Raw genomic sequence first — 461373 nt, 5'->3', positions numbered from 1 at the left:
CAGGAAAGCCCCCTTCCCAGCACAAAGGTCAGGCGTTGAGACCGCGGCGGATGGCTTCGACGCGCTCGGCGGCCATGCGCTGGCTGACCCCGGCGGTGCGGATCATGGTGGAGCCGTGGAAGGTGCCGGGGAAGTGGTGCAGCTCGGTGTGCACACCGGCCTGGATGAGGCGGTGGGCGTAGATCAGGCCCTCGTCCCGCAGCGGGTCGAACTCGCACACGGAGACGTAGGCCGGCGGCAGGCCGGCCAGGTCCTCGGCGCGGGCCGGGGCGGCGTACTGGTCGGCCGGCTGGCCGCCCAGGTAGTACTTCCAGCTGAGGATGGCGTTGGGCCGGTGCCACAGCGGGGTGTCCACGAACTTGGTCATCGACGGCGTCTCCAGCCGGTCGTCGAGTTCGGGGATGCCCAGGTACTGGAACTTGACCGCGGGACCGCCACGGTCACGGGCCAGCAGCGCGAGGCCGGCGGTCAGGCCGCCGCCGGCGCTGTCGCCGCCGATGGCGATGCGCTCGGGGTCGATGCCGAGCTCGGACGCCTTGGCGGCGGTCCACTCCAGCGCGGCGTAGCAGTCCTCCAGCGGACCGGGATACGGGGTCTCCGGCGCGAGCCGGTAGTCGACGGAGACCACCACGGCCCCGATCTTGTCGGCGATCTCCGTGCTGCCGGAGGCGTCCTGGTCGAGGTTGCCGATGGCGAAGCCGCCGCCGTGGATGGAGACGAAGGCGGGCCGCGGCGCCGACACGGTGGTCGGCGTGTAGACGCGCACCCGGACCTCGGGGGCGCCGGCCGGGCCGGGGATGAGCTTCTCCTCGACGGTGACGGGGTTCTCCGGCTCGTACACCGGCATCTGGTCGGCCATCGACGTCATGCGGGCGCGCACGGCCTGCACGTCGCTGAAGTCCACGCCCTCGGGCAACATGGTCAGCCACGGGAGCAGTTCGGGATCGAAGGCGTAAGTCATGACACCAAGACTGCCCGCGCCGCGGTGACTCCCCCACCCGACAACTGTCGCCGGATCGGGCTCTCAACCCGCCAACTGGCTGTCAGAAGTAGCGCGCGAGGTCGGCGATCAGCCCGGGGTGCACCGGGTCCCAGCCGAGCAGGGCCCGCGTCTCGGCGTTGGGCATGGCGATGTCGAGCCCGATGAACGGGAACTCCTGGAAGTGCTCGGCCGGCACGCTCGCGGCCGGGATCCCCAGGTGCTGCCCGATGGCCTCGGCGATCTCCCGCACCGGGACGCCCTCCTCGGCCGCGGCCACCAGCTGCGACCCGCCCGGGGCCTTGTCCAGCGCGAGCGCGAAGAGGCGGCCGACGTCCAGGGTGTGGGCGGCGGGCCAGCGGTTGGCCCCCTCGCCGACGTAGCCGGACACGCCGGTGCGGCGGGCGATCCCGATCATCCGGGGCAGGAAGCCGTGGCGGTCCTTCGAGCTGTGCGTGACCGGCGGCACCGCGACCAGGATGGCCCGCACGTCACGCTCGTTGAGCCCGACGACCGTGCTCGCGACGGCCGAGCGCGGGTTGGCGGTGATCACCGCGTCGCGCTCCGGGTCGCCGGTGGGGGCGACGCCGACGCCGATGAAGGTCTTGCCGGTGCCGGCCAGCGCGTCGCCGAAGGCCCGCACCACGGCGTGGTCGGCGTTCGTCGCCTCGACGAAGGCCGTGGGGGCGACGTTGGAGTGGTCGAACGCCAGGTGGATGACCGCGTCCACGGCGGCCGCGGCCCTGCGCAGGCCGTCCAGGTCGGCGAGGTCACCGCGAACCACCTCCGCGCCGAGGTGCGCCACGACCTCGGCCGACGCATCGGACCGGACCAGGCCGACGACCTCGTGGCCGGCCTGCCGGAGTTCGGGCAGCACCGCCGAGCCGATGTGGCCGCTGGCGCCCGTGACGAGAACTCGCATGATCGGATCTCCTCAGTGATGTGACTTGGTACCGTCACCGTAGCAGAAGTGACGGTACCAAGTCACATCACTAGGGTGGGGGCCATGGCTCGATGGGAACCGAACGCGCGGGAGCGACTGGTGGTGGCCGCCCTCGACCTGTTCGCCGAGCACGGCTACGACGCCACGGCGGTGACCCAGATCGCCGAGCGCGCCGGGCTGACCAAGACCACCTTCTTCCGGCACTTCCGCGACAAGCGGGAGGTGCTGTTCGCCGGACAGGAGGCGCACGCTCAACTGCTGGCCGACGGCGTCGCGGCAGCCCCGGCCGACGCGACGCCGCTGGCGGCGGTCGCCGGGGCCCTCGACGCCGCCACCGCCAGCTTCCGGCCCTTCCAGCGCGACTTCGGGCCCCGGCTGCTCACGGTCATCGCCGGCACCAGCGAACTGCGGGAACGCGCCGCGTTCAAGCACGCCGAACTCGTCTCGGCGATGGCCAGGGCGCTGCGCGACCGCGGCGTGCCGGAGCCGACCGCCGGCCTCGCCGCGGAAATCGGCGTCCGCGCCTTCGACAGCGCCTACGCGCGCTGGGTCGACCCGGCCGCCGAGCAGACGTTGCCCGAGCTCGCCCGACAGGCCCTGGCCGAACTCCGGGCCGCGCTAACCTCGTTGTCATGAAAGGCCTGTTGCTGCGGCTGTCCGCGCTCGACGCCGACGCGGCCAGCGCGGTGCGGGTGATCAGCTTCTTCGACGCCCTGGTGGCCCAGCACGCCGGCCTGGAGCGGCTGGTGGCCAGCACGGCCGAGTTGGCCGAGTGCCCGGCGGGCCTGAGCGTGCCGGAGACCGGCGTCTGGCTGCGCGCTGACGAGGACGGCCGGTCGCTGGCCGAGGCCCCGGCGCCGGGGCCGAGCCGGGAGCTGGACGGCGGCGGCCGGGTGTGGCTGGAGCGGGCCGGCCAGCCGCTGCCGCTGGACGAGATCGTGCTGGAGCGGTTCGCCATCGCGGCGGCGGTGCTGCTGGGCGAGACCAGGGCCCGACTGTCCGGTTTGGACGATCCGGCGCTGGTGGAGCTGGCGGTCAGCGCCTCGGCCGGCGACGCCGAGCGGTCCCGGGCCCTGCACCTGCTGGGTTTCTCCCCGCTCACGCCGATCCGCGTGCTGGCGGTCAAGGACGGCCCGCTGCCCGACGCGCCGGGCCCGCAGGCGGCGATCGGCGACCGGCACGCGGTGCTCGCGCCGGCCGAGACGATCGTCCCGGCCGGACACACGATCGGCATCGGCCCGGCGGTGCCGGCGATGCGCGCCCCGCAGTCGTGGCAGGCGGCGCGGACGGCCGTCCGCTTCACCACCCCGGGCGTGATCGACGCCGTCACCTGGGACGATCTCGGCGCGCTGGGCCCGCTCGCGCACCGGATCCAGCCCGACGAGATCGCCGAGATCCCGGACGTGCGGGCGCTGGACCGGCTGGCCGCCGAGCCCGGCGGCCAGGACACCTTGGACGTGCTGACGGCGGTGATCGCCACCGACTCGGTGCGCAAGGCCGCAGTCCTGGTGCACCGGCACCACAGCTCGATGGCCGGCCGGCTGGCCCGGGCCGAGGCGACGCTGGGCTTCGACGTGAACTCGCCGACCGGCCGGTTCCGGCTGATGCTCGCGCTGGGACTGCGGCGCCTGCGCGACTCCTGATCACCGGTTCGGGGGTACCCAAGGAGTCGACCGGCTGCCCTACGTGATCAACTTTGGGCTCTTCGGGTTAAGCCTCTTGGTCCTGCCGACGGGTCTGCGTTCACGCTGTGTGTAGTAGCTTTCCCAGCACTGTGGGCACGGGGAGAGGGCGCGCTGGTGGCGGACACTGCCGATCACGACTACTCGACGGGCGCGGCCGGCATCGTGCCGGCCGAACAACGCCGGTCCCGCTACCACTTCGTCGCCCTGTGGGTGACGCTGGCCGCCGGCTTCACCTATCTGTTCCTGGGTTTCCAGTACCACGACGCCGGCTACTCGCTGCCGCAGGCGATCGCCGCCGGCGCGATCGGCGCGGTGGCCTACTTTCTGTACGCCCTGCCGGCCGCCTACCTGGGCTCCACCACCGGCCAGACGCACGCCCTGCTGACCCGCTCCATCCTCGGCAAGATCGGCTCCCTGCTGGTCAGCCTGCTGCTGGTCGGGGTGGCCGCCGGCTGGACGGCGTTCGCCTTCAACCTGCTGGCCACCCTGTTCGACGGCCTCTACGGCTGGGGCCACGTCGTCGTGATCAGCGTGCTGCTGGCGGTGCTCGGCATCGCCAACAACCTGTTCGGCTTCAAGGGAATCGCCGGCTTCGCCCGCTGGGTGGCGGCCCCGCTGATGATCATCTGGGTGCTGTACCTGGTGATCAAGGGCATCGGCACGATGCCGGCCGCCGCGCTGTCGGCCACCCCGAAGCCGACCGCCGAGCTGCCGTTCCTGACCGGGGTCGGGGTGGCCATCGGCTCGGTGATGTGGGGCAACGAGCCCGACACCTGGCGCTACGGCAAGCCGAAGTTCCTGTGGCCGGCGCCGGCGTTGGGCATCGCCTTCGCGGTCGGGCTGGTGCTGTTCGTGGCCGGCGGCTGGATGATGGCCCAGCTGTCCGGGGCCGGCCAGTACGACTTCGGGCCGGCCTTCCACTACACCGTCGAGTACTCGCTGTTCGGCGCGCTGTGGCTGGGCGGCCTGGTCGCGCTGGTGCTGATCGTGGCGATCAACGACGGCAACTACTACGAGATGATCAACGGCGGGCAGAACCTGCTCGGCACCGTCCCCGGCTGGAAGCGCTGGCACACCTGCCTGCTGATGGCGGTCATCGCCGCGGTGTTCACCTGGCAGTTTCCGGACGTGCAGGACGGCTTCTACAAGGTCGCCAGCTGGTCCTCGATCGCCCTGCCCAGCACCACGGTGGTGATGTGCGTGGACCAGTTCTGGCTGCGCCGGCGTCGGGTGGACGAGGTCCCGACCTGGCGGGAGTCGGCGCTGGCCAACTGGCCCGGCCTGGCCGCGGTGGTGCTGGCGGTGGCGTTCGGCGCCTGGGGCCTGGGTCTGCTGCCGTGGCAGGACGCCGCGCCCAGCGCCGGCATCGTGCCGGTCGAAACGTGGCTGCTGGCCGGGTTGATCTACGCTGCACTGGCCGCCGCTGTCGCCGGGAAGCCGAACGCCGCGGCCGTGCTGGGCTTCAGCCGGCGGCTTCGAGAGCCGACCACTGAGCCGACGACCGAGGGGTACACGCAGCGATGACCGTCACGGCACGCGAACTGCTGGAGAAAGCTAGGACGGACCTGGCGCCTGGCGAGCACGAGAACCGGCTGGTGCCGCTCATCGCCGCCGGCGCCGCCGACCGCAAGGCACTGGCCGCGCTGGCCGCCGAGCAGCACCGGATCATCGTGAGCGACTGGCGCAGCTTCCTGGTGCTCGCGTCCCGCTGCGCCGACCCGGCCGCCGGGGCCTTCTTCTCGGGCCTAGCCGCCGGCGAGGGCCTGGCACTGGACAACCTGGGCAAGTTCGCCAAGGCCGCCGGCCTGGACGAGCAGGCGCTGCGCGACCACCAGCCGCAGGCCGGCTGCCAGGCCTACCCGTCCTATCTGGCCTGGCTGGCCCTCAACGGCGAGCCGACCGACGTGACGCTGGCCGTGGTGGCCAACTTCGCCGCGTGGGGCAACTACTGCCGGGCGGTCGCCGCCGGCCTGCGCGAGCACTACGGCTTCGACGACGACGGCTGCTCGTTCTTCGACTTCTTCGCCGCGCCCGCCCCCGACGGCGACGAGCCGGCCATCGCCGCCGTGCAGGCCGGTCTGGACGCCGGCCACGGCACCGACGCCGCGTTCGAGTACGGCCGGCTGATCCAGAGCTACGAGCTGATGTTCTGGAACACCCTGGCCGAACTGGCCTGACCGGACAAAACGCGGTAACGCGGGCGGTGGCCCCCTCGACAAGCGAGTCGGGGGGAACCACATGCTGCGCTTTCACTTCACCGCCGAAGACCTGCTCAGCACCCGGGTGGCCGCCGGACCGGCGGCCGCCTGGGAGCTGCTGCTCAGCCTGCACCTGGTGCAGTCCAAGGCCGGCGGGGCCGTCTTCCGGTCCTGGCGCGCCGAGGCCGTGCGCACGCTGACCGACGCGATGTGGCTGCGGGAGCTGTTCGCGCTGATGCCGGCGCGCGGCTACTCCCCCGACTTCCTCACCCCGGCCGGCAACCTCGACGAGGCGCTCGACACGATCATGCGCACGCCGGCCGAACGGGTGCGGGCCGAGCTGTCCGGTCTGGCCGACCGGCGAGTCGTGCCCAAGCTGGTGACCGGCCTGCTGGCCGATGACCGCGACGCGCGCCGGCGGCTGGTGGACCTGCTGCGGCAGTACCACCGGGTCGCGCTGGAACCGGTGTGGCCACAGGTGCTGGCCGCGGTGGACACCGATCGGGCCATGCGCGGCCGGGACCTGCTGGCCGGCGGCGTGGACGCCCTGCTGAGCGGACTTCCCGACTGCGACTGGGAAAACCGGGTGCTCAGCGTCGACTACCCGGTCTCCCGGGACGTCCACCTGAACGGCCGCGGCCTGGTGCTGGCGCCGTCGGCGTTCTGCTGGCGGCGGCCGATCACGTTGGTGGATCCGACGTTGCCGCCGGTTCTGGTCTATCCCGTCGAGCACGGCGACGAGTGGACCGGGACCGGGCCGACCCGGCCGCTGGCCGACCTGCTCGGCCGCACCCGGGCCACCGTGCTGGCGATCGTCGGCGACGGCTGCACCACCGGCGAACTCGCTTGCCGGGCCGTCATTTCCGCCGCCTCGGCCAGTGAGCACGTGGCCGTGCTGCGGGGCGCCGGGCTGCTGTCCACCCGGCGCGCCGGCCGGTCCGCGGTGCACCGGCTGACGCCGCTGGGCCGGTCCCTGCTCAATCGTGGCGACCTGGATCTTTCGGCGGTGCCCGAAACGATGGGCGGCCGCCGCTGACCCGGTGCCAGACTCGTGCCATCGGGGCGTGAGGGGGACACACGTGACGGGCGCTTTCACCGGTGGCCAACTGAGTTTTCCCAATGTGGAGACGCTGGTCGCCACCTTTCTCGCGGCCCGGCCGGAGCTGGCCGGCGTGCACGTCGGCCCGGACTTCCCGGCCAACTGGGACAATCGCTCGGCCACGGTGTACGTGCAGCGGGTCGGCGGCGCCTACGACGAGGACCAGCAGGTCGACCAGGCGCTGGTGCGGCTGGACACCTACGGCCCGTCCAAGACGGACGCGCTGAACCTGGCCGGGACCGCCCGCGGCCTGATGCCGGTGCTGACGCACGCCGTGCCGGGCGTCAGCTGGATCAGCGAGGACTACGGGCCGCAGTGGTTCTCCGACGTCAAGCACGACAACGCGCCCCGCTACATGACGCGGTTCCGGCTGACCGTCCACATCGGACCGAAGACCGCCTGATCGATCCTTTCGGAGGGGAAACCCATGGCAGGACAGAACACCGGGGAGATCCGGGTCGCCGGCGTCGGCCACGTGTACGTGGCCCCGGTGGGCACCGCCCCGCCGGCCGACTTCACCACCGGCTGGACCGGCTGGTCGGACCTGGGCTTCACCACCCAGGACGGGGTCAAGGTGGTGAAGAAGGACAAGATGGAGCCCGTCGAGACCTGGCAGGCGGTCGCCCCGGTGCGGCTGGTGCACGCCCAGCGCGACCTGTCCCTGAAGTTCACCCTGCTCCAGGTCAACACCGACACGGTGCCGTTCTTCTTCGGCGGCGGCACGGTCGACCCGAAGCTCGGCTACACCGTCTCCGGCCTGGCCCACACCGACGAGCGGGCGCTGGGCATCGAGTTCAACGACGGCCCGCAGATCGTGCAGCGCATCGTGGTGCCGCGCGGCGCGGTCACCGAGACCGACGACACCTCGATCACCCGCACCGCCCCGATCAAGCTCGGCGTCACCTTCGTGGCCCTGCTCGGTGCCAACAACGGCCTGGCCACCTGGACCATGAACACCCTCACCGCGACCGCCGGTTCCTGACGAGAGCGAGAAATCCCATGGGCTACAACGTCAACGCGGCGCGGGCGCAGCGGCTGGAGGCCACCGGCGAGCGCTGGGAGTTCGAGCTGGACGGCGAGACCTTCGCGCTGCCCACCGAACTGTCCCGGACCACGGTGCGGGAGCTGGCCGGGCTGGATCCGTCCGATCTGGACGGTCTGCTGGCCGCCATGCTCGGGCCCGAGCAGTTCCAGCGGTTCGCCACGCACCACACCTCTGTGCAGGACATCCAGGCGCTGCTGGAGGCGTACGGCAAGGACACCGGGATGGCGCTGGGGGAAGAGTCGGCCTCGACGCGCTCCTGACCGAGCACGCCGAGGCCGTCGAGGCGGACCTGCTCCGCTACTACGGCGTGGACCTGCTCGACCACTACCGGGGCACGCTGTCGGCGCGCCGGCTGCGGGTGCTCGTCCAGCACCTGCCCGCCGACAGCAATCTGGTGCGCGCGCTGCACGGCGAGCAGGCCGACTGGCGGCTGGCCGACCACCTGCTGGCCACCGTGGTGGACCAACTGGCCGTGGCCAACTGGCTGTTCGTGTCGGCCAACAGCGGCGACGGCGACCGGCCCGAGCCGCCGGCGCCGCTGCCCCGGCCCGGCATCGAGGAGTCGGCGGCGACGCGCGCGTCCACGCCCGAGGAGATCGCCGCTTTCTTCGGCGGCCTGTGAACGGCATTAGGGGGAAGGCGTGAGTGGAGCGGGGACCGAGTCCGCCGCGCAGTACGAGGCCGCCGTCCGGGCGATGGTCCAGAACGTGCAGAGCCAGATCCAGGCGTCGATGTCGCAGGCGGCCAAGCAGGTTCAGGCGAGCTTCCAGGAACTGGTCGGCAGCCAGGTGAAGGCGCTGGGCGACGGGTTCAGGGCCGCCGCCACAGCGGCCCAGTCGGTGGATGCCAACGCCCGCGTGCTGGTCAGCACCGTGAAGTCGCTGCCCGGCGACATCGGCAACTTCGTCAACCAGACGAGGCAGGCCGGGCCGCAGCTGCTGGCCATCGGCAAGAACGCGCTGGACTCGGCCAAGAACGTCGTCAGCATGACCAAGGAACTGGTCGCGCTGCCCAAGACGTTCGGGGCGATCGGCGAGGTCACCAAGGCCTGGAAGATCGCGCAGGAGGGCGTGAACGTCGCCTTCCGGTCCAACCCGATCGGCTTCGTCATCCAGATCGTGCAGAAGTTCCTGCCGCTGCTGATCAACCTGATCCAGAACAACGCCACCCTGAGAGCCGCGTTCGAGAAGGCCTTCCAACTGATCGGCAAGATCGTCTCCACGGTGATGGGCATCGTGGAGAAGGTGATCACCACCGCCTGGCCGATCATCGAGAAGGTCTTCCAGTCGGCGATGACGGTGATCGGCAAGGTGGTCGCCGTGGTGTGGCCGGCGATCCAGGCCATCATCTCCGGCGTCAGCTCGTTCATCCAGGCCGTCATCCAGAAGGTCTGGCCGGCGATCCAGGGCATCATCTCCGGCGCCGTGCAGTTCATCAAGTCCGTCATCTCGATCTACTTCAACCTGATCAAGGTGGAGATCGAGGTGGTGTGGACGGTGATCAAGACCATCATCAGCGCCGCGGTCACCGCGGTGGTGGCCATCATCCACGGCATCGAGGCGGTCTACACCTTCGTCCGGGACGCGTTCAACCGGGTGGTGAGCGCGGTCAGCGGCGCCATCGGCGGGGTGATCAGCTGGGTCAGCGGACTGCCCGGCCGGGTGCTCGGCGCCATCGGCGACTTCGGCAGCCTGCTGTTCAACACCGGCAAGGACCTGATCATGGGTCTGATCAACGGCATCAAGAACATGGCCAGCCACCTGCTGGACACCATCAAGAGCTTCATCATCGACCACATCCCGGGGCCCATCAAGAGCATCCTGGGCATCTCCTCGCCGTCCAAGCTGATGGCCGGCTACGGCCAGAACATCGGCGAGGGCCTGGCCCAGGGCATCGAGGGCAGCACCGGGCTGGTCAACGCCGCGATGAACAAGCTGGTGCCGGCGCCGAAACCGGTCTCCGCCATCGCCGGCATGGCCGGCCTGGCCCAGTCCTCGCTCACCGGTCTGGGCGGCCGGCTGGCCGCCACCGGCGGCGCCGCCGCGGCCGCCACCGCCGGCGGCGTGGCCGTGAACGTCTATCCGCAGCAGGGGCAGTCCGAGTACGAGATCGGCCGGATCGCCGCCCGCGAGGTCGCATGGGCAGGGAAGCGATGACAGCAGACTTCACCGCGTTGCAGCTGCCCGTCTACGCCGCCGACGTGTGGGCCGGCAACACCGTCGACCCGGACGGCGTCGAGTGGTGGGTGACCAAGGAACAGGGCTGGAACGACACCCCGGACATGCGGCTGGGCCTGGTGAACAAGGCCCGTGCCGACGGGGCGTTCGACTCCCCCGGCTACCGGTCGCCGCGGGTGATCACGTTGGAGGGCCTGGCCATCGCGCCCAGCTGGCAGGCCAAGGAGCTGGCCAAGAACCGGCTGGCCGCCGTCTTCACCGACGCCACCGCGCTGGGCACGTTCCAGGTGCGGGAGCAGCTGTTCACCCGCCAGGTGCAGGCCCGGCTGTCCGGCCACGCCAAGATGTCCGACCGCACGCGCGCCACCTTCGAGTGGTCGCTGCAGATCACCGCGCCCGACCCCATGCGCTACGGATCCGTTGCCTACCAACAGAACTGCGGCCTGCCCCAGCCTGCGGCCGGGCTGACGTTCCCGCTCGCGTTCCCGCTGGACTTCGGCAACCCGGTCGGCGGGTCGCTGCTGCTGACCAATCAGGGCACCGCCCCGGCCCGGCCGGTCTGGACCATCCAGGGCCCGTGCGCGCAGCCGACGATCGTCAACCAGAACACCGGGCAGCGGCTGTCGTTCTCGCTGCGGCTGGGCGCGGAGACGCTGTACGTGGACACCGCCGCGCGCACCGTGCTGCTGGGCGACGCGTCCCGACGGTCCGCGCTGGACCCGGGCTCGTCGTGGTTCACGCTGCCGCCCGGGTCCACCTCGGTCGCCTTCGAGGCCGCCGACGGCACCGACACCGCCAGGCTGGTCGCCTACTGGCGAGACACCTGGATCTGAGCAACGGGAGTTGGAGATGACAGGCGAATTCCACCCGGGCTGGGTGAACGGGATCGACGCGACCGCGGCCCGGCTGGCCACCGGCCTGCTGGCCGCGCCGGACGGCTCGGCGACGGCGACGCCGCTGCGCTCGCTGGCCGGCATCCGCCCGACGCCGGGCTTTCCCGGCCAGGTCGCCGTGGTCGCCGGCAGCAATCCGGTCGCGGTGTCGGTGAACCCGTTCCAGGCCGTGATCCCCGACCTGACGCCCGGTGGCGGCGGCGCGTTCCTGGCCACCCTCGGCTCGGCCCAGCAGCTCCCGCTGGCCGCCGCGGACGGCCAGCAGAGCCGGCTCGACCGGGTCGTCGCGGAGATCGATCCCAGCTCCGCCAACGGTTTTGTCGTGCACGTGGTGACCGGCCAGCCGGCCAACCCGCCGCAGCCGCCGGCCGTGAAGAACCCGAGCTACCTGGAGCTGGCGCAGATCCAGGTGCCCCCGACCGGCGGCGGCACGCCCACCGTCACCGACAGGCGCACGCTGACCACCGCGCTGGGCGGCGTGCTGCCGGTGTTCAAGCCGGAGCAGCGGCCGGCCGCGCCGTACCAGGGCATGTACGTGCACCGTTTGGATACGAACAACCTGGAGCTGTTCGACGGCGCGGCCTGGCGGACCGCGGTCAACCCGACCGACACCGGCTGGGTCCCGCTCACCCTGCGCACCGGCTGGTACTTCCCCAGCACCGTCTTCGACCTGCAACCGCCGCAGGTCCGCCGGATCGGCGACACCACGCACCTGCGCGGCATGGTGTGGACGCAGAACGCCGTCGCCCCGAAGCTGACCGATCTGCTGCCCATCGGCGACATGCCGACCTCGTGCCAGCCGCCGCACGCCCGGATCTGGCAGGCCCCCGCCGGCACCGGCACCATCCAGGTCGCGGTCACCAACAACGTGCTGCACATCCAGGCCTCGCAGCCGTACGGGCTGGCCGCCGGCGACTGGGTCGGCGTCGAGACGTCGTGGATCAACACGTGACCTACACGTACCTGATCGCCGACACCAGGACCGGGCAGATCCTGGACGAGCTGCCGCTGACCGGGGTCAGCTTCGACAAGAAGCTCAACGACACCGGCTCCTTCCGCGGCAGCCTCCAGGTCACCGACCCCAACGTGAGCATCCGCGACCCACGCGTGCTCACCACTCCCGGCCGCAGCTGCCTGTACGTGGACCGGGACGGAATCCTGTTGTGGGGCGGCATCATCTGGACCACGACCTACGCCGTGGGCACCGGCTCGCTGCAGATCGGGGCCGCCGACTTCCTGTCCTACTTCGAGCACCGGTTCGTGCTGGGCACGCCGCTGGCCGGGAACCCGTCGTCGATGCCGGCGATCACCTACACCGACGTGGATCAGCTGGCCATCGCCCGGGACCTGGTGCGCACCGCCCAGAACCATCCCGGCGGCGATCTGGGCATCGGCTTCACCGGCCCGGACTCCTCCGGCGTGACCCGCAGCCTCAGCTACGCGCCCGGCGACCTCAAGGTCGTGGCCGACGTGCTCAAGGACCTGGCCACCGCGGCCGGCGGCTTCGACTTCGTGGTCGACGTCCGCTACGGCGACGACGGCCGGCCGGTGCGGGAGCTGCGGGCCGGCTTTCCCCGGCTGGGCCAGGCCGGCGGGCCGTTCGTGTGGGAGTTCGGGGCCAACATGATCGACTTCAGCTGGCCGCAGGACGCCTCGATCATGGGCAACCGGGTGTTCACCCAGGGCTCCGGCGGCCAGGCCCTCGGGCTCGCCGCCGCCGACCCGGCCGGCTGGCCGCTGCTGGAGCTGACCACCAGCCAAATCGACACCGACGACCCCGGGCTGCTGACCGACTGGGCCGCCGGCACGCTGGCCGTGCAGGGCCGGCCCGTGGCGCTGCCCGAGCTCACCGTGCGAGCCGACGCCTACCCCGAAGTCGGCCTGTACGAGGTCGGCGACGACGCCCGCATGGTCGTGGACGACCTCTTCTTCCCCGGCCGGCAGCTCGACGTCACCATGCGCATTCTCAGCCTGGCCGTCACGCCCGGCGACGAGGGCCAGGAAGAGGTCCAGCTGACGGTCTCCTCCTTCGAACCGGAGCAGTGATGGCCAAGGTCAACCACCGGGACACCCTGGACACCTCGCTCCGCGAGCTGCAGCGCCGCCTGCGCCTGCTGGAGGCCCGCCACGCGGCACTGGCGGCGACCACGAACGCCGTCCCCGCCTTCGCCGCGGCCACCGACACCGCCGCCGTGGCGCAGTTCGTGCCGTCCCGGCCGGTCGACTGGTGGCAGCTGACCGACGCCGCCGACTGGACCGACCTCGCCACCGCCACCATCCCCGCCACCGCCGCGACCGTCCGGCTGTGGGCCGACGGCCCCGGCGACGTGCGGGTTCAGGTCGACGGCCGGCCCGACACGGAGTTCTCCGCCGGACAGCACGTGATCGCCGTGACCGGAGGCACGGTCCGAATCCAGGGCCGCGGCACCATCCAGGCCTTCGCCACCCTGTCCTAACAGGTTTGAGTGTCTCCAAGACCCACAAACCCGCCGCTCCAGGTCTCCAACTGCCTCAAACCCGGTCGGGTTTGAGGCAGTTGACGACACCGAACGAGGGGTTTGTAGGTCTTGGAGACGCACATACCCCTGAGTCAGGGGCGTTGCTCGGGGGCCAGCTCGGTGGGCTTCTTCAGGTCGCCGACCCGGCCCTGGCGCAGCAGGTCGAGGAACAGGTCGACGACGTCCGGGTCGAACTGGGTGCCCCGGCCCTGGCGCAGCTGCTCGGCGGCGGCGTCCACGCTCAGCGCCGGCTGGTACGGCCGGTCGACCAGCATCGCGGCCCAGGAGTCGCAGATGGCCAGCACCCGGGCCTCGACCCGGATGCCGTTGCCGACCAGGCGGGACGGGTAGCCGTTGCCGTCGTAGCGCTCGTGGTGCTGGCGGATGATGTCGGCGACCACACCGAAGCCGGGCACCATGCGGGCCAACCGGTAGCCGTACTCGGGGTGCTGGCGGACCAGCCGCCACTCGTCCTCGGTCAGGGCGGTGGGCTTGGTCAGCACCGCCTCCGGGATGACGATCTTGCCGATGTCGTGCAGCCGGCCGGCCAGCTCGGCGTTGCGGGCCATGGCCTCGTCCTGCCCGAGCGCGGTGGCCATGGTCAGCGCCCACCGGCTGATGGCCAGGCTGTGGTCGTGCGCGGCCAGCAGGGCGTCGACCTCGTCGGCGACGTGGCTGAGGTAGTCGATCATCGCCGTGTGGTCGGTGGCCACCGCGGTGTTGGTGGCCGAGGCCTCACCGACCACGACCTGGTCCCGGCCGCGGGCCTTGGCCACGTACAGCGCCCGGTCGGCGGTGGCGACCAGTTCGTTGGGGCTGTCCCCGTGCAGCGGGAAGCAGGCCGCCCCGACCGACACGGTGACGGCGATCCAGGTGTCCTCGGACACCGCGACCGGGCTGCTGGCCACCCGCACCCGCAGCCGCTCGGCGATGGTCTGCAGCTCGCTCAGGCTGGCCTCGGGCACCAGCAGCGCGAACTCCTCGCCGCCGTAGCGGGCCAGCACGTCCCCGCCGCGGGCGGCGCCGCGCAGCCGGGCGGCGATCTCGATCAGGGCCTGGTCGCCGGCCGGGTGGCCGTAGCGGTCGTTGATCGACTTGAAGTGGTCGACGTCCACGATGAACACGGCCAGCGAGCCGCCGCCGCGGCGGGCCCGCGCCACCTCGATGGGCAGTTGGGCCTCGAAGAACCGCCGGGTGTGCAGGCCGGTCAGCGCGTCGGTGATGGCCAGCCGCCGCTGGTCGGACACCAGCCCGGCCAGCCGGGCGATGGTCAGCCCGAACAGGGCCGCGCAGGCCAGCGCGATCACCGGGATGTCCCGGAAGTCGCCGCGGTTGGCCTGGATGAACAGCGTCACCGGGGCGATCAGGGCGGCGGCGCACAGCGCGGTGATGCGGGCCGGGCCGATGCTGGCGTCGCGCACCGGGGACGGGTCGGTGAGCCGAGCCATCGTCGGATGCAGCGCGGCCGCGCCCAGCCCCAGGTTGCCGGCCAGCCAGATGGCGTCCAGGAAGTTGCCGGTCACGTAGGTGCCGCTGAGCTGCTGCGCGACGTACATGGTGTCGGCCGCGACGAAGGCCAGCATGTTGAACGTCAGCAGGTAGAACGAGAGCGGCCGCCGCCCGCCGCCGAGGATCAGCCGCAGCGCCACGGTCAGCATCAGCAGGTCCAGCACCGGGTAGGCCAGCGAGAAGGCCTTGACCACGATCGGCGCGTCCAGCCGGGCGTTCGGGGCGATCAGGAACAGCCAGGACAGCATGGCCGCGCCGACGCCGATCACCGCCGCGTCCAGGATGCCGGGCAGGTCGCGACCGGGGGTGCGGCGGCGGATCAGCATCAGCAGGCCGGCCACCACCAGCGGGTAGTGGGCCACGTAGAGCGGGTCGGCGACGCCGGGGTAGTCGACGTTGCCGAACGCGTAGTGCGCGACGTAGAAGCTGGTGTCGGCGGCGGCGTAGACGACCTGGCTCAGCGCCAGCATGAACCACGGCAGCCGGGGCCGGGGGTGGTGGCGCAGGATGCCGATGACCACCATGACCGCGGCCGAGGCGCTGTCCAGGCAGTAGAGGGTGATTCTGACGCCGACGCCGGCCCCGGTCGGCGGGACGAGGTAGTAGGCCAGCAGCACCAGGGCGCCGGCCGACAGGTAGCCGATCCACAATCGGTCGTTGTCGGTACGCGGACCCCTCGCGCCCATGCAAGCACCCTCTCATCCGGAATTGGCCGACGGATCAGTCACCGTCTCCTATCCCGATCGCGTACGGCTCAGGATAGGGGATAACGCCGGTACGGCCGTGCCAAAGACCGGAGATGAAAGAGCATCCCTAATTTCCCGCGTCACGAAAGTGAGGGCCGGTGTGGGTTGACGAAGCCGCCGCGCATGTCAACCCACACCGGGGTCTGTGCTGCTCCCTGGGCGCGTACCCTGGTTGCTGAAACACACAGTAAACGTTTTCAATGACGGTGTCCAGAGCGAACGGGAGGCAGAAGATGTTGCGCAGTCAACGGTGGTACGCGGGCGACGGCCTGCGTGCGTTCAGCCACCGGACCCGGACCCGCCAGCTCGGCATAGGCGGACCCGAACACCTGGGCAAACCGGTCATCGCCATCGTCAACACGTGGACCGAGCTCAACCCCTGCCACAGCCACCTGCGGGAACGGGCCGAGGCGGTTAAGCGCGGCGTCTGGCAGGCCGGGGGCTACCCGGTCGAGCTGCCGGCCGGCTCGATGGGCGGCGAGACGTTCCAGAAGCCGACCGCGATGCTGTACCGGAACCTGCTGTCCATGGAGGCCGAGGAGCTGCTGCGCTCCTACCCGGTCGACGGCGCGGTGCTGATGGGCGGCTGCGACAAGACCACGCCGGCGCTGCTGATGGGCGCGGCCAGCATGGACCTGCCGGCGATCTTCGTGCCGGCCGGGCCGATGCTGCGCGGCAACTGGCGCGGCGAGGTGCTGGGCAGCGGCAGCGACATGTGGAAGTACTGGGACGACCGCCGCGCCGGCTTGGTCGACGACCGGCAGTGGAGCGAGCTGGAGGAGGGTCTGGCCCGCTCCCCCGGCCACTGCATGACCATGGGCACCGCCTCCACCATGACCTCGGTGGCCGAGGTGCTGGGCATGACGTTGCCGGGCGCGGCGTCCATCCCGGCCGTCGACTCCGGGCACGAGCGGATGGCCGCCGCCTCGGGCATGCGGATCGTCGAGATGGTCCACGAGGACCTGCGGCCGTCCCGGCTGCTGGACGAGCGGGCCTACCGCGACGCCATCACCACCGTGCTGGCCCTGGGCGGCTCCACCAACGCCGTCATCCACCTGGTCGCGATGGCCAACCGCAGCGGGATCAAGATCACCGCCGACGACTTCGACGAGGCCTCGCGGGACGTGCCGGTGCTGGCCGACCTACGGCCCAGCGGCCGGTTCCTGATGGAGGACTTCTACTACGCCGGCGGCCTGCGCGGCCTGCTGGCCCGGCTGCGCGACCGGCTGCACCTGGACCGGCCCACCGCGTCCGGCAGGACCTTCGGCGAAACCCTTGCGGGGGCGGAAGTCTTCAACGACGAGGTCATCCGGACGCTGGACAATCCGCTGGCCGCCGACGGCGGGCTGGCTGTGCTGCGCGGCAACCTCGCGCCGGACGGGGCCGTGATCAAGCCGATCGCCGCCCGGCCGGAGCTGTTGTCCCACACCGGTCCGGCGATCGTCTTCGACGGCTACGCCGACCTCCAGCGCCGCATCGACGACGAGGACCTGCCGGCCACCGCGGACTCGGTGTTCGTGCTGCGCGGCGCCGGCCCGCTCGGCGGGCCGGGCATGCCCGAGCACGGAATGCTGCCGATCCCGAAAAAGCTGCTGCGCGAGGGGATCCGCGATGTGGTGCGGATTTCCGACGCGCGAATGAGCGGCACCAGCTATGGCACTTGCGTATTGCACGTTGCACCCGAGTCGCACGCGGGCGGCCCGCTGGCATTGCTCCAAAACGGTGACATGGTGACCCTGGACGTGTCGAAACGGCTTTTGCACATGCATGTGGACGACGCCGAACTGGCCCGCCGCCGGGCCGCCTGGACGCCGCCCGAGCCTCGCTACACCCGGGGCTACGGGGCCATGTTCAGCCGGCACATCATGCAGGCCGACCAGGGCTGCGACTTCGACTTCCTGGCCGAGCCGGGTCGCACGCCCGAACCTGACGCGACCTGACACGAAGATCCCGTACAGTTCCGGTTGCTGCAGGAAGGCAGGTGCATGTCGGTGGCGGTGACCATCCGCGACGTGGCGCGGCAGGCCCAGGTGTCGGTCGCCACGGTGTCGCGCGCGCTGACCTCACCCGACCTGGTTCGCGCGACGACCAGGGAACGGGTGCTGGCGGTCGCCGCCGACCTGGGCTACCAGCCCAATCTGGCCGCCCGCGGCCTGATCACCGGCAAGACCGGCAACATCGGCATCGTGGTGCCCGACCTGAACAACCCGTTCTTCACCGGGGTGCTCAAGGGCGTGCAGAACCAGGCCCGGATGGCCAGCCACGCGGTGTTCGTCGCCGACAGCGACGAGGACCCGGCGGCCGAGGAGCAGTTGGTGCGGGCCATGGCCAAGCAGGTCGACGGTGTGATCCTGTGCTCGCCCGGCATCGACGAGCAGCAGGTCCGGGAGCTGGCCGAGTCCACCACCCTGGTGCTGCTGAACCGGCGCATGCGGGGCGTGCCGGCGGCGCTGATGAACTCCGGCTCCGGCCTGCGGCAGGTGGTCGACCACCTGGTGGCGCTGGGCCACCACCGGATCGCCTACCTGAACGGGCCGCGCACCTCGTGGTCCAACAAGGAGCGTCGCCGGGGGCTGCGCATCGCCGTGCAGCGGCACGACGTCGACCTGGTCGACATGGGCCCGTTCCCGCCGCGCTACGAGGGCGGCCTGCAGGCGGCGGACCTGGCCATCGCCGAGAACGTCACGGCCATCGTGGCGTACAACGACATCATGGCCCTCGGTGTGCTGGCGCGGCTGCGGGACCGCGGCGTGCGGGTGCCCGACGACGTCTCGCTCACCGGCTTCGACGACCTGATGTTCGGGGCCCTGTGCCAGCCGCCGCTGACCACCGTGGCCATGCCGGTCGTGCCGGCCGGGCGGCTGGCGGTCGACCTGCTGCTGGACCGGCTGGCCAACCGGGACGCCGAGGTGCGGCAGGACGAGCTGGACACCCAGCTCATCGTGCGCGCCACCACGGCGCCGCCGGCGCGGGCCGGGTAGCCGCTTTTCGGGACTACGGCTTGGGGAGGGCGCAGCCGGCCTTGGTCAGGTCCACCGCGCTGCCGGTCATGCAACCGGCCAGCAGGTAGGTCTCCTCGCCGTAGTTCGTTCCCTTGTGGACGGTCGTGTTGCCGCTCTGGTCCACCTCGCACGGGTTGTTGACGGTGCAGCGCTCGCCGTCCTCGTTGCCCGTGTTGTTGATGCCGATCAGCTTGCCGCTGGCGTCCTCGATCGGGGAGCCCGAGGTGCCGCCGATGGTGTTGCAGCTGGACGTGTAGCGGATCGAGTCCTTCCAGGTCCAGTCGCCTTCCTTGAGGCGGTAGACGAAGCCGTCGATGTTGCAGCTGTAGATCTTCTTCCAGTAGCCGGAGACCACCTTGATCGCCGTGCCCTGCGTCGGGTGCGCGGTCGCGATCTCCAGCGGGCTGATGCCGTAGCTCGACTTGATCGCGTCGTAGGTGGTGTTCAGCTGGTACAGCGTGATGTCCGTGTCGGTCATCGTCGCGTAGGACACCTTGGTGGCCCGCAGCGTCGCCTTGTTGCCGCCGGTCGGGCTCAGCAGCGTGAACGTCCGGGACGAGGACTTGTTCACCAGAACCTGGCCCGGGTCGAGGAACCCGCCCTCGTAGCAGTGGCCGTTGGTGAGCACGAGAGCCGGGCCCGAGGTCGGCGCGCCGGCCAGCTTCACCAGGGAGCCGGAGCAGTCGTTCAGGGCCACCGTCCCCGAGAAGTCGATTGCCGCGACAGCAGGGGCCGTTGAAGGCTGCGCGGCCGTCGCGGCCGGGGTGGTCAGGGCGGTGGTCGCGAGCAGGGCGCCGAGCAGGGTGCCGAGGACGCTCTTACGCATGGCAGGGAATCCCTTCCGTGGCTCCGGGTCAGGTGACACGGTGTAACAGTGTCGGACCAGTTGACCCGCTAGCCACGCGGCCCGCCACCCGCCGAAAGTCGGACGTTTCACCCACCCGAGCGACGACTCGAAGCCTGGCTGAGCGCCATTCCCACCACCACGCCTCCATTTCTCCTAGCTCCCCTCTCGCCCACGCCGCCCCCTCTCGCCGCCGAGCGCCTTCCCGCCCCGCCGATCGCCCCGCCCCGCACCCCTCCGGCCTCAATCACCCTCGGCTACCGTCCGTAGTGCCATCTTGTAGGATTGTTCAACAAGACCTACCCTTCCAGGCACCCCATCCCGTGAAGGAGGTCACATGGTCGTCCTCATCGGCGTCGCCCTGGTGGTGATCGGCTTCGCGCTGCGGCTGAATCCGATGCTGGTCGTCACCGTCTCCGGTATCGTCACGGCTCTGCTCGGCGGCCTGAACCCGGTCGCCATCCTGGACTCGTTCGGCACCGGCTTCGCCACCAACCGCTCGGTCACCATCTACGTGATCACGCTGCCGGCGATCGGCCTGCTCGAACGGTACGGCCTGCAACAGCAGGCGGCCCGGCTGATCGGCAAGCTGCGGGCCCTGACCACGGGCCGGCTGCTCGCCGCCTACCTGCTGATCCGCCAGGGCACCGCGGCGCTGGGCCTGACCGGCATGTGCGGGCCGGCCCAGACGGTCCGCCCGCTGATCGCCCCGATGGCCCTGGCCGCGGCCATCCGCCGGCACGGGGAGCTGACCGACCGGCAGGTGGAGCGGGTCAAGGCCTACTCGGCCAGCTCCGACACCGTCGGCCTGTTCTTCGGCGAGGACATCTTCCTGGCCGTGGGCTCGATCCTGCTGATCACCAGCCTGGTCGACAGCACCTACCACCTCAAGCTGGACGCCCTGCAGATCGCGGTCTGGGCGATCCCGACGGCCGTCTGCGCCTATCTGATCCACGGGGCCCGGCTGCTGTGGCTGGACCGCTCCCTGAGCCGCATGACCGTCAAGCAGGAGGTGTCGGCGCGATGATCGACGCGGAGTGGCTCTACTGGCTGTGCGGCCTGTTCTTCCTGGCCGGCGCGGGTTTCAGCTACCGCCGGGCGCAGTACGGCGGCGCGGCGTTCTGGGCACTGCTGGGCATTTCCTTCTGCTACTCGACGTTCGTCGTGAACAAGACGGCTCCGCCGTGGCCGCTGGGCGTGGCGGTGATCGTGGTGGCCGGGCTGGCCGGCTTCGGAGCGCTGGGCAGGACGGAGATCGCCACCACCAACCAGGCCGAGCGGATCACCGCCGCGAACACCTTGCGGGGCAAGCTTTTCGTGCCGGCGTTGATGATCCCGCTGGTGGCCCTGATCTTCGGCACGATGATCGCCTCGATCACCGTGCACGGAAAGCCGCTGCTGGCCACGGGAACCGCCACACTGACCGGCCTCGGCGTGGGCGCGCTGGTCGCCACCGCGATCGGCATGGTGCTGCTGCGCCCGGCCGGCGGGCTGAAGCTCACACTTCCCCTCACCGAGGGAACCCGCCTGCTGCAGGCGATCGGCTGGGCGGTGGTGCTGCCCCAGATGCTGGCCGTGCTGGGCCTGCTGTTCGCCAACGCCGGTGTCGGCACGGCCGTCGGCACGATCGTCTCGTCGGTGCTGCCCAAGGGCTCGCTGCTGCTGGCGGTGATCGTCTACTGCCTGGGCATGGCGCTGTTCACGATCATCATGGGCAACGCCTTCGCCGCCTTCCCGGTGATGACCGCCGCGGTCGGCTGGCCGGTGCTGGTCCAGCAGTTCCACGGCAACCCGGCGATCGTGTTCGCGGTGGGCATGCTGGCCGGCTTCTGTGGCACGCTGTGCACGCCGATGGCGGCGAACTTCAACATCGTGCCGGCGGTGCTGCTGGAGATGAAGGACCGCTACGGTCCGATCAAGGCCCAGCTGCCCACGGCCGCGCCGCTGCTGGTGTGCAACATAGCGATCATGTACCTGATGGGATTCTGAAGCCATGACCACAGTGCTGCTGACCGGGTTCGAGCCGTTCGGCGGGGACGCCGCCAACCCCTCGTGGGACGCGGTCGAACTGGCGGACGTGCCCGGGGTGAACCTGGTCAAGCAGCTGCTGCCCTGCGGCTTCGACGCCTCGGTCACGGTGCTGCGCAAGGCGGTCGAGGCCGCCGACCCGGACCTGGTGATCGCCGTCGGGCTGGCCGGCGGGCGGGAGGCGATCACGCCGGAGCGGGTGGCGATCAACCTGGACGACGCGCGGATCCCCGACAACAGCGGCCGGTCGCCCGTCGACGAGCCCGTCGTCGACGGCGGCCCGGCCGCCTACTTCACCGGCCTGCCGGTCAAGGCCGGGGTGGCGGCGCTGCGGGCCGCCGGCCTGCCGGCCGCGGTGTCGCACACGGCCGGCACCTTCGTCTGCAACCACGTGTTCTACGGCCTGATGCACCTGATCGCCACCGAGCGGCCGGGGCTGCGCGGCGGCTTCGTGCACGTGCCGTACAGCAGCGAGATGGCCGTCCCCGACGCGCCCTCGCTGCCGCTGCGGGCGATCGCCGACGGGCTGGCCGTCCTCACCCGGACCTGCGTCGACACCTCCGATGATCTGGCCGTCACCGGCGGCACCCTGCACTGACGTAAAGTGGACTTTCGTCTTCTTGTGCCGGTTTGACGATCCTTGTGTGATGGGCCTTGCCGCCCACTCAACGAGGAGGTCCGATGTCTGTCCGGTTACGGCTGGCGGCGCTCGGGGTCGCGGCGGCCACCGCGGCCGCCGGCCTGGCCCTGGTCACCGCCCCCGCCGCCGTCGCGTTGGACAACGGTCTGGCGCGCACCCCCCAGATGGGGTTCAACAACTGGAACGCCACGCACTGCAGCGGCGACTTCAACGAGACGATGGTCAAGGGCATCGCCGACCTGTTCGTCTCCTCCGGCCTGAAAGCCGCCGGCTACCAGTACGTCAACCTGGACGACTGCTGGGCGCTGCCGGCCCGGGACGCCGGCGGCAACCTGGTGCCCGACCCGGTGCGCTTTCCCGACGGCATCAAGGCCGTCGCCGACTACGTGCACGCCAAGGGCCTGAAGTTCGGCCTGTATTCCAGTGCTGGCACCAAAACCTGCAACACCGCGGGCTTCCCCGGCGGCCTGGGCCACGAGAAGCAGGACGCGGCGCTGTGGGCGTCGTGGGGCGTGGACTACCTCAAGTACGACAACTGCAACAACCAGGGCGTCGACGCCGTGCAGCGCTACACCGCGATGCGGGACGCGCTGGCCGCCACCGGGCGGCCGATCCTGTACAGCCTGTGCGAGTGGGGCCAGAACCAGCCGTGGAACTGGGCCACCAGCGTCGGCAACTCGTGGCGCACCACCGGCGACATCAACGACACGTACGCGAAGATGCTGTCCATCTTCAAGGCCAACATCAAGCTCGGCCAGTACGCCGGCCCCGGGCACTGGAACGACCCGGACATGCTGGAGGTCGGCAACGGCGGCATGACCGACACGGAGTACCGCAGCCACTTCAGCCTCTGGTCGATCATGGCTTCGCCGCTGCTGATCGGCAGCGACATCCGCAAGGCCACGCCGGCTACGATGGCCATCCTGACCAACAAGGACGTCATCGCGGTGGACCAGGATCCCTTGGGAGTCCAGGGAACTGAACTGTCCAATGCGAACGGTCTGCATGTGATCAGCAAGCCGCTGGCAGGCGGCGACCGGGCCGTCGCGCTGTTCAACGAGAACGGCACACCGGCGACCATCAGCACCACCGCCGCGGCCGTCGGCCTGCCCAAGGCGCTGGGCTACCAGCTGAACGACCTGTGGTCGCACAAGACCACCGAGACCGCCGGCAAGATCAGCGCCACCGTTCCCGCGCATGGCACGGCGATGTTCCGCGTGCACGCCGGCGGCGCCTGGTGGTCGAACCCGCCGGCCGTGCACACCAGCGCCGACCTGCCGCTCCCCTACCCCGGCGCGCCGGCGCTCGTCCAGCCCGGCACCACCACGACTCTCACCACCACGACCACCAATGACGGTGTCCTGCCTGGACTTCTCGGCGAGGTCAAGCTCACCGGCCCCGCCGGCTGGACGGTGAAAGCCACGTCACCGACGTTCCATCCGGTGCTGCCGGCCGGCCGCGACGTGTCGACCAAGTGGTCTGTCAGCACCCCCGCCGACACGCCGCCGGGCAGCTATCCCTTGCATGTCAGCACAACCTACTACCCTGGAAAGTCCACTTCGGACTATGATCTGACCGTCTCGGTCGCCGCCCCGCTGACCGCCGGCACCACCGGCCTCGGCGACGATCCGTGGCTGTCGGCCGACAACGGCTACGGGCCGGTCGAACGCAACACCAGCAACGGCGAGTCCAAGGCCGGCGACGGCCATCCGATCACGCTCGGCGGCGTCACCTACGCCAAGGGCCTCGGCGTCAACGCCCCCAGCACCATCACCTACTACCCGGCCGGCCACTGCTCCGCCGTCACCGCCACGGTCGGCCTCGACGACGAGAAGACCGGCGCCGGCTCCGTCACCTTCGAGATCTGGGCCGATGGCAACAAGGTCGCCGACACCGGCCTGATCAAGCGCGGCGACCCCGCCCAGTCCCTGCACGCCGACGTCACCGGCGCCGGCCTGCTCCGCCTGATCGTCACCGACGGCGGCGACGGCAACACCAACGACCACGCCGACTGGGCCAACGCCCAGATCACCTGCTAATCCGCGAGTCCCGTTCTCGGGCAAGCGAGTCCCGTCCTCGGGACCCACCAGTCGACGCAACCACGCTGCGACTGTCCCGAGGACGGGACTCGCTGTGACACGAGAGCGGGACTCGTGCTATCGGCAACTGTCACGCCCGAAAAGACCCCGCCCCAAACCGGTAACTCAGTTGCCCGAGAGCGGGACTCGCGGAACTGAAGAGAGCGTTCGCACTGAACGGCTGCCGAGGGCGGCGACGGTGGCCAGCACGGTGATCCCGGCTCCGGCCAGCAGGGCCGACTGGGTGCCGATGGCCGCGGCGACCGGGCCGGCGACCACCTGCCCCAGCGGGATGGCGATGAAGGAGCCGACGGCGTCGTAGGAGTAGACCCGGGCCAGCCGGTCGGCGGGAATGTGGTGCGGCAACGAGACGTCCCACGCGATGCCGGCCTGTTCCATGCCGAAGCCGGTCAACGCCAACGTCACCACCATCACCACCACCGTCGGCGCGACCGCCAGCCCGACCAGCGGCCCGGCGTCCAGGACGACCAGCGCGACGCCGACGGCCAGCGCGTGCCGGGGCTGCCAGCGCATGGCGACGAACCCGCCGACCAACGCCCCAACCGTCTCGGCGGCCAGGGCCAGGCCCCAGGCGGTCCGGCCGAACGTCTGGTCGGCGATGGCCGGACCGAGCACCTGGAGCCCGCCCGCGTTGATCGCGTTGACAAAAAGGAACTGCGCCACCACGACCCACAGCCAGGTCCGGCCGGTGAACTCGGTCCAGCCGTCCCGAAGATCGGCCAGCACGTGCGAGCGCTCACGGGCCGGCTCGGCGACCCGCACCCGCATGAAACACACCGCCGCCAGCAGGAAACCCAGCGCGTCGGCGGCGATGCCCCACCCCGGTCCGACCGCGGCCACCAGCACGCCGGCTACCGAACCGCCGGCGATCATCGCCACGCTTCGCGTCATCCGGGACGCGGCGTTGGCCGTGCGCAACAGATCCGCCGGCACCGTCTGCGGTGTCAGCGCACTGGACGCCGGCAGGAAGGCGGCCGACAGCGCGCCGTTGACCACGCCCAGCACGGCCAGCAGCGGCACCGAAGCCGTTCCCGTCAGCACCAGTGACGCCACCAGCGCCTGGGATATTCCCGCGCCCAGACTGGATCCCTGCAACACCACCGCGCGCGGCAGCCGGTCGGCCAGCACGCCGCCGGCCAGCAGCAACGCCACGTTGGCCACGGAGCGGGCGGCCACCACCAGACCGAGGTCGGCGACCGACCCGGTCAGGTCCAGCACGGCGAAGGCCAGCGCGATCGGCGCCATGGCGTTGCCGACGAAGCTGATCCCCCGTCCGAGCGTCAACCAGCGGAAACTGCGGTGGCGCAACAGATCAGCGAACACTCCGTGAGCATGTCAGCGGGGTCCAGTGATTTTCACAGGCAGGAATAGACGGCCGCGATGAGCTCCATCTTGCGCGGGTCGTCGGCGATGACGTTGCCCATCAGGTTCATCACGTGCCCGATGGCCAGGCCGGCCTCGGGATCGGCCAGCCCGAACGAGCCGCCGAAGCCGTCGTGGCCGACCGCGCGGGGATTGGGTCCGTAGTGGCCGTCCGCTCCGGACAGCCAAAGGCCCAGGCCCAGTTCGGTTTCCCGGCCGCCCAGGCCGGCGTCGCCGATGACCAGGTCGACACCGGAGCCCTGCCCCTCACGGGCCCGTTCCACCTGCGCGGCCCCGAGCAGCCGTTGTCCACCGGCGACACCGCCGGAGGCGAACGCGCCGTAGAGCGTCGCGACCGCGCGGGCCGTGGCATGCCCGTTGGCGGCGGGGATCTGCGCGGCCCGCCAGTAGGCGGAGTTGCCCTGGTCGGGTCCCACCACCGGATTGGTCAGCACGGCCAGCGCCACCGGATTGAGCTGGGCGAACATCGCCTGGAAGGCGGCGGGGTCCGCGGGCGGCGGCTGCACCAGGGTGGCGGCGCGGCCGTTGTCCGCCGGAGACAGTCCGATCCGGAAATCGGCCGCTGTCCGTTCGGCCACTTCGCGGTGTACGAAGTCCCGCACGGACGACCCGGTCACCCGATGGATCAGTTCACCGACAAGGAAACCGTAGGTGAGCGCGTGGTAGCCGGACGCCGTCCCGGGCTCCCACCACGGCCGGGTGTCCGCCAGCCGAGTGATCATCAAGTTCCAGTCGGCCAGCTCCTCGGCGGTGGTCGGCTCACGGAACGCGGCCAGGCCGGCACGGTGCGAGAGCAGGTGTCGCACCAACACGCTGTCGTTCGCGAACTCCGGCCAGTACTTCCGAACGGGCGCGTCCGGATCGAGCAGCCCGCGGTCGACCAGCATGTGGAACGCCAGCGCGACCACACCTTTGGTGGTAGACCAGATGTTGACGACGGTGTCGGCCAGCCACGGCTTGGCGCGGTCGGGGTCGGCGTGCCCGCCCCACAGGTCCACGACTTCCCGATCACCGACGCGGACCGCGACGGCCGCGCCGAGCTGCCGGCCGTCGGCCAGTTGAGCTGCCAGAACGTCTCGTACCGGGGCGAATGCCGGGTCACAGGTGCCATCCACGCTGAAGGCCGCCACACCAACCACATCCTCGCTCGATCGGATACGGCTATTGCTGGCGCAACAACATACCGACTGGTCGGTTGGATCTCAACCATGGGACCGGCACGCGACGACGGCGCGTTCGGCGATGGCCCGAAAAGGTCTCATGGTGTTGATTCAGGTTGCGAAGATTCCCACAGTGGATCACCGTATGGGGACACCGGCCGTCGGCGGGCCCACCGGGGCACCGGGATCGGCGCACCACGACCGGCGCTCGACACTGCTACTCCGCGAGCACCACCGGAGGACCCCGTGGTCGACACGCCTGCCCGGCCGAGTTGGACTACATCCCTGCCCCAGCCGCCCACCCCTGCCAGCCCCGATGTCGCGGCGCTGCACCGGCGGGCCGGCAGCGAGAACTTCACCGTCGCCAGCCTGCTGCTGCCGCCCCGGATCCGGCGTCGGCTGCTGTCCGTCTACGCCTTCGCCCGCCTCGTCGACGACATCGGCGACGAGGCCCCCGGCGACCGGAATGCCCTGCTGGACAAGGTCGAACGCGATATCGACCGGATCTACGCCGGCTACGTCGCGACCGACCGACTATGGGCCGAACTGACCGTGACCGTGCACGAGTGCGGCATCCCGCGCACCCCGTTCGACCGTTTGGTGCAGGCCAACCGCCGCGACCAACAAGTCAAGCGGTACCGCACCTTCGACGACCTGCTCGGCTACTGCGAACTGTCCGCCAATCCGGTCGGACACCTGGTGTTGCACGTGTTCGACGCGATGTCACCGGAACGCGCGGCGCTCTCGGACCAGGTGTGCTCGGCGCTGCAGGTGCTGGAGCACCTCCAGGATGTGGCCGAGGACCGGCGAAACGGCCGGATCTACCTGCCGGCCGAGGACCTGGAGCGGTTCGGCGTCCGGGAACAGGATCTGGCTGCCAGCAAGGCGAATCGCGAGGTGCGGGCGCTGATCGCGTTCGAGACCCAGCGCACGCTGCGGCTGCTCGACGAGGGCGCCGCCATCGTCGGCACGCTGCGCGGACTGGCCCGGCTGGCCGTCGCCGGCTACGTTGCCGGCGGGCGGGCCACCGCCGCGGCGATAGTCAACGCGCGTTTCGATGTGCTGACAACCACGCCACGGCCACGTAAATCCCGCACAGTCGCCGAACTCGCACGGTCGCTCGGCGGTGGCCGGTGACCGCGCTGTCCGTGACGATCGAGGCCGCCTACGACCACTGTGAGCACGTCACCGGCGAGCAGGCCAAGAATTTCTCTTATGGCATCAGGCTGTTGCCGCCGCTCAAGCGCCGCGCGCTGTCCGCGGTCTACGCCTTCGCCCGCATCGTCGACGACATCGGCGACGGCGACGCGCCCGCGGAGCAGCGCCTGGCTGGGCTGAACGAAGTTCGTGAAAGGTTGCACAATCTCGCGGATCTCCGGGACGACCCGGTCGCCGTCGCGCTGAACGACGCGACGCTGCGGTTCGGCCTGCCGCTGGGCGCCTTCGACGAGCTGATCGACGGCTGCCAGGCCGACGTGCTCGGCACGGCGTACGAGAACTTCGAGGACCTTCGGCACTACTGCCGCTGCGTGGCCGGCTCGATCGGACGGTTGTCGCTGGCCGTGTTCGGCAGTCCCGACCAGGCCCGCGACTCCCAACTGGCCGACGCGCTCGGCGTCGCCCTGCAGCTGACCAACATCCTGCGGGACGTGCTGGAGGACCGCCGCAAAGGCCGGATCTACCTGCCGGCCGAGGATCTGCGCCGGTTCGGCTGCACGCTGGACCTCGACGCGGACGGCAACCTGGTGGACAACGAGGACGCGCTGACCGCGCTGCTGGAGTACCAGGGCGCGCGGGCCGAGGAGTGGTACACCGTCGGCCTGCGGCTGCTGCCCCGCCTGGACGGCCGCAGCCGGGCCTGCTGCGCGGCCATGGCCGGCATCTACCATCGGCTGCTGGCCCGCATGATGACCCGGCCGTGGCTGGTGCGCAGTTCCCGAACATCCTTGCCCGACTGGGAGAAAGTCCTGGTGGCGGCCCGTTCGCTGGCCGGGTCGCGGCCGTGACGGCGCGGGTGGTTGTCGTGGGCGGCGGCTTGGCCGGCCTCACCGCCGCCTGCGAACTGGCCGACCGCGGCCTGGCCGTCACCCTGGTGGAGGCCCGGGCCCGGCTCGGCGGCGTCACGTTCTCCTTCAGCCGCGGCGATCTCGTCGTCGACAACGGACAGCACGTGCTGCTGCGCTGCTACACCGCTTACCTGGACTTCCTGCGCAGACTGGGCGTTGCTCACCACATCGAGATGCAGCCGCGGATGACCATCCCGGTGCAGGGAGCCGACGGCCGGCTGGGTTCCTTGTCCCGCACCGCTTTGCCGGCGCCGCTGCACCTGCTCGGCTCGCTGGCCACGTACAAGCTGCTGTCTCCCGTGGACCGGGTGCGCGCGGCCTGGGCCGTTCCGGCGATGCGGCGGCTGGACCCGGATGATCCCCGGCTGGACGAGCAGAGCCTGGGCGACTGGCTGCGGGCGCACGGGCAGAACGACAACACCATTTCCGCGCTGTGGAACCTGATCACCGTGGCCGCGCTGAACTGCGACGCCGACGAAGCCTCGTTGGCCTTGGCGGCCAAGGTGTTCCGCACCGGTCTGCTCGACCGCAGCGAGAACTGCGACATCGGCGTGCCGGCCGTGCCGCTGTCCGAACTGCACGGCGAGCCGGCCCTGGCTTACCTGCGGGCCCACGGAGCCCAGGTTCGGCTGCACGCCGCGGTCAAGGAGATTCGCCGGGCCGACAACGGTTTCGAGGTCGTCACCGGCGAGGACACCCTGGCCGCGGACGCGGTGGTGGTGGCCACGTCGGCCGACGCCGCCGCCAGGCTGCTGCCCGACACCGTCACCGACGACCTCGGCCACTCCCCCATCTTCAACGTGCACGTGATCTTCCCGCGGCGCGTGACCGACCTCCCGTTCCTCGCGGTGGTCGGATCACCGGTGCAGTGGGCGTTCGACCGGACCTCGGTGTCGGGGCTGACGCAGGGCCAGTACCTGGCCGTGTCGGTGTCGGCCGCGAGCGAGTGGATCGACCTGCCCGTGGCGCGGTTGCGGGAGCTGTTCCTGCCGGAGATCGCCCGGGTGCTGCCCGGAGCCGCCGGGCAGGTTCCCACCGATTTTTTCGTCACCAAGGAACGGACGGCCACCTTCCGGCAGCAGCCGGGCAGTGGCCGACGCCGCGCGGCGCAACGGACCGGCACGCCCGGACTGGTGCTGGCGGGCGCGTGGACCGCGACGGGGTGGCCAGACACAATGGAGGGCGCCGTGCGCAGCGGACAGAACGCGGCAAGGTTGTTGTCGGAGCAGCTTCCCGCCACCGTGAGCGAGGTGGCCCGGTGACCGCGACGCTGCCCCGGCCGGTCACCACCGCCGCCGATCTGGTCCAGCCGGCGATGCGGCGCGCGGTCGACACGCTCAACCCGTCCATCCGCAACGTGGTGAGCTACCACCTCGGCTGGATCGACCAGGCCGGCAACCCGACCGCCAAGGGCGGCGGCAAGGCCCTGCGGCCCGCACTGGCGCTGCTGTCCGCACAGGCCGCCGGCGGCACCGCCGAGCAGGGCGTGCCCGGCGCGGTCGCGGTGCAGTTCGTGCACGACTTCTCGTTGCTGCACGACGATGTGATGGACGGCGACGTCGAACGCCGGCACCGGCCGACGGCGTGGAAGCTTTTCGGTGTGCCGGCTGCGATCCTGGCCGGCGACGCGCTGCTCACGCTGGCCGTCGAGGTGCTTCAGCCGGCTGCCTCGCCGGCCGCGACCGACAGCGTCACCCTGGCCGTGCAGGACCTGATCGCCGGGCAGAGCAAGGACCTGGAGTTCGAGCGCCGTCGCGACGTGACGCTGCACGAGTGCGTCGACATGGCCAACGGCAAGACCAGCGCACTGATGCGCTGCGCCGCCTCCATCGGCGCCATCCTGGCCGGGGCCCCGGCCGAGCGGGTGGAGCTGCTGGCCCGCTTCGGCATGCACCTCGGGCTGGCCTTCCAGCTGGTGGACGACCTGCTCGGGATCTGCGGCGCGCCGGAGGTGACCGGCAAGGCGGTGCTCGCGGATCTCAAGGTGCGCAAGAAGTCCCTGCCGGTCGTCGCCGCGCTGACGTCCGGCACCGCGGCCGGCGACGAGCTCGCGGCGCGGTACCTCGTCGAGGGCACGCCCGCCGACGAGGAACTGCCCGAGTTCGCCCGGCTCATCGAGCAGGCCGGCGGCCTGGCCTGGGCCGAGGCCGAGGCCGACCGGCAGGTGGCCGCCGCCGGCGAGTGTCTGGACGCCGTCGGCGCGCCTGAAGAAATTCGGGAGGCTCTGTGGCAGATCACGCACTTCGTGGCGGAGCGCGATCGGTGAGCGATGTGGCCCTGGCCAAGCAGAAAGCCATCGACCACCTGGTGTCGTTGCAGGACGGCGACGGGTGGTGGAAGGGCGAGCTGGAAACCAACGTCACAATGGACGCCGAGGACATGCTGATGCGCCAGTTCCTCGGCATCCGCGAGCCGGTCGGCACCGCCGAGACCGCCAACTGGATCCGGTCCCAGCAGCGCGCCGACGGCACCTGGGCCACCTTCTACGGCGGGCCGGGCGAGCTGTCCACCACCGTCGAGGCGTACACCGCGCTGAAGCTGGCCGGCGATCCCGCCGACGCCGACCACATGGTCAAGGCCCGGCAGTTCGTGCTGGACAACGGCGGCATCGAGAAGACCCGGGTGTTCACCCGGATCTGGCTGGCCCTGTTCGGCGAGTGGTCCTGGGACCGGCTGCCGGTGCTGCCGCCGGAGATGATCCTGCTGCCCAAGTGGTTCCCGCTCAACATCTACGACTGGGGCTGCTGGGCGCGGCAGACCGTGGTGCCGTTGACCATCGTCGGCTCGATGCGGCCGGTGCGGCCGCTGGGGATCTCGGTCGCCGAGCTGAGGACCGGCAGGCCGGCCGAGCCGTTCGAGCCGGCGCTGAGCTGGGCCGGATTCTTCCAGCGGCTGGACAAGGTGCTGCACCTGCACGCCAAGCTGCCGGTGAAACCACTGCGGGCCTACTGCATTCGCAAGGCCATCAAGTGGATCCTGGCCCGGCAGGAGGCCGACGGCGGGTGGGGCGGGATCCAGCCGCCGTGGGTGTATTCCATTCTGGCGCTGCACCTACGGGGCTATCCGCTCGACCATCCGGTTCTGCGCAAGGCCTTCGACGGCCTGGAGTCGTTCACCATCAAGGAGAACGGGTCCCGCCGGCTGGAGGCGTGCCAGTCCCCGGTGTGGGACACGGCGTTGGCCGTCACCGCGCTGCTGGACGCCGGTGTGCCGCCGGACGATCCGACGCTGAAAGGCGCCGGGAACTGGCTGCTGGACGAGGAAGTCACCGTCCGCGGCGACTGGGCCGTGCGCCGGCCGTCGCTGCCGCCGGGCGGGTGGGCGTTCGAGTTCGAGAACGACAACTACCCCGACGTGGACGACACCGCCGAGATCGTGTTGGCACTGCGGCGAATGGCCCCCGACGAGCCCGCGGTGCAGCGGGCCGTGGAGTGGACCGTCGGCATGCAGTCCCGGGACGGCGGCTGGGGCGCGTTCGACGCCGACAACACCCGGCGGATGGCCGAGAAGCTGCCGTTCTGCGACTTCGGCGCGGTGATCGACCCGCCGTCGGCCGACGTCACCGCGCACGTGGTGGAGATGCTGGCCCACGAAGGACTGTCCGGCATGCAGCCGGCCCAGCGGGGCGTCAAATGGCTGCTGGACAACCAGGAGGCCGACGGCTCATGGTTCGGTCGGTGGGGTGCGAACCACATCTACGGCACCGGCGCCGTGGTGCCGGCGCTGATCGCCGCCGGCCTGCCGACCGCGCACCCGGCGATCCAGCGCTCCGTGACGTGGTTGGAACAGCACCAGAACGCCGACGGCGGCTGGGGTGAAGACCTTCGGTCCTATCGGGACAAGTCGTGGGTCGGGCGGGGCGACTCCACCGCGTCGCAGACCGCGTGGGCGCTGCTCGCACTGTTGGCCGCCGGCGAGCGCGGGCCCGTCACCGACCGGGGCGTGCGCTGGCTTGTCGCCACGCAACGGGAAGACGGCACGTGGGACGAGCCGCAGTTCACCGGCACCGGCTTCCCCGGCGACTTCTACATCAACTACCACCTGTACCGCCTGGTTTTCCCGCTGACGGCCCTTGGTCGGTATCTCGATGGCTGATCCCCTGGTCGTCGCCACCGCGCTGCGGATCGAGCGGTTCGCGCTGCGGCGCGGGCTGCGCGGCGTGCCGGTCACCGCGGTCGGGATGGGTGTTCGCCACCCGTCCCGGCTCGCGCTGCCGGCCGGCGCCGCCCTGGTCGTGGCCGGTCTGGCCGGGGCGCTGGTCGACGGGCTGAACCCCGGCGACCTCGTCGTCGACGACCGTTCCCTGGCGTTGTCGTTGCGTGGCAACGGCTTTGTCGTGCACCACGGTGCTGTCGCGTTCAGCGACCACCTCGTCGGCTCCGCCGAACGCGCGGAGCTGGCTGCCCGTACCGGCGCGCTGGCCGTGGACATGGAGTCCGCCGGCCTGCTCGCCCTCGCCGGCGACCGACCGCACGCCGTGGTGCGGGCGATCGTCGACACGCCGTCCCGGCCCCTGCTGGGTCCGGCGACCCTCGGCGGCGGCATCGCGGCGCTGCGCCGCCTCGCCGCTATCGGCCCGGTGCTGCGGCACTGGGCGGAGTCGAACGCGAAAGAGGTCCACCAGTGAACATGCCGTTGCACCAGAGCCTGCGAATCGCCGGCTACCTGCTCGGGCAGAAGCTGCGCCGGCGCGAGAAGTTCCCGCTCATCGTGGAGCTGGAACCCCTGTTCGCCTGCAACCTCAAGTGCGCGGGCTGCGGCAAGATCCAGCAGCCGCACGATCTGCTGCGCCAGCGCATGCCGGTGCAGCGGGCCATCGACGCCATCGAGGAGTGCGGCGCCCCGATGGTCTCCATCGCCGGCGGCGAGCCCCTCATGCACCCGCAGATCGACGAGATCGTCAACGAGCTGGTCCGGCGCAAGAAGTACGTGTTCCTGTGCACCAACGCCGTGCTGCTGCGCAAATGGATCGACAAGTTCGACTTCAAGCCGTCCCGCTACTTCGCCTTCGCCGTGCACATCGACGGGCTCCAGGAGCGGCACGACGAGTCCGTGGCCAAACAGGGTGTGTTCGAGGAGGCCGTGGCGGCGGTCAAGGAGCTCAAGAAGCGCGGGTTCCGGGTCACCACCAACACCACGTTCTTCAACACCGACACGCCGCAGACCGTCATCGAGGTGCTCGACTACCTCAACGACGACCTCCAGGTCAGCGAGATGATGATCTCCCCCGCGTACGCCTACGAGAAGGCCCCCGACCAGGAGCACTTCCTCGGCGTGCAGGAGACCAGGGAGCTGTTCCGCAAGGCCTTCGCCGACGGCCGGCGCAGGCGCTGGCGCCTCAACCACTCCCCGCTGTTCCTGGACTTCCTCGAGGGCAAGGTCGATTTCTCCTGCACCGCGTGGGGCATCCCGTCCTATTCGCTGCTGGGCTGGCAGAAGCCGTGCTACCTGATGTCCGACGGCTACGCCAAGACGTACCGGGAGCTCATCGACGAAACCGACTGGGACGCCTACGGCCGCGGCAAGGATCCGCGCTGCGCCAACTGCATGGCGCACTGCGGCTACGAACCCACCGCCGTGCTCGCCACGCTCGGCTCGCTCAAGCAGTCCCTGCGGGCCGCCGTCGGCCGCTGACCTCGTTCAGGCGGCCTTCGGACGCCGGAGCCGTTCGCTGACCATGTACACCACGGTCGCCAGGATGCCGCTGGTCACCAGCTGGACCGGCATCCAGGCGGCCGCCAGCGCGGCGGCGATGTAGACCGCGGTGACCAGCATGATCGGGATGTGCCGGCGCTCGTGACGGAGCTGGCTGCGCAGGTGGGCGCGGACCGGCTTGGCCAAGCGGCGGACCAGCCTGGCCACCATCACGGCCCAGAACACCACCAGCAGTCCCGCCACCACCGCGGGGAGCGCGGGGCCACCTTCCGAGCTGAGCGTGATGAAGGCGGCCCCGACGAAGACGGCCTGGGCGGCCAGCCGCGCGCCGCGCAGGATCCGCCGGCAGACCAGGTCGATGTTGTCCCGAGCCACCTGGAGCCGCGGGTTCTCGGCCAGCGCCGCCGCGAAGCCCGCGGTCGCCCCCTCCAGGTCATTGCCGCGCAACTGGATCGTCGCCAGGTTGTTGCGGGCCGCCGCGTTCTCCGGGTCGAGCCGTAGAGCCTCCCGGTAGTTCCGCTCCGCATCCACCAGATTCCCTTGCGCCCCGGCCAGAACCCCGCGCGTGAGGTGCGTTTCCGCATGCTGCGGCGCCAGTTCCACCGACCGGTCCGCCGCCCACGTGGCCTCGGCCCGGTACAGGTCCAGCCTCGGGATCATCGCCGTCACCAGGACCACGTACTGCTGCCACTGGTGCGGGGCCAGCCGCACCGCTTCCCTGGCCGCCTCGATCGCTTCCTCATGGCGGCCGAGCTTGTGCAGCGCCAGCGACTGCAGCCGGTGCGCCCACTCACTGTCCGGATTGGACGCCAGCGCCTGGCCCGCCGCGTACCGCATCGCGTTGACGTCGCCCGCCTTCTGCTCGCACTGGGCCAGCAGGCACCACGCCTCCGTCGAGGCCGGGTCGTCGGCCAGGACCTTGCCCAGCTCCACCCTGGCCTGCTCGTGTCGGCCCAGGTCGATCAGCGTGCGGGCCCGGCCGATGCTGTCCATTCAGGCCAGCCGGTGCTTCTTCAGGTAGGCGAGCAGTTCGTCGTACGTCCCGCCCTCGTTCGCGAACATCGCCACGTTCCGGGCCGCCGAGAACCACGGCACCGTCGAGGGCTTGATCTCCTTCAGCGCCTCTTCCAGGTCCGCCATGCCGATCATGCGGGTCTGTCCCCTGCGCACCGAGTCCAGCAACGCCTTCTCCGCCGCCGCCTCACACGCGTGCGCCAGATCCGCCCCCGAGTACCCGTCCGTCCGCTTCGCCAGCTTCCCGAGGTCGATCCCCTCCGTGGGCCGGTCCTTCAGGTGGTAGGCCAGGATCGCCTGCCTCGCCTCCAGATCCGGCGGCAACACCAGCAACGTCCGGTCGAACCGCCCCGGCCGCTTCAACGCCGAGTCCACATCCCACGGGTGGTTCGTCGCCGCCAGCACGAAGACGCCCTCGTTGCTGTCCCGCACGTCGTCCAGCTCCACCAGCAGCTGGTTCACCGTGCCCCGCATCGCCGAGGAGCGCAGCTGGCTCCTCTTCTGCCCCAGCGCGTCGATCTCGTCCAGGAACAGCACACAGGGCGCGTTCCTCCGGGCCGTCTCGAACATCTCGTGCAGATTCCGCTCCGACTGCCCGATGTACATGTTCAGCACATCCGACAACGTGACCGAGATGAACTTCGCCCCCAGCTCCCCCGCCACCGCCCGCGCCACGAACGTCTTCCCACACCCCGGCGGCCCGTACAACATCAGCCCGCCGCGCATGCTCTTCCCGTACAGCTTGCGCAGCTCCGGATTCCGCATCGGCGCCAGAAACGCCGCCTCCAGCCGCTCCTTCACCGCCTTCAGGCCGCCCACGTCCTTCAACGTGATCCGACCCTCTTCGACGTCCAGGAACCCCAGATCCTCCTCAGCGGCGGCCCAGTCGAACACCGGCACCGGCTCCACCTTCTCCGGCTCGGCCTCGGCCTCGTCAGGCTGGCTCCCCTCAGGCTCCTCCGGCTCTCCGCCCGACTCCTGTTGGGCCTCCACCGGCTGAGGCTGTCGCACCTGCTCCCCCGGCGCTCCCAACGCCCGCCCCAACACTGCCCGGGCCGCCTGCGACGCCGGATCGTGCTGCAACGCCGTCGCCGCCTGCTCCGCCGCCCCCTCCGCGTCCCCCACCGCCAGCAGCTGCTCAGCCAGGTGCAACCGCAACGTCACATCCCCGGGCACCGCCTCCACCGCCGCACGCAGACTCCGGATCAACGGCGTGTCCACCACTCGGGCCCCTCCCCTACGCGCAAGGTTCCCACCAGTCTATCCCGCCGATCACCGCAAGGGTTTGCCCCGATCACGGACGCAACAGCCGAAAACCCCATTTCGCCGGGCACGTCACCGATAGCGAACCCGGTGCCACGCCACGCTCATCCGGTCGATCCGGTAACGAAAAGCAGGGTGCCGCCCACCCGGGCGACACCCTGCCAATACGGAATTCGAACGCACCGCTCACGACTGCGGTGCGGGCCGTTCCACCTCCAGGGCCAGACGGACCAGATCCAGATCAGAAGCGGCCGAACAACGCAATCACCCGAAGCGGCGTTGGAGGGTGCGGACGAGGGCGGGGAGGACGCCGTTGAGGCGGGCGGGGAAGCGGAGCCAGGAGGGGACGAAGATCTCGGGCCGGTTGTGTTCGACGGCGGCGACGAGGGCCTCGGCGACATCGACGGGCGGGATGGGACGGGGGCGGCGACGGGTGTAGGGGGTGCCGCGACGGTCGAAGAACGGGGTGTCGATGACGCCGGGGTGGATGACGGTGACGCCGACGGTGCGGACCTCCAGGCGCAGGGCGTCGGCGAAGGCGCGGAGGGCGGACTTGGTGGCGGAGTAAACGGCCTCGTCGGCAACGCCCATGGCGCCGGCGATGGAGGAGACGAGCACGATGTGGCCGCGCCGGCGGGCGAGCATGCCGGGCAGGAGGGCGCGGGCCAGTTGGAGCTGGGAGACGACGTTGACGGTGAAGAGCTCGGGGATCCGCGCCGGAGGCATGTCGGCGAAGGGGCCGGCGTGGCCGAGACCGGCGTTGAGGACGAGCAAGTCGACGTCGCCGGCCCAGGCGACCAGGGGGTCGACGCCGGTGGCGAGGTCGCAGGCGAAGGAGGAGGGGCCGGTGATGGTGCGGCTGGTGCGCAGCACGGTGGCGCCCTTGGCGGCGAGCACGTCGGCGGTGGCGGCGCCGATGCCGGACGACGCGCCGGTGACCAGGGCACGCATGCCGGTCACGGCAGGCATGGGATCTCCTTGCTGACGGTGAGCCGGCGGGTGCTGGTCATCGCGGGCATTCCGCTTCCTTGGCCACGGTTTGCGGGGCGCGGCGGCTGAGGACGAAGACGCCGGCGCACAGGGCGAGCAGGGCGAGGACCTGGCCGATCACGGGGCCGACGCCGCTGCGCAGATCCTCCCCCAGCCACAGGATGCCGATGCCGATGCCGACGAGGGGGTCCAGGATGGTGATCACGGCGAGGGCCGGCGCCAGCGCCCGTTCGGCCTGGAATGCGTTCTGGCTCAACAGGAAGCCGATCGGACCGCAGACAGCGACGGCGTAGATGGGCCAGTGGGTGAGCAGCACGAGGATGCCCTGGGACAGCTGCTCGGCGGCGAGCTTGGCCACCCCGGCGCTGACGCCGTAGAGCACGCCGGCAGCGACGGCGAGGGCCAGGGAGCGGGTGTTGCCGGGGCGATGTGCGGCCACAGCAAGGCAAATGGCCAGGATGGCGGCCAGGCCGATGGCCAGGGGCAGCACGGCGCCGAGGGTCATTCCCGTGCTGTCGCCGGACGGCTGGGCGACCAGGAGGAAGGCGGCGAGCCCGGCGACGCAGAGACCGGCGCCGAGCAGCACTACCCGGTCGAAGGAACCGGAGAACAGCACACCGAACAGCAAGCCGGTGACGAGCAGTGGCTGTACCAGGACCAGGGGCCCGGTGGTGAGGGCCACCCACTGGAGGATCACGCCGAAGGCGTTGGCCACCAAGGAAAGCAGCCACACCCGCTGTTGAGCGAGGTCGACGAGCAGCCCCGGCTCCAGGGCTTCCCGCCGCCGCACCTGCTGGGTCGCCCGGTGCTGCAGGGCACTGGTGAGACCGAAGAAGGCAGCACCTCCGACGGCAGCTGGCACGGCGATGATCAGGTTCATGGTGTCCTGCCTGAGAACTCCCGCAACGCGTCGACCATCCGCTCGGCCAGCGACGAGCCGTCGACGGCGCCGCCCCCGGTCACGCAGACGGTCACATGTGGTCCCCAGGTCAAAGCGCCCCAGGCGATGGAGACGCCCTCGGCGAGCGGGAGCACCGCGTAAGCGGCCTCGATCTCCGCACCGCCCAACAAAACCTGCCATCGCGGTCCGGGAATCACGGAGGCGATGGCGCCGAACCACCGCGACTGGTACACCAGCCGGGCCAGCAGCCGGTGCGCGGGCGCCGGCAGCAGACCGATGAGCCGCACGACGAAGTTCGCCGCCTCGGGTGCGCCGGACTCGACACCGGCCCGCAGCGCGTCACGCACGAGTTCCAGGCACCGCAACGGATCCGTCTCCTGTACGGGCAGGTCGACGGACAGAGCCCCGGTCCAGTTGCCGGCCGCGCGCAGGGTGTCGGTGCCACGCAGCGACCACGGCACCATCACCCGGAGCCGATCCCCTTGGTAGGCCAGGGCGAACATGGCCAACAGCAGCTCGGTCGGCGTGACGCCCAGGCCCCGGGCAGTGGCCCGCACCTCGGCCCCGGGCAGCTTGACCAGACCGAGCCGGCGCGACGCCCCGAACTTCGGCCCGCGCGGCACCGCACCGGCCCGGGCCAGCGCCAGCAGACCCTTGAGCCGCAACCGGGGCAACTTGTGGCTGACCTGATGCCCGACGGGACTCGCCCACGCCCTGCCCTTGCCCGAGGTTCCGCCCAGCAGCCCGCGCAGCACGGCGACGCCGTCGCCGAGGGCGTGGTGCAGCTTGATCAGCACCGCCGGCGACGAGCCGTGCACGATCAGCGCCTCGGCGGTCGCTCCGGCCGGCAACGGCCTGGCGTAGAAGGAATCCACGGCCTCCCGCAGCGAAACACCGTCCACTTCGGACACGAGAGCCTTGGCCTCCACGGCCTCGTCCTGCGTCCATCGCGGCCGCCGCAGCCACGAACCGGGGTCGACGTGACCGCGCACGCCGTGCATGGCGTCCAGCATGCCCGCCACGTCATCCACGCTGACCTCGCCGGACATCTCCATGATGGTGCCGACGTGCTGCGGCACCCGAGGCGACGCGATGTGCACGAACAGCGAGTCCTCGGCCGACAGCACCCGCCCGAGCCGCTCGGGCCGGGTGGAGTTCAGGGCCAGCAAGCCCTCCTCCACCAGCCGCTCGTCGGCCTGCTTCAACGCCAACTGCTCCATCTGGGCCAGCCGCGGCAGGTCCCGCATGGCCTCAGCCAGCTCGCCGTCCCGCCGGCACACCACGGCGATGCCGGCGTCGGCCATGAGCTGGGCGTTGGCCCGCCCGTGAGCGGCGATCGGCCGATGCATGAGCACCGGCCGACCGACTGCGAGAGCTTCCAGCGACGTCGCCCCGCCGGCATTGGTGACCACCACGTCCGCGGCCACCATGAGCGTCGACATCTGGTCGGTCCAGCCGAGAATCCGCACGCGGGGGTCGTCGCCGATCGCGGCGCGGATCCGGGCCCGCAGCCGCTCGTTGCGCCCGCAAACGACCACCACGAGGCCGTCCGGATTGCCGACCAGCAGCTCCTGCACCGTGTCCTCGGACCGGCCGAAGCCCAGCGACCCGCAGGCCACCAGCGACACGAACGTGTCCTGGGGCAGCTCCAGCTCGGCCCGCGCGGCGGCACGGTCACCGGGGCGGAAGACCTCGTCGGCGGTCGGCGCGGAGATCGCCACCGTGGCACCGGGCGCGCTGCGGGCCGCGACCGGCACGGCGACCTCGTGCATCACCAGATTGAGGTCGATGCCCTGGTACACCCAGAACGGGTGCGGCGCGAAGTCCGACACCCACGCGCCGATCGGGGCCTCCAGCCCGCGGTGCCGGCGCAGCCAGTCCAGGCCGGCCGTGCCCAGCGGGTACGTGGACAGGATCAGGTCGGGCTGGATCTGGTCGATCCGCGCGGCCAGCCGCCGGCCGGCCCACTCGCCCACGAACCGCTTGGAGGCCGTGGCGAACCAGCGGTAGCGCCACACCGAGTTGTAGAAGAACTCGTACAGCCAGGGAGTGCGCTCCACGTTGGTGACGTAGATGCGGCGGAACGCCGGCCCGACGCCGCGGCCCATCACGTCGAGCGTGTCCAGCCAGTGCGTCGAGGCATCGGGCCACAGCCGGCCCGCGGCCGCGCGGAGCGCACGGCCGGTGGCGTTGTGGCCCTCGCCCATGTCGGCGGACAGAATCAGGATCCGTCGTGGTGTCGCCGAGTCCAACACGGTGATCAGCTTGGCTCACCGGACCCGGCCGCGCCACACGACTTATCGGATGACGCCAACCGATGCGGTGACTGTTGGTAGTCACCGCCGATCCGGGGCACCGGCGGTCGCGCCGGCCGCCCGTGTTACCGTGAAAGGCAATCCCCGAACTGGCTGGTCAAGCGCCCGATCGTGGGCATTTCACGAAGGAGCGCAGTGTCGGACGTCAAGACCACCCGCGGATTCTGGACGCGGGTCGCCGACTCTTTCCTGCCGACCCCGACCGAGGGCGCACAGTGTCATCAACCTCGGCCGCTGACCGTGCCGGTCTGGCTGCGCCGGGCCACACCGTGGGTGATCGTGGCGGTGCTGGCGTGGTTCGCGGTGTGCACGGTCATCTGGCCGGTCGGCATGTGGATGCAGATCGATCTCGAGGTGTACCGGGCCGGCGGCCTGACCGTGCTGGACGGGCAGTCGCTGTACGCCCACCCGCTGGTGGCCAGCCTGATGTTCACCTACACCCCGTTCGCGGCGATCATCTTCGCCCCGCTGGCGCTGCTGCCGCTGGTCGGCACCGAGATCGTCTACAGCGTCGTGACCGTGCTCCTGCTGCTGTTCGCGGTGGCGCGGTGCTGGCGCTGGATGGGCTACCGGCGGGACCGGGCGGCCGTCGGCGTCGTGCTGCTGGGCACCGCGCTGGCGCTGATGTTCGAGCCGGTGCGGACCACGCTGTACCTGGGGCAGATCAACGTGCTGCTGCTGGCCATCGTGGTCGCCGACCTGCTGCGCACCCGCAAGTCCAACTGGACCGGCATCGGCGTGGGCATCGCCGCCGGCATCAAGCTGACGCCGCTGATCTTCATCCCGTACCTGCTGCTGACCAGGCAGTTCAAGGCGGCCGGGGTGGCCACCGCGAGCTTCGTCGGCACCATCGCGCTGGGCTTCGTGCTCAAGCCCGCCGACGCGTACGCGTACTGGGTGAGGCAGAAGTTCAGCGAGGTCGCCCGGGTCGGCGACGTGTGGTCGACCGGCAACCAGACCCTGCGCGGCTTCCTGGCCCGGCTGGTGTCCCCGCCCGAGGCCACCCAGAACATCTGGGTCCTGCTGGCCGCCGTGATCGGCGTGCTCGGGCTCGCCGCCGCCGTCCTGGCCCACCGCCGGGGCGAGGAGCTGCTGGCCGTCAGCCTGGTCGGCCTGTGCTCCACCGCCGTGTCGCCCTACTCGTGGTCGCACCACTGGGTCTGGTTCGTGCCGCTGTTCGTCTTCGCCCTGCACCGGGCCCTGACCACCGGCCGGGCCGCCATGTGGGTGCTCACCGCGTACGTGCTGATCACCGCGTTCGCCTGGCCCGTCAGCTGGCCCGTGCACGACCCGACCGCGCGGGCCAGCACCGGCATCTGGATGATCGACTGGCCCGGCGACATCGTGACCCGCAACGAGTACCTCATCGCCTACCTGGTGACCGCCGTGTTCACCCTGGTGCACCTACGCCGTTCGAAGGTTGTCGCGTCAACCGACGGGGTGATCGACAACCGGAATCCGGTGGCGAGCCGCTAAGGTCGGTCCCAAGCCCGGCGCACGGGCCGCGAGGCCCCTTGCCCGCGAAGGGTTCGAATAGCCCACGGCATTCGAACCCTTTGAGGGGCAACAATGTTCACCGTTCCCGGCCGGCTCTCCGACGGCACCCCCGTCGTCACCACCATCCGGCACGGCCGCCAGCAGCGGGTGGCCACCATCCAGCTCGGCGACGCCGCCGTGTTCACCGTCTCCGTCCGTGGCCGGCACATCGACGACCTCGTCGAGGCCCTCCGCGAAGGCGACAGCCTCGGCGTCCCCTGCCGCCACCCGCACTACGGCGACTGGCTGCTGGGCGTGCATCCGCACCAGTGGTGGGTGAACCCCCGGGCCGAACGCCTGCCGATGGAGCTTTACCTGCTGCTGCCGGCGGATCAGCAGATCGTCGTCGTGTTCACCCCGGAGCAGGTGGACGAACTGGCTTCGCTCGCGGCCGACCGCGAACTGCTCGGAGCCGACCAGTGCCGTTGAAGGTGAGCCTCGTGAGCACGTACGCGATCATCGTCGAAGCCGCCTGAGAGGCCTGGCTCCGGATGGCTGTGGAGCTCAACCGGTGAGTGGTGAGCTTCCGGAAAGCGTTGGAATGGAAGCGTCAATCACGGCCAAATGCCTGAAACCGCAATTCGGTGTGACGCTGAGCGGGACTCGCGTGGGTTAGTGGGGGGTGGCCAGGTCGATGAGGGGGAGGGCGGCGAGGTCCTGGGGCGGGAGAGCACGGGCGGCGGTGAGGACTTGCTGCTGCTGGTCGTTGATCCGCTGGTCGACGAGGCGGGTGAGCTCGTAGGCCAGGGCTCCGGTCTGGCGGACGGTGAGGTCGTCGAGGACGGCCTGGTCGACGGAGGTGATGGCGATGCCGGCGACCTGGCCGTCGGGGCCGGCGGCGGCGCCGACGTCGAAGCGGGCGCGGGGGTTGAGGGTCTCGGAGGCGTAGTGCTCACGAAGGCGACGAAGCAGCTTGTGCCATTCGAGGACCTCGCCCTTGAGGGACAGGCCGTTGACGTCCTCGTCGGTGAGCCGGCCGTCGGCGAAGCAGCGGGCGTAGGAGAGGGTGACGGTGGTCCACACGCCCTCGAGGACGACGGAGTCGGCGGGGTCGGCGGCGAGCTCGGACACCAGCCGTTCGCAGCAGCGGAGCACGGTCTGCAGCTCGTCGAAGACGGCGACGAGGTCGGCGAGGGCGGACGCGGCGGGGCCGGCGATCCGGCGCACGGTGGTCGGGGGGCTCGACTCGGTGGTCATGAGACGCTCCTGCCTGGGCTCGGACGTCCAGGCTAGATCGGCGCGGGGCGGGCGGATGTCGCATATTGAGACAGGGCACGACGGAGGAGACCGGATGACCGGGACCAGCGAGAACGCCGCGAAGCTGGCGGTGCTGATCGACGCGGACAACGCGCAGCCGTCGATCACCGAGGCCCTGCTGGCCGAGGTGGCCAAGTACGGCACGGCTCATGTCAAGCGGGCCTACGGGGACTGGACGGGCACGAACCTGAAGGGCTGGAAGGACCACCTGCTGGCCCAGTCGATCCAGCCGATCCAGCAGTTCGCGTACACCACGGGCAAGAACGCCACCGATGCGGCGATGGTCATCGACGCGATGGACCTGCTGTACTCCGACCGCTTCGACGGGTTCTGCATCGTCTCCAGCGACTCGGACTTCACCCGCCTGGCGGCGCGGCTGCGCGAGTCGGGCCTGACGGTGTACGGGTTCGGCGAGCGCAAGACGCCCAAGCCCTTCGTCGCGGCCTGCGACAAGTTCATCTACGTGGAGAACCTGACCTACGCCGAGGAGACCGCCGAGGCGCCGGCGGAGACGCCGGCGACGCGGCGGACGGCGGCGCAGCTGAAGAGCGATTCGACGCTGGTGGCGCTGCTGCGTGGGGCGGTCGAGGCGGCGTCGGACGATGACGGCTGGGCGTCGCTGTCGGGTGTCGGCAACATCGTCACCAAGCAGCGCCCCGACTTCGACTCCCGCACCTACGGCTACTCCAAGCTCAGCGACCTGGTCACGGCGACGACGTTGTTCGAGGTCAACCGCCGTAGCTCGGGCGAGGGCAAGTCGTCGACGGTCTACGTGCGTGACCGCCGCCGGGCCTGACCGTCAGACGGGGGCGAACTCCAGGGCCGTGCGGTCGTGGGCGACGGTGGTGGTCGCCCGCAACTGGAGACCGCAGTCGGCGGCGAGGGCGGCGAGTTGGTCGATGGTGCGCTCGCGGCCGCCGAAGCACATGAGCATGGACAGGTCCATGGCGGTGCCGGAGCCGAGCCCGCGCACGGCCTCGATCACGATGACGGTGCCGGAAGTGTGGTGGCAGGCGGTGAGGATCTTGCTGACGGAGTCGTCGTCCCAGTCGTGCAGGATGTCGCAGAGCACGTAGGCGTCGGCGCCGGGCGGCAGGGGGTCGAAGAAGCTGCCGCTGATCGCGCCGGCGCGGTCGGCGACGCCGGCGGCGACGAAGCGGGCCTGGGCCGCGGCGGCGGAGTCGCCGTAGTCCAGCACCTCGCCGCGCACGGAGGGGTGGGCGAGCAGGATGGCGGTGAGCAGGTTGCCGTCGCCGCCGCCGAGGTCGACGATGCGCGGGAACCGGCTCCAGTCGAAGCGTTCGGCGACCTGCGGCAGCTGGGACGTGAACCGCCAGGCCATCTGGGCGTCGAACGAGCGCCGCAGGTCGGCGTTCACGTCGAGGTCGTCCCAGAAGTCGCGGCCGTACCGGTGCTTGTAGGCGGACCCGCCGGTGGTGACGGTGTGCAGCAGTTCGACGAACGCCAGGTCGGAGCGGCCGCCGGCCCGGTTCATGTCGAGCAGGGGCAGGAAGTCGCGGATCTGCTGGCCGAGTGCGGTGGGCCGGTAGCGGTCGCCGTCCTGCTCGAACACGCCGACCGTGACGAGGTGGTCGAGCAGCCGGCCCAGCGCCGGGGCCGAGGTTCCGGTCTCGGCGGCCAGCTGCGCCGCGGTCGCGCCGTCGCCGGCCCGTTCGGCCAGGCCCAGGGTCGCGGCGACCCGGACGGCCATGGGGGTGGCGAGATCGGCCAGGGCCATGATCGATGGGGTTCCCATTCCCCCGAGGCTATCCAGGCCGGACACCGATTTACGGCCTGAGCACGATGCGGCCGGCGACGTCGCGGCGTTCCATCCGCTCGTGGGCGGTGACGGCCTCGTCGAAGGACAGCACGTCGATCTCGATCTCACCGTGCCCGGCGGCGACGGCCTGCAAGGCCGCCTCCAGCGCAGGCCGCATGTACTGCGGATGGGCCGGCAGATAAGCGCCAGCGTTGAAGCCGGCCACGGTGACGTTGCCCAGCCAGAGCTGGTTGGTGTCGACCTGGTGCCCCCAGTCCTCGCTGGCGTTGCCGGCGACGATCATCCGCCCACCCGGCCGCAGCAGGGCCAGGCCGTGGGTGCGGACGGCGCCGCCCACCGGGTCGATGACGACGTCGAACCGCTCGTCGGCGAGCACGTCCGGCAGTTCGGCGGAGTCGACGATGCGGTCGTAGGGCAGCTTGGTCGTGGCTGCGGCGGCGAGCTTGCCGGCCCGAACGGTGCCGACGACCCGGGACGCGCCCAGCTGCCGTGCGATGCCGGGAAACGCCGCGGAGAAACCGCCGAGCGCTCCTTGGACGAGGACGCTCTCCCCCGCCTCCAGGTGGGCGATCCGGGTGAGGGCGACGTGGGCCATCGCCGCGTTGGGCACCACCGCGACCGCGACGGCCGGATCAAGGCCTCCGGTCGGCGCAACGCGCGCGGCATCGGCGATGTAGACCGACGCGTAGCCGCCGGTGCCGGCGGCGGACATGGAGACGACCGGCTCCCCCACGGCGAACTCGGTCACGTCGGGGCCCAGGGCTCGGACCGTGCCCGCGACCTCCAGACCGGGCACGAACGGGGGCTGCGGCATGCCAGGCCGGTCCCGGTAGACGCCCTGGCGGAAGAACAGGTCGATCAGCCCGACCGCGGCATGCGTGACGTCGATGGCGATCTGCCCCGGCCCGGGCGTCGGATCCGGCAGGTCGACGACCACCAACACACCGGGGTCCCCGAAAGCGGTTGCCTGCACAGCGCGCATGAGTCCTCCATCCCGATAACGCACCTCATGATGCGCTACGTCGACCGTAGCACATCGCGTGATGCGTTAAGGTGGTCCATGCGTGAGCGAGCCCGATCCGTCGAGGACAAGGCCCAGCGGTCCGAGGACCTGCTGTCGGCGGCCGAGGAGCTCGCCCTCGAACTGGGCGGCGTCCGGTTCGTCACGATCGCGGCGGTCACCGAGCGGGCCGGGCTGCACCGGACCGGCGTGCGGCGCTACTACGCCAGCAAGGAAGAGCTGCTGCTCGAACTGGCCGAACGCGGCTGGGGCCAGTGGCGCGACCTGGTCATGGCGGTCCTGGAGGACCAGCACGGGCTCGGTCCGGAACAGGTCGCGCTGGTGGTCGCGGAGACCATCGCGTCGCTTTCGGTGTTCTGCGACCTGCTCTCACACACGGCGATGAGCCTGGAGGGCGATGTCGACATCGAACGGGCCCGCCGGTACAAGACCAACGCCACCGCCGCCCACCATGAGATAGCGCGGGCCCTGACCCAGGCCAGCAGTATGAGCGGCGACCAGATCGACGGCCTCATCACCGTCGCGCTGACGGTCGCGGCCGGCCTCTGGCAGGTCGCCCACCCCACGCCGTCGCTCGCGAAGCTCTACAAGCAGGTGCCGAACTGGGGGCACGCCGCGCTCGACTTCCGGCCACGCCTGCGCCAGCTGCTGCGGGCGACGGCGGTGGGGCTGGTGGCGATTCAGGCCTGAGGCTTACATTTCGGTGTGACGCTGGGCGGGACTCGCGGGGGTTCGGAAGTCGACATTCAGTTGCCTGAGAGCGGGACTCGCCCCTTCAGTTCCATTGCCTTCCGCACTCGGTCCTCAGCCAGGGCACGGGCGGCCTGGTGCGTGGTGGTGCCGGCGGCTGACGCCTGTTCGAGGACGGTGACGGCGTTGGCGCGGAGCTTGGCCGAGATGGTGGCGTAGATGGCGGCCGGGTCGGGACGGAAGGCGGAGTGCCGGGCGTCCATGGCGAATCCCGCGGCGACGACACCGCCGGCGTTGGCGATGAAGTCGGGCAGGACCTGCACCCCACGAGCGGCCAACACCTCTTGGGCCTCAACGGAAGTCGGCATGTTGGCCCCCTCGACGACGACCGAGGCTGCAATCCGGCCAGCCAGCGAGGAATCGATGACGTCCTGCAAGGCACACGGCACCAGCACATCGGTGGGCACAAGAAGCTCAGCCCCGAGCTCCAGGCGGGAACCGCCGGCGTACTCCACCACAGCGGCGTCGCCAGGGACCTCAAGCAGCCGGGAAACGTCCAGGCCATCGGGATCGTGGACGGCACCGAGGGCGGACGACACGGCGACGACGGTGGCCCCGAGCTCGGCGTAGCGACGGGCGGCGGCGCGGCCGACGGCGCCGAGGCCCTGGATGGCGACCCGCTTGCCGCTCAACGACATCACTGCGTCGGTGGCCTCGGCGACGCCGTAGCCGGTGACGCCGAGCTCGTCGTAGGGCACGCCGCCCAGCTCAGCGGGGGTGCCGACGGCCGCGCCCCGGTCACGGAGCTCGTCCTGCACGACAGCGGCGTCCCGCTCGGTCAGCCCCATGTCCAAGCCGATCACGTACTCGCGCGGGATCTCGTTGGACAGCAGGCGAACGAAGGCCCGCAGGGCGGCCTCCTTGTCCGGCGACGAGGGGTCGAACCGGATGCCGGCCTTGGCCCCGCCGAAGAACAGGTCGACGCCGGCCCACTTCCAGGTCATCACCCGGGCCAGCCGGGCCACCTCCCCGACGGACAGGGTCGGGCTCATCCGGGTGCCGCCCTTGCCCATGCCGCGGGCGGTGTTGTCGATCACCAGCACCCCACGCATGCCGGTGCGCGGATCGGACACGCAGACGACCTTCTCCGGGCCCCACTCGTCCATCAGCTCGAACATGCCCCCGAGGCTAGCGACATGCAGCAGGAAAAGGGCTCTGGGATCCGAGCTCCAGCAGCGCTGAACCTAAAGCCAAACAGCCCGAAGGCTCGCGGAGTTGGCGTCGCGGCGGCGAGTTCGCCAAGGTGGACGCCATGCAGCACAAGTGCGCGTCCGTTGTCGCCGGCGTCCCCGACCAGAGGTCCGAAGGCGGCGTTCTCCGCTCCCACAACCCCGCCGACCTCGACGACGTGGTGGCGGAGGTGTCCCTGGCCGGCCCGAGCGTCTTCGTGGACGCCGCCAGGGCGGCGCGGAAGGCCCAGCCCGAGTGGGCGGCCATCCCGGCACCGGTCCGCGGCCAGGTCATCGCCCGGCTCGGCCGGCTGGTGGAGGCCAACAAGGAGGCGCTGGCCCGGCTGGTGACCCGCGAGATCGGCAAGCCGCACGCGGAGGCGCTGGGCGAGGTCCAGGAGATCATCGACACCTGCGACTTCTTCCTCGGCGAGGGCCGCCGCCTGTACGGGCAGACGGTGCCCAGCGAGATGCCGGACAAGCAGCTGTTCACCTTCCGCGTGCCGGTCGGCGTGACGGCGATCATCACCGCGGCGAACTTCCCTGCGGCGGTGCCGTCCTGGTACCTCGTGCCGGCGCTGCTGTGCGGCAACACCGTGGTGTGGAAGCCGGCCGAGCTGTCGGCGGCGGTCGGCCAGGCGCTGGCCGAGCTGATCTGGCACGCCGGTGTGCCCGCGGGCGTGCTGAACCTGGTGCAAGCCGACGGCAAGGCGACCTTCGCGGGCCTGGAGCAGGCCCTGCAGGCCGGCCTGGTGGACAAGGTCGGCTTCACCGGCTCGACCGAGGTCGGCCGGGCCATCAGCGAGCTGTGCGGGCGGCACCTCCAGTCGCCGTGCCTCGAACTGGGCGGCAAGAACCCGCTCGTGGTGATGGCCGACGCCAACCTGGACCTGGCCGTGGAGGGCGCGCTGTTCAGCGGCTTCGGCTCGGCCGGCCAGCGCTGCACGTCGCTGGGCACCGTCTTCGTACAGCGCGAGGTGCACGACGAGTTCCTGCGCCGGTTCGTCGCGGCGGTGGAGAACGCGGTCGTCGGCGACCCGAGCCAGGGCGTCCTGTACGGCCCGATGATCGACGTCCGCTACGCCGAGCGCTTCGAGCAGTACTTGGGCCTGGTCCAGCCGCACCACACCACCCACGGCTCGACCGGCGTCGGCCGGATCACCGATGCCAACCCCCGCAAGGGTTTCCTCGGCGAGGCCGACCGCGGCGTCTACGTGCACCCGACGATCGTCGACGGCATCACCGCGCAGGATGACCTGTACCGCACGGAAACCTTCGGTCCGCTGGTCGGCGTGGGCACTTTCGACACGTTCGACGAGGCCGTGGAACTGGCCAACGGCCACGGCTACGGCTTGTCGGCGGCGATCTACACCACCAACGCCAGCAACGCTTTCCGCTTCCGCGAGCGCTGCCGGGCCGGCATGGTCAGCGTGAACAACTCCACCTCGGGCGCGGAGGCGCACCTGCCCTTCGGCGGAAACGGCTTGTCCGGCAACGGAAGCCGGCAGTCCGGCGTGTGGGTGCTGGACCAGTTCACCCGCTGGCAGTCGATGAACTGGGACTACGCCGGCAAGCTGCAGAAGGCGCAGATGGACATGGTCGAGCTGCCTCAGGCCGACCTCGCGTTCCGTTTGGAGGGCTGAATGGACCCGATCGATCTCCTCGGCGTCGCCGACACGTTCTCCGACGAGGAACGGCTGATCCGGGACACCGTAAGGCAGTTCGTGGACGCCAAGGTGCGGCCCAACGTGGGCCGCTGGTTCGCCGACGGCACGTTCCCCCGGGAGCTGGCCCCGGAACTGGGCGAACTGGGCCTGTTCGGCATGCACCTTCAGGGCTACGGCTGCGCCGGCGCCAGCGCGACGGCGTACGGCATCACGTGCATGGAGCTGGAGGCCGTGGACAGCGGGCTGCGCAGTTTCGTGTCGGTGCAGGGATCCCTGGCCATGACGGCGATCCACAAGTTCGGCTCCGAGGAGCAGAAGCAGCGGTGGCTGCCGAAGATGGCCGCCGGTGAGCTGATCGGCTGCTTCGGGCTGACCGAGCCGGACTTCGGCTCCAACCCGGCCGGCATGCGCACCACGGCCAAGTTCGCCAATGGCGAGTGGATCCTCAACGGCAGCAAGCTGTGGATCACCAACGGCGGCATCGCCGACGTCGCCGTGGTGTGGGCGCGGGCCGAGGAGGGCATCCGCGGCTTCGTGGTTCCCCGTGGCACCAAGGGTTTCACCACCCGGGACATCAAGGACAAGCTGTCGCTGCGAGCCTCCGTGACCTCGGAGCTCATCCTCGAGGACTGCGTGCTGCCGGCCGACGCGGTGCTGCCGGACAGCCGCGGTCTGCGAGCGCCCTTGTCCTGCTTGAACGAGGCCAGGTTCGGCATCCTGTGGGGCGCGGTCGGCGCGGCCCGGGACTGCTATGCCACGGCGCTGGAGTACGCCAAGACCCGGGTGCAGTTCGACCGGCCGATCGCCGGCTTCCAGCTCACCCAGGAGAAGCTGGTGGCGATGGTGCTGGAGTTGGAGAAGGCGTTCCTCACCGCGGTGCACATCGGACGGCTCAAGGACGCCGGCAAGTGCGAGACCGCGCACGTCAGCTTCGGCAAGCTGAACAACGTGCGGGCCGCGCTGGAGATCGCCCGGCAGGCCCGGACCATCCTGGCCGCCAGCGGCATCACCACCGAGTACTCGGTGCTGCGGCACGCCAACAACCTGGAGTCGGTGCTGACCTACGAGGGCACCAGCGAGATCCACACGCTGGTGCTGGGCGAGGCCGTCACCGGGATCGGCGCGTACCGTTGACCGAGCAGGTCGACGAGCACTTCGTCGCGTCGGTGCGGGCGCTGTCGGCCGGTCGCCGGCCGTTGGCGCCGCTAGGGTCGCAGCTGTTGGAGCTGTTCGACGCCCAGCTCGGCAGCCGGCACGTGGACCTGGCCGCCCGGGAGTTCCGGGCCCGGGGCCTGGGCTACTACACCATCGGCTCGTCCGGGCACGAGGGCAACGCCGCCGTGGCCGCGGCGTTGCGACCCACCGATCCGGCGCTGCTGCACTACCGGTCCGGCGCGTTCTACCTGGCCCGGATGCGGCAGCTGGGCCGCGACGGGCTGATGGATGTGTTGCTGGGCATGATGGCCGCCACCGATGAGCCGATCGCCGGCGGTCGGCACAAGGTGTTCGGCCATCACGACGCCGCCGTCATCCCGCAGACGTCCACCATCGCCTCGCATCTGCCGCGGTCGCTGGGCGTGGCGTTCGCCATCGAACGGGCGCGCAAGCTCGGCGTGCCGTCGGAGTGGCCGGACGACGCGATCGCCGTGTGCAGCTTCGGTGACGCCTCGGCCAACCACTCCACCGCCGCCGGGGCGATCAACGCCGCCCTCTACACGGCGTACCAGGGGCTGCCGGTGCCGCTGCTGTTCGTCTGCGAGGACAACGGAATCGGCATCAGTGTGCCGACCCCGCGCGGCTGGATCGCCACCGCCTACGGCTCGCGGCCGGGGCTGCGGTACTTCCACGCCAGCGGTTTCGACCTCGTGCAGTCGCGGGAGGTGGCCACCGAGGCGGCGGAATACGTGCGACGGCACCGGAAGCCGGCGTTCCTGCACCTGTCGACCGTGCGGCTGATGGGGCACGCCGGCTCGGACGCCGAGGTGGCGTACCGGAGCGGTTCGGAGATCGTCTCCGGGCTGGCCCGGGATCCGCTGCTGGGCACCGCGGAAACCCTGGTGTCGGCCGGGATTCTCACGCCGGCCGAGGTGCTGGACCGCTACGAGGCCAAACGGGCCGAAGTGCTTCAGCTGGCTGAGGAGGCCTCCCGCCGGCCGCAGCTGGACAGCGCCAAGGCGGTCATCGCACCGCTGGCGCCGCGAAGGCCCGTTCTGGTGGCGTCCCGGATCCAGCCGCTGCCGTGGACCGAGCCGCTGACCTTCGCGCAATCCGTCAACCGGACGCTGGCCCAGCTCCTGACCGAGTACCCGGGGCTGTGCGTGTTCGGCGAGGACGTCGCGCGCAAGGGCGGCGTGTACGGCGTGACCCGGGGACTGCAGAAGCAGGCCGGCGCCGGGCGGGTGTTCGACACCCTGCTCGACGAGCAGTCCATTCTGGGGCTGGGGCTCGGGCTCGGCGTCTCCGGGCTGCTGCCCGTGCCGGAGATCCAGTACCTGGCCTACCTGCACAACGCGGCCGACCAGCTGCGGGGCGAGGGCGCGACGCTGCCGTTCTTCTCGCAGGGGCAGTACCGCAATCCCATGGTCGTGCGGATCGCCGGATACGGGTACCAGAAGGGCTTCGGCGGCCATTTCCACAACGACAACGCCGTCGCCGCGCTGCGGGACATCCCCGGCCTGGTGATCGCCTCCCCGTCCCGCCCGGACGACGCCGCCGCCATGCTCCGCACCTGCGTCGCCGCCGCCGACGTCGACGGCACGCTGTCGGTGTTCCTGGAACCCATTGCCCTGTACCACACCCGGGACCTGCACGAGGACGGCGACGCCGGCTGGCTCGCCCCGGCTCCGTCGGAGCACGTCCCCCTCGGCCGTGGCCGCACCTATGGCTCCGGCACCGATCTCACCCTCGTCAGCTTCGCCAACGGCGTCCGCATGAGCCTTCGCGTCGCCCGCCGCCTGGAAGCCGCCGGCATCTCCTGCCGTGTGCTCGACCTCCGCTGGCTCGCTCCCCTGCCCGTCGACGACCTCCTCCGCGAGGCCGCCGCCACCGGCCGTGTCCTCGTCGTCGACGAGACCCGCCGCACCGGCGGCGTCTCCGAGAGCGTGATCACCGCACTGGCCGACGGAAGTTTCACCGGGATCGTCCAAAGGGTGGCGAGTGAGGACAGCTTCATCCCACTCGGCGATGCCGCCCTCACCGTCCTGTTGTCCGAGGAGACAATCCACGACGCCGCCGTGTCCATGATCTGACCACCTCAGGACGGTTTAACCCAATCGGGCTATCATTCTTGCGGGTGAGTGCGAGTCGCTGCCCAGGTCAAGATGCGCCGTCCGGCCGCTTGTCGTTCACGCACGACGACCTGTAGTCCCACGATCGGCTGGACTCTTCCGGGGCATACCGCTCGCCGTAGAAGTGGACCCGCTCACCGTGAACACCCTTCGTACTGAACGGTAACCGCGTGCCCATGCGTGCATGATTGGTTTGCCCGAAGGGTCGGGCAGTGAAAAACGCGGCCCCTGCTGCAACAGGGAGCCGCGTCGTGCCCGACCCAAGTAATCGGCTCGCTACCGAATGACATCAGGAGGACCACGTGAGCATATGACCTCCAGCCACCCGCACGCCAGAGGGTCGCGTCAAACGTGATGCGACCAACTCACCGCGCACGTCGCCCACCGCCCCACCAGGCCAGTGGATCCGTTGCCGCGCAACAACGCCCGTCATTCTCACGTGTTCATAGGAAGTGTAATGGCCGCGCGCCGATCTCCATGCAAGCCGACCTCACTCTACCGCCTGGAGGGCCCGACAGTTCTCGCTGACTGCCTGCGCTCGCTCTCCGGCGCGGAGGTCGCAATCGACACGAACCTCATGGTCAGCGAGGTTAACTGCCGTCTCGTCACAGGCCTCCTGCGATCCGACAAGCCGAGTTGGGCGGATCAACTCAAGGCGATCACCGAGGTGGAGCCGAATCTTCAGGGCAACTACCCGTTCGCCGTGCTGCTCGTCCCCATCTCCCCGTGGGTCTACGCACTGACCTGGGGCGGGGGCCACCATTTCCTGGACGACGAACTTGTCGAACAGGGATTTGGGTTGTCGTTCGGCATCCGAAGGCTGGATGCAGCCAAGCTAGGGCTCATCGCCAGCTCGGCACTGGACGCCAGCGCACGATCGACCCAGACGTCTTATCCCGGAGGCAGCGACCTCGCGGGGTTCCGGCTGGAACCATTTGGCGAGCTCGTCAACCGGATGGCTGGTGAAGCTGACATGTCTGGTCTCACGTACGGTCGCGAGGTCGGCAAGCCCTACCGGATCAAGGTTGGCAACGCGCTGTGGGCGCCGCTTGGGCTCGAACCCGCGAAGTTGATCGCCGACCTCCGAGCGATAGGCGAGGTCGTCGACCAATCGGACGAATTTTCAGCGCTGCGGTTCGTTGCCCAGACCCGCCCGGTCCCCAAACACCATTCGAGGCAGCCCGAACTGCGGCGGAGACTAGCCGCCGCACTCGGCGGCGACGTCGGGTGCGGCGTGCTCGGACTCGCGTGGCCCAACGACGCCGTGAACGACGCCGAGGCCGCAGGCTCGTTCAGAGTGAGCGTGCCCGGTGCCGGCGGTCCACTAGTAGTGGACACAAACCTGCAACTCCAGGACATCGTCGATCAGTTCGCGGGCGTCGATGCAGACGACCGCGTGGAGACGCTGCGCCGCGCCAAGATCGCGCCCTGCGAAGACGATGCTGGCGAGGATGTGATCGGCCGGATGATCTCGGCAGCCAAGTGGCTCACCTTCGAGACAACCATCGACCACACGCGGTACTGCTTCCACCAGGGCAAGTGGCATCGCATCGGCGAAAACTTTGTCCAACAGATCCGTCAGCAGGTCGATGATCTACTGACGCGCCGAGCTTCACTGACACTGCCGACCTGGGTCCCCTCAGGCAAAACCGACGACGAGCACCGCTACTGCCAACTGGTCGCCAAGCGGCCGGGTTACCTGTGCCTGGACAAGAACTTCGCGAGCACCTCGTTCCATCGCCGGTTTGAACTGTGTGATCTCGTGGGACCTGACGGACAGCTCATCCACGTCAAGTGGCTGGGGCAAGCCACTGCGGCCAGCCACCTGTTCGTCCAGGCTCAGGTGTCCGCCGACGCACTGAGAGAGGAGCCCGAAGCGCTACGACAACTGGACGACAAGGTTCGAGCCATCGCCCCAATGCGTGGATTCGCCGAGGTTCCGGACAAGGTCGTGCTGGCGATCGCCGGCCGCCCCTGGAGTGTCGACCGACTCTTCACTCTGTCCCAGCTGGCCCTTCTGCGCCTGGACCGTACGCTGCACAGCCAACGAATCGCTCTGCAGTTCGCCGAAGTCCCGTTCGTCACGAAGCCCGCACGCAGACGAAACGTGGCTTGACGACATGGACGACCACTAACCATAGGACCCGCCGGACTGATCGCTGCCCGACCTCCGGCGGGTCTACAACTGGGCATCGCGCCGGACACCCGACTGACGGCCTCAAACACCTCGCCCTGAGTCAAGGCCTACGCCGCACGCCACCTCCGGTCGGCTTCATCCTGCTGTTCAACTACCAGTGAGCCGCCTGGGACTCATCGTTCATGCCGGGCAGTGCGTCGACACCGACCAGCGAAGCTCCGGCATCTCCAAGGTCCACGTTGTCCACCAGAGACCGTGTGATCCTCTTACCCCGTCCTCCCGTCCAACGGGTGGCGAGTGAGGACAGCTTCATCCCACTCGGCGATGCCGCCCTCACCGTCCTGTTGTCCGAGGAGACAATCCACGACGCCGCCGTGTCCATGATCTGAACCTTCGTTGAATCCCTTGCGTCACAAGGTTCTGGTGGCAGCGGCGGTGCACTACGGACGGTGGTGTGAGAGGCGACACGAGAGATGGGACTGCCCCATCAGGGGGTGATTGTCGCCAACAGGGCCACCGAGGCCTTACCATGACTCGCCGCGATGCGCAGCGCATCGTGACCACCCAAGCGGCGAGCGGGTCGACGCACACACTGACCCGAGAATTGGTAGGTACGTAGCGGAATGGGACGCAGCCTCGCCGTCATGGCGCCGCAGCCGACAGAAACGGTCGACACGGCGACACCTCCGCCGACAACGGTGGAGGAGACCGGGGCGATAGCCCGTATCCGCGAGTATCTCGAGCGGGAGCAGCCCGCCACCCCGTGCCTGGTGATCGACCTCCAGACCATTCGGGAGCGTCACGCGGAGCTGACCGCGGCGTTCCCGGGGGCGAAGCTCTACTACGCCGTCAAGGCGAATCCGGCCCGCGAAGTGGTGCGCCTGTTGGTGGAGCTGGGCGCGCACTTCGACGTGGCGAGCCCGCCGGAGATCGACCTGTGCCTGGCCGAAGGGGCCCGTCCGGAGCGGATCTCGTACGGCAACACGATCAAGAAGCGAGCCGACATCGGCTACGCCTTCGAGCGCGGCGTGCGGTTGTTCACCACGGACAGCGAGGCGGACCTGGCGGCCATTGCGGAAATGGCCCCTGGCGCGGCGGTGTTCTGCCGGATCATGCTGGCCGACACCGGTTCGCTGACGCCGTTCGGCCACAAGTTCGGCTGCGCGCCGGAGCTGGCGACCCGGCTGCTGGCCCGGGCGCCGGTGCTGGGCCTGACGGCGGCCGGAGTGTCGTTCCACGTGGGCTCGCAGCAGCTGGACCCGCGGGCCTGGGACGCGGCGATCGAGCAGGCCGGAGAGATCACCGCCAAGCTGGCGGCCGACGGCGTCGAGCTGTCAATTCTCAACATCGGTGGCGGCCTGCCGGGCCGCTACAGCCGTCCCGCCCCGCCGCTGGCCGACTTCGCCGCCGCCATCAACGCTTCCGTGGCCGAGCACTTCCCCGCGCCGCCGCAGCTGGTGCTGGAGCCGGGCCGGTTCCTGGTGTCCGACGCCGGCCTGCTGCGCTCCGAGGTGGTGCTGGTCTCGCGTAAGTCCACAGTGGACGAGATGCGCTGGGTCTACCTGGACGTCGGCCGGTACAACGGCCTGGCCGAGACCGAGAACGAGTACATCACGTACCTGCTCTCGACGCCTGGCCAAGAGGAATCGATTCGCGACGGTGCGACGGGACCGGTCTATCTCGCCGGCCCGACCTGCGACGGCGACGACGTGCTGTACCAGCGCAACGTGTACCGGATGCCGCTGGACCTGCGCGCGGGCGACCACGTGGACTTCCTGAATACCGGCGCCTACACGGCGAGCTACTCCTCCATAGCGTTCAACGGTTTCGCGCCGCTGCCGACCTTCTGCCGCTGAGCAGCGGGTCTCCCCTTTTGCGTGCAGACCTCGCCGGAGGTCTGTCTTCACCTGGAACAGTAGGGAGTGATAGATGACCGGAGTACTGGGCTCGGTGCAGGAGACCGTGGGGTCGTTCACCGGACAGCACGTCCTCGCCGAGATGGAGGGCATCGACGCCGCTCTGCTCAATGACGAGGCGCTGCTGCGGGACATCCTCACCACGGCGCTCGACCAGGCCGGGGCGACCGTGTTGGACGTGACCTCCAAGCGGTTCGAGCCGCAGGGCGTCACCGTGCTGGCGCTGCTGTCGGAGTCGCACGCCTCGCTGCACACCTACCCAGAAATCGGTTCGGTCTTCGTCGACGTCTTCACCTGCGGACATCGGGCCAAACCCGAGGTCGCCGTGCGACTGCTCGCTGAGGCGCTGCGCACCCCCGTGGTGCACGCGAAGACCATCCGCCGCGGCAAGGACGACTGACTTTCCCCTTGCCACCCCAGCAGATTGTGAGAAGTTAGTGACCACGATGGAACGAACCAGCCAGATCCACGAGCCGGTCGGCCACGGCCTGACCCGGGTCTGGGACCTCGACGAGGTGATCTGGGAGGGCGACACCGCCTTCCAGCACGTCGTCATCGCCCGCACCGAGCAGGGCGTGTCGCTGTTCTGCGACAACGACCGGCAGAGCACCGAGTTCAGCCAGCTGACGTATCACGAGGCGCTGATGGTGCCCGCGCTGCTGCTGGCCGACACGGTGCGGTCGGTCCTGGTCGTCGGCTCCAGCGAGGGGGTCGTCTGCCAGATGGCCGTGGCCGCCGGCGCGACCCGCGTCGACCACGTGGACATCGACACGCAGGCCGTGAAGCTGTGCGCCGAGCACCTGCCCTACGGCTACACCCCCGAGGAGCTGGCCGCCGCCGAGCGCGGCGAGGGCCCGGTCAGGGTGCACTACGCCGACGGCTGGCAGTACCTGGTGGACGCCGCCTCCGCCGACCAGCGCTACGACATCGTGCTGGTCGACCTCCCCGACGAGCGGGAGGAAGAGGCGCAGCACAACCGCCTGTACGGCACCGAGTTCCTGACCATGTGCAAGGCGGTGCTGGCCCCCGGCGGCGTCGCCGTGACCCAGGCCGGCTGCCAGACCATGTGGCGCAACCAGACTTTGCTCACCTCGTGGCGTCGGTTCACCGAGGTCTTCGGCACCACCGCGTACTACGGCTCGGACGAGCACGAGTGGGCGTATCTGTTCGGCCGCGCCGACGAGGTCGCGGACCCGACCGCCCTGATGCAGTCCCGGCTGCCGTCCTGCGGCTACCGCCCGATCTCCATCGACGCCGAGGCCCTGCTGGGCAACTCGGTCCCGCCCTACCGAGTCCGCCACCAGCCCTGAGCCAAAACTTGCGAGTCCCGCTCTGCAGCAACTGAAACACCGGAACCGAAACCGGTGTTTCAGTTGCCTGAGGGCGGGACTCGCGGGGTTCAGGCGGCCAGGGCTGGCTCGGGGGTCGGGGTGCGGCGGCGACCCGCGAGCATGAGCAGGGAGAGCACGGCGGCGGCGCAGCTGAGCAGGCCGGCGATGTACCAGGCCAGGTCGTAGTTGCCGAGCTGGTCGCGGACGATGCCGGCGGCCACGGCGGCGAAGGCGGCGCCGACCTGGTGCGAGGCGAAGACCCAGCCGAACACGATGGGCCCGGCGGTGCCGTAGTAGCGGCGGCACAGGGCGACGGTCGGCGGCACGGTGGCGACCCAGTCGAGGCCGTAGAACACGATGAACACCAGCATGCTGGGCTGGGTGGTGCCGGCGAACAGGCTGGGCAGCGCGAACAGGGACAGGCCGCGCAGGCCGTAGTACGCGCCGAGCAGCACCCGGGAGTCGAGGCGGTCGGTCAGCCAGCCTGAGAAGATCGTGCCGGCGATGTCGAACACGCCGACCAGGGCCAGCAGGCTGGCCGCGGCGGTCTCCCCCATGCCGTGGTCCATGGCGGCCGGGATGAAGTGGGTGCCGACCAGGCCGTTGGTGGTGGCCCCGCAGATGGCGAAACCGGCGGCCAGCAGCCAGAAGTTGCGGGTGCGGGCGGCCTGGAACAGCACGTCGATGGCCCGCCGCCCGGCGCTCACGGTGATCTCCGGCCGGGGCTGCGGCTTGGACGCGCCGTAGGCGAGCAGGCCGATGTCCTCGGGCCGGTCCCGCAGCAGCCACGCCACCAGCGGCACGACGACCAGCGCCGCGCCGGCCACGGTCAACGCGGCGATCCGCCAGCCGACGGAGCCGGCGATGGACGCCAGCGCCGGCAGGAAGACCAGCTGCCCGGCGGCGCTGCCCGCGGTCAGCACGCCGGTCACGATGCCCCGGTGCTTCACGAACCAGGCGCTGGTCACCGTGGCCACGAACGCCAGCGCCATCGACCCGGTGCCGAGGCCGACCAGCACGCCCCAGCACAGGATGAGCTCCCAGCTGGCGGTCATGAACACCGTCAGCCCGCTGCCGGCCGCCACCACCAGGAGGGCCACCGACACCACCCGTCGGATGCCGAAGCGCTCCATCAGGGCCGCGGCGAACGGTGACGTGAGGCCGTACAGGGCGAGGTTGACGGACACGGCGGCCGAGATCGTGCCCATCGACCAGCCGAACTCGTCGTGCAGCGGATTCATCAGGACGCCGGGTGTGGCCCGGAATCCGGCCGCGCCGACCAGCGCGACGAACGTTACGGCGGCGACCAGCCAGGCCCGATGCAACTTGAACACGCGGAGATCCTGGCAAGGCGGCGTCACTCGAACGAGTGGCCCGGAGGCCACTATGTGCAAGAATCGGGCCATGACCCATCGCGTCGTGGTGCTGGCCCTGGACGGTGTGGTGGCGTTCGACCTGAGCATCGCGTCGCGGGTGTTCACCTCGGCGTCGCTGGCCGCCGGCCGGCCGCTGTACGAGACGCTGACCTGCACGGTCGACGGCGGCCCGGTGCGCACGACCGCCGGCTTCAGCCTGCTGCCCGACCACGGGCCGGAGATCATCGCCACCGCCGACACGCTGGTCATCCCCGGTCCCTACGAGGGTCCGCTGATGGAGAGCGCGGAGCTGGACCCGCGCCTTGAAGCGGCGCTGGCCACCGCCCCGAAGGACGTCCGCTGGGTGTCGATCTGCACCGGGGCGTTCGTGCTGGCCGCCGCCGGGCTGCTGGACGGCCGGGAGGCGACCACCCACTGGTTCCACGCCGACGAGCTGGCCGAGATGCATCCCCGGGTCCGGGTCAACCCTGAGGTGCTGTTCGTCGACGACGGCCAGGTGCTGACCTCAGCCGGCGCGGCGGCGGGCATTGACCTGTGCCTGCACATCGTGCGCACCGATCACGGCGCGGAGGTCGCCAACCACGCGGCCCGGCGGGTGGTGGTGCCGGCGTGGCGGGACGGCGGGCAGCGGCAGTTCATCGAGCGGCCGGTGCCGGAGGTGACGGACACCGGCACGTCGGCCACCCGGCAGTGGATGGTGGAGCACCTGGACCAGCCGCTGGACCTGCGCCGGCTGGCCGCGCACGCCCGGATGAGCGTGCGCACCTTCACCCGGCGGTTCCGGGAGGAGACGGGCCTGAGCCCGGGCCAGTGGCTGCTGCGGGAGCGGGTCGAGCGGGCCCGGCACCTGCTGGAGTCGACCGACCTGTCGGTGGAGCGCATCGCCCGTGACGCCGGCTTCGGCACCACGGCATCGCTGCGTCAGCACCTCAACGCCGCGGTCGGCGTGGCCCCGCTGGCCTATCGACGGAGCTTCACTTGTAGGGGTCCTGCCCGACCGGCCTGATCACGATCTCGTTCACGTCCACAGTGGACGGCTGACCCAGCGCGTACAGCACCGCCCGGGCCACGTCGGCCGGCTCCAGCTTGGGATCGTCGCGTCGGTCGGCGGGAATGGCGTCGGTGTCGACGAGCCCGGGCTGGATGACCGTGACTCGCACGCCGGTGCCCACGCACTCGGCCCGGATGGCCTGGGCCAGGCCGGTGACCGCCCACTTGGTCGCCGAGTAGAGGCTGCCGGGGCGGACTCCCCGGCCCGACGCCGAGCCGGTCAGCACGAGGTGGCCGCCGCTGCGGACCAGGGCCGGCAGGGCGGCACGGGCGGTGTAGGCCGGGCCGCACACGTTGGTGACGACCATGTCCCGCCACAGCTGGGGATCCTCGCCGGAGCGGCCGAGGAACGAGGTGCCGACGCTGCTGCCGGCGTTGGCGAAGACGGCGTCGAGCCGCCCGAACGTCTCCTCGGCCTTGGCTGCGACCGCGCTGATCCGGTCCCAGTCGCCGACGTCACACGGCAGGGCGAGCACCCGGTCCGCACCGCCGAGCCCGGCGGCGAACGCGGCCAGCCGGTCGGCTCCGCGGGCGGTCAGGACCAGGCGGTATCCGGCCCGGGCGGCGGCGGCCGCGGTGGCGGCGCCGAGCCCGCTGGAGCCGCCGGTGATCAGCAGCACTGGATCGTTCATGAAGCCCACCTTAGGGTCACACCTCTGGCGAAATTACCCCCAGGGGGTATGCTCGGCCCATGTTCATCGTGGACGCGTTGGCCATGGCTGGCTCCATGACCTGGGAGATCCTCTGGGCGCTGATCCTCGGCTTCGGCCTGTCGGCGGTGGTGCAGGCGGCGGTTCGTCGGTCCACAGTGGTCAGACTGCTGGGCGACGACTCGCCCCGCTCGCTGACCATCGCCGCCGGTCTGGGGGCGGCGTCCTCGTCCTGCTCCTACGCCGCCGTGGCGCTGGCCCGGGCTCTGTTCCGCAAGGGCGCGAACTTCACCGCCGCCATGGCCTTCGAGATCGCCTCCACCAACCTGGTCGTGGAGCTCGGCGTCATCCTGGCCCTGCTGCTGGGCTGGCAGTTCACCGTGGCCGAGTTCGTCGGCGGGCCCATCATGATCGTGCTGTTGGCCCTGCTGTTCCGCCTCTTCCTGCGCTCACGGCTGGTCGACAAGGCCCACGAGCAGGCCGACAAGGGCCTGGCCGGCTCGATGGAGGGGCACGCCGCCATGGACATGTCCGTCGGCGGCCGGAAGCTGTTGTCCCGCAAGGGTTTCACCGCCGTGTCGCACGTGTTCGTGATGGAGTGGGCGGCCATCCTGCGGGACCTAGTGATCGGCCTGCTCATCGCCGGCGCGGTCGCCGCCTGGGTGCCCGACTCGTTCTGGCAGGGCTTCTTCCTGTCCGACCACCCGGTGCTCGGCGCCATCTGGGGCCCCGTCGTCGGGCCGGTGGTGGCCATCCTCAGCTTCGTCTGCTCCATCGGCAACGTGCCGCTGGCCGCCGTGCTGTGGGCCGGCGGCATCAGCTTCGGCGGCGTGGTCGCCTTCGTCTTCGCCGACCTGATGATCCTGCCGATCCTGAACATCTACCGGAAGTACTACGGCACCCGGATGGCCCTGTTCGTGTTCGGCACGTTCTTCGCCGCCACCGTCGGCGCCGGCTACCTGGTCGAGCTGATCTTCGGCGTCACCGGCCTCACCCCCACCGACCGCTCCGCCCGCGTCGTCGAGGCCGGCATCAGCTGGAACTACACCACCTGGCTCAACATCGTGTTCATCGTGCTGGGCGCGGCCTTGGTCGTCCGGTTCTTCCGCACCGGCGGCCGGGACATGCTGCGGATGATGGGCGGCGCGCCCGACACTGGCGAGCACGCCGACCACCATCACATGGACTAGCTCACGGTGATCGTCAGCGGCCCGCCCGGCATGGCTTTGCCGTTGGGCGGGCCGTAAGCGGTGGTCAGGCTGCCGTCGTCGGTGAGGGAGAAGCCGACGGTGTAGACGCCCGGCGGCACCACATCGATGGTTGCGGACATGGCGACAGTGCCGTCGGCGGCCTGGCTGGTGGCCCCGGTGCCCTGACCAACCAGCAGTCCGGAGTTGTCGAAGATGCCGGCGTGGTAGGTGGTGATGTCGGCGATCCCGATGGCGGTATGGGCGGTGATCGTGACGGAACCGTTGGCGGGGGCGCTGACCGAGGCTGAGGTCACGGAAGGCGGTGTGGTGTCACGGACCTGGGTGATCACCAGGCCCGGGTCGGGGGCGTTGTGGCGGGAGCCGTAGACGGCGGCGTTGCCTGAGCCGTCGACGACGACAATGCCGTTGATGCCACAGGAATTGACGCCCTTGGTGACGTGGACGGCGACGGAGTAGCTGCCGTCGGGGTTGAGGGTGGGCGTGGTGGTCGGAGCCGAGCAGTAGGCGTCGAAGGCGGGCTCGACGTAGATGGCGGAGATGCCCTGCCGAGCACCGTTGACCCGCATGGAGATCGAGGTGTCGACGTCACCGCGCCAGTTGTTGACCGGGTTGACGGAGAAACTGGTGGCTTGTAGGGAACTGTTGTCGGTCACGGTGATCGGCGCGGCGTTGAGGTTGTTGTAGTCGGCGACAAAACCGGCGTCGCTGGTCAGGGAGAGCTTGGACACGACCCATTTGCCGTTGGCGGTGCCCTTGGGGAACAGCACCGGGATCGAGCACTGGAGGCCGGGGCAGAGCTCGGAGACCTCGTCGCCGTCGACCGAGGACTGGTCGAACGAGCGGCTCAGTGTCTGTCCACTTGGACCGGTCAGGGTGATCGTGCCCCGCCAGAAGTCGGTCACGTCGAAGGTGTAGACGGCCGAATTGGTGCTGCCGGCGTAGAGGAACGGCGACTGGGCGGCGAGGTTGTCGTAGGTCGGCCCAGCGGTGCCGACGGTGGTGTTCGCGGTCACCGCAGCGGTGAGGTCGTCACCTGAGGCCAGCAGTTGGTTGCCCTGATCGTCACGGAGATCGACCAGCGCCACCACCCACTTGGTGGCCGTCGAGTCGGACTGGCCCGGCGCAGTGAAGTGGTAGGTGTAGCTGGAGCGGTGGACGTCACCGGAGACGAAGACCGCCGAGCCGAGGCCGAAGCTGACCACGATCGGCTGCCCGACGTGATTGTCCCGCCGCAGCACGACTTCCCCGGCGACGGAACCGGCGTTGGCGTTGCGGTTGGTGACGGTCCAGTTGAGGTCGACCGTGCCCCCGCCAGCCACAGTGGACTGGGCGAAGCCCAGGGACTCTATGGACAGGTCGGCCCCGGCCTGGAAGTAGCCGAACATGTCGACGACGAGGTCGACGTTGCCGATGTGGTTGAAGAACGCCACAGTGCCGTCCGCGCCGACCGGGACCACGACCAGGTTGGACAGCGTCTGCCCGGTCGTGAAGTCGATGCTGGACGAGGTTGGAACCGGTGTGCCGCCGGGATAAGCGGTGACGAAGCTGTTCCCGGTCGGGTTGGTGACGGTCACGTTGAGCACCACGGCCGTCGCCTTGTTCGGCACGGTCAACGCCCGCGACTGCCCAGCGCCCAGCGGGCCGCCGTCGTCCCGGGTGTCGAGCAGCCGGGTCGGCGCGTCGGTGGTCCGGTAGACCCCGCCCTGCGGGACGGTGCCCGGCGGATTTCCGGTGTAGTAGCCGGAGATGTCCACCACCACGTCGACCCAGCCGACGTTGTTGTACAGGTCGATCTTCCCGTCCGGCCCGACCGGGACGATCACCGAGTTGGCGATCGTCGCCCCGGCGGTGAAGTTCAGGTTGGACACGTTCGGCCGCGCCGCGCCGCTCGGGAACACCGACAGGAAGCTGCTCGCGCTGGGATTGGTGACGGTGACGTTCAGCTGAACGGCCGTGACTCCGCTTGGTGGCACGGAGTTCCGCCCGGTCACCTGAAGCGGCAGTGTGCCGCCGGGCGAGATGCCACCGATGCCGTCACGGGTGTCCAACAACCGTGTCGGCGACAGTGTGCTGAAGCTGCCGCCAGCACGATCGACTGTGTAGTAACCAAAAACGTCGGCGATCACGTCGACGGTGCCGGTGTGGGTGAAGAAGAACACCGTGCTGTCACTGTGCAGCTGCACCGTGACCAGGTTCGGCACCGTCTGCCCGGCCCGATAGTTGATGTTGGACGTCGCCGGCGCGTCACCGGCCCCGTTCACCGCGACAAAGCTGTCCGCGGTCGGATTGGTCACCGTCACGTTCAGCACCACCGCCGTCGGCACGACCGACGGATCCCCGGTGACTCCCGAAACATCCAGCGGCAGCGACGATCCCGGCCCGAGCGGCCCTCCGCCGTCGCGGGTGTCGAGCAGCCGGTGCGGCGACACCGGCACGAACTTCCCGGCCAGCGAAGGCTGATTCGGCACCGACGAAGCGTGCACGGCCGCCGGAACAGCCGCCAGCCCAACGGTCACCAGGGCCGCGACGGCCCAGCGCAACGTGCGCATCAGCCCTCCGTCACAGTCAGCGTGAGCGGACCACCCGGCATCGCATTGCCGCCCGGCATGCCGTAGCCCGTGGAAAGGTTGCCGGCGTCAGAGAGCGAGAATCCGACCGTGTAGACGCCCGGGGGCACGACCTCCGGGTGCACGAGAAGATCGACCGTGCCGTCGGCGGCCTGGGTGACGCCACCGTCCACGATGCCGACCTGCTTGCCGGCGCTGTCGAAGATGACCGTGGCGTAGAGGTTGATCGGCGCCACGCCGATGGCGGCGTGCGCCTTGAGGGAAAGGAAGGTGCTGATCAGCTTGCTCTGCGGCACCGACGCCGGGGTCCAGTCCACCGAGCTGACCGACGGCGGGGTGGTGTCGGCCACGCGCTGGGCCACCAGGCCAGGATCGGGCGCGGTGTAGTCCCGGCCGTACAGCGCGACATCGCCGGCCCCGTCGACGACGGCGATGGCCGAGACACCGCACTCCCGGGAACCCGTGTCCATCAGCACCGGGATGGTGTAACTGCCATCGGGATTGGCGGTGGGGAAATCGGTCTGCACCCGGCAGCTGCTGTTGCCGAGGTCGGTGTCCACGGAGATCTGCCGGATCCCCTGCCGTGCGCCGGTGACCCGCATCGACACGGCCAGGGAGACGCCGGCCCGCCAGTTGTCGACCGTGGTGGGCGTGATGGCGAAGCCGTTGACGCTGAAGGCATTGTCGTCGCCGACTGTGATCGGGGCGGCATTGAGGTTGTCGTAGTCGGCGGTGGTTCCGGCGTTGCTGGTCACCACGAGCTTGCTCACCGCCCACTTGCCGACGGCCATACCCTTGGGGAACTGCACCAGCACCGAGCAGTGGTACCCGCCACCGCCGCCCTGGCACGGCGAGGTCAGGCGCTGGCCGTCGACCGTCGCCTCGGCGAAGGTGCTGGTCAGGGTCTGCCCGTTGGGTCCGGCGACGGTGATCGAGCCCTGCCAGAAGTCCTCGGCCGCGTCCTGGACGGTGAACTCGAAGGTGGCCGAGTTGGTGATGCCGTCGTACAGGTAGGGCCGTTGCTGGATGCCGCTGCCGCGGAAGGTGATGTTCTGGTACGTCGGCGCCGTGCCGCCGGCCTTGGTGGTCGCGGTCAGCACGGATCCGGGGTAGCCGGCGAGGTCACTGCCGTTGGCCAGCAACTGGTTGCCCTGGTCGTCGAACAGCCGGAGCAGCGCCACGACCCAGTGCGTGGTGGCGGAGTCGGAGACGGCCGGCACGGAGAGGTTGTACTTGAAGGCACCTCGGTGCCCGTCGACGGAACCGTGGTCGGCCTGACCGGAAACGCTGCTGGAGTACGGCGAGAAGGTCTCCACCACCGGCTGGCCGAGGTAGGTGCCGGGCTGGCTGCCGGCGCGGCGCAGCACGACGGTGCCGCCCAGGTAGGTGGATTTCGGGTTGGTGTCGGTGACGGTCCAGTCCAGCTCGACGGAAGCGCCGTTGGTGGCGTCCACAGTGGACTGCGCGAAGGCCAGCGACTCGACGCCCAGGTCGGGGCCGGCGTTGAAGTAGCCGAACATGTCGACGACCAGGTCGACGGTGCCGACGTGGTTGAAGAACGCCACCTTGCCGTCGGGGCCGACCGGGACCACGACCAGGTTGGACAGCGTCTGACCAGGAGTGAAGTTGATGTTCGAGGCGGTCGGCACCGCCGAGCCGCTCGGATAGGCGGTGACGAAGCTGTTGTCGGTCGGGTTGGTGACCGTCACGTTGAGCACCACGGCCGTTGGCGTGCCGAACGTCATGTCGTGCAGACCGCTGACGGTCAGCGCCCGTGACTGTCCGGCGCCGAGCGGACCGCCGTCGGATCGGGTGTCCAGCAGCCGGGTCGGCGAGTCCATCAGCTCGTAGACGCCGCCGTGCGCGAGCGTGCCGGGGGCGTTTCCGGTGTAGTAGCCGGAGATATCGGCCACCACGTCCACACTGCCGACATGGTTGAAGAAGTCGATCTTCCCGTCCGGGCCGACCGGCACCACCACCGAGTTGGCGATCGTCTGCCCGGGCCCGAAGTTCAGGTTGGACACGTTCGGCAGCGCGCTGCCGCTCGGGAACACCGACAGGAAGCTGTCCCCGGTGGGATTGGTGACGGTGACGTTCAGCTGAACGGCTGTGACTCCGTTCGCCGGCACCGAGTTCCGCCCGGTCACCTGGAGCGGCAGCGTGCCACCGGGGCCGACCGCGCCGATGCCGTCGCGGGTGTCGAGGATCCGGGTCGGCGGCAGCGTGGACAGCGTGCCGCCGGGCCGGTCGTTCGTGTAGTAGCCGAAGACGTCGGCGATCACGTCGACACTGCCGCTGTGGTTGAAGAACAACACCGGGCTGGCGCCGGACACCGGGGCGGTGACCAGGTTCGGGACGGTCTCGCCGGCGCGGAAGTTGACGCTGGAGACGGTCTGCGTGGACACCGACACGAAGCTGTCGGCGGTGCCGTTGGTGACGGTCACGTTCAGCACCACGGCGCTCGGCGTCACCTCCGGGTTGCCGGTGATGCCGGAGACGTCCAGCGGCAGCGAGGTGCCCGGGACGAGCGGGGTCGCGATGCCGTGGTTGCCGGTGCCGTCGCGGGTGTCGAGCAGCCGCTTCGGCGTGACCGGCACGAACTTGCCGGCCATCGCCTGCTCGGTCGGTAACAGGGAATGGGGTCTACTCGCCGCCGGTCTCTCCGGAGCGGGCGGGGCGGAGGCGGCTTGAGCGGCCGCCGGAACCGCGCCGAAGGTGACGGTCAGTAGGGCCGCGATGGCCAAGCGTGTGATGGACACGGCCGGATTAGAGCAGGGTGTGACCTTCGCCGCGCGGGAATTCCAGCAAGTTGCCGGTGCGTTGCACAGAGACGTGACCGATGCCAGCAGCGTGCCCCTGTCCGTGCTCGACCTCGCCCCGGTGGGGCAGGGCTCGACCAGCGCGGAGGCGCTGCAGAACACCCTCGACCTGGCTCGCCACGTCGAGGGGCTGGGCTATCACCGCTACTGGCTGGCCGAGCACCACAACATGCCGGGTGTGGCCAGCTCCGCGCCGGCGGTGCTGATCGGGCATGTGGCGGCGGCGACCGAGCGGATCCGGGTCGGCTCCGGCGGCGTGATGCTGCCCAACCACCCGCCGCTGGTGGTGGCCGAGCAGTTCGGCACGTTGGAGGCGTTCCACCCGGGCCGCATCGACCTGGGCATCGGCCGCGCGCCGGGCACCGACGGCGTCACCGCGCAGGCGCTGCGCCGCAGCACAGGGCCGCTGTCCGCGGACGACTTCCCGCAGCAGCTGGCCGAGCTGCTGCACTACTTCGAGCAGCCGACGCCGGACCAGAAGGTCATCGCGGTGAACGCCCCCGGCAACAAGCCGCCGCTGTGGCTGCTGGGATCCTCCGGCTACAGCGCGCAGGTCGCCGGCCTGATGGGCATCCCGTTCGCCTTCGCCCACCACTTCAGCGCCGAGAACACGCTGCCGGCGCTGGCCCTGTACCGCGAGACCTTCCGGCCGTCGGCGGTGCTGGACAAGCCGTACGCGATGGTGGCCGCCGCGGTGGTCGCCGCCGATGACGACGAGCACGCCCGCTATCTGGCCATGCCGAGCGGGCTGTCGTTCCTGCGGCTGCGTGGCGGCCGGCCGGGGCTGTTCCCCTCGCCCGAGGAGGCCGCCGCCCACCCGTACACCGACCTGGAACGGCTGTTCGTGGAGGACCGGCTGTCCTCGATGATCGTCGGCGGGCCGGACACGGTGGCCAAGGGCGTGGCCGACCTGCTGGAGCGGACCCGGGCCGACGAGCTGATGGTCACCACCATGGTGCACGACCACCAGGACCGGCTGCGTTCTTACGAATTGCTGACCAAGGCCGTTCGCGGTTCGTAAGCACCCATTGCCTTGTGGGCGCCACCGGGGCGCGATGGAATTCTTCCATGGCGATATCGGTGGCGCACACGCCGAATGAAGTTCAGACGTCCACTCGCGGCGTCCGCTGGCTCATCACCGCCGTGCGGGTGCTCACCGGAATGCTGTGGGTGCAGAACGTCTCGTGGAAAACGCCGCGGCTGCCGGACTACGGCGGCCTGCGGATGTGGACCCAGGACGCGGTCGACCACCCGGTCCTGGCGCCGTACTCCTTCCTGGTGCAGCACGTGGTGCTGCCCGGTTTCCCGCTGTTCGGGGCGCTCGCGCTGGCCGTGGAGATCCTGCTCGGCGCATTCCTGATCGTCGGGTTGGCCACCCGGTTCTGGGCCGTCGTCGGAATCGCGCAGACCCTGGTGATCACGTTGTCCGCGCTGTACGTGCCGGGCGAATGGTTCTGGTCCTATGCGCTGATGTTCGTCGCCCATTTCGCGGTGCTGGCCACCGCCGCCGGCCGATTCGGCGGCGTGGACGCCGTGCTGCGCCCACGCTGGGCCGCCCGCGGCGACCGGCTCGGCCGGTTCCTGCTGCTGGCCTCCTGAACCATTCGTTTTCCCTTCGCGTAATCCTGGGAGTGGTCATGAAACTCGCCGTCGGTTTCGGCGTCGGCCTCACGCTGGCCACGCTGCTGGCGATCCCGCAGGGCCTGCCTTGGCACATGATCGGCCTCGGCGTTCCCGGCTACCTGGTGGTGCTCGCGCTGGCCGCGGCGGCGATCACCGGCGGCTGGCACGAGCGCCGCTCGCTGGTGTTGATCGCCGGCGTCGGGCTGCTGGTCGCGGCGGTGTTCCAACTGCTCGAACTGGTGATCGGCGGCCAGAACACGCTGGGCGGCGACCTGTCCACGGTGTCGCTGCTGCTGGGCGTGGGCATCGGGTTGGTCGCGATCGGCGCGCCCAAGACGACAGTGCCGCAGAGCTGATGGAGCAGTTGGGCTGGGGAGCGGTCGCCGGCCTGGCGGCCGCGCTGCCGGTCGGGGTGCTGATGGCCACGCAGCACATGGTCACGGCATTCCCTGGCTGGCTCGTGTACGCGGCGTACGCGGTGATCATCGGCGTGGCGCTGGGGGCGGTTGCCCGTGGCACCAAGCAAGGTCTGGCGATGACGGCGTCGGCCGGCGTGCTGCTGGGCACGCTGGGCTGGCTGGTGTTCTCGCTGACGCTGACCCCGCTGGTTCAGGGCGTGCTGCCGACCTGGTCCGCCGCCGCGGCCGCGACGACGTATCCGCAGCTGGTCGGCAACGTGCTGCACGGCGCGCTCACCGGGCTGCTGCTGCACTTCGTGGCCGGCACGTGGGCGATGAAGGAACGCGCCAAGCGCGATCCGGCGCCGCGGACCAAGGTCGTGGTGGTGGGCGGCGGATTCGGCGGCGTCAGCGCGGCCCAGCGGTTCGAGCGGCTGGTGCTGCGCGGTGCGAAGCTGGACGTGACGCTGGTCAGCGACTCGAACTTCCTGCTGTTCACGCCGATGCTGGCCGAGGTGGCGTCGGGGGCATTGGAGCCGGCGCACATCAGCGCCCCGATCCGGTCGGCCGCCGCGCACACCACGTTCCTCTACGGCCGGGTGGACCGGGTCGACCCGGCCGTGCGCGAGGTCGTGCTGGAATCCGGGGAAGTCCTGAAATACGACCATCTTGTGCTGGCCATGGGTTCGGTGCCGCACACGTTCGGGCTGCCCGGCATCGCCGAGCACGCCTTCCCGCTCAAGACCCTCGCCGAGGCCGTGGCCCTGCGCAACCACGTGCTGCGCATGCTGGAGGCCGCCGACCGCGAGACCGATCCGCGCACCCGCCGTGAGCTGCTGACGTTCGTGGTGGCCGGGGCCGGTTTCGCCGGCACCGAGACGATCGCCGAGCTGTTCGACCTGGTGCACGGCGTTTCCCACTACTACCCGGGCATCGCGCCCGAGGAGCCCCGGTTCGTGCTCGTGCACGCCGGCGAGCGGATCCTGCCCGAGCTGGGGCCGGAGCTGGCCGAGTACTCGATGGAACGCCTACAGGCGCGGGGAATCGAGCACCGGCTGGCCATGCGGGTCACCGAGGCGGCGGAAGACCTGGTACGGCTGGAGAACGACGAGCTGATCCCGACCCGCACCTTCGTCTGGACTGCCGGCAACAAGCCGGTGACGTTGCTGGGCAACGGAACCCTGGTCACCGACAGCACGCTGCGCGCCGTCGGGCTGGAGAACGTGTGGGCGGTCGGTGACTGCGCGCGGATCCCCGATCCATTGATGGACGGCGCTTTCTACCCGCCGACGGCCCAGCACGCGTTGCGGCAGGGCAAGGCCGTCGCTGACAACGTCGCCGCCGTCGTCGCCGGCCGCTCCCCCGCCGAGTTCCGGTTCCGTGCCATCGGCGTGCTGGTGGCGCTGGGGCACCGAACCGCTGCCGCGGAGATCCGGGGCCGCCGGTTCGCCGGGCTCGTGGCCTGGCTGATGTGGCGTGGCATCTACCTGTCCAAGCTGCCGGGTGTGGAGAAGCGGCTGCGGGTGCTGTTCGACTGGACACTGGATCTGGTGTTCCCGCGGGACATCGTGGTCACGTCGCCGACGCCGCGCCGATCGAAGGTGAGGAGCCAGTGAACGACAGCGTCATGAAGGCCCGGGAGGCGTTGACTTCCGGTGCGCTGTCCGGGTTGGCCGGCGGCGCGGCCTTCGCCGCCACCATGGCGATCCAGGGCCAGCTGGCCACCGTGGCGTCGATCGTGCACACCGACAACGTGGTCGCCGGCCTGGCCGTGCACATGGTGATCGCCACCGTTCTCGGGGCCGGTTTCGGACTGCTGATGGCCGCGCGGCGGCGGGCCCGGGCCGGCGAGACCGTGTTCTGGGGCCTGATCTACGGCGCGTTCTGGTGGTTCCTCGGCCCGCAGACCCTGTTGCCGCTGCTGCTGGGCAAGCCGGTGGCCTGGGATTTGGCCAGCGCGCAGGCGTTGCTGCCGAGCCTCATGGGCCATCTGCTGTACGGGGCGGTCACCGGCATCGCCTTCGTGGTGCTCCAACAGGACACCGATCCGTTGTGGTACAAGCCGTCCCGCAATTCCGTCCTACGTGGACTGTTCGCCGGCCTGGTCTTCGGACTACTGTTGGGTCTGCCGTGGGAGGGGCTCCTTGCCGGGGCCGGGTACGCCCTGCTGTTCCCCGCCGAGAACACCGGACCCGCCCTGGTTCGCGGCACGGTCTACGGCTTCGCCTGGTGGATCTTCGCTGCGCTGACCGTGGAACCGTTGCTGTTCAACGTGACCCTGGACTGGTCACAGCAGGCCGCCGCCAGGGACGCCCACCTGCTGCCGGCCTACGTGCTGCTCGGGGCCGGCATCGCGGTGCTGCACACCTGGTTGGGACTGCTGGCCAAGGTGCTGTTCACCGACGACATTCGCATGGTGCGCACGGAGGCGGCCGGCAAACGCGGGCTGCGGGCGCTGGGCTACGGCGCGCTGTCCGGCATCGCCGGTGGGCTGGTGTTCACCGTGGTGATGGCCATCGTCGGCGAATTCTCTTTGGTGGCGCGGATGGTCGGCTCCCACTCCGACGTCGTGGGCTTTGTCGTGCACATGGTCATCGCCCAGATCCTGGGCGTGTCGTACGCGGTGCTGTTCCGGCGGCGCAGCTTCGACCTGACCTCCGGCATCGGCTGGGGCCTGTCCTACGGCTTCTTCTGGTGGGTGCTGGGCAATCTGACCCTGCTGCCGCTGTTCACCGGCACCCCGATCGACTGGAGCGCCGCCGGTCTCGCCGCCGGCTTCCCTTCCCTGGTCGGCCATCTGGCCTACGGGGCCGCGCTCGGGGCCGTCTACCAGCGGCTGGAGGCGCGGGCCAACCCGTGGTGGCAGACCCGGAGCAAGGCCGTGGCCGAGCGGACCGTGGCCCGGCGCGAGCAGGTCCGCGGCGCGGCCCCGGCGATGTGGGTGTTCACGGTGCTGATCGCGCTGATCATCCCGATGTTGGTGGGCCGGTGACCACGGGGTGCCGAGCGGCCTGGGTGGCCCGGTCGACAAAGGCCGCCAGGTCGGGGTGACGGGTCGGCCCCGGCGCCCACGAGAAGCACAGCATGGTGCTGGGGGCGTCGACGACGGGCAGGCCCCGCACGTCGGCGACGCCGACCCGGGCAGCCGCGTCGCGGCTGACCAGGACGACGGCCTGTTGCAGCAGGACCAGGTCGGCGATGCCGTCGAGGGGCAGGTCGGGGCAGTCGGGCAGGAAGCCGTCGGCGGCGCGCACCTGGGCCGTGGTCAGCTGGTCGTGGGCGGACAGGGCATGGCGGGTCGAGACCAGCGCGACGGTGGGCTGCTCGACCAGCTCGACGGACTCCAGGCCCGCGCGGTCGTCGGTGTTGCAGGTCACGGCCAGGTCGGCGGCCCCGGCCCGGACGGCGTCGGCGGGCTGCCGGCCGAGGTGCAGCCGGATCTCGGCCCCGGACCAGTCGGCCAGGATCTCGGCCAGCAGGCCCGAGCCGGTGGCCGGCCGGACGGCGATGACGAGCGGGCGTTCCCGATCAGCCAATCGGATCCGGTCGGCGACACCGTCCATTCTGGACAGAATGGCCCGCGCCTCGGCGACCAGCAGCTCACCGGCCGGCGTCAGGGTCACCCGCCGGCTGGTGCGGTCGAACAGAACAGCGCCGAGGCGGCGTTCGAGCCGGGCAATCGCGCGGGACAGCGGCGGCTGGGCGATACCCAGCCGCTCGGCGGCCCGAGTGAAGCTCAGCTCGTCGGCGAGAGCGACGACGTACTCCAGCTCGCGCGTCTCGAAGCGGTCCATACCCCCAGGATATCGACCGATCCGCACGGCTACCCGCACCGAATCACGACCTTGCCGAACGCGGCGCCGCCGGCGGCGCGGTCCAGCGCCCGCTGGCCGTCGGCGAGCGGCCACACCGAGTCGATCCGCGGGGAAATCCCGGCGGTGACACAGAAATCGGCCAGCTGGGCCAGCTCCGCCGGGCTGCCCATCGCACTGCCCAACACCGACAGGGATCGGGTGAACAACGACGGCAGATCGACCTGGGCCAGCGCGCCGCCCGCGGCACCGGCCGTCACCAGGCGACCGCCGGGCCGCAGCGCCGACAGCGAGTGCTGGAAGGTCGCGCCGCCGACGGCGTCCAGCACGACGTCCACCGCCTCGGGAAGCGCGCCGTCGCTGGGAAACGCCGCGTCCGCGCCCAGTTCACGCACAGCGCGTTCGCCGCGCTCGGGATCACGGGCCACGACCCACACACGCAGGCCAGCGGCCTTGCCAAGCTGCACGAGGGCCGAGGGGACGCCACCGCCGGCCCCCTGCACCAGGACGGTTTCGCCGGGCACGACCCGGGCCCGCGTGAACAGCATGCGGTACGCGGTGAGCCACGCCGTGCCGAGACCGGCGGCGGCATCCCAGTCCAACCCGGCCGGCTTGGCCACCAGATTGGCCCTGGGCAGCCACACGGTCTCGGCGAACGTGCCGTCCACGCCCTGCGACAGCATCCGCAGGCCGGGATCGAGCATCGGGTCGGCCGCGAATTCGGGGGCGGCGAGAATCGGGTAGACCAGCACTTCCGTGCGGTCCTCGGCGATTCCGGCGCCGTCCGAGCCGAGCACGGTCGGCAGCCGACTGGAATCGGCCCGGTAACCAGCGGCCATGGCAAAATCGCTCGCGTTGACCGACGCCGATTTCATCCTCACGCGAACCCAGCCGTCGAGCCCGACCGGTTCGGACCCCTCGCCGACTTCGACGGTTCTCGCTGTTGTCAGACGAATTCCCAGCACCGACCTCACGCCTCGGGGAAAACGTAGGGCAGATCGTGCTTGATCACGTGCCGCTGGATCCGCCACTCCCCGTCCTGGCGGCGCAGCGCGGCCCGGACGTAGCCGGACTCGATCGGGGTGATGCTGCCCTGCGCCCCCACCGTGCCCGCCGGCCAGCCGTTTTCCGGACGAGCCAGGCCACGCACCGAGTACACCAGGAACTGCGCGTCGTATTCGGCGGTGTCGCCGTCGACGGCGGTAATGGGATTCACCATGGTGTGGTGGCTCCAGCCCAGTTCCGGATGCGGAACCATGCCGGTCGCCACCGCGTCACCGATTGCGCCCGCACCCGACATCTCGCCGAGGAGCTCGTCACGGCCAGCACCAGAATAGTAGACATGCACGGTGGCATCCGGCCAGAAAACGGCGGCCATGGCTTTCGGATCTCGATGGTCGGCGGCCCGCAGATAGCGGGCGAAGACTTCGGCGACAAGACGGTGGTCGTCAGGAGAGGTGGTCATGACCCCATTTCAACAGACCTTTCCGCGCGGAGCCATGAACGATTAACCATGGATCCATACCCTGGAGGTATTCATCTGACCGTTCGCGGCCGGACGGCGTTGGCCCGGTCCACCAGCGCCACCCGCTCGGTCACGGTGCTGGCCAGCCGGGCCAGGGTGCGGTAGCAGTCCTCCAGCCCGAACCGCAGCCCGCGCTCGGTCAGCTCCGCCCCCAGCACCGTCGTCACGCCGTTGTCACCGCCGGGCTTGCCGGCCAGCACCCAGTCGAACGCGGTGCCCAGCACGTCGGCGGCGAGCTTGGTGCGCTTCTGCACGTCCACCGCCAGCCGGTCCAGCCGGTTGCCGGCCTCGACCAGGTCGGCGACGGTCAGCTCGGCCGGCCGCCGGTCCCGGATGCGCACCTTCAGCGCCCCGATCTGCGCGGACAGGTGCTGGCTGGAGCTGTCCGGCACGGAGTCGAGAATCTCCACCGCCCACGACCGGTGCCCCTGCGCGAGCCGGGTCCGGGCCAGGCCGAAGGCGGCGCTCACGTAGCCGTGGTCGGTGCGCCACACCAGCTCGTAATACCGTGCGGCGGCGGCATGATCGCCGCACAGCTCGGCGCTGACGGCCAGCGCCAGCTTGACCGCCGGCTCGCCGGGCAGCTTGTCGAACACGGCGTTGAAGGCGACCTTGGCCTCCTTGGGCTTGCCCTGCGCGATGGCGACCAGCCCCTGGTACCAGCGGACCCGCCAGTCGCCGGGCACGTCGTCCTCGGCCTCGTCGAGCACGGCCGCCGCCGACGGCAGATCCTCCAGGTCGATGTAGGCCCGGGCCCGGCGCATCAGCACCTCGGGCGTGATCATCGGCGCGTTGTCCAGGCTCTGCAGCATCGCCTTGGGATTGACGCCGGTGACGGTGGCGAGAAAACCGGCGGCCGGGTCGCCGGCGTTGACCTGCGGCACCGGCAGCCCGACGGCGATCTCGTGCGGCTCGGGGGCCAGCAGCTCGTCGCGCGGTCCGAACGGCCGGCGCTCGGTGCTGAACATGTGCGACAGCCGCGGCGGCGGCTGTTCGCCGCCGATCGCCACGACCTCCCGCAGCACGCCGACCAGCTGCTCGGCCATGTCCTCGGCCGAGTGGAACCGCCGCTCCGGCTTCTCGTGCGTGGCCCGCAGCAGAAACCGGTGGTACGACTCGAATATCTCGAACAGCGGCACCTCGTCGACACCCGGCAGCGTGTGCTTGTGGCGGCCGCGGTACTCCGGGAACTCGAAGCTGAGCACGGCCATCATCCGGCCGACGGTGTACAGGTCGGAGGCGATCGACGGCCCGCGCCGGCCCAGCTCCGGCGCGCTGTAGCCGGCGGTGAAGAACAGCGGGCTCTCGAAGTCGTCCATCCGCCGCACCGCGCCCAGATCGAGCAGCTTGAGCTGCTCGTCGGTCTGGATCACGTTGTCCGGCTTGAGATCGCAGTACAGCAGACCGACGCCGTGCAGGTAGCCCAGCGCCGGCAGGATCTCCAGCCCGTAGGCGATCACCTGCGGCAGCGGCATCGGCTCGATCCGCCGGTCCGGGCGGCGGCGCTGCAACGCCAGCTCGCGCAGCGAGTTGCCGCCCACGTACTCCATCACGATGTAGCCGATCATCGTGCCGGTGTCCGGGTCCGGGTGCTGCACGAAGTTGTAGATCTTGACGATGTTCGGGTGCTCCACCTCGGCCAGGAACCGCCGCTCGGCCACCGCGGCGGCCATCGCCGCCGGGTCGCCGGTGTCGATCAGGCCCTTGAGCACCACCCAGCGGTCGTTCACGTTGTGGTCGCGGGCCAGGTAGATCCAGCCCAGACCGCCGTAGGCCAGGCAGCCCAGCACTTCGTACTGCCCGCCCAGCACCTCGCCCGGCTCTAGTTTGGGTACGAACGAGAACGGCGTCCCACAGCGCGGGCACACCCCGACGGTCAGGCCGAGCACGCCGTCCGAGCTGCGGCCGACCCGGGACGCGCAGTGCGAGCAGAACCGCTTGTTCTCGGCCACCACCGGGCTGTCCAGCACCGCCGTGGACGGATCCCGGTAGGGCACCCGGGGCACTTCGACCAGGCCGGCGCCCAGGCCTCCCCGACCCAGCGACGGCCCGGTCAGCGGTCTGGAGCCCTGGCTCGACGGCCGCCACGCCTCATCGGTGTGCCCGGTCTGGGCGAGACCGGTGGCGGCGGGTTCCCACTGTTCGGTTGCCATGGTCAGTCCACGTATCGGGGCGCGGGCGGGGCCGGCACCGGGCCCAGCCGGTCGCCCAGCCAGTGCTTGTAGTCGGCGGTCCAGGTGCCGTCCGCCCGGATCTTCTCCAGCACGGCGTTGATGAACCGGACGAAGTCGCTGTCGGTCTTGGGCACGGCCAGCCCGTACGGCTCGTCGGCGAAGCGAGGCCCGACCACCTTGGTGTACGGGTCCTGCGCGGCCAGCCCGGCCAGGATCGTGTCGTCGGTGGAGGTGGCGTCCGCCTGCCCCTGCTGCATCAGCACCAGGCAGTCGGTCCAGTTGTCCACCGACACCAGGTCCGGCTTCGAGGCCACCTCGGTCAGCGCCTCCAGCGAGGTGGATCCCTTGGTGGCGCACACTTTCTTCCCACTCAGGTCGCCCACGTCGCGCACCGCCGAGTCGCTGTCGACCAGGACCCGCTGCCCGGCCGAGAAGTACACCGTGGAGAAGCCGACCTGCTGGGCCCGCGCGCAGTCGATGGTGAACGTGCGGGCCACGACGTCGACCTGTCCCTGTTGCAGCGCGGGAATCCGGTCGGCGGAGGTGATCGCCTTGAACTGGATCCGGTTCGGGTCGCCGAACAGCGCGTCGGACACGGCGTGCAGCATGTCGATGTCGAAGCCCTCGACCTCGCCGGTGACCGGGTCCCGGAAGCCCATCGGGTACGTGTTCTGGTCGACACCGGCGATCAGCCGGCCGCGCTGCACGATGCGGGCCATCGTGGAGCCGTCGGGCATCTGCCCGGGCGCCGGCAGCGGGCCGCTCGGGCGCAGGCTGGCCGTGGCGTCGCAGTGGGCGTCCGGCGCGTTGGTGCTGGTGGTCGGGGCCGGCGAGCCGGCCACGCCCGGCGGTTCCGGCACCGTGACCGAGGACGAGCTGTCCACCGGTTGGGCCGGCACGTTCGAGCCGCACCCCGCCAGCGCCAACGCCAGCGCGGTGGCCGCGACCGCCCGCCTCACCAGTACTCCCTCAACCGCTGCCAGATCCCCAACCCCGAGGCTACGCCGATCACGACCGCGATGACGATCAGTCCGGGCCGCAACAGGGTCAGCGCCGCGTCGGCGGCCGAGGCCTGCCGGTTGAACGCCGTGCGCGCGGTGTCCAATGCGGACACCAGGTTCTTGTCCAGGTCCGCGAACAACGAGCCGCTGCTGCTGGCGCTGGTGCCGATGCTGTCCTCGACGGCCTGGTTGTACTGGCCTGCGTCGTCGGCCTCACGGATCCGGCGGTGCACCGACGTCCAGGCCTGCTGCGACCGGATGGCGTTGTCCAGCGCGGTCCGCACCGACGGGTCGGTGGCCATCGCCCGGGCCTGGCCGAGCAGGCCCGCCGAGCCGTCCCGCCCGCCGAGCCGGTTGGCCGCCGTCAGGTAGTCGGTCTGGTAGCTCTGGCCGTTGCCCCGCACCACCAGCGTCAGCGTCTCGTCGGCCCGCGCCTGCACCGCCGCGAACCGGGCCTGCACCAGCACCGCGACCTGGTCCGAACCGTCCTTTCGAGCACTGTCCAGATGCAGCGCCACGGCCGTCATCGCCGCCGACGTCCACAGCAGCGCCACCACCGCCGCCCCGGTGGCCACCACCAGGCCGGTGTTGACCAGCCGGTTGGTCGCGCCGAGCAGGTACCACTGGGCGGCGAACAGCAGGCCGACCGTGATCAGCAGCAGCACCACCTCGCCGATGGGGAACGCCGTGGCCGCGTCCTGCTCGGCGGTGAGGCGGGCGTTCTCGGCCTTGTACAGCTGCTCGGCCGCGGGCAGCAGCTTGGCGCGCATCAGGCCGGAGGCCTCTCGCAGGTAGGCCGCGCCGACCGGGAAGCCCTGGCGGTTGTTGGCCCGGGCCGTCTCCACCAGTCCGGTGTAGATCGGCAGCTGGCTGGACAGCGTCTGCAGGGCCTCGGGGGCCACCACGGTGCCGGCCTCCAGGGTCAGCGCCGAGGTCGCCTGGGCGATGTCGGCCAGGTACTGCTGGCGGGTCGCGGCCGGCTCGATGCCGCCGGCCAGGAAGGCGCTGGACGCCGTCGCGTCCGCGTCCTGTAAAGCGCGGTAGATGTCCTGCGCCGCCACGCTCAGCGGCTCGGCCGTGGTGGCCAGGTCCCGCACCTGGTCGCCCTTGCCCTGCACGCCGCTGGCCGTCAGCACGCCCACGATGATCGCCAGCACCAGCACGCCGGCGGCCATGCCGATGAGCCGGCCGGGCGTGGATTGGACGAACTTGCGCAGGAAGCGCCAGAGCCGGATGGGCGCGCGTGGCACCGCCGCGGCCCGGGTGATCACTCCCGCCATCGGCGATCACCCCTTCCCAGCTCGCGGCTCATGTCGACTATCGATCGTGACGCCGGCCGGCGCTACCCGAATCGCTGAGCGGGCCCCGGATGTCTGCCCCCCGGTGTGGTGGCCCTCACCTGGTTGGCGCAGGGTGCCACCGTATTAACGGACCCGATTGGTCTAGATAAGGGACAATGACCGGCATGACCACTGACGTGCTGCGCTACGCGGCGTTCACCACCACGCCCGACGGCGGCAATCCAGCCGGCGTCGTGCTGGACGCCACCGGGCTGGACGAGGCCGACCAGCAGAAGATCGCCACTGACGTGGGCTATTCCGAGACGGCGTTCGTCACCCGCGCCGCGGACGGCTACCGGGTGCGCTACTTCAGCCCGCTGGCCGAGGTCGCGTTCTGCGGCCACGCCACCATCGCCACCGCCGTCGCACTGGCCGAACGGGACGGTCACGGAGAGTTGCTGTTCCACACCCAGGCCGGCGAGATCCCCGTCACCACGACGCTCGGTGACGACGGACTCACCCGCGCCAGCCTGACCAGCGTGCCCACCTCCTCCCGGGAGGCCACCCCCGAGGAGATCGCCGACACCCTGGTCGCGCTGCGCTGGTCCACTGCCGACCTCTCCAGCCAGCACGTGCCCCACGTCGCCTTCTCCGGCAACCACCACCTCGTTCTCGTGCTCTCCTCGCGGGAGCGCCTCGCGTCGCTCAACTACGACTTCGACCGCCTCGCCACGCTGATGACCCGCTTCGGCTGGACCACCGTGCAGCTGCTCTGGTCCGCGAGCGACACCGTCTGGCACTCCCGCAACCCGTTCCCCATCGGCGGTGTCGTCGAGGACCCCGCCACCGGCTCCGCCGCCGCGGCCTTCGGCGGCTACCTCCTGGCCACCGGCCGCGTCGACGCGCCGACCCGGCTCACCGTCCACCAGGGCGACGACATGGGCCGCCCCAGCGTGCTCACCGTCGACCTCGACCCGTCCGACCCGCGAGTCGCGGTCAGTGGCACCGCGACCCCGATCGTCTAGAACGCCTTGGACAGGAAGACGCTGCTCACGCCGTCAACGCTGGGCACCTCGCCGAACACCTGCCAGCCGCTCTTCACGTAGAACTCCGGCGCCTGGAAGTTGATCGTGTACAGCACCCCGGCCCGGCAGCCGCGGCGCACCGCCTCCCGCTCGGCCTCGGCCAGAATCCTCCGGCCGAGGCCGGCGCCGCGGCGCTCCGGCGGTAAGTAGAAGAGGTCGACGAACAGCAACCCGAGGGATGTTCGCCCCGTCAGCCCGCTGCATTTTCGGCGCCGCCTTCGGCGTCGCGGCTCGGCCCCCGGGTAGCCGGCGCCTCGCACTCTCTTGTGTCCGCGGGGCCTCGCGCTCAGATTCCTTGCCAGGCGGGCTTGGTGGCGTAGGTAGAGCGGTAGTAGTCGGCCAGTTTGAGCCGGCCGGCGGCCGCCTCGTCGAGGATGACGGTGGCGTGCGGGTGGAGTTGGAGCACCGAGGCCGGGACGATCGCCGCGAGCGGGCCCTCCACCGCCAGGGCGACGGCCTCCGCCTTGGACTCGCCGGTGGCCAGCAGGACCAGGTGCCGGGCCTCGAGAATGGTGCCGATGCCCTGGGTCAGCACGTGCTGCGGGACGTCGTCCAGGCTGTCGAAGAAGCGGGCGTTGTCCACACGGGTCTGCTCGGTCAGGGTCTTGACCCGGGTCCGCGAGGCGAAGGAGGAGATCGGCTCGTTGAAGCCGATGTGGCCGTCCGTGCCGATGCCCAGCAGCTGGAGGTCGACCCCGCCGGCCGCCTTGAGCGTCCGCTCGTACGCCGCGCAGGCCGCCACCACGTCCTGCGCCGAGCCGTCCGGTCCCATGAACCGATCGTCCGAGATGCCCAGCCGATCGAGCACCTCGCGGCGGACCACCTCGCGGTAGGACTCCGGGTGCCCCACCGGCAGGCCCACGTACTCGTCCAGCTGGCAGATCCTCGCCCGCGACAGGTCCAGGCCCTGCGCCTTGCGCCGCTGCAACGCCTCGTACACCGGCAGCGGGGTGGAGCCGGTGGCCACGCCCAGCAGCGCGTCGGGCTTGCGGCCCACCAGGTCAGCGATGGCGCCGGCGGCCAGCTCACCCTGCGCCACGGCGTCCGGCACGATCACGATCTCCATCTCGGGCCCCCGACTGATCGGTCCAATGGTTCAGACCAATCTTAGCCGTGACCGGGCCCCGGGAGAACGTGCGCGGCGACACGTTCACGCAGGTTTCCCCGAACGATCAGTCCGTGCCCGAGATCAAGGGGCCACTCGTCTCGTTCAACGTCAGGAAGGGCCCCTTCATGACTGCCCGGCCGCGGGCGAACTGTCTGTGCTGCGCGGTGCGAGGCGTGACTTCTGTGGCGCGAGGTGCAACCGGGGCTGCCTTGACGGCGTCGAGTCGGGGCAAGAGCGGATGATCAGTTCGGAAAGGACACGCACATGCGCATCACTCCGGTTCGGGCCGCCACGGCGTTCGGCGCCGCGGCGGCACTGGGGGTCGCGACGTTCGCGCTGGTGAACGCCGTGCCGGCCGCGGCGGTGGACAGCTCGGTGCTGGGGCCGAACGGCTACGGCGCGATCAGCGTCGGCATGAGCGTCGCCGACGCCAAGGCGACCGGCAAGGTCGGCGACCCGGTCGGCGGCACCGACCTGTGCCGCGGCTACAACTGGGCCTACTCCCCCGGCCCGGTGCTGATCATGTCCACGAAGTACGGCGTGTACTCGGTGCCGGGCACGGCCCCGGGCGCGCACACCCCGGAGGGCGTCAAGGTCGGCTCCACGCCGGACGAGATCCTGGCGGCGTACCCGGACGCGGTGTCCGCGCCGCACAACACGGTCGTCCAGTACACCGTGCCGACCAAGGAGAACCCGGCCACCCAGTACGTGTTCGGCGTGCGGGACGGGCAGGTGGTCGGCATGGCCGTGCAGTCGGTGAACCCGCACGACTGCGCCGCCGGCTGACAGCCCGGACGCCGTGCCGCGGACGGCGCGAAATACCATCTGCGGCATGGCACTGGACAGGCTGAAGTCGACCTGGGAGAACCTCGGGCGCGTCGACCCGCGGTGGGCGGTGCTCACCGACCCGGCCCGCCGGCACGGCGGCTGGGACACCGACGAGTTCCTGGCCACCGCGGCCGGCCCGGTCCAGCGCGTCCGCGACCTGGCCGAGGCGGCCGGGCTCACGCTCGGCGACCGGGCGCTCGACTTCGGCTGCGGCGCGGGGCGGCTGAGCAACGGCCTGGCCGCCCACGTCGACACCGTTGTCGGCGTGGACATCGCGCAGTCGATGGTGGACGAGGCGGTGCGCATCAACCGGTTCCCGGACCGGGTCTCCTTCACCGCCTACGACGGCCAGCGGCTGCCGTTCGACGACGAGTCGTTCGACTCGGTGGTCAGCCTGATCTCCATCCAGCACTCGCCGCCGGCCGTGCAGCTGGCCTGCCTGGTCGAGCTGCACCGGGTGACCAAGCCCGGCGGCGTGCTGGTGCTGCAGATGCCGGCGCGGCCCAACAAGCCGACCGAGCTCACCCCCGACGCGATGCGCGCCCACATCGAACCGCTGGGCGCGCCTCGCTCCGTGGGCGCCGGGCAGTCGGTCGCGGTGCACGCCAAGGTCACCAACACCAGCTCCACGGTGTGGCCGGCCGGGCAGCTGATCCGGCTGGGCAACCACTGGCTGCGCGACGGCGAGCCGGTGCGGTGGAACGACGGCCGCACCGACATCCCGCACGACCTCGCGCCCGGCTCCTCGGTCGAGATGCAGGTGCCGGCGGCGGCCCCCGACGAGCCCGGCCAGTACGTCCTGGAGCTGGATCTGGTGCAGGAGGCCGTCTCCTGGTTCGCCGAGGCCGGCGGCACCTCGGTCCGGATGCCGGTCGAGGTCGTGTCCGCGCCGGTCGTCGTGGCAGCCCCGGCGGCGGAAACCCCGGTGGCCGCCCCGGAAGAGTCCCCGGCCGAGCCGCCCGCGCAGGGCCGTGACGACGGTGGCATGGAGATGTTCGGCGTCGACCCCACGCTGGTGCGGCTGCTGTTCGCGCACTGCGGCTCCGACGTCGTCGAGGCGGTGCCGGACGACATGGCCGGCTCCGAGTGGGAGAGCTACACCTACGTCATCCGCCGCGGGGCGACCCTCTAGTCGTAGCGGACGAAGGCGCGCAGCGTGCCAGGGCCGAAGTCGCGGATCTCCGCGTAGCCAAGGCTTTCGTAGAAGGCACGCTGCGCCGGCTCGTCGTCGGTGAGCAGCACCTTCTGCCGCACTGTCCGATAGCGGTCGAGAACGGCCCGCACGAGGGCCCGGCCGATGCCGCGCCGATGCACGTCCGGATGCACCAGCACGTCCTGGAGATAGCAAACGGTGGCGTCGTCGGACATCGCCCGGGCCAGGCCGACGAGCCGGCCGCCGAGCCGCGCCGTGACCACATAGGACGATCCGGCCACGCCTTTGCCCAGCAACTCCGGGTTCTCGGTGTAGGCGGTCCAGCCGACCGCGCCGTAGAGCTGGCGCAGTTCTCCCAGCGGCACATCGGTTTCCGGTGCGATCACGGCTTCGTCCACGGACGGACCCTAGGCGATGATCTCGTCGGCGACCCAGCGGGCGACGGCGTCGGGGTAGGGCGTCGAGAGGCCGAGGACGATGTGGTCGAAGCCGGCGTCCACGGCCTCCTTGATCGCCGCCCGGGTGTCGGCGGGGCGGTCGTAGGAGACGGGCAGGAAGATCGAGCGGGTGATGGCGGCCGGGTCGCGGCCGATCTCCGCGCAGTAGCGGTCCAGCAGGCGACTGCGCTTGGTGGCGTCCTCGATGTCGCCGCCGGGGATGTTCCAGAGGTCGGCGTGCTCGGCGACCAGGCGCAGCGTGGCCGACGAGCGGCCGCCGATGAGGATCGGCGGATGGGGGCGCTGGACGGGCTTGGGGTTGCCGTACGCGCCGGTGAGCCGGACGTGGTCGCCGTGGAAGTCGAACGGCTCGTTCTCGGTCCACAGCCGGCGAATCACGGTCAGGGACTCACCGAGCGCGGCCACGGCGTCGCCGGAGCCGAGGTAGGGCAGGCCGTGACCGTCGTACTCCCGCCGCGCCAGCGGGTGGTCGGGCCGCGAGCCGACGCCGATGCCGAAGTCGAGGCGACCGCCGGAGACGACGTCGACGGTGGTGGCGATCTTGGCCAGCACGGCCGGCGGGCGGAACCGGTTGCTGGTCACCATCACGCCCAGCCGCAGCCGGCTGGTCTGGGCGGCCAGGGCGGACAGCAGGGTCCAGCCCTCGAGGATCGGGCCGCCGGGATCGCCGGCGATGGGCATCAGGTGGTCGAACAGCCACGCGTGCTCGATCTCCGGCACGGCGTCGGCCTCCCGCCAGACGCGGGCCAGGTCGGTGTAGTCGACCTGCTGCGGGGCGGTCATGATTCCGAACCGAGGCATCAGGGGCCTCCCTGTGGCACACTGAATTAAGCGGAACGTTGCTCCACTAACGTAGCGGAGCGATGTTCCGTTTAGCAAGCGCGGAAGGGAACACGGTGACCAGGTCCAAGCGGGCGGACGCCCAGCGCAACCAGCAGACGCTGCTCGACGCGGCCGCCGAGGTGTTCGTGCGGTCGGGCGTGGACGCGCCGGTGCGCGACATCGCGGCCGCCGCCGGCGTCGGCATGGGCACCATCTACCGGCACTTCCCCACCCGCGCCGACCTGATCATCGCCGTCTACCGGCACCAGGTGGAGGCCTGCGCCGAGGCCGGCCCGGCACTGCTCGCCTCCGCCGCCTCCCCGCACGCCGCGCTGAGCCAGTGGATCGACCTGTTCGTCGACTTCCTGGTCACCAAGCACGGGCTCGCCGGCGTGCTGCACACCGAGGACTTCCAGCCGCTGCACACATACTTCCTCGACCGGCTGCTGCCCGTGTGCAGCGAGCTGTTGGCGGCGGCGGCCGATGAGATCCACGGCGATCTCACGGCCTACGAGCTGATGCGCGGCGTCGGGAACCTGTGTGTCGGGGCCGAGGACGACGACCGCTACGACGCCCGCCGGCTGGCCCAGCTGCTCGTCACCGGACTAGCCGCCCCACGTCCAGCGTCGCCTTGAGCTGGCCGTAGGTCAGCATCAGGTCGGCGACCCGTTGCAGCCGGTCCCGGAACACCGACGTCGGGAACACCGGGATCGCCACCTCCTTGGCCAGCTCGGCCGTCACACCGGACACGAAGGTCGGCAGGATCTGTTGCACGGCAGCGGTGTTCCGCGCGTCAGCGGCACCACGCTCGATCGCCCGGCGGAACGCGGCAGCGGTGTCGGGATGCTGTTGGACGAAGCTCGACCGGGCGAAGTAGCCGGCGATCGGGAGGTCATGCGCCGGACCGGGACCGAAGAGGTCGACCACCGGCACCGCGCCGATCTGCTTGCGAGCGATGGTGATGAACGGCTCCAGCTGCAACGCGGCGTCGATTTCCTTGCCGGCCAAGGCAGCCGGGGTGTCGGCGTGGTGCACGATGGGCGTCTTGACGCTGTTCGGGTCGACGCCGTCGGCCTTGAGGATGGCCTTCAGCGCCAGCAGCGGAATGTCGTTGGGGGCGTTGCTGCTCACGACGCGGCCGGCGAGATCCTTCGCCGAGTGGATGCCGGAATCCGGGCGGGTGGCGACGATCTGCACGTGCGGCCCGCCCTGGGAGCCGTCGGCCAGGACGCGGTAGTCGCCGGTGCCGTTGGCCTGCGCCTGGAACAGGGTGGCCCAGTTGCCGAAGCCGACGTCGATGTGGTTGCCGGCCAGCAGCGGCAGGCTGTCGGTGCCGCTCTTGGTCGGCGTGATCTGCACCGACAGGCCCTCGTCGCGGAAGTAGCCCCGGCTCATGGCCAGGTAGAACGGGGCGGTGTCGATCACCTGCATGACGCCGACGCGAACCACCGTCTCGCCGTTGCCGCGCGGTGGTTCAGTCGCGCCGCCGTTGAGCAGGCTGCACCCGGTGAGGACACAAAGCGCCAAGGCCAGCAATGGCAGTCGGCGCATGGCTCAGGCTCCCATGTGGACGATGCGCCAGCAGACCGTGGTGAACCGCGCGTCGACCATGCCGTCGGGGTCGATCGGCAGGAGCTCCCGTTGGCGGTCGAGAAATTCCCCGCGTTCCAACGGATCCATGGCGATGACCTGGCTGTAGGTGCCGAGCAGGGCGACGAAGTCGTCGGCCGAGCGGCGCGAGGTCCAGCGCATCACGCGGTACTGGGGCGTGGCGAACGGGGCGTCGACGCCCAGCATCAGCCGGCCCGGGCGGCGGGTCTCGTCGTGGGCCGCCGTGACCGACCGCCAGAACTCGACGGTCCAGTCGTCGGCCAGCTCCGGCAGATTCCAGGCCACCGCAAGGGTTCCGCCCGGCCGCAGCACCCGGGCCGCCTCGTTCGTGGCCTCGGGCTGGGCGAACCAGTGCCACGAGTCCAGGGCCACCACCAGGTCCGCCCCGCCGTCCTCGACCGGGATGTCCTCGGCCGTGCCCACCAGCAGCTTCGCGCCGTCGACCTGGCACACCGCCCGCATCTTCGGGTCCGGCTCCACCGCCAGCACCTCGTCCGCGAACACCGTCAGCCGGCGGGTCTGGATTCCCGTGCCCGCCCCGAGTTCCACCACACGGCGGCACGGCTGCGGCACCATCCAGTCGAACGCGGCGTACGGGATCGCCGTCCGCCACCGGTGATACGCCTCTGCCACGGCCCCGAATGCGTGCGACACGCCCAGCAGCATGGCGGCCCGGGCCGCCGCGCCGCAGTAGTTCTTCGTCACATCACCGAATCAGCCGAGTCACCGAACAAGCTGCCGTCTCATGTTCGCGGCCGCAGTCCGTTCAGCACGAGAGTGAGCATGCGGTCGGCCTGGGCGGCGCGGTCCGGGGCGTCTTGGGCGGCCCAGGCGATGGCCCCCACCATCTTGAGCACGTCGGTCTCGTCCACGGCGACGACGGCGCCGGCCTGCCAGGCCCGGTCGAGCAGTGCGGCACCGACCTCGAACAGCTCGGCGTGCCAGTTGGCGACCTCTTCGTCGAGGGCGGAGTTCATCACCGCGGCGGCCAGACCACGGTAGGTGAGGCCGTGCGTGAGGATGGCGCGCAGCCAGGTGGCGAGGGCGTCGAACGCGTGGTCGGCGGTCAGCAGGTCGCGGCCGAGGGTGGCCAGCTCCGCGAGCTGCTCGGCCAGGACCGCCTGGATGAGGTCCAGGCGGGTGGGGAAATGCCGGTACAGGGTGCCGCTGGCCACGCCGGCCCGCCGGGCGATCTCGTCCAGCGAGGCGTCGGCCCCGGACTCGGCGAAGGCGATGCGCGCCTGCGCCAGCAGCTGCTCGTAGTTGCGTCGCGCATCGGCCCGCATCGGCACCGCCATTGCTAACCGGGGACACAGTCCGCTACCGTGCCCAACTAACCGGACTGTGTCTCATCTTACCCCTCGAAGGGTGGTCCCATGACGCTGACCGAGCAGGACCGGATCGACATCGCCGACCTGGTCAACCGACACGGCCACCTGGTCGACGCCGGCGAGTTGGACCGGCTGGCCGAGCTGTTCACCCCCGACGTCGTCTACGACGTGACCGACTTCGGCCTCGGCTCCTTGCACGGACCCGCCGCCGTCCGCGACGCCGCGCTCGCCCTGGGCCCGGCCAACCCGGTCGGCCACCACGTCACCAACATCGTGATCACCCCGGTCGACGAGGTCACGGCTGCGGTCCAGTCCAAGGGCATCGGCATCATGGCCGGCGGCACCGTCGGCAGCGCCGTCTACGACGATGTCGTCACCCATGGGCCGAACGGCTGGAAGATCAGCCGCCGCAAGGTGACCGCCCGCCGAACGCCCCTCGGCGGACCCGGTCCACGCGAGGCACCCGGTCCCCGTGCTGTCCTGGAGCAATTCCGCCAGGCCGTCGTCGACCAGTCCGCCGACGCCCTCAGTCGCCTGTACGCCACCGACGCCGTGCACGAATTCCCGTTCACCCGCCCCGGCCTGCCCTCCCGCCTCGACGGCCGGGACGAGATCATGCGCTGGTCAACCTCGATGTGGCACAACAACTCCGTCAGGTACGAGCGCTACCGCACCCGCGCCGTGCACGACACCGCCGACCCCGACACGATCATCGTCGAGCAGGAGGCCGTGGGCGCCGACTTCGCGCTGCCCAACATCGTCGTGCTCACCGTGCGCGACGGCCAGATCGCCCATCTCCGCGACTACGTCAACATCCTCGCCGCCGAAGCGGTCATCGGCTGACCGCACGGGCGATGGCGGCGATGTCGGCGGGGCCGAGCTGACAGCAGCCGCCGACTATCGTTGCGCCGTCGTGGATCCAGGTGGGGACGACGGACGGATCGAACGTGGGGCGGCCGTCCCAGGAGCGGGCGACGGGATCCCAGCCCTCGCCGCTGTTGGGGTACACCACCACGGGCTTGCCGCTGACGGCGGCGGCCACCGGCACGGCGGCGGTGGCGTCGAGGGGATCGCAGCAGTTGACGCCGACGGCCAGGATCTCGGGCACATCGCGGACCAAGGCGAAGGCCTCGGCCAGGGGTTGCCCGGCGCGGGTGGTGGAGCCGTCGATGCTGTACGACAACCACGCCGGGATGCCGGTGCCGGCGATGATGGTCAGCAGGGCCTCGGCCTCGTCGAGGTCGGGAATGGTCTCCAGGGCAAGAACATCGGGCGCGGCGGAGGCCAGGGCCTCGATCCGCGGCCGGTGGAAGTCGACGAGCTCCCGCACGGAAAGCCCGTACCGACCCCGGTATTCGGAACCGTCGGCCAGCACCGCACCGTAAGGACCGACGGAGGCTGCGACCCACAGCCGACGGTCATCGACCTCGGCTTGGAACGAGGCCTGCCGGGCCAGCCGCACGCTGAGCCGCAAAAGCTCCGGGGTCTCGTCACCGAAGCCGAGTTCCGACGCCTGATAGCTGGCGGTCGTGGCGATGTCGGCGCCAGCTTCGAAATACGCCCGGTGCGCGGCCAGTATCGCGTCGGGGTCGTCGCGCAGCAGCCGTGCCGACCACAACCGATCGGACAGGTCGTGGCCGGCGGCGGCTAGCTGGTTGGACAGACCGCCGTCGAGCACGGCTGGCGTGTCCACGGTGAACGGCATCGCTACTGCGCCGGGCCCTTCGCCAGGGTCACGGTGACGCTCTGCTGGCCGTTGACGGTCAGCACGCCGACGGTGACCCGGTCGCCGGGGTGGAACGTGGTGAGCAGGTTGGTGAGGGTGTTCGGCGAGTCGACGGCCTGCCCGTTGATCGAGGTCACGACGTCGCCGACCACGATGCCGGCGGCCTCGGCCGGGGAGCCGGACAGCAGGCCCGACACGACCGCGCCGTTGGTGGCCTGAGCGCGCCGGCCGCGGCTGTTCTGGGCCGCCGGGACCTGCACGCCCAGCAGCGCCGAGTCGCCGATGTGCACGGTCGCGCTGGCCTGGTGGGCGCTGATCTGCTTCTGGATGGAGATGGCCTGGTCGATGGGGATGGCGAAACCCTGGCCGCTGCCGGTCGCCTGCCCGCCGCGGTCCATCTGGAAGCCCTGCGACGCCGCGGTGTCCATGCCGATGACCTGCCCATTGGCGTTCACCAGCGGACCGCCGGAGTCGCCGGGCTGGATGTCGGCGGCGACCTGGATCAGCCCGGTGAGCTGCTCGGACGTGCCGTCGTCACTGGACGCGGTGATCGACTGGCTGAGCCCGGTCACGGTGCCGCCGGCCACACTCGGGGCCCCGCCGACACCGCCGGCGTTGCCGATGCCCACGATCGAGTCGCCCACGGCCACGCCGGCGGAGCTGCCGATCGGGGCGGTGGCCAGGCCGGAGGCGTTCTGCAGCTGGATGACGGCCACATCGTGCGAGCGGTCGTAGCCGACCACGGTCGCCGTGTACGTCTTGCCGTTGCCGATGTCGACCGCGCTGATCTGGGTCGCCCCGTTGATGACGTGGTTGTTGGTCAGCACCAGCCCGTTGGAGCTCAGCACGATGCCGGTGCCGGCCGCCTGGGCCTGCTGGAAGCCGAGGGTGGTGTTGATGTCGACCAGGGCCGGGTCGATCTTGGCCGCCACCCCGGACGTGTCGGCCGGCGACTGCGGCGCGGTGCGGCCCGGCTGGGTCGGCGGCACGTAGGTCTGCACCGAGGGCTGGTTCGAGGCCTGCCCCTTCAGCAAGGTCGGGATGTAGTTGCCCGCGGCCGCGCCCAGCGCGATGCCGGCCGCGACGGCCAGCACGACGGTCAGCACCGTGCGCCCGGTCCGCTTGGGCGGCGGCGGGGGCGGCGGCGGCTGGTACTGGTAGCCGTAGTAACCGCCCTGTTCCGGCATCTGCGGGTAGCCGTAAGGCTGGGTCCCGTAAGGCTCGGTCATCAGCCCTCTCCTCGACGCCGTCCACGAGCTTGCCTCTCCACTACACCTCGTTTTCCTGAGGAGAGCCTGAGCACAGCCTGTCAAGGCTCAGGTAAGAATGTGGTCATGGACGACGGCGATGTGCTGGGACGGGTCAAGGCGCTGGTCGACGAGGAGCACAAGCTCCGCGGGCACCACGAGCCTGACCACGCGCGGTTGGCGCAGGTCGAGGCCGAGCTCGACCAGTGCTGGGACCTGCTGCGGCAGCGGCGGGCCCGCGAGGAGTTCGGGCAGAACCCCGACGAGGCCGGGGTCCGTTCCAAGCAGGAGGTGGAGCACTACCAGCAGTAGAAGTCGGCCGACAGTCCGCGAGGCCGCCTCGCGCGGTGTACACACAGTGTCGGGACCTGCGCCAAGAGTGTGAATCCCATGCGGCTGCGCGGCCTCAGGAACGCATCACTACAGTCACGGTGTGATCGTCGCACTCAACGCCGCCGGAGCGGTCCATGTCGGGTAACCGGTTCGGGCCGCTCGACCCGTTCTGCTTCCTGGCGGTCGTCCCGCTGGTGATCGTGGCGGTCGTGCTGGTCATCAGCGACCTCGCGGTCTTCGCGCTGATACCCATCGCGCTCGCCGCGCTGATCCTGCTCGGCGACTCCTGGGCGAACCGGCGGCCTTCCTAGCTGCTGCGTTCGATGGTTCGCTCGCAAGCTCGCTCACGCGTCACGACGCTTCAGCAGGTAGCCGCCGGCGAGCAGGGCGGCCAGCGCGTAGCCGCAGAACACGGCGAATCCGGCCCACGGACTGAGAGTCGCGGCGGCATCGGGGTGCACCACCAGCAGCTGCTGCCCGGCGTTGCTCGGCAGGTACGGGTTGATGTTGTCGCCCCAACTGGCCGGCAGGGCCTCACCGAGCACGGGCAGCACCAGCAGCAGCCCGAACACGGTGGCGACCGAGCCGGCGGTGCTGCGCAGCACGAAGCCGATGCCGGTGCCGACCAGACCGACCACGGTCAGGTACAGCCCGGTGCCGACAACGGCTCGCAGCACGCCGTCCGCGGCCAGCGTGGTGCCGATGTGCTGGCCGTCGAGGAACGCCTGGCCGACGAAGAACGCGCCGAACGACGCGATCTCGGTGACGACCAGCGTGATGACGGCGAACACCGCCGCCTTGGCCACCAGCACCGGCCAGCGGCGGGGCGCGGCGGCGATGCTGGAGCGGATCATGCCGGTGCCGTACTCGCCGCTCACCACCAGCACGCCGAGCACGCCGATGACCAGCTGGGCGATGACGTAGCCGCGCAGGCTGACCTGCGCCGGGTCGACCGCGAGCTGTCGCGCGTGCGACATGTCCGGGTACTGGTTGGCGGTCACGGCGGAGAACAGCCCGCCGAACCCGACCATGGCCAGGACCATGCCGCCGAGCGCGAAGTACGAGGAGCGCAGCGACCAGAACTTGGACCACTCCGAGCGCAGCAGCCGCGGCAGCGTGACGCGGATGTCCCCCGGCAGCTCGGCCCGCTTCAGGACGGGCTTGTCGACGGCAACGGCGGTCATGACGCCTCCCGGTATTCGACCGCGTCCTTGGTCATGTCCATGAACGCCTCTTCCAATGACGCGGTGACGGGCGTGAGCTCGTCGAGGGCGATGTAGTGATCACGGGCCACCCGCCCGATCGCGGCGCCGTCCAGCCCCTGCACCTGCAGCAGCCCCGGCTCCACCACGTCGACCGTCACGTCCGGGCCGACGAGCAGGTCCCGCAGCTGGGTCGCCTCCTGGGTGCGGACCCGCACGCTGCTGCCGACGGCGGTGAACTCGTCCATCGAGGCGTTGGCGATCAGCTTGCCCCGGCCGACGACGATCAGGTGGTCGGCGGTCAGGGCCATCTCGCTCATCAGGTGTGACGAGACGAACACGGTCCGGCCTTCGGCGGCCAGCGCGCGCAACAGGTTCCGGATCCAGCGCACGCCTTCCGGGTCGAGGCCGTTGACCGGCTCGTCCAGCAGCAGTGTGGCCGGGTCGCCGAGCAGCGCGGCGGCCACCCCGAGCCGCTGCCCCATGCCCAGCGAGAAACTGCCGACCCGCTTGCGGGCCACCTCGCGCAGCCCGACCAGGTCGATCACCTCGTCCACCCTTTTCCGCGGAATGCCATGGGTCAGCGCCATGGCCAGCAGGTGGTGGTACGCGGACCGTCCGGTGTGGACGGCCTTGGCCTCCAGCAGCGCACCGACCTCGCGCAGCGGCGCGGCGTGCTCGGCGTAGTGCTTGCCGTTGACCAGCACATCGCCGGAGGTCGGCCGGTCGAGGCCGAGAATCATGCGCATGGTGGTCGACTTGCCGGCCCCGTTGGGGCCGAGGAAGCCGGTCACCGCGCCCGGTCGGACGGTGAACGTCAGGTTGTCCACCGCGACCCGCTCGCCGTAGCGTTTGGTCACCCCGTTGACTTCGATCACGCTAGTAGGGTGCGACCACCGGCCTGACAGGACTCTCAGAAACCCTGGGTCCAGGCGGCCGCGACCGCGGCCCGCGTCTTCACGCCCAGCTTGGTGAAGATCCGGGACAGGTGCGCCTCGACGGTCTTGGGGCTCATGAACAGCCGCTCGGCGATCTGCCGGTTGGTGTGGCCGGCGGCGACCAGCTCGGCGATCTGCCGCTCCCGGTCACTCAGCGGGGTCGGGCCGTCGCTGTGCTGACCATTTGCGGCGGGCCGGCGAGTGCGACCGCCGACCCGGCGCTGGTGGATCTCGGCCTGCCGGAACAGCGGTTCCGCGCCGCAGGCCCCGAACAACGCCTTGGCCCGCCCGAATTCCGCCATCGCCGCGGTGCGATCCTCCAGCACAGAGCCGGCGAACATGTGGCCCTGCGCCTGATACAGCCGCATGCCGGCGGCCTCGAACGCGGCAGCGGACTCCGCCGCGGCCGCCACCGCGCCGGCCGGATCACCGGTGGCGAGCTGGAGCGCGGCGCGAGCCAACGAGGCGTGGCCGCGGTGACCGTTCAGGCCGCTGACCGAAGCGGTCATTTCCGCCCGCTGCACGGAAAGCTCCGCAGCCGCGCTGTCGCCGAGGGCCAGCTCCGCGTGGGCCAGCGTGCGCAGCCAGGCCGCCCGGGTCGGAAACTCCAGTTGTGGCAGGGTTTCCCCGCCACCGATGTCCAGCAGCGTGCTGCGGGCCCCGGCCGGGTCGCCGGTCACCAGCTTGGCCTGGGCCAGCATGCCGGCGGCGATGGTCGGCCCGCGGCCGGCGGCACTGCCCATTTCGGACACTGCCTTTTCCGCCGCCCGCAAGGCATTCGCCGGCTCACCGGTCCACATCAGCACGGCCACGCCGACCCCGGCGGCCATGGTGCGCAACTCGTCACTGCCCACCAACACCGCCGCCTCGAACGCCTCGTCGGCGTGCCGGGCCGCCTCGACCAGCCGCCCGGTCCACAGGCAGGTGTAGGCCAGCCCGACCAGGATGTCGGCCAGCAGATAGCTGCGGCCGCCGGCCCGGGCCAGCTCCAGGCCTCGGGTCAGGTGCCGCACGGCGTCGTCGTGGCGTTCCAGGAAGACCTCGGTCCAGCCGGCCCGCAGGATCGACTCCAGCTGCCCGGTCAGCATCCTGTCCTGGGCCCGGTCGATCATGCGGACGGCCTCGTCGAGATGGGCCGCCGCCTCGGCGGTGGAGCCGTAGAAGGTGTGCGCCAGCGCCAACAGCGCGGTGATGGTGGAGATCAGCTCCTGCTCGCCCTCGGCGACGGCCGACTCCAGGGCCCGCTCGCCCCAGCTGACCGCGGTGGCGAACTGGCTGCCCCGCATCGCGCCGGCCGCGACCTCCAGCTCCAGCGCGGCCTTGCCCTTGCCGGTGCCGAGTTCGCTGAGCAGCAACCGTTTCACGCCGGTCGGGCTGCCCAGCAGGCGCTCGACCATGGCCAGCGTGGTGACGGCCTCCAGGCGCTGGTCGCTCGGCCCGGCCGGCAGCCGGCCGAGCACCTCGTGCAGGATCTCCCGGCTCTCGCCCAGCTGCCCGGCGACGGCCAGCGTGTGGGCCAGCCGCATCGACAGCTCCGGCTGGTCGACGGCCCGATCTCCCAGCAGCCGCAACGCTTCCCGCAGCCAGTGGGCGGCCCGCGCGGGGGCCAGCGAGGACGCCTGGTCGGCCGCCCGCACCAGCACCCGCACCGCGCCGGCGTCGCCGATGGTCGCCGACCGTTCGAGGTGAATCGCCTGCACGGCAAGGGAAGCGCCCCGGTCGGCGAGCAGCCGGGCGGCCCGGCCGTGCGCGCCGATCCGCCAGCCGGCCCCGGCGCTGCCGTAGACGACCGAGCGCAGCAGCGGATGGCGGAACCGGAACCGTTGCCCGACAAGGGATTGGCGGATCAGGTCGCGGGCGATCAGCTCGTCCAGCGCGACCAGGGTCTCGACGTCCCCGGTCTGCGCGACGGCCCCGATCAGCCCGGCCTCGAACTCCTCCCCCAGCACCGCCGCCGCCTGCGCCACCATGCGCACCGGCTGGGCCAGGCCGGCGAGTTCACCGATGAGCACCGCACGGACCGTGTCCGGCAGCTCCTCGCGGTCGCCGGGATCCAGCCGCAGCAAGGCATCCAGGTAGAACGGATTGCCGCCGCTGGCCACGTACAGCTCTTCACGGCGGCCGGCCGGCACGGTGTCGCCGCAGAAGGCGGCGGCCTCGACTGGCGTCAGCGGGCCGACCTCGATGCGCTGCCACCACTCCTCCCCGGCCAGCGCCGAGAACGCGGTGGCCAGCCGGTCCGGCAGCTGTCGCGGCCGATAGGCCATGGCCAGCACCGCCGGCCCCTCCGGCGGATGCCGCAGCACGTGCTCGATCAGCTCGACGCTCGCCTCATCGGCCCAGTGCACGTCGTCCAGAACGAGCACCGCGCCCGGTAACAGCGATCGGGCCGACCGGTAGAGCGCGGCCCGGCCGTCCGGGGTGTCGACACTGGTCAGCAAGTCGGTCCAGGCGTCGCCGAAGGCGTCCGAGAACATCGCGAACGGCAGCCGCTCGAACTCGGTCGCCTTGCCGGCCGCGACCCGCGAACGCCGGGCCGACGCGGCGATGCGCAGCTCCGTGAGCAGGGCGGTCTTGCCCATGCCGGGCTCGCCGAGCAGCTCCACGACCCGGAACGTCCCGGCGTTCAGGGCCCGCGCCAGCTCGCCGAGCTGCGCCTCCCGTCCCACCACTCCCATCGCCACCGCACCGCTCCCCAGACCGACACGTGTAGGGAAATGCCGGATGTTAGCGGAAACGCCGGATCGACAGGGTTGTCGTGTCGCTGTCGCGTTTTTTCGAGAGGAATACGACCTTGAGCACGCCCCAGGCCATGCTGCCGACCGTTCGGCGGCCGGCCACCGTCATGGCCGCGCTGATCGCCACCCTCGTCTCGGTGGTGGCCGGCGTCGCCACCGCGATCACCGTCTACGCCGGTGGCGCCGACATGGTGAAGTCGCTGTTGTCCGACCCCGACGTGCAGGCCCGTCTCGGCCTGTCCGACGACCTGCTGAACGCCGCGAAGGACCTGGGCGGGGACCTGTTCCAGCAGGTGCTCGACCAGGCGTACAACACGCTGTCGGCCCGGGCCACGGTCGCCCTGGTGCTGGCTGTGCTGCTGCTGGTGTTCGGGGCGCTGTCGCTCGGCGCGGCGCTGTGGTCCCGGATCCTGGTCACGCTCGTGGGCGTGGTCGCGATCGGCCTGCAACTGCTGGTGGTGACCGACGTGGCGACCAGTTCGATGAAGCTGTTCGGGCTGCTGATCATCGCCAGCACGCTGGTCGCGATCGTGCTGTGGTGGCTGCCGGCCAACGGCCGCTACGCCAAGGCCCGCAAGGCCCAGGCCTGACCCAGGCAGAGGCGGGGGCCCGCGAAAGGGCCCCCGCCTCCAGCGTGCTCAGTTCTTGCTGACGAACGTCGTCGCCGCCTTGCGGCCGGCGGTGACGGTCGCGTTGTGGTCGTCGATGGCGCCGGACTTCGAGCCCGGGAACACGATGTAGGTCACCGGGTCAGCGGTGCCGCCGTTCTTGGGATCGGGGTTGATCCCCAGCGCCTTGGCCGTCGCGTAGGAGGCCTCGCCGATGATGTCGCTCGGCCCCTCGTCGCCGAAGACCGCGTACTCCACCTGGTTGTTGTAGACCACGGCCAGGATGTCGCCGCCCTTGATGCCGTTGCTGCCGTACTTGAACCGGCTGCTGGGCAGCGGGATCACCACGTACGGCGTCACGGCGGCGCTGAGCGGCTTGCCGTTGGCCAGGTGGAACGAGGTGTCGTTCTGGTAGCAGCAGTCGGTGTTCTTGTTGCACTGCGCGGTGGTCTGGCCGTCGCAGTCGATGTTCATGCCGGACGTCCAGTAGAAGGCGCCGGTGGCGCCGCAAATGTTGACCTTCTTGTTGGCCTGGGTGTTCGTGTAGGTGCCCTTGCTGACCACCTTGCACTTGGCGGTCTTCGCCAGCAGCTCGGCGGCCGTGGGGCTGCCGCCGTCGGCCTTCGGCGACGCCGCCTGGACGGCGGCGGCGGGCGCCTGGGGCGCGGCCTGAGCGGTCAGTTGAGCAGGGACCAGCACCGCGGCGGCCGCGAGCAGGGCGGCCAGCGCGAACTTCAACTTCGCCATGCGATTCCTCCGCAGAATGGCTTTCGACCACTTTGCGGCGGCGGATGGTCAACGTTGTACGGCATTCAAAGCTGAGCCGTCAACGCTTACTCAGGCCGGCAGCCGGTCCAGGAACGGCCGCTGCCCCTTGACCAACTTGACGCGGGCGTCGTCCACGGTGACCCACGCGGCCCGGTCCACCTCGGGAAACTGCCTGGTCTGGCCGGATCGGGGCGGCCACTCCAGCTCGAAGGTGCCCGGCACGACCTCGGCCGGATCGAGATCACCCTCGACCGCCCACAAGGTCACGGTCTTGCCGGACTGCTTCACGTCGCCCAGCGGCAGCAGCTCGCCCTCGGGCGCGGGCAGCCCCAGCTCCTCCTGGAACTCGCGGCGGGCCGCGTCCAGCGGCTCCTCCCCCGGCTCGACCTGGCCCTTGGGCACCGACCACGCGCCGTCGTCCTTGCGGGCCCAGAACGGGCCGCCCATGTGGGCGATCAGCACCTCCGTCCGGCCCTCGACCCGCCGGTACACCAGGATTCCCGCGCTGTGCATGCGGTCAGTATCCCGTGACGCCGCGGTGACGGCCCGCCCCTACCATCCCGATCACCAACCGGGAGGGGAGCACCATGTCACGACGGCCCATCCTCGTCGCGCTGGCGGTAGTCGCGATCACCGCCGGACTCGCGCCGGAAGCCGCCGCCGTCCCCGTCGGCCACCACCAGCCGACGGCCGAGATCTTCGCGACGAACAACACCGCCACCATCACCGACCCGAACGACCCGCGGCTGTCCGACCGGCTCGTCCGGTTCGGCGCCCAGGTCCAGGCCACCATCGCCGCCAACGGGGCGTGGCCGGGGTGCAGCACGCTGCTCAACGGCGTGTTCTGGTCCGACGACCTGAAGACCGCCACCTACGAGCGGTCCCGCGAGTTCGATGTGGACCACGTCAGCGCGGCCGGTCTGCACCACATCGCGTCCGTGATTCGCAAGCAGTACGACCAGGAATCGGTGCTCACGTTCCAGTACCTCCCACAGGCCGGCGCCGACTCGGTCGAGGTCGAGGTGCCCGGCGTCACCGTGCAGCAGCTGTTCAACGGCCTGGCCGCAGACCCGGTGCTGCGCGACGAGCTCGGCGGCGGGTCGGTCACGGCCGACGGCGACCGGCTGGCCCTGATCGCCGACAAGTCGGAGCTGGGCTCGATCCAGAAGTTCGTCGGCGTGCTCGGCGCGTCCTGGTCGAAGGCCACGGTCAGCTACGGGCACCTGGAGTTCGTCGCGGACTGACCTGTTGGTGGCTGACAGCCGCACGATGCCGTAGGCCAGCAGTGCGATCACCGCCACGGCCACGAGCTGCGCCATCGCCCCACCCCCTGGCGCGGCGGCCGGAGGTCCCCCCGATCGGGCCTCCGGCGCCGCGTCGTCAGGTGTAGACCGAATGCGGTGTTCGGTGTCGCCGATCGGTGGTGAACAAACGGTTCGCGAACAACGTCAGCGCCGGGACGTGCGGAACCGGGCCCGGTAGGCGGTCGGCGTGACCGAGAGCGTGCGCAGGAACAGCCGCCGCAGGGTCTCCGCCGAGCCCAGGCCGACCCGCCCGGCGATCAGCTCCACCGAGTCGGTGCCGCCCTCCAGCAGCGCGCGGGCCGCCTCCACCCGGACCGTGTCCACGAACTCGGCCGGGGTGCGGCCGATCTCCGCGGTGAACAGCCGGGCCAGGTGACGGCCGCTCACGCCGACCCGGGCGGCCAGCTCGGCGAGCCGGTGCGAACCGCCCGGATCCGCGACGATCATGTCCATCACCTGGCGGACGGCGTCGCTGCGCGGATTGCGCGGGCCCAGGCGGGCGCTGAACTGGGACTGGCCGCCGGGCCGGGCCATGAACACCACCAGCTGGCGGGCCACCGCCCGGGCCAGGTCGGCGCCGTGGTCGTCCTCGACCAGGGACACCGTCAGGTCGATGCCGGCGGTGACGCCCGCCGAGGTGATGATCTTGCCGTCCCGCACGAACAGCGGATCCGGCTCCACCGTGACGTCCGGGTAGCGGCGGGCCAGGTCGTCGGCGAGCTGCCAGTGGGTGGCCGCGCGGCGGCCGTCCAGCAGGCCGGCCTCGGCCAGTGGGAAGGCGCCCGCGCACACGCCGGCGACCCGCTGCGACCGCTTGGCCAGCTGCCGCACGGCGTCGATCAGCGGCTGGTCCGCGACCGCCCGCTGCCAGTCCGGCCGGCCCGGCACGATCACCGTGCCGACCTTTCTCGGGACCTCGGCGTACGCGGCGTCGGCGGCGATCTTCACGCCGGCCGAGGTGCGGACCGGCGCGCCGGTGACCGAGGCGATCAGGACCTGGTAGTCAACGCCGTGGCCAAGTTCGTTGGCGCTGTTGAGGACGTCGACCGGACCGGCGACGTCGAGCAGCTGCACGCCGTCGAAGGCCAGCACGACCACCAGGTGCGGGCTCACTCCGGCCAGTCCGAGTTCAGGATCGTGTCCACGAAGTCGCCGCGCTGGAAACCCTTGGTGTAGTGGGCTAGGACGTCCGCCTTGACATTGCCGAACGTCGTTTCCGGCTTCGGGGCGATGCCCTCGGTGAAGGCCGCCAGGATGCGGCGCTTGAAGTCCGGCCGCGGGTGCTGCTTCACCACTTCGGCGCGGACCTCGGGGTCGATGTCGTGGTAGCCGATGCCCAGCACGTCGTACTCGACGCCCGCCGTCAGCAGCGCCACCTCCGGCTCCATGTACTCCGGGATGCCCGGCGTGGTGTGCAGGGCGATGGCCGTCCACACGCGACGGATGCTGTCGTCGGGAACGCCGTGGGTGCGCAGGAAGTCGCGGGCCGCCTCGGCCCCGTCCACCTCGAACCGGCGGCCGCTGCCCCGGTGCTCCTCGCCGAGACCGATGTCGTGGAACATCGCGCCGATGTACAGCAGCTCCGGGTCGAAGCTCAGGTCCCGGTTGCGACCCTGGAGGCTGCCCCAGTAGAAGACCCGCCGGGAGTGGTCATAGACCAGGTCGCTGGTCTGCTCGCGGACGAACTCCGTGGTCGCCCGGGCCAGCTTGGTGTCGGGAATCTGGATCGTTGTCATGCCCTCGATCCTGATCCGTCACACCCCGCCCGACCCGTGTCCATCAGGCCACGATACCCACGAATCAGGACATCCGCCCCTGCTCGGAAGGGGGCACTCCACGCGTCCAACGCCAGGAAAGCCCCCTTCCCGGCATCAGGAAGGTCCTGGGTCAGGCCGTCCGGCGCTGCCACCAGCGCCGCTTCTTCCCCGGCTCCGAAGCCTTTTCCACCGTCGCGACCGGCTTGCGCCGGGCCGCCTGCCACTGCGTGACGACCTCATCGGCGTCCACCGGCCCCACCCGGACATGTGGGCCGCTCGGCGAGCGCAGCCAGGCCACGATCCGCTTGTTCAGCTCGGCGACGTGCTCCCGCACCAGCCGCTCGGCCGGCATGTCCCGCACGGTATCCGCGAGCCGCTCGACTTCCTTGCGCAGCTGCAGCGACTCCGGCAGCAGCGCGTCGGTCGGACCGCCCTCCCGCGCCAGGAAGCTGCGCGCCCACCACTCGGGGTCGCGCAGCTCACCGCGGTCGGGCAGCGGTTTCCCTTGGCCCGGAAGGTTGTCGAACTCCCCCCGCTGCTCCCCCTCACGGATCTGCTTGTCCAGCCATGACTCGAAGTTCATGCCAGCCGGCCGGCGTTCCGTCATATGCCCGATTCTACTGGATTTTCCCGGAGAACGAGGCGGAGCTGCGGCAGGTGCCGGAGGTCGCCGACGCGCAGTTGACGGTGATCACCAGGTGCTGCCCGGGGGCGAACCGCCAGGTCTGGCCCACGTGGTAGTCGAAGGCCCGGAAGTTGCCCAGCCCGAACTCGGCCAGCACCTGGTTGTCCCGCTGGATCCGGATGATGCCGGTGTCGCCGTACGGGTTCTGTAGCAGGAAGTCGGTGACCACAAGGGTCTTGTCCGCCGGCGGCGGCGTGTCCATGCCGAACTTCTTGAAGTCGTTGGCATTCGAGGTCACCGGGGCGTTGGCCACGATGCGGAAGTCGGTGTCCGTGCCGGGAATGTCGCCGGCGCCGGCGCCGGCGCCCGTGCCCGGCTTCGGCGCCGCGCCGCCGTTGGCCGCCTGCTGGGCCTGCGCGGCCTGCTGCTGCGCCGAGGAAGCCTGCTGCTGCGCCTGGTCGGCGATCGAGATGACCGGCGTGACCTGTTCCTGGGCCGCCTGCTTGGCCGTCGACTGCACCTCCGGCTTGACGACCGTGAACCACAACACGACGGCCAGGATGAGCAACGCCAGCAGCGCGGCCAACGCCGGCAGCAACCACTTGGGCAGCAACTGGTTCTGGATGAACGCGCCGTCGGCCGAGACCGGCTCGCCACCGGTGGTCAGCACCGTGGCCTGGAACTGGTGCTTGCGCTCCGCGCCGCGCAGGAACCGCTTGTGCGGGGTGGCGCTGAACGGCACGAACGCCGCCGTGCCGGGCTCGACGGTCAGCGTCGGCTGCCGGAAGCGGAAGGACAGCCGTTCCTCGGAGTCGGTGGCGATGAGTTCGACCTCGGCCGGGCAGTTGCCCAGGTTGTCGATCACCAGCTCGTGCCGGCCGCGCAGCCGGCCGTGCGAGGTGCGCGGCGTGACCTCGGCCCGCAGCTCGGTGAACGGGGCGACGGTGATGGCTCCCTCCTCCACCACCGAGCCCTCCGGGTCCTCCCGGGACTTGACGCGCACGCCGAACGGGGTCAGGCCGGAACGGGCCTCGGGGCCGCGCGGCGGGGCGAAGGTCAGCGCCACGGTGCCCACGTCGCCGGGCATCAGGTTCACGACGCGCGGCTCGGCGGTCGCCCACTGCTGCGCGTCGCCGATGACGTCCACGGCGAACTGGTCCACGATGCTGCCGGTGTTGCGGATCTGCACGACACAGTGGGCCTGCTCGCCGGGATTGACGGCCAGGCTCGGCTGTTCGAGCGACGTGATGGCACCCATGGCGAAAAGTGTCGTGCGCTGGCACCATCGGGGGCAGCGACGTTCGGGAGCGCCGCGGGGCAACCCGGTTCGCACCTAGGGGCGAGTGACGGCGGCCCGAAGGCCGCCTGTTGGCCGGGGCGGTTCCCGCGGGCGCTGCCCTAGCTTCTGGCCCATGAGCTTGCATGTGCGCGGGCCCCTGCTCGCCCTGTTGGCGGCGGTCGGTCTCCTGGCCACGACCGTGCTGCTGGTGGTCGGCCAGGGGCCGGCCGCGGTCGCGGCGGTGTCGCCCGGCACGACCGTACGCGCCTCCGTGCTGAACAACGGATCCCAGGCGCCCGGCGGCGGCGCCCAGTCCGCCATCTCGGCGAACGGTCGCTATGTGGCGTTCGTCGGCCTGGAGCTGGATCCGTTGGACCGCAACAGCCGGCACCGGGACGTGTACGTGCGGGATCTGGTCGCCGGCACCACCACCTTGATCAGCGCCGGCACGGACCTCGAGGGCGCCATCCAACCGTCCACAGGGGACAACGACGAGCCGTCGATCTCCGCCGATGGGCGGTACATCGCGTTCACCACCGAGGCCAACAACATCACCGCCGGAGTCGGCGACGGCCGCAGCGCGATCGTCGTGTGCGACCGGGATCCCAGCAATACCGGCAAGTTCCAGAGCCCGTGCGCGTTCACCACGGTCAGCGTGCTGCCGGCCGGCACGACTCCCCACGGCGATGGCGGAGTGGCCGCGCACGCGCCACGGCTGTCCGGTGACGCCGGCCGGCTGGCCTGGATCGACGGCTTCGGCTGCTACACCCAGGCCGTGCAACAGGAAACCCTGGTCACCACGACCCTGCACAAGACGCCGACCGGCGCCCTGATCGCCCCCGCGGCCAGCGACTCCGTGAACCAGACCCTGCCGCTGCCTTCCTCCCGTACCGAGGACTTCTGCGATCCGGCGCTGTCCGCCGACGGCAACCAGCTCGTCGCCTCGGTGCGGTACATGTCGACCCAGACCGACGGCGACTTCTACGCCATCGTCGGCATCGACTTGCGCAGCAACAAAATCACCCGGCTGGACGTCGATGTCAACGGCGATCCGCTGAACTCCCGGGCCCAGTACTTCGAGCCCACCGTCGGCGCCGACGGCCGGCACGTCGCGTTCACCAGCGTCACCGACACCGCCGACACCGCCCTCGTGCACCTGGTCGATCGAGCCTCCGGTCCTGGCGCTGTCGCGACCACTTCCGTGGTGTCCAAGGATTTCGCCGGCAAGGAGCACGACGGCAAGTACCCAGCGCTGTCCGCCGACGGGCACTACCTGGCGTTCGTCACCGACAGTCCGGAGATCACCGAGAGCACCGGGCCACAGGAGCAGTACAACTGCTTCCACCCGCAGCCGCTGGAACTGCGCGCCAAGTCCGCCCTGGCCCAGTCGTCGTCCGCCCAGACCCCGACCTACCAGCCGTGCCAGGTCGTTGTCGTCAACCTGCTAACCGCACAACACCCCGAGCTGGCGTCGGCCAACCTCAAGTCCGCCCCCGGCGACGGCGACAGCCTGTTCCCCGTGCTGTCCGGCGACGGCGGCTCCGTCGCCTTCGACTCCGCCGCCGACGACCTGATCGCCGCCGACAGCAACAAGTCCACCGACTCCTTCGTCCGCACCTTCCAGCCGGGGCTGCTCGCTGATCCCGTCGACTTCGGCACCGTCACCGTCGGCCAGACCGCCGAGCGCACCGCCACCATCCACCACACCGGCTTCGGCCCCCTCGGCTTCGACCAGGTTTCCGTCGGCGGGGCCGGTTTCTCCCTGGGCGGCCAGACCTGCACCAAGGCCCCCTTGAACGGCGCCGACACCTGCCTGGCGACCGTGAGATTCAGCCCCACCGACACCGTCGCCAAGACCGGAACCCTGACGCTGCGGGCCAAGGCGACCGGCAAGACGTACACAGTGGACCTTCGTGGCATCGGCGCTCAGGCTGTCCAGAAGCCTCCCCAGTTCGCCGCCGGCCCCGACCCCCTGGACTTCGGCCAGCAACTGCCACTGGCCAAGAACGTCCAGAAGACCGTCACAGTGGTGAACGGCGGCGCTTCTCCGCTGGTGATCGGCGGTGTTTCGATCACAGCCGGACAACAGGCCGGTGACTTCACCGTGAGCTCAAACGGCTGCACCACCGTCCAACCCGGACAGTCCTGCCAGGTCACCGTCAAATACAGCCCCACCGGCCGGGCTGCCCCCGCGACCACCCCCGACCAGCGAACCGCCGCGCTGAAGTTCGACGACGATGCCGCCGGTTCACCCCACCTCGTCGCCCTGAGCGGCTCGGTGACGATTCCGACTGTCAAGGTCAGCCCCGGTGTCGGGGCACCAGGCGCGGTCATCACCGTCACTGGCACTGGCTTCGCAGCGTCCAGCCCCATCGCCGTCGCCTACCTCAACGGCTTCCCCGAGACCGCCAGCGCCCAGTCCGACGTCAACGGCACCTTCACCACGTCCTTGCTGGTATTCCCGTTGAGCGAACTCGGACCCCGAACAGTGCAGGCCTCGGTCAACGGGGCCGCGCCGGCGGTAGCCGGGACCGCTGATTTGTTGGTGGCACCAGGGAGTCTGGTGGCGCCAGGGTACGAGTACCGGCACTGAGGCTTTGATGTAGCCACAAACCCGCCGCGATGTCGTGGCGGGTTTGTGTCGCGCGGCTGAGGTAGGTGATTGGGTTGGGTGGGGCGGCGTCGGTTGAGTGGGTGGTCGCGTCTACAGAGGGCTTAGGACGAGGGTGGGCGTTGGGTTTCGTCGTTCGGTTGCGTTGAGTGGTCGATTGCTCTTGGAAAGCGCTATCCTTACATGTCACCCACATGGGTATTCGTTGGCACGCAAAGGGAAAACTGCAGGTCAGCGCAGTAGAATGGGGGCATGACGGCGACCTTGGAAGCCTCTGCCGCGTGGCGGATGGACGAAGTGTCGCTGTGGCGTGTCTGCGGGGAAGCGCAAGAGGAGCGCCGGAAGGCGTATGTGCTGCTGGTGGAGATGGTCGCGCGGCGGATCCTTCTGCTGCTCGATCAGGATGGCAAGGAGCCCGAGGACCGGGAGTTGGCGGAGCCGAAGCGCGAGTTGCATCTGGCCAGCCGGAAGGACGGGTCGGTGGTGTTTCGCGGCAAGGTCGACCCGGAGACCGGGGCCAAATGGGCGGCGTTGATCGACCCACTGGCCAAGCCGACCTCGGCCAGCGACACCCGCACCACGGCGGAGCGGCAAGGCGACGCGTTGGCGGAGATCATCGATCTGGCCGCTGGCAGCGAGGACCTGCCGGAGGCGGGTGGGGAACGGCCGCATCTGGCGCTGACCATGTCGCTGAAGGACTTTCAGGAGCAGCGCGGCACGGCCGACGTGGAGGGCATGGGGCCGATGGACGCGGCCTCGGCGCGACGGATCGCCTGCGACAGCAAGGTGATGCGGGTGGTGCTGGGGGCCAAGTCGGAGCCGCTGGACATCGGCCGGGCGAGCCGGACGATACCGAACCAGATACGGCGGGCGCTGATCATCCGGGACAAAGGGTGCGCGTTTCCGGGGTGTCTGAGGAGACCCCGGCAGTGTCACGCGCATCATGTGATCCACTGGGCTGACCGACGGGCCGACGAGCCTGGACAATCTGGTTCTGGTGTGCGGAATGCACCACAGGCTGATGCACCACAGCAGATGGACCATGCAGATCGTTGAGGGGCGGCCGCAGTTCACCGCCCCGGGCGAAGAGCGCCCGGGGCGGCCTGGGTCAACTGCGTTGGAATAGCTCGATCTCGCTGATCGCCAGGTCGGTGCCGTGCAGGGACTGGTAGGTCGCCGTCACGTGCAGCTCGATGCTGGTCACGTTGTGGCCGTTCTGGAGGGTGAGCTCCTGCGGGTCGGGCTGATCCTTCAGCTGGAGGTCCTCGGTCTTGCCGGTGGAATACACCAGGTGCAGGCGCTCCGCGCGGAAGGTCTGGTCGAACTTGTCGTTGTCGCCGTTCTGGATGATGGCCTTGTCGACGTTCACGGGTCGGTCGAAGGTGAAGACCAGGGTGACCTCGCCCTTGGTGGTGGGGGCGGCCCAGAAGGTGTTGCTGACGCTGTCCGCCACCAGATCCGCGGGATGGGTCGGCTCCTCGAAGGTGGCGGTGACCTTGGTCGGGTGGACCGGGGAATAGGTGAGTTCCAGGGCCGACTGGGCGTCCTGCTGCCACGAGGCCACCTGGTTGTTCACCCAGGTCCGCACCGCGGGCAGCGAGCCGTAGGCGACGCCGCCCAGCACCAGCACAACCGCCACCAGCGCCCGGACCGTCTTGAACACGGCCCGGAACGCCGAGCCGGCGGCCGTGGTCTTCGCCCTACGGTCCTTGGCGGTGCGCTCCAGCGCCTTGCGCACCTTCACCTTGCGCTTGGGCAGGATCTTCCGCCACCACGGCGTCCTCACCACCTCGGCGGTGAGCAGCGCCGCCCCACACCGGCTGCAGAACTTCCGGGTGTCGGCATTGCCCTCGCCGCAGTCGCCACAGACCAGGTCCCCCGGACGCAGCCGCCGCGACGGCGGCTTCTTGACTACGGCAGTGGGGCGCTTCTGCTCACGCTCAGGAAGGACGGAAAGAGAGTCGGGCTTGGGCGGGGTGGAGGTGGACTCCCCGACGGGCACGACGAGCGCGGCCTCCACGGGAGGTTGAGGGGTGGGCACCGGAAGTTGAAGAGAGGAATCGGGGGCAGGGCCGGGAGGGCCAGTAGGCGTGGGTGGGCTGACTGAGCTGGCTGCGGGGCCGGCAGGAGCACCAGCGCCGGAAGGGCCGGGCGGACGCGGAGGACCACCGGCGGACGGGGAGCTGGGCGGGCCCGGCGGACCACCGGCCCCGGGCGGACCAGGAGGTCCGGGCGGACGCGGAGGACCACCAGCGCCAGGAGGGCCAGGCGGACCTGGAGGACGAGGAGGACCGCCGACGCCGGGAGGGCCAGGAGGGCCCGGCGGGCGGGGTGGGCCGCCGATGCCGGGAGGGCCAGGTGGGCGAGGGGGGCCGCCCATGGGACCGCTCTGGGCGGGCAGGGGGTCGCGCTCGCCGACGTCGAGGTAGACAAGGGACTGGATGCGCTCCAGGAGGCTGCGCTTGGCGGGGGCTGGTTCCTCGGGCTCGGGCTCAGCGGCGGGAGGCGGCTTGGGGGCGACCTTCTCGCCGGTCCACTCCAGGAACTCACCGCACGAGCCGCAGAAGGAGTCGGCGTCACGGTTGTGGAAACCACAGCTGCGGCAGACGATCACGGGGCAACCACCTCCACCCGGTGCACGACGTGGGCCGGCTTGGCGGCGGACACGACGGCGTCGACGGCACTGACGGACACGGCCGACGGGTCGGCCACGGAAACACGGACGGCCAGGCGAGGATGGTCCTGGCCGGGGAACCCGGCCCCGGGGGTGACGGACCACGCGACGCCGCCGCTGTCGGCGACCTGCACGTGGCCGCCGGTGAGGACTTCGAGGTTGTCACGCAGACCGGAGACGGTGCCCCGCATGCGGTACATCTGGGCGGCATGGGCGATGGCGGCCCGCTGCCGGGAGACGGGCCACGACTCGTCCAGCTCCAGCCCGACCCAGCCGGCGAGCCAGCCGAGGAAGTCCTCGGGGGCCAACGCAGGGTCGAAGTACGAAGGCAGGCAGTCCAAAGTGGACAGGATCGGGGCGAGGACGTCGTCGAAGCCGGCGACGAAGCGGACGGTGAAGGGGTCCTCCTGGTAGATGCCGGGCAGCATCGCCGACAGGGGGACGGCGGTCGGAAGGCCGGGAACGGTGCCACGCATCAGGATTGCTCCACTCGGACCTGGTGGGCGAAGGAGAACACGAGGCTGCACGGGTCGAGTTCGATGCGGGGGCTCTCGGACTCGCGGACGCCGGTGACGGGGTTGGCACCGAAGAGGCGAACGTCTTCGACCATGTCCACGCCGCGGATGCGTTGGAGGAGGCCGAAGATCTCGCCGGCGGGGACGGGGCGGCCGAAGGGCCAGCCGGTGCCGTCGGGACCGCCGCTGATGGGATTCAAGTAGGCGTACAACGCCGAGAGGGCGTCGGAACGGACCCGAGAGGTGTCGACGCGGGGACGGGCGATGAGGCGGGCGACGACGGTGACACCGCGGTAGCGAGGCGGTTCGACGAGGACCCGGGTGCCGATGAGGCGGACCTGGTCGAGGTGGGCGGCGATACGGCGGAGCATGTCCTCGTCGGGGACGAGCTCGCCGAGTTTGATGCCGTCGGTCTCGGAGGCGGCGGGAACGACCAGGACCCGAACAGCGCCGGCCTGGACGTCGTCCTCGCCGGCGGTGACGCAGCGGACGCGAGCGAGCTCGGGGGCGATCTCGGCGACGATGGCCTCGTAGTCCTCGGCGGTGACGGCGCGGCTGCGGGTGCGCAACAGAATCGGGCCGCGAGCCTTGGCCTCGTCGATGGTCTCGGCGTCGACGCCGCCCTTGGCGAACTCCAGGTTCTCGAGGCGGTCCACGAACGGAATGGACGACTTGAGGGTGCGGATGGTGCCCTTGCCGACGTTGCCGAGCCGGCCACCGCCGGTGGCGTAGCGGCGGATGCGAACGGACTCGCCGGCTTCGGGGACGGCACCGTGTTGGCGGAGGCTGCCGTCGGCGTCACGGACGGCGGGACCGAAGGTGACGGTGCCAGCGACCTCGTCGAGCACGTAATGACGGTCGGTGGGACCGCTCCAGGCGAAACCGCTGACCTGACGCCACTCCTGCCAACCGTCGGACGAGCTGACCTCAACCAGGGGCGAGGCGACCCCGCCGAGCAGCGGGGAACGGCTCAGGTGGAACTGTTGCCCGGCAACGCCTTCGGACATGCCCAGCAGTTCGACGTCGACGATCTCGGCGTGGATGGCCGCAACGGTGCCACCGACGGTGGACGCGGACAAGCCCATGATGACCGGGGAGTCGCTGTAAGTGGGAAAGCCTTCGGAAACCTCGACAACACGGGCGCGCAGCCAGCCGGCGCGTTGTCCAATGAGGACAGATGCTTCGTGGTTGTCGGGAACGTGGACGAGGACACCGCCGGCCTTGTTCAGGGCGCCGGTGTCGTCCCGACTGACCAAGCACTCCGTCCAGCCGGCCCCGGTCCACGCGTCCCATACCAGCGGCGGCTGTTCGGGATGCACGCCGACACCCTCAACGTGGCAGTCGAAGTCCAGGCGTACGACGCAGCTCGGCACGGGATCGGTCAATCCGACCAACAGCACGTCGCCGACCTGCGGAACCGAACTGAAAGCCGGGAAGGAGCGGCCCAGCTTGAGTTCCTCGGTCCGTTCGACGGGAGAGTCGTCGTCCACCACGGTCGCGACCTGGCTCAGGGCGCACGGCACGATCTGGAGATCACGCCTGGTGCTGAACAGGATCGACTCCTCCAGGTCGGTGCGCGGGGTGGCGACGCTGGTGCCGGTGGCGACGCCGACGGAGGTGATGGCGGGCGCCGACAGCCAGAAGGTGACGGGAACCTCGGCGGGGGTGGCGGGGATCAGCCGCAGGCCGATCATGTCGAGGAACTTCACGTACATCCGGTCGGGCACCTGGTTGAGCCGGAACAGGAGCTGGTCGGTCATGTACGCGAAGGTCTCGATCAGCGTCACGCCAGGGTCGGACACGTTGTGGTCTGTCCACTCCGGACAGCGGCGCATCACCATCCGCTTGGCGTCGTCCACCAGGTCCTGGAACCGGCGGTCGTCGAGGTTGGGCACGGGCAGGGCCATCAGTAGTCACTCCCGTCCTCGGGGATGGTGTAGAACGGGAACACCAGGTTGCGGCGGTCGTTGGTGTGCTTGATCCGGTAGCTGATGTCGATGTAGAGCACGCTGCGGTCATCGGTGTCCGGCCGCACGTCGACCAGTTCGACGTCGACCCGGGCCTCCCAGCGCAGCAGTGCGTTGCGGACCTCCTCGGCCAGCTCGGCCGCCGTGGCGGCGTCGGCCGGCCGGAACACGAAGTCCCGCAGCCGGCTGCCGAACGCCGGCCGCATGGGGCGCTCGCCGGGATAGGTGGCCAGGATCAGCCGCATGGCCTGCTCCAGCTCCACCTCGCGGCGGACCAGCTCGATGCCGCCGCGCGGCGACACGCCCAGCGGGAACGCCCACCCGGCGCCGACGAAGTCCTGTGACACCACTGCCTCTTCTCAGTTCAGCTTGATCAGCGAGCCCTGCACCTCGACCACGGCCGAGCTGGAGATCTTGACCCCGGCCTGGCCTGACAGTTCGAGCTGCCCGTCGCTGGTGAGCTTCAGGCCGCCGGCGCCGGCCTTGATCTCGATGGAGCCCGCGCCGGAGCAGTCGATGACCAGCGAGCCGGCCGGGGTGCGGCTGGCCGGCGGGGCCGGTTTGCACGTCAGCGTCACGGTGCCGCCGACCTGGTCGATGGCCAGGCCCAGGTTGCCGTCGCCGGTGCCGAGCGTGATCGACGACGTGGTCGGTGGCGCGGCCCCGGGCGGTCCCGGCGGAAGGTCGTCCGCCAGCAGCAAACCGTTGCCGGCGGGCGAGGTGATGCCCCGCTTGACCACCGAGCCGGAGCCGTTGACCGCGGAGCTCAGCGGCTCGTAGGAGGAGTTGTCGTTGACCAGACCGCCGATCACGTACGGCCGGCGCGGGTCGCCGAACTCGAAGCCCAGCAACACTTCGTCGCCGACCTCGGGCAGGAACACCAGCCCGCTGCGCCGACCGGCCCCGAGCTGCACGACCCGGGCCCAGTCCGACTCGTAGTCCGGCGACAGCCAGGGCAGGGCGACCTTGACCTTGCCCTTGCTGTCCGGGTCGTTGGAGTTGGTGACCACCCCGCAGACCAGGCCCGACAAGCCAGGATGCTGTTGCGTGCCACCGGAGGCGAGTTTGAGCAGGGAGCGATCCTGCCGGCCGCTGACGTAGAACCGCGTGTGGTAGCCGTTTTCGGCGGGATCGAAGACGTGTTTGGCGTTGGTCACGGTCCAGCTGCCGGCGAACTGCTTGGGCACGTGCGCCACGGAAACCTTGACGCCGGCCTGAATGCGCGGGTCACCGACGGCAGTTCCCTCGGCCTCGGCGAAGGTGCTGGCGATGTGATCGGCCAAACCCTTCGCTGCCTCGTCGGCGGCGGAGTCGGCGGCCGAGCCGGTCGCGAGTGGACGGTCGACGACCACGAAGGCGGTGTTGCTGGGCGAGGAGCCGAAGTCGATATGCGGCAGGCCCGGAATCGGCGGCAGGGCCGGCAAGTGCGGCAGCGGCGGTAGCAGGCCGTCGGTGAACGAGTTGGCCAGCTGGCCGGGATCCTCGCCGTCGATCTGGGCGGTGCCGGTGGCCGCCGACGCGGAACCCACGGCCACCCGGGCCGATTTGGCGTCCCAGACCCGGACCTCGACGTCCGGCGTGATGTTCGCGGCGGAGATCCGAGGCAGGAAGGTGATCAGGTTGTCCTTGAACGTCAGCGTGGGCCCGGCGCCGATACCGGTGAGGCTGGACAGAGTGTCCAGCGCACCGCCGAGACCGCCGCTGGGCTGGCCGGAAGCCTTGCGGAAGAAGAACTCCCCGCCGACGACGCCGGTCTCGAAACCGATCTCCCGCGCCCGGGCGATCAGGAACTCCCAGTCGGTCTGGGCGACCTGGGCGATGTGGGTGTGGGTGGTGTCGGACTCGTCGATGGTGCCGACGTCCAGCCCGGCGTGGTTGGCGATCTGCCGGGCGATGTCGGAGTCCTTCATGTTGAGGAAGGTCCGGGTGCGGCGGGCCCGCTGCAGCCGGTGGGCCTTCTCGTAGCCGCGGATCACGGTGTATATCAGGGAGTCCGCGCAGATCGCCTCGATGGCGGTGACCTCACCCTTGATCAGCGAGGTGGTGCCGGTGCTGGTGGCGTCGCCGGCGAGGATCTCCACCGCGGCGCCGATGGCCAGGCCGGCGTCGTCGGTGACGGTGCCGGCTTCGTCGAGAAACGTCAGCTCGAACATGTCGGGCAGGTGCAGATGGGTGTCCACCACCGCACGCACCAGATTTCCCTGCACCAGCGGGGAAAGCGGCAGACCCACGACCGCGCCGGTCTTGATCGTCGGCCAGACGATCGCGGTGGACTGGCCGATCAGGCCGCCGGGCATCATCGCCGGCTCCCGGACGTCAGCTCGTCGGCGTTGGGCAGGTACACGGTGGTGCCGGGCCGCACGCGGGACGGGTCGTCGATGCCGTTGACCTCGGCGATCCGCCGCCACAGCGCGGGAGTCCCGTAGTTGGCGGTGGCGATGGACTGCAACGTCTCGCCCTCGCCGAGGGTGTGCGTGCGCCGGCCAGGCCGGCCGCCGGAGGTCGGGTTCATCGGCAGGCTGCCCAACAGGCTGGGAACCTCTTGCAGGGTCAGGTTCAGCATCGCGCGGATGGGGATGCCGGCCGAGGTGAAGCGCTCGTAGCTGATGTCGCAGCTGGTCATCCGCACGCTGTACATGAAGCCGATCATCGGCGGGCCCCACTGGAAGGTCAGCACCGGCGGCTCGGTCGTCAGGTTGGCGCCGGCCAGCGCGGCCACCATGCCGACCAGGTTGAGCGCGCTGCCCGGGGCCATCCAGCCCAACAGAGTGTCGCAGCGCATCTTGGTGGTCACGCCCTCCAGCTTCACCTCGTTGACGGTGATCTTGGAGTTGCGCACGTTCTGCGTGACCATGGCGTTGCTGCTGCCGTTGCTGGCGGTCGGCGTGGAGCGGTTGCCGTACGAGCCCTGCCGGGACATGCCGATCTTCTTCGGGTTGAAGTCGAACGGCACCACGCCGAAGTTGGCCGGGTCGGTGCAGCGCAGCATCGCCGGCACCCGCGCGCCGGCCAGCGCCGCGGCCCCGATGGCCGCGCCAGCCGCGATGTCGGCGGCGCCCGCGATGGCGCCCAGCGCCCCGGTCATAGGAACCCCTCGTGCACGAGTTGCAGGCTTTCGATGGCCACGCCGAGGGTTCGGGCGTCCAACTCGGGCCCGTCCCACTTGCTCGGGTAGACGTTGCGCAGCGTCCAGCTGGCCACCCGGGCCGCCTTGGCGTCGAACAGAGTGATGGTGGCGGTGCCCCCGCCGCCGCTGCTGTCGGCGTTCACCCAGCTCTGTGCCTTCTGGCTCAGCCACGCCTGCACGCGGGGCGTGTCCTGCGCGCTCATGGCCCGCTGCAAGGTGATCGGCGGGTATTCCAACTGGCCGGGCAGGTAGGTCGGGTGCTGGTAGTTGCCGCCCTCGTACCAGGGCTCGGGCTTGAAGTCCACGCTCAGTCCCGAGCAGCGCGCCCAGCCGCCGAGGTCGACGCCGTCGACCGAGACGTGGAAGCGGGTGACCAGGCCCAGCATGGACATCGGGGTCAGCGGCATGTCCTCAGCCCCCGTAGCTGACGTCGTCGTCGAGGAAGCCCTCGTGCACGATCTCCAGTGTCTCGATGGCCACGGCGCTGCCGCCGGCCTCGAAGTTGGCGATGGACCACTTGGCCGGCATGGCGTTCTTGAGGTGCCAGTCCAGCACCTTCTGGGTGGACGAGTCGTGCAGCACGATCTGGACCTCCATGCCGCCCTTGTGGTGGAAGGAGGTCTGGCTGAGCCAGTCCTTGACCTTCTGCGAGTCGTCCTTGGCGGCAGCCCGGGACAGCCGGACGTGGCTGTACTTGGTGGCGGCCGGGAAGTACCAGCGCTGGTTGCCGGCGTCGCCGGCCCGGTAGTCGGCGACGTCCCACGTCACGTCCAGGCCCTCGGCCTTGGTCCAGCTGCCCAGGTCGTGCTCGCCCGGTGTCACCTTGACGGTGAACCGGTTGGCCAGGCCGATCACCGACTGGTCGTTGAGTGGCATGTCTTCTCCCCTATCGGTAATCGCTCAGCTGGCCGGCGCGTTCCCGGTCGACCAGCAGCTCCAGCCGCAGCCGGCTGCGCAGGCGGGTGTAGAGCCGGGCCGACAGTTCCTCCAGGTCGAGGTCGTTGATGTCGACCTGGTGAGGTGTGGCGGCGGCAGTGGTCGTCGCGGCTGTGTGGGCGGCGGCGGTTGGCGGGGCGGACCGGGACTGCGGTGACTGGCTCTGTTGCTGGGTGGTCTGCTGCGGTTGTTGTTGGTGCTGCACGGTTTCCCGATGCAGGTGGTGGCCGTTGCGGCTGAGCCGGCCGAGCACGGCGGCCTCCAGGTAACCGGCGGTGGAGTCGGCCGGCGCGTCCTGCTCCTGATCTTGTTGTGGTTGCTGCTGTTGGACGGCCTGCTGCGACTGCGGCTGAACCGTTGCCGCGGTGCTCTGCGGCAACGGTCCGTGGGACGATTGGGTTGTCTGGGGTGTGACGCTCGGCGGGACGTGCCGCGCCGCCGACGGTCGCAGGCGCGACAACACCGCCGCTTCGAGGTAGCCGGCGGTCGGATCGGATTGGTCCTCTTGCTGTTGTTGCTGTGCCTGCGATTGCTGCTGTTGGCCTGGTGGTGGCAGGCCGAGGGCCTGGCGTTGTTGCGGGGTGAGCGAGGGGTTCTGCCACTCCTGTTGGACGACGCGGCGGGCCGTGTCGGTGGCGACGCGGTCGACCTCCTCACGGACCCGGGTGTCGATCACCTGCTGGGGCGGCGTCGAGGTGGTTGGCGTAGTCGTCGGCCCCGTGGTCGTCGGCACGGTGGTCGGGGCGAGCTGGGTGTGGGTGTCGGCGGTGAAGCTCGGAGTGAGCCGCGGGGCGTGGATCAGGGGCGGCGGCTCCGCCGCCTCGCCGGCGTAGAAGCGTTCCGCGGCAACGGCTTCCGCCTCCAGGGCCTGGCCGTGATCAGAGGATGGGGACGGCAGTGACAGGCCGAGGGTGCGCTGCTGGACCGCGTGCACGAGCTCGTGTGCGATCAGGCCGCGGGCCTTCGGCGAGGTCAGCGGGCCGGCCTCGTCCGGCAGATGCACCTTGCCGGCGCGGGTGAAGGCCCGCGCGCCGTGGGATCGAGCCTCGGCCGAGACCACCGGGCCGCGCACCACTGGCACGTCCGCGACCTCGACGTTGTGCGTCTGCCGCATGGCGGTGGCGAGTTCTGCTGGCACCGACTCATGGGTCACCGGGGCGGGCTCGTGCACGAGCGGGGCGGGTTCTTGGGCCACCGAGGCTGGTTCATGGATCAGCGCTGGGGCGGGCTCCTCAGGGGCCGGGTCGTCCGCAGCCGGCTGGGTCGCCGACGAGATCGGTGCGCCCAGCCCGAGCCGGCGGCTCTGGCCCAGATTCGCCCGCCGCTCCGGCTTCGGCCGCACCACCGGGGCCGGTGGCGGAGGTGGGGGCGGCGGCGGGGTTTCCATGATGGGCAAGGGAAGCCCCAGATCGGGCAGGCCGCCCGGCTCCTCGTTCTGCTGCGTCATCCAAGCCGGCGGGGTGTAGCGCAGCCAGGCCGGGGCGCGATGCGGAACCTTGGGCTCACGGGGCTCCGACACGTGCTGGTCGTCCACATAGGTCAGTGGGACCGGCTCGATCGGCGTCACGACAACGGGCCGTCGGCGGACCGGCCGGTGCACGACCTCGGCCGCCTCGCGATCGAACCGCACCGGTTTGATCACGGAGGCGATGCCCTGCACCGAACCGCGCAGCACCGGTTCACTGGCCGGCATCGGCTCGCGCCGGCCGGGCAGCGGCGGAAGCACCGGGGCCGGGCCGATCACCAGCGGCGCCTGCGCGCCGAAGGTGCCCGGCAGCGGCGGAAGCGCCGACCACTCCCGGTGCTGCGGGCGCTCGACGGCCACCGGCTCGGGGTTCCCCGACTCCGCGGCCCGCCTGCGAAACGGCCAGCGCATCCGCCCCTCCTCCCTGTTTGGGTGTCTCCAAGACCTACAAACCACCCGGAATCGGGTCGCCAACCGCCCCAAACACGGTCGGGGTTTGTAGTCGTCACCGGTGTCTCACGACGGAGTTTGTGGGTCTTGGAGACCCTCAGACTCCGGCGTTCTGGTCGGCCAGCTGGGTGTGGATCCTGCCGATCTCGGCGATCATCCGCTGCCGCACGGGATGCTCCAGGTCGAGGATCGACGCGAAGGTCCAGTGCAGGTAGTAGGCCACGTACGCGACTTCCTCCCAGATCCGGTCAGCCGCGCACGTCAGGATCCCCCCGGCGCATCACCGGCGATGTCAACCCCGAAGTCCTTGCCGCAGTGCGGGCAGCTCACGGCGACCTCGGTGTGGCCGTCCTGGTTGATCCGGCGGTACAGGTCCTGGAGGAACGCCAGGTCCGAGGCGAACAGGTTCTCGATAACGAACGTGTCCACGGCGGACAGCTCGCCGAGCTCGGTGACCGTGCGCTCCAGCAGCAGAACCGTGAGATACGCCGGGTTCTGCTTGGAGCGCTGGTCGGCCTGGGTGGTGATCTCGTCGCGGGCGGTGGCCAGGCGCATGATCCCGCTGCGGTGCACCCGGCCGTTCTCGTCGACGTAGCCGCGGGGCAGGGTGAACGGGTACTCGGTGCGCAAGGTCTCCTGCACGGCGGTCACGGCGCGACCCGCTGGATGTGCTCGCACACCAACGTCACGGTCTCCATCAGCACCTCGCTGGCGCCGGCCTTGAGGCCACCGATCTCCAGCTTGGACGGCCACGCGTGCTCGAGGTGGTAGCGGGCCACGGGCTTGCCGTCGGTGGAGTACATGACCAGCGAGCAGCTCTTGCGGGCGGCCACGATGTCGCCGTTGAGCACGGCCTCGTGCCACGCCCACAGCTCCATGCTGGAGTTCTTGCCGCGCTTGAGGACCAGGGTCGGCGGCTTGGTCTTGCCGGGCAGCTTCTTGAGCACCACGGCCTTGTCGGTAGACTCCATCAGCTCGACCGCCTCGACCTCGGTGGTGATGCCGAGCAGCTCGGCGAACGAGGCGATCTCGTAGCCGTCGATGGTGATGGAGAAGCGGGCCGCGGTGAGCGCGTCGCTCGGCTGGTTGGGACCGAGTCCGGAGGGCATCGTCGTATCTCCTTGGTGGACGGTTCGGGGGGACTACTCTTCGAGCGAAGCGCCCTCGGAGAACTGGGAAATGCGGAACACCACGAACTCGGCCGGCTTGACCGGGGCGATGCCCAGCTCCACGACGAGGATGCCGGCGTCGCGGCTCTCCGGCGGGTTGTTCTCCTCGTCGCACTTGACGAAGAACGCCTCGGCCGGCGTGCGCCCGAACAGCGCCCCGTCCCGCCACACCCGGCGCAGGAACATGGTGATGGTGCGCTTGACCGAGTCCCACAGCTTCGGGTCGTTGGGCTCGAACACGACCCAGTTGGTGCCCTGGAGAATGGACTTCTCCACGTAGTTGAACAGCCGCCGCACGTTGAGGTAGCGCCACTCCGGGTCGCTGGACAGCGTGCGCGCGCCCCACACCCGGATGCCCTGCCCGGGGAACGCCCGGATGCAGTTGACGGCCACCGGGTTGAGGGTGTCGTGTTCCCCCTTGGTGATGTTCAGCTCCAGCGTCACCGCGCCGCGCACGACCTCGTTGGCCGGGGCCTTGTGCACGCCGCGGTTGGCGTCGTTGCGGGCCCAGATGCCGGCCATGTGCCCGCTGGGCGGCACGAAGACCTGCTTGCCGGCCACCGGGTCGGCGACCTTGACCCACGGCCAGTACATGGCCGCGTACTTGGAGTCGTAGCCGGTGAAGTCCATCCGCCATTCCTTGACACGCTGGGCGTTCAGGCCGGGCGGGGTGTCCAGGATGGCCACGCGGTCGGCCATCAGCTCGCAGTGCGCGATCATGGCCAGCTGCACGGCCTTGACGTCGTCCAGCGAGATCCTGCCCTGCTGGTATGCGGCCATCAGGTCGGGCACGCACAGCATGGTGACGTTGTCGATGGCCTCCAGGCCGCCGAAGCCGGTGCGGTCGGCCGAGTCCCCGACGTAGTCGCCGGCGGACACCACGTCCGCGGCCCCGCCGGGCAGGGCCACCTCGCCCGCCTGCGGCACGGCCAGCGCCTTGCCCTTGGTGTCCTCGACGGTGATCAGCTTGGACTGCTGGCGCACCACGGTGACGACGTTGTTGGCGCCGCGCCGGGTGGTCACGTTGTCGAAGGTCTCGACCGGCTGCCCGCCCTGCTTCACCACCAGCTTGAACGTGTCGTCGGCGGGTTCGCCGGCCGGCTGCACCTCGACGCTGATCCCGGTCAGCTCGGGCTGGCGGGCCGACACGGTGAGCGCGACCCGACCGTCCACTGCGGACGGCAGCTCGGCGATCGGCGCGGTGTCGCCGGAAGTTCCTCCGACCCGCACCACATAGGCGGTGCCGCCGCCGTTGAGGAAGTAGCCGTAGACGGCGTGCGCGAGGTAGTAGCCCGGCACGAAGTCGCCGAACGACCGCTTGAACTGGGTCCAGCTGGTGACCAGGACCGGCTCGTCGACCGGCCCCTTCTCGGCGAATCCGACGAAGGCGGCGACCGCGGTCCCGACGGCCTCGATCGGCCTCGAGCCCGATGACACTTCCTCCATGTACACGCCGGGCGCGAGGTAGCTGCTTGGCATCGGGCCCTCCCTGACTGACACTGGCGACCACGCCATCGTGACCAATCGCGGGAAGCGTTCCCAGCGACCGCGGTGCGGGACTAAAGGCGACCGGGGCTGCACCTAGGGGCGAACGGCTCGGGGCCAAAGGGACGCCTGTCCGCCACTGCGATCGGCGGGATCGGCCACGGACACTCGGTGCTGTGATTGCCACCGTCGACCAGGCCCTGTGCGACCTGTTGCGGAAACGGCTGCCCGACGGCACCGCCGTTCTGCTTGGTGTCCCGACCGAACCGCTCGCCGCGGTCTCGCTGACCCTGTTCGGGTTGCGGGACGACACGCGGGGCCGGTCGGCCGGCTGGGACGACGTGCGGGACGCGGACGGCACGCTGCTCGGCCGGCGGCCGCCGACCCGCCGTTACGAACTGTCCTATGTGGTCCAGGCCCACGCCGCCGATCCCGAGACCGAGCACGACCTGCTCGGGCGGGCGTTGATCGCCCTGACCGACGAGGACACCGGCCTGGCCTACGAACTGCGGCTGGCCGATTCCCTGCCGTGTGAACGGGGTTTCCCGCCGCGGGCCGGTTTTGTGCTCACGGTGAACGCCGCGTACACGCCGCCGATCGACACCGACCTGGCCAAGCCGGCCGACGAGATGCATATGGCGGTGGCCAGAACGGTGCGGCCGCTGGTCCCCCCGGCCAACGCGAAACACTGGGCCCGCAAGCGGATCGAGGAGGCCTGATGAGCCCCGGCGCCAAACAAGGAGACCAGGTCGTCGGCACGGACACCCACATCTTCATGATCCCCTCCCCCGGCGGTCCGGTGCCGACTCCGCTGCCCAGTCCCTTCGCCGGCACCATCACCGGCGGGTGCAGCACCAACGTTGTGATCGGCGGCATGCCGGCGGCGACCGTGGGCAGCACGGCCACCAACTCGCCGCCGCACGTGCCGCAGGGCGGCCCTTTCCAGGTGCCGCCGACCAACCAGGGCACGGTGACCCAGGGCAGCGGCACGGTCCTGATCAACAACAAGCCGGCCGCCCGCGTCGGGGACCCGGTGACCACCTGCAACGACCCCGCCCCGGCCCCGACGAGCTCCATCGTCGGCGCGGGCACCGTGATGATCGGCGGTTGACATGACAGAGCCCTGGGAACCGTTCAGCCACAGCGAGACCGTCGGCATGGTCTACCAGCACGACAACACCAGCTGCTGGGCCGCCGGCATCGCCATGCTGGCCGGCTCCGACCTGGACAGCGTGCTCGGCGAGTACCGGGACGTGGCCATGACCTGGGACCGGATCGAGCCGATCGCCCTGCACTGGGGTGTGCGGGAGGTCTACCCGGCCTGCGGGCTGCCCTCGTACTGGGTGACCGAACTGACCGACCACGGTCCACTGTGGATCGTGATCAAGCAGGGCGGCGGGCACGTCAGCCACGCCGTGGTGCTCTACGGCATCTGGTCGGACGGCACCACCGCCGGCACCTGGATGTACTACAACGACCCGATCCACGGTCCGCTGCAACTGGACTACGACACGTTCGAGCGATCGTTCGAGCTGGGCGCGAACTCGCGCGCCAACATCTTCGCGACCCGCTAGGAGAGACACCGATGACCGACACCACACCACAGGTCAGCCAGGACCAGTTCGAGCAGGCGCTGCAGGCCGACGCCGGCGGCTTCGCCAGCTACACGGCCAGCGACCAGCTGGCCGGCACCGGCCCGGCCGCCGACACCATCGGCGGGGAGGGCGCCGCCGGCGTCGTCGACAGCATCGTCAACGTGGGCAAGACGGTGATCGAACTGATGCACAACACCGCCACCATCAACGCCACCGAGTACGCCAACGCGGTGCCGGCCGGGGTGGACCCGATGGCGCTGACCGGCTGGGCCAGCGAGCCGGGCAACATCAGCCTGCACTGGAAGGCCTCCAGCGAGTGGTGGCGGGTGTGGCAGGCCGACTACGACTTCCTGGTCGGCGTCTCCTTCTACTACGGCGCCAGCCACAACGGCGTCGGCCGCTACCTGGACTACGTCGCGCCGTGGATCCAGGTCAACTACCTGCCGCCGGACTTCTCCGTGGACGTGCGGGTGACCGTGCCCAACCACGCGATGAACCGCGGCGACGCCAACTCCGGGCCGATCGCGGCGCTGCCGTTCCAGCTCAACGTGACGCTGAACGGGTTCTTCTCCCACCTGGTCAGCTTCAACCAGCACTACAACGCCGAAGTGGTGGGCACCGGATCGGGGTACTGGCACTGACCGGGGTTTGTGGTCGTCAGCGACGACTCGGCCGGGGGTTTGCGGGTCTTGAAGACGCTCAAACCGTGGTGACTGAAGGGGCGGCCGTCCGCGCCGCCCCTTCTCCGCCGGACCACTCAGATCAGACCCTCCCGCAGCGCGTACGCCACCGCGTGCGGCCGGTTGCGCAGGTGGAACCGGTTGGTGATGTCGTGCATGATCGCCTTCACGGTGCGCTGCGAGTAGCACAGCTGCTCGGCGATCTCCTTGGTGGAGAAGCCTTCCGCGACCAGCCGCAGCACCTCGATCTCCCGGGCGGAGGTGCCGCCCAGGTGCAGGCCGCGCGGCTCCAGCACGTTGCGCTGCAGCCGGGCGACCCGGTCCAGCAGGCGGCCGAGCAGGTCGGGCGGCAGCGCGCCGTCGCCGGTGGCGACCGCCTGGGCCAGCCGCACCAACGCGTCGGCGCTGATCTCGCTGCGGCGGGCCACCGCGCAGACGCCGTTCTCCACCGCGGTGAGGATCTCGTTGTCGTCGATCTGGCCGGCGATCAGCGCGATCTTGGTGTGGCCGCCGCACTGCAGCGTGCGCAACAGCCGCACGGCCTGGTCGTCGAGGCGGTCGGCGACCACGAACACCACCGCCGATCTAGCCTCCTCGCTGTCCTCGTCCACCAGCCGGACCTCGGGCCGGGTTCGCAGCGTGACGGCGACGCCGCCCTGCAGGATCGGGTCCGTGGCCCGCACGAGCACCGGCACCCGGGTCAGCGTGGTCGCCGCCGTGTCGATTTCCATCTCGAATGTCTCCTTCGCTAGGCCGGACGCTCACAGGAGTGAGCACCCGAAGCTGGGAGACCCCTGGAGAACCTGGAACAACAACTTTTTCCGAGAAAATTTGGGCGACTTCGCTGGGTCACGAGATGACGGTCCACGTGACACTGACGGTGACGGCCTGGCCGTTGCTGGCGGTGAACGTCACGGTGGCGTGGCCGCTGTTGTCCGGCGCGGTCAGGGCGATGGTGACGGCAACCGAGCGGTCGGCCGCGATGCTGCCGGATAACGGTGTCACAGTTACGTTCTTGTCGGAGCTGGTCGATCCCCACGACAGCGCCGCACCCTTGGCCGACAGCGTCACGGCCTGCTTGCCACCGGTCAGGTCGATCCGGGGCGGCGTGACACCGAACGTGCCGGCCGGCGGTCGGCTGCTCGTCGACGTCGGCGGCTGGCTCGACGAGGACGGCGGCTGGCTGCTCGACGGCGGCGTCGTTGTCGTTGTTGTAGTGACGACAACAGTCCTGGGCGGCAGCACGACGATCCTCGTGGTCGTCGTCGTGACGGTTGTCGTCGGGTCGGTGGTCGTTGTTGAGGGCACAGACACCGGTACGGTCACGGGTAACGTTCCGGCCGTGGTGGTGGTCGGCGTCGGAGGCAGGGCCTCGCGCCGATCGGCCGCATGCGGGACGAGGGCGTACACGCCCAGCATCAGCAGCAGCGCGGCCACCGCGGCGATGGTGATCCACGGCGGCCGCCGCCACCGCGTCTGCCCGACCGGGAAGCCGTCCCGCCGGTACGGCCCGGCCCGCTCCGCCAGCCCCTGTCGGTAGCTGACCAGCTCCGGGTCGGCGTTCTCCTCGCTCACCTTGTCGGTGATCTCGCCGCCGGCGGCCAGCAGCGGGATCAGGGCCAGCAACTGCTTGGCGTTGACCCGCCGCCGCTTGTTCTCCCCGCACGTCTCGCAGGCGTCGATGTGCCGCGCGATTCGCTTGCGTAGCAAGGGAGTCATCCGACCATCCCAGCCGTGCAGCAGGTCGTCCAGCACGGCGCAGGCCTCGCGGCCGGTGCGGGCCACGATCAGCGCCGACAGGGACTTCTCGAACTGCTGCCGGGCCCGCGACAGCAAAGCGTTGGCGTGGTTGACCGAGACGTCCAGCGCCGCGGCCAGATCCACGCCGCTCAGGCCATGCTGCCCGGCCAGCTGCAGGACCTCCCGCTCGCTGGGATTGAGCCCCTCCACGGTGTCGTGGACCAGGCGGCGCAGCTCGTCCAGCCGCAGACCGCTGTCCACGTCCTCGGCGGAGTCCGGCAGGTCACCGGCCTCTTCGAGGGCGACCAGCCGGCGGTGGCCCCGCCGGCGGCGGTGGCACTCGTTGCGGGCGATCGCGTACAGCCAGGGGCGCAGCCGCTCCGGATCGCGCAGCTGGGCCACCCGCTCGGCCGCGACGATCAGGGTGTCGTGCAGGACGTCGGCGGCGGCGTCCCGATCCTGCAACTGTGAGACACAGTAGGTGTAGAGGGGGTCGGCGTACCTCTCGTAGAGCTCAGCCCACCCCTGCCGGTCGCCTTCCGCGATGGCGCCGACAAGCTGCGCGTCCTGCACAAGGGCAAACCTAGGGTCGATACGCCGGATTGACGATCGACCGGAGGGAGCCTTCGAATGCGGCCGAACCGCCGTTAGGGAAATCCCTATACAAGCGTCTAAGGGTCTCCGGGGAGCGCCACACCCCTTGACAGGTCTACGCCGTGACAGTGTCTATGCCGCGCGTTCCGCGCGGGGCGAGGCCGCTCGTGACCGGTGCCTTCCCTAGCCGGATTTCGACCGCCGCATCCGGCCCGGGTGGTGGGTTGCGTCGGCTGCGGCGATCGAAATCCGGCGACGGTCCAGGCACCGGCGCGGCCTCGCATTCAAACTATGCAGTGACCAGGCCGGTGCGCCAGGCCCAGGAGGCGATCTCGACCCGGTTCCGGGCGCCGATCTTGTTCTGCACCGAGGCGAGGTGGGTCTTGACCGTGGACAGGGACAGGAACAGCACGCCGGCGATCTCGGTGTTGGTCAGGCCGCGGGCCACCTCCCGCACCACGTCCTGCTCCCGCTGGGTCAGCAGGTCCAGCTCGGCGCCGGAGCCCTCGGGCGGGCGGGTGAAGTGCTGGAGCATGCGCAGGGTGATCTGCGGGGAGATCAGGGCGTTGCCGGCGGCGGCCGCCCGCACCGCCTCCACCAGCAGCGCCGGCCCGGCGTCCTTGAGCAGGAAGCCGCACGCCCCGTTCTCCAGCGCGGCGTAGACGTACTCGTCCAGGTCGAAGGTTGTCACGACAACAACCTTCATCGGATCGGCGACGCCCGGCCCGGCCAGCTGCCGGGTCACCTCCAGGCCGTCCACGCCAGGCATCCGGATGTCCACCAGGCACACGTCGGGCCGCAGCTCACGGGCCCGGGTCAGGGCCGTCACCCCGTCGGGCACGTCGGCCACCACCTCGATGTCCGGCTGGTTGTCGAGGATCATCCGGAACCCCACCCGGACCATCTCCTGGTCGTCCGCGATCAGCACCCGGACCGTCACTACCTCGTCCCCTCCAACGGCAGCTCGGCCAGCACCTGCCAGCCGCCGTCCACCTCGCCCGCCGAGAACAGGCCGCCCAGCAGCTCCACCCGTTCCCGCATGCCGACCAGACCGTATCCGCCCGATCCGCCGACCGGCACGACCCGTCCCCCGATGCCGTCGTCGCGGACCAGCAGCCGCAGCCCCGAAACTGTACGGTTCAGTTCAACCGTCACCTCGGTCGGCGCGTTGGCGTGCTTGTGCACGTTGGTCAGCGACTCCTGGACCAGCCGCAGCACCGACCGGCCGACCTCCTGTGGCACCGAGTCCGGCAGCTCCATCCGCAGCCGTACCGGCACACCGGCCTGCGCGGCCCGCTCGACGGCGGCCCGCACGTCGGAATCCAGGTCGGTGGTGGCGGTGTAGAGGGGCTCACTTTCGCGGAGTGTGCCGACCAGCCGGCGCATCGCGGTCAGGGCGTCGGAGCCGGAGTTGACGATGCCGGGCAGCAGCCGGTGCGCGGCCAGGGGGTCGTTCTCGGACACAGCCATCGCCGCTTGGGCCTGCACGACCATGCCGGTGACGTGGTGGGCGACCACGTCGTGCAGCTCGCGGGCCAGCTCCACCCGCTCGGCCCGCTGCGCGTCGGTGACGGCGGCGGTCAGTGCGCGTCGGCGCATGCCGTCCCGGGCCCGCAGGTAGATGGCGACCATCACGGCGATGCCGACCACCGCCACGCACAGCGCGAAGTTGAGCCGCGTCTCCGAGGAGTACAGGTTGGTGTTCTCGCGGAAGAGCAGGGCGAACGTGGCCGAGGCGCACAGCAGGCCGACCTCGATCACCGCGGCGACCGCGTCGGCGTGGAACACCACCGTCATGATGATGATCAGGAACGCCACGGTCTCGACCGGCGTCAGCGGGCTGAGGATCGTCGGCTCGTTGACGTGCAGCGCCCGCACCGCCACGGTGGTGACGCCGGCCGCGACGGTCGCGACCATGACCGCCAGCACCGGGCGCTTGATGCAGATCACCGCGGCCACGCAGGTCGGCAGGATGAGCAGCTGCAAGGGGAGCCCGGCCAGCCGCCAGCTGTAGAGCAGGAACGGCAGCGTCTGCAGCAGGTACACCGCGGCCAGGCCGAGCCCGATGAACAAGGGGGCACGCAGCGCCGTCAGCAGTCGGTCCACGAAGGACACACTACGGCCGGACACCCGCCCGCGACCTCGGCCGACCGGCTCGGCGCGGCATCGGTCATTCGGCCGATGGACGGCCCACAGTCCCGGTCTGCCCGGCCGAGGCGCACGAAGCCCCGGCTCCGGCACCGTCTCAACCCGACATCAACGATCGGGAGGGGACAACGGTGACTGCACCGGTGCTCACGGGGCGGGGCCTGACCAAGCAGTACGGCGGTGTGCACGCCCTGGACGGCGTGGACATCAACATCGCGGCCGGCGAGGTGCTGGCCGTGGTTGGGCCGTCCGGCTCCGGCAAGACCAGCCTGTTGCAGGTGTTGTCCGGCATCCTGCGGCCGGACAGCGGTGACGTGTTCCTGGACGGGCAGTCCGTGGGCACGCTGTCCGAGGCGGCGCGCAGCGAGCTGCGACGGACCGCGTTCGGCTTCGTGTTCCAGTCCAACATGCTGGTGGCCGAGCTGACCGCCGAGGAGAACGCCGCGCTGCCGCTGCTGCTGGCCGGTGTGCCGCGCCCCAATGCCGTTTCCACTGCCCGGGTCTGGCTGCACAAGCTCGGCCTGGACGGGCTGGCCGGGCGGCGGCCGGGTGAGATGTCCGGTGGGCAGGCGCAGCGGGTGGCCATCGCGCGGGCGCTGGCCCACCGGCCGCGGGTGATCTTCGCCGACGAGCCGACCGGCGCCCTGGACACCCGCACCGGCCAGGAGATGATGTCCGCCCTGCTGACCTCGGCCGAGGAGTCGAACGCGGCGGTTGTCGTGGTGACCCACGACGCCGCGATCGCCGCCCGGGCCAAGCGCCGGGTGGAGCTGAGCGACGGTCGCATCGCGCAGGAGGTCTACGCGGCATGAGCGAGCTTGCGAGCGAATCATTCAGCACAGCGTCTTTCGCGCTCGCGCTGCCGACGAAGGAGGCAGCGTGAGTGTGCTCCGGATCGCGTTTGCCGTGCTGCGTAACGACTCCCGCAGTCGGATCGGCACGGCGCTGGTCACCGTGGGCGTGGCTTTGGGCGTGTCGCTGGTGTTGTGGCTGGCGTCGGCGCCGCACGCGTTGCAGCAGCGGGCCGACCGGGTCGCCTGGCGCAGCACCGATCAGGCGGTGAGCCAGCAGGACAGCCGGGCCCAGCTGGTGGTGGCCAAGAACGAGGACCAGTTCGGCGGCCAGCTGATCGAGCGCTACGACGTGGCCAAGGCCCATCCCGAGAGCGAGCCGAGCCTGGCCCCCGGCCTGCCGCTGGTCCCGGGGCCGGGGCAGGTGCTGCTGTCGCCGGCCCTGGCCGATCTGGTCAAGGCGAACCCGCCGGAGAAGCTGGGCGACCGGTTCCCGGGACAGGTGGTCGGGCAGATCGGCGTGCAGGCGCTGGAATACCCGGAGGAGCTGGTGGTGATCGTCGGCCACGACCCGGGCACGGTCTACGGCTACGGGCTGCCCGGTTTCGCCGGCAACATCGGCCACGCCGAGGACAGCGGCGACCTGCTCTACCTGCTGTCCAGGATCGGCATGGTGGTGCTGATCGTGCCGTGTCTGGTGCTGGTGGCCTCGGCGGCGCGGCTGACCGCGACCCGGCGGGAACGGCGGCTGGCGGCACTGCGGCTGGCCGGGGCGACGCCGATGCAGGTGATCGCCATGACCGCGGTGGAGACGGTGATCGGGGCCGTGCTGGGCAGCGTGATCGCCGTGGCCGCGGCCGAACCGCTGAGCCATCTGACGGCGTTGATCCCGTGGGGCGGCGGCACCTGGCTGCCCAGTGACTTCACGTCCGGGCCGGGCTTTGTCGCCTTTGTCGCCGTGCTGGCGCCGGTTCTGGTTGGCGGGGCGGCGGTTCTGGGGCTGCGCCGCGTCGTCGAGCGACCGCTGACGGCGGCGGCCGAGCAGTCCCGGCGCAAGATCAGCACCGCTCGACTGTTGGGGCTGGTCGCCGCCGGCGCCGTGTTCGTGCTCGGCCTGTACGTCGCCACCCGGGGCTCCGGCCAGAACCGGTTCACCGTGGTGCTGATCGGCCTCGGCGCGGTCGGGGTGGCGCTGGTGCTGGCCGGGCCGCTAGTGACTTCGTTGGTGGGACGGCTTTTCGTGGCTCGCTGGCGCAAGCCGTCCACGCTGCTGGCCGGGCGACGGCTGCTCGGCGATCCGGTGGCGGCGTTCCGCGCGGCGGCCGGCGTGGTGGTGGCGGTGTTCGCCAGCTCGATGGCGTTGACCATGCTGCCCGGTGTCGAGGACCAGGTGCCGGTGTTCCAGGGGCCGTGGAAGGACTCGGCCATCGTGGCGGACTCGGTCGGGCGCAACACCGACCCGGTCGGCGAACTGCGGGCGCGGTTGGCCGAGCACAAGCTGGACGCCGAGGTGGTACCGCTGGTGAGCGGCTACCTGACATCCACAGTGGACAATTACCGGCAGAGCTACCAGACGATCATCGCGCCGTGCCAGGACGCGGCGAAAGTCGTCTCCGGACTGTCCGCAAGCGATTGCGTGGCCGGGCCGGCGGTGTACGTCCCGCTGGGTTCCAAGGACGCCGTGCGGAACGTGGAGTTCACACGGAACGCCCGGGTCCCCAACGACGCGCCGGTGGCCCAGCCGCTGCCGGCGTCCGTGCCGGTGCGCACGATCTCCGCCTCCGCGGAGCTGATGGTCATCGACCCAGCGGTGTTCCCAGACCTGGCCGCCACACCGACCGGGGCGGCGACCGTGACGACACCGTCCAATCGGGACGCCGTGTACACCGCGGTGGTTCGGGTGCTGCCGAACGTGCCGGTGGCCGACAACGTCCGGGACAGCAGCCACGGGGTCACGCGGATGGCCGACCTGCGTCGGGCGACGGCCATCGGGCTGGCGCTGATGGCTTTGCTGAGCGGAGCCAGCGCGGCGGTGGCCGCGGTCGGCTCGGTGATCGACCGGCGGCGCACGTTCGGCGCCCTGATCGCCGCCGGCACGCCGGTGCGGGTGCTCGCGCGGGCGTTGCGGCGCGAGGTCGTGCTGCCGGTTCTGGTGGCCACGCTGGGCGCCAGCCTGGCCGGTGTGCTCGTCGGCGTCGGATTGCTCGGCGTCGCCCGAGCCATCTCCGGCCGTGGCGAGGCTCTGCTCAACCTCTGGCTCCTCGCGCCGGCGGCCGCCGGCTTCCTGGTCGCGCTGGCCGCGGCCGCCGCGTGTGGACCGGTGCTGCGGACCTTCAGCGCCAAGGACTATGCGGCCGAGTGAGATGCGCTATCGTCGGGGGCGGCTCGCAGGGAGCCACCGGTCCGCGGAAAGGGCTCAGCCCGCCTGAGCGGTTCCCTGGTTTTGTTGCCGGTACCTCCTTTCAGCCTGGCGATGCGGACAGCAGGCGTGTGAAGGGAGGTCGGCATGCCGACCGTTTCGTTGCCCGACGACCCCAGCCTGGAACATCTGCGGCACCAGGCCCGTGCCCTGCACCGGGCAGTGCGCGCCGGGGACGCCGAGGCGCTGGCCCGGGTGCACCGCTCCTACGGGACCGTTGGTGAGTCGTTTCCGCTGGCCACGGCCCAGCTGGTGGTCGCCCGTGAGTACGGGTTCGCCAGCTGGGCCAAGCTCCGCCAACACCTGGACGTCATCGACCGCTACCGCTGGCCGCGGCGCACCGGCCAGCCGGTCGGGGGCTCGCCGTCGGACGAGTTCTGCCGGCTGGCCTGCCTGACCTACTCCCCCGAGGACGACCCGGCCCGCTGGGCCGCCGCCGTCCTGCCGGCGGAGCCGGACATCTGGGCCGCCGCGGCCGCCGGCGACGCTGACCGGGTCGCGCAACTGCTGGCGTCCGACCGGTCGTTGGCCCGGCGCGAAGGCGGCCCGCATCTGTGGGAACCGTTGTGCTACCTGGCGTACGCACGGGTCAGTCAACGCGATCCGCTGCGGACGGCGCGGATCCTGTTGGCAGCCGGGGGAAATCCCGACACCGGCTATCTGTGGGGCGGTCTGACCACGCCGTTCACCCTGCTCACCGGGGCGTTCGGGGAAGGTGAGCAGGGGCCGGTTCGGCAACCCCGGCATCCCCAGTCGCTGGAGCTGGCCGAGTTGCTGCTGCGGGCCGGGGCCGAGCCCAACGACGGACAGGCCTTGTACAACCGCATGTTCGGCGTCGACGACTCGCATCTGCGGCTGCTGTTCCGTTACGGCTTGGGCCGTGGCGAAGGTGGTCCGTGGCGGGCGCGGCTGTCCCTCCAGTCACCGGTGGAACTGGTGCAGGGCCAGCTGTTGTGGGCCGTGAGCCACAACCAGCAGGCCCGGGTCCAGCTGCTGGTGGAGAACGGCGTGGAGTTCCCCGACGGCGTCGTCCGGCTGGCGTTGTTGAACGGCAACAACGACATCGCCGCCTACCTGAAGTCCGCCGGCGCCCCGGCCCCCGCGCTGGATCCGGTGTCGGAGTTCGTGGCCGCCGTGTTGGGTGGCGGCGAAGCTGATCCGTCGATGGCCGACCAGGCTCGGGCCGCCCGGCCCGGGCTGGTGGTGTGGGCCGCCGCCAACGGCCGCCTCGACGCCGTCCGCCGGCTGGTCGAGCTCGGTTTCGACGTCAACGCCCTCGGCCGCGGCGACACGCCCATCGAACAGCCGTGGTCCACGGCCCTGCACCACGCCGCCGCCGACGGCAACCGACCCTTGGTCCTGCTGCTGCTCGAACTCGGCGCCGACCCCTCGATCCACGACGCCAGGTTCGACGCGACCCCCGCGGGCTGGGCCGAGCACGAAGGTCACCCCGAGCTCATCGAGCTGCTGACCCCGTAGCCAGGTCCTGCGCGAAGCCCTCGGTCATGCGCTGCAGGGCCCGTCGGTAGAGCCAGCCCGTGCCCGGCACCTTGGCCCGGAACGAGCTGCTCCAGTGGATGTCGGTGCCGCCGTCGGCCGGAGTGAGGTCGACGTCGGCCCGATAGCCGCGCAGCGCCAGCCCGGACAGCAGGGTGTAGCTGAACCGCCGGTCCGGCACGATCTCCACGACCTGTTCCCGCATGAAGTAGCGGCCGGTGCGGAAGTTTCGGACAGCGCCGACGGTCTCCCCGCCGTCGGCGCCGGCCCGCTCCAGGTCGAAGGTCTCGATCCGGCTCCACGACGGCCAGGTCGATCCGTCGCAGAGCAGGGCGTGCACCGCCGCCGGGCTGGCCGTGGTGTGCGCCCGGGCATCGACCCTCTTGGCTCCCATAACCCCTCCCCAGATGTACCAAGTGGTACATGTACCATCTGGTTCAATGGAGCGCAAGGAGCCAAAGCGCAAGCTGTTGGACGCGGCGGTCGACCACCTGTCGCGGACCGGCGTGACCGGGCGCAGCCTGCGCCAGCTGGCCGCCGAGCTGGGCACCAGCCACCGGATGCTGATCTACCACTTCGGCTCCATGGAGGGCCTGCTGGTGGAGATCGTCCGCGAGGTCGAGGCCCGGCAGCGGGCGGCCCTGGCCGACCTGGACGACACCCTCGACCCCGCTGAACTGGCCAAAGCCTTCTGGCGGCGGTTCACCGACCCGGCGCTGTACCCCAACGAGCGGCTGTTCTTCGAGCTGTACGGCCAGGCGTTGCAGGGTCGTCCCGGCACCGAGGCGCTGCTGCCCGAGGTGGTCACCGCGTGGCTGGCGCCGCTGGCCGCCCTGGCCAGGAGTCACGGACTCGACGAGCGGACGGCCCTCGCGCATGCCAGGCTGGGGTTGGCCGCCACCCGGGGCCTGCTGCTGGACCTGCTCGCGACCGGCGACCTGGCCGCCGTGAACGACGCGATGGACCTGTTCGTGGACATGTACGTGGCCGGACTGCGCCGACATTGACTCGGTTTACCCATGCCGTATGGGTAAGTTGACCCATTTTGTGAACCAGGTCTGGCGCGGTTGGGAACCGTCGCGCCAAGCTGCGAAACATGGGCAGCATCTCGGTCGTTCTCGCCGACAGTCACGACATCGTGCGCAACGGGCTGCGCGCGGTGCTGGCGTCGGAGCCCGACATCCGGGTCGTCGCCGAGGCCGAGGACACCGCCGCCGCCGTCCGGGCCGCCGCCATGCACCGGCCCGACCTCATCGTGACCGACTTCGACGCCGCCGCCGTCCGCGAGCTGCTGCGGTCCGTGCCCGGCGGGCGGGTGCTGGTGTTCACCCTCGCCGAGGACGACGACTCGATCTACCAGGCCATCCACGCCGGGGCCCGCGGCTACCTGCTGAAGTCCGCCCAGGCCGCCGAGATCGTCCGGGCCGTGCGTGGCGTCGCCGCCGGCGAGGCCATCTTCGGCGAGGGCGTGGCCCAGCGGGTCACCCAACTGCTCACCGCCCCCGCGCAACGGGCCGAGGAGGCCTTCCCCGAGCTCACCCGCCGGGAACGCCAGGTCCTCGACCTCATCGCCGACGGCCGCTCCAACTCGGCCATCGCCCGCCAGCTGCAGCTGGCCCCCAAGACCGTCAGCAACCACATCTCGGCCATCTTCACCAAGCTGCGCGCCGCCGACCGCGCCGAGGCCATCGCCCGCGCCCGCGACGCCGGCATCGGCACCCGCCCCCGCCACCTGACCTCGGTAACCGGCTAGGCGCGAGTCCCGCTGGGGTAAAGAAGGGCGGCGGGCGGACACCCAAACCACACACACCACGCGGAACCAGCAACTCGCCTGCCCGAGAGCGGGACTCGCGGAGAATCCGCAACTCGCACTGCCCCACCCCCGACGCCACATGTGGACCACATTCGACTACTGGCGTCGAATGTGGTCCACATGTGGCAGAAAATGGGGGGTGAGGGGTCAGGAGCTGAACGCCGAGTCGAAGGACGCCTCGGGCGGCTCGATACGGGTCATCGACCGCACAAACGCCAGGGCATCCGGCGCGCCCGTAAGCCGGTCCATACCGGCGTCCTCCCACTCCACGGAGATCGGCCCCTCATAGCCGATGCTGTTGAGCATCCGGAAGCACGCCTCCCACGGCACATCCCCATGCCCGGTCGACACGAAGTCCCATCCACGCCGCGGATCCCCCCACGGCAGGTGCGAGCCGAGCCGACCGTTGCGGCCGTTGAACCGCTTGACCGACTCCTTGCAGTCGACGTGATAGATCCGATCCCGGAAGTCGTAGAGGAACCCGACCGGATCCAGGTCCTGCCACACGAAATGACTCGGGTCGAAGTTGAGCCCGAACGCCGGCCGGTGGCCGATGGCCTCCAGGGTCCGCGCGGTGGTCCAGTAGTCGTAGGCGATCTCGCCGGGATGCACCTCGTGCGCGTAGCGGACGCCGACCTCGTCGAAGACGTCGAGAATCGGGTTCCACCGATCGGCGAAGTCGGCGTAGCCGCGTTCGATCATCGAATCCGGCACCGGCGGAAACATCGCCAGGGTGTGCCAGATCGAGGAGCCGGTGAAGCCAACCACCGTGCTGACGCCCAGCTTCGCCGCAGCGCGGGCGGTGTCGGCGATCTCGGCGGCGGCCCGCTGCCGCACGCCTTCGGGATCGCCGTCGCCCCACACCCGGGGGTGCAGGATGTTCTGGTGCCGCTCGTCGATGGGGTGGTCGCAGACGGCCTGGCTGGTCAGGTGGCACGAGATGGTCCAGCACTGAAGGTTGTGCCGGGCCAGGGTTTCCTTGAACTTCGGCAGGTACGAGTCGTCGGCCAGGGCCGCCTGCACGTCGAAGTGGTCACCCCAGGTGGCGACCTCCAGGCCGTCGTAACCCCAGCCCGAAGCCAGCCGGCAGACCTCCTCGAACGGCAGGTCGGCCCACTGCCCGGTGAACAGCGTCACGGGACGAACCATCACACACCCCTCAGTGAAATGCCTTGTTGCACGGCGTCGAGCACCCGCTGCACCTGCAGACCCTCCTCGAACGACGGCGAAAGCTCCGTGCCCGCCACCACCCCGGTCACGAAGTCCCGCACCTGGTGGATGAACGTGTGCTCGTAGCCGATGATGTGCCCGGGCGGCCACCACGCGTCCATATACGGATGCGTCGACTCGGTGACCAGGATCCGCCGGAAGCCGGCGGTCCGGGCGTCCTCGGCGCCGTCGTAGAACTGGAGCTCGTTCATGGCTTCCTGGTCGTAGGACAGGGTTCCCAGCGAGCCGCTGACCTCGATCCGCATGGCGTTCTTGCGGCCGGTGGCGAACCGGGTCGCCTCGAACACGCCGAGCGCGCCGCCGTCGAAGCGGGCGGTGAACACCGCGGCGTCGTCGACGGTGACCGGCCCCCGGCCGGAGCCGTCGAGCTTGGGCCTGGAGTCGACGAACGTCTCCAGCACGCCACCGACGGCGGAAATCCGTTGCCCGGTCAGGAACTGGGCCATGTCGATGCTGTGCGCGCCGAGGTCCCCGAGCGCGCCGGAGCCGGCGCTGGCCGCGTCCAGCCGCCAGGTCAGCGGGAAGTCGGGGTCCACCAACCAGTCCTGGAGGTACTGGGCCCGGACCTGCCGCACGACCCCGATCCGGCCGGCGGCGACCAGCTGACGCGCCAGGGCCAACGCCGGCACGCGGCGGTAGTTGAACATCACCATCGAACGGCCCCTTGCGGAGGCCGCCGCGGCCACCATGCGCTCGGCCTCTTCGACCGTGTTGGCCAGGGGCTTCTCGCACAGCACGTGCTTGCCGGCTTCGAGAGCGGCGATGGCGATCTCGGCGTGGCTGTCGCCCGGCGTGCAGATGTCGATCACGTCGAGGTCCGGCCGGTCGATCACGGCCCGCCAGTCGGTGGCCGCCTCCGCCCAGCCGTACTTGGCCGCCGCGGCCTCGACCTTGTCCTTGGACCGCCCGCACACCACGGCCAGCTCAGGCGTGACCGGCAGGTCGAAGAAGCGGCCGGCGGTGCGCCAGGCGTGCGAGTGCGCCGCCCCCATGAAGGCGTAGCCGATCATGCCGATCTTCATGCCGTCACCGCCGCCGGTCGCTCGCAGGTGCTGCAGATCGCCACGGACGTGCCGGTCTCGGCCGCCCGCAGCAGGCATTCCATCACGTCCAGCACGTGGTACGCCAGGTCCCCACCGGCCCGGTGGGGCGTTCCCTCCACAATGGACCGTGCCATGTCGGAGACGCCGAAGCCCCGTCCGGCGTCCGGGTAGCCGGCCCGTACCGGCAGGTCCACCCACTCCTCGCGGAAAATCTGGACAGTGCCGGCGAAGCCGTTGGGGTCGGGCACGGACAGACTGCCCTCGGTGCCGTACACCTCGATCCGCGGCAGCTGCGCGCCCCAGATGTCGAAGCTCATCATCAGCGTGGACAGCTCGCCGCCGACGTGCTCCAGCACACCGGTCACATGCGTGGCCACCCGCACCGGAATGCTCGTCCCGGCCCGGGGTCCGCTGCCGATGACCCGGGTGGCCCGGGGTGCCGACGACATGCCGACCACCCGCCGCACCGGCCCGAGCAGCGTCACCAGCGCGGTCAGGTAGTACGGCCCCATGTCCAGCAAGGGACCACCGCCGGGCTCGTAGTAGAACTCCGGGGCCGGGTGCCAACGCTCGTGGCCCGGCGTGGTCATGAACGCCGTCGCCGCAACAGGAACACCGATGTCACCGGCGTCCAGGCTGGCCCGGGCCGTCTGCACACCGGTGCCCAGCACGGTGTCCGGCGCGCACCCGACGACAACGCCAGCCGCACGGGCCGCGTCCAACACTGATCGGGCCGACGAAGTGTCCGCTGCCAACGGCTTCTCGCCGTACACGTGCTTGCCCGCGCGGATGGCCGCCAGCGCGACTTCGGCGTGGGCCAAGGGAATCGTCAAATTGAGCACGATGTCCACATCGGCCGCCGCGTACAGCTCCTCCGGCGTGCACGCGATGACGTCGGCCTCGGCGGCCAACGACGAAGCCTTCGAAGCGTCGATGTCGGCGATCCGCGTGATCAGCACGTTGTCCAGGCGGGGCAACGTCTTGACGTACTGGCCGCTGATGTTTCCCGCGCCGACGATGCCGATCCTCAACGCGTCGCCCATGACATCCCCTCGATGATCATCCGGTCCACCTCGGGCACGTCGAAGTCGTCCAGCTTGTGGCCGATGGTGGTGACAAAAACCCTGCCGTCGCCCCATTTCCGGGTCCAGGTGACCGGAAGTGTGGTGCCGTCCTCGACGAAGTCGGTCACCGCCAGCACCTCCACCGCCGGATCGGTGTGCACGTAGTACTGCTCGGTGTGCACGTCGAACTTCGTCCCGTCGGCGCGCACCGTGTAGTCGACGAACTGGGGCGGGTGGTAGACGAACTGCCCGCCGGTCATCAGCTGGTACCGGGTCTCGGTGCGGAACGAGTCGACGATTCCCCCGTGCCAGCCGGCGAATCCGGTGCCGGCCCGCACCGCCGCGGTCAGCCCCTCCACCTGCGGCCCGGTGATCTCGCCCATCGTCCAGCACTGCACGATGAGGTCCGTCCGGCCCAACAGCTCGGCGTCCAGATAGCTGTCCAGGGTGTCCGAGGTTGTCACCTGATAGCCGAGGGCGCGGAGCTCCCCGGCGTAGCGGTCGCTGGCCTCGACGGGGACGTGCCCCGGCCAGCCGCCACGAACCACGAGCGCGGTTTTCATGTGCCCCCATTCATCGGACGCCAGGCGTGCACGGGCGTGAAGCCGAGCAGTTCCCGGCTCAGCCCCAGGGAGAACGGTACGGCGAACCCGTCGAGCGGGCCATCCAGTCGGGTGGTCGGGTGGTACCGGCGCATCAGTTCCACGGTCGGCACCAGCGAGGTCGTGTCCGGCGCCGCCACGTTGACCAGCGCGTGTCCCTCGACCCGGGCGGTCAGCGCGGTGATCACCGCCCGGCCGGCGTCGCGGGTGTCGATCCAGCTCCACAGCGACGCCCGGTCCGCGCCGGGATCGCGCTGCACGTATTCCAGGTGCCCACGAAGCCGTTCGCCGGTGCCGATGAACGGGAACCGCAGGCTGATCACCTCGCTGCCCCAACGCCGGCTGACCGTCTCCCCGATCAGCTCGCCAACCAGTTTGGACAGCCCGTACACATCGTCGCCGACGTACGGGTGCCGCTCGGTCACCGGCGCGAACACCGGCGACTGCGGCCGGCTGGACCAGGCCAGTCCGACGGCGGAAAGGCTTGACACGTAGACGATCCGCTTCACCCCGGCCCGGCCGGCGGCGTCCAGCAGCTGGAACGTGGCGTCCACGTTGTTGCCGAACACCTCCGGCTCGGCCGCGCTGAGCGGGGACGGCAGCGCGGCGGCGTGCACCACCGCGTCCAGCCCGGCCAGCAGCGGCTCCAGCTGCTCGCGGTCCCGCAGGTCGCCGACATGGCGGTCGTGGGCCAGGACTTCGTGGCCGGCGAGCTGCTCGACGATCTCGGCGCCGAGCATGCCGCCGGCCCCGGTGACCAGGACCCGCATCAGCCCTTCACCGCGCCCTGCAGGCCGTTCACGAAATACCGTTGCAGCAGCACGAAAAGGATGATCACCGGGATCACGATGATCAGCGATGCGGCCATCAGCACGTTCTCCTGCGGTGCGGTGGACGAGTTCAGGTTCTGCAGCGCCAGCGGCAGCGTGTACCGCGACGCGTCGTTCAGCGACACCCTGGTCAGCACGTACTCGTTCCAGGTGGGCACGGCGGTCAGCAGCGCGATGGTGATCAGCGCCGGCCGTGAGACCGGCAGGTAGATCGACCAGAAGGTGCGCAGCTCGCCGGCCCCGTCGCAGCGGGCCGACTCCTTCAGCTCCCCCGGCACCGACCGGAAGCTGTTGGTGAGCAACATGATGGACAGCGGCGCGGTGCCGTTGACGAACGGCAGGATGATGCCGGGGAAGGTGCCGATCAGTCCCAGCTTCTGCTGGAGGATCACCACCGGCAGCAACACCGTCACGCCGGGCACGAACAGCAGCGCCACGAACATGCCGTAGAGCAGCGTGCGCCCGGGGAACCGCAGCACCGCGAAGGCGTAGCCGGCCAGCGAGTACACCACCAGCACGCCGAGCGTGGTGAACCCGGTGACGATCAGGCTGTTCCCGAAGTAGGTGAAGAAGTGCAGCTCACCCCAGGTGTGGATGAGCGTCGCCAGGGTCGGATTCGACGGGATCAGGTGCCCGTCGAGCAGGATCTCCTTGCTGTCCTTCAACGCCCCGGACACCATGAGCAGGAACGGATACAGGCTGATCAGCGCGTACCCCGTGAGCAGCACGTAGACGACCACCCGGGCCCTCACGTGCGGCTCCGCAGCGCCCGCAGGTTGACCAGCGCCAGCAGCAGCGCGATCACGAACATGATCCAGCCCAGCGCGCTGGACAGGCCCAGGGTCGGCTTGAACCCGGAGAAGAACGCCAGGTTGTACGACTCGAGCCCGAGCACCAGCGTGTGCCCGCCGGGGCCGCCGTTGGTCATCAGCAGGAAGATCTGGAAGCCCTGCAAGGCATCCCGGACGTTGAGCATGATCACCGCGCCGGTGATCGGCAGCAGCAGCGGCCAGATGATGGACCGCATCGTGCGCAGGCCACCCGCTCCGTCCACGGTGGCCGCGTCGAGCACGGCCTGGTCGATGGACTGCAACCCGGTCAGGTACAGGACCATCGCCACCGGCACCGCGCCCCACGACATCACCACGATCAGCGTGGGCAGCGCGGTCGCCGGATTGCCCAGCCAGCCCTGGGGTTGGGACAGCGAACCCAACCCCAGGCTGCGCAGGATGAAGTTGAGCGAGCCGTCCGGCTGCAGCGCGTACGTCCAGGCGTAGAACAGCGCGATGCCGGCGGTCACCTGCGGCAGGAAGAACACCGTGCGGAACGCCGACCGCAGCCAGGTGATCCGGTTCAGCGCCACCGCCAGCGGGAAGCCGATCAGCACCGTGAGCAGCGGCACCCCGATCATCACCACCACGGTCCGCACCGCCGCGCCCTGCACGATCGGCGCGATGGTCGGGTCCCGGTAGAGCACGTCCAGGTAGTTGCCGATGCCCACCCAGGTCCAGGTAGGGGTGAAGCCGTTCCACCGGGCGAAGCTGAGGGCCAGCCCGTAGCCGACGGTGTAGAGGCCCATCACCGCGAACAGGGCCACCGCCGGCAGCACGAAGATATAACCGGTCAAAGCCTCCCGGCTCCGGACACGCGCCGCCATCGGCTACTTCCCGCTGTTCGCGGCGGTGTTGTAGGTGCCGAGCTGGGCGTTGGTCGCAGCCGGGTCCAATTCCTTGAGCGGCGACATCTTCACCAGGATGTCGCCGGCGTTCTCGATGTCCCAGGTCGAGCCCTTGAACGTGGTGGCGCTCGGGTCGTAGGCGTTCGCGCCGGTACCGAACGCAGTCTCCATTGCGCTCAGGTACGGCCCGACCTGCTTGGCCGCGTCCGCGCCGAGATCGGTGGCCGGCAGGTCCAGCGCCGCCTGCGCGAACGCGCCGGCCTGTTCCTTCTGCGTCAGGAAGTCCACCCACCTCAGCGCCGCGTCCCGGTTCGCCGTCTGCGAGGACACCGACAGGGCGGTCAGGGCGATCGGCGCGAGCTTGAGGTCGCTGGTGACGCTGCCGTCGGCCGGCGGGATCGGGAAGGACAGGATGTCGTCGGCCGACATGCCGTTCTGCTGGATGGCCGAGATGGTGAACGTGCCGCCGATGTCGAAGGCCGACTTGCCCTGCGCGAACGCGCGGTCGGCGTCGTCGATGCCCAGCGTCTGCGTGCCGGCCGTCCAGTACGGCGTGAGCTGGTTGTACAGGTCCAGCACCTTCTGGCCGTTGGGACTGCCCCACGCCTTGGCCTTGTCGGTGCCGTACAGCGCCTGGAAGTCCTGCTGGCCCAGCAGCGCGTAGGCCAGCGGCTCCATCGCCCAGTCGAAGCCGGTGGACGAGCTCTTCAGGCCGACCGTGATACCGCCGCCGGCCGGGTCCTTGTCGTGCGTGGCCTTCAGCCAGGAGATCAGCTCCTGCCAGCTGGCCGGCGGCTTCGACGCGTCGATGCCGGCCGCCTTGAGCTGTGGCTTGCTGGCGTAGACGATGCCGAAGGTGCCGGCGGTGAAGGGCACACTGTACAACTGTCCCTTTTGGACACCGGGGTCGGTCGCCTTGGGCTTCAGGGAGTCCTGGTACACCTTGTCGGTGATCAGGCCCGCGTCCGCGGTGCCCTTGAGGAACCGGCTCTTGTACTGGTCGTTCACGTCGGGCGAGAGATCGCTGACGATGCCGGCCCCACCGAGCACCCGCTCCTCGCCGGCGGCGTGCAATTCCAGTACGTCAGCCACGTTGTGGCTGGCAGCGGCGCTCTGGACCTTGCTGGTGAAGGTGTCGTCCGGCGTGTAGGCGGTGATGTTCACCGTGATGCCGGTCTGCGCCTTGAACTTGGCCGCGGCCGCCTCCAGGGCTTTGACGTGGGTCTGTTTGAACGTCCACATCGACAGCGTGGTCCCGTCGCCGGAGCCACCGCCGCCGCAGGCCGTGGTGAGCAGGGCCAGGGCCGCCACCACCGCCAGGACTCTTCCGCCGCACCACTTTGTGCCCATGACGTCCTCCGCCAAGTCGGCTGTCCCTCGGTCGAGTGAGCCAGACCATAGTTACGGCCATTTAACCGGTCAATAGGCCAAGCGGGACCGGTCCAGATTCGGTCATGCCTGGTTCTAGGTCGCGTTAGACATGCTAAAGTGGCCCGGTTCCAGCCAGGTGATCTCGAAGGGCGAACCCGGATGGCAGCGGCGACCGGCGGCGACAAGCCCCCGCTCTACCAGCAGGTCAAGCGCGAGCTGCTGGCCGCGATCGCCGCCGGCGAGTACGCGCCGGGCCGGCCGTTCGTCACCCAGCGGGAGATCTGCGAACGCTTCAACGTCAGCCACGCCACGGCCGTGCGCGCCTTGAACGACCTGGCCAACGAGGGCTATGTGGTGCGCCGCCGCGGGCAGGGCACCTTCGTCGCCGACCGGCCGCCGGCCGCGTCGGCGCCGTCGGACAAGACCATCGCCTGCGTGTTGCAGAACCAGGGTCCGCACGTCGGCCAGATCCTCACCGGCATCGAGGAAGTCTGCGCCGACCTGGGCTATCGGCTGTTCCTCAACCACTGCGAGAACGATCCGGCGCGCGAGGAGAAAGTGCTCTGGAACGCGTTGGAGCACCAGGTCAGCGGGATCATCGTGTACCCGGCCGAGGGGTCGACGGTGATCACCCCGTACGCCGAGGCGCGGCGGCGAGGCGTGCCGCTGGTGATGGTCGACCGGTACCGTCCCGATCTGGCCACGGATGCCGTGGTGGCGGACAACATGGCGGTCGGCCGCGAGCTGACGACCGCGCTGATCGAGGCCGGACACCGGACGATCGCCACGCTGTGGGACGAGATCGACGTGACCAGCATCCGAGACCGGCTCGCCGGCCATGTGCAGGCGTTGCGGGAGCACAACATTCCGGTCCGCCCCGACCTCACGGTGCTGCGCCGCTACCGGGAGCAGTCGGCCGAGGCCCGGCGGGCGATGCTCAACGAGCTGTTGCGGGGCAGCCAGCCGCCGACGATATTGTTGTGCTCCAACGGTTATGCGCTGGCCACCGTCGCGCAGGACCTCGTGGCGCTGGGCCTTGAGGTGCCCGGCGACATCGACCTGGCCTGTATGGACGACGCCGGCCCCTTCGACGTGCTGCCGCTGACCGCGGCGGCGATTTCCCTGCCGGCCCGGGACATGGGCCGGCAGACGATGACCCTGCTGCACGAACGCGTGACCGGTGCGGCGACCGAGACACAGCTGCTGGTGCTGCCGGTGACTGTCCAAAAGCGACAGACGTCGGCCGGCTACATGCGCATTTCCCGGCTGGAACAGGGGGCATAGTGACCGGACTGCCGGAGGTTCTACCGCCGTGGGCGCCGCGTGACTCGCTGAAGGTCACGGCTGTCCGCGCGATTGTCACTGCGCCGGAAGGTATCCCGCTCGTTGTCGTCCGGGTCGACACATCCGAGCCTGGCCTGTACGGCCTGGGCTGCGCCACCTTCACGCAGCGGTTCGCGGCGGTGGCGGCAGCGGTGGACGAGCACATGGGGCCGCTGGTGATCGGCCGCAGCCCGGCCGACATCGAGGACATCACCCGGCTCATCCACTATTCGGCCTACTGGCGCAACGGTCCGGTGCTGAACAACGCGCTGTCGGGCATCGACCAGGCGCTGTGGGACATCATGGGCAAGCGTGCCGGCCTGCCGGTGTACGAACTGCTCGGCGGGCGCAGCCGGGCCGGCATCGAGGTCTACTCCCACGCCGCCGGCGCGACCGCCGACGAGACGCTGGACGCGGCCGAGGCGTTGCTGGAACAGGGATATCGGCACGTGCGGCTCCAGGTCGGCGGCCCCGGTCTCGGCACCTACGGCGCGCCCGGCTCGCGAGGCGGCTACCCTCGGTCGCCGCATCCCGACGGCTGGGACGTCCGCCAGTACCTCAACGACACTCCCCGACTGTTCGCCGCCGCCCGGGAACGACTCGGTGATGTCAGCCTGATGCACGACGTGCACAGCCGGCTGACGCCGAAGCAGGCGATCGTGCTGGCCCGGGCGCTGGAGCCGTACGCACTGTCCTTTTTGGAGGACGTGATCCCGCCCGAGCACTACGACCAGCTGCCGGCCGTGCGGGCGGCCTCGCCGGTGCCGATCGCGGTCGGCGAGCAGCTCGGCTCGGTCACCGACGCGGCCCGGCTGATCAAGGACGGCGGCGTGGACCTGTTGCGGCTGCACACGTCCGCGATCGGCGGCCTGACCCCGACCCGCAAACTGGTCGCCCTGGCCGAACTGCTGGGCGTGCGCACCGCCTTCCACTCCCCCGGCGACATCTCGCCGGTCGGCGTGGCCGCCAACCTGGCCGTGGACGTGTCCACGCCGGCGTTCGGCTACCAGGAGTCCCACACCTACAACGAGGCCACCCACGAGGTTTTCCCCGGCACGCCGGTGGTTCGCGACGGTCACCTGTACCCGTCCGACCAACCGGGCTGGGGTGTGGACATCGACGAGGTCGCGGCGGCGAAGTTCCCGCCCACGAAGTTCCTGCACGAACGCTGGTCGGCACGGGTGCGCCGGCCGGACGGAGGTCTCGAAGCTCCCTGAGCCGGAGGTCGCCCCCGCATGCACGACGACCGCAAGATCGTCGAGGAGCGCATCGCCAAGTTCCTCGCCGAACGTCTCCACCCCGCCCTGCACTCGGAGCGGACCGCCCTGGACGTGACCCCGCTGAGCATCGGCGACACCTGGGGAAAACCCTGGTCCACCACCAGGTTCGAGGTCTCCGGCCGGATTCCGGCCGAGTGGGCCGGCCGGCGGGTGGAGGCCGTGTTCGACCTCGGCTTCGACCTCACCCGAGGTCCGGGCGGCCAGGCCGAGGCGCTTGTCCTGGACACAGAGGGCAATCCGGTGCAGGGCCTGCACCCGTACCATCGCAGCCTGCCGGTCGTCGGCCCCGAGGTGCGGCTGGTGGTCGAGGCCGCGGCTAATCCGCCCATCGTCGCCAGCGCCGCCCGTGGCACCCAGTACGGTTCGTTGGAAACGGCCGGCGACGAGCACCTTTATGTCTTGCGGCAGGCGGATCTGGCCGTGCGCGACGAGGACGTGTGGCACCTGATGCACGACGTCGAGGTGCTGTCCCAGCTCATGCACGTGTTACCGGTGCACACCCCGCGCCGGCACGAAATCCTGCGAACCCTGGACCGCTGCATCGACCTCCCGTTCGCCGAGGGCCGCGCCCTGTTGGCCCCGTTGTTGTCCCGCAAGGCCCACGAGTCCGAGCACACGCTGGTCGCCATCGGGCACGCGCACATCGACTCCGCCTGGCTGTGGCCGATCCGGGAGACGATCCGCAAGTGCACGCGAACGTTCACCAACATCGTGGCGCTGGCCGAGGAGTATCCGGAACTGGTGTTCGCTTGCTCCTCGGCGCAGCAGTACGCGTGGCTCAAGGAGCACCAACCGGTGGTGTACGAACGGATCCGGGCCGCGGTGAAGGCCGGCAACTGGGTCCCGGTCGGCGGCATGTGGGTGGAGGCCGACGGCAACCTGCCCGGCGGCGAGGCACTGGCCCGGCAGCTCGTGCACGGCTCGCGGTTCTTCCTCGACGAGTTCGGGGTGCGCACGGATGGCGTCTGGCTACCGGACTCTTTCGGTTACACCGCGGCCTATCCGCAGCTGGCCCGGCTGGCCGGGGCCGAGTGGTTCCTGACCCAGAAGCTGTCCTGGAACGAGACCAACCGGCTGCCGCACCACACCTTCTGGTGGGAGGGCATCGACGGCACCCGAATCTTCACCCACTTCCCACCGGTGGACAGCTACAACGCCGAGCTGACCGGGGCGGAGCTGGCCCACGCGGCGGCCAACTACGCGGAGAAGGGCGTCGGCACCCGGTCGCTGGTGCCGTTCGGCTTCGGCGATGGCGGCGGCGGGCCGACCCGCGAGATGATGGAGCGGGCCCGGCGGCTGCGTGACCTGGAGGGATCGCCCAAGGTCCGGATCGGCTCGCCGTCGGAGTTCTTCCGCGAGGCACGGGCCGAGTACCCGGACGCGCCGGTGTGGCGGGGCGAGCTGTACCTGGAGACCCATCGCGGCACCTACACCAGCCAGGCCCGAACCAAACGTGGCAACCGCCGCAGCGAGGCCTTGTTGCGCCACGCCGAGCTGTGGGCGGCGTCGGCCGCGGTCCGGCTCGGCACACCCTATCCGCACGAGGAGCTGGACGCGCTGTGGAAACGGGTGCTGCTGCACCAGTTCCACGACATCCTGCCCGGCTCCTCGATCGCTTGGGTGCACCGAGAGGCCGAACAGGCGTACTCCGAGATCCACAGTGGACTGGATGCGGTGATCTCCGCCAGCGCGGGCGAGGGCGAGGCGCTACTCAACGCCGCTCCGGTCGAACGCCGCGAAGTCGTGATCGTCTCGTCAGCGCCGCCGGTCGGCGGGCAACGGCTGTCCGACGGGCGGTATGCGGCCTTCGGCCGGGCGCCGGCGCTCGGGGTCGGCGGTTTCCTGGAGTTCAACGCCCACCCGGTGCGGGCGACCGGAAAGTTCGTGCTGGACAACGGCTTGATCGCGGTGCGGATCGACGAGCAGGGGCTGGTCCGGTCGGTGCGGGACCACGCCACCGGTCGTGAGGCGATCGCCCCCGGGGCGGCCGGCAACCTGCTTCAGCTGCATCCGGACGATCCGGTCAAGTGGAGCGCCTGGAACCTGGACGCGTCCTACCGTCGCGTCCGCCGGGACCTGGACACCGCGGTCTCGGTGGAACTGGTCGACGACGGGCCGTTGGTGGCGACGGTGCGGGTCCGGCGGGAGACCAGGCGGTCGGTGATCGTGCAGGATCTGCGGCTGGCGGCGGGTTCGCGTTTGCTGGAGGTCGACACCGATATCGACTGGCAGGAACGGGACACGGTGCTCAAGGCGGCCTGGCCGCTGGACGTGCTCGCGGCGGAGGTCGCCGCCGAGATCCAGTTCGGGCACGTCAAACGGCCCACGCACGAGAACACCAGCTGGGACGCAGCCCGTTTCGAGCAGTGGGCGCACCGCTTCGTGCACGTCGCCGAGCACGGCTGGGGCGTCGCCCTGGTCACCGATTCCACCTACGGCTACGACGTGAGCTGCGACGGCCGCGCCACCACCGTGCGTTTGTCGCTGCTGCGATCGCCACACAGCCCCGACCCCGATGCCGACCAGGGCCGGCACCAGTTCCGGTACGGACTGCGGCCGGCCGCGGACCTCGGTGACGCGATCATGGCCGGCTACACGTTCTCGCTGCCGCTGCGGCCGGCGTCCGATCGCTTGCGGGGCAAGCCGTTGGTGTCGGTGGACAACCCGAACGTGGTGGTGGAGGCGGTGAAGCTGGCCGACGACCGGTCCGGCGCAGTAATCGTCCGGCTCTACGAGTCGCGCGGCGGCCGCGCCCGCGCGCTGGTGTCGGCCGACTTCGACGTGACCGCGGCGCACGAGACCGACCTGCTGGAACAGCCGGTCCGGGACGTCGCGTCGCGGGGCAACGCGGTCCAGCTGTCGTTGCGCCCGTTCCAGATCGTCACGCTGCGCTTGGAGAGGTGATCGTGCACCCCAGCCCGTCCCGCGCCGAATGGGAGCGCCTGGCCGACTCGATGCTGTTGGCCGTGCGCCCCTGGGCCACCGACACGCACGCGCTGATCCACCTGCCCGGCCCGGTGAGCATCAGCGGCCGCTGGAGCGACGGGCTGGAGGGCTACGCGCGCACGTTCCTGCTGGCCGCGTTCCGACTGGCCGGGGCCGGCGGCGACGATCCGCACCGGCTCGCCGAGTGGTACGCGCGGGGTTTGGCCGCCGGGGTCGACCCGGTCAATCCCGACCGCTGGCCGCGGTTCGGGGAGTGCGGACAGGCCAAGGTCGAGGCGGCGTCGATCGCACTGGGACTGCACCTGACCCGGCCGTGGCTGTGGGACCAGCTGAGTCCCCACACGCAGCAGCAGCTGCTGGACTGGCTGGCCCCGATGGTCGGCGACGCCATGCCGGCCAACAACTGGGTGTGGTTCCGGGCCGTCACCGGCGCGTTCGCCCAGACCGTCGGCGGGGCTTGGAGCCAGGACGACTTCGACCACGCCATCGAGTGCACGGATCGCTGGTATTCCGGCGGGGGCTGGTATTCCGACGGCCTGTCCGGCGGCCAGTTGCGCAACTTCGACCACTACAGCGGCTGGGCGATGCACTTCTACCCGCTGCTGTTCTGCGAGATCACCGGCGACACGGAGCTGGCTTCCCGATACCGCAAACGCTTGCGGGCCTATCTTTCCGACTATGCACGACTGATCGGCGGCAACGGCTCGCCGCTCATCCAGGGTCGGTCGCTGACCTACCGCTTCGCGGCGCTCGCTCCACTGTGGATCGGGGTCCGGTACGACGCGACCCCGCTGCCGCCGGGGCAGACCCGGCGCATCGGCGGTCTGATGCTGGACCACTTCATGAACGCCGGGGCCCTCGATTCCGACGGACTGCTGACCTTGGGCTGGCACGGCCGGTTCCCGAGCATCCGCCAGGTGTACTCCGGGCCGGCGTCGCCGTACTGGGCCAGCAAGGGCTTCGCCGGCCTGCTGCTGCCGCCCGACCACGAGGTCTGGACCGCTGACGAGGTGGCGCTGCCGGTCGAGCAGGAAGACTTCTCCTTCCACCTGCCGGCCGCGGGCTGGACGGTCTCCGGCACGGTCGCCGACGGCGTGGTGCGGGTGGTGAACCACGGCAGCGACCACATCGATCCCACTGAACTGGCGACCGACGATCCCGTCTACGCGCGGATCGCCTACAGCACCCATGCCGCGCCGGAGATGTCGCCGCCGCTGGACTCCACGGCCACACTGGTCGACGGCGATGGCCGTGCCGCCCATCGCCGGCCGCTGCAGGCGCTTGCCCCCGGCATCTCCCGCAGTCGCGCGCATTGGCCCGCCGATGAGAGCTGGAATCCCTTCCATGGCCCCGAAACCACGTATAGGCTGGGCCCCTGGATCACCGTCGTCTCGGTGCTCCGCGGCGCCACCGAAGTTCGGCTCGTCCGGGTCGACGAGGCCGGTGGGTGCACCCATCCCGGGCCGTGGCGGCTGCGGATCGGCGGCTGGGCGACGGTTCCGGATTCTGGGCTGCATTCATCCCTGACCGATCTGGCCGGGTTCGGTGTGGTCGAGACACGACAGTGCAAGGACACCAACCCACTCGGGCCGGTGTCGGAGGTTCCCGTGCTGCTGACCGCCGCCGAGGTCGAGTACGGCCGTGTGTACGCCGCCGCCGTGCATCTCGGCGGTTCCCCGCTCGATGTGTTGCCAGCACTGGACATCACCGCCGACGTCGTCGACGTGCGGTGGCCTGACGGCCATGTTGACCGGGTGGCGATGCCGCCCGTCTAACCTTATGGAGGTCAACGATGACCCGCCGGTTATTGGTCCTGTTAGGACTGTTAGTCACCTTGGTCGCCGCGCTGGCCGTGCCGGCCACCGCGGCGCCCGTGTGGTATCCCAACGGGATCGGGGCCGATCTGGGCCCGAACCCGCTGACGCTGGGGGTCACCGCCACCGCCGGTGACAACGCCGCCGGCCTGCGGACCGGGACCGTGGGCGGCCACAGCTATTGGCAGACCGACGTTTCCGCCGGCACCAGCCACCTGGACTTCGCGCCCGATCCCGACTACACCGTCGCCGGGCCGGTGGTCGCCATGGTGACCTACTACGACAGCGGCACCGGCGCCATCAGCCTCAACGGCGTCTCCGTGGCCACGTTGGCCGGCAGCAACACATGGAAGCAGGCCGCGACCACGTTGCCGGCCCTAGCTTCCGTTCGGCTGAGCGGGGGCGTCTCCGACATCACCGTCGCCCAGATCCGGATCACCGCGGCCGGGCCGACCGCGACCCTCGGCTCGAACGCGACCAACACCGGCGTCACGCCCAATCCCGGCGACAACCCGTCCGGGCTGGTCACCGGCACCGCCGCCGGCCGCGACTACTGGCAGACCAACGCCGCCGCGCCCGCGCCGGCCACCAACTACTTCTACATGAACGTCGCCGACTCGTACGCGTACAACACCACGAACGTCGTGCTGGTCAGCGTCGACTACCTGGACGCCGGCAACGGCACCCTGGACCTCCAGTACGACTCCCCCGGCAACGACCTGCCGCAGAAGTTCAAGCCGTCGGAGATCGTGCACTACGGCGACACCGGAACCTGGCAGACCCACGACTTCGTGCTGAGCGACGCCATTCTCACCAACCGCACCAACGGTTCCGACTTCCGCATCGCCCACGACGGCTCGAACGTCGAGGTGAAGGTGGCCGCCGTGCGGGTCACCGTGATCCCGTCCGCTTTGGATGTCAAGGCCGGGCTGCGCAACCTGGTGGCCCAGGCCAACCTCACCGTGTACGGGGCACGCGAGGGCGCCCGGGACGGCCAGTACCCGGCCGGCTCGAAGGCCGCCTTCAGCGCCCAGATCGCCAAGGCCCAGGCGGTGGTCGACGACCAGAACGCCACTCCCGCCCAGGTCAAGGCCGCACAGCAGGCGCTCTACGACAGCTACCAGGCATTCAAGGCGTCCGCGGTGAACACCAACGTCGCCGCGGGCAAGCCGCTGTCCACCGGCCCGGGCTGGACCCAGGTCGACCTCGGCCGGGCCCAGCCGGTCAGCGACGTTTTCGTGCAGTGGGGCCCGGCCTTCTCGCACGACTACAAGGTGCAGACCTCGGTCGACGGCTCGTCGTTCACGACAGTCGGCGAATCCGGTGCCACCGACCCCAATTCCGTGTCCCGCACCGACTTCCCGGCCGTGACCGCACGCTACGTCCGCCTGGCCTATGACGGCACGGCGAACGTCAGCGACCTCCAGGTCCGCAACCAGCGGGTCGTCACGCCCAAACCGCAGCTGATCAAGACCAAGTACCCGACCGCCGACCCGGTGATCGCCGACTTCGTGGTGTCCGGCGCCGATCCCAATGGTGTCAAGGATTCCACCAAGGCGCTCCAGGCCGCGCTGTACGACTGCTACGACGCCGGCGGTGGCACCGTGTGGCTGCCCGACGGCACCTACCGCGTCACCGACACCGTTGAGGTGCCGGCGTTCTGCACGCTGCGCGGCGACCGGCGTGATCCCGACCACGGCAGCGGCAGTTACGGCACCGTGATCAGCGCCGATCTGCCGTCCGGTGACAACGGCCCGGTGCTGTTCCGGATCGGCGGCAGCGCCGGCGTGATCGGGCTGACCACCTACTACCCCCACCAGAGCGCCACTTCGCCGGTGCCGTACAGCTACACGTTCGAGATCACCGGCAGCGCGTGGGCCAGCGACGAGAACTACATGATGGGCACGGTTTCCGACGTCACCATGCTCAACTCGTACCGGGGCATCGGCATCAGCACCATGCTCGACGAACGCGGCCGACCGCCGGCCGTCGGGCAGACCCACGAGTCCGCGACCGTGCGCAACGTCCGTGGCACCGCGCTGTTCGAGGGCGTCGAGGCCTACAACGGGGCCGACGTCGGCACCTGGGAGAACATCACCTTCTCCAACTCCTACTGGGCTTCCGCCCCACTCCAGTACAACCCGCCGTCACGCTCCACTATGGACGTCTGGACCCGGGCCCACGGCACCGGATTCGTGCTCGGCGACCTGGAGTGGGACCAGTTCAACACCATCGCCGCCGCCGACTACCACGTCGGCATCCACATCGTGCCCGGCCAGCGCGTCGACTTCGCCGGCGCGTTCCAGGGCGTGGAGCTCAAGCGCACCGACACCGCCCTGCTCGTCGAGCAGTTCGACTCCCGCTGGGGCCTGATGATCGGCGGCGGCATCCTGGACGGGGCCGTCACCAACCAGTCCGCAGGCTTCGTCAAGCTGACCGACGTCAAGGTCACCGGCGCCATCTCCGGAATCGTCTACCAACTCGCCGGCAAGGCCCCGGCCTACGACACCTCGCAGCCTTCACCGCGGCCTTCACGCAATGCCCTGTACGTCACGGATGCCTCGCACGGCAACGGTTTCGTGCCGGCCGCCGATGCCACCGCCGGCATCCAGCGGACCCTGGATCGCGCCGGCCGTGACGGCGGCGGCACCGTCTACCTGCCGGCCGGCTGGTATCGGGTGTCCGGGCAACTGGTTGTTCCCGCCGGGGTCGAGCTGCGCGGCGCTTCCGCCCTGCCCAACCGGGACGAGGACGGCAAGAGCGGCGGCACCGTGCTGATGTCCTACTCCGGCCGGGGCACCGCCACTCCCGACACCGATCCCGCTCTTGTCACCTTGAACGGCAGCGACTCCGGCGTTCGGGGCCTGCGGGTCTTCTACCCCGGCCAGAACCCCGCCGCCACCGACGGCCTTGTCGCCTACCCGTACGCCATCCGCGGCCACGGCACCGGGACGTACGTGATCAACGTCGGCCTGCCCAACGCCTACAACGGCATCGACCTGTCCACCTTCCGCAACGACGACTTCTTCGTCGGCAAGCTCTCCGGCACCTTCGTGCGGCACGGCATCACCGTCGGCCAGTCCACCGGCGGCCACATCAACGGCGTCCTGTCCAACGGCAACACCTATGCCCGACTGGGCTTCTACCTGCCCAACTGGTTCTCCGGATCCAACCTGTTCCCCCAGGTCATCGACGGCTACACCCGCAAGTCCTCCGACCTGATCACCGTCGACGGCGCCCGTGCCCTGACCATCACCGACGCCTTCGGCTACGGCCTGCACGACGGCCTTGTCGTCAACTCCGGCGACGTGCACGTCTTCAACCTCGGCACCGACAACCTCGGCGCCGACGGCTACACCGTCAAGGCCACCGGCGGTTCCACCACCGTGCTCAACCTGCTGCGGTACAACGGAACCACCAGCACCGGGCCGGTCAAGCTCATCAACGTCATGGCCATCAACATGGTCCAGTCCGCCATCTCCGTCACCGCGTCGGCCGGCGGGACCGCTTCGGTGGCCGGCACCGAGACCGAACCCGGCAAGTACGAGAACGGCAGCTCCGTCACGGCGACCGCCAAGGCCGCCGCCGGCTACCACTTCGTCGACTGGACCATCAACGGCACGGAGGTCTCCACCTCCGCCACCTACACCTTCCCCGTCACCACCAACGCCACCCTCACCGCCAACTTCACCCACTAACCCCCGCGAGTCCCGCTCTCAGACAACTGAACCACTGGTTTCAGTCGCGCCTGAAACCAGTGGTTCAGTTGCTCCAGAGCGGGACTCGCGGAGTTTCAGTACACGTCGCGGACGTAGCGGCGGTCGGCGGTGAGCTGTTTGACGTAGGCTGTGGCCTTGTCGGTGCTCATGTTCCCGTGCGTGGCGACAACTTCGCGAAGAGTGCGGTCGACGTCCTTGGCCATGCGGGTGGCGTCACCGCAGACGTAGAGGTGCGCGCCGTCCTGGAGCCAGCGCCACAGGTGCGCGCCGTGTTCACGCATCCGGTCCTGCACATAGACCTTGGCCCGCTGATCACGGGAGAAGGCGAGGTCGAGGCGGGAGAGCAGACCGTCGGCGCGGAACCGGTCGAGCTCATCGCGGTAGTAGAAGTCGGTGGCCCGACGCTGTTCCCCGAAGAACAGCCAGTTCGGCCCACCAGCCCCGACGGCGGCCCGTTCCTCCAGGAACCCGAGGAAGGGGGCGACACCGGTGCCCGGACCAACCATGATCATCGGTGACGTGGGGTCGGCCGGCGGGCGGAAATGGGGTGAGCGCTGGATGAACGCCTTGACCGGCAAGCCCTCGGCGCGGTCGGCGAGGTAGGTGGAGCAGACGCCGCCGTGGGATCCGTACCGCACAACGGAAACCGTGAGCCGGATCCGGGACGGGCTGACCAGCGGACTGGAGGAGATGGAGTACTGCCGGGGCTGCAACCGCTTGAGCACGTCGACCCAGGCCTGGGCGTCGGCCCGCACCGGGTGGTCCCGGAGCACGTCCACGGCCTGCCGGCCCCAGGTCCACTTGGCCAGCTCGCCCTTGTTGTCGGTGCGTAACAGATCCCGCAGCTCCCGGTCGCCGTTGTGCTCGCCGATGAACTGGAGCAGCGCCGGGGTGATCCGCGCGATCTCCAGTTCCGCACGGAGCGCGTCGGCCAGCGCGAAGCCCTCGCCGTCAAGGGAGATGTTCGTACCGCCGTCCAGGCCGGTGACCTTCAGCCATTCCTCGACCATGGCCGAGCTGTTCACCGGCAGCACACCGAGCGCGTCGCCGGTCTCGTAGACGAGATCGCCGGCGTCGAAGGTGAACTCGCGCACCTCCTTGCCGGCGCCCGGGAGGCTGAGCAGCCGATTGCCGACCAGCTCGATGTCACGGTGTCGGGCCGGGGTCGTGTTCAGCGCGACGATCACCTGGTCGAGCCAGCTCCGGGCGGTCGCCTGATAGTCCGGTTCGCAGTCCGCCCTCGGCACCAGATGCGTCGCCCCCAGCTCGCGGAGCCGGGTGTCGATCCGCTTGCCGTGGCCACAGAAGTTGTCGTAGCTGGAGTCGCCGAGGGCCAGCACCGAGTACTGCAACCCGGCCAGGGTGTCCTGTTCGGACAGTGCGTCCCAGAACAGTGCGCCGTTGTCCGGGGCGTCGCCGTCGCCGAAGGTGCTGGTGATCAGCAGCACCGGATTGCCGGCACGCAGCGTGTCCGCCGACGCCTCGGCCATGCTGACCACGATCGGCTGCCAGCCGCTCTCCGCCAGGCGGCGCGCGGCCTCGGCCGCGAACTGCTCCGCGTTGCCGGTCTGCGAGGCCCACAGCACGGCGATCTCCTTGCCCGGTAACGGCTCCGCGGCGACCGATCCCCGCGAGAACATGCCGGCGAGCAGCCCGTCCACCCAGGCCGCCCGCGACGGCTCGATCGGCGCGTGCGGCGGTAGGACCGGCACCCCGCTGCCTCCGGCCCCCACACCGGAGGCGAAACCGGCGAGGTACTGCCGTTCGGCGGCAGTGAAATCGGGCATCGGGATGTCGGCCACGCCGAGCATCGCAGCCAGCGGAACAGCCGGACCATCGACGGAGGCGACTGGCACGCCCGGGCCAACAGCGAGGCCTGAGGTGCCGGCAGCCGGCGCGGCGGCGATCTTGGCCAGGGACACCGCGCACACCTTGAACTCCGGCTGGAACGAGATCGGGTCCACCGCGTCGTTGGTCACCGCGTTGACGCTCAGGTACTCGCCGAACAGGTCGTTCCAGTGGAACGGGGCGAAGCAGCAGCCGGGGCGCACCCGGTCGGTCACCACGGCCGGCAGCACCGCCCGCCCGCGCCGGGAGGCGATCTCCACCTGGTCACCGTCCACAACGGACATAGCTGACGCGTCGGCGGGGTGGATCTCCACGAACGGCCCGGGATTGAGCTTGGTCAGCTTGGCGACCTTGCCGGTCTTGGTCAGGGTGTGCCACTGGTGCTGCACCCGGCCGGTGTTCAGGGTGAACGGGAACTCGTCGTCGGGCAGTTCGGCCGGCGGCAGGTGCGGCCGGGCGAAGAACGAGGCTTTTCCAGTGGCGGTGGGGAAAACCAGCGAACCGCCGGCCCGGTAGCGGATGGGATTGCGGTCCGGTCCACCCTCGGCGGCCGGCCACTGCACCGGGTTCTCCCGCAGCCGGGAGTAGGTGATGCCGCTCAGGTCGTAGCCGGTGAAGGGATTGCTGGCCCGCTTGATCTCCTCGAAGACCTGCTCGGCGCTGTCGTAGTGGAACGGATAGCCCATCTCCACGGCCACCCGGGCGATCAGCTGCCAGTCGGGCATGGCCTGCCCGGCCGGGGCCACGGCCTGAGGCGCCAGCACGACGTTGCGCTCCGAGTTGACCATGACGCCCTCGGTCTCCGACCAGATCGCCCCGGGCAGCACGATGTCGGCGTAGCCGTTGGTCTCGGTGTCGGCGAACGCGTCCTGGGTGATCACCAGCTCGGCCGCTTCCAGCCCCTCGATCACGGTGCGCCGGTTGGCCACCGACGCGACCGGGTTGGTGCAGATGATCCAGCACGCCTTGATGTCGCCGGCGGCCATCCGCTCGAACATCTCGATCGTGCCCCGGCCGACCTCGGTGCGGATCGTGCCGGCCGGCACCTCCCACAGCTGCTCGACGAACGAACGGTCCTCCGTGGACAGAACGGAGCGCTGGCCCGGCAGCCCGGGGCCCATGTAGCCCATCTCCCGGCCACCCATCGCGTTCGGCTGCCCGGTCAGGGAGAACGGTCCGCTGCCGGGCTTGCAGATCGCCCCGGTGGCCAGGTGCAGGTTGCACAGCGCGTTGGTGTTCCACGTGCCGTGCGTGCTCTGGTTGAGGCCCATGGTCCAGCAGCTCATCCAGTTGCCGGCCGCGCCGATCCACTTGGCCGCGGTGCGGATGTCGTCCTCGGGGATGCCGGTGATGCCGACCACCACGTCCGGCGGGTAGTCGGCGAGGAACTCGGGCATCGCCTCCCAGCCTTCGGTGTGCGCGGCGATGAACTCCTCGTCGACCAAGCCGTCCGCGTGGAGCAAATGCAGCAAGCCGTTCAGCAGAGCCAGATCCGCGCCCGGGGCGATCTGCAGGAACAGGTCCGCCTTGGCCGCGGTGGCCGTGCGCCGCGGGTCCACGACGATCAGCTTGGCCCCCTGCTTGACCCGGTCCATCATGCGCAGGAACAGGATCGGGTGGCAGTCGGCCATGTTGGAGCCGATCACCAGGAACACGTCGGCGTGCTCGAAGTCCTGATAGGAGCCGGGCGGGCCGTCGGCGCCGAGCGAGAGCTTGTAGCCGCTGCCGGCGCTGGCCATGCACAGCCGGGAGTTGGACTCGATCTGGTTGGTGCGCACGAATCCCTTGGCCAGCTTGGTGATCAGGTACTGGGCCTCCATGGTGAGCTGCCCGGAGACGTAGAACGACAGCGCGTCCGGGCCGTGCTCGTCGAGGATCGCCCGCAGCCGGGACGCGGCCAGCGTGATCGCCCGGTCCACGTCGGTCGGCTCGGTCGGGGCCTCGCGCTCGGCGCGCACCAGCGCCGTGGTGAGCCGGCCGGGCGCGGCGAGCATGTCGTGGCTGGTCGCGCCCTTCGTGCACAGTCGCCCGAAATTGGCCGGGTGTTCCTTGTCGCCGGCCACCGACGCCACCCGGCCGTCGCGGACCGTGAGCACGACGCCACAGCCCACGCCGCAGTACGAGCACACGGTCCTGACCGTCGAATCGGGCACGGCCGCCAACCCTAGGAACGGGCTGTTGCGCAGTGGTGACACGGCCGGCCACCGCCGTTACATCTACTGCACAATCGTGTTTCGGCGGTGGTGAGCCGCTACCGTGCGGTCATGACGACCAAGCAGGAGACCGCCGCCGCGGTGCTGGCCGCGAAGGCCCGGCTGGGCCTGACCTGGCAGCACCTCGCCGACACGCTGGACGCGCCGCTGGCCTGGACCACCGCCGCGCTGCTGGGGCAGCACCCGATGAGCCCGGAGCAGGCCGAGACCGCCGCCCGCGTCCTGGAGCTCGGGCCGGGCGAGGTCGCCGGGCTCGTCGCCCAGCCCACCCGCGGCGCGCTGGACCAGCCGGTGCCCACCGACCCCACCATCTACCGGTTCTACGAGGTGCTCCAGGTCTACGGCCCGACCATCAAGGAGCTGATCCACGAGAAGTTCGGCGACGGCATCATGAGCGCGATCAACTTCAGGATCGATGTGGACCGCCGGGAGGACCCGGGCGGCGAGCGCGTGGTGGTCACCCTGGACGGCAAGTTCCTGAAATATCAGTGGGGCTGATCGTCAGCCCGGGTGGCGTGGTCGACGGGACTGCGGTGATATGGCCGGATGAGCAAGCGACTCGACCGCGCGCTGTACGAGACGGAGCTGCTGCGGCTACAGGGCGAACTGGTGAAGCTGCAGGAGTGGGTCCGGGACGAGAAGGCCCGCGTGGCAGTGGTGTTCGAGGGCCGGGACGCGGCCGGCAAGGGCGGCGCCATCAAGCGGGTCACCGAATACCTCAATCCCCGGGTCGCGCGCATCGCGGCGCTGCCGGCGCCGACCGAGCGGGAGCGGTCGCAGTGGTACTTCCAGCGCTACGTCGCCCACCTGCCGGCGGCCGGCGAGATCGTGCTGTTCGACCGCAGCTGGTACAACCGGGCCGGGGTGGAGCGGGTCATGGGCTTCTGCACTCCCGACGAGTACCGGCGTTTCCTGCGCCAGGCCCCCATCTTCGAGCGGCTGCTGGTCGAGGACGGCCTGCTGCTGCGCAAGTACTGGTTCTCCGTGTCCGACAAGCAGCAGGAGAAGCGGTTCCACGACCGTCTGGACGACCCGATGCGCCGCTGGAAGCTCTCGCCGATGGACGCGGAGTCGATCACCCGTTGGGAGGACTACTCACGGGCCAAGGACGAGATGTTCGCGCACACCGACATCCCGGAGGCCCCGTGGCTGGTGGTGGACAGCGACGACAAGCGCCGGGCCCGGATCAACATGATCGCCCACCTGCTGTCCTCGATTCCGTACCACGACGTCCAGCGGCGGCCGCTGCACCTGCCGCACCGGCCGCCGTCGACCGGCTACGAGCGCCCGCCCATGGACAGCCAGACCTTCGTCCCCGATCACGCGGCCTCACTGGTCGCCGAGACGCAGTGAAGGCGACGTTGCATCAACCCGAGAGCCTGCCCAGCCACTCCCGCAGCAGCGTGGTTTCCGCCGCGGACAACGACGATCCCTCGGCCAGCGCCGCCGACAGCGCGACCGCCAGGGCTCCAACTGAACCGTCGCGTACACCCTCGTCGGTGACCAGCGAGCCGATCACGGCGTCCCGGACCCGGGCCGACATGGCCAGGTCCCGCTCCTCTTCGGGGCGGGCGATGAGGCTCAGCGTGACCCCGACATTGGCGGCGACGATCTCCCGGGCTGCGTCGGCCGGCGGCACGAGCAGGCGGCCGGAGCGGGCGACCTCCACGAGGCGGTCGAGCAGCATGGCCTCGGCCCGAGCGGTCAGGGTGCACGGCACGGTTGGCTCGATCTGCCCGTAGAGCAGCACGTAGAAGCCGGGATGCTCCAGCCCGTACCGGACGTGGCTGTCCCAGCCGGCCCGCAGCGCCTGCACGGGGTCGGCGACCTCGGCGGTGTGCTCGGCGACGTACTGCGTGAACCCGTAGTTGACGACGGCGTCGAGCAGCCCCTGCTTGCTGCCGAAGTGGTGGTACAAGGTCGGCGCCTGCACGCCGGCCAGGTCGCAGATGGCGCGGGTGGAGACGTTGCCGCCCTGGGCCTCGTGCAACAGCTGCCCGGCGGCCAACAGCAGCCGGTCCCGGGTCGAGCTCACCATATCCAGAGCCTACCCACGAACCTTGGCCACTTCCTGCTGCGCCCACACGGCCCACTCCCGCTGCATCTCGGTGAACCGCAGGCCCCACTCCAGCGCGAGCCGGCCGTAGACGGCCAGGTCGACGGTGTCGGAGGCGATCTCCTTCTCGGTGACCCGCAGCTCGGCCTGCCGTTCGATGGCGTCCCGCTCCCGCTCGCGCAGGAACTCCTCGGCCTGCTCGGGCTCGACGATGCCGAGGAAGAACACCCGCAGCAGCACGTCGCTGCGCCGCACGACGGTCGGCTCGACGTCGACCAGCCAGTGCCGCAGCTCGGCCAGGCCGGCGTCGGTGAGCGCGTACTCCTTGCGCCGCCGAGCCCCCTCCTCGGCCACCGTGACCAGGCCCGCTTCGGCGAGTTTGCCCAGCTCGCCGTACAGCTGGCTCTGGGTCGCGGGCCACACGTTGGCCAGCGAGCCGTTGAACGTCTGGAGCAGGTCGTACCCGCTCGCGGGGCCGAAGGTGAGCAGCCCGAGGGCCGCGTGGCGGAGGCTCATTGCCCCATCATACTCCACTCTTGACATGTTGTCCGAGGACGTTCTAACTTCCACATGTCACTAATGACATATGAGGAGCAGCGATGAACTACCTGCGCGGTTTCGTCCCCTGGATCGCCTTCGCCGTCCTGTCGTCGCTGGGCTGGCAGTGGGGCGCGCTGACCGGCCTCGTGCTCGCAGTCGGCCTGTTCGTCCAGGGCCAGCGCAAGGGCACCCCGCTCGACTCGCAGGTGCTGGAGATCAGCACGATGGTCTACTTCGTGGCGCTGACGGCCTTCTCGTTCCTCGTCCCGCAGTCGCCGGCGCAGCACTTCGTCGGCGCCATCTCGATGGGCTGGCTGGCCCTGACCGCGTGGGGCGGCCTCGCCATGAAGCAGCCGTTCACGCTGGGCATAGCCAAGCAGCAGACGCCCCAGGAGTTCTGGCACATGCCCGTCTTCCTGCGCGTCAACGTGGTGCTGACGACGGCGTGGGCCATCGCGTTCACGGTGACCGGCGCGGTGCTGGCCGTCCTGGACGCGGCCCACGCCAGCACGGTCGTGACGACCCTGGCGCAGGTGGCCGGCTTCGTGATCCCGGCGATCTTCACCGCGAAGTACCCGGAGCGGGTCCGTGCCCGGCAGACTGCGTGACATGACAACGGGATTGCCACACGACTCGGTGCGGGCGGCGTGGACGGCGCTGCGGACGGAAACCCCGCTGCTGCACCTGGACACGGCGGCGTGCGGCCGGACCACGGTCGCCACCTGGGCCGCGATCGCCCGACACCTCGAACTGGAGGCCGAGCTCGGCGGCTACGTCGCCGAGGCCGAGGCCGACGGGGCCGTCACCGAGGCCCGGCAGCGGCTGGGCGAGCTGCTCGGCGGCTTCGACCAGGACGAGGTGGCCCTGCTGGACAGCTCCTCCACGGCCGTGACGCAACTGCTGGCGGCGTGGCCGTGCGAGGCGGGGGACGAGGTCTGGATCGCGCCGAGCGAATGGGGCCCGAACATCGAGGCGTTCCGGTACCGCGGCCTCGAACCCGTGGTGCTCGACGTGGACGGCAGCGGCCTGATCGACCTGGAAGCGCTCCGCCGCAGGCTGCTCACGAAGCGGCCGGCCATGGTGCACCTGACCGGGCTCACCGCGCACCGGGCGCTGGCCCAGCCGGCCCGGGAGATCGTCGAGATCGCCGGCGACGTGCCGGTTGTGATCGACACCGCGCAGGCGCTGGGGCAGATCGAGATCCCGGCCGGCGTCGCCGCGGTCTACGGCACCAGCCGGAAGTGGCTGTGCGGCCCGCGCGGCGTCGGCTATCTGGCGGTGCGCGAGCCGTGGCAGGGGCGGCTGGTGCCCCGTGTCCCGGCGTTGGCCCAGCACGAGCGGCCGGTGCGCAATCTGGAGAGCCACGAGGCTTACGTGGCCGGCCGGGTCGGGCTGGCCACCACGCTGCGGGAGTACGTGGGGATCGGGCCCGCCCTGATCCGCGAGCGGCTGGCGGCGGTCGGCCGTGAACTCCGGTCCGGGCTGGCCGACCTGCCCGGCTGGTCGCTGCGGGACCCCATCGACGCCCCCGGGGCGATCGTCGCGCTGGTGCCGGACACCGACCTGAACCTGTTCCGGCTGCGGGCCGATCTGCTCGACCGCAAGATGCTCACCACCGTGTCCGCTCCGGCCCGGGCGCCGCTGGACATCACGCGGCCGATGCTGCGCCTGAGCCCGCACGTCGACTTCGAGATTGGCGAGATTCCACGGATTCGGGCGTTGTTGGCGGCATAGTCTGGGCGGATGCGTCTGCCCTGGGGGAGCTCGATCCGCACCGGTCTGGCCAACGGCTCGTCGACGGTCGTGGCGACGGTCACCGGTCTGCTGCTGGCCTTCGTCGCCGCGTCCGCGGTGCTGTGCGGCGTGGCCAGCGGCAGCGCGGCAATCGCTTACCAGTCCACCCAGGGCTGCGCCCAGACACTGCCGGTGTACGTCGCCGCGGTGAACGCGACCGGCCAGCAGACCACGTGGATCGCCGCCGACGCCCGGAAAGTCGCCGCGCAGCAAGGGTTTCCGCAGACGCTGGTCGGCGCCTACTCCGACGCCTACGGACGCGACCTGGGTCCGGCGGTGGCCGTGCGGCTGGCCTACCGCGACGATGCGGCGGCCAACCTCCAGATCCGGCAGGGCAAGGCCGGAAGCCAGCTGCTGCCCGAGGCGTACGCCCGCAACACCGGGGCCGGCCCAGGCACCCCCGGCGTCAGCGGCGTCTACTCCGACTTGCAGGAGCCGGTCTCGCCGTTCTGGTGCACCGAGGTGGACTGGGTGACGCTGCAGACGCTCGGCGACCTGGTGTCGGGGCCGATCTTCGAGCCGAGCCTGGACCAGCTGACCGCCACGGCCGGCAGATTCACCGTCACCGCGCACTTCCCGACGGCGTTGCCGTCGACCATGGGTCAGGCCGAGCAGTTGCGGCAACGCGGCGACGCCCTCGCCAGTGCACTGAAGGCCGCCTTCGCTGCCGATGGGTTGACCGGCGTGGCCGTTGTGCACCAGCAGTTCCCTGCCGTTTTGGCCAACGCCCGGCAGGCGCAGGACAACCTGATCGCCTTCGTGGCCCCGCTGACCGCCGTGAGCCTGTTGGTCGGCCTGGTCGGCGTGATGGCCATCGCCACCCAGTGGTGTCGCCGCCGGCAGCCGCAGCTGTTCCTGCTCTGGGCTCGTGGCAGCGCGCCGATGTCGTTGGGGGCCATGGGTTTGCTGGAACTCGGCGGGCCGATCATGGTCGGCGCGGTGCTGGGTCTCGCCGCCGCCCGGCTCACATTGCCGTGGTACGCCCCGGCCGCGGAGCTGGAACCGGCGACGCTGGGTTGGGCGGCCCTGTTGGTGGCCGGCGTCGTCGCGCTGGCGTTGCTCACCCTGACGATCACCGCGACGGCGTGGACGCACCGGGTGTTCCAGGTCCGCAAGCAGGGACGCGTGCCCGGGTTCGTCCGCGCGATCCCGTTCGAGCTGCCGGTGCTGGCCCTGGCCGTGTGGTCGTGGACGCGGCTGGCCAACGGGATGGTGCCGGCCGGCGACCCTGCCGCGACGACCCACGTCGACCCGCTGGCCCTGGCTTTCCCGGTGCTGGCGGTGATCGTGGTCGCCGGGGTCGCCGCGCGGGTGGGGCGGCTGCTGCTGGCGTGGTCGCACCGGCTGAACCTGTGGACCGTGCCGTCGGTGCAGCTGGCCGCGCGCCGGTTGGCGGCGGCGAGCACGGCGGTGATCGGCGTGCTGCTGGTCGGGGTGCTGGCGGTCGGCACCTTCGCTGTCGGGAATGGCGTGGAGGGCGCGGAACGGGACGCGCTGGCGGCGAAGTCCGGCAACCTGGTCGGGGCCGAGACCTCCGTGCAGGTGTCCACCGACCTGGGGCTGGGGCAGCGCAATCGTTCGCTGCCCGAGTCCCTGCGGGGCGTCAGCACCCTGGTCGGCCGGGCCGGCGCCACGCTCGTCGTGGATCCGGACACCTTCGCCCAGGGCGCGTACTCCACCCTGGACGCCATTGGCCAACTCGGGGCCGACGGGGCGATCGCGGTCGGCCCGGTGCCCACCGGCCAGCTCTCGCTCGACGGATTCGCGCCGCTGCACACGATTGCCGCCGTGTCCGCGTTCCCCGGCATTCCGCGCAGCGGCGGCTATGTGGTGTCGCGCAAGGCTTTGACCAACATCTACGCGCCCGGTTCCTGGTTCGTCTGGTCCGGCGCGGACGTGACCACCGTGACCTCGGCCCTGGCCGCCGCCGGAATCGAGCGCATCCACGTTCGGACGGCGGCCACGTCGCTGAACGCGTTGCCATTCCTCACGATGGAGTGGACCTTCGGCTACATCGCCTCCGTCGGCGCACTGCTGGCTGTGGTCGCCGCCGCCTCCCTGCTACTGGCCGTTGGCGCGCGGCGGCGGCAGACCGCGCTGTCCGGGGCGCTGGCGACGCGGATGGGGCTGACCGCCCGGACCCTCATCGCCAGTCACCTGGTGGAGTTCGGCGCGATCGCCGCCGCCACGCTGGCCGCCGGGGCGGCCGTCGGCCTGGCCGCCTCGGCCCTGTCCGCCCCACGACTGGATCCCGCACCCTGGCTTGCCCCCACGCCGGAACCCTCGTCCTGGTGGCCGTTCGCGGCGTATTCGGTGGGCGCTGCCCTGCTGGTGGTGGTGATCGCCGGCTGGCTGGCCGTGCGGGGCGTACGCACGGCCAAGGTCGGCGAACTCATTCGCTACAGTTGATACATGCTGACGTGTAGCGGGAGTCGCTGATGCCCACCGCCGAGGAGATGCTGAGCACCGCCGCGGTCCGCTCGCTGGCCCGGATCCTTGACGCGCCAACGGTCCGGGCGGTCAAGCTGACCGGGGCGAGCTTCAGCGAGCGGGGCCGGCTGGTCCGCGACGCCCTGCTGGCCGACCTGCCCACCGCCTACGGGCAGTTCGAGCGGGCCATCCGCAAGGCGATGAAGGACCCCGCGTTCACCGGCTGGATGATCTGGCCGGTCACCGAGGCCGTGGCGGTGCGGGCCGTGCCGAACGGGTTCGACCAGGGCCTGGCCCTGGTGGCCGACCTGACGTCCCGGCTCACCGGCGAGTTCGCGCTGCGGACCTTCCTCGACGCCGACCTCGACCGAACGCTGGCCACCGCCCTGCGCTGGACCGAAAGCCCCGACGAGCACGTGCGCCGGCTGGCCAGCGAGGGCACCCGGCCGCGGCTGCCCTGGGCCCGGCGGGTGCCGGCGATCCTCGACGATCCACAGTCGACAGTGCCGATCCTGGACGCCCTGCACCGCGACCCGTCCCCGTACGTGCGACGGTCGGTGGCCAACCACCTCAACGACATCAGCCGGGCCGATCCGGCGCTGGCCGTGGACGTCGCCACCCGTTGGCTGACAACGGAGACGCTGCCGCTTGTCCGCCACGCACTACGGACTCTGGTCAAGGCGGCCGACCCCGGAGCCCTGGCGCTGCTGGGCTTTCCGCCGCCGGCCGCGCTCACCGTGGTCGGGCCGGCGCTGGGCGCGGCGGCGGTGCGGGTCGGCGACGAGCTGCCGTTCGAGTTCACGCTGCGCAACGACGGCGGGTCCGAGGTGCGGCTGGCCGTGGACTACGTGGTGCACCACCGCAAGGCCAACGGCTCGCTCAGCCCCAAGGTGTTCAAGCTGACCGTGCGCACGCTGGCCGCCGGCGAGTCCGTGACCATCAGCCGCCGGCACTCGTTCCGGCCGATCAGCACCCGCGTCTACCATCCGGGCGAGCACGCCGTGGAGCTTCAGGTGAACGGCCGCACGTTCGGGCGAACCTCGTTCGAGTTGCGTGCCCAGAGCTAGACGAGCTACTGGTGCCGCGCGATCGCCGTGTAGATAATCGCCGGTAGGACATCACCCGGTGGGAGCAGTGCCCGCGACCCGCCCGGCCATTCATCGACTTTCGGACTACGACGGTCAGGTGACCCGAGGTTCGCGGCCGACGGCCGGCACGTGGCACAGTAGAGCATTCACGGCGGTCACTGAGGACGGTTTCAGATGGGTTCTGGTGCAACCGGGTCGGGCCGTGGCGCCCGACCCAAGGTCACCCGGCGCAGGGAGGTCAGCGACGCGAGCGCGCGGTCCCTGCTGACCACGGTGTTGGGCGAGTACGTGCTGCCGCACGGGGAACCCGTCTGGACCCAGACGATTGTGGACGTGCTCGGCCGGTTCGACATCGAGGAGAAGTCGGCCCGCCAGGCCCTGGCCCGGGTCGCCGCCGAGGGCTGGCTGTCCTCGGAGCGGGTCGGCCGCCGGGTCCGCTGGGCGCTCACCCCGCCCGGGCGGCGGCTGCTGGTCGAGGGGGCCGAGCGGATCTACGGCTTCGGCAGCGGCAACCACCCGTGGGACGGCCGCTGGCTGGTGGTCATGGTGTCCGTGCCCGAGACCAAGCGCGAACTGCGGCACCGGCTGCGGACCCGGTTGAGCTGGGCCGGTTTCGGCTCCCCCGAGCCCGGCGTGTGGGTCTCCCCGCACGTGGGCGCCGAGGTCGAGGCCAAGTCCATTCTGGAGGACCTGGCCCTGACCAGCGAGGTGATGTCGTTCATCGCCACCTACGGCGCCCTCGGCGACGTGCAGCGCATGGTCGCGGCGGCCTGGGACCTCCAGGAGGTCGCCGACCGGTACGAGAGCTTCATCGACCAGTTCAGCGGCCTGGACACCAGGAGCCCCGAGTCCGCCCTGCTGGCCCAGACCCGGCTGGTGCACGAGTGGCGGCGCTTCCCGTTCCTGGACCCGCAACTGCCCGGCGAGCTGTTGCCGGCCAAGTGGAGCGGCTCGCGGGCCACCCAGCTGTTCAACGACAACCACGCGGCCTGGAAGGACCTGGCCCAGCGCGGCTGGCGAGAACTCCTGGCCCAACAGTCCTAACAGTATGCGTGTCTCCAAGACCTACAAACCCCGGTCCAGGCAGTCGCCAATGGCCCCAAACCCTGTTGTTTGAGGCCGTTGGCGACCCTTCGGGGCAGGGTTTGTCGGTCTTGGAGACCCTCAAACGTCTAGGCCGGGGAAGATTTTGGCGGCGTTTCCGCTGAGGACTGCTGCCAACAACTCGTCCCCCAGGCCTAGTTGCCGCAGCGCCGCCACGTTGCGGGCGGCGCCGGGGACGCCGGGCCAGTCGGTGCCGAAGATCCAGCGGGCGGCCAGGCGGCGCAGGTCGAAGCGGGCGTAGTACTCGGGCAGCTTGCGCGGCGGCAGGCCGGCCAGGTCCAGCCACACGTTGGGCTTGGCCAGGGCCAGGAACGCGGCGGTGTCGTACCACCAGCCCCGGCCGCCGTGGGCGAACACGAACTGCACGGCCGGGAAGTCCTCGACCACATCGACCAGCAGCGCTGGATCCCCATAGCTGGAGCGGGATCCGGGGAAGCTGGACACTCCCGAGTGAAAGATCACCGGTACCCCGCGCTCCTCGCACACCCGGTACACGGCGTAGACCTCGCGGTCGCCGGGCGAGAAGCAGCCGTGCACGGGATGCAGCTTCACCGCCACCGCGCCGAGGTCCAGCTGACGCTCCACTTCGGACGCCAGCGGGTGGTGCAGGTGCGGGTTGACGTTGGCCACCAACCGAAACCGCACCGGGTTGTGCGACACGATCGGCAGCAGGTCCTCGATCGGCTGAATGCCGGTGGCCCGCGGGCTGTACTCGCAGAACAGCAGCGCCCGATCCACGCCCTGCTCGGCCAACAAAGCGTCCAGCCTCGCGGGAATCGGGTCGCCGCCGGCGGAGTACACCGAGCGCCACGGGTGGTCGCCGCTGAACTGGTCGGCCCACTCCAGCCACGCCGGCTTCAGAGTGGACAGTCGCGGCACGTGCACGTGCGCGTCAACGATCATCGGTCAGCACACCTTTGACCATGTCCCGCAACACGTTCCGGCGAATCTTGCCGGTAGCGGTCTTGGGCATCTCCCCCACCTCGACCACCGCCCGCGGCCGCTTGTACGAGGCGAGCCCGTCCCGGCACCAACTGATCAGGGCGTCCTCGTCCACCTTGTGCCCCAACGCCGGAACCACGCACGCGACCGGCTTCTGCAGCCCGGACGGATCGGTCGCCGACACCACGGCGACCTCCTCCACGTCCGGGTGCTCCAGCAGCCGGCTCTCCACCTCGAACGGCGACACCCACACGCCGCCGGCCTTGAGCATGTCGTTGCTGCGCCCCAGATACGTGTACGTGCCGTCGGCGTCGCGGCGGTAGGTGTCGCCGGTGCGCAGCCACCGGCCCTGGAACACCTCGCGCGTGATGTCGTTGCGGCACCAGTATCCCGTCGCGATCGACGGCCCGCCGATGTACAGGTCCCCGGTGTCGGCCGGCTTCCCGGCCTCGTCGCGGATCTCCACCTCGTAGCCGGGCACCGGCACACCGCTGGTGCCCGCCACCGCCGAGCCGGGCCGGTTGGACAGGAAGATGTGCAGCGCCTCGGTGGAGCCGATGCCGTCCAGGATCTCCACCCCGAACCGGTCCCGGAATTTCTCGAACAGCACCGCCGGCAGCGCCTCGCCGGCCGAAACCCCTTGCCGCACGGTGGAGAACGCGTCGTCCGGAATGGAGCTGGCCAGTGCCGCGGCGTAGAACGTGGGCACACCGAACAGAACCGTCGCCCGGTCGGCGGCGGCCCGGGTGGCGATCAGCTCCGGTGTGGACCTCGACCGTTCCAGCAGGGCCACCGCGCCGGCGGCCAGCGGCATGAAGCACGAGTTGCCCAGACCGTAGGCGAAGAACAGCTTCGACACCGACAGGCAACGGTCCTCAGGACCCAGGCCGAGCACCCCGTTTCCGTAGTACGTGCCGATGGCTCTGACGCTCTCGTGCCGGTGCATCGCCGCCTTGGGCTGCCCGGTGGTGCCGGAGGTGTACAGCCACAGCGCCGGCGAGTCGGCCCAGGTCGGATAGGGCGTCTCCAGCGTCCCGGCGTCCACCAGGTCGTGCCACTGGTGCACGGCCACGCCCGCGCGGGGCTCGAACTGAACTGCACCGTCCAGTACGACAGTGTCGATCTCCGGCGCCAGCTCCACCGCAGCCTGGCAGGCCGCCGCGAACTCCACCGAGGCCAGCAGCACCCGGCTGCGCGAGTCGGCCAGCAGGGCGGCCAGCTCGACCGGGGTCAGCATGGTCGACACCGGCACCGGCACCGCGCCCAGGTACATCGCGCCCAGCACCGCGCTGAGCATCTCCACGTCGTCGGCCATGCTGAGCACGACCCGCTCCTCCGGGCGGACCCCGAGCTCGCGCAGCCCGGCCGCGACCCGGTGCGCCTGCTCGGCCAGCTCGGCGTAGGAGAGCGTGCGCCGGCTGGTGACCGCCGCGGTGTGCCCGCACTCGGCGTGCCGGTCGACCAGGTACTCCGCGGCGTTGAACCGGTCCGGCATCGGTGCTCCTCAGGCCAGATGGACGTACTCGTACTCGAACGGCTTGCCGTTGATGCCGTTGGTCGGCGGCGCGACCCAGGAAGCGATCTTGCCCCGTTCGTAGACCGGATGCATCAGCGACTGCACGAAGGCCAGGTCCTGGCTGGTCGGCAGCCACTTGTCGCGGGACCGGGCCCAGGTCGCCTCGTCCAGGATCGCCCCGTCGGGAGAGATGTGAAAGGCCGCGTTCACGCCCACGCTCCGGTTGAAGCCGGGGTGCGGCAGCCGCAGCTTCCGGTCGATGCCGGCCTCGGCCAGGATCCGGTTCCACCGGGTGACGCCGTGCTCGCAGTCGGCGATGTACTCGTCGCGCAGGTCCAGGTTGAGCATCAGGATGGTGGACAACTCGTCGCCGCCCCAGGTGCCGTCCGGCCGCGGCGTCTCCAGCAGCGCGCCGGTGTCGGTCAGCTTGTGGTCGTCCTTGCGGCGGCCCTCCTGCCAGCGGCCCTTCAGCCCGGCGGTGTAGTAGTTGGCCGCGTTGGTGGACGTCTCGCTGCCGAACAGGTCCAGCGACACGGTGTAGTGGAAGTTGATGTACTTCTGGATGATCTCCAGCGGGATGCCGCCGTGCGGGGCGATGTCAAACGTGTCGTGCTCGCGGATCAGCTCGGCGCTGCGGGCCACCACGCGGTCGACGCCGGTGGTGCCGACGAACATGTGGTGCGCCTCCTCCTTGAGCATGAACTCGCAGGTCCGCGACAGCGGGTCGAAGGCGCTCTCCTTGAGCGTGCCGAGCTGGTACTTGCCGTCCCGGTCGGTGAAGTAGGTGAACATGTAGAAGGCCAGCCAGTCGGCGGTCTCCTCGTTGAACGCGCCGAGGATGCGCGGCGAGTCGGGGCTGCCGGAGTTGCGCAGCAGCAGGTCCTCGGCCTGTTCCCGGCCCTCACGGCCGAAGTAGGCGTGCAGCAGGTACACCATCGCCCACAGGTGCCGCCCCTCCTCCACGTTGACCTGGAACAGGTTGCGCAGGTCGTAGAGGCTGGGCGCGGTCAGCCCGAGCAGTCGCTGCTGCTCCACGGACGCCGGCTCGGTGTCGCCCTGGATGACGATCAGCCGCTGCAGGTCGGCCCGATACTCGCCGGGCACCTGCTGCCACACCGGCTCGCCGCGGTGCTCGCCGAAGCCGATGCTGCGCTGCTGCTCGCGTTCGGCCAGGAAGATGCCCCACCGGTACTCGTCCAGCTTGACGTGGTCGAAGTGGGCCCAGCCGGCCCGCCCGACGCTGACCGCCGTGCGCAGGTAGACGTCGTGCGTCTCCAGCGTCGGTCCCATCTCCGACCACCAGTTCATGAACTTCGGCTGCCAGCCCTCCAGGGCGCGCTGCAGCCGCCGGTCCGAGGACAGGTCGACGTTGTTGGGGATCTTCTCGTCGTAGTTGATGGGGCTGGCCATCTGTCACACTCGCTTCCGGTCGAAGACCGCCTTCTGGCCGGTTCCGTAGCGCCGCAGGGCTCCTTCGGGTCCCGAGGCGCTGGGCCGGTTGAAGATCCAGTTCTGCCAGGCGGTGAGCCGGGCGAATATCTTGGTTTCCAGGGTTTCCGGGCCGACGAACCGGTGGTTGGCCTCCATGCCGGTGAGCGCGTCGGGGCTGAGCGAGGCCCGCCCCTCCAACACGATCCGGATCTCGTCGGGCCAGTCGATGTCGTCGAACGCCTCGGTGACCAGGCCGAGGTCGGCCGCCTCGACAGCGTCGATCGGCTTGTCCATTTCGGACAGTCGGGTCACGTCCTCGCCGTAGAACCGGGACTCCAGGCGGGTCAGGCCGTTGCCCATCGGGAACGGGCCGAAGTTGGCCGGGCTCAGCCGGATCGACGCCCGCTCGTCACTGTCCTCGTCGTCGACCGGCGGTCCGTCCAAAATGTACTGTCGGTCGCAGGCGAAGGCCAGTTCCAGCAGCATGCCGGCGAAACAGGAACCAGGTTCGATCAGGGCGATCAGGCTGCGGCTGGTGACGTCGAGCCGCTTGAGGACCCGCTTGTAGTAGTGCCGGATCTCGTTGCCCAGCCACGAATCGTCCTGCAACAGCCGCTTTTCCCGCGCCAGCACGACATCCGGGTCGCCGATGGTCCTGACCACCCAGGTGCCGAGCTCGGTCTCGTTGGTGCGCAACCGCAGGATGAGGTCGTCGAGCTCGCGGGTCATGGTCAGCGGCCAGTCGTCGCTGTCCGCCGCACGCACGGTGATCGTGACCAGGCTCAGGTCGCGGTCGTAGGCCGCTTCCACGTACTGGTAACGGATTCCGGTCTCGTCAACCTCGCGTCGCAGCGGCGTGAGCTCGACCCCCTGCGCGTCTCGCGGCCGGGTCGACTGCTCCGCGACCTCCAGCGCTCGCTCGCGGATCACCTCGTCGAACCGGCGCGGCGGCACGACTTCGTCGACCAATCCCCATTGGACAGCCGCCTTGCCGCGCATGCCGTCGCTGCGAGTGGCGAACACGTCGGCCCGGTCCTTGCGCACCCGGCGCTTGTCCACCAGCCGGGTCAGGCCGCCGGTGCCAGGCAGCACGCCCAGCAGCGGCACCTCGGGCAGCGACACCGCCGAGGAGTTGTCGTCCACCAGCACGATGTGCTCACAGGCCAGCGCCAGCTCGTAGCCGCCGCCGGCGCAGGACCCGTTGACCGCGGCCAGATACGTCTGGCCGGAGTGCTCGGTGGCGTCCTCCATGCCGTTGCGGGTCTCGTTGGTGAACTTGCAGAAGTTCACCTTCCACTCGTGGCTGGAGGCGGCCAGCATGCGGATGTTGGCCCCGGCGCAGAACACCCGGTCCTTGCCCGAGGTGACGATGACCGTGCGCACGCCGGGGTGCTCGAAGCGCAGCCGCTGGGTGGCGTCGTAGAGCTCAATGTCCACGCCGAGGTCGTAGGAGTTCAGCTTGAGCTCGTAGCCGGGCACGATGCCGGCGGTCTCGTCCACGTCGAGCACCAGCCAGGCCAGCTCCCCCTCGACCCGCATCGACCAGTGCCGATAGCTGTCCGGGTGCGCGTCGAAGGACACAGCCACGGTGTCGCCTCCCTCTGGACAGCCTCCCCGTTGAGGCCTCCATTTTCTACAACTAGACGGCGATACGTCAACGTTTCTGTAGAGATTCACTCAGAACGGCGCCGACCTTGTCGACGATCTCGTCCAGGTGCTCGCGCTCGCAGACCAGCGGCGGGGCGATCTGCACCACCGGCTTGCCCCGGTCGTCGACCCGGGCGATCAGACCGGCCCGCAGCAGACCAGCCTTGACCGGGTTGAGGTCGTCGGTCGCCAGTTCGGCGGCGTAGAAGAAGCCGTCGCCGCGAACGTCCACCACGCCGGGTAGGTCCCGCAGCTCCTGCATGCGCTCGCGCAGGTGCGGGGTCAGCTCGCGGACGCCGTCGAGGATCTTGTCCCGCTCGAAGATGTCCAGGTTGCGCAGGGCGATCGCGGCGGCCAGCGGGTGGCCGCCGAAGGTCAGGCCGTGCGAGAGCGTCTGACCGGGGCGGTAGTACGGCTCGGCGACGCGGTCGCTGACCAGGACCGCGCCCATCGGGGCATAGGCCGAGGTCAGCCCCTTGGCGACGGTGATCATGTCGGGGACCACCTCAGGCACGGCGAAGTACTCGCCGATCCGGCCGAACCCGGTGATCACCTCGTCGGCGACGAGCAGGAAGCCGTAGCGGTCGGCCAGCTGTCGCAGCCCGGTCCAGTAGCCGGCCGGCGGCACGAAGCAGCCGCCGGCGTTCTGCACCGGCTCGGCGATCAGCATGCCGACCGTCTCCGGTCCGGCGGCGACGATCGCCTCTTCGGTCTCCCGCAACAGGAACTCGACGTCGCCCTCGCCGGTGTTGGGCACCCGGACCACGTCGATCGCCGGCCGGCCGAACGGCTCCTTGAGCGTGGGAATGCCGGTCAGGGCCAGGGCGCCCAGGGTCTGGCCGTGGTAGGCGGTCCGGCGGGCAACTGCCTTCACGCGCTCCGGCTGCCCGTTGGCCACGTGGTACTGGCGGGCGATCTTCCACGCCGACTCGACCGACTCGGAGCCACCGGAGGTGAAGAACACCCGGTTGACGCCCTGCGGCGCGAGGTCGGCCAGCCGCTCAGCCAGCTCGATCGCCGGCGGGTGGGCGGTGTTCCAGTTGGTGTTGAACGGAAGCGTGGTCAGCTGGGCCGTGGCCGCCGCGGCGAACTCCGCGCCGTAGGAGTAGCCGAGCTGGGCGCAGAACAGGCAGGACAGCGCGTCCAGGTAGCGGCGGCCGTCCGCGTCGATGACGTGCACGCCCTCGCCGCGCGTGAGGACCAGCGGGTATTGGCCGTCACGGAGCTTGGAGTGCTGGCCGTAGTGCAACAGCAGGTGATCACGCAGGCCCGTCGTCACGTCACTCTCGGTCATGCCCCGATCCTGCTACACTGACCAGAAGACGAATCCGGTCAGTGAGTCAGGAGGCAGCGCGTGAAAGCGGCTCGCATCCTCGACGCGGCCGAGGAACTGCTGGTCAGCTACGGGTATCGGCGGATAACCGTGGACGAGGTGGCCCGGCGGGCCGGCGTCGGCAAGGGCACGGTTTACCTCTATTGGCCCAGCAAACTGGAGCTGTTCGGCGCGGTGCTGACCCGCGACGCGGCCCGTCTGGTCTCCGACCAGCTGGCCGCCATGCGGACCGATCCGGCCGAGGTGCTGCTGCACCGCTCGCTGCGATGGGCGTTCCTGGCGGTCATGGCTCGGCCGCTGGCCCGCGCCTGGGCCACCACCGATCTGGCGCTACTCGGCGAGCTGGCCACCCAGAGCCGCAGCGGCATGCTGTTCGCCGGCGGCAAAAGGGACACCACTGACCGCTTTCTCGCCGTGCTGCACAAGCACGGCCTGCTGCTCGACGAGCCCGATCCGCTGCTGGCGTACCGCCTGTCGGCCGCGGTCACCGGCTCGTTCGTGCTGGGGCCGCTGACGCCGGAGTTCGACGTCGAGGCCCAGGCCGACGCCCTGGCGCTGACCGTGCGCCGGGCGTTCGAACCGACCGAGACGCCCGACCCCGCGGCGGCCGCCGCGGAGATCACCGGGCTCTACCAGGACTGGCTCTCGGATCTACGTGCGGAGTTGCCATGACACAGGTGAAGGTCAAGCTGGACCGGGCGATGGAGACCTCGCTGGTCACGCTGTACGGCAAGGCGCTCGACGCCCGCATGACACCGTCCATTCTGGACGATCAGATGGCCGTGCGGGCGTTGTCCCGCATCGACTACGACTTCAGCCACATGAAGGCCATGAACGAGCGGGTCGCGCCGAACGCCGCCGCCCGGTCCAAGCACTTCGACGACTGGACCCGGGAGTTCCTCGCCGCCCACGAGTCGGCCACCGTGGTGCATTTGGCCTGCGGCCTGGACACGCGGGTCTGGCGCATCGACCCCGGGCCGTCGGTGGCCTGGTTCGACGTCGACTTCCCCGACGTCATCGAGGTTCGGCGCAAAATCTTCCCGGAACGGGCCGGCTACACGATGATCGCGTCCTCGGTGACCGATCCCGGCTGGTTCGACCGGATCCCGGTGGACCGGCCCATGTTCCTGGTCGCCGAGGGCCTGACCATGTACCTCTCCCCCGCCGACGGCCAGACCCTGTTCCGCCGCATCGTCGACCGCTTCGGCCACGGCACGTTCGCCTTCGACACCCACAACCGCCTCGGCGTGCGGCTGGTCAACATCATGCTCAAGCGGGCCTTCGGCACCGCGATGCTGAACTGGGCGGTCAACAGCCGGGCCTACATCGACCGCATCGACCCCCGCCTGCACTGCGTGGACGCGGTCAGCGCCCTGCTCGCCCCGAGCGCGGCCAATCTCCAGCTGAGCACCCGGATCTTCACCCGGCTCATCCGCCCGTTCCCAGCCATCCGCGACCTGGGCCTCTACTTCCGCTACACCTTCTGATCCCCTCGCGAGTCCCGCTCTCAGGCAACCGAATGTCGATTTCCGGAACCGGTGTTTCAGTTGTCCGAGAGCGGGACTCGCGTGTTTATGAGGGAGTCGAGGAGGCGGAGGCGGTCGGCGGAGTCCGATCCCGGGTCGGCGCCGAAGAACAGGATGCGCTGGCCGGGATCGCTCGGCAGCCGCAGGGACTCCTCGTTCAGGGTCAGCGGCCCGACCATCGGGTGGTTGAAGCGCCGCACGCCGTGGCCGCACTCGTTGACCGGCTGGGTGGCCCAGATGCGGGCGAACTCGGGGCTCTGGATGGTCAGCTCGCCGATCAGCTCGGCCATGATCGGGTCGCCGGGCAGATCGCCGGTGGCCAGCCGGAGATAGGCCGCCGACTCGATCGCGTTGGACTCCCAGTCCACCAGCAGATCCCGGGCCGACGGGTCCAGGAACGTCTGCTTGAGCATGTTGACCCGGGCGCCGGGGTCGACACCGAACAGGGCGTAGCCGAGGCGGTTGCCCCCGATCAGGTCGAAGTACCGGCCAATGATGACCGCCGCCTGGTCGGCCGCGCTGTCCACCAGGGCGAGCAGCGTGGGCCGGACCTCCTCGACGCCGGTCGGCCGCCGCACCAGGCGGGTGTGCTCCGGGCGGGCCAGGCGCAGCAGGTGAGCCCGCTCGTGGGCGTTGAGCTGGAGCGCGTTGCCCAGCGACTCCAGCACCGACTCCGAGACGTGCCCGCCCTCGCCCTGCTCCAGCCGGGTGTAGTACTTGACGCTGATGCCGGCCAGCTGCGCCACTTCCTCGCGCCGCAGGCCCGGCACCCGCCGCGTCTCCCCGTACGTCGGCACGCCGACCCCGGCGGGAGTCAGCGCCGAACGGCGAGCGCGCAGGAACTCCCCCAGCTGATCACTCACGTCTTCCATTCTCTGGATCGGCGGCCACCGCTGCCACCCCCTCGCAGGGGCAGGCAGCGGCCGAAAAACCCGGCCACGGTGGAAAACATGAGTGAGATGCAGAAGGTGGCGCTGGTGACCGGGGGCTCACGCGGGGTCGGCGCCGCGACGGTTCGACGCCTTACCGAGGACGGCTACCGAGTCACGTTCAGCTACCTGAACGCCGAGCAGCGGGCCAAGGCGCTGGCCGACGTGACCGGGGCCGTCCCGTTCCGGGCCGACGCCGGCGACACCGAGGCGATGGCCCGGCTGGTCGGGGACGTCGTGACCGAGCTGGGGCAACTGGACGTGCTGGTACACAACGCCGCCGTGTTCGTGCAGGGCCGGCTGGCCGACCCCGCACGAGACGAGGCCGCCATGGCCGACCAGTTCCGCGCCAACCTGTTCGGCGTGGTCGCCGCCACCCGGGCCGCCGCCGCGCACCTGCCCGACAACGGCCGGATCGTGTTGGTCAGCTCGACCGCCGCCGCCAGCTCCTTCGGCGGTCCGATCGGTGACTACTCCGCCACCAAGGCCGCCTTGGAAGCGTACGGGCGGGCCTGGGCCCACGAGTTCGGACCGCGGGGCATCACCGTGAACAGCGTGCAGCTGGGGCCCATCGACACCGAGATGCTGGACCGGGAAGCCGCCGGCGAAGCCCTGCTGTCCCGGCTGCCGCTGCGCCGCTTCGGCCGGCCTGAGGAGATCGCCGACGTGATCGCCTACCTGGCCGGCCCCGGCGCCAGCTACGTCACCGGCGCCACCCTCCGCGCCGACGGCGGCCTCAGCGCCTGAGCAACCCCCGCGAGTCCCGCTCAGCGTCACACCGAACTGTATGAAACGGATTCACGCAGTTCGGTGTGACTGTGGGCGGGACTCGCCGGGATCACTTGACGTGCTTGGGGAGGAAGTCGCGGATCAGGGCGGCGACGGTGGCGGCCTGGGTCTCCAGGGCGAAGTGGCCGGCGTCGAGCAGGTGGATCTCGGCGTCGGGCACGTCCCGGGCGAAGGCGCGGGCCCCGTCCGGGCCGAAGATCTGGTCGTTGCCGCCCCACACGGCCAGCACGCCGGGGTGGCGGTCGCGCAGGAAGGCCTGCCAGGCCGGGTAGCTCGGCGGGTTGGTGCGGTAGTCGTGGAACAGCTGGAGCTGCACCTCGCGGGCGCCGGGGCGCGCCAGCAGCGTGATGTCCAGGGTCATGGCGTCCGGGCTGACGAGTTCGGGGTCGGTCTCACCGTGCAGGTACTGCCAGCGGGTCGCCTCTTCGGAGAGCGCGGCGGCGACGGGGGCCTCGGTGGTCGGGTTCCAGTCGGCCCAGAACTCCCGCAGCGGGGCCCAGAACTCGGGGACCAGGCCCTCCTCGTAGGCGTTGCCGTTCTGGGTGACGATCGCCCGCACCTGGTCGGGGCGTCGGAGGGCGAGCCGGAAGCCGACCGGCGAGCCGTAGTCCTGCACGTAGATCCCGAACGTGCCGAGTCCCAACTGCCCGACGAACTTGTCGACGACCTCGGCCAGGTGCTCGAAGGTGTAGTCGAACTCGTGCACCGACGGCATGTCTGTCTGGCCGAAGCCGGGCAGGTCCGGGGCGATCACGTGGAAGTCGTCGGCCAGCAGCGGGATCAGGTCGCGGAACATCACCGACGAGGTCGGGTAGCCGTGCAGGAGCAGCAGCGTGGGCCGGGCCGGGTCGCCGGCCTCCCGGTAGAACACCGACAACCCTTCCACGGTCTCCCTGCGGTACCGGATCGCCATGACACGCACCCTTCGGATCGAAGTAACGCCCTATGCGTTACTTCAACGACCGTAGCACACGTAACGCCCGATGCGTTACCCTCATTTCGTGACGACGTTTCCACTGCTCGGCGAGCCCCTGGCGGTCGACCTGGCGAACACCATCGCCCGGCTGCGTGGTCGGGATGTCGACCTGATCGCCGACGACGCCGGCCTGACCGCCTGGCTCTCCTTGCACCCGCAACTCGGCGCCGTCGACGGTGACGAGTTGCGGGCCCTGCGGGGTGCCATCCGTGAGGTCTTCCAGGCCACCGCCGAGACCCGCTCCGCCGACCCGGACGCCGTCACCGCCGTCAACGCCGCCGCGTTCCGCTGCCTGGCCACCCTGACGTCCACTTCGGACGGTCCGGTGGTGGAGTGGGGCGGCGGGCCCCTGCCGGTCATCGCCCGCTCGGCCGTCGAGGTCGTCGCCGCCGCCAGCCTCCGTGGCTGCGCCAACCACGACTGTGTGCTGTTCTTCGCCCACGGCGACGAGCGGCGCAAGTTCTGCGACACCAGGACCTGCGCGAACCGGGCCCGCCAGGCCCGCCACCGCGAACGCCACGCCCAGGCCTAAGGCAGCTCGGGGCAGCGCACCTCGTCGGGCCGGCGGTCCGGCCGCAGCCCCCGCCATGTGGAATGCCGCAGCACACGGTCCACAGTGAACTTCCGGTACTCCACCTCGCCGACCCGCTCCGGCCGGAGCCACCGCACGTTGCGGGCCCGGTCCCGCGGCACCGGGTTGGTGAACGGGGATTGCTTCTGCCCCAACGGTTCCAGCTCAGCCAGCAGGTCCTTCAGCGCCTGGTCGGTGAAACCCGTGCCGACGTCGCCGATGTAGCGCAGGCCGGTGTCGTCATAGGCGCCGAGCAGCAGCGCCCCGATGGTGCCGTCGCGCCGGCCCTGCCCGGGCCGCCAGCCACCGATGACCACCTCCTGGGTGTGCCAGAACGGGTGCTTCAGCCACTCCGGGCTGCGGCGGCCCGGATGGTAACGGGAGTCGGTGACCTTGGCGATCAGCCCCTCCAGACCGGCGTTCGCGGCGATCTGGAGCAGCTGTTCCGGGTCGACGTCGGCGTGGTCGTAGTACGGCGTGACCGAGATCCTGGGGTTGCCGGGCGCCAACTCGGCCAGCAGCGCACGCCGTACCCGATACGGCTCCCCGGTCAGATCGTTGTTGCCCAGCCGGAGCAGGTCGAAGGCGAAGTACTGCACCTTGACCGCCCGGTTCTGCAACAGGTTGAAGTCCGGCACTCCCCGGCGGTCCAGCGCCACGATCTCACCGTCGAGGACCGCCGAGACGGTGAGCCCGGGCTCGGTCACTTCCACATACCTGGCGGTTAAATCGTTGAGGTTGCGGCTGTTCAGCCGAGTTGTGCCGTCCTCGGCGACCCGCATGACCGCCCGGTATCCGTCCCATTTGAACTCGTACGACCAGGCCTCGCCGTCCGGCAGCGTGCCGCCGTCGGAGCCGGCCAGCATCGGCTCCACCGGGTCCGGCACCGCCGACCGTCGCGCCACGCCGTTCACGGTAGCCCGGACGGAGTAGCGGCGCGAGCTTCCGGGGTCGCCCCAGAACGTGAGCTCGCCCGCCAACCACAACCGCGCCTCCCGACTCAGTTCGGCCGACTCAGCACCTCGACTGCCTTCCGGATGAACGCCGCCTTCTCCGCCCCTCTCGGCTGCGCGCCCATGTACGTGAGGCTGGCGCCTTGCTGGTCCCCGTGACGCAGCCGCATGTACGCGGCTGACAACAGAAACCCGTACTCGGGTCGTGCCGCTTCACGTGGATCGCGCTTGATCGCGTTGGCCGCCTCCTGACACCGGTCGGCCGCAGCGATGTCCCCCAGGCCGCGGTACTCGCCCGCCTGCCGTTCCAGTATCGCGATCGACTGGATGTAGTTGCCGATGTGCGTGACCTGAAGCGGCCCGCGTCCACGAAACGACCAGTTCCCGTCCGGGTTGATGGTGGCCCGGTTCGGATTGCCGACCGGATAGGCCCGTGTATCGAAATACGTGCGCACGTAGCCTGGCGTGCGCACCTGAGTCGGGTCGTTCTGGTAGTAGTCGCTCGGGTCCTGGCTTTCGGTGAACGCACGGAACTCGCCGGTCTCGACCAGTGCGTTCGCCAGGTAGTTCGCGGTGGCCTCGATGGTGTCGATCCGCAGGAGTTCCAGGGCCTCGTTCAACCGGTCGAGATAGTCGATGACGTTCTGTTGGACGCCGGTCTCCGCGGCCGTGACCTCCTCGGCGGACTTTCCCCCGCGGGCAACCGTTCCTTTGGCCGTCCGCCGCCACAGTGGATCGATCTCGTCGAGCTGCGCCGCGGTCACATGGTTGGAACGAGCGGGGAAGGAGACGTCGTCAGCGCCGACGTAGCCCACGAGGGCTCCGCCGACCGCCGCGACCACCGGCCGAAATCCGTTGCTGACCGGACCGACCAACAGGTGCTCACCGGCGTTCAGCGGCCGGACGAACGTCGCCGACAGGTCCGGCCGGCGCAACAAGCTCGGGTTCACGGCGGAGGCCACCCCGATCCGGGTTCCCTTGGTGTCGCTGGAGGGCGCGAGCGGCGCCAGGACGCGCGGATACGCCCGCTTCTCGCTACCCATGTACTCCGGGCCCCAGGTCAAGCTGGGCTGTACACCTTGCGGCTCACTGAACTCGGGCGCGCGATCCACCATCACCGGCGCGGCGGACGCGCGCAGCCGGGCCGGGTGCCCGGCGAGCACCGCGCTGGCGGCCGCGTCGGCAGCGCGTTCGTCGGGATGCCCGGTGGGCTTGATCGTCAGCTCCGCCGGCACGGTCGGGCTGTGCTGCTGGGTGACGTGGGCCAGTTCATGAGCCAGCAGTCGTCGCCCGGCGGACGATTGCGGTAGGTAGCGGCCACTGCGAAACGCGATGTGGTTGCCCACGGTATAAGCGGCCGCGCCCACCGATCGGGCAGCCGCGTCAGCGGAACGGTCCGTGTGCACGCGGACCCGGCTGAAGTCCCGACCGAACCGGGGCTCCAGATCCGCTCTGACCGACTCAGCCAACGGCTCCCCGGCGCGGCGCACCGCATCTCCGACCGCCTGCGGCGCAGTGTCGACCAGGTGCGGTGGTTCAGCCGCAGCCGGCCTTCGTTCAGCGGTGAAGCCGGTCATTCCCACCTCCAGGCTCGACGCCTGTATCGAGGTCTACCGCGCCATCGTCGCCGGACCGTCACTCAGGCTTGCGCTCGACCAGGGTCGCTGTCAACAGCGGCCCATCCAGTAGCGGCGCGAGCTTCCGGGGCGGCCGAAGCCGCCCCGGAAGGGCGAACTCACCAGCCGACCGCGACCTCCAGCCACTGCGGGTTGCCGTGGGAGATGAAGGACGACTGGCCGGCGACATCGTCGTACGGGAAGCCGTACGCGAGGTTGTTGATGTCGTGGTCGTGCCAGAACTTGGCGTAGTAGTTGGCCGGCGCGGCCTTGTAGAACTGCGTCGGGTCCTGCTGCTGCGAGGACGGCAGCTGCGCGGTGTGCCGGTTCAGGGCGGCGCACATGGTCGGGTTGGACGCCATCGTGTTGGCGCAGCCGAAGATGTACTGCGTGGTCTCGTTGACGCCGACGGACTGGGCGTAGCTGGTGAAGTAGTTGGCGTACTGGCCGCCCGGCTGGAACGCGGCGACGCTGCCCGGCGCGGGGATCCGGTACGGCGCCTGCACCTGGGCCAGCTGCTTGAACTCGGTCGGCACCTCGTTGGTGAACTTCTGGAAGGTCGCGGTGCGATCCTCCTGGAAGGTCTGGTAGTCCTCGCCGACCTGCACGTCATAGCCGTCGTGGGCGTGCAAACGCATGGCCAGCTTCAGCCCGAACGCGTCGACCCGGGTGGTGTTGCCGTTGAACACCGCCGCCCCGACCGTGAACTCGATGAAGTCGTAGTACTGGCTGTTGGGCGTGCCCAGGTAGAAGTACATGCGGCCGGCGGAATTGGCCGGCATGTCCACATACGGCTGCTCGGCGATGGAGTGCGTCTGGCCGTTGAAGCTCCAGTACACCTGGCTGTCCGGGTACTTGCCGTTGGTGCGGTTGAGCACCTTGACCATCAGCACGTTCTGCGCGGGCGGGATGGTGCTGGTGTCGCCCCAGAACGAGTCCGGCGGCGGGGCGCCGGGGCCGGTCGGGGTGCCACCGCCGCCGCTGATCGTTCCAAATACCTGGAATTCCCACAGGGAGTAGCCGTACGGGGTGCCGCGCTGCGTGCCGTACATCCGCACGTAGCGTCCACTGCCGGTCACGGTGAGCGTCTGCACACCGCCAGTGCCGGTGGTGGTCGAGTACAGAGTGGTCCAGGTGGCGTTGTCGGTGGAGCCCTGGATCTGGAAAGCCTTGCCGTAGGCGGCTTCCCAGTTCAGCACCACCTGGTTGAGGGTGGCGGTGGCGCCGAGGTCGACCTCGACCCACTGCGGGTCGCTGAACGCCGAGGACCAGCGGGTTCCGGTGTTGCCGTCGACGGCGTTGGACGCGCCGAAGCCGGCGTTCTCAGTGGACGACGAGGTGGCGGCCTTGCCTTGCGATATCAGGGTTCCGGCGGCGTGCGCGGGAAGCGCGCCGAGGAAGGTGGCCGTCATGGCGACGGCGACGAGCAGCAGCGGGGCACGAAGCCAGCGCCGCCGCGGTGCGGTGATGGACATGGGTCCCTCTCCAGAGCCGGCAGGGGGCAAGGGCAGGGTTCGCATGGCGGCGAAAGAGAGCGCTCTCACGTGGCAGGCTCATACGATTACGGCCAGATGTCAAGGATGTTGACGCGACTGGCGGCACACCCCTTGACGTCTTCGGAATCGAGGGAGATGCTCCCTGAGAGCGCTCTCTCCCCTGCCTCGGTGACGCCTCCCGCCAGACGCGGTCGCCCCTGCCTCGCCCGCTAGGAGTGCCCATGTCGATCAGGGACAAGTGCGCGCGCCTGGTCCGCTCACCCGGACGGCTCGCCACCGGTCTGTTCGTGTTGACCCTGACCATCACCAGCACGATCGGCGTGACCGCGACGGCCGCGCCGCTATCTGAAACTTCCACCGTCGCGAAGGCTGCCGCCGTCCAGCCCTCCGCCGTGCCCGCGCCGCCCGCGGGCTTCACCACCACCTGGAGCGACGACTTCACCGGCGCCGCCAACACCGGCCTGGACACCGGAACCTGGCGCTACGACGCCGGTCCCGGCTCCAGCTTCGGCACCGGCGAGATCGAGACGACCACCACCAGCACCGACAACGTCTACCAGGACGGCAACGGCCACCTGGTGCTCAAGGCCCTGCACTCGGGCAGCGATCCCAACTCCGGCTGGACCTCCGGCCGCGTCGAGACGCAGGCCGACGGGTTCGGCGCGCAGCCCGGCGGCGTGGTCCGGATCCAGGCGTCCATCCAGCAGCCCAACCTGTCCACCGCCAACGGCGCCGGCTACTGGCCGGCGTTCTGGATGCTCGGCGCGCCACTGCGCATCGGCGTGCCGTGGCCGGGTTCCGGCGAGGTCGACATCCTCGAGGACATCAACGGCCGCAGCTCGGTGTTCGGCACCCTGCACTGCGGGGTCAGCCCCGGCGGCCCGTGCAACGAGGGCACCGGCATCGGCAGCGGCGAACGGGCCTGCGGCGGCTGCCAGACCGGGTACCACACCTACGCGGTGGAGATCGACCGCTCGGTGTCGCCCGAGCAGATCCGCTGGTACCTCGACGGCACCCAGTACTTCACCCTCAACTCCAGCCAGGTCGACGCCACCACCTGGGCCAACGCCGTCGACCACAGCTTCTTCGTCATCTTCGACCTGGCCATCGGCGGCGCCTTCCCGGCCGCGTTCGGCGGCGGCCCCAACGCCGCCACCGCCTCCGGCGGCTCGCTGAACGTCGACTACGTGGCCGTGTACAACAAGTCGCCCAACTACGGCACCAACATCGCCCAGGGCAAGCCCACCACCGCGTCGTCGGCGGAGAGCGCGCAGTTCCCGGCTTCCAACGCCACCGACGGCGACATCACCACCCGCTGGTCCTCGGCGTTCAGCGATCCCCAGTGGCTCCAGGTGGATCTGGGCCAGAACTACAGCCTCAACCACGCCGTGCTGACCTGGGAGGCCGCCGCCGCGTCGGCGTACCAGATACAGACCTCCACCGACGGCAACTCGTGGTCGACCGTCTACACCAACAACAACTCCCCACAGGACATCCAGTCCGTGGCCCTGTCGGCGACCGCTCGCTACGTGCGGATCTACGCCACCGGCCGGGCCTCCCAATGGGGCGATTCCCTCTACGAACTGGCCCTCTACGGCACGCCGACCTCCGGCGGCGGCACCGCAACCCTGCTGTCACAGGGAAAGACCGCCACCTCGTCGTCGACCGAGAACGCCGGCTTCACCGCCGCCAACGCCGTTGACGGCAACACCGGCACCCGCTGGTCGTCCGCGTTCAGCGACCCCCAGTGGCTCCAGGTCGACCTCGGCGCCACGCACACCCTCAGCCGCGTCGACCTGAACTGGGAAGCCGCCTACGCGTCCGCGTTCCAGCTCCAGTCCTCCACCGACGGCACCACCTGGACCAACCTGACCCCGGTCACCGCCGGCGCCGCCGGCACCCAGTCCCTGACCGTCTCCGGCTCCGGCCGCTACGTCCGCATGTACGGCACCGCCCGGGCCACCCAGTACGGGTACTCCCTCTGGGAGTTCCAGGTCTACGGCAGCTGAACTGAACGGTTCACGTCAGCGGGTGGTGTGCGCACCCCCGTTGACGTGGACCGTCTGCCCGGTGAGGTGCCGGGCCCCCGGCGAGGCCAGGAACTCCACCAGCGCCGCGACGTCGTCCGGGTTACCGGCACGGCCGGTGTGGGTGCGGCCGATCAGGGCCTCGCGGCGTTGCTCGGTGAGGCGGCCCCGGAAGAAGTCGGTGGCCTCGACGTAGCCGGGCGAGATCACGTTGGCGGTCAGGCCACGGGGGCCGATCTCGGCCGACAGGCCGGCCGTCCACGCCTGCAACGCCGCCTTCGCTGCGCCGTAGGCGCCGGCGTACTCCGCCCCGATCGAGCCGACGTTGACCACCGTGCCGCCCGGGCGGAGCCGGTCGAGCACCGCCGTCGTGGTGAGCACGGCGCTGAGCAGGTTGGCGTCCAGATTGGCCCGCCAGGACGCGGCCACATCCTCCAGGTCGGCCCCAGTGGACCGGTCGAAGTCGGTGTTGCCGCCGGCCATGTTCACCAACACGTCCAGGTCCCCGACCGTGTCGGCCAGATCCCGGACCTGACGCGCATCCACCGCGTCGCAGGCGATCGGCTCGGCGTCGATCTCCTTGGCGGTCGCGGCCAGCCGCGCCTCGTCGCGGCCGGTGATCACCACCGTGTCGCCGGCCGTGCGGAACCGGGCCGCCACCGCCTTGCCGATGCCGCTGCTGCCGCCCGTGACCAGCACCTTGCGTGTCATCGCGTGCCCCCTGACTGCTATGTTTAGCTCTAAACGTAGCCAGGAGGCGGCACCGATGTCCAACTATCCGCTCGACGATCCGCTGTCGTCCTGGCCGGTCTCGGACATCGTCGACTCGTGGGCCCGGGAGCTGCCGGGCGCCCACACCGACTCCATCGCCGTGATCACACCGTTGTGGCGCACCGCCAAGGCGCTCGCCGACGACCGGCGGCGCACCCTCACCGCGCTCGGCATCGATCCCTCGACCCTGGACCTGCTCAGCGTCATCCGACGCGCCGGACCGCCGTACGAGCTGACCACCCGGGAGATCACCCGACGGACCCTGGTCACCGCCGGCGCCATCTCCCAGCGCATCACCCGCGCCGAAGAGTCCGGGCTGGTGGAGCGTTCCCCGTCCACCGCCTCACGCCGGGCCGTCGCCGTGCGGCTCACCGACGCCGGCCACCGGCTCATCGAGGCGACCGTCCGCCAACTGCTGGAGCACGAGTCGCGACTGGTCGCGTCCCTCAGCCAGGCCGAACGTTCCGCGCTCGCCAGCTGCCTGGCCAAGATCGACGCCGGCCTGGCCTGACGTCCAGCGCGTCAGCTCAGGCCGGCGAGAATGTCGACGACGTCGGTCGGATCGGCCAGAAAACCCGTGTGACTGCTGTCGATCGGGCGCACGTCCCACGGGTTGTCCGGCGTGAGCGCGTTTCCCTCGGCGATGTACATGTCCTGCAATGCCACCGGACACGCGTTGTCTTTCAAGGTCTTGACGTATGTCCGCGGAATGCGGCCCCAGGTGTTCTTGTCGACGGTTCCGTAGCCGGGGTCCCACTGGCCGAGCGTCTCGTCGGGCTGGGTGGTGGCGAGGGTGAGGACCATGCCCGCCTCGGTGGCGTCGCCGGCGAGGCCGGCGGTCATCGCGGCGATCTGCTCGGCCGTGGCACCCCGCCAGTTCATCCGCACAAAGCCCTGCCGGATCGGGTCGCCGACCCGGAGCGGGGCGATGGCCGACAGGAACCCGCCCTTCAGGTACTCGGGCAGGTACTCTGCCGCCGGCCGGACCGGGCACTGCGCCCCGATGTAGACGAGCCGGTCGATCAGGTCGGGAATCTCGTTGCCGGCGCCGGAGATCGACAGCCCGCCGAGGCTGTGCCCGACGAGGATCACCGGCCCGTGTGCCCGCACTCGTTTGACGGTGTCGACGACGTGCCCGATGGTGTCCGCCGCGGTGACGGCGGCCGACGGCGACGGCTGCGCCGCGAACGCCTCCAGGTCCTGGAGGTGGTACGCGAGGGAGAATCCGGCACCCCGGCCGGGCAGATCGACCGCGAGGGACCGGTGGCCGCGGAAGGCCAATTCCCGCTGCACCGCCGACCAGTGCCGGGAGGTGCCCGCGGAACCGTGCACAAGGACGTAGGTGGGATTCACCACGCCAGCATGGCACCACCCGGCCGACGATCATCGGAAACCGCACTTTGGGGCAGTTCCGGGCCGGCGAGGCCCCGACGCGTGGCTCGCCGGGTGCGCTATACATGGCGGAGTCCGAATTCTGAGGGGAATCCGATGCGCGGCCTGTCTGCACGCGACTACGAGCGCATGCTGGATCTCGCCACCGCCGTGATGGACACGCCGGCGCCGACATCGCCGTGGCCGCTCGTGGCCGGCGAACTGGCGCATTCGTTGCGCGGCACCATGGTGTTGCTGTCCAATGTCAACGGCGCGGCCGGCACCATCGACGCGTGGGCGCCCGAGTGGATCGGCTCGCTCCCGTTGAACACCTTGCTACGCAAGGGACTTGACGGCGGGCATCCACTGGCCCGACACTACGCCCGGACCGGTGACCAAAGCCCGCTCGCCGTGACCGACGTCGTGGACATGGCGGCGTGGCGGCGGACTGAGGCGTACGCGACGCTGCACGAGACCGTCGGCGTCGTGCGCCACATCGCGATTCCCTTGCCCTGTATCGAATCCGGCCAGTTCCGCACCTTCGTCGTGCACCGCGACGGCCCCGACTTCGACGACCGCGAGCGCGCCTACGTCCGGCGGCTGCAGCCTCTGCTGGTGAGCGTCGACCGCTTCCTGCGTCAGCTCGCCGACTGGGGCGCTCGGCCCATCGACGCCGTCACCGAGACCAACCTGACGCGCCGGGAGATCGCCGTGCTCACCCTGCTCGCCGATGGCCTCACCGCCGAGGCCATCGGCCGACGGCTGGGCATCTCCGGCCGGACCGTGCACAAACACACCGAGAACCTGTACCGAAAACTGGCCGCGTCCGACCGACTGACGGCCGTGTTGCGGGCGCAGGGGCTCGGTCTGCTGCCCGGCGGGTCCAGGGCTTAGGGCGCGGCGATCCGGTCGGTGCCCTCACTGTCCTTCGTGTACGCGACGCCGCGGGCGCGCGGGACCGTGAGCATGGTGGCGGTCGGGTAGTCGATGGCCCGCAGCACGTCGTCGGGCAGCGACTCGGCCGGCACGCCCACGCGGACCAACAGTTCCCGCACCTGGATCGGGCGGGAACGGGTGAGCATGTCGAAGACCCCCGCGCGCAGGAGCGTCAGGCGGCGGGTGAACCGCTGGATGTCGACCGGCCGGCCGCTGCGCAGATCCCGCCACTCGGCCTGGTGCTTGCGGGCCATCTCGGTCAGGCGCACGTAGTCGAGCAGGCTGCTGCCCTCACCGGTGCGCACGACGTCGGTGAACTCGCTGCCGTCGATCACCGGCTGCGGCCACTGCCGGTGGTAGTCGGCGGCCGAGGCGGTCTGATAGGCCCACAGGAATACACCGCCCCCGTCCGTTTGTTGGACGAGTACGGAGCGGTTGGGCAGGCCGTAGGCCGCGGCGATCTGACCGGCGGCGGCGGAGGCCAACTGAGGCGTCGTGCCCTGGACGTGACCGCACCAGCCGTGCGGTGTCGGCATCGCGTCGAGAGTCGTGTCGGGCAACGGCCCCCAGACGGACGCGATTTTCTGCGCCCACACCGCCACGATCTCGCCCCGCTCCATGTCGAGAACGATAGCTCGGCGATCATGCTCCCGGGCAGAGCAGTCCCCGAATCAATCCAACCAGGCCAAGCTGGCAGCCTGAGGTGAGCTGAGGGCCCGCAAACACCGGTGCTTGCGCTCGCACCGTGCTGTGCCCTACCATCCGAAGCGTCTACCTCTCGTGGGTGCGGAGCCACTCCCCCACCTGAGGAACTATCCACCGAGATCCACGACAGTCGCCCTGAGATCCACAACGGGCGCACCGAGATCTAGTCCGGGCTTCCCGAGGCCTACCACGGGCCTCCTCCCGGTCGATCTCCGTCTGATCGGTCTCTCCTTCCGCGGCGTGTCCGCCGCATCCATCGAAGCAAGGAACACAACACCATGAACACCAACGACAACACCGCGCTCGAGGATGTCGGCGGCATCCTCGACATCATCGGAAACCGAGCCTTCCTCCGGATCGAGGGCTACCTGCCCGGCCCCGACGACGTGCAGGTGACCACGGCCCAGGTCCGCGAACACGACCTGCGCCGCGGCGACACCGTGACCGGAAAGGCCTCCGCCGCAAGCAAACTCGTCCACATCGACACCGTGAACGGGCAGCGGGCGGGCTATCGCCGGCCGCAGTTCGCGGATTTGACCCCGTTGTACCCCAACGAAAGACTGCGCCTGGAGACCGAGCCGCACCTGCTCACGACCCGGGTCGCCGACCTGGTGACGCCGGTCGGCAAGGGCCAGCGGGCGCTGATCGTCGCCCCACCCAAGGCCGGAAAAACCTCGGTGCTGCAAGCGATCGCGCACGGCATCAGCAAGAACCACCCGGAGTGCCACCTGATGCTGGTGCTGGTCGGCGAACGGCCCGAGGAGGTCACCGACCTGTCCCGCGCGGTGCCGGGCGAGGTCATCGCGGCGACGTTCGACCAGCCGCCGAAGGAGCACACCGCCATCGCCGAGCTGGCCATCGAGCGGGCCAAGCGCCTGGTCGAGATGGGCCGGGACGTGGTCGTGCTGCTGGACTCGCTGACCCGGCTGGGCCGCGCCTACAACCTGGCGGCCCCGCAGTCGGGCCGCATCCTGTCCGGCGGCGTCGACTCGGCCGCGCTGGTGCCGCCGAAGAAGTTCCTCGGCGCGGCCCGCAACATCGAGGGCGGCGGCTCCCTGACGATCATCGCGACGGCGCTGGTGGACACCGGCTCGGTCGGCGACAACCTGATCTTCGAGGAGTTCAAGGCCACCGGCAACGCCGAGCTGCGGCTGGACCGCAAGGTCGCCGCCAAGCGGGTGTTCCCCGCCGTGGACGTCACCGGCTCCGGCACGCGCCACGAGGAGCTGCTGATGACGCCGGCCGAGCTCGCCGCCACCCGCCGGATGCGCCGCGCGCTGGACGGTCGGGACGTGGACGTGCTGCTCGACGGGCTGCGCAAGACCAGCACCAACGCCGACTTCCTGGTCCAGATCACGCAGACCACACCGCCGGCGCGCTGAACGTAAGCTCTGCAGGTGCGGACTCGACCGACCCTGACGTGGCACGACCCCGACGCGGAGCTGCCCCGGACCACCAGCCTAGACGAGGTCGTCGACGTCGTGGGGCGCGGGCGGGTCGCCGTGCTCAGCGGGGCCGGCATCTCCACCGAGTCGGGCATTCCCGACTACCGCGGCGACGGCGGCAGCCTGCGCCGGCACACCCCGATGACCTTCGACGACTTCGTGGCCAGCGAGGACGGGCGGCAGCGCTACTGGGCCCGCAGCCACGTCGGCTGGCGCACCATCGCCCGGGCCGCCCCCAACGACGGGCACCGGGCCGTCGCCGAGCTGCAGCGACGGGGCCTGCTGACCGGCATCATCACCCAGAACGTCGACGGTCTGCACCAGGCCGGCGGCGCCCGGAACGTGATCGAGCTGCACGGCAGCCTGGACCGGGTCATCTGCCTCGGCTGCCGCCGCACCAGCGCCCGGGACGACCTCGACCGACGCCTGCACGCCGCCAATCCCGCCTTCGGTGGCGTCGCGACCCGGATCAACCCCGACGGCGACGTCGAGTTGGACGACCATGTCGTCGCCACCTTCGCCCTGGTCGCCTGCGTGGACTGCGAGGACGGCGTGCTCAAGCCCGACGTCGTGTTCTTCGGCGAGAACGTGCCGCGGCCCCGGGTCGAGCAGTGCTACCAGCTCGTCGACGACTCCGATGCGTTGCTGGTGCTCGGTTCCTCGCTCACGGTCATGTCCGGCCTGCGCTTCGTGCGGCACGCCGCCAAGGCCGGCAAGCCGGTGCTGATCATCAACCGGGGGCGGACCCGTGGCGACAAGGAGGCCACCGTGCGGGTCGACCGCCCGCTGGGCGAGGCGCTGACCGAACTCGTCGACACGGTCTGAACTGAACTGGACCGTTCAGTAAGGCAAGGCTCAGCGTGGCAGGCGGCCGGGCTCCTTCTGCAAGTTCGCCAGCAGGTCCCCGTGTTTGCCCAGTCGGGCGAGGACGTCGGGGGCGGTGAAGGTCAGGTCGGCGGGGGTGCGGCAGCGTTCGACCTCGCGCCAGGTGACGGGAGTGGACACAGTGGGGTGTTCGCGGGCCCGCAGGGAGTACGGGGCGATGGTGGTCTTGGCGGGGTTGTTCTGGCTCCAGTCCACGAAAACCCGGCCGGAACGGCGGGACTTGGCCATGACGGCGACGTAGCGGTCGGGGTGGTCGGCGGCGAGGCGCTGGGCGATGGACTTGGCGTACTGGGAGGTCCGCTCGGCGTTGCTGACCCGTACCGGCACGTACAGTTGCAGCCCCTTGGCGCCGCTGGTCTTGGGGAAGCCGGTCAGGCCGTCGGCGGCCAGCAGGTCGCGGATGAGCTCGGCGGCCCGGCAGCAGTCAACGACGGTGGTGTCGGGACCGGGGTCGAGGTCGAAGACGAGGAGATCGGGGTCCCGGACGCCACCCCGGGGGCCGACGGTCCACTGTGGAACATGCAGTTCCAGGGCGGCGAGGTTGGCGGCCCACACGAGACCGGGCAGGTCGTCGAGCATGGCGAAGTCGAGGGTCTCGGCCCCCTTGGCACTGCCGGGAGTGGGCAGGGTCATGGTGCGCAGCCACTCGGGAGCCTGCCGGGAGGCGTTCTTCTCGAAGAAGGACGGGGCGTCGACGCCGTCGGGGAAGCGCTTCAGGGTGACCGGCCGAGCGGCCAGGTGGGTCAGCAGGCACGGCGCGACCTGGCGGTAGTAGTCGATGACGTGGGCCTTGGTGAAGCCGTCGGCCGGATAGAGCACCTTCTCCAGGTTGGTCAGCTTCAGCCGCCGACCCTCGACCTCGACCATGGTGGAGGTCGAGGACTGCTTGCCGCGCTTGCGGACGAGCCAGTCCTTGTCCTCCTTGTGGATGAAGACGAAGCGACCGTCCAGACGGGAGCCGTGGAACGAGACGTCGATCTCGTAGTCGGTCCACTTGTGCGTCTCGTAGGTGCCACGGTCCCAAATGGACACATGACCGCCGCCGTACTCGCGACGGGGGATGTCCCCCTCGAACGAGGCGTACTCCATGGGGTGGTCCTCGGTGTGCACGGCCAGCCGCACCGCGCCGGGACTCATGGCCAACCCCTTGGGCACGGCCCACGAGACCAGCACCCCGTCCCGTTCCAGCCGCACGTCGTAGTGCAGCCGGGTGGCATGGTGCTCCTGCACCACAAAAACGTCGTTGTCGCCGGCCGGCAGCGGCCCCTCCGCGGGCACCGGCTCCGGGGTGCGCCGCGCATCCCGTTTCCGCCGGTACTCGCCCAGGTCGGCCACGAAAGCCAGGCTACCGCCGATCGCGCGCGTGCACCGAACGTTCCACGTCGGGCCCGATGTAGGTGCCGAGGCGCTGGCCGCCGCAGATCGCGGCCATCACGCCGGTGCGCTCGATGTCGAACACGTGCAGCGGCAGCTTGTGGTCACGGGCCAGGATGAACGCGGACTGGTCCATCACCCCGAGTTCCTTCTCCAGCACGTGCGCGTAGGTGAGCCGGTCGAAGCGCAGCGCCTCGGGATGCTTGTTGGGATCGCTGTCGTAGACGCCGTCGACGCCGTGTTTGGCGACCAGCAGGGCGTCCGCGCCGAGTTCGATGGCCCGCTGCACGCTGGGGTAGTCGGTGGTCAGGAACGGCTGCCCGATCCCGCCGGCCAGAATGACCACGGCCCCTTTCTCCAGATGGTGCACCGCGCGCAGCCGGATGTACGGCTCGGCGACGGCGTCGATGGGCACCGCGGTCATCACCCGCACGTCGTGCTCGCCCAGCGCGGTCAGCCGGCCCCGCAGCAGCAGGCTGTTGATCACGGTGCCGAGCATGCCGATGTTGTCCGCTTCGACCCGGTCGATGCCCCAGGACTCGGATCGGTTGCCCCGGAACACATTGCCGCCGCCGACCACCACCGCCACCTGGATGCCGAGGCGGCGCACGGAGACCACTTCGGACGCCAGGTGGTTCAGCGCCGCGGCGCTGAACCCGTACTCGTCGGGGCCGGCGATGGCCCGCCCGCTCAGCTTCACCACGACACGGCGCACGGGTCGAAGGGTAGCGGCCGGCGGCGTCGCGACGATGTACCGGACATGGAGCAGCCGGTCACCACCTGGCGTCGCAAGCTGGCCGTGGTCGCGGTGCTGGTGCTGGTGGTGTTCACGGTCGCGACGGTCCGCCTGTTCGTGCTGCCCGATCTGTCGCCGCTGCCGGCTCGGGCCGACGCGATCATCGAGCTGGCCGGCCCCGGCAACCGCGACGCCACGACGATGGAGCTGGTCCGGGCGGGCCGGGCGCCGGTGGTCGCGCAGTCGACGGTGCCGTCGGAGGCGGGCACGAACCGCTGCCTGCCGGCGACCGCGGGCGTCGAGGTGCTCTGCTTCAACCCCGATCCGGGCACCACCGTCGGCGAGGCCCGCTTCATCGGCGAGGTGGCGGCCCAGCGGCACTGGCAGTCGGTCATCATCGTGACCACGCCCGATCACGCGCTGCGGGCCCAGCTGCGGGTCAGCCGCTGTTTCCCGGGCACGGTCTCGGTGGCGACCTCGCCGCTGCCCTGGTGGGACTGGTTCCGCCAGATCCCGTACCAGTGGGCGGCCAGCGTGAAGGCGCTGATCTTCCAGACCTCCTGCTGAGCCGTAAGCACCCCGAAAGCTTTTGGAGTTGACACTCCAAAACCCGGCGCGGTGAAATGGAGTGGACACTCCAAAACTGGAAGGCTGGGGAACGATGACGATCGCGTCACGGGTCGAGGAGATGCAGCGGGGCACGGCCGGACGGCTGCCGGCGGAGGTGGTGGCCCAGTTCGTCAAGGACCAGGCCGAGCTGGACGCCGCCGGCACACCGGCCGGGGCCGCCACCCCGGGCGCCGCGATGCCCGACGGCGACCTGCTGGACGCCCACGGCGAGCCGACCACGCTGGCCGCGAGCACCGCGGGCAAGCCGGCGGTCGTGGTGTTCTACCGGGGCGCCTGGTGCCCGTACTGCAACGTCGCGCTCCGGGCGTACGAGCAGGAACTGGTGCCGGAGCTCAAGGCCCGGGGCGCGACCTTGGTCGCCCTGAGCCCGCAGAAGCCGGACGGCTCGCTGACCATGCAGGAGACCAACGAGCTGAGCTACGCCGTGCTGTCCGACCCCGGCAACCAGATCGCCGGCAAGCTGGGCATCCTGATGCCGGCCCAGGAGGACACCCTCAAGGCGCAGCGGTCCCTGGGCCTCGACGTCACCGCGGTCAACGCGGACGGCACGGCCACCCTGCCGATGCCCACCACCCTCGTGGTCGACGCCGACGGCGTGATCCGGTGGATCGACGTGCACCCGAACTACACGACCCGCAGCGAGGTGTCGGACATCCTCGCCGCGCTCGACTCGATCAGCTCGTGAACGTCTCGATGTGATCGATGACCTGGGCCAGCGCGATCTCCAGCACCACGGTGTCGCGCCGGACCTGGGTCAGCGCCAGGCCGCCCTGCAGGGTGGCCAGCAGGGTGGTGGCCAGCCGGTCCGGGTCGGCCTCGCGGCGCAGTTCGCCGCGATCGCGCATGGTGTGCAGGCCGCCCCGGATCGCCCGCTCCCACCGCTCGAACCCGGCCGCGACGTCGGCGCGGGCGTCGGGGTCGTGCTCGGCGATCTCAGTGCCCAGCGAACCGATCGGGCAGCCGCCCTTGCAGCCCAGGCTGCGCTGGAGCTCGACGATGGCGTCGGCCCAGGCCCGCAGCGAGGCGACCGAGTCCAGTGTCGCCAGCACCGCCTCCTGGTTGCCGACGATCATCTCGGTCTGGAGCGCGATCACCGCGCGTACCAGGGCCTTCTTGTCGCGGAAGTAGTGGTAGATCTGGGACGTGCTGACGCCGGCCGCGGCCTGCACGTCCTCGGTGCTGGTGCCGGCCACGCCCCGTTCGAACATCAGCTCCGCGGCGGCCGTGACGATCCGGTCGCGCGTCGCCTGCCCCTTGGCGGTCAGGCGCGGCGTTGTCATGGCACCAGTTTACCGACCATCCACTCCAGACCCCTTGGGCGCGGCGCGGACGTGCATCCGCTCCCCCTGCGGGCCGAACAGGCTCAGGAACTCCACCGGCCGCTCGTCGCCGTTGCCGAACCAGTGCGGCACGTGGGTGTCGAACTCGGCCACCTCGCCGGCCTTCAGCACCACGTCGTGCTCGCCGAGGACCAGCCGCAGCCGACCGGTCAGCACGTACAGCCACTCGTAGCCCTCGTGCGTCCGCGGGTCCGGCTTGAGCCGGCTGCCGGCCGGCAGGATGTGCTTGAACGCGCGGAGGCCGCCCGGCTGGCGGTTCAGCGGGATCACCGTCTCCTCCCCGCGCCGCATCGGCTGCAGGTGCACCCGTGGGTCCCCGGTCGGCGGCGCGCCCACCAGCTCGTCCAGCGGCACCTGGTGGGCCTTGGCCAGCGGCAGCAGCAGTTCCAGGCTGGGTCGACGGCCGCCCGACTCCAGGCGGGACAGCGTGCTGACGGAGATGCCGGTCACCTTGGACAGCGCCGCCAGCGTGACGTTGCGGCGTTCGCGCAGGGACCGCAGCCGCGGCCCCACCTCGGTCAGCACCTGCTCCAGGTCGTCGGTCATGCCTCCATTGCAGTTTCGGCAACCGTGTTTGTCAATCCGGCACGGTGCCCGGCAACAGCCGGGTCATGAAGGGCCCCATCCTGACGTTGAACGTGAGGATGGGGCCCTTCATGACATCAAGCCGAAGCGGTGGTGAGAGTGTCGAGCTGGGGCGTGGTGAGGGTCAGGGAGGAGGCCGCCAGCAGGGGCGGGAGCTGCTCCACCTTGCGGGCGCTGGCGATCGGGGCCGCGATCTGCTGGCGGGAGCTCAGCCAGGCCAGGGCGATGGAGGCCAGCTCGGCGCCGGTCTCGGCGGCGATGGCGTCCATGGCCGCGAGCACCTTGGCGCCCCGCTCGGAGTTCACGTACTGGGCGACTCCGCCGGTGCGGACCGAGTCGACCTCCGCGCCGGGCCGGTGCTTGCCGGTGAGGAAGCCCATGGCCAGCGCGAAGTACGGGAACACGGCCAGGTCGAACTTCTCGGCCACGTCGGCCAGCGGGCCCTCGTAGGTGTCCCGGGACATCAGGCTGTAGTGCGGCTGCAACGCCACATAGGCGGCCTTGCCCTCGGCCGCCGAGTACTCCATGAACTCGGTCAGCCGCTCGGGCGAGACGTTGGAGGCGGCGATCTCCCGCACCTTGCCCGCCTTGACCAGCTCGTCCAGCGTGGTGACGATGTCGGCGACGCTGACCTCTTCGTCGTCGTGGTGGGTGTAGAGCAGGTCGATGCAGTCCACGCGCAGCCGGCTCAGGCTGCCGTCCACCGCGGCCCGGATGGTGGCCGGCTTCAGGTCCTTGTAGACCTCGTTCTGCGGGAAGCCCACCTTGGTCGCGATCACCACGTCGTCGCGCCTGCCGCCCCGGCCGGCCAGCCAGTCGCCGATGTAGGTCTCGGACAGGCCGCCCCCGTACAGGTCGGCGGTGTCGATGAAGTCGCCGCCGCCGGCCACGAAGGCGTCCAGGATGCGGGCCGTGCCCGGGCTGTCCACGGCCCGGCCGAAGATGTTGGTGCCGAGGCAGAGCGGCCCGACCGAGAGCGAGCCGATGGTTGTGGTCATACAACCAACCCTAGGCGGTGAACGTGATCGGCGCCCGGGGGGTGGTGTCGACGGTGAGGTTGAAGACGTCGAAGCGGTTGTAGTGGCCGATGATGTCGTGCATCTGCTTGGGCTGGATGCAGCGGGCCAGGTCGATCTCGGCGTAGACGATGCCCTCCTCGTCGACCAGCGGGTCGACCAGGGGACGGCCGTCGGGGCCGAAGACGCCGGACAGGGCGCTGCGCTTGCGGCGCATGCGCTCGGCGATGACCGGGCTGTCGCCAGCGGCGATCTCGATCATCTCCTCGGTGATGGTGGAGCAGGAGACGATGGAGAACAGCTTGCCCTCGAAGCAGTGGGCGGCGGTGCGGATGGCGATGGCCTCGGACATGTCGTAGTCGGCCGGGGCGACGGGCAGCGAGATGTAGCTGGCCACGTGGACCAGCTCGCCCTGGGCGAGCAGGGTGAAGCGGGCCAGGGTGTTGGTGTTCTCGCCGCAGGCGAGCGCGCCGAGCGGGCCGATCGGGGTCTGGTGCACCCGCAGCGAGCTGCCGTCGCCGTTGGTCCAGGTCAGCTTCTCGGCCCAGGTGGGCACCAGCTTGCGGTGCACGCCCAGCAGCGTGCCGTCGGGGCCGATGGTGAGAATGCTGTTGTACAGCACGCCGAGACTGTGCGGGCCGCGCTCGTTGACGCCGATGACCACGGTGCAGCCGGCGGCCGCGGCGGCCGAGCACAGGGTCTCCACGTGCGGGCCGGGGACGTCGATGGCCGAGCGGTAAAGCCGTTCGTACCAAGGGGAACCGTCGACCGGGTTCATGGTCCAGTTCCAGTACGGGTAGCCCGGCACGAAGACCTCGGGGAACGCGACCAGGGTGGCGCCGTTGCGCGCGGCCTCGTGGATCAGCGACACGGCCTTGTCGACGGTGGCGGCGGCGTCCAGGTAGACCGGCGCGGCCTGCACGGCGGCGGCGGTGAACCGGGGGAACTCATCCATTGGTCCTCCAGCGTCGGTGCAGCGAATCCTCTTTGTCCCACAGGGAAAGCTGCGGGCGGGCCCGGCCGGCCGAGGGCGGGCGGCCACTGCCGGCCCGGTGCATCGCCGGCCAGAACGCGCCCTCACCGGCGTAGTCGAGCGCGGCGGCGGCGTGCAGCGGCCAGGACGGGTCGTGCAGCTGGGCATGGCCAATGGCGACCAGATCGGCGCGGCCGGCCAGCACGATGGAGTTGGCGTCGTCGGCCGAGGAGATGCCGCCGACGGCGATGGTCGGGGCACCGACATCGGCGCGGATCCGTTCGGCGAACGGGGTTTGGTAACTGCGGCCGTACAACGGCTTCTCGTGCGGCACGACTTCGCCGCTGGAGACGTCGATCGCCGCTGCGCCGGCCGCCACGAACGCTGCGGCGGTCGCCACCGACTCCTCGATCGTCGTGCCGCCGGGAGCCCAGTCCACGGCGGAGATCCGCACGATCACCGGCAGCTCGCCGCGCACCCCGTCAAGCACGCTGTCCAGCACTTGCAACGGGAATTCCCGGTTAATGTGCGGGCTGGTCAGCGGGGACAGGTGCACCGAGAGCAGGTTTCCGTGCCCGGCCTGGAGTTCGATGACGTCGAAGCCCGCGGCGACAGCATTGCGCGCGGCCCGGGCGAAATCGGCGGCGATCTCCTCGACCGGCAGGGTCAGGTCCCGGGAGGCGTGGCTGAGCTGCACGCCGATCAGGGAACCGGTGTGCTCGTGCACGAAGTCGGTGATCCGCCGCCAGGCCTTGACCTGCCCTGAACTGTACAGACCAGTACAGCCAGGACTCTTCCGGCCCTCCGGGCTGACGGCGGTCCGCCCGCTGAGCACCAGCCCGGAGCCGCCGAGGGCCTTGCCGGCCAGGTGCGCGAACTCCACATCGCCGGGAACGCCGTCGACCGCGACGTCCAGGGTGATCGGCGCGCTGACGATCCGGTTGCGCAGCCGGGCGTCGCCCAGGGCGTAGGGCTGGAACAGCGGCGGATTGCCGTCGCCGAACCAAGTGTCCAAACGCGACACATAGGCCGGATCCCGCTGCCGCAGGTTGTCGTAGGTGACGCGGCGGCTGCGGGTCAGCAGGTTGAACGCGAACTGCTCGGGCGCCTTGTCGACGGCGTGCTCGATCGTCTCGAACCACTCCAGGCTGGCCTGCGCGGCCCGCTGCGTGGACTGCACCACCGGCCGCCGGTCGGCCTCGTACCGCTCCAGGGCGGTGGCGATGTCGTTGTGGCGCTGGATGTTCGCAGCCAGGGCCAGGGCGTCCTCCATGGCCAGCTTGGTGCCGGAGCCGATGGAGAAGTGGGCGGTGTGCGCGGCGTCGCCCAGCAGCACGATGTTGTTGTGCCGCCACGTCTTGTTGCGCACCGTGGTGAAGCGCAGCCACTTGGAGTTGTTGGTGATCAGCTTGTGGCCGCCGAGATGGTCGGCCAGCAGCTCGGTCATCCGCGCCGGCCCGCACTCGTCGGTGCTGCTCTCATCGGTCCTGGGCTCATCGGCGAGGCAGGCGGCGGCCCAGGTGCGCTCGGTCATCTCGACGATGAACGTGCTGCGCTCGCGACTGAACGGGTAGGCGTGCACCTGCATCGGGCCATACGGGGTCTCGGCGATGATGAACGTGAACGCCTCGAACACCCGGTCGGTGCCGAGCCACATGTAGCGGCAGGTGCGCGGGTCCAGCGACGGCTGGAAGACGTCCGCGAACGCCGTGCGGGTCAGCGAGTTGACGCCGTCGGCCGCGACCACCAGGTCGTACTCCGCCGACAGTTCGGCGGCGGTCGGCGCGACCGACTGGAATCGGACGTCCACCCCGAGGTCGAGGCAGCGCTGCTGCATGATCTGCAACAGCCGCATCCGCGAGATGGCCGCGAACCCGTGCCCGCCGGAGGTCTCCACCCGGCCCCGGTAGTGGATGTCGATGTCGCTCCAGCGCGCGAACTCCGCCTCCATCGCCGCGGCGATCACCGGGTCGGCGGCGGCGATGCCGTCCAGCGTCTCGTCGGAGAACACCACGCCGAAGCCGAACGTGTCGTCGGCGGCGTTGCGCTCCCAGACGGTGATCTCGCGCGTCGGGTCCAGACTCTTGGCCAGCGCGGCGAAGTACAGCCCGGCCGGGCCGCCGCCGATGACCGCGTACCTGCTCACGACCGGCCTCCCAGGGCTGCGACGACCTCGTCCGGCCAGGGCGTCGCCTTGTCCTGGTCCGGCTCGGCGTGCACGACGACCACGGAACCGTTGGCGACCAAGCCGTTCTGGCCGTGCACCTCGAACGCGAAGGTCAGCGACGTGCGGCCGAACCGGTCCACCCAGAACCGGGTCTTGCAGACCTCGCCGAACCACAGCCGGGAGCGGTAGTCGACCTCATGCCGGACTCGGGGTGTGCGGCCGAACAGCCAGGCCACGTCGTGTTGACGCAACAACTCGGCCTCGGCGGCCTCGGCCCAGCGCAGGATCACCGAATGGTGCTGATGGCCGGCGGCGTCGGTGTCGTACCACTCCACGGTGCGCTCGATCGTCACTTCGGGCATACCGGCACCTCCTTGACACCCTCACGGTATAGCGCGACGATGACGACCGTCAAGACAAGGAGATAACGGCATGACACTCAGCGATGACGTGCTCGGCCGCGCGCGAGTGGTCGACAACGACGATCTCAAGGCGTACTACGCGAAACTCGGCAAGTTCCAGGCCGGTGCACTGTGGACGGTCGCGAACGACATCGAACCCTGGTACCCGCAACCGAAGTCGGTGCCCACGCTCTGGTCGTACCGGGAACTCCGACCGCTGGTGCTGGAGGCACTGAGCCTGGTCAGCGGTGACGACGCCGGCCGCCGCGTGGTGATGCTGGTCAACCCGGGCCGCAAGGACATCTCCGCCTCCGTCGGCCTGCTCTACAGCGGCCTGCAGGTGATGGGCCCCGGCGAGTCGATGACCGCCCACCGGCACCAGGCCGCCGCACTGCGGTTCGTGCTTGAGGGCCAGGGCGCGTGGACCGTGGTCGACGGCCAGAAGCTCAAGGTCGGGCCGCGCGACTTCGCCATCACCCCCAACTGGACCTGGCACGAGCACGGCAACGAGGGTTCGGACGAGCCGGTGATCTGGCAGGACGGCCTGGACATCCCGCTCGTGAACGCGCACGACGCCGGCTTCTACGAGGTGCACCCGGACGTGTACCAGAAGCAGGGCGACGTGGTGAACTCCTCACTGCTCACCTACGGCCACGGACAGCTGCGGCCCTACGGCTACGAGGCGTGGGACAAGCGCTACTCGCCACTGTTCGCCTACCCGTGGGAACGGACCTATCCAGCGCTGCTGGACGTCGCCGCGGCGAGCGACGGATCTCCTTACGACGGCATCATCCTGGAGTACAGCAACCCGCTCACCGGTGGCTCGGTGATGCCGACCATGAGCGCGCACCTCCAGCTGCTGCGGCCCGGCGAGGCCACGAAGGCCCACCGGCACACCGGTTCGGTGATGTACACCGTGGCCAAGGGCAGCGGGCACTCGGTGATCGCCGGCACGAGGTACGACTGGCAGGAGGGCGACGTGTTCTGCGTGCCGTCGTGGGCCTGGCACGAGCACGCCAACGGTAGCGTCACTGATGACGCCGTTCTGTTCTCGTACAACGACTTCCCAGTGATGCGCTCGCTCGCCTTCTGGCGCGAGGAGTCCTACCCGGACAACAACGGCCACCAGCCCGTCGAATAGGGGACTTCGATGCTGTTAGTGACGTACTCGATCGGCGGCCGGCGGCGGGTCGGGATCCTCAGGGACAACGAGGTTTTCGAGACCACCGGGGAGTCCATTCTCGACAGTGGAGCCGAGACCGGGACGAGGCACCCGCTGGCCGACGTGACACTGCACGCCCCGCTGCGGCCGGGGAAGATCGTCGGCATCGGGCTGAACTACACCGAGCACGTCGCCGAGTCGGCCCGGACCCTGGACACCGACAAGGAACTGCCGCAGCGGCCGGTGTTGTTCGGCAAGCCGGCGACCGCCGTGGTCGGCCCGGACGATCCGATCCTGCACAACGGCGACCTGACCCAGCAGTTGGACTGGGAGTGCGAGCTGGCGGTGATCATCGGGCGCACCGCCCGCCGGGTGCGGGCCGAGGACGCGCTGGACCACGTGTTCGGCTACAGCATCATGAACGACATCAGCGCCCGCGACCAGCGTCGTTCCGGGCAGTGGTTCTTCTCCAAGGGCCAGGATTCCTACGCCCCGTTCGGGCCGGCGGTGCGCACCGCCGACGACCTCGCCGACCCGCACGACCTCGACCTGTCGCTGCGGGTGAACGGCGAGGTGAAGCAGAAGTCCAACACCCGGTACATGTTGTTCCGGATTCCTGAACTGATCGCCGACATCAGCTCGGGCATGACCCTGGAACCGGGCGACGTGATCTCCACCGGCTCCCCGGCCGGCGTCGGCGCGAGCTTCACGCCGCAGCAGTTCCTGCGCCCCGGGGACGTCGTGGAGGCAACCGTGCAGGCCATCGGGACGCTGCGAAATCCCGTCGTGGACGCACGGTGACATCCCCGCTGCTATGTTGCCGGCATGGCGATCGCAGCGGCTGGGGAGGCCTTCACCGACGGTGACGCGGGCGCGCGATCCGCGCAGCCGCGGCAGTTCATCGTCACCGTGTACGGCCTGTACGCGCGGGCCGACGGCGGGTGGCTGTCGGTCGCGTCGCTGATCGCGCTGCTGGCCGATCTGGACATCGACGAGCCGGCGGTGCGCTCGTCGATCTCGCGGCTGAAGCGGCGGGGCATTCTCGCGGCCGAGCGGCGGGGCGGCGCCGCCGGCTACGCGCTGTCCGAGGAGGGCCTCGCCGTGCTGCGCGAGGGCGACGAGCGGATCTTCCGCCGGGACCGCTCGACGCTGGACGAGGGCTGGCTGCTGGCGGTGTTCTCGGTGCCGGAGTCGGAGCGCAACAAGCGGCACGTGCTGCGGTCCCAGCTGACCCGGCTGGGCTTCGGCACGGCCGCGCCCGGCGTGTGGATCGCGCCCGCGCACCTGCACCACGCGACCGCGGCGATGCTGCGGCAGCAGGATCTGGACGGCTACGCCGATCTGTTCCGCGCCGACCACCTGTCCTTCGGCGACGTGGCGGCGAAGATGCGGCAGTGGTGGGATTTCGACGAGTTGGAGCGCCAGTACGCGGCGTTCCTGGACGAGCACGAGCCGGTGTGGCAGCGGTGGCGGCGCAAGCGGTCCGGCGAGGGCCGCGAGGCGTTCGTGGACTACGTGCGCGTGTTGACGGCGTGGCGGCGGCTGCCGTACCTGGATCCCGGTCTGCCGGCGGAACTCCTGCCCGCGGACTGGGTCGGCACGCGGGCCGCCGACCTGTTCTTCGCCATGCGGGAGCGCCTGGAGGACGGCGCGCGGGCCCATGTCGCGGCGGCCATCGCCTGAGCGTTATCGCGTTCTCTTGACTGTCGTCAGCACCGATGCATACTGGTGGCACCCCCTCACCTAAGAGGTGCTGCCGATGCGGGTCGCCAGAACAGCGCACGTGGACACCTTCTGCCGGGATCACCTGCCGCCCGGCGACGCCTGGCCGGACCTGGTCTTCGACCTTCCGGAGCTGCACTACCCCGACTGGCTCAACTGCGCCGACTCGCTGCTGGACGACACTGTGCGGCGGCTCGGCCCGGACCGGCCGTGCCTGCGCACGGAGACCGGCACCTGGACCTACGGCGACCTGCTCAGCGCGGCCAACCGGGCCGCACACGTGCTCACCGACCACTGTGGACTACGCCCCGGTAACCGCGTTCTGTTACGTGGACCCAACAATCCGTGGTTGGTGGCCGCCTGGTTCGCCGTGCTCAAGGCCGGTGGCGTCGCCGTCACCACGATGCCGCTGCTACGCGCCCGTGAGATCGCCGACCTGGTCGAGCTGACCAAGCCGGACCTGGCGATCTGCGATCACCGCTTCCTCGACGAACTCGCGCTGGGCGCGCCGGAGCTGCCCGTTCTCGGTTACGGCGGCCCGGGTCCGGACGACCTGACCGCGCTGGCATCGTCCACAAGCGACACCTTCACCAGCGTCGCCACCGCCGCCGACGACGTGGCCATTCTCGCCCCGACCTCGGGCACCACCGGCAAGCCCAAGGCCACCATGCACTTCCACCGGGACCTGCTGATCTGCGCCGACACGTTCTCCCGGCACATCGTGCGACCGAACCAGGACGACGTGTTCGCCGGCTCGCCGCCGATCGGCTTCACCTTCGGCCTCGGCGGGCTGGTCCTGTTCCCGTTGCGGGCCGGCGCTTCCACGCTGCTGCTGGAACGGGCCACCCCGGTGGAGCTGGCCGACGCCGTGGCCAAGCACCGGGTCACCGTGCTGTTCACCGCCCCCACCGCGTACCGCGCGATGTTGGCCGGCGACAAGGCTTCCGCGCTGACCGGACTGCGGCGCTGCGTGTCGGCCGGCGAGCACCTGCCCACCGCCACCTGGCGGGATTTCCTGGCAAAGACCGGGATCCGCATCATCAACGGCATCGGCGGCACCGAGATGCTGCACATCTACATCGCCGCCGCCGACGAGGAGATCCGACCCGGGTCCACCGGGCGGGTGGTGCCCGGCTTCCACGCCGTGATCCTCGACGAGAACGGCGATCCCGTGCCCGACGGCGTGTCCGGCCGGCTGGCGGTCAAGGGTCCCACCGGCTGCCGATACCTGTCCGACGAGCGCCAGCGCACCACCGTCCACAGAGGATGGACACTGACCGGCGACAGCTACCACCGGGACGCCGACGGCTACTACTGGTTCGAGGCCCGCAACGACGACATGATCGTCTCCAGCGGCTACAACATCGCCGGGCCCGAGGTGGAGGCCGCGCTGCTGGACCACCCCGACGTGCTGGACGTCGCCGTGATCGGCGCCCCGGACGCCGAACGCGGCACGGTGGTCAAGGCCTTCGTGGTGCCACGGGCGGAAAGCACGGTGACCGCCGGCGAGTTGCAGGACTTCGTCAAGCACGCCCTCGCCCCGTACAAGTACCCCCGGGAGGTGGTGTTCCTGGACGCCCTCCCCCGCACCGCGACCGGCAAGGTGCAGCGCTACCGTCTGCGATCGATGCCGCCATCCGGGCGACCCTGATCAGTCCCGATCGGTCCAACGGTAGGCTGCCGGCAGCGCCGACGGATGCGAGAGGTGAACGGTGGCTGCCAACGAGGCCGCTCGGGGCCCCCGGGACGTCGACGTCTCCACGGCCAGCGCCGCCCGCGTCTACGACTACCTGCTCGGCGGGGCGCACAACTTCGCCGCCGACCGGGCCCTGGCCGAGCAGGTGATCCAGGTGCTGCCGACCGCCCGGCAGGTGGCCATCGCCAACCGCTCGTTCCTGCGGCGGGCCGTGCGCTACCTCGTCGGGCAGGGCATCACCCAGTTCCTCGACCTCGGCTCCGGCAGCCCCACCTACGGGAACGTGCACGAGATCGCCCAGGAGGCCGATCCCGCCTGCCGGGTGCTGTACGTCGACCACGACGAGGTCGCCGTCGCCCACAGCGAACTGCTGCTGGCCGGCAACCCCGCCGCCACCATGCTCGGCGCCGACCTGACCAAGCCGTCCACCGTGCTCGACGCCCCGATCACCCGGGAGTTCCTGGACTTCAGCCGCCCCATCGGGCTGCTGATGATCGCCGTCCTGGTCTACGTGCCCGACTCCCTCGACCCCGCAGGCATCGTCGCCACCTACCGCGACGCGCTGCCCGCCGGCAGCTATTTCGCCCTGTCCCACCTCACCGCCGACCATGAGCCCGTGGCCATGGCCGCCGTGGTCGAGGCGATGAAGAACAGCCGCGACCCGCTGTACTTCCGCAGCTACGACGAAACCCTGCCGCTGTTCGCCGGCTTCGACCTCGTGGCCCCGGGCCTGGTCGACGTCCCCGACTGGCGGCCGGACCCCGGCCATCAGGACGCCAGTTCCGGGGAGGGCTACGCCGGCATCGGCCGCAAGTCGTGACTACCGCCCGAACGCCGACGCGGGGCCCAAAAGCCTGCCCCACCAACGGAATGTCTCAAAACGCGTCGAACACGCCCCGAGTGGAGCACAATGCCTCTGGTTTTCCCCGCCGGCGACGGGATCAAGCAAGAAGCCGGCGGGATCGGGCTAGCGGGAATCCCGCTGGTTAACAGGACTTCGCCGTGATCGTCGCACGGTGTCGGGGCCGCTGCGACCTCGGTAATCTCATTACGGAAGTAGTCAGATTACCGTGGAGGTGGCTCGTGATCCCGACCGTCGACCAGGTGGTCTCCGAGGTCGAGAAGCTGGCCGCCGACCTGCCGGAAGTGTGCCGGACGCGGCGCATCGGCACGTCCCGGCTGGGCGAGCCGCTACGGATGCTGTCGGTCGGCCACGGCGCCCGCAACGCGCTGGTCGTGGGCTGTCCGCACCCGAACGAGCCGATCGGCCTGCTCACCGTGCTGGCGCTGGCCAAGCGGGTGGCGGCCACGCCGGGACTGCGCGAGGGCCTGGACTTCAGCTGGCACTTCGTGCCCTGCATCGACCCGGACGGCACCCGGCTGAACGAGGGCTGGTTCGCCGGCCCGCTGACCATCCGCAGCTACCACGAGAACTTCTACCGCCCGGCCTACGTGGACCAGCCCGAATGGACGTTTCCGGTGCTGGACGAGCGGGCCTTCTTCGACCGCACGCTGCCCGAGACACAGGCGCTGGCCCGGGTGATCGACGAGTTACGCCCGCGGTTCCAGTACTCCTTGCACAACGCCGACTTCGGCGGCGTCTTCTTCATCCTCAACGGCGGGCAGCCGGGCATGGCCGAGGATCTCGGCGTGGTGGCGGCCGAGCAGGCCGTGCCGCTGTCACTGGGCCCGGTGGACACGCTGGGCTGGGAGACCGCCGCCCCGGCCGTCTACCTGATGCCGCCGGCCGAGACGTCGATCGAGGCCGCGGCCCGCGGCACGGGGGATCCGGTGCGGCATGGCGGTTCCAGCGCGCACTACGCCGAACGCTACGGCACCACCACGCTGATCACCGAGGTGGCGGTCTGGCACGACCGCCGGGCCGACGACGTCTCCGACTCCGGCCGGTCCTACGCGGACAGTCTCCGACACGCGGCGACCGAACTGCGGGACGATAGGGCGGTGCTGTCCGAGTTGTACGAGGAGATCCGGCCGCGGCTCGTGGTGCCGTCGCCGATGCGGACCTCGATCGCCGACCAGTTGGCCACCGCCGCGTCGGCGGCCGCCGCCAACGACATGATGGCCGAGAGCACCCCTCCGCGTCCGGCCACAGTGGCCGAAGAGTTTGCCACGTCAACAGTCGTGCACATGCTGCGGTTACGGGCCAGCGGCATGCTGCGCCGACAGCTGGCGGTCGAGCACGCCGCCGGCAACCAGCCGCCCGAGTCCCGTGCCGTCAAACGACACCTGGACGAGCTGTTCGACACCTGGTGCGCCGCCGCCGAGAGCGAGCTGTCGCAGGACCCGTTCCCGGTGCGGCAGTTGGTGTCCCTGCAGGCCGAGGCGGCGCTGGCGGTGGTCCGAAGGCTGGCGCCATGCGGTTGACCCGGTCGCAGTCGCGGCAGCGCAACCGGGACGCGCTGATCGACGCCGCGCTGGCCGAGATGGCCGACCGCGGCTACCAGCAGGCGCGGCTGGACGACATCGCCGAGCGGGCCGAGCTCACCACCGGCGCCGTCTACTCCATCTTCGGCAGCAAGCGGAACCTGCTGCTGGCCGTCGTCGCCCGCTACGCCGACGAGCTCGACGGCCTGCTGGCCGAGCTAGCCGATCCCCGCCTGTCCCTGGCCGAGGTCCTCACCGGCTGCGCCGACGCCTTCCACCACGTCGCCACCGCCTCCGACGCCCGCCACCGCTTCGCCTTCGAACTCGAACTGGCCGGCCTGATGCTGCGCGACCCCACCGTCATGTCCCTGACCACCGCCGGCCGCCTGGCCAAGCTCCTCGTCGGCCGCGACGGCCACATCACCACCGAGCAGGCCGAGCAGCTGGCCCCGGCCCTGGCCGCCCTGCTCGGCGGCCTGGTCCACCGGGCCGTGCTGGAGCCGGGCACGGTGGACCAGCAGTACTTCCGCCGCTCCGCCCTGGCCCTGTCCGGCCTGCTCAGAACGTGAGGACGAGTTTGCCGCGGACGCCGGCGTCGGCGCGGGTGTGGGCCTCGACGGCCCGGTCGGCGAGGATGGCGTCGGCGAAGCGGAGAGCTGACTCAGCGGCCGCGGGCGACGATGTCCAGCGCCTCGACGACGTCCGGGCCGGTCATCGCGGTGGCCGGATCGACCAGCCACTGGGCCATGATCCCGGTCAGCAGCGCCTGGTAGAGCGCGCCCACTCGGGGGTCGAGGTGGTCGAAGGGCCGTTCCTCGGCCACCACCTCGCGCACGTCCTCGGCGTGCTCGACCTGTGCCAGCACCTCGAACTGCGCAGCCAGCAACTGGCGGTCCGAGCCAATCAGCTCGACCAGGCGTCCCCAGATCTCCCCGGGCTCGGCCAGCGCCGCCGACAGCCGGTCGCCCCACTCCCGCGCCGACTGGATCAGCGCCTGGTTGAGCAGGGCCTCCTTGGAGCCGTAGTGGTAGCCGATGGAGGCCAGGTTCGCGCCCGAGGCGGCCACCACGTCCCGCGCCGTGGTGCGCGCGTAGCCCTTCTCCGCAAGGCAGCGCCTGGCCCCGATCATCAAATCCTCACGGTGACCCATATGCGGCAACCTACCCTAGGCCAAAAATCGTGACCGCCCTGGTCAGAGGGCAGAAAGGCGGTCAATCTAGCATCCGGTCCGCCGGTTTCGGAAATTGCCGCTCATCTGTTCAGTTGATGGATTTGAACGGGATATGAACGCCCTGCCCTAGCGTCAAGGTCGCCAGAGACTTGGGGGTACGGACATGGCGATGAGCAACGGGGCGGCGGCGGGAGCCGTCCTCACGCTACCGGCACGGCGCACCGTCACCGAGGGATTGACGGTGGCCGTGGCCAGTAGCGAACCGGTGGTGCGACTCGGGCTGCGGGTGCTGTGCGAGTCCTTCGCGGTGGTGGCCGAGGCCGCCACCGCACGGGACACGGTGCGCGAGGTGCTGCTGCACAGACCCGACGTGCTGGTGCTCGATCTCGCCGACGGCGAGACGGTGCTGGCCGAGCTGCGGCGGTCCGCGCGGGACGTGGCCGTGCTGGCGTTGACGTCCAGCGACGACGACGACTCACTGCGCGCGGCACTGCGCTCCGGCGTGCGGGGATACCTGCACAAGGACGCCACCCGGGACGAGATCGTGCGCGCGATCCAGGGTGTCGCCGCCGGCGAGATGATCTTCGGCCGGACCGCGGCCGACCGGCTGCTGGGACTGGTGGCGCGGCCCCTGGGCGTGGCCACGACGCCGTTCCCCGGCCTGACCGGGCGGGAGCGCGAGGTGCTCAACCTGGTCGCCGCCGGGCTGTCCAACCAGCTGATCGCGCGGCAGCTGCGGCTGTCGCCGAAAACCGTTAGCAACCACCTGTCGGCCATCTTCCACAAACTGCGCACCGCGTCCCGGGCCGAGACGATCGTGCTGGCGAGGGAGGCGGGACTGGGCACAATGCAGGGGTGACCCGGTTACGCCCCTTCGCGCCCGAGGACCTGCCGTCGCTGTACGACGTCTGCGTACGGACCGCCGACGCCGGCGGCGACGCCCGGCACCTGTACCCCGACCAGGACCTGATGCCGACCATCTTCCTCGCCCCGTACGTGGCGCTGGACCCGTCGCTGGCGTTCGTCGTCGACGACGGGTCCCGGGCGGTGGGCTACGTGATCGGCACCGCCGACACGGCGGAGTTCGTGCGGCGGTACCGGCGGGAGTGGTTGCCGACGGTGGCCGACCGGTATCCAGCGCCGGACTCGTTGACGACGCCCAGCGAGGAAATGCTGGCGTTAATGCACAATCCGGAGCGGATGATCGTCCCCGAGCTGGCGGCGTATCCCGCGCACCTGCACATCGATCTGCTGCCCGAGTATCAGCGCAAGGGTTTGGGACGGGAGCTCATGACAGCGTTCCTGGGCGCGTTGTTTGAACGTGGTGTGCCGGCGGTGCATCTGGGCATGGTGACCGTGAACGTGTCGGCGCGGGCGTTCTACGACCGGCTCGGGTTCCACGTGATCGACGTTCCAGATGCTGGGGTGCTTACTTATCTGGGGCGGTCGACTTCACCGGGGTGCTAGGCCTCAGACAGGGCCGCCAGCTGGGCGGTGACGGTGCCCCAGCCGTCGTTGAAGCCCAGTTTCTCGTGCAGGGCACGGGCTTCCGGGTCACCGTGCCGGACGATCACCCGGTAGTCCGTGCCGTCCGGGTGATCCCGCAGCGTGATCGTCGCCGTGCAGGCCACCGGAGCCGGCGCCGCCGGCCGCCAGGTGCTGTCCACCGCGTTCGTGAACACGATCCGCTCCAAGTCGTCCACCGCAAGGAAACAGGCGTTCAGATGGGGCACGAACGTCTGGCCGTCGTCGCTCATCTGCGTCACGAAAGCACCGCCCGGGCGGGCTTCCAGTCGATCCACTCGACACAGTGTCGGCTTCGGGATCCACCACCGGGCCAGCTTGTCCGGGTCCGTCCAGGCCTGCCAGACCCGCGCTCGCGGCGCTCGAATGATCCGGTCCAGGCCGAGATCCAGCTCAGGATTCACGACTCCTCCTCCAAGAACTGCTCCAACCGATCCGTGCGCTCCGACCAGACGCGGCGCTGCTCGGCCAGCCAGTCGTCCACCAGGCCCAGTTTTTCCCGGTTCAGCACACAGGTCCGGACCCGCCCCTCCTTCATGGTTCGGATCAGGCCACTGGACTCCAGGGTCCGCACGTGCTTCATGAACGACGGCAAGGTCATCGGAAACCGCCGCGCCAACTCCCCCACGCTCGTCGGCCCACTACCCAAGCAGCGCACCACAGCTCGTCGCGTGGGATCAGCCAGCGCCAGGAACACCTCGTCCGTCTGGGTTGGATACTGAGCCACGAGGCTAAGTGTTGCAGGTGGGGATGGTTAGCGCAAGGGCTAAGTGTTGAGGGGGCGAGTTGGATGGGCGGCGGGGTTGGGTTGGGCCGGTTGCGGTTGGATGGGTGGGCGCGTTCAAAGAGGGCTTTGGACGTGGGGCGGGGTGTGAGTTTTGTTGGATTGGTTGCGTTGCGCGGGTCGTTGCGGAAAGCGCTTTCCGTCGGTCACCCACATGGGTATTTGTTGGCATACAAGGGAAATCGATCCCCAAGGGGAGATAGAATGGGGGCATGACAGTAGTCCTAGATCAGTCTGCCGACGCCGGATGGTGGCGGCTGGATGAGGGGGCGCTGTGGGCTGCCGGGGAGAGTGCCGAGGTCTGTCGCAGGGCTGACTATGTGCGACAGGTGGAGGTCGTAGCGGAGTTGTGGTCACGGACCGCGCACACCAAGGACGATCAGGCGGCGATGGTGACAGACCTGATGGCGCAGTGGAAGGTGACCCGAGCGGAGGCACGTGATCTCCTCCGGCACACGGAGTTGTTCGAACACGAGGCCGTCCATGAGGCGGCCGGGGAAGGCCTGCTGAGCAAGCAGCATCTGGCCGTCATCGACATGACCCTGACGGAAGCACCGGAGGGCCAGCGGGACGAGGTCGAGGCCGCGCTGCTGGAGAAGGCCGCTGAGTTCGACGGGGCGACGCTACGAGTGATCGCCCGGCACATCCTGCAGTTGCTGGATCAGGATGGGAAAGCGCCGGATGACCGGGAGTTGGCGGAACCGAAGCGGGAGTTGCATCTGACCAGCCGTAAGGACGGGTCGGTGGTGTTTCGAGGGAAGATCGACCAGGAGTCGGGGGCGAAGCTGACGGCGTTGCTCAGCCCGCTCGCCAAGCCGACCTCCGCCGACGACAACCGCACCACGCCCGAGCGCCAAGGCGATGCCTTCGCGGAGATCATCGACCTCGCGGCCGGCAGCGAGGACCTGCCCCAGGAAGGTGGAGAGCGGCCTCACCTTGCGCTCACCATGTCGCTGAAGGACTTTCAGGAGCAGCGGGGCACGGCCGATGTCGAGGGTATGGGGCCGATGGATGCGGCCTCGGCGCGGAGGATTGGCTGTGACAGCAAGGTGATGCGAGTGGTGCTAGGAGCCAAGTCCGAAGTGCTGGACATCGGGCGGGCGAGCAGGACGATCCCGAACCAGATCCGCCGGGCGCTGATCATCCGGGACAAAGAGTGCGCGTTCCCGGGATGCCAACGCAGACCCCGGCAGTGCCACGCACATCACGTGATCCACTGGGCTGATGGAGGACCGACCAGTGTGGACAATCTCGTGCTGCTGTGCGGGCACCATCATCGACTGATCCATCACAGCCACTGGACGGTGAAGATCAACGAAGGGTGGCCGGAGTTCGCCGCTGGCCGCGATCAGGGCCAGCGGCGAGAGAAAGCGGGCTAGTGGTTCGTCACGCAACCTTGGTCGGGTAATGCGTAGGTGCGCGACCGTGCATTAGCTGGTCAGCTCACGCAGAACTCGTTGCCCTCGGGGTCCTGCATCACGACGCAGTAGCCGAACACTTCGTCGAGCTCGCGCAGCCTGGTAGCACCGGCGGCCGCCAGACGGTCGACATGTGCAGCCACCGCGGCGCGGCGGAGCACCGGGTCGTGCACGCCGGCGCCTGCGTGCACGTCGAGGTGCACGCGGTTTTTCACGGTCTTGTCCTCCGGAACTGGTTGGAAGAACAGTCTCGGTCCGCGCCCTTCCGGGTCGATAACAGCGGCACGCCACTGGTCACGGGGGATGCCGCGCGCGGTGGCGAACTCCGACCAACTGGCAAAGCCGGGCGGCGGCGGGTCCAAGACGTAGCCGAGAGCCATCGCCCAGAACTCGGCCTGCTTCTGTGGGTCGCGCGCATCGAAGGTCACCTGCACACCGATGGACATGGAGCCAGCCTGGCCTATCGACATACGCTGAGCAATTGCCGGGTGGAGGATTCGAGTCGTGCCACTAGCTCACCCCACGCGGCGGCGGGCGAAGCCGTCCAGGACAGAGCGATCGACGCCGACAGCCTCCTCCACCTCCGGCACCTCCAGGGCACCGCAGTCCATGCCGCGGACCAGGGCGGCGCTGAGGGCTTGGGCGGTGGCGGGTTCATCGAGGAAGACGCCGGCGGTGTTGGACAAGTAGGAGCGGAGACGGGCGGCAGCGGCGGGGAAAGCGGTGCGATAGAAGGAGAAAGTGGCGAGGAAGCGGGTGGGGAGCTGGTGGGGGTGCAGGTCCCAGCCCTGGTAGATGGCGTGCTCCAGGGAGCGGGTGACCAGGCGGGTGTGCAAGTGCCAACCGAAGCGGACGGCGGGAGGATCGCCCACCGGGAGAATGTTGGTGGAGCCGTCGGAAACGTGCACGCCGGTGCCGGCGGCGGCCAAGAGCATGACGTTCTTGGCATGATCGGCGACGGGATGCGCCATGGACTGATGGGCGGCGGTGACACCGCAAGCGGCACTGTAGTCATAGGTGCCGTAGTGCAGACCGGTACAGCGGCCATCGGAGGCATGGATCATGCGAGCGACAGTGGCGGCGCCATCGGGACCGAGAACGGCCTGGGTGGTCTCGATCTGAAGCTCGAAGCGGAGCTCACCGGGAAAGCGCTCCAGCTGGGTGCACAGCCACACCATCGACTCGACCTGCTCGACAGAAGTGACCTTCGGCAGGGTGACGACAAAATTGGGCGGCAGAGGGTTCAAAGCGCCCAACAAGAGCGAAAGCGTCCGCACGCCGCGACGGCGGCCGGACGGCTCGAAGCCCTTGATGCGGATGCCGGAGAACGGAGAAGCGGCCTCGCGAAGGACGGAGGCGGCGGCGAGGACATGGGCGTCCTCGACGTCGTCGGCGGGAAAGCCGTAGCCGTCCTCGAAATCGATACGAAGATCCTCGACGGGTTCACGGGACAGCTTGGCGCGAAGACGGTCGTACACGCCGACAGCGTCAACGCCGGTGGCGTCGGTGAGAGCGCCGGCGTCGGGGGCGAACTCGTCCAGGGCGGCCAACGCCCGATCGCCCCACGAACGGACCAGGCCGGGCCCGACCTGGTCCGCCGGCACGTACACGGTGTGCACGGGCTGACGGACACCGGTCGAGCCCGGGAACAACCGGTCCCGCAAAGCATCCACATCGGACAGTTGACTGTCCAGTTCGGACACGAGCTTGTCGAGATCCATCAGTCGATCTTGGCGTAGGCCGGCAGTGTCAGGAAGTCCACGAACTCGTCGTCCAACGCCACCTGCTCGAACAGGGCGCACGCCTCGTCGAGGTGATCACCGGACAGCGCAGCCTTGACCTCGGCCAGCACCTCACGCACGAGCGCGGCGGTGACGACCTGGCCGTCGGACAGCACGGTGCCGTTGTGCACCCACTGCCACAGCTGCGAACGGGAGATCTCAGCGGTGGCGGCGTCCTCCATCAGGTTGTGGATGGCGGCAGCGCCGTTGCCGGAAAGCCAGGACTGGATGTACCGCACGCCGACATCGACAGCGGAGCGGACGCCGGCGAAAGTGGCCTCACCGGGCGTGGACTTGACGTCCAGCAGCTGGTCGGCGGTGACCCGCACCTCGGGGCGCAGCTTGTCCAACTGGTTGGGACGCTTGCCGAGCACCTCGTCGAACACCTCCTGGCACACCGGAACCAGGTCGGGGTGCGCGACCCACGAGCCGTCGAAACCATCGCCGGCCTCGCGGCTCTTGTCTGCCCGGACCTTCTCCAGCGCGGCGGCGGTGACCTCGGGATCGCGCCGGTTCGGGATGAACGCGGCCATGCCGCCCATGGCGAACGCCCCGCGCTTGTGGCAGGTGCGGACCAGCAACTCGGTGTAGGCCCGCATGAACGGCGCGGTCATGGTGACGGTGTTGCGGTCCGGCAGCACGAACTCCTCGCCGGCGTCACGGAAGGTCTTGATCAGGCTGAACAGGTAGTCCCAGCGGCCGGCGTTCAGACCGGAGGCGTGGTCACGCAGCTCGTAGAGGATCTCCTCCATCTCGAACGCGGCCGGCACGGTCTCGATCAGCACAGTGGCGCGGATGGTGCCGTGCGGGATGCCCAGCTTCTCCTGCGCGTAGGTGAAGACGTCGTTCCACAGCCGCGCCTCGAGATGGCTCTCCATCTTCGGCAGATAGAAGTACGGACCGCTGCCCCGGGCCAACAGCTCGCGGACGTTGTGGAAGAAGTACAGGCCGAAGTCGACCAGGGCGCCGACGGCGGGCCGGCCGTCCACGTCGATGTGCCGCTCGTCCAGGTGCCAGCCGCGGGGCCGCATCACGATGGTCGCGGGGCGGACGTCGGAGCGCAGCGCGTAGTGCTTGCCCTCGGGCGAGGTGTGCACGATGGTGCCGCGCACGGCGTCGTACAGGTTCTCCTGGCCGGAGACGACGTTGTGCCAGTGCGGCGTGTTGGCGTCCTCCAGGTCGGCCAGCCACACCTTGGCCCCGGAGTTGAGCGCGTTGATGGCCATCTTGCGCTCGGTCGGCCCGGTGATCTCCACCCGGCGGTCGGTCAGCGCCGGCGGCGCGGCGGCCACCTGCCACTGCGCGTCGCGGATGTGGGCCGTTTCCGGCAGGAAGTCCAGCTTGCGGCCACGGCGAGTGGCACGCGCGGCGATCAGCTCGTCGCGGCGTGGGGCGAACCTCCGGTTGAGGTCGGTGACGAAATCCACCGCCTCCGGGGTCAGGATCTCAGGCACAGTTTTCCTCATCGTGGAGTTTTTCTTCCAGAACCGTCGTCTGCCACGCTACCCTTGGGCACCAGCCAAGTACAGGGAGACCCTGATCGCATGACGAGCAACGGTGGGGTGCAGTCGGTCGAGCGCACCTTCGAGCTGTTGGAGCTGATGGCCGAGGCCGGCGGCGAGGTCGCCCTGAGTCAGCTGGCGGCCAGCTCCGGGCTGCCGCTGCCGACCATCCACCGCATCATGCGCACGCTGGTCGGCGGCGGGTACGTGCGGCAGCAGCCGTCCCGGCGCTACGCCCTGGGCCCGCGCCTGATCCGGCTCGGCGAGACCGCCAGCCGCACCCTCGGCGCGTGGGCACGGCCCTATCTGGCCGAGCTCACCGAGGTCACCGGTGAGACGTCCAACATGGCCGTGCTGGACGGCGACCAGGTGGTGTACGTGGCCCAGGCCCCGTCCCGGCACTCCATGCGCATGTTCACCGAGGTCGGACGGCGGGTCGACGTGCACTGCACGGCGGTCGGCAAGGCGATCCTGGCCCAACTGCCCGAGGAGAGCGTGGAGCAGGTGCTGGCCCGGGCCAAGATGAAGCCGCAGACCGAGCGGTCCATCACCACCGTCGAGGGGATGCGGGCCGAGCTGACGGCCATCCGCGAGCAGGGTTACGCGGTCGACGACGGCGAGCAGGAGATCGGCGTGCGGTGCCTGGCCGTGGCGGTGCCGGGCTCGCCGTCCAACGCCGCGATCTCCATCAGCGGGCCGGAGACCCGGATGGGCCTGATCGCGGTGGACGAGGTGGTGCCGCTGCTGACCAAGGCGGCCAAGGTGCTGGCCCGGGAGATGGACTCCCCCAAGGGACAATGACCCTGTGCCCGAGAACGGTGACTCCGCCCTGATCATTCCGGTGCCGGCGGCCGCAGCGCTGCTGGCGCGGGTCGCCGCGGCCTTCCCGAAGGCGGTGCGGGAGGGGGACATTGGCCACGTGACGATGCTGTATCCGTTCACGGCGACGGCGACGCCGGATCAGGTGGCGGCCGTCGCCGCCGCGCTGACGCCGATCGACGTGGTGCTGGATCGGGTGGTGCGGGAGCCGGGGTTCGTGGCGTTGACGGCGGATGCGTTGGGGCCGCTGACATCAGAGGTTCGGAGCCATTGGCCGGAAGTGCTGCCCTACGGCGGCAGGTTCGGCCCCACGCCGGAGGCGCATCTGACGTTGGCGATGGGGGTCTCCGACGACGAAGGCGACGCCATCGCAGCGATGGCGTCGCCCGTCGAGGCTCGGTTGAGCCAGTTGTGGTTGCTCACCTACGAGAACGGCTGGCAGGTCGCGGCCCGCTGTCCGTTCGGCGGCTCGGATCAGGTGCCGGCGGTGCGGTAGGCCCGGATGCTCAGCGGCACGGTGATCGCGGCGATGACGGCCAACATGATGATCGCGGTGGCCATCGGGTGGGTGCTGGGGAAGCTACCGTCCACAAGGGACGAAGGCCCGCTCCACAGCGAACGGCAGGTGGCCACGACGGCGGATATGGGGCTCCACTCGGCGATGGTGCGCAGCCAGTCGGGCAGGCCGTCCAGCGGCACGAAGGCGTTGGACAGGAAGGAACCTCCGACCAGGATCAGGCCGGCCAGCGCGCCGAGAGCCTCGGGGCTGCGGACGGACAGGCCCAGCAGCACACCGAGCCACAGCATGACGTAGGCGAAGACCAGCAGCACAGCGAAACCGGTCAGCAGGGCCACGGCCGAGACATGGGGCCGCCAGCCGAGCAGCACGCCGACGATGGAGGCGATGGCCATGCCGATGGCGGCGAGGGCCAGGTCGGACACAGTGTGGGCGACGAGGATCGACGCACGGGCGGTGGGCAGCGAGCGGAACCGGTCGATCAGGCCGTTGCGCAGGCTGGTGGCAGTGCCGATGGCGATGCCGCCGACACAGGCCAGGGCGACCTGCGCGCCGACGCCCGCCATCATGTAGTCGAGGTAATCCCCGTTGCCACGAACGGTGATGGCCTTGTTGAGCATGTAGCCGAGCACCAGCACCATCGTCACCGGGGTGAGGGTCACGCCGAGCACCCGGGTCGGGGTGCGGCGCAGGTGCAGGAAGTGGCGATGGATCATCGCCGCGACGTCGCCGAGGGCGCCGGTCATCGAAACTCCAATCGGTCACGCGGTCTGGGTCAGACCGGGCGGGCGGCCGAACTGGGCTGGCCGGAGCCGAACCGTCAGCTCAGACCGGGCTGACGGCCGAGCTGGGTTGGCCGGTCAGGTCGCGGAAGACGTCGTCGAGGGAGGGGCGGCGCAGGGCGAAGTCGTCGACCCGCACGCCCGCGACGTCCAAAGCGGACGCGGCGGCGGCGATGGCGGCCATGCCCTCGGGCAGCCGCACCGAGACGACCCGGTAGTCCTCGCTGATCTGGGGCGGCCCCTCGGCGCCGGCGGACAGGGCGGCGACCGCGGCCGGAACATCGCTGGGGGAAGCCAGGGACACCTCCAGCCACTCGCCGCCGACGCGGCGCTTGAGCTCGTCGGGGGTGCCCTCGGCGATGACCTTGCCGTGGTCGATGACGGCGATCCGGTTGGCCAACTGGTCGGCCTCCTCCAGATACTGCGTGGTCAGCAGCACGGTGACGCCGGCGGCGACCTGCTGGCGGATCATCCGCCACAGGGTGGCCCGGCTGGTCGGGTCGAGGCCGGTGGTGGGCTCGTCCAGGAACAGCACGGGCGGCGACACAACCAGGCAGGCGGCCAGGTCCAGACGCCGCCGCATACCGCCGGAATAGGTCTTCACGAGCCGGTCGGCGGCATAGGTGAGCTCGAACTCCTCCAGCAACTCCACCGCCCGCCGCCGGGCGCCGGCCCGGCCCAGCCGCAGCAAAGTGCCCAGCAGCACCAGGTTCTCCCGCCCGGTCAGCTGCTCGTCCACGGCCGCGTACTGGCCGGCCAGGCCGATCCGGCCGCGCACCAGCTTGGGTTCCCGGACCACGTCGGCCCCGGCCACCACCGCCCGTCCGGCGTCCGGGCGCACCAGGGTGGCCAGGATCCGCACGGTCGTGGTCTTGCCGGCGCCGTTGGGGCCGAGCACCCCGAGCACGGTCCCGGCCGGCACCGTCAGGTCGATCCCGCGCAGCGCCTCGTGATTGCGATAGCTCTTGCGCAGCCCTTCGGCTTCGATCGCAGCGTCCACCAGTCCGCCCTACTCCGCCTCGACGAGTCCAGTTCTTCTCGACGCTTATGCAACCAAACGCGGCGCTGGCCGAGAGCCAGCGAGACTGGCGGTACGCCAGCGAGGGGGGACATAGCGTTCTGCCGCCGGAGGAGAACTGTCCCGCGGCACCGTCCGCTTTCTTTACTCGCCGGGATCGGCCCTGCCCGTCCGCGGTGACCTGCTGAAGGGTGACACAGATGACCTGGGCGCCGACGGAGATTCGGCCGGGCGACATCGGCGCGGAGCCGAGCGTCGATGGCCTGCTCGACCACCTGCGTTCGAATGCCACGCTCGACAAGCAGCTCGTCGAGGCCAAGGCGCTTGTCTTCCGCGGTTTCCACGTCCCCGAGAACGGCCTGGCCGGGGTGCTGGACCTGGTGCTCCCGGACCGGCTGGCCTACGTGCACGGAAACACCCCACGGACCAAGGTCGGCGAGAACGTCTACACGTCGACCGAATATCCGCCGGAGTTCACCATTTCGATGCACAATGAGATGTCGTACGCCCACCAGTGGCCGTCGCGCCTTTTCTTCTACTGCGCGGTCGCGCCGACCACGGGCGGCGCCACCCCGGTGGTGGACGGCACGGCGTGGCTGGCCGCGCTGGACGACGAGGTGCGCGAGCGCTTCCTGCCGGGCGTGCGCTACACCCAGAACCTGCACAGCGGGGTGGGCTTCGGCAAGAGCTGGCAGGCGACCTTCGAGACCGAGGACCGGGACCAGGTCGAGGAGTTCCTGGCCGGCAACGAGGCGGACTGGGAGTGGAAGGCCGACGGCGGCCTGCGCATCACCCAGCACCGCCGGGCGGTCACCGAGCACCCCGTCACCGGCGAGCTGGTCTGGTTCAACCAGGCCGACCAGTGGCACGTGGAGGCGCTGGACCGGGAGACGGCCGAGGCGATGCTGGAGATTCTGGCCGAGGACGAGATGCCGCAGACGGTCAGTTTCGCCGACGGCTCGCCCATTCCGGCGGCCGATGTCATCCAGGTCCGCGACCGGGGCCTGGACGTCGCGGTGAACGTCGACTGGCACGCCGGCGACCTCATGCTCATCGACAATGTTGCGGTCGGCCACGGGCGGCGTCCTTTCAGCGGCCCGCGCCGCGTGCTCGTGGCGATGTCGTAATTCACCAGACTAGTCGTTGACCTAGGCAGCGCCCGATAGAGTCGATTCGGGTGGGCGAACTCTCCACCACGAATCGCATTTACTGTGAATTAGGGAGTCGTTCATGTCCGGTAAGGCGGTACCAACTTTCTCGGTTATTTCCGGCGCGCAGGTGAACGAGGCGCTGGGCGGGCACGAGAAGCAGGTGGTCGACCTGGTGGACGCCGCATACCGGGTGCACGGCCAGCGCGACACCGTGAACCCGCCGTCGTATTTCCTCACGTTCCCGGACCGGCCGACCTCGCGCATCATCGCGCTGCCGGCCTCGCTCGGCGGGGACAACCGGGTGGACGGCCTCAAATGGATTTCCAGCTTCCCGGAGAACGTGGCCTCGGGGCTGCCGAGGGCGTCGGCCGTGCTGATCCTCAACGACCACGACACCGGCTACCCGTTCGCCTGCCTGGAGAGCTCCATCATCTCCGCCGCCCGCACCGCCGCCTCGGCCGCGCTGGCCGCTGACTGGCTGTCCCGGGAGCGCCCGGGCGGCCGGCCGCTGCGGGTGGGCTTCTTCGGAGTCGGCCTGATCGCCCGGTACATCCACACCTATCTGGCCGGCACCGGCTGGAGCTTCGACGAGATCGGCGTGCACGACCTGTCGCGGGCCCACGCCGGCGGCTTCAAGGAGTACCTGGAGGCCGGCGACACCGGCGCGCGCATCACCATCCACGACAACGCCGAGGACCTGATCCGGTCCAGCGACCTGGTGGTGTTCGCGACCATCGCCGGCACGCCGCACGTCACCGAGCTGGACTGGTTCTCGCACAACCCGTTGGTGCTGCACGTGTCGCTGCGCGACCTCGCGCCGGAGATCATCCTGGGCAGCGCCAACGTGCTCGACGACGTGGACCACTGCCTGAAGGCCAACACCTCGCCGCACCTGGCCGAGCAGCAGACCGGCAACCGCGACTTCATCGACGCCACCCTGTACGAGGTGATGACCGGCGCCAAGCGGGTGCCCACCGACCGGCCCGTCGTGTTCTCCCCGTTCGGGCTCGGCGTGCTTGACCTCGCCGTCGGCAAGTACGTCTACGACGAGGTCGTCCGCCAGGGCGGACTCGCCGTGGTTGACGGCTTCTTCCACGAGCTGACGCGCTACGGCAAGCGCTGAGGGCTCGAGAACAGGAGTACGACGTGCCAATCATCTCCGCTCCACAGGAATTCCACGTCGACGACCTCTACGTCGATCTGGAGGGGCTGCTCGGCCGGTCGCTCTACCTCAAGTGCGAGGCGTTCAACTTCGCCGGCTCGGTCAAGCTCAAGGCGGCGGCCGAGATGGTCGCCGCGGCCGAGCGCAGCGGCTCGCTGGACCGGAACTCCGTGCTCATCGAGTCGTCCTCGGGCAACCTGGGCATCGCGCTGAGCATGATCGCGGCCAGCAAGGGCTACAAGTTCGTCTGTGTCACCGACTCCCGGTGCAACCTGGCCACCAGGCGGCTGATGGAGTCGCTGGGCAGCCAGGTGCACACGATCACCGAGCCGGACCCGGTCGGCGGCTTCCTCGGCGCGCGCATCTCCTACGTCAGCGGGATGTGCGCGTCGGACAGCCGTTACGTGTGGCTCAACCAGTACGCCAATCCCAACAACTGGCGGGCCCACTACCGGCGGACCGCGCCGGCCATCAGCCGCCGTTTCCCTGAGCTGGACGTGCTTTTCGTCGGCGCCGGCACCACCGGCACGCTGATGGGCTGCGCCCGCTGGTTCCGGGAGTTCGCGCCGAAGGTGCGGCTGGTGGCGGTGGACAGCATCGGGTCGGTGACCTTCGGCGGCCCGCCCAGCCGGCGCATGATCCCGGGCCTGGGCACCAGCGTGCGGCCGGCCCAGCTGGACGAGTCCTTTGTGGACGACGTGATGCACGTGGCCGAGCCGGACACCGTCCGGATGTGCCACCGGCTCGCCAACCGGGGTTTCCTGTTCGGCGGGTCGACCGGGACCGTGGTCAGCGGCGCGCTGCGCTGGCTGCAGCTGCACGACCCCGGTCACGAACTGACGACGGTGGCGATCTCCCCGGACCTGGGCGAGCGCTACCTGGACACGGTCTACCAGGAGAACTGGCTGCGGGACATCTACGGCGACGACGTGCTCGCCGAGGACCGCTACGAGCCGGTCGCGTAAGGCCCGCAAGCATTCACGCCTGTCGAGGAGTTAGCTGACATGACTGGTTTGCCGCTGTCGGCGGCCCAGGCCGAGGTCTGGTACGCCCAGCAGCTCGATCCGGGCAACCCGATCTGGAACATCGCCGAGTACTACACGATCGACGGCGAGCTCGACGCCGTCCTGCTGGAGCGGGCGCTGCGGCGGACCGTGGACGAGGCGGAGTGCCTGCGCGTCCGGTTCGACGACAGCGGCGACCAGCCTCGACAGACCGTTTGCCCCTGCCCCGACTGGGAGTTCCCGGTCCTGGACCTCACCGGTGAGTCCGACCCGGAGGCGGCGGCGCTGGCGTGGATGCGCGCCGACGTCGGCACCGCCGTCCCGGTGGATTCGCCGCGGCTGTTCACGTTCGCCCTGCTGAAGGTGGGCTCGTCGCGGGCGATGCTCTACCAGCGGGCCCACCACCTGCTGCTCGACGGCTACAGCGAGGCGCTGGTGCTGCGCCGCGTGGCCGAGGTCTACAACGCCATGCAGCGCGGGGAGTCCTTCGAGGACAACGCGTTCAAGCCGGTGGCCACGCTGGTCGAGGACGAGCTGGCCTACCGCGAGTCCAAGCACTTCGCCAAGGACCGCGACGGCTGGGCCGGTCGCTTCGCCGACGGCGTGGAACTGCCCAGCATGTCGGGCAAGCCGGCCGTCCCGGTGCGGGACTTCGTGCGCCGCAGCGCTTATCTGGACGCCGACACCGCAGCCCGGATGAAGGCGGTGGCCTGGGAGTCCCGGGCCGCGTGGCCGGCCTACGTGATCGCCGCGACGTCCGCCTACGTGCAGCGGATCACCGGCGCCGCCGAGGCCGTGCTGTCGCTGCCGGTGACCGGGCGAACCTCCCCCACCACCAAGAAGATCCCGGGCATGCGGGCCAACGTGGTGCCGCTGGCGCTGGCCATCCGCCCGGCGCACAGCCGTGAGGAGCTGCTGGCCAACGCCTCCCGCGAGGTCGGCCTGGCGTTGAAGCACCAGCGTTTCCGCGGCCGCGAGATCCGTCCGCTGATGGGCCTGGCCCCCGATGACCGCCGGCCGTTCGGGCCGGAGCTGAACGTGGCGTCCTTCGTGGAGGAGATGCGCTTCGGCGACTGCACGGTCACCACCACGAACCTGTCGACCGCGCCCAGCGACGATCTCACGATCACCGTGCACGACACCGAGACCGGTGGTCTGGGCGTGCACTTCGACGCCAACACCGACCTGTACGAGATCGCCGAGCTGGAGGGCCACCTGGCCCGGTTCATGGCCTTCCTCGACGCCTTCACCGCCGCGCCGGCCGATCTGCCGCTGGCGCGGATCGAGGTGTTGGCCGCCGACGAGCGCCGGCAGGTCATGGTGGACTGGAACGCCTCCGAGCGTCCCGGCGGCTTCGAGGGTGTCGTTGAGCGGGTTCGTGCCGCGAACCCGGACTCCGTTGCCCTGTCCGATGATTCCGGCACGATCACCTACCGGGAGCTGGTGTCCCGGGCCAACGCCGTGGCCAAGAAGCTGCCGGCCGGTGAGCTCGTGGCCTTGCTTGGCAACCCCGGAATCCAGTTCGTGTCCACGGTTCTCGGTGTGCTCGGCTCGGGTTCCGCTTATGTGCCACTGGACCCGGCCGCGCCGGTCACTCGTACCGCCGGCCTGATCGAGGACAGCGGGGCCAAGATCCTCATCGCCGGCCGCGAACACGAAGCCCTGGCCCGGGAAGTCGCCGGTCAAGCGGAAGTCCTGTTCTTCGATGACGCCCAGGACGCGGACCTGGCTCCGCTCAAGGGAACCGACCACGACCTGGCCTACGTGATCTTCACGTCCGGCAGCACCGGCAAGCCCAAGGGCGCGATGGTGCACCGCAAGGGCATGGTCAACCACCTGCTGGCCAAGGTCGAAGACCTCGAACTCACCTCGAACGACCTCCTGATCCAGAACGCGCCGCTGACCTTCGACATCTCCGTTTGGCAGATGCTGGCCGGCCTCATCGTCGGCGCGCACGTCAAGGTGGTCAGCCGCGACACCGCCATGGACCCGGCGGAACTGTTCGGCCTCAAGGACGTCACCATCCTGGAAGTCGTGCCGTCCCTGCTGCGCACGACCCTGGACTCCTGGGACGCCGGGGCCGCCATCCCCGAGCTCAAGCTGCGCTGGCTGGTCGTCACCGGCGAGGCCCTGCCGCCGGACCTCTGCGTCCGCTGGCTGGAGCGCTTCCCGGCCATCCCGTTGATGAACGCCTACGGCCCCACCGAATGCTCCGACGACGTCACGCACGCGGTGATCCGCACCGCCGCCGACGCCGACGGTCTGCGCACGCCGATCGGGCGGATCGTCCGCAACACCAAGCTGTACGTGCTCAACGACATGCTCCAGCCGGTGCCGGTCGGCGTGCCGGGCGAGCTGTACGTCGGCGGCATCGGCGTCGGCCGCGGCTACCTCAACAACCCGGCCCGCACGGCCACGACGTTCGTGCCCGATCCGTTCAACGTCGGCCGCATGTACCGCACCGGTGACCGCGTCGTCTACCGCCCCGACGGCCAACTGGAGTTCCTGGAGCGCCGGGACTTCCAGGTCAAGATCCGCGGCCACCGCATCGAGCTCGGCGAGATCGAGTCGGCAATCCGTTCCCTGGACGGCATCACCGACGTCGCGGTCGCGGTGGTCGGCCAGCGCCTGGTGGCCTACGTGGTCGGCGTCGGCGAGACCGCCGCCGTCAAGGACCTGCTGCCGGACTACATGGTCCCCTCGGTCTACGTGACGCTGGACGCGCTGCCGCTGACCGCCAACGGCAAGGTCGACCGCAAGGCGTTGCCGGCACCGGACTTCGCCGAGCTGGCCCCGTCCCGGGCGGCCCGCACGCCGCGCCAGGAGATCCTCTGTGGCCTGTTCGCCGAGGTGCTGGACCTGCCCGCGGTCGGCGTCGACGACAGCTTCTTCGACCTGGGCGGACACTCGCTGATCGCCACCCGGCTGATCGGCCGGATCCGGTCGGCGCTGGGCGTGGAGATGTCGCTGCGCCAGCTGTTCGACGCGCCCACCGTGGCCGAGCTGGACGAGCAGCTGACCGACGTCGACGGCGTCCGCCCGCCGCTGGTCACCGCCGAGCGCCCGGCGCTGATCCCGCTGTCCAGCGGCCAGCAGCGGCTCTGGTTCCTCAACCGGCTGGAAGGCCCGAACGCCACGTACAACGTGCCGGGCATGATCCGCCTGACCGGTGACCTGGACCGGGCCGCGCTGGACGCCGCGGTGCGGGATCTGATCGACCGGCACGAGGCCCTGCGCACGGTGTTCCCCGAGGTCGACTACACGCCGTACCAGGTGGTGAAGCCGGTCGACGAGGTGTACCCCGGTCTGTCCATTGTGGACGTCACAGCCGAGAGCCTGGACGCGGCCATCGCTGAGTACATCGGGCAGCCGTTCGACGTCGAGCACGAGCCGCCGGTGCGGGCGCGTCTGTTCGCCGTGGCCGAGACCGAGCACGTGCTGGTGATCTCCATGCACCACATCGCCGGCGACGGCTGGTCGACCGCCCCGCTCAAGCGCGACCTGGCCCGCGCCTACAACGCGCGCCGCGACGGCCGTGCGCCGCAGGTCGCGCCGCTGACCGTGCAGTACATCGACTACACGCTCTGGCAGCGGGCGCTGCTCGGCGACGAGTCGGACCCGAACAGCCGTATGGCCCAGCAGGTCGAGTTCTGGATGGACGAGCTCAAGGACCTGCCGGACACCCCGCCGCTGCCCACGGACCGGCCGCGCCCGGCCTTCGCCACCCACCAGGGCGACGCGATCAACATCGAGTACGACGCGGATCTGTTGCGGCGCATGGGCGAGCTGGCCCGGGAGACCGGCACCAGCGTGTTCATGATCGTGCAGGCCGGCCTGGCCACGCTGCTGCACCGGCTGGGCGGCGGCGAGGACATCCTGCTCGGCACGCCGATCGCCGGCCGCACCGACGAGGCGCTGGACGACCTGGTCGGCCTGTTCATCAACACCCTGCTGCTGCGCAGCGACCTGTCCGGCGACCCGAGCTTCCGGGAGCTGCTGGCCCGCACCCGCGACGGCAACCTCGGCGCGTACGCCAACCAGGACGTGCCGTTCGAGCGGCTGGTGGAGCTGGTGGCCCCGGTCCGCGACCTGACCAAGGCCCCGCTGTTCCAGGTGGTCATGGCCTACCAGAACCACGACCCGGGCACGCTGGCCATGGACGGCCTGGCGGCGGAGTTCCGGTTGGCCACCACCGGCACCGCCAAGTTCGACCTCAACTTCGAGTTCACCGAGCACGCCGACGGCATCGGCCTGCATCTGGAGTACGCCACCGACCTGTTCGACCGCGAGACGGCCGAGCGGATGGCCGCGATGCTGGGCCGGATCTTCGCCGGCGTGGTCGCGGATGTGGACACCACGCTGGGGCTGATCGACCTGCTCGACGACGCCGAGCGGGCCAAGCTGCTCGACGCGTGGCGGGCGGCCCGCACCTTCGTGCTGGACGAGCACATGCGGCCGGTGCCGACCGGCGTGCCGGGCGAGCTGCACATGGCCAGCCCGGCGGTGCCCGGCATCGACCCGGCGGCGATGGGCTTCGTGGTCAGCCCGCTGGTCGACGCCGACACCTGGCTGATCAAGACCGGTTCGCTGGTCCGCTGGACCAACGCCGGCGAGATCGAACGCCTTGGCCTGGTGGAGAAGAAGGCCGTCATCGAGCAGGCCCCGGAGCCGGAGCCGGAAGCGCCGGTGGCGAGGCGGGAGCCGAGCACCGAGCGGGAACGCGTGCTGTGCCGGCTGTTCGCCGAGATCCTGGACAAGGACGAGATCGGCGTCGAGGACAACTTCTTCGAGTCCGGCGGGCAGTCGCTGAAAGCGACCCGGCTGGCCAGCCGGGTGCGGTCCGAGCTGAACATCGAGGTCGTGGTCCGGGACGTGTTCGAGGCCCAGACCCCGGCCGCGCTGGCGGCCCGGATCGGCGACCGCGGCCGGACCCGGCTCGCGCTGACCGCCGGTGAGCGGCCGGCGCAGCTGCCGGTTTCCTTCGGGCAGCAGCGGATGTGGTTCCTCAACCGGCTGGAGGGCGAGTCCGCCACCTACAACGTGCCGGTTGCCCTGCGGCTCAAGGGCGAACTCGACCGGGCGGCGCTGGCCGCCGCGGTGCGGGACGTCGCCGAGCGGCACGAGGTGCTGCGCACGGTGTTCACCGAGGTGGACGGCCAGCCGGTGCAGACCATCCGGGACGACGTGCCGCAGCTGGCGACCTGGCAGGTCAGCGAGGCGGAGCTGCCGGAGGCGATGCGGGCGGCCATCTCCGTCGGCTTCGACCTGGCCACCGAGCTGCCGCTGCGGGCCCACCTGTTCGGGCTGGGCGACCGGGAGCACGTGCTTCTGCTGGTGGCGCACCACATCGCGTGTGACGGCTGGTCGGCCCTGCCGCTGGCCCGCGACCTGGCCCGCGCCTACGCCGACCGCCGCGACGGCAACACTCCACAGTGGACTCCACTGCCGGTGCAGTACGCGGACTACGCCCTGTGGCAGCGGGAACTGCTGGGCAGCGAGGACGATCCCAAGAGCCTGATCTCGGAGCAGCTGGCGTTCTGGAAGGCCACGCTGGCCGACATCCCCGACGAGCTTGCCCTGCCGACCGACCGGCAGCGCCCGGCGGTGTCCAGCTACGAGGGCGACAGCCTCCGCTTCACGCTGAGCGCCGATCTGCACAGCCGGCTGGAGGCACTGGCCAAGGAGAACAACGCCACGCTGTACATGGTGTTGCAGGCCGGTCTGGCGTTGCTGTTCAACAAGCTCGGCGCCGGCACCGACATCCCGCTGGGCAGCCCGGTCGCCGGTCGCACCGACGACGCCCTGGACGAGCTGGTCGGCTTCTTCCTGAACACCTTGGTGCTGCGCAACGACCTGTCCGGCGACCCGACCGTACGGGAGCTGGTGGCCCGCACCCGGGACACCGACCTGGCCGCGTTCAACCACCAGGACCTGCCGTTCGAGCGGCTGGTCGAGGTGCTGAACCCGACCCGCTCCCGGTCCCGGCAGCCGCTGTTCCAGGTCGTGATGATCCTGCAGAACAACGCCACCGCCAGTGTCGAGCTGGCCGGCCTGGAGGCGTCCAGCGAGCTGATGGCCACCATGGCCGCCGACGTGGACCTGCACTTCGACTTCATCGAGGAGGACAACGGTGGGCTCGACGTGCTGGTCAAGTACGCCACCGACCTGTTCGACGAGTCGACCGTGCGGCGGATGACCGAGCAGCTGGACCGGGTGCTGACCGGCATGGCCGACGACGCCGGGGCGCGGCTAAGCGACATCGACGCGCTGGGTGCGGACGAGCGCCGCCAGGTCCTGGTGGACTGGAACGACACCGACCGCCCGGGCGGCTTCGCCGGCGTGGTGGAGCGGATCCGCAGCGTGGCCGTGGCCAAGCCGGACGCCGTCGCCCTGTCGGACGACTCCGGTGAGATCACCTACAAGGAACTCGTGGGCCGGGCCAACTCGGTGGCCAAGAAGCTGCCCGAGGGCGAGCTGGTGGCTCTGCTCGGCAATCCCGGAATCCAGTTCGTGTCCGCGGTTCTGGGTGTGCTCGGTGCTGGTTCCGCTTATGTGCCACTGGATCCGACCGCACCGATCACTCGTACCGCCGGTCTGATCGAGGACAGCGGGGCCAAGATTCTCATCGCTGGCCCGGAGCACGCCGAGCTGGCCCGTGCGGTCGCCGGCCAAGCGGAAGTCCTGTTCTTCGATGACGCCCAGGACACGGATCTGGCCGCCCTCAAGGGGTCTGACCACGACCTGGCGTACGTGATCTTCACGTCCGGCAGCACCGGCAAGCCCAAGGGCGCGATGGTGCACCGCAAGGGCATGGTCAACCACCTGCTGGCCAAGGTCGAGGACCTCAACCTGGACAACCAGGATCTGCTGATCCAGAACGCACCCCTGACCTTCGACATCTCGGTCTGGCAGATGCTGGCCGGCCTGATCGTCGGTGCGCACGTCAAGGTCGTCTCCCGCGACACCGCCATGGATCCGGCCAAGTTGTTCGGCATCAAGGACGTCACGGTCCTGGAGGTCGTGCCCTCGCTGCTGCGGGCGGCCATCGACTCCTGGGACGCGGGGGCCGCCATCCCTGACCTCAAGCTGCGCTGGCTGGTCGTCACCGGCGAAGCCCTGCCGGCCGACCTGACCGGCCGCTGGCTGGAGCGCTTCCCGGCTATCCCGTTGATGAACGCCTACGGCCCCACCGAATGCTCCGACGACGTCACGCACGCCGTCATCCGGCAGCCGCAGTCCCGGGTGGCCATCGGCAAGGCGGTCCGCAACACCAAGCTGTACGTGCTCAACGACATCCTGCAACCGGTGCCCGTCGGTGTTCCCGGTGAGCTGTACGTCGGCGGTGTCGGCGTCGGCCGGGGTTATCTGCACGATCCGGCCCGCACCGCGATCACCTTTGTGCCCAACCCGTTCGACGGCGGCCGCATGTACCGCACCGGCGACCGCGTGGTGTACCGCCCCGACGGCCAGCTGGAGTTCCTGGAGCGCCGGGACTTCCAGGTCAAGATCCGCGGCCACCGCATCGAACTCGGCGAGATCGAGGCCACGCTGCGCTCGCTGTACGGCGTGACCGACGTGGTCGTCACGGCCAGCCAGCAGCGACTGGTCGGCTACGTGGTCGGCGACGTCGACCCGGCGGCCGTGCGGGCCGACGCGGCGACGCTGCTGCCGGACTACATGGTGCCGGCGGTGTTCATGGTGCTCGACGCGCTGCCGCTGACCGCCAACGGCAAGGTCGACCGCAAGGCGTTGCCGGCCCCGGACTTCTCGTCCGCGCCGACCGGCCGCGCCCCGCGGAACCCGCGCGAAGAGGTGCTGTGCGGGCTGTTCGGCGAGGTGCTGGGCGTCGAGGCGGTGAGCATCGACGACAGCTTCTTCGACCTCGGCGGCCACTCGCTGCTGGCGACCCGCCTGATCAGCCGGATCCGCAGCACCCTGGGCACCGAACTGTCCATTCGGGACATGTTCGACACGCCCACGGTGGCCGGCCTGGCCGAGCGGCTGGGCGACGGCGGCCGGGAGCGGCCGGCCCTGGCGCCCAGGCCGCGGCCGGAGCTGATCCCGCTGTCCAGCGGCCAGCAGCGACTGTGGTTCCAGAACCGCCTGGAGGGCCAGACCGCCACCTACAACATCCCGGTGCTGCTGCGGCTGACCGGCGAGCTGGAGCGGGCGGCGCTGCACCAGGCCCTGGCCGACGTGGTCGCCCGGCACGAGAGCCTGCGCACCATCTTCCCCGCCACCAACGACGAGCCGTACCAGCAGATCCTCGAAGACGTCCGGCCCACGCTGTCCGTCTCGGCCACCGACTCGTCCACTTTGGACAAGGCCATCGCCGAGGCCGTCACCAAGGGCTTCGACCTGGCCACCGAGCTGCCGATCCGCGCCGAGCTGTTCATCATCGGCCCGGACGAGCACGTGCTGGTGCTGATCACGCACCACATCGCCAGCGACGGCTGGTCGATGGCCCCGCTGGCCCGCGACGTCGCCCAGGCCTACGCGGCCCGCCGCGACGGCGTGGCCCCGGAGTGGGAGCCGCTGCCGGTCCAGTACGTGGACTACGCCCTGTGGCAGCAGGAACTGCTCGGGTCCGAGAACGACCCGAACAGCCTCGCGGCCACCCAGCTGGCGTTCTGGAAGCACGCCCTGGCCGACCTGCCGGAGCAGCTGGAGCTGCCCACCGACCGGCCCCGGCCGGCCGTGGCCAGCTACCGCGGCGAAACCGTCCGCTTCGAGTTGGACGCGCGGCTGCGCCAGGCGCTGGCCGAACTGGCCCGGGAGACCGGGACGAGCCTGTTCATGGTGCTCCAGACCGGTTTGGCCACCCTGCTGAACGGACTCGGGGCGGGCACGGACATCGCGCTGGGCACGCCGGTCGCCGGCCGCACCGACGAGGCGCTCGACGACCTGGTCGGCATGTTCATCAACACCCTGGTGCTGCGCACCGACCTGGCCGGCAACCCGACCTTCCGGGAGCTGCTGGCCCGAGTCCGGGACGCCGACCTGGCCGCCTACGCCCACCAGGACCTGCCGTTCGAGCGGCTGGTCGAGGTGCTCAACCCGGTGCGCTCCAGCTCCGTCCCGCCGCTGTTCCAGGTGATGATGGTGCTGCAGAACAACGCCGAGGCGGCCGGCGAGCTAGCCGGCCTGGCCGCGACGCCGGAGCCGGTCGGCACCGGGACGGTCAAGTACGACTTCCGCTTCGAGTTCGTCGAAGAGGGCGACGTGCTGCGGGTCGCCATCGACTACAGCACGGACCTGTACGACGCGGAATCGGTCGTGGTCATCGGGGAGCGGCTGACCCGGGTGCTACGGGCGATCGCCGCCGGGCCGGACACCCGGCTGTCCCAAATGGACATTCTTGCCGCCGAGGAGCGCCAGGCGATCCTGGTCGACCTGAACGACACCGGGCGGGCGGTCGAGCAGATCGCCATGCCGCAGCGGTTCGAGCGGGCCGTCACCGAGAACCCCGACGCCATCGCGTTGGTGTTCGAGGACGAGGAGCTGTGCTACGCCGAGCTCAACGAGCGGGCCAACCGGTTGGCGCACCTGCTGATCGACCGAGGCGTGGGCGCCGGCCAACTGGTCGGGCTGATCATGCCACGGTCGACCGAGCTGATCGTGTCGCTGCTGGCGGTGGCCAAGACCGGCGCCGCGTACCTGCCGATCGACCCCGACTACCCGGCCGACCGCATCCAGTACGTGATCGGCGACGCCCGGCCGGCGGTCACGCTGACGCCGGAGTTCCTGGCCGACCCCAAGGTCCGCTGCGAGCTGTCCGAGCGTTCGGACGCCAACCCCGGCATCGAGATCGACCAGCGGGACCCGGCCTACGTCATCTACACCTCGGGTTCCACCGGCCGGCCCAAGGGCGTGGTGGTCGAACACCGCTCGGTGACCGACTACCTGGCCTGGACCACCACGGCCTACGGGGCGGTGACCGGCACCGCGCTGGTGCACTCCCCCGTGTCCTTCGACCTCACGGTCACCGCGCTGATCACGCCGCTGGTGTCCGGCGGCAAGGTGGTGCTGTCCGGCCTGGAGGACCCGACCACGCCGGCGGTGCTGGCCAACCCGGCGACCTTCATGAAGGCCACCCCGAGCCACCTGCCACTGCTGGCCAACCTGCCGCCGCAGTTCGCGCCCAGCAAGGAACTCCTGCTCGGTGGCGAGGCGCTGACCGGTGAGGCGCTGGCGGAGTTCCGGGCCACGCACCCGGACGTGACGGTGTTCAACGTCTACGGCCCGACCGAGGCCACGGTGAACTGCTCGGAGTACCGGATCGAGCCGGGCACGGTCGTGCCGGCCGGCCCGGTGCCGATCGGCAAGCCGCAGGCCAACGCCCGGCTGCTGGTGCTGGACGCCCTGCTGCGGCCGGTGCCGGCGGGTGTGGTCGGCGAGCTCTACCTGGCCGGTGGCGGTCTGGCCCGGGGCTATCTGGGCCAGCCGGCGCTGACCGCACAACGGTTCGTGGCCGACCCATACGGTCCGGCCGGCGCCCGGATGTACCGCTCCGGCGACCTGGCCCGCTGGCGGGCCGACGGCAACCTGGAGTACGTGGGCCGGGCCGACGGTCAGGTGAAGCTGCGGGGCTTCCGCATCGAACTCGGTGAGATCGAGTCGGTGCTGACCGCCCGCGACGACGTCGCCCGCGCGGTGGTGATCGTCCGGGAGCAGAGCCTGATCGCCTACGTGGTGCCGGCCGACGAGTCGGTCGACACCACCGCGCTACGGGACCACCTGGCCGGCGTGCTGCCGGACTACATGGTGCCCAACGCCTTCGTGCCGTTGGCCGCGCTGCCGTTGACCACCAACGGAAAGCTCGACCGGGCCGCGCTGCCGGACCCGGAGTTCGCGGCCACCTCGACCAAGGCCCTGAGCACGCCCCAGGAGGAGATCCTCGGCGGCCTGTTCGCCGAGGTGCTCGGGGTGGACAGCGTGGGCGCCGAGGACAGCTTCTTCGACCTGGGCGGACATTCGCTGCTCGCGGCCCGGCTCATCGGCCGCGTGAAGAAGGTGCTCGGCGTGACGCTGACCATCCGGGACATGTTCGAGGCCCCGACGGTCAGCGGGCTGGCCGCCCGGCTCGGCGCCAATGGCTCGCTCGGCGCGTTCGAGGTGATGCTTCCGTTGCGGGTCAAGGGAAGTCGCAAGCCGATCTTCTGCGTGCACCCGTCCGGCTGCATCGGCTGGTCCTACATCGGCCTGACTTCGCACCTCGGCCAGGAGTTCCCGGTCTATACCCTCCAGGCCCGTGGCCTGCTCGACCCGAACGGGATTCCCGGCAGCATCGAGGAAATGGCCGCGGACTACCTCCAGCAGGTGCGCAAGGTGCAGCCGGAGGGTCCGTACCACCTGCTGGGCTGGTCGTTCGGCGGACTGGTGGCGCACGAAATGGCGCGCCAACTCCAGGAGGCTGGCGAAACCGTGGCCCTACTGGCCAGCCTGGACAGCCACCCCGTGCCGGAGGCCGGCGAGCTGCCCAGCGACACCGAGCTGCTGGGGGCGATCCTCGCCTTCTTCGGTCACGAGCCGGGGACTGCCCCGACCGCGGCCGGGGTGCTGGAGACCTTCAAGCAGGACAACAACCCGCTGGCCGGACTGACCGAGGACCAGCTGATGAACGTGGTCGCCGCCTGGCGGGCCAACGTGACGCTGCAGGTCGAGCACCGGCCGGGCCGGTTCCAGGGCCGGATGCTGCACTTCGTGGCCGGGCGGGAGAGCGACCCGGCCGACTGGTCGCCGTTCGCCGACCAGGTCGACGAGCACCCGGTCGACTGCCAACACCAGGACATGCTGCGGCCCGAGCCGCTGGCTGACATCACCCGAGTTCTCGTCCAGGAAATGGGGACAGGTCGTGACTGACAAACTGTTCTGCTTCCCGTATGCCGGCGGCGGCGCGTCCTTCTACCGGGCGTGGACGCCGAGCAGCGACCTCGGCTTCGAGCTGCACCCGGTGCAGCTGCCGGGCCGCGAGGAGCTGTTCCTCGAGGAGCTGTACCGGAACATCGACAAGGCCGCCGACGAACTGGCCGGCAAGATCGCCCGCTCGCTCGGCCCGACCGACACGGTGTCCCTGTTCGGCCACAGCTTCGGCGCGGTGCTGGCCTTCGAGGTGGCCCGCCGGCTGGTCGACTTCGTGCCGGTGCGCCACCTGGTGGTCTCCGGCTCGGCCGGCCCGACCGTGCCGCTGGCCCGCGAGGCTGCCGACCTCAACGACGACGAGTTCGTCGCCCGCGTCGAGCAGCTGGCCGGCTACACCCACCCGGCGCTGGCCGACCGGGACCTACGCGACATCGTGCTGCCGGCCCTGCGTGCGGACGTCGAGCTGCACGAGGCGTACCTGGCCCGCGACCTGACGCCGATCCCGGTGCCGATCACCGTGGTCCGCGGCGCGACCGACCACATCGTGTCCCGCGCGGAGAGCGAGCAGTGGGAGGTGGCCACGGTCGACCACTGCGAGGTGGTCGACCTGCCCGGCGGCCACATGTACCTGGTCGACGACCCCGAGTCGCTGTTCGACCTGCTGCGCCGCATCTCCTCCGTGCCAGTCGGTCGAGGGGTCTGAGATGGAACTGCGTTCCGTGCTGGTCGACGCCGCCGGCGTCGACCAGGCTTCGATCGCCGAGCGCCTGCGCGAGGGCCGGCTGTTCGTCGAGGACGTGCCGCGCGCCAGCGCCGACGCGGACGAGTCGGTCCGCCGGGTGCTGGCCCGTCCCCTGGACGGCGGCTCGGCCGCGGTCCGGGCAGTGCTGCTGCAGTTCACCGACGGCGTGCAGCGCCTGGCCGTGACGGCCTCGACGACCGGGCCTTGCCTGCGGGCCTTGGCTTCCTGGCTCGTGGGTGTCGGCGAGGAGCCGATCCTGCTCACCCCGGCCGCCGGCGAGTTCGCCGGCGAGCTGGGCTGGGCCCGGGTCGGCGACCCGGCCGGCACCAGCGAGACCGGCGTCGCTTTCCGCACCCAGGACCGGTCGGCCCCGGCCGGCTCGGCGGCGCGGCTGGTGGCCGCGACCGCGGTGGTGCTCAACCGCTACACCGGGGTCGAGGCGCCGCAGGTGGGTTCGGTCCTGGTGCCGGTGGACGACCAGTCCACTGTGGACTCTATCGTCGCCACCGAGACCGTGGACACGGTGCCGGCGGTCGCGGTCGAGCCGACCGACGACGTGCCGGTGCTGGCCGAACACGTGCATTCCCAGGTGGTGCCGGTGGTGCTGCGTCTGGCCGGCGACCACCTCACCGCCAGCTTCCGGACCGACCTCGTCGACCCGGCGGCGGTGGACTGGCTGCTGTGCTCGGTGCGCAACGTGTTGGCCGCGCCGGACACCAGGGTCGGCGAGATCGACCTGCTGGCCGGCCGCGACCTGGCTTCCGTTGGCGAGCCCGAGGAACTGGCCGGCACCGACCGGACGATCCACGGCATGATCGCCGAGCAGGCGGCGGCCCGACCCAACGCGGTCGCGGTGACCTGCGGCGGCGAGTCGCTGACCTACGGCGAACTGGACGCGGCGGCCAACCGGATCGCCGCCGGCCTGGCCAAGCGTGGTGTGGTCGTCGGCTCCCGGGTCGGCGTGGCCAAGCCGCGCGGTGTCGGACTGATCGTGGCCCTGCTGGGCGTGTTGAAGGCCGGCGCGGCCTACATCCCGCTGGACCCGAACTACCCGGCCAAGCGCCTGGACTACATGGCCGAGGACGCCGGGCTGGTCACGGTCGTGCGGGACGAGGACTTCGACGAGGAACCGGCGGCGACGTTGCCGTCGGTGTCCCCTGACGACGCGGCCTACGTCATCTACACCTCCGGCTCCACCGGCAAGCCCAAGGGCGTCGTGGTCGACCACCGGAACGTGGCCGCCCTCCTGTCGTCCACAAAGGACTTCTCCTTCGGCGGCGCGGACGTCTGGACCTTCTTCCACTCGTACGCCTTCGACTTCTCGGTGTGGGAGATCTGGGGCTGCCTGGCCACCGGCGGCCGCCTGGTCGTCGTGACGGCCGAGCAGACCCGGGATCCCAAGCAGTTCCACGACCTGCTGGTGGACGAGCGGGTCACCGTGCTCAACCAGACCCCGTCGGCGTTCGCCCAGCTGCTGTCGGCCGACCAGGAGAGCGACCGGCGGCTGTCGGTGCGGCTGCTGGTGTTCGGCGGCGAGCAACTGGACTCCCGGATGCTGCTGCGCTGGCTGGACCGCAACCCGGAGAGCCGCTGCCAGGCCGTGAACATGTACGGCATCACCGAGACCACCGTGCACTGCACGTGGTTCACGGTGACCCGGGAGGCGGCCCTGGCCGGCAGCAAGTCGGTCGGCGTGGCCATTCCCGGCTGGACGCTGCGCGTGCTGGACCTCAAGGGCCGGCGGGTGCCGCCGGGCGTGGCCGGCGAGATCGTGGTCAGCGGGGCCGGGGTGACCCGCGGGTACCTGGGCAAGCCGGAGCTCACCGACCAGCGTTTCCCGCTCCAGGACAACGGATCTAGGCGTTACCGCAGTGGTGATCGTGGCAGGCTGTTGGTGACGGGGGAGCTGGAGCACCACGGCCGGCTGGACAGCCAGGTCAAGGTGCGCGGCCACCGGATCGAGCTCGGCGAGATCAAGGCCGAGCTGCTGTCCGACCCGACGGTCCTGGCCGCCGCCGTCGTGATCAACAAGCGGGGCCAGGCCGGCGACGTGCACCTGGACGCCTACCTGGTGGGCCCGGACGCGAACCCGGCCGCGGTGCGCGAGCGGCTGGCCGGTCTGCTGCCCGCGTACATGGTTCCGTCCACTTTCACCAAGGTCGAGGAGCTTCCCTTGACCAGCAACGGAAAGCTGGACGTGGACCGGTTGCCCGAGCCGATGTCGGCGACCACGGCGACCACCGCCGCGGACACCGACGACACCGGCGACGTCGGCCGGATCTGGGAGCAGCTGCTGGGCGCCCGGGTCGGGCTGGACGACAACCTGTTCATGATCGGCGGCAATTCCCTGATGGCGGCCCGCATCGCCGCCGAGATCCGGCAGCGCCGGCTCGGCGACGTGTCGGTGGCCACCATCTACCACAACCCGACTATCCGGCTGCTGGCCGGGGTTCTGGCCGAGAGGAAGACGGCGTGAGCGAGCCTGCGAGCGAACCATTCAGCGCAGAGCGTCCGCGAACGCGGACACCGAGCGCCAGCGAGGTGCCGCAGTGAGTGGGCGGCTGGGCGGCACGCTGGCGGTGATCACGGGCGCCGCGCGCGGCATCGGCCGCGCCACGGCGACCGAGTTCGCCGCCGAGGGCGCCGATCTCGTGCTGCTGGACGTCGCCGGCGACATCGACGGCGTGCCCTACCCGCTGGGCACCCAGAGCCAGTTGGACACCACCGCGCGGCTGTGCGGCAAGTTCGGCGGCAGTGTCACGGCGGTGTCGGTGGACATCCGCAACTCCAGCCGTGTCAAGGAAGTTCTGGCGGAAACCTTGGATCAGCATGGCAGGATCGACGTGCTGGTCAACAACGCCGGCCTGGTCTCTCCTTCGGGCAAGCCGGTGCACGAGATCGACGACGACGAGTGGCAGGTCATGCTCGACGTCGACCTGACGGGACAGTTCCGCATGATGCGGGAGGTGCTGCCGTCGATGCTGCGCCGCGGCGCGGGCAGCGTCGTCAACATCGCCTCCACCGCCGGCCTGGTCGGCTACCGACACTTCGCCGGCTACGTGTCGGCCAAGCACGGCCTGATCGGGCTGACCCGGGCCGCGTCGCTGGACTACGCGCCCAAGGGCATCCGGATCAACGCCGTGTGCCCGGGCTCGGTCTACGACGATCCCGAGTTGGAAAGCGTCATGATGGCGGAAATCGCGCGCTGCCTGGACCTTCCGGCCGGGGACAGCGAGCGGGCCTTCGTGGCCAGCCAGCCGACCAACCGGCTGGTCCGGGCGCACGACGTCGCGCGGGCCGTGCTGTGGCTGGCCAGTGACGAGTCCCGGGACGTGACCGGATCGGTGGTCGCCGTCGACGGCGGCTTCACCGTCCGCTGAGACATGGGGAGCGCAAACCTATGAGCACCAACCCCTTCGACGACGAGACCGGGACGTTCCTGGTGGTGGTTGACGAGGAGGGCCGGCACAGCCTGTGGCCCGAGTTCGCGGCCGTGCCGGACGGCTGGCGGCAGGTGCACGGCCCGAGCTCGCGCGAGGCGGCCCTGCACTTCGTCACCGAGAACTGGACCGACATGCGTCCCCTGTCGCTTGTCGACCAGCGCGGCTGATCGCTTTTCCCTTTTTCCTTCCGCAGCAACGAGTTCGAGGAGCACGACATGACCGCCATGACCGACGAGCGCACCGCCAAGATCAAGGAGATCGTCTGCGAGATCCTGGAGATCGAGGAGGACGAGATCACCGACACCAGCCTGTTCATCGAGGACCACGAGGCCGACTCGCTGCGGGCGATCGAGATCCTGGCCTCGTTGGAGAAGGCGTTCGGCATCGTCATCGAGCAGTCCGAGCTGCCGCGCATGGCCAACCTCAACGGTGTGTACGAGGTCACCGCCGAGGCCGCGGGCTGGTAGTCCGACAACCATCGCGAGAAGACGGGCGAATCCCATGAACAGGGTTGTACTGACCGGGTTTGGAGTGGTCTCCAGCATCGGCGTGGGGGCCGAGGAGTTCGCGGCCGGCCTGCGCGCGGGCCGCAGTGGCGCACGGCCGATCTCGCTGTTCGACACCACGGGCTTCGAGCACGCCAATGGCTGCGAGGTCGTGGGATTCGACCCGTCCCCGTGGCTGCGCGTGTTCGAGCCGTCGATGGTCGGCCGCGCCAGCCAGTTCTCCATCGCGGCGGCCCGGATGGCCGTCGCCGACGCCGGGCTGGACGAGGCGGAGCTGGCCCACAAGCGGGGCCTGGTCACCGTCGGCACCACCGACGGCGAGGCGTTCGACCTGGACTGGCTGGTGGAGACCGAGGTCAACGAGGGCCCGGAGAAGATGGACGCGGCGGCCAGCCGGCGAGTGCCGGCGCACCTGCTGTCGATGGCCATCGCCCGGGAGCTGAAGCTGGCCAACGTCAGCGCCTACACCATCGCCACCGCCTGCTCGGCCGGCAACTACTCGATCGGCGACGGCTTCGACGCGGTCCGCTCGGGCGAGGTCGAGTTCGCCCTCTGCGGCGGCGCGGACGCCATGTGCCGCAAGACCTTCGCCGGCTTCTACCGGCTGGGCACCATCGCCCCGGAGTTCTGCCAGCCCTTCGACGCCGACCGCCTGGGCATCCTGACCGGCGAGGGCGCGGGCGTGCTGGTGCTGGAGAGCCTGGAGTCGGCGCAGGCCCGCGGGGCCCGCATCTACGCCGAGATCCTGGGCTACGGCCTCAACTGCGACGCCTACCACCAGGTCGCGCCCAACCAGTCCAGCATCGGGCGCTGCATGAAGCTCGCCCTGGACGACGCCGGTATCAAGCCGCACGAGGTCGACCTGATCTCCGCGCACGGCACCGGCACCAAGGCCAACGACATCACCGAGACCGCGGCCATCCGTGAGGTCTATGGCGACCAGCCGCCCCGCACCATCTCGGTGAAGTCCATGCTGGGCCACACCATGGGCGCGGCGAGCGCGCTGGGCACCATCGCCTGCGCGCTGGCCATCACCCACGGCTTCGTGCCGCCCACCATCAACCACCGCTCCACCGACCCCGAGTGCCCGATCGACTGCGTGCCCAACGAGTCCGTGCCGGCCGACCTGAACGTCGTGCAGAACAACGGGCTGGCCTTCGGCGGCAACAACGCCAGTGTGATCCTCGGCAAGTTCGTTGAGGGAGAGACCCGATGAGCGCGCCCGCCTTCGCCGCCGTGCGGCCCGTGATCACCGCGTGGTCCGCGGTGTCCCCGTTCGGCATCGGCCGGCAGTCCTATGTGGACGGCGTGAACGCCGGCCGGACCGCGGCCGCCGAGCTGGACAAGCAGCAGTGGGCCGGCCCGGACGAGCAGGCCTACCTGGTGCCCAACTTCACCAACAAGGAGGTGCTGGGGCGCAAGGGAACCCGGTCGATGGACCGGGTGACCGGGCTGGCCGTCAGCACCATCGGCCAGGTGCTGCACGACGCCGAGGGCAACCGGGTGGTCGCCACCGGGGCCGACTCGGCACTGGTGCTGGGTACCACCATGGGCAGCGTGCAGTCGGTCATGGACTTCACCCGCGACTCGTTCACCGGCGAGCTGCCCTTCCACGTGGACCCGGCCCGGATGCCGAACTCGGTGATGAACTGCGCCGCCGGCCAGTGCGCCATCTGGCACCAGTTGCAGGGCCCCAACACCACGCTGGCCGGCGGCGGCACCGCCGGGCTGCTGGCCATGGACTACGCTCGCCGGCTGCTCAACCACAACCGGGCCCGCAAGGTTTTGGTTGGTGCGGCCGAGGAGTACTCCCCCGCCCGCGCCTGGCTGCACCGCCACAGCGGCGGCAACACCGTGCTCGGCGAGGGCTGCGCGGTGCTGTTGGTCGAGCCGCTGGCCGACGTCGAGGCCGGCCGTGAGCCGCTGGCCGAGGTGCTGGCCATCCAGTCCCGCTGCTACCTGGAGGGCGACCCGCGCGCGGCGCTGGAGGCGTCCGTGCGCAGCGCCCTGAGCAGCGCCGACGTGCAGCCCGAGGACGTGTGGGCCGCGGTCGGTTCGGCCGCCGGCGCCAAGGGCGAGGACGAGCGGGCCACCCTACGCAGGATCTTCGGTGACTCCACTGTGGACCGGGTGCCGGCCGCCGAGTTCGGCGACACCGGCGCCGCGTCCTCGGCCCTGCAGATCGCCACCGTGCTCAGTGTCGGCGAGCGCAACGCCGAGGCCGCCGGGCAGCTGGCCCTGGTCTCCGCGATCGACCCGCACGGCACCGTGGCCTGCGCCCTGCTCCGGCTGGCGGGCTGAGGGGCATGAGCGAGCTTGCGAGCGAATCATTCAACGCAGACCGTCCGCGAACGCGGACACCGAGCGCTGGCGAGGTGCCGCGCGTGAGCGAGCTTGCGAGCGAATCATTCAACGCAGAGCGTCCGCGAACGCGGACACCGAGCGCTGGCGAGGTGCCGCGCGTGAGCGAGCTTGCGAGCGAATCATTCAACGCAGAGCGTCCGCGAACGCGGACACCGAGCGCTGGCGAGGTGCCGCGCGTGAGCGAGCTTGCGAGCGAATCATTCAACGCAGAGCGTCCGCGAACGCGGACACCGAGCGCTAGCGAGGTGCCGCAGTGAGCGCGGTGAGCCCGGTCGTCGGCAAGGTGAAGCCGGTGTCCGACAACGAGGTGACGTTCACGGTCAGCCCGGACGAGCCGGTGTTCGCCGGCCACTACCCGGGATTTCCCATCTTCCCCGGCATGTGCGTGGTGGAGCTGGTGCACCGCGGCGCGCTGGAGACGGCCCCGGCCGAGGCCGGCGAGCTGACCATGGCGGCCATGGAGTCGGTTCGCTTCGTGGCGCCGGTGTTCCCCGGCGACCGGCTGACCGTGACCGTGAACTGGAAGAAGGACCGCGACCAGTGGCGTTGCGCGGCCCGGGCCACCGTGGCCGGGCGCGACGCGGCGGTGGTCAAGCTCCGCTACCGCAGTGGGGGTGACAAGTGACCGCTGTGACCACCGACGTGCGGGAGATCCTCCCCCACCGCTATCCCATGTTGCTGGTCGACACCGTGCTCGACGTGTCCCCCGGCGAGTGGGTGACGGCGGTGAAGTCGGTCAGCCGCAACGAACCCTGGTACCGCGACGGCGTCGACGGCCCGTACCCGGAGGTGCTGCTGGTCGAGTCCTGGGCCCAGGCCGCCGGTGTCGTGCACGGCGTGCAGAAGCCCAACCCGGACGTGCTGGCCGGCCAGGTGATGCTGTTCGGCTCGCTGGCCGACATCGAGTTCCACCGGCCCGTCCTGCCCGGCGACGTGCTGGAGCACCGGGTCCGGGTGTCCCGGGTGGTCGGCGAGACCGTGATCTTCGAGGGCGAGTGCGTCGTGCGCGGCGAGCTCGTGTTCACCGTGTCCAGGATGGTGGTGGCCTACCGGCCCGCCGAACAGCTGCGCGCAGCGGAAGGCGAGAAGTCATGACCACGGAGTCCAGGGTCGCCCTGGTGAGCGGCGGCTCCCGCGGCATCGGGCGGGCCTGCGTGCTGCGGCTCGCGGCCGACGGCTACGACGTCGGCTTCTGCTACCACTCCAACGCCGACGCGGCGCGGGTGGTGGAGAAGGAGGTGCTGGAGCTCGGCGTCCGGGTCACCTCGCGCAAGGTCGACGTCAGCGACGGCGCGGCCGTGCGGGACTGGGTCGCCGGCGTGGCCGAGGAGCTCGGCCCGGTCGACGTGGCCGTCACCTCGGCCGGCATCACCCGGGACAACCCGCTGGTGCTCATGACCGACGACGAGTGGCACGGTGTGCTGGACACCAATCTCGACGGCGTGTACCACGTCTGCCGGGCCGTCGTGTTCGACATGATGAAGCGCAAGACCGGCAGCCTGGTCAACATCTCCTCGGTGTCCGGTGTCTACGGCAATCCCACGCAGAGCAACTACTCCGCCTCCAAGGCCGGCATCATCGGCTTCACCAAGGCGCTGGCCAAGGAGGTCGGCCGCTACGGCATCCGGGCCAACGTGGTCGCCCCCGGCCTGATCGAGACCGACATGACCGCGCAGCTGGCCGACCCGGCCCGCAAGAAGATGCTCCAGTCGGTGCCGCTCAAGCGGTTGGGCACCGCCGAGGAAGTCGCCGACCTCACGTCGTTCCTGGCCTCGGACCGCGCCGGCTACGTCACCGGCGCGGTGTTCCAGATCGACGGCGGCCTGACGGTGTAAATGCCGCGCGTTCCGCGCGGGGCGAGGTCGCTCCAAAGCCGGTCTCTTCGCCTTGCTCGGAAAAATCGCTGAAGAGACGCGATTTTCCCGAGCCGCGGCTCCAGAGACCGGCGCGACCTCGCGATCTTGGCGGTCCAGACTCTTGCCGTTACCCACCAGGGAGTTCTCATGCCCAAGCCCAAGCGGCTGAAGTGGTACTTCTCGCTGCGCAGCCCCTACTCCTGGTTCGCCTACCGCGACCTGCTGGCCCACAACCCGGACGTGCTGGACGCCGTGGAGTGGTTCCCGGTGTGGGAGCCGGACGAGTGGACCTCGCGCCTGCTGGCCGACGAGGGCATCGACGCGCTGCCCTACACCGACATGTCCAAGGCCAAGGCCCTGTACGTGCTGCAGGACACCCGGCGGCTGGCCCGGTCCCGCGGCCTGGACATGACCTGGCCGGTGGACAAGAACCCGGTGTGGGAGGTCTCCCACCTGGGCTACCTGGTCGCGCTGGACGCCGGCAGGGGCAAGGAGTTCCTGGCCGCGACCTACCGTGCGCGCTGGGAGAACGGCTTCAACATCTCCGACCCGGCGGTCATCGCCGACGTCGCCCGCGAGGCCGGCGTCGACCCGGTCCGGGCCTCGACCGCGCACGAGGACCCGGTGCTGCGCGCCCGCGGCATCGAGGCGCTTCGCCTGGTGTACAAGGACGGCGTGTTCGGCGTGCCGATGTTCATGCACGGCCGGGACAAGTTCTGGGGCACCGACCGGCTGCTGGACTTCGTGGCCGCCTTCCGCGGCACCGGTGTGGTCCAGCCGCCGCCGGTCGAGGCGCCGGTGCTGGTGACCGTCGGCGCCGACGCCGGCCACGCCGGCGGCTGCGGCTGAGCCGCCGGTGTGACCGCCGTCAGGCCGGCGACTGCGGCTGGGCCTGCGCGGACCGGATCTCGGGCCGGTCGATGACGCGCAGCCAGGAACCGTCGGCCTGACGGCGCACTATCTGGACCCGGCCCCCGGTGTTGTCCGAGGGGACGGTGGACGTCAGGGCCAGGTCGCCGTGGTACACGGTCGGCATGGCCCTTTCCACGGTGAACGTGCCGCCGCCGGCCACCAGCTGGGCCATCACCTCGCGGATGGCGGCCCGGCCCACGGTCTCCTGGCCGGGCGGGAAGGCCAGCACGGCGTCCTCCTCGTAGAGGGCGGCCATACCGTCGGCGTCCCGGCTGTTGGCCAGCTCGACGAACAGGCGGGACAGGTCTTCGGGGGTCTTCGCGTTTGCCATGCCCCTAGCCTGCCGCGCCTGTGTCAAGAAGTCCAAGACATAGTTCTGCTAGCTACTAGAATCAGCAGTTATGGAACTTCGCCAGCTGGAGTACTTCGTCGCGGTCGCCGAGGACAGCAACTTCACCCGGGCGGCGGAACGGCTGAACGTCGCCCAGCCCGGGGTGAGCGCGCAGATCAAGCAGCTGGAACGAGAACTCGGCCTGCCGCTGCTGGACCGGTCCGGCCGCACGGTCACGCTCACGGAGGCCGGCCGGGCAGTGCTGCCCTTCGCTCGGGCGGCGCTGGGGGCCGTGGCCGGCAGCAAGCAGGCCGTCGACGAGCTGATCGGGCTGGTGCGCGGCCAGGTGGCCATCGGCACGATCACATCCTGCCCGGCGGTGGCCATCGCCGACATGATCGACGGCTTCCACCGGGCCCATCCGGCCATCGAGATCACGTTGTCCCAGGACAACTCCGACCGGCTGGTCGACGCGATCCGGGCCGGTGGCCTGGATCTGGCGGTGATCGCGCTGAGCTCCTCGACGTCCTACCCGGGCGTGGCGCTGAAGGTGTTCGTGGACGAGCGCATGGTCGCCGTGGTCGGCGACGGGGATCCGTTCGCCGGCCAGGAGTCTTTGCCCGTCAGGGCGTTCCGGGACCGCGCGCTGATCAGCATGCCGCCGGGCACCGGCATTCGGTCCTGTGTGGACGAAGCGTGCGCCCGAGCCGGTTTCACGCCGCGGATCGCCTTCGAGGCCAACGACCCGAACATGGTGCTACAGCTGGCCCGGCGCGGCCTCGGCGTGGCTTTCCTGCCCACGTCGATGACCGCCGGGCCCGGACTGCACGCCATCACCGTCGCCAGCCCGGCCCTGCGGGGCCAACTGGCTCTGGCCTGGCGTGCGGACGGTCCGGTCAGCCCGGCGGCCACCGCGTTGATCGATCACGGCATCGCGGCCCTCAGCAGCTGACCAGCAGTGTCGTCAGCGCCGAGCAGGTCACGGTGCCACTGTCGTTGGCGGCGTTGCCATCCGTGGGCGTGCTGGCGGTTCGCGTGACGGTCACCGGCATCTTGCCGGAGATCGTCAGCAGGCCGACGGTCACCGTGAGGGACTTGCTCGTCGACGCGCCGTTGGCCAGCGCGCCGAGCTGGCAGGTAGCCGTGCGGGCGGCGGCGTTCACCGTGCAGCCGGGGGCCGACGGCAAGACGAATCCGTTGGCGTAGCTGAACTTCACCGTCGACGAGGTCGAGGCGCCGGGACCGTTGTTGGTCACGGTGGCCGTGAACGTCACCTGGTGCACCAGCAGGCCCGCCGGGCTGGCGGCCAGCTTCACCGCGAGGTCCGCGCTGCGGTTGCCGATCGCCACCTCGTAGGGCTGAGTGGCCGGCGCGGTCGGGATCACCGTGCTGACGCTGTTGCTGGCCGTGCTCAGCACGCTGACGCCGGTGCCGAAGTAGTTGCCCACGTACAGGCTCTGCCCGTCCGGCGTGGCCGCGATACCGCCGAGCACGGTGCCCTGGACGGGGATGGTGTGCGTGACCATGCCGTGGTCCAGCACCGACACGGTGCCGTCGGCGTTGGTCACGTACAGCACGCCCTGGGTGTAGGCCAGTTCCTGCGGGCTGCCGGCAATCGGCGTGACGCCGGTCTGCTGGCCGGTGGCCGTGGCGAACCGGGTCACGGTGTTGTCGAAGATGTCCACCGCCGCCAGCTCACTGCTGTCCGGGGAGATGGCCAGCGCGCTCGGCCGCGGCGTGGCGATCGTGGAGACGACGGCGCTGGTGGCCGTGTCGATCTTGTAGATGGTGTTGGCCCCGGTCGCGGCCACGAAGACGTACTTGCCGTCCGGCGTGAGCACCGTGACCCCGGCGGCCACCGAACCCAGCTGGATCGCGGTGGTCACGGTGTTGCTGGCCGTGTCGATCACGTCCAGGGCGTTGGTGCCGTCGTTGCTGACGTAGGCCTTGGCGCCGTCCGGCGAGACGGCCACGAAGTTCGGCGCGCCCGGCACCGGGATCGTGCTGGTCACGGTGTTTGTGGCGGCGTCGAGCACCGAGACCGCCGCGCTGCCGTGGTCGGCGACGTAGACCCGGCTGCCGTCCGGGGTCACGGCCACGCCCCGCGGGCTGACCCCGACCGGCACGGTCGCGGTGATGGCGTTGGTGGCGGTGTCGATCACGAACACCTGGTTCTGCCGGCTGTCGGTGACGTAGGCGTTGTAGCCGCCCCCGCCGGCGGCAGCGGCCGGTGCGGCCAGGCCGAGGCCCGCGAGGACCACGGTGGTCCCCGCCGCGACGAGTCTTCGGATCCCCTTGCCCGCACCGCTCATCAGTCACTCCCGTCCACGTCGACGGCCGGCGGAGCCCCGCCGGCACACCGGGATTAGCGCGGTTGAGCCTGAAAGGGTTACATCGCTTCTCGCCCCTTCGGGTGCATCCCGGGTGTCACATTCCCGGCCCGCCCGGCGATAGACCTGCTATTGCGCACCCCGAGCCAGGAGCTTGCCGATGCCGAATCCGGGAGTCGCCGTGCAGGTCGTGACGGCGATCGAGACCGTGTACGGCCTGCGCTTCCCCATCGGCATGCGGGCCTGGGACGGCAGCCGGGCCGGCACCCCGGAAGGGCCGGTGGCCGTGCTGCGATCGCCGCGGGCCGTGCGCCAACTGCTGCTGCGGCCCGGGCGGTCCGGGCTGGTCAAGGCGTACGTGTCCGGGCACCTGGACATCGACGGCGACTTCGCCGTCGGGCTGCGGCACTGCCGGGAGCTCGTCGCCCAGGTGCACGAGCAGGGCCCGCCCCGGCCAGCGCACTGGCCTCGGCTGCTCGGGCTGCTGGCCCGCACCGCCGTCGGCGGCCGGCCGCTGCCCGCCGCCCCCGACCGGTCCACCGCCGAGTTCCCGTCGTCCATATTGGACGACACCATGGCCACCTCCAGCGCCTACTGGACGTCCGACGGCCCCGAGTACCACCTGTCCGACGCCCAGCACGACAAACTGGACCTGGTGTGCCGGAAACTGGGGCTGGGCCCGGGAATGCGGCTGCTCGACGTCGGCTGCGGCCGGGGTTCCCTGGTCCTGCACGCCGCCGCCGACTACCGCGTCGACGCCACCGGGATCACCGTCTCCGACAGCCAGTGCTCGTTCGTGCAGGCCCGCGCCCGCGAACGTGGACTGGCCGATTCCGTTTCTGTTTATCGGATCGATCCCCGTGACATGGACGGCCCCTTCGACGCCGTGGCGTCCATCGAAACCGGCGAACACGTCAGCGACCACGACTATCCCGCCTACTGTTCGACTTTGCGACGGCTGCTGCGTCCCGGCGGTCGGTTGTTGATGCAGCAAACCTCCGGCGGCGGCATGTTCACCGGCTCGTACCTCACGCCCGCCCTGGCCACCCGCCCCGTCGAACGCACCCTCAGCCAGCTCCGCGACGCCGGCCTGGAAATCCAGGACGTGATGTCCATGCGGGAACACTACGTCCGCACCATCGACGCGTGGCGGCATGCCCTGGACCTCAACTGGGACGACGTGGTGACACGTGTCGGGGCTCCGCGGGCGCGGATTTGGCGGTTGCAGTTGGCGGACAATGCGCTGGCCTTTGCGGACAACACGATGAATGTGCACCAGATTCTGGCTGTGCGGCGGTAGGTGTTGGGGTGGGGGTGAGTCGGGTGTCCGCACCGCGCAGTTGCCAATCGGCGGGTGGTGGGTTGCGGGCCTGCGTGGACGGTTGGCAAGTTCGCTTGGGTCGGGTGGGTGGTGGGGTTGGGTGGGTTGCCGGCGGTTTGGGTGTGGGGTTGCGTCTAGGGAGGGCTGTGGACTGGGGTGGGGGTGGGCTTGGTTGTTCGCCTTGCTGTGGGGTGGGTTGCCTGTTGTGGGGTGTAGTTCGGGCGTCCGCACCGCGCAGTCACCGTTGGCCGGGAATGGTTACCAGCTCGCCACCACCAGCCCGCCGCAGCCAGGCCGGAAAGCGCTTGCCTGATTTTGTCACCCACACAGGTAATCCTTGCCCCACAACAGAAATCGTCACCTTTGGGGCGGTAGAATCGGGGGTATGGAAGCGACCCTGACCGGCGACACCCAGTGGTGGCGCATGGACGAGGGATCGCTGTGGGCCGCCGGCCAGCAGAGCCAGGACCGACTGCGCGCCGAGTACGTGCGGCAGGTCGAGCTGGTCGGTGAGCTGTGGGACCGCACCGCACAAGGCAAAGATGACCAGCGGGCACTGGTGACGAACCTGGCGACGCGATGGAAGATCACCAGAGCAGAAGCGCGGGATCTGCTGCGACACGCGCAGTTGTTCCGACGCGAGGCTGTTCGCGAGGCGGCTCGGGCGGGGGTGCTCAGCAAGCAGCACCTCATTGTGCTGGACAAGACCCTGGCCGAAGCGCCCGAGCCTGACCGCGACAAGGTCGAGGCGGAACTGCTGGACAAGGCGCGCGTGTTCGACGGGGCGGCGCTGCGGATGCTCGGACAGCGCATCCTGCAACTGCTCGACCAGGACGGCAAAGAACCCGACGACCCGGACCTGGCCGAACCCGACCGCGAGTTCCACTACACCAACCGGCGCGACGGCTCGATGGTGTTCCGGGGCAAGCTCGACCCGGAAAGCGTCGCGACGCTGGAGGCGATGCTCAGCCCACTGGCCAAGCCCACCTCCGCCGACGACACCCGCACCACCGCCCAGCGTCAGGGCGATGCGCTCGCCGAGATCATCGACCTGGCCGCCGGTAGCGACAGCCTGCCTGATGAGGGCGGCGAGAAGCCGCACCTGGCCCTGACCATGCCGCTGGCGGACTTCCTGGCCCAGCGGGGCACGGCCGAGATGGACGGGTCCGGGCCGATCAACGCCGCCTCCGCCCGCCGGATCGGCTGCGACAGCACCGTTCTCCGCGTGGTCCTGGGTGCCCAGTCCCAGCCACTCGACATCGGCCGTGCCACCCGCACGATCCCGACACAGATCCGCCGGGCGTTGATCATCCGAGACCGGGGATGCGCCTTTCCGGGGTGTCATCGAAGACCACGGCAATGTCACGCACACCATGTGATCCACTGGGCAGACGGCGGACCCACCAGCATCGACAACCTCGTGCTGCTGTGCGGGCAGCATCATCGACTGATCCACCACAGCCACTGGTCAGTCAAGATCAACGACGGGGCACCGGAATTCGGGTGGGCGGCAGCCAGCTAAACCCAGTGCACCGGCAGCTCCACCGGGCGGGGCTCGGCCGCCCCGGGCAGGATCCGCAGCGCCCCGGGCTCCACCGCCAACCGCACACCCGGGAACCGCGCGGCAATCCGTTCCAGGGCAACGGAAAGGCCCATCACGGCCAGCTGGGATCCGGCACAGAAACGCTCCCCCACGCCGAAGGCGACATGGCGGTTGTCCTTGCGGGCCGGGCAGAAGGCGTCGGGGTCGGAGAAACGGGACGGGTCACGGTTGGCGGGGCCGGTGGCGGCGAGGACGATCTCTCCCCGGCCCACCAGGACATCGCCGACGGGGACGTCGACCAGGGCACAGCGGGAGCGCATGGTGCCGCCCAAGGGGGCGAAGCGGAGCAGCTCGTCGACGAGGCGTCGAGTGTCCACACGCGACGAAGGCCACGAGCCGAAGCCGTTGTGGGTCAAAAGGGTCAGCGCGGCGTTGGCGATGCCGGCGACCAAGGTCTCGTAGCCGGTGGCGAGCACGGTGGCGGCGAGCGGGGCGGGCGAGGCGGCGGTGGCGGCCAAGGCGGACAGCAGGTCCGAGCGCTCCGAATGGGAGGCCAGCATGCCGTCAAAGTAGTCAAGCAGCTCGAACTGGGCCTGCTCCACCACGTCGGCGGGAAACTGGTTGAGCGACAACACGATGGACGACAGCTCGGCGCAACGTGACCAATCCGCGACGGGCAGGCCGAGCCAGGTGCCGACGGCCCAGATGGCCAGCGGAGCGGCGTAGGACGCGACCAGATCACCGGCATCGCCGGCGGCCGACAACAGGGAATCGGCCTGGTCGGCTAGGTCGTCGAGCAGCGACCGGCTGGGACACAGCCGCATGGCGGCCAGCAGCTCGGTGCGCAAAGCCTTGTGCTCCAGGCCATCCGTGGTGAACAGCAGCCCGGGAAGCAGCCGGCCCGAACGGGTGCTGCCCTGGCAGTCGGTGAGCGGCGCCTTGCCGAACCGGGGATCGGACAGCACCTGCCACACGTCCGCGTAGGTCGTCGCCAACCAGGCCGGATGGCCCGTCGGCGTGAGAATCCGCCTCACGCCACCGACCACCCGTGCCGCGACAGCCAACGGCATCCGGTCTCCACGGCCCGCCGCGCGTCCACTTCCACCAACACGACCGGCACTCCGTTCGGTCCCAAGGAAAGCGGCTCGGTCAGGATCCGTCCGCCGAAGGCGATCGCCGCCGGCACGGTCTTGGCAAGGCAGGTCACCACCATCCGGGTGCTGCCACTGTGCCGCAGCCACCAACGGCACGCCGCGTGCACCACGGCGTGGAGAACGCCACACGAACGCAGCTCGGGCACCACGAGCGCCCGCCCCACCACGGCGAACCGGCCGGGCTCCAACACCGACCGCACGTCCGCGAAGTCGTCGTGCAGGTCCCCACCGTGCTCGGTGTTCGCGGTCAGCCGCAGGCAGCCGACCGGTTGATCGTCCACAGTGCACAGCAGCTGCACCGCGTTCTCGTCGTACCCGTCCCACAGCGGGACACCCAGACCCGTGAGCGTGTCACGGTAGTGCTGGTCCCTCATCCGGACCACCTGTTGCCTACGGGGCAGGCTGTTGGCGATTCGCACGTCCAGCGCTCGCTCCGGACCGCCGTAGCGGCCGATCACCGGATCGAGCCGGTCGAACGCACGCGTCGCGGCCGCGAACAGGTCGTGGTCGCGAGGCGCGATCACTTCACATAGTCCGGCAGGACACGCGGCGGCCAGGTGGCGACGCTCAGGATGCCCAGCGCGTAGGCCTTGGCCACCAGCGCGGGACGGTTGGGGGCCTTGAGCTTCCGCAGCATGGCGCTCACGTGGTACTCCACGCCCTGCCGGCTCAGGTACAGCTGCGAGGCCATCTGCACGGTGGACACGCCGGCGGCCACGCCCTCCAGAATGCGGGCGTCCACATCGGTCAGCACCTTGCTGTGGTCGACCACGACCCGCCCGGACTTGGCCGGATTGCTGGGGATGATCAGCACCAGCGTGGTGGCCGCGACCCGGGTGTTGGCCCGCACCGAGACGGCGGTCAGGTTGCCGGCCACGACGGTGCCGTCGGGGCGCATGGCCACCACATGCTCGGTGAAGCGGCCCCGCTTGCCCTCGGCCAGCTTGGCGAACTGGCGGCGCAGACCGGCCCGCACGCCGGGGTGCAGCAGGTCGGTGAACTCGCGGCCGGTCACCTCGGGGGCGGACCGGTCGAGCAGGTGGAACAGGTCGGCGTTGGCCTCCAACACCCGATACGTCGGATCGAGCGAGGCGATGCACACTCCCGACCGTTCGAATAACGATCTGAAAAGGTCGTCGGACTGGTCGGCGACCATTCGACGGTCGGCGAGTTCGGTGACCACGCTCAGTGGCCGACTGTAGGACTCGGACACGATGACCCCCGGTGCGTTGGCGTTGGCGACGGGACGGGCAAACCGTTTTTCGAGTGCGTGACAATCGTATGAAAGCCTTTCACGACCCGTCTACGGCGCAGGGACTGGCGGGCACTAACACTGTGGTCGTCGATCTCTGTTGGTTCGGTGGTGCGGTCGAGGTTCGGTGGGTGCGGTTCGGTCTCCCTCCCCCGGTCTGACAACGTTGTCAACTGCCTTGCGGGCGCATCGCGTCGACCAGCCCGGACCGCCCCGGCACGGCCAGCTTGCGGTAGGAGTTGGTCAGGTGCTTCTCCACCGCCCGCAGGGAAACGCCCAGCTCATCGGCTATTTCCCCGTTCGTCCGGCCGGCCGCGGCGAGCATCGCGACCTTGCGTTCGGTCTTGGTCAGGTCGGTCCGGCCGCCGTTGGTACGGGTCGGCGCGGCCGTTGGTACGGTCAGCCACGGCCCGGCCCCGACCGAACCAGCGAGCTTGAGGTGCTTGTCCCCCTCGACCCCGCCCAGCCGGCTCCCCAGGGCCGCCTCGGCGCGGGCCAGCTCCAGCCGGTGGGCGCTGTCGGCCAGCACAGCCACGGCCTCGCGCAGCCGCTGCACGCCCTCGGGCCCCTCGGTGATGACGCCCCACACCCGCAGCGCCCGCCCGACGGCAGCGGCCGAACCCCAGTCCTTGGCCAGGTCGTGCTCGGTCCGCAGCAGCTCGACGGCCTCGGCGTGGTCCCCGAGCTGGTGTTGGAGGCCGGCGGCCCAACTGCGCCAGGGCACGACCGTCGGGTTGCGCCAGCCGATCCGCTCGGTGCGCCGGCCCAGCTCGTACAGGTGGTTCAGGGCCGACGAGACCTGGCCGTCGCGGGCCGCGAGCCAGGCCCGGACGGCGTGCAGCGGCCACTGGCTGGGCAGCGCCTCGCCATGTTCTGCGCACTTGGCCAGCAGCTGTTCGGCCAGGTCGACGGCCTCGGTCTCGATGGCCACCATGGCCAGCGCCTTGGTCGGCATGGCCACCGTGCGTAGCCAGTCGACGTCGGCCAGCGCAAGCCCCTCGGCAGCCGCGGCCCGGGCCTCGGCCAGCAGGCCGGCCCGCATGAGGATGGTCGACTGGTGGGTGGTGATGATCGCCTGCTGCACGGTCGCGTTCTGCCGCCGTGCCTGGCTCAGCGCCAGCTCCAGCCACGGCCCGGCGACGTCGTCGCAGTCGCCGGCGAGCAGCGTAGTGACGATCAGCGGCACGGCGGCGTGCGAGTGGCTGGCCACCGCCGGCTCGTGCTCGACGATGCGCCGCGCCAGCGGCACCGCCTCGGCCGCCGGCAGGCCGCCGCTCAGCGTGCCGGCGTGGACGAGCACGGCGGCCAGCTCGCGCTCGCCCCGGGACTCCAGCGGCGGGTGTTCGCCCAGCTCACGCAGCCTGTCCACGGCCATCGCCAGCCGAGCCGGGTCGTTGGTCTGGGTGCAGCGCAGCCGCGCCTCCAGCGACAGCGCCAGCTCCCGGTCGGTGCCGGTGAGCTTGTCCGGGTCGCCCAGCTCGGCCGCGACCCGGTCGATCACCTCCAGCACCGAGGAGGAGGCGACGCCCAGCATCGGCGGCGCGATACGCGACACCGCCAGCGCCCGTTCCCGGGTCGAACCGAGCAACGGAACGGCCTGTGAAATGTGTCGGACGGCCGCGGCCGGATCGAACCAGCATTCCGCGGTGGCCAGATCCACGAGCAACATTGCGCGATCGGGACCGTCAGATGAACAATCGAGCAATGCCCGCCGTAAATAACGGGTAGCCACTTCTGGAGCACCTCGTGACAACGCGGTGTCGGCTGCCGCTCTCAGCACCGAAGTGGTCCAATTGTCCTGGTCAGCGCTAATCACGAGCAGGTGCGCGGCGACCTGCTCGGCCGGATAGCCGCCGGCGTGCAGCAGCGCCGCGGCCCGCCGGTGCAGGCGCTCCGCGTCGTCGGCCCGCATCAGCTGCTCGACGGCGTCCTGCACGGCCAGGTGCAGGAACTTCGGCACCGGCGTGGTCTGGGCCAGCAGCCCCATCCGGTCCAGCACCCGGGCCGCCTCCACGCAGCCGATCGGGTCCAGTTCGGACAGCTGGCCGAGCAGCTCGGCGTCGGCCTGTTCGCTCAGCACGGCCATGGCCTTGGCGAAGGACTGGATGCCCGGCGGCTGGCTGGCCATGCACGAGGTCAGCCGGTCGCGCAGCTGGGACGGCAGCAGCGAGCGGGCCACCTCGGCGTCGGCGGCGATCGGCCGGTAGCCGGAGACCGCCATGCCCAGCAGCACCGACATCAGGAACATCGGGTTGCCGTCGGAGACTTCCTGGCACGCCTGGACGAACTCCTCCTCACCGGGCTCGCCGAACTCCTCGGCCACCATCAGCCGCGTGCTGGCCAGCGACAGCGGGCCGGGCCGCAGCGTGGTGCGGGCGCCGTTGGCCACGGCCCGCACCAGCGGCCGCTCCGACAGCGGGTCGCCCTCCCGCACCGTGACGACCACGGTGGCGCGCACGCCGCCGAGGCGCTTGGCCAGATAACCCAGCCACCGCAAGGAAGGCTGGTCGCCCCACTGCAAGTCGTCCACGACCAGCAGCACCGGCCGCTGCTCGCTCATGGCGGTGAGCAGCATGAGCAGGCCGTGCAGCACGGTGTGCCGGACGCCGCCGTCCGGCCGGCCGTCGTCCCAACGCAGGTGCTCCCACTCCGGCGTCTCGTCCGGGCCGGCGAGATCGTCGAACACCAGCCGGGCCGGTTCGGCCGGCCCGGCCAGCCACTCGTCGCGCTGTCTCTCGTCGACGCCGGCCAGCACCGGCTCCATCAGCTGCCGCACCAGGCCGAAGGCGAAGTCCTGTTCCAGCAACGCCCCGTTGGCCCGCAACACCCGCGCGCCCTGCAAGCCCGCGAGGCTGGGCAGGCCGCCCAGCAGCGCGGTCTTGCCGACGCCCAGCGGGCCGGTGATCACCAGCAGCGAGCCGAGGCCGTCGGCGGCCCCCTGCAACGCCTCGGCCACCAGGCCGAACTCGGTCTCCCGCTCGCACAGCACGGCGGTCAGTCCTTCCTCAGCTGTTCGACTCGGGCCACCACGCTCGGGACCCCCCACGCCTCGGCCAGCCGCAGCTCGGCCGCCAACAAGTTCTCCGCCGGCCCGGTCCGGCCGAGCGCGCGCAGCGCGATCACCGCCGGGGCCCGCCACGACAGCAGGGCCGGGTTGTCGGCCTGCCGGGCCTGCAACTGCCGCCCGCACTCCAGCATCATCGCGGCGGCCTCCTCGTGGTCGCCCACGGCCAGCCGCAGCTGTCCGTGGGCGTACAGGAGATGCGGCCACATCATGCCGTCGGGCAACCCGGTCGGCGCCGGGTGATCACGGGCGATCCGTTGCGCCGTGTCAAGTTCACCGCGGCCCAGGCACATCAGCACCTGGGCGGCGACCAGGCTCGGCGACACGCGCCGGTGCCAGCGCTCCAGCGGCAGCAGCTCCAGCGCGGTGGCCAGAGCCCGCTCGGCGGCCTCCCGGTCGAAGCGCCGCGAGGCGAGATCCGCGCCGCAGGTCCAGATGAACGCCGCGAGCACCCGGTCGGCCGGCAGCCGCAGGTCCCCGAGCACCGTCCGCAGCCCGGCCTCGGCCTCCTCCAGCTCGTCGGCCACGGCCAGCGCCCAGGCCGCCATGGTCTGCGGCCCGACTGGGCCGTACGCGCCGAGTGCCTTGCGGGCCAACCACTTGCAGCGTTCGATGTCACGGCCGGCGCACGCCAGGCGCCAGGCCACGACCCCGGCCTGCGCCGGATTGTCGGGCCACTCGTCCAGCCGGGCCGGACCGTCCAGGCTGATCGGCATCGCGACGTCGTCCTCGGCCAGCCAGTGCAGGGCCACGAGCTGGTCGGTGGACTCCTGATCGGCCTTGTGCCCACGGTAGGCGTCCGCGGTCGACCGCCGCACCAGCATGCCGGCCCCGCGGGCATAGAGCAGATCGGCGGCGCGCACCCGCAACGGCCCGATCTCCGGCCCACCGTCGGCGACGACCACCTGGCTCAGGTGCCGGTCAGCCGCCTCCGGGCTCTCCAGCAGCTCGATCTCGCCCAGCTCCAGCAGAACCTTGGCGTGGGCCAAGGAATCCCCGGTCTCCCGGGTGGCGCGGGCCAGCAGCTTCACGGCGGACGCGGCGTCACCGGCCAGGCTGTGCCAGGCGGCGGCGCGGCGCAGCACGTCCACCGCCCACGGCTCGCCGATCGTCCTGGTGCCCAACAGGATCGCCGCCACGCCGGTGTCCGGCGCGGCACTGAGGTGGCCGAGGCGGGCCGCGTGGGCGTGCATGGATTCCCGCTGCGCCACCGGCATTCCGGCCAGCAGCCGGTCCGCCGACACCCACTCCGCCAGCTGTGGCCGGTCTTCGCCGACGATCAGGCCGGCGGTGTGCAGCAGCGCGCGGGCCCTCGGCGCGGACCACGCGTGCAGCCCGGTCACGGTGCAGATCAGGTCGAAGTCCAGGATGCCGCCGGAGATGGCGATGGCCCGCAGCAGCAGCAAAAGTTCGCTCGGCAGACCGTCAATGGTGCCGGAGACCAGATCGCTGGTCGCTTCGGCGACGGCGTCGAGCAGCTCCGGCACGGACTCGTCGGTCGGCGGGACCCGTTGCGCGCCAAGGCGTCCGAGCACCGCTCGGAGCACGGCCGGGTTGCCGCGGGTGGCCGTGACGACCTCCTGCTCGAACAGTTCGCCGACGCCGCCGGGGAATTCCCGCGCCAGCGCCGCGCGCACGGCTTCCGGCTCCAGCGGGACAAGACGCACTCGATGCGTGACCGGGATGGCGAAGGTGAATCCGCTGCGCACGGTCAGCAGCAGCACCAGCCGGGTGCCGGTCATCCGCCGGGCCACGCCTTGCAGCCACCGCACCGAATCCGCGTCCGTCCACTGCGCGTCGTCCACGATCGCGAGCAGCGGCTGCTGCCGGGTGGTGGCGAGGAACACCCGGATCAGCCGGTCGAGCTCGGCCGGGCCGGCGCCGGGATCCAGGTCGTTCCACTGTGGACTGTCCGGCGGCAGCAGCGGCGCCATCAGCTGCGCGGCCACGCCCAACGGCGTGTCCGTCTCGCTCGCCGCGCCGGTGGCCTGCACGACCCGGATCCCGGCCTCGGCCGCGATGGCGTCGGCACAGCCGGCCAGCGCGGTGCGGCCCAGGCCCGGCGGGCCCTCCACGACCACCACCGACGGCCGGCCGTCGGCCGCGTCGGCCAGCGCCGCCCGCAGGCGATCCACCTCGACCTTCCGGTCGGCGAAGGTGTCCGCGAAGGCAGGGACGCGGGACGACATGGCCGCCGGCTTACCGCTCGGCTCGAAGGATCGCGGTCAGCTCGGCCCGGCCGGACACGCCGAGCTTGCGGTACGAGCTGGTGAGGTGGACCTCCACGGTGCGCAGCGAGACGAACAGGGACTCGGCGATGGCCCGGTTGCTCAGCCCGTCGGCGGCCATCGCGCTGACCCGCCGCTCGCTGCCGGTGAGCGCGTCCACCGGCGAGTCGCTGGGGCTGCGGACCCGGCCGCCGGCCGCCACGACCAGCCGCCCGATCTCGGCCAGCTCGGCCCGTTCGCCGCTGCGGTTGGCCACATCCATGGTGGCGCGCAACACCTGCCGCGCCTGCTTCACGTCTCCGGTGCGCACCAGCACCTGCCCGAGCCGGTGCCCGGCGCGGATCCGATCGGGAATCGCGCCGCAGCCCTCCAGCCGCTCCACCGCCGCCGTCAGCGGGGCCACCGCGTCCTTCGGGTCCTCGGCGACCAACCCGGTCACCAGCGCGATCAGCCCGGCCGCCTTGGGAATGGGCCAGCGCTTGACGTCCTCGCCCATCCGCGCGACCAGTTCGGCCGCCTCGTCACGGCGGCCCAGCTCGACGAGGACGTCCACCGCCTCCGGCCACCACAGCACGTACATCGGATTGGTGATGCCGGCCTCGGCCATGCTGCGCTCGCAGCGCCGCAGCATGTCCAGCGCGGCCGCCGAATCGCCGAGCTGCCGCGACACCTTGGCCCGGACGAGCGCGTAGTTGTACCACTCCCAGCCGAATTCCTCGTAGCGCGGCCGAACCACCAGCCCCAGCAGCTCGGCCGCGCGCTCCGGCTCGCCGAGGTCGGCGAAGACGCCGGCCTGGGTGATCAGCGGCAGCGTGAGCAGCAGGCCCGGCAGCTCCTGGCCGGCGACGTCGGCCGCGGTCTGCGCGTCGGCCGCGGCCTCGGCCAACTCGCCGCGGCGGCGCTGCATCACCGCCCGGAAACCCAGCGCCATCACGTGCATCACCGGCTCGGCGCGGCGCCGGGTCTCGGCCAGCGTGCGCTCCAGGCCGGCCAGCGCCGAGTCGACGTCACCGGCGAGCTCGAACGCCAGCGAGGCGCCGAGCAGCGTCATGCCGTCCACCGGGATGTCCGGCGTCTCCATCACCCGGCGGGCCCGCCGCAGCACCGTCTCCACCGAGCCGCCCTCGAACGCCGACAGCATGGCCATCAGCGACAGCGCCAGCATCTCCGAGCCGCTGCGCCCGGGCGGGTCGGTCATCGCCCGGGCCCGCGCGGTGGCCAGCGGCAGCGTCGAGCACTCGTCGGTGGCCGCCATCAGCAGCGCCGACTCGGCCAGCGTGCGCAGCTCCTGGTCGGCCGGCCCGGGCTCGGGACCGATCACGGCATCCAGCTGGTCGATCACCTCGACCAGCAGGTCCACCGCCTCGTGCGAGGAGTACACCGGCTGCGCGGCCCGGGCGAACAGGGCGGCCAACGGCGTGCGGGCGCGGGCGTCGGTCACCCGGCCCAGCACCTCGCGCAGGGTCGGCAGCGCGCTGGCCGGATCGATCTGCGCCAGCAGCCCGGCCAGGTCGACCTGGAGCCGGGTGCGGGTGTCGGCGTCCAGCCACTTGGACCCCAGGGCCCGCTGGAGGTAGTTCATGGCGGCCTCGGCCGAGCCGCGCCGGCCGGCGCTGGCCGCGGCGTCGCGCAGCACCGGCTGCATCCACGGCTCGTCCACCGGCGTGAGCAGCAGGTGGCCGGCGACGGCCTCGGCCGGCTCACCCTCGTCGCTGAGCAGCCGGGCCGCCCGGGCCCGGGTGGCGTGCAGCTCCTCCTCGGAGATCCCGGCCAGGATGGTGGTGCGGACCTGGTCGTGCACGAAGCCGGTGTGGTCGGCGTCCAGCACGTCGCAGCGGGCCAGCACGGACAGCGCCGGCGCCACGGAGCGCACCGGCACCTGGCCCAGCGCGGCGATCCGGTGCAGCGGCCGGGTGCCGATGACCGCGGCGGCGCGGGCCACCGCGGTGACGTGTTCGGGCTGTTTGGACAGCGCGGTGAGGACGGAGGCGGTGAGCACGTCCCGGCCCAGTTCCTGGACCAGCTCCACACTCTGTGCGTCCGGCTGCACCCCCTTGCGGCGCAGTTCACCCAGGAGTCGGTCCAGCAGCAACGGATTTCCGCCACTGACGTCGGTGCAGCGCGCGGCGAACGCGGGCGCGGGCGCCTCGTCCAGGCCGGCGGCGATCAGCTCGACGACGTCGTCCGGGCCCAGTGGCGCGACCTCGAGCGCGGTGCAGCATTCGTGGGCGGACAGCCCGGCCAGCAGCTCGCCGCCGGCCAGGCCGGTGCGCTGCGCGATGACCACCAGCAGGCGCAGGTTCTCCGCGCGGCGCAACAGGAAATCCAGCCAGCGCAGGGAGGAGTTGTCCGCCCAGTGCGCGTCGTCGACGATCAGCGCCAGCGGCTGCTCGCCGGACAGGCCGACCACCAGCCAGTAGAGGCCGTGCAGCACGGCGTATCCGCCGGCGGGCTGGTCGCCGTCGTCGCCCGGGGACAGCGCGGCGCGGGCCCAGCGGGCCGCGCCCTGCAACAGATCCTCGTCGACGTCGTGGAACAGTTCCCGCACGGCGGCGTAACCGGAGCCGCTGCCGACCTCGGTGCAGTCGGCCCGCAGCACCCGCATGCCCTGCATGGCAAAGCGCTGCTCGGCGGTCCGCAGCAGCTGGGTCTTGCCGATGCCGGACGGGCCGCGCAGCAGCACGGCCTGGCCGCGCCCGCCGGTCGCGAGCTCGGCTTTCGCCTCCAGGTGGGCCAGTTCCTCGGTCCTGCCCAGCAGGACGCGGCCGAGCACGGACGCGCCGGCTTTGTCCTCTGTGGACAGTTCCGGCCCCGCGCCGACGGGGACCAGCCCGCGATCCGGGTTCAGGACAGACCGCCTCCCTACTCGCCTGTGGTGCAACCAATGCTTACAGCCAGGCCCGCATCGGATGGAGAAAGATCCGACAGGCCTGCCCTTACGATCCAGAAAACACGACCTTCTGACGCCAATGCACGAGTGATCACGAGCGGCGGTGACCGCGGGCGACCCTTGCCCGATTTGCGTCGCGTCGATTGCCGACACGTCCAAGACGGGGTGCCCGGCAAGCAGATACCCGACCGACCGGATTCACAGTTAACTCTGGCCCAGACCTCCCATGTCAGCCGGGCCGGCAGGCCGGAGCGCACGACGCCCCGACTGTCACGATCCACGACACGAATTCTGAGTGGATCACCAGTAAACGGGCGGCGGCCACCCCGGATCCGTTCCTCGATCAAATGCCGACAGGTGAAATTCCGCCGGCATTTGCGCAGGTGACGATCACGGCCACGACAGCCGTCAAATCGACGTGAGAAAGCCGATCAGGATTGTCGCGCTCCAACGAGATGCTCCAAAGCCAGCTGCGAGAGCCGCACGAACCCGTATCCTCGCGCCCCGGCCGCGTCCGGATCGAAGGTCGGGTCGGCGGTCCGCAGCTGGGCCACCGTCTCGCGACGGGACAGCGTCGGCAGCAGGATCTCGTCCACCTTGGCCTCGCGCAGCGCCTCCTGCACGTCCGGGTCGGCGCGGAACGCCGCGGCCCGTTCCTTGAGCAGCAAGTAGGTCCGCATGTTCGCGGCCGCGCTGGCCCACACGCCGGTGATGTCCTCGGTGCGCAGCGGCTTGTAGTCGAAGTGCCGCGGCCCGGTGTATCCGGCCTGCTCCAACAGATCCACCAGGAAGAAGGCGGACAGCAGGTCGCCGTGGCCGAAGATCAGGTCCTGGTCGTAGCGGGGACCGCGCTGGCCGTTGAGGTCGATGTGGAACAGCTTGTCCTGCCACAGGGCCTGGGAGATGCCGTGCACGAAGTTCAGCCCGGCCATCTGCTCGTGGCCCACCTCGGGGTTCACCCCGACCAGGCCTTCGTGCTCCAGGGTGGCGATGAAGCCCAGCGCGTGGCCGATCGTGGGCAGCAGGATGTCGCCGCGCGGCTCGTTCGGCTTGGGCTCGATGGCGAACCTGATGGCGTAGCCCTGATCGAGGACGTACTGGGTGAGGATGTTCATCGCCTCGCGGTAGCGGTCCAGCGCCGCGCGCACGTCCTTGGCGGCGTCGGTCTCCGAACCCTCGCGGCCGCCCCACAGCACGTAGGTGTTGGCGCCCAACTCCGCCGCGAGGTCGAGGTTGCGCAACACCTTGCGCAGCGCGAACCTTCGGACCCCGCGGTCGTTGCTGGTGAAGCCGCCGTCCTTGAAGACGGGATGGGTGAACAGGTTCGTGGTCGCCATCGGCACCACCAGGCCGGCCTCGTCGACCGCCTTGCGGAAACGGGCTACCCGCTCCTCGCGGACCGTGTCGTCCGAACCGAACGGGATCAGGTCGTCGTCGTGAAAGGAGACACCCCACGCGCCCAACTCGGCCAGGCGGTGCACGGACTCGACGGGGTCCAGCGCCGGCCGGGTCGGCTCACCGAACGGGTCGTTCGCGCGCCAGCCGACGGTCCACAGGCCGAAGCTGAATCTGTCCGCAGGCGTCGGCTCCACGTCAACCTCCATCTGGCTTAGTTAGTTCGCCGAACTTACGCATCGGCAACTCGGGCAGTCAATGGCCGTCGGATTGCCCTGCGGTGAACGCGGGTACCTGGACACGGTGACTACTGGCGAACCTTCCGCCCCGCCACCCGTCGCCGGCAGATACGCGCTGGTCAGGACGCTGGGTGCGGGCGGCATGGGCACTGTGTGGCTGGCCCGGGACCTGCTGCTGGGCCGGGACGTGGCGGTGAAGGAGGTCACCGGACAGGGTGAACGGGTGCTGCTGGAGGCCCGAGCGGCGGCCCGCATCGTGCACCCGAACGTCGTCACCGTCTACGACGTCGTGGCCCACGACGACCGGCAGTGGATCGTCATGCAGCATGTCGAGTCCCGGACCCTGGCCGACGTCATCGCCCTCGACGGCGCGCTGCCGCCGGCCCGGGTCGCCGAGATCGGTCTGGACCTGCTGGCCGCGCTGCGGGCCGCCCACGCCAGCGGGGTGCTGCACCGGGACGTCAAGCCCGGCAACGTGTTGCTCGACGCCCAGGGCCGGGCCTACCTCGCCGACTTCGGCATCGCCAGCGCCGAGGGCGACGCCACCCTCACCGGAGCCGGCGTCCTGGTCGGCGCTCCCAGCTTCATGGCGCCCGAGCGGATCCAGGGGCTGCAGAGCGGGCCCGAGTCGGATTTCTGGTCCCTCGGCGTCACTCTCTACGCCGCCGTCGAGGGGGCGGTTCCGTTCGACCGCGGGGACGCGCTGGCGACGATGACCGCGGTGCTGACCGATCCGGTGCCCCCACCTGCTTCCGCCGGCCCGCTCGGGCCGTTGCTGGTCCGGTTGCTGGACAAGGATCCCGCGGGGCGGCCGGCGGCTGAGGACATCTTCTCGGCGTTGACCGGGTTGGCGGTGGCGCAGGCGACCTTGCCGCTGACGAAAGGCGAGCTGCTGGCCGGCGGGCCGACAGCCGCTGGGTCGGTGGTCGCGGGGCCTGCACCGGCCGGGTCTCTGCCCAGTAGACCGGTGCTGGGTGGTCCGACGGCGGTGGAGCCGGTGCCCGTGCGGCGGCGACGTGCGCCGATGGCAGTCGGAGCGGTCGCGCTGGCGGCGGCAGTCGGGGCGCTGCTGTTCTTCCTGCGGCCCGCACCGCAGACGGTTGTTCCGGAGCAGACGCCGGCGGCTCCGCAGTCCTCGGCGACCACCACCCGTCACATCGACCCGACGGGACCCGTGAACGCCACGGAACCGACCACTCGCGCCGCGACCACGACTCCGACCACCACAACCACGACGACGACCGGCACGGCGACAACGACCACCGCACCGCCGACAACAACTACGACAACAACCAGCACCACGCCACCCGCGAGCACCACTGCCACGACCACGGACCAGACTTCCGTGTCGCCAACAAGTTGATGTTGTCGGGAGGCAGAGGTGAAGTGGTACGCGGACCGGCCGAGTCGGTTCCTGCGTCAGGTGCTGGCCGACCTGATCGTGCTGGTGTGGGCCGGCGGCTGGATCTGGCTGGGCGTGCAGGTGCACGACACGGTCGAGCGGTTACGGGGCCCGGGCGACCGGCTCGTCAGCGCCGGCAGCGGGCTGCGGGACGTGTTCACCTCAGCTGCCGCCAGCGCCGACAAGTTGCCGCTGGTCGGCGGGTCGCTCGCCAACGCGCTCGGGGCCGGGGTGCAGGCCGGGGCGACGCTGGCCAACGCCGGCAACGGGGAGATCGACACCGCCGAGAGCCTCGCCCTGTGGGTGCCGGTCGCGCTCGTGCTCGGGCCCGTGCTGTTCGCGTTGGCCATCTGGCTGCCGCTGCGCATCCGGTACGCCCGCACTGCCGCCGCGGCCAAGCGCCTCGCCAGGCTGGACGGTGGGGAGGACCTGCTCGCGCTGCGCGCCCTCACCCGGCTGCCGCTGCGGTCGCTGGCCCGGGTCAGCGGGGATCCGGCCGGGGACTGGCGTCACGGTCGTCACAAGGTGATCCGAGAACTGGCCGCGCTGGAACAAACCGCCCTCGGATTGCGTCGCTCTAGCTGACAGTCTTTCGAGCTGGAGGAGTTGTGGTGCGCGTCGACATCTGGTCCGACATCGTCTGCCCGTGGTGCTACCTCGGCCGCCGGCGGTTCGAGAAGGCCCTGGCCGGTTTCGAGCACCGGGACCAGATCGAGGTCGTGCACCACTCCTTCCAGCTCGACCCCAGCCACCCCGCCGGGCAGACGGAGTTGACGGTCGACATGCTGTCCCGCAAATACGGCATGAGCGTTGACGAGGCCGCCGCCATGGAGGCTCGGATGGAGGAGACCGCCGCCGGCGAAGGGCTCGAGTACCACATGGCCGGGCTCCGCATCGGCAACACCGCCGACGCCCACCGCCTGGTGCATCTCGCCAAGGACCGCGGCCTCCAGGACGCCATGGTGGAGGCCCTGTTCAAGGCCCACTTCACCGAGCAGCGCTCGGTTTTCACCCACGAGTCACTGGTGGCCATCGCGGTCGAAGTCGGCCTCCCCGCTGACGAGGCGCGTGCCGTGCTGGCGTCCGACACCTACGCCGCCGACGTCTCCGACGACGCCGCCACCGCCTCCCGCCTCGGCGCCTCCGGCGTGCCGTTCTTCGTTATCGACATGCGCTACGGCGTCTCCGGCGCCCAGCCCACCGAGCTGTTCACCCAGGCTCTCACCGAGGCCTGGCAATCCGCCGATCTCACCCGAAACTGAGCACCGCCATGCGATCCGCCAACCGCCCCAACCCCCAACGTCCCCCCGCCGGCCGGCCCTGGCCTCGGCGGCCCGCGGCACGGACCGTCACCACCCGGTGAGGCTTCTGGCCGCTTTCGGCGCGTGGCGGCTCGCCGAAGTAGTCGTCGGAATCACGACCGGCCAAGAATGGCGGGAAAGCTGTCCACCGGGAGACGGTGGAGGTATGCGAAATGCACAGCGCTGACACGACGCTCGGTATCCTGCGTGAGCGGGGCGGGTTTGGCTTGCCCTTGTGACGGTTGTAACGGAATGAGCCTGGACGCGATCTGAGAGAGCATTGGCCTGCCGCGGGCCGAGCGTTGTCGATTCGCCCCAGTCCAACCGGCGCACATCCGGAAGCGGCCAAGCGGATCGAGCTGAACCCGAACCTGGGACAGGGCTCCGGGCGCCACTCACCGAGGACCGGCACGGTGTGACGGAGGCTCGGTTCCCGGTCCTGCCGCTGTCGATCAGGGTGGAAGCCGCTGGTGGGGGGCGAGGGCCACAAATGACCGGTCTGTGGCCTGTCCTCGACCAGCGCGAACACCCAGGATCGGCCGGGTAAGCCACACCGGCCGGCAAGGGGGACTCCGCCGTGACATCGACTTCGGTTGACGCTCAGCCGCTCTCGATCCGGGACCATGACCTGCTGCGCGCCGTCGGACGCGGCCTGACCGACTCGGAGATCGCGGACAGCATGGCGATGCCCAGGACGGCGGTGGAGAGCCACCTCGGGCACATGTGCGCCAGGCTGGGGCTGCGCGACCGCGCGGCGGCGATCATCTACGCCTTCGATCACGGAATTGTCATTCCGGGGCAGGGACTCGCCGTCGACGGGCAGCTTCGGATCTGTTTGCTCGGACCACTCAGGGCGTGGCGCGGCGAGCGACAACTGGATTTGGGACCGATTCGCCAACAGGCGCTGCTGGCCGCATTGGCACTACGCCCGGACACGACGGTGGGCCAGCGGGATCTGCTGGACGGCGTATGGGGGCTGGACCAGCCACTCGGAAACGTGGTGCAGGTGTACGTGTACCGGCTGCGTAAATGCCTGCAGGCCGATACCGGAAAGTCGGATTCGATGATCGGCCGTGACAGGTGGGGCTACCGTTTCCGCGGCGCTGGAGTACTGCTCGACACGGTGCGGCTGGAAGAAATCGCCGACGAGGCAGCGGCGGCCGAGAAGGCCGGCGACCTGGCCTCGGCGGCACAGGGGTGCGGACGTGCGCTGGAGTTGTTCCACGGCGAGCCGTTGGTCGGCCTGCCGGGACCGTTCGCGGACATGGAACGGCTGCGGCTGACCGACCGACGGATCGCGTTGTCGCAGCGGAAGGCCCAGTACCAACTGCGACTGGGACGCCACGCGGAAGCCATCGACGAACTACGGGCCCTCGCCCGCACCCACCCGTACAGCGAACCGGTGGCGGCGCTGTTGATGCGTGCCTTGTCCCGCGCCGACCGACGAGCCGACGCGCTGGCGGTGTTCGCCGAGATCCGCCGCCGGCTGGTCGACGACCTGGGCGTCGAACCGGGCGAGCAGTTGCGACGGGTACGACGCGTGATGCTGCACGAAGACGCCGCCACGCGGTGGCCGCACGCGGAGGCGAACGCCTTCTCCAGCTGCGGCACGTAGTCCACGAGGTTCCGGATCAGCGTGCGGTCCAGCAATTCGACGCGCACCGTCGGCACCTGCGCTGCCCGACCAGGTGTGGGACCCAGGCGGCGTTTCATCGGGATTTCATTCGGAGCCCATAGCGTCCGAACGGCCTAGAGGTCCGATCCCGAGGAGCGATATGCGGTACAGCGGCGGATTCAGCCGGGCGACCTTCCTGAAGGGTGCTGCCGGGGTGGTGCTCGGGGCGAGCGGGCTGCTCGGTGGGGTGGCACGGGCCGGGGCGGTCACCGCTTCCGGGCCGGTCAAGGACCTGACCGGGGAGGAGACGGCGCGGTTCGGGTTCCGGGGCACCGACCTCGGGTTCACCGCGCGAACCAACCACGGGTACTGCATTTCGATCTTCGGGGACACCTTCGACCAGCCGGTGCCCCAGGGCGGCACGGGGTGGCGCTCGCCGGTCGGGCTACGGCAGTCCAATGCGGACATCCAGAACGGCATCCGCTGGGACAACTGCATCGGCGGGGACCGCGCCAAGCAGATGCTGCCCTACGATCACCGGGACCCGGTCACCGCGCGCAACGAGGCCGGCCAGGTGGTCACCGAGATCCCCAACGACCTGATCCACCTTCCGGACGGCCGGTACATCATGACCACCTTCGGGGTGCGCGACTGGGCCATCCAGTCCGAGGGCGGCATCCCCAGCCCCGGCGGCAGCTGGCGCACCTGGTACTCCCGGCAGTGGACGTCCACCGAGACGCACGCGGAGAACTGGGTGCGCACCTGGAACCTGGAGACCAACCAGGAGAACATGGACTTCTGGAACGAGGGCCTGTGGTCGCACTTCCAGAACAACTCCATGATCATGTGGCCGAACGAGCCGTTCGTCTACATCTACGGCACCAACGAGGGCCGTTGGAACGGCGGCGGCATCCACCTGATGAGGGTGCCGTGGGACAAGATGTGGAACCGCAGCGAGTACCGCTTCTGGGGTGACGACGGCGCGGGCCACTGGGACTGGCGGCCGGACGGGCCGTCCACGCCGATCATCGGGGCGCCCAGCCCGTGGGAGGCGATCGGGGAGATCTCGGCGCAGGTCATCGACGGCCGGGCGGTGCTGTCCTTCCTCAACGGCGGGCGCGGCGCGGTGACCCAGACCGCGCCCTACCCGACCGGGTTGTGGAGCGCGCCACGCACCCAGGTGACACCGGTGCAGGCCCCCTACCTCTACGCCCCGATCGTGCACCCGTACTCCTCGATGGGCAGTGCCCAGCTGATCGTGTCGCAGTGGGTCAATCCAGGACCCGACAGCAGCTTCTACGGGGCCCGGCAGTGGTCGGGTTCCATCGAGGGCACGGTGCGCAGCCGCGCGCTGGCCGACAAGCTGGTGGTGACCAGGGACGAGCCGGCGCTGCCCGGACACCGCGGGCCGGTTTCCCCGCAGTGGCAACAGCTCCCGGTCGTCGACCAGATCGCCTACCTGAGCGACAACTGCGACCGGCGGGTCAGCCGGGACGACATCGCCGGGCTCACCCGCTCGGTGCGCGGGTGACCGAACCGCTGCCTGGGCGACCACGAGGAATCACCGAGTGAGTCACGGGCCCTCGCTATGGAAACCGATGGAATCGCGATGAAACACGTGCTGAGCGTGTTCCCGCTGGACGTGTCATCGCGATTTCATCGGTCCTGGTTAGCGTCGAATCCATGCGAGTCAACAAGCCGGCTGCCTTGGTCGCGGCCATGACGCTGACCGTGGCGGCGCCGACGATGGCACAGGCGGCGCCGAACACACATGAAGGCACACAGGCGTTACTCAACCAAGCGCTGGGCGCCGCGCCGGGTGCGGCGGTGTTCGCCGGCGACGCCACCGGCTCGTGGACGCTGTCGGCGGGGACCGGCAACACGACCGCGAACACCCCGATCCAGCCGACCGACCATTTCCGCGTCGGCAGCCAGACCAAGACGTTCACGGCCGCGGTGGTTCTCCAGTTGGTCGACGAGGGCAAGGTCGCTCTCGACGCGCCGATCGAGCGCTACCTGCCGGGCGTGGTGGACGGCAACGGCTACGACGGCAACACCATCACCGTGCGGGAACTCCTGCAGCACGAGAGCGGAATCCCGACCAACGACAACCAGCAACCCCAGGCGAACCCGGACGGCACCTACACGCTGGCCGCGGTGGTCCGCGACGGCCTGCGGCTGAAGCCCGACTCCACGCCGGGCACCAAGTTCGAGTACTCCAACACCAACTTCCAGATCGCCGGCATGCTGATCGAGAAGATCACCGGGATGTCGGTCGTCGACGCGATCACCAGCCGGATCATCACGCCGCTCGGGCTGACGGACACCACCTTCCCCGCCGGCGGTGTCCACACGCTGCCCGCGCCCTACGCGCACGGCTACGCGGGGCAGCGGATCGGCCCGTTCTTCTACTGGTTCGACAACACCACCAATTTCGAACCGTCCATCTACAGCACCGCCGGTGCGATTCAGTCCACGATGACGGACATGACGAAGTTCGACCTCGCGCTGGCCAGCGGCAAGGTCGTCTCGCCCGCTTCCCTGGCGGAGATGCGCAGGACCGTCCCGATGGCGGGTGCGCCGGCCGGCTACGACTACGGCCTCGGCCTGATCGGGCATGCGCTGTCCTGCGGTGGCGAGGCATGGGGGCACGCGGGCAACGTGCTTGGCTACGCGACCTGGACGGTGGCCACCGACGACGGCCGCTACGGGAGCGTCGTGACCAACGACATGACCGTCGCCGACGACAACGGCGAAGACCTCCGGTTCCAGATCCTCGACTCGGCCATCTGCGGCCGCTGACCGGCATTGGGGCCTCCGCCGGCTCCGAGAGGCCCCATGCCGATGACGATCGCCAACCATGTCAACGGTTTCTGGGACACGAGCACGCGTGGCGGCGTGACACGGTGTGGGGACGACGTGCCGCGCTCAAGGCTGCCGGCCAGGCCACCGCCGCACCCACCCGCTGGCCGCCTCCAGCTGAGCGCTCACGGAGATCAGTGTCGCCTCGTCGGCCGGCCGGCCGATCAGCATCACGCCCACCGGCAGCCCGTCGGCGGTCCAGTGCACCGGCAGGGACACCGCCGGCTGCCCGGTGACGTTCTGCACGGGAGTGAAGGCCACGAACCGCATGGTGCGCTCGAACTCCTCCTCCGGATCGCCCCCGTCGGTGAAATACCCGACGGGGCGCGGCAGCTGAGGCAGCGTCGGGCACAGCACGACGTCGTACGCCGCGGTCCGGTCGATGATCGCCCGCGCAGCTCCCTGCAACGCCGCCAGCAGCGTCACCGCCTCGGCCCCACCGATCCGGGCGCCACGCTCCCGCAGCATCCGCGTCACCGGCCGCAGCAGCTCTTCCTTGGCCGCCGGCACCGGCGCGGCGGCGGCCAGCAGCGTCGTCACCCGCACGAACAGCTGCGCGAACTCCGGCCCGGCCGGCGGCTTGATCTCCTCCACCACATGCCCGGCGTCGACCAGCAGCTGAGTCGCCACGTCCACGGCCCGCACGCACTCCGGGTCGACGTCGATCCGGCTCGCCGGAACCGTGAACCGCCCGATCCGCAACTGCCCGGGCGAACGGTCGGCTGCCGCCAGGAACGACCCGACCGGCCCGGCGATCGGCACGAGACCACCGGGCCGCCCGGCCACCAACGCATCCAGCCCAGCAGCCGAGTCCCGCACGGTCCGCGTCAGCACGCCACGGACGAACAACCGGCTCGAATCCGGCGGCAGCGGCCCGTCCGACACCCGCCCCCACGACGGCTTCAGCCCGACCAGACCGCACGCGCTGGCCGGGATCCGAATGGACCCACCCCCATCGCTGGCCTGCGCGATCGGCACCAGCCCGGCCGCCACGGCCGCGCCCGCCCCACCACTGGACCCGCCAGCCGAAAAAGCAACATCCCAGGGCGTGCGCGACTCCGCGCCGAAGTCGGTCTCGGTGTGCGCGGTCAGCCCGAACTCCGAGGTCGAGGTCTTGCCCAGGCTGATCAGCCCGGCCTGCCGCAGCGCCGTCACGACGTCGGCGTCCAGCGGCGACCGGAAACCCAGCAGCGCCCGCGAGCCGAACGCGGTCGGGGCGTCCCGCGTGATGGTCAGGTCCTTCATCGCCGTCGGCACGCCGAACAGCGGCGGCAGCTCGGACCGGTCGCCGTCGACCCGATCCCTGTCGACCAGCGTCTGCTCGGCTGCCTTGGCCTGCTGACGGGCCTGCTCCGGGTCGACCGTCACGAAGGCGTGCAGCCGGCCGTCCAGCGCCTCGATGCGGGCCAGGTGGTGATCGACCAGCTCGACCGGGCCGACCTCGCCGGAGCGGACCGCCGCGGCCTGGTCGAGCGCCGACAGCTCGTGCAACTCGGTCACGCCACGCTCCCGTCTAGGCTTTCCCCATGACCATCCTGGATCTTCAGCTGACCACACTGGGCGGCGAGCCGACCACCCTCGGCGCACTGGGTGACAAGGCGCTACTCGTGGTGAACGTGGCGTCCCGCTGCGGCCTGACCCCGCAGTACGCCGGCCTGGAGCGCCTGCACGAGCAGTACGCGGACCGCGGCTTCGCCGTCGTGGGGATTCCGTGCAACCAGTTCATGGGCCAGGAGCCCGGCTCGGCCGAGGAGATCCAGACCTTCTGCTCGACCACCTACGGCGTGACGTTCCCGATGATGTCCAAGGTCGACGTGAACGGGGACGAGCGGCACCCGCTCTACGCCGAGCTGACCCAGACCGCCGACGCCGACGGCGCGGCCGGCGACGTGCAGTGGAACTTCGAGAAGTTCCTGGTCGCGCCGGGCGGCAAGGTGGTCGGCCGGTTCCGGCCGCGGACCGAGCCCGAGGACGCCGGGCTGGTCGCGGCCGTCGAATCCGTGCTGCCGGCCTGAGCGACCGAACGGGCCGGGATCAGCTCTCCGGCTTCGCGGCGCCCAGGTTCTGCACCTTGTTGATGTAGAGCTGGGTCCCGGCCCACTTCAGCCCGATGCCGACCGGCTGCACCGTCTTGGTGCCGTCCTTGCCGACGAGGTGCTCGTCGGCCTGGAAGAAGAAGTCGCCGGGCTTGGTGATCTCCAGCTTCACCGACTGCAGGCCGCTCATCTGGCTGACGAACGCGTCGGCGCCGCCGTTGAAGTCCGGGCTCAAGTAGGCCTGCGCCGCGTTCTGCGCGTTGCCGGGCAGCTGCGCGAAGAAGTCGACGATGGTCTGCTGCTGCACCGACGCGTCCGGCGAGGACGTCACCGGCTGCCGTGAGATGCTCGTCACGGCGGGCGCGCTGGTGCTGGTCGAGGTGCCGCCACCGGCCTGCGAGCCCCCGCCGCCGCCCTGGTTGTCCGGCCGGTTGGTGGTCCACTGGTTGCTGACCACGATCACGCCGACGATCACCGCCACCACCACGGCCGCGACGATGCCGATCATCGCGCCCCGGTTGGGGCGGCCGCCGCCCGTCCGCTGCGGCGGGTTCGGCCGAACGGGCGGCATCGCGGTGGTCGAGGTGGACCGCGACGGTCCGCCCTGCGGACGCTGCGGCTCCACCCGGGTCGCCATCGGCGCCGGCCGCTGCGCGGCGGCCACCGTCGGCATGTGCGCCGGCATCGGCATCGGCGGCGCGGCCTGCCCCGAGGCCACCGCGCCCAGCGTGTCCCGGCAGCGCACCATGGTGATCCGCTCGGTCGGCTCCGGCGACAGCAGCGACAGCAGCGGCTGGGTCAGCGGCCCGGCCTGGCGCGGCGGCTCGATCTGGCCGGAGGCCACCTTGTGCAGCAGTGCCAACGGGTTGTCGGACAGGCCAAACGGCGGAATGCCTTCCACCGCGGCGTAAAGCGTTGCGCCCAGGGAGAAAACGTCCGACGAGGGCGTCGGGTCGTGGCCCTTGGCGATCTCCGGCGCGAGATAGGCCGGGGTGCCGGCGAGCATGCCGGTCGCGGTCACCGTGGAGTCGCCCTGGGCCCGGGAGATGCCGAAGTCGGTGATCTTCACGGTGCCGTCGTCGCCGAGCAACACGTTGCCGGGCTTGACATCCCGGTGCACGATGCCGGCGGCGTGGGCGGCGGCCAGCGCCGAGGCCACGTGCATGCCGATGCGCGCCGCCTCCTGTGGCGACAGCGTGCCCTGCTCCTCCAGCACCGCGGACAGGCTCTGCGAGGGCACGTACTCCATCACCAGCCACGGCATGCCGTCGCCCTCGTCGACCACGTCGAACACCGCCACCGCGTTGGGATGCTGAAGGCGCGCGGCGATCCGGCCCTCGCGCATCGCGCGGCGGCGGGCCTCCTCGGACTCGGCCTCGGACTGTCCCGGCTGCAACAGCAGCTGCTTCACCGCGACTGTGCGATACAGCAGTTCGTCGTGCGCCTGCCACACGACGCCCATAGCGCCGCTGCCGATCCGTCGGCCCAAGCGGTAACGGCCCGCGACTACCCGGCCATCGACGGTCACGCCATCTCCTCGTTCATGGTTTCGCACGCCCGCGCTTGCGGCGTCGCGACTACTGCCCGCCGCCCATGTAACCAGCCACGCGCGCCACGCGGTTGGGGCCACCACGGCAGACCGCCGTAGACAATACCCAGCCCGGCGCGAATGGAGGCATTGACACGGCGCGAAACCGCCTTCACCGTCGTCGTCTACTCGACTGCGGTCCCGGCGGGGGGATGATCATATGAGACACGCGCGCGCATCCGGCACGGCCATCCTGGCCGTGGCCCTGCTGGCCACCGCCTGCGGGGCGCCGAGCGCGCAGCCGGCTCCGACCACCACACTCACCGTCTGGCTGATGAAGGAGAGCGCCCCGGACAACGTCATCTCCGAGCTCAACCAGCAGTTCCACACCCTGCACCCGGACGTCCAGGTCAGGCTGACCACCCTGGAGTGGCCGGGGCGGGACGAGAAGTGGCAGGCCGGCATGGCCGCGGCGACGCCGCCGGACGTGCTGGAGATGGGCAACAGCGACGTGCTGGCCTACGCCAGCACCGGCAAGCTGGCCGACCTGACCAGGCAGGACTTCGAGAACTCCGACAGCTGGCTGACCGGCCTGCGCGACGCCGGCAGCTACGAAGGCCGCCTTTACGGCGTGCCGTACTACGGCGGCGACCGGGTGGTCATCTACCGCAAGGACCTGTGGCAGCAGGCCGGCCTGGGCCAACCGCCCGCCACGCTGGCCCAACTGGAGGCCGACGCGGCCAAGCTGACCGCGACCAACAAGGCCGCGGACTTCTCCGCCCTCTATTTCCCGGGTCGCTATCAGTACGCCGCCCTGCCCTTCGTGCTCGACGCCGGCGGCACCGTCGCCACGCAGCAGAACGGCAAGTGGACCGGCACTCTGTCGTCGCCGAAGTCGCAGGCCGGGTTGCGCACCTGGGCCGACTTCGTGGCGAAGGTCTCCCGGGCGCCGGCCGACAAGGACGAGACCACCGACGTGGACGCCCTGGGCAGCGGCCGGGCCGCGATGATCATCGACCAGGGCACCACCGCCGGCGCGGTGGCCAAGAAGTACCCGACCCTGGGCGATCAGCTCGGCGTGTTCGCCATGCCCGGCGCGACCGGCCCGATGCCGGTGTTCCTGGGCGGCTCCAACCTGGTGGTGCCCAAGGCCAGCCGGCAGGCCGACCTGGCCGCGCAGTGGATCCGGCTGCTCACCGGCACCCAGTACGAGGGGCTGCTCGGCCAGAGCGGCCTGGTGCCCAACAGCACCGGCCTGTCCGCCCTGGTCAGCGGGGTCACCGCGGTCGAGCTGGCGGCGGCGGCCAAGAGCTGGTTCACGCCGCTGTCGACCCGCTGGTCGGCCGTGGACAACGCCAACGTGATCCAGGACATGCTGCAGTCCATCGCCGACGGCCAGGCCGGCGTCGCCGAGGCCAGCGCGGCCGCCGACACCAAGATCACCCAGCTCCTCAACACCCCCGGCTGACCTCGCGAGTCCCGCTCTCAGGCAGCCATGTGTCGAGTTCCGAACTCGACATTCAGTTGCCCGAGAGCGGGACTCGCGGGGTTTCACGGGGTGGCACTGGATGATTGCCGAGCGTCATGATCAATATCACTATCGGCTTTATCTTCGGGCATTTACGCGGCGGCACCATTGCATCCAACGGCCGTTTCGAATAGTCCCTTCACGCCGCCGGGGTTTCACCCATTTGCAGGGTGAGCCGGCCGCCGGCCATCACCTCGGCGTGGGTGATCCACGGCCGGCCGAGCGGCTTGCCGTTGAGCTCCGCCGACCGCACGTAGACGTTGGCCGGCGAGTTGCCGACGGCCTGCACGGTGAACCGGTTCCCGGTCGCGGTGGCGAAGTCGACGCGGTCGAAGACGGGGCTGCCGATCACGTACTGCCCGCTGGCCGGCGCGACCGGGTACAGGCCGGCCGAGGCCAGCACGTACCAGGCCGACATCTGGCCGCAGTCGTCGTTGCCGGCCAGCCCGCCGGGGCCGGTGGCGTACGCGTGCTCGCAGACGTAACGCGACCACTTCTGGGTCAGCGCCGGGCTGCCGGCCAGCGCGAACATGAACGCCATCTGGTGCACCGGCTCGTTGGAGTGGTTGTAGTCGGCGTTCCAGTGCATCATCTGCTCCGGCGGCGTCGCCTCGAAGATCGCGTTCAGCCGGTCCAGGAACGCCTGCCTGCCGCCGACCAGCGCGACCAGGCCGTCGACGTCGTGCGGCACGTACCAGCCCTGCTGGTTGGGGTTGCTCTCCACGCAGCCGGCGTCGGCCGCCATCCAGCTGCCGTCCGGGTTGCGGCCACGGAACCAGCCGGCGTCGGCGTCGAAGATGTTGCGGTAGTTGGTCGCCGTCCTGCGCAGCGCGGCGGCGTCGGCGGTGTGGCCCAGCTTCTCGGCGAACAGCGCCAGCGCGTAGTCGCTGTAGCAGTTCTCCAGGGTGGACGAGATGCTGTTGCCGTCGGCGCAGTAGCCCAGCCTGGCCCAGTTGGCGAAGTCGCTGCGGTTGGACTTCTCCGCCGGCCCCATGGCCACGTTCCGGCACAGCTGGTAGGCCTGCTCGGCGTCGAAACCCTTGACGCCCTTGAGGTACGCCTCGGCGATCACGTTCACGGCGGCGTCGCCGAGCATGGTGTCGGTGTCGACGCCGAGCAGCTCCCAGCGGGCCAGGCCCTTCACCGCGCCGGACTCGGTCAGCCCGACGAGCGTGTTGACGGTGTCGGTGACGGTCTGGTGGTCGATGATCGTCAGCAGCGGGAACTGGGCCCGGAACACGTCCCAGCCGCTGAACACCGTGCGCCGCCCGGTGCCGTTGTCGCCGGACACCCGCGGGTCGATCATGGTGTGGTAGAGCGCGGTGTAGAAGATCCGGCGCTGGTCGTCGGTGCCGCCGCGCACCGCGACCTTGCCCAGCGCGTCCGACCAGGTGCGCCGGGTCCGGGCGGCCAGGCCGTCGAAGTCCCAGCCCGGGATGTCCTTGGCCAGGCTGGCCCGCGCGGCCTCGGTGCTGGTGAACGACACGCCGGACTTGAGCAGCACCGGCTGGCCGGCCTGCGCGGTGAACTCCACGAAGAAGCCCAGGGCGGTGCCGATGCGCTCGTTCTGGCCGTACGACACCGACGTGCCGTCCCAGGTGCCGAGGCGGGCGATGGGCTGCTGGAACTTCATGCTGAAGTACACCGAGTAGACCGGTCCGTTGCCGCAGATCCAGCCGCCGCCGCTGCGGTCGCAGTGAATCGCCCCCTCGACGGTGTGCGGGTCGACCAGGCGCAGCGTCTGCGCCACGGAATGCGTTCCGTCGTAACCGATCCGCCGGGTCAGGTCGACCTTGACGCGGGCCGGGCCGTTGTCGTGGAAGGTGAACCGCAGCATGCCCGACCGGGCGGCCGCGGTCAGCTCGGCCCGCACCCGGTAGCGGTCCAGCTCCACCGCGTAGTAGCCGGCGCTGGCGTGCTCGTTCTCCTTGCGGTACGGGCTCTTCGCCGCGTCCCGGCCGATCTGGAGGTCGCCGGTCTGGGGCATCACCTGGATGTTGCCGAGGTCGCCGTAGCAGCCGATGCCGGACATGTGCAGGAAGCTGAAGCCCTCGATGGTGCCCATGTCCCACGAGTAGCCGCTGCCGTTGTCGCCGCCGGAGACCGTGTCCGGGCTGAGCTGGACCAGGCCGAACGGCGTGGTCGCGCCGGGGAAGGTCTTGCCGCAGGCGCCGTCCGAGGTCGTGGTCAGTGATCCGATGAATGGGTCCACGTAGTCGACCGGCTCGACGGCCGTCGCGGCCCCGGCGGCCGGCGCCCCGGCCAGCCCGGCGGCCAGCGCCGCACCGCCGGTTGCGGCGAGAAAACCGCGCCTGGTGACCGAGTTTCCCAAGTCTGACATGGCTAACGCTCCCTGCGGCGAGACGGCGGCGTCCACGGTCCAGCTCAAGGCATCTCTCGCTGAGCGTCAAGATTAGGTCCGATGTTTCCCCGATCCTGTCCGGTATTGTCAGCCGGCACCACCACAACGACGTGTCGAGTGGAGCAGCCCGTGACAACAAGATCCCTGCTCGCGGCCCTGGTGGTCGCGACAACGCTGGCGACCGGCGCGACCTCGGCCGCCGCCGCCCCCGACTCCCCCGGCCGGCTGGCCGCGTGGGGCCCGAGCATGACCATCGGCGGCCCCAACTTCAACGACCAGACCATCCGCATGGTGGTGCACAGCAGCATCGCCGGCAGCTCGCCCCGGATCACCCTGTCCAACCTGCGCGGCACCACGCCGCTGGCCGTCGGCGCGGTCGACGTGGCCGTGCAGGGCACCATGGCGACCGCCGTGGCCGGCAGCCATCACACCGTCACCTTCTCCCGGTCGCGGACCCTGACCATCGCCGCCGGGGCCGAAGCCGTCAGCGACCCCGTCCCGATGTCGGTCGGCGCCGGGGAGAACCTGCTCGTCAGCCTCTTCCTGCCCAAGGCCACCAGCTCGGCCACGTGGCACTCCGACGCCTTCGACACCACCTACCTGTCCCTGCCCGGCGACCACACCCGTGACGACGGCGACGGAAACTACGTGGCCGCAAAGACTTCCTGGTTCTATCTGTCCGGTTTGGACCTCGTACCCAGCACTGCCCGCAGCACCGTCGTGGCCTTCGGCGACTCCATCACCGACGGCTACAACACCCCCATCGGCACCTACCAGCGCTGGCCCGACGACCTCGCCCGCCGCCTGTCCGGCTCTCGGGGCGTTGTCGACGCCGGCATCGGCGGCAACCGGGTGCTCACCGACGTGCCCAACATCTGGCAGGGCATCAGCGCCCTCAAGCGCTTCGGCCACGACGCCCTCGGACAGGCCGGAGTGCGGACCGTGATCCTGTTGGAGGGCATCAACGACCTGCACGCCGGCATCAACACCGCCGGCGGGCCCCTGAGCGCGCAGGACCTGATCTCCGGCTACCAACAGCTGATCGCCCAGGCCCACCAGGCCGGTGTGCGCATCATCGGCGGCACCGTCATGCCCGACAACGAACCCGCCGACCGCGAGGCCATGCGCCAGGCGGTCAACACGTGGATCCGCACCAGCCACGCCTTCGACGGCGTCGTCGACTTCGACCAGGCCATGGCCGACCCGGCCAATCCCCACAGCCTCAACCCGGCCTACGACTCCGGCGACCACCTACACCCCAACGCGGGCGGGATGCAGGCGATGGCCAACGCGGTGGACCTGACACTGATCAGCTGACGGCACACCTCCACCACCCGCCGAACGCCCGGAAGGGGGCTTTCCTGGCGTTCAACGCCAGGAAAGCCCCCTTCACCGCATCTCGCTGCTCCCTCAGCCGATCAGCTGGAAGCCGTCGACCAGGAAGTACGTTCCGTCGATCTTGCTCACGGTCAGGGTGTGCGTGCCGGGCTGCAAACCCTTGGCCGTGAACACCTTCTGCTGCGCGCCTCGCTGGGTGGTGTTGGCGTTGACCGCCGGCTGGGCCACGCCGTCAAGGGTCACGCCGATGTGGCCCTCGTCGGAGTTGGTCTCGGTGAGGAAGCTGATTCCGGTGCCCTGGAAGGTGATCGTCGCCGAGTCGCCGTTCTGCTGGCTGTAGTGCACACCGCCGTCCAGATCGCCGTAGGACCGCCCGCCCTGGAAGGACCAGCTGCCACGGTAGGCGACGCGCAGGTCGTCGTCGTCGACCAGGTCGGGCTTGGGGGTGTCGGGACCGGCGGCGTTGATGATGGCCTGGGCGGCCGGCGGCCAGTTGTCGTCGGGGACCACAGTGGATGGTTGGAACGTGATGTTGGTGCCGTTGTTGTTGTAGTTGCCGGTGTCGGTGTAGTTGTCCACGATCTTGTCGTCGTGGATGGTCGGCGTCCACAGGTTCAGCCACAGCGAGCCGCCCACCGACTTGACCACGTTGTCGTGGGTGTACCAGAGGGAACTGCCCTCGTCGTGGTAGATGGCGTTGCAGCCGTTGACGCACTCGCCGAGCACGTTGCCGGTGAACTCGGACTGGGCGGCCTGGCCGCCGAGCGTGTAGATGGGGCCGCCGTCGAACAGCTCCCCCATCACGCTGTGCACGTGGTTGCCGACGACGTGGTTGCCGCCGGTGTAGGTGCTGCCATGGGCGCACGGCTGCGATAGCCCTTGCTCGGCCTGCAGATCGCAGCTGGAGGCCCAGCCCCAGCCCCAGCCGATGGAGATGCCCGAGTAGGGCGTGTAGCCGACGTCGTTGTGCGACAGCGTGGTGTTGCGGCTGTGCCCGACGAGAATGCCGACGGCGTCGGCGAATTCCTGCCCGACGCGCTGGATCGTGTTGTCGGACACGGAGTTGCCGCTGGTCTGGAGCGCGGGCTGGGTCTGGTAGTAGTCGTCGACCTCGCCGACCGCGACGCCGATGCCGGACGTGTCCGTGACGGTGCTGCGGTAGACGGTGGAATCCTGGGTCTGGTCGGCCAGCTCGATGCCGCTGGTGCCGACATTGCGCACGGTGTCGTCGGAGAAGGTGATGCGCTGGCCGCGGTGCACCTGCACGGCGGCGGGGATGCGGATCGGCGCACGGGTGGTCGGATCCCACAGCACGCCCGCCTGGTTGTCGACGTACCCCTCGGCGGTGGGTGCGTTCCAGGTCGTGTCGGCGAACGTGATGCCGGAGAAGGTGATGTCGTGCGCGGGATTCACGACGTCGGGAATCACCGTGACCCCGTCGACCAGCAGGTACGAGCCGCCGGTCTTGACCAGCTTGATCGTGTGCTGACCCTTGGGCAGGCCGGTGACGCTCACGATCGCCTGCTGCGCCAGGCGTTCCGGCGAACTGGCGTCGACGGTCTGCTGCCGCACGCCGTCCACGTAGACGTCGACGGTGCCCTCGTCGGAGTTGGTCTCCGACAGCACCTGGATGCCGGTGCCGGTGAAGGTGTAGCTGAAGGAGTTGCCGTTGGTGCTGGTGTAGTGCACGTCCCCGGCGAGGTCGCCGGTCGGGCGGCCGTTCTGGTAACCCCAGCTGCCGGTGTAGGTGGCGCGCCAGTCGGTGTCGTTGAGCGGCGCGAGGTGGCCGGGCGTGCCGCTGACGTCCAGAAGCTCTTGTGCGGTGGGCAGTTCGACGTCGGCCTTGGCCAGGTTCTCACCGGGCCGCGGCACGTAGTAGAGATAGCCGGCGGCGCCGTCCAGGTAGAACTGGCCGGGCGTGCCGAGCAGCTGGTAGGCGTTCTCGATCCAGCTGATGCCGTTGAGCGAGGGGAGTCCCGCGCCGTTGAAGGGAAAGCCCGGGTTGGGCACGTTGCTGTGGTTGTTGTTCCAGCAGCCCGGGTCGACCGTCAGGTCGGAGCCGCCGCCCGCGTTGCGGCTGATCGAGGCCAGCGGGCAGCGCATCTGCTTCCAGCCGCTGTCGTTGACGATCTCGACCTGGCTCTGGTTGGTCCAGCCGGCGTACGAGCCGTCGGCGGTGGTGAAACCCGTTGCGGTGGTGGAGAAGCCGGGCGGGTTGGCGGCGCTGCGGGTCCGCTGCGCCCTCGTGCCGTCGACGAACAGGTCCCGGCTCTCAGTGCCCTTCGGCACCTTGGCCCGGTAGATGTTCTTCGCGGCGTCCACCTTGGTGAAACCGGTGACCTTGGTGCCGCCGCTGAGCACCGGGTGCTGACCGGGGGCCGCCCGGTAGACGACGCTGTGGCCCGGCCGGCCAGAATCCTGCGGGCCCAGGGTGAACGGCGTGGTCAGTCGGTAGGTGCCGCCGCTCAGTTCGACGACCACGTCGCCGTTCTCGTTCCGGGCCTTGTCCCGGGCTGCGGTCAGCGAGCAGGGCAGCTGGGCCAGGCAGGAGTTGCCCCACCCGTCGGGCGAAACATGCAGAACATCCGAGGTATGCCCGTTCACACCCACGGCGGTAGCGGCAGCTACCAGGTGTGCGGCGACAACAATGGCTAACCGCATCAGACCTCCATCGGACAGACGTCCGATGAATATAGACACACGCCCATCCTCGGAGCGAGGGTTGATTTCGCGATAGTCTGTACTGGACTAGTACGACAGAGACTATTAAGTGTTCAGGGGGTGCGAGGCAGATGGGGTTGACCGCCGGGAATCAGGACGAAGCAGCCGGAGAACAGGACAGGGCAGGCCTGAAACAGGAAGCGGCAGCTGCGAAACAGGACGGGGCAACCGGGAAGCGGTCGGGCAGCGGGCTCGGGTCGACGCTGCTGGAGCTCGTGCTGTCGATCGGCCTCTACTACCTGCTGCGAGCCTTCGGCGTCGATGTGTTCTGGGCGTTGACGGCGCCGGCCATGGCAGTGGGGGCCACGGCGGCGTGGTTCACCGTCCGCCGGGGACGGCTGGACATGATCGGCGTGCTGGTGCTGTGCGAACTGGCGGTGACGATCGTGACAGCGGCGGCGACGAGGAGCCCGCTGGTGGCAGCCTTGCGGGAGCCGGCGTATTTCCTGCTCGGCGGCGTGTTCTGCCTGGTGACGTTGCTACATCGGGTGCCGTTCGGGCACGCGGTGACGGCGACGCTGGCGACGTTCGGGGATCCGAAACGGGAGAAGGCGTTCGAGCGGGCCTGGCGGGAGGAGCCGCGCTACCGGTTCTGGCAGCGCACGATCACCGTGGCCTACGGCGTGATCATGGTGGCGTCAGCGGCAATCCGGGCCTGGGCGCTCATCACGGCCGCCGACCTGGCTCACGGTGTCGACGTCTCCAACGAGATCGGCATGGAGGCGATCGGCATGCTGGTGGTCGCCGGCGCGATCCTCGTCCAGCCGCCGAAAAAGGTCATTGAGCGGCTGCTAGCCGAGCCCCGGGGCCGGGAGTAGGGCTGACGTCGCGGGCGGCGAGGTGCTCGTGCCCGGCGTCGCAACGCAGGTCGGCGTGCACGGGCGCACCGCAGTCCCGGTGGTGCAGCAGCACGGCGGGGCCCTCGGGGTCGGCGACGTGCCGGTCGCCCCAGTCCAGCAGGGCCACCAGAATCGGGTACAGCTCCTTGCCCTTGGTGGTGAGCCGGTACTCCTGGCGGGCCCGCTGCCCAGCCTCCTGGTAGCTCTGCCGGTCGAGGATGCCGTGCTCGACGAGGGTGGCCAGGCGGGTGGCCAGCAGATTGCGGGCGACGCCGGTGCGCTGCTGGAACTGCTCGAACCGCCGGTTGCCGTAGAACGCCTCGCGCAGGATGAGCAGTGTCCATCGCTCCCCCACCAACTGCAGGGTGCGTGCGATGGAGCAGTTCTCGGTGCTGTACCCGACCCTCTCGTCCACGCCACCAGTGTAATCTGGGTTCAGAACTTAGACGGAGGCCGTGCGGGCGGCGGCCCGCAGCGCCCGCAGGGTCCGCGAGTCGGAGAAGCCGACAGCCCGGGCCGCGCCCTCGACCGTGGTCCCGCTGGCGATGAGGTGTTCGGCCCGCTCCAGCCGCAGCGCCTGCTGGTAGCGCAGCGGCGTCAGGCCGGTGGCGTCCCGGAAGCGCCGGGTGATGGTGCGCTCGCTGCATCCGAACTTGCGGCTCAGCTCGGCCAGCCGCAGCGGCTCGGTGTACCGCTCGTCGATCACGTCCTGGAGCCGGTGGACCAGGTCGGACAGGTGGCTGCGGTGCCGCAGCAGGGTGCTGACCTGTTCGTCGGCGCCGTTGCGCCGGGCGTACACGACCAGTGCCCGGGCGATGCGCCCGGCCATGGTCGGCCCGTGCCAGGTGGCGATCAGGTGCAGGCACAGATCGATGCCGCTGGCGATCCCGGCCGACGTGGCCAGATTTCCGTCCACTGTATACAGAACGTCCCGCACGACCTCGGCCGCCGGGTAGCGCGCGGCCAGCTCGTCCTGCAACTGGTGATGGGTCGCGCAGCGCCGGCCGTCGAGCAGCCCGGCCCGGCCGAGCGTCTCGGTGGCGGCGCAGACGCTGATCACCATGCCGCCCTGGCGGTGGTGCGAGCGCAGCATCGCCAACGCCCGCTCGCTCGGCGCGACATCCTCCAGCGTGGCGCACTGCTTGCCCGGCACGATGACAATGTCGTTGGGGGACAACGTAGGCCAGGTCGTGGCGAGGCGCACCGGCAGCAGTTCGGCGGTGACCACCTCGGGCTCGTCGCCCACATAGGACAGTTCGTAGGGCAGGCCGAAGTCGCGCGCGGCGTGGAACACCTCGGCCGGGCCGGCCAGGTCGAGCAGGTACACCTGCGGCTGCACCAGGAACACCACGCGGCGCATCAGACGCCTCCTCACCTCAGCCGACCCGGACTGTCCGGGATGCTAGCGATGGTGAGCTCGGCCCCGTGTCATGTCGACCGGATGCATCCGGTTTCTGGCTGGATAACCGCCCGCGCTTGCCCGCGCGGGCAGGCGTTGCCCAGCCGAATGCCGCTGAACCCGAGGGAGCCGGCGATCACCCGGTCCCAGAACGGCCACAGGTTCGGCAGCACCCGCAGCTGGATGCCGGCCGCCTCGTGCAGGGCGAACAGGTCGCCGACCCGCTCGGCCGGCCCGAGCGGACGGACGGTGCGGGTGGACACGTGGCAGTAGTCCCCGAACGGCTCGAAGTCGGCGGCCGGCAGCCGGTACGCGTACAGCTCGACGGTCCGCATCGCGTCCAGCCAGCCGTATTCGACCGCGTGCACCCGGTCGTCGCCGAGGAACGAGCGGTCATCCTCCGTTGTGGACTCCTCCGTCCACGCCATGGCCCGTGGGCACTGCCGCGGGAACCAGTAGTCGGGCGAGCGGGCGGCGTCGACCGCCCAGACGTACGCCTCGGGTTGCTTGGCCGTCGCCGCGACGTGCGGCTCGAAGACGGTGATCGTCGGATCCTCGGAGAAATGCAGCACCTGGCCCGGTTCCGGTCGCATCCGTCCAGATTATTGGCCGCGCACAAGTCCATTCAGGTGCGCGTAGACGACAGCGTGCACCCGGTCCCGCAGCCCCAGTTTGGCCAGGATCCGCGAGACGTGCGTCTTCACGGTCTCGTCGCCGACATGCAGCTGCACGGCGATCTCCGCGTTGCTGTGGGCTTTGGCCACCAGCAACAGGACTTCACGTTCACGAGGCGTGAGCTGGGCGAGCTCCGGCGGCTCGGGCGGCGGCGCGACCGCGGTGGCGAAGCGGCCGATCAGCCGGTGCGTCACCGACGGGTCGATCAGGGCGTCACCACGGGCGGCCACCCGCACCGCGGTGATCAGCTCCTCCGGCGGCAGGCTCTTGAGCAGGAAGCCGCTGGCCCCGGCCCGCAACGCCCGGTACACGTACTCGTCGTGGTCATAAGTGGTCAACACGATCACTTTTGTGCGGTTGCCGGGCGCGGCCAGGATCGCCTCGGTGGCGGCCAGGCCGTCCATTTTGGGCATCCGCACGTCCAGCACGGCCACATCCGGCCGCAGCCGCACCGTCTCGGCCACCGCCGCGCTGCCGTCGCCGACCTCGGCCACGCACCGGAACTCCGCCTGGGTGCCGAGGATCGCGCGCATCCCGGAGCGGAACATCGCGTGGTCGTCGGCCAACAGCACGTCGAGAGTCACAGCGGGAACACCACCGCGGTGCGCCAGGTGCCGTCGGCGGCCGGGCCGCTGCTGGCCACGCCCTTGAACATGCCGGCCCGGTTGGCGATGCCGGCCAGACCCCGGTGCGGGCCGTCGGACACCCGCGCGTCCGACGGCATCGGGTTGCTGGCCGACAGGACCAGCGACGACTCGCCGTAGTCGAGGTGCATGGCGACGGATGTGCCGTCGCCGTGGCGCAGGGCGTTGGTGAGCATCTCCTGGGCGATCCGGTACAGCGCGATGTCCAGCGATTCCGGCAGGTCGCGGGGCCGGCCGGTGGTGATCAGCGAGGCGTGCAGGCCGGCGGCGCGCACGCCGTCGAACAGCTCGTCAATGTTGTCCAGGCCGGGCTGCCGGGCCCCGTCTGCGCGGTCGCCGTGCAGCAGGTCCAGCAGGTGCCGGAGCTCGACCATGGCCGAGCGGGCCGAGCTCTCCACCGCCGTCACGGACTCGCCGAGCTCGGCGCTGTGCTGGTCGCCGGCCATGATCAGGCGGGCCGCGCCGGCGTGCACGTTGATCGCGCTGACGTGGTGGGCGATGACGTCGTGCAGGTCGCGGGCGATCGCCCCGCGCTCCTCGGCCACCGCCTTGGCCACCGCCTCCTTGGCGTCGCGGCGTTCCTGCTCGGCGCGCTGCTCCAGCTCGGTCAGATAGTCGCGGCGGGTGGTGGTGTAGTGGCCGACCAGCCACGGCAGCAGACCGTTCTCCACCATGGTGAGAATCAGCAGCGGCCAGCTGGCCCCCACCCCGAACACCAGGATCCGGGAGAGTCCCACGCAGGCCATCGTGGCGATCACCGAGAGCCACGCCGACCAGCCGCGCTGCCAGGCGCCGGCCCGGTAGCCGGCGATCATCAGGCCGGCGGTGTTGCCCTGCGCGGGCGGGCCGACCGCGACCATGGACAGGATCCGCACCAGCCCGTGCGTGACCGCGACCAGGCCGGACAGCCGGGCCGGGCCGGCCAGCCACAGGTCGGCGCCGATGACCACGAGCATCGTGACCACCTGGGGCCACGTGTTCAGGGCACAGCCCTGGTACAGCGAAACGCCGACGTCCACGATCATCGCCAGCACGCTGACCAGCAGCGCCTGGCGCGCGAGCCGGCCACGCGCGGTCGACTGCATAGCCCCTCCCGGTCGGTCCGGCACCGATCATGCGGCACCCGACCCCGGCGCCGAGTCCCTCCCACGGGGGACAATCATCCCTCGCGGCCGTGGTTACCGGAGACGTTTCGATCCCTAGCGTCGATCACGATGAAAGCCACTGTTCTGGCCCTCCTGCTCGGGCTGCTGCTCGTCGCGCCGGCCTACGCGGACTCCGCGTCCGCGAGCGGCGACGTGCACGTGGCCCAGACGCTGGGCGACCGCGAGCTGACCGTGACGCTGCGCCGGGTCACCGGCGTGCCCGGCCCGCTGCACGTCGACGTGCTCACCCACGCCGGCTCTCCGGCCGGCACGCTGCGGTTGTCGATCACCGGCCCGGGTTCGGCCGAGGGGACCGCCGTCGCCCTCGGCGCCCGGCCCGGCTCCTACGGCGGCGATCTGCGGGTGGACACCGCCGGGCGGTGGGAACTGGCCATCGACGACGGGCAGCGGGTGGCACGCATCCCGTTCGTGGTCTCGGCGCAGCCGATCAGTCCACCGGAACAGGCCGTATATCTAGGTTTTCTCCTCGCCGGCGTGGGCCTGGTGGCGACCATCGTCGTCGCCACCCGGTCCCGGCGGGGGTGGTGGGCGATGATCCCGGTCGGCGGCGCGATAGCCGGGCTGGCCGTGGCGATCACCGGGGCCGTGCTGTCGACGACGCTGCCGTTGCCACCGCAGCCAGGCACGCAGTTGGACGCCGACGGCGTCAACACCACCGATCCCTACCGGCTGGCCCAACCGCTGACCGGCGACTACTCCCGCCAGCCGGCCAACCTGTCGCTGTCGCCGACTTCCGTTGCCACGCAAAAGCCTCTGGACTTCACGCTGGCCCTGACCGACGGCGCGACCGGCCGGCCGGTGGACGATCTGATGGTGCACGACAGCGCCTTGCTGCACCTGATCGTCATCGGGCCGTCCGGGCAGCTCTGGCACCTGCATCCGATCCGGGTGGCCCCAGGGGTGTTCCAGTTCCCGTTGACGCTGCCGGTCGCCGGCCACTACGCCCTGTCGGCCGAGATCGCCCGCACCGGCGGCGGCGTCCAACTGGTGCGGTCCACCACCGGGATCGACGCCACGGGTGACAACACTGTTGCCACGCAACAGACTGAGCCGGACGTCCACGTCACCGTGCCGGATTTCACCGCCGGTCAACCGGGAACCATCGACGCACACGTCGGCGCCGCGGCGGATCTCCAGCCCTGGCTGGGAATGCTCGGACACCTGATCGCCGTCGGGCCGCTCGGCCCCGGCGGCGCACAAGCCGCGCCGGTGTGGGTGCACGCGCACTCGATGGGCGGCGACATGACCGGCATGGCCATGGCCGCCGGCTCGATGGGCGGCCTGATGCCGGTGAACGGGGACAGCGCGCCGGACGAGACCGTCGCCGCCTACGGCCCGGATGTGGCTTTCACGTACACGTTTCCGCTGCCGGGCGACTACCAGGCCTGGATCCAGGTGGAGCGGAACTACCGGGTCGAGACGATCCCGCTGACCGTGCACGTCGCCCCGGCGCCTGTTGCCAAGCAAGGAAAACATGACGTCACGGCCCGGTTGGTGGACACCGGGACCGTGGAGCTGGACGTGACGCCGTCGGCCGGCGCGACCGTGAGCGTGCAGGCGGTCATGCCGACCACCGGCTACGCGACCGGCGAAATCCCGGCAGTGGCCACGGACACCGGGAAATTCCGGGTCACCGGCCTGCCGCTGATGATGCCGGGCCAGTGGGAGATCGTCACCACTGTGCGAGACCAGTCCGGAGTGGACGAACACGTGTCACCGGTGACGGTGACGGGATGAGGGGGCGGGGATGAGGCCGATAGCGGCCGGATTTGTTCTGCTGGGCACGGGGATATCGCTCATCGGCACCTCGTGGGACGTGCAGTGGCACATCGACGTGGGGCCGGACACGTTCTTCACGCTGCCGCACCTGTTCATCTACTCGGGCAGTGCGATCGCCGGCATCGCCAGCCTGGTCGTGGTGCTCGCCGTGACGGCCGCGCAGCGCCGCGGCGAGACACCCGATCCACGCGACGGCGGCATCCCGATCCGAGTGTTCGGCGGGCGGTTCACCGCCCCGCTCGGCTACCTCGTCACCGGGCTCGGGGCCGCCGCGTTCCTGGTGTACGGCCTCACCGATCTGTGGTGGCACACCGTGTACGGCTTCGACGCGGTGCTGAACTCGCCGCCGCACGTGGCGCTGTTCACCACCATCTCGATCACGATGATCGGGGCCGTGATCGTGGCCGCGGCGGCGCGGGAGCAGCGGTGGGGCCGGATCGCGATGGCGATCAGCGTCCCGGTGCTGATGACCTTCTTCCCCATCACCGCCAACGCGTTCGAAGGCGTGCCGCTGCCGTTCAACACGATCGCCGCCGCCACCGCCCTGATCACCGTGCTGCTGCTCGTCCTGGCCCGGGTGGCCATCGGCCGTCGTGGGATCGCACTGGCGACCGCCGCCGCTTTGCTGGCCATGCAAGCGATCCTGTGGGTGTTCACACCGTGGGCCGCCGTGACCTACGCCGACGCGGTCGGCTTGCCGCTGCGGGACGGGCTCGGCGGCGAGCCGCCGTTCATCCCGGCCGGCATCCCGCTGTTCGCGGTGGTCGCCGCCATCGCGATCGAACTGCTGGTCCGGCGCAGCCCGGCGCTGGCCGGCGCGGTCGCCGGCCTCATTCTCGGCTTCACCTTTGTCGTGCAACAGGAATACCTCGGCTTCAGCCGGCCGGTCGCCCTGCCGGATCTGCTCGCCAGCACCGTCGCCGCCGGTCTGTTCGGACTGCTCGGCGGCTACCTCGGCGCGCGATTCGGCGCCATGCTCCGCATCCGGGAGAAGGTCACCGCATGATCAAGCGTCTCCTCGTCGTGCTGGCCGCTCTCGTGCTGCCGGTGGCCACCGCCGCGCCGGCCTTCGCCTACGAGCCGGTCAACATCGTGCACACCGAACGGGTCCAGGCCGGTCCCTACGGCCTCACCGTCGGCTTCTCCACCTGGCCGCTGCGGGCCATGCAGTCGCTGGACTTCACCTTCATCCCCGACGGCGGCATCACCGGCAAGTCCGGCACCCTGGTCCGCACCGGCCCGGCCGGCGGCCACAGCCGGGCCGTCCCACTGGCCCGCCACCCGCGCAAGCGGGACGTCTGGGGCCTGGACGTCTCCTCGCTGTCGACCGAGGGCACCTGGAAGTTCACCTTCGCGCTCGACGGACCCCAGGGCCACGGCGAGGGCACCGTGCCCCTCACCGTCCTCAGCCAGCCCGGCCCGCCGCTGGCGCTGAGCTGGATCGTCTGCTCGCTGCCGTTCCTCGGCCTGATCGCCTTCCTGGTCGTCGCCTGGCGGCGGGTCCGCCCCTCGATGCTCGTCCACGTCACGTGACACCGGCAGGGCAAGCGGTTCCGTCGGACGGCCGTGCGACTGGTCCCCCGGACGGCCGGTCGAACTGGTATGGCCCCGGCTTTCTGTGTCAAATGACGCACAGCGGTGGGCGGCCCGGCGGCACCCTAGATCGATGGAGAACCACCTCGACGCCCACTACGTGTCGATGGTGCTCGTCGACGTCGAGCGCTTCGGCGACCCGACGCGGATGGACAACCACCACCTGTCCGTCCGCAGCGGCGTTTACTCGGCGCTGACCAGCGCCTTCACCGCCTCCGACATCCCCTGGGAGGACTGCGACGTGGCCGACCTCGGCGACGGCGTGATGATCCTGGTGCCGCCCATGGTGTCCAAGAGCCGGCTGGTCGCCCGGCTGCCCGAGCATCTGGTCGACGCCCTCGACCGGCACAACCGGGACATCGAGCCGCCGTCACGGGCCCGGCTTCGGCTGGCGCTGCACGCCGGCGAGATCCACCGGGACGAGCACGGAATCACCGGTGACGCCCTGAATTTCGGGTTCCGGCTGCTCGACGCGCCCGCCGCGAAGCGCGCCCTGGCGCTGGCCGCCGTCAACCTGGTGGTCATCGTGTCCGAGGAGCTGTACCGCAGCGTCGTTCGGCACGACCCGGCGGCGCAGCCGGACACGTACCGGCGCATCGACTTCCAGACCAAGGAAACCTCCGCCTCCGCCTGGATACGCCTTCCGGGTGACACCCATGAAAGGGCAGCAACATTGGCGTCCGCGACGCCGATGCTGGCTGAGTCCGCGCCGCCAAGCACCGTCGAGCCCGAGCCGGAGGACCCGGTGAGACAGGTCCTGGTCGCCCAGCGACGACTGCCGCGCAAGCCACAGGTCGGCCTGACGGCGCTCGTCGACGCGCTGCTGGCGGTGCCGTTCGTCGCCAGCGAGTCCGGCCGCCGGCTGCTGCTGGACAACCTGCGGGCCGAGGTCGCCAACGCGGTCGCCTACCACCCGCAGGCCCGCCTGCACGTGTTCAGCCTCGTCAACACGTGCGCGTGCTACGACTACGGCATCGAGGAACTACTGGGCACGGTGCACGAGTTGGAGGGTGAGAGTCCGGCGGTCCGCGCACTGGACGCCACGGTGGCGGCGCTGCTGGAGCGGCCCGCCCCCGGCGATCGGTCACTGGGCTGAGGCGCGACCGTGTACGACCAGGGACAGAGCGGCCGCGTATCACTCGGGCAGCTCGTCGACGCGCTGCAGGAGGTGCAGTTCCTGCGGCACGCGAACGAGCGCGGCCTGCTGCTGGAACTGCTGCGGCACAAGCTGGGCCGGGGCTTCGACCCGGCCGAGTACAGCAGCGCCCGGCTGCACCTGTTCAGCATCGTGATGGCCTGTGACCGGGAACGCGACGGCCTCCAGGCACTGGTCGACACCGTCCGGGAACTGGAGCCGGAGTCCATCGCGGTGGACCAGGTGGTGGCCCTGGTGGACTGCATGAGCCCGCTGGCACTGCTGCCGCTGGTCGAGCGCAACCAACTGGTGGCCCTGCTGGAAGGGGCGTCGTTGCCGCCGCTGGACGAGCTCTACCAGGAGGTGCTCGGCCCGGCCGCGCACACGCTGCCGTCCGGCCACCACACCGTGCACGACGTGCTGAGCCTGCTGGAGCAGCACAACGCCCGCGCCGACGGCCTGCCGCTGGTGCTGATCTTCGTGGAGCGGCTGGCCGCGCTGACCGACGAGACGCTCGCCGTCAAGCTGCGGGAATGGGTCAGCCAGCAGGCCGAGCACATGGACATGACCGGGCCAGTGGCCGAGCTGCGGGCGGCCCCGCCGGCCGTCGCCGCGCCCCGGGACGGCACCGGCAGTCTGTACCTGGTCATGCGAATCGAACGGGACCGGCTGGAGGACGACCGGTACGTGCTCTCGCACTGGCGCTCCGGCGGCGACGACTGGCAGCCGGTGCCGGGCGAGGACCAGGTGGGCACGCTCGACCAGATCAAACGGCACGTGGCCGACCTGGTGGATCGGGCGGAGGACGACTGGCGGCGGCTGCCCGAGCCGATCCAGCTGGAGTTCCTGCTGCCCAGGGACCTGATGCACCTGCAGGTCGACCAGTGGCTGGCGGCCAACGACGGCGGCGTGGAACGGCGTCTGGGCGTGCACTTCGAACTGGCGTTGCGCAGCCTGGACCGGATGCGCAACCGGTCGTGGCACAAGAACTGGTGGCACCGATGGCGGTCGATGTCCACGGGCGCACCCGCGCACTGGTGTCGGCGGGAGTCCGCCAACTACCTGCCGGAACTGGTCGCGACGCTCGCCGACCAGCCGGAGATCTGCGTGGTGCTGCTGGACCATGACGTCGAAGCCGCCGCCGAGCTGGGCCAGGACGCGCTCACGGTGGCGCTGCGCGAGGGCGTGCCGGTGGTGCTGTGGTGCCGTGACGCGAAGGCCCTCGACGAGTTCTTGGCGGTCGCGGAGACGCTGGTCGCGGCCGGTCCGCGCGGCCTGCGGGCGACCACGCGCAAGCTGCGCAGCCAGGCGCAGCGGACCGGCCGCGACGAACACTGCGGGGCGCACGTGAGCCTCTTATGGGACGACCCCGAGCGAATCATCGATCTGTACGACCGACCGGCGGCCCCGCGCCCGGAGGTGGCGACATGAACAGGCAGGTCTACCAGGGCACCGGCTGGCCGCTGCCGGATCAGGGACAGGGGCCGGCGATTCCGGCCCCGCCGCCGTGGCGGGCCTTCGACGGCGAGCCGGTGCAGCCCCCGCCGCCCGAGGACGACGCGGAGAACCGCCGCCGGCTCGGCTCGGTCACTCCCACGCAGGCGAGCGCGTCCCAGCGCGAGGTCGACTCGGTGAACCTGTCGCTGCTGCTGCGCCGGCCGCTGCTGGTCACCGGGCGGCCCGGTACCGGAAAGTCCGGGCTGGCCTACCGGATCGCCCGCGAGCTGAAGCTGGGCCGGGTGCTGCGCTGGACGATCACCAGCCGCAGCACGCTGAACTCCGGTCTGTACGAGTACGACGCTATCGGGCGGGTCGAGGCGGCCAACGCGCGCCGGGCGCCGTCGCAGGAGCGTGAGGTCGGCGATTTCCTCACGCTGGGGCCGCTCGGCACCGCGCTGTTGCCCTACGAACGGCCACGGGTGCTGCTCATCGACGAGATCGACAAGAGCGACATCGACCTGCCCAACGACCTGCTCAGCGTGTTCGAGGACGGCGAGTACACGATCCGCGAGCTGGTGCGGCTGGCCAAGGTGGCGCCGGAGATCGAGGTGCACACCGCCGACCCGGACCGCACCGCGGTGATCCGCCGCGGCCGGGTGCGCTGCCGCGCCTTCCCGATGGTGGTGATCACCAGCAACGACGAGCGCGAGTTCCCGCCGGCGTTCCTGCGCCGGTGCCTGCGCATGCACATCGAGGATCCGGACGTGGACCAGCTCGCGGCCATGGTGCACGCGCACTTTCGTGGCAAGGAATCCCCCCGTTCGAGCGAACTCATCCAGGAGTTCGTGGCCCGCAGTCGCCGAGTCGACGGACTGGCGGCCGATCAGCTACTGAATGCCGTACATCTCGTCACTTCGGAGGAATACAGCTACGACGAGTTGTGGGATGGTCTTATCGACACTGTCTGGCAACGGCTGACGGAAGCAGAATGACCGGACCGTCCCGCGCTCTCCCAGTGCCACCGCGAGGCAGTGGCACCGATGACGGGCGCGCGGACACGGTCGGCACGGCGGACCTGTACCCGTTCGAGGTCGCGGACGCGTTCTTCGTCGCCGCGCACCTGGCCCGCGAGCGGGACGAGGAGCAAGTAGACCGGCAGGCGGAAACCCCTGGCAACACTGCGGAAACCCGTAGGTTGCCGACTGAGCGGGGCGAGCCGCGGAGATCGGTCCACCTGACGCAACCCCAGCCGCGCGCCCCCGATCCGCCCAGCCCGGGCATCCGCCCGGCCGAGGCCGTCGGTAGGCTGCGCCGGCCCCGCGAGGGTCACGGCACCCTGCCCGCCACACCGGCCGCGCCGATGGTTGAATGGCCGGCGATGCCGGGGCTGCACAGTGGGCGGAAGATCGCCAGGGCGTTGCGCCCCTTCAAGCGCACCGTTCCCGCGCGCTTCCGGCAGGAGCTGGACGAGGACGCCACCGCCGAGCAGGCCGCCGGCTTCGACGGCATACCACCGGTCATGCGGCCGGCCTCCGACCGTCCACTTGAGGCGGTGCTGGTGGTGGACAGCTCGGAGTCCATGGTGATCTGGCGGCGCACCGCCGCCGAGTTCCGCACGCTGTTGGAACGCGAGGGCGCATTCTCAACAGTACGACTGTTCCATTTGGACACCGACCAGGTCAAGCCCCTGTCGCTGCGCACCGAGAACGACAACACGGCGCTCACGCCGTCGCGGCTGCTGGATCCGACCGGCCGCCGGCTGATCGTGGTGCTCACCGACGGCATCGGGGCCGCCTGGCAGGAGTCGATGACGCAGCAGTGGCTGGCCCGCTGGGGTCGGTGCGGCCCGGTCGCGGTGGTCAACGTGCTGCCACAGTCGTTGTGGCACTGGTCGAGTCTCGAGCCGGCGGCCGCCACGCTGCGGGCCGCCGCGCCGCGCGTGGCCAACACCCGGCTGCGGTGCGGGTTCGGTGATCTGGAGCCGCCGCCCGGGGTCGTGCCCATTCCCTTGCTGGAACTGGACGAGCGGTCACTGGGCCGATGGGCCCGGCTGGTGGCCGACCCCGCCCCGGCGCCGGTCGCGCTGACCGTGTTGCCGACCATGGCGCGGCCGCCGCGGCTGGACGAGCCGCTGACCGAGCCGGAGCCACAGCCGCCGGCCGAACCCGCGCCCGAGCACCGGGTGCGGCGGTTCCGGGCCGCGTCCTCGCGGACCGCGTTCCGCCTGGCCGTGTTGCTCGCCGCCGCGCCGCTGAACGTGCCGACGATGATGCTGGTGCAACGGGAAATGCTGCCCGGATCGCGGCTTTCCCACCTGGCCGAGGTATTCCTGTCCGGGCTGTTGCACCGGGTCGGCACCGGGGCGGTGACCGATCCGGAATCCGTCGCCTACGAATTCCGAGACGGTGTCAGGCAGGAACTACTGGCGGCCGGATTCCGCCAGGACACGATGCGCGTGCTGCGACTGATCGCGGACCGGCTGGCGCCGACCGTGTCGGCGATGCGTGGCCTGCGCGACGCGCTGCGTTCGCCGGACACCACCGAACACCCCGACGTCGCCGACGACGGATCGCGACGGTTCGCCGCCGTCGAACAGGCCGTGATGGCCGCGCTCGGCGGCGAGTACTCCAGACGGGGCAAGGCTTTGCGGGCCGAGCTGGAGCAGGCCCGAAGCTCGTCGGAGCAAGTCGGGGCGGAGGTTGCGGATGAGCCATCCGTAACTTATCCAAACCGTTCCGATGAACTAGAAGGCACCCCCATGAGTTATTCCCACAGTGGTACCGCGGCCAGGGCCGGCGGCGTCTCGATCCACCCCCAGCCCACGGTGGACGAGCCGGACGCCGCGGTGGCGCGGCCGACCGGAGACGTGCCCGCGCCCCACCCGGAAGGAGACGAAGTGTCCGTCGACGTGCAGAGCCCCCGACAGCGTCGGCGACCGGGCGATTTCCCGCCCATCTGGGGAAACGTGCCGTTGCGCAACGCCAACTTCACCGGGCGCGAGGACCTGTTGCGCGAGCTCGGCGAGCGACTGGACGCGTCCTCGCCGATGGCGGTGCTGCCGGAGGCGCTGCACGGCATGGGCGGCGTCGGCAAAACCTTGGTGGCGGTGGAATATGTCTACCGGCACATCGGCGACTACGACCTGGTGTGGTGGATTCCCTCCGACGACCCGTCGCTGATCCAGTCCTCGTTCGTCGAGCTGGCCCAGAAGATGCAGCTGGTCACCGTGGACCCGAGCCCGCAGGTGGCGGTGCCGGCGGTGCTGGAGGAGCTGCGCAACCCGACCACGGACATGCGCTGGCTGCTCGTGTTCGACAACGCCGACCAGCCCGAGGATCTACGCCAGTTCCTCCCGCAGGGCAATGGCCACGTCATCGTCACCTCCCGCAACCCGCGCTGGTCCAGCGTGGCTCGCGCGGTCGAGGTGGACATTTTCGACCGGCCGGAGAGCGTCGAGCTGTTGCAGCGCCGCTGCCCGGAGCTGACCGACGAGGAGTCGCAGCAGCTGGCGAACGTGCTCGGCGACCTGCCACTGGCGATCGAGCAGGCCGGCGCGTGGTGTGCCGAGACCGGCATGTCGGTGCCCGAGTACCTGGCCCTGTTCGAGCAGCAGCGGGTGGATCTGTTGCAGGACAACGCCCCCATCGACTACCCGGTGACTGTCGCCGCCGCGTGGAACGTGTCGCTGGACCGGCTGCGTCGCGACTGCCCGCAGGCGTTGCAGCTGGTGCAGCTGTGCTCGTGCTTCGCGCCGGAGCCGATCAGCCGCGGCATCTTCACCGACCTCCGGGACTCCACGGTGCCGGCGGAACTGGCCGACGCGCTGCAGAAGCCGGTGTCGCTGGGCCGGGCGATCCGGGAGATCAAGCGGTACAGCCTGGCCCGCGTGGACCACCGCAACGACACCATCCAGCTGCACCGCATCGTGCAAGCGGTGGTGCAGGACCAGATGAGCCCGGCCGAACAGGCGCGGATGCGCCACATCGCGCACCTGCTGCTGCTCAAGACCGACCCGAAGCTGCCCGGTGTGCCGCGCCACTGGCCGGAGTACAGCAGCCTGCAACCGCACGTGCGCGTGTCCCGCGCGGTGGACTGCGACGACACCGAGGTGCGCCGGCTGGTGATCAACCAGGCGATCTTCCTCAACGCCTGGGGTGACTACCAGGGGTCCTACGAGGTCGCCGAGGAAGCCCGCCAACTGTGGCACAACAAGTTCGGCGAGGCCCATCTGGACACCCTGTCGGCCGCCCGGCGCGCCGGCGTGGCGCTGCGCAACATGGGCGAATACGCGCGGGCCAAGACGCTGGATGAAAGCACCTTCACGCTGCTGCGGGAGACCGTGGGCGACGATCACGAGGAATCGCTGATGCTGGCCGGCCTGGTCTCCGCCGACCTGCGCGCGGTCGGCGACTTCGCCGGCGCGCGCAAACTCAACGAGGACAGCTACGTCCGATCCCGCCGGGTGTTCGGCGACGACGACCCGAACACCCTGTTCATCGCGCACAACCTGGCCATGAGCCTCCGGCTGACCGGCGACTTCTCGGCGTCGCGCGAGCTGGACGAGCGGGCCTGGCAGGGCCGCCGCCGCGAGTTCGGCGACGACGACCGGTTCACCCTGCAGTCGTTGGACGCCCTGGCGCTGGACGACCGCGAAGCCGGCGAGTACGTGAAGGCGTCCACCCAGCAGGAGCAGACGCTGGAGGCGCACCGGCACCTGCTCGGCAACGACCACCCGCAGACGCTGAGCGCGGTGCGCAACCTCGCGGTGGCCCGCCGCAAGGCCGGCGATCACGTGGGCGCGCTTCAGCTGGCCAACGAGGCGTTCGACGGCTTCCGCCGCCGCTTCGGCAAGGAGCACCCGGATTCCATGGCCGCGGCCATGAACCTCTCGATCGACCTCCGCCAGAACGGCGAGCTCGGCCGGGCCCGCAACCTGGGCCGCCGGAGCTGGGAACGCTACCGGGACACCCTCGGCGAGCAGCACCCGTACACCTCGGTCGGCGCCACCAACCTGGCGGTCGCGCTGCGGCAGGCCGGCGAGGTGGCGGAGGCCCGGCAGCTCGACCAGGACGCGCTGCGACGGTTCACCGACATACTCGGCACGGACCACCCGTTCACCCTGGTGGCGGCCACCAACCTGGCCAGCGACCTGGCCGCGAGCGGCGATCACGCGGCGGCGTTGGAGCTGGACACCGACACGCTGGCACGGTCCCGGGCGAGGCTGGGGGAACGTCACCCATCCACGCTCGCGGTCGCGCTGAACCGGGTCCTCGACCTGTTCGCGCTGCACCGGGACGCCGAGGCGGCGCCCGAGCACGAGGCGGTGGTGCAGCAGTTCCGCGGCGTGCTCGGCGCGCAGCACCCGGCGACGCTGAACGCCGAGAGCCGACACAGGGCCGACTGCGACATCGAGCCGATGCCGATCATCTGACGGACCCAGCGCCCGGTGGCGTGGGCGTCGAACAGGGGTTCTGAATCGATACAGAAGACCGGGTCATCCTCGGTCGAACCACGCCACCAGCTCGCCGGGAGCAGCGTCCACCACCGCCGCCACGGCGCGCACGAGTTCGGGAAACTCGGCCAGACAACGACTCCCCACCGTGAGACCGAGGCCGATCCAGCCGGTGAACCCGTCCGGATCGGCCGCGATCTGATCCCGGTACAGCGCCTTCGCGCGCCGGGTCTCGCCCAGCACCAGACACAGGTCAGCGGGCGTCGCGCCGGGCACCTCGGCTGTCACCGTCTCCTCGGTCAGCGTCTTGAACGTCTCCGGGGAGCGCAGCGCCCACTCGGTCAGATGGGTCCGCGCGCGAGGCTCGGTCATGGCGTCGGCGGGACGGAGCTCCGGCGCCGGCCCGGGATCACCCCGCCAGTGCTGGCCCGCCGTCCAGTCCGCGGCCACCGCCGCCACGTGGTCGGGATCGGGCGCCAGGTGCCGCAGCCGCCACGTCGCCCGATGATCCAACGCCACCCGTTCGGCCGCACGGCGATGCCGCTCCGGCACCGGATGGTGCTGCCAGCCCTGGACGTACGCCCGCATCGCGGCGATGAACCGCTCGCCGACCTCGGTGAGCAGGCCGCTGCGTTCGATGGTTTCGATCGCGTCCGTCGTCTGCACCCGGTGCAGCGCGAACCTGAAGTACGCCAAGTCATCCGCCCCCTCGCCCCGCCAGAAGTCCGTGACGGCAAGGAAGCTGTAGACGCCGTGCAGCACGCCGTGCAGCGGCCGCGGGTCGTCCCGCCACGGCGCGTAGAAGATCTCCTCGCGATTCTCCACATCCAGTGTCACCAGGTCGAACAGGCCGTTCAGCTTGCTGTGCGCGAACTCGTGGATGAGCACCGCCGCCAGCCCCGGCGCGCCGGCCGGCAACGCCAGTTCCACCGAGCCGAACGCGTCGGCCGAGGTGGCGCTGGAATCCCGGAATCTGTTGCCGCGCTGCTTCGGCACCAGAGCGGCCAGCCCGGCGGCTAGTTCCTCGGCCTGTTCCGAGTGCCGGGACACCAGCAGTCGCCACGCCCGGTCCAGCGCGGACGTCCAGTCCACGACCGCTTTGTCGGACAACAGTTCGGCCGGCTGCGGGTCGCCGAACGCGCGGAACGGCGACAGGTCGTCCAGCCACACGACAAGTTCGCGACCCTCATGTTCGACCCGCACCCGCCGCATCGGGAACCACCGTGTCACCGCCACACTGTCGCGGCGAACCACGACTTCACCTTGCGCGGCAACGACCTCGGCGACGGCGTGGCGCTCGCCGGTCGGCACGACGGCCGCGCCGAGGGTGGGAAGCACCGCCAGTCCCGCAAAAACGGGAATACTGGCGCGAAATTCCAGGCCGGCCGACACCGCGGCGGCCGCGGCGATCGCGTTCATGTGGCCCAGCACGAACCACAGCGGCGCATCGGACGACACCGAACCACGCAGATGGCGCAACGCCTGCGCGGCCCAGGAATGCACCGCCGGCAGCGCCAGAACATCGCTTACCGCAGCGGGATCCGCCCGCTCGGCCGCGGCGAGCAGATCCCACGCCTCGGCGAACGAGCCGAGCGGCCCGGCTTCCGACGGGGTCGATTCCAGCAAGGTGAGTAACGTGACCAGCAGTTTGCTGCGCTTGGCGGAACGCAGTTCGAGCACTGCCTCACGGCCGCCGCCCCCGCGCGCCAGCGCGTCGAGATCCTTGCGCGAGAACCCGTGTGTGGCCGACCGGCCACCGTCCATGGGAGTCAGCAGCCATTCCCACCCGAGGCGCTCTGCAGGCGCAGCGCGGCTATCCATGGGTCGTCGGCCTCGCTGAGCAGGTTCGCCACCGACCGGCTCAACGCCGGGTCGGTGCACGCGCGCAGAGCGGTGAGGGACATACCGGTCAGGTCGATCAACTCGGACCGCAGGCTGAGTTCTGGTTCCGGCATGTCACCAGCCCCTCTGTGTGCACGGATCGTAACGAGCCCGACACAAGCATCATGCATCACCGGACGGGCGTTCCGCTTGACCCAGCAGTAGGAATGCTCGCCGCAAAACCGCCCGGCCACTGCATTGTGCCAGGCACCGGGCACCCGCGCGCTACCTCCGTGGGTTGACTTGTCCGAACCACCTCCGTGAACACCCGGCGATCGGCCGCGCGAACCGGCCATCTGCACGTGCACCGACACAGTCCACAGTGGACTTTCAGGCTCCGCGCCGGGCCCGGTTCAGGGCGAGCAGGTCCACCGCGGCGTAGACGTTGCGCAAGGTCGGCGCGGGTACGCCGGTCAGTTCGGCGAGTTCGACGACGGCGCCGATGATGGCGTCGGTCTCCAGCGCCTTGCCGGCCTCGAGGTCTTGCAGCATCGAGGTTTTGTGGTGGCCGACCCGACGGGCGCCGTCGATGCGCTGTTCGACGGAGACGGCGGGGGCGGCGCCGGCGGCACGGGCGATGGCGACGGTTTCGGCCATCATGGCGGCGACGACGGCCCGGGTGTCGTCGTGGGCGCACATCTCGGCCATGGTGGCGCCGGTGAGCGCGCTCAGCGGGTTGAAGGCGACGTTGCCCATGAGCTTGATCCAGATGTCGTCGCGCAGCCGCGGCTCGACGGGGCACTTCAGGCCGCCGGCGATCATGGCGGCGCTCAGGTCCTGACAGCGCTGGGAGATGGCGCCGGAGGGCTCGCCGATGGAGAAGCGGGTGCCCTCGAGGTGGCGGATCACGCCCGGCTGCTCGATCTCCGTGGAGCAGTAGACGACGCAGCCGATGGCCCGGCGCACGTCGAGCACCTCGCTGACGGCGCCGCCGGGGTCGACGGCCTCGATCCGCCGGTCCTGCAAGGGATGCCCGACCAGGCCATGGAAGTACCACCACGGGATGCCGTTCTGCGCGGCGACGACGGCGGTGTCGGGACCGAGCAAAGGCGCCAGCAGCTGGCCGCACGAGGCGTAGGAATTGGCCTTGAGGCCGAGGAAGACGAAGTCGGACCGGCCGACCTCGCCGGGATCGTCGGTGGCCGGTGGCCTGGCGGTGAAGTCGCCGCGTGGGCTGAGCACCCGCACGCCGTCGCGGCGCATGGCCGCCAGGTGCGCGCCGCGCGCGATGAGATGGACGTCGACACCGGCCCTGTGCAGGGCCGCTCCCACATAGGCGCCGATGGCCCCGGCGCCGAGAACAGCGACTTTCATGGCTCACCCTCAGGTGTCGGCGGAAGATTGGATACAGTATGCGATGTAGGGACGTTCGACGGTAGACCCGCGCGAGTGTTACGTCCGGTAGCACGTTGATTGCCCTGTGTGCACGGTTTGCGCTAGTATGGGTGCAGAAGGTGACCCGGCACACGTGCCCGTGTCTTTTGCATACGAAATTCTGTAACCTTTAAGCACCGATCCCCAGTTCGAGGAGGCCCAGGTGGGCGAGCCCGCGACCCCGTTCCCCGGCGGAGCGGTCAACCGACGCCGGGCGAACCGCGGCACGCTCGGCGACCCGGCCGGCCGCAAGGTGGAGCGCCCGGCCCCACTGCGCCAAGCCGTCTACGAGGCGCTCATCGAGCTGATCGTCAACCGGACGCTGCAGCCCGGCCAGCACCTGGTCGAGGTCGAGCTGGCCGAGTACCTGGGAGTCAGCCGGCAGCCCGTTCGCGAGGCGCTGCAACGGCTTCAGACCGAGGGCTGGGTGGATCTGCGCCCGGCCCAGGGCGCGTTCGTGCACACGCCGACCGAGGACGAGGCCGACCAGCTGCTCAGCGTGCGCAGTGTGCTGGAGACCCACTCGGCCAAGCTGGCCGCCGAACGCGCCACCCCCGATGACGTCGACTCCCTCCGGGCGCTACAGGCCGAGGGGGTCGACGCGCTGAACAACGTCGACGTGGACCGGATGGTCTCGGCCAACGCCAACCTGCACGCGTTCATCACCAAGCTGTCCGGCAACGCCGTGCTGGCCGAGCTGATCGGCCTGGTGGACCGCCGGGTGCGCTGGTACTACACCCCGATCGCCAGGCCCCGGGGCGAGGACGCCTGGTCCGAGCACGAAGAACTGATCAATGCCATCGCCGCCGGCGACGCCGAGCAGGCCAGCCGGATCATGACCGTCCACACGGAACGAACCCGGCTGGCCTACCACAACGAGCGTCAGGCTCAAGCGAGCAGCTAGGCGGTGGTTGGGGCGCCGAAGTTCGAGGCCGCGGCCGACACCGCGGTCTTGGACTTCGGACGTCCCGGTTGGTGCAGGAACAGTGTGAGGCCGGCGGCGACAACGGCGATGCAGCCGGACAGCACATAGGCGCCGGTGTAGCCCCACGCGTCGACCACCATCGCGCCGAGGCCGCCGCCGCCGACCCCGCCGACCAGTTTGGCGCTGTACACGATGCCGTAGTTGGTGGCGTTGTGGTTCTCGCCGAAGTAGTCCGGCACCAGGGCCGCGAACAGCGGGTAGAACGCCCCGCTGCCGAAGCCCACCAGGAACGCGAACACCATGAACAGCCCGATGTTGTGTGTGTTCCCGGCGTAGAGCACGCCGAACTGCGCGACGGCGGCGATCAGCAGCACCACGGTGAGCGTCTGCCTGCGGCCGAGGAAGTCCGACGCCCAGCCGACCAGCGCGCGGCCGGTTCCGTTCACAATGGACAGAATGCCGGCCGCGGACGCCGCCACGAACGGCCCGAAGTCGCTGGCCTTCGCAAACGGCACCTGGAAGTTGATGCCGAACAGCGACACGCCGCCGATGATCACCAGCGTCAGCCACATCAGCGGCAGCATGCCGGTGCGGATCGCCTCCCGCGGCGAGTACTGCCGCACCGCGGGCGGGTTCTTGGCCAAGCTCTTGTTGGCCTTGGTGTTGCGGACCCACTCCTTCGGATCGATGTGCTCCGGCCACCAGTTCTTCGGCGGGTCCCGGAACAGCAGGCCGCAGGCGGCCACCACGATCAGCATGTACAGGCCGATCAGCGACAGGATCTGGGTGGTGTCGCTCGGCGTCAGCACCGCGGCGAAGACGTAGATGAACGGCACCGAGCCGTACGCGAAGCCGCCGTTGACAAAACCCGTGCGGGCGCCGCGTTTCTCCGGATACCACTTGCCGACCATGTTGATGCAGGTGGCGTAGACCAGGCCGGCGCCGACACCGCCGCAGACCGAGTAACCGAGGAAAGCCAACCCGAGACTGCCGCTGAAGGCGATCGTGAAGTACCCGACGCCCGACAACACCGCGCCCAACAACATTGCCGAACGAGCCGAGAACTTGTTGCGCTCCCGCAGCCGACCCGCCGGGAACGCCACGGCGGCCTGGAAGACCGCCCACACCGTCGCCAACCAGAACACCTCGGTCAGCGACCATCCGTTCTTCGTCTGCAGCGTGCCGACCACGGCGCCCCAGCCGTACTCGAACACGCTCACCGCGATCATCGCGATCCAGGGTAACCAGACCATCCAGGCCCGGGAGCGTCCCATGAGGTCGTGGGGACTCTCGCCGATCCGGTAGACCCTGCCGTTGTCGTCAGTCAACTCCCTGTAACTGGTGGAACTTGTGGTCATCAGAGCCTCTTTCGCGTCTTTGCGAATCCCCAGGTCCCCTGTGTCCTCCGATGGCGTGTGATCGATCTGCGTGCGCTTGCTAGGTCTGGACCGGCATCATGCCTCCCGACTGGTCGTGTGTCAGCCCTCCATCAGTCCCGCCTCTCTGGCCCAGCGGTACTTGGCCCCGAGCACGGCGACCGGCTTCTCCGTGGTGTACGGGTAGGCCACGATGCCGTGCCGGTACAGGAACTCGGCCGCCCGCTCGACCTCGACGTCGCCCGACAGCGACGCCACGACCGGCTTGTGGATGCCGTGTTCCCGGTACTGCTCGACGACGTCGACGACGAGCTCGGCGAAGACCATGGGCGGCGTGACGATGGTGTGCCAGTAGCCCAGGATCAGCGCGTGCACCCGCTCGTCGGCGAGGCCCAGCGCGATGGTGTTGCGGTAGGTGGACGGCGGTTCGCCGCCGGTGATGTCGACCGGGTTGCCGGCCGCGCCGAACGGCGGGATGTACTCCCGGAACGCCGCGTCCAGATCGTCCGGAATGGACATCAGCGTGAGGCCGTTGTCCACACAGGCGTCCGACAGCAGCACGCCCGAGCCGCCGGCGCCGGTGATGATCACGACGTTCTCGCCCTTCGGCGTGGGCAGCAGCGGCACGCCGCGGGCGTACTCCAGCATGTCGTTCAGGCCGGGCGCGCGGACGACGCCGCTCTGCCGCAGGATGTCGTCGTACACCTTGTCGTCGCCAGCCAGGGCTCCGGTGTGCGAGCTGGCCGCTTTGGCGCCCTGCGCGGTGCGTCCGGCCTTGAGCACAACGACCGGCTTCTTCCTGGATACCCGCTTGGCCGTCTCGGCGAAGGACCGGCCGTCCTTGAGGTCCTCCAGGTGCATGGCGATCAGCTTGGTGTTGTCGTCGTGCTCGAAGAACGTCAGCAGGTCGTCCTCGTCGATGTCGGCCTTGTTACCCACGCCGACGATGGCCGACACGCCCATCTGAGCGGACCGGCTGAAGCCCAGGATGGCCATCCCGATGCCGCCGCTCTGTGAGGACAGCGCGACGCCGCCCTGCACGTCGTACGGCGTGCAGAAGGTCGCGGACAGGTGCTCCGGCGTGTAGTAGTAGCCGTAGATATTGGGCCCGAGGATGCGCACGTTGTGTTCCCGCGCGATCCGCACAACCTCGTCCTGGAGCTCGTGGTTGCCGGTCTCGCCGAAGCCGGACGGGATCAGGATCGCGCCGGCCACGCCCTTCTCGCCCGCTTCCCGCAGAGCCTGCGGCACGAACTTGGCCGGGATGGCGAACACGGCCACGTCCACGTCGCCGGGCACGTCGGCGATGCTGGCGAAGGCCTTGCGCTCCAGTATCTCCGCGGCCTTGGGGTTGATCGGGTAGATATCCCCGGCGTAGCCGCCGTTGACCAGGTTCTTCATCACCGAGTTGCCGATCTTGCCGTCCTCGGCCGAAGCCCCGATCACCGCCACCGCGGCCGGCTTCATGATGCGGTTCATCGCGGCCAGGATCTCCTGCTGGGAGAACCGGGTCGGCTCGGCCGCGGCGTCCGGGTCGACCAGCACCCGCACGTCCACCGCGGTCGCCCCGGTCGGCGTGGCCAGCACCGGGTTGAGGTCCACTTCGGACAGTTGCGGGAAATCCGTCACCAGGTCGGAAACCCGGGTGATCAGGTCGGCGATGGCGTCCCGGTCAGCCGGCTCGGCGCCGCGCACACCCCGCAGGATCTCGGCCGCGGCGATGCCGTCGATCATGGAGAGCGCTTGCTCACGGTCGGTCGGCGCGAGCCGGAACGTGACGTCCTTGAGCACCTCGACCAGCACGCCGCCCAGGCCGAAGGCGACGATCTTGCCGAAGGTCCGGTCGGTGGTGGCCCCGACGATGACCTCTTGGCCCGCCGGCAGCATCTGCTGCACCTGGACGCCGACGATCGCCGCATTCGGGTTGTAGCTCTTGGCATTGGCGATGATGGTGCGGTAGCCGTGCGCCACCTGGCCGGCGTCGGCCAGGCCCACCAGCACGCCGCCGGCCTCGGTCTTGTGCAGGATGTCCGGCGAGACGATCTTCAGCACCACCGGGAAACCCATCCGCTCAGCCAGTTCCACGGCTTGCTCGGAGGAGGTGGCCAGGCCTTCGTCCGGTGTGCTGATGCCGTAGGCGTCGCAGACGATCTTGCCCTCGGGCGCGGTCAGCGAGTCGCGGCCGTCCGCCGCGACCTGCGCCAGCACCCGCTGCACCGCCTCGCGGTCGTAGTTGCTCACTGCGGCACTCCCTCAGATCACGCCGGCGGCGCGCAGCCGCTCCAGTTGGTCGGGGCCGTAACCCAGTTCGCCGAGCACCTCGGCGTTGTGCTCGCCCAGCAGCGGCGAGCGGGTGATCTCCACGTGCGAGTCGGAGAGCTTGAGCGGGCAGCCGACGGTCTTGTACTCGCCGCGCTCGGGATGCTGGACCGGGACCACGGAGCCGAGTTCGGCCAGCGTCTCGTCCTCGATCAGCTCCCGGGTGGACAGGATCGGCCCGCACGGCACGTTGGCCGCGTTGAGCCGCTCCATCACATCCCATTTGGACAGTCCGCTGGTCCAGTCCTCGACCATCGCGAACACCTTGTCCAACTTGGACAGTCGCGCCTCCGGCGTGGCCCACTGCGGGTCGTCGGCCAGCTCTGGCTTGCCGATCAGCTCGGTGATCGGCCGCCAGCCCGGCGGCTGGATGATCACGTAGATGTAGTCGTTGGGGCCGCCGGGCGCGCAGCGCACCGCCCAGCCCGGCTGGCCGCCGCCGGAAGCGTTGCCGGAGCGGGGAACCTCGTCGCCGAAGCTCTCGTTCGGGTACTCCCCCAGCGGCCCGTGGGCCAGCCGCTGCTGGTCGCGCAGCTTGACCCGGCACAGGTTGAGCACCGCGTCCTGCATGGCCACCTGCACCCGTTGCCCGCGGCCGGAGTTGGTGCGCTGGTACAACGCGGCCAGGATGGCGGCCACCAGGTGGATGCCGGTGCCGGAGTCGCCGATCTGCGCGCCGGTGGCGGTGGGCGGGCCCTGCTCGAAGCCGGTGGTGCTCATCGAGCCGCCCATCGCCTGCGCGATCACCTCGTACGCCTTGAAGTCCGCGTACCGGCCGGGGCCGAAACCCTTGATGGAGGCGTAGACCAGCCGCGGGTTGAGCTCGCTGAGGCGTTCCCAGGTGAAGCCGAACCGGTCGACCACGCCGGGCCCGAAGTTCTCCACCAGGACGTCCACTTCGGACACCAGCCGGGTGAAGATCTGCTTGCCCTCCTCGCTCTTCATGTTCAGCGTGAGGCTGCGCTTGTTGGCGTTGAGCATGGTGAAGTAGAGGCTGTCCACGTCCGGGAGGTCCCGCAGCTGCCCGCGGGTGATGTCGCCGCGGCCGGGAGTCTCCAGCTTGATGACGTCCGCGCCCAGCCAGGCCAGCAGCTGGGTGGACGAGGGACCGGACTGCACATGGGTCATGTCGAGGACGCGCACGCCCTCAAGTGCCTTTCCCATCACGACCTCCGCCACATCACTTGTACATGGTCTGGTTCATGGTTCCGGGGGCGTACGCGTCCGGGTCGACCCAGACGTTGATCAGCGACGGCTTGCCCGACTCGCGGGCGCGCAGCAGCGCCGGGCCGATGTCGGCCGGGTCGCGCACCTCCTCGCCGTAGCCGCCCAGCATCTTCGCGAACTGGTCGTAGTGCACGTCGCCCAGCGTGTTGCCGACGCGTTCCCGGGCCAGGCCGTACTTCTGGGCCTGTCCGTAACGGATCTGGTTCATCGAGGAGTTGTTGCCGACGATGCCGACGAACGGCAGGTTGTAGCGGACCAGGGTCTCGAAGTCCCAGCCGGTCAGGGAGAACGCGCCGTCGCCGAACAGGGCCACCACTTCCTTGTCCGGCCGGGCGTGCTTGGCCGCCAGCACGAAGGGAATTCCGACGCCGAGCGTGCCCAGCGGGCCCGGGTCCATCCAGTGGCCGGGCGACTTGGGCTGCACCACCTGGCCGGAGAAGGTGACGATGTCGCCGCCGTCGCCGATGTAGATCGAGTCCTCGGTGAGGAACTCGTTGATCTCGTGCACCAGCCGGTACGGGTGGATCGGGCTGGCGTCGGAACGCAGCTGCGGCAACCGCTTCTGCCGGGCCTGCTCCTCGACCTTGTGCAGCTCCTCCAGCCACGGCTTGCGGCCGGTGGCGCCGTTGTCGACGCGGCCGGACGCGGCGGCGGTCACCGCGGCCAGGATCAGGTCGGCGTCGCCGACGATGCCCAGGTCGATGTCCCGGTTCTTGCCGACCGTGCGGTAGTCCAGGTCGATCTGCACCACCGTGGCCTTGGCGGAGAGCCTTCGCCCGTAACCCATCCGGAAGTCGAACGGGGTGCCGACGATGACGATCACGTCGGCGTTGTCGAAGGCGTAGCGGCGGGACAGCTGGAGGTGGTGCGGGTCGCCGGGCGGCAGCGTGCCGCGGCCCGCGCCGTTCATGAAGGCCGGGATGTTCAGCGTGCGCACCAGCTCGATCGCCGAGGCGGTGGCCCGGGTCGTCCAGACCTGGCTGCCCAGCAGGATCGCCGGCTTCTTGGCGTGCGCCAACAGGTCCGCCAGCTTCTCCACGGCGGCCGGGTCGCCGGCCTGCCGGGTGGAGGCCCGGTAGTGGCCGGCCTGCGGCACGCGGGCCTTCTCCACCGGCACCTTGTTGTCCAGGACGTCCCGGGGGATCTCCAGGAAGGAGGGGCCGGGCGCGCCGTTGAACGCCTCCCGGAACGCCATCGAGACCATGTCGGCCGCGCGGGCGGTGTCCGGCACGGTGGCCGCGAACTTGGTGATCGGGGCCATCATGTCGACGTGCGGCAGGTCCTGCAGTGAGCCCATCTTGTGCTGGGTCAGCGCGCCCTGGCCGCCGATCAGCAGCATCGGGCTCTCCGCGCGGAAGGCGTTGGCCACGCCGGTGACCGCGTCGGTGGTGCCGGGCCCGGCGGTGACGACCGCGCAGCCGGGCTTGCCGGTGACGCGGGCGTAGCCGTCGGCGGCGTGCGCGGCGACCTGCTCGTGCCGCACGTCGATGACCTCGATGCCCTCGTCGACGCAGCCGTCGTAGATGTCGATGATGTGCCCGCCGCACAGGGTGAAGATGGTGTCGATGCCCTCGGCCCGGAGCGCCTTGGCGACCAGGTGGCCGCCCGAGATCGTCGCCGGCGCGGGCCCGGATCCGTTCGCCGTCCGACTGGTCGCCGTCTGGGCCTCTGCCACGGGTTCTGTTCCCACCATGCTGGTCAACTCCTCGCCGGCCGCGGTGCACTGTAGATTGCATACGATATGGAGTAGGCATATGCTTACGCCTGTTCCGGCCCGGTGTCCAGAGCGACGCGAGAACATTTCGCGACCTTGGCGCTCAGCGGAAAGCGCACCCGCCGGCGAGATCAGCCCCCACCCGCGCAGCGCTCACAGGAGGGCCGCACGTTGGATCTGTTCGAACACGAGGCCAGGGACCTGTTCGCCCGCCACGGCGTCCCGGTGCCACCCGGCGAGGTCACCGACACTCCCGCGGGCGCGTACGCGGCGGCGGTGGCGATCGATGGACCGGTCGTGGTGAAAGCCCAGGTCAAGACCGGAGGCCGCGGCAAGGCCGGCGGCGTCAAGCTGGCCGGCACGCCCGCCGAGGCGCGGGCCGCGGCCGAGGCGATACTCGGCATGGACATCAAGGGGCACACCGTGCACAAGGTGCTGGTGACCGCCGCGTCCGAGATCGCCGACGAGTACTACTTCTCGTTCCTGCTCGACCGCGCGAACCGGACCTTTCTCGCGATGGCCTCGGCCGAAGGCGGCATGGACATCGAGGAGGTCGCCGCGACCCGGCCCGAGGCGCTGATCCGACGTCCGGTCCGGGACATGAACTTGGCGCTGGCCGGAGACATCGCCCAGGCGGCCGGGCTGCCGGCCGCGTCGGCGGAGGTCATCGTCAAGCTGTGGGACGTGTTCGTCCGCGAGGACTGCACGCTGGTCGAGGTGAACCCGTTGGTGCGCACTGAATCCGGCGAGATCATCGCACTGGACGGCAAGGTGACCCTGGACGACAGCGCCGCGTTCCGGCACTCCGGCCGGCCGGCGGACTCCACCGCCGGCGACCCGCTGGAACAGGCCGCCCGGGCCAAGGGGCTCAACTACGTCAAGCTGACCGGCGACGTCGGCGTGATCGGCAACGGGGCCGGGCTGGTGATGTCCACTCTGGACGTCGTGGCCCAGGCCGGCGGGGCCGGGCCGGCCAACTTCCTGGACATCGGCGGCGGCGCGTCGGCCCAGGTGATGGCCGACGGGCTGGAGATCATCCTCGGTGACCCGGACGTGCGCAGCGTGTTCGTGAACGTGTTCGGCGGCATCACCGCGTGCGACGCGGTGGCCGACGGCATCGTGCGAGCGCTGGACATGCTCGGCCCACGCGCGACGAAACCGCTCGTGGTCCGACTGGACGGCAACAACGTCAAGCGGGGCCGGCAGATTCTCACCGAGGCCGGGCATCCGCTGGTGACCATGGTGGAAACGATGGACGACGCCGCGGGCACGGCCGCGCGGCTCGCGGCGCGGGGAGCGTGACATGGCGATCTTCATCGACGAGGGCAGCCGGGTCGTGGTGCAGGGCATGACCGGCGCCGAGGGCAGCAAGCACACTGCCCGTATGCTCCGGGCCGGCACGACCGTCGTCGGCGGCGTGAACGCCCGCAAAGCCGGGCAGCGCATGGACTTCGACGGCACGTCGTTACCGGTCTTCGGCACCGTGGCCGAGGCCGTGTTCCAGACCGGAGCCGACGTGTCCGTCCTTTTTGTACCGCCGGCCTTCGCCCGCGACGCCGCCATCGAGGCGATCGACGCCGGCATCGGGCTGGCCGTGGTGATCACCGAGGGCATCCCCGTGCACGACACCGCCGCGTTCTGGGCCCATGCCGTGGAATCCGGCGGCCGGACCCGGATCATCGGGCCCAACTGCCCCGGCGTGATCAGCCCCGGCAAGTCCAACGCCGGCATCATCCCGGCCGACATCACCAAGCCCGGCCGGGTCGGCGTGGTCTCCAAGTCGGGCACGCTGACGTACCAGCTGATGCACGAGCTGCGGGACTTCGGCTGCTCCACCGCCGTGGGCATCGGCGGCGACCCCATCGTCGGCACCACCCACATCGATGCCCTGCAAGCGTTCCAGGACGACCCGGAGACCGAGCTCATCGTCATGATCGGCGAAATCGGCGGCGACGCCGAGGAGCGGGCCGCCGCTTACATCTCCGAGCACGTCACCAAGCCGGTCGTCGGCTACGTGGCCGGCTTCACCGCGCCCGAGGGCAAGACCATGGGCCACGCCGGCGCCATCGTGTCCGGCTCCGCCGGCACCGCCGAGGCCAAGAAGGTCGCCCTGGAGGCCGCCGGCATCGCCGTCGGCCGCACCCCCGGCGAGACCGCCCGGCTGGCCCGGGACCTGCTCACCGGGTGATCGACTTGACCTTGTCGTAGCGTCAAGGTTTTTACTGGACCCATGCGAATCGGGGAACTCGCGGGGCTGGCCGGGGTGACGCCGCGCACGGTGCGGCACTACCACCGGATCGGACTGCTGCCGGAGCCGCGGCGGCGGGAGAACGGGTACCGCAGCTACGAGTTGCGGGATCTCGTGCTGCTGCTGCGGGCCCGGCGGCTGGCCGAACTCGGGCTGTCGCTGGAGGAGGTCGCCGACGCGCTGTCCGGCGACCGGAACCGGGACCTCGTCGAGATCCTGCGTGAGATCGACGGCGACCTGGCCGCCCAGCAGGAGCGCATCGCCGGCCAGCGCGCGGCCATCGCCGACCTGCTCGCCGCCGACGGCGACCTGCGCTCCCCGGCACTGCTCACCGTGATCGACTCCCTCACCGACTATCCCGGCCGCGATCGGGAAATCCTCGCCGCCGAAGTCATGGAGTCCATGACCGGCAACCTCGACCTGTACCACTCGGTGTTCGCCGACTCCGACCTACGGGAGCGGATGCTGGCCGTGCAGGCCGACTTCGAGCGGCTGGTCGACGCCTCCCCCAATGACCCGGCCGTCACCGACATCGCCGACCGGGCCCGGGACTTCGGCCCGGCCATCGTCGCCATGCTGCCGCCCGAACTCCAGGCCGTGGACGCCGATCCGGACGCGCTGCTGGCCGCCATCAGCGCCGACATGTCCCCGGCCCAGGCGCGCTGCCTGCGGCTGATGTTCTCCTACTGGAAGCAGGACATGCCATGATCCGCTGCTTGGTCGCGTGGGCCCTGCGCCGCCCGGAAGACCCGTCCGCCTTTGCCTACGGCCGCGGTTTCCGGCCGCTGGTCCACGTCCTGCTCGCAATGTCCATTGTGGAGGGTCTGGTCGTCGAGTTCGTGCTGGGGGCCGTGCTGCCCGGCACCTTCTGGCCCTGGCTGCTGCTGGCCCTGCACGTCTACGGCGTGCTCTGGATCCTCGGCCTGCTCGCCTCGCTGACCACCCGCCCGCACCAACTGCTCCCCGACGCGCTCGTGTTGCGGGACAGCACCTTCAGCGAGCTCACGATTCCCTTGTCCGCCATCACGTCCGTCAAGCCGCACGCGCGCCCCAACATCCTGCGCTCCGGCCTCAAGGTCGACGGCGACACCGCCCTCTACGCCTACGGCGACGCCAACATCGCCGTGCACATCGACCCCGTCGACGACCCCCGCCTGGCCGGCGTCCGCCACCTGCACATCACCGTGGACGAGCCCCGCCGATTCCTGGCAGCCATGGAGCGGCAGTTCGTGTCGTGACCCGACAGTGGTTCCTGCTCGGCCCTCCCCCGGGTCGAGCAGGAACCACCCCGCTGGTCGAGTCGCACCTCTCCCCTGGACACCATGCCCGCCCCTCGCCGGGCGCGTTGTCCATTCGACTCAACCAACTCCCCCTGGTTGCGGTCCCCAGTGACAAGACCAGTTGACCGCGATGCTGCCAGTCTATGGAAACCACCAGGTGTGTCAACTACTCTTGGGGCAGTCGACGCCGGTGCGTGGACATCAGTTGAGCGGAGTGGGGGACGGGCGATGCTGAGCTTCCGGGACAAGCTCAACGCCGCGTTCGACGCCGTGCGGCCGAACGGACCCGACGGGCCGGAGTACCGGAACACCGAAGTCGCCGCGGCGCTGGGCGAACTGGGCGTGAAGGTCACGGGGTCCTACCTCGGCCTGCTGCGCAACGGGGAGCGGGACAATCCGACCGTGAACGTGGTGCAGGGCCTGGCCGCGTTCTTCGACCTGGACCCGGTGTACTTCCTCGCCCCGACCACGCCGCAGGCGGCGGAGAAGGTCGCGGGCATCCACCGCGACCTGATGCGGCTGGCCGAGTGGCGGGACAAGGGCGTGCTGGCCTTCGCGCTGCGGGCGATGCTGCTGGAGCAGGACAGCGGCCAGCTGGCCGAGGCGGCGAAAGTCCTGCTGGAGCAGGTGCTGGAGCTGCGGCGGACCGACCGCGAGTCAGCCGATCAGGATTCAGGAAACCCGGGCCAGCAGTGACCGGAGGTAGGCCGGCACGGCGATCGCCAGCTGCCGGGCCGTCCCCACGCTGACCCGCTGGGCGATCACGTCGTAGCCCGAACGCTCGATGGCGTCGAGGATTCCGCCGTACAGCCGCATGCCGGCCAGCGCGGTCGGCCGGCCCACCGGATCCAGCAGCGGCATCCCGGCCCGGGCCCGCCGGTAGAACGACCGGGTGCGGGCGATCTCGTACTTGATCAGCTCGCGGAACCGGCGCCCCGGCTCGATCTCGGTCACGTTGAAGCGCCGCAGGTCCTCGCCGGGCAGGTAGACGCGGCCGCGCCGGAGGTCGTCGCCGACGTCGCGGAGGATGTTGGTGAGCTGGAAGGCGATCCCCATCAACCGCATGGCCTCGACCGCCTCGTCGGTCCGCGCGCCGAGCACCGGCGCCAACTGGAGCGCGAGGGTGGCGGCGGCGCCGTGCATGTAGACCTCGAGATCGGCATACGTCTCGTACGAGGTCACGGTCAGGTCCGAGGCCATGGCGGCCAGGAAATCCTCGATGTGCCGCAACGGAATGTCCCAGGTCCGGATGGTGTGCAGCAGCGCCCGGCCGAACTCGTCCTCGGTCTCGCCGGCGGTCAGCTCGGCCAGGATCCGGTCCCGCCACGGCTCGAAGCCGGCGGCGTCGGCGCCGTCGACCATCTCGTCGGCATGTCGGGCGAAGCCGTAGATGGCGTGCACGAACGGCCGCCGCGCCGGCGGCAGCAGCAGCGAGGCCAGGTAGTACGACTTGTCGTGCTCGGCCAGCAATCGCTTGCAGCGCAGGTAACACGCGCGCAGCTGGGGGTCGCGGATGCCGGCGGCATCGAGCTCATCGGTCACAGTCCCACCTCGCTAGCGCTCGGCGAGTCTGCGACCAAGGCCACTGTGCTCAATGGTGCCCTCGCAAGCTCGGTCACAACTGTCCTTGATACTCGGCCAACACGTCGGCAATCGGGCGAACTTGGGTGGCCCGGGCGATCTCCAGCCACCAGTCGATGTCCCGGGCCAGGTCGGGATCCTCCAGCCCGCCCCCGCCGAACATGGTGGGATGCGAGGCCAGCAGCCCGTCCCACAGCTCGATGACCCGCCGGTAGACCAGCGCGTGCTGCTGCCCCGGCCACAGCCGCAACCGGTCGTGCCACTCGGTCTTCGGCGGATCCAGCCGCACCACGGAACCGCTCAGCCGCCGCCACAACGGATACAGCAGCCGCCGGTGCCGGTAGTGCCGGGCCGCGCGGGCCAGGCCGTCCAGTCGCGGCCCCCACATCGGCGCGGTCACGCCGACGAACGCCGGCAGCAGACACATCGTGACGAACGCGCCGTCACCCTCCAGCTCCGACCACGGCGGGAAGATCCCGGCCATCTCGGCGATCTGGTACACGGCCACGTGCACGCAGTAGACGAGCCCGAACACGCAGCCGACGGTGTGGATGCGCAGACCCCGCCGCAGCCACGGCACGTCGGCCTTGGTCGCCCACCGCCACGACTCCGAGGTGATGCTCGCGATGGCGTAGGCGAAATAGCTCAAGATGACCAGGTTCGCGAGCTCCGCGACCGGATACACCGGACCCGGTGTGATCATCCGACCGGCCGGCCCGCTGGCGAAGAGAACGTCGTGCGGCATCGCGGCGAACAGGATCAGACCGACGGCCACCGCGGTCACGCCGAACAGGGCCGAACGGCGCACCAGCCAGGTGACCCGGGCACGCTGCGCCGGATCGGCGCGGTCGGAGGTGGCCAGCCGGAAGAAGGTCTGGGTGAAGAACCCGCCGGCGCAGGCGATGACCCGCAGCAGCGGCCAGGTCAGCGCCCAGCCGGCCCACCGGTCGACCTCCACCGCGATGGTGGCGATCTCCAGTGGCACAGCCAGAAACCACGCGGCGAAGCCCAGCGCCAGCACATGACCGGGCCGCCGGTCGACGGTCACCCGCACCAACATGCGCAGCCGGGTGGTCAGCGCGACGGCGGCCACCACCACGGTCACCACGAGCGCGAAGGTCAGCACGGTCAGACGCGCAGTTCTCGGACCAGCGCGTCCACGATCTGCGCCTCGGCCTCGGTCAGGTCGCGGTGCCCCGAATCCGGGGCCGGCTCGCCCAGGGCGCACACCGCGGCGCCGGCGAACACCTCCGCCTCGATCTCCTGTTGGTCCGTGAAGCCGCCACGGCCCAGGATCCGGCTCAGCACGGCCGGACTGAGGTTGGGCACCAACGCGTTCAGCACCTTCATCAACACGTCCCGGGTCGCCGGGTCCACATCGCAGGTGCGGGCGTGACCGGGCAGGAGCATGTGCCCGATCTCGTGCCAGATCACGTGGATCTGGTGCAGCGGGCTGGATCCGACCGACTGGTAGACAACGTAATCCGCGTCCGGCATGCCCAGCCAGGCGCCGCTGATCGAGGTGCGCAGCGGCAGCGGGATCAGGTGCAGCGGGCGGCCGCGGTCCCGCGACAGCCGTTGGCACACAACGCGTACGTCCGGATGCAGGAAGTCACCGCGCCGCAGTTCACGCAGGACCTGGTCGACCGTGGTGGTTCCGCCGAACCGCCTACCCATGTGGAGGGCACTCCCCTCGATGCGACCGTAGGCGGCCATTCTAGCGTGCGCGGCGCAGTCTGTTGGCGTCCGCGACGATCGCCGCCCCCAGCGCCCGCGCGGGTTCGGTCCGCAGCCGCGGCGGCGGCGACAGCACGAACTCGATCTCGCCGAGCGCCGGAAGACCGTGCTGCGGACCGAGTTCCACGAGATCGTGCGGGATCAGGCTGCGGGTGTGAGCGGTCACGCCCAGTCCGGCCAGCACGGCCGCGCGCAGCCCGCTCAGGCTGGTGCTGGTGCAGGCGACGCGGAACTGCCGGCCGTGCCACTGAAGGGTTTCCAACGCCTGCGCGCGGCTGACGCTCGGCTCCGGGTACAGGATCAGCGGCACCGGCGCGGTCGGGTCGACCTTCGTCCCCTCGGCCCCGACCCAGACCAGCCGGTCCCGCCACACCAGCTGGCCGTGCACCGCGCCCAGTTGCCGTTTGCCGAAAACCAGGTCCAGTTGGCGAGCTTCCAACTTCCGGTGCAGCTCGCCGCTCAGCCCGACTGTCAGCTCCAGTTCCACCGCCGGATGCCGCCGCCGGAAGTCCCGCAGCACGTCGGTCAGGTAGGTGGCGACGAAGTCCTCCGACGCGCCGAACCGCAGCCGCCCGCGCAGCTGCGGCCCGGCGAAGAAGCTGACCGCCTCCCGGCCGGTGTCCACGATGGTGCGGGCGAAGCCGACCATGGCCTCGCCCTCCGGCGTCAGCTCGACGGTGTGCGTGTCCCGCAGAAACAGCTGCTTGCCGACGATCGCCTCCAGCTGCCGCACGTGCTGGCTGATCGTCGACTGGCGGACGCCGAGCTCGTCGGCGGCCTGGGTGAAGCTGAGCGTCTGCGCGACGGCCAGGAAGCTCTCCAGCTGAGCCGGCTTGAACATCGGCCCAGCGTAGTCAGCACCCGGTCAACACGAAGGATGCTCGGTCAGGCCGGCACCAGCAGCCGGGGCACGCCCGGTTGGCGCAGCAAGCCGCTGGCCACCGCCGCCACCACGCCGAGGCCGGCCGCAAGCAGGAACCCGGCCGCGTAGCCGTACAGGCCGACGATGGACGCCGCCACGCCGACGCCGACGATCCCGCCGACCGCCTTCGCGCTGTAGACCAGGCCGAAGTTCAGCAGTCCCGCCTGATCGCCGAAGTGCACCTCGACCAGGGCCGGCAGCAGGGCGTAGCAGCAGCCGGCGCCCGCGCCGACCAGCAGCGCCGCCAACGCCAGCAGCACCGGGGTCTGCTGCTGGCCGGCCACAATCAGCAGCAACTGGCCGAGAGCGCCCAGGCCCAGCGCCCCGCGGACCACCCGGCCCACACCGAAGCGCTCCCCGGCCCAGCCCGTCGCCCACCGGGCCACGCCGCTGGACAGCGTCAGCAGGCAGACCGCCACCACCGCGAAGGCGTACCCCCAGCCGCTGGTGGTCACGAAGGCCGCCATGAACGCCACGTCGAACAGCCAGGCCGCCGCCGCGCAGGCCACCAGCACGTACATCAGCGCATACGTCGGGCAGTGCAGCAGCTCCCCCGGCGTGTACCGGCGGATCGCCGGGCGGCTGTGCCGCAGGCTGAGGTTCACGTTCTTGTCCAGCGCCCATGTCCTCGGGTCCGGGCTCTGCGGCCACCACTGCTTCGGCGGCTCCTTGAGGAAGAAGCCGCACACCGTAATCACCACCACCGCGATGATCGGCAACGGGGTCGCAAACAGCACCGCCCCCGCCGCGAACGACCCGCTCACCAGGCCCAGCTGCGTTCGCCGCTCCGGGAACCACTTCGCCACCACCGCGAGGCACGTGCCGTAGACGATCGCCGCGCCCAGTCCGCCCAGCACCGCCGACCAGGGTCCCGCGAACAGATCCCCCACCGCCGTCAGCACCGCGCCCGCCACCATCGCCACCGGCGGCCGCACGGTCAGCCGCTCCCGCAGCAACGCCAGCGGAAACACCGCAACCGCTTGCGTCGCCACCCAGATCGCCAGCAGCCAGTACTGCCCGCCGCCCACGATCAGCCCGAACCCGTACTGGCCCGCGCCGGTGACCATCATCGCCACGCACGCCGCCGCCAGCACCCAGTTCCTGGAATGGCCCAGCAGCTCCCGGTCGCTCTCGCCGACCCGGTACCGCCGGCCGTAGAAGTCGGTCACCTCGGTTGCCATCGGTCTCACCTGCCCGCAGTCGTCGATCACACCGCCCGGCCCCACCCCGCCGACCGATCGATCTGGTCCGATTCCCTGTCCGTTCACGCGTCCCCCGGCCTCGGCAGCCGCTTCCTTGCCGGTCGCCCAGTCCCACCGACCTGCCCGGTGGCCGGCCGCGGTCAGTCAGCCATCGACCTGGGTCGTCAACCACCCGTCCCGCCTTCTTACTGAGGTCTTCACCACATTCCCGCCGTTCGATTGTATACAGTATGTGATACGTTGTATAGCGTCGACCAGCGCCAGACGGCAAGGCGGGCAGGTCACACGGGATGCGGCCGACTGGATCCGATGGCGGCCCCGGCCGATATCCCTCCACAGTGGACCGAATCCGACGTCGAGGTGCCGCTGCCGCAGATCCGTTGCGGCGAGCGGATCCAGCCGTGCGGCCCTCCCCTTGCCCTGACCGGCCCCCAGACCCGATCATCCGGAAAACTCTGCCCTGACAACCACTTCGTGGCCGATAGGGACCGAGAAACCGCCCCTCGGGTCTCGGCTGTCGCCCCGGGTCCGCCGCATCGGCTACCAATGGAGGTCGATACGGATGGAGGCCGACCCGTGCAGCTGACCCAGAGCGTGCACCACGCCGTGCAGCAGACCCCGGACCTGACGGCGACGATCTTCGGCGACCGGGTGCGGACCTGGGCCGAGAGCGTGGATCGGGTGGCCCGGCTGGCGGCGGCGCTGACCGACCTGGGGGTCCGGCAAGGTGACCGGATCGGCCTACTGGCGCTGAATTCGGACATATATCACGAGTTTCTGCTGGCGGTGCCGTGGGCGGACGCGGTGCTGATGCCGATCAACACGAGGTGGTCGGCGAACGAGATCGCGTTCTCGCTCCGGGACTCGGACACCCGCGTGCTGTACGTGGACGACACGTTCGCGCCGATGGCGCCGCAACTGCGGGAATTGGCCCCTTGTCTGGAAAACGTCATCGAGGGTGCGGCGGCCGTCGACCGGCTGATCGCCGACCACGAGCCGGCGCCGGACGCCCGGCGCGGCGGTGACTCGCTGGCCGGCATCTTCTACACCGGCGGCACCACGGCGCAGCCCAAGGGCGTGATGCTCAGCCACAACAACATGATGGTGTCGGCGCTGGGCGCGGTGGCCGCCACCAACACGGTGCCCGGCGGTCGATACCTGCACGTGGCGCCGATGTTCCACCTCGCCGCCCTCAGCGGCTGGCTGCTGCACAACGTCGTCGGCGGCACGCACGTGCTGCTGTCGCCGTTCACTCCGGTGGGTATGGCCGACGCGATCGAGCGGCATCGGGTGACGGACACGCTGGTGGTCCCGACGATGCTCCAGTTGCTGGTCGACTCGCCGGCGACGGCCGAGCACGACCTGTCCAGCCTGCGCCGGCTGGCCTACGGCGCGTCGCCGATCTCGGACGCCCTCCTCGACCGCTCGACGAAACGCTTGCCCGACACCGAGTTCACGCAGGCCTACGGCATGACCGAGCTGGCGCCGATAGCCACCCTGCTCGGCCCCGACGCGCACCAGGTGCCCCGCCTGCGCCGATCCGCCGGCCGCGCCGCGCCGCACGTCGAAGTTCTCATCGTGAACGAACACGATGTCGAGGTGCCGCGCGGCGACATAGGCGAGGTCGTGGCCCGCGGCGACAACGTGATGCTCGGCTACTGGAACCGGCCCGAGGAGACGTCCCAGGCCCTGCGCGGCGGCTGGCTGCACACCGGCGACGCCGGCTACATGGACGAGGACGGCTTCGTCTTCCTGGTCGACCGGCTGCGGGACATGATCGTGTCCGGCGGCGAGAACGTGTACTCGGCCGAGGTGGAGAACGCCCTGGCCAAGCACCCGGCGGTGGCCGCGTGCGCGGTGATCGGCGTGCCGGACGGGGAGTGGGGCGAGCGCGTGCACGCCGTGGTGGTGGCAGTCGACGGTGTACGGCCGACCGTCGACGAGCTACGCGATCACGTCAAGGAGCACATCGCCGGCTACAAGGCCCCGCGCAGCATCGAGTTCATCGAGGTGCTGCCGCTGTCGGGGGCGGGCAAGGTCCTCAAGCGGGAGCTGCGGTCCCGGCACTGGGCCGGCCGGGACCGCAGTGTTTCCTGAGGTTTCCTAGCCGTTGACGAGCAGGTCGGCGGCGATCTCCACGCCGTCGGACGCCATCGTGGCGGCGACCGCCTTCGCGTTCGCCGCCACCTCGGGCCGCAGCACGCGGTCGAGCGCCGCGGTCAGCGACGCCACGGTCGGCTCGGTGCCCCGGTGCTCAGCGCCGATGCCGAGCTCTTCGACCCGCTGAGCCCAGTAGAACTGGTCGTAGCGGTGCGGCACGATCACGTGCGGCGTGCCCGAGATCGAGGTCACCGTGGTGGTGCCGGATCCGCCGTGGTGCACGGCCGCCGCCACCCGTGGGAACAAGCCCTGGAAGTTGGCTTCGCCGATGACAATCGCGTCCTCGGCGCCGGCCGCCAGCTCCAGGTCCGACCAGCCGCTGGAGATCACCGCCCGCCGGCCGAGCGCCCGCGCCGACTCCAGCATCGTCTGGGCGACCTCCAGCCCGGCGGTGCCGGTGCTGCCGAACCCGAAGAACACCGGCGGCTCGCCGGCGTCCAGGAACCGGGCCAGCTCGTCGGGCAGCGGACGGGTGTCCTTCATCAGCCACGCGCCCGTCTGCACCACATCGAGGTCACTCGGCTCCGGCCACGGCCCGATCGCCGGGTCCGCCGCCAGCCACGGCCGCGGCGAGTTCATGTGGCTGAGCACGTCCTCGACCGGAGGCAACCCGATCTTTTCCCGGTTGGAATTGACCGCCGGCCGCCACTGCTCGTTCCAGCGCTGCGATTCCAGCTCCCACAAGGTGCGATTGTCGACGCCCGTCGGCTGTTCCCAGGCGGGCACCGGCGCCGGCGCATGCTGCCCGGAAGGGAGTTGATTGGGGCAGAATACGGCGTAGACGTGGCGAATACCGAGTTTCTCCGCCACGGACGGCGCGGCCAACTGGAGTGCCGACCAGCCCAGCACGACGTCGCAGCCGTCGGCGGCCGGCAGCAGCGTCTCGAACTGGGTGGCCACCGTGCCTTCCATCAGCTGTTTCCGCCCCTCCGGGGTGGCCCCGAGCCGCCGGACCTCGGAGTCCGGCTTGGTCGCGGGCCGAACTTCGGGACCGAGCGGCACGAAGTCGATGCCCAGCCCTTCGATCCATTCCCGGAAATCCGGCGGCGCACACAGCCGCGCCTCGTGCCCTATTTCCCGCAGCCGCAAAGCCAGGGCCGCGACCGGTTGGACGTCACCGCGCGACCCGATGGTCGACAGCAGCACGCGCATGCGAAATACCCCCGTGGTTCGTGGACTTACGGGAGGTGATTGTGCGGGCACCCCGGGGCCTTGCGGCAAGTCCCCCATCGGATATACATTCCAATGGGAGGGAAATTCAGTCCTCCTGCCGCGGCCGCAGCTCGACGCAGCAGGCCCCGGCGCCGCCCGGCGCGAGCACCGCCTCCACCGTCCGGGCCTCGAGGCCGTCGATCATCCCCGCCAGGAACGCCCGGTTGATGCCGCACACCAGGTCGCGAGCCTTGCCCGCGAGCGGATGGAACGGGCAGTCACGCAACCGCACCGTGGTCGGTGTGTCCCGCAGCGGCTCGAAGCCGTGCCGGGCCAGCAGCCGACAGGTCATCGTCAGCGCCCGCTCGGTGCCCAGCCGCCCCGGCCGCTCCCCCTCGCGCTCGGCCACCCCGATCTCGCGGCCGCGCTCGGCGGCGATCGGCTCGGCCGCGCCGCGCGGGTCGTCGCTCAGCACCGCGTCGATCAGGATGTCGGCCAGCAGGTCGTACTGCCGGGCCGGGATGCTGACCCGCACGTCCACGTCCGAGGGCTCGTACACCTTGGGCGCCCGGCCGACCCGGCCCGCGCCCTCGTAATGGGCCCGTAGCAGGCCGGCGTCGACCAGCTTGTCCAGGTGGAACGCGGCCAGCTTGCGGGAGATGCCGACCGCCGAGGCTGCCTCGTCCCTGGTCACCGGGTGGCGGGCGGCGCGGATGAAGTCGAACATGCCGCGACGCAGGTCGTCGTCGAGGGCGGCCACGGCGCTGATCGCCCGATCGGTGCTCACCCTAACCAGAATATCGCCTACGAGCGTGTCCGCAACCACACTTCTTGACCTGCGACGTTGATAAGACCAACATCTATTGGCGAAACTGGAGCGAAGGAGGCGGCATGCACGCGTTACGGGTCGTGCCCGAGCACACTGCCGGCGTCGACCTCGACGCCGCCGAACGCGCCGCCGGCGACCTGCTGCGCGCCCTCGGTGTCGACACCGACAACGAGAGCCTGCGCGCCACGCCCGGCCGGATGGTCCGGGCCTACGCCGAGCTGTTCTCGCCGCGCCCGTTCGACCTGACCACGTTCCCCAACGACGAAGGCTACGACGAACTGGTGCTGGCCCGCAGCATCCCGGTGCGGTCGGTGTGCGAGCACCACCTGCTGCCGTTCGTCGGCGTCGCGCACGTCGGCTACCTGCCCGACGCGCGCATCCTCGGACTGTCCAAACTGGCCCGTGTCGTCGAGCACTTCGCCAGCCGGCCGCAGGTGCAGGAACGGCTGACCAAGCAGGTCGCCGACTGGCTGTCGGCCCAGCTGCAGCCCAAGGGCGTCGGCGTGGTCATCGAGGCGGAGCACACCTGCATGACCCTGCGCGGCGTGCGGGCCTCCGGCTCCAGCACCGTCACCTCCACCATGCTCGGCACGCTGCGTTCCGACGCGCGGTCGCGGCAGGAGTTCTTCGCGCTGGCCGGGGTGAAATAAGCTGGTTCGGGTGTCGAACCGTCCCGAACTGGTTGCCCTGCGGTCGTTCCTGAGCGTGTACCGGACCGGCGGGGTCGCCCGGGCGGCCGAGGCGCTACGGCTGTCCCAGCCCGCCGTGTCGCATCATCTCAAGGCCATCGAGGAATCGGTCGGGCGGCCGCTGTTCCGACGGGCCGGGCGGGGCATCACGCCCACCGAGGCCGGGCACAGCCTGGCCGCCGAGGTCGCCGAGCACATCGACGCCCTCGAGGGCGCCCTGGACGGTCTGCGCTCCGCCACCCTGTCCGGCGCCGGCCCCGTTTTTGTCGGCGCGCCCGTCGACCTGCTCGAACGGTTCGTGGTCACCCGGATGTCGCCGCTGCTGGCCGAAGGGCTCACCGTGCGGTGCCGGGTCGGGCTGTCGCCCGATCTCGTGCAGGCCGTGCTGCGGGACGAGATCGACGTGGCGCTGCTGACCAAGATCGAGGGCGTGCCCACCCGGCGGATGTATCTCGTGCCGCTGTTGGAGGAGCGGTTCCTGCTGGTCGGGCCGGCCGGCGACGAGCCGTACGAACCGGGGCAGGAGCGGCGTTTCGTCGGCTACTCCGAGGAGATGCCCATGGCTCGGCGGTATTTCCGGGAGTGCTGGGCCATTCGGCCGCCCGCGCCCGCGCTCATCGTCAACGACTTCCGTTCCGTCGTCGCCGCCGTGCTCGCCGGCGCCGGCCTGACCGTCGCCCCGCACTATCTGGTCGAGGAGCACCTCGCCGCCGGCCGACTGGCCGTGCTGCACCGGCCCGCGCAGCCCGTCGTCAACTCCGTGCACATCGGCACCCGGCGCGGGCGGGAACACCTGCCCCGGATCCGGGCCGTCTTCGGCGCACTGTCCTCTTTGGACTGATCCGTAATGGCGTTGACTCCTCCCCTTGCCACGGCGACGATTGCGCCTCGAAGGGAGGTGGTCCGCCGTGGGCGTACTGGTGCTCAACGCGAGCATGGAACCGCTGCACACCGTGTCGGTCCCCCATGCCGTCCGCATGCTCGTCCGCCGGGTCGCCGAGATCCACGAGGCCGACACCGGCGCCAAGTTCGGGCACTACCCGCTGCCGCGGGTCGTCCGGCTCGTTCGCTACGTCGTCATGAAGTGGCGCTACAGCCGCCCGCCCCGCTGGTCCCGTCGCGGTGTGCTGCAACGGGATCACCACCGCTGCGCCTACTGCGGCCGGCCCGCCGACACCGTCGACCACGTCCTGCCCCTCTCTCGCGGCGGCGCCCGCACCAGCTGGCTCAACACCGTGGCCTGCTGCGCCCGCTGCAACGCCGCCAAGGGCAGCCGCCTGCTCGACGAGGCCGGCCTTCGCCTGCTCGTCACCCCGCACGCCCCATCCTGGTTCGAACTCCAGGCCTGACCCCACGTGAGTGGCTTACTTGGTCCCTGGGGCCAAGTAAGCCACTCACGTGCGCAGGCCCGTGGTGATCAGTCCTCGACGAGTTCGCCTTCGAGGAGGCTCATGACGATGAGGTCGTGCCACTTGCCGTCACGGCGGAAGCGTTCGCGTTCGCGGCCTTCCTCCACGAAGCCGAGTTTCTGGTACACGTGGCGAGCGGGGTGGTTGTCGGGGACGACCCAGAGGGAGATGCCGTGCAGGCGCATCTGGTCGAAGCCGTAGCGGCAGAGGACGCGGATGGCGTCGGTGCCGTAGCCGCCGTTGCGGTGGGAGGCCTCGCCGATGTAGACGTCGAGCTCGGCGCGGCCGTTCTCGGGGTCAGCATCGGTGAGGGCGATGGCGCCGATGGGGGTGCGGTCGGCGAGGGTCTCGACGCAGAGGATGAGCTTGTCGTACGTGTTGCGAGGGCGGTCCTCGCCGAGACGCTTGGTGAGCTGGGCCAGGGACTCGGGATAGTCGTTGATCATCCAGCGGCCGACCTCGGGATCGGCGTTCCACCGGTAGAGGGCCTCGGCATCGGAGGGCTCGAAGGCCCGGAGTCGGACGAGTTTCCCGGTCAGCATGGGCCGAAGCTAGCAGCGAAGGGCAAGCGAATTAGCTGTAGGCGGCGAGGAAGCGTTGGGCGTGGGACTCGTCGAACTGGGGGTTGAGCGGCCCGCGGATGCTCTGCAGGCAGTCCTCGATGTCCACCGAGGGATCGAGCAGGCCGGCGCGGCCGACGTCGATGAGGTGGACGGAGTCGGCGGCGATGAGCACGTTGGGCAGGCAGTAATCGCCATGCCCGACAACGGGTCCGGAGCCGAAGGGGCAGTCGCCGGGGTCGAGGGAGTGCAGGAAGCGAAGTGTCTCACCCATGATCGTGGCGACACTGTCCCGTTCGGACGGTGACCACGGGTCGGAGGCGGGACGGCCGGGGGCGGCGGCGGTGTGCAGCCAGCCGCGGCCGGCGTCGAGGACAGCGGGCACCGAGACACCACGGGAACGCAGCCACAGCAGGCGATCGCGTTCGGCATCGACAAGGTCGGCGGCGGCCTCGTCCTCGGCGGAAGCGGTCTTGAGGTAGCCGGAGCCATCGAGGTAGCGAAGGACCCGAGCGCCGGAATGGCCGTGGGTGACGACTTCGTGCGGACGGTCCATCAGCGGGCCGCCCGAACGACCAGCGTCGCCAACTGACGGCCGGCGTCGTCGTCGAGCGACGCGTGGTCGAGCAGCAGGCGGTACCAGAGCACACCGAAGACTATGTCCAGCAACATCTCCGGATCGACGTCGGCGGCGATCTCGCCACGGGCGGAGGCTCGGGTCAGCACGGTGCGCAGGGCATCGCGGCGGCCGAACAGGAAGCGGTCGCGGAACTGGGTGGCGAAGGTGGGGTCGAGCAACGCCTCGGCCATCAGCCCGACGAGCACGGGACGCTGCCCACGCTGCCGGAAAGTGGCGGTGAGAAAGGCGTCGAGATCGGCGTGCAGCGATCCCTCGTCGGGCACGGTGATCTTGCTGGCGGCCTCGTCGAGCAAGGCGTCGAGCACCACGTCGGCCTTGGACGGCCACCAGCGGTAGATCGTCTGTTTGCCGGCGCCGGCCCGGGCGGCGATGCCCTCGATGGACAGCTGCGAATAGCCACGTGAGGTCAGCTCGTCGATCGCGGCGGACAGGATCGCCCGCCTGGTCGCCTCGCTGCGCGGCCGCCCCGGTTTCCGGTCCCCAGTCACGCCACCCAGTTTACAAGACGCAGCGTCTCGCTTTAGTATCGAGACGGAACGTATCGAAACGAGGGGGTGCACGCCATGCGCGTTGTCGTGCTGGGCGGGACCAATGGCATCGGTCTGGCGGTCGCGGAACGGCTGACCGCCTCCGGGGCCGAGGTGACGGTCACCGGCCGCGATCCCGAGCGGCTGGCCGCGGTCAAGGACCGGGTGGCGGCGGCCGAGCAGGTGGACGCCACGTCGGAGCCGGAGCTCGCGGCGTTCTTCGAGCGGACCGGCGAGTTCGAGCACCTGGTGCTGAACTTCAGCCCGGGCGCGGTCGGCCTGGGCCCGATCCGGGAGGTGCCGACCAAGGACGTCCGAGCGGCGTTCGAGGGCAAGCTCTTCGCGTACCTGCACGCGATCAAGATCGCCCCGGTGACGGAGTCGGTCACGATGGTGTCCGCCGCCAGCGCCCGGGCGGCCGCGCCGGGGCTGAGCACGCTGGCGGCGGTCAACGGCGCGATCGAACGGGTGGTGTCTCCGCTGGCCGCCGAACTGGCGCCGGTGCGGGTGAACGCGGTCTCGCCGGGCGCGATCGACACCGACTGGTGGTCGTTCATCCCGGCCGACCAGCGGCGGCAGCAGTTCGCGGCGTTCACCGACGAGCTGCCGATCAAGCGCCCGGGCCGGCCCGAGGAAGTGGCGGACGCCATCGCCTACCTGATCGGGGCGTCCTACGTGACGGGCAGCGTGCTACCCGTCGACGGCGGTATGACTGTCGCCTGACAACCGGAATCCCGCCTGTTCCTCCAAGAACGCCGGGGCCATCAGCTCTCCGTCGACAGCCCCGAATCGCTCCAAGGCCAAGCGGTGCAACGAGGCGACAAGCGAGGTCACGGCATGGGGCGTGCCGGCATCAGCAGCGGCACGCTCCACGGATTCCAGTTCCTCCAGGCAACGGTCCAGCCCGAAGTCGCGAAGGTAGTCGCCGGCGAGCAGCGCGGGAAGGTGCTTCGAGGCGAAGGCGCTGTCGCCGGCGCTGCCGGCCAACAAAGATCGCATACGGTCCGGGGAGACGCCGTGGCGTTGCGCCAGGAGCAGGGATTCCGTGGCCAGCACGGCATGTCCGAACCACTGGAGATTGATCAGCAGCTTGGCCAGGTAGCCGGAGCCGTGATCGCCGACGTGGTGGATGGTGGAGGCGAAGGACCGCAGCAGCGGGGTGGCGTCCGCCAAGTCGTCCGGATCGCCGCCGACGTACAGGGTGATGGTGCCCTCGCGCATGGCCGAAACGCCGCCGCCCATCGGGGCGTCGAGCACGCCACGGCGGGCATGCCGTTGCCCCACCTCGAAAGAGCCGCTGGTCAGGTCTATCCACAAGCGACAGTCCACAGGGGAATACCGGGCCAGCTCGGCATTGCCGGGCAGCGCGGTGAGGACGACGTCGCAGCCGGCGACGTCCGATACCCAGCGACCGCCGGCAGCTTCCACCGCCGACCGGCGGTCGAGGATGTCGGTGGCGACGACGTCAAACCCGGCGGCGACCAGCCGGGCGATCAACGGGGTGCCCATTCGCCCGACCCCGACCACTGCGACCGTCATCAGCATCCGCCCTGGGTTTGAAGGTGTTCCGGTAGTCCTGCGGGCTGACGCCGACGATCCGCCGGAACGACGGCCGCAGCGACACGCCCGCGGTGAAGCCGACCTTGCGGGCGATGGCGTCCACCGGCATGTCGGTCTGCTCCAGCATCCGCTGCGCGTGCAGGATCCGTTGGTGCAGCAGCCATTGCAGCGGCGAGATGCCGACGACGGCCCGGAACTGCCGGTCGAAGGTGCGCCGCGAGAGGTGCGCCTGGGCGGCCAGGGTGTCGACCTCCAGCGGCTCCTCCAGGTGCTCCAGGGCGTACGTCATGGCCCGGGCGAGCTGGTCGCCGTCGGGCATGGCCAGGATGGGGTGGTCGATGTACTGGGCCTGCCCGCCGCTGCGCTGCGGCGCGACGATCATCCGGCGGGCGATGGCGGTCGCCGCCGAGGCACCCCACAGCCGGCGCACGACGTGCAGGCACGCGTCGATACCAGCCGCGGAACCGCCGCTGGTGATCACATCGCCGTCGTCGGCATACAGGACGTCAGGGTCCACCGTGATCCGCGGGTACGTGGCGGCCAGCACCGGGGCGTGGAACCAGTGGGTGGCGGCCCGACGCCCGTCCAGCAGCCCGGCGGCGGCGAGCACGAACGCCCCCATGCACTGCCCGACGACCAGCGCGCCGTCCTCGTGGGCCGCGCGCAGGGCCCGCAGCGCCGGCTCCGGCGGCCGCTCGGCCGTGTTCCGCCACGACGGCGCGACCACGATTCCCGCTCCGTCCAACGCGTCCAGCCCGAACGGCGGCACGAACTGGATGCCGCCGGTGGTGGTCAGCGGGCCGGGTTCGGCGGCGACCGGCCGGATGGTGAAGGCCGGTGCGCCGCTGGAGGTCCGGTCCGCGCCGAACACGCTGATCGGCACCGAGGTCTCGAACATCGGGGCCCGGTCGAACATCAGCACCGCGACGGTGGCCTTGTCCCGGCTCATTCCGCCAGTATCACCACTTCGCCGGGCGGGGGCATGACCAGCCGGTCGGACAGGCCGCGCTTGGCGAACGCCGCCGGCACCGCGGACCGGTCCTCGGTGAAGTGCCCCCAGCCGTCGATGTGGATCGGCACCACGATCTTCGCGTCGAGGATCTCCGTCGCCCGGGCCATCTGGTCGGCCCCGATCGTCAGGTAGGCGTCCATCAGCGTGCTGCGGCCGTGGCCACCGAACAGCACGGCGATGTCGATCGGGCCGACGTTGTCGGCGATCTCCTGGACGATGCCCAGCGACGCGTTGTCCCCGCTGACATAGACGCGCGGCCGGTCCGGGCCCGAGATCACGAACCCGCGCACCTCGCCGGTCAGGTACTCGCTGCCCATCGGCCCGTGCCGCGCCGGCACGCCGGTGATCTGGACGTCGCCGACCTGAACGCTCCGCCACAGCGGCAGTTCCCGCGCCGGCCCACCGATGCGCTCGGCCGTCCCCGCGGTGCCGAGCACGAGCGGCACCCGGCTCAGGTACTCGCGGCCGAGGTCGTCGAGGTTGTCCGGATGCTGGTCGTGGGACAGCAGGACGGCGTCCACCCGGCCGAGCTCGTCAGGGGCGAGCGCCGGCCCGATCAGCTTGACCTGGACGCGGTTGCCGATCGGGTGGTCGCCGGGCGGGTCGAAGGTCGGGTCGGTGAGCAGCCGGACGCCGCCCAGGTCGAGCAGCGCCGTCGGGCCGCCGACGAATTGCACCGTTGTTCTCATGAGCTGATCGTGCGCGACCCGGCTCGTCCGCCGTGAGTGGCCGGCCAGCTGACCAGCGATCGATTCCAGCCAATGGTAATTGCGAGTTCAACTACTCCGCGCGTACACTGGCCGGCGTGCGCGAACTGGGCCTTCGTGACACCAACGGCATCCTCAGCCAGCCGTGGGTGCGGCCGCGGCGGTCCAGCGCCGGCCTGGGCCTGGACCAGGTGTTCGTCTCCACACAGGCCGAGCGTGCCTACCGGGCGCGCTTCGACGCGGCGGCGACCAGCATGGTGATCCTGCACCTGGACGGCCCGGTCAAGGTCCGCCGCGGCCGCGACCGGCCGTGCACGGTGCCGGTCGGCGGCCTCTTCGTGCACCCGGCCGGGCACGATCTGACCGTGGAGCTGGGCGGCGGCCTGAACACCGTGCACGTCTACCTGACCGACGCGGCCTTCGGCCCGGAGCAGGTCCGGCTGAACGAGGAAGTCGGCGCGGTCGATCCGCTGGTGGAGCAGCTGATGCTCGCCCTGGACGGCGTGCTGCGCGACTGGGAGCCCTCGGCCCGCACCTACGTGGACCACCTGACGACCCTGCTGGCCAGCCACCTCGCCCGCCGACGGCAGCCGCCACCGACGGTGGGCCTGACCGAGCGGCAGCTCGCGGCCGTGCGGGAGCTGATCGAGGACCGGATCGCGGAACCGTTGCCGCTGGCCGATCTCGCCGACGCGGCGGCGCTGAGCGTGAGCCAGTTCGTGCGCCAGTTCAAGGCCAGCACCGGCGACACGCCGCACCGCTACCTGGTCGGCCTGCGTCTCCGCCACGCGCAGCGGCTGCTGCGGACCGGCACGCTGCCGATCGCGGACATCGCCGTGCGGTGCGGATTCAGCCACCAGGAGCACCTGACCCGGGTGATGCGGTCCCGGCTGGGCACCACCCCGGGCGCGGTCCGCGCGCACGCCCAGAACGTGCAGCCGGGCGCGCATTCCGTGCAGGCGAAGGCGTTCTGACCGGGCGATACTCGGCCGATGACCCACGACACCGACGTCCTGGTCGTCGGCAGCGGACCGGCCGGCGGATCGGCCGCCCTACTGCTGGCCACATACGGCATCCAGACGACACTGGTCACCAAGTACGGCTGGGTGGCCAACACCCCGCGGGCGCACATCACCAACCAGCGCACCATGGAAGTGCTGCGGGACCTGGGCATCCAGGCCGAGGCGGAGGCCAAGGGCACGCCCCAGCACCTGATGGGCGACACCGTGCTGTGCACGTCGCTGGCCGGCACCGAGATCGGCCGCATCCGCACCTGGGGCACCGGCGACGCCGCGCTGACCGAGTACACCGCGGCCAGCCCCTGCGGCATGATCGACCTGCCGCAGAACTACCTGGAGCCGATTCTGGTCGGCAAGGCCGCCGAGCGCGGCGCGAAGATCCGCTTCGACACGGAGTTCCTTTCCCTGCACCAGGATGAGGACGGCGTCACCGCCACCGTGCTGGACCGGGTGCGGGGCGAGACGCAGACCATCCGGGCCCGCTACCTGATCGGCGCGGACGGCGGCCGCAGCCTGGTGGCCGAGCAGGTGGGGCTGCCGGTGGCCGGCCGCACCGGCAAGGCCGGCAGCATGAACATCGTCTTCGACGCCGACCTGAGCCGGTACGTGGCCCACCGGCCGAGCATCCTGTACTGGGTGATGCGGCCGGGCGCGGAGACCGGCGGCATCGGCATGGGTCTCGTGCGGTGTGTGCGGCCGTGGCACCAGTGGCTGTTGACCTGGGGGTACGACATCAACCAGGCGCCGCCGGAGGTGGACGACGAGGCGGCGACGGCGATCGTGCGGGACCTGGTCGGCGATCCGGAGCTGGCGGTGCGGATCAGCTCGACTTCACTGTGGACGGTCAACCACAGTTACGCCACGGCCTATTCGGCCGGCCGGGTGTTCTGTGCCGGCGACGCCGTGCACCGGCATCCGCCGTCGAACGGCCTGGGCTCCAACACGTCCATTCAGGACTCGTACAACCTGGCCTGGAAGCTGGCGATGGTGCTGCGCGGCGAGGCCGACCCGGCGCTGCTGGACAGCTACACCGCCGAGCGGGCCCCGGTGGGCCGGCAGATCGTGGACCGGGCCAACCTCAGCCGGGACCAGTTCCTGCCGATCTTCGAGACGCTGGGCATCGCCGGCGGTGGCGACGACGAGGCGATCACCCTGGGCATGAAGGCGCTGGACGCGCCGGATGCCGACGGGGCGGCGCGGCGGGCCCGGATGGCCGAGGCGATCGAGTTGAAGAACTACGAGTTCAACGCGCACGGTGTGGAGCTGAACCAGCGCTACCAGTCGTCGGCGGTGGTCCCGGACGACTCGCCGGCGGAGGTGTTCCGGCGTGACAAGGAGCTCTACCACCAGCCGACCACCCGGCCGGGGGCCAAGCTGCCGCACGCCTGGCTGGTCGGGGCCGACGGACATCGACTGTCCACACTGGACCTGGTCGGCCATGGCCGGTTCACCCTGCTCACCGGCATTTCCGGCACAGCCTGGGCCGACGCCGCCGCGGGGCTGCCGGTCGCCGCAGACCGGATCAGGGTGGTCCGGATCGGGGTGGACGGGCTGCGCGACGCGTACGGGGATTGGCTGCGGGCCAGGGAGATCGACGAGGACGGCGCGCTGCTGGTGCGGCCGGACGGCTACGTCGCCTGGCGCGCCGCACGGCTGCCGGCCGATCCGGCGGCCGCGCTGGCGCGGGCGTACACCTCGGTGGTCAGGCCTGCTTCGGCTCCATGCTGAGCGCGACCTCGAACTCCAGCAGGTTGGCGCCCGTGGAGACGGGCTGGCGGGAGCCGGCGTGCGCGGCGCCGGCCGCGGGGCCCGAGCCCCAGGCCTTGAACGCCTCGTCGGACTCCCAGCGGGTGTAGACGAAGTACCGGCTCTCGCCGCCGACCGGGCGCAGCAGCTCGAAGCCCAGGAAGCCGGGCACCGAGTTCATCGCCTCCGCCCGGGCGGCGAACCGCTTCTCGATTTCCTCGCCGGCGCCCTCGGGCACGTCAAGCGCGTTGATCTTCACGACTGCCATGCCGCCAGCCTACGCCCGGCCGAATTGTGGCGGAGCGCACACTTCCCGGCCGCAGGAGGCACCTTTGTCAGGGCAACTCGGCCCGAACGTCCGGTGAACCGACCCGGTCCGCTCCGTAGCATCGAAGGGACCGCCACCGCGTTCGGGAAGAGGATCGTCGTGCACGTCGTCACCGGAGCAACCGGCTTCGTCGGTTCCGCGCTCGTGCTGGAGCTGCTGCGCCGCACCGACGCCGACGTGGCCTGCCTGGTCCGCCCCGGCCGGTCCGACGCGGCCAGCCGGCTGACCACCGCCCTCACCTCGGCCGCACGGGCGTTCGGGCACGGCGAGGCGTTCGACAGCGACATCCGACACCGCTGCGTCGCCGTGCCGGCCGATGTGCAACTCCCGTTGTGCGGCGTGGATCCCGGCCGTTTTCCCGCAGGCGCGGCCGAGTTCTGGCACTGCGCCGCCGACCAGCGGTACGAGGACCGGCACTGGGAAGGCTTGCAGCGCACCAATGTGCTCGGCACGCGACACGCCGTGGACCTGGCCGTCGCCCTGGGGTGCCACTCCTTCAACCACTTCAGCACCGCCTACGTCGCCGGCCGTCGTTATGGGACGGTCCGCGAACTGCCGGTGACCGATCCGCTGCACAACAACCGGTACGAGGAGAGCAAGATCGCCGCCGAGTGGGCGGTGCTGGCCGCCGACGGCCTGGTGAAGCGGATCCTGCGGCCCGGCCTGGTGATCGGGCACAGCGTCACCCACGCCGTGGTCGGCGGGCACACCGGCATGTACGGCATCCACCGGCAGCTCGTGCAGCTGGAGCGGATGCTGTCCATGCTCGGCGACCCGGCCGTGCGCACCCGGCCGCTGCGGCTGCGGGTCGACCGGGCCACCCCGGTCAACCTGGCCCCGGTCGACCTGGTCGCCGCCGACGCCGTGGCCGTCAGCCGGTCCGGCCACGCCGGCGTGTTCCACCTGACCCACCCGACCGACATCCGCGTGGGCGACGGCCTGGACCTGATGTTCGACATCGTGGGCCTGCCCCGCCCGCACTACACCTACTCCGACGCCGGCTTCGCCCCCGCCGACCGCGAGTTCGACCGCCGGATCGACGCCTTCCGCTCGTACCTGACCGGTGCCAAGACCTTCGACCGCACACGTTTGCTGGCCGCCGTCCCCACCCCGGCCGTGTCGACCTGGACCGCGACCCTGCCGGTGCTGCGGGACCACCAGATCTGGTACCAGATCCACGCCACCTCGCGCCAGAACGTCCCCCTGCTCAGCCGCTGACCCCCGCGAGTCCCGTCCTCCGGCAAGCGAGTCCCGTCCTCGGGACCCACCACGCCCGAAAAGACCCGGCCGCTGGAACCTGCATCATGGTTGCCCGAAAACGGGACTCGCCCTGACGCTGAGCGGGACTCGCCGGGGGTGGGAATTGGGTTGCTGGCCGTCCTGCCATCCGGTTCAATGCACGACCTCGTGGGGGACTTCGTCAAGGCACTGTGGCGGGCGCATCGCGGACTGGCGGCTGCGTGGTGGATTCTGCTGCTGGCACAGGGAATTCTGCCGCCGCTGTTCGCGTACGCGGTGGGGGCGCTGATCGCCGCCGAGAACCCGGTGTGGCCGCTGGCCGCACTGGCAACGGTGTTCTTGCTGATGCAAGTCCTTGCCCCTGTGCACGGCCAGGTCAGCACCAATCTCGGCGACCACCTGTCGTCCCGGCTCCAGGACCGCCTGATCATGGCGACCACGGGCCCGCCGGGCATCGCGCACCTGGAATCGCGGGAACTGGCCGGCGAGCTGGCCGTGGCCCGGGACTTCGACCTGGGCATCTCCGGCCCGCCACTGGCGCTGTCGATGGGCCTGATCGCCGGCAGCCTGGTGGAGGCGCTGGCCGGAGTCGGCCAGGCGGTCCTGCTGGCGACGTATCACTGGTGGGCCGGCGTGCTGCTGGCGGCGGCCTGGCTGGCCACGCACTGGCTGCTCCGCGACAGCAGCACGTGGAACCGGGACGCCCCCGAGGTGCAGTACGCCCAGCGGCGCGCGGAGTACACGTACCGACTGGCGGTGGATCCCCCGGCGGGCAAGGAGATCCGCCTGTTCGGGCTGAGCGGGTGGACGGTCCGCCAGTTCGTCCACAACAGACGGAAGCTGGTGGATCTGCGCTGGCAGGCCACAAAGCTGCGCCAGCGCGGTGTCGGCTGGACGTTGGCGACGCTGGTTGTCGCGAACGGCGTGGTGTTCTGGGTCCTGGCCACCGACAGCACGATCGGCCTCGGACAGCGCGCCGCGTTCGCGCAGGCGGCGATCGGCACCGCGGCGATCGCCTTCGGCGGCCTGAACTGGGCCCTGCCGCCGGCGATCGAGGCTGTCCGGTCGGCCATGGGACTTGCGGCGAAGATGTCGCGCGCCGGTGGATTGCCCTCCGGTTCCCGCATGCCCACCGGCACCGACTTGCGGTTTCGGAATGTCCGGTTCAGCTACCCGAACGCCGACCGGCCGGTGCTGGACGGTCTGGATCTCACCATCCCGGCCGGCACCTCGCTGGCCGTGGTCGGGCTGAACGGGGCCGGCAAGACCACCCTGGTCAAGCTGATCTGCCGGCTCTACGACCCCACACAGGGATCCGTCGAGGCCGACGGCGTCGACCTCAGGGAGTTGGACCTCAAGGGCTGGCGGTCGAACGTGACGGCCGTGTTCCAGGACTTCATCCGCTACCAGTTGCCGCTCAAGGACAACGTCGCCCCGACCGGCGCGCCGGTGGAAGACATCCGGCAGGCCCTGGCGGCCACCGGCGCGGCGGTCACCGACCTGGACACCGTGCTGGCCAAGGGATACGACGGCGGCACGGACCTCTCTGGCGGTCAGTGGCAGCGGATCGCCCTGGCCCGGGCGCTCTGCGCGACGAGGCAGGGGGCCGGCATCGTCGTGCTGGACGAGCCGACCGCGCAGCTGGACGTCCGGGGCGAGACCGAGGCGTTCAGCCGGTTCCTGCGGGAAACCCGGGGCTGCACCACGATCCTGGTGTCGCACCGCTTCGGCACGGTCCGCCAGGCCGACCGGATCTGCGTGCTGGACAACGGAAAGGTGGCCGAGCTGGGCACCCACGACGAGCTGATGGCCGCGAACGGCAAGTACCGCGAGCTGTTCGACCTCCAGGCGGCGAGGTACGACCATGACTGAGGATTCCACTGCCCTTACCGAACTTCCCGGCTGGCTGCCCTCGCTGATCCGTTCGCTCAAGCTCGGCTACCGAGCGGGGCCGCTGCTGATCGCGGTGGCGTTCGGGACGACGGTGGCGGCGGCGGTGCCGGATGCCTTGCTGGCGTTGGGGTTCTCGATGCTGGGCACCAACCCGGCAGCGGCGCTGGCCATGCTGGCGGTGCTCGGAGTCGGCGGGTGGCTGCTGGCGACGGTGAGCAGCCGCGCGAACCGGCGGTTCGCCGATCGGGCGGCGATCGTCGTCGAGCAGCATGTCGCCTGCATCCAGTCGACCATCACTACGCTGGAGCATCACGAGCGGCCGGACGTGATGGACCGGATCTCGGTGCTGCGGGATCACGCCGAGGCGTTGAGCGAGCTGTACCAGCAGCTGTTCTGGACGCTGGGCGCCCTGGCCCGGTTGGTGATCACGGTGGGCCTGCTGATGGCGGCGAACCCGTGGTTCGGCCTGCTCGGCGTGATCGCGGTCCCGACGGTGCTGGTGTCGACGTGGCGGTCCGACGCCGAAAGGCGGGCCGAGGAGGCCGGGGCGCAGCACGACCGGCTGGCCAAGCACATGTTCGAGCTGGGCACGACTCCCGGCCCGGCCAAGGAGATCCGCGTCTTCGGGGTGCAGGACAAGATCAAGGATCTCCGTCAGCGAGCCTGGTGGCGACGGCACCGCACGCTCTCCCGGGCCCGCTGGCGCACGGCCTGGTGGCAGGCCGGCGCGCACGCCCTGTTCGGCCTCGCCTACCTGGTGGCCATCGCCTCTGTCGTCCACCAGCCGACGGCGCTGCTGCTGGTGCTGGCCGCCGGCGGCCGGCTCGCCCAGTACGTGGCCAACACCGTGCAGACGACCCAATTCTTCCGCACCATCTGGCTGGACGTCTCGCGTCGGCTGGCCTGGCTGGAGGACTACGCCGCCGCGCAGCGCGATGCCGCGACCCAGTCGCCGCCCGACCGCCTCGACACCGGCATTCGCCTGGAAAACGTCACCTTCCGCTACCCCGGCACCACCAGGACCGTGCTCGACGACGTCACCGTCACGCTGCCGGCCGGCACGACCGTGGCGGTCGTCGGCGAGAACGGTGCCGGCAAGTCCACGCTGGTCAAGCTGCTGTGCCGGCTCTACTCCCCCACCGCCGGCCGGATCCTGGTGGACGGCGTCGACCTGGCGGCGATCGATCCGCAGCAGTGGCGGCAGCGGGTCTCCGGGTCGTTCCAGGACTTCTTCCCGTTCGAGTACACCGCGGCCGAGTCGATCGGCGTCGGAGACCTGCCGCGCATCGACGATCCTGTCGCACTTGACGCTGCGGCGGCCCGGGCCGGCGGGGTGCCGGTGCCACTGCCCACGCAACTCGGCGTGACCTGGGAGAACGGTGTCGATCTCTCGCACGGTCAGTGGCAGCGGGTGGCCCTGGCCCGCGGCTTCATGCGCGACGAGCCGCTGCTGCTCGTGCTGGACGAGCCGACCTCGGCGCTCGACGCCGCCACCGAAGACGCGTTGTTCGAGCGGTACGCCCGGGCGAAGGGGCCCGGTGTGACCGTTCTGGTGTCGCATCGGCTGGCCACGGTGCGGATGGCCGACCTGATTCTGGTGCTGGACGGCAGCCGGCTGGTCGAGTGCGGCTCGCACGCCGAACTGATGGCGGCCGACGGCCGCTATGCGGGGCTGTACCGGATCCAGGCCCGCGCCTACGGCCGAACGGGCAGTTGATCCAGGTCGTGGACCGTCCCGGTGTGCTCCGACCGGATTAGGCGACGATAACCTGACGGCTGTGGACAAGCTTGTGGACATCGGCGCCGTGACCTGATGCGGCTGCGGGTCTCCGCGTGCGGCGCGGCGTTCGTGGTGGATGGCCAGGTCGTCTGGGACGACTACCTGGACCACCGGCAGTTCGTGCTGGGCGACGACGCCGACGTGGCGATGCGCTGGTTCCTGCGCTGGCGGGACCGGGAGTCGGTGCCGGAGCGGCACCGGCACACCGTGGCGGCGCTGCTGGCCAACGACGTCCTGGTGGCCGAGGGCTCGCAGCGAGACGCCCAGGAGCGGGCGGTGCTGCACGCCTGGGGCCGGTGGGGACCGATCGCGCGGGCGTACCACTTCGCGACGCGGACGACTCGCGGCAGCCGGTTCCCGGCCGAGTCGGCCGAAGGCCCGGAGCCGGTCGGCACTTTCCGTGACACGGAAAGGATTCCGCTGCCCTCGGCCGAGCAAGCCCAGTGGCGGCACCGGGATCTGCTCGACGTGCTGCGGCAGAACCAGAGCCACCGGGAGTTCGGCCCGGAGGCGGTGCCGCTGTCCTCGCTGGGCGCGTTGCTCCAGGTCAGCAGCGAGCACAGCACGGAGCTGTACCCGGTGGTTCAGAACGTCGAGGGGCTCAAGCCCGGCGTCTACCACTACGACGGCCACACCCACGAGCTGGCGATGGTCGGCGACCCCGTCAACGGCCCGGACCTGGTCGCGGCCTGTGGCGACCAACCCTGGGTCGCAGCGGCCGGGCTGGTCGTCTTCTACACCAGCGTCCTGTGGCGGCACGACTCCGCGCGGGGCTACCGCACGCTGCAACTGGACGCCGGCCACCGGAACCAGAACCTGTCGCTGGCCGCCACCGGGCTCGGGCTGCGGACCGCGTTCACCTCGACCATCCGGGACGAGCTGGTCGAGGAGCTGATCGGCTGCGACCCGACCACCGAGCTGGCCATCGGCGGCGCGGTCGTCGGAACCGCCTAGCAGGACTCGGCGATCGCCGCGAACTCCTGGATGAGGCGGCTGCGGCGGCCGGCCTCCCAGGCCAGGCAGACCTGGTTGGGCGGGATGTCCCGGACCGGCACGTGCACGATGTCGGGCCGGGTGTAGAAGGTGGCGGTGGACAGCGGCAGCACAGTGACGCCGCGGCCGCTGGCCACGTGCTCCAGCTTCTCCTCCACAGCGTGGAACGCGCCGACCTGGGCACGGGTACCGTCCCGCAGCTCGGTGGCGATGTCCCGCCACTCCGGCACCGCGTCGGGATCCTGTAGCAGGTGCTCGTCGGCCAGGTCGGCGACGGCGATGGACTCCTTGCCGGCCAGCCGGTGATCGGCCGGCAGCACCGCGACCCGGGGCTCGGTCAGCAGCGGCCGCACGGTCAGGCCGGACTGATCCACCGGCAGCCGGATGTAGGAGACGTCGACCCGGCCGTCGTGCACCACCTCGATCTGGTCGTGCCAGCTGGTTCGCACCACGTTGACGGTCAGCTCGGGGTGTCGGTCGGACAGCGCCCGCACGGCGGCGGTGACGATCAGGCCGGGCATGAAGCCGACGGTGAACGAGTGCTGCCCACGGGCGGCCCGGCCGACCCGCAACCGCAGCGCCTGCGCACTCGCCAACAGCGGACGGGCGTCGGCCAGCAACTGCTCCCCCGCAGCAGTCAGCTCGGTGCGCCGCCGGTCGCGGGCGAACAGCCGCACCTTCAGCTCGTCCTCCAGGGCGCGGATCTGCCGCGACAACACCGGCTGGGCGATGTGCAGCCGCTCGGCCGCCCGCCCGAAGTGCAGTTCCTCGGCGACAACCACGAATTTTCTGATGCGCTCCAGATTCAGCGCTGGCCTGCTGTAATCCGTCACAGCCCCTCCTGGACCCATCACGGCACCCGCCACGTGCGAAACGATCACCGGGCATGGGTGGGTTGCTCCGCTACCCATCCTGCCGTGCGACGCCGTGGGCAGCACAGCTGTCGCGTCGAGACGCGAGGCGTTGCTGGCGCGGTAACGGAACGGGCCGGGTTCGATCGACGCACCGATCGAACCCGGACCCTCGGTCAGCTATACGCGGCAGGCGTCCAGCTTGGTCACGAGAATCGCCCTGGCGCCGATCCCCTGCAACTGGTCCATGACCCGCTGCACGTCGCCGCGTAGTACCAGCGACCGCACCGCGACCCACTGAGCATCGGCCAGCGGGGAGATCGTCGGGGATTCCAGCCCTGGCGTCAGCGCACAGGCCTGCTCCAGTGCCGCCTTCGGGCAGTCGTAGTCCATCACCACGTACTTCCGCGAGTTCAGCACGCCCCGCAGCCGCTCCACCATCCCCCGGACGATGGCGTGCTTGTCCTCGTCGAGCGCCCTGCTGCTGCTCTGGATCAGCACGCCCTGCGAATGCATGAGCGGCTCGCCGAACGGCACCAATCCGGCGTTGCGCAGTGACTCGCCCGTCTCCACGACGTCGGCGATCGCATCGGCCACCCCGAGCTCGATGGCGTTTTCCACGCCGCCGTCCAGCGTGACCAGGTCCACCGTGATTCCGCGGCCAGCCAGGGACTTGGCCACCAAGGTCGGAAACGACGTCGCGAGCCTGCGTCCGTGCAGGTCCTCGATCGTTCGGATCGGAGAGTCGGCCGGCGCGGCGAACCGGAACCGCGCCTTGGCGAACCCGAGTTCCAGGATGGGTTCCGCCGCGGCGCCGGAGTTGACCAGCAGGTCCAGGCCCGTCACGCCGACGTCGAGGTCGCCGGTGGCTACATAGGTGGCGATGTCCTTGGGGCGCAGGTAGATGATGAGCATGTCGTTGTCCGGGTCATAGCGCCGAAGCTCGCGATGGCCCTTCTGCGCGTGGTACCCGGCGTCGGTCAGCAACTCCATGGCCGGGCCGCTGAGCGACCCCTTGCTCGGCACTGCCACGCGAAGCGTCATGCGCCCATGGTGGCAGGGCCCACCCCGCGACTCGAGCGGGTTATCGCGCCGGCGGTGAACGGCTCCAGTGCGGTTGGAGTGATGCCGCCTGACTCCCAGCCGTGCACCAGCACGGTCATTCCAGGCATCAGCTGCCGTTGACGACCGGACCTTGGATCCGAGCATTCCTCACGGAGGATGCCGCTCCGACGACACCACTCGGACAACACCGTCGCGGCACCCCTGACGCGGGCTCGACAGTCACGCCAGCTACATCAAATACGGAGCTAGTGACTACGAAGGGGAACACATGAGCGATTGCCGTACAGCACAGAAGTACCGCAACCAGGGCAGCCGGCAGTGACCATCAGTGGCCATCGACGCCAGGTCGACACCGATGGCGCGAGGCCGTCCTACAGAGAGCCATTTCAGCCGAAAGGTCGGAGCGTGTAGTCCGGCGCTGGCACAATCCACGTCATGACAGGCCCCATACCTCCCACTGTCAGCCGCCAGCGGCTACACAGGTTCGTAGCCGGCATGACGCTGCTGGTCGCCGGTGTGCTGGCGGTCGGCAGCACGTTCGCGAACCTCTACATCTTCATCGTCCACACCTCCCTGTCCGGCGGGTCCCCGAGCAGGGTGTTCGCGACCACCGGCTGGGTGTCGTCCTACCCGAGCGCGGCTGGCACCTTTCCAACCGCCGTCCTCAGCCGATCCAACTACTATGGTGTGCCAGTGGTCGTTGCGGGCCTGCTGGCGCTGTTCGCCGCCAACACCTTGTTACGCAGTCGCGTTGTGGTCGAACCCCAACTGCTCAGGACCAGACTGGCCGCAGTTGCCATGACCGGACTGATCGTCGGCTTCGCCTGGCTGGTCGTCGCCAGCTTCACGGACGAGATCGAGCAGTACTCCGGCAACCAGTTCGTCGAAATCACGGCCGGCACAGGCATCTGGATTCTCGCCGCCGCCGCCATCGTCGGCACGCTCGGCTGCGTGCTCCTGTTTGGCGTGCACGCGGATCTCGAACCCGACGAGCCCGAGGTACTCGTCTACGAGATGGAGATGGACACCCCACCCATCGGCTTCCCCGCCCTGGTCGAGCTTGCTCCGGTCACCGACAGGGCCGAGCGCTGGCCGCGTTAGTGCACTGAGGCCCGGTAGATCTGCTCGATCGACGCCTCCAGTCGCGCGGTGAACGCCTCGTCCGACTGTTGCTCGGTCAGCCCCTCCAACAGCGCGCGGGAGAAGCTGGCGATCAGGGTCGGGTCGTGGGCCAGTCGCTCGCACGCCTCGTCGCGGCTGTAGCCGCCGGACAGGGCGACGACCCGCAGCATTCGGGGGTCGGCCGCCAACTCGCCGTACAGGCCGGGCCGGGTCGGGATGCTGATCTTGAGCATGATCAGGGCGTCCGCGTCGAGCGCCTTGAGCCGGCGGGTGACGGCATCGAGCAGCAGCGCCTCGGACTGCTCCTTGTCCGGGCTGGTGATCGTCACCTCGGGTTCGAGGATCGGCACCAGGCCGGCGGCCATGATCCGCTTCCCGTACTCGAACTGCTGGTCCACGATGGCCTCGATGCCGGCCGGATCAGCCGAGTTGATCACCGAGCGCATCTTGGTGCCGAAGATCCCGTGCTCGCGAGCCCGGGCCAGCAGGTCGTCGAGGGTGTCGATCGGCTTCATCAGCCGCACCCCGTCGGCCTCGTCGGCCAGCCCCTTGTCGACCTTGAGAATCGGCACGACGTTCTTGCGCTGCCACAGGAACTGGGCGGTGGGCAGGCCGTCCACCGCCCGCTCCATGGTCTGCTCGAACAGGATCGCCGCCAGCACCCGCGAGCCGTCGAACGCCGGGTTGGTCATCAACCGGGTCCGCATGGCGTGCACCAGGTCGAACATCTCGGTGTCGGAGCCGTAGCGGTCGGCCCCGACGCCGTACTCGGCCAGCGCCTTGGGCGTGCTGCCGCCGCTCTGGTCCAACGCCGCGAAGAACCCCTTGCCGGCCTTGATCTTCTCCAGCTGCGTGGTGTCCATGGGCCGAGCCTAGAACGACAGCTCCGCGGCGGCATCCGGGATCAGCCGCTGTACTTGCTGGTGCAGATGGCCGGGCCGGTGGAGGTGAAGCCGTCGCGGAAGGCCTCCACCCGGGCGAAGCCGGACGGCACGGACCGGCCGTTGACGTCGGCGGCGATCAGGCTGTCGCCGGTGAGCATCTCGGACACGGCCTCGTCGAGGTCGCCGGGCGAGAGCTGGAGCGCGCCCTGGTGTGCGGGCGTGATGGTGCCGGCCCACATGCCGGTCAGGCACGCCGTGAGCTGGCCGGTCGACGGACCGTCGAGGGCATGGCCGGTCCCGTGTTCGTAGGCGAGTGCGAAGCGCGACGCGATTTCGGCGAACGCGGCGAAGTCACCGATGCCTCCCTTGACGCCCTTCTGGGGCGGTGTGCCGACGCGGACCAGATTGGCCAGGTCGAGTGAGATCCTGTTGGTGATGGGGCAGTACGAGGCCGGCGAGGTCGCCTTGCCGTCCGAACAGGACAGTTGGCCGGCAACCAGTTGTCCCTGGGGGAACACGGCCTTGAGCGTGGTTTGCAGGTCGCGCAGGGCACTCTGGTCGTTGACCCGGAGGTTTCCCTTGCCCAGGCCCTGGTCCCGGTCGTTGGGGTCGAACTGCTGCTCGGTGATCCGGCTCTGCACCTCGGCCACGTCGATGCGGGCGCAGCGCTTGGCGCCGTCGGAGAAGCCGAGCTGGAACGCGGTCACCCGGTCGAAGGCATTGCCGTGCGCGCCGGCGGCCTGCGCGCTGGCGCCGGCGGTGTCACGGATGAAGAACAGCGTGGCCATGATCTGGTTCAGGCCGGGCCCGGTGGACAGCTGGAAGTGCGGCGCCTGCCCCTCGGCCACGGACCGGAAGAACGTGCCGGCGTAGCAGTCGGCCTGCTGCTCCTTGACGATCGTCGGCGTGGCCTGGTTGACGCTGCCGAGCCGGAACTGCACGGCGTGGCCGAGTTCGTGGGCCAGCACCGCGACCACGGCCATCGGGCCGAAGGAGTCGTTGAGCTGCGGCAGAAGCTGACCGCGGTCCCAGGACACGGAGTCGTCCTGCTGGCAGTAGAAGGCGTTGACCAGACCGGCGGTGCTGGAGCCGCAGAGCTTGAGCGGTTGCCCGGTCGAGTCGTACGACGTGAGCTGCTTGACCGGGGCGAACTGTTTGCCGAAGTCGGCCGGAAGTTCCTTCTCCCAGAAGGCTTGCACGTCGGCGACGGCGTTCGCGGCCAGCCGGTCGACGGCGCTGCGGTCGGAGTTGGCGACCGGCAGGCCGGCGTCGGCGACACCGGGCCGCGGGCCGCTGTCACCGCTGGTGACGGCGAGCCCTGCGACCTGGTTCGGGTCGGGGCGCTCGACCGCGCCGGAGCCGCCGATCGCCTGGGCGCATCCGGAAACCAACACCGCGACGGCGGCCACGAGGGCGGCAGCGGACGCGACAGTCTTGCGGATCATCGGGATTCTCCAGGCGGGACAAGCGGTTCCGGCCGTTCCGGAAGCCGTTCGCGAGGTACACGGACGGGTCCCGGCACCGGTTCACCCCGAACGGGGGATCTTGCCCGAACAGTCAGATGGCGTACTTCCAGGCGGTCAGCGCGTAGGCCCCGATCCACCCGCTGACCAGCGCCGACGCCACCAACACGGCCAGCACGGTGCCGTTGCGGCGGCGGGCCAGCCCGATCGCCACCGGGATCAGCAGCGTGCAGGCCGGCACCAGCAGCCGCATCTTCGAATAGGTCACGCCGCTGGACCCGGCGGTCATCACCACCAGCCCGATCCCGTACGCGACGAGCGGCCACGGCTGTTTGCGCAGCACCGCCAGCACGCACAGCACGATCGCCCCCAGCACCACGAACATGTTGGTGGTCTCCATGACCGAGGTGTCGCGGGTCAGCACGTACCGGATGAACTGCCAGGTGTTGGCGCCGAAGTCGAAAGCCGTGCCCCAGCCGGCCTTCTGCACCTCGAACCAGCCGGTCAGGCTGCCGGTGCGATTCGCGACCCAGGCCAGGAAGCCGACCAGCCCGAGTGGACAGATGGCCGCGGCCAGCCAGGCCGACGCCGTCCGGCCGTACATGATCACGGCCACGATCACGATGACGATCAGCACACCCGCGCTCGGCCGGACCAGACCCGCCGCCGCGCAACACAAAGCGGCCAGCCACCAGCGCCGTTCCATCACCCCGACGAGCGTCCACACGGCCAGTGCGCTGAACAGCGCCTCCGAGTACACCATGGACAGGGTGACCGCCATCGGCGTGGCCGCGAACAGCGCGACGGTGATCAGCCCAACCTTCCGATCCCGTGGCAGCCGCGCGATGCCGTAAGCGGCGGCCAGGCCGGCGATCAGGCTGGCGGCCACGCCGACCAGGGGTAACGCCGTGCTGGTCAATCGACCGAGCATGCCGATCACCAGCGGGTAGCCGGGAAAGAACGCCATCGTCGTGTCGGGCGTGAAGTTCCCGGCCGCGTCCACCTTGCCGAGACCGGCGGTGGCGTAGCCGTCGCGGGCGATCGACAGGTACCACTCGCCGTCCCAGGCCTTGAGCACGTCCAACAGGTTTCGGTCGTGCACGGCCGCGAGCACGCCGAGGATCGCCACGCCCACCACGCGGACCGCGAGGTAGACGCCTGCGGGCGCGAGGGCGTGCCGGGCCAGTCGCTCGACCAGCGGTGTCTTCTCAGCCGAAGGCTCAATCCTGGGTTCGGTGAGGAGTTCTGTGTGCAAGGTGTCGTCCGGTGGGCAGGCGGACGCCGCCGGTCGGCGCCCCGTTCAGGGGTAGGTATGCCCCGGGGGCGGCGGCGGGTTGCACGAAGTTTTCGATGGCATACTCGGTTCCGGTGGCCACGGACGACGACTTCAGCGAGTACTTCGCGGCGCGGGCGCACGCCCTGCGCGCGACGGCGTACCTGCTGTGTGGCGACTGGCACCGGGCCGAGGACATCACCCAGGTCGCGATGACCAAGCTGTACCTGGCGTGGCCCCGGCTGCGACAGGTCGGCCTCGACGCGTACGCGCGCAAGGTGGTGGTGCGGACGTTCCTCGCGGAGAACCGGCGGCTGTGGCGCAAGCGTGAGCACCTCACCCACGAGCCGCCCGAGCTGCCCGCCTCGCACGGCGACGCCGAGCAGCGAATGCTGGTGCAGGCCGCGCTGGCTTCCGTGCCGCCGCGGCAGCGGGCCGTGCTGGTGCTGCGCTACTGGAACGATCTGTCCGTGGAGGAGACCGCCGAGGCGCTCGGCTGCTCCGCCGGCACCGTGAAGAGCCAGGCCGCCCGCGGTGTCGCCGCGCTGCGTCGGCGGCTCGGACCGCACTTCGACGTGCTCGAACCGGACGGGAGGTGAGCCGTGGACACCGACGACGAGCGGATGCGGGCGCTGCTGGCCAGGACCGATGAGCCCGGGCCGCCCCTGGGTTTCACCGCTGCCACCATCGCCCGGCGGGGCCGCCGGATCCGCCTCCTGCGCTGGGGCGCCGGCGTGGGCGGCGTTGTCGTGGTGGCCGCCGGCGTGACCGTGTCGCTACTGCTCGTGACCAACCGGCCCGTCCAGCCGGCTTCGCCGCCTCCCGTCGCGAACACGGTCACGACCACCACCACGACGACCTTGGCCCCCCTCACCACGACGACGTCCCGACACTTCGGTCCGACCACCGATTTCACCACCACGCCCTGAACTCACGAGTTCAGGGAGCGCGCCGCCAGCAGGGCCAGGCCGACCCGGTTGGCGACACCGGTCTTGGTCATCAGGCTGGCGATGTGGGTCTTGACGGTCGTCACCCCCAGGTGCAGGCGCTGGCCGATCTCGGGATTGGACAGACCGTCGCCGACCAGGGCCAGGACCTCTCGTTCCCGGGGCGTGAGCCGGGGCAGCACGGCGGGCGGGGCGGCCGTGCGGGCGGTCACGGCTGTCTGGACCAAGCGGCGGAGGACGTCGGGGCTGAACGGGGAGTCCCCGGCGGCGACCCGCCGGATGGCGGCCAGCACGTCCTCGGGGGCGGCGTCCTTGGCCAGGAAGCCGTGCGCGCCGGCGGCGAGGGCCGGGTAGAGGTGATCGTCGTCGTCGAACGTGGTGAGCACGAGGATCCGGGTGGCCGGTCGGGCGGCGAGGATGCGGGACGTGGCGGTGATGCCGTCGACGCCGGGCATGCGCAGGTCCATCAGCACGACGTCGGGCCGGGTCTGGTCGACGAGGTGCTGGGCGGACTGGCCGTTGTCGGCCTCGCCGACGACCTCGATGTCCTCGGCGGTGCCGCACAGCATGCGCAGCCCGGCCCGGGCCAGGTGCTGGTCGTCGACGATGAGCACGCGGATCACGCGGGCCCGCCCGGAATCTCGACGGCCAGCACCCAGCCGCGCGGGCTGGCCCCGGCGCGCACCGTGCCGCCGAGCAGCTCGATGCGCTCCCGCATGCCGATGAGCCCGAAGCCGCCGCCCCGGGCCTCGGCCGGGCGGCCACGGCGGTCGTCGCTGATGAGGATCTGCACCTCGCCCCGCACGGCGTCGACCCGCAGCGTGGCCCGGGCGTCCGGCCCGGCATGCTTGATCACGTTGGTCAGTCCTTCCTGCACGACCCGCAGCACGGCCAGCCGCCGCATCGCGTCCACAGTGGTCACGCCGGGATCGATCTCCGCCTCCACGGTGAGCCCGGCGCCCCGGGCCCGTTCGACGGCGGCGGCCAGCGCGGCCGGCAGCCCCTTGGGCTCGGCCATCGCCGCCCCGACCTGATCGTCCAGGGTGTCCGGGTCACGCAGCGTCGCGACCAACCGGCGCAGGTCGGCCAGCCCAGTGCGGGCGGTGGCGTGCACCTCGGCCAGCGCCACGGCGACCTCGGGCTCGTTCTCCCCCAGCGCGTGCCGCGCGGCCCCGACCTGCAAGGCAATGGAACCGAGGTAATGGGCGATCAGGTCGTGGAGCTCGCGGGCGATCGCCGTCCGCTCGGCGGCACGGGCGTCACGCAGGGCCTCTTCGCGCTGCCGCTGCGCGGTGACCGCCCGCTGCAACACCCGCCGGATGTACAGGCCGAGCAGCAGCGCCGGCAACGTCATCAGGGCCATCGAGGTCGTCGAGAACAACGCGTCCGAGTACCGCCAGAGCACGACTGCCTGCGCGAACAGGAACACTCCGGTCCCCACCCAGCACTGCCAGCCGGAACGGCGCATCCACAGTTCGGCCAGCGCGACCGGGCCCAGCACGACCACCACGGCCCAGCCCGGCGAGAAGAGCAGCGGCCCGGCCGCGAATAGCAGCGACTGGCCGATCAGGACGGCCAGCGGGAACCGGCCGCCGGCCAGCACCAGCCCGCCCGAGACCACGATCAGGACCCAGTCCGTGACGCCGAGGCCACGGGGATTGTAGGAGCTCTGGATGCCCAGGTAGGCCGCGCCGGCCAGCAGCGGCACGAAGCGGACCGGCACCCACAGCAGCTCGGTGGACACTCGTTGCACAGCACCGACCCTAGGGATCATCCCCGACCCCCGCCTCATACCGTGGGATGAGACGGGGTCCTCCTGTCGGACTCCGGTCACGGGCCGGGAGACTGACGAAACCTCATGTGTGCTCGGCCAGGCTGGACCCATGCCCACGATCAACGACACCTCGGCCTTCTTCTCCGCCGCGCTGCGCCAGCCCGGCGTGATCGGCGCCATCGCCCCCAGCGGGCCGGTGCTCGCCGGGACGCTGGCCTCGGTGGTGCCCATGCGGGACAAGCCGTTCGTGGCCGAACTCGGTCCCGGCACCGGACCGGTGAGCCGGGCGATCGGCCGGCGGCTGCCACCGGGCGGCCGCCACCTGGCCGTGGAGATCGATCCCGAGCTGGCCGACCGGCTGGAACTGCTGTGCCCGGACATCGAGGTGCTGCGCGGCGACGCCGCCGAGCTGGGTCCGCTGCTGGACGGCGTCGGGGTCGCGCGGGTGGACGCCGTCGTCAGCGGCCTGCCGTGGTCGCTGTTCCCGGAGGCCCAGCAGCGGGCGATCCTCGGCCAGGTGTGCCGGGTTCTCGCGCCCGGCGCGGGATTCAGCACGTTCGCGTACCGCTTCTCCACGCCGACGCCCGGCGGCCGGCGGTTCCGCGCGCTGCTGCACGAGCACTTCGAGGAGGTCGTGGTCAGCCGTACGATCTGGCGGAACTTCCCGCCGGCGCTGGTGTATCTGTGCCGGCGGCCCTTCGATGCCTGACGTGTTGACGTGGCTGCGGGGCCTGCCGCAGCCGTTCCTCCTGCTGGCCGCCGGCTCGTTGATCGTGGCCGATTCCGGGCTGCTCATCGGCTTGGTGCTGCCGGGCACGAGCGCGTTGCTGGCGCTGGGGGTGCTCGCGCGACTGGACGTCGTGAACCTTGTGGTCGCCGGAGTTGTCGCGGCGGTGGCGGCGGTTGCCGGCCCGCAGCTGGCCTACCTGCGCAGCCTCGGCGGCGATTTCCCGGTGCCGCAAAGGTTTCTCGCGGCGCGGGAACGGGCAGCGGCGCTGGTGGGGCGGCTCGGGTTGCCGGCCGTCTGCTGTGGACAGTGGCTGGGGCCGATCCGGACCCTCACTCCGCGACTGGCGGCGCGGGCCGGCATTCCCTACCGCCGCTTCGTTTCCGTGAGCGTGCCGACGGCGACGGTGTGGTCTCTGACCCTGCTCGCCGTCGGCTACCTGGGCAGCGCGGTGTACGAAACCTTGAGCCAGTGGCTGGGAATCGGCGCGGCCGCCGTCGCGGCGGCGGTGGTCGCGGTGGTGTGGGCTACGCGCCGATTCGATTCCCGGCGCGCCACACGGCGCGAATATTCCGAGTCGCGGTGATGTCCGTGGTCGGATCCCCTTGCACCAGCAGCAGATCGGCTCGCAGACCGGGCGCGATCCGGCCCCGGTCGGTGAGGCCGAAGGCGCGGGCCGGCAGCTCGGTCGCCGAGCGCAGGATCTCCACCGGGCTCAGACCGGCGCGGGCCAGCAGCTCGAACTCGTGGTGCAGGCTCTCGCCGTGCGCGATCCGGCTGGGCAGCCCCGGGGTGGCGTGCGCGTCGGTGCCGGCGAGGATCTCGATGCCGGCCTCGCGCAGGGCGGCGACGCTGGCGAACAGGAAGTCCTGGGGACCGGCCATGGATTCGATCACGGTCATCGTCGGGACGTCGATCTGGCCGTTGGCCCGCATCGCGGCGATGTCGTCGGGGCTGATCACGCCGTTGCGTGGGACGTGGGTGATGAAGTCCGCCTTCGTGGCGACGGCGACGGTGTAGGCGCCGACGGTGGCAGCATGGATGACCACCTTCAGGCCGTGCTCGTGGGCGGCCTCGACCAGCGCGGTCAGGGTCTCCTGGCTCGGGCCGCCGTCGCCGGGCGCCTCGGCGACGCCCTTGATGTAGTCGACGCCCTCGGCGACGCGGGCCTCGACGTGCCGGCGCGCGTCCTCCGGGGTGAGCACGATCGCCTCGGCCGGCAGCTTGAGGATCTTGGCGTGCGGGCCGTCGGGGCCGATCGCCGGCAGGCCGGCGGTGCGGAAGTCGGCGCCGCCGGTGTGCTGACGGGTGGACTTGATCAGCTCGGGCGGCCAGAACGCCATGTCGAAGGCGGTGGTGACGCCCCAGCGGGCCAGCTCGTTCAGAGTCTCCGGCCCGGACAGGTGGACGTGGCTGTCGATCAGGCCCGGCAGCAGCGTCGCGCCGGCGGCGTCCACCTCCTGCGCGCCGTTGCTGTTGTCGCCGATGACCGGGCCGTCGATGACCACGGTGGTGGGTTCGGTGAGCCGCTGGCCGTCGAAGACCCGGACGTTGGTGAGCGCGGTGAGCACTGGCCGCCTCCTTAGGGAACAGATTTGTCTCTTAAAAGCTACACCCGGTGCCGGCGGTGCGCTATAAACCGAACCGTGGTCACCAGCTCCGAGCCCGCCCCGAGGGCCACCCGCCGCCGCGGCGAGGTCCTGCACCAGGCCATCTACCAGGCCACCCTGGCCGAGCTGGCCCGGACCAGCGTGGCCGAGCTGACCTTCGACAAGATCGCGCCGCTGGCCGGCACCGGCAAGTCGGCGCTCTACCGCCGCTGGTCCAGCCCCGAGGAGCTGGTGCTGGCCGCCCTCACCGACCCGTCCGCCGGCTTCGGCGACCGGGTCGCGCCGAACACCGGGACGCTGCGCGGCGACCTGCTCGCCCTGCTCGGCGAGTTCGCCCAGGTGCTGGGCGAGCCGCGCGGCCAGGCCCTGCGCCCGCTGCTGTCCCAGCGCCGCCAGCATCCGGCCCTGTACGAGCAGGTACAGCTACTGGTTGTGCAGCCGCGCCAGAAGATGCTGCTGGAGATGCTGCGGGCCGCCGTCGAGCGCGGCGAGGCCGATCCCCGCTGCGTCACGCCCCGGGTGGCGTCCGTCGGGCCGCGGCTGGTGCTGGCCGAGGCGTTGGCCAAGGACACCGTGTCCCCGTCGGACGTGCAGTCGATCGTCGACGAGGTGCTGCTGCCCCTGACCGCCGTTCGACCCTAATGTGGCTCGTATGTTCCCGAAACTGGCCGAGGATCTGGCCGAGCTGCCTGGTTTGCTGGAAGAGACCCGGACCTACGCCACGCGCATCCTCGCCGGCCTCGAGGACCGCCCGGCCGCGCTGCCCGGCGCACCCGGGAGTTCCGTCCCGCTGCCGGACTCCGGCGACGGGCTGCGGGCCGCGATGGCCGCCTTCGCGGCGCGCTGGGAACCCGGCTTCTCCGGCAGCGCCGGCCCGCGCTATCTGGGCTTCGTCACCGGCGGTTCCACCCCGGCGGCACTGGCCGGCGACTGGCTGACGTCCACCCTCGACCAGAACGCCAACGGCGCGGTCGGTTCTTCAGCGGTGTCCTTGGAACGCGAAGCCGTGGCGTGGCTCGGGGAACTGTTCGGGTTGGACATGCCCGGCGCTTTCGTCACGGGGGCGACGACGTCCAACCTCGTGGGCTTGGCCATCGGCCGGGAATGGCTCGGCGAGCTGCGCGGCGTCTCCGTGACCGACGAGGGCCTGACCGGGCCGATCCGTGTGCTGTCCGGGACTCCGCATTCCAGCATCGGCAAGTCGTTGTCAGTGCTGGGAATCGGCCGCAAGCGCCTGGTGCCGGTGCCGCTCTGGCCGGACCGCGAGGCGGTCGATGTGTCCGCCCTGGAACGGGAACTGGCCGCCGGGCCGGCGATCGTCGTAGCCAACGCCGGCACCGTGAACACCGTCGACTTCGACGACATCCGGGCAATCGCCTCGTTGAAGTCCCGCTACCAGTTCTGGCTGCACGTCGACGCAGCCTTCGGCGGTTTCGCCGCCGTCTCCCCCACCTACGCCCAGCTGCTCGACGGCTGGGCCGAGGCCGATTCCGTCTGTGTCGACCTGCACAAGTGGCTCAACGTGCCGTACGACTCCGCCGTCCAGTTCACTCGCCGCCAGGACCTCCAGGTCCGCGTGTTCGAGAACCAGTCCCCTTATCTCGGCGCCCCAGGCGACAACCCCGACCCCATGCACCTCACGCCCGAGACCTCACGCCGCCTCCGTGCTCTCCCGGCTTGGTTCGCCCTGGCCGCTTACGGCCGCTCCGGTTATCGGGAGATCGTCGAACGCAACATCAGTTGCGCTCAGGAGATGGGCACCCGGCTGGCCGCAAGCCCTCGCTGGAAGCTGCTGGCCCCGGTGCGCTTGAACGTCGTGTGCTTCACCCCCACGGAGAGTCAGGTCGCCGACGTGCTCGACGACCTGACCCGCAGCGGCGAGGCCTTCCTGACTCCCACGGTCTACCAAGGGATCCCGGCCATCCGCGCCGCCTTCAGCAACTGGCGCACCACTTCGGCGGACGTGGACCGGGTGTGCGCCGCCCTGGGCGTCTAGGGAGCGAAGGCCGCAGGCCGCCTTCGTTCCGGTCGACGCCCACGGCTCAGCTCGGGCTGGTGGGGCGGGTGGCGGTGAGGGCGATCTGCTTCTTGAGCATGCGGCCACCGTCGGCGGTGAGCCGCAGGTAGTAGTCCGACGAGCACCAGGTGCCGTCCTCGTCAAGGCCCAGCAGGCCGGAGCCGGCCGGCACCCAGGAGGAGTCGGGGGCGGTCTTGGCGATCTGGTTGCCCTCGGTGAACTCGTCGAACATGGAGATGTAGATGCCTTGCGCGCCAACACGAACCATGTTGTAGAACTGCCGCCACATGAAGTCGCCGTGGGCCCGCTGGCGGCCGGACACGTCGCCGGGCAGCACGCAGGGTTGGTAGTCGATGCCGTGGCTGTTGCAGTCGGCCTGGTCGCCGACGTTGATGGTGGTGTAGACGTTGTCGGAGCCGGCGGCGTTGCTGATCGCGCCGACCATCCACGGGGAGATCATGTTGAAGGCGTGGTAGGTGTCGATGAAGCCGGTGCGGGTGCCGGCGCCGCCGACGCGCCATTCCCTTGGCACGCCGCCCATCACGTAGCAGCCCTGGCCCTTGAACCAGTTGATCACGTCCAGGCAGGTGCCGGCGTCCCAGGGGTGGTTGCCGTCGCTGAAGCCGAAGCCCCAGATGCCGACGACCGGTTTGCCGTTCTGCTTGGCGTACATCGACGAGGCGGTGTACGCGCGCATCTTGTTGGTCCAGTCCGCCTTGATCTCGGACTGCATGTTCGTCCAGCCCGTGACGTCGTACATGATGTAGAACTTCACGCCGTGGCTCTCGGCGGCGGAGCGGACCTTGGCGGTCACCGCGTCGCGGGTCGGCCCCTCGCTGCCGTTGGGGTTGAAGCGTTGCAGCGCGGCGGTGTCGCAGCCGTAGGAGCTCATCCACGCGAAGTGGGTGTCGACGGTCTGCTGGTCGTAGGAGGAGAACAGGGTGGCCGGGTTGCCGTTGTTGAGATTGCTGTACCCGGTCTGATAACCCTTGCTGAACTCCCGCATGTCCGGCCAGGCCTTGATGTTGTTGTTGTTCGTCGGCGACGGCTGCTGACCGCCGTTCTGGCTCCAGTGCCACCAGGTGTTGATCGGCGCGCCGTCGCCGATGCAGGCGTACCAGCCCTGGTAGCCAACGGTTATCTTGCCCACCACGTCACCCGGCCCGCTGGCCAGCGGGCTGGCGGACGCCGTGCGTAAGGCGGTCGGTCCGAGCGCGCCGGCGGCCAGCGCCGACGCGAGGAACGTGCGTCGAGAGACTCCCATGTCGAAAACTCCTTGTCATCTTTGACAAGAAGGCCCTGTGGCGGCAAGGACCTCGCCAACGCGGGAATGGTATGACCTTTGACGCAGAGCGGTCAAGCAGTCCACTATGGACGGTCGAGCACCAGTTCGCGGGCGTGCGCGTACCGCTCACGCACCGAGGGCACCGGATCGGCCTGGTAGCCAAGGGAAGTGAGCGCGCTCCACTGTGGAGGGTCGACTTCGCCGCGCAACGCCCATGCTGCCTGTCTGGCGGCGCCGTCGGCGACGAATTCGCTCGGTTCGGGAACCACCACAGGACAACCGAAAACCGTGGGCGCGATCCGACGGACCGCCTCGGATCTGGCCCCGCCGCCCACCAGCAGCACTCGTCGGGCCGGGATTCCCAACTCCACCAAGGCGTCCACGGCGTCGGCGAGGCTGCACAGCAACCCCTCGACCGCCGCCCGAGCCAGGTGTGCGGCGGTGGCGGTGTCCAGCCGAAGACCGTGCAACGTGCCCGAAGCGTCGGGACGGTTCGGGGTGCGCTCGCCCTCCAGGTACGGCACGAGAACGAGACCGTCGGCGCCCGGTGGCGCGGCGAGGGCGAGCTCCGACAGCTCGTCGACGCCGACCCGCAGCATCCGGGCCGCGGCGTCGAGCACCCGGGCGGCGTTCAAAGTGCAGACCAGGGGGAGGAATCGGCCTTGCGCGTCGGCGAATCCGTTCACCACCGAGCTGCCGGCCGGCTTGACGCTGGACGCGAACGCGGTGCCGGAGGTGCCGATCGACACCACGACATCGCCCGGTTCCGCTTGCACGCCAAGGGCTGCGGCTGCGTTGTCGCCGGCGCCGGCGGCCACCAGGGCGCCGAAGGAGGTGCGGCCGGCGGATGCCGCCGGTTCGAGCACGCGCGGCAGCGCGAGCCGGCGACCGAACGCCCGGGCCAGCAGGTCCTCACGGTACTCCCCGACCTCCGGCGACCAGTAGCCGGTGCCGCTGGCGTCACTGCGATCGGTGTGCAGGTCGCCGCCGGTCAGCCGCTGCGTCAACCAGTCGTGCGGCAGGCAGACGGCGGCGGTGCGGGCCGCGTTGGCCGGCTCGTGCTCGGCCAGCCAGCGCAACTTGGTGATCGTGAACGAGGCGACCGGCACGCTGCCGACCGCCTCCACCCACGGCTCGGGGCCGCCGAGTTCGGACACCAGGTCGGCCGCGGCGGCTGCCGACCTGGTGTCGTTCCACAGCAACGCGGGCCGGACGACACTGCCGGAGTCGTCGAGGCACACCATGCCGTGCTGTTGGGCGCCCACGGCCAGCGCGGCGACGTCGTCGAGACCGCCGGCGGCCGTGATCGCCTCCCCCAGCGCGTGCTCCCACGCCGCCGGATCGACCTCGGTGCCGGCCGGATGCGTGGCGCGACCCTCGCGCACCAGCGCCCCGCTGTCGGCGTCCCGCACGACCACCTTGCAGGACTGGGTGGACGAGTCAATCCCGGCGACGAGAGTCATGTCAGCGAGCCCCCAACGCGTGCTCGACGGCCAACTGCTCCAACTCGACGAAGCCGTAGCCCCGCGCGCCGACGGCGTCCGGGTCGAAGTCGGCGTCGGCGGCCCGCAGCTGCGCCACTGTCTCACCGGGGGCCAGCGTGGGCTCGGAAAGCTCGGCGACCTTCGCGGTCGCCAGCGCTTCCTGCACGGCCGGGTCGGCACGGAACGCCGCGGCCCGCTCCTTGAGCAACAGGTAGGTCCGCATGTTCGCGGCCGCGCTCGCCCACACGCCGGTGATGTCCTCGGTGCGCAACGGCTTGTAGTCGAAGTGCCGCGGCCCGTCGTAGCCGCTGTTCTCCAGCAGGTCGACGAGGAAGAAGGCGGACAGCAGATCGCCGTGGCCGAAGATCAGGTCCTGGTCGAACCGCGGGCCCTTCTGGCCGTTGAGGTCGATGTGGAACAGCTTGTCCTGCCACAGGGCCTGCGAGATGCCGTGCACGAAGTTGAGGTTGGCCATCTGCTCGTGCCCGACCTCGGGGTTGAGGCCGACGAGCTCGGAGTGCTCCAGGGTGGAGATGAAGCCCAGCGCGTGGCCGATCGTGGGCAGCAGGATGTCGCCGCGCGGCTCGTTCGGCTTGGGCTCGATGGCGAAGCGGATGCCGTAACCCTGATCGATCACGTACTGGGTGAGGATGTTCATCGCCTCGCGGTAGCGGTCCAGCGCCGCGCGCACGTCCTTGGCGGCGTCGGTCTCCGAACCCTCGCGGCCGCCCCACAGCACATAGGTGTTGGCGCCCAACTCCGCCGCGAGGTCGAGGTTGCGCAACACCTTGCGCAGCGCGAACCGCCGCACCCCGCGGTCGTTGCTGGTGAAGCCCCCGTCCTTGAAGACGGGATGGGTGAACAGGTTCGTGGTCGCCATCGGCACCACCAGGCCGGCCTCGTCGACCGCCTTGCGGAAACGGGCCACCCGCTCCTCGCGGACCGTGTCGTCCGAACCGAACGGGATCAGGTCGTCGTCGTGAAAGGAGACACCCCACGCGCCCAACTCGGCCAGGCGGTGCACCGACTCGACGGGGTCCAGCGCCGGCCGGGTCGGCTCACCGAACGGGTCGTTGGCGCGCCAGCCGACCGTCCACAGGCCGAAGCTGAACCGGTCCGCCTTCGTGGGTTGCGCGGTCACGACTCCTCCTTAGTTAGTTCAGCGCCCATACTAAGTGTCAGGCGGGCACTGTCAACCGCCGTTGTCGACTTGGGACGGCGGATAATGGACAGCCGCGCCGATCCGGGTACCGTGACAGGCATGCGGGTCACGATCGCCGAGGTCGCCCGGCGGGCACGGGTGAGCAAGACGACCGTGTCGCGGGTGCTGAACAACAAGTCGGACGTGGACGCGGCGACCGCGATCCGGGTCCGCGAGGTGATCGCGGCCACCGGCTACATCCCCAGCGCCGGCGCGGTCGGCCTGGCCAAGGGACGCACCAACACCGTCGGCATGCTGGTGCCCGGGCTGACCTGGCCGTGGATGGGCGACGTCCTGCAGGGCGTGGCCGACGTGCTGGAGGCCAAAGGGTATGGCCTGCTGCTGAACACAGTTAACCGCGGCGCGGACTCGATGACCCAGTTCGCCCGGCACGTGTCGGCCAAGGCGTTCGACGGGCTGCTGCTGGTCGAGCCGCCCGACACTCTCAGCTACATCGAGACGCTGCACGAGTCAGGCCTGCCGGTGGTGATGATCGACGACCGCGGCCACCACCGCGGCTTCCCGTCGGTGGCCACCAGCAACCGCGCCGGGGCCGCCTCGGCCGCGCGGCACCTGGCCGCCGCCGGGCGGGACCGCGTCGTCATGATCACCGGGCCCGCCGACTTCGGCTGCACCGTCGAGCGGATACAGGGATTTCGCGACGTCCTGGTGGAGAAGGTCCTCGTGGAGGGCGACTTCACGCCGGAAGGCGGGCTGGCCGCGATCCGCGAGGTGATCGCCGACGGCGTCGAGTTCGACGCCGTGTTCGCGCAGAACGACATGATGGCCATCGGGGCCCTGGACGCCCTGCGCGAAGCCGGCCGGTCGGTGCCCGACGACGTGGCGGTGATCGGCTTCGACGACATCACCCTGGCGACTCACGCCGTGCCGGCGTTGACGACGGTGCGGCAGCCGTCGCGGGAGATGGGTGAAGCGGCGGCGACCATGCTGCTGGATCATTTGCTGGACGGGGTGCCGCTGCCGGAAGAACCGCACGTCGTGCCGACGACCCTGGTCGTTCGAGAATCCGCCTGACCCCGGCGAGTCCCGCCGTGGGGCAACTGAACTACCGGTTCCGGGGCCGGGGTCTTTCGGGGTGTGTTGCTTGCCTATCGTGCGGGGCGGGGCTCGACGGCAGGGGGTGTCGAGCCCCGCCCCTGGTCAACTGGCCGTGGTGACGTTGATGGTGCCGGTCAAGGGCAGGCTCCGTGAGGAGTCACCGACGAAGACTCCGTAAGCGCCGGTGTTGGTGGTCCAAGCCGAGCCGTTCCAGTGGGCGAGGTCCCGTGGGGTCAGGGTGAACGTGACGGTCTGGCTCTGCCCCGGCGTCAAGGTGATCTTCTGGTAGCCCTTCAGCTGGTGCGGGGGCTCGCCGTTGGCGGCGGGCTGTCCGATGTAGAGCTGGGGCACCTCGGCCCCGGCCCGGGTGCCGGTGTTGGTGACGGTGGCCTGCACTGTGGCGGATCCGTTGGCCTGCGCGGAGATCGTCAGGTTGGAGAAGCCGAAGGTGGTGTAGGACAGGCCGAAGCCGAACGGGAACAGCGGCGTGATGTTGTGCGAGTCGTACCAGCGGTAGCCGACGTTCATGCCCTCGGAGTACTCGATGCGGTCGTTGGCCCCGGGGAACTGCTGCGTCGTCGACGCCGGCACGTCGGCCAGGCTCTTCGGGAAGGTCACCGGCAGCTTGCCGGACGGGTTGACGTCGCCGAACAGCAGCGAGGCGATGGCGTCGCCGTTCTCCTGCCCGGGATACCAGCCCTCGATCACACCGGCCACGCTCCCCAGCCAGGGCATGGTGACCGCGGACCCGGTGTTCAGCACGACGATCGTCCGTGGGTTGGCCGCGGCGACCGCGCTGATCAGGTCGTTCTGCGAGAACTGGAGGTCGATCGAGGACAGGTCGTCGGTCTCGCTCTCCCCGTACGAGGCGAACACGACGGCCACGTCCGACTTCTGGGCCAGCGCCACCGCGGACGGGATGTCCGGCGTCTGCACGTGCTCGCCGGCGCCGGCGACCCACTGCACGCTCACGCCCGTGCCGGCCCGCTTGGTGATGCCGTTGATCGGGTTGACCGCGGCCGGCGACGGGTTGACCTTGGCGCTGCCGCCGCCGATGTTCTGCGGGTCGATGGCGTCCCCGCCGAGCAGGGCGATGGACTTGAGCCCCGAGGCGTTGAGCGGCAGCACGCCGTTGTTCTTCAGCAGCACCGAACCCTGGGCGGCGACGTCCTGGGCCACCTGGGTGTGCGCGGCGCTGGTCACCACCGCCCCGGTGTTGCCGGTGGCCCCGTGGTCGAACAGCCCGAACTTGAACATCTGGGTCAGCACCCGCCGGGCCATGTCGTCCAGAGTGGACTGGCTCACCGTGCCCTGGTTGACCGCGTCCAGCAGGGCCTGCCCGAAGAACGCGCCACCGGGCATCTCCATGTCCAGCCCGCCGTTGGCCAGCTGCGGCGCGCCACCGGTGGCCGAACCCCAGTCGGAGCCGACAAACCCGTCCCAGCCGGTGGCCTGTTTCAGGGCCGTGTTCATCACGGCCGAGTCCTGGCAGGCGGGCGTGCCGTTGATCTCGTTGTACGCGCACATCACCGACGCCGCCTGCCCCTGGGTGAGGGCGGTCTGGAAGGCCGGCAAGTAGATCTCGTGCAGCGTCCGGTCGTCGATGATCACGTTGTCCGAGGGCGTGCCCCGGGACGCCCCGCCCTCGACGTTGTACGCGGCGGCGTGCTTGATCTGGGCCATCACGCCCTGACCCTGGATGCCCTGCACGGCGCCGACGGCGGTCTGCCCGGCCTGGTACGGGTCCTCGCTGTAGGTCTCGAAGTCCCTTCCCCAGCGCGGATCCCGGACGATGTTGATCGTCGGGCCGAGCACGATGTTCGCGCCCTTGCCGGCGAACTCCTGCCCCATCACCGTGCCGTAGTTCTTGGCCGCGTTGACGTCCCAGGTCGCGGCGACCGCGGTCGGGTCGGGCAGCTCGGTCACTCCGTCGAGGCTGTCGCCGACGCCGGCCGGCCCGTCCTGCAGGCCCATCGCCGGCACGCACAAGGCCGGAATCGGGTCGGTGTTGCCGATGTACGGCCCGGTGGCCCCGTTGCCGTGCAGCACAACGACCTTCTGCGCGTTGGTCATGGCCGCCATCAGCTGGTTGACCCGGTCGGCGACCGGGGCCGTGGACTTCACCCACGGGCAGTCGCCCGGCGGCGGGGTGGTCGTCGTGGGCGGTGCGCCGACGGTGTGGATCACGAACTCCCACAGCGAGTAGCCCCACTGGGTGGCCCGCTGCGTGCCGTACATCCGCACGTACCGGCCGGAGCCGCTGACGGTCAGGACCTGATTGCCGGCGGCTCCGGCGGTCGGCTGCGTGAGGTTGGTCCACGTGTTGCCGTCACTGGATATCTGGACCTGGAACGACGAGGCGTAGGCCGCTTCCCAGTTCAGCTCGACGCCGCAGACCTGGCGCACGCTGCCCAGGTCGACCCGGATCCACTGCGGGTCGGAGGCGGTGCTCGACCACCGGGTGCCGGTGTTGCCGTCCACTGCGGCGGAGGCCGGGAACGCTCCCGCGTCCTGTGTGGACGATGCCAGCACCGGCTGGTTCAGCGCGGAATCGGCGGTGTTGCAGGCGGTGTCGTCGCCGTAGACCTGGAACTCCCACAGCGAGTAGCCCCACTGGGTGGCGCGTTGCGTGCCGTACATCCGCACGTAGCGGCCGGAGCCGGACACGGTCAGCGTCTGGCTGCCGGCCACGCCGGCGGTGACCGGCGTCAGGTTGGTCCAGGTGCTGTTGTCCGAGGACACCTGGAGCTGGAATGCCTTGGCGTAGGCGGCTTCCCAGTTCAGCACGACCTGGGTCAGGGTGTGCGGGCCGCCGAGGTCCACCTCCAGCCACTGCGGGTCGGCGGCCGCGCTGGACCATCTGGTGCCGGCGTCGCCGTCGACCGCGGCGGAGGCCGGGAAGGTGGCGTTCTCGCTGGAGGAGGCGGTGGCGGTGTGTCCCTGGGAGAGCAGGGCGGGCGCGGCGTGCCCGACGCCGGGCACGGTCAGCAGGGCGGCGATGATCACGGTCGCGAGCGCGGCGAACAGCCACGCGGGCCAGCGGGCGAGTGTCATGACAGCGACGAACCCTTCGCGCGGGGGCAGGGGTCGGCTCGCGGTTCACCCGCCGGGAGTGGGCCCGGTCATGGGATCGCTCTCACCGTCAGAGTACGAAGTCTGTCAACAGTCTTGACGCCCGAGTTGCCGCGCTGTTAACTCGTCTCCACACCTCCGGAACCGGTTCCGGAGCCCTGCCGACCGACCGGCCCATCCCGCTCCCTGGCTCGCGGGGACGGGCCGGACACACCTGCCCGAACACGGTCAACCCCGGTCCCGAGCAGTGGGGCCCGAGGCCAGGGCTGGCCGCCATAGAACTCAGCAGGCCCCGCGAACCCTGTCCGCCAACAGCAACGGATCCGCCGGTGGCTCCGAGCCGCGCCATGCCACGTGGTCGTCGGGGCGGACCAGCACGAAGGGCTGCCGGTAGAGCTCGGCGATCTGCTCGTCGGTGCAGGTCAGCACCTGCAGCGGCACGCCGCGCTGCTCGAACGCCCGCTCCACGTCGGCCAGCCGCTCGTGCCACGCGAAGCACAGCAGCACGAAACCGTCACCGAATATGTCCAAAGTGGACACGCCAGGGCGCAGCCAGGCGTGGGCGGCCCGGAAGCCGGGATCGCTGCTCGGCCGCCACGGCGCGGTCATCTTGACCTCGTCGCCGACCACCAGCGAGGACCGGTAGCCGTGTCCGAAGTGGACCTCGGGGGCGTCGACGTCCCAGTGGGCAACGCTTTCGGCCAGCTGCAACCCCAGCTCGGTGCGGGCCAGCACACCCTCCTCGGTGTCGTCCCGCAGCTTGGCCGACACACTGTCCGGGCCCCGGCCGCGCATGGCGATGCCGGCCGCCTCCAGACCCTCCAGCGCGACCGGCCGGCGCTCGGCGTCGTAGCTGTCGAGCAGCGCCGGCCCGGCCCAGCCGGCCTGCACCGCTGCCAGCTTCCAGGCCAGGTCGGCCGCGTCGGCGATGCCGATGTTGCGGCCGAAGCCGCCGGGCGAGGACAGCGTGTGCGCCGCGTCGCCGAGCAGGAACACCCGGCCGTCCCGGTAGCGCTCTACCACCACGTGCGGCACGGTGCTCTGCTCGTCGGACAGCACCTCGGTCGGCGTGTCGAAGGCGATCGCGTCACGGACCAGCGTCGCCGCGTCGATCGCGCCGACCTCGCTGCCGACGATCAGCTTGAACGTGCCCTCGCCGTCCATGGCCTGCAACGGAAAACGCAGTCCGCACGGCCGGAGCAGGAAATACGTCAACGCCGGCCGGTGGCCGCGGGCGGCCAGCCCCGCGGCCAGCCCGGGCGCGCGGAACACTATGTTGCGCAAGAATTTCGGGCCGAACCGGCTGGTCATCGGGATGCCGCAGGCGCTGCGGATCGGCGAGCACGGCCCGGTCGTGCCGACCAGGTAGCGGGCGCGCACGGTGCCCAGGTTGGCGACGCGGGCGGTGACGCCCTCGGCGTCCTGGGTGAAGCCGTCGAGCTGGTGGTGATAGAGGATCGGCCCGCTCGGGTGCGCGCCGACCGCCGTCTGCAACACCGGCAGCAGCCAGTCGGCCGGGCAGATCTGCTCCGGCTCCGGCGTGTGCGTGTCGTGGGTGAACCGCTCGAAGCGGTGGATCTCGTGCCCGCCGACCTGGGTCACCCAGGCGATGTCCCGGGGCCGCGCGCCGGGGAACTCGGCGCCGCGGATCTTGTCCGCCACCCCCCAGCGGCGGAACAGCTCCATCGTGCGCGGCCCGATCGGGCTGACCTCGGGCGTGACCACGCTGCCGTCGCCGGGTTCGAGCACCAAGCAGCGCACGCCCCGCCGCTCCAGGTCGAGCGCGAGGGCGAGGCCGACCGGGGTGGCCCCGGTGATCAGCACATCGGTCTCGTCCACTTCGTCCCACTTCCGCGTCCCGGACAACTCGTTCACACCATTGCCTCGCGCGGACCGCCGACACGGAACGGCGGTTCGAATACGCCCACTGCCAAGCCCCCCTCGCGACCGCTAGCCGCATTAGGGCTAATTCTGCGCACGTGCCCGCCGAACCGGTCAAGCCCGCCTGCCCGATCGGCCTTCTGTTCGATGCCCGAATTGATGCGGTCAGAGAAAGAGGTCGGATGACCGGAATTGTATACAGCCGATGTCATATATTGATGCGATGCTCGCACAGTCGGAAAACTCTTCCCCACTCACCCGGCGTCACCTGGGCATTCCCCCACATTCGCACACGCGTGCGGTTTGTCATGGCGGCATACCTTCCGCCCGATCGGGAAAACGCCCACTCACGGTGTCCACGGTCCCGGGGTTTGCCGACATACGAGTGAACTCCGGGAACCAACGCCCCAACCGCGCCGTTGACGCCACATGGCCTTGCTGTGGGCGATGTCACTGCCCGGACTGGTGGTGCTGCTGGTGGCGCTGGCCGCCCTGGAACGCATGGGCCTGTGGGCCACCCGCGCGAGCTGGCTGCCGTGGCGCCGCCGGCGCAGCGGCCCGCCGGTGAGTGCGACGGCGTTCGACGAGATCGGGGCCGCGTTCTACGGCAGCAAGCGCATGGAGATCGAGCACCGGCAGTCGCAGTCCATGCTGCGCGATGAGGAAGCCGAAGGCGCACCACCGAACCGCATCGACCTGGACGGCGGCACGGTCCGCCTCAGCCCACGCGCTTGACCGACCCTTTCGCCCAATTCGGCGCGGGTCAGTCCGCCGCGGAGTCGATGAGCAGCCGCGAGGTCAGCGAGATGTGCTCACCCAGCAACCGAATGGCCAGGTCGGTGTCGCGGGCGACGGCCGCGTCGAGGATGGCGCGGTGTTCGGCGGCGACGTCGCGGCCCTTGGCGAGGGCGGGCGTGATGGACCACTGGCGGTAGAGCTCGGCCTCGTCCCGAAGGCCGGTGGCGACCTCGCGCAGCCGGCGGTTGCCGCAGCCGGCGAGCAGGGCCTCATGGAAGGCGGCGTGCGCTGCGGCCCATTCGGCGGTGGAGCGAGCGGGGTTTTCGGGGTCGAGATAGGGGGCCCGTTCGAGCAGGTGGTGGGCGGCGATGGCGTCGGCCTCCCAGCGCACGTCGCCCTCGGTGACGGCCATGCGCAGCACCAGGCATTCGACCTCGACCCGGGCCACGGTGAGCTCGGAGAGATCCGCGACGGACAGCGGGGTCACGACGTAGCCCTGGTGCGCCTGCCCGCGCACGAGCCCGGCCGACGCGAGCCGGGTCAGGGCCTCGCGGGCGGCGCCGACGCTGGTGTCGTAGCGCTTGCACAGCTCGGGGAACTTCAGCCGCTGCCCGGGCGGCAGCACCCCGCCCAGGATGTCCTCCCGCAGCCGCGCGTGCACGCCGTCGGTGCGGGTCACCCCGGTGGTCGCCATGCGCAGAGCGTAACTCAGTGCGAACGTTGACTCAACTTTCGAAAGTTGCTTCACTAATGACGTCCATGACTGAAGAACGACCAAGGGAGGCACACCATGAGGCTGGCCGACATCGGAGGCCGTGCGGCCGTCGTGACCGCACCGGACCGCGCCGTGGACCTGGCGGACGCCAGCGGCGGCAGGTTCTCGCCGGACATCCAACTCGCCTACGAGCGGTGGGACGAGGTGAAGGCGTTCGCGGCCGCGCTGGACGCCACGAAGGCGGCCCCCGTGGCGCCCGCCGACCACGGCAACCCGGTCCCCCGCCCCCGCCAGATCTTCGCCATCGGCCTGAACTACGCCGACCACGCCCGCGAGTCGAACTTCTCGGTGCCCGAGGAGCCGACGGTGTTCACCAAGTTCGTCACCTGTCTGACCGGCCCGACCGGCGAGATCACGCTGCCGCCGGGCGACGTGGACTGGGAGGTGGAGCTGGTGGCGGTCATCGGCAAGCGGGCCGAGAACGTCAGCGTCGCCGACGGCTGGGACCACGTCGCCGGCCTCACCGTCGGCCAGGACCTGTCCGAGCGCATCCTCCAGCGCTCCGGCCCGGCCCCGCAGTTCAGCCTGGCCAAGTCCTACCCCGGCTTCGGCCCGCTCGGCCCGGTCGTGGTCACGCCGGACGAGCTGCCCAACCGCGACGACCTGGAGCTGGGCTGTCTCGTGGACGGCGAGCAGCTACAGAAGGGCCGTACCCGCGACATGGTGTTCTCGGTGCCGGAGCTGGTCTCCCGACTGTCCGCCGTCACCCCGCTGCTGCCCGGTGACGTCATCTTCACCGGCACCCCGTCGGGCGTCGGCATGGGCCGCACCCCGCAACGTTTCCTCAAGCCGGGCCAGGAGCTTGTCACCTACATCGACGGCATCGGCACCATGCGGCACACGTTCACCGGCGGCGCGTGATGGCGCTGCACGGCCTGGCCTCGATCACCATCGGCGTGCCGGACGTCGCGGCGACCATCGGCTACTACACGGAATTCGGCCTCACCCCGGGCGAGGACGGCTGGCTGTCCACCGTGGACGGTGGCCGCCAGCTGCGGGTGCTGCCGGCGGCGACCCGACGTCTGCTGGAGGTGACGGTCCGGGCCGACAACGCCGACGACCTCGGCGCCGTGTCGTCCCGACTGTCCACCATGGACATCGCCGCGCAGACGGCGCCGGACAGTGTCACCGCCGTGGAACCGGCGACCGGGGTGCGGACGGTGGTCCGGATCGCGCCGCGCATCCACCAGGAACCCACCATCCCACCGCCGCTCAACGCCCCTGGCCACATCGTCCGCGCCAATGCCCGTACGCCGGGAGTGTTGCGGAGCAACAAGGTCAAGCCGCGCAAGCTCGGCCACGTGGTGATCGGCTCCACCGACTACCCCGCCACCCGCCGGTTCTTCGCCGACGGCCTCGGCTTCAAGCTGAGCGACGAGATGAAGAACGAGGGCGCGTTCCTGCGCTGCTCCACCGACCACCACAACGTGCTGGTGCTCAACGCCCCCGTGACCTACATGCACCACAGCTCGTGGCAGGTCGACGACATCGACGAGGTCGGCCGCGGGGCCGGCGCCATGCTGGCCGACCACCCCGAGCGGCACGTGTGGGGCCTGGGCCGCCACCACGCCGGCTCGAACTTCTTCTGGTACCTCAAGGATCCGGCCGGCAACTTCTCGGAGTACTACTCCGACATGGACTGCATTGTCGAGGACGCGGTGTGGCGCCCCGAGGTGCTGGAGGGCGCGAAGGGCCTGTTCAACTGGGGCCCGCCGCCCCCGCCCTCGTTCATCCGCCCCGACGACCTGGCCGGCCTCATGACCGGCGCCCACTCCCCCCGCTGACTTACTGCCACATGTGGTCCACATGTGGCGCACGAAGTCGAATGTGGTCCACATGTGGCGTAAAGGGGGGGTGGGGGCGGGGGTCAGGCCGGTTCGATGCGGGGGCTGCGGATGTGCTCGTACACCACGCTGGTCCGCACGTCCGCGACCTCGGGCCGCTCGGTGAGCCGGTCGATGACGAAGCTGTAGAGGCTGTTGTTGTCGGGCACGGCCACGTGGATCAGGAAGTCCTCGCTGCCGGAGACGACAAAAACGCCGATCGTCTCCGGCAGGCGGGCCACCCACTGCCGGAAGGCCTCGATGTGCCGGCGCGACGGCGGCCGGATCCGGACGGCGATCAGGGCCTGCACACCGCGGCCGATCGAAGGCAGGTCGACGTCCACCAGGTACCCCTTGATCACGCCGCGCTCGCGCAGGCCGCGCACCCGCTCCAGCGACGTGGACGGCGACACCCCGGTGGCGGCGGCCAGTTCGCGGTTGGTCCGCCGTGCATCGTGCTGCAGAGCCAGCAGCAGCGCCTGATCTAGTTCGTCCAACATCCCGAAATCACCCTCTTTGCCGAACGAAATTCGGCGCTCATGGTAACCACTGGTGACTCCGCCTAGCATCTCGGCAATCCACCGCACACCATGAGGAGCCCGAGCCATGCTGCCCGCGTTCGCCCCTGACGAGATCCGCATCGACCAGCCCACCCGGGAGGCCCGGCTGAAGTGGGTGATGGTCGTGGACCGCGACCTCAACCCCGGCCTGATCGCCAACGCCGTGGGCTGCCTGGCCGCCGCCGTCGGCCACGCCGTCCCCACCCTGCTCGGCCCGGGCGGCGAGGACGCGGTCGGCGAGTTCCACCCCGGCCTGCCGTGGACCGGCTGCTCCGTGCTGGCCGCCGACCGCGAGAAGGTCGCGGCGGTGCGGGCCAAGGCGATCACCAGGATCGGCGTGCACGTCGTCGACATGCCGGAGCCCGCCCAGACCAGCCGGGTGTACCAGGACTACCTGGACACGCTGGCCAAGTCGGACGGGCTCCGCTACTACGCCATCAGCCTGGTCGGGCCGCGCAACGCCGTGGACAAGCTGGTCGGCGGACTCAAGCTGCTGGGCTGACGCCGTGACTACACCACCTGCTGGGCCGCCGCCCGCTCGGCCGCCTCGCGCTCGGCCTGCCACCGGCGGCGCACCAGGAAGATCGCCAGCAGGCCGACGCCGATGATGCCCAGCCCGATCGGGTTGGACACGGCCAGGAACACCGGCGTCGGCAGGGCCAGCGCGAGCGCCACGGCGACCACGGTGTGCAGCGTGAACATGCCGCCGAGCAGCAGCGTGATCACCATCGACTGGCGCCGGCTGGGCACCCGCAGGGCCGGGTTGCGGCGGGCCGCGTACTGGAAGATCACCCCGACCAGCGGCCGGCCGATCAGCGCCGACAGCAGGAAGACCACGCCGATCGGGCCGGTGACCAGCACCCCCTGCACCTTCACGATCAGCCCGTCACCCCCGCCGGTGATCAACTGCAGTGCCACCGCCACCACGAAGCCGACCACCGAGATCACGCCCACGAAGTCCACCTTGCGGCGCACCACGAAGCCGACGAGGGTGACCAGCAGCGGGATGACGGCGGCGATGATCAGCGCCGTGACGTCGTTGGCGAAGTACGGCCGCACCAACGTGTACACCACCAGCGGCACCACCGCGTTGAGCGCGATGCTCGGCAGCATGCTGCGCAGGTGGAACGTCTGCGGCGACGGCGTGCTCATTCGCTTCCTCCCCAACTAGGTTCCTGACGCCGTAGAGCGTCCCGCCGCGGCCGGTGGGACCGCGTCGGAGCGGGGTTGGAAGTCGGGTGGAGAAGGCAGGTTGAGAAGCACTCAACCCTGGGGTTGAGAGCGCTCGATCTCGATGCCGGCGAACAGCCAGTGCAGGGCCTGGTCGTACAGTTCGGCCGACACGGAGCCGGGGTCGACGCGCCGCTGCCGCACCAACCCCGCGAACAGCGCCGCCACCACGACCGTGACCGGCGCGTCGAGGTCCGTGACCGGCGGGTCGAGCCGCCGCAGCGCGTCTCCGACAAGCTTCTGCAACGCTTCGCGAGGCTCCCGCATGCGCTCGGCCAGCACCGCCGTCACCTGCGGGTTGCGCACCGAGTACAGCCAGAACTCGGCCTCCAGCAACGGAAAGTCCTCGTCGGCGGCGGCGATCAGCTGCCGGCCCAGCTCGGCCTTGCCCTCGGCCCGCTCGTCCATCAGGCGGGCCGACTCGGCGATCTGGTTGCGGCTGTGGGTGGACAACAGCTCCACGAACAGCTCGTCCTTGTTGGCGAAGTTCGAGTAGAAGGCGCCGATCGAGAACCCCGCCGTCTCGGCGATCTCGTCCACCGACGCCCCGGCGAAGCCCCGGCGCGCGAAGACCTCGGCGGCCGCGTCCAGCAGGAGGGTCCGGGTGCGGGCCTTGGCCTCGGCCCGAGTGAGCCGCTGTCGGGGCTGCGCGTCCATGACCAGGGAATTTAGCACGCCTCCGAGCCCTACATAGGATCTCCTATTGACATAGGGATCGCTATCCGAATAGCTTTGGGTACCGGAGAGAGAGGGGGTGCCATGAGCACTCGACTGGTCGTGGACCTGAACCGCTGCCAGAACTACGGGCAGTGCGTCTACGCCGCGCCGACGGTGTTCCGGTTCCACAGCGAGGAAACGCTGGAGTACGACTACGAGCCCGGCGACCATGTGCGTGACCAGGTGGAACGGGCCGCCGCGGCGTGCCCGGTGCAGGCCATCGCGCTGGACCGCGCCACCGAGGAGCTGCCCCGATGAACCGCATCGTGATCGTCGGCGCGTCGCTGGCCGGGCTGCGGGCGGCCGAGGCCCTGCGGGACGAGGGCTTCGCCGGTGAGCTGACCGTGATCGGCGACGAGCCGCACGCCCCGTACGACCGGCCGCCGCTGTCGAAGGCGGTGCTGTCGGGCTGGCTGGACACCGACCACATCACGCTGCCGCGGCTGCGCGACATCGACGCCACTTGGCTGCTCGGGGTCGCGGCCACCGGCCTTGACCTGCGCGAACGGCACGTCCAACTGGCCGACGGCCGCCGGGTCGACTTCGACGGGCTGGTGATCGCCACCGGCACTCGGGCCCGGCCGTGGCCGGTGCCGGCCGAGGCTGCCCTGCCCGGGGTGCACGTGCTGCGCGGCCGTGACGACGCTGACCGGCTGCGGGCCGACTTGGCCGCCGGCCCCAAGCGGGTGCTGGTCATCGGCGGTGGATTCACCGGCTCCGAGGTCGCTGGCGGGTGCCGTGAACTGGGCCTGGAGGTGACGCTGACCCATCGCGGGGCCGCACCGATGTCCAGTGCGCTCGGCGGCACGGTCGCCGCCTTCGCCGCCGACGTGCAGCGCGCGGCCGGTGTCGACCTGCGACTGGGGACCACGGTCAGCAAGCTCGACGGCGACGGCCGGTTGCACCGGGCCTGGTTGTCCGATGGCACGGCAGTCGACGTCGACGTCGCCGTGATCGCACTCGGCGCAGTGTCCAATGTGGAATGGCTGACCGGCTCGGGCCTGATGGCCGACGAGCGCGGGGCCGTCTGCGACACCACGTGCCGGGCGCTCACCGCGGACGGTTCGGTGGCGGACGGGGTGTTCATCGCCGGCGACGTGGCCCGCTGGCCGCATCCGCTGTACCCGGGCGACCTGGTTCGCCTCGACCATTGGGGCAACGCGGTGTCGCAGGCCAAGACGGTCGCGCACAACCTGGTGCACGGCGGACACCGCCGACACGACGAGCTGCCGGCGTTCTGGTCCAACCAGTTCGGCGTGAACCTGAAGTCGGTCGGCCTGCCCACCTACGGCGACGAGGTCGTGATCACCCAGGGTTCCTTGTCGGACACCAAGTTCGTCGCCGTGTACGGCCGTGACGGCCGCACCGTCGCCGCGGTGGCGGTCAACGCCCCGCGCCAGCTCGACGGCTACGCCCAGCTGATCGCGTCCGGCACGCCGTTCCCGCCGGCCATCAATGCCCCCGACGGGCCGGCGCTTCCGTCCATTGTGGATGCCGAGTTCCCCCAGCCTGATTTCACACAGCCTGATTTCACACAGCCCCTTGCCGCGGCAGTGAGGTAGGACCAGCCATGACCACCACGGAGACCACGACTGCCGCCGAGCTGTTCTCGCGGACCCTGCGCCTGGACAGCCGGCCGAACCCGTACCCGCTGTACGAGCAGATGCTGGACCTGCCGGTCACCGAGATGTCCGACGGCAGCTGGCTGGTCAGCCGGCACGCCGACATCAAGCGCGTGCTGCACGATCCCCGGATCAGCGCGAACCGGCTGGACCCGAACGCGCCGGACCCGGGCGAGGCCAAGGCCCCGGCCTCCTTCCTGGTGCAGGACGCGCCCAGCCACGACCGGCTGCGCGGCCTGGTGATGAAGGAGTTCGTGCCGCGGGTGATCGGCATGCGCGACCACCTCGAAGAGCTGGTCGGCAAGCTGCTCGACGCGCACCTCAGCGACGGCCCCGGCCAGCTCGACATCGTCGACGACCTGGCCTATCCGCTGCCGGTGACGGTGATCTGCGAGCTGCTGGGCGTGCCGCAGGAGGACGAGCCGATCTTCGGCGAGTTCGCCCGCAAGCTGACCCGCGGCCTGGACCCGGTCGAGGAGCCGGACGAGGCCGAGATCCGCGAGCTGACCCAGGTCCGCAACGCGCTGATCGACTACCTGAACGGGCTGATCGTCGAGAAGACCCGCAACCCCGGCGACGACCTGCTGTCGGCGTTCATGCCGGCCGATCCGACCGTCGACCGGCTGGGGCCGCTCGACCTGCGGGCCACGCTGGCGCTGCTGCTGATCGCCGGCCACGAGACCACCGTGAACCTGATCGCCAACGGCACGCTCGCCCTGCTGCGCAACCCGGATGCCTTGGCGCGCCTGCGCAACGAGCCGGAGCTGGCCACCATGCTGGTGGAGGAGGTGCTGCGCTACGACCCGCCGGTGCAGATGACCGCGCGCAGCACCACGGCCGACATCGAGATCGGCGGTGTGCTGGTGCCGGCCGGTTCCGCGCTGCGGGTGATGCTGGCCGCTGGCAACCGGGACACCGACGTGTTCGCCGACGCCGACCAGTTCGTGCCGGACCGCCCGAACAACGCCCATCTCGGGTTCGGCGGCGGCGTGCACTACTGCGTGGGCGCGATGCTGGCCCGCGCCGAGGCCCAGATCGCCCTGACCGCGCTGTCCCGGCGGCTGGACAACCCGCGCCTGGTGGCCGATCCGCCGCCCTACCGCGAGAACGCCGTGCTGCGCGGCCCCGAGCACCTGCTGGTCTCCTTCGACCGCTTGCGCAAGTGAGGCCGGCCATGACCGTCGACATCGCGTCGTTGCGCGAGAAGTACCTGGCGGAGCGGGACAAGCGGCTGCGGCCGGACGGCGCCAGCCAGTACGTGCGGCTGGCCGACGAGTTCGACATCGGCGATCCCTTCACGCCGATGACCGAGCGGGAGCCGCTGACCGACCACACCACGGTGGTGTGCGTCGGCGGCGGGTTCTCCGGGCTGGTGGTCGGGGCCCGCCTCAAGGAGGCCGGCATCGAGGACGTCCGGATCATCGACAAGGCCGGCGACTTCGGCGGAACCTGGTACTGGAACCGGTATCCGGGCGCGCAGTGCGACACGACGTCGTACATCTACCTGCCGCTGCTCGAAGAGACCGGCCACATGCCGACCGAGAAGTACGCGCACGGGCCGGAGATTTTGGAGCACTGCCAGCGCATCGGCAAGCAGTACGACCTCTACGAGCAGGCCCTGTTCCACACCGAGGTCACCGACCTGCGCTGGGACGAGGACCAGTCGCGGTGGATCATCCGCACCAACCGCGGCGACCGGCTGACCGCGCAGTTCGTGGTGATGGGCATCGGTCCGCTGCACGTGCCCAAGCTGCCGGCCATCCCGGGCATCGGGGAGTTCCGCGGCCACTCGTTCCACACCAACCGCTGGGACTACGACTACACCGGCGCTTCGCTGGAGAAGTTGGCCGACAAGCGGGTGGCGATCATCGGCACCGGCGCGACCTCGGTGCAGGCCGTGCCGCGACTGGCCCAGGCCTGCGGTGAGCTGTTCGTCATCCAGCGCACACCATCCTCTGTGGACGCTCGTGACAACCGTCCGACCGACCCGGAGTGGTTCGCCGAGATGGCCACCCCGGGCTGGCAGCGGCGCCTGCTGGCCAACTTCGCCGACGTGCTCGGCGGCGTCGCCGAGCAGGACATGATCCGCGACGGCTGGACCGAGATGTCGCGGAAGATCCGCGCGGAGATGGTGGCGCTGCCGGCCAAGGAGCGCACCATGGCGACGCGGATGGAACTGGCCGAGCGGGCCGACTACGAGAAGATGGACCAGATCCGCTCCCGGGTCGACACCATCGTCGCCGACCACGACACCGCGCAGCACCTGAAGGCCTGGTACCGGCGGCTGTGCAAGCGGCCGTGCTTCCACGACGAGTACCTCCAGTCCTTCAACAACCCCAACACCCATCTCGTCGACACCGACGGCAAGGGCGTGCAGCGGATCACCGCCGACGGCGTGGTCGCGGGCGGCCGTGAGCACAAAGTGGACTGCGTCATCTACGCATCCGGCTTCGAGGTCAACACCGACTTCACCCGGCGCTCGGGCTACGAGGTCACCGGCCGCGGCGGCGTCACACTGACCGACCACTGGGCCGACGGAATGCGGACCCTGCACGGCATGCACACCCACGGCTTCCCCAATGCCTTTGTCGTGCAACCGACCCAGGGCGCGAACCTCATCGCCAACATCCCGAGCAACATCGTCGACTCCGCCGCGACGATCGCCGCCGTCGTCGGGCTCGCGGTGCGGGACGGCCACCGTGAGGTCGAGGTCACCGCCGAGGCCCAGGACGCCTGGGCCGAGCTGCTAAGCACCGCCCCGGCGTCCACGCTCGGCGGCCCGGACTGCACGCCCGGCTACTACAACAACGAAGGCCAGGACCGGGGCCCGGCCGCGCAGCTGCTGGTCGGCTATCCCCAGGGCCCGTCCGCCTTCTTCGCCTACATCGAGAAGTGGCGGACCGCCGGCACCTTCGAGGGCTTGGAGTTCCGGTGATCGTCGACACCACCGCAGGAGAGGGGCACTGATGCTCGCCGCACGACTCGATCCCGCCACCCGCCGGTTCGCCGTCGACGTGGTGCCCACACCGGAACCGGCCGACGACGAGGTGCGCATCGCCGTCCGCGCCGCCGGTGTGTGCCTGTCCGACCTGCACCTGATCGACGGCTCGCTGCCGTTGGCCGGCGATCCCGTGACGCTGGGCCACGAGGTCGCCGGCGTCGTCGAGGCGCTGGGCGCGAACGTTCCGTCCACTGTGGCCATCGGCCAGCGGGTTCTGTTGCTGGCCGGGCAAACCTGTGGCCGGTGCGACAACTGCCTGATGCGGCAGCAACCCAGCCTTCAACAACGCTGTCGGCAACCGCTGACCCGGGGCGTGCACTACGACGGCGGCTGGGCCGAATACGCCCTGGCCCGCTACGACACCATCGTCCCCATCCCCGACGACCTGCCCTTCGACCAGGCGGCCATCATTCCCGACGCGGTCTCCACGCCGTACGCGGCGATCGTGGCCAACGCCGGGGTGCGGCCGGCCCAGTCGGCCGGCGTCTGGGGCGTGGGAGGCCTTGGCACGCATGGCATCCAGCTGCTGCGGCTGATCGGCGCGGCGCCGATCATCGCCGTCGACCCGCTGCCGGCCGCCCGCCGGCGAGCCCTGGAGTACGGCGCCGACCTCGCCTTGGACCCCACCGCGCCGGACTGCGTCGAGCAGATCCGGGCGGCCACCGACGGCCGAGGCCTGGACTTCGCGTTCGACTTCGCCGGCGTGCCGGCGGTGCGGGAGCAGGCCGAGGCGACGCTGGGCGGCGGCGGGGCGCTGGTGTTGGTCGGCCTCTCCCTGGCCCCGATCACCATCACCAACAGCGTGCCGTTCAGCGCCCTGCGGCACCGGCTGCTCGGCCACTACGGCTCCGGGCGGCCGCACGTGGAGGAGCTGGTCGCGCTGGCCCGGCACGGCCGGCTGGACCTGGCCAAGTCGATCAGCGGGCACCTCGCCCTGGCCGACGCGCCGGACGCGGTGCGGCAGCTGGCCGAGAAGACCGACGACCCGGTTCGGCTCATCCTCGTCCCGTGAGCAACTGCACCGACGGGTACAGGTCCCACCCGGGGTCGCCGACGGTCGCGAACCGCACCCAGGCGTCGTGCACGGGGCCGGGCCGGAACACGAACGGCAGTTCGGCGCAGTGGATCGCCGCGCCGCCCAGGCCGAAGCGGTAGGCCCAGACCTTTCCCCGGTGCGCCTGGGCGATCCGGGTGCTGCCGGTCTCGAACTGCTCGGTCAGCAACGCCGTGAGCTGATCGAGCGGTTCGGCGAACCGCCGGCGGTACTCGGCGACCAGGCGCTCCGGGTCGGGATCGCGCCGGGCCGCGGCCTTGACGACGTCCTCGTCGGTCACGGGCGCGTGCACGTACAGGCCGGCCTCGTCCTCGTTGGTGCCGATCAACAGGTCGACCGGGGCGAGTTCGAGGTCGTCGACCACGGGCTTGAACGGGCTGGTGCCCAGCGAGCGGTCGAACCGGGTGTCGACCACCAGACCGGCGGTCGCCTCAACCAGATTCTCGTCGCTGACCTGCTGGAACGCGTCCAGTGACGGCTCGATGCCGAGCCGCTCGGCCAGGGCCCGTGTCACCCGATCGGCTTGCTCCGCGCCGAACATGTGGGCCCCGCCGCTCTGTGATATCGCACGGCGGACAAGCCCGTCGGCGGCGGGGTCAGCCAGCAGTGTGGGATCGGACAGCAGGGCGGCGATCAGCATCGCGCCGGCCGACTGCCCGAACAGCGTCACGTTGTCCGGGGCGCCGCCGAATTCGCCGATGTGGTCACGGATCCAGCGCAGCGCGGCGATCACGTCCAGCAGGCCGCGGTTGCGGGGCGCGCCCGGCAGGTCGAGCCAGCCGATCGCGCCGAGCCGGTAGTTCAGCGTCACCAGCACGACGCCGTCGCGGGCGAAGTCCGTGCCGTCGTACATGGACGCGTGACCCGAGCCGCTGAGAAAACCGCCGCCGTGCACGTAGACCATGACCGGCCGGGCTTGTCGCTGGGTCGACCAGATGTTCAGGGTCAGGTAGGGGTCGCCACGGTCCCAGCCGGTGCCGAGGATCGCCGACATGTCCGTGCCGGCGAAGGACCGCGCGCCCTGCGGCGCGGTCGGCCCCGGCGTCGTCGCATCGAGGACGCCTGCCCACGCCGGGGCCGGCCCCGGCGGGCCGAAGCGGTCGGTGACCATTGCATACGGGACCCCGTAGTAGGTCCACACGCCGTCCTTCTCGACGCCCCGCAGCTCAGCACGCAAACTTCTCACCGTCCCTGGTCACCGGGCCGCCGTCGAAATGCGTCGGCAGCACCCGCGCGTTGTGGTCGGCCGCCCAGCCGAGGATCCGTCGCCTCGACCGCCGCGCACCGTCGGCGTCCAGGCAGAACATGCTGTTCGCGTCGGGCTCCAGGATCTGCGCCGGGTTGTGCAGCAGATCCCCGACGAACACCGCCTCGTCCCGCAGCTTCAGCACGCTCGACCCCGGCGTGTGCCCCGGCGCTTCCTCCAGCACCAGCCCGTCCCCGATCGCGTGCTGGCCCCGCCACAGAATCGACTGCCCGGCCTCGACCACCGGCCGCACGCTGTCGGCGATCACCGGGTCGTCGGCGAAGTGCTCGTGGTCGGCGGCCGGGATCAGGTAGGTGGCATTGGGAAAGGTCGGCGTCCACCGGCCGTCGACCAGCCGGGTGTTCCAGCCGACGTGATCGGCGTGCAGGTGGGTGTTGACCACCACGTCGACCTCCTCCGGGCGGACGCCGGCGGCGGCCAGCGCGACCAGGAAGTCGGTGCGGAGGCGGTGGAACGGCGGCGTGTCCGGGCGATCCTTGTTGTTGCCGATGCCCGTGTCGACCAGGATGGTCCGGCCCCGCTCGCGGATCACCCAGGTCAGCGAGCTGGTGACCAGCCGGCCGTCGGCCGCGTCCCACAGGTGCGGGCGCTCGTCCCAGAACCGCTGCGGCAGGTCGGCGAACATCGCGGTCGGCGGCCGGGTGGGCCACGCCTTCTCCAGCACTCGGGTTATCTCGGCCATGGCTTCGATGGTGGCCGGCCGGGGCGGTCGGGCGAGTCAGTCATCTGACCGCACCCACCCGGTATCTTCGCCGGGGTGAGCACCGGCACGGCGTTGGTATTCGTCGGCGGGACGGCCGCGGACCGGGCCGCCCGCCTCGACCCGATGGTCGACGGGCGGGCTGTCGACGGGTTGGTGCTGCGGGCCGCCGGCACGATGCTGGAGTCGGACATTCCGTACGCGGGCCTGCACCAGCTGCTGCGCCCGGTGCTGGACCGGGCCGAGGCGCTGCCCGACCGGCAGCGGGCGGCGCTGGGGGTGCTGTTCGGCGAGGGCGCGCCGGACCGGCTGCTGCTGGGCGTGGCCGTGCTGAACCTGCTGGCCGAGATCGGGCCGGTGCTGGTGGTCGTGGCCGACATGCAGTGGCTGGACCCGGATTCGCTGCGAGTGCTGACCTTTGTCGCCCGGCGGTTGGACGGCGAGCCGGTGGCGTTCCTCGGGGCCAGCGACCGTGATCACTTCGGCCTGCCGCACGAGCGGATCGGGCCGTTGGCCGTGTCCGCGCCCGTCGCCGTCGAACCCGTTGCCGCGCTTGAGGAACGGGCCCGACATGCCGTGTCGCGCGGCGCCTACGCGACCGCCGCCCGACTGCTGGAGCGGGCCGGCCATCCGCTGCGGGCGGCCGAGTTGGCCATCCTCGTCGGTTATCCCGGCTGGGCCCAGGAGCTGCTGTCCAGAGTGGACGGTAGGCAGGCCGAGGTTTCGCTGCGGCGGGGCCAGGCCCTGGCGTTGACGCCCCGGCGGGACGCGGCCCAGCGACTGCTGGTCGACGCGGCCAAGGAACTGTCCGAACCGCTGGCCTCCGAGGCGGTGGCCAGCGCCGCCATCGTCGCCTACTACACCGGCCGCCGCGACGGCGTGCACGGGGATTCCCTGTGGGTGCGGGCACTGGTCGATCCCTCGTCGGTGTCGTCGGCGGAGATCGCCGACGTGCCGGACGATCCGGCGCAGCTGACCGCCTACGGCACCATGGCCTGGCTGATCGACGAGACCGCCGTCGCCATCGAGCTGTTCGAGCGGGCCACGGACCTGGCCCAGCTTCCCGATGTGTTGCGCTGCGCCGCTGGCTGGGCCTACCTGGAGGCCGGGCAGTGGGCCTCGGCCCGACTGGTCGCCGCCGCGTCCGCGCGGGCCGCCGCCGACGGCGATCTCCCCCACACCTCCGCCGCCGCGACCATCCTCGACGCCACAGTCCTTGCCCTGCAAGGCGATTCCTCGTCGGCACGGTCGCTGGCCCTGGATGCCCTGGCCTCGATGACCCCGCGCGCCAGCGGCTCGGTGATCGCCCGTGGCCGCTGGGCCCTCGGCCTGGCCGCCATGGCCGACGGCGACTTCGAGTCCGCATACGACCAGTTCCGGCTCATGTTCGCCGACGAGCACTACCAGATCACCCGGCTGGCCGTCGCCGACCTCGCCGCCGCGGCCGCCCGCACCGGCCACGACGTGTCGTCCATTGTCGACGGCATCGAGCCCTTCAGCCGCCGCCAGCGCATGCTGCTCGCCCGCGCCCGCGCACTGTCCACTCCAGACTTTCCGGAGCCGCATTTCCTGGCCGCACTGGCTGATTCCGCCGACTGGCCGTTCGACCACGCCCGCACACAGCTGGATTACGCGGAGTGGCTTCGCCGCCGTCTCCGCCCCGCCGAGGCCCGCCCCCATCTCGTCGCCGCCCTGGAGACCTTCCGCCGCCTCGGCGCCCGACCGTGGATCTCCCGCACCCTGGCCGAACTCCGCGCGGCCGGCGTCCGCGACGTCGACGCCGCCCCGAACCGGCTGCTGGAACTGACCCCGCAGCAACAAGAAATCGTCCGGCTGGCCGCGCAAGGCCTGAGCAACAAGGAGATCGGCGAGCGCCTGTTCCTGTCCCCGCGGACCGTCGGCTCCCACCTGTACCGGTCCTTCCCCAAACTAGGGGTCACCTCGCGCGGGCAGCTGCACCAGTTCTTCCAGCAACACCGTCTCTAGCGCACCGACCCGGTCTCCCAGGCCCAGATCGCCACCTCGGTGCGGTTGCGGGCGGCCAGCTTCCGTTGCACGGCGCCGAGATGGGTCTTCACGGTGGACAGGGAGATCACCAGCTCGGCGGCGATCTCGGCGTTGGTGCGGCCACGGGCCACCAGGCGGATGACGTCGAACTCCCGCTCGGTCAACGGTTCCAGCGGCTTGCGGTCGGTCCGCGGGGCGGCGAAGTGGGACAGCAGCCGGGTGGTGATCGACGGCGACACCAAGGCCTCGCCGTTGGCGGCGGCGTGCACGGCCTCGATCAGCAGGCCCGGGCCGGCGTCCTTGAGCAGGAAGCCGCAGGCCCCGGCCCGCAGCGCGGCGTGCACGTTCTCGTCGAGGTCGAAGGTGGTGACCACCACGACCCGCAACGGATCCGGCACGTCCGGACCGGCCAGCAGCCGGGTCGCCTGGAGGCCGTCGATCATGGGCATCCGGATGTCCATGAGGGTCACGTCGGGGCGCAGCTCGCGGGCCATCGACACGGCCTGCCGGCCGTCGGCCGCCTCGCCGACGACCTCGATGTCCGGCTCCCCGTTGAGGATCAGCCGGAAACCGGTCCGCACCATGGCCTGGTCGTCCGCGACCAGGACCCGCAGGCTCACACAGTCCTCCCCAGTGGCCGTAGGTTCACACAGTCCTACCCAGTGGCCGTAGGCTCACACAGTCCTAACCAGTGGCAGTCGCGCGGACACCCGCCACCGCTGACCGGGGACCGCGCCGGCCAGCAGACTACCGCCCAGCGCGTCGACCCGCTCCGCCATGCCCACCAGGCCGTAGCCGCGGTGGCCGCCGGGCGCGGCCCGCACGCCGTCGTTGACCACCTCGACCACCAGCCACTCGTCGTCCACCCGCACCGCCACCTCGATCTGCCGAGCCTGCGGGGCGTGCCGGTGCGCGTTGGTCACCGACTCCTGGATCACCCGGTGCACGGTGGTCGCGGCCTCCGGCGTCACCGAGAGCACGTCCAGTCCATCTTGGACGGTCAACTGCGCCTCCGGCGGCACCGCCCGCTCGACGGCGTCCAGCAGGCCGCTCGGGGTGGCGTCGAGCTCGCCTTCGGTGCGCAGCATGCCGACCAGCCGGCGCATCGCCGCCAGCGCCTCCGCGCCGGCCTGCTCGATCTCGCCGAACACCTCGTCCCGCTCCGGCGCGATCCGGCGGCCGGCCTGGGAAAGCACGACCACGCCGGTGATGTGGTGCGCCACCAAGTCGTGCAGCTCGCGGGCCAGCAGCAGCCGTTCGCCCACCCGGACCTCGGACAACGCGCTGCTGCGCCGGAAATCCGCGTCCCGCAGCAGCAGCCCGACCGCCAGCGCGCCGCCCCACACCACCGCCGTCGGCACGGCCACCAAGCCGCCGAAGCCGTAGCGGAGCAACGCCTGCGCGATCATCGCCACCGCGCCGGCCGTGACCACGACGACCGCCGGCACGGGGGCCAGTCGCCGCGCGGCCGAGCCAACCAGCAGCGCCAGGGCCAGCAGCTCGGTCAGGCCCAGCTCCATCGGCAGCGGCTGCCCCAGCGCCGCCGACGCGACGAAGGCCCCCGTGCCGATCAGCGACAGCGCCGCCACCACACAGCCCAGCACCAGCACCCGCTTCGGGAACCGCCGGCGCAGCACCGCCAACAGCGCCACCGCCGTCGACTGCCCCGGCACCAGCTCGAACGCCGCCTGCCCGATCAGCCCGCTCGGCAGGCCGGCGTGGACCGCCCAGCCGATGTCCACGGCCAACAGCAGGCCGAGCACCACGCACTCGGCCACCATCGGGCCCCGTCGGCCCGTCCAGCCGTGATTCATGATCCCGATCCTGCCCCGGGGACCAGCGCTCCGCCTCAACCGAAAGTGCGATTCCGGGCCCGGTGGGCTCGGACATTGGCAGCATTGCCGCAGGTCGAGACGTCATGCCAGACCCGGCTGCCGTTGCGTGAGCGGTCGTAGAAGGCGACCGGGCAGCCATGGTTGCGGCACAGCTTGAGCCGCGGCCAGCTGCCCAGGGCGCGGGCCAGCAGGCATTCGGCGAGAATCGCCGAGCGCAGCCAGCCCGCTCCCTCGGCGCTCGGCATCGTCGCGTGCGAACAGCCCGTTTCCTCGGCATTCGCCATCGCGGAGTGCGAACAGGCCGTTTCCCCGAGTCTCGGCACGGCCACGGCCTGCGCGGCGTCGACCCGGATATCGACGGACCCGACCAGCTCCGCCGGCTCACCCCGGACCAAGCGCCGCAAGGTGGTTCGCAGCTCAAGGAGCTCCATCACGTCCACCACGCCCAGCCTCGGCCCGTCCGGGTGAATCGCGGCGAACCACTCCCTCGCCCAGCCCATTTCGGCGAGCAGGTCCTCCCGATAACGGGTGCCGGTGGTGTTGAGGAGTTCCTGGGTGAGCCGCAGCTCCGGCGGCGCCGGGTCGAGGCCGTACCGAGCGGTCGCGGTCATTGGGCCGCGAGCTTGTTCTCGTACACGCGCATGCTGACCGCCGCCAGCTCCAGCACCGGGGTCGGCACGCCGAGCTGGCGGGCCCGGTCGACCAGGTCGCCGAGAATGTGCTCGCTCTCCGTCGGGTAGCCGTTGCTCAGATCGCGGTACATGGAGGTCGCGGCCGGCGAGCCCTGGGCCGTCGACCGGGCCCGCAATGCTTCGTGCACCGCTTGCGGCAACGGGTATCCAGCCTTGGCCGCGACCGCCGCGCACTCGTCGACCAAGTCCGCGGCGAAGCGCGCGCCACCGGCGGCGACGATCTCCCCGACGGTGCCGCGCAGCAGACCGTTCGCGCCGCCGAGGGAGGCGATGAAGACCCACTTGGCCCACATGTCGGCGTCGATGTGCTCGGACAGCTCAGCCGGGAAACCCGCGCCGCTCAACGTCTTGTGCACCTCGTCCAGCCGCGCCGGGGCGGTGCCGGCGCGGGCCCCGTAGGACATGTCCTCCAACTCGCCGACCCGCAGGATGTCGCCGTTGTCATCCACGGTCGTCTGCACCCGGACCACGCCGCCCAGGACCCGATCGGCCCCGAACTGCTTGTCCAGGGCCTCCATGTGCCGCATTCCGTTGAGGAACGGCATGATCAGCGTGTCCGGGCCCACCGCCGGCGCGAAGTCCTCGATCGCCTGCTCCAGGCCCGAGGCCTTGACCGACACCAGGATCACGTCGTACGTCTCGGTGATCTCCCCGGTGACCAGCAGTTTCGGCTGGATGGTGAGGTCCTGGCCGGCCCCGTGCACCCGCAGTCCGCGCTGCCGCAGCACCTCGGCCCGCTTCGGCCGGACCAGGAACGTCACGTCCCGGCCCGCCTGCGCCAGCCGCACCCCGAACAGCCCGCCGGTCGCCCCCGCCCCGATCACCAGAACCCGCACGTCGCACTCCCTGTGGTAAGAGTCATTCCCGCTTTTACATCTTACACGTCGCTGACCAGCAGATACCGTTCGTCGTCGATCGGCCCGCCCCACAGCTCCCGGTCCGTCAGCGGGGTCACCACCGCCTGCTGGCGATGCCCCAGCACCAGCCCTCGGCACTCCTCGGCCGTGAGCCCGGCCCCGGTCGACCAGCGGCCCTCGACCAGCACCAGCTTTCCGCCCGGCCGCAGCAACTCCACCCAGCGGCCGACCGCTTCCTCGGGCAGGGTCCACAGCACGTGCCGGGAGAAGACGACGTCGTACGACCCCCGCTCCAAGGGCGGATCCGCCGCGTCCCCAAGGAGAAAGTCGGCACCCTCACCGCACTTGGCTCGGGCGAGCTCCAGCATCCGCGGCGACTGGTCGACCCCGTGCACCTCGTGCCCGGCCGCCGCGAACAGTGCCGTCACACTGCCTGTCCCGCAGCCCAGATCGGCGATCCGGCACCGCCGCGAAGGCAGCCTTGGTAGCAGCACCGCACTCCAGGCCGCCTTCACCGCGGGGTCGCGCAGCCCGTGGTCGGGCTCGTTGTCGAAAGTCGCCGCCGCCTCATCCCATGACATCCAGCCATCCTGGCGCTTGAATGACCGGATGCGGGTGCGAACGGCTCAGGCCGCCGAACTGTCCGAGGTCGGCGAGCTGCGAGTGACGGCCTACAACGCGGATCACCTGCTGGACGCCGCACCGGCCTACGCCGCAGTCCTACGCGAACTCGGGGCACACGGTGACGTGCTGGTGGCAGTGGACGACGGCAAGATCCTGGGCACGGTCACCCTGGAGCGCTGGCACGCGGACAGCGAGCTGGCCACCGGCCCGGCGGAGGCGGAGATCCGGGCGCTCGCCGTCGCCCCGTGGGCTCAGGGCCGTGGAGTCGGCCGGGTGTTGGTGCAGGCGGCGATCGACCGCGCCACCGAGTGGCAGGCCGAGCGGCTCCTGCTGCTCACCCAGCCGTCGATGCGCGCCGCCCACCACCTCTACGAACAGGCCGGCTTCGCCCGTGTCCCGGACCTGGACGTCGAGCCGTTCCCGGGCCTGACCCTGCTGGCGTACCGGCGATCCCTCTAGGGCATCGGCCAAAAGTCTGAGGCGGAACCACTCGGCGGATCGAGGTGGCAAGGCCGGGGCGGGGACGAGACTCGACGGCATGACAAAGCAACTTCGCGTCGGGTGGATGAACATCGGTGTGGGCGCGATCCTGATCGTCGGCTGGATCGCCGCGTTCGTGAGCGGCACGGAAAGCACGGACCAGCTAGTGTTCCAGGGCATCCTGCTGCTGTGCGGCATCGCCATGGTGGTGCAGGGAATCTCCTGGGTGGTCAAGGGCCGCCGGGACTGAGCGGACCACCAGCGTCCGCGCCACGAGGTCGCCGACGCGCTGGTGACGCGGGCTGAAGACCATCACGAGCAGGCCGGCCAGTCCGAAGGCGAAGCCGTCGACGGATTGGAGCAGGACGCGCAGCAGATACGCGCCGAGCTTGGGGGTGCCGCCCCACTCGGTGACGATCCGCAGGCCCAGCAGCCGCATGCCGGGGGTGCGGCCGCCGGTGCGGTGCGGCATCCACACATCGGTGGCCAGGTTGCCCAGCAGCAGCAAGACGATGAACACCGCCCCCGGCACGTACCACAGCGACCGGTAGGGCGCCACGGCGAACATCATCACGATCAGCAGCGCGAACGGCGGCACGAAAGCGATCAGGCGGTCGATCAGCCACTGCGCGCAGCGCCGGCCCACGACTCCCGTCTCAGCAGACGGCATGACACGCACCGAACCCCTCGGATCGTCTGACGATGCGGCCGTTCCGCACCCGGACCGCGACCTCGGTCCCGTCCACGGCGGACGGTACGCCCACCGCGCCGGCGAAGGCACCCGAGTCGGCGATGATCTGCACTCGCGGCCAGGCCGAACGGGGAAACGCCTGGTGCAGACCCGAGCGGAACTCGGCGATCACCAGCCGGCCCAGCGCCGACAGCTCGGCCGGCTCGGCGGTGACGAAGGCGATCGTCACCTCGTCCGACGGTGAGGCGGCGCGGATCATCTCCTCGGCCGCGGACAGCCGGTGCAGGCCGAGGATCGCGACCACGCCCTTGCCGGTCCGGACCGGCTCACGGCCGAGCAGGTCCATGGCCGGCGGCGGATTCCACGGCTCGTCGACGGCCACGACCGGGGCGAGGATCGGCGGCTGCCCCGGCCAGACGTCGGACAGGGCGAGGTCGGCGAAGCTCTCGCAGGCGGTGACCACGTTGAACGGCTCGCCGAAGCCGGGCGCGGCGGCAGCCAACTGGCTGGCGCCGTGCAGCATGGTCAGCGCCGCCTCGGCGACTCGCACCAGCCGGCCCGCGACCGGGTCGAGGTTTTCCAGGGCCAGCCCCAGCAGGCTGGCGGTGAACCGGGTGAGCTGCGCGAACGGACGGCTGGTCTGCTCGGCGGCCAGCACCTCCGGCATCAGGTCCAGGCCCAGCCGGGCCGCCTCCCGGTCGTTGACCAACGGCAGGCGGGCGACCCAGGCCCGCGCGAACGCGCCCAGCGCCTCGCGGGGCGTCAGCCCGTACTCCGGATCCCGGGGCAGCGGCGCGTTCTCGGCGTCCTCGGCCAGCACCGCGAAGTAGAGGGCCCGCTTGCCCGGCCAGTTCGAGTACACCGCGCCCCGGGTCAGCTCGGCCCGCTCGGCGATGACGTCGATCTTGGCCTCGCGGAATCCCCGCTCGGCGAACTCGGCCCGGGCCGCGGCCAGCACCTTCGCCCGGTTGCGCTCCTGCGCCTCCGCCCTGGTCAGCCGAGCCATGCCCCTCCTCGCGCCACCGGCGTGGCCGACCGTGTCAGGCCTTCCTTGCGCCACCGACCGGCCGAAGATACCGTCACCACTCAGATGGTAGAAACATATGATCTCATCATCTGAATGGAGTCGCCATGCAGCTGGACCCGTCCGACCCCGCCGCGCTGCTCGATCCGGTCGCCACCTACGCGGCCGCCCGCGCCGACTCCCCGGTGGCCCGGATGCCGGTGCCCGGGCTGGGAAAATCTGGGCTGGGCACGTTATGGATCGTCACCAGGCACGAACACGCCCGCGCCGTGCTCACCGATCCCCGCTTCCGCCTCAGCCGGGCCAGCTACGCCATGCGGCCCGCCGGCCTGCCCGACACCGCCAACCTCGGCGAGCTCGACGGCCCCGACCACACCCGCCTGCGCCGCCTGGTCTCCCCCGCCTTCACCGCCCGCCGCGCGGCCGAGTTCCGGCCTCGGATCGAACAAATCGCCAGGGCGCTCGGCGAGCGTCTGCCGGCCGAGTTCGACCTGCTCACGGACTTCGCGTGGCCGCTGCCGATCGAGGTCATCTGCGAGCTCGTGGGCATCGCCGAGGCCGACCGCCCGCTGTGGCGGCGGGCCGGGGTGGCGGTGGCCAGCGGGCAGGGGCAGGCGTTCCAGGAAGCCATTCCCGAAGTGATCGCCGGGGCCAAGGCGGCGGTCGCCCGCCGGCGCGCGGAGCCCGGTGACGACCTGCTGGGCGACCTGGTCCGGACCGAGGCGTCAGACGAGGATCTGGTCGTGCTCTGCTGGCATCTCGTGCTGGCCGGCCAGGTGCCGGGCAACCTGATCGCCAACGCCGTCGAGGCGCTGCTGGACCACCCCGAGCAGCTCCAACTGCTGCGGGACGATCCGTCGCTGATGCCGCGGGCGGTGGAGGAACTGCTGCGCTGGTGCACCCCACAGCTGCTCACGACGCCCCGGTTCACCACCGAAGACCTGGAGATCGGCGGCGTGCCGATCCCAAAGGGCGAGCCGGTCAGCGTCTCGATGCTGTCGGCCAACCGTGATCCGGAGGCGTTCCCCGACCCGGACCACCTGGACCTGACTCGCACTCCAGGTTCCTTGGGCCACTTGGCTTTCGCCCACGGCCCGCACTTCTGCCTCGGCGCGGCGCTGGCCCGCGTGGAGACGGAGGTGGCGCTGACGACCCTGATCACCCTTTTCCCACGGCTGCGACTGGCCGGAAACCCCGTGCGCAGCCCGGATCCGGGGACCTGGCGGCTGGCGGCCCTGCCGATCCGGGTCGACGCCGGGGAATAGCGGCCGCACCGCCCGACTTGTAAGGCGACGTGAGCACACCACAAGGCGCCGTCGCGCCCGGATACGAAGCCGTGCGGGACGAGTTCGCGGCCATCGCCGCCGCCGAGGGCGAGGACTATTCGGCGCAGCTGGCCGCGAACGTCCGCGGCGAACGGGTCGTGGACCTGTGGATCGGCCCGGACATCACCGCCGACTCGCTGTTCGGGGTGTACTCGGCGACCAAGGGCGCGGCGCACCTGGTGGTGGCGCTGCTGGTCCAGGACGGCGTGCTCGACCTGGACCGGCCGGTCGCCGACCACTGGCCGGAGTTCGCGGCCGAGGGCAAGGGCGAGCTCACGCTGCGGGACCTGCTCACGCACCGGGCCGGCGTGGTCGGCGCGGACGACGGGTTCCGCGTCGAGGAGATCGCCGACGACCGGATCATCGCCGAACGCCTGGCCGGCCAGCGCCCGTACTGGCGGCCCGGCACCGCGTTCGGCTACCACGCCCTGGTCATCGGGGCGCTCACCGGCGAGGTCGTCCGCCGGGTGACCGGCCGCAGCATCCAGGAGATCCACGAGGAGCGGGTGCGCGGGCCGCTGGGCATCGACTTCTATCTGGGCCTGCCGGCCGAGCTGGAGCCGCGTTTCCTTGGCACGCAACCGATGCGGCCGACGCCCGAGCAGCTGGCGGAGCTGCGGGCCAATGCCACCGGGCCCAACAGCCTGACCGGGATCGCCTTCAACCGCAACCACCCCGAGGCCGTCGACCTCCAGGAGCTGCCCAACCACCGGGTGATCAGGGAACTCGGGCCGGCCTCGGTCGGTGGCATCGGCACCGCCCGCGGCCTGGCCGACTTCTACGCCGCGGCCATCGACGGCCGGCTGCTCAAGCCGGACACGATCGCCGCCGTCGGCCAGATCCACTCCGCCGGCACCGATCTCGTCACGCGCCAGCCGGCGGCGTTCGGGCTCGGCTTCATGAGCGCCGCGACCGCGTACCCGGTGCTCGGCCAGGGCGCGTTCGGCCATCCCGGTGCGACCGGCACCGAGGCGTTCGCCGATCCCCGCAACGGCATCGCGTACGGCTATGCGCGGCGGCGCTTCGGCTTCCCCGGCGGGCCGGGCCCGGAGAACCAGGGGTTGATCAAGGCCTTGCACGCGGCGGCGACCGCGGTCTGAAATTGCCGTTGACGGACAGCGTCGGCGGGTCTTGACTCGCCGACGTGTTCGGACAAGTCGTGCTGGTGCTGGCGACCGTGGCGACCGGACTGGGCGCCGGGCTGTTCTATGCCTTCAGCTGCGCCGTAATGCCGGGTCTGCGGCGCAGTGACGACGCCACCCGCGTGCAGGCCATGCAGCGGATCAACGAGGCGATCCAGAATCCCGTGTTCGCGCTCAGCTTCGCCGGCGCCCCGCTGCTCACGGCGGTGGCGCTGGTCGCCGACGCCGTCGCCGGCGACTGGCCCCGGGTCCTCGGCGAGGCGCTGGGTCTGATCCTGCTGGGCTCCGCCCTGGTGATCACGTTCCGGATCAACATCCCGCTCAACCTCGCCCTGGACCGGGCCGATCCGGCCGACCCGGCGGCGGCGTGGCGGGCGTTCGAGCGGCGGTGGGTGCGCTGGAACAACGTGCGCACCCTCGCCACCACGGCCGGATTGGCCGCACTGGTGGTCACCCTCGCCCTGATCTGACGGGAAAGCATTCCCGCTGAGTGCGGCGAAAAAACTCAGGCAGTGAAAAATACGGTCAATGGCGACCACGCCGGCTACCGGAAAGCCCGGGGATCAACCGTCAAACACCTACGGTATCGGCCATTCGAGTGGTAACAAACGCCGGCCGTTACACCCGACGCAGGACACCCGCCAGCGCCACCAGGAGCATTGTCCGTGACCGTTGCGCCACATGGCCCCACTCGCCTAATTAGAGTCTTGAACTAAGTGTGGGATTTATGCTCTCTTGACTGCACGTCGCTCCGCAGACCGCCAGCTCGGACGGCCCCTACCCCGTCGCCCTGAACGGAAGAGGGTCCAGTCAGGTGAAATCCAGGATCACGCGCGCCGTCGTCGCCGCGCTGTCCATGCTGTTGGTGTTGTCCACGGCGGCCAACGCACCGGCCGCGCCGCAGGCGCCGCAGTTCAAGGTGTTGGCGTTCTACAGCGGCACGTACGACGACGCGCACATCGCGTTCGAGAAGGAAGCCGCGATCTGGTTCCCCCAGATCGCCGCGCAGTACAACTTCCAGTACACGCAGACCAACAACTGGTCGATGCTGAACACCCTGACCACGGCGACGGCCAACGTGGTCATGTTCCTCGACGACGTGCCGACGGATTCCGGCCAGCGGTCCGGTTTCCAGAACTACATGACGCACGGCGGCGCCTACTTCGGCTGGCACGTGTCGGCCTACAACGATTCCGGCACGAACTGGCCCTGGTTCAACCAGACGTTCATGGGCACCGGGACGTTCAACAACAACACCTGGTTCCCGACCACCGCCATTCTGCACACGGATTCGTCGCACGCGGCGACCAGAAGACTGCCGACGACGTGGACGGCCGGCGTCAGCGAGTGGTACAGCTGGCAGAACGACCTGCGCCAGAATCCGAACATCCAGGTCCTGGCCTCGGTCGACGCGTCCAGCTTCCCGGTCGGCACCGACCCGAACCAGTCCTGGTACAGCGGCTACTACCCGATTCTGTGGACCAACAAGAACTTCAAGATGCTGTACGCCAACTTCGGCCATGACGCGATGAACTACACGACGAAGACGCCGCTCTCGTCGACGTTCGCGGATCCGATCCAGGACAAGTTCATCATCGACGGCCTGCTCTGGCTGGGCGGCGGCACCCCGACCGACGCGCCGACCGACCAGATCAATCCGAACGCCTACTTCACCGTGGTCAACAAGGGCAACGGCAAGTGCGTCGACTCCCGCAGCGCGGGGACCACGAACGGCACCGTGATCCAGCAGTACTCCTGCAACAACAGCAACGCCCAGCAGTTCCAGTTCCAGGGGACCAATGGCCCGTGGCTGCGGGTGAACAACCGCGCCAACACCGCGGAATCGTGGGACGTGACCAACCGGTCCACCGCCGACAACGCCGGCATCCAGCTCTGGAGCTACGGCGGCGGCACCAACCAGCAGTGGCAGGCGGTCTTCGAACCGGGCGGCTACTGGCACTTCGTCAACATGAGCAGCCAGAAGTGCCTGACGGCGTCCGGCTCGGGTGACGGCACGCAGCTGACCCAGGTCACCTGCACCGGCGTCGCCTCGCAGTCCTTCCAGCTCCAGCAGCAGTCCTGACCCACCCCCGCGCGGAAGGGGGCTTTCCTGGCGTTGAGCGCCAGGAAAGCCCCCTTCACCGCACCGGGAATGCAGGGAAAGTCCCCTTCCCGGCAAAAGGGGAGCAGCTACCCCGCGGCCAGATCCACGCCGGCCGTGGCCAGCAGGCGCGGCGCGTTCGACAGCACGATGCCCGCCGCGCCGCGGACCTCGGCCCGGTCCCCCAGCTCCCCGGCCACCACGGAGGCCTGCCGGGCGCCCAGGGACAGGGCGTGCTTGCGGATGTTCCACCGGATGGGGGCCAGGATCAGCTCCCCGGCGGCGGCCAGATCCCCGCCCACCACAACGAGTTCCGGGTCCACCAACGTCACCACCGAGGCCAGCACGCGGCCGACGGCTTCGCCGGCGTCCTCGACGGCCCGGCACGCGCCGGCGTTGCCCTCGGCGACGAGTCGGGGCAGATCCAGCGGCGTCACGGGCTCGCCCCAGCTGCGGGCCAGCAGCTCGGCCACGGCCACCGGACTGGCGACGGTTTCCAGGCAGCCCCGGTTGCCGCAGCGGCAGATCCGCCCGCCGGGCTCGGCCAGCAGGTGCCCGACCTCGCCGGCCAGGCCGCGGGCGCCCAGCATCAGTTGTCCGTCAACGACAATGCCCGCGCCGATGCCGGCCGACAGCCGCACGTACACCATGTCGCCGGTGTCGCGGGCGACGCCGTAGAGCCGCTCGGCCAGGGCGCCGGCGTTGGCGTCGTTGGTGACCAGGCCGGTCAGCCCGGTCCGCCGCTCCAGCTCCCACGCCGGCCGCAGCCCGGCCCAGGCGGACATGATCATCGAGTGGCCGAGCTCGCCGGCCTTGTCCACCGGCGAGGCGATGCCGGTGCCGATGCCGAGCACCCGTTCGTCCGCGACGTCGTTGTCCGCCAACGCCTGCGCGACCAGATCGGCGACCAGGTCCAGGGTCTGCGCCGGCTCCCGGTCGACCTCCTTGACCACGAACCGGTCCCACAGCGGCTCGCCGAGCAGGTCGCACAGCACGACCCGCACGTGCTGGTGCCCGATGTCGACCCCGATGGCGTACGCCGCGGTCGGCACCAGGGACAGCGCCTGCGCCGGCCGGCCGGTGCGCCGGGCCGAACCCGGCGGCTCGTCGTCCTCGCGCACGAGACCCGCGGTGATCAGGTCGGTGACCAGGGTGGACACGGTCGCCTTGGACAGCCCGGTCCGGCGGACCAGCTCCACCCGGCTGCTGTGTCCGGTGCGGTGCAGGGCCTGGAGCACCCGCAACCGGCCCTCTTCCCTCAGGTTGAGCGGAGCCTGCGCCATGCGGTCACGGTAACACCTTGACTTAGGGCCACTGCCGGACAATCCTGAGCACCGTAGTCCCGTCGGGGTGCCATTTTTGGGCTAAAACCAGCCATAGTGGCCTTGCCGCCAGCCCCGCACACCGGAGCTTCTCCAACGACGGAGGCAGCCAAGTCATGCGGATATCGGCGACTGTGGCCTCGGCGTGCGCGGTGATCTGCGCGCTGGGCTTGACCACGCTGGGCCTGACCAGTGGCAGCGCGGCTGCCACCGATCCCTTACCCGTCTACAAGGACACCCACTACTCGTTCGCCGAGCGGGCGGCCGACCTGGTCTCCCGGATGACCCTGGAGGAGAAGGTCCGCCAGCTGTCCACCAACAGCGGGCCGGCGATCCCCAGACTCGGGGTGCAGCAGTACACCTACTGGAGCGAGGGCCAGCACGGCATCAACCGGCTGGGCGCCTCGACCAATCCCAACACCCCGCCGGACCAGGTGCACGCCACCAGCTTCCCGACCAACTTCGCGTCCAGCATGGCCTGGGACCCGGACCTGGTGTATCAGGAGACGACCGCGGTCTCCGACGAGATCCGGGGCTTCCTGGACAAGTCGCTGTGGGGCGTCAGCCCCAACAACATCGGGCCGGACGTCAACGACTACGGCTCGCTGACCTACTGGGCCCCGACCGTCAACATGGATCGCGACCCGCGCTGGGGCCGCACCGACGAGGCCTTCGGCGAGGATCCCTATCTGGTCGGGCAGATCGCCGGCGCGTTCGTCAACGGCTACCAGGGCAACAAGCCGGACGGCACCGCCGCCAACAAGTACCTGAAGGTCGCGGCGACCGCGAAGCACTACGCGCTCAACAACGTCGAGCTCAACCGGACCGGCATCAGCTCGGACGCCAGCGACGCCGACATCCGGGACTACTACACCGCGCAGTTCCGCAGCCTGATCGAGAACGCGCACGTGGCCGGCCTGATGACCTCGTACAACGCGATCAACGGCACGCCCTCGGTGGCGGACACCTACACCACCAACGAGCTGGCCCAGCGCACGTACGGCTTCGGCGGCTACATCACCTCCGACTGCGGCGCGGTGGGCACGACCTACAAGCAGCCGAACGACGGCCACAACTGGGCGCCGCCCGGCTGGACCACCGACGGCAAGGGGTCGGGCGCCACCTGGACCAACACCGCGACCGGGCAGCAGGTGTCCGGGGCGGCCGGCGGCCAGGCCTACGCGCTGCGGGCCGGCACCGCGCTGAACTGCCCGGGCGAGGAGAACACGCTGCCCAACATCCAGGAGGCGATCAACGCCGGCGTGCTCAGCGAGGGCGTGCTGGACGCCGCGCTGGTGCCGGTGTTCACCATCCGGATGGCGACCGGCGAGTTCGACCCGGTCGGCAGCGTGCCGTACACGCAGATCACCAAGGCCGCCATCCAGAGCCCGGCCCACCAGGACCTAGCCCAGAAGGTGGCCGACAACTCCTTGGTGCTGTTGAAGAACGACCACAGCGTGCTGCCGGTGACGCCGTCGAAGGTGAAGAAAGTCGTGATCCTGGGCGACATGGCCAACAAGGTCACCCTGGGCAACTACTCCGGCCAGCCCAGCGTGCAGGTCGGCGCGGTCGGCGGCATCAAGGCCGCGCTGCCCGGCGCCAACGTGATCTTCGATTCCGCCGGCACGTCCACCGGCTCGACCGGCCCGGCCACGCTGTCGGCACAGACCCAGGCCGACATCAAGAGCGCCGACCTCGTGGTGGAATTCGTTGGCACCGATGGGACTGTGGCCAACGAGGGGCATGACCGCAGCACGCTCGCGCTGCCCGGCAACTACCACTCGCTGATCACGCAGGTCGCCGCGCTGGGCAACCCCAACACCGCGCTGGTCGTGCAGTCCGACGGCCCGGTCGTGCTCGACGACGTGCAGGGCAGTGTGCCGGCGATCCTGTTCTCCGGCTACAACGGGCAGGCCCAGGGCGCGGCGCTGGCCGATGTGTTGACCGGCAAGCAGAATCCGAGCGGCCACCTCAACTTCACCTGGTACAAGGACGATTCGCAGCTGCCGCCGATGAACGACTACGGCCTGGCCCCCAACGAGACCAACGGCCTGGGACGGACCTACCAGTACTTCACCGGCACGCCCAGCTACCCGTTCGGCTACGGCCTGAGCTACTCCACCTTCGGCTACTCGCCGGCGACGATCGACAAGTCGACGGTCAACGCCGACGGCACCGTGAACATCTCCTTCACGGTCACCAACACCGGCAGGACCGCAGGCGCCACGGTGGCGCAACTCTATGCGGCGCAACAGTTCACGGTGCCGAACGTGGAGCTGCCGATCAAGCGGCTGGCCGGCTTCAAGAAGACCGACGTGCTCAAGCCGGGGCAGTCGCAGAAGATCACCATCCCGGTGAAGCTCTCCGACCTGTCCCAGTGGGACGGCACGAAGCAGGCCGTGTACAACGGCGTCTACCAGTTCCAGGTGGCGTCCAACTCCCATGACGTGGCCAGCGCGGTGAAGACCACGGTCACCGGGGCGATCACGCCGAAGATCTCCTACGTCACCGTGCAGCCGGGGGCGGTCGAGTACCGGGCCGGCGACACGATCGACCTGACCGGCAAGAACAAGTGGATCGCCGACGACACCGGCCAGCAGCACGCGGCGGCCGACAACGTCGTGACGGCCGTGAACAACGACCAGTCCTTTGTGGACCTCTCCAAGGCCAAGGTCACCTACGCGTCGAGCAACACCAACGTGGCCACGGTGGACGCGAAGGGCCTGGTGCGAGCGGCCGGCGACGGTGTGGCCACGATCAAGGTCACGGTCAACGGCGTCGCCGGCACCGCGGTGATCGTCGTCGGGCACTCGCTGACGCTGTCCGTCCCGCCGATCGTCAAGGCCGGCAACAGCGTCACCGCGACCACGTCGTTCGCCAACGGCGGCAACTCGGCCATCAGCAACGTGACGATGTCGATCACCGCGCCGGCCGGCTGGACGGCCACGGCGACCTCGCCGGCCAGCTTCCCGTCGGTGGCCGGCGGCCAGACCGTGAAGACGACCTGGCAGATCACCGCGCCCGCGAACGCCGCGGCCGGCGCCTATCCGTTCAGCGCGGCGGCGACCACAAGTGCCGGCACCAGAACGGATGTCGGGCAGATCTCGGTGCCGTACGCCTCGTTCACGGCCGCCTACAACAACGTCGGCATCAGCGACGACCACAACACCGGGGCCGGCAACCTGGACGGCGGCGGCCTGAGCTACTCGGCCCAGGCGCTGGCGGCGGCCGGTCTCACGTCGGGCGGCACCGTGCAGCACGACGGCCTGACCTTCACCTGGCCGACGTCCGGCAACGGGCAGCCGGACAACGTGCTCACCGGCGGCCAGTCGGTGCTGCTGTCCGGTTCCGGCAGCAAGCTGGGCTTCATCGGCACCGGTGACTCCGGCACGCCGTCGGGCGGCGGCACCATCGTCTACACCGACGGCACCACCCAGCAGTTCGCGCTGGGCTTCAACGACTGGTGGCAGTCGCCGTCGATCCCCGGCGAGGAAGTGCTGGCCGCGCTGCCGTACCTCAACAACGGCGGCGGGCAGCAGACACAGAAGGTCAACATGTACTACTCGTCGGTGCCGCTGCAGGCCGGCAAGACGGTCTCGGTGGTGACCCTGCCCAACGTCACCTCGGTGGCCACCCAGGGACAGCCCAAGCTGCACGTGTTCGCGGTCGCCGTCGGCTGATCGCGGTGCTGGCGCCCCGCCCGGTCAGCGTGGACCGGGCGGGGTTTCCGCACGTCCAGGGCCACTAGTGTCAACTTCTTGCGCTGTGTAGTCGAACTCTTGCAGCTTTCCGTTCAGAAGCCTATGGTCGGTTCACTTCCCTGTTACACCGGCTTCCGAATGGACCCTGCCATGCGAAGCTTGAGAAGCCTGATCGCCGTAGCGGCCCTGCTGTTGAGCGCTCTGGTCGCCGTGCACGCCCCGGCGGCGCTGGCCCGCAACGCGGCCGGACTCTCCGACAAGGTGCAGCTGTTCTACTACCCCTGGTACGGCAGCCCGACCGTGAACGGCAGCTACCGGCACTGGGACCAGGGCGGGCACACGCCGCCGGACGACATCGGCTCCAACTTCTACCCCTCGCTCGGGGCCTACGACTCCGGCGACGTCAACGGCGCGGTCGACCAGCAGATGACCTGGATCGCCCGATCCGGCGCCGGCGTGATCATCTACAGCTGGTGGGGCCAGGGATCCTATGAGGACAATCTCGCCGCCGGCGTGCTGGCCGCGGCCGCGCGACACGGCATCCGGGTCGCCTGGCACATCGAGCCGTACGGCAACCGCACCGGCGCGTCCGTGGCGTCCGACATCCAGTACATCAACTCGCGCTACGGTTCCAGCCCGGCGTTCTACCGGGATCCCTCACACGGCAACAAAGCCGCGTTCTACGTCTTCCAGAGCCTCAACATCACCGACTGGTCCGCGCTGGACTCGGTGACCGGCGGCAACATCGTGCTCGCGCAGACCACCGACACCTCCAAGGTCGCGCACTTCAACGGCATGTACACCTACGACGGCATCGCCGCCGCGACCGCGCCCGGCTGGGCCAACGCCGGCGCGTACTGCCACCAGCACGGCATGGTGTGGGCCCCGTCGGTGGCTCCCGGCTACATCGACGACCGCGCGGTGCCCGGCAACACCACGCCGACCGTCAACCGGGACAACGGATCCGAGTACGACAAGACGTGGAACAACGCGCTCAGCCCGAGCATCAGCGGCAACCCGGACTGGGTGTCGGTGACCTCGTTCAACGAGTGGCACGAGGGCTCCCAGATCGAGCCGGCCAGCTCGAATCCGCCGGCGGGACACGGATATCTCACCTACGACGGCGCGTACGGGCAGTCCGGCACGGCCTCGTCGACGGCCTACCTGGACCGGACCAAGTACTGGGTGGACAAGTTCGACCCGGGGGCGATGGCGCCCGCCGACGTGAACCTGGCGCTGGGCAAGGCAATGACCGCCAGCGGCTCACAGGGCGGCTTCCCGCCGGGCAACGCCAACGACAACAACACCAGCAGCTACTGGGAAAGCGCCAACAACGCGTTCCCGCAGTGGCTCCAGGTGGATCTCGGCGCGTCCACCGCCGTCAACTCGATCACGCTGACGCTGCCGCCGTCGACAGCCTGGGGCGCGCGGACGCAGACCCTCACCGTCAGCGGCAGCAATGACGGCACCACCTTCACCAATGTGGTGGCCAGCAACGGGTATCGCTTCGATCCGGCCACCGGCAACACCGTCACGATCTCGCTGCCCGGCAGCGCGCAGCGGTACGTGCGGCTGACGTTCACCGGCAACACCGGCTGGCCGGCCGGACAGGTGTCGGAGTTCCAGGTCTACGGCACGCCGTCCGCCCCGCCGCCGCCCGGCTCGCCGGAGCAGCGGGCCGACGCGCTGCTGGCCCAGATGACCACCGACGAGAAGCTGACCATGATGCACGGCGGGGCGTCCTGCGGCTACGGCGCCTGCGTGGATCCGATTCCCCGCCTCGGGATTCCCGGCCTGCACCTGCAGGACGGGCCGGCGGGTGTCGCCGACGGCGCTGTCGGCGTCACCCAGCTGCCGGCGCCCGTGGCCGGCGCGGCGACCTGGGACAGCGCGCTGATGAAGCAGTACGGCGGCGTGATCGGGGCCGAGGAGTGGGGCAAGGGCGCGAGCCTCGTGCTGGGTCCAACGATCAACATCGTCCGGGATCCGCGCTGGGGCCGGGCTTTCGAGTCGCTGGGCGAGGACCCGTACCTGGCCGGCCAGCTCGGCGCGGCCGACCTGCGGGGCATCCGCGCGCAGGGGCCGATGACCCAGGTCAAGCACTACGCCGTCTACAACCAGGAGACGTACCGGAACACCGCGCAGGACAACGCCGTCGTCTCCGACCGGACCGAGCAGGAGATCTACCTGCCGGCGTTCCAGGCGGCCGTCCAGGAGGGCCAGACCGACTCGGTGATGTGCTCGTACGCCGAGATCAACGGCACCTTCGCCTGCGAGAACGGGCAGCTGCTGAACACGATCCTGCGGCAGCAGCTGGGCTTCTCCGGTTTTGTCACCTCGGACTGGGGCGGCACCCACTCCACCGTCCCGTCGGTCACCAACGGCATGGACATGGAGATGGACGGCAGCCAGTACTACGGCGCGCCGCTGACCCAGGCCGTGGCCAGCGGGCAGGTGTCCATCGCGACCATCGACAGCCATGTGCGGGCCATCCTGGTGGCGATGTTCCGGGCCGGGCTGTTCGACCACTCCCCAACCGGCACGATCAACTCCGTGGTCACCTCCGACGCGCACACCGCCGTGGCCTCGCAGGTCGCCACCGAGGGCAGCGTGCTGCTGATGAACAGCAACTCCGCGCTGCCACTGGGTGCCGGCTCCATCGCCGTGATCGGTGACGACGCCGGGCAGAACGCCCTGACCGCCGGCGGCGGCTCAGCGCACGTCAACGCGCCGCACGTGGTCACGCCGTACCAGGGCATCAAGGCTCGGGCCGCTGGTTCCACCGTCACCTACGCCCAGGGTGTCGCCGCGCCGAACGGGGAGATCATCGACCCGTCCGCCTTCGGCAACGGGCTGACCGCCACCTTCTACGACGGCACCAGCATGTCCGGCCCGCCGTTGTTGACGCGGACCGATCCGAACGTCAACTTCATCTGGGGCACCCAGTCCCCGACCGCCGGCGTGCCGGCGACCAACTGGTCGGCCAAGTGGACCGGCGCCCTGACCCCGCCCACCACCGGCAGCTACACCTTCTCGCTGACCAGCGACGACGGCAGCCGGCTGTTCGTCAACGGGCAGCAGGTGATCAGCAACTGGGCCGACCAGCCGCCGACCACCAGGACCGGCTCGATCACCCTGACCGCCGGTCAGCCGGTCAGCGTCGAGGTCGACTACTTCCAGGACGGCGGCGGCAGCCAGCTCAACCTGGGCTGGCAGATCCCCAACCAGGACCTGCTGGGCCAGGCCGTCACCGCCGCCCGCAACGCCGCCACCGCCGTCGTGTTCGTCAGCAACGCCGGCTCCGAGGGCGGCGACCTCCAGAACATCGACCTGTCCGCCGACCAGAACACCCTGGTCAGCCAGGTCGCCGCCGCCAACCCCAACACCATCGTCGTGGTCAACTCCGGCTCGGCCGTCACCATGCCGTGGGCCAACTCGGTGCGGGGCATCGTCGAGAACTGGTTCCCCGGTCAGGAGGACGGGGCCGCCATCGCCGCACTTCTGTTCGGTGACAGCAACTTCTCCGGCAAGCTGCCCGTGACGTTCCCGAACTCGCTGAACGACGTGCCGGCCCACACCCCGGCCCAGTGGCCCGGCCAGAACGGCAGCGTCCAGTACTCGGAAGGACTCGACGTCGGCTACCGCTGGTACGACAGCCAGGGCGTCACCCCGATGTTCCCCTTCGGCTTCGGCCTTTCCTACACCACCTACGCCTACTCGAACCTCACAGTGTCCACACCGGACAGTTCCGGCGCCGTGCAGGTGGCCTTCGACGTCACCAACACCGGCTCCCGCGCCGGCACCGAAGTCGCCCAGGTCTACGTCGGCCAGCCCGCCACCACCGGCGAGCCCCCCAACAGCCTTCACGGCTTCACCCGCGTCACCCTCACCCCCGGCCAGACCCAGCACGTGACGGTCACCCTGGACGCCCGCAGCTTCCAGTACTGGAACAACGGCTGGACCAAGGCGACCGGCGCCAACACCATCCGAGTGGGCGGCTCCTCCCGATCCCTCCCCCTCACCGGATCCGTCACCATCTCGTGACGCCCCAGGTGGTCGGCCGGTTTCCCTGTCCCGGCCGACCACCTCCGGGTCTTCGGTGCGGTTGGGCCCCCGAAACACGCCCAGTTCCGGGCGCGGGTACGCCGCTGGACCCGAGATTTCAACTCGTCGAGTCCGGATGGCGCGGCGCGCCGTCGAGACCCCCCATGCCCGGTGCGGATCACCGGTTCTTGAACTCCTCGATGGCTGCCCGGGTCGTCGCGGACATCGCATCGCTGCCACCGTGCCCGGAGTCCTCGATGATGTGCAGCCGCGCGCCCGGCCACGCCTTCGCCAGTTCCCACGGCGTCTGCACCGGGCAGCCCATGTCGTGCCGGCCGTGCACCAGCACCCCCGGTATCCCGGCCAGCTTGTGCGCGTCGCGCAGCAGCTGATCCTCCGCCAGCCACGCTCCGTTGCTGAAGAAGTGGGCACAGATCCGCACCATCGCGATCTGGGCGTCGACCTCGCGGTCGCTGTAGACGCCGGGCGAGCCGTTGGGCTCGTTGGAGATCACCGCGTCCTCCCAGGCGAGCCAGTCGGCAGCGGCCTTCTCCCGGATCGCCTGGTCAGGATTTTCCATCAGCCGCGAGTAGGCCGCCAACAAGTCGCCGTCCCGCTCGTCTTCGGGAACGCCGTCGCGGAAGCGGTCCCAGGCCTCGGGATAGAACCGTCCAGCGCCCCGGTAGAGCCAGTCGATCTCGGACCGGCGGCACATCGTCACCGCCGGGATGACCACCTCACTGACCCGCTCGGGGTGCTGCTGCGCATAGGCGAGAACGAGGGTGGCACCCCAAGAAGCACCGTTGAGCAGCCATTTGTCGATGCCGAGGTGCGCACGCAGCCGCTCCATGTCGTCGATCAGGTGCTGGGTGGTGTTGAGCCTCATGTCCGCCGCCGGGTCGCTGGCATGCGGAGTGCTGCGACCGCAGTTGCGCTGGTCGAAGCGGATGACGCGGTAACGCTCGGGATCCCAGGCTCTCGTCGGCTGCCGCGGCGCACCCGCTCCCGGGCCCCCGTGCACGTTCAGCGCGGGCTTCCCGTCAGGGCTGCCGAGCTGCTCGTAGTAGATGCGGTTACCGTCCCCGGTGTCGAGAAATCCAGTGTCGTACGGACTCGTCGGCGGATAGAAATCAACCATGATCGTTGATCCTACGAGAACGATCGTCACGCAGGTCCCGATTTCCGACGTCCAGGTTCGCCGGCTACGAACCGGTGTGGGACCACGACCGGGCGATGAGCCCCCAGATCCAGCTTGGTCGACAAAGCTGGCGATGCAGCCATGTCGATCTTCAAAGCCACAACGCCATAAGCTGATCGGATTCACAGGTAGCTCGATCGTGTATAGGTTGGCACGTAAGGGAAATCGGCTTCCATTGGCGGTAGAATGGGGGCATGACAGCGATCTCCGAAGGGACTGCCCGGTGGCAGCTCGACAGGGAATCGCTGCATGCCGCTCTCAGCCACGGCGAGGCCGAGCGCCGCCGGATCTACCCGGAGAGCCTGGAAGTGGTGTGAGAGCTGTTGTCCCGCACCCCGTGGTGCTGGGCGGTCGATCCGATCCCCTGGACTTCGGACGGCTGACCCGCACAATTCCCCACCGGCTACGGCGGGCGTTGATCCTGCGGGACCAGGGCTGCGCCTTCCCCGGCTGAACGGGAGACCGGAGTTCAGCCCACCCCACTACTTACGGAACCAGGCGGCTAGTCGTTGTCCCGCAGGCGCTTCAGCGTCAGAGCCAGCCGGAGGCGGAATCGGCCGTCGGCGGTGTCGAGGCGAAAGCCCAGCACCCGTTCGGCGTGCTCCAGCCGCGGGGCGATGGTGCTGTGGTGCCGGTGCATCAGAGCAGCGGCCTGGCGGACGGAGCTGGTCACGGTCACAGCCTCCAGGAGCTCCAGCTCGTTGGCCAAGCCGTCGAGGGCGATCACGTCGGGGGCCTTGGCGATCTCGGCTGGCGGCAGGCCGGCCAGCAGGTGGGCGGCTCCCAGTTCCTCGGCGTGGACGATGGGCGTTGTCGCGGTGGCGAAACGCAGTGCGGTCCGCGCTGACCGCCACGCGGTGGGGGCCTCGATGGCCGGCACTCTGGCGCTGACACCGGCGAAGCCTTGCTGCGCGGGGATTTCCTCACCGGTCACGAGCAGCGGGCGGGCATCGCGCACGGCCAGCACCCGGAGCCGGGTGGTGGGCATCAGGCCCAGCAGCTGGATGGCCCGCAGCCGCTCCGGCTCGCCGGCGCTGTCGCTGATGGCCAGCTCCACCAGCGCCGGATCGCCCAGCGCGGGCGGCGGGACCCGGCTGTGGTCGAGCAGCACGGCGGCGGTGATGGCCAGGCGTTCCAACAGGATCTGGTCCAGCGGCAGCGGCTGCCCGTCCCGCGCCAGCCACACCACCGTGTCATCCTCGAGAACGGAGGTCACGGCCCCGGCCGGCACGGGGCCACCCACGCCGACCGGGCACTCGGCCAGCTGGCCGGCCTGGCGGACCACCTGGTCCATGGTGGCGCGCCGGGCGATCAGCCGGTCGAAGAAGCCGATCACGCGCACGGCGTCCTCGGCATCGGCGTCCAGCCCCGACAGCCGCAGCAGCAGACCTTCCATGCCCCCGACAGTACCCCCGCCACTTGGCGGGTGGTCGGGCTCGAACCGCCACCACGTGTCGGTGGCGGCCCGCCCGGTGGTTGGCCGAAGCTGGTGACCATGACGTACGCGCTGGATCCGGAACTCGCCACCTGGCTGGACATGATCCCCGACATCGGGGCGGGCATCCTGAACGACCTGCCCGCCGCTCGCGCCCGGGCCAAGGAGATGCTGAGCAAGAGGGGCGCGGACTACCGGCCGACCCGGGAACTCACCATCGAGGACACCATGGCCGGAGACGTTCCCGTCCGGGTGTACGCCCCGGCCGAGCGGGACGGCCTGCGCCCCGGGCTGCTCTACATCCACGGCGGCGGCTTCATCATGGGCAGCGTCGGCGAGTTCGACGCCGGCGTCCAGGAGTACGCGGACCGGCTGAACATCGTGGTGGTGTCGGTGGACTACCGGCTCGCGCCCGAGCATCCCTACCCGGCGCCGCTGGAGGACTGCTACACCGCGCTGACCTGGCTGGCCGACAAGGCGTCGGATCTGGGCGTCGACCCGGAACGCATCGGCGTCGCCGGCATGAGCGCGGGTGGCGGCCTTGCCGCCGGGGTCACGCTGCTGAGCCGGGACCGGGGCGGCCCGGCGTTGTGCCTGCAGTACCTCGGCATCCCGGAGCTCGACGACCGCCTGGACACGCCGTCGATGCGGGACTATGTGGACACTCCGGGGTTCAAGCGGCCGCTGGCCGTCTTCAGCTGGGATGCCTACCTCGGCAAGGGGGTGCGCGGCACGGCCGACGTCCCGATCTACGCGGCGCCGGCCCGCGCCACCGACCTCACCGGCCTGCCGCCGACGGTGGTGACCGCCTGCCAGTACGACCCGCTGCGTGACGAGGCCATCGACTACGCGCAGCGCCTGATGCATGCCGGCGTGCTCACCGAGCTCCGGCACTACGCCGGCACCTTCCACGGCTCGGCGAAGATACGCGATGCGGCGGTGACCAAGCGGCAGCTCGCCGACACGATCGAGGATCTTCGCCGCGGCCTGCGGGCCTAGCCGGGGAGCACGTAGGAGAAGCGGCGGATCCGAGGAATCCAGCCCCGCACGTCAGTCACGTCGTCGATGGTCACCTGATTCGACACCTTGGCCAGGCCGTCGTGCAGGTGTCGCCAGCGGGCCACGGCCTCGTCGGGAATCGCCCCGACGAGGTCGTTGCGCCAGACATCGTTCTCCTTGTGTGGCGCCAGTTCAGCCACGAACGCCGTCCATCCCGTGCCTGGGAACCGCCGCATCACAGCGTCGAACACCACACAGGTGAGGTCGGCATGGGCGGTCAGCAGCCCGAGCAGGACGATCACCACCTGGTACTCGCCGCCGAGGAAGCTGGCAGCGTCGGAGAGGTTCCGGGTGGCGCGGATCATGCGGTACAGGTTGATGATTCGCTTCGCCTCACGCGGCGTGGCGACCAGTGGGTCCAGAGCTGACAGCAGCTCCAACTCCGGCTGCGTCAGCGGCCGCGGCGGCGACACCTCGCGACGCGGTTGCCGCTGAGTGTCCACTTCGGACCCTGGCTCCACGGTGATCAGTCCGGGCGCGGCGACCGGCGGCGGCGACGGCACGTCGACGATCGTCGAGCCCGGTTCGTCCACAATGGATTCCGCGACCAGACCGCCCAGCAGCCGACTCATGCTGCCGTCGGTCATTCCCGGCAGCACAAAGGGAATATTGACGATCTTCTCCAGATAGTCCTCGGGTGTGGCGTGGCCGTCGAGGATCTCGCCGTAGTGGCTGCGCACCGAGCTGAGCAGCCAACGCGGGTCGACGCCGACCACCACGACAAAGAGCTCGAAGGCCAGCAGCAGGTGCACGGCTTGCAGCACTTCGACCACCTGGCGCGGGCTGCACCGGTCGAGATCGTCGATGTAGAGCACTATGCGTTCCACCGGCCGCCGCGGCGAGTCCCCTTGGTCGGGGTTGGCCCGCCAGTCGGCCATGAGGTCCACGAGCTGCTTGAAGTCCTTGCGGATCAGGGAGATCAGGCCGAGGTTGCCGCTGTATGCCTCGCTGCGGGCCCGGTCGGCGAGGAACGAGTAGAGCCGGCTGCCCGGGGCCAGCTGCGCCAACTCCCGGCCCAGTTCGCCGACGTGCTGGACCACCTGCTTCAGCTGCGCCTCGGCGACCAACTGCTCGGCCTCGGCCTCTCGCAGCCGCGCCAGCATGTCGCCGACGGATTTGTCGGCCTCCCGGGCCAATCCCGAGTGCAGGTCCTCCGTGAGCTCCCGCAGCTGCCGCAACCCGGACCGCGCCTTCGCCAGCGCGTACGTGCCCCAGCCGGCGACCAGGACGAACGCGCCGCCGACCCCGGCCAGCCACGCCCGCAGCTCCGGGGCGATCGCCACCGTGAACAGTCCGCCCAGCAACAGAATCGCCGCCACCGCCAAGGCGATCCGACCTCGGCGCTCCTTCGGTGCGCGGCGCAACACATCCGCCTCGGTCAGCGTGCCGCTCAGCTCCTCGGCCAGCAGCTTGCCCCGCTCGGCCTCGTCCCTGATGCCGAGGCGGTCCCAGAGCTTGTCGATTCCCACCCGCAGCTTGGTGGATTTCCCGATCGCCGCAACAAGATCCCGGGCGCTGACGTCTCGGTCGGCAGCGGCCTTGTCCACCTGCGCCCGCAGATCGGCGGCGGTCTCCCTGGCCTGCCTGGTCGCCGCCTCCAGCTGCTTGCGGTGTTCCAGCTGCCCGGCCAACTCGGTGCGGATCTGCTCGGCCCGCTCCTTGGGCTTGGTCTCCGACCCCGCGAGCTGCCGGAAGATCTCGTCGCCGAGGCTGGCCCAGAGGTTGCTGTCCGCGTAGTGCCAGGCGTTGAAGGCGATCTGGGCGATCTCCCCGCAGTAGCGGTCGTCCTGCCGGGCCAACCGCCCGACCTCCGTGCGCAGCAGGCCCATGAAGTAGCTCTTGCCCGCACCCCACGGGCCGAACACCCCGATGGACAGCGGCAGCGGCGTCTCCCGATCGGCGATCACCGTCGCCAGCATCGACACGTACGGCGCGAACCCGAGCCGGTCCTTTTCGAGCGCGATCGGCTGGGTGGGATCGACCAGATCGCTGGAAATCCCGCCAGCGAGGTCCCCGCCCTCAGGTGCCACCGGCGACCGGACTTCTGCCTCGGCGAACCCGAGTTCGGCAAACTCCTTCCGGATTGTGGCCACGGTGCTCTCGGTCTGGCCGAAAAAGACGATCCGCTGCAGGCGACGCAGTCTCTGCGTCATGGCGACCGCCGCCGGCACCATCGCGTGGGCGACCTTGGTCAAGTCCTCGCCGAGAACTCCCGTCCCCAGCAACGGCATCCCGACTGCCGTGACCCCGGCATCGCTGGCCGCGGTCAAGGCCGCCCGGGTGGCCGTGATGATCGACGCCGCGGTGGCTTCCACGCCGCGATCGCTCCGAGCCGTCACCAGGATCGCCCTTCGCAACCAGCTTTCGCGGTGTAAGGGCAGGTCCGACACCACCGGGTTGGCGGCCGAGATCCCCAGATAGTTGATCTCATTCCACAGCGCGTCCGGGAATTCGGCCCGCACCGCCTCACCGAGGCTACCGAGGCCGCTGCCGACCGACAGTACGATGCCATCGATGTCCAGTTCCCACGGCCGGTCGGTTAGCGCGAACGCGAATTCGACGCCGTCGACAACGCCGACTCGATACTCCTGCCCAGCAGTGACCCCCGTCATGCCGGTGATTGTCGCAGGACCGCCGGCACGGCGTGGCCCTGGAAGTCCACCTGGCGCCAGTCGTCGCCGGTGATCACGCCACGGCAGGTCGCCGTCCCGCAGCGGCAGTCCATGCGGAACGCCGATTCCGTGGTCTGCGACGCGTAGTCCACGGTCAGCTCCGCGCCGATGGCCAGGTCACGGCGGGTGGCCAGGGTAGAGGCGTCGACGTGCCACATCGAGGGATCGCAGCTGTGGTTGCCGAAGTGGATGGGCTGGCCGGGCGGCAGGACGAGGTGCTGGTCGTCGTCGATCGCGATGGTGTCGACGTATTCCGTTGCGGAGTCAAGCAACCGCAGCAGCTCGGCGGTCGACACCAGTGTGCCGGTGAGGCGGGCGACGACCGTGCCGGCGGGAATGGGGCGGGTGGCGAACAGGCCGCTGCCCTCGATGGCCGAGCGCCGGACCTCGACGTCGGGGTGCAGCCAGCTCATCGGCGCCTCGGGAACGGGATCGTGGTCAGGTCGGCGGCCACGTGGATCTCGCCCTTGAACTCGAGTGCCGCCTCCTCGCGGAAGCGTTCGGCCTCGTCGTACGGGTAGCGCTGGGAGAAGTGAGTCAGCACCAGTTCCCGGGCTCCGGCCTCGGCGGCCAGGCGGCCGGCCTCGCGGGACGTGAGGTGGCGGTACATGTGGGCCAGTTCCCGGTCGGCGTCGAGAAAAGTCGACTCGGCGACAAGGAGATCCGCGCCCTGGGCCAAGGTCAGCGCGCCCGGACACATGCGGGTGTCCATGACGAAGGCGAAGACCTGGCCGGGGCGGAAGACGCTGACCTCGTCCACCGTCACCCGGCGGCCGTCGATCTCGATGACGCCGTCCCGCTGCAACTGGCTGACCTGCGGACCGCGAATGCCGAAGTGGGCCAACCGATCGGGGAGCATGCGGCGCCCATCCGGTTCGGCCAGGCGATAGCCGTAGCAGTCGATACGGTGATCCAGGGCCGCCACCGACAGCAGGGCGTCCACCGGACCGTCCACTTGCAACGGAACGGTGACCAGCGTTGCCCGCTCATGGAAGGAAGTCGCGTGCCGCAGGCGGTCGAAGTACACCTGCCCGGAGGCCGGGTAGTAGCAGCGCACCGGGTGCGGGACGTTGTCCAGGGAGAGCCGCTGGATGGTGCCGGCCAGGCCCAGGCTGTGGTCGCCGTGGAAGTGGGTGACGCAGATACGGGTGATCTCCGTGGCCGACCGGCCGGCCAGGATCATCTGCCGCTGCGTGCCCTCGCCCGGGTCGAACAGGACGCCCTCCGCGTCGAAACGCAGCAGGTAGCCGTTGTGGTTGCGGTGCCGGGTCGGCGTCTGGCTGGCCGAGCCGAGCACCACGAGTTCACGCTGGGACACCCACCCATCCTGGGCGATCAGCAGCAGTCGTCGCCACGCCAATTCTCGATGCCCTCGCGCACCGCCAGGCCGGCGACCAGCAGCGCCACCGCCGGGTCCAGCCACCACAGGCCGAACAGGGCGTTGCCCAGCAGGCCGAGCAGGACCGCCCCGGCGAGGTAGGCGCACAGCAGGTTCTGGCTTCCCTCCCCGCTGGTCGCCCCCGATTCCAGCTTCGCGCCCAGCCGCTTCTTGGCCACTCCCAGCACCGGCATCACGATCAGGCTGGCCACCGCCAGTCCGATGCCCACCCACGACGGCTCCGGCCGCCCGCCCAGCGCCACTTCCACCACGATGTACGGCGCGAGCAGGAAAAACGTCACCGCCACCGCCTTGCGGGCCCGCTGTTCGGCCGCCTCGGAGAACGTCCGGGCGCCGGTGAACCGCCAGATGACGATCACGCTGGCCAGGCCCTCGATCACCGAGTCCAGCCCGAATCCCAGCAGGGCCACGGAGTCGGCCGCCGTGCCGGCCCACAGCGCGACGCCGCCCTCGACGGCCATGTAGGCCAGGGAGATCCAGGAGAGCAGGCGGACTCGGGCGGCGAGCTTCAGTCGCAGGTCGGGCACAGGGCCACCGCGCTTCCGGTGTTCGCCAGCACCGACTCCGCCGTGGCCAGCAGCTGGATCAGCGAGGGCTGGGTCAGGCGGAACACCGAGGCCCGGCCGACCGCCTCCGAGTCCACGAGCTGGCAACCGCGCAGGCAGGCGAGGTGCTTGGACACCGTCGACTGGGCCAGGCCGAGGGCCGCGACCAGGTCGGTCACCCGGGCCGGGCCGAGGGCCAGGCGTCGCAGGATGGCCAGCCGCGCGGGGTCGCCGAGGGAGCGGAACAGGGCGGCCGCCGGCATCAGATCCACACGTGCCGATGTCATCGTCACATGGCGATGCTAACACCCGGGACTAGACCTCCAGCGTGATGGAGGTTCTACGGTGGGTGACATGGCTATCGAACTGAACCACACCATCGTCCCCGCCTCCGACCCGCACAAGTCGGCGACGTTCCTGGCCGAGGTTCTCGGCGTGGCCGCGCCGGTCACGTTCGGGCCGTTCCAGGTGGTCCAGCTGGACAACGGCATCAGCCTCGACTTCATGCACGCCGACGGCGACATCGCCCAGCTGCACTACGCGTTCAAGGTCGCCGACGACCAGTTCCAGCCGATCTTCGACCGGGTCCGCGCCGCCGGCCTGCCCTACTGGGCCGATCCGCACCGTCAGCGGGCCAACGAGATCAACACCAACGACGGCGGCCGGGGCTTCTACTTCCCGGACCCGGACGACCACAACCTGGAGGTCATCACCCGCGACTACGGCAGCGGCGCCTGACGCCATGAAGGGGGCATTCCTGGCGTCGAACGCCAGGAATGCCCCCTTCCAAGCTTCAAGGGGCGTGCCCCGGCCCTCCCCCGAGAAGGCCGGGATCCGTCGAACCTAGGCCGGCTCGCCGATGCGGGCGCGGAGCTGGCGGGTGTCGCGCGGGAGGTTCCAGCCGACGACCCCGGTGACCCGGCCGTCCTCCACGTACACGGCGGCGAAGCGGCCGGCGCCGACCTCGCCGGCGGCGACGGAAGGCACCGCGCCTTCGGGAAAGGTGCCGTAGGCCTGGATCTTCACGTCGTACTGGTCGGTCCAGAAGTACGGGATCGGCGCGTACGGCTCGCCCTTGCCGAGCAGGGTGCGCGCGGCGGCCATGCCCTGCTCGGTGGCGTTCATCCGATGCTCGACCCGGATCCGCCGGCCGTGCACGGGATGCGTCCACGACGCGACGTCACCGGCGGCGACGACGTTGGGGGCGGCCCGGCACAGCGAGTCGCAGTCGACGCCGTCGGTGAGTGACAGGCCGCTGCCGGCCAGCCACGAGGTGTTGGGCACGGAACCGATGGCCACCAGCACGACGTCGGCCGGCAGCACGGTGCCGTCGGCCAACTCCACGCCGTCGACCCGACCCTCGCCGCGAAGACCGGTGACACCGACGCCCAGCCGCATCCGCACCCCGTGATCGGCGTGCAGCTTGGCGACCAGGTCCCCGAGCCACGGCCCGAACTGGCGGATCATGGGCGCGGGCAAGGGATCCACCACGGTGACGTCCACGCCCATGCCCGACGCCACGGCGGCCACCTCGGAGCCCATGAAGCCGGCCCCGACGATCACCACCGATCGCGCCGAGGCCAGTTCCTCCTTGAACGCCACCGTGTCCGGCAGGGTCCGCAGCGTGTGCACGCCGGCCAGCTCCTGCCCGAACGGCAGCCGCCGCGGCGTGACCCCGGTGGCGACGACCAGCTTGTCGTAGGCCAGATCGTCCCCTGTGGACAGTGCCAGCCGACGTCCGGTCACGTCCAGCCCGACCGCCCGCACACCCAGCCGCCACTCCACACCGTCCACAGTGCACGGCAGGGAGATCTTCGACGGTTCCCAGTCCCCGGACAGGATCTGCTTGGACAGGGGCGGCCGGTCGTACGGCATCAGGTCCTCGTCGCCGATCACCGTCAGCGGGCCCTCGTAGCCCTCGCGCCGGAGCGTCTGCGCCGCGGTGAGCCCCGCGGCCGACGCCCCGACAACAGCGATCACGACTCGTCCAGCTCGATGGCCAGCGCCGGGCACACCCGGGCCGCCTGCCGCACGTCCTCGTGCAGCTCGGCCGGCGGGAACTCGTTGAGCAGCACCACGATGCCGTCCTCGTCCCGCTGGTCGAACACGTCCGGGACCAGCAGCACGCACTGCCCGGCGCCGACGCACTTGTCCTGATCGACGACAACCTTCATGACGAAAAGTCCTTACCAGGTAACGGGAAGCGAGTGGACGCCGTACACCAGCATGTCGTGCTTGAACCGGATGTCCTCAAACGGGACGGCCAGCTTCAGCGTCGGGATGCGGCGGTACAGCGTGTTGTAGACGACCTGGAGCTCCATGCGGGCCAGCGGCTGCCCGAGGCACTGGTGCACACCGAAGCCGAAGGCCACGTGGTGCCGCGCCTGGCGGTGGATGTCCAGCCGGTCCGGGTCCGGGAACTGGGCCTCGTCGCGGTTGCCGGCGTCGTTGGCCAGGATCACGCCCTCGCCGGCGCGGATCAGCTGCCCACCGACCTCGACGTCCTCGGTGGCCACGCGGCGGCGGCCGGAGTGCACGATGTTCAGGTACCGCAACAGCTCCTCGACCGCGTTGGCGACCAGCTTCGGGTCCTCGGTCTCCCGCAGCTCGGCCAGCTGCTCGGGGTTCTCCAGCAGCGCGAGCGTGCCCAGCCCGATCATGTTGGCGGTGGTCTCGTGCCCGGCCACCAGCATCAGCACGCCCATGTTGGCGGCCTCGACACGGGTCAGCTCGCCGGTCAGGACCTGGTCGCGGACCAGCCGCCCGAGCAGGTCGTCGGTGGGCGCCTTCTCCTTGGTCGCCACCAGGTTCTGCAGGTACTCGCGCAGGTCGTCACTGGCCTTGACGGCCTCGTCGACCGGCGTGTCACGGGCGATCAGCTTCTTGCTGCACGCCTGGAAGAAGTCGTGGTCGGCATACGGCACACCGAGCAGCTCGCAGATCACCAGCGACGGCACCGGCAGCGCGAAGGCGGTCACCAGGTCGGCCGGCTTGGGACCGGCCAGCATGTCGTCGATCAGGCCGTCCACGATCTCCTGGACGCGCGGCCGCATCGCCTCCACGCGCTTGATCATGAAGTTGCTGGTGAGCATCTTGCGCTGCTTGGCGTGCTCCGGGTCGTCCATGGAGATGAACGCCCGGTTGTGCTCGCGGCGGGCCAGCAGGCTCGCGGAGGTGGCCGGGAAGCCGGGCTTGCGGGTGTCCGCGCTGAAGCGCTGGTCGGACAGCACGGAGCGCTGCGCGTCGTAGTCGGTGATCAGCCACGGCGTGCTGCCGTCCCAGATCTTCACCCGACTGATCCGCTCCACCTCGCGCATCTGCGGCGGCGGGTCGAACGGGCACTTGTCCGCCCGGGCCATCGGGAAGGACGGCATGGCCTCGGTCACCGGCAGGGTTTCCGTCCCAGAGAGAGAATCGGTCACTGTGACCCCCAGTCACCAAACGATCGTTCACTGACTTGGCCAGCATAGCGCTACTTGGTTGTACTATCCAACTAGTAACCCGCCGCAAGTGACTGGGGTCACTCGGTGACGAGCCAGACCACCTCGTCGACGAAATCGAGGATCGCCTCGGCCTGGGCCGGGTCCTCGGAGGCGTGCCAGAGCGCGACCCGGCCGTGCGCGGCCACGAACACCACGATCGCCGCCCGCTGCGCCGGCACCCGCAGCCGCACGCCGGCCCGCTCGCAGCGCTCGAACGCCTTGACCACCTGGTGCACGATGTCGACCAGCGGCCCGGTGCGCGGCACGTCCACCGGGCGGTTGTTGATCATCAGGCGGTAGTGGCCGGGGCTGTCCAGCGCGAACTGGCAGTAGGCCCGCACCTGCGCCCGGACCCGGTCCAGCACCTCGTCTTCCGGACACGCCGCGTCGGCCTTGGCCATCGCCGCCGACAGGATCTCGTAGTCGTAGTCGAGCAGGCCCTTGACCAGGGCGGCCTTGTCGGCGAAGTGCTGGTAGATGCTGGCCGGCGCGATGCCCGCGGCCCGCGCCACGCCCCGGATCGTCAGCCCCTGCTCGCCGCCCAGCTCCGAGAGCAGGCGGGCCGCCGCCTCCAGGATCTCCAGGCGCAGCCGCTCACCCTGCCCCCACGGGTTGCGGACCCGCTGCGTCGTGTCGGCCACGAGGCACTGTAACCGCTACGGCCGGATCTGCCGCACGATCAGCGCCGCCTGCACCCGGTTCCGCACCCCGAGCTTGCCCAGCAGGGTGGACACGTGGCTCTTCACCGTCGCCTCGGTCAGCCCCAGCTCCTCGGCGATGGCCCCGTTGGAACGGCCGTCGGCCAACAGGTCGAGCACCTGACGCTCCCGTGTGGACAGTCCGCGCAGCAGGTCGTTGTCCGACAACGTAGTTCGGCGCAACCGGGGCAGCAGAGCGGCGGCCACCCGGGGATCGAACACCGCGCCGCCGGCGGCCAGGTCCAGCACCGCCCGGACCAGGCTCTCGGGCTCCGCGTCGGCCAGCAGAAAACCGACGGCGCCGAGATCGATCGCCCGCTGCACGTCATCGTCCACAGCGGACGACGCCAGCACCGCGACCGGCGGGCCGCCGGCCAGCCCGCGCACCGCCGACACGTCGCTGACCAGCACCACGTCCGGCCGCTGGATCCGCACCACCGCCGGCAGCCGCGGCCCGGGATCGACGTCGTCGATGACCTCGACCCGGCCGCCGGCCTCCAGCAGCAGCCGCAGGCCGGCCCGCAGCGCGGCGTCGGCCTCGGCGAGCACCACCCGCACCGCCATGCGCTACCCCTTGCGCGGCTTCTTCTCCCGCACCCGCACCGAGATCTGGATCGGCGTGCCGACGAAGCCGAACTGCTCGCGCAGCTTGCGCTCGATGAACCGGCGGTAGCCGGCCTCCAGGAAGCCGGTGGTGAACAGCACGATCGTCGGCGGCCGGGTCTGGGCCTGGGTGGCGAACAGGACCTTGGGCTGCTTGCCGCCGCGCACCGGCGGCGGCGTGGCGGCGATCAGGTCGGACAGCCACGAGTTCAGCACGCCGGTCGGGATCCGGGAGTCCCACGAGGTCAGCGCCGTGCGCAGGGCCGGGGCCAGCTTGCGCACCGAGCGGCCGGTCGCCGCCGAGACGTTGATCCGCTGCGCCCACGGCACCCGGACCAGGCCCCGCTCCAGCTCCTTCTCCAGCTCGTAGCGGCGGTCCTCGTCGACCAGGTCCCACTTGTTCATGGCCAGCACCAGGGCCTTGCCGGCCTCCACCACCATGGTCAGCACCCGCAGGTCCTGCTCGGCGATGGGCTCGCTGGCGTCCAGCAGCACGATCGCCACCTCGGCCGCGTCGATGGCGGCCTTGGTGCGCAGCGAGGCGTAGTACTCGGTGCCGCTGGCGAAGTTGACCCGCTTGCGCAGGCCGGCGGTGTCCACGAAGCGCCAGACCTCGTCGTCCAGCTCGACCAGCGAGTCCACCGGGTCCACGGTGGTGCCGGCGACCGAGTCGACCACCGCGCGCTGCTCGCCGCTCAACCGGTTGAGCAGGCTGGACTTGCCCACGTTGGGCTTGCCCACCAGGGCGACCCGGCGCGGGCCGCCGATGCGCTCCACGTAGTCGTCACGCGGCGTCTCGGGCAACGCCTCCAGGATCGCGTCCAGCAGGTCGCCGGAGCCGCGGCCGTGCAGGCCGCTGACCGGGTGCGGCTGGCCGAGGCCCAGCGACCACAGCGAGGCCACGTCGGCGGTCAGCCGGTCGTCGTCGACCTTGTTGGCCACCAGCAGCACCGGCCGCTTGGACCGGCGCAGCACCTTGGCCACGGCCTCGTCGGTGGCGGTCGCGCCGACCGAGGCGTCCACCACGACCAGGATCGTGTCGGCGGTCTGCATGGCCAACTCGGCCTGCTGGGCCACCGAGGCCTGCAGGCCGCTCGCGTCCGGCTCCCAGCCGCCGGTGTCGACCACGGTGAACTTCCGGCCGCTCCACAGGGCGTCGTAGGCGACCCGGTCCCTGGTCACGCCCGGGGTGTCCTGCACGACCGCCTCCCGGCGGCCCAGAATGCGGTTGACCAGCGTCGACTTGCCCACGTTGGGCCGGCCGACGACGGCCAGCACCGGCTGCGGCACCGCCCCCGCGTCCGCGTCCCGCTGCTCCGCGCCCCCGTCGACAGCGGCCCACTCGGCCTCGTCGGTCCAGGTGCCGTCCAACTCACTCACGCCTCGTGCTCCTTGCTTGTGCTCGCCGGCGGGCGACCTGCCCGCAGACGATCCAGTTCGGCCACGAGGTCGGCCAGCTCGACCCGAACCCGCTCGGTGGCGGCGGTCAGCGCGGCACGGCCCTTGTCGGCCGGAAGTTCGAACGGCTTGCCCACCAGCACGTCGACGTGCGGCCGGAAGCGGCGCTTCTTGGCGCCCTCGGGGCGCAGCGTGCCGCGGCAGGCCACCGGCAACACCACCGCGCCGGCGGTGCGGGCCAGCCAGGCGGCGCCGTTGTGCGCCTCGTCGACGTCACCGGCGCCGCGGGTGCCCTCGGGGAAGATGCCCACCATGCCGCCGGCCTTGAGCAGGCGGACCGCGGTCATCAGCGGGGCCCGGTCCGGCTCGCCGCGGGTGATGGCGATCTGGCCGATCTTCGGCAGCAGGAAACCCATCGGGCCCTTGAACATCTCCCGCTTGATCAGGAAGACCGGCCGCCGCGGCGACACCGCGAACAGCACCGGGCCGTCGACCATCGTGCTGTGGTTGGCGATCATCAGCACCGGGCCGGTGCTCGGCACGTTCTCCCGGCCGTGCACCCGCAGGCGGTAGAACGGCACGAAGACGAAGGTGCCCAGCCAACGGGCGAACTCGTGCAGCCGGGGCCATGAGCCCTCCGGCAGGTCAGTGTTCACGCGAGCTCCCGGTCGGGACCGCTCGCAGCCCGCGGTCCTCGACCATGGACAGCAGCTCGGCCAGCACGCCCGGCAGGTCGAGGTGCGTGGTGTCCAGCTCGACGGCGTCGTCCGCGGCCTTGGCCGGCGACGCCTTGCGCGTCGAGTCGTAGGTGTCGCGGCGGCGCACGTCGGCCAGCGTCGCGTCCACCGTCGCCTGCCGGCCGGCGGCCGCGTCCTGCTTGGTCCGGCGCTCGGCGCGGGCCCGCGCGTCGGCCGTCAGGTACACCTTGAGGCCGGCGTCCGGCGCGACCACCGTGCCGATGTCGCGGCCCTCGACCACGATGCCGCCCACCTCGGCCAGCGCCGTCGCGATGATCGACCGCTGCTGGGTCACCAGCTGGGACCGGACCTCGGAGACCGCCGACACCGGGGACACCGCCGTGGTGACCTCCTGGCCGCGGATCTCGGCGCTGACGTCGTCGCCGTCCAGGACCGTGGCCTGCGCCTGCGGGTCCGTGGTCACCGTGATCTCGGCCGCGGCGACCGTGTCGCGGACGCGGTCGGCGTCGGCCGGGTCCACGCCCGCCCGCAGCACCGCGACCGTGGCCGCCCGGTACATCGCGCCCGTGTCCAGGTAGCGTGCGCCTAGCTGGGTCGCGAGCCGTCGGGCGACGGTGGACTTGCCGGTGCCGGAGGGCCCGTCGAGGGCCACCACACCACGCAGCTCGCCGCGTTCCACCGTAACGCCTCCTGAAGTCGCCGACCGTCCAGCACCATTCTGCCTGGTGCTCGTGGTCGAGAACGAATCAGGTCAATGCGGAAGGTCAGTACGCAGGGCGGCGGCGCCGCGGAGATAGGCGTGCTTGATCTCGGCGCGTGTGAGGTCGGTCTCCACGTGGGCGAGCAGGCGGATCACCCGGGGCATGGCGCCGGCCACGTCGATCTCGGTCGCCGACAGCAGCGGCACGTCGGCCAGCCCGGCCATGCGCGCCGCGTACGCGGGGAACTCGCACTTGATGTCCGGCGTCGCCGTGAGCACCACACTGATCAGGTCGTCGGGCACCAGCCCGTTGCGCGCGAGCACTGCGTCGACCAGCTCGGCGGTCGCCTCCAGCAACTGCTCCCGCTCGTCGGCGTCGATCTGCGTCGCGCCCCGCACCGCCCGGACTGCCATGCCCCGACCCTAGCCGAAACCTCCGTCACAGCGCCGCGAGCAACAGCCCGCTGCGCGGCTTCGGCGTGAAGTACGTTGCCTTCCTGGGCATCCGACGGCCTTCGGCGTGCACCGCCAGCACGTCCTCGAACGGCACCGGGGCCAGCTGGATCAGGGCGTCCAGGCCCGGCGGCACCGGTCGTCCGGCCGGGAGCGTGCGAAGCGAGGGACCATCGGGATCGATGCCCAGCGCCTCCCTGACCAGGACCTGCTCCACCACGCCGTGATCGATCTGCGGCTTTTCCGCCCCGATGTCCGGCAGCGCGACCCGCAGCGCCTCGCCGCCGGCCAGCACCACCACCACGCCCGGGAACCGCGGCGGCGCCGGGTCGACGCCGCGCGTGACCACCAGCCCGATCTCCTGCCACCGCCGCTGCAACGTGTCGACGTCCAGGCCGGTGCCGGTCAGGACCCGGTGGATCGAGCCGATCTCCAGCCCCGGACCGGCGGTGATCAGCGCCAGCAGCGAGCCGGTCGACGCGGCCGCCGCCACCCGGTGGTTGCCGTCGGCGACCAGCAACGACTGCTCCTGGAGCAACTCCAGCAGCTCCGTCTGCCGGGAACCCTTGCCCAGCAGCCACATCCGGTGCCGACGCCCGCCCGAGTCCACATCGGACACCGCCGGTTCGGCCAGTTCGGCGCAGATGTCGCCGAGCAGCGAGGTCAGCACCGCGCCGTCGGACACCGGCACCAGCATGGCCGCGCTGGTCGCGCAGGCCAGCCCGGACAGCACCGCCGAGCGTTCCGCGACAACGTCCGGGAACACCTCCTCGGTGTGCGTGACCCGCCCCACCTCGGCCGGGTCGACCATGCACAGCACGCCGTGCGCGCAGCCGTCCGGGCCGTCCACCTGATACGGCGCGACCACGTCGTGCACCTGGCGATAGTGAATGGCCCGCAAGCGATCCAGCGCCGAACGGGCGATCGGCAGCGCGTCGGCGAGCCCCAGCCCGCCGGACAGCGCCTCGGGCGTGCGATGCGGGTGCTGCACGGCCAGCAGGGTGCCCGTCGAGGCGCCCTCGGCCCGCAGCGCGGCCGTGACCTGTTCGGGCTCGGCGAACTCGTCGACGTCCGGGCCCGGCACGAAGTCCCGCACCACCCAACCGGTTTTCACTGGACGCACCCAGCGGTTCATGACCACCATGATGAACCGTGCCCGTGTTGCAAACCACTAGTCCGCTGGAGGCGTCGGCGTGAAGCCGTTCCGCATTGAGGTCCCTGCCCGTGATCTGGACGACCTGCGCGACCGGCTGGCCCGCACCAGGTTCGCCCCCGCGCTGTCCGACGACTGGACGCACGGCACGCCCACGGCCTACCTGGCCGAACTGCTGGAGTACTGGCGGACCAAGTTCGACTGGCCGGCGGCCGAGGCCAAGCTGAACGAGATGCCCCAGTTCACCGCGACCGTGCGGGACTCGGATCTGCACTTCGTGCACGTCGAGGGCAAAGGCCCGAATCCGCTGCCGCTGCTGTTCACCCACGGCTGGCCCGGCTCGTTCTGGGAGGTCAGCAAGATCATCGGACCGCTGACCGACCCGGCGGCCCACGGCGGCGACCCGGCCGACGCGTTCACCGTGGTCGCGCCCAGCCTGCCCGGCTACGGCTTCTCCCCGCACCCCGGCACGCCCGGCGTCAGCCCGGCCGAGATCGCCGACCGCTTCCACGAGCTGATGACCGACGTGCTCGGCTACTCCCGCTACGCCGCGCAGGGCGGGGACTGGGGCAGCATCGTCACCACCTGCCTCGGCCGGGACCACGCCGACTCGCTGGCCGGCATCCACCTCAACATGATGGGCGCGCGGCCGGTCGTCGGCGAGCACTCCGAGCCGCTCACCGAAGCCGAGCAGGACTTCCAGGCCAACGGGGCCAAGTGGCGCGAGCAGGAGGCCGCCTACAGCCAGATCCAGGCCACCAAGCCGGGCACGCTCGGCGCGGGCCTGTCCGATTCGCCGGCCGGGCTGGCCGCCTGGATCGTGGAGAAGTTCCGCACCTGGAGCGACTGCGACGGCGACGTCGAATCGGTGTTCAGCAAGGACGACCTGCTGACCAACATCAGCATCTACTGGCTGACCAACTCGATCGCCACCTCGACCCGGCTCTACTACGAGGCCTGGCGTGACCAGCGCACCCCGATGCTCACCCCTGGCTTCATCGAGGCCCCGACCGGTTTCGCGGCGTTCCCCAAGGAGCTGTCCCGGCCGCCGCGCGAGTGGGTGGCCCGGGCCTACAACCTGCGGCGGTTCACCGAGTTCGAGCGGGGCGGGCACTTCGCCGCGATGGAGCAGCCGCAGGCTCTGGTCGCCGACGTCCGGGAGTTCTTCCGGCCGCTGCGTGGCTGAACGCGCCGCCGTTCCTGGCCACCCCTCCATGTCAGGACCGGCGACGCGTCCGGCCGCCAGTCTGCCTGACCAGGGTGTGCGAAAAATTGCGTTCCGCTTGAATCCGCAGGCCAGAGGCGTTATGCACGGTGCGTGACAGTACGGTTCGCGCTGTTGGGCGGGGTCGAGGCGCACGTCGACGGGCAGTCGGCGGACATCGGCCACGCCCGGCAGCGCTGCGTGCTGGCCGCCCTGCTGGTCGACGCCAACGCGGTCGTGCCGACCGGCCAGCTGGTCGACCGGGTGTGGGGCGACGACGCGCCCCAGCGGGCCACCGGCACCCTGCACAGCTACCTGACCCGGCTGCGGCGGGTCGAGGGCGTGACTATCGTGCGGCGGTCCGGCGGCTACTCGCTCCTCGTCGAGGATCCGCTGACCATCGACGTGCACGAGTTCCGTGACCTGGTCGGCCGGGCCCGGGACGCCGAGGACCCGGCGCTGTACGAGCAGGCGCTGGGGCTGTGGCGGGGCGAGGCGCTGGCCGGGTTGGAGTCCGTCTGGGCCGGGCAGGAGCGGGCGCGGCTGGGCCGGGAACGGCTGGCCGTCGAGCTGGACCACACCGACCTGCGGCTACGGCTGGGCCAGCACGCCGCGCTCGTGCCGGAACTGCTGGCCCGGGCCGGCGAGCACCCGCTCGACGAACGAGCCGCCGGACAGCTGATGTTGGCCCTGTACCGGACCGGGCGGCAGGCCGAGGCGCTGACCCGGTACGAGGACGTGCGGCGGCGACTGGCCGCCGACCTCGGCGCCGATCCCGGCCCTGAGCTGCGGGAACTGCACCAGCGGATACTCACCGCCGACCCGGCGCTGACCACCCGGCGGCCCGTGGTCGTGCCGCGGCAGCTGCCGGCCCCGCCCGCCTGGTTCGCCGGGCGGACCGCCGAACTGGAGGCGTTGTCACAGGCCTTGGCGGTCGGCGACACGGTGCCGGTGGCCACGGTCTGGGGCAACGGCGGCATCGGCAAGACCGCCCTGGCGCTGCGGTGGGCCCACCGGCACCTCGACGAATTCCCCGACGGTCAGCTGCACGTCAACCTGCGCGGCTTCGACGCCACCGCCGATCCCGTGCCACCTTCCGTTGCCCTGCGGGCGTTTCTGGAGGCGCTCGGGGTCGCCGGCGGGGACGTGCCGACCGATCTGGACGGACAGGCCGCGCTGTACCGGAGCCTGCTGGCCGACCGCCGGATGCTGGTGGTGCTGGACAACGCCGCCGACTCCGCGCAGGTCGGGCCGCTGCTGCCGGGCAGCCCGACGTGCGCGGTGATCGTGACCAGCCGGGACCGGCTGGCCGGGCTGGTGTCCAATCACGGCGCCCGTCCGCTGTCGGTCGGGCTGCTCGGCGACCGGATCGGCGCCGCGCTGGTGGCCGCCGAACCCGAGGCCGTCAGCGAGTTGTTGGCCTGCTGCGCCGGTTTTCCGTTGGCCCTGAGCCTGGTCGCCGGCCGGGCCCAGACCCGACCCGGCTTTCCGCTGGCCGCCCTGGCCGCCGAACTCCGTGACGCCACCACCCGGCTCGGTGTGCTCGACGAGGACGATCCCGGCGCCGGCGTCTCCGCCGTGCTTTCCTGTTCACACCGGGCTCTTCCGGCCGAGCAGGCCCGGGTTTTCGCCCTGCTCGGACTCTCCCCCGGGCCGGACATCAGCCTCGGGGCGGCCGCCGCCATCACCGGCCTGCCGCCGGCCCGGATCGCGCCGGTGCTCCGCGGGCTGGAGCGGCTTTCCCTGCTGCAGCAGGATGTTCCCGGCCGGTGGCGGATGCACGACCTGGTCCGCCTGTTCGCCGTGTCGCGGGTTGTGGACGCCCGGGAACCCGCCCTGCGCCGGCTCGTCGCGTTCTACATCCACTCCGGGGCGGCCGCCGACCGCGCGCTCGACGTCTTCTCCCAGGCCGTCGAGTACGTGCCGCTGCCGCCCGACTGCCAGCCCGACGAGCCCGCCGACGGCATGGGATGGTTCGACAGCGAACGCGCCTGCCTGCTCGCGGTTCAGCGGCTCGCCGTCGAACTCCGTTGGCACACCGAGGTGTGGCAGCTGGCCTGGGTCACGGTCGTCTACTGCTACCGACGCGGCCTGCACCTGGACAACCTCGCCTTCTGGGAGGCCTCGCTGCTGACATTGTCCCATGTGGACAGTGAGACCGCCGCCATCATCCACCGCATGGCCGGGCGTGCCTATTCTCGTGTGCAGCGCTTCCCCGAGTCGCTGGACCACCTCCAGAACGCGCTCGGGCTCATCGACCCGGACCGGGATCCCGTCAACCTCTGCCGCACCGAGCAGGCCATCGCCTTGGTGTACAAGCGACTCCACGAATGGCAGCCCGCGCTCGACCACCAACTGGCCGCTCTCGACGCCGCCCGCCGCACCGGCGAGCCGATCTGGGTCGGCGAGGCCCTGAACCTGGTCGCCACCTTCGCCGCCCGCCTCGGCCGCCACGACTGGGCCCGCACCCGCTGCGCGGAGGCGCTGGCGATTTTCCGGCAGCACAAGGACATCGAGAACGAGGCCGACGCCACCGACGTGCTCGGCGTGATCGCCGCCATGACCGGCGACCATGCCACCGCGGTCGGCCATCACCAGCGGGCCCTCGACCTCTACCGGCAGAGCGGCAACAACACCGTCATCGGCGCCACCCTCGCCGACCTCGGCCGGGCCCAGCTCGCCCTCGGGCAGCTCGACGCCGCCCGCGACGCCTTCCAGCAGGCCATCGCCGTCTACGACCGCCAGTCGCGCGATGCCGAGGCCGACGCCGTCCGCCAGGAACTGGCCAACCTCCTGGTTCCCTCCCAGCGCCGCTAAATCCCCTCGGCGTTCACGGCCTCCTGATCTACAGTCGGGTGGCGTGGCAGACGAAGGATTCACCCATCCCCGCTTGGCCGCGTGCTACGACGCGCACGAGGGCGACCGGTCCGATCTTGATCCCTACCTCGCGGTCGCCGCCGAGCTGTCGGCCCGTCAGGTGATCGACATCGGCTGCGGCACCGGGGTGTTGGCCCTGCTGCTGGCCGATCGGGGCATCGCCGTCACCGGCGTCGATCCGGCGCTGGCCTCCCTCGACGTCGCCCGGGCCAAGCCCGGCGCCTCCCGGGTGCGCTGGATCCACGGCACCGCAACGGATCTGCCCGCGCTCGGGGCCGATCTCGCCGTCATGACGGGCAATGTCGCGCAGGCCATCGTCGATCCCGCCGACTGGTCCGCCACCCTCGCCGGCGCCTCCGTCGCCCTTCGCCCCGGCGGCGTGCTGATGTTCGAGACCCGCATCCCGGCCCGAAAGGCCTGGCTGGGCTGGAACCGCGAGCAGACGCTCACCGTCGTCGACGGCGTGCAGACCTGGGTCGACCTGCTCGACGTCTGCGAGCCCCTGGTCACCTTCCGCTGGACCTGGATCTTCCCCGACGGCGAGCGGCTCACCTCCACCTCGACCCTCCGCTTCCGCGACCGCCCCGAGGTGGAGGCCGACCTGCGGGCCCACGGCTTCACCGTCACCGACCTCCGCGACGCCCCCGACCGCCCCGGCCGCGAATACGTGTTCCTGGCCAGCAAGTCTGCCTAGGCAGTCGGGCCAGGTCACGGCGACGTGGCGTCCAGTGGCGCAGCGCGAGCCAGGAATCGTGGGCCGGCACGGCTCGCCGTCGGGCCAGCGGCCCGCCGGAACCCTTGCGCCACCGGATTTCCAGGTTCGGCCATTCGCCGGTCCGGCCGGCAGCGCGCACCGGCGCGAAGATCTCGTCGCCCAGTTCCATGTCCACCCCTCCCCGAGAGTCCCGATCCTCGCACAACACAACCCCAAGAGGCCTAGGGGTTTTCGGCCGGCGGCGGCATACTGCACCGGTGGCGGATCGAGCTTCGGCCGGCGACGAGGCCGAGTCGACAGAGGCGTTCTCCGAGCTACAGAGCAACCTGGAGTACGCCCGGGACCTGGTGACCGGTGGTCAGTTCCTGGAAAGCCTCAAGGTGGGCGTCTTCGACGTGGCCGAGCTGTACCGGGCGGCCTGGGTGCAGGCGGTGTCGGCGCTGGACCACTGGGTGCACCGCGAGGTCTACGACCGGGCGCTCGCCTTCGCGCTGAACGTCGACCTGCCGCGGCCACGCCGGTTTCGGACGCTCGAGATCCCGATGGAGCTGTTCGAGGCCGTGCACCACCACGAGAAGCCGCTGCGCGAGGCGTTCACCGACCACTTACGTGCCCAGTTCGGCTATCTATCGTTCCAAGCGCCCGAAAAGATCAAGGACGCGCTGCGGTATGTCAGTGACGTCCCGCTGTGGCCGGCGGTGGCCAAGCGGATGAGCGAGGAAACCGGCCGGCCGACCAAGCACGAGGACGTGCAGGCCCTGCTCAAGGACATCGTCGGCCGACGCAACCGGATCGCCCACGAGGCCGACAGCGATCCGAGCCAGGTCCGCGCGAAACAGGTGATCACCGCCCAGGCCGCGTCCGAGGCCATCGAGAGCATCCACGACATCGCCACCGCGATCCGGCACGTCCTCGGGCCGCCCCCGGCGGCCGCCGTCTCGGCTCCGGTCCCCGTCGAGCGGCACCCGGAGCCGAAGACCGAGCTCTACCGCCAGTTCTGGACCAGGTTCCAGCCCTTCGTCCAGCGCCACGGCTGGAGCAACTCCGCCCCGCCGCCACAGCACTGGTGGGACCTGCCGGGCGGCGTCACCGGCACGTCATGGGTGGTCTCCTTCACCCAGTTCGGCTGCCGGTCCGAGCTCTACTTCAACCATCCCGACGCGGCCACCAACCTGGCCCGCTGGGAAGTGCTCGCCGTCCGCAGCGCCGACATCATCGAGCGCTTCGGCGACGACCTCATCTTCGACGAGCTGCCCGGACGGAAGGCCTGCCGCATCGAGACCCGGCTGATCGGCCCCACCGTCACCGACCAGGACCGCTGGCCCGACCTGCTGCGGTGGATGGAGGACACCCAGCTCCGCCTGCGCGCCGCCGTCGACGCCGTCGACGGCGTGCCCAAGGTGACCGCCTAGATCAGCGTTCGTAGACGCCGGTCAGCCGGCCGCGGCCGAGGACGGGAGCGGTGACGGCGGACAGGAGGGCGCGGGGTCGTTCCCGTTCGGCGTTGCCGCCCACGGGGTTTCCGAGGGCGAACAGCTGAAAGGTGTAGCGGTGCGGCCCGTGGCCCTTGATCGGCCCGGGACCGTGGTAGCCGCGGCCGATGCCGGACCTCAGCAGCCGCACCCCGGATCCGGGGTGTTTCCCGTTCAGGGCACCAGGTTCCAGCTGGCCGACCGCCGGGTCGAGCAGGGCCGCGCAGTGCACGACCGGCTTGGGCGTGGGGACGTCCAGGTCCTCCATGACCAGCAGCAGCTCCGCGGTGCCGGCGGGCGGTGGGGTCCAGGCCAGGTGCGGGGATTTGTCCTCGCCGCCAACGGTTTTCATGCAGCACACCAGCGGCATGGATCCGCCGTCGTCGAACTGCCGGCTGGTGACGGTCAGCGACTCGGAACCGTTGAGGTTGGGCCGGTTCCAGGCCGCGTGGGCCTCATCGGCCCGGCGGTTGATCAGGAGTCGGCCGAGCAGGGTCACCGGGCCGCCTTCTCGATGATCTCGTTCGTGGTGGCCGTTTCCCCGATCTTGGGGAACACACGCTCGATGCTGTGGCGGTGGGAGTCGATGTCGGGATCACTCACGGCGTCGGTGGCCACCACCACGTGGTAGCCGTGGTCGGAGGCCGAGCGTGCCGTCGACTCAACGCCTGAGCTCGTCGAGATACCGGCGAGCACGACCTGCGTGACGTTCAGGTCCCGCAGGAGGGTGTCGAGTCCCGTGTCGTGGAAGGCACTTCGCCGCCGCTTGGTGATCAGGTTATCCGTCGGCTGCACATCAAGCTCGTCGACCAGGTCCGCCCAGCCGGCCGGGAACGCCCCGCCGCCGCCCCACCTGGCCTCCGTGCGTCCCGGCGCGCGCCCGGTGACGTTCACCAGGACCACCGGCAGCCCGTACCGACGGAACTCCTTCGCCAGCTGCGCCGCCCGCTCGACGACTGCCGCGTCCGGGTGGGCGGACACGATGCCCTTCTGCAGGTCGATCACCACGAGCGCCGCCCCGGGATCGATCGTTGTCAGTGCCATTGTTCGCTTCTCCGTACGTCTCAGATGCTCTGGGCCAGCCGCTCCAACAGCGGCGCCGCCGCCGTGAGCTGCTCCAACTCCCCCGGCGTGAACGCCCCACTCGCCAACGCCTTCGCGATCAGCTCCGCCCGCGCGTTCCGCCTGTCCTTCAGGGCCTGCACCCCGGCCTCGGTCACCGTCAGCACCGCACGCCTCCGGTCCTCCGGATCCCGCCGCCGCTCGATCAGGCCCCGGCTCCCCAGCGCACCCAGCGTCTCCCCCATCGCCTGCGCCGTGACCTGCACCTCCCGCGCCAACGCCGCCGACGTCGTAGGCCCCGTCCGTTCCAGGCACGACAACGCCGTCCGCTCCGGCATCGTCAGCCCACCCCCGACAGGCACTTGGCGCACCCGCCGCACCAACACGCTGACCCCCGCCAGCAACGCCGCCGCCACTCCCCCGACGTCCAGCTCCTCACCCATACACTAAGGCTACCTTATCAGTTTCGCCTGACTATTTTTCGGGCGCGGCAGCACTCGGTCCAGGACAACGCTTGGTCAGCCGGCCCGTAGCGCGCCGAGCACGGCGGGGTCTCCCTCGCCGGCGAGCTCAAGACGACCCCAGAGCTGATAGAACAGCGAGGAGGCGGACGCCGTGAGCCGAGCGTCCGCCGCGGCGGCTTCCCGGCTCACCGCCGGCACCTCGCCGGGAGTGAAGCGGACCAGCCACGTCTCCGGGCCGTCGCCGCAACTGACCAGAGCCGTGCCACGAGCCCTGGATGGCACGTCACCAGTGGTGCGGGCCGCCAGAATCGTGCCGAGCACCTCATCCACCCCGTCGACGGCCTGGTCACGATCAGTCGGCACCAAGGCCACCAGCGCGGTCTGAGCGTCCCACCGACGCAGCGTCAGCTCATGGGCGATGCGGCGCAACCAGACCCAGGCGAGATCCGGCGCGGCCGGCGAGAACGTCCACACGGGACGGTTACGCGGCACGGTCGGCAGGATCTCCGCGGCCACGGCCAACTGCTCGTCGAGGTACGTCAACGGTTCGACCTCTGCGGGCGGCGCGAGCGGCGGCAGCGGCACGGTGCTGCCACTGGTCAGATATGCGGTCGTGGACTGGAGAAAGCGGCCGACGTGCAGGACCAGCTGAGCGAAGGTCCATCCCGGACAGGACGGCACCGGCGCGGTCGGCTCGGCGACGCCGACGGCAAGAACAAGGGCGACGGTGTCTACGTGCTGTCCTGGGACCCCGACGGACCTGGACAGAAACAGGGCACGATGGCGGTTGCCTTCGGCAACCCCGACACCGCCAAGAACGTCGCCGTCTGCGTTCCAGGCACGACCGCGACTCTCGGTGATGACGGTTTCGACCTCGACCGTGCGGCCAACCTCAAAGGCCAAATGGATTCCGGCGGCAGCGGCAACGCGGTGATCCAGTGGCTGGGCTACGACGCACCCGATTCCTTGTTGGGCAGCCAGGTCGTCAGCGCGAAGGACGCCGACGACGGCGCGCCTCGGCTCGTCGCCGACGTCGACGGCTACCGGGCCGCCGCCGAGCAGGCCGGCAACCACCAACATTTGACCGTGATCGGCCACAGCTACGGCAGCACCGTGGTTGGCAAGGCCGGCATGCACGGTCTGGCCGCCGACGACATCGTGTTCGTCGGTTCCCCCGGTGTCGGAGCCTCCAACGCCGACCAGCTCTCGGCCGGCGATGGGCACGTGTGGGCGGGCGCGACCCGGCACGATCCCGTGGTGCAAGCCACCCAAGGGAGTTGGTTCACTGAGGACGGCTCATCCCGCGGACCGTATGACAGCTCGTTCGGCGCACGACAGTTCGGCGCGGTCGACAACTCCTGGACCGGCAACGCGCACTCCGAGTACTACGAGCCCGGCTCGGAATCGCTGCGCAACCTCGGCGACATCGCCACCGGCCGCTACGGCCAGGTCTCCGAGCAGCACTGGCAGGACAACCCGCTGCCACCGGAAGCCGCCTCCAGCATCCCGGTCATCGGCAACACGGCCGGCACCCTCGTCAAGGACGGCGCCCGGACCGCCACCGACATCTACCACGGTGGCCAGCAGACGGTCAGCGACATCTCGCAGGGACATTGGGGCGACGCCGCAGAACACGCCGCCGGCACCTTGGGAACCGCGGCCGTGGACGTGGCCGAGACCGCCGCTGACGTCGTTGTCGACACGGCCGGCAGCGTCGTCGAGACGGGCAAGACCGTGGCCAGAGGCGTCGGCTGGGCCTGGGACCACACTCTCGGTTCGTGGTTCTAGCCGGTCACTCGGTGACAGTCGCTGACGGAGGGCTCGCGTAGCCGGTTCACGATCGGCGCCATCCGCTGAAGATAGGCACAATCCAGGAGGTCACCCTCGGCCACGCCGGCTGGCGCCTGATCACGGTCGATGCGCAGCCCACTCAAGGGCAGCTTCCGTGGCACCGTCAGATCACCGCTGACGTAATCCGCCAACAGGTCAGGCTCGCCGGCGCCCACTCGGGTCACTCGAACCTTGGCCCGGCCTTCAGTCACGACCGTGCCGCCGTACTGGATCCAGAGGTAGCCGCCGACCAGAGCGACGATCACCACGGGCAGCAGAATCAAGAACCAGCGAAGCGGCATATGCCCAGTATTCAGGACTCCCGGCGCAGCAGCGCGGCGGTCAGCAGGCCGGCGCTGGTGATCGAGATGACGGCGGCGAGCAGATACAGGCCGCTGTCGGTGGCGTGGGCGCCGAGACCCAGGCCGACGAGGGCGGCGGCGTACATGGCGGTCTGGTTCCAGTCGCCTTGTCAGCCGCACCCGACAAGTCCGGAGTGCGGACCCTAGTGACCCCGTTGTTGTGGGATGCCTGATGAATGATCCTGCCGTCCCTCATCGCGGGGCCGGGCAAGGTGATCTTGCAACAGCGCGTGCCGGAACTGGTAGACGCCACCGGCCTGACGCAAGATCCCGCGGCGGTGCGCGTCGTCCAGGAAGGCCATCAGCCGCCAGGGCAGCCGACCGCACAGCGCCAGCCAGGTCCGGTGCAGCAGAAAAACACCCCAGGCCCTGGACAGCACGCCGCCGTAGCCAATGGTCAGCGCGAACACCAGGCCATACACCAGCCCGAGCAGCGCGGGGTTCTTGATCGGCCCGGCATAGGCGGACGCGGCGGTGAGCCCGGCCACCAAGCCGCCAGTCAGGCCGTACAGCAGGCCGGCGGCCCGGCCATACTGCACGTAGCCCCACACGCCCATGGCCGCCGCGGCGGCGACGCCGGCCAGCGCGGCCTGCCCGGTACTCAGCGTGAGATTCGCCGCGAATCCGTATACCAGCCCGACGACGACACCGAAGGCTGCCCCCAGAATGGACCCGAAAGCGGCCGTGGCCAGCCGTTCGCGGCGCAGCACCGTGGCCGGGCTGGACACCTGGGTCACGTCGGTCGGAATACTCCACCAGGTGTAGGACGCCAGAGCGAACCCGGGAGCCAGCCCGGCAATCAGGGCCAGCGGATAGTCCAGCCCGTATGCGATGCCGAGCGTGAACCCAATCGCGAAGCCCACCGCGAATCGACGCAGGACCCGTCCCGCCGTCGCGTGAAAAGTCAGCTCGATGTGCAGCGGCCGGGGCACATACCCGCGGAGGAACACCACGAACGGGGCTAAGCCGAACCACAAGATGTAGCCGAGCACATCGAAGACGCCGTTGGCCGGTCCGTCGGCAAGAAATCCTGTGACCGCGGCGAGCAGGCTTGAGGTGAGGGCGGCGAGGAGTCCCCGGGTGCGCGACGACACCGCGTGTACCACCTCCCACCAGGCCAGGTCCCGAGTATGGAGTCGGTCGAGGTGCTCGGCCAGGAACCGCAGCCACTCTTGCGCCTGATCGGCCGGATACCGGCTGCGCCGCGACGACCAGGTGCGACCTGGCACCTCGGGCTGCTGGTGGTAGGCGGCCGACACGAACGAATCAAGCAGATGCCCTTCGATGGCCGTCTGTTCGGCGAACCGAGCCGGGTCCAACAGTTCAGCCGGGTCATGCTGGGGATCGGTGTACACCGTGCGGGCCAGCGCGACCATCAGTGGACTGGTCAGGGCGCGGGCCAACGGCGCGTCGGGCCGGGTGCGCAGCCGGTCCAGCACGGGCTGCCAGCGACGATGCGCGGACGGGCCAGCCGAGCCAAGGAAGCCGGTGACATCGACCGGATCGACAGGTGCGATCTCCACCACCGCGGCCCGGCTCAGCACAGTGCCACCAGCTTCCACGGCGGCCGCGTACTCCATGGTGCGGCAGGTCACCACCAGCGGATGGTTGCCGGCCGAGCCGCGATCGAGGGCATCGAGCGCCGCGGCGTGCGCTCCTTCCGGGGTCTCATCCAGGCCGTCGATGATCGGGATGATCCGGCCTTCGGTCACCAGCCGGATCGCCGCGTTCGGTCCGTAGGTGCGTTCGTCGGCCAATCCCGGGTACTCCTCGACCAGTCGGCGGACCAGCCAGGTGTGCAGGTGCTCCTCCTGCGGATTCCACGAGGAGGCGGTCATCAACACCGGCACCGGATCGTTGTCCGCCAGATCGTCGAGCAGGGCCAGGACAAGCAACAGGGCCAGCACCGTCTTGCCAGCGCCCGGGGCGCCGAGGATCACCAGCCGCCGGTGCGGCAGCGCCCGGAACATCTCGACCAGCTCATGTCGGTCACCGTGCTGCCGCACCGGCTGCTCGGAGAGCCCACCGAGCACCACCGGGCGATCAGTGGTCGACCACTGCAGCCGCAACGGATTCGGGCGCAGCAGGGAGCGGAACCCGGCCTCTTCGGTCCACTGGCGGCCCACCGACGTGGCCAGTCGCTGGGCCGCCAGGGTCAGCGGATCGGGGGCGACAGCCCGGCCATCGGCGTGGACGTGTAACTCGCGGATCATCCCCGCCTGTACGGCCGCGCCAGACACGGCGCCGCTCTCGTTGCGGACCTCTGCATCCTGCCAGCGGCGATCGCTATCGGGGTCCGTGCTGTCGTCGCGTTGATGCTCACCGGTCACTATCTCCCCCAGTCAGGAGGTACGCGTCCCGTGTCCAGGCCCTTACACTCAGTATGCAGACATCGCGGTCGGTGTGCCGGCATCGCGGCGTTACAAGCAGCCTTCCTCCAAAAGCTCGCGAAGGACCTGTGATCACCACGAGGTGCGAGGACGCCTTGTGACGCCGACGAGGCGGAAGACGGCAGCGGCCAGCAACAGCAGGCTGATCACGGAGATGACGGCGGCGAGCAGATGCAGGCCGCTGTCGGTGGCGTGGTCGCCGAGACCAAGGCCCACCAGTGCCGCGGCGAGGTTGGCGCCGACGTACTGGGAGGTGCGGTAGAGCCCGGAGGCGGTGCCGACCTGGCCGTCGGGGGCGGCGGCGTACATGGCGGTCTGGTTGCCCAAGCTGTTGAAGCCGTTGGGAATGCCCAGGACGGCGGACACGATCACGAGCAGCAGCACGGGAGTCGAGGCGCCGACGAGGAGCAGGGCGAGGCTGCCGACAAGAAGGCCGGCGGAGCCGATGACCAGCAGGGGCCACCGTGGCCGGCGGGTGGCGATGACGGTGGCGATGATGCCCATGCCGGCGATGGGCAGCACGACCAGCCCGGCTTCGGCGCTGCTGAGTTGGCGGCCCTGTTCGAGCCACTGGGGAACGCCGTAGAAGATCGTGTAGAAGACGACGTAGGTGACCGCCACCCGGGCATAGGTGCGACTGAGGGGGCGGTTGGCGCGGAGCATGCGGACGTCGACGAACGGCCGAGACACGCGAAGTTCCCACCACAACAGGACAATCCCCAGCACCACGGCAGCGGCCAGGTAGACCCACTGGAAATCGAGAAGGAACACGAGCAGGCCGACCATGGTGGCGGCGAAAAGCAGGATTCCCAACGGATCCAGACCGGCCGAAGTGGACCGTGGGGCTCGATCGCGGGGAATCCACAGCAGCACCAGGACCATGGACAGGGCGGCGATCGGCAGGTTGACCCAGAAGATCGACCGCCAGCCGGCGAGCAGCACCAGCACCCCGCCCAGCGGCGGGCCCAGCGCCACGGCCACCTGCCCCGCGGCGGAGACGGCCCCGAGCGCGTTGGTCGCCTCGCCGCTGATTCCCTGCCGCATCAGGGAAACCCCGGCGGGATAGGCCGCCGAGGTGCCGATTCCCAGCAGCACCCGGGCCGCGACCAGCCAGCCCAGGCTCGGCGCGAACGGCGCTCCGACGGCGGCGACCATGACGATCACCAGCCCCCAGCAGAACACCCGGCGTGCCCCGAAGCGGTCGGCCAGCCGCCCCATCGTCGGCTGGGCCACGGCGGTCGCCAGATAGAGGCCCGACACCAGCCAGACGACCTCCGCGCCAGCGTGGAACTCGTGCTGGATGTCGACCAGCGCCACCGCGATCATCGACGAGTTCACGGCGTTGAGCAGCGTGCCCAGCACCACCGGCAACACCAGCCGCAGCCCACCGGTCCGCGCGACAGTCGTCGTCGAGCCGCCGGTCATGTGGCCAGCACCTCCAGCAGCTTCGCCGCGGCCCGCAGGAACTCCTGCTCGATCGGCGTCAGGCGGTCGGCGATCACGTCGGCCAGCCAGGCGTCCCGCTGGGAGCGATCCTGCTCCAGCACGGCCCGGCCGGCGTCAGTGATGGTGACGAGGGTCTGCCGGCCGTCAGTGGGGTGCGGTTCACGAACGACCAGGCCGCGCTCGGTCAGCGTGGCGAGGGCCCGGGTCATCGACTGCGGCTGCACGTTCTCGGCGGCGGCCAGCGCGGAGGGGCTGGCCGGACCGAGCCGATAGAGCCTCGACAGCGCCGAGAGAGACGTGAGCCCCAGTTCGTGCGGCGGCCGCTCCTGACGCAGCCGGCGGGCCAGCCTCGACACCGCTTCCCGAACCTCGACCGCCAGCTCGTTGTCGTCCACAACTACTAAGCCTAGCTGATGACTTTCGCGCTACACGACTCCCCGACGTGGCGAAAGTCATCAGCTAGGGGAAGGAGTTAGCGGAACACAGGCCACGGCTTCGGAGTCGGGTTCAAAGGTTCGCTCACGCGTTCGATTCTACCATCTCGACCACGAAAACAGGCGCTCTTCCTGGGCAAAACCGACCGTCGCGACGAACCCGTCGACGGTCGAGACCAAGCGCCCCTCGCCCGCGCCCAATCGCAGCGGATGGCGACGACCGCTCCCTAAGCCAGGCTGATGTCACGGGGGCAGGAACTCCGACAGGGATCAGGCGGGGCGGAGCGTCCTTGCACCCGAAAGCCTCGAGATGGCGACAGGCCGGAGGGAACCCTGGCCACGGGTTCCCTCCGGCCTGATTTCGATCTGTACTGAAGCGATAGTGGTTACATGCCCACGGCGGCGTAGAGCTGGCCGACCTCGGCGCGGGTGAGGCGGCGCAGCGAGCCGGGGCGCTGGTTGCCCAGCTGGACGCCGGCGATCTCGGTGCGGACCAGGCGCAGCACGGGGTAGCCGACCTCGTCGAGCAGGCGGCGCACGATGTGCTTGCGGCCCTCGTGCAGCACGACCTCGACCATGGCCTTGCCGGGCAGCGAGTCGACCAGGCGGAACGCGTCCACCTTGATCGGCCCGTCCTCCAGCTCGACGCCGGCCTTGAGCCGCTTGCCGACGTCCTTGGCGACCGGCCCGGGCACCTCGGCCAGGTAGGTCTTGAGCACCCGGTACGAGGGGTGCATGAGGCGGTGGGCCAGCTCGCCGTCGTTGGTCAGCAGCAGCAGGCCCTCGGTCTCCACGTCGAGGCGGCCGACGTGGAACAGGCGGGCGCCGCCGGACTCGGCCCGCTCCCGCACATAGTCGCCGACGCAGGGCCGGCCCATCTCGTCGGACATCGTGGAGTGCACGCCCTGGGGCTTGTTCAGCGCCATGTGCAGCACGTCCTCGCGGACGATGACCCGGCTGCCGTCCACGTGGATCACGGCGGTGTCCGGGTCGACCCGCTTGCCCATCTCCCGGACGACCTTGCCGTCGACGCTGACCCGGCCCTCCGCGATCAGCTCCTCGGCCGCGCGCCGCGAGGCCACGCCCGCCTGGGAGAGCACCTTCTGCAGGCGCACACCGTCATCAGAGTTCTTAGCCGACATCGTCGATCGCATCCACTTCGGGCAGCAGCGGAGCGATCGGGGGCAGATCCCGCAGCGAGGACAGCCCCAACCGCTCCAGAAAGAGTTCGGTGGTCCGATACAGGATGCCACCCGTGTCCGGGTCGTTGCCCGTCTCCTCGATCAGACCCCGCGTCACCAGGGTCCGGATCACACCATCGACGTTCACGCCACGCACCGCCGCCACCCTCGATCGGGTGACTGGCTGCCGATAGGCGATCACCGCCAGGGTCTCCAGCGCGGCCCGGGTGAGCTTGGCCCGCTGGCCGTCGAGCAGCAGTTTCTCCACGTACGGGGCGTAGACGTCCCGGGTGTGCAGCCGCCAGCCGTCGCCGACCCGGCGCAGGTCGATGCCGCTGCCCGACTCGGTGTACCGGGCCGACAGCGCCTCCAGGGCCTCGCGGATCCGCTTCACCGGCTGTTCCAGGGCGGTGGCCAGCAGCTCGTCCTCGGCCGGCGAGTCGACGACCAGCAGCAGGGACTCCAGGGCCGCGTGTAGGACGGCGTCGTCGGTGAGGTCGGGCAGGGTGGAGCCGACCAGCACCTCGTCGTCCTCGGCCGACGGCTCGGGCTGCTGGGCCGCGGCCTCGTCGAGCACCGCGCCCATCACCGCGGCGACATCGACATCCTCACCCTCCTCGGCAGCCGGCTCCGACTCGGTCTCGGCCAGCTCGCCAGGCTCAGTCGGCTCCGACTCGGTCTCGACCGGCGCGTCAGGCTCGGCGGCCTCGGGCTCGATGTCCTCGACCGGCTCAGCGTTCGCCGTCACCGGCTCGGCCTCGACAGCTTCCGGCGCGGCCGGGGTGTCCTCGGGTTCCGTCACCCGTACTCCTCCTCGTCGGCGAACGCCCGGTCCACCTCGGCCGCCGCCTGTGCCTCCTCGACGCTGCCGCCGGACCAGCGCAGCGTCAGCTCCCCCAGCGCCTCGTCCTGCTCGAACAGCACGACGGTCTCGCGGTACAGCTCCAGCAGCGCCAGAAAGCGCGCCACCACCTCGATCGTGTTCTCGCAGTCGGCGACGAGCTCGCCGAACGTCGCCACGCCGGCCTCGGCCAGGCGCACCCGCAGCACGGCGGCGTGCGCGCGGACCGACACGGCGCCCATGTGCAGGTGGGCCAGGGAAACCGTGGGCGGCGGCTTGGGCCGGAACACGGCGGCGGCCAGCTCGGCGAAGCGCACCGGGCTCATGCCGATCATGACCTCGGGCAGCAGCGCGGTGTAGCGGTCCTCCAGCGACACCGACCGCGGATACCGCCGCAGGGCGCCGGCCTCCAGCTCGCCGAACAGGGCCGCGACCTGCTTGTACGCCCGGTACTGCAACAGCCGTGCGAACAGCAGGTCCCGGGCCTCCAGCAGGGCCAGGTCGTCCTCGTCCTCGACGTCGCCGGCCGGCAGCAGCCGGGCCGCCTTCAGGTCCAGCAGCGTCGCGGCGATCACCAGGAACTCGGTGGTCTCGTCCAGGTCCCACTGCTCGCCGAGCGTCTTGAGGTGCGCGATGAAGTCGTCGGTGACCCGGCTCAGCGCCACCTCGGTGACGTCCATCTGGTGCTGCGAGATCAGCTGCAGCAGCAGGTCGAACGGGCCCTCGAAGTTGTTCAGCCGGACGGTGAACCTGCCACCCGCGGGGGACCCGGGGTCCACATCAGTCATCCCGGGCGATGCCCTTGACCAGCTGCGAGTCGGCGCCGTGGAGGGTGAAGTCGGCCAGCACGGCCGCGATGGCGGCGCGCACCACCCGGCCGCGGTCCACGGCGATGCCGTGCGCGGCGCGCAGCGCCAGCCGTGCGTGCTCCAACGCCAGCAGCTCCTCGTCGGACAGGTAGACCGTGATCTTCGCCTCGTGCTTGCGGCGACCGGTTCCCGCCGAGGATACGGCGTCGTCGGGGACGGGTGTCTCCCTGGGCACACCTGTCCTGGGCGTGCTGGTGGACCGGAACAACTCGGCCGCACCCGGAAGCTGGACGCGGCGAGTCACCTGGCGATCACCTCGCGAGCCAGCGCGCGGTAGGCCTTGGCGCCCGACGACCGCGGCGCCCACGTGGTGATCGGCTCGCCGGCGACGGTGGTCTCCGGGAAGCGCACGGTCCGGTTGATCACGGTGTCGAACACCGTCTCGCCGAACGCCTCGACGACGCGCGCCATCACCTCCCGCGAGTGCAGCGTGCGCGGGTCGTACATGGTGGCGAGGATGCCCGTGATCTCAAGCTTGGGGTTCAACCGTTCCTTGACCTTCTCGATGGTGTCGATCAGCAGCGCGACGCCGCGCAGGCTGAAGAACTCGCACTCCAGTGGGATTAACACGCCGTCGGCCGCGGCCAGCGCGTTGACGGTGAGCAGCCCGAGCGAGGGCTGGCAGTCCACGAGCACGTAGTCGTAGTGGTCCATCACGGGTCGCAGCGTGCGCACGAGGGTGTGCTCACGGCCGACCTCCGACACCAGCTGCACCTCGGCAGCGGAAAGGTCGATGTTGCTGGGGAGCAGGTCCATGTCCGGCACACAGGTCTGCATCACGACGTCCTCGATGCCGACCGTGCGCTCCATCAGCACGTTGTAGATGGTGCGGTCCAGCTGGTGCGGCTGGATGCCCAGCCCCACCGAGAGCGCGCCCTGCGGGTCGAAGTCCACCAGCAGCACGCGGCGGCCGTACTCGGTCAGCGCCGCGCCCAGGTTGATGGTGGAGGTGGTCTTGCCGACGCCGCCCTTCTGGTTGCAGACGGCCAGGATCGTGGCCGGCCCGTGCGCGCCGATCAGCGCGGGCTCGGGCACGTGGCGCACCGGCCGGCCGGTGGGACCGATCTCGCCGTTGGCGGCGACGTCCGGCTCCTCGGCCTCGGGACGGGCGTGCGGCGCCAGGCTGAGCTCGACGGAGGGTCCACGCACGAGCCGCTCCCCGGATTCCCCGGAAGGCTGCGGTGTCGACATGGCTCCAGTCTCCTCGTGGCCTGACTCTCCCTGAGCCGCAGCGTAAGGCGCTGGGGGGACCGCGGCAACGCGCCTCGCCGAGTGGACACCACTCGTTCGAGCTGCGCCGATTGCTGCGAATGGCCTAAATCAAGCCAGGGCGCGGGGGTGCGCGGTGGCGTAGACCTCACGCAATGTGGTCACTGTGACCAATGTGTACACCTGAGTCGTGGTCACCGAAGCGTGGCCCAGCAGCTCCTGCACGACCCGCACGTCCGCGCCGCCCTCCAGCAGGTGGGTGGCGAACGAGTGGCGCAGTGTGTGCGGCGAGACCTCGACGTCGATGCTTGCCCGATCGGCCGCCGTCTTCAGCGCCTGCCACGCGCTCTGCCGCGACAGCCGGCCACCACGTGAGTTCAGGAACACCGCCGGGGTACCACGTCCGTGCCGGGACAGCTCCGGCCGGGCCCGCACCAGATACGCGTCCACGGCGGCCAGCGCGGGTCGCCCGATCGGGACCAGGCGCTGCTTGCCGCCCTTGCCGTCCAACAACACTGTGCGCTCGCCGCGGTCGATGTCGTCCAGATCCAGGCCCACCGCCTCGGAAATGCGGGCCCCGGTCGAGTACAGCAGCTCCAGCAGCGCGCGGTCGCGCAGCGAACGGGGATCCTCGCCGGTGGCCGTGTCCAGCAGGCGCAGCACTTCCTGCACCGGCAACGCCTTCGGCAGCCGCCGCGGCGGCACCGGCGGGTGCACCTCGCGGGCCGGGTCCTGCTGTGCCAGGCCCTCGCGGAACGCGAACTTGTGCAGGCCCCGCACCGCCACCACCGCCCGCGCCGCCGACGACGCCGCCAGCGGCGGGTGGTCCGCGTCCCCCTCGCGCAGCGCTGCCAGGAACTCCGTGACGTGCCGCTCCGCCACCTCGGCCAGCGACCCCACGCCCCCACGGGCCAGGTGCTCGCCGTACCGCCGCAGGTCGCGGGCGTAGGAGTCGAGCGTGTTGCGGGCCGTCCCGCGCTCGACCGCCAGATGGTCCAGATAGCCCGCGGTGGCCTCGCGGAGGGCCACGGGCAGGTCCGTGACATGCGGCGCGCTCAGCGGGAGTTCACCTCATTCCTGGGCAGCTCACGCCGTAGCCTAGCCCGGCGATCAAGCCCCGGCCCGGCTAACGAACCGCAGGTGGCCGCCGACAACACGGGTGCGTACGAACACTGTCGGCGGCCACCGGATTCGAGTGACGCGCTCAGGGGGTTCAGCTGTCGCGGTTGCTCATGGCCGCTGCACCTCCCCTCGCTGATCCATCCAGGTCACGGTGGCTGACCTGGCTCGCTCGGTGTGCTTGGCTGACCGGGTCAGGTCAGTCACCGCAGGGAGTGCCGGAGCACGATTATGGACGACACCAGGCCGGGCGTTGGCTCGCCGGTGCACGTCCGTGACCTGCTGGTCACTCCCCGTCAATGGACACTGTGGCGGCAGCGCCCGCGGCTGGTCGTGTTCTGTCTGGTGGTCGAGGCGGTCGCGGTCGCTACTACGGTGCTGGCGGCCGGATGGGTTCAGCCGGGGCTGCGGGACGGGCTGGTGACGCTGGCGCTGGCGGCGCTGGGCGTCACGCAGGCGGAGCTGGGCCGGCAGGTGGAGCGGGTCCGTCGCCGGGTGAACGGCACGCCGCACATCAACATGACCTCGGTGTGGACGTTCGCCGGCGTGCTGCTGCTGCCGCCGGCGATGGTGGCGGTGCTGGTGGCGATCCTGTACGCGCACCTGGCCCTGCGCAGCTGGTACCGGCTGCAGCGGGTGCCGGCGTTCCGCAGCGTGATCAACGGGTCGGTGGTGGTGCTGACCTGCTACACGGCCCGGCTGGTGCTGGCGCTGTTCGGCGTGGACGGCATCGGCGACGCCCTGGCCCGCGGCTGGCTGGGCGTCGGCGCGATCACGGCGACGGTGGCGGCCTACTTCGTGGCCAACGCGCTGCTGATCCTGGGCGCCCTGAACATGACGAACCACTCCGTCCGCGAGCTGTTCGGCGGCTGGGCCGACAACCTGGTCGAGCTGGCCACCCTGTGCCTGGGCACGTTGACGGCACTGGCGGTGGCGACCCAGCCGCTGCTGGTGGTGATGGTGGTGCCGCCGCTGCTGGTGCTGCACCGCGGCGTGCTGGTCAAGCAGCTGGAAGTGGCGGCGACCAAGGACGAGAAGACCGGCCTGTTCAACACCCTGGGCTGGCACAACCTGGCCACCAACGAGCTGGCCCGGGCCGAGCGCACCCACCAGACGACCGGTGTGCTGATGGTCGACCTGGACCACTTCAAGCAGGTCAACGACACGTACGGGCACCTGGCCGGTGACCTGGCCCTGAAGGCGGTGGCCGACACCATCACCGCCCAGGTCCGCTCCTACGACTCGGTCGGCCGGTTCGGCGGCGAGGAGTTCGTGGTGCTGCTGCCCGGCGTCGGCCAGACGCAGGTGGTGGCGGTGGCCGAGCGCATCCGGCGGGCGGTGGGCGAGCTGACGGTGCCGATCGACTTCACCGACGACGGCCGGGTGATCAGGGACCTGTCGGTGTCGATCGGCGTGGCGATGTACCCGACGGCCGGCACGGTGGTGGACCGCCTGCTACACGCCGCCGACACGGCCCTGTACAGCGCCAAGAACACCGGCCGCAACCGAGTAGTCAGCTTCTGACTCCCGCGAGTCCCGCTCTCGGGCAGCCATGTGTCGAGTTCCGGAACTCGACATTCGCTTGCTCCAGAGCGGGACTCGCGGAGTGTCAGGCGGTGCGCTGTTCGTCGGGTTGGGCGGCGACGATGCGGGCGGCCATCACGGTGCGGTTGCGGCCCTGCTTCTTGGCCTGGAACAGGGCGCCGTCCACGGCCAGCAGCAGGTCGCTGAGCTCGACGGCGGTCCCGGGGAACAGGCCGGCGCCGACGGAGACGGTGAGCCCGGTGACGGTGACGTCCCGCCCCTCCAGGTCGTGCGTGTCGACGGCGAGCGTCTGCACGGCGGCCCGCACGCGTTCGGCGGCGGCGTGCAGCTCGTCGACGCCGACGGCGGGCACCAACACGGCGAACTCCTCGCCGCCCCACCGCCCGACCAGGTCCAGCGACCGCACGGAGTGCCGCACGCATTCGGCGACGGCGGTCAGCACCCGGTCGCCGGCGAGGTGCCCGTAGCGGTCGTTGACCTCTTTGAAGTGGTCCAGGTCGATCATCAGCACGCCCACGGTCCGGGCCAGCCGGCGTGCCCGGTCGAGCTGGTCGACGGCGCGGTCGGACCACCAGGCGGCGTCGACCAGGCCGGTCTTGGCATCGGTGTGGGCGGCGATCCGGAACTGCGGCAGCAGCAGGCCCATGTGCAGCGCGAGCACGGTGACCAGCAGGATCGGCATCGACCACGGCCGGTCCACGGTGAACACGCCGACGGCGTAGCCCAGGCCCACGCTGGCGGCGATGATCAGCTGGTCGGAGGCGTGGCCGAGGGCCTTGCGGGCCGGCTGCTCGGGGTTGGCGGCGACGATCGCGCCGATCACCAGCGCGTAGTTGACCAGCCGGTAGGCCAGCCCGGCGACGACCACCGCGAGCGCGCCCAGCGGCCCGTCCAGCACGGCGGCGTAGGGCGTGCCGATGCCCGGGAAGAACGCGGCGAAGGCCAGCTGGGCGGCCCCCACGGCCAGCACCACGGTGGCCGCGGAGAAGACCTTCCGGTAGGCGAAAGCCTGGCCGCGGAACACCCGGAACCACTCGTAGGTGAACGACAAAAAGATCAACGCGGCCAGCAGCGGCAGCGGCAACAACAGCACGCCGGCGAAATACCAGACGCTCTGCATATGTGTGTACGGGCTGCCCTCGGGGCCAGCTTCGCGAATACGTTCGATTCCCTGGGCGGCCTCGAAGTGAATCGCGGAAGCACCCAGCAGCAGGGTGAACCACAGCCACGCCGAGGACGTGATCGGGGTCAGTGAAGCGGTGGTGACCAGCATGAGTACGGTCGCCAACTCCACCGCGAGGACGTAAGCGAGTAGTCCACGTGGGAGGGACCATAGACGCCAGCGGCGTGGGTCCACTCGATTCACGTCGCTGCACCCCCATGGCCGGAAAACAGTCACTGTAATCAGGGATCGACACAGTGTCGTGCTCCGCTCGGGGGAAACGAATATCACGCACGACGCCCACACGGAGGCACATCATGATCAAGCGCAGCGAGTCCCCCCGCACCGGCCGTCCCACCGAGTGGCGTCGCGTCGGCCGTCCCACCGAGTGGCGCTGACGGCTCAGCCGGGGGCGGGCGTCGGCCGTGTCGAGGGCACGGCCGACGCGCTCCGCCACAGCAGTCCGACACCGACCGCGGCCAGCACCCCGACCACGCCGGCCAGCGCCACGGTGCCGTGCGGGGTGAGCCCCTCGGCGATCACGCCGGCGAGACCGACACCGACGCCCTGGGCCACCTTCAACGCCGTGACGGCCAGCCCGAACGCCTGCCCACGCCGGTCGTCGGGCACGTTCCGCATGAACGTCGTGCTGGCGGTGACCTGGTAGCCGCTGGCGACCCCGCTGAGCACGAACAGCAGCACCACGACCGGGGCCGGCGGATCGAGGAGGCACAGCACCAGCGGCAGGCAGGAGCACACCGCGAGCAGCGGCAGCAGCCGCAGCTGGGTCGGCGCGGACAGCCGGGCCAGCAGCAGCATGCCGGCGACCGCGCCGGCGGCGAACCCCGCGAACAGCAGGCCGACCAGCGTCGGTCCGCCGCCCAGCTCGGCGGCGTACGGGGCGGCCAGCGCCTCCCCGGCGATGTAGATGCCCGAGATACAGGCGTACGCGATCAACGCGCGCAGCCGGGGCGTCGTGGCGACCAGCCGGGCCCCGGCGAGGAGGTCACTCCCCCAGCTCCGCTTGGCCTCGGTGGTCGCCGCCGCATCGCGGTGCCGAATTCCCAGCAGCACCAGGGCCGCGGAGGCGGCGAACGTCGCGGCGTCGGCGAGCAGGACGCCACCCGTGCCGATCGCGACGATCAGCGCACCACCGCCGGCGAAGCCCGCCACCTGCGCCGCCTGCCCCGCCGACGACAGCCCGGCCTGACCTGCCGGGTAGTCGTCGCCGCCGAGGATCTGCGGCAGCAGCGCCCCACGGGCCGCGTTCGCCGGTGCCCCGGCCAGCTGGACGACCACCAGCAGTGCCGCGATCACCGGAAAGCCCACTCCCGGCAACGCCATCACCGCCACCAGCACCGCCCGCAGCACGTCGGCGGTGATCATCACCGTGCGCCGGGGCCGGCGGTCGGCCAGACCGGACAGCAGCGGCCCGCCGACGAGGTCCGGCAGGAACGTCAGGGCATAGGTCAGGGCGGTCAGCGCCGCCGACCCCGTGCGTTCGAAGATCAGCACGGACAGGGCCACCCGCGCGAACTGGTCGCCGGCCATGGAGATCGTGTACGCGGACAGCAGGGCCCGATACTCGCGGCTGGCGAACGCGGCCATGCGCACCTCCCGTGCCGGTGACCCAGGGCGGCAGGAATGTGACGCACGGTACACCACCCGGTCGGGTGGAAAAGGGGGGATGGATCCGGCCGCCGGGGGTGTTCGGTGTGATGTGACTGACTTCAACACGCAGGTGATCGAGGAGTTCCGGGCCAACGGCGGCAAGGTCGGCGGCAACTTCACCGGCGCCAGCCTGGTGCTCATGACCACGACCGGCGCGAAGAGCGGGGCCGAGCGGACGACCCCGGTGGTGTACTTCAAGGACGGCGACCGGGTGTACGTGATCGCCTCGGCCGCCGGGGCCGACAAGCACCCGGCCTGGTACCACAACCTCACCGCCAACCCCGAGCTCACGGTGGAGATCGGCGCCGAGAAGTACCGGGCGCGGGCCACCCAGGTCGCGGACGAGTCGGAGCGGGCCAAGCTCTACGCGCGGGCGGTGGAGCAGATGCCGGGCTTCGGCGACTACGAGCGCAAGACCAGCCGCGTCATCCCGGTCGTGCACCTGGACCGCGTCTAACAGTCCTCGTCTAACAGTCCTCGGCGTCGAAGCGCAGCCGGCCCTCGATCACGTCTTCGGCGATGTCGGCGAGGCCACGCCCGGTCAGGAAGGCGTGGCCTCGTAACCGGAGGAAGGCCTCGCTGAGGCCGCTGCGCAGCTGCACGGAGATGACGCCGGTGGCCTGGTGCACGAGGTCCCAGCGGCTGCCGAAGCCGCCGGCGAACAGGTTGTGCTCGGCGCTGCTGGGCACGTCGCCGACGTGCTCCAGCAGCAGGGACATGGCGGCGTCGGAGTAGAGCAGCGCGTCCCGGTACTCGACGGTGGTGAAGTCGCCGGGCACGGTGCGGTAGATCTCCAGCACGCCGACCGCGATCGAGCCCATCTGCAGCGGAAAAGCGAACACCGCTCGCACCCCGGCCTCGACCGCGGCCTGGGCGAACATCGGCCACGGCGACGGCATCGTCAGGTCGACGGCGATCATGGGACGTTCCTCGGTCAGGGTGTCCACCGCCGGCCCCTCGCCCAGGGTCACCTGGAGCTCGGCGATCTGCTCGGCGGCCAGGTCGGTGGCGTACACCGGCTCGCCCTGCCCCAGATCCGACACCACGTACTGGACGACGCCGACCGCCCGCATCCGCTCCGCGCAGGCACGGCACACATGGCGCACGGCGATCGGTGTGCCTTCGTCGCGCGCCTGCTTGTTGATGGACGCGGTGACCTCGCGCGCCCGGCCGTCCTCCACTGCCACCGTCCCGGCCTTCGGCCCCCCGCCGTGCAGCCGTATCACGCGGTGCGCCAGGCCGGGAGGGCATTTCGGCCTCGGTCGGTGAGACCGTAACAGCGGCCACTACACCGCCCAAGGCAACGTCGTTATCGTCGAAGTGCGTCGAGTCCCCGCGCGCTGGGTACCCCCTGTTCGGCGGAAGGGACACGATGCTGACCGGCGACCACACCTCGATCCGAGCGGTGCTTGCACACGCCTGCGCCAGAGTCGGGCTGGACGACACCGGGGCCCGCGTCGTGCGGTGCGTCAACAACGCCGTGTACCGCCTGGACCGACATCCGATCATCGCGCGAATCACGCTCACCCCCGGCCTGCGCCGGCGCGCGCTCGCCTCGGTCGAAGCCGCCCGGCTGCTGGACCGGCATCGGGTGCCCGCCGTGCAGCTGGCTCCGGGCGTGCAGCAGATCGTGCACGTCGAGGAGCACGCCGTCACCTTCTGGCGGCGCGCCGCCGACACCGGCCGCACCCCGACCGTCGCCGAGCTGGCCCGGCTGCTGCGGCGGCTGCACCGCGTGCCCTCGGCCGGGGCCGCCCTGCCGCGCTGGGATCCCGTCGCCGATCTGCGGACCCGTATCCACGACGCCCGCACTCGCGGCTGGCCCGCCGCCGACCTCGACCTGCTGGCCCGCCGCTGCGACGCCATCGAGGAGGCGCTGTCGACGATCAGCTACCAGCTGCCCGAATGCGTCATCCACGGCGACGCCCAGGTCGGCAACCTCATCGCCACCCCCGGCGGCGCCATCTGGTGCGACCTGGACACCGCCTGCGTCGGGCCGCGGGAGTGGGACCTCGTGCCGGTGGCCGTGCGGCAGCTGCGCTTCCAGCAACGCCGCGGCCATCGTCGGACCGACCAGCACCGGCAGCTGGCCGACGCCTACGGCTTCGACGTCACCCGCTGGTCCGGTTTCCCGGTGCTGCGCGAACTTCGTGAACTCAAGCTGGCCGCCGTCGGCATGCCCATCGCCCGCGACACCCAGTCCCACACCGAACTCCGCCGCCGCCTGCACTCCATCCGCACCGGCGACACCACCACCCAGTGGACCCCCTACTGACAGCCCACATGCAGCCAGCAGCACCGCCGACACGAGAAACCAGCACCGCCGGCACGGAAAAACAGAGCCGCCAACACCAGTCAGAACGCGAGTCCCGCTCTCGTGCAGGCGAGTCCCGTCCTCGGGCCCACCCACCCAGGCAACCACGCTGGAAACGGCCCGAGGGCGGGACTCGCTGTCACACGAGAGCGGGACTCGCGCTATCGGCAAAGCTCCCCACCCCGAAAAGACCCCGCCCCAGAACCGGTAGTTCAGTTGCCCGAGAGCGGGACTCGCCCAAATTCCGCAACTCGCCCTGACGCTAAGCGGGACTCGCCGGGGTTATCGGGCGGCGAACCTTGTCGGTCGGTCCTGCCAAGGCGTCTCCGCCGGCCGAGCTTCCGCCGCACCCGACAGCACCGCGTGCGCCGCCAGGATCCCGCTGACCGAAGCGCCGTTGACGATCTCGCCGGCCAGCGCCATCCGAACCGCCTCCGCCAACGGCACCTTCCGCGACACCAGGTCGGTTTCCTCGTCCCCGTCCGGGATTTCCCGCCCCACATCGGTCAGGTCCCGGGCCAGGAACACCCGGACCACCTCGTCGGTGAAGCCCGGGGAGGCGGCGACGTCGACCAGCGTCACCCAGGAAGCGGCCGCCAACCCCGTCTCCTCGGCCAGCTCACGCTGGGCGGCGAGCACGGGCTCCTCGCCGGCGACGTCCAGCAGCCCGGCGGGCAGCTCCCAGATCCGGTGGCCGAGCGGATGCCGGTACTGGTGGATGAGGGTCACCTGGTCGTCGGCGTCCAGGGCCAGCACGGCGACGGCGCCGAGGTGCTCGATGACCTCGCGCACGGCGGTCCCGCCGCCGGGCATCACCACGGAGTCGGAGCGCAGGGCGACGACCCGGCCGACGTAGATGTCCTTGCTGGAGGCCACTTCGAAGACGTGGCGCTGCTCCTCGCTCATGCCGTCACCTCGGCCAGCTCGACGGGGAGGCGCTCGGCGGCGACGTAGTCCAGGGAGGCCCGGATGAACGCCGCGAACAGCGGGTGTGGCCGGGTGGGCCGGGACTTCAGCTCGGGATGGGCCTGGGTGCCCACGAAGAACGGGTGCTTGTCGGCGGGCAGCTCGACGAACTCCACCAGGTGCCCGTCCGGCGACAGGCCGGAGAACACCAGGCCGGCCTTGCTCAGCCGGGCCCGGTAGGCGTTGTTCACCTCGTAGCGGTGCCGGTGCCGCTCGGACACCTCGGTGGTGCCGTACGCCTTCGCGGCCTGCGACCCCGGGGTCAGCTTGGCCGGGTACGCCCCGAGCCGCATGGTGCCGCCCATGTCCCGCTCGCCGGCGACCACGTCGGTCTGGTCGGCCATGGTGGAGATCACCGGGTTCTTGGTCGGCTCGCCGAACTCGTCGGAGTTGGCGTCCTCGATGCCGGCCAGCGAGCGGGCGGCGTCGATCACCATGCACTGCAGCCCCAGGCACAGGCCCAGCAGCGGGATGCCGCGGGTGCGGGCGTAGCGGATGGCGCCGATCTTGCCCTCGATGCCGCGCACGCCGAAGCCGCCGGGCACCAGCACACCGTCCACACCGGACAGCGCGTGGGCCGCGCCGGCCTCGGTCTCGCACTCGTCGGACGGGACCCACCTGATCTCGACCTTGGCCCGGTGCGCGAAGCCGCCGGCCCGCAGCGCCTCGGTCACCGACAGGTAGGCGTCGGGCAGGTCGACGTACTTGCCCACCAACGCGATCCGGCACCGCTCGCCCGGGTTGTGCACCCGGTCCAGCAGGTCGCCCCAGACCTTCCAGTCCACGTCCCGGAACGGCAGGTCCAGCCGCCGCACCACGTAGGCGTCCAGGCCCTCGGCGTGCAGCACCTTGGGGATGTCGTAGATCGACGGCGCGTCCGGGGCGGCCACCACGGCCTCGGTGTCCACGTCGCACATCAGGGCGATCTTGCGCTTGAGGCCGTCGGGGATCTCCCGGTCGGCCCGGCACACGATGGCGTCGGGCTGGATGCCGATGTTGCGCAGCGCGGCCACCGAGTGCTGGGTGGGCTTGGTCTTCAGCTCGCCGGACGGGGCCAGGTAGGGCACCAGCGAGACGTGCAGGAAGAAGCAGTTGTCCCGGCCGACGTCGTGGCGGACCTGGCGGGCGGCCTCCAGGAACGGCAGCGACTCGATGTCGCCGACGGTGCCGCCGACCTCGGTGATCACCACGTCCGGGGCGGTGCCGCTCTCGTCCGGCTCGGACATGGCCCGGATCCGGGACTTGATCTCGTCGGTGATGTGCGGGATGACCTGCACGGTGTCGCCGAGGTACTCGCCGCGGCGCTCCTTGGCGATCACCGCCGAGTAGACCTGGCCGGTGGTGACGTTGGCCGAGCCGGACAGGTCACGGTCCAGGAACCGCTCGTAGTGGCCGATGTCCAGGTCGGTCTCGGCGCCGTCCTCGGTGACGAAGACCTCGCCGTGCTGGAACGGGTTCATCGTGCCGGGGTCGACGTTGAGGTACGGGTCCAGCTTCTGCATGGTGACGCGAAGGCCACGAGCGGTGAGCAGCTGGCCGAGGCTGGAGGCGGTGAGCCCCTTGCCCAGCGAGGAGGCCACACCTCCCGTCACGAAGACGTGCTTGGTCATGCGTGCCCGCGAGAGGTGTGGCTGTGACAAGAGTGGCTCCCGTGGTGACTGGTCCGAACGTAGGCCGCCGGCTGGGCCGACCTGCCTTTCCACGGGATTTCACAGTAGCAGCTCACCCCGTCGCGGATGTCGGTGCCGGGGCCTGCGCGTTGCCGGCCGTGCCGTAGCTGCCGACCTTGCCGGCCGCAGCGTCACGCATCGTGAGCACGGTGACGACCTGGCCGGCGGGGCTGTCCACGTCGTCCACGGTGGACAGCACCGGCCCGTCGGCCCGGACCACGGACAGCGGGCCGAAGTTGTCGGCCGAGCCGGTGCGGCCGACCAGCACGGTGCCGGCGCCGGAGCGCTGCACCTGGGTGGCGAAGCGGGCGATGACCGCGGCCCGGTCGGCCGCCGCGTCGCCGCCGACGGAACCGCCGGTGATCACCAACGCCAGCTGCGCGGCGTGCAGGCCCTGGCCCTGGCGGACGTAGCCGCCGCTGGCCAGGCCGGTCAGCGCCGCGGCCGTCTCGTCGGGCGAGGCCTGCGGCTTGCCGGTGGTCTTGTCGAGCAGCAGCAGCGGCCCGATCAGCCCGCCGGCCAGGGTGCCCGGGTCGGCCGCGGTGGGCAGCTGCACGCCGGCCGGCAGCAGCCGGGTCACCAGCGACCGCAGCTGGTCGGACTTGGTCGGGTCGGTGAACGCGTCGGTGAGCTGGAGCTCGCCGGCGACGGTGGCGCCGGCCGCCCGCAGCAGGCCGGCGACGCCGTCCCGGTCGTTCGACTTGGCGTCGGCGGTGGTGATCAGCACCACCGACTTGCCGTCCAGCGCCCCGCGCACCGCCAGCGGGCCGGTGGCCAGCGCGTAGCGGTCGGCGTCGGTGAGCCGGCCGGACAGGTCGGTCTGCTTGGACTGGAGGTCGGCCACCTGCTTGCTGAGGTTGGCCCGGTCGTCGGCGAGGCCGCCGAGGACCCGGTTGCTCAGCGAGGTGGAGCCGAGCACGACGCCGACGGCGAGCGCCAGGAACACCGCGGCGATGGACACGACGTGATTGCGCAACGAGATCATCCGAACAGGCCCCCAAGCCAGCTGACGAAGTTGTGCCAGGCGCCGGTCAGCAGCGCCGGGTAGACGCTGCCGACGTCGGACACCAGCAGCGCGACCGCGACCGCCGCGGCCACGGCGAGCACCAGCAGCAGCACGGTGCCCGCGGACACCCGGGACCGGTGCAGCTCGGCGACCGCGTGCGAGTCGACCAGTTTGCTGCCCAGCTTCAGCCGGGTGAGGAAGGTGGACGGGATGGAGCCGCCGGTGCCGCGGTCCAGGAACTCCCGCAGGGTGGCCTGGAAGCCGACGGTGACGACCAGGCCGGCGCCGTGGGCCTCGGCCAGCAGCAGAGCCAGGTCCTCGGCGTTGGCCGTGGCCGGGAAGGTCACCGCGCCGATGCCGAGGTCCTGGATCCGCTCCAGACCGGGCGCGTGCCCGTCGGCCTGCGCCGGCAGCACCACCTCGGTGGCGGCGCGCAGCGCGTCGGTGCTGATGCCGTCCGGGTCGCCGACGATGACGTCGGGCGTGAGGCCGGCGTCCATCAGCGTGTCCGCGCCGGCGTCCACGCCGATCAGCACCGGCCGGAACTCCTTGATGTACTTGCGCACCCGGCGCAGGTCGTCGACGTGGCCGTAGCCCGGCGCGACGACCAGGGCCTGCCGGCCGCGCATCGGCACGTACAGCTCGGGCACGCCGTGGCCGTCCAGCACCAGGCCGCGTTCCCGGCGCAGGAACTCGATCGTGTTGGCGGAGAACGCCTCCAGCTGGGCCGACATCCCGGCCTTGGCCTCGATCAGCTGGTCGGCCACGGATTCCGGGGTCTGCGCCACGCCGCGGGCGAGCTCGCGCTCGTTGTGGAAGACGACGCCCTCGTGCAGCCGCAGCTTGGTGCCGTCCTTGATCGCGCTGAGCACGCCCGAGCCGACGTCGTCGATGAGCGGGATACCGGCGTGCAGCAGCGCCTCGGGGCCGAGATTGGGGAACCGCCCGGAGATGGACGGCGCCGAGTTGACCACGCCGACCACTTCGGCGGCGATCAGCGCCTCGGCGGTGCGGCGGTCGAGGTCGAGCGCGTCGAGCACGGCGATGTCGCCCGGCCCCACGCGGCGCAGCAGGTCGTCGGTGCGGCGGTCCACCCTGGCCACACCGGTGACCCCTGGCAGCACTTCATGTGTCCGCGACAGCAGTCCGGTGAGCTTCATGTCCTCGATGGTCACTCAGCCCAACGCGTTGACCCGTTCGCCACGCCGCGTTGGTGCCGGAAGGTCAACCGGTACGGGTGAGTTTTTCCTGTGCGGCACGCAAGTTGCACGCACGGCAACGGGCAGCGCCTGACAGAACCGGCGCCGGAGAACCCTCACATTCTCCTCACAGCGCAGGTCAGCCACATTGGACACAATGGCCGTTTCAAGATCACTCTTTCCGGCGGTACCAGAGTGGACGGTCCCCGATAGCGTCTTTTCCGTGGTGATCGGGACGCCGTTCGTCGGCCGTCGGCGCGAAGTGGATCTGTTGCGGGGCAAGCTGTTCGCCCCCGGTCTCGGCACCGCCCAGTTCGTCCGCCGGACCGGCGGGCCCGGCGTGGGCGAGACCCGCCCGCTGGCCGAGTTCGCCGCGCCGGCCCGGGACGGCGGTGTCACCATGGTGTCCGGGCGGGCCGGCGAGTACGAGCGGCACGTGGCGTTCGGCGTGCTGTCCGACGACGGTCTGTCCACCATGGACACTGAGGACGGCCAGGATGCCATCGATGTCGAGCGCGACCGGGCGAACCGGGCCCGCCATCTGGTCCGGCACCCGCCGCGGGCTCGGTACGACGCGACCGGCGGTGACCCGCTGTGTCTGGAAGCGCTTGCCCGCCACCCGGACGCGGACGGAAGCACGGCGCTGGCCGCGGAATTGGCCACGCTGAGCCACATTGACCTTCAGGTGGCCCGGCGGCCGCTGCCGGTCGGCCCGACCGAGGCGCATGCGTTGGCACTGGGTGAGCCGAATGGACTGTCCGATCCGGACAGCGCGAGGGCGCTGAGCCTGCTGCCCCACGCATAGACCCGGAACGCTCAGACCCCAGAACGATCAGACCCAAAACGTTGACATTGACGTTGCGTCAACTTCTACCGTGGTTTTCACACCGAACGAGATCAGGAGGGCAAGCGGTGGAGTGGTCGATCCAGGACATCGCCCGCTCGGCCGGCACCACCAGCCGGACCCTGCGTCACTACGGCGAGATCGGGCTGCTCAGCCCCAGCCGCGTCGGCAGCAACGGCTACCGCTACTACGACCAGGACGCGCTTGTCCGGTTGCAGCGGATCCTGCTGCTGCGGGAGCTGGGGCTGGGACTGCCGGCCATCGCCGAGGTGCTGGCCGGCCAGCGGGACACCGCCGCCGCGCTGCGCGCCCATCTCGACCTGCTGGAGCAGGAGCGGCAGCGGATCACCCGCCAGATCGCCTCGGTGCGGACCACGTTGGAGAAGACGGAAGGGGGCCAGCAGCTGATGGCCGAGGAGGTATTCGACGGCTTCGATCACACCCAGCACAAGGAGGAGGTGATCGAACGCTGGGGCAAGGACGCCTACGACAAGGGCGACCAGTGGTGGAGTTCGTTGTCCGAGGAGGACAAGCGGGCCCACCAGCAGCGGCAGCTGGACATCGCGGCCGACTACGGCCGGGCGCACCAGGCCGGGCTGGCCGCGGACAGCGAGGTCGTGCAGGCCATCACCAAGCGCCTGCGGGACTGGATCGGGGTGGCGGCCACCGTCACCAAGCCGTACTTCGTCGGGCTGGGCGAGATGTACGTGGCCGATCCCCGCTTCAGCCAGAACTACGACCGCCACGGCGCCGGCACCGCCGAGCTGGTGCGGGACGCCATGAAGGTCTACGCCGACCGCAACCTGTAGGCCAGCGCCTTCTTGTCGACCTTGCCGGCGGCGGTGAGCGGCAGTTCCGGCAGCACCGTCACGGTGGCGAGCTGCGGGCCCCGGGCCACCTGTGTGTGGACCAGGGCTCGCAGTTCGTCCGCCGTGACCTCGCGGCGCAGCACGACGAAGGCGTGGATCGCCTCGCCCGTCCGCTGGTCGGGCGCACCGACCACGGCCGCGTCGGCCACGGCGGGGTGCGTCGCCAGGCAGTCCTCGATCGGCGCGGCGTAGTGGTTCACGCCGTCGACGATGACCATGTCCTTCACCCGGCCCACGAGGTGGAGATAGCCGTCAGCGGTCAACCGTCCGAGGTCGCCGGTGCGCACGAAACCATCGTCGATGACATCGGCGGTGAGGTCGGGTCGACGCCAGTAGCCCGGCATCGCCGCGGCACTGCGAACCCAGATCTCGCCGATCTCACCACCGCGCACCTCCACCGTGACACCGGGCAGTGGACGTCCCACCGAGGCCAGCAGTTCGGGGCGTGACGTGACGCCCAGCGCGTGGTCCTCCGGTCCCAGCGCGGCGATGGCCGGCACCTCGGTGCTCGCATAGGTCTGGAGCATCATCGGGCCGAACTCGGCCACGGCCTGCCGCAGGCGTTCCGGCAGGATCGGCGCGCTGCCGTAGACCAGGAACTTCAGGCTCTCCAGGTGCTCCCCGGCGGCTTCGAGGTGGTCGAGCAGGCGGTAGATCCACGACGGGTACAGGTACGTCATGGCCAGCGGCGCGCGGCGCACCGCCTCGGCGAAGCCAGCCGGGTCGAAGCCGTCCAGCAGCTCCACGGTTCCGCCCGCGCGCAACAGGTTGAGCGCGATGTCCCCGGATCCCGCGGCGAGCGGCGACGCCAGCACCAGCCGCATTCCCGGCGGCAGAGCCCCGCTCGCCTCCCACGCACGCGTCGCGTCGCCGAGACCGCGACAGGTTGTCGGCACGCCCTTCGGCTGCCCGGTGGTGCCGCTGGTGTACTGCACCCGGCACACGTCGTCCTCGGTCGCTGCCGTCGGCATCGGGTCGGCGGATTCCTGCTGGGCCGTCGTGAGCAGTTCGTCGAGTTCGAGGATAACTCGGATACCTGCCGTCGCTGGTAGCGCGGCTTCGCACACCAGCGCCGTGGCGTCCACGTCGGCCAGGATGTGCTTGGCGGCCAACGGGTTCTCGACGGCCTCGGGCGTCAACGGCGTGACACGCAACCCGAGCAGGTACGCGGCGAGGCGAACCACCACGGCCGCCGGGGTGTTGCCGGCCACCACGACAATGCCGTCGCCATGACCCAGGCCGGCCCGGCGCAGCGCGCGGGCGACGCGGTACGTGTTGTCGCGCAGGTCGTCGTAGCTGACGGGGTTTCCCTTGTGCAGCAGGGCAATGTTCCCGGAGTGCTCGTTCAGGCGCTCGAAGGTGCTGGTGACGTACCAGGACATGGTTCGATTCCTTTCTTCAGTTCGCCAGAACGGCGCTCCTCGGGTCAGCGCCAACAACTGAGACGAGAGTATCAACAGAAATTCGAATCTCACAAGAGTGGCCCGTCTCACCCAAGCTGAGACTCGGGTGTCAAATGACACCGCCGACGGTAGGCTCCGACCATGCCGAGCACCGAGACCGACGAGCAGCCGCGACTGGGCCTGCGGGAACGCAAGAAGCTGATGGCCAAGCGCGCGCTGCGCACGGCCGCCCTCGAACTGTTCGCCACCCAGGGCTACGAGGCCACCACGGTCGACGACATCGCCGACCGCGCCGACGTGTCGCGGGCCAGCTTCTTCCGGTACTTCAACGCGAAGGAGGACGTGCTCACCGTCGACGACGAGGAGCGCCGCCGGTCGTTCCTGGCCGTGTTGGAGCAGCAGCGGGCCAAGTCGCCGGCCCGAGCCCTGCGCCAGGCCATCCTGACCCACGCCGCCGAGATGGACGAGAGCAGCCGCGAGGAGACGCTGGCCTACACGAAGATCATGCTGAGTTCCCGGGTCGTGCTGGGACAGGCCTACGAGAACCGCATCAAGTGGCTGCGCGACATCGAGCAGTTCATCCGGGGCCGCCTGGCCGACGACGCCGACGCCGACGTGATCGCCCCCCTCCTGGCCGACGCGGCCCTCGGCGTGCTGGAGACCGCCACCCGCCTCGCCGCCGAGAACCCCGAACGGTCTTTCGAGGAGGTCGTCGACGTTGGCTTCCGCATGATCCGCCACTGACCGCGCCGCCGGCCCAGCCCCACACCCGCCGCCCGCTAGGTTCGTATAGTGAACCTAACGGGGATAGACTTCGGCCCGTGGCGACAACACGGGACTACACCGCGGAGGACTGCTCGCTGGCGCGCAGTCTGGAGATCGTCGGCGAGCGCTGGACGCTGCTGATCGTGCGGGACGCCTTCTACGGTGTGCAGCGGTTCGCCGACTTCGCCGCGCACCTGAGGATTCCCCGCGCCATCCTGAGCGAACGGCTCTCCCTGCTCGTCCGGTCCGGCGTGCTGACCAAGTCTCCCGGCCCCGGCCGCCGTGAGCTGTATCGCCTGACCGACAAGGGAATCGAGCTCTTCCCGGTGCTGCGTACCCTGGTCGCCTGGGGTGACAAGCACTACGCCCCTCGGGGACCCCGCCGCCACTTCCGGCACGCCGACGACAACGGCGAGGTGAACCTGGCCGGTGTCTGCCAGGACTGCGGAAAGTCCTTGGCGGTCAGGGACTACCTGGTCACGACCGGTCCCGGTGCGGCCCCGCTGGACACCGACGCCGACGTGGTGACCCGAGCCCTGGCCCACCCCCACCGCCTGCTGGACCCCATCACCGGCTGAACGTCATGAAGGGCCCCTTCCTCTCGTTGAACGAGCGGATCGGAGCCTTGATCTTGAGGCTCGCCCCTTGAGGTGGGAGCGCTCCCGGGTGTGCGGTTGGCCATTGTGAGCAGGACGGGAGCGGCGCTGGCGGCGCTGGCGGTGAGCGCGTTTGCCATTGGCACCACGGAGTTCGTGATCGCGGGACTGCTGCCGGAACTGGCGGCGGAGCTGGGAGTGAGCGTTCCGACGGCGGGCCTGCTGGTGTCCGGCTACGCCCTGGGCGTGGTGGTGGGAGCGCCGCTGGTGACGATGGCGGTGCAGCGGATGCCGAGAAAGCAGGCGTTGCTGGGACTGCTGGTGTTGTTCATCGCGGGCAACGTGACGTCGGCGGTGGCGACGGGGTTCGGGGTGCTGCTGCTGGGCCGGGTGCTGGCGGCGTTGTGCCACGGGGCGTTCCTGGGTGTTGGCTCGCTGGCGGCGGCGGGTCTGGTGGACGAGAAGCGCCGGGCCCGGGCGATCGCGGCGATGTTCACCGGGCTGACACTGTCCACAGTGGTCGGTGTGCCGATGGGCACGTTCGTGGGCCAGCAGTGGGGTTGGCGGGTCACGTTCTGGGTGATCGCCGGCCTCGGGGTGGCCGGCATGGCGGGAATCGCGGCGCTGGTGCCACCAATGCCGGCCCTCGCGGCGAGCAGCGACGGGTCGGTGTTCCGCCGGCCGCAACTGTGGCTTGCGCTGGCGATGACGGCCCTCGGCTTCGGCGCGGTCTACGCCCCGTACACGTTCATCGCGCCGATCATGACCTCGCTGGCCGGCTACGCGCCGGGCGACCTGTCGTGGCTGCTGGTCGTGTTCGGCGTGGGACTGGTGATCGGCAACTGGCTGGGGGCCAGGGCGGCGGACTGGCGGCTGATGGGCACGATCATCACGCTGCTCACGATCCTGGCCGCGCTGCTGCTGGTCTTCGCCGAATTCCCTTCGGTGATAACACTTTTCCTGCTGGGGGTGGTGGCGTTCGCGACGGTGCCGGCGTTCACCAGCCGCGTGATCGCCACGGGCGGCGGCACCACGCTGGCGTCCTCGGCGGCGGTGGCGGCGTTCAACCTCGGCAACGCCTCGGGCGCCTACCTCGCCGGCCTCGCGGCGACCGCCGACGGCTATGTCGCCACGAGCTGGGTGGGCGCGGCGATGGCCGCCGGCGGGCTAGGCGTCGCCGTGTTGTCCGCTGCTCTCGCGCACCGTCAACGACACCGGCACCGTGACCCGGCGGCACTCGCGGGCTAGCACCATCCGCGCGGCCAGCGCGGCGTTCTCCTCCACGGTCTGCCGCACCGAGGTCAGGCCCGCGGACGCGGCGATGACTCCGTCGTCGAAGCCGACCACCGCCACGTCGTCGGGCACCCGCCGACCGCTCGCGGCCAACGCCCGCAGCGCACCGGCGGCGGTCATGTCGCAGGCGGCGAACACGGCGTCCACGTCGGGATGCTCGGCGATCAGCCGCCGCGTCGCCCGCTCCGCGGTGGCCATGGTGAAGTCCCCGGGCCACATCAACGGTTCCAGGCCGGCCTCCCGGATGGCACGAAGGCCGCCTTCGCCGCGGTCAACGGCACAAGGGTTGCTCTCCGGTCCGCCGATCACCGCGATCCGCCGGCGGCCGGCGCGGTAGAGATGGTCGACGGCCAGCCGCCCGCCGTCGGCGTTGTCGGGCTCGATGGACGACACCCGCGACGCGGACCGGCCCATCGACACCACCCAGCCGTAGCCGCGGCGGAGCTGTTGAGCGAGCTCGGGCGGAACGTTGACCAGCATGGCGCCGAGCCCGGTCCCGGCCGCTCCCGGCCAAGCCGTCGGCTTCAGCCGGATCTCCAGCCGAACGTCCTTGCCCGCCAACGCCTTCACCACACCGGCGATGACCCGGGCGTAATGCGGGTTGGCGCTCAACGCCTCCGGATCGTCATCCAGGATCACCAGGTCCAGGGTGTCGGCCCGGCCGGAGGCCAGCGCACGCGCCCCGAGGTGCGGGCGGTAGCCGAGCTCGACGATGGCCTCCTGCACCAGCCGCCGGTGCGCGGGCGCGACCCCGGGCTGGCGGTTGATCACCCGGGACACGGTCGACCGGGACAGCCCGGCCAGCCGGGCGACGTCCTCCAGGGTCGGCCGGGCCACGGTCAGGACCGGTGGCCGTAGAGGTCCCGCAGCAGCGCGGCCTCCGCGCCGTGGTGGATGAGCTCGTCCAGGATGTGCAGCACGAACGAGCGCCGGGTGTCGTTGGCGTAGAAGCCGGCCCGCGGCCCGATCGGCCGATCCAGCGACTCCTCGGTGCAGTTGGTCAACACCTTGCGCCACAACGCGTACGCCGCGTCGAGCTGGTCCAGCGTCTGCACGGCGTCCCGCGCCTCGGGCAGCTGGGTGGACGGCGGCGTCTGGTCCAGCCACACCGCGTTGCGGTCCGCCGACAGCAGGCTGGCGATGTGCTTGAGCCGCCACTCCAGCGAGATGTCCGGGTCCCCGGCCGCCGGCCGCCAGCGCAGCTCGGCGTCCATCAGGCCGGCCATCCGGTCCCGCAGGCGCTGCCACGCGTGGTCCGACAGCGAGACCAGGTCGTCGATGCTCCCCATGGTTCCCCCTTCACAGCAGCTACGACTTGGCCGCCTTCTTGCGCGACTTGCGCACCGGCTCGTCGGCCTTCTTGTCGGTGCGGGCGGCGTCCAGCAGCTCCTCGGCGTGGGCCCGGCCGGTGTAGGTGAAGTCCAGGCCGGCCAGCATCCGGGCCAGCTCCACCACCCGCTCCGACTCGTCCAGCACCTTGACGCCGCTGCTGGTCAGGCCGCCCTCGGCGACCTTGCTCACCACCATGTGCCGGTCGGCGTAGGCCGCGACCTGCGGCAGGTGGGTCACCACGATCACCTGGTGACTGCGGGCCAGCCGGGCCAGCCGGCGGCCGACCTCGACCGCGGCCCGGCCGCCGACCCCGGCGTCCACCTCGTCGAACACCAGCGTCGGCACCGGGTCGGCGTGCGAGAGCACGACCTCCAGCGCCAGCATCACCCGCGAGAGCTCGCCGCCGGACGCACCCTTGTTCACCGGCAGCGCCGGCGACCCCGGGTGCGGCATCAGCCGCAGCTCCACGTCGTCGACGCCCTCACGGCCGGCGTGCAGCCGCTGGCCGTCCACGTCGAGCGCCACCGCGTCGTCCGGCTCGGCCAGCCGCGGCAGCACCGCGACCTCCACCTTGGCCTGGGCCATGGCCAGGCCGGCGAGCTCCTCGGTGACGGCCTTGCCCAGGTCCTCGGCCGAAGCCGTACGCTCGGCGGTGACCTCCTTGGCCACCTCGGCCAGCTGCTTGGCCAGCTCGTCGCGACGGCGGGCCAGCTCGGCCAGCGCCTCTTCGGAGGTGTCCAGCCCGGCCAGCCGCTCCTGCGACACCCGGGCCCACTCCAGCACGCCGTCGATGTCGGCCGCGTACTTTCGGGTCAGCTGCTTGAGCTCCTGCTGCCGGGCCAGCACCTGCTCCAGTCGGGCCGGGTCGGCGTCCAGCGACTCCAGGTAGCCGACCAGCTCGGTGGCCACGTCGGTGAGCAGCACCGACGCCTCGGCCAGCCGGGGCTCCAGGTCCCGCAGCTTCGGGTCCTCGGTCCCCGAGAACCGGCGCCGCGCCTCGGCGATCATGCCCAGCGCGCCGACCGCCTCGACCTCCACCTCGGCCGCGCCGCTCAGCGAGTACTGCGCGCCCTGCGCGGCCTCGCGCAGCTGGTCCACGTCGGCGAGCCGGCGGGCCTCGGCGTGCAGCTCCTCGTCCTCGCCCGGCTTCGGGTCGACGGCCTCGATCTCGGCCAGGCCATGCTTGAGCAGGTCGGCCTCGCGGGCCATCTCCCGCGACTTCTCGGTGCGCTCGACCAGCTCGGTGGACACCGCCACCCACTGCTCGCGCAGCTGCTTGTACCGGCTCAGCGGATCGGCCACCGCGTCGCCGGCGAACCGGTCCAGCACGGCGCGCTGCTCGGTCGGCCGGGCCAGCCGCAGCTGGTCGTTCTGGCCGTGCACGGCGATCAGCTGCTCGGAGATCTCGGCGAGCACCCCGACCGGCACCGAGCGGCCGCCCAGGTGTGCGCGGGACCGGCCGTCGGTGCTGACCGTGCGCACCACGATCAGGCTGCCGTCCTCGTCGGGATCGGCCCCCGCGTTGGCCGCGACCTCCGCGGCCGGACTACCGGCCGGCGTGTGGAAGCGGCCCTCGACCACGGCCCGCTCCACCCCGGTGCGGACGCGCGAAGCCTCGCCGCGCCCGCCACTGAGCAGGTGCAGGCCCGTGACCACCATCGTCTTGCCGGCACCGGTCTCGCCCGTGACCACCGTCAAACCCCGGTGGAGTTCGATGCTGGCCTCATCGATCACGCCCAGACCCTGGATACGCATCTCGATCAGCACAGGTCGAACACTAGTGCCAACCCCTGACGTTCCACGACCGGGGCGGGCCAAACCGGTCAGCGCCGCCAGCCCGAACGGGCTGGTCAGTCGAGAACCGGGCCGCGCCATCCCTGCACCGGCAAGGCGAACTTGTTCACGAGTCGGTCCGAGAACGGGTCCTGCTTGAGCCGCACCAGCTTGACCGGGGTGCTGGAGTGGGCCACCTCGACGCGGGTGCCTGCGGGCAGCTCGACCAGCCGACGGCCGTCGCAGCACAGCACCGCGGGGTGCCCGTGCGGGTCGATCTCGAAGGCCACCACCGAGCTCGGCGACACCACGAACGGCCGGGCGAACAGGGCGTGCGCGTTGCTGGGCACCACCAGCAGGGCGTCCAGGTCCGGCCACACCACGGGACCGCCGGCCGAGAACGCGTAGGCCGTCGACCCGGTTGGTGTGGCACACAACACACCGTCGCAGCCGAAGGCCGACACCGGGCGGGCGTCGACCTCGACGACCACGTCCAGCACCCGCTCCCGGCTGCTCTTCTCCACGCTGGCCTCGTTGAGCGCCCAGGTGTGGGCGATGACCTCGCCCTGCACCTGCGCCGCCACGTCCAGCGTCATCCGCTCCTCGACGTGGTAGCTGCGGTCGATCACCCGCTGCACGGCCTCGTCCAGGTCGTCCATGTCGGCCTCGACCAGGAAGCCGACCCGGCCCAGGTTGACGCCCAGCACCGGGGTGCCGAACGGGCGGGCCAGTTCGGCGGCCCGCAGCAGCGTGCCGTCGCCGCCGAGGGCGAACACCAGCTCGGTGCCGACCGCGGCGGTGCTGGCCGGCGCGACCTCGGCGTAGCAGGAGCGGTCCAGGTCGGCGGCCTCGTCCTCGACGACGCGCAGCCGGATGCCGGCCTCGGCGAACTGGCCCGCGACCTTCTCGGCCAGCCGCAGGTTGGTCTGCCGGCCGGTCTTCACGACGAGCAGGATCTCCCGGTCGCCGTTCACGTTGAGCTGCGTCATTTCGGCCCCTCCCGGACCGCGGCGGCGACCAGTTCCGCGGCCTGCTCCTCGGGCAGCGGCTCACCGCGCCGCAGCCACACGAAGTACTCGACGTTGCCGGACGGGCCGGGCAGCGGGCTGGCCACCACGCCGTGCAGGCGCAGCCCCAGCTCGGCGGCCTCGCCGACCACGCCGAGCACGGCCTGGGCGCGCAGCCGGCCGCCGCGCACCACGCCGCCCGGGCCGACGTTGTCCTTGCCCACCTGGAACTGCGGTTTCACCATCGGCACGATGTCGCCGTCCTCGGTCGTGCAGGACAGCAGGGCGGGCAGCACCAGGCCGAGGGAGATGAAGGAGAGATCGGCGACCACGAGATCGACGACGCCACCGGTCAGCTCCGGGTTCAACGCCCGCACGTTCGTTTTGTCCAGAACCACGACCCGGTCGTCGGTCTGCAGCCGCCACAGCAGCAGGCCGCGGCCCACGTCGGCGGCGACCACCTCGCGGGCGCCGCGGCGCAGCAGCACGTCGGTGAAGCCGCCGGTGGACGCGCCCGCGTCCAGGCAGCGCCGGCCCTCGACCGGGATGTCGAACGCGTCCAGCGCGCCGACCAGCTTGTACGCGCCGCGCGAGGCCCAGTTCGGGTCGTCGTCGTCCTCGCGCACGATGACCGGCGTGTCGGCCTCGATAGCCGTCGCCGCCTTCGTCGCCACCGTGCCGCGCACGGTGACCCGGCCGTTGGCCACCAGTTCGGATGCGTGCGCCCGGGACCGGGCCAGTCCTCGGCGGACCAGCTCGGCGTCCAGCCGCGCCCTGCGGGTCACGGCGTCAGAACCCGTCGATGGCCGACAGCGCGTCGGTCAGCGTGGCGTGGACCGCCTCGAACCGCGCCGGGTGCTCGGCGACGTCGAGGGTGTCCAGTTCCGCGAGCCTCGCGACGGCGTAGTCGATCGTCGCCATAGGTGAGGACGGCGGCCCTGGAACTGGCGGCTGGGTCATCTCTTGCTCCCGGAAGGAGTAACTCGTGTGACTCTGTACAACGCTAGCCGATATTCAGGGCACCCAAGGCGGCCATCGAGGCGTCATCGCCGGCGCGCACGGTCACCGGGCCGCCGCCGGCCGGCCACCAGGTGGCGCACAGGGCGCGCAGCAGGGCCAGCGGATCGCCGGATCCGGTGACGGTCAGCTCGCCGTCGCCGACCGCGACGTCCCAGCCGGGCTGCTTGCCGATCTCCACCTCGGACAGCGGCAGCAGCAGGCCGGACAGGTCGGCCGACAGGTAGCGGGGCCGCAGTTCGGCCGGCGCCTGGAGCACCTGAGCCGGGGTCGCGACGCCGGTGAGCACCAGCAGCGCGTCCAGCTCGGCGGCGGTGGCCCCGGCGATGTCGGTGTCGAGTCGGTCGCCGACGACGAGCGGCTTGCTCGCGCCGGCGGACCGGATCGCCTGGTCCATCAGCGGCCGCGCCGGCTTGCCGGCCACAGCCGGCTCCACGTCGGTGGCGGTGCGCAGGGCGGCGACCATGGAACCGTTGCCCGGCAACAGGCCCCGCTCGGTCGGCAGGGTGGCGTCGATGTTGCACGCCACCCAGAACGCGCCGTTGCGGATGGCCATCGCCGCTTCCGCGAGGTCGCTCCAGCCGGTGTCGGGCGAATGGCCCTGCACGACCGCCGCCACCTCGGGCGCGAACGTCCGCGTCGTGGTGAGGCCGACGGCCGTGACCTCGTCGGCCAACGTCTGCGTGCCGATGATCAGCACGAGGGCGCCCGGGGCGACGTGCTCGGCCAGGACCGCCGCGGCGGCCTGGGAGCTGGTGCTGACCTCCTCGTCGGCGGCCTGGAAGCCCAGCTCGTTCAGGTGCGCCGCGACGCTCGCCGGCTTGCGCGAGGCGTTGTTGGTGACGTAGCGGATGCCGGCGCCCCGCTCGCGGCTGGCCTTGATGGCCTCGACCGCGCCGGGCACGGCCTCACCGCCGCGGTAGACGGTGCCGTCGAGGTCGAGCAGCAGCGCGTCGTACGTGGCCAGCAGATCCGCCTCGGTCACTCCTGCTCCTCGCCGCTCTCGCTCGACTCGTCCTGGCTCAGCTCGATGGCCCGCTCGGAGGCGTCGGTCTCCTCCTCGTCGTCGAACTCGGCGGCCTGCATGAACCAGCGGATGGCCTCTTCGGTGCGGCCGACCGCCGCGAGGTTGTCCGCGTAGGCGTAGAACAGGCGGGCGCTCCACGGCTCGTGCTTGGCCGGGTCGAGGTCGTCGCCCTGGAGCGCGACCACCGCCGCGTCGAGCTGGCCCATGTCACGGCGGGCTCCGGCGGCCACGATGCGCAGCTCGATCTGCTCGGCCTTGGTCAGCTGCTTGACGTCGGCTTCCTTGGCCAGGTCCAGCGCCCGCTCCGGGCGGCCCAGCGCCCGCTCGCAGTCCGCCATCACGGCCAGGTGCCCCGGACCGGCGCTCATCCGGCGCGCGGCCCGCAGCTCCGACAGCGCCTCGGCCCACTCGCCAGCGTGGTAGGCCGTCAGGCCCGCCGCCTCGCGCACCAGACCGACCCGGGCCGCCTTGGTGCGGGCGTACCGGGCGTGGGCCAGGGCCTCTTCGGGCTCCTCATCGACCAGCATGCCGGCCGCCACCAGATGCGCCCCGACCACGTCGGCCAGCGCCTTCGGCAGGCTGCGCAGCTCCATCCGGGCTTCGGGGTCCAGCGCCGAGGAGACGGCACCCTCCGGCAGCTCCGGCGCACCGTTGTGGTCGGTCCGCGGCCGGTCCTGGTCGTACTCGGCGCGGTCCCGGCTCTGGACGCGGTCGCTGTCCTGCTGCGCGCCCTCGTCGTCGGCCTCGTCCTGCTCGGCGCTGTCCTCGTCGTCGGCCTCGTCCTCAAGCTCCGACTCGTCAGTGTCAGCCTCGTCGGCCTCGCGCTCGGTCGCGTCGACCTTCGCGGTCTCGACCTCGGCGCGCTCCTGCGCCGCCGCGGCCTCTACGGCCTCGGCCTGCTCGGCGATCTCCAGCTCCTCGACCGGCTCGCCGTCAGCGACCGCGCGCAGCGGCGGACGCTCGTCGAAGTCGCGGGGCCGCTGGTGCCGCTGCTCACGCTGGACCTGTGCCGTGCGCGGCTTGCGCTCGCCGTCGAACCGCTTGGGACGGTCGAACTTGGACGGCCGCTGCGGCCGGCTGCTGGCGCCGTCACGAACGTCGTCCCGGTCCCGGTTGTTGATCCGGTCGTTGCCGTACCGGTCGCCGCCGCGGTCGTTGCTGAAGCGCCGGTCCCGATCGCCGTAGCTCGGGCGGTCGCCGCTGCGCTGGTTGTTGCGCTCGTTGTTGCTGTTGTTGTTGAAACGGGGGTGGCGGTCGCCGGAGCCGGCGCGGTCCGAGCGGTAGCCGCCGCCGGAGCGCTGGTTGTCCCGATCGCTGTTCCAGCGCGGACGGTCCCCGCCGCGCTGGTCGTTGCGGTCGTTGGACCGCGGCCGATCGCCGGAGCGCTCGCTGCGGTAGCCGCCACCGCGCTGGTCGCGGTCTCCACCGAAGCGGGGACGGTCGCCACCACGATCGTTGCTGTAGCGCGGGCGGTCGCCGCCACCACGCTGCTGGTCCCGATCCCCGAAGCGCGGCCGGTCGCCACTGTTGTTGTAGCGGGGGCGCTCGCCGTCGCGGTCGTTCTGGCGGGGACGGTCGCTGTTGTAGCGCGGCCGCTCGCTGTCCCGGTCGTTGTACCGAGGACGGTCGTTGCCGCGATCGCTGTTGAACCGCGGGCGGTCCCCACCCCGGTCATCGTTGTAGCGCGGGCGATCCCCACCACGGTCGTTGTTGTACCGGGGCCGGTCGCCACCGCGGTCATTGTTGAAGCGCGGGCGGTCGCCGCCACCGCGCTGGTCATTGCGGTCGCTGCCGAAACGCGGCCGGTCGCCACCGCGCTGGTCATTGTTGTAGCGAGGCCGGTCATTGCCGCGGTCGTTGTTGAAACGGGGCCGGTCGCCGCCACCACGCTGATCGTTGCGGTCGCTGTTGAAACGCGGGCGGTCGCCGCCGCGCTGGTCACCGCGGTCGCTGTTGTAGCGGGGGCGGTCACCCGAGCCGGAGCGGTAGCCGCCGCCGGAGCGCTGGTTGTCCCGATCGCTGTTCCAACGGGGCCGGTCGCCGCTGCTGTTGCCACCACGCTGGTCGTTGTTGCGGTCGCGGTAGCCGCCACCGGCGCCGCGGTTGCCGCCGCGGTCGGTGTTGTTGTCCCGGGACCAGCTGCCGCCACGGTCCTGGCGGGGCGCGCCCTGCTGACGGTCGCCGAACGACCGCCGCTCGCCGGCGCCGCGCTGCTGCCCCCGGCCTTCACCTGATCCATGGCCGCCGGTGCGCTGCTGACGGTCACGCTGACCGCCGTCACGATCGCCGGGACGCTGCCCGAACCTGGACACTACAAACCTCCTAGACACGACCGACCCCATAGACCGGTCCAATAACACGGTAGCCGCTACTCAGCGATCCGGGGGTCTGGGGACGGGCCGCGCCGGCCCCAGGTCGGGGGTGTGGGGACCGAAGTCCCCTATCGGGAACACAGCGAAACGCCCCTTGTCCGCGTTGCCGCAGACAAGGGGCGTCCCAAGTTAAGTTCGGCGGCGTCCTACTCTCCCACACCCTCACGAGTGCAGTACCATCGGCGCTGGAGGGCTTAGCTTCCGGGTTCGGAATGGGACCGGGCGTTTCCCCTCCGCTAACACCACCGAAACACTATGAAGAAAACCACCACACACCACCCAGAAACCCCTACGGGTCTCCCGGTCATGCCGGTTGGTTCCTTCAGAACCACACAGTGGATGCGAAGCGTCTTTGTAGACAAGCCCTCGGCCTATTAGTACCAGTCAACTCCACCCCTTACAGAGCTTCCATCTCTGGCCTATCAACCCCATCGTCTATAGGAGGCCTTACCCTCTCAAAGGAGGCAGGAGATCTCATCTTGGAACAAGCTTCCCGCTTAGATGCTTTCAGCGGTTATCTTTTCCGAACGTAGCCAACCAGCCATGCCCCTGGCGGGACAACTGGCACACCAGAGGTCCGTCCATCCCGGTCCTCTCGTACTAGGGACAGCCTTCCTCAAATCTCCAACGCGCACGGCGGATAGGGACCGAACTGTCTCACGACGTTCTAAACCCAGCTCGCGTACCGCTTTAATGGGCGAACAGCCCAACCCTTGGGACCTACTCCAGCCCCAGGATGCGACGAGCCGACATCGAGGTGCCAAACCATGCCGTCGATATGGACTCTTGGGCAAGATCAGCCTGTTATCCCCGGGGTACCTTTTATCCGTTGAGCGACCACGCTTCCACAAGCCATGGCCGGATCACTAGTTCCGACTTTCGTCCCTGCTCGACCCGTCAGTCTCACAGTCAAGCCCCCTTGTGCACTTGCACTCAACACCTGATTGCCAACCAGGCTGAGGGAACCTTTGAGCGCCTCCGTTACCCTTTGGGAGGCAACCGCCCCAGTTAAACTACCCACCAGGCACTGTCCCTGAACCGGATCACGGTCCGAGGTTAGACACCCAGAACGACCAGAGTGGTATTTCAACGACGACTCCACCAGCACTGGCGTGCCAGCTTCACAGTCTCCCACCTATCCTACACAAGCCGAACCGAGCACCAATACCAAGCTATAGTAAAGGTCCCGGGGTCTTTCCGTCCTGCCGCGCGAAACGAGCATCTTTACTCGTAATGCAATTTCACCGGGCCTGTGGTTGAGACAGTCGAGAAGTCGTTACGCCATTCGTGCAGGTCGGAACTTACCCGACAAGGAATTTCGCTACCTTAGGATGGTTATAGTTACCACCGCCGTTTACTGGCGCTTAAGTTCTCAGCTTCGCCCCAAAGGACTAACCGGTCCCCTTAACGTTCCAGCACCGGGCAGGCGTCAGTCCATATACATCGTCTTACGACTTCGCATGGACCTGTGTTTTTAGTAAACAGTCGCTTCTCGCTGCTCTCTGCGGCCGAAAAACCCTAGCCCGCAAGGGGCTTCAAGTCCCTCGGCCCCCCTTCTCCCGAAGTTACGGGGGCATTTTGCCGAGTTCCTTAACCACAGTTCACCCGAACGCCTCGGTATTCTCTACCTGACCACCTGTGTCGGTTTGGGGTACGGGCCGCATAAACACTCGCTAGAGGCTTTTCTCGACAGCATAGGATCACTCTACTTCGCCTCAATCGGCTACGCATCACGTCTCAGCCTACACATCAGGACGGATTTGCCTACCCTGACAGCCTACACGCTTACACCAGTATTACCACTGACTGGCGGAGCTACCTTCCTGCGTCACCCCATCGCTTGACTACTACTAGATCGGATCCCGCGCACTCCAGACTTCGCCCGAAGGCTCCATCTTTCGCGGGCGGTTAGCATCACTAGCCTCACCATGGACGCGTTTACACGGGTACGGGAATATCAACCCGTTGTCCATCGACTACGCCTGTCGGCCTCGCCTTAGGTCCCGACTTACCCTGGGCGGATTAGCCTGGCCCAGGAACCCTTGGTCATCCGGCGGACGAGTTTCTCACTCGTCATTCGCTACTCATGCCTGCATTCTCACTCGTGTAGTGTCCACGGCTAGGTTCCCCTGCCGCTTCATCCCCCACACGACGCTCCCCTACCCATCCACACAACTGGACCAAGACCGAAATCTTGGCCTGTCTCATGTGCGAATGACACAGCTTCGGCGGTGTGCTTAAGCCCCGCTACATTGTCGGCGCAGGACCACTTGACCAGTGAGCTATTACGCACTCTTTAAAGGGTGGCTGCTTCTAAGCCAACCTCCTGGTTGTCTGGGCGACCCCACATCCTTTCCCACTTAGCACACACTTTGGGGCCTTAGCTGGTGTTCTGGGCTGTTTCCCTCTCGACTACGAACCTTATCGCCCGCAGTCTCACTGCCGCGCTCTCACGTAATGGTATTCGGAGTTTGGTTGATTTCGGTAAGCTTGTAGGCCCCCTAGACCATCCAGTGCTCTACCCCCACCACGAAACACACGACGCTGCACCTAAATGCATTTCGGGGAGAACCAGCTATCACGGAGTTTGATTGGCCTTTCACCCCTAACCACAGCTCATCCCCCAGGTTTTCAACCCTGGTGGGTTCGGGCCTCCACACGGTCTTACCCGCGCTTCACCCTGGCCATGGCTAGATCACCCCGCTTCGGGTCTAGAGCACGCGACTAAAACGCCCTATTCGGACTCGCTTTCGCTACGGCTACCCCACACAGGTTAACCTCGCCACGTACCACTAACTCGCAGGCTCATTCTTCAAAAGGCACGCCATCACCCCTGCAAAGGAGGCTCTGACGGATTGTAAGCACACGGTTTCAGGTACTCTTTCACTCCCCTCCCGGGGTACTTTTCATCTTTCCCTCACGGTACTAGTCCGCTATCGGTCACCAGGGAGTATTTAGGCTTAGCGGGTGGTCCCGCCAGATTCACAGCAAATTCCACGAGCTCGCTGCTACTTGGGAACATCACAACAGAGACAGCATGTTTTCGCGTACGGGACTATCACCCTCTACGGTTGGGTTTCCCAAACCCATTCCACTAACACACTGTTTTCTGACTCTGCGCTTACATGGCAGCATAAGCAAGCAACGTCCCACGACCCCACAAACGCAACCCCTGCCAGGTATCACACGTCCATGGTTTAGCCTCATCCGCTTTCGCTCGCCACTACTCACGGAATCACGGTTGTTTTCTCTTCCTGTGGGTACTGAGATGTTTCACTTCCCCACGTTCCCTCCACACGCCCTATATATTCAGGCGCGGGTGACCCCACATGACTGAGGCCGGGTTTCCCCATTCGGACACCCTCGGATCACAGCTCGGTTGGCAGCTCCCCGAGGCTTTTCGCAGCCTCCTACGTCCTTCATCGGCTCCTGGTGCCAAGACATCCACCGTGTGCTCTTCACAACTTGACCACAAAGATGCTCGCATCCACTGTGTAGTTCTCAAAGAACAACCAGGAAGCCCAACCTATTCGCGAGGCACCTTGCTCCACCATGCTGGTGGCCGGTTTGCACTCAGGTCGAACCCTGTGGTTTGAAGCAACACCACGATCGCGTGTTCCCTCAGGACCCAACAGCGTACTGACAACCCCAACCTCACCATCCAGTGCCGCGTTCCACGCTCTTGCGAGCAGTACTAGCAGGCCCAGACCGCAGGTCCTGTTGCTTCTAGCCAGCATCCACATCTATGAGCAACCACCCCAAAGACGTTCGCTCTGGTTGGTGGTCCTCCGCAAGGTCCGAGACGAACCAAGCGTTGGGTGCTCCTTAGAAAGGAGGTGATCCAGCCGCACCTTCCGGTACGGCTACCTTGTTACGACTTCGTCCCAATCGCCAGTCCCACCTTCGACCGCTCCCTCCCTCACGGGTTGGGCCACGGGCTTCGGGTGTTACCGACTTTCGTGACGTGACGGGCGGTGTGTACAAGGCCCGGGAACGTATTCACCGCAGCGTTGCTGATCTGCGATTACTAGCGACTCCGACTTCACGGGGTCGAGTTGCAGACCCCGATCCGAACTGAGACCGGCTTTATGGGATTCGCTCCACCTCACGGCTTAGCAGCCCTTTGTACCGGCCATTGTAGCATGTGTGAAGCCCTGGACATAAGGGGCATGATGACTTGACGTCATCCCCACCTTCCTCCGAGTTGACCCCGGCAGTCTCCCATGAGTCCCCGCCATTACGCGCTGGCAACATGGAACGAGGGTTGCGCTCGTTGCGGGACTTAACCCAACATCTCACGACACGAGCTGACGACAGCCATGCACCACCTGTACACCGGCCACAAGGGGGCCAATATCTCTACTGGTTTCCAGTGCATGTCAAGCCCAGGTAAGGTTCTTCGCGTTGCATCGAATTAATCCACATGCTCCGCCGCTTGTGCGGGCCCCCGTCAATTCCTTTGAGTTTTAGCCTTGCGGCCGTACTCCCCAGGCGGGGAACTTAATGCGTTAGCTACGGCACGGAGGACGTGGAAGCCCCCCACACCTAGTTCCCACCGTTTACGGCGTGGACTACCAGGGTATCTAATCCTGTTCGCTCCCCACGCTTTCGCTCCTCAGCGTCAGTATCGGCCCAGAGACCCGCCTTCGCCACCGGTGTTCCTCCTGATATCTGCGCATTTCACCGCTACACCAGGAATTCCAGTCTCCCCTACCGAACTCAAGTCTGCCCGTATCGACTGCAAGCCCACAGTTAAGCTGTAGGTTTTCACAGTCGACGCGACAAACCGCCTACGAGCTCTTTACGCCCAATAATTCCGGACAACGCTCGCACCCTACGTATTACCGCGGCTGCTGGCACGTAGTTAGCCGGTGCTTCTTCTGCAGGTACCGTCACTCGCGCTTCGTCCCTGCTGAAAGAGGTTTACAACCCGAAGGCCGTCATCCCTCACGCGGCGTCGCTGCGTCAGGCTTTCGCCCATTGCGCAATATTCCCCACTGCTGCCTCCCGTAGGAGTCTGGGCCGTGTCTCAGTCCCAGTGTGGCCGGTCGCCCTCTCAGGCCGGCTACCCGTCGTCGCCTTGGTAGGCCACTACCCCACCAACAAGCTGATAGGCCGCGGGCCCATCCTGCACCGCCGGAACTTTCCACCACCGATCATGCGATCAGAGGTCATATCCGGTATTAGACCCAGTTTCCCGGGCTTATCCCAGAGTGCAGGGCAGGTTGCCCACGTGTTACTCACCCGTTCGCCGCTCGTGTACCCCGAAGGGCCTTACCGCTCGACTTGCATGTGTTAAGCACGCCGCCAGCGTTCGTCCTGAGCCAGGATCAAACTCTCCAATAAGGATTGTGTTGATCGAGACTAGTACAAACTGGCATCAATCCAGTTCAGTAACCATCTCAAAGGAACCCACTAAGGGGTTATTCATTGTTACTGGCTATTACAGTACGCTGTTGAGTTCTCAAAGAACACACGCACACCGTCACTAGGCTCTTTCAAGCCGCGTTCGGGGGCTTTGGTGTTT

At 70.3% G+C, this 461373-nt stretch carries 409 protein-coding genes, 3 rRNA genes and 1 pseudogene; 194 read left to right on the top strand and 219 right to left on the bottom strand.

Annotated features, from left to right (window positions below; translation table 11 throughout):
- Positions 1–28 precede the first annotated feature (28 nt).
- Positions 29–961, bottom strand: coding sequence for an alpha/beta hydrolase (locus JJ691_RS02060; protein WP_211767092.1), 933 nt, complete (start codon positions 959–961; stop codon positions 29–31).
- Between the two features lie 82 nt (positions 962–1043).
- Positions 1044–1901, bottom strand: coding sequence for an NAD-dependent epimerase/dehydratase family protein (locus JJ691_RS02055; RefSeq protein ID WP_211767091.1), 858 nt, complete (start codon positions 1899–1901; stop codon positions 1044–1046).
- 84 nt (positions 1902–1985) lie between these two features.
- Here JJ691_RS02055 and JJ691_RS02050 point away from each other — a divergent pair, with 84 nt between their 5' ends.
- From JJ691_RS02050 to JJ691_RS01985, 14 genes are all read left to right on the top strand, one after another.
- Complete coding sequence (locus tag JJ691_RS02050; protein WP_211767090.1) at positions 1986–2558, top strand: TetR/AcrR family transcriptional regulator; 573 nt, start codon at positions 1986–1988, stop codon at positions 2556–2558.
- A complete protein-coding gene (locus JJ691_RS02045) occupies positions 2555–3565 on the top strand; it encodes a helix-turn-helix domain-containing protein (protein WP_211767089.1) in 1011 nt (336 codons plus the stop codon). The genes JJ691_RS02050 and JJ691_RS02045 overlap by 4 nt, the downstream gene beginning before the upstream one ends.
- A gap of 156 nt (positions 3566–3721) precedes the next feature.
- Complete coding sequence (locus JJ691_RS02040; protein WP_211767088.1) at positions 3722–5131, top strand: cytosine permease; 1410 nt, start codon at positions 3722–3724, stop codon at positions 5129–5131.
- Complete coding sequence (locus JJ691_RS02035) at positions 5128–5784, top strand: transcriptional regulator (RefSeq protein ID WP_211767087.1); 657 nt, start codon at positions 5128–5130, stop codon at positions 5782–5784. Before JJ691_RS02040 ends, JJ691_RS02035 begins: the two co-directional genes overlap by 4 nt.
- A 61-nt stretch (positions 5785–5845) precedes the next feature.
- Positions 5846–6841 (top strand): ArsR/SmtB family transcription factor, encoded by a 996-nt coding sequence (locus JJ691_RS02030; protein WP_211767086.1) that lies wholly within the window; start codon positions 5846–5848, stop codon positions 6839–6841.
- A 43-nt stretch (positions 6842–6884) separates the two neighbouring features.
- Positions 6885–7307, top strand: a complete 423-nt coding sequence (locus JJ691_RS02025; protein ID WP_211767085.1) for a hypothetical protein — start codon at positions 6885–6887, stop codon at positions 7305–7307.
- A 24-nt stretch (positions 7308–7331) separates the two neighbouring features.
- Positions 7332–7886: a phage tail tube protein gene (locus JJ691_RS02020; protein ID WP_211767084.1), complete on the top strand. Its 555-nt coding sequence runs from the start codon at positions 7332–7334 to the stop codon at positions 7884–7886.
- A 17-nt stretch (positions 7887–7903) separates the two neighbouring features.
- Positions 7904–8209 (top strand): hypothetical protein, encoded by a 306-nt coding sequence (locus JJ691_RS02015; protein WP_211767083.1) that lies wholly within the window; start codon positions 7904–7906, stop codon positions 8207–8209.
- Between the two features lie 47 nt (positions 8210–8256).
- A complete protein-coding gene (locus JJ691_RS02010; protein ID WP_211767082.1) occupies positions 8257–8571 on the top strand; it encodes a hypothetical protein in 315 nt (104 codons plus the stop codon).
- 19 nt (positions 8572–8590) lie between these two features.
- The gene (locus JJ691_RS02005; protein WP_211767081.1) at positions 8591–10105 is read left to right on the top strand and encodes a phage tail protein; all 1515 of its coding nucleotides are present in this window, start codon (positions 8591–8593) and stop codon (positions 10103–10105) included.
- Positions 10102–10959, top strand: a complete 858-nt coding sequence (locus tag JJ691_RS02000) for a phage distal tail protein (protein ID WP_249227624.1) — start codon at positions 10102–10104, stop codon at positions 10957–10959. The genes JJ691_RS02005 and JJ691_RS02000 overlap by 4 nt, the downstream gene beginning before the upstream one ends.
- A 16-nt stretch (positions 10960–10975) precedes the next feature.
- Positions 10976–11971, top strand: coding sequence for a hypothetical protein (locus JJ691_RS01995; protein ID WP_211767079.1), 996 nt, complete (start codon positions 10976–10978; stop codon positions 11969–11971).
- Positions 11968–13065 carry a hypothetical protein gene (locus JJ691_RS01990; protein WP_211767078.1) on the top strand — a complete coding sequence of 366 codons (1098 nt, stop codon included), beginning with the start codon at positions 11968–11970 and terminating at the stop codon, positions 13063–13065. The genes JJ691_RS01995 and JJ691_RS01990 overlap by 4 nt, the downstream gene beginning before the upstream one ends.
- Positions 13065–13475: a hypothetical protein gene (locus JJ691_RS01985; protein ID WP_211767077.1), complete on the top strand. Its 411-nt coding sequence runs from the start codon at positions 13065–13067 to the stop codon at positions 13473–13475. The genes JJ691_RS01990 and JJ691_RS01985 overlap by 1 nt, the downstream gene beginning before the upstream one ends.
- 134 nt (positions 13476–13609) lie before the next feature.
- Here the strand turns inward: JJ691_RS01985 and JJ691_RS01980 are convergent, their stop codons facing one another.
- Positions 13610–15712, bottom strand: a complete 2103-nt coding sequence (locus JJ691_RS01980; protein WP_211767076.1) for a diguanylate cyclase — start codon at positions 15710–15712, stop codon at positions 13610–13612.
- Positions 15713–16005: 293 nt separating this feature from the next.
- On the opposite strand from JJ691_RS01980, the gene araD reads away from it, so the two are divergent.
- Entirely contained in the window at positions 16006–17712 is a 1707-nt protein-coding gene (araD, locus tag JJ691_RS01975) for an L-arabinonate dehydratase (protein WP_249227623.1), read from the top strand.
- Positions 17713–17757: 45 nt separating this feature from the next.
- The gene (locus tag JJ691_RS01970) at positions 17758–18753 is read left to right on the top strand and encodes a LacI family DNA-binding transcriptional regulator (RefSeq protein ID WP_306291346.1); all 996 of its coding nucleotides are present in this window, start codon (positions 17758–17760) and stop codon (positions 18751–18753) included.
- A gap of 13 nt (positions 18754–18766) precedes the next feature.
- Here the strand turns inward: JJ691_RS01970 and JJ691_RS01965 are convergent, their stop codons facing one another.
- Positions 18767–19600 carry a S1 family peptidase gene (locus tag JJ691_RS01965; RefSeq protein ID WP_211767074.1) on the bottom strand — a complete coding sequence of 278 codons (834 nt, stop codon included), beginning with the start codon at positions 19598–19600 and terminating at the stop codon, positions 18767–18769.
- A gap of 355 nt (positions 19601–19955) precedes the next feature.
- On the opposite strand from JJ691_RS01965, the gene JJ691_RS01960 reads away from it, so the two are divergent.
- From JJ691_RS01960 to JJ691_RS01945, 4 genes are all read left to right on the top strand, one after another.
- Positions 19956–20645: a DUF969 domain-containing protein gene (locus JJ691_RS01960; protein ID WP_211767073.1), complete on the top strand. Its 690-nt coding sequence runs from the start codon at positions 19956–19958 to the stop codon at positions 20643–20645.
- A complete protein-coding gene (locus JJ691_RS01955) occupies positions 20642–21607 on the top strand; it encodes a DUF979 domain-containing protein (RefSeq protein WP_211767072.1) in 966 nt (321 codons plus the stop codon). The genes JJ691_RS01960 and JJ691_RS01955 overlap by 4 nt, the downstream gene beginning before the upstream one ends.
- A gap of 4 nt (positions 21608–21611) precedes the next feature.
- The gene (pcp, locus tag JJ691_RS01950) at positions 21612–22244 is read left to right on the top strand and encodes a pyroglutamyl-peptidase I (protein WP_211767071.1); all 633 of its coding nucleotides are present in this window, start codon (positions 21612–21614) and stop codon (positions 22242–22244) included.
- 83 nt (positions 22245–22327) lie between these two features.
- The gene (locus JJ691_RS01945) at positions 22328–24325 is read left to right on the top strand and encodes an NPCBM/NEW2 domain-containing protein (protein WP_211767070.1); all 1998 of its coding nucleotides are present in this window, start codon (positions 22328–22330) and stop codon (positions 24323–24325) included.
- A gap of 165 nt (positions 24326–24490) precedes the next feature.
- Here JJ691_RS01945 and JJ691_RS01940 read toward each other — a convergent pair whose 3' ends face one another.
- Positions 24491–25708 (bottom strand): MFS transporter, encoded by a 1218-nt coding sequence (locus JJ691_RS01940; protein WP_211767069.1) that lies wholly within the window; start codon positions 25706–25708, stop codon positions 24491–24493.
- A 32-nt stretch (positions 25709–25740) separates the two neighbouring features.
- Entirely contained in the window at positions 25741–26898 is a 1158-nt protein-coding gene (locus JJ691_RS01935; protein ID WP_211767068.1) for a serine hydrolase domain-containing protein, read from the bottom strand.
- A 276-nt stretch (positions 26899–27174) separates the two neighbouring features.
- Between JJ691_RS01935 and hpnC the strand changes: the two genes are divergently transcribed.
- The 7 genes from hpnC to hpnH are packed head-to-tail and all read left to right on the top strand — an operon-like array spanning position 27175 to position 34628.
- Positions 27175–28065, top strand: coding sequence for a squalene synthase HpnC (gene hpnC / locus JJ691_RS01930; protein ID WP_249227622.1), 891 nt, complete (start codon positions 27175–27177; stop codon positions 28063–28065).
- Between the two features lie 11 nt (positions 28066–28076).
- Positions 28077–28934 carry a presqualene diphosphate synthase HpnD gene (gene hpnD / locus JJ691_RS01925; protein WP_211771221.1) on the top strand — a complete coding sequence of 286 codons (858 nt, stop codon included), beginning with the start codon at positions 28077–28079 and terminating at the stop codon, positions 28932–28934.
- A complete protein-coding gene (gene hpnE, locus JJ691_RS01920) occupies positions 28931–30256 on the top strand; it encodes a hydroxysqualene dehydroxylase HpnE (protein WP_211767066.1) in 1326 nt (441 codons plus the stop codon). Before hpnD ends, hpnE begins: the two co-directional genes overlap by 4 nt.
- Complete coding sequence (locus JJ691_RS01915; RefSeq protein WP_211767065.1) at positions 30253–31260, top strand: polyprenyl synthetase family protein; 1008 nt, start codon at positions 30253–30255, stop codon at positions 31258–31260. The genes hpnE and JJ691_RS01915 overlap by 4 nt, the downstream gene beginning before the upstream one ends.
- Entirely contained in the window at positions 31257–33089 is a 1833-nt protein-coding gene (gene shc, locus JJ691_RS01910; RefSeq protein ID WP_442912584.1) for a squalene--hopene cyclase, read from the top strand. Before JJ691_RS01915 ends, shc begins: the two co-directional genes overlap by 4 nt.
- Positions 33082–33621, top strand: coding sequence for a hypothetical protein (locus tag JJ691_RS01905; RefSeq protein ID WP_211767063.1), 540 nt, complete (start codon positions 33082–33084; stop codon positions 33619–33621). The genes shc and JJ691_RS01905 overlap by 8 nt, the downstream gene beginning before the upstream one ends.
- Positions 33618–34628, top strand: a complete 1011-nt coding sequence (hpnH, locus tag JJ691_RS01900) for an adenosyl-hopene transferase HpnH (protein WP_211767062.1) — start codon at positions 33618–33620, stop codon at positions 34626–34628. Before JJ691_RS01905 ends, hpnH begins: the two co-directional genes overlap by 4 nt.
- A 6-nt stretch (positions 34629–34634) precedes the next feature.
- Here the strand turns inward: hpnH and JJ691_RS01895 are convergent, their stop codons facing one another.
- The 5 genes from JJ691_RS01895 to JJ691_RS01875 form a co-directional block, all read right to left on the bottom strand.
- On the bottom strand, positions 34635–35642 hold the full coding sequence (locus JJ691_RS01895; RefSeq protein WP_211767061.1) for a tetratricopeptide repeat protein: 1008 nt from the start codon (positions 35640–35642) through the stop codon (positions 34635–34637).
- Positions 35643–36884, bottom strand: coding sequence for a tetratricopeptide repeat protein (locus tag JJ691_RS01890; protein WP_249227620.1), 1242 nt, complete (start codon positions 36882–36884; stop codon positions 35643–35645).
- A gap of 306 nt (positions 36885–37190) precedes the next feature.
- Positions 37191–37895, bottom strand: coding sequence for an SDR family NAD(P)-dependent oxidoreductase (locus JJ691_RS01885; protein WP_211767059.1), 705 nt, complete (start codon positions 37893–37895; stop codon positions 37191–37193).
- Between the two features lie 37 nt (positions 37896–37932).
- Complete coding sequence (locus JJ691_RS01880) at positions 37933–38796, bottom strand: DMT family transporter (RefSeq protein WP_211767058.1); 864 nt, start codon at positions 38794–38796, stop codon at positions 37933–37935.
- The gene (locus tag JJ691_RS01875) at positions 38793–41072 is read right to left on the bottom strand and encodes a WS/DGAT domain-containing protein (protein WP_211767057.1); all 2280 of its coding nucleotides are present in this window, start codon (positions 41070–41072) and stop codon (positions 38793–38795) included. Before JJ691_RS01875 ends, JJ691_RS01880 begins: the two co-directional genes overlap by 4 nt.
- A gap of 195 nt (positions 41073–41267) precedes the next feature.
- Between JJ691_RS01875 and JJ691_RS01870 the strand changes: the two genes are divergently transcribed.
- Together JJ691_RS01870 and JJ691_RS01865 are read left to right on the top strand one after the other, a co-directional pair.
- Positions 41268–42608: a glycosyltransferase 87 family protein gene (locus JJ691_RS01870; RefSeq protein WP_211767056.1), complete on the top strand. Its 1341-nt coding sequence runs from the start codon at positions 41268–41270 to the stop codon at positions 42606–42608.
- Between the two features lie 93 nt (positions 42609–42701).
- A complete protein-coding gene (locus JJ691_RS01865; RefSeq protein WP_211767055.1) occupies positions 42702–43097 on the top strand; it encodes a hypothetical protein in 396 nt (131 codons plus the stop codon).
- 183 nt (positions 43098–43280) lie between these two features.
- Here the strand turns inward: JJ691_RS01865 and JJ691_RS01860 are convergent, their stop codons facing one another.
- The gene (locus JJ691_RS01860) at positions 43281–43865 is read right to left on the bottom strand and encodes a hypothetical protein (RefSeq protein ID WP_211767054.1); all 585 of its coding nucleotides are present in this window, start codon (positions 43863–43865) and stop codon (positions 43281–43283) included.
- 94 nt (positions 43866–43959) lie between these two features.
- On the opposite strand from JJ691_RS01860, the gene JJ691_RS01855 reads away from it, so the two are divergent.
- Positions 43960–44721 (top strand): NYN domain-containing protein, encoded by a 762-nt coding sequence (locus JJ691_RS01855; protein ID WP_211767053.1) that lies wholly within the window; start codon positions 43960–43962, stop codon positions 44719–44721.
- A gap of 3 nt (positions 44722–44724) precedes the next feature.
- Here JJ691_RS01855 and JJ691_RS01850 read toward each other — a convergent pair whose 3' ends face one another.
- Positions 44725–45681 carry a methyltransferase gene (locus tag JJ691_RS01850; RefSeq protein WP_211767052.1) on the bottom strand — a complete coding sequence of 319 codons (957 nt, stop codon included), beginning with the start codon at positions 45679–45681 and terminating at the stop codon, positions 44725–44727.
- Between the two features lie 31 nt (positions 45682–45712).
- A complete protein-coding gene (locus JJ691_RS01845; protein WP_211767051.1) occupies positions 45713–46687 on the bottom strand; it encodes a quinone oxidoreductase family protein in 975 nt (324 codons plus the stop codon).
- Positions 46688–46765: 78 nt separating this feature from the next.
- Here JJ691_RS01845 and JJ691_RS01840 point away from each other — a divergent pair, with 78 nt between their 5' ends.
- Entirely contained in the window at positions 46766–47416 is a 651-nt protein-coding gene (locus tag JJ691_RS01840) for a TetR family transcriptional regulator (RefSeq protein WP_211767050.1), read from the top strand.
- A 56-nt stretch (positions 47417–47472) separates the two neighbouring features.
- On the opposite strand, the gene JJ691_RS01835 is transcribed toward JJ691_RS01840, so the two are convergent.
- Entirely contained in the window at positions 47473–48594 is a 1122-nt protein-coding gene (locus JJ691_RS01835) for a Glu/Leu/Phe/Val family dehydrogenase (RefSeq protein ID WP_211767049.1), read from the bottom strand.
- A 134-nt stretch (positions 48595–48728) separates the two neighbouring features.
- Here JJ691_RS01835 and JJ691_RS01830 point away from each other — a divergent pair, with 134 nt between their 5' ends.
- From JJ691_RS01830 to JJ691_RS01800, 7 genes are all read left to right on the top strand, one after another.
- On the top strand, positions 48729–50288 hold the full coding sequence (locus JJ691_RS01830) for an aldehyde dehydrogenase family protein (protein WP_211767048.1): 1560 nt from the start codon (positions 48729–48731) through the stop codon (positions 50286–50288).
- Complete coding sequence (locus tag JJ691_RS01825; protein WP_211767047.1) at positions 50289–51446, top strand: acyl-CoA dehydrogenase family protein; 1158 nt, start codon at positions 50289–50291, stop codon at positions 51444–51446.
- On the top strand, positions 51443–53560 hold the full coding sequence (locus JJ691_RS01820; RefSeq protein WP_211767046.1) for a thiamine pyrophosphate-dependent enzyme: 2118 nt from the start codon (positions 51443–51445) through the stop codon (positions 53558–53560). The genes JJ691_RS01825 and JJ691_RS01820 overlap by 4 nt, the downstream gene beginning before the upstream one ends.
- A gap of 496 nt (positions 53561–54056) precedes the next feature.
- Entirely contained in the window at positions 54057–55715 is a 1659-nt protein-coding gene (locus JJ691_RS01815; RefSeq protein WP_211767045.1) for a TIGR04141 family sporadically distributed protein, read from the top strand.
- Between the two features lie 665 nt (positions 55716–56380).
- The gene (locus JJ691_RS01810) at positions 56381–57592 is read left to right on the top strand and encodes a type III PLP-dependent enzyme (RefSeq protein ID WP_211767044.1); all 1212 of its coding nucleotides are present in this window, start codon (positions 56381–56383) and stop codon (positions 57590–57592) included.
- Positions 57593–57665: 73 nt separating this feature from the next.
- A complete protein-coding gene (speD, locus tag JJ691_RS01805; protein ID WP_211767043.1) occupies positions 57666–58052 on the top strand; it encodes an adenosylmethionine decarboxylase in 387 nt (128 codons plus the stop codon).
- Positions 58053–58098: 46 nt separating this feature from the next.
- On the top strand, positions 58099–58962 hold the full coding sequence (locus JJ691_RS01800; RefSeq protein ID WP_211767042.1) for a spermidine synthase: 864 nt from the start codon (positions 58099–58101) through the stop codon (positions 58960–58962).
- Between the two features lie 89 nt (positions 58963–59051).
- Here the strand turns inward: JJ691_RS01800 and JJ691_RS01795 are convergent, their stop codons facing one another.
- Positions 59052–60308, bottom strand: coding sequence for an MFS transporter (locus tag JJ691_RS01795; RefSeq protein WP_249228178.1), 1257 nt, complete (start codon positions 60306–60308; stop codon positions 59052–59054).
- Between the two features lie 79 nt (positions 60309–60387).
- Here JJ691_RS01795 and JJ691_RS01790 point away from each other — a divergent pair, with 79 nt between their 5' ends.
- Positions 60388–61365: a GlxA family transcriptional regulator gene (locus tag JJ691_RS01790; RefSeq protein WP_249227619.1), complete on the top strand. Its 978-nt coding sequence runs from the start codon at positions 60388–60390 to the stop codon at positions 61363–61365.
- Here the strand turns inward: JJ691_RS01790 and JJ691_RS01785 are convergent.
- Entirely contained in the window at positions 61334–62041 is a 708-nt protein-coding gene (locus JJ691_RS01785) for an SDR family oxidoreductase (protein WP_211767039.1), read from the bottom strand. The two genes, JJ691_RS01790 and JJ691_RS01785, sit on opposite strands and share 32 nt — an antisense overlap.
- 59 nt (positions 62042–62100) lie before the next feature.
- Between JJ691_RS01785 and JJ691_RS01780 the strand changes: the two genes are divergently transcribed.
- Positions 62101–63249, top strand: a complete 1149-nt coding sequence (locus JJ691_RS01780) for a permease (protein WP_211767038.1) — start codon at positions 62101–62103, stop codon at positions 63247–63249.
- Here the strand turns inward: JJ691_RS01780 and JJ691_RS52880 are convergent.
- Entirely contained in the window at positions 63246–65819 is a 2574-nt protein-coding gene (locus JJ691_RS52880; RefSeq protein ID WP_211767037.1) for a hypothetical protein, read from the bottom strand. The two genes, JJ691_RS01780 and JJ691_RS52880, sit on opposite strands and share 4 nt — an antisense overlap.
- The gene (locus tag JJ691_RS01770; RefSeq protein WP_211767036.1) at positions 65819–68596 is read right to left on the bottom strand and encodes a hypothetical protein; all 2778 of its coding nucleotides are present in this window, start codon (positions 68594–68596) and stop codon (positions 65819–65821) included. Before JJ691_RS01770 ends, JJ691_RS52880 begins: the two co-directional genes overlap by 1 nt.
- A 73-nt stretch (positions 68597–68669) precedes the next feature.
- Between JJ691_RS01770 and JJ691_RS01765 the strand changes: the two genes are divergently transcribed.
- The 5 genes from JJ691_RS01765 to JJ691_RS01745 are packed head-to-tail and all read left to right on the top strand — an operon-like array spanning position 68670 to position 73669.
- Positions 68670–69677, top strand: coding sequence for an LLM class flavin-dependent oxidoreductase (locus JJ691_RS01765; RefSeq protein WP_249227618.1), 1008 nt, complete (start codon positions 68670–68672; stop codon positions 69675–69677).
- A 47-nt stretch (positions 69678–69724) separates the two neighbouring features.
- The gene (locus JJ691_RS01760; RefSeq protein ID WP_211767034.1) at positions 69725–70255 is read left to right on the top strand and encodes a DoxX family protein; all 531 of its coding nucleotides are present in this window, start codon (positions 69725–69727) and stop codon (positions 70253–70255) included.
- A 38-nt stretch (positions 70256–70293) separates the two neighbouring features.
- Positions 70294–70635: an Rv1678 family membrane protein gene (locus JJ691_RS01755; RefSeq protein WP_211767033.1), complete on the top strand. Its 342-nt coding sequence runs from the start codon at positions 70294–70296 to the stop codon at positions 70633–70635.
- Entirely contained in the window at positions 70635–72293 is a 1659-nt protein-coding gene (locus JJ691_RS01750; protein ID WP_211767032.1) for an NAD(P)/FAD-dependent oxidoreductase, read from the top strand. Before JJ691_RS01755 ends, JJ691_RS01750 begins: the two co-directional genes overlap by 1 nt.
- A complete protein-coding gene (locus JJ691_RS01745) occupies positions 72290–73669 on the top strand; it encodes a hypothetical protein (RefSeq protein ID WP_211767031.1) in 1380 nt (459 codons plus the stop codon). The genes JJ691_RS01750 and JJ691_RS01745 overlap by 4 nt, the downstream gene beginning before the upstream one ends.
- On the opposite strand, the gene JJ691_RS01740 is transcribed toward JJ691_RS01745, so the two are convergent.
- The 6 genes from JJ691_RS01740 to JJ691_RS01715 form a co-directional block, all read right to left on the bottom strand.
- Positions 73644–74471 (bottom strand): LysR family transcriptional regulator, encoded by an 828-nt coding sequence (locus JJ691_RS01740; RefSeq protein ID WP_211767030.1) that lies wholly within the window; start codon positions 74469–74471, stop codon positions 73644–73646. The genes JJ691_RS01745 and JJ691_RS01740 overlap by 26 nt on opposite strands.
- Before the next feature lie 29 nt (positions 74472–74500).
- Entirely contained in the window at positions 74501–75454 is a 954-nt protein-coding gene (locus tag JJ691_RS01735; protein ID WP_442912583.1) for a zinc-binding dehydrogenase, read from the bottom strand.
- A 5-nt stretch (positions 75455–75459) separates the two neighbouring features.
- Positions 75460–75954, bottom strand: a complete 495-nt coding sequence (locus tag JJ691_RS01730) for a nuclear transport factor 2 family protein (protein ID WP_211767028.1) — start codon at positions 75952–75954, stop codon at positions 75460–75462.
- Positions 75955–76025: 71 nt separating this feature from the next.
- Positions 76026–78167 carry a serine/threonine-protein kinase gene (locus JJ691_RS01725; protein ID WP_211767027.1) on the bottom strand — a complete coding sequence of 714 codons (2142 nt, stop codon included), beginning with the start codon at positions 78165–78167 and terminating at the stop codon, positions 76026–76028.
- A gap of 2 nt (positions 78168–78169) precedes the next feature.
- A complete protein-coding gene (locus JJ691_RS01720; protein ID WP_249227617.1) occupies positions 78170–79147 on the bottom strand; it encodes a glutamate ABC transporter substrate-binding protein in 978 nt (325 codons plus the stop codon).
- Complete coding sequence (locus tag JJ691_RS01715; protein ID WP_211767026.1) at positions 79144–80469, bottom strand: hypothetical protein; 1326 nt, start codon at positions 80467–80469, stop codon at positions 79144–79146. The genes JJ691_RS01720 and JJ691_RS01715 overlap by 4 nt, the downstream gene beginning before the upstream one ends.
- A gap of 176 nt (positions 80470–80645) precedes the next feature.
- On the opposite strand from JJ691_RS01715, the gene JJ691_RS01710 reads away from it, so the two are divergent.
- Positions 80646–81494, top strand: a complete 849-nt coding sequence (locus JJ691_RS01710; protein WP_442912582.1) for a PhzF family phenazine biosynthesis protein — start codon at positions 80646–80648, stop codon at positions 81492–81494.
- On the opposite strand, the gene JJ691_RS01705 is transcribed toward JJ691_RS01710, so the two are convergent.
- Together JJ691_RS01705 and nagB are read right to left on the bottom strand one after the other, a co-directional pair.
- Positions 81491–81724, bottom strand: a complete 234-nt coding sequence (locus JJ691_RS01705; protein WP_211767024.1) for a GNAT family N-acetyltransferase — start codon at positions 81722–81724, stop codon at positions 81491–81493. The two genes, JJ691_RS01710 and JJ691_RS01705, sit on opposite strands and share 4 nt — an antisense overlap.
- Positions 81725–81840: 116 nt before the next feature.
- Positions 81841–82620 carry a glucosamine-6-phosphate deaminase gene (nagB, locus tag JJ691_RS01700; RefSeq protein WP_211767023.1) on the bottom strand — a complete coding sequence of 260 codons (780 nt, stop codon included), beginning with the start codon at positions 82618–82620 and terminating at the stop codon, positions 81841–81843.
- 306 nt (positions 82621–82926) lie between these two features.
- Between nagB and JJ691_RS01695 the strand changes: the two genes are divergently transcribed.
- Positions 82927–83448: a hypothetical protein gene (locus JJ691_RS01695; protein ID WP_211767022.1), complete on the top strand. Its 522-nt coding sequence runs from the start codon at positions 82927–82929 to the stop codon at positions 83446–83448.
- Between the two features lie 46 nt (positions 83449–83494).
- On the top strand, positions 83495–84622 hold the full coding sequence (locus JJ691_RS01690; RefSeq protein ID WP_211767021.1) for a methyltransferase domain-containing protein: 1128 nt from the start codon (positions 83495–83497) through the stop codon (positions 84620–84622).
- Here JJ691_RS01690 and JJ691_RS01685 read toward each other — a convergent pair.
- Together JJ691_RS01685 and JJ691_RS01680 are read right to left on the bottom strand one after the other, a co-directional pair.
- Entirely contained in the window at positions 84619–85041 is a 423-nt protein-coding gene (locus JJ691_RS01685; protein WP_211767020.1) for a GNAT family N-acetyltransferase, read from the bottom strand. The two genes, JJ691_RS01690 and JJ691_RS01685, sit on opposite strands and share 4 nt — an antisense overlap.
- A 9-nt stretch (positions 85042–85050) precedes the next feature.
- Complete coding sequence (locus JJ691_RS01680; protein WP_211767019.1) at positions 85051–85902, bottom strand: LLM class flavin-dependent oxidoreductase; 852 nt, start codon at positions 85900–85902, stop codon at positions 85051–85053.
- Positions 85903–85964: 62 nt separating this feature from the next.
- Here JJ691_RS01680 and JJ691_RS01675 point away from each other — a divergent pair, with 62 nt between their 5' ends.
- Positions 85965–86558 carry a TetR/AcrR family transcriptional regulator gene (locus JJ691_RS01675; protein WP_211767018.1) on the top strand — a complete coding sequence of 198 codons (594 nt, stop codon included), beginning with the start codon at positions 85965–85967 and terminating at the stop codon, positions 86556–86558.
- On the opposite strand, the gene JJ691_RS01670 is transcribed toward JJ691_RS01675, so the two are convergent.
- The 3 genes from JJ691_RS01670 to JJ691_RS01660 are packed head-to-tail and all read right to left on the bottom strand — an operon-like array spanning position 86521 to position 88820.
- The gene (locus JJ691_RS01670; RefSeq protein WP_211767017.1) at positions 86521–87474 is read right to left on the bottom strand and encodes an ABC transporter substrate-binding protein; all 954 of its coding nucleotides are present in this window, start codon (positions 87472–87474) and stop codon (positions 86521–86523) included. The genes JJ691_RS01675 and JJ691_RS01670 overlap by 38 nt on opposite strands.
- A 3-nt stretch (positions 87475–87477) precedes the next feature.
- Positions 87478–88239, bottom strand: a complete 762-nt coding sequence (locus JJ691_RS01665; protein WP_211767016.1) for a class I SAM-dependent methyltransferase — start codon at positions 88237–88239, stop codon at positions 87478–87480.
- Positions 88240–88277: 38 nt separating this feature from the next.
- Positions 88278–88820 carry a TetR/AcrR family transcriptional regulator gene (locus JJ691_RS01660; protein ID WP_211767015.1) on the bottom strand — a complete coding sequence of 181 codons (543 nt, stop codon included), beginning with the start codon at positions 88818–88820 and terminating at the stop codon, positions 88278–88280.
- 90 nt (positions 88821–88910) lie between these two features.
- Here JJ691_RS01660 and JJ691_RS52050 point away from each other — a divergent pair, with 90 nt between their 5' ends.
- On the top strand, positions 88911–89708 hold the full coding sequence (locus JJ691_RS52050; protein WP_249227615.1) for a nuclear transport factor 2 family protein: 798 nt from the start codon (positions 88911–88913) through the stop codon (positions 89706–89708).
- Here the strand turns inward: JJ691_RS52050 and mmuM are convergent.
- Positions 89698–90570: a homocysteine S-methyltransferase gene (gene mmuM, locus JJ691_RS01650; RefSeq protein WP_211767014.1), complete on the bottom strand. Its 873-nt coding sequence runs from the start codon at positions 90568–90570 to the stop codon at positions 89698–89700. The genes JJ691_RS52050 and mmuM overlap by 11 nt on opposite strands.
- A gap of 2 nt (positions 90571–90572) precedes the next feature.
- Positions 90573–91820 carry a S1C family serine protease gene (locus tag JJ691_RS01645; protein WP_211767013.1) on the bottom strand — a complete coding sequence of 416 codons (1248 nt, stop codon included), beginning with the start codon at positions 91818–91820 and terminating at the stop codon, positions 90573–90575.
- 105 nt (positions 91821–91925) lie between these two features.
- On the opposite strand from JJ691_RS01645, the gene JJ691_RS01640 reads away from it, so the two are divergent.
- Together JJ691_RS01640 and JJ691_RS01635 are read left to right on the top strand one after the other, a co-directional pair.
- Positions 91926–92150 carry a DUF2630 family protein gene (locus JJ691_RS01640; protein WP_211767012.1) on the top strand — a complete coding sequence of 75 codons (225 nt, stop codon included), beginning with the start codon at positions 91926–91928 and terminating at the stop codon, positions 92148–92150.
- A 155-nt stretch (positions 92151–92305) separates the two neighbouring features.
- Entirely contained in the window at positions 92306–92482 is a 177-nt protein-coding gene (locus JJ691_RS01635; RefSeq protein WP_211767011.1) for a hypothetical protein, read from the top strand.
- A gap of 33 nt (positions 92483–92515) precedes the next feature.
- Here JJ691_RS01635 and JJ691_RS01630 read toward each other — a convergent pair whose 3' ends face one another.
- The 3 genes from JJ691_RS01630 to JJ691_RS01620 are packed head-to-tail and all read right to left on the bottom strand — an operon-like array spanning position 92516 to position 96989.
- Positions 92516–93355 (bottom strand): ABC transporter permease subunit, encoded by an 840-nt coding sequence (locus JJ691_RS01630; protein WP_211767010.1) that lies wholly within the window; start codon positions 93353–93355, stop codon positions 92516–92518.
- Positions 93352–94251 (bottom strand): ABC transporter ATP-binding protein, encoded by a 900-nt coding sequence (locus JJ691_RS01625; protein ID WP_211767009.1) that lies wholly within the window; start codon positions 94249–94251, stop codon positions 93352–93354. The genes JJ691_RS01630 and JJ691_RS01625 overlap by 4 nt, the downstream gene beginning before the upstream one ends.
- 35 nt (positions 94252–94286) lie before the next feature.
- Positions 94287–96989 carry a helix-turn-helix transcriptional regulator gene (locus tag JJ691_RS01620; protein WP_249228176.1) on the bottom strand — a complete coding sequence of 901 codons (2703 nt, stop codon included), beginning with the start codon at positions 96987–96989 and terminating at the stop codon, positions 94287–94289.
- Between the two features lie 116 nt (positions 96990–97105).
- On the opposite strand from JJ691_RS01620, the gene JJ691_RS01615 reads away from it, so the two are divergent.
- Complete coding sequence (locus JJ691_RS01615) at positions 97106–97639, top strand: hypothetical protein (protein ID WP_211767007.1); 534 nt, start codon at positions 97106–97108, stop codon at positions 97637–97639.
- A gap of 48 nt (positions 97640–97687) precedes the next feature.
- Here the strand turns inward: JJ691_RS01615 and JJ691_RS01610 are convergent, their stop codons facing one another.
- Positions 97688–98404 carry a glycoside hydrolase family 75 protein gene (locus tag JJ691_RS01610; protein ID WP_211767006.1) on the bottom strand — a complete coding sequence of 239 codons (717 nt, stop codon included), beginning with the start codon at positions 98402–98404 and terminating at the stop codon, positions 97688–97690.
- A gap of 90 nt (positions 98405–98494) precedes the next feature.
- On the bottom strand, positions 98495–98938 hold the full coding sequence (locus JJ691_RS01605) for an NUDIX domain-containing protein (RefSeq protein ID WP_211767005.1): 444 nt from the start codon (positions 98936–98938) through the stop codon (positions 98495–98497).
- 74 nt (positions 98939–99012) lie between these two features.
- Between JJ691_RS01605 and JJ691_RS01600 the strand changes: the two genes are divergently transcribed.
- The gene (locus tag JJ691_RS01600; RefSeq protein ID WP_211767004.1) at positions 99013–99669 is read left to right on the top strand and encodes a hypothetical protein; all 657 of its coding nucleotides are present in this window, start codon (positions 99013–99015) and stop codon (positions 99667–99669) included.
- A 204-nt stretch (positions 99670–99873) separates the two neighbouring features.
- On the opposite strand, the gene JJ691_RS01595 is transcribed toward JJ691_RS01600, so the two are convergent.
- From JJ691_RS01595 to JJ691_RS01580, 4 genes are all read right to left on the bottom strand, one after another.
- Positions 99874–100842, bottom strand: a complete 969-nt coding sequence (locus JJ691_RS01595; RefSeq protein ID WP_211767003.1) for a GlxA family transcriptional regulator — start codon at positions 100840–100842, stop codon at positions 99874–99876.
- Complete coding sequence (locus tag JJ691_RS01590; protein WP_211767002.1) at positions 100839–101465, bottom strand: HD domain-containing protein; 627 nt, start codon at positions 101463–101465, stop codon at positions 100839–100841. Before JJ691_RS01590 ends, JJ691_RS01595 begins: the two co-directional genes overlap by 4 nt.
- A 151-nt stretch (positions 101466–101616) precedes the next feature.
- On the bottom strand, positions 101617–102093 hold the full coding sequence (locus JJ691_RS01585) for a J-domain-containing protein (RefSeq protein ID WP_211767001.1): 477 nt from the start codon (positions 102091–102093) through the stop codon (positions 101617–101619).
- 10 nt (positions 102094–102103) lie between these two features.
- On the bottom strand, positions 102104–103369 hold the full coding sequence (locus tag JJ691_RS01580) for a COG1470 family protein (protein ID WP_211767000.1): 1266 nt from the start codon (positions 103367–103369) through the stop codon (positions 102104–102106).
- 154 nt (positions 103370–103523) lie between these two features.
- On the opposite strand from JJ691_RS01580, the gene JJ691_RS01575 reads away from it, so the two are divergent.
- Both JJ691_RS01575 and JJ691_RS01570 read left to right on the top strand, forming a co-directional pair.
- A complete protein-coding gene (locus tag JJ691_RS01575) occupies positions 103524–105983 on the top strand; it encodes a choice-of-anchor D domain-containing protein (RefSeq protein WP_211766999.1) in 2460 nt (819 codons plus the stop codon).
- Positions 105984–106253: 270 nt separating this feature from the next.
- Positions 106254–107057: an HNH endonuclease signature motif containing protein gene (locus JJ691_RS01570; protein ID WP_211766998.1), complete on the top strand. Its 804-nt coding sequence runs from the start codon at positions 106254–106256 to the stop codon at positions 107055–107057.
- A 52-nt stretch (positions 107058–107109) separates the two neighbouring features.
- Here the strand turns inward: JJ691_RS01570 and JJ691_RS01565 are convergent, their stop codons facing one another.
- The 13 genes from JJ691_RS01565 to JJ691_RS01510 form a co-directional block, all read right to left on the bottom strand.
- Positions 107110–108021, bottom strand: coding sequence for a zinc ribbon domain-containing protein (locus tag JJ691_RS01565; RefSeq protein WP_211766997.1), 912 nt, complete (start codon positions 108019–108021; stop codon positions 107110–107112).
- Between the two features lie 590 nt (positions 108022–108611).
- Positions 108612–109151: a phage tail protein I gene (locus tag JJ691_RS01560; protein WP_211766996.1), complete on the bottom strand. Its 540-nt coding sequence runs from the start codon at positions 109149–109151 to the stop codon at positions 108612–108614.
- Positions 109151–111097 (bottom strand): putative baseplate assembly protein, encoded by a 1947-nt coding sequence (locus tag JJ691_RS01555; RefSeq protein WP_211766995.1) that lies wholly within the window; start codon positions 111095–111097, stop codon positions 109151–109153. Before JJ691_RS01555 ends, JJ691_RS01560 begins: the two co-directional genes overlap by 1 nt.
- A complete protein-coding gene (locus tag JJ691_RS01550) occupies positions 111097–111504 on the bottom strand; it encodes a GPW/gp25 family protein (protein WP_211771218.1) in 408 nt (135 codons plus the stop codon). Before JJ691_RS01550 ends, JJ691_RS01555 begins: the two co-directional genes overlap by 1 nt.
- A gap of 12 nt (positions 111505–111516) precedes the next feature.
- Positions 111517–113457, bottom strand: coding sequence for a phage baseplate assembly protein V (locus JJ691_RS01545; RefSeq protein ID WP_211766994.1), 1941 nt, complete (start codon positions 113455–113457; stop codon positions 111517–111519).
- The gene (locus tag JJ691_RS01540; protein WP_211766993.1) at positions 113454–114242 is read right to left on the bottom strand and encodes a LysM peptidoglycan-binding domain-containing protein; all 789 of its coding nucleotides are present in this window, start codon (positions 114240–114242) and stop codon (positions 113454–113456) included. Before JJ691_RS01540 ends, JJ691_RS01545 begins: the two co-directional genes overlap by 4 nt.
- Complete coding sequence (locus JJ691_RS01535; RefSeq protein WP_211766992.1) at positions 114239–114691, bottom strand: phage tail protein; 453 nt, start codon at positions 114689–114691, stop codon at positions 114239–114241. Before JJ691_RS01535 ends, JJ691_RS01540 begins: the two co-directional genes overlap by 4 nt.
- A gap of 4 nt (positions 114692–114695) precedes the next feature.
- Entirely contained in the window at positions 114696–115160 is a 465-nt protein-coding gene (locus tag JJ691_RS01530; protein ID WP_211766991.1) for a phage tail protein, read from the bottom strand.
- Between the two features lie 10 nt (positions 115161–115170).
- Positions 115171–117096, bottom strand: coding sequence for an eCIS core domain-containing protein (locus JJ691_RS01525; protein ID WP_211766990.1), 1926 nt, complete (start codon positions 117094–117096; stop codon positions 115171–115173).
- Positions 117097–117232: 136 nt separating this feature from the next.
- A complete protein-coding gene (locus JJ691_RS52875; RefSeq protein WP_331474454.1) occupies positions 117233–117379 on the bottom strand; it encodes a DUF6760 family protein in 147 nt (48 codons plus the stop codon).
- A 17-nt stretch (positions 117380–117396) separates the two neighbouring features.
- Positions 117397–117786, bottom strand: a complete 390-nt coding sequence (locus JJ691_RS01520) for a phage tail assembly protein (protein ID WP_249227614.1) — start codon at positions 117784–117786, stop codon at positions 117397–117399.
- Positions 117783–118244 carry a phage tail protein gene (locus JJ691_RS01515; protein ID WP_211766989.1) on the bottom strand — a complete coding sequence of 154 codons (462 nt, stop codon included), beginning with the start codon at positions 118242–118244 and terminating at the stop codon, positions 117783–117785. Before JJ691_RS01515 ends, JJ691_RS01520 begins: the two co-directional genes overlap by 4 nt.
- A 33-nt stretch (positions 118245–118277) precedes the next feature.
- Positions 118278–119783 (bottom strand): phage tail sheath family protein, encoded by a 1506-nt coding sequence (locus JJ691_RS01510; protein ID WP_211766988.1) that lies wholly within the window; start codon positions 119781–119783, stop codon positions 118278–118280.
- A gap of 182 nt (positions 119784–119965) precedes the next feature.
- Here JJ691_RS01510 and JJ691_RS01505 point away from each other — a divergent pair, with 182 nt between their 5' ends.
- From JJ691_RS01505 to JJ691_RS01490, 4 genes are read left to right on the top strand one after another with little or no spacing between them, the layout of a single operon-like run.
- The gene (locus tag JJ691_RS01505) at positions 119966–120508 is read left to right on the top strand and encodes a Pvc16 family protein (protein WP_211766987.1); all 543 of its coding nucleotides are present in this window, start codon (positions 119966–119968) and stop codon (positions 120506–120508) included.
- Entirely contained in the window at positions 120508–120900 is a 393-nt protein-coding gene (locus JJ691_RS01500) for a PAAR domain-containing protein (RefSeq protein WP_211766986.1), read from the top strand. The genes JJ691_RS01505 and JJ691_RS01500 overlap by 1 nt, the downstream gene beginning before the upstream one ends.
- 1 nt (position 120901) lies before the next feature.
- Positions 120902–121363, top strand: coding sequence for a papain-like cysteine protease family protein (locus JJ691_RS01495; protein ID WP_211766985.1), 462 nt, complete (start codon positions 120902–120904; stop codon positions 121361–121363).
- A gap of 11 nt (positions 121364–121374) precedes the next feature.
- Positions 121375–122025, top strand: a complete 651-nt coding sequence (locus tag JJ691_RS01490; protein ID WP_211766984.1) for a hypothetical protein — start codon at positions 121375–121377, stop codon at positions 122023–122025.
- A 116-nt stretch (positions 122026–122141) separates the two neighbouring features.
- Here JJ691_RS01490 and JJ691_RS01485 read toward each other — a convergent pair whose 3' ends face one another.
- The 4 genes from JJ691_RS01485 to JJ691_RS01470 all read right to left on the bottom strand — a co-directional run bounded on the left by JJ691_RS01485 (position 122142) and on the right by JJ691_RS01470 (position 126504).
- A complete protein-coding gene (locus JJ691_RS01485) occupies positions 122142–122795 on the bottom strand; it encodes a helix-turn-helix transcriptional regulator (RefSeq protein WP_211766983.1) in 654 nt (217 codons plus the stop codon).
- A gap of 118 nt (positions 122796–122913) precedes the next feature.
- Positions 122914–124377 (bottom strand): sigma-70 family RNA polymerase sigma factor, encoded by a 1464-nt coding sequence (locus JJ691_RS01480; RefSeq protein ID WP_211766982.1) that lies wholly within the window; start codon positions 124375–124377, stop codon positions 122914–122916.
- A 310-nt stretch (positions 124378–124687) separates the two neighbouring features.
- Positions 124688–125338, bottom strand: a complete 651-nt coding sequence (locus tag JJ691_RS01475) for a response regulator (protein WP_256449356.1) — start codon at positions 125336–125338, stop codon at positions 124688–124690.
- Complete coding sequence (locus tag JJ691_RS01470; RefSeq protein WP_211766981.1) at positions 125338–126504, bottom strand: sensor histidine kinase; 1167 nt, start codon at positions 126502–126504, stop codon at positions 125338–125340. Before JJ691_RS01470 ends, JJ691_RS01475 begins: the two co-directional genes overlap by 1 nt.
- Positions 126505–126677: 173 nt before the next feature.
- On the opposite strand from JJ691_RS01470, the gene JJ691_RS01465 reads away from it, so the two are divergent.
- The 3 genes from JJ691_RS01465 (at position 126678) to JJ691_RS01455 (ending at position 131235) form a co-directional block, all read left to right on the top strand.
- A complete protein-coding gene (locus JJ691_RS01465; RefSeq protein ID WP_249227613.1) occupies positions 126678–127358 on the top strand; it encodes an ABC transporter ATP-binding protein in 681 nt (226 codons plus the stop codon).
- Positions 127359–127425: 67 nt separating this feature from the next.
- Positions 127426–129699 carry an FtsX-like permease family protein gene (locus JJ691_RS01460; RefSeq protein WP_211766980.1) on the top strand — a complete coding sequence of 758 codons (2274 nt, stop codon included), beginning with the start codon at positions 127426–127428 and terminating at the stop codon, positions 129697–129699.
- Positions 129700–129843: 144 nt separating this feature from the next.
- Positions 129844–131235, top strand: a complete 1392-nt coding sequence (locus JJ691_RS01455; protein WP_211766979.1) for an ankyrin repeat domain-containing protein — start codon at positions 129844–129846, stop codon at positions 131233–131235.
- Here the strand turns inward: JJ691_RS01455 and JJ691_RS01450 are convergent.
- On the bottom strand, positions 131213–131647 hold the full coding sequence (locus JJ691_RS01450) for an SRPBCC family protein (protein WP_211766978.1): 435 nt from the start codon (positions 131645–131647) through the stop codon (positions 131213–131215). The two genes, JJ691_RS01455 and JJ691_RS01450, sit on opposite strands and share 23 nt — an antisense overlap.
- Before the next feature lie 46 nt (positions 131648–131693).
- On the opposite strand from JJ691_RS01450, the gene JJ691_RS01445 reads away from it, so the two are divergent.
- On the top strand, positions 131694–132260 hold the full coding sequence (locus JJ691_RS01445; RefSeq protein ID WP_211766977.1) for a TetR/AcrR family transcriptional regulator: 567 nt from the start codon (positions 131694–131696) through the stop codon (positions 132258–132260).
- Between the two features lie 89 nt (positions 132261–132349).
- Positions 132350–133006 (top strand): LuxR C-terminal-related transcriptional regulator, encoded by a 657-nt coding sequence (locus JJ691_RS01440; RefSeq protein ID WP_211766976.1) that lies wholly within the window; start codon positions 132350–132352, stop codon positions 133004–133006.
- Positions 133007–133213: 207 nt separating this feature from the next.
- Here JJ691_RS01440 and JJ691_RS01435 read toward each other — a convergent pair whose 3' ends face one another.
- Genes JJ691_RS01435 through JJ691_RS01400 form a run of 8 tightly spaced genes read right to left on the bottom strand, consistent with a single transcriptional unit; the run spans position 133214 to position 140863 of the window.
- Complete coding sequence (locus JJ691_RS01435) at positions 133214–134215, bottom strand: sugar phosphate isomerase/epimerase family protein (protein WP_211766975.1); 1002 nt, start codon at positions 134213–134215, stop codon at positions 133214–133216.
- Entirely contained in the window at positions 134215–135318 is a 1104-nt protein-coding gene (locus tag JJ691_RS01430; protein WP_211766974.1) for a Gfo/Idh/MocA family protein, read from the bottom strand. The genes JJ691_RS01435 and JJ691_RS01430 overlap by 1 nt, the downstream gene beginning before the upstream one ends.
- The gene (locus JJ691_RS01425) at positions 135315–136382 is read right to left on the bottom strand and encodes a Gfo/Idh/MocA family protein (RefSeq protein ID WP_211766973.1); all 1068 of its coding nucleotides are present in this window, start codon (positions 136380–136382) and stop codon (positions 135315–135317) included. Before JJ691_RS01425 ends, JJ691_RS01430 begins: the two co-directional genes overlap by 4 nt.
- Positions 136367–136966, bottom strand: coding sequence for a ThuA domain-containing protein (locus JJ691_RS01420; RefSeq protein ID WP_211766972.1), 600 nt, complete (start codon positions 136964–136966; stop codon positions 136367–136369). The genes JJ691_RS01425 and JJ691_RS01420 overlap by 16 nt, the downstream gene beginning before the upstream one ends.
- Complete coding sequence (locus JJ691_RS01415; protein WP_211766971.1) at positions 136963–137775, bottom strand: NAD-dependent epimerase/dehydratase family protein; 813 nt, start codon at positions 137773–137775, stop codon at positions 136963–136965. The genes JJ691_RS01420 and JJ691_RS01415 overlap by 4 nt, the downstream gene beginning before the upstream one ends.
- Complete coding sequence (locus JJ691_RS01410) at positions 137775–138587, bottom strand: carbohydrate ABC transporter permease (RefSeq protein ID WP_211766970.1); 813 nt, start codon at positions 138585–138587, stop codon at positions 137775–137777. Before JJ691_RS01410 ends, JJ691_RS01415 begins: the two co-directional genes overlap by 1 nt.
- A complete protein-coding gene (locus tag JJ691_RS01405; protein WP_211766969.1) occupies positions 138584–139492 on the bottom strand; it encodes a carbohydrate ABC transporter permease in 909 nt (302 codons plus the stop codon). Before JJ691_RS01405 ends, JJ691_RS01410 begins: the two co-directional genes overlap by 4 nt.
- 3 nt (positions 139493–139495) lie before the next feature.
- Positions 139496–140863 carry an ABC transporter substrate-binding protein gene (locus JJ691_RS01400; protein ID WP_211766968.1) on the bottom strand — a complete coding sequence of 456 codons (1368 nt, stop codon included), beginning with the start codon at positions 140861–140863 and terminating at the stop codon, positions 139496–139498.
- 180 nt (positions 140864–141043) lie between these two features.
- Between JJ691_RS01400 and JJ691_RS01395 the strand changes: the two genes are divergently transcribed.
- From JJ691_RS01395 to JJ691_RS01375, 5 genes are read left to right on the top strand one after another with little or no spacing between them, the layout of a single operon-like run.
- Complete coding sequence (locus JJ691_RS01395) at positions 141044–142168, top strand: LacI family DNA-binding transcriptional regulator (protein WP_211766967.1); 1125 nt, start codon at positions 141044–141046, stop codon at positions 142166–142168.
- The gene (locus JJ691_RS01390) at positions 142168–143424 is read left to right on the top strand and encodes an enolase C-terminal domain-like protein (protein ID WP_211766966.1); all 1257 of its coding nucleotides are present in this window, start codon (positions 142168–142170) and stop codon (positions 143422–143424) included. The genes JJ691_RS01395 and JJ691_RS01390 overlap by 1 nt, the downstream gene beginning before the upstream one ends.
- Positions 143425–143442: 18 nt before the next feature.
- Positions 143443–146391 (top strand): alpha-mannosidase, encoded by a 2949-nt coding sequence (locus JJ691_RS01385; RefSeq protein WP_211766965.1) that lies wholly within the window; start codon positions 143443–143445, stop codon positions 146389–146391.
- Positions 146388–148208, top strand: coding sequence for a DUF2264 domain-containing protein (locus JJ691_RS01380; protein ID WP_211766964.1), 1821 nt, complete (start codon positions 146388–146390; stop codon positions 148206–148208). The genes JJ691_RS01385 and JJ691_RS01380 overlap by 4 nt, the downstream gene beginning before the upstream one ends.
- Positions 148209–148225: 17 nt before the next feature.
- Complete coding sequence (locus JJ691_RS01375; protein ID WP_211766963.1) at positions 148226–151945, top strand: glycosyl hydrolase family 28-related protein; 3720 nt, start codon at positions 148226–148228, stop codon at positions 151943–151945.
- 95 nt (positions 151946–152040) lie between these two features.
- Here the strand turns inward: JJ691_RS01375 and JJ691_RS01370 are convergent, their stop codons facing one another.
- Positions 152041–155967 carry a bifunctional nitrate reductase/sulfite reductase flavoprotein subunit alpha gene (locus tag JJ691_RS01370; protein ID WP_211766962.1) on the bottom strand — a complete coding sequence of 1309 codons (3927 nt, stop codon included), beginning with the start codon at positions 155965–155967 and terminating at the stop codon, positions 152041–152043.
- A 111-nt stretch (positions 155968–156078) separates the two neighbouring features.
- Between JJ691_RS01370 and cynS the strand changes: the two genes are divergently transcribed.
- Both cynS and ppk2 read left to right on the top strand, forming a co-directional pair.
- Positions 156079–156525, top strand: a complete 447-nt coding sequence (gene cynS / locus JJ691_RS01365) for a cyanase (RefSeq protein ID WP_211766961.1) — start codon at positions 156079–156081, stop codon at positions 156523–156525.
- A gap of 48 nt (positions 156526–156573) precedes the next feature.
- Complete coding sequence (gene ppk2, locus JJ691_RS01360) at positions 156574–157380, top strand: polyphosphate kinase 2 (RefSeq protein ID WP_211766960.1); 807 nt, start codon at positions 156574–156576, stop codon at positions 157378–157380.
- Positions 157381–157393: 13 nt separating this feature from the next.
- Here the strand turns inward: ppk2 and JJ691_RS01355 are convergent, their stop codons facing one another.
- Together JJ691_RS01355 and JJ691_RS01350 are read right to left on the bottom strand one after the other, a co-directional pair.
- Positions 157394–158065 carry a TetR/AcrR family transcriptional regulator gene (locus JJ691_RS01355; protein WP_211766959.1) on the bottom strand — a complete coding sequence of 224 codons (672 nt, stop codon included), beginning with the start codon at positions 158063–158065 and terminating at the stop codon, positions 157394–157396.
- Between the two features lie 9 nt (positions 158066–158074).
- Positions 158075–158599, bottom strand: coding sequence for a PadR family transcriptional regulator (locus tag JJ691_RS01350; protein WP_211766958.1), 525 nt, complete (start codon positions 158597–158599; stop codon positions 158075–158077).
- Positions 158600–158682: 83 nt separating this feature from the next.
- Here JJ691_RS01350 and JJ691_RS01345 point away from each other — a divergent pair, with 83 nt between their 5' ends.
- The 5 genes from JJ691_RS01345 to JJ691_RS01325 all read left to right on the top strand — a co-directional run bounded on the left by JJ691_RS01345 (position 158683) and on the right by JJ691_RS01325 (position 164979).
- Positions 158683–159231 (top strand): hypothetical protein, encoded by a 549-nt coding sequence (locus JJ691_RS01345; protein WP_211766957.1) that lies wholly within the window; start codon positions 158683–158685, stop codon positions 159229–159231.
- Position 159232: 1 nt separating this feature from the next.
- Positions 159233–160357, top strand: a complete 1125-nt coding sequence (locus JJ691_RS01340; RefSeq protein WP_211766956.1) for an aminotransferase class V-fold PLP-dependent enzyme — start codon at positions 159233–159235, stop codon at positions 160355–160357.
- Positions 160358–160366: 9 nt separating this feature from the next.
- The gene (locus tag JJ691_RS01335; RefSeq protein ID WP_211766955.1) at positions 160367–162826 is read left to right on the top strand and encodes a hypothetical protein; all 2460 of its coding nucleotides are present in this window, start codon (positions 160367–160369) and stop codon (positions 162824–162826) included.
- 29 nt (positions 162827–162855) lie between these two features.
- Positions 162856–163914, top strand: coding sequence for a DNA alkylation repair protein (locus JJ691_RS01330; RefSeq protein WP_211766954.1), 1059 nt, complete (start codon positions 162856–162858; stop codon positions 163912–163914).
- Positions 163915–164109: 195 nt separating this feature from the next.
- A complete protein-coding gene (locus tag JJ691_RS01325) occupies positions 164110–164979 on the top strand; it encodes a PaaX family transcriptional regulator (protein ID WP_211766953.1) in 870 nt (289 codons plus the stop codon).
- 120 nt (positions 164980–165099) lie between these two features.
- On the opposite strand, the gene JJ691_RS01320 is transcribed toward JJ691_RS01325, so the two are convergent.
- The 5 genes from JJ691_RS01320 to JJ691_RS01300 all read right to left on the bottom strand — a co-directional run bounded on the left by JJ691_RS01320 (position 165100) and on the right by JJ691_RS01300 (position 171869).
- Complete coding sequence (locus JJ691_RS01320) at positions 165100–165942, bottom strand: amidohydrolase family protein (RefSeq protein ID WP_211766952.1); 843 nt, start codon at positions 165940–165942, stop codon at positions 165100–165102.
- The gene (locus tag JJ691_RS01315) at positions 165932–167476 is read right to left on the bottom strand and encodes a benzoate-CoA ligase family protein (protein WP_211766951.1); all 1545 of its coding nucleotides are present in this window, start codon (positions 167474–167476) and stop codon (positions 165932–165934) included. The genes JJ691_RS01320 and JJ691_RS01315 overlap by 11 nt, the downstream gene beginning before the upstream one ends.
- 9 nt (positions 167477–167485) lie before the next feature.
- Complete coding sequence (gene boxB / locus JJ691_RS01310) at positions 167486–168907, bottom strand: benzoyl-CoA 2,3-epoxidase subunit BoxB (protein WP_211766950.1); 1422 nt, start codon at positions 168905–168907, stop codon at positions 167486–167488.
- A 3-nt stretch (positions 168908–168910) separates the two neighbouring features.
- A complete protein-coding gene (boxC, locus tag JJ691_RS01305) occupies positions 168911–170509 on the bottom strand; it encodes a 2,3-epoxybenzoyl-CoA dihydrolase (RefSeq protein WP_211771214.1) in 1599 nt (532 codons plus the stop codon).
- A gap of 73 nt (positions 170510–170582) precedes the next feature.
- A complete protein-coding gene (locus JJ691_RS01300; protein WP_211766949.1) occupies positions 170583–171869 on the bottom strand; it encodes an aminotransferase class III-fold pyridoxal phosphate-dependent enzyme in 1287 nt (428 codons plus the stop codon).
- A gap of 60 nt (positions 171870–171929) precedes the next feature.
- Here JJ691_RS01300 and JJ691_RS01295 point away from each other — a divergent pair, with 60 nt between their 5' ends.
- Entirely contained in the window at positions 171930–172580 is a 651-nt protein-coding gene (locus JJ691_RS01295; RefSeq protein ID WP_211766948.1) for a TetR/AcrR family transcriptional regulator, read from the top strand.
- Positions 172577–173395 (top strand): class I SAM-dependent methyltransferase, encoded by an 819-nt coding sequence (locus JJ691_RS01290; RefSeq protein ID WP_211766947.1) that lies wholly within the window; start codon positions 172577–172579, stop codon positions 173393–173395. The genes JJ691_RS01295 and JJ691_RS01290 overlap by 4 nt, the downstream gene beginning before the upstream one ends.
- Before the next feature lie 56 nt (positions 173396–173451).
- On the opposite strand, the gene JJ691_RS01285 is transcribed toward JJ691_RS01290, so the two are convergent.
- A complete protein-coding gene (locus JJ691_RS01285) occupies positions 173452–174297 on the bottom strand; it encodes a helix-turn-helix transcriptional regulator (protein WP_211766946.1) in 846 nt (281 codons plus the stop codon).
- 87 nt (positions 174298–174384) lie between these two features.
- Here JJ691_RS01285 and JJ691_RS01280 point away from each other — a divergent pair, with 87 nt between their 5' ends.
- Entirely contained in the window at positions 174385–175110 is a 726-nt protein-coding gene (locus tag JJ691_RS01280) for an SDR family NAD(P)-dependent oxidoreductase (RefSeq protein ID WP_211766945.1), read from the top strand.
- A gap of 91 nt (positions 175111–175201) precedes the next feature.
- Here JJ691_RS01280 and JJ691_RS01275 read toward each other — a convergent pair whose 3' ends face one another.
- On the bottom strand, positions 175202–176065 hold the full coding sequence (locus tag JJ691_RS01275) for an alpha/beta fold hydrolase (protein WP_211766944.1): 864 nt from the start codon (positions 176063–176065) through the stop codon (positions 175202–175204).
- An 88-nt stretch (positions 176066–176153) separates the two neighbouring features.
- Here JJ691_RS01275 and JJ691_RS01270 point away from each other — a divergent pair, with 88 nt between their 5' ends.
- A complete protein-coding gene (locus tag JJ691_RS01270; protein ID WP_211766943.1) occupies positions 176154–176660 on the top strand; it encodes a CGNR zinc finger domain-containing protein in 507 nt (168 codons plus the stop codon).
- On the opposite strand, the gene ligD (JJ691_RS01265) is transcribed toward JJ691_RS01270, so the two are convergent.
- The 3 genes from ligD (JJ691_RS01265) to JJ691_RS53255 all read right to left on the bottom strand — a co-directional run bounded on the left by ligD (JJ691_RS01265) (position 176657) and on the right by JJ691_RS53255 (position 180743).
- Positions 176657–177565: a non-homologous end-joining DNA ligase gene (gene ligD, locus JJ691_RS01265; RefSeq protein ID WP_211771213.1), complete on the bottom strand. Its 909-nt coding sequence runs from the start codon at positions 177563–177565 to the stop codon at positions 176657–176659. The genes JJ691_RS01270 and ligD (JJ691_RS01265) overlap by 4 nt on opposite strands.
- Positions 177566–177699: 134 nt before the next feature.
- Positions 177700–179229, bottom strand: a complete 1530-nt coding sequence (locus JJ691_RS01260) for an eCIS core domain-containing protein (protein ID WP_211766942.1) — start codon at positions 179227–179229, stop codon at positions 177700–177702.
- A 158-nt stretch (positions 179230–179387) separates the two neighbouring features.
- Positions 179388–180743, bottom strand: coding sequence for a beta-1,3-glucanase family protein (locus JJ691_RS53255; RefSeq protein WP_211766941.1), 1356 nt, complete (start codon positions 180741–180743; stop codon positions 179388–179390).
- Positions 180744–180985: 242 nt separating this feature from the next.
- Here JJ691_RS53255 and JJ691_RS01250 point away from each other — a divergent pair, with 242 nt between their 5' ends.
- Positions 180986–182773, top strand: coding sequence for a galactose-binding domain-containing protein (locus JJ691_RS01250; protein WP_211766940.1), 1788 nt, complete (start codon positions 180986–180988; stop codon positions 182771–182773).
- Between the two features lie 15 nt (positions 182774–182788).
- Here the strand turns inward: JJ691_RS01250 and JJ691_RS01245 are convergent, their stop codons facing one another.
- Positions 182789–183502, bottom strand: a complete 714-nt coding sequence (locus tag JJ691_RS01245) for an SDR family NAD(P)-dependent oxidoreductase (protein ID WP_211766939.1) — start codon at positions 183500–183502, stop codon at positions 182789–182791.
- 55 nt (positions 183503–183557) lie between these two features.
- Between JJ691_RS01245 and JJ691_RS01240 the strand changes: the two genes are divergently transcribed.
- A complete protein-coding gene (locus JJ691_RS01240) occupies positions 183558–184073 on the top strand; it encodes a MarR family winged helix-turn-helix transcriptional regulator (protein WP_211766938.1) in 516 nt (171 codons plus the stop codon).
- Between the two features lie 11 nt (positions 184074–184084).
- Here JJ691_RS01240 and JJ691_RS01235 read toward each other — a convergent pair whose 3' ends face one another.
- Positions 184085–184915 (bottom strand): alpha/beta fold hydrolase, encoded by an 831-nt coding sequence (locus tag JJ691_RS01235; RefSeq protein WP_211766937.1) that lies wholly within the window; start codon positions 184913–184915, stop codon positions 184085–184087.
- Between the two features lie 135 nt (positions 184916–185050).
- On the opposite strand from JJ691_RS01235, the gene JJ691_RS01230 reads away from it, so the two are divergent.
- Entirely contained in the window at positions 185051–185827 is a 777-nt protein-coding gene (locus tag JJ691_RS01230; protein ID WP_249227612.1) for a response regulator transcription factor, read from the top strand.
- Here the strand turns inward: JJ691_RS01230 and JJ691_RS01225 are convergent.
- Positions 185824–186489, bottom strand: a complete 666-nt coding sequence (locus JJ691_RS01225) for a hypothetical protein (RefSeq protein WP_211766936.1) — start codon at positions 186487–186489, stop codon at positions 185824–185826. The genes JJ691_RS01230 and JJ691_RS01225 overlap by 4 nt on opposite strands.
- A 363-nt stretch (positions 186490–186852) precedes the next feature.
- Here JJ691_RS01225 and JJ691_RS01220 point away from each other — a divergent pair, with 363 nt between their 5' ends.
- Together JJ691_RS01220 and JJ691_RS01215 are read left to right on the top strand one after the other, a co-directional pair.
- Positions 186853–187956 (top strand): transcription termination factor Rho, short form, encoded by a 1104-nt coding sequence (locus tag JJ691_RS01220; RefSeq protein ID WP_211766935.1) that lies wholly within the window; start codon positions 186853–186855, stop codon positions 187954–187956.
- A gap of 15 nt (positions 187957–187971) precedes the next feature.
- Complete coding sequence (locus JJ691_RS01215; RefSeq protein ID WP_211766934.1) at positions 187972–188844, top strand: NAD-dependent protein deacetylase; 873 nt, start codon at positions 187972–187974, stop codon at positions 188842–188844.
- 30 nt (positions 188845–188874) lie between these two features.
- Here the strand turns inward: JJ691_RS01215 and ligD (JJ691_RS01210) are convergent, their stop codons facing one another.
- From ligD (JJ691_RS01210) to pyrH, 3 genes and pseudogenes are all read right to left on the bottom strand, one after another.
- On the bottom strand, positions 188875–189771 hold the full coding sequence (ligD, locus tag JJ691_RS01210) for a non-homologous end-joining DNA ligase (protein ID WP_211771211.1): 897 nt from the start codon (positions 189769–189771) through the stop codon (positions 188875–188877).
- A gap of 36 nt (positions 189772–189807) precedes the next feature.
- Positions 189808–190239, bottom strand: a pseudogene (locus JJ691_RS01205) (DNA polymerase ligase N-terminal domain-containing protein); the annotation flags it as partial.
- 10 nt (positions 190240–190249) lie between these two features.
- Positions 190250–190993: a UMP kinase gene (gene pyrH, locus JJ691_RS01200; protein WP_211766933.1), complete on the bottom strand. Its 744-nt coding sequence runs from the start codon at positions 190991–190993 to the stop codon at positions 190250–190252.
- A 45-nt stretch (positions 190994–191038) separates the two neighbouring features.
- Here pyrH and JJ691_RS01195 point away from each other — a divergent pair, with 45 nt between their 5' ends.
- Both JJ691_RS01195 and JJ691_RS01190 read left to right on the top strand, forming a co-directional pair.
- Positions 191039–191581: a YdcF family protein gene (locus JJ691_RS01195; RefSeq protein ID WP_211766932.1), complete on the top strand. Its 543-nt coding sequence runs from the start codon at positions 191039–191041 to the stop codon at positions 191579–191581.
- Between the two features lie 94 nt (positions 191582–191675).
- The gene (locus JJ691_RS01190; RefSeq protein ID WP_211766931.1) at positions 191676–192329 is read left to right on the top strand and encodes a peroxiredoxin-like family protein; all 654 of its coding nucleotides are present in this window, start codon (positions 191676–191678) and stop codon (positions 192327–192329) included.
- Here the strand turns inward: JJ691_RS01190 and JJ691_RS01185 are convergent.
- The 6 genes from JJ691_RS01185 to JJ691_RS01160 form a co-directional block, all read right to left on the bottom strand.
- Entirely contained in the window at positions 192319–192924 is a 606-nt protein-coding gene (locus tag JJ691_RS01185) for a TetR/AcrR family transcriptional regulator (RefSeq protein WP_211766930.1), read from the bottom strand. The genes JJ691_RS01190 and JJ691_RS01185 overlap by 11 nt on opposite strands.
- Before the next feature lie 9 nt (positions 192925–192933).
- Positions 192934–193530 (bottom strand): helix-turn-helix domain-containing protein, encoded by a 597-nt coding sequence (locus JJ691_RS01180; protein WP_211766929.1) that lies wholly within the window; start codon positions 193528–193530, stop codon positions 192934–192936.
- Positions 193531–193646: 116 nt separating this feature from the next.
- The gene (locus JJ691_RS01175; protein WP_211766928.1) at positions 193647–194567 is read right to left on the bottom strand and encodes an aldo/keto reductase; all 921 of its coding nucleotides are present in this window, start codon (positions 194565–194567) and stop codon (positions 193647–193649) included.
- Positions 194568–194577: 10 nt separating this feature from the next.
- Positions 194578–195540, bottom strand: a complete 963-nt coding sequence (locus tag JJ691_RS01170; RefSeq protein WP_211766927.1) for a carbon-nitrogen hydrolase family protein — start codon at positions 195538–195540, stop codon at positions 194578–194580.
- A complete protein-coding gene (locus JJ691_RS01165) occupies positions 195533–197704 on the bottom strand; it encodes an oxidoreductase (protein ID WP_211766926.1) in 2172 nt (723 codons plus the stop codon). Before JJ691_RS01165 ends, JJ691_RS01170 begins: the two co-directional genes overlap by 8 nt.
- On the bottom strand, positions 197701–198087 hold the full coding sequence (locus tag JJ691_RS01160) for an acyl-CoA thioesterase (protein WP_211766925.1): 387 nt from the start codon (positions 198085–198087) through the stop codon (positions 197701–197703). The genes JJ691_RS01165 and JJ691_RS01160 overlap by 4 nt, the downstream gene beginning before the upstream one ends.
- A gap of 70 nt (positions 198088–198157) precedes the next feature.
- On the opposite strand from JJ691_RS01160, the gene JJ691_RS01155 reads away from it, so the two are divergent.
- From JJ691_RS01155 to JJ691_RS01125, 7 genes are all read left to right on the top strand, one after another.
- Positions 198158–199267 carry a cupin domain-containing protein gene (locus tag JJ691_RS01155; RefSeq protein WP_211766924.1) on the top strand — a complete coding sequence of 370 codons (1110 nt, stop codon included), beginning with the start codon at positions 198158–198160 and terminating at the stop codon, positions 199265–199267.
- A 9-nt stretch (positions 199268–199276) separates the two neighbouring features.
- The gene (locus JJ691_RS01150) at positions 199277–200089 is read left to right on the top strand and encodes a fumarylacetoacetate hydrolase family protein (protein WP_211766923.1); all 813 of its coding nucleotides are present in this window, start codon (positions 199277–199279) and stop codon (positions 200087–200089) included.
- A 24-nt stretch (positions 200090–200113) separates the two neighbouring features.
- On the top strand, positions 200114–200971 hold the full coding sequence (locus tag JJ691_RS01145) for a PaaX family transcriptional regulator (protein WP_211766922.1): 858 nt from the start codon (positions 200114–200116) through the stop codon (positions 200969–200971).
- A 76-nt stretch (positions 200972–201047) separates the two neighbouring features.
- Positions 201048–202661 (top strand): AMP-binding protein, encoded by a 1614-nt coding sequence (locus JJ691_RS01140; protein ID WP_211766921.1) that lies wholly within the window; start codon positions 201048–201050, stop codon positions 202659–202661.
- 61 nt (positions 202662–202722) lie between these two features.
- On the top strand, positions 202723–203526 hold the full coding sequence (locus JJ691_RS01135) for an SAM-dependent methyltransferase (RefSeq protein ID WP_211766920.1): 804 nt from the start codon (positions 202723–202725) through the stop codon (positions 203524–203526).
- Positions 203527–203789: 263 nt separating this feature from the next.
- On the top strand, positions 203790–205091 hold the full coding sequence (locus JJ691_RS01130) for a M14 family zinc carboxypeptidase (protein ID WP_211766919.1): 1302 nt from the start codon (positions 203790–203792) through the stop codon (positions 205089–205091).
- The gene (locus JJ691_RS01125; protein WP_211766918.1) at positions 205082–205660 is read left to right on the top strand and encodes a TetR/AcrR family transcriptional regulator; all 579 of its coding nucleotides are present in this window, start codon (positions 205082–205084) and stop codon (positions 205658–205660) included. Before JJ691_RS01130 ends, JJ691_RS01125 begins: the two co-directional genes overlap by 10 nt.
- 92 nt (positions 205661–205752) lie before the next feature.
- On the opposite strand, the gene JJ691_RS01120 is transcribed toward JJ691_RS01125, so the two are convergent.
- Positions 205753–206241: a TetR/AcrR family transcriptional regulator gene (locus JJ691_RS01120; RefSeq protein WP_211766917.1), complete on the bottom strand. Its 489-nt coding sequence runs from the start codon at positions 206239–206241 to the stop codon at positions 205753–205755.
- A 184-nt stretch (positions 206242–206425) separates the two neighbouring features.
- Between JJ691_RS01120 and JJ691_RS01115 the strand changes: the two genes are divergently transcribed.
- Both JJ691_RS01115 and JJ691_RS01110 read left to right on the top strand, forming a co-directional pair.
- Complete coding sequence (locus JJ691_RS01115; RefSeq protein ID WP_211766916.1) at positions 206426–207121, top strand: LuxR C-terminal-related transcriptional regulator; 696 nt, start codon at positions 206426–206428, stop codon at positions 207119–207121.
- Positions 207118–207729, top strand: a complete 612-nt coding sequence (locus tag JJ691_RS01110) for a GNAT family N-acetyltransferase (RefSeq protein WP_211766915.1) — start codon at positions 207118–207120, stop codon at positions 207727–207729. The genes JJ691_RS01115 and JJ691_RS01110 overlap by 4 nt, the downstream gene beginning before the upstream one ends.
- Here JJ691_RS01110 and JJ691_RS01105 read toward each other — a convergent pair.
- Both JJ691_RS01105 and JJ691_RS01100 read right to left on the bottom strand, forming a co-directional pair.
- Entirely contained in the window at positions 207726–208190 is a 465-nt protein-coding gene (locus JJ691_RS01105) for an SRPBCC domain-containing protein (protein WP_211766914.1), read from the bottom strand. The two genes, JJ691_RS01110 and JJ691_RS01105, sit on opposite strands and share 4 nt — an antisense overlap.
- Complete coding sequence (locus JJ691_RS01100; protein ID WP_442912766.1) at positions 208187–208483, bottom strand: ArsR/SmtB family transcription factor; 297 nt, start codon at positions 208481–208483, stop codon at positions 208187–208189. Before JJ691_RS01100 ends, JJ691_RS01105 begins: the two co-directional genes overlap by 4 nt.
- Before the next feature lie 299 nt (positions 208484–208782).
- Between JJ691_RS01100 and JJ691_RS01095 the strand changes: the two genes are divergently transcribed.
- A complete protein-coding gene (locus tag JJ691_RS01095) occupies positions 208783–209949 on the top strand; it encodes an HNH endonuclease signature motif containing protein (RefSeq protein WP_211766912.1) in 1167 nt (388 codons plus the stop codon).
- Between the two features lie 59 nt (positions 209950–210008).
- Here JJ691_RS01095 and JJ691_RS01090 read toward each other — a convergent pair whose 3' ends face one another.
- The 3 genes from JJ691_RS01090 to aceB all read right to left on the bottom strand — a co-directional run bounded on the left by JJ691_RS01090 (position 210009) and on the right by aceB (position 213223).
- Complete coding sequence (locus JJ691_RS01090; RefSeq protein ID WP_211766911.1) at positions 210009–210434, bottom strand: VOC family protein; 426 nt, start codon at positions 210432–210434, stop codon at positions 210009–210011.
- 69 nt (positions 210435–210503) lie between these two features.
- Positions 210504–211709: a DUF6986 family protein gene (locus tag JJ691_RS01085; protein WP_211766910.1), complete on the bottom strand. Its 1206-nt coding sequence runs from the start codon at positions 211707–211709 to the stop codon at positions 210504–210506.
- A complete protein-coding gene (aceB, locus tag JJ691_RS01080) occupies positions 211709–213223 on the bottom strand; it encodes a malate synthase A (protein ID WP_249227611.1) in 1515 nt (504 codons plus the stop codon). Before aceB ends, JJ691_RS01085 begins: the two co-directional genes overlap by 1 nt.
- A gap of 90 nt (positions 213224–213313) precedes the next feature.
- Between aceB and JJ691_RS01075 the strand changes: the two genes are divergently transcribed.
- Positions 213314–214072, top strand: coding sequence for an IclR family transcriptional regulator (locus JJ691_RS01075; RefSeq protein WP_211766908.1), 759 nt, complete (start codon positions 213314–213316; stop codon positions 214070–214072).
- A 4-nt stretch (positions 214073–214076) separates the two neighbouring features.
- Entirely contained in the window at positions 214077–214586 is a 510-nt protein-coding gene (locus JJ691_RS01070) for a 2'-5' RNA ligase family protein (protein ID WP_211766907.1), read from the top strand.
- Here JJ691_RS01070 and JJ691_RS01065 read toward each other — a convergent pair.
- A complete protein-coding gene (locus JJ691_RS01065) occupies positions 214565–215353 on the bottom strand; it encodes an ABC transporter permease (RefSeq protein WP_211766906.1) in 789 nt (262 codons plus the stop codon). The two genes, JJ691_RS01070 and JJ691_RS01065, sit on opposite strands and share 22 nt — an antisense overlap.
- Before the next feature lie 79 nt (positions 215354–215432).
- On the bottom strand, positions 215433–216389 hold the full coding sequence (locus JJ691_RS01060) for an ATP-binding cassette domain-containing protein (protein WP_211766905.1): 957 nt from the start codon (positions 216387–216389) through the stop codon (positions 215433–215435).
- 218 nt (positions 216390–216607) lie between these two features.
- On the opposite strand from JJ691_RS01060, the gene JJ691_RS01055 reads away from it, so the two are divergent.
- The 15 genes from JJ691_RS01055 to JJ691_RS00985 all read left to right on the top strand — a co-directional run bounded on the left by JJ691_RS01055 (position 216608) and on the right by JJ691_RS00985 (position 241346).
- The gene (locus JJ691_RS01055; protein WP_211766904.1) at positions 216608–217534 is read left to right on the top strand and encodes a TauD/TfdA family dioxygenase; all 927 of its coding nucleotides are present in this window, start codon (positions 216608–216610) and stop codon (positions 217532–217534) included.
- A gap of 103 nt (positions 217535–217637) precedes the next feature.
- Positions 217638–218681, top strand: coding sequence for a 2,3-diaminopropionate biosynthesis protein SbnB (sbnB, locus tag JJ691_RS01050; protein ID WP_211766903.1), 1044 nt, complete (start codon positions 217638–217640; stop codon positions 218679–218681).
- 23 nt (positions 218682–218704) lie between these two features.
- Positions 218705–219685, top strand: coding sequence for a 2,3-diaminopropionate biosynthesis protein SbnA (gene sbnA, locus JJ691_RS01045; RefSeq protein ID WP_211766902.1), 981 nt, complete (start codon positions 218705–218707; stop codon positions 219683–219685).
- A 39-nt stretch (positions 219686–219724) separates the two neighbouring features.
- The gene (locus JJ691_RS01040) at positions 219725–231586 is read left to right on the top strand and encodes an amino acid adenylation domain-containing protein (protein ID WP_211766901.1); all 11862 of its coding nucleotides are present in this window, start codon (positions 219725–219727) and stop codon (positions 231584–231586) included.
- The gene (locus JJ691_RS01035) at positions 231579–232289 is read left to right on the top strand and encodes a thioesterase II family protein (protein WP_211766900.1); all 711 of its coding nucleotides are present in this window, start codon (positions 231579–231581) and stop codon (positions 232287–232289) included. Before JJ691_RS01040 ends, JJ691_RS01035 begins: the two co-directional genes overlap by 8 nt.
- A 1-nt stretch (position 232290) precedes the next feature.
- Positions 232291–234804, top strand: coding sequence for a non-ribosomal peptide synthetase (locus JJ691_RS01030; protein WP_211766899.1), 2514 nt, complete (start codon positions 232291–232293; stop codon positions 234802–234804).
- A 73-nt stretch (positions 234805–234877) separates the two neighbouring features.
- Positions 234878–235708: an SDR family oxidoreductase gene (locus JJ691_RS01025; protein ID WP_211766898.1), complete on the top strand. Its 831-nt coding sequence runs from the start codon at positions 234878–234880 to the stop codon at positions 235706–235708.
- Positions 235709–235728: 20 nt separating this feature from the next.
- On the top strand, positions 235729–235938 hold the full coding sequence (locus JJ691_RS01020; protein WP_211766897.1) for an MbtH family protein: 210 nt from the start codon (positions 235729–235731) through the stop codon (positions 235936–235938).
- A gap of 48 nt (positions 235939–235986) precedes the next feature.
- Positions 235987–236238: an acyl carrier protein gene (locus JJ691_RS01015; RefSeq protein WP_211766896.1), complete on the top strand. Its 252-nt coding sequence runs from the start codon at positions 235987–235989 to the stop codon at positions 236236–236238.
- Between the two features lie 34 nt (positions 236239–236272).
- Positions 236273–237493 (top strand): beta-ketoacyl-[acyl-carrier-protein] synthase family protein, encoded by a 1221-nt coding sequence (locus JJ691_RS01010; RefSeq protein ID WP_211766895.1) that lies wholly within the window; start codon positions 236273–236275, stop codon positions 237491–237493.
- Complete coding sequence (locus JJ691_RS01005; RefSeq protein WP_211766894.1) at positions 237490–238578, top strand: beta-ketoacyl synthase N-terminal-like domain-containing protein; 1089 nt, start codon at positions 237490–237492, stop codon at positions 238576–238578. Before JJ691_RS01010 ends, JJ691_RS01005 begins: the two co-directional genes overlap by 4 nt.
- A 316-nt stretch (positions 238579–238894) precedes the next feature.
- Complete coding sequence (locus tag JJ691_RS01000) at positions 238895–239266, top strand: 3-hydroxyacyl-ACP dehydratase FabZ family protein (RefSeq protein WP_211766893.1); 372 nt, start codon at positions 238895–238897, stop codon at positions 239264–239266.
- Complete coding sequence (locus tag JJ691_RS00995; protein WP_211766892.1) at positions 239263–239736, top strand: 3-hydroxyacyl-ACP dehydratase FabZ family protein; 474 nt, start codon at positions 239263–239265, stop codon at positions 239734–239736. Before JJ691_RS01000 ends, JJ691_RS00995 begins: the two co-directional genes overlap by 4 nt.
- Positions 239733–240476: a 3-oxoacyl-[acyl-carrier-protein] reductase gene (gene fabG / locus JJ691_RS00990; protein WP_211766891.1), complete on the top strand. Its 744-nt coding sequence runs from the start codon at positions 239733–239735 to the stop codon at positions 240474–240476. Before JJ691_RS00995 ends, fabG begins: the two co-directional genes overlap by 4 nt.
- 168 nt (positions 240477–240644) lie before the next feature.
- Complete coding sequence (locus JJ691_RS00985; protein ID WP_211766890.1) at positions 240645–241346, top strand: 2-hydroxychromene-2-carboxylate isomerase; 702 nt, start codon at positions 240645–240647, stop codon at positions 241344–241346.
- 19 nt (positions 241347–241365) lie between these two features.
- Here the strand turns inward: JJ691_RS00985 and JJ691_RS00980 are convergent, their stop codons facing one another.
- Positions 241366–241740 (bottom strand): YybH family protein, encoded by a 375-nt coding sequence (locus JJ691_RS00980; RefSeq protein WP_211766889.1) that lies wholly within the window; start codon positions 241738–241740, stop codon positions 241366–241368.
- Positions 241741–241810: 70 nt separating this feature from the next.
- On the opposite strand from JJ691_RS00980, the gene JJ691_RS00975 reads away from it, so the two are divergent.
- Entirely contained in the window at positions 241811–242692 is an 882-nt protein-coding gene (locus tag JJ691_RS00975) for a LysR family transcriptional regulator (protein WP_211766888.1), read from the top strand.
- Here the strand turns inward: JJ691_RS00975 and JJ691_RS00970 are convergent.
- A complete protein-coding gene (locus JJ691_RS00970; RefSeq protein ID WP_211766887.1) occupies positions 242682–244052 on the bottom strand; it encodes a YVTN family beta-propeller repeat protein in 1371 nt (456 codons plus the stop codon). The two genes, JJ691_RS00975 and JJ691_RS00970, sit on opposite strands and share 11 nt — an antisense overlap.
- A gap of 178 nt (positions 244053–244230) precedes the next feature.
- Between JJ691_RS00970 and JJ691_RS00965 the strand changes: the two genes are divergently transcribed.
- Both JJ691_RS00965 and JJ691_RS00960 read left to right on the top strand, forming a co-directional pair.
- The gene (locus tag JJ691_RS00965; RefSeq protein WP_211766886.1) at positions 244231–245370 is read left to right on the top strand and encodes an SAM-dependent methyltransferase; all 1140 of its coding nucleotides are present in this window, start codon (positions 244231–244233) and stop codon (positions 245368–245370) included.
- A 406-nt stretch (positions 245371–245776) separates the two neighbouring features.
- Positions 245777–246913, top strand: coding sequence for an HNH endonuclease signature motif containing protein (locus JJ691_RS00960; RefSeq protein ID WP_211766885.1), 1137 nt, complete (start codon positions 245777–245779; stop codon positions 246911–246913).
- Here the strand turns inward: JJ691_RS00960 and JJ691_RS52870 are convergent.
- The 7 genes from JJ691_RS52870 to xylA (JJ691_RS00925) form a co-directional block, all read right to left on the bottom strand.
- Positions 246910–248004 (bottom strand): cytochrome P450, encoded by a 1095-nt coding sequence (locus JJ691_RS52870; RefSeq protein WP_211766884.1) that lies wholly within the window; start codon positions 248002–248004, stop codon positions 246910–246912. The two genes, JJ691_RS00960 and JJ691_RS52870, sit on opposite strands and share 4 nt — an antisense overlap.
- Positions 247965–248612, bottom strand: coding sequence for a GNAT family N-acyltransferase (locus JJ691_RS00950; protein ID WP_211766883.1), 648 nt, complete (start codon positions 248610–248612; stop codon positions 247965–247967). The genes JJ691_RS52870 and JJ691_RS00950 overlap by 40 nt, the downstream gene beginning before the upstream one ends.
- Positions 248609–249244: a LuxR C-terminal-related transcriptional regulator gene (locus JJ691_RS00945; RefSeq protein ID WP_211771210.1), complete on the bottom strand. Its 636-nt coding sequence runs from the start codon at positions 249242–249244 to the stop codon at positions 248609–248611. Before JJ691_RS00945 ends, JJ691_RS00950 begins: the two co-directional genes overlap by 4 nt.
- A 265-nt stretch (positions 249245–249509) precedes the next feature.
- Entirely contained in the window at positions 249510–252329 is a 2820-nt protein-coding gene (locus JJ691_RS00940) for an ATP-binding protein (protein WP_211766882.1), read from the bottom strand.
- Positions 252330–252334: 5 nt separating this feature from the next.
- On the bottom strand, positions 252335–254593 hold the full coding sequence (locus JJ691_RS00935) for an AAA family ATPase (RefSeq protein WP_211766881.1): 2259 nt from the start codon (positions 254591–254593) through the stop codon (positions 252335–252337).
- A 10-nt stretch (positions 254594–254603) separates the two neighbouring features.
- Positions 254604–257405: a helix-turn-helix transcriptional regulator gene (locus JJ691_RS00930; RefSeq protein WP_211766880.1), complete on the bottom strand. Its 2802-nt coding sequence runs from the start codon at positions 257403–257405 to the stop codon at positions 254604–254606.
- A gap of 548 nt (positions 257406–257953) precedes the next feature.
- Entirely contained in the window at positions 257954–259114 is a 1161-nt protein-coding gene (xylA, locus tag JJ691_RS00925; RefSeq protein ID WP_442912581.1) for a xylose isomerase, read from the bottom strand.
- Between the two features lie 61 nt (positions 259115–259175).
- Here xylA (JJ691_RS00925) and JJ691_RS00920 point away from each other — a divergent pair, with 61 nt between their 5' ends.
- The 6 genes from JJ691_RS00920 (at position 259176) to JJ691_RS00895 (ending at position 266276) form a co-directional block, all read left to right on the top strand.
- Positions 259176–260519, top strand: coding sequence for a serine/threonine-protein kinase (locus JJ691_RS00920; protein ID WP_256449355.1), 1344 nt, complete (start codon positions 259176–259178; stop codon positions 260517–260519).
- A gap of 18 nt (positions 260520–260537) precedes the next feature.
- Positions 260538–261143, top strand: a complete 606-nt coding sequence (locus JJ691_RS00915) for a hypothetical protein (protein WP_211766877.1) — start codon at positions 260538–260540, stop codon at positions 261141–261143.
- Positions 261144–261169: 26 nt separating this feature from the next.
- Complete coding sequence (locus tag JJ691_RS00910) at positions 261170–261820, top strand: DsbA family oxidoreductase (RefSeq protein ID WP_211766876.1); 651 nt, start codon at positions 261170–261172, stop codon at positions 261818–261820.
- 616 nt (positions 261821–262436) lie between these two features.
- A complete protein-coding gene (locus JJ691_RS00905) occupies positions 262437–263474 on the top strand; it encodes a BTAD domain-containing putative transcriptional regulator (RefSeq protein WP_211766875.1) in 1038 nt (345 codons plus the stop codon).
- A gap of 160 nt (positions 263475–263634) precedes the next feature.
- Positions 263635–265005, top strand: a complete 1371-nt coding sequence (locus JJ691_RS00900; RefSeq protein WP_211766874.1) for a DUF4185 domain-containing protein — start codon at positions 263635–263637, stop codon at positions 265003–265005.
- 152 nt (positions 265006–265157) lie between these two features.
- Complete coding sequence (locus JJ691_RS00895; protein ID WP_211766873.1) at positions 265158–266276, top strand: serine hydrolase domain-containing protein; 1119 nt, start codon at positions 265158–265160, stop codon at positions 266274–266276.
- Between the two features lie 126 nt (positions 266277–266402).
- Here JJ691_RS00895 and JJ691_RS00890 read toward each other — a convergent pair whose 3' ends face one another.
- Positions 266403–267836: an amidase gene (locus JJ691_RS00890; RefSeq protein WP_211766872.1), complete on the bottom strand. Its 1434-nt coding sequence runs from the start codon at positions 267834–267836 to the stop codon at positions 266403–266405.
- Positions 267837–267862: 26 nt separating this feature from the next.
- Between JJ691_RS00890 and JJ691_RS00885 the strand changes: the two genes are divergently transcribed.
- Positions 267863–268351 carry a glutathione peroxidase gene (locus tag JJ691_RS00885; protein WP_211766871.1) on the top strand — a complete coding sequence of 163 codons (489 nt, stop codon included), beginning with the start codon at positions 267863–267865 and terminating at the stop codon, positions 268349–268351.
- A 19-nt stretch (positions 268352–268370) separates the two neighbouring features.
- Here JJ691_RS00885 and JJ691_RS00880 read toward each other — a convergent pair whose 3' ends face one another.
- Positions 268371–269900, bottom strand: a complete 1530-nt coding sequence (locus JJ691_RS00880) for a serine/threonine-protein kinase (protein WP_211766870.1) — start codon at positions 269898–269900, stop codon at positions 268371–268373.
- 220 nt (positions 269901–270120) lie between these two features.
- Between JJ691_RS00880 and JJ691_RS00875 the strand changes: the two genes are divergently transcribed.
- Positions 270121–271368, top strand: coding sequence for an extracellular solute-binding protein (locus JJ691_RS00875; protein ID WP_211766869.1), 1248 nt, complete (start codon positions 270121–270123; stop codon positions 271366–271368).
- Positions 271369–271567: 199 nt separating this feature from the next.
- Here the strand turns inward: JJ691_RS00875 and JJ691_RS00870 are convergent, their stop codons facing one another.
- Positions 271568–273769 (bottom strand): GH92 family glycosyl hydrolase, encoded by a 2202-nt coding sequence (locus tag JJ691_RS00870; RefSeq protein ID WP_211766868.1) that lies wholly within the window; start codon positions 273767–273769, stop codon positions 271568–271570.
- 150 nt (positions 273770–273919) lie between these two features.
- On the opposite strand from JJ691_RS00870, the gene JJ691_RS00865 reads away from it, so the two are divergent.
- Positions 273920–275107 carry an SGNH/GDSL hydrolase family protein gene (locus JJ691_RS00865; RefSeq protein ID WP_211766867.1) on the top strand — a complete coding sequence of 396 codons (1188 nt, stop codon included), beginning with the start codon at positions 273920–273922 and terminating at the stop codon, positions 275105–275107.
- A gap of 93 nt (positions 275108–275200) precedes the next feature.
- On the opposite strand, the gene JJ691_RS00860 is transcribed toward JJ691_RS00865, so the two are convergent.
- Entirely contained in the window at positions 275201–277789 is a 2589-nt protein-coding gene (locus tag JJ691_RS00860) for a right-handed parallel beta-helix repeat-containing protein (RefSeq protein ID WP_211766866.1), read from the bottom strand.
- Positions 277790–277977: 188 nt separating this feature from the next.
- On the opposite strand from JJ691_RS00860, the gene JJ691_RS00855 reads away from it, so the two are divergent.
- Entirely contained in the window at positions 277978–278667 is a 690-nt protein-coding gene (locus JJ691_RS00855; RefSeq protein WP_305875361.1) for a VC0807 family protein, read from the top strand.
- Here the strand turns inward: JJ691_RS00855 and JJ691_RS00850 are convergent.
- The 5 genes from JJ691_RS00850 to JJ691_RS00830 all read right to left on the bottom strand — a co-directional run bounded on the left by JJ691_RS00850 (position 278627) and on the right by JJ691_RS00830 (position 282491).
- Positions 278627–279103 carry a winged helix-turn-helix transcriptional regulator gene (locus tag JJ691_RS00850; RefSeq protein WP_211766865.1) on the bottom strand — a complete coding sequence of 159 codons (477 nt, stop codon included), beginning with the start codon at positions 279101–279103 and terminating at the stop codon, positions 278627–278629. The two genes, JJ691_RS00855 and JJ691_RS00850, sit on opposite strands and share 41 nt — an antisense overlap.
- Before the next feature lie 27 nt (positions 279104–279130).
- Positions 279131–280048, bottom strand: a complete 918-nt coding sequence (locus JJ691_RS00845) for a GlxA family transcriptional regulator (protein ID WP_211766864.1) — start codon at positions 280046–280048, stop codon at positions 279131–279133.
- Between the two features lie 68 nt (positions 280049–280116).
- Entirely contained in the window at positions 280117–280680 is a 564-nt protein-coding gene (locus tag JJ691_RS00840) for a DUF6886 family protein (RefSeq protein WP_211766863.1), read from the bottom strand.
- Positions 280681–280689: 9 nt separating this feature from the next.
- Positions 280690–281346 carry a response regulator gene (locus JJ691_RS00835; protein ID WP_256449354.1) on the bottom strand — a complete coding sequence of 219 codons (657 nt, stop codon included), beginning with the start codon at positions 281344–281346 and terminating at the stop codon, positions 280690–280692.
- Positions 281343–282491, bottom strand: a complete 1149-nt coding sequence (locus JJ691_RS00830; protein WP_211766862.1) for a sensor histidine kinase — start codon at positions 282489–282491, stop codon at positions 281343–281345. The genes JJ691_RS00835 and JJ691_RS00830 overlap by 4 nt, the downstream gene beginning before the upstream one ends.
- Positions 282492–282620: 129 nt before the next feature.
- Between JJ691_RS00830 and JJ691_RS00825 the strand changes: the two genes are divergently transcribed.
- The 7 genes from JJ691_RS00825 (at position 282621) to fxsT (ending at position 293950) form a co-directional block, all read left to right on the top strand.
- Positions 282621–284309 carry a hypothetical protein gene (locus tag JJ691_RS00825; RefSeq protein WP_211766861.1) on the top strand — a complete coding sequence of 563 codons (1689 nt, stop codon included), beginning with the start codon at positions 282621–282623 and terminating at the stop codon, positions 284307–284309.
- 10 nt (positions 284310–284319) lie between these two features.
- Positions 284320–285357 (top strand): hypothetical protein, encoded by a 1038-nt coding sequence (locus JJ691_RS00820; protein ID WP_211766860.1) that lies wholly within the window; start codon positions 284320–284322, stop codon positions 285355–285357.
- Positions 285354–285884: a hypothetical protein gene (locus JJ691_RS00815; protein ID WP_211766859.1), complete on the top strand. Its 531-nt coding sequence runs from the start codon at positions 285354–285356 to the stop codon at positions 285882–285884. The genes JJ691_RS00820 and JJ691_RS00815 overlap by 4 nt, the downstream gene beginning before the upstream one ends.
- Before the next feature lie 133 nt (positions 285885–286017).
- Positions 286018–287040: an effector-associated domain 2-containing protein gene (locus tag JJ691_RS00810; protein ID WP_211766858.1), complete on the top strand. Its 1023-nt coding sequence runs from the start codon at positions 286018–286020 to the stop codon at positions 287038–287040.
- A gap of 9 nt (positions 287041–287049) precedes the next feature.
- Entirely contained in the window at positions 287050–288510 is a 1461-nt protein-coding gene (locus tag JJ691_RS00805; protein ID WP_211766857.1) for a VMAP-C domain-containing protein, read from the top strand.
- Positions 288507–289511: an AAA family ATPase gene (locus JJ691_RS00800; RefSeq protein ID WP_211766856.1), complete on the top strand. Its 1005-nt coding sequence runs from the start codon at positions 288507–288509 to the stop codon at positions 289509–289511. Before JJ691_RS00805 ends, JJ691_RS00800 begins: the two co-directional genes overlap by 4 nt.
- A gap of 23 nt (positions 289512–289534) precedes the next feature.
- Positions 289535–293950 carry an FxSxx-COOH system tetratricopeptide repeat protein gene (gene fxsT, locus JJ691_RS00795; RefSeq protein ID WP_211766855.1) on the top strand — a complete coding sequence of 1472 codons (4416 nt, stop codon included), beginning with the start codon at positions 289535–289537 and terminating at the stop codon, positions 293948–293950.
- A 63-nt stretch (positions 293951–294013) separates the two neighbouring features.
- On the opposite strand, the gene JJ691_RS00790 is transcribed toward fxsT, so the two are convergent.
- The 3 genes from JJ691_RS00790 to JJ691_RS00780 all read right to left on the bottom strand — a co-directional run bounded on the left by JJ691_RS00790 (position 294014) and on the right by JJ691_RS00780 (position 297166).
- Positions 294014–295735, bottom strand: coding sequence for an HEXXH motif domain-containing protein (locus tag JJ691_RS00790; protein ID WP_211766854.1), 1722 nt, complete (start codon positions 295733–295735; stop codon positions 294014–294016).
- A gap of 5 nt (positions 295736–295740) precedes the next feature.
- Positions 295741–295926, bottom strand: coding sequence for a hypothetical protein (locus JJ691_RS00785; RefSeq protein WP_211766853.1), 186 nt, complete (start codon positions 295924–295926; stop codon positions 295741–295743).
- Positions 295927–296182: 256 nt separating this feature from the next.
- Positions 296183–297166 carry a 2-dehydropantoate 2-reductase gene (locus JJ691_RS00780; RefSeq protein ID WP_211766852.1) on the bottom strand — a complete coding sequence of 328 codons (984 nt, stop codon included), beginning with the start codon at positions 297164–297166 and terminating at the stop codon, positions 296183–296185.
- 223 nt (positions 297167–297389) lie between these two features.
- On the opposite strand from JJ691_RS00780, the gene JJ691_RS00775 reads away from it, so the two are divergent.
- A complete protein-coding gene (locus JJ691_RS00775; RefSeq protein WP_211766851.1) occupies positions 297390–298130 on the top strand; it encodes a GntR family transcriptional regulator in 741 nt (246 codons plus the stop codon).
- On the opposite strand, the gene JJ691_RS00770 is transcribed toward JJ691_RS00775, so the two are convergent.
- The 4 genes from JJ691_RS00770 to JJ691_RS00755 all read right to left on the bottom strand — a co-directional run bounded on the left by JJ691_RS00770 (position 298127) and on the right by JJ691_RS00755 (position 304766).
- Positions 298127–299380 carry an OFA family MFS transporter gene (locus JJ691_RS00770; RefSeq protein WP_249227608.1) on the bottom strand — a complete coding sequence of 418 codons (1254 nt, stop codon included), beginning with the start codon at positions 299378–299380 and terminating at the stop codon, positions 298127–298129. The two genes, JJ691_RS00775 and JJ691_RS00770, sit on opposite strands and share 4 nt — an antisense overlap.
- A 249-nt stretch (positions 299381–299629) precedes the next feature.
- Positions 299630–301768, bottom strand: a complete 2139-nt coding sequence (locus JJ691_RS00765; RefSeq protein ID WP_211766849.1) for an acetate--CoA ligase family protein — start codon at positions 301766–301768, stop codon at positions 299630–299632.
- Between the two features lie 12 nt (positions 301769–301780).
- A complete protein-coding gene (gene frc, locus JJ691_RS00760) occupies positions 301781–303010 on the bottom strand; it encodes a formyl-CoA transferase (RefSeq protein WP_211766848.1) in 1230 nt (409 codons plus the stop codon).
- A gap of 16 nt (positions 303011–303026) precedes the next feature.
- Entirely contained in the window at positions 303027–304766 is a 1740-nt protein-coding gene (locus JJ691_RS00755; RefSeq protein WP_211766847.1) for a thiamine pyrophosphate-binding protein, read from the bottom strand.
- Between the two features lie 192 nt (positions 304767–304958).
- Between JJ691_RS00755 and sucC the strand changes: the two genes are divergently transcribed.
- The 5 genes from sucC to JJ691_RS00730 all read left to right on the top strand — a co-directional run bounded on the left by sucC (position 304959) and on the right by JJ691_RS00730 (position 309011).
- Entirely contained in the window at positions 304959–306089 is a 1131-nt protein-coding gene (sucC, locus tag JJ691_RS00750; RefSeq protein ID WP_249227607.1) for an ADP-forming succinate--CoA ligase subunit beta, read from the top strand.
- Between the two features lies 1 nt (position 306090).
- Entirely contained in the window at positions 306091–306975 is an 885-nt protein-coding gene (gene sucD, locus JJ691_RS00745; RefSeq protein ID WP_211766845.1) for a succinate--CoA ligase subunit alpha, read from the top strand.
- 42 nt (positions 306976–307017) lie between these two features.
- Positions 307018–307743, top strand: coding sequence for a MerR family transcriptional regulator (locus JJ691_RS00740; protein ID WP_211766844.1), 726 nt, complete (start codon positions 307018–307020; stop codon positions 307741–307743).
- Complete coding sequence (locus JJ691_RS00735) at positions 307740–308273, top strand: hypothetical protein (RefSeq protein WP_211766843.1); 534 nt, start codon at positions 307740–307742, stop codon at positions 308271–308273. The genes JJ691_RS00740 and JJ691_RS00735 overlap by 4 nt, the downstream gene beginning before the upstream one ends.
- Positions 308274–308543: 270 nt before the next feature.
- Complete coding sequence (locus JJ691_RS00730; RefSeq protein ID WP_211766842.1) at positions 308544–309011, top strand: hypothetical protein; 468 nt, start codon at positions 308544–308546, stop codon at positions 309009–309011.
- Here JJ691_RS00730 and JJ691_RS00725 read toward each other — a convergent pair.
- The 5 genes from JJ691_RS00725 to JJ691_RS00705 all read right to left on the bottom strand — a co-directional run bounded on the left by JJ691_RS00725 (position 308988) and on the right by JJ691_RS00705 (position 313736).
- Positions 308988–309857: a phytoene/squalene synthase family protein gene (locus JJ691_RS00725; RefSeq protein ID WP_211766841.1), complete on the bottom strand. Its 870-nt coding sequence runs from the start codon at positions 309855–309857 to the stop codon at positions 308988–308990. The genes JJ691_RS00730 and JJ691_RS00725 overlap by 24 nt on opposite strands.
- A 73-nt stretch (positions 309858–309930) precedes the next feature.
- The gene (locus JJ691_RS00720; protein ID WP_211766840.1) at positions 309931–311022 is read right to left on the bottom strand and encodes an MAB_1171c family putative transporter; all 1092 of its coding nucleotides are present in this window, start codon (positions 311020–311022) and stop codon (positions 309931–309933) included.
- Between the two features lie 2 nt (positions 311023–311024).
- Positions 311025–311573 carry a hypothetical protein gene (locus tag JJ691_RS00715; protein ID WP_211766839.1) on the bottom strand — a complete coding sequence of 183 codons (549 nt, stop codon included), beginning with the start codon at positions 311571–311573 and terminating at the stop codon, positions 311025–311027.
- Positions 311574–311613: 40 nt separating this feature from the next.
- On the bottom strand, positions 311614–312474 hold the full coding sequence (locus JJ691_RS00710) for a LysR substrate-binding domain-containing protein (RefSeq protein WP_211766838.1): 861 nt from the start codon (positions 312472–312474) through the stop codon (positions 311614–311616).
- Positions 312475–312518: 44 nt separating this feature from the next.
- A complete protein-coding gene (locus tag JJ691_RS00705; protein WP_211766837.1) occupies positions 312519–313736 on the bottom strand; it encodes an MFS transporter in 1218 nt (405 codons plus the stop codon).
- Between the two features lie 597 nt (positions 313737–314333).
- Here JJ691_RS00705 and JJ691_RS00700 point away from each other — a divergent pair.
- Positions 314334–315854, top strand: a complete 1521-nt coding sequence (locus JJ691_RS00700) for an acyl-CoA synthetase (protein ID WP_211766836.1) — start codon at positions 314334–314336, stop codon at positions 315852–315854.
- A gap of 6 nt (positions 315855–315860) precedes the next feature.
- On the opposite strand, the gene JJ691_RS00695 is transcribed toward JJ691_RS00700, so the two are convergent.
- Together JJ691_RS00695 and JJ691_RS00690 are read right to left on the bottom strand one after the other, a co-directional pair.
- Positions 315861–317069 carry a glycosyltransferase gene (locus tag JJ691_RS00695; RefSeq protein WP_211766835.1) on the bottom strand — a complete coding sequence of 403 codons (1209 nt, stop codon included), beginning with the start codon at positions 317067–317069 and terminating at the stop codon, positions 315861–315863.
- A 106-nt stretch (positions 317070–317175) separates the two neighbouring features.
- Entirely contained in the window at positions 317176–317796 is a 621-nt protein-coding gene (locus tag JJ691_RS00690; RefSeq protein ID WP_249228171.1) for a helix-turn-helix transcriptional regulator, read from the bottom strand.
- A 164-nt stretch (positions 317797–317960) separates the two neighbouring features.
- On the opposite strand from JJ691_RS00690, the gene folE reads away from it, so the two are divergent.
- The 3 genes from folE (at position 317961) to JJ691_RS00675 (ending at position 319936) form a co-directional block, all read left to right on the top strand.
- Positions 317961–318548, top strand: a complete 588-nt coding sequence (folE, locus tag JJ691_RS00685) for a GTP cyclohydrolase I FolE (RefSeq protein ID WP_211766833.1) — start codon at positions 317961–317963, stop codon at positions 318546–318548.
- Positions 318549–318558: 10 nt separating this feature from the next.
- Complete coding sequence (locus JJ691_RS00680) at positions 318559–319428, top strand: LysR family transcriptional regulator (protein WP_211766832.1); 870 nt, start codon at positions 318559–318561, stop codon at positions 319426–319428.
- A gap of 67 nt (positions 319429–319495) precedes the next feature.
- Positions 319496–319936, top strand: a complete 441-nt coding sequence (locus JJ691_RS00675) for an HNH endonuclease (RefSeq protein WP_211766831.1) — start codon at positions 319496–319498, stop codon at positions 319934–319936.
- Between the two features lie 68 nt (positions 319937–320004).
- Here the strand turns inward: JJ691_RS00675 and JJ691_RS00670 are convergent, their stop codons facing one another.
- The 3 genes from JJ691_RS00670 to JJ691_RS00660 are packed head-to-tail and all read right to left on the bottom strand — an operon-like array spanning position 320005 to position 321684.
- On the bottom strand, positions 320005–320538 hold the full coding sequence (locus JJ691_RS00670) for a GNAT family N-acetyltransferase (RefSeq protein WP_211766830.1): 534 nt from the start codon (positions 320536–320538) through the stop codon (positions 320005–320007).
- Between the two features lie 31 nt (positions 320539–320569).
- Entirely contained in the window at positions 320570–321112 is a 543-nt protein-coding gene (locus JJ691_RS00665) for a phosphotransferase (RefSeq protein WP_211766829.1), read from the bottom strand.
- Positions 321112–321684, bottom strand: a complete 573-nt coding sequence (locus tag JJ691_RS00660) for a TetR/AcrR family transcriptional regulator (protein WP_211766828.1) — start codon at positions 321682–321684, stop codon at positions 321112–321114. The genes JJ691_RS00665 and JJ691_RS00660 overlap by 1 nt, the downstream gene beginning before the upstream one ends.
- 75 nt (positions 321685–321759) lie before the next feature.
- Between JJ691_RS00660 and JJ691_RS00655 the strand changes: the two genes are divergently transcribed.
- A complete protein-coding gene (locus JJ691_RS00655; protein ID WP_211766827.1) occupies positions 321760–322446 on the top strand; it encodes an SDR family oxidoreductase in 687 nt (228 codons plus the stop codon).
- Here JJ691_RS00655 and JJ691_RS00650 read toward each other — a convergent pair.
- The 3 genes from JJ691_RS00650 to JJ691_RS00640 are packed head-to-tail and all read right to left on the bottom strand — an operon-like array spanning position 322414 to position 324984.
- The gene (locus JJ691_RS00650; protein ID WP_211766826.1) at positions 322414–323232 is read right to left on the bottom strand and encodes an NAD(P)-dependent oxidoreductase; all 819 of its coding nucleotides are present in this window, start codon (positions 323230–323232) and stop codon (positions 322414–322416) included. The genes JJ691_RS00655 and JJ691_RS00650 overlap by 33 nt on opposite strands.
- Positions 323189–324232, bottom strand: coding sequence for a GlxA family transcriptional regulator (locus JJ691_RS00645; RefSeq protein ID WP_211766825.1), 1044 nt, complete (start codon positions 324230–324232; stop codon positions 323189–323191). The genes JJ691_RS00650 and JJ691_RS00645 overlap by 44 nt, the downstream gene beginning before the upstream one ends.
- Positions 324229–324984, bottom strand: a complete 756-nt coding sequence (locus JJ691_RS00640) for an MBL fold metallo-hydrolase (protein WP_211766824.1) — start codon at positions 324982–324984, stop codon at positions 324229–324231. The genes JJ691_RS00645 and JJ691_RS00640 overlap by 4 nt, the downstream gene beginning before the upstream one ends.
- Positions 324985–325100: 116 nt before the next feature.
- Here JJ691_RS00640 and JJ691_RS00635 point away from each other — a divergent pair, with 116 nt between their 5' ends.
- Positions 325101–325976, top strand: coding sequence for an AraC family transcriptional regulator (locus tag JJ691_RS00635; RefSeq protein WP_211766823.1), 876 nt, complete (start codon positions 325101–325103; stop codon positions 325974–325976).
- An 18-nt stretch (positions 325977–325994) separates the two neighbouring features.
- On the top strand, positions 325995–327749 hold the full coding sequence (locus JJ691_RS00630) for an FAD-dependent oxidoreductase (protein ID WP_211766822.1): 1755 nt from the start codon (positions 325995–325997) through the stop codon (positions 327747–327749).
- Here JJ691_RS00630 and JJ691_RS00625 read toward each other — a convergent pair.
- On the bottom strand, positions 327724–328035 hold the full coding sequence (locus tag JJ691_RS00625; protein ID WP_211766821.1) for an antibiotic biosynthesis monooxygenase family protein: 312 nt from the start codon (positions 328033–328035) through the stop codon (positions 327724–327726). The genes JJ691_RS00630 and JJ691_RS00625 overlap by 26 nt on opposite strands.
- A gap of 159 nt (positions 328036–328194) precedes the next feature.
- On the opposite strand from JJ691_RS00625, the gene JJ691_RS00620 reads away from it, so the two are divergent.
- From JJ691_RS00620 to JJ691_RS00605, 4 genes are all read left to right on the top strand, one after another.
- Positions 328195–329313 (top strand): SDR family oxidoreductase, encoded by a 1119-nt coding sequence (locus JJ691_RS00620; RefSeq protein WP_211766820.1) that lies wholly within the window; start codon positions 328195–328197, stop codon positions 329311–329313.
- 177 nt (positions 329314–329490) lie between these two features.
- Positions 329491–331206, top strand: a complete 1716-nt coding sequence (locus JJ691_RS00615; protein WP_211766819.1) for an ABC transporter ATP-binding protein — start codon at positions 329491–329493, stop codon at positions 331204–331206.
- A complete protein-coding gene (locus tag JJ691_RS00610) occupies positions 331199–332944 on the top strand; it encodes an ABC transporter ATP-binding protein (RefSeq protein ID WP_211766818.1) in 1746 nt (581 codons plus the stop codon). Before JJ691_RS00615 ends, JJ691_RS00610 begins: the two co-directional genes overlap by 8 nt.
- Before the next feature lie 96 nt (positions 332945–333040).
- Complete coding sequence (locus tag JJ691_RS00605) at positions 333041–333961, top strand: SagB/ThcOx family dehydrogenase (protein ID WP_211766817.1); 921 nt, start codon at positions 333041–333043, stop codon at positions 333959–333961.
- Here JJ691_RS00605 and JJ691_RS00600 read toward each other — a convergent pair.
- Positions 333958–334833, bottom strand: a complete 876-nt coding sequence (locus JJ691_RS00600) for a LysR family transcriptional regulator (protein WP_249227606.1) — start codon at positions 334831–334833, stop codon at positions 333958–333960. The genes JJ691_RS00605 and JJ691_RS00600 overlap by 4 nt on opposite strands.
- A 198-nt stretch (positions 334834–335031) precedes the next feature.
- Positions 335032–335895, bottom strand: a complete 864-nt coding sequence (gene hisG, locus JJ691_RS00595) for an ATP phosphoribosyltransferase (protein ID WP_211766815.1) — start codon at positions 335893–335895, stop codon at positions 335032–335034.
- A gap of 516 nt (positions 335896–336411) precedes the next feature.
- Here hisG and JJ691_RS00590 point away from each other — a divergent pair.
- Positions 336412–337017, top strand: a complete 606-nt coding sequence (locus JJ691_RS00590; RefSeq protein ID WP_211766814.1) for a hypothetical protein — start codon at positions 336412–336414, stop codon at positions 337015–337017.
- Here the strand turns inward: JJ691_RS00590 and JJ691_RS00585 are convergent.
- The 3 genes from JJ691_RS00585 to JJ691_RS00575 all read right to left on the bottom strand — a co-directional run bounded on the left by JJ691_RS00585 (position 337014) and on the right by JJ691_RS00575 (position 340640).
- A complete protein-coding gene (locus JJ691_RS00585) occupies positions 337014–337901 on the bottom strand; it encodes a fructose bisphosphate aldolase (protein WP_211766813.1) in 888 nt (295 codons plus the stop codon). The genes JJ691_RS00590 and JJ691_RS00585 overlap by 4 nt on opposite strands.
- A gap of 41 nt (positions 337902–337942) precedes the next feature.
- Positions 337943–339367 carry a neutral zinc metallopeptidase gene (locus JJ691_RS00580; protein WP_211766812.1) on the bottom strand — a complete coding sequence of 475 codons (1425 nt, stop codon included), beginning with the start codon at positions 339365–339367 and terminating at the stop codon, positions 337943–337945.
- 112 nt (positions 339368–339479) lie between these two features.
- Positions 339480–340640, bottom strand: coding sequence for a glycosyltransferase 87 family protein (locus JJ691_RS00575; RefSeq protein WP_211766811.1), 1161 nt, complete (start codon positions 340638–340640; stop codon positions 339480–339482).
- A 95-nt stretch (positions 340641–340735) separates the two neighbouring features.
- On the opposite strand from JJ691_RS00575, the gene JJ691_RS00570 reads away from it, so the two are divergent.
- Positions 340736–341257 (top strand): SigE family RNA polymerase sigma factor, encoded by a 522-nt coding sequence (locus tag JJ691_RS00570; RefSeq protein ID WP_211766810.1) that lies wholly within the window; start codon positions 340736–340738, stop codon positions 341255–341257.
- A gap of 3 nt (positions 341258–341260) precedes the next feature.
- The gene (locus JJ691_RS00565) at positions 341261–341587 is read left to right on the top strand and encodes a hypothetical protein (protein WP_211766809.1); all 327 of its coding nucleotides are present in this window, start codon (positions 341261–341263) and stop codon (positions 341585–341587) included.
- A 2-nt stretch (positions 341588–341589) separates the two neighbouring features.
- Here the strand turns inward: JJ691_RS00565 and JJ691_RS00560 are convergent, their stop codons facing one another.
- Complete coding sequence (locus JJ691_RS00560; RefSeq protein WP_211766808.1) at positions 341590–342228, bottom strand: response regulator transcription factor; 639 nt, start codon at positions 342226–342228, stop codon at positions 341590–341592.
- Positions 342225–343358: a sensor histidine kinase gene (locus JJ691_RS00555; RefSeq protein ID WP_211766807.1), complete on the bottom strand. Its 1134-nt coding sequence runs from the start codon at positions 343356–343358 to the stop codon at positions 342225–342227. The genes JJ691_RS00560 and JJ691_RS00555 overlap by 4 nt, the downstream gene beginning before the upstream one ends.
- A gap of 130 nt (positions 343359–343488) precedes the next feature.
- Between JJ691_RS00555 and JJ691_RS00550 the strand changes: the two genes are divergently transcribed.
- Complete coding sequence (locus tag JJ691_RS00550) at positions 343489–344088, top strand: class I SAM-dependent methyltransferase (RefSeq protein ID WP_211766806.1); 600 nt, start codon at positions 343489–343491, stop codon at positions 344086–344088.
- 1 nt (position 344089) lies between these two features.
- Complete coding sequence (locus tag JJ691_RS00545) at positions 344090–344692, top strand: DedA family protein (RefSeq protein ID WP_211766805.1); 603 nt, start codon at positions 344090–344092, stop codon at positions 344690–344692.
- On the opposite strand, the gene JJ691_RS00540 is transcribed toward JJ691_RS00545, so the two are convergent.
- The gene (locus JJ691_RS00540) at positions 344634–345677 is read right to left on the bottom strand and encodes an amidohydrolase family protein (protein ID WP_211766804.1); all 1044 of its coding nucleotides are present in this window, start codon (positions 345675–345677) and stop codon (positions 344634–344636) included. The genes JJ691_RS00545 and JJ691_RS00540 overlap by 59 nt on opposite strands.
- Before the next feature lie 75 nt (positions 345678–345752).
- On the opposite strand from JJ691_RS00540, the gene JJ691_RS00535 reads away from it, so the two are divergent.
- Both JJ691_RS00535 and JJ691_RS00530 read left to right on the top strand, forming a co-directional pair.
- Positions 345753–346358 (top strand): TetR/AcrR family transcriptional regulator, encoded by a 606-nt coding sequence (locus JJ691_RS00535; protein WP_211766803.1) that lies wholly within the window; start codon positions 345753–345755, stop codon positions 346356–346358.
- A 10-nt stretch (positions 346359–346368) separates the two neighbouring features.
- Positions 346369–347712, top strand: a complete 1344-nt coding sequence (locus JJ691_RS00530; RefSeq protein WP_211766802.1) for a pyridoxal phosphate-dependent decarboxylase family protein — start codon at positions 346369–346371, stop codon at positions 347710–347712.
- A gap of 46 nt (positions 347713–347758) precedes the next feature.
- Here JJ691_RS00530 and JJ691_RS00525 read toward each other — a convergent pair whose 3' ends face one another.
- The 3 genes from JJ691_RS00525 to xylA (JJ691_RS00515) all read right to left on the bottom strand — a co-directional run bounded on the left by JJ691_RS00525 (position 347759) and on the right by xylA (JJ691_RS00515) (position 351643).
- A complete protein-coding gene (locus tag JJ691_RS00525; RefSeq protein WP_249227605.1) occupies positions 347759–348997 on the bottom strand; it encodes a glycoside hydrolase family 71/99-like protein in 1239 nt (412 codons plus the stop codon).
- 104 nt (positions 348998–349101) lie between these two features.
- Positions 349102–350481, bottom strand: a complete 1380-nt coding sequence (xylB, locus tag JJ691_RS00520; RefSeq protein ID WP_211766801.1) for a xylulokinase — start codon at positions 350479–350481, stop codon at positions 349102–349104.
- 1 nt (position 350482) lies between these two features.
- A complete protein-coding gene (gene xylA / locus JJ691_RS00515; RefSeq protein ID WP_211766800.1) occupies positions 350483–351643 on the bottom strand; it encodes a xylose isomerase in 1161 nt (386 codons plus the stop codon).
- A 120-nt stretch (positions 351644–351763) separates the two neighbouring features.
- Here xylA (JJ691_RS00515) and JJ691_RS00510 point away from each other — a divergent pair, with 120 nt between their 5' ends.
- The gene (locus JJ691_RS00510; RefSeq protein WP_211766799.1) at positions 351764–352738 is read left to right on the top strand and encodes a LacI family DNA-binding transcriptional regulator; all 975 of its coding nucleotides are present in this window, start codon (positions 351764–351766) and stop codon (positions 352736–352738) included.
- Between the two features lie 126 nt (positions 352739–352864).
- On the opposite strand, the gene JJ691_RS00505 is transcribed toward JJ691_RS00510, so the two are convergent.
- Both JJ691_RS00505 and JJ691_RS00500 read right to left on the bottom strand, forming a co-directional pair.
- Entirely contained in the window at positions 352865–355816 is a 2952-nt protein-coding gene (locus JJ691_RS00505; protein WP_211766798.1) for a glycoside hydrolase family 3 C-terminal domain-containing protein, read from the bottom strand.
- Positions 355817–356116: 300 nt separating this feature from the next.
- Positions 356117–357673, bottom strand: coding sequence for an FAD-dependent monooxygenase (locus JJ691_RS00500; RefSeq protein WP_211766797.1), 1557 nt, complete (start codon positions 357671–357673; stop codon positions 356117–356119).
- 489 nt (positions 357674–358162) lie between these two features.
- On the opposite strand from JJ691_RS00500, the gene JJ691_RS00495 reads away from it, so the two are divergent.
- Positions 358163–358450: a DUF6191 domain-containing protein gene (locus JJ691_RS00495; RefSeq protein ID WP_249227604.1), complete on the top strand. Its 288-nt coding sequence runs from the start codon at positions 358163–358165 to the stop codon at positions 358448–358450.
- A gap of 28 nt (positions 358451–358478) precedes the next feature.
- Here the strand turns inward: JJ691_RS00495 and JJ691_RS00490 are convergent, their stop codons facing one another.
- The gene (locus tag JJ691_RS00490) at positions 358479–359147 is read right to left on the bottom strand and encodes a GntR family transcriptional regulator (protein ID WP_211766795.1); all 669 of its coding nucleotides are present in this window, start codon (positions 359145–359147) and stop codon (positions 358479–358481) included.
- A gap of 96 nt (positions 359148–359243) precedes the next feature.
- Here JJ691_RS00490 and JJ691_RS00485 point away from each other — a divergent pair, with 96 nt between their 5' ends.
- Both JJ691_RS00485 and JJ691_RS00480 read left to right on the top strand, forming a co-directional pair.
- A complete protein-coding gene (locus JJ691_RS00485; RefSeq protein ID WP_211766794.1) occupies positions 359244–360089 on the top strand; it encodes a fumarylacetoacetate hydrolase family protein in 846 nt (281 codons plus the stop codon).
- Positions 360089–361012, top strand: coding sequence for a VOC family protein (locus tag JJ691_RS00480; RefSeq protein ID WP_211771207.1), 924 nt, complete (start codon positions 360089–360091; stop codon positions 361010–361012). The genes JJ691_RS00485 and JJ691_RS00480 overlap by 1 nt, the downstream gene beginning before the upstream one ends.
- An 83-nt stretch (positions 361013–361095) precedes the next feature.
- On the opposite strand, the gene JJ691_RS00475 is transcribed toward JJ691_RS00480, so the two are convergent.
- The gene (locus tag JJ691_RS00475) at positions 361096–361551 is read right to left on the bottom strand and encodes an Lrp/AsnC family transcriptional regulator (RefSeq protein WP_211766793.1); all 456 of its coding nucleotides are present in this window, start codon (positions 361549–361551) and stop codon (positions 361096–361098) included.
- A gap of 106 nt (positions 361552–361657) precedes the next feature.
- Between JJ691_RS00475 and JJ691_RS00470 the strand changes: the two genes are divergently transcribed.
- Entirely contained in the window at positions 361658–362113 is a 456-nt protein-coding gene (locus JJ691_RS00470) for a DUF2000 domain-containing protein (RefSeq protein WP_211766792.1), read from the top strand.
- Between the two features lie 8 nt (positions 362114–362121).
- Here the strand turns inward: JJ691_RS00470 and JJ691_RS00465 are convergent, their stop codons facing one another.
- Together JJ691_RS00465 and JJ691_RS00460 are read right to left on the bottom strand one after the other, a co-directional pair.
- Positions 362122–362763 (bottom strand): VC0807 family protein, encoded by a 642-nt coding sequence (locus JJ691_RS00465; protein WP_211766791.1) that lies wholly within the window; start codon positions 362761–362763, stop codon positions 362122–362124.
- 111 nt (positions 362764–362874) lie between these two features.
- A complete protein-coding gene (locus JJ691_RS00460) occupies positions 362875–363498 on the bottom strand; it encodes a TetR/AcrR family transcriptional regulator (RefSeq protein ID WP_211766790.1) in 624 nt (207 codons plus the stop codon).
- A gap of 102 nt (positions 363499–363600) precedes the next feature.
- Here JJ691_RS00460 and JJ691_RS00455 point away from each other — a divergent pair, with 102 nt between their 5' ends.
- From JJ691_RS00455 to JJ691_RS00435, 5 genes are read left to right on the top strand one after another with little or no spacing between them, the layout of a single operon-like run.
- Positions 363601–363816, top strand: coding sequence for a ferredoxin (locus tag JJ691_RS00455; RefSeq protein ID WP_211766789.1), 216 nt, complete (start codon positions 363601–363603; stop codon positions 363814–363816).
- Positions 363813–365120, top strand: a complete 1308-nt coding sequence (locus JJ691_RS00450) for an NAD(P)/FAD-dependent oxidoreductase (RefSeq protein WP_211766788.1) — start codon at positions 363813–363815, stop codon at positions 365118–365120. Before JJ691_RS00455 ends, JJ691_RS00450 begins: the two co-directional genes overlap by 4 nt.
- A gap of 8 nt (positions 365121–365128) precedes the next feature.
- Entirely contained in the window at positions 365129–366346 is a 1218-nt protein-coding gene (locus JJ691_RS00445) for a cytochrome P450 (RefSeq protein WP_211766787.1), read from the top strand.
- A gap of 8 nt (positions 366347–366354) precedes the next feature.
- Positions 366355–368115, top strand: coding sequence for a flavin-containing monooxygenase (locus JJ691_RS00440; protein WP_211766786.1), 1761 nt, complete (start codon positions 366355–366357; stop codon positions 368113–368115).
- A gap of 31 nt (positions 368116–368146) precedes the next feature.
- Positions 368147–369193 (top strand): zinc-binding dehydrogenase, encoded by a 1047-nt coding sequence (locus JJ691_RS00435; RefSeq protein WP_211766785.1) that lies wholly within the window; start codon positions 368147–368149, stop codon positions 369191–369193.
- Here the strand turns inward: JJ691_RS00435 and JJ691_RS00430 are convergent.
- Both JJ691_RS00430 and JJ691_RS00425 read right to left on the bottom strand, forming a co-directional pair.
- Positions 369177–370421: a carboxylesterase family protein gene (locus JJ691_RS00430; protein WP_256449352.1), complete on the bottom strand. Its 1245-nt coding sequence runs from the start codon at positions 370419–370421 to the stop codon at positions 369177–369179. The genes JJ691_RS00435 and JJ691_RS00430 overlap by 17 nt on opposite strands.
- Positions 370402–371184, bottom strand: coding sequence for an MBL fold metallo-hydrolase (locus tag JJ691_RS00425; RefSeq protein WP_211766784.1), 783 nt, complete (start codon positions 371182–371184; stop codon positions 370402–370404). Before JJ691_RS00425 ends, JJ691_RS00430 begins: the two co-directional genes overlap by 20 nt.
- Positions 371185–371259: 75 nt before the next feature.
- Here JJ691_RS00425 and JJ691_RS00420 point away from each other — a divergent pair, with 75 nt between their 5' ends.
- On the top strand, positions 371260–373188 hold the full coding sequence (locus tag JJ691_RS00420) for a helix-turn-helix transcriptional regulator (protein WP_211766783.1): 1929 nt from the start codon (positions 371260–371262) through the stop codon (positions 373186–373188).
- Here JJ691_RS00420 and JJ691_RS00415 read toward each other — a convergent pair.
- The 5 genes from JJ691_RS00415 to JJ691_RS00395 are packed head-to-tail and all read right to left on the bottom strand — an operon-like array spanning position 373185 to position 377174.
- On the bottom strand, positions 373185–373829 hold the full coding sequence (locus tag JJ691_RS00415; RefSeq protein WP_211766782.1) for a response regulator: 645 nt from the start codon (positions 373827–373829) through the stop codon (positions 373185–373187). The genes JJ691_RS00420 and JJ691_RS00415 overlap by 4 nt on opposite strands.
- Before the next feature lie 54 nt (positions 373830–373883).
- A complete protein-coding gene (locus tag JJ691_RS00410) occupies positions 373884–375023 on the bottom strand; it encodes a sensor histidine kinase (protein WP_211766781.1) in 1140 nt (379 codons plus the stop codon).
- A 35-nt stretch (positions 375024–375058) separates the two neighbouring features.
- Entirely contained in the window at positions 375059–375655 is a 597-nt protein-coding gene (locus JJ691_RS00405; RefSeq protein WP_211766780.1) for a CGNR zinc finger domain-containing protein, read from the bottom strand.
- Positions 375652–376572: a ketopantoate reductase family protein gene (locus JJ691_RS00400; RefSeq protein ID WP_211766779.1), complete on the bottom strand. Its 921-nt coding sequence runs from the start codon at positions 376570–376572 to the stop codon at positions 375652–375654. Before JJ691_RS00400 ends, JJ691_RS00405 begins: the two co-directional genes overlap by 4 nt.
- A 41-nt stretch (positions 376573–376613) precedes the next feature.
- A complete protein-coding gene (locus JJ691_RS00395) occupies positions 376614–377174 on the bottom strand; it encodes a class I SAM-dependent methyltransferase (RefSeq protein WP_211766778.1) in 561 nt (186 codons plus the stop codon).
- Positions 377175–377202: 28 nt separating this feature from the next.
- Between JJ691_RS00395 and JJ691_RS00390 the strand changes: the two genes are divergently transcribed.
- Positions 377203–377676, top strand: a complete 474-nt coding sequence (locus tag JJ691_RS00390) for a GNAT family N-acetyltransferase (RefSeq protein ID WP_249227603.1) — start codon at positions 377203–377205, stop codon at positions 377674–377676.
- A 184-nt stretch (positions 377677–377860) separates the two neighbouring features.
- Here JJ691_RS00390 and JJ691_RS00385 read toward each other — a convergent pair whose 3' ends face one another.
- Together JJ691_RS00385 and JJ691_RS00380 are read right to left on the bottom strand one after the other, a co-directional pair.
- Entirely contained in the window at positions 377861–378367 is a 507-nt protein-coding gene (locus tag JJ691_RS00385) for an RDD family protein (protein ID WP_211766776.1), read from the bottom strand.
- Positions 378354–379394 (bottom strand): TetR/AcrR family transcriptional regulator, encoded by a 1041-nt coding sequence (locus JJ691_RS00380; protein ID WP_211766775.1) that lies wholly within the window; start codon positions 379392–379394, stop codon positions 378354–378356. Before JJ691_RS00380 ends, JJ691_RS00385 begins: the two co-directional genes overlap by 14 nt.
- Before the next feature lie 125 nt (positions 379395–379519).
- Between JJ691_RS00380 and JJ691_RS00375 the strand changes: the two genes are divergently transcribed.
- The 4 genes from JJ691_RS00375 to JJ691_RS00360 all read left to right on the top strand — a co-directional run bounded on the left by JJ691_RS00375 (position 379520) and on the right by JJ691_RS00360 (position 383962).
- Complete coding sequence (locus JJ691_RS00375) at positions 379520–380677, top strand: cytochrome P450 family protein (protein ID WP_211766774.1); 1158 nt, start codon at positions 379520–379522, stop codon at positions 380675–380677.
- A gap of 29 nt (positions 380678–380706) precedes the next feature.
- Positions 380707–381837, top strand: a complete 1131-nt coding sequence (locus tag JJ691_RS00370) for a serine hydrolase domain-containing protein (RefSeq protein ID WP_211766773.1) — start codon at positions 380707–380709, stop codon at positions 381835–381837.
- A gap of 44 nt (positions 381838–381881) precedes the next feature.
- Positions 381882–382349 carry an anthrone oxygenase family protein gene (locus JJ691_RS00365; RefSeq protein ID WP_249227602.1) on the top strand — a complete coding sequence of 156 codons (468 nt, stop codon included), beginning with the start codon at positions 381882–381884 and terminating at the stop codon, positions 382347–382349.
- A gap of 344 nt (positions 382350–382693) precedes the next feature.
- Complete coding sequence (locus tag JJ691_RS00360) at positions 382694–383962, top strand: ThuA domain-containing protein (RefSeq protein WP_249227601.1); 1269 nt, start codon at positions 382694–382696, stop codon at positions 383960–383962.
- Between the two features lie 107 nt (positions 383963–384069).
- Here the strand turns inward: JJ691_RS00360 and JJ691_RS00355 are convergent, their stop codons facing one another.
- Positions 384070–385263, bottom strand: coding sequence for an ROK family transcriptional regulator (locus JJ691_RS00355; RefSeq protein WP_211766772.1), 1194 nt, complete (start codon positions 385261–385263; stop codon positions 384070–384072).
- A 155-nt stretch (positions 385264–385418) separates the two neighbouring features.
- Between JJ691_RS00355 and JJ691_RS00350 the strand changes: the two genes are divergently transcribed.
- Both JJ691_RS00350 and JJ691_RS52015 read left to right on the top strand, forming a co-directional pair.
- Positions 385419–388982, top strand: a complete 3564-nt coding sequence (locus JJ691_RS00350) for a glycoside hydrolase family 3 C-terminal domain-containing protein (RefSeq protein ID WP_211766771.1) — start codon at positions 385419–385421, stop codon at positions 388980–388982.
- Between the two features lie 171 nt (positions 388983–389153).
- Positions 389154–393047 (top strand): glycoside hydrolase family 3 C-terminal domain-containing protein, encoded by a 3894-nt coding sequence (locus tag JJ691_RS52015; protein WP_249227600.1) that lies wholly within the window; start codon positions 389154–389156, stop codon positions 393045–393047.
- Positions 393048–393225: 178 nt separating this feature from the next.
- Here the strand turns inward: JJ691_RS52015 and pip are convergent, their stop codons facing one another.
- A complete protein-coding gene (gene pip, locus JJ691_RS00325) occupies positions 393226–394185 on the bottom strand; it encodes a prolyl aminopeptidase (RefSeq protein ID WP_211766770.1) in 960 nt (319 codons plus the stop codon).
- A 254-nt stretch (positions 394186–394439) separates the two neighbouring features.
- Here pip and JJ691_RS52865 point away from each other — a divergent pair, with 254 nt between their 5' ends.
- Together JJ691_RS52865 and JJ691_RS00320 are read left to right on the top strand one after the other, a co-directional pair.
- Positions 394440–394562 (top strand): hypothetical protein, encoded by a 123-nt coding sequence (locus JJ691_RS52865; RefSeq protein ID WP_256449351.1) that lies wholly within the window; start codon positions 394440–394442, stop codon positions 394560–394562.
- Entirely contained in the window at positions 394559–394699 is a 141-nt protein-coding gene (locus JJ691_RS00320) for a hypothetical protein (protein WP_211766769.1), read from the top strand. Before JJ691_RS52865 ends, JJ691_RS00320 begins: the two co-directional genes overlap by 4 nt.
- 48 nt (positions 394700–394747) lie before the next feature.
- Here the strand turns inward: JJ691_RS00320 and JJ691_RS00315 are convergent, their stop codons facing one another.
- Positions 394748–395641 carry a helix-turn-helix domain-containing protein gene (locus JJ691_RS00315; RefSeq protein ID WP_211766768.1) on the bottom strand — a complete coding sequence of 298 codons (894 nt, stop codon included), beginning with the start codon at positions 395639–395641 and terminating at the stop codon, positions 394748–394750.
- A 99-nt stretch (positions 395642–395740) separates the two neighbouring features.
- Between JJ691_RS00315 and JJ691_RS00310 the strand changes: the two genes are divergently transcribed.
- The gene (locus JJ691_RS00310; RefSeq protein WP_211766767.1) at positions 395741–396679 is read left to right on the top strand and encodes an alpha/beta hydrolase; all 939 of its coding nucleotides are present in this window, start codon (positions 395741–395743) and stop codon (positions 396677–396679) included.
- On the opposite strand, the gene JJ691_RS00305 is transcribed toward JJ691_RS00310, so the two are convergent.
- From JJ691_RS00305 to JJ691_RS00285, 5 genes are read right to left on the bottom strand one after another with little or no spacing between them, the layout of a single operon-like run.
- Complete coding sequence (locus JJ691_RS00305; protein WP_211766766.1) at positions 396676–399351, bottom strand: P-loop NTPase fold protein; 2676 nt, start codon at positions 399349–399351, stop codon at positions 396676–396678. The genes JJ691_RS00310 and JJ691_RS00305 overlap by 4 nt on opposite strands.
- Positions 399348–399824 (bottom strand): SET domain-containing protein, encoded by a 477-nt coding sequence (locus tag JJ691_RS00300; RefSeq protein WP_211766765.1) that lies wholly within the window; start codon positions 399822–399824, stop codon positions 399348–399350. The genes JJ691_RS00305 and JJ691_RS00300 overlap by 4 nt, the downstream gene beginning before the upstream one ends.
- The gene (locus JJ691_RS00295; RefSeq protein ID WP_211766764.1) at positions 399821–400729 is read right to left on the bottom strand and encodes a ribonuclease Z; all 909 of its coding nucleotides are present in this window, start codon (positions 400727–400729) and stop codon (positions 399821–399823) included. The genes JJ691_RS00300 and JJ691_RS00295 overlap by 4 nt, the downstream gene beginning before the upstream one ends.
- 17 nt (positions 400730–400746) lie before the next feature.
- Positions 400747–401337, bottom strand: a complete 591-nt coding sequence (locus JJ691_RS00290) for a cobalt transporter (protein ID WP_211766763.1) — start codon at positions 401335–401337, stop codon at positions 400747–400749.
- Positions 401319–401642: an ArsR/SmtB family transcription factor gene (locus JJ691_RS00285; RefSeq protein ID WP_211771202.1), complete on the bottom strand. Its 324-nt coding sequence runs from the start codon at positions 401640–401642 to the stop codon at positions 401319–401321. Before JJ691_RS00285 ends, JJ691_RS00290 begins: the two co-directional genes overlap by 19 nt.
- Before the next feature lie 67 nt (positions 401643–401709).
- On the opposite strand from JJ691_RS00285, the gene JJ691_RS00280 reads away from it, so the two are divergent.
- Complete coding sequence (locus JJ691_RS00280; protein ID WP_211766762.1) at positions 401710–402093, top strand: VOC family protein; 384 nt, start codon at positions 401710–401712, stop codon at positions 402091–402093.
- Between the two features lie 105 nt (positions 402094–402198).
- Here the strand turns inward: JJ691_RS00280 and JJ691_RS00275 are convergent, their stop codons facing one another.
- From JJ691_RS00275 to JJ691_RS00230, 10 genes are all read right to left on the bottom strand, one after another.
- Positions 402199–403335, bottom strand: coding sequence for an NAD(P)/FAD-dependent oxidoreductase (locus tag JJ691_RS00275; protein ID WP_249227599.1), 1137 nt, complete (start codon positions 403333–403335; stop codon positions 402199–402201).
- Positions 403332–403529, bottom strand: a complete 198-nt coding sequence (locus JJ691_RS00270) for a ferredoxin (protein WP_211766760.1) — start codon at positions 403527–403529, stop codon at positions 403332–403334. Before JJ691_RS00270 ends, JJ691_RS00275 begins: the two co-directional genes overlap by 4 nt.
- Positions 403530–403541: 12 nt before the next feature.
- On the bottom strand, positions 403542–404729 hold the full coding sequence (locus tag JJ691_RS00265; RefSeq protein WP_211771201.1) for a cytochrome P450: 1188 nt from the start codon (positions 404727–404729) through the stop codon (positions 403542–403544).
- 146 nt (positions 404730–404875) lie between these two features.
- Positions 404876–405478 (bottom strand): TetR/AcrR family transcriptional regulator, encoded by a 603-nt coding sequence (locus JJ691_RS00260; RefSeq protein WP_249227598.1) that lies wholly within the window; start codon positions 405476–405478, stop codon positions 404876–404878.
- Positions 405479–405493: 15 nt separating this feature from the next.
- On the bottom strand, positions 405494–406099 hold the full coding sequence (locus JJ691_RS00255; protein WP_211766759.1) for a response regulator transcription factor: 606 nt from the start codon (positions 406097–406099) through the stop codon (positions 405494–405496).
- 3 nt (positions 406100–406102) lie between these two features.
- Entirely contained in the window at positions 406103–407518 is a 1416-nt protein-coding gene (gene der / locus JJ691_RS00250; RefSeq protein WP_211766758.1) for a ribosome biogenesis GTPase Der, read from the bottom strand.
- The gene (locus JJ691_RS00245; RefSeq protein ID WP_211766757.1) at positions 407515–408192 is read right to left on the bottom strand and encodes a lysophospholipid acyltransferase family protein; all 678 of its coding nucleotides are present in this window, start codon (positions 408190–408192) and stop codon (positions 407515–407517) included. Before JJ691_RS00245 ends, der begins: the two co-directional genes overlap by 4 nt.
- A complete protein-coding gene (cmk, locus tag JJ691_RS00240) occupies positions 408182–408913 on the bottom strand; it encodes a (d)CMP kinase (protein WP_211766756.1) in 732 nt (243 codons plus the stop codon). Before cmk ends, JJ691_RS00245 begins: the two co-directional genes overlap by 11 nt.
- Before the next feature lie 72 nt (positions 408914–408985).
- Complete coding sequence (gene aroH / locus JJ691_RS00235; protein ID WP_211766755.1) at positions 408986–409348, bottom strand: chorismate mutase; 363 nt, start codon at positions 409346–409348, stop codon at positions 408986–408988.
- Between the two features lie 25 nt (positions 409349–409373).
- The gene (locus tag JJ691_RS00230; protein ID WP_211766754.1) at positions 409374–410522 is read right to left on the bottom strand and encodes a DUF1015 family protein; all 1149 of its coding nucleotides are present in this window, start codon (positions 410520–410522) and stop codon (positions 409374–409376) included.
- A gap of 58 nt (positions 410523–410580) precedes the next feature.
- Here JJ691_RS00230 and JJ691_RS00225 point away from each other — a divergent pair, with 58 nt between their 5' ends.
- From JJ691_RS00225 to JJ691_RS00210, 4 genes are all read left to right on the top strand, one after another.
- Complete coding sequence (locus JJ691_RS00225) at positions 410581–411726, top strand: epoxide hydrolase family protein (protein WP_211766753.1); 1146 nt, start codon at positions 410581–410583, stop codon at positions 411724–411726.
- A 132-nt stretch (positions 411727–411858) separates the two neighbouring features.
- Positions 411859–414561: an AfsR/SARP family transcriptional regulator gene (locus JJ691_RS00220; RefSeq protein ID WP_211766752.1), complete on the top strand. Its 2703-nt coding sequence runs from the start codon at positions 411859–411861 to the stop codon at positions 414559–414561.
- A gap of 43 nt (positions 414562–414604) precedes the next feature.
- Entirely contained in the window at positions 414605–415315 is a 711-nt protein-coding gene (locus tag JJ691_RS00215; RefSeq protein ID WP_211766751.1) for a class I SAM-dependent methyltransferase, read from the top strand.
- 278 nt (positions 415316–415593) lie between these two features.
- Positions 415594–416748: a DUF4268 domain-containing protein gene (locus JJ691_RS00210; RefSeq protein ID WP_211766750.1), complete on the top strand. Its 1155-nt coding sequence runs from the start codon at positions 415594–415596 to the stop codon at positions 416746–416748.
- Between the two features lies 1 nt (position 416749).
- On the opposite strand, the gene JJ691_RS00205 is transcribed toward JJ691_RS00210, so the two are convergent.
- From JJ691_RS00205 to JJ691_RS00190, 4 genes are all read right to left on the bottom strand, one after another.
- On the bottom strand, positions 416750–417307 hold the full coding sequence (locus JJ691_RS00205; protein WP_211766749.1) for a YbhB/YbcL family Raf kinase inhibitor-like protein: 558 nt from the start codon (positions 417305–417307) through the stop codon (positions 416750–416752).
- Positions 417304–417852, bottom strand: a complete 549-nt coding sequence (locus JJ691_RS00200) for an isochorismatase family cysteine hydrolase (RefSeq protein WP_211766748.1) — start codon at positions 417850–417852, stop codon at positions 417304–417306. Before JJ691_RS00200 ends, JJ691_RS00205 begins: the two co-directional genes overlap by 4 nt.
- Before the next feature lie 20 nt (positions 417853–417872).
- A complete protein-coding gene (locus JJ691_RS00195) occupies positions 417873–418313 on the bottom strand; it encodes a MarR family winged helix-turn-helix transcriptional regulator (protein WP_211766747.1) in 441 nt (146 codons plus the stop codon).
- Between the two features lie 75 nt (positions 418314–418388).
- Positions 418389–419015, bottom strand: coding sequence for a maleylpyruvate isomerase N-terminal domain-containing protein (locus JJ691_RS00190; protein WP_249227597.1), 627 nt, complete (start codon positions 419013–419015; stop codon positions 418389–418391).
- Between JJ691_RS00190 and JJ691_RS00185 the strand changes: the two genes are divergently transcribed.
- Positions 418971–420122: an alpha/beta hydrolase gene (locus JJ691_RS00185; protein ID WP_249227596.1), complete on the top strand. Its 1152-nt coding sequence runs from the start codon at positions 418971–418973 to the stop codon at positions 420120–420122. The two genes, JJ691_RS00190 and JJ691_RS00185, sit on opposite strands and share 45 nt — an antisense overlap.
- Here JJ691_RS00185 and JJ691_RS00180 read toward each other — a convergent pair.
- The 11 genes from JJ691_RS00180 to xerD all read right to left on the bottom strand — a co-directional run bounded on the left by JJ691_RS00180 (position 420119) and on the right by xerD (position 429925).
- A complete protein-coding gene (locus JJ691_RS00180; protein ID WP_211766745.1) occupies positions 420119–420466 on the bottom strand; it encodes a hypothetical protein in 348 nt (115 codons plus the stop codon). The two genes, JJ691_RS00185 and JJ691_RS00180, sit on opposite strands and share 4 nt — an antisense overlap.
- Before the next feature lie 11 nt (positions 420467–420477).
- The gene (locus JJ691_RS52860; protein ID WP_256449349.1) at positions 420478–420612 is read right to left on the bottom strand and encodes a hypothetical protein; all 135 of its coding nucleotides are present in this window, start codon (positions 420610–420612) and stop codon (positions 420478–420480) included.
- Between the two features lie 57 nt (positions 420613–420669).
- Complete coding sequence (locus JJ691_RS00175; protein WP_211766744.1) at positions 420670–422739, bottom strand: NACHT domain-containing protein; 2070 nt, start codon at positions 422737–422739, stop codon at positions 420670–420672.
- 249 nt (positions 422740–422988) lie between these two features.
- The gene (locus tag JJ691_RS00170; protein ID WP_211766743.1) at positions 422989–424341 is read right to left on the bottom strand and encodes an MFS transporter; all 1353 of its coding nucleotides are present in this window, start codon (positions 424339–424341) and stop codon (positions 422989–422991) included.
- On the bottom strand, positions 424338–424757 hold the full coding sequence (locus JJ691_RS00165) for a MarR family winged helix-turn-helix transcriptional regulator (protein WP_211766742.1): 420 nt from the start codon (positions 424755–424757) through the stop codon (positions 424338–424340). The genes JJ691_RS00170 and JJ691_RS00165 overlap by 4 nt, the downstream gene beginning before the upstream one ends.
- 425 nt (positions 424758–425182) lie before the next feature.
- The gene (locus JJ691_RS00160; RefSeq protein WP_211766741.1) at positions 425183–425938 is read right to left on the bottom strand and encodes a pseudouridine synthase; all 756 of its coding nucleotides are present in this window, start codon (positions 425936–425938) and stop codon (positions 425183–425185) included.
- Entirely contained in the window at positions 425928–426779 is an 852-nt protein-coding gene (gene scpB / locus JJ691_RS00155) for an SMC-Scp complex subunit ScpB (RefSeq protein WP_211766740.1), read from the bottom strand. Before scpB ends, JJ691_RS00160 begins: the two co-directional genes overlap by 11 nt.
- Complete coding sequence (locus tag JJ691_RS00150) at positions 426776–427606, bottom strand: segregation and condensation protein A (protein ID WP_211766739.1); 831 nt, start codon at positions 427604–427606, stop codon at positions 426776–426778. The genes scpB and JJ691_RS00150 overlap by 4 nt, the downstream gene beginning before the upstream one ends.
- Positions 427599–427931 carry a hypothetical protein gene (locus JJ691_RS00145; protein ID WP_211766738.1) on the bottom strand — a complete coding sequence of 111 codons (333 nt, stop codon included), beginning with the start codon at positions 427929–427931 and terminating at the stop codon, positions 427599–427601. The genes JJ691_RS00150 and JJ691_RS00145 overlap by 8 nt, the downstream gene beginning before the upstream one ends.
- Positions 427928–428878: a ParA family protein gene (locus JJ691_RS00140; protein WP_211766737.1), complete on the bottom strand. Its 951-nt coding sequence runs from the start codon at positions 428876–428878 to the stop codon at positions 427928–427930. The genes JJ691_RS00145 and JJ691_RS00140 overlap by 4 nt, the downstream gene beginning before the upstream one ends.
- Positions 428879–429007: 129 nt before the next feature.
- Complete coding sequence (gene xerD / locus JJ691_RS00135; RefSeq protein ID WP_249227595.1) at positions 429008–429925, bottom strand: site-specific tyrosine recombinase XerD; 918 nt, start codon at positions 429923–429925, stop codon at positions 429008–429010.
- A gap of 321 nt (positions 429926–430246) precedes the next feature.
- On the opposite strand from xerD, the gene JJ691_RS00130 reads away from it, so the two are divergent.
- On the top strand, positions 430247–431539 hold the full coding sequence (locus tag JJ691_RS00130; protein ID WP_211766736.1) for a GGDEF domain-containing protein: 1293 nt from the start codon (positions 430247–430249) through the stop codon (positions 431537–431539).
- Between the two features lie 85 nt (positions 431540–431624).
- Here the strand turns inward: JJ691_RS00130 and JJ691_RS00125 are convergent, their stop codons facing one another.
- Together JJ691_RS00125 and JJ691_RS00120 are read right to left on the bottom strand one after the other, a co-directional pair.
- Positions 431625–432854: a GGDEF domain-containing protein gene (locus JJ691_RS00125; protein ID WP_249227594.1), complete on the bottom strand. Its 1230-nt coding sequence runs from the start codon at positions 432852–432854 to the stop codon at positions 431625–431627.
- Positions 432855–433124: 270 nt separating this feature from the next.
- On the bottom strand, positions 433125–434330 hold the full coding sequence (locus tag JJ691_RS00120; RefSeq protein WP_211766735.1) for an MFS transporter: 1206 nt from the start codon (positions 434328–434330) through the stop codon (positions 433125–433127).
- Between the two features lie 112 nt (positions 434331–434442).
- On the opposite strand from JJ691_RS00120, the gene JJ691_RS00115 reads away from it, so the two are divergent.
- Positions 434443–434850, top strand: coding sequence for a nitroreductase family deazaflavin-dependent oxidoreductase (locus tag JJ691_RS00115; RefSeq protein ID WP_249227593.1), 408 nt, complete (start codon positions 434443–434445; stop codon positions 434848–434850).
- A 10-nt stretch (positions 434851–434860) separates the two neighbouring features.
- Here the strand turns inward: JJ691_RS00115 and JJ691_RS00110 are convergent, their stop codons facing one another.
- Positions 434861–435580, bottom strand: coding sequence for a GAF and ANTAR domain-containing protein (locus JJ691_RS00110; protein ID WP_211766733.1), 720 nt, complete (start codon positions 435578–435580; stop codon positions 434861–434863).
- A 185-nt stretch (positions 435581–435765) separates the two neighbouring features.
- Between JJ691_RS00110 and JJ691_RS00105 the strand changes: the two genes are divergently transcribed.
- On the top strand, positions 435766–436668 hold the full coding sequence (locus JJ691_RS00105) for a phosphotransferase (RefSeq protein ID WP_211766732.1): 903 nt from the start codon (positions 435766–435768) through the stop codon (positions 436666–436668).
- A gap of 321 nt (positions 436669–436989) precedes the next feature.
- On the opposite strand, the gene JJ691_RS00100 is transcribed toward JJ691_RS00105, so the two are convergent.
- The 4 genes from JJ691_RS00100 to steA form a co-directional block, all read right to left on the bottom strand.
- Entirely contained in the window at positions 436990–437613 is a 624-nt protein-coding gene (locus JJ691_RS00100; RefSeq protein WP_211766731.1) for an NUDIX domain-containing protein, read from the bottom strand.
- Complete coding sequence (locus tag JJ691_RS00095) at positions 437610–439283, bottom strand: CTP synthase (protein ID WP_211766730.1); 1674 nt, start codon at positions 439281–439283, stop codon at positions 437610–437612. The genes JJ691_RS00100 and JJ691_RS00095 overlap by 4 nt, the downstream gene beginning before the upstream one ends.
- Positions 439284–439395: 112 nt before the next feature.
- A complete protein-coding gene (locus tag JJ691_RS00090; protein WP_211766729.1) occupies positions 439396–440328 on the bottom strand; it encodes a copper transporter in 933 nt (310 codons plus the stop codon).
- On the bottom strand, positions 440325–441509 hold the full coding sequence (gene steA / locus JJ691_RS00085; RefSeq protein ID WP_211766728.1) for a putative cytokinetic ring protein SteA: 1185 nt from the start codon (positions 441507–441509) through the stop codon (positions 440325–440327). The genes JJ691_RS00090 and steA overlap by 4 nt, the downstream gene beginning before the upstream one ends.
- 262 nt (positions 441510–441771) lie before the next feature.
- Here steA and JJ691_RS00080 point away from each other — a divergent pair, with 262 nt between their 5' ends.
- Together JJ691_RS00080 and JJ691_RS00075 are read left to right on the top strand one after the other, a co-directional pair.
- A complete protein-coding gene (locus tag JJ691_RS00080; RefSeq protein ID WP_211766727.1) occupies positions 441772–442353 on the top strand; it encodes a hypothetical protein in 582 nt (193 codons plus the stop codon).
- 107 nt (positions 442354–442460) lie between these two features.
- Positions 442461–443201 (top strand): MerR family transcriptional regulator, encoded by a 741-nt coding sequence (locus JJ691_RS00075; RefSeq protein ID WP_211766726.1) that lies wholly within the window; start codon positions 442461–442463, stop codon positions 443199–443201.
- Here JJ691_RS00075 and JJ691_RS00070 read toward each other — a convergent pair.
- Positions 443180–444643 (bottom strand): class I adenylate-forming enzyme family protein, encoded by a 1464-nt coding sequence (locus JJ691_RS00070; protein WP_211766725.1) that lies wholly within the window; start codon positions 444641–444643, stop codon positions 443180–443182. The two genes, JJ691_RS00075 and JJ691_RS00070, sit on opposite strands and share 22 nt — an antisense overlap.
- Positions 444644–444805: 162 nt before the next feature.
- Here JJ691_RS00070 and JJ691_RS00065 point away from each other — a divergent pair, with 162 nt between their 5' ends.
- The 3 genes from JJ691_RS00065 (at position 444806) to JJ691_RS00055 (ending at position 447273) form a co-directional block, all read left to right on the top strand.
- On the top strand, positions 444806–445408 hold the full coding sequence (locus JJ691_RS00065; RefSeq protein WP_211766724.1) for a TetR/AcrR family transcriptional regulator: 603 nt from the start codon (positions 444806–444808) through the stop codon (positions 445406–445408).
- Between the two features lie 77 nt (positions 445409–445485).
- Positions 445486–446007, top strand: a complete 522-nt coding sequence (locus tag JJ691_RS00060) for a winged helix-turn-helix transcriptional regulator (protein ID WP_211766723.1) — start codon at positions 445486–445488, stop codon at positions 446005–446007.
- Positions 446008–446112: 105 nt separating this feature from the next.
- Positions 446113–447273 (top strand): MFS transporter, encoded by a 1161-nt coding sequence (locus tag JJ691_RS00055; protein WP_211766722.1) that lies wholly within the window; start codon positions 446113–446115, stop codon positions 447271–447273.
- Here JJ691_RS00055 and JJ691_RS00050 read toward each other — a convergent pair.
- The 11 genes from JJ691_RS00050 to JJ691_RS00005 form a co-directional block, all read right to left on the bottom strand.
- Entirely contained in the window at positions 447193–448155 is a 963-nt protein-coding gene (locus JJ691_RS00050; RefSeq protein WP_211766721.1) for a LacI family DNA-binding transcriptional regulator, read from the bottom strand. The genes JJ691_RS00055 and JJ691_RS00050 overlap by 81 nt on opposite strands.
- A gap of 2 nt (positions 448156–448157) precedes the next feature.
- Positions 448158–448607 (bottom strand): DinB family protein, encoded by a 450-nt coding sequence (locus JJ691_RS00045; RefSeq protein WP_211766720.1) that lies wholly within the window; start codon positions 448605–448607, stop codon positions 448158–448160.
- A 19-nt stretch (positions 448608–448626) separates the two neighbouring features.
- Complete coding sequence (gene recN / locus JJ691_RS00040) at positions 448627–450417, bottom strand: DNA repair protein RecN (RefSeq protein ID WP_211766719.1); 1791 nt, start codon at positions 450415–450417, stop codon at positions 448627–448629.
- A gap of 83 nt (positions 450418–450500) precedes the next feature.
- Positions 450501–451412, bottom strand: coding sequence for an NAD kinase (locus tag JJ691_RS00035; RefSeq protein WP_211766718.1), 912 nt, complete (start codon positions 451410–451412; stop codon positions 450501–450503).
- Complete coding sequence (locus tag JJ691_RS00030) at positions 451409–452215, bottom strand: TlyA family RNA methyltransferase (protein ID WP_211766717.1); 807 nt, start codon at positions 452213–452215, stop codon at positions 451409–451411. Before JJ691_RS00030 ends, JJ691_RS00035 begins: the two co-directional genes overlap by 4 nt.
- Positions 452216–452219: 4 nt before the next feature.
- Positions 452220–452351, bottom strand: coding sequence for a hypothetical protein (locus JJ691_RS52855; RefSeq protein WP_256449348.1), 132 nt, complete (start codon positions 452349–452351; stop codon positions 452220–452222).
- 82 nt (positions 452352–452433) lie between these two features.
- Entirely contained in the window at positions 452434–453432 is a 999-nt protein-coding gene (locus tag JJ691_RS00025; protein WP_211766716.1) for an HAD-IIA family hydrolase, read from the bottom strand.
- Positions 453429–455786 carry a hypothetical protein gene (locus JJ691_RS52010; protein WP_249227592.1) on the bottom strand — a complete coding sequence of 786 codons (2358 nt, stop codon included), beginning with the start codon at positions 455784–455786 and terminating at the stop codon, positions 453429–453431. The genes JJ691_RS00025 and JJ691_RS52010 overlap by 4 nt, the downstream gene beginning before the upstream one ends.
- A gap of 193 nt (positions 455787–455979) precedes the next feature.
- Positions 455980–456096: ribosomal RNA gene (gene rrf / locus JJ691_RS00015) — 5S ribosomal RNA — on the bottom strand.
- A 104-nt stretch (positions 456097–456200) separates the two neighbouring features.
- Positions 456201–459317, bottom strand: a 23S ribosomal RNA gene (locus JJ691_RS00010).
- A 358-nt stretch (positions 459318–459675) separates the two neighbouring features.
- Positions 459676–461192, bottom strand: a 16S ribosomal RNA gene (locus JJ691_RS00005).
- The 16S, 23S and 5S rRNA genes sit together here, the layout of an rRNA operon.
- Positions 461193–461373: the final 181 nt, after the last annotated feature.

Origin of the sequence: Kutzneria sp. CA-103260, from assembly GCF_018263855.1 — a bacterium.
Taxonomy (GTDB): domain Bacteria; phylum Actinomycetota; class Actinomycetes; order Mycobacteriales; family Pseudonocardiaceae; genus Kutzneria.
Note: the sequence above shows the minus strand (reverse complement) of the source record. Positions and strands in the feature narration are given on the sequence as shown.

Excerpts from the sequence above, each read along its gene's own strand:
- JJ691_RS01730 (WP_211767028.1), bottom strand. The coding sequence starts at position 75,954 with ATGACCACCTCTCCTGACGACCACCGTCTTGTCGCCGAAGTCTTCGCC.
- JJ691_RS01610 (WP_211767006.1), bottom strand. The coding sequence starts at position 98,404 with ATGGCGAAGTTGAAGTTCGCGCTGGCCGCCCTGCTCGCGGCCGCCGCG.
- JJ691_RS01030 (WP_211766899.1), top strand. The coding sequence starts at position 232,291 with ATGGAACTGCGTTCCGTGCTGGTCGACGCCGCCGGCGTCGACCAGGCT.
- JJ691_RS01760 (WP_211767034.1), top strand. The coding sequence starts at position 69,725 with ATGGCGATATCGGTGGCGCACACGCCGAATGAAGTTCAGACGTCCACT.
- JJ691_RS00355 (WP_211766772.1), bottom strand. The coding sequence starts at position 385,263 with ATGGCGCAGGCTCCGCTCAACCTGAGGGAAGAGGGCCGGTTGCGGGTG.
- JJ691_RS00755 (WP_211766847.1), bottom strand. The coding sequence starts at position 304,766 with ATGGTGGGAACAGAACCCGTGGCAGAGGCCCAGACGGCGACCAGTCGG.
- JJ691_RS00580 (WP_211766812.1), bottom strand. The coding sequence starts at position 339,367 with ATGATCCGCAAGACTGTCGCGTCCGCTGCCGCCCTCGTGGCCGCCGTC.
- JJ691_RS01250 (WP_211766940.1), top strand. The coding sequence starts at position 180,986 with ATGTCGATCAGGGACAAGTGCGCGCGCCTGGTCCGCTCACCCGGACGG.
- JJ691_RS01320 (WP_211766952.1), bottom strand. The coding sequence starts at position 165,942 with ATGATCGTTGACGCGCACGTGCACGTGCCGCGACTGTCCACTCTGAAG.
- JJ691_RS00715 (WP_211766839.1), bottom strand. The coding sequence starts at position 311,573 with ATGGGTAGGCGGTTCGGCGGAACCACCACGGTCGACCAGGTCCTGCGT.
- boxB (WP_211766950.1), bottom strand. The coding sequence starts at position 168,907 with ATGGCCAGCCCCATCAACTACGACGAGAAGATCCCCAACAACGTCGAC.
- JJ691_RS53255 (WP_211766941.1), bottom strand. The coding sequence starts at position 180,743 with ATGTCCATCACCGCACCGCGGCGGCGCTGGCTTCGTGCCCCGCTGCTG.
- JJ691_RS01175 (WP_211766928.1), bottom strand. The coding sequence starts at position 194,567 with ATGACCACAACCATCGGCTCGCTCTCGGTCGGGCCGCTCTGCCTCGGC.
- JJ691_RS00510 (WP_211766799.1), top strand. The coding sequence starts at position 351,764 with ATGCGGGTCACGATCGCCGAGGTCGCCCGGCGGGCACGGGTGAGCAAG.
- JJ691_RS00885 (WP_211766871.1), top strand. The coding sequence starts at position 267,863 with ATGACCATCCTGGATCTTCAGCTGACCACACTGGGCGGCGAGCCGACC.
- JJ691_RS01970 (WP_306291346.1), top strand. The coding sequence starts at position 17,758 with ATGTCGGTGGCGGTGACCATCCGCGACGTGGCGCGGCAGGCCCAGGTG.
- JJ691_RS00825 (WP_211766861.1), top strand. The coding sequence starts at position 282,621 with ATGAAAGCCACTGTTCTGGCCCTCCTGCTCGGGCTGCTGCTCGTCGCG.
- JJ691_RS00230 (WP_211766754.1), bottom strand. The coding sequence starts at position 410,522 with ATGAACCGCTGGGTGCGTCCAGTGAAAACCGGTTGGGTGGTGCGGGAC.
- JJ691_RS00695 (WP_211766835.1), bottom strand. The coding sequence starts at position 317,069 with ATGCGCGTGCTGCTGTCGACCATCGGGTCGCGCGGTGACGTCCAACCG.
- JJ691_RS00385 (WP_211766776.1), bottom strand. The coding sequence starts at position 378,367 with ATGCCGTCTGCTGAGACGGGAGTCGTGGGCCGGCGCTGCGCGCAGTGG.
- JJ691_RS01245 (WP_211766939.1), bottom strand. The coding sequence starts at position 183,502 with ATGACACGCAAGGTGCTGGTCACGGGCGGCAGCAGCGGCATCGGCAAG.
- JJ691_RS01040 (WP_211766901.1), top strand. The coding sequence starts at position 219,725 with ATGACTGGTTTGCCGCTGTCGGCGGCCCAGGCCGAGGTCTGGTACGCC.
- JJ691_RS00495 (WP_249227604.1), top strand. The coding sequence starts at position 358,163 with ATGTCACTGCCCGGACTGGTGGTGCTGCTGGTGGCGCTGGCCGCCCTG.
- JJ691_RS01375 (WP_211766963.1), top strand. The coding sequence starts at position 148,226 with ATGACCCGCCGGTTATTGGTCCTGTTAGGACTGTTAGTCACCTTGGTC.
- JJ691_RS01220 (WP_211766935.1), top strand. The coding sequence starts at position 186,853 with ATGAACACCAACGACAACACCGCGCTCGAGGATGTCGGCGGCATCCTC.
- JJ691_RS00610 (WP_211766818.1), top strand. The coding sequence starts at position 331,199 with ATGACTGAGGATTCCACTGCCCTTACCGAACTTCCCGGCTGGCTGCCC.
- JJ691_RS01600 (WP_211767004.1), top strand. The coding sequence starts at position 99,013 with ATGTCACGACGGCCCATCCTCGTCGCGCTGGCGGTAGTCGCGATCACC.
- JJ691_RS00845 (WP_211766864.1), bottom strand. The coding sequence starts at position 280,048 with ATGCGCCGCGTGGTGTTCCTGGTGCAGCCGCAGGTGTACCTGCTCGAC.
- JJ691_RS00705 (WP_211766837.1), bottom strand. The coding sequence starts at position 313,736 with ATGGCAACCGAGGTGACCGACTTCTACGGCCGGCGGTACCGGGTCGGC.
- JJ691_RS00180 (WP_211766745.1), bottom strand. The coding sequence starts at position 420,466 with ATGCCGCTTCGCTGGTTCTTGATTCTGCTGCCCGTGGTGATCGTCGCT.
- JJ691_RS01715 (WP_211767026.1), bottom strand. The coding sequence starts at position 80,469 with ATGGCGGGAGTGATCACCCGGGCCGCGGCGGTGCCACGCGCGCCCATC.
- JJ691_RS01280 (WP_211766945.1), top strand. The coding sequence starts at position 174,385 with ATGAGTGAGATGCAGAAGGTGGCGCTGGTGACCGGGGGCTCACGCGGG.
- JJ691_RS01575 (WP_211766999.1), top strand. The coding sequence starts at position 103,524 with ATGAGCTTGCATGTGCGCGGGCCCCTGCTCGCCCTGTTGGCGGCGGTC.
- JJ691_RS00140 (WP_211766737.1), bottom strand. The coding sequence starts at position 428,878 with ATGTCGACACCGCAGCCTTCCGGGGAATCCGGGGAGCGGCTCGTGCGT.
- JJ691_RS00395 (WP_211766778.1), bottom strand. The coding sequence starts at position 377,174 with ATGTCATGGGATGAGGCGGCGGCGACTTTCGACAACGAGCCCGACCAC.
- JJ691_RS00840 (WP_211766863.1), bottom strand. The coding sequence starts at position 280,680 with ATGCGACCGGAACCGGGCCAGGTGCTGCATTTCTCCGAGGATCCGACG.
- JJ691_RS01420 (WP_211766972.1), bottom strand. The coding sequence starts at position 136,966 with ATGAAAACCGCGCTCGTGGTTCGTGGCGGCTGGCCGGGGCACGTCCCC.
- JJ691_RS00315 (WP_211766768.1), bottom strand. The coding sequence starts at position 395,641 with ATGGAAGGTCTGCTGCTGCGGCTGTCGGGGCTGGACGCCGATGCCGAG.
- hisG (WP_211766815.1), bottom strand. The coding sequence starts at position 335,895 with ATGACGCTTCGCGTGGCAGTGCCGAGCAAGGGGTCGCTCAGCGGCCCG.
- JJ691_RS01630 (WP_211767010.1), bottom strand. The coding sequence starts at position 93,355 with ATGACCGCCGTTGCCGTCGACAAGCCCGTCCTGAAGCGGGCCGAGCTG.
- JJ691_RS00590 (WP_211766814.1), top strand. The coding sequence starts at position 336,412 with ATGACGCTGCTGGTCGCCGGTGTGCTGGCGGTCGGCAGCACGTTCGCG.
- JJ691_RS01965 (WP_211767074.1), bottom strand. The coding sequence starts at position 19,600 with ATGCGTAAGAGCGTCCTCGGCACCCTGCTCGGCGCCCTGCTCGCGACC.
- JJ691_RS01430 (WP_211766974.1), bottom strand. The coding sequence starts at position 135,318 with ATGAAGATCGGCATGATCGGCTACGCCTTCATGGGGGCGGCGCACTCG.
- JJ691_RS01620 (WP_249228176.1), bottom strand. The coding sequence starts at position 96,989 with ATGGGAGTGGTGGGACGGGAGGCGCAGCTCGGCGAGCTGGCGCGGGCC.
- JJ691_RS00895 (WP_211766873.1), top strand. The coding sequence starts at position 265,158 with ATGCGAGTCAACAAGCCGGCTGCCTTGGTCGCGGCCATGACGCTGACC.
- JJ691_RS01405 (WP_211766969.1), bottom strand. The coding sequence starts at position 139,492 with ATGGCGGCGCGTGTCCGGAGCCGGGAGGCTTTGACCGGTTATATCTTC.
- JJ691_RS00455 (WP_211766789.1), top strand. The coding sequence starts at position 363,601 with ATGAGCACTCGACTGGTCGTGGACCTGAACCGCTGCCAGAACTACGGG.
- JJ691_RS01535 (WP_211766992.1), bottom strand. The coding sequence starts at position 114,691 with ATGCCGCTGACCCCGATGTCCATGCTGGGCCTGGTCACCCGCTTCCAC.
- JJ691_RS52855 (WP_256449348.1), bottom strand. The coding sequence starts at position 452,351 with ATGGCGACGATCGACTACGCCGTCGCGAGGCTCGCGGAACTGGACACC.
- JJ691_RS01680 (WP_211767019.1), bottom strand. The coding sequence starts at position 85,902 with ATGCCTCGGTTCGGAATCATGACCGCCCCGCAGCAGGTCGACTACACC.
- JJ691_RS00195 (WP_211766747.1), bottom strand. The coding sequence starts at position 418,313 with ATGGGTGAGGAGCTGGACGTCGGGGGAGTGGCGGCGGCGTTGCTGGCG.
- JJ691_RS01435 (WP_211766975.1), bottom strand. The coding sequence starts at position 134,215 with ATGGTTCGTCCCGTGACGCTGTTCACCGGGCAGTGGGCCGACCTGCCG.
- JJ691_RS01230 (WP_249227612.1), top strand. The coding sequence starts at position 185,051 with ATGCGCGGCCTGTCTGCACGCGACTACGAGCGCATGCTGGATCTCGCC.
- JJ691_RS02000 (WP_249227624.1), top strand. The coding sequence starts at position 10,102 with ATGACAGCAGACTTCACCGCGTTGCAGCTGCCCGTCTACGCCGCCGAC.
- JJ691_RS00690 (WP_249228171.1), bottom strand. The coding sequence starts at position 317,796 with ATGTTCGACTTCATCCGCGCCGCCCGCCACCCGGTGACCAGGGACGAG.
- JJ691_RS00625 (WP_211766821.1), bottom strand. The coding sequence starts at position 328,035 with ATGGCAGTCGTGAAGATCAACGCGCTTGACGTGCCCGAGGGCGCCGGC.
- JJ691_RS01670 (WP_211767017.1), bottom strand. The coding sequence starts at position 87,474 with ATGCGCCGACTGCCATTGCTGGCCTTGGCGCTTTGTGTCCTCACCGGG.
- JJ691_RS00935 (WP_211766881.1), bottom strand. The coding sequence starts at position 254,593 with ATGTCGTCCCGCGTCCCTGCCTTCGCGGACACCTTCGCCGACCGGAAG.
- JJ691_RS00105 (WP_211766732.1), top strand. The coding sequence starts at position 435,766 with ATGCTGACCGGCGACCACACCTCGATCCGAGCGGTGCTTGCACACGCC.
- JJ691_RS01330 (WP_211766954.1), top strand. The coding sequence starts at position 162,856 with ATGCCCACCGCCGAGGAGATGCTGAGCACCGCCGCGGTCCGCTCGCTG.
- JJ691_RS01140 (WP_211766921.1), top strand. The coding sequence starts at position 201,048 with ATGCGGGTCGCCAGAACAGCGCACGTGGACACCTTCTGCCGGGATCAC.
- JJ691_RS00095 (WP_211766730.1), bottom strand. The coding sequence starts at position 439,283 with ATGACCAAGCACGTCTTCGTGACGGGAGGTGTGGCCTCCTCGCTGGGC.
- JJ691_RS00120 (WP_211766735.1), bottom strand. The coding sequence starts at position 434,330 with ATGGCCGCGTTCGCCAGCCGCGAGTATCGGGCCCTGCTGTCCGCGTAC.
- JJ691_RS00375 (WP_211766774.1), top strand. The coding sequence starts at position 379,520 with ATGCAGCTGGACCCGTCCGACCCCGCCGCGCTGCTCGATCCGGTCGCC.
- JJ691_RS01905 (WP_211767063.1), top strand. The coding sequence starts at position 33,082 with ATGGCTGATCCCCTGGTCGTCGCCACCGCGCTGCGGATCGAGCGGTTC.
- folE (WP_211766833.1), top strand. The coding sequence starts at position 317,961 with ATGCACGCGTTACGGGTCGTGCCCGAGCACACTGCCGGCGTCGACCTC.
- xylB (WP_211766801.1), bottom strand. The coding sequence starts at position 350,481 with ATGACTCTCGTCGCCGGGATTGACTCGTCCACCCAGTCCTGCAAGGTG.
- JJ691_RS01005 (WP_211766894.1), top strand. The coding sequence starts at position 237,490 with ATGAGCGCGCCCGCCTTCGCCGCCGTGCGGCCCGTGATCACCGCGTGG.
- JJ691_RS00465 (WP_211766791.1), bottom strand. The coding sequence starts at position 362,763 with ATGAGCACGCCGTCGCCGCAGACGTTCCACCTGCGCAGCATGCTGCCG.
- JJ691_RS01350 (WP_211766958.1), bottom strand. The coding sequence starts at position 158,599 with ATGAGCCTCCGCCACGCGGCCCTCGGGCTGCTCACCTTCGGCCCCGCG.
- JJ691_RS01455 (WP_211766979.1), top strand. The coding sequence starts at position 129,844 with ATGCCGACCGTTTCGTTGCCCGACGACCCCAGCCTGGAACATCTGCGG.
- JJ691_RS52860 (WP_256449349.1), bottom strand. The coding sequence starts at position 420,612 with ATGTACGCCGCCGCCCTCGTCGGCCTGGGTCTCGGCGCCCACGCCACC.
- JJ691_RS00425 (WP_211766784.1), bottom strand. The coding sequence starts at position 371,184 with ATGGCCGAGATAACCCGAGTGCTGGAGAAGGCGTGGCCCACCCGGCCG.
- JJ691_RS01160 (WP_211766925.1), bottom strand. The coding sequence starts at position 198,087 with ATGCCCGAAGTGACGATCGAGCGCACCGTGGAGTGGTACGACACCGAC.
- JJ691_RS01880 (WP_211767058.1), bottom strand. The coding sequence starts at position 38,796 with ATGAACCTGATCATCGCCGTGCCAGCTGCCGTCGGAGGTGCTGCCTTC.
- JJ691_RS00860 (WP_211766866.1), bottom strand. The coding sequence starts at position 277,789 with ATGCGGTTAGCCATTGTTGTCGCCGCACACCTGGTAGCTGCCGCTACC.
- JJ691_RS00480 (WP_211771207.1), top strand. The coding sequence starts at position 360,089 with ATGGCGCTGCACGGCCTGGCCTCGATCACCATCGGCGTGCCGGACGTC.
- JJ691_RS00505 (WP_211766798.1), bottom strand. The coding sequence starts at position 355,816 with ATGACACTCGCCCGCTGGCCCGCGTGGCTGTTCGCCGCGCTCGCGACC.
- JJ691_RS01790 (WP_249227619.1), top strand. The coding sequence starts at position 60,388 with ATGACCCATCGCGTCGTGGTGCTGGCCCTGGACGGTGTGGTGGCGTTC.
- JJ691_RS01225 (WP_211766936.1), bottom strand. The coding sequence starts at position 186,489 with ATGGAGCGGGGCGAGATCGTGGCGGTGTGGGCGCAGAAAATCGCGTCC.
- JJ691_RS52050 (WP_249227615.1), top strand. The coding sequence starts at position 88,911 with ATGACGCTGACCGAGCAGGACCGGATCGACATCGCCGACCTGGTCAAC.
- JJ691_RS01885 (WP_211767059.1), bottom strand. The coding sequence starts at position 37,895 with ATGCCTGCCGTGACCGGCATGCGTGCCCTGGTCACCGGCGCGTCGTCC.
- JJ691_RS01560 (WP_211766996.1), bottom strand. The coding sequence starts at position 109,151 with ATGCGTGGCACCGTTCCCGGCCTTCCGACCGCCGTCCCCCTGTCGGCG.
- JJ691_RS01275 (WP_211766944.1), bottom strand. The coding sequence starts at position 176,065 with ATGGCGATCCGGTACCGCAGGGAGACCGTGGAAGGGTTGTCGGTGTTC.
- JJ691_RS52870 (WP_211766884.1), bottom strand. The coding sequence starts at position 248,004 with ATGCCGTTGGCTGTCGCGGCACGGGTGGTCGGTGGCGTGAGGCGGATT.
- speD (WP_211767043.1), top strand. The coding sequence starts at position 57,666 with ATGACCGGAGTACTGGGCTCGGTGCAGGAGACCGTGGGGTCGTTCACC.
- JJ691_RS00670 (WP_211766830.1), bottom strand. The coding sequence starts at position 320,538 with ATGCTGACCGGGAAACTCGTCCGACTCCGGGCCTTCGAGCCCTCCGAT.
- JJ691_RS00450 (WP_211766788.1), top strand. The coding sequence starts at position 363,813 with ATGAACCGCATCGTGATCGTCGGCGCGTCGCTGGCCGGGCTGCGGGCG.
- JJ691_RS00785 (WP_211766853.1), bottom strand. The coding sequence starts at position 295,926 with ATGCCGGAACCAGAACTCAGCCTGCGGTCCGAGTTGATCGACCTGACC.
- JJ691_RS01585 (WP_211767001.1), bottom strand. The coding sequence starts at position 102,093 with ATGACGGAACGCCGGCCGGCTGGCATGAACTTCGAGTCATGGCTGGAC.
- JJ691_RS00605 (WP_211766817.1), top strand. The coding sequence starts at position 333,041 with ATGCGGCTGCGGGTCTCCGCGTGCGGCGCGGCGTTCGTGGTGGATGGC.
- JJ691_RS00470 (WP_211766792.1), top strand. The coding sequence starts at position 361,658 with ATGCTGCCCGCGTTCGCCCCTGACGAGATCCGCATCGACCAGCCCACC.
- JJ691_RS01385 (WP_211766965.1), top strand. The coding sequence starts at position 143,443 with ATGCACGACGACCGCAAGATCGTCGAGGAGCGCATCGCCAAGTTCCTC.
- JJ691_RS01755 (WP_211767033.1), top strand. The coding sequence starts at position 70,294 with ATGAAACTCGCCGTCGGTTTCGGCGTCGGCCTCACGCTGGCCACGCTG.
- JJ691_RS01055 (WP_211766904.1), top strand. The coding sequence starts at position 216,608 with ATGACCTGGGCGCCGACGGAGATTCGGCCGGGCGACATCGGCGCGGAG.
- JJ691_RS01125 (WP_211766918.1), top strand. The coding sequence starts at position 205,082 with ATGCGGTTGACCCGGTCGCAGTCGCGGCAGCGCAACCGGGACGCGCTG.
- JJ691_RS00445 (WP_211766787.1), top strand. The coding sequence starts at position 365,129 with ATGACCACCACGGAGACCACGACTGCCGCCGAGCTGTTCTCGCGGACC.
- JJ691_RS00735 (WP_211766843.1), top strand. The coding sequence starts at position 307,740 with ATGATCCGCTGCTTGGTCGCGTGGGCCCTGCGCCGCCCGGAAGACCCG.
- JJ691_RS02045 (WP_211767089.1), top strand. The coding sequence starts at position 2,555 with ATGAAAGGCCTGTTGCTGCGGCTGTCCGCGCTCGACGCCGACGCGGCC.
- JJ691_RS01445 (WP_211766977.1), top strand. The coding sequence starts at position 131,694 with ATGGAGCGCAAGGAGCCAAAGCGCAAGCTGTTGGACGCGGCGGTCGAC.
- JJ691_RS01065 (WP_211766906.1), bottom strand. The coding sequence starts at position 215,353 with ATGACCGGCGCCCTCGGCGACGTCGCGGCGATGATCCATCGCCACTTC.
- JJ691_RS00065 (WP_211766724.1), top strand. The coding sequence starts at position 444,806 with ATGCCGAGCACCGAGACCGACGAGCAGCCGCGACTGGGCCTGCGGGAA.
- sbnB (WP_211766903.1), top strand. The coding sequence starts at position 217,638 with ATGTCCGGTAAGGCGGTACCAACTTTCTCGGTTATTTCCGGCGCGCAG.
- JJ691_RS01675 (WP_211767018.1), top strand. The coding sequence starts at position 85,965 with ATGTTCCGTTTAGCAAGCGCGGAAGGGAACACGGTGACCAGGTCCAAG.
- JJ691_RS00490 (WP_211766795.1), bottom strand. The coding sequence starts at position 359,147 with ATGGCGACCACCGGGGTGACCCGCACCGACGGCGTGCACGCGCGGCTG.
- JJ691_RS00175 (WP_211766744.1), bottom strand. The coding sequence starts at position 422,739 with ATGATCCGCGAGTTACACGTCCACGCCGATGGCCGGGCTGTCGCCCCC.
- JJ691_RS01490 (WP_211766984.1), top strand. The coding sequence starts at position 121,375 with ATGACCGACACCACACCACAGGTCAGCCAGGACCAGTTCGAGCAGGCG.
- JJ691_RS00875 (WP_211766869.1), top strand. The coding sequence starts at position 270,121 with ATGAGACACGCGCGCGCATCCGGCACGGCCATCCTGGCCGTGGCCCTG.
- JJ691_RS00265 (WP_211771201.1), bottom strand. The coding sequence starts at position 404,729 with ATGCCGTCCTTCCCGATGGCCCGGGCGGACAAGTGCCCGTTCGACCCG.
- JJ691_RS01190 (WP_211766931.1), top strand. The coding sequence starts at position 191,676 with ATGACGATCGCGTCACGGGTCGAGGAGATGCAGCGGGGCACGGCCGGA.
- JJ691_RS01690 (WP_211767021.1), top strand. The coding sequence starts at position 83,495 with ATGGCACTGGACAGGCTGAAGTCGACCTGGGAGAACCTCGGGCGCGTC.
- JJ691_RS01710 (WP_442912582.1), top strand. The coding sequence starts at position 80,646 with ATGACCGGCATGACCACTGACGTGCTGCGCTACGCGGCGTTCACCACC.
- JJ691_RS00665 (WP_211766829.1), bottom strand. The coding sequence starts at position 321,112 with ATGGACCGTCCGCACGAAGTCGTCACCCACGGCCATTCCGGCGCTCGG.
- JJ691_RS01645 (WP_211767013.1), bottom strand. The coding sequence starts at position 91,820 with ATGACCGAGCCTTACGGGACCCAGCCTTACGGCTACCCGCAGATGCCG.
- JJ691_RS01355 (WP_211766959.1), bottom strand. The coding sequence starts at position 158,065 with ATGGTGAGCTCGACCCGGGACCGGCTGCTGTTGGCCGCCGGGCAGCTG.
- fabG (WP_211766891.1), top strand. The coding sequence starts at position 239,733 with ATGACCACGGAGTCCAGGGTCGCCCTGGTGAGCGGCGGCTCCCGCGGC.
- JJ691_RS01485 (WP_211766983.1), bottom strand. The coding sequence starts at position 122,795 with ATGGAAATCGACACGGCGGCGACCACGCTGACCCGGGTGCCGGTGCTC.
- JJ691_RS00410 (WP_211766781.1), bottom strand. The coding sequence starts at position 375,023 with ATGAATCACGGCTGGACGGGCCGACGGGGCCCGATGGTGGCCGAGTGC.
- JJ691_RS00900 (WP_211766874.1), top strand. The coding sequence starts at position 263,635 with ATGCGGTACAGCGGCGGATTCAGCCGGGCGACCTTCCTGAAGGGTGCT.
- JJ691_RS52880 (WP_211767037.1), bottom strand. The coding sequence starts at position 65,819 with ATGCGCACGTTGCGCTGGGCCGTCGCGGCCCTGGTGACCGTTGGGCTG.
- JJ691_RS01395 (WP_211766967.1), top strand. The coding sequence starts at position 141,044 with ATGGCAGCGGCGACCGGCGGCGACAAGCCCCCGCTCTACCAGCAGGTC.
- JJ691_RS00100 (WP_211766731.1), bottom strand. The coding sequence starts at position 437,613 with ATGAGCGAGGAGCAGCGCCACGTCTTCGAAGTGGCCTCCAGCAAGGAC.
- ligD (WP_211771211.1), bottom strand. The coding sequence starts at position 189,771 with ATGGTCGAGGTCGAGGGTCGGCGGCTGAAGCTGACCAACCTGGAGAAG.
- JJ691_RS02035 (WP_211767087.1), top strand. The coding sequence starts at position 5,128 with ATGACCGTCACGGCACGCGAACTGCTGGAGAAAGCTAGGACGGACCTG.
- JJ691_RS00380 (WP_211766775.1), bottom strand. The coding sequence starts at position 379,394 with ATGGCTCGGCTGACCAGGGCGGAGGCGCAGGAGCGCAACCGGGCGAAG.
- JJ691_RS00045 (WP_211766720.1), bottom strand. The coding sequence starts at position 448,607 with ATGGGGAGCATCGACGACCTGGTCTCGCTGTCGGACCACGCGTGGCAG.
- JJ691_RS01340 (WP_211766956.1), top strand. The coding sequence starts at position 159,233 with ATGACAACGGGATTGCCACACGACTCGGTGCGGGCGGCGTGGACGGCG.
- JJ691_RS01980 (WP_211767076.1), bottom strand. The coding sequence starts at position 15,712 with ATGGGCGCGAGGGGTCCGCGTACCGACAACGACCGATTGTGGATCGGC.
- JJ691_RS00280 (WP_211766762.1), top strand. The coding sequence starts at position 401,710 with ATGGCTATCGAACTGAACCACACCATCGTCCCCGCCTCCGACCCGCAC.
- JJ691_RS01945 (WP_211767070.1), top strand. The coding sequence starts at position 22,328 with ATGTCTGTCCGGTTACGGCTGGCGGCGCTCGGGGTCGCGGCGGCCACC.
- JJ691_RS00300 (WP_211766765.1), bottom strand. The coding sequence starts at position 399,824 with ATGAGCTGGCTGCACCCCGACGTCGAGGTCCGGCGCTCGGCCATCGAG.
- JJ691_RS00570 (WP_211766810.1), top strand. The coding sequence starts at position 340,736 with ATGGCATACTCGGTTCCGGTGGCCACGGACGACGACTTCAGCGAGTAC.
- JJ691_RS00800 (WP_211766856.1), top strand. The coding sequence starts at position 288,507 with ATGAACAGGCAGGTCTACCAGGGCACCGGCTGGCCGCTGCCGGATCAG.
- JJ691_RS01015 (WP_211766896.1), top strand. The coding sequence starts at position 235,987 with ATGACCGCCATGACCGACGAGCGCACCGCCAAGATCAAGGAGATCGTC.
- JJ691_RS01815 (WP_211767045.1), top strand. The coding sequence starts at position 54,057 with ATGGCCGCGCGCCGATCTCCATGCAAGCCGACCTCACTCTACCGCCTG.
- JJ691_RS00130 (WP_211766736.1), top strand. The coding sequence starts at position 430,247 with ATGGACGACACCAGGCCGGGCGTTGGCTCGCCGGTGCACGTCCGTGAC.
- JJ691_RS02020 (WP_211767084.1), top strand. The coding sequence starts at position 7,332 with ATGGCAGGACAGAACACCGGGGAGATCCGGGTCGCCGGCGTCGGCCAC.
- JJ691_RS00970 (WP_211766887.1), bottom strand. The coding sequence starts at position 244,052 with ATGAGCGGTGCGGGCAAGGGGATCCGAAGACTCGTCGCGGCGGGGACC.
- JJ691_RS02030 (WP_211767086.1), top strand. The coding sequence starts at position 5,846 with ATGCTGCGCTTTCACTTCACCGCCGAAGACCTGCTCAGCACCCGGGTG.
- JJ691_RS01830 (WP_211767048.1), top strand. The coding sequence starts at position 48,729 with ATGCAGCACAAGTGCGCGTCCGTTGTCGCCGGCGTCCCCGACCAGAGG.
- JJ691_RS01895 (WP_211767061.1), bottom strand. The coding sequence starts at position 35,642 with ATGGACAGCATCGGCCGGGCCCGCACGCTGATCGACCTGGGCCGACAC.
- JJ691_RS00980 (WP_211766889.1), bottom strand. The coding sequence starts at position 241,740 with ATGGCAAACGCGAAGACCCCCGAAGACCTGTCCCGCCTGTTCGTCGAG.
- JJ691_RS01740 (WP_211767030.1), bottom strand. The coding sequence starts at position 74,471 with ATGGACCGCTTCGAGACGCGCGAGCTGGAGTACGTCGTCGCTCTCGCC.
- JJ691_RS00810 (WP_211766858.1), top strand. The coding sequence starts at position 286,018 with ATGGAGAACCACCTCGACGCCCACTACGTGTCGATGGTGCTCGTCGAC.
- JJ691_RS01085 (WP_211766910.1), bottom strand. The coding sequence starts at position 211,709 with ATGGATCTCGACAAGCTCGTGTCCGAACTGGACAGTCAACTGTCCGAT.
- aroH (WP_211766755.1), bottom strand. The coding sequence starts at position 409,348 with ATGGCAGTCCGGGCGGTGCGGGGCGCGACGCAGATCGACGCCGACGAG.
- mmuM (WP_211767014.1), bottom strand. The coding sequence starts at position 90,570 with ATGCCGTTCACCGTGGACACGCCAGCCGTGCTCGACGGCGGTCTGTCC.
- JJ691_RS01335 (WP_211766955.1), top strand. The coding sequence starts at position 160,367 with ATGCGTCTGCCCTGGGGGAGCTCGATCCGCACCGGTCTGGCCAACGGC.
- JJ691_RS01315 (WP_211766951.1), bottom strand. The coding sequence starts at position 167,476 with ATGCCGGACCGGTTCAACGCCGCGGAGTACCTGGTCGACCGGCACGCC.
- JJ691_RS01955 (WP_211767072.1), top strand. The coding sequence starts at position 20,642 with ATGATCGACGCGGAGTGGCTCTACTGGCTGTGCGGCCTGTTCTTCCTG.
- JJ691_RS01850 (WP_211767052.1), bottom strand. The coding sequence starts at position 45,681 with ATGGGAACCCCATCGATCATGGCCCTGGCCGATCTCGCCACCCCCATG.
- JJ691_RS01810 (WP_211767044.1), top strand. The coding sequence starts at position 56,381 with ATGGCGCCGCAGCCGACAGAAACGGTCGACACGGCGACACCTCCGCCG.
- JJ691_RS00475 (WP_211766793.1), bottom strand. The coding sequence starts at position 361,551 with ATGTTGGACGAACTAGATCAGGCGCTGCTGCTGGCTCTGCAGCACGAT.
- JJ691_RS00390 (WP_249227603.1), top strand. The coding sequence starts at position 377,203 with ATGCGGGTGCGAACGGCTCAGGCCGCCGAACTGTCCGAGGTCGGCGAG.
- JJ691_RS01440 (WP_211766976.1), top strand. The coding sequence starts at position 132,350 with ATGGGCAGCATCTCGGTCGTTCTCGCCGACAGTCACGACATCGTGCGC.
- JJ691_RS00790 (WP_211766854.1), bottom strand. The coding sequence starts at position 295,735 with ATGGACGGTGGCCGGTCGGCCACACACGGGTTCTCGCGCAAGGATCTC.
- JJ691_RS00485 (WP_211766794.1), top strand. The coding sequence starts at position 359,244 with ATGAGGCTGGCCGACATCGGAGGCCGTGCGGCCGTCGTGACCGCACCG.
- JJ691_RS00615 (WP_211766819.1), top strand. The coding sequence starts at position 329,491 with ATGCACGACCTCGTGGGGGACTTCGTCAAGGCACTGTGGCGGGCGCAT.
- JJ691_RS00965 (WP_211766886.1), top strand. The coding sequence starts at position 244,231 with ATGCCGAATCCGGGAGTCGCCGTGCAGGTCGTGACGGCGATCGAGACC.
- JJ691_RS00820 (WP_211766860.1), top strand. The coding sequence starts at position 284,320 with ATGAGGCCGATAGCGGCCGGATTTGTTCTGCTGGGCACGGGGATATCG.
- JJ691_RS02015 (WP_211767083.1), top strand. The coding sequence starts at position 7,904 with ATGGGCTACAACGTCAACGCGGCGCGGGCGCAGCGGCTGGAGGCCACC.
- JJ691_RS00405 (WP_211766780.1), bottom strand. The coding sequence starts at position 375,655 with ATGACCGCGACCGCTCGGTACGGCCTCGACCCGGCGCCGCCGGAGCTG.
- JJ691_RS01995 (WP_211767079.1), top strand. The coding sequence starts at position 10,976 with ATGACAGGCGAATTCCACCCGGGCTGGGTGAACGGGATCGACGCGACC.
- JJ691_RS00920 (WP_256449355.1), top strand. The coding sequence starts at position 259,176 with ATGGCCGTCGGATTGCCCTGCGGTGAACGCGGGTACCTGGACACGGTG.
- JJ691_RS01020 (WP_211766897.1), top strand. The coding sequence starts at position 235,729 with ATGAGCACCAACCCCTTCGACGACGAGACCGGGACGTTCCTGGTGGTG.
- JJ691_RS01570 (WP_211766998.1), top strand. The coding sequence starts at position 106,254 with ATGACGGCGACCTTGGAAGCCTCTGCCGCGTGGCGGATGGACGAAGTG.
- JJ691_RS01580 (WP_211767000.1), bottom strand. The coding sequence starts at position 103,369 with ATGGGTGCCATCACGTCGCTCGAACAGCCGAGCCTGGCCGTCAATCCC.
- JJ691_RS00585 (WP_211766813.1), bottom strand. The coding sequence starts at position 337,901 with ATGGACACCACGCAGCTGGAGAAGATCAAGGCCGGCAAGGGGTTCTTC.
- JJ691_RS01400 (WP_211766968.1), bottom strand. The coding sequence starts at position 140,863 with ATGGGCACAAAGTGGTGCGGCGGAAGAGTCCTGGCGGTGGTGGCGGCC.
- JJ691_RS01985 (WP_211767077.1), top strand. The coding sequence starts at position 13,065 with ATGGCCAAGGTCAACCACCGGGACACCCTGGACACCTCGCTCCGCGAG.
- JJ691_RS00975 (WP_211766888.1), top strand. The coding sequence starts at position 241,811 with ATGGAACTTCGCCAGCTGGAGTACTTCGTCGCGGTCGCCGAGGACAGC.
- JJ691_RS01540 (WP_211766993.1), bottom strand. The coding sequence starts at position 114,242 with ATGACCGGGGCGCTGGGCGCCATCGCGGGCGCCGCCGACATCGCGGCT.
- JJ691_RS00870 (WP_211766868.1), bottom strand. The coding sequence starts at position 273,769 with ATGTCAGACTTGGGAAACTCGGTCACCAGGCGCGGTTTTCTCGCCGCA.
- JJ691_RS02050 (WP_211767090.1), top strand. The coding sequence starts at position 1,986 with ATGGCTCGATGGGAACCGAACGCGCGGGAGCGACTGGTGGTGGCCGCC.
- JJ691_RS01090 (WP_211766911.1), bottom strand. The coding sequence starts at position 210,434 with ATGTCCATCGGTGTGCAGGTGACCTTCGATGCGCGCGACCCACAGAAG.
- JJ691_RS00730 (WP_211766842.1), top strand. The coding sequence starts at position 308,544 with ATGCTGAGCTTCCGGGACAAGCTCAACGCCGCGTTCGACGCCGTGCGG.
- JJ691_RS01155 (WP_211766924.1), top strand. The coding sequence starts at position 198,158 with ATGACACTCAGCGATGACGTGCTCGGCCGCGCGCGAGTGGTCGACAAC.
- JJ691_RS01800 (WP_211767042.1), top strand. The coding sequence starts at position 58,099 with ATGGAACGAACCAGCCAGATCCACGAGCCGGTCGGCCACGGCCTGACC.
- JJ691_RS01095 (WP_211766912.1), top strand. The coding sequence starts at position 208,783 with ATGACAGTAGTCCTAGATCAGTCTGCCGACGCCGGATGGTGGCGGCTG.
- JJ691_RS01695 (WP_211767022.1), top strand. The coding sequence starts at position 82,927 with ATGCGCATCACTCCGGTTCGGGCCGCCACGGCGTTCGGCGCCGCGGCG.
- JJ691_RS02060 (WP_211767092.1), bottom strand. The coding sequence starts at position 961 with ATGACTTACGCCTTCGATCCCGAACTGCTCCCGTGGCTGACCATGTTG.
- JJ691_RS00285 (WP_211771202.1), bottom strand. The coding sequence starts at position 401,642 with ATGACATCGGCACGTGTGGATCTGATGCCGGCGGCCGCCCTGTTCCGC.
- JJ691_RS01510 (WP_211766988.1), bottom strand. The coding sequence starts at position 119,783 with ATGCCAAGCAGCTACCTCGCGCCCGGCGTGTACATGGAGGAAGTGTCA.
- JJ691_RS01605 (WP_211767005.1), bottom strand. The coding sequence starts at position 98,938 with ATGCACAGCGCGGGAATCCTGGTGTACCGGCGGGTCGAGGGCCGGACG.
- JJ691_RS00960 (WP_211766885.1), top strand. The coding sequence starts at position 245,777 with ATGGAAGCGACCCTGACCGGCGACACCCAGTGGTGGCGCATGGACGAG.
- JJ691_RS01525 (WP_211766990.1), bottom strand. The coding sequence starts at position 117,096 with ATGCGCTGGCCGTTTCGCAGGCGGGCCGCGGAGTCGGGGAACCCCGAG.
- JJ691_RS00270 (WP_211766760.1), bottom strand. The coding sequence starts at position 403,529 with ATGAAGGTTGTCGTCGATCAGGACAAGTGCGTCGGCGCCGGGCAGTGC.
- JJ691_RS00460 (WP_211766790.1), bottom strand. The coding sequence starts at position 363,498 with ATGGACGCGCAGCCCCGACAGCGGCTCACTCGGGCCGAGGCCAAGGCC.
- JJ691_RS00815 (WP_211766859.1), top strand. The coding sequence starts at position 285,354 with ATGATCAAGCGTCTCCTCGTCGTGCTGGCCGCTCTCGTGCTGCCGGTG.
- JJ691_RS00035 (WP_211766718.1), bottom strand. The coding sequence starts at position 451,412 with ATGACGCAGCTCAACGTGAACGGCGACCGGGAGATCCTGCTCGTCGTG.
- JJ691_RS00350 (WP_211766771.1), top strand. The coding sequence starts at position 385,419 with ATGCGGATATCGGCGACTGTGGCCTCGGCGTGCGCGGTGATCTGCGCG.
- pcp (WP_211767071.1), top strand. The coding sequence starts at position 21,612 with ATGACCACAGTGCTGCTGACCGGGTTCGAGCCGTTCGGCGGGGACGCC.
- JJ691_RS01545 (WP_211766994.1), bottom strand. The coding sequence starts at position 113,457 with ATGATGCCCGGCGGCCTGATCGGCCAGTCCACCGCGATCGTCTGGCCG.
- JJ691_RS01555 (WP_211766995.1), bottom strand. The coding sequence starts at position 111,097 with ATGGCCCTGCCCGTGCCCAACCTCGACGACCGCCGGTTCCAGGACCTG.
- JJ691_RS01635 (WP_211767011.1), top strand. The coding sequence starts at position 92,306 with ATGTCGGGTAACCGGTTCGGGCCGCTCGACCCGTTCTGCTTCCTGGCG.
- ligD (WP_211771213.1), bottom strand. The coding sequence starts at position 177,565 with ATGCTGGCCGGCTCCGACGGCGGCACGCTGCCGGACGGCGAGGCCTGG.
- JJ691_RS01450 (WP_211766978.1), bottom strand. The coding sequence starts at position 131,647 with ATGGGAGCCAAGAGGGTCGATGCCCGGGCGCACACCACGGCCAGCCCG.
- cynS (WP_211766961.1), top strand. The coding sequence starts at position 156,079 with ATGACGACCAAGCAGGAGACCGCCGCCGCGGTGCTGGCCGCGAAGGCC.
- JJ691_RS01825 (WP_211767047.1), top strand. The coding sequence starts at position 50,289 with ATGGACCCGATCGATCTCCTCGGCGTCGCCGACACGTTCTCCGACGAG.
- JJ691_RS52865 (WP_256449351.1), top strand. The coding sequence starts at position 394,440 with ATGACAGCGATCTCCGAAGGGACTGCCCGGTGGCAGCTCGACAGGGAA.
- JJ691_RS01590 (WP_211767002.1), bottom strand. The coding sequence starts at position 101,465 with ATGACAACGATCCAGATTCCCGACACCAAGCTGGCCCGGGCGACCACG.
- JJ691_RS01660 (WP_211767015.1), bottom strand. The coding sequence starts at position 88,820 with ATGCGGGCCGATGCGCGACGCAACTACGAGCAGCTGCTGGCGCAGGCG.
- JJ691_RS01495 (WP_211766985.1), top strand. The coding sequence starts at position 120,902 with ATGACAGAGCCCTGGGAACCGTTCAGCCACAGCGAGACCGTCGGCATG.
- JJ691_RS01725 (WP_211767027.1), bottom strand. The coding sequence starts at position 78,167 with ATGGCAACCGAACAGTGGGAACCCGCCGCCACCGGTCTCGCCCAGACC.
- JJ691_RS00070 (WP_211766725.1), bottom strand. The coding sequence starts at position 444,643 with ATGTCCTGGTACGTCACCAGCACCTTCGAGCGCCTGAACGAGCACTCC.
- JJ691_RS01075 (WP_211766908.1), top strand. The coding sequence starts at position 213,314 with ATGACGAGCAACGGTGGGGTGCAGTCGGTCGAGCGCACCTTCGAGCTG.
- pip (WP_211766770.1), bottom strand. The coding sequence starts at position 394,185 with ATGGTTGATTTCTATCCGCCGACGAGTCCGTACGACACTGGATTTCTC.
- JJ691_RS01325 (WP_211766953.1), top strand. The coding sequence starts at position 164,110 with ATGGGTTCTGGTGCAACCGGGTCGGGCCGTGGCGCCCGACCCAAGGTC.
- JJ691_RS01150 (WP_211766923.1), top strand. The coding sequence starts at position 199,277 with ATGCTGTTAGTGACGTACTCGATCGGCGGCCGGCGGCGGGTCGGGATC.
- JJ691_RS00945 (WP_211771210.1), bottom strand. The coding sequence starts at position 249,244 with ATGGTCGCCGACCAGTCCGACGACCTTTTCAGATCGTTATTCGAACGG.
- JJ691_RS01300 (WP_211766949.1), bottom strand. The coding sequence starts at position 171,869 with ATGACCGAGAGTGACGTGACGACGGGCCTGCGTGATCACCTGCTGTTG.
- JJ691_RS00170 (WP_211766743.1), bottom strand. The coding sequence starts at position 424,341 with ATGACCGGCGGCTCGACGACGACTGTCGCGCGGACCGGTGGGCTGCGG.
- JJ691_RS52015 (WP_249227600.1), top strand. The coding sequence starts at position 389,154 with ATGCGAAGCTTGAGAAGCCTGATCGCCGTAGCGGCCCTGCTGTTGAGC.
- JJ691_RS01865 (WP_211767055.1), top strand. The coding sequence starts at position 42,702 with ATGTTCACCGTTCCCGGCCGGCTCTCCGACGGCACCCCCGTCGTCACC.
- JJ691_RS00770 (WP_249227608.1), bottom strand. The coding sequence starts at position 299,380 with ATGATCGCGGTGAGCGTGTTCGAGTACGGCTGGGGCGCCGTGGTCGGC.
- JJ691_RS01835 (WP_211767049.1), bottom strand. The coding sequence starts at position 48,594 with ATGTTCGAGCTGATGGACGAGTGGGGCCCGGAGAAGGTCGTCTGCGTG.
- JJ691_RS02055 (WP_211767091.1), bottom strand. The coding sequence starts at position 1,901 with ATGCGAGTTCTCGTCACGGGCGCCAGCGGCCACATCGGCTCGGCGGTG.
- nagB (WP_211767023.1), bottom strand. The coding sequence starts at position 82,620 with ATGGAGATCGTGATCGTGCCGGACGCCGTGGCGCAGGGTGAGCTGGCC.
- JJ691_RS01180 (WP_211766929.1), bottom strand. The coding sequence starts at position 193,530 with ATGACCGACGACCTGGAGCAGGTGCTGACCGAGGTGGGGCCGCGGCTG.
- JJ691_RS00525 (WP_249227605.1), bottom strand. The coding sequence starts at position 348,997 with ATGGGAGTCTCTCGACGCACGTTCCTCGCGTCGGCGCTGGCCGCCGGC.
- sucD (WP_211766845.1), top strand. The coding sequence starts at position 306,091 with ATGGCGATCTTCATCGACGAGGGCAGCCGGGTCGTGGTGCAGGGCATG.
- JJ691_RS00255 (WP_211766759.1), bottom strand. The coding sequence starts at position 406,099 with ATGGCGGTGCGGGTGGTGCTCGCCGAGGCCGACGCCGCGCTGCGGGCC.
- JJ691_RS00630 (WP_211766822.1), top strand. The coding sequence starts at position 325,995 with ATGACCCACGACACCGACGTCCTGGTCGTCGGCAGCGGACCGGCCGGC.
- JJ691_RS00090 (WP_211766729.1), bottom strand. The coding sequence starts at position 440,328 with ATGATCTCGTTGCGCAATCACGTCGTGTCCATCGCCGCGGTGTTCCTG.
- JJ691_RS01515 (WP_211766989.1), bottom strand. The coding sequence starts at position 118,244 with ATGCCCTCCGGACTCGGTCCCAACCAGCCGAGCGACGCGCTCACCGCG.
- JJ691_RS01260 (WP_211766942.1), bottom strand. The coding sequence starts at position 179,229 with ATGACCGGCTTCACCGCTGAACGAAGGCCGGCTGCGGCTGAACCACCG.
- JJ691_RS01530 (WP_211766991.1), bottom strand. The coding sequence starts at position 115,160 with ATGCCACTCAACGACCAGTCGGTGATCGGCCTGGCCAACCGGTTCACC.
- JJ691_RS01115 (WP_211766916.1), top strand. The coding sequence starts at position 206,426 with ATGGCGATGAGCAACGGGGCGGCGGCGGGAGCCGTCCTCACGCTACCG.
- JJ691_RS00160 (WP_211766741.1), bottom strand. The coding sequence starts at position 425,938 with ATGTCGGCTAAGAACTCTGATGACGGTGTGCGCCTGCAGAAGGTGCTC.
- JJ691_RS01425 (WP_211766973.1), bottom strand. The coding sequence starts at position 136,382 with ATGGGCGACGCGTTGAGGATCGGCATCGTCGGCGCGGGAAACATCAGC.
- JJ691_RS01785 (WP_211767039.1), bottom strand. The coding sequence starts at position 62,041 with ATGAACGATCCAGTGCTGCTGATCACCGGCGGCTCCAGCGGGCTCGGC.
- JJ691_RS01640 (WP_211767012.1), top strand. The coding sequence starts at position 91,926 with ATGGACGACGGCGATGTGCTGGGACGGGTCAAGGCGCTGGTCGACGAG.
- steA (WP_211766728.1), bottom strand. The coding sequence starts at position 441,509 with ATGAAGCTCACCGGACTGCTGTCGCGGACACATGAAGTGCTGCCAGGG.
- JJ691_RS00985 (WP_211766890.1), top strand. The coding sequence starts at position 240,645 with ATGCCCAAGCCCAAGCGGCTGAAGTGGTACTTCTCGCTGCGCAGCCCC.
- JJ691_RS00740 (WP_211766844.1), top strand. The coding sequence starts at position 307,018 with ATGCGAATCGGGGAACTCGCGGGGCTGGCCGGGGTGACGCCGCGCACG.
- frc (WP_211766848.1), bottom strand. The coding sequence starts at position 303,010 with ATGGGAAAGGCACTTGAGGGCGTGCGCGTCCTCGACATGACCCATGTG.
- JJ691_RS00650 (WP_211766826.1), bottom strand. The coding sequence starts at position 323,232 with ATGGGCACCCCGTTGATCGCCCGGCTGGTCGCCGCCGGGTTTGACGTC.
- JJ691_RS00440 (WP_211766786.1), top strand. The coding sequence starts at position 366,355 with ATGACCGTCGACATCGCGTCGTTGCGCGAGAAGTACCTGGCGGAGCGG.
- JJ691_RS01845 (WP_211767051.1), bottom strand. The coding sequence starts at position 46,687 with ATGCGCGCTGTGCAGGCAACCGCTTTCGGGGACCCCGGTGTGTTGGTG.
- JJ691_RS01860 (WP_211767054.1), bottom strand. The coding sequence starts at position 43,865 with ATGACCACCGAGTCGAGCCCCCCGACCACCGTGCGCCGGATCGCCGGC.
- JJ691_RS01010 (WP_211766895.1), top strand. The coding sequence starts at position 236,273 with ATGAACAGGGTTGTACTGACCGGGTTTGGAGTGGTCTCCAGCATCGGC.
- JJ691_RS01780 (WP_211767038.1), top strand. The coding sequence starts at position 62,101 with ATGTTCATCGTGGACGCGTTGGCCATGGCTGGCTCCATGACCTGGGAG.
- JJ691_RS00200 (WP_211766748.1), bottom strand. The coding sequence starts at position 417,852 with ATGGCACTGACAACGATCGATCCCGGGGCGGCGCTCGTGGTGATCGAC.
- JJ691_RS01240 (WP_211766938.1), top strand. The coding sequence starts at position 183,558 with ATGTCCAACTATCCGCTCGACGATCCGCTGTCGTCCTGGCCGGTCTCG.
- JJ691_RS00530 (WP_211766802.1), top strand. The coding sequence starts at position 346,369 with ATGTTCCCGAAACTGGCCGAGGATCTGGCCGAGCTGCCTGGTTTGCTG.
- JJ691_RS01840 (WP_211767050.1), top strand. The coding sequence starts at position 46,766 with ATGCGTGAGCGAGCCCGATCCGTCGAGGACAAGGCCCAGCGGTCCGAG.
- JJ691_RS00550 (WP_211766806.1), top strand. The coding sequence starts at position 343,489 with ATGCCCACGATCAACGACACCTCGGCCTTCTTCTCCGCCGCGCTGCGC.
- araD (WP_249227623.1), top strand. The coding sequence starts at position 16,006 with ATGTTGCGCAGTCAACGGTGGTACGCGGGCGACGGCCTGCGTGCGTTC.
- JJ691_RS01855 (WP_211767053.1), top strand. The coding sequence starts at position 43,960 with ATGACCGGGACCAGCGAGAACGCCGCGAAGCTGGCGGTGCTGATCGAC.
- JJ691_RS01290 (WP_211766947.1), top strand. The coding sequence starts at position 172,577 with ATGACACAGGTGAAGGTCAAGCTGGACCGGGCGATGGAGACCTCGCTG.
- JJ691_RS01170 (WP_211766927.1), bottom strand. The coding sequence starts at position 195,540 with ATGGATGAGTTCCCCCGGTTCACCGCCGCCGCCGTGCAGGCCGCGCCG.
- JJ691_RS01415 (WP_211766971.1), bottom strand. The coding sequence starts at position 137,775 with ATGCGGGTCCTGGTCACCGGGGCCGGCGGCATGCTCGGCGCCGAGATC.
- ppk2 (WP_211766960.1), top strand. The coding sequence starts at position 156,574 with ATGAGCAAGCGACTCGACCGCGCGCTGTACGAGACGGAGCTGCTGCGG.
- JJ691_RS00305 (WP_211766766.1), bottom strand. The coding sequence starts at position 399,351 with ATGACGGGGGTCACTGCTGGGCAGGAGTATCGAGTCGGCGTTGTCGAC.
- JJ691_RS01195 (WP_211766932.1), top strand. The coding sequence starts at position 191,039 with ATGGAGCAGCCGGTCACCACCTGGCGTCGCAAGCTGGCCGTGGTCGCG.
- JJ691_RS01500 (WP_211766986.1), top strand. The coding sequence starts at position 120,508 with ATGAGCCCCGGCGCCAAACAAGGAGACCAGGTCGTCGGCACGGACACC.
- JJ691_RS00435 (WP_211766785.1), top strand. The coding sequence starts at position 368,147 with ATGCTCGCCGCACGACTCGATCCCGCCACCCGCCGGTTCGCCGTCGAC.
- JJ691_RS01960 (WP_211767073.1), top strand. The coding sequence starts at position 19,956 with ATGGTCGTCCTCATCGGCGTCGCCCTGGTGGTGATCGGCTTCGCGCTG.
- JJ691_RS00710 (WP_211766838.1), bottom strand. The coding sequence starts at position 312,474 with ATGTTCAAGCCGGCTCAGCTGGAGAGCTTCCTGGCCGTCGCGCAGACG.
- JJ691_RS00150 (WP_211766739.1), bottom strand. The coding sequence starts at position 427,606 with ATGACTGATGTGGACCCCGGGTCCCCCGCGGGTGGCAGGTTCACCGTC.
- JJ691_RS00830 (WP_211766862.1), bottom strand. The coding sequence starts at position 282,491 with ATGCAGTCGACCGCGCGTGGCCGGCTCGCGCGCCAGGCGCTGCTGGTC.
- JJ691_RS00310 (WP_211766767.1), top strand. The coding sequence starts at position 395,741 with ATGACGTACGCGCTGGATCCGGAACTCGCCACCTGGCTGGACATGATC.
- JJ691_RS00645 (WP_211766825.1), bottom strand. The coding sequence starts at position 324,232 with ATGAGCCGGGACAAGGCCACCGTCGCGGTGCTGATGTTCGACCGGGCC.
- JJ691_RS01345 (WP_211766957.1), top strand. The coding sequence starts at position 158,683 with ATGAACTACCTGCGCGGTTTCGTCCCCTGGATCGCCTTCGCCGTCCTG.
- JJ691_RS01120 (WP_211766917.1), bottom strand. The coding sequence starts at position 206,241 with ATGGGTCACCGTGAGGATTTGATGATCGGGGCCAGGCGCTGCCTTGCG.
- JJ691_RS01750 (WP_211767032.1), top strand. The coding sequence starts at position 70,635 with ATGGAGCAGTTGGGCTGGGGAGCGGTCGCCGGCCTGGCGGCCGCGCTG.
- JJ691_RS00780 (WP_211766852.1), bottom strand. The coding sequence starts at position 297,166 with ATGAAAGTCGCTGTTCTCGGCGCCGGGGCCATCGGCGCCTATGTGGGA.
- JJ691_RS01185 (WP_211766930.1), bottom strand. The coding sequence starts at position 192,924 with ATGACAACGCCGCGCCTGACCGCCAAGGGGCAGGCGACGCGCGACCGG.
- JJ691_RS01145 (WP_211766922.1), top strand. The coding sequence starts at position 200,114 with ATGGCGATCGCAGCGGCTGGGGAGGCCTTCACCGACGGTGACGCGGGC.
- JJ691_RS00655 (WP_211766827.1), top strand. The coding sequence starts at position 321,760 with ATGCGCGTTGTCGTGCTGGGCGGGACCAATGGCATCGGTCTGGCGGTC.
- JJ691_RS00640 (WP_211766824.1), bottom strand. The coding sequence starts at position 324,984 with ATGAGAACAACGGTGCAATTCGTCGGCGGCCCGACGGCGCTGCTCGAC.